Annotated in this window: 476 protein-coding genes, 7 tRNA genes, 4 rRNA genes, 1 other RNA gene, 9 pseudogenes and 1 riboswitch (1 of these 498 only partly in view); of the genes and pseudogenes, 201 read left to right on the top strand and 296 right to left on the bottom strand. The window is 52.5% G+C overall.

Going from position 1 to position 457,714, the window contains the following annotated elements; all coding sequences use genetic code 11:
• Nucleotides 1-20: 20 nt before the first annotated feature.
• The 3 genes from HV302_RS04400 to tkt all read right to left on the bottom strand — a co-directional run bounded on the left by HV302_RS04400 (nt 21) and on the right by tkt (nt 4,179).
• Nucleotides 21-1,400, bottom strand: coding sequence for a PTS mannitol transporter subunit IICB (locus HV302_RS04400; protein WP_016154384.1), 1,380 nt, complete (start codon nt 1,398-1,400; stop codon nt 21-23).
• Nucleotides 1,401-1,427: 27 nt separating this feature from the next.
• Complete coding sequence (gene cmtB, locus HV302_RS04395; protein ID WP_181626956.1) at nt 1,428-1,871, bottom strand: PTS mannitol transporter subunit IIA; 444 nt, start codon at nt 1,869-1,871, stop codon at nt 1,428-1,430.
• A gap of 316 nt (nt 1,872-2,187) precedes the next feature.
• A complete protein-coding gene (gene tkt / locus HV302_RS04390; RefSeq protein WP_016154386.1) occupies nt 2,188-4,179 on the bottom strand; it encodes a transketolase in 1,992 nt (663 codons plus the stop codon).
• Nucleotides 4,180-4,458: 279 nt separating this feature from the next.
• Here tkt and HV302_RS04385 point away from each other — a divergent pair, with 279 nt between their 5' ends.
• Nucleotides 4,459-5,217 carry a M48 family metallopeptidase gene (locus HV302_RS04385; RefSeq protein ID WP_181626955.1) on the top strand — a complete coding sequence of 253 codons (759 nt, stop codon included), beginning with the start codon at nt 4,459-4,461 and terminating at the stop codon, nt 5,215-5,217.
• A 111-nt stretch (nt 5,218-5,328) separates the two neighbouring features.
• Here HV302_RS04385 and speB read toward each other — a convergent pair whose 3' ends face one another.
• The 4 genes from speB to HV302_RS28155 all read right to left on the bottom strand — a co-directional run bounded on the left by speB (nt 5,329) and on the right by HV302_RS28155 (nt 8,737).
• Nucleotides 5,329-6,249 (bottom strand): agmatinase, encoded by a 921-nt coding sequence (gene speB / locus HV302_RS04380; protein ID WP_181626954.1) that lies wholly within the window; start codon nt 6,247-6,249, stop codon nt 5,329-5,331.
• A gap of 142 nt (nt 6,250-6,391) precedes the next feature.
• Nucleotides 6,392-8,368 carry a biosynthetic arginine decarboxylase gene (gene speA, locus HV302_RS04375; RefSeq protein WP_016154389.1) on the bottom strand — a complete coding sequence of 659 codons (1,977 nt, stop codon included), beginning with the start codon at nt 8,366-8,368 and terminating at the stop codon, nt 6,392-6,394.
• Nucleotides 8,369-8,376: 8 nt separating this feature from the next.
• A complete protein-coding gene (gene yqgB / locus HV302_RS04370) occupies nt 8,377-8,508 on the bottom strand; it encodes an acid stress response protein YqgB (protein ID WP_049041971.1) in 132 nt (43 codons plus the stop codon).
• Between the two features lie 91 nt (nt 8,509-8,599).
• Nucleotides 8,600-8,737 (bottom strand): hypothetical protein, encoded by a 138-nt coding sequence (locus HV302_RS28155; RefSeq protein ID WP_269149342.1) that lies wholly within the window; start codon nt 8,735-8,737, stop codon nt 8,600-8,602.
• Between the two features lie 538 nt (nt 8,738-9,275).
• Between HV302_RS28155 and metK the strand changes: the two genes are divergently transcribed.
• The 8 genes from metK to ruvX all read left to right on the top strand — a co-directional run bounded on the left by metK (nt 9,276) and on the right by ruvX (nt 16,523).
• Nucleotides 9,276-10,430 carry a methionine adenosyltransferase gene (gene metK / locus HV302_RS04360; RefSeq protein WP_003027071.1) on the top strand — a complete coding sequence of 385 codons (1,155 nt, stop codon included), beginning with the start codon at nt 9,276-9,278 and terminating at the stop codon, nt 10,428-10,430.
• A 398-nt stretch (nt 10,431-10,828) separates the two neighbouring features.
• Entirely contained in the window at nt 10,829-12,223 is a 1,395-nt protein-coding gene (gene galP / locus HV302_RS04355) for a galactose/proton symporter (RefSeq protein ID WP_016154390.1), read from the top strand.
• A 77-nt stretch (nt 12,224-12,300) separates the two neighbouring features.
• Complete coding sequence (locus HV302_RS04350) at nt 12,301-12,798, top strand: SprT family zinc-dependent metalloprotease (protein ID WP_049282159.1); 498 nt, start codon at nt 12,301-12,303, stop codon at nt 12,796-12,798.
• A gap of 94 nt (nt 12,799-12,892) precedes the next feature.
• Nucleotides 12,893-13,600, top strand: a complete 708-nt coding sequence (gene endA / locus HV302_RS04345) for a deoxyribonuclease I (RefSeq protein ID WP_016154392.1) — start codon at nt 12,893-12,895, stop codon at nt 13,598-13,600.
• Nucleotides 13,601-13,675: 75 nt separating this feature from the next.
• Nucleotides 13,676-14,407, top strand: a complete 732-nt coding sequence (rsmE, locus tag HV302_RS04340) for a 16S rRNA (uracil(1498)-N(3))-methyltransferase (protein WP_016154393.1) — start codon at nt 13,676-13,678, stop codon at nt 14,405-14,407.
• Nucleotides 14,408-14,419: 12 nt separating this feature from the next.
• Entirely contained in the window at nt 14,420-15,367 is a 948-nt protein-coding gene (gene gshB / locus HV302_RS04335) for a glutathione synthase (protein WP_016154394.1), read from the top strand.
• 176 nt (nt 15,368-15,543) lie between these two features.
• Nucleotides 15,544-16,107 carry a YqgE/AlgH family protein gene (locus HV302_RS04330; protein ID WP_016154395.1) on the top strand — a complete coding sequence of 188 codons (564 nt, stop codon included), beginning with the start codon at nt 15,544-15,546 and terminating at the stop codon, nt 16,105-16,107.
• Nucleotides 16,107-16,523, top strand: a complete 417-nt coding sequence (gene ruvX, locus HV302_RS04325) for a Holliday junction resolvase RuvX (protein ID WP_075847430.1) — start codon at nt 16,107-16,109, stop codon at nt 16,521-16,523. The genes HV302_RS04330 and ruvX overlap by 1 nt, the downstream gene beginning before the upstream one ends.
• Here ruvX and HV302_RS04320 read toward each other — a convergent pair.
• The gene (locus HV302_RS04320; RefSeq protein WP_103928580.1) at nt 16,520-17,500 is read right to left on the bottom strand and encodes a type IV pilus twitching motility protein PilT; all 981 of its coding nucleotides are present in this window, start codon (nt 17,498-17,500) and stop codon (nt 16,520-16,522) included. The genes ruvX and HV302_RS04320 overlap by 4 nt on opposite strands.
• A 17-nt stretch (nt 17,501-17,517) precedes the next feature.
• On the opposite strand from HV302_RS04320, the gene HV302_RS04315 reads away from it, so the two are divergent.
• The 8 genes from HV302_RS04315 (at nt 17,518) to HV302_RS04280 (ending at nt 23,973) form a co-directional block, all read left to right on the top strand.
• Entirely contained in the window at nt 17,518-18,222 is a 705-nt protein-coding gene (locus HV302_RS04315; RefSeq protein ID WP_016154400.1) for a YggS family pyridoxal phosphate-dependent enzyme, read from the top strand.
• A gap of 18 nt (nt 18,223-18,240) precedes the next feature.
• Nucleotides 18,241-18,807, top strand: a complete 567-nt coding sequence (locus HV302_RS04310; protein ID WP_016154401.1) for a YggT family protein — start codon at nt 18,241-18,243, stop codon at nt 18,805-18,807.
• The gene (gene yggU, locus HV302_RS04305) at nt 18,804-19,094 is read left to right on the top strand and encodes a DUF167 family protein YggU (protein WP_005123286.1); all 291 of its coding nucleotides are present in this window, start codon (nt 18,804-18,806) and stop codon (nt 19,092-19,094) included. The genes HV302_RS04310 and yggU overlap by 4 nt, the downstream gene beginning before the upstream one ends.
• 7 nt (nt 19,095-19,101) lie before the next feature.
• Complete coding sequence (locus HV302_RS04300; protein WP_016154402.1) at nt 19,102-19,695, top strand: XTP/dITP diphosphatase; 594 nt, start codon at nt 19,102-19,104, stop codon at nt 19,693-19,695.
• Nucleotides 19,688-20,824, top strand: coding sequence for a radical SAM family heme chaperone HemW (gene hemW / locus HV302_RS04295; protein ID WP_047357839.1), 1,137 nt, complete (start codon nt 19,688-19,690; stop codon nt 20,822-20,824). Before HV302_RS04300 ends, hemW begins: the two co-directional genes overlap by 8 nt.
• Nucleotides 20,825-21,137: 313 nt before the next feature.
• Nucleotides 21,138-22,124, top strand: coding sequence for a TRAP transporter substrate-binding protein (locus tag HV302_RS04290; protein WP_016157444.1), 987 nt, complete (start codon nt 21,138-21,140; stop codon nt 22,122-22,124).
• A gap of 44 nt (nt 22,125-22,168) precedes the next feature.
• A complete protein-coding gene (locus HV302_RS04285) occupies nt 22,169-22,672 on the top strand; it encodes a TRAP transporter small permease (protein ID WP_181626953.1) in 504 nt (167 codons plus the stop codon).
• Nucleotides 22,672-23,973: a TRAP transporter large permease gene (locus HV302_RS04280; RefSeq protein WP_016157446.1), complete on the top strand. Its 1,302-nt coding sequence runs from the start codon at nt 22,672-22,674 to the stop codon at nt 23,971-23,973. Before HV302_RS04285 ends, HV302_RS04280 begins: the two co-directional genes overlap by 1 nt.
• A gap of 63 nt (nt 23,974-24,036) precedes the next feature.
• Here HV302_RS04280 and ansB read toward each other — a convergent pair whose 3' ends face one another.
• Nucleotides 24,037-25,083 carry an L-asparaginase 2 gene (gene ansB, locus HV302_RS04275; RefSeq protein WP_137351894.1) on the bottom strand — a complete coding sequence of 349 codons (1,047 nt, stop codon included), beginning with the start codon at nt 25,081-25,083 and terminating at the stop codon, nt 24,037-24,039.
• A gap of 193 nt (nt 25,084-25,276) precedes the next feature.
• On the opposite strand from ansB, the gene HV302_RS04270 reads away from it, so the two are divergent.
• Nucleotides 25,277-25,974, top strand: a protein-coding gene (locus HV302_RS04270; RefSeq protein WP_223429336.1) for an IS1 family transposase whose coding sequence is annotated in 2 segments (ribosomal slippage) — nt 25,277-25,526 and nt 25,526-25,974 — 699 coding nt in all. Because the reading frame shifts where the segments join, the coding sequence is not laid out codon by codon here.
• 73 nt (nt 25,975-26,047) lie between these two features.
• Here HV302_RS04270 and HV302_RS04265 read toward each other — a convergent pair.
• From HV302_RS04265 to trmB, 3 genes are read right to left on the bottom strand one after another with little or no spacing between them, the layout of a single operon-like run.
• Nucleotides 26,048-26,767: a DUF2884 domain-containing protein gene (locus tag HV302_RS04265; protein WP_016157447.1), complete on the bottom strand. Its 720-nt coding sequence runs from the start codon at nt 26,765-26,767 to the stop codon at nt 26,048-26,050.
• A gap of 49 nt (nt 26,768-26,816) precedes the next feature.
• The gene (locus HV302_RS04260) at nt 26,817-27,143 is read right to left on the bottom strand and encodes a YggL family protein (protein WP_016154406.1); all 327 of its coding nucleotides are present in this window, start codon (nt 27,141-27,143) and stop codon (nt 26,817-26,819) included.
• Nucleotides 27,143-27,862 carry a tRNA (guanosine(46)-N7)-methyltransferase TrmB gene (trmB, locus tag HV302_RS04255; RefSeq protein WP_016154407.1) on the bottom strand — a complete coding sequence of 240 codons (720 nt, stop codon included), beginning with the start codon at nt 27,860-27,862 and terminating at the stop codon, nt 27,143-27,145. The genes HV302_RS04260 and trmB overlap by 1 nt, the downstream gene beginning before the upstream one ends.
• A gap of 160 nt (nt 27,863-28,022) precedes the next feature.
• On the opposite strand from trmB, the gene mutY reads away from it, so the two are divergent.
• The 4 genes from mutY (at nt 28,023) to HV302_RS04235 (ending at nt 32,025) form a co-directional block, all read left to right on the top strand.
• On the top strand, nt 28,023-29,075 hold the full coding sequence (gene mutY / locus HV302_RS04250) for an A/G-specific adenine glycosylase (RefSeq protein WP_049268553.1): 1,053 nt from the start codon (nt 28,023-28,025) through the stop codon (nt 29,073-29,075).
• Between the two features lie 27 nt (nt 29,076-29,102).
• Nucleotides 29,103-29,378 (top strand): oxidative damage protection protein, encoded by a 276-nt coding sequence (locus HV302_RS04245; RefSeq protein ID WP_016154409.1) that lies wholly within the window; start codon nt 29,103-29,105, stop codon nt 29,376-29,378.
• 94 nt (nt 29,379-29,472) lie between these two features.
• Nucleotides 29,473-30,558: a membrane-bound lytic murein transglycosylase MltC gene (gene mltC / locus HV302_RS04240; RefSeq protein WP_181626952.1), complete on the top strand. Its 1,086-nt coding sequence runs from the start codon at nt 29,473-29,475 to the stop codon at nt 30,556-30,558.
• A 210-nt stretch (nt 30,559-30,768) separates the two neighbouring features.
• The gene (locus tag HV302_RS04235; protein ID WP_016157449.1) at nt 30,769-32,025 is read left to right on the top strand and encodes a nucleoside permease; all 1,257 of its coding nucleotides are present in this window, start codon (nt 30,769-30,771) and stop codon (nt 32,023-32,025) included.
• A gap of 55 nt (nt 32,026-32,080) precedes the next feature.
• On the opposite strand, the gene HV302_RS04230 is transcribed toward HV302_RS04235, so the two are convergent.
• Nucleotides 32,081-34,216, bottom strand: a complete 2,136-nt coding sequence (locus HV302_RS04230; protein ID WP_181626951.1) for an ornithine decarboxylase — start codon at nt 34,214-34,216, stop codon at nt 32,081-32,083.
• A gap of 468 nt (nt 34,217-34,684) precedes the next feature.
• On the opposite strand from HV302_RS04230, the gene HV302_RS04225 reads away from it, so the two are divergent.
• The 3 genes from HV302_RS04225 to HV302_RS04215 all read left to right on the top strand — a co-directional run bounded on the left by HV302_RS04225 (nt 34,685) and on the right by HV302_RS04215 (nt 37,022).
• On the top strand, nt 34,685-35,392 hold the full coding sequence (locus tag HV302_RS04225; protein WP_047357842.1) for a DUF554 domain-containing protein: 708 nt from the start codon (nt 34,685-34,687) through the stop codon (nt 35,390-35,392).
• Nucleotides 35,393-35,497: 105 nt separating this feature from the next.
• A tRNA-Phe gene (locus HV302_RS04220) sits at nt 35,498-35,573 on the top strand.
• A gap of 195 nt (nt 35,574-35,768) precedes the next feature.
• Nucleotides 35,769-37,022, top strand: a complete 1,254-nt coding sequence (locus HV302_RS04215) for a tyrosine-type recombinase/integrase (RefSeq protein WP_001218761.1) — start codon at nt 35,769-35,771, stop codon at nt 37,020-37,022.
• Nucleotides 37,023-37,172: 150 nt separating this feature from the next.
• Here the strand turns inward: HV302_RS04215 and HV302_RS04210 are convergent.
• The 3 genes from HV302_RS04210 to HV302_RS04200 form a co-directional block, all read right to left on the bottom strand.
• Nucleotides 37,173-37,870, bottom strand: a protein-coding gene (locus HV302_RS04210; protein ID WP_223429336.1) for an IS1 family transposase whose coding sequence is annotated in 2 segments (ribosomal slippage) — nt 37,173-37,621 and nt 37,621-37,870 — 699 coding nt in all. Because the reading frame shifts where the segments join, the coding sequence is not laid out codon by codon here.
• 379 nt (nt 37,871-38,249) lie between these two features.
• A complete protein-coding gene (gss, locus tag HV302_RS04205) occupies nt 38,250-40,112 on the bottom strand; it encodes a bifunctional glutathionylspermidine amidase/synthase (RefSeq protein WP_047358635.1) in 1,863 nt (620 codons plus the stop codon).
• Between the two features lie 153 nt (nt 40,113-40,265).
• A complete protein-coding gene (locus HV302_RS04200) occupies nt 40,266-42,554 on the bottom strand; it encodes an FdhF/YdeP family oxidoreductase (protein WP_181626950.1) in 2,289 nt (762 codons plus the stop codon).
• A 218-nt stretch (nt 42,555-42,772) separates the two neighbouring features.
• Here HV302_RS04200 and yghU point away from each other — a divergent pair, with 218 nt between their 5' ends.
• Nucleotides 42,773-43,639, top strand: a complete 867-nt coding sequence (gene yghU / locus HV302_RS04195; protein ID WP_016154488.1) for a glutathione-dependent disulfide-bond oxidoreductase — start codon at nt 42,773-42,775, stop codon at nt 43,637-43,639.
• A 50-nt stretch (nt 43,640-43,689) separates the two neighbouring features.
• Here the strand turns inward: yghU and hybG are convergent, their stop codons facing one another.
• From hybG to yghX, 11 genes are all read right to left on the bottom strand, one after another.
• Nucleotides 43,690-43,938: a hydrogenase maturation factor HybG gene (hybG, locus tag HV302_RS04190; protein WP_181626949.1), complete on the bottom strand. Its 249-nt coding sequence runs from the start codon at nt 43,936-43,938 to the stop codon at nt 43,690-43,692.
• Nucleotides 43,939-43,968: 30 nt separating this feature from the next.
• Nucleotides 43,969-44,310 carry a hydrogenase maturation nickel metallochaperone HypA gene (hypA, locus tag HV302_RS04185; RefSeq protein ID WP_016157467.1) on the bottom strand — a complete coding sequence of 114 codons (342 nt, stop codon included), beginning with the start codon at nt 44,308-44,310 and terminating at the stop codon, nt 43,969-43,971.
• Complete coding sequence (hybE, locus tag HV302_RS04180) at nt 44,303-44,791, bottom strand: hydrogenase-2 assembly chaperone (RefSeq protein ID WP_016154490.1); 489 nt, start codon at nt 44,789-44,791, stop codon at nt 44,303-44,305. The genes hypA and hybE overlap by 8 nt, the downstream gene beginning before the upstream one ends.
• On the bottom strand, nt 44,784-45,278 hold the full coding sequence (locus HV302_RS04175; protein WP_016157468.1) for a HyaD/HybD family hydrogenase maturation endopeptidase: 495 nt from the start codon (nt 45,276-45,278) through the stop codon (nt 44,784-44,786). The genes hybE and HV302_RS04175 overlap by 8 nt, the downstream gene beginning before the upstream one ends.
• The gene (hybC, locus tag HV302_RS04170) at nt 45,278-46,981 is read right to left on the bottom strand and encodes a hydrogenase 2 large subunit (RefSeq protein ID WP_003024476.1); all 1,704 of its coding nucleotides are present in this window, start codon (nt 46,979-46,981) and stop codon (nt 45,278-45,280) included. Before hybC ends, HV302_RS04175 begins: the two co-directional genes overlap by 1 nt.
• Nucleotides 46,978-48,156 carry a Ni/Fe-hydrogenase cytochrome b subunit gene (gene hybB / locus HV302_RS04165; RefSeq protein WP_016154492.1) on the bottom strand — a complete coding sequence of 393 codons (1,179 nt, stop codon included), beginning with the start codon at nt 48,154-48,156 and terminating at the stop codon, nt 46,978-46,980. Before hybB ends, hybC begins: the two co-directional genes overlap by 4 nt.
• A complete protein-coding gene (gene hybA, locus HV302_RS04160) occupies nt 48,146-49,132 on the bottom strand; it encodes a hydrogenase 2 operon protein HybA (RefSeq protein WP_003828357.1) in 987 nt (328 codons plus the stop codon). Before hybA ends, hybB begins: the two co-directional genes overlap by 11 nt.
• Before the next feature lie 2 nt (nt 49,133-49,134).
• Nucleotides 49,135-50,253 carry a hydrogenase 2 small subunit gene (gene hybO, locus HV302_RS04155; RefSeq protein WP_016154493.1) on the bottom strand — a complete coding sequence of 373 codons (1,119 nt, stop codon included), beginning with the start codon at nt 50,251-50,253 and terminating at the stop codon, nt 49,135-49,137.
• Nucleotides 50,254-50,442: 189 nt separating this feature from the next.
• Nucleotides 50,443-50,730, bottom strand: a complete 288-nt coding sequence (locus HV302_RS04150; protein ID WP_016154494.1) for a DUF2623 family protein — start codon at nt 50,728-50,730, stop codon at nt 50,443-50,445.
• Nucleotides 50,731-50,815: 85 nt separating this feature from the next.
• Entirely contained in the window at nt 50,816-52,456 is a 1,641-nt protein-coding gene (locus HV302_RS04145; RefSeq protein ID WP_181626948.1) for a methyl-accepting chemotaxis protein, read from the bottom strand.
• A gap of 214 nt (nt 52,457-52,670) precedes the next feature.
• Nucleotides 52,671-53,558, bottom strand: coding sequence for a YghX family hydrolase (gene yghX, locus HV302_RS04140; protein ID WP_049268743.1), 888 nt, complete (start codon nt 53,556-53,558; stop codon nt 52,671-52,673).
• A gap of 155 nt (nt 53,559-53,713) precedes the next feature.
• Between yghX and HV302_RS04135 the strand changes: the two genes are divergently transcribed.
• Nucleotides 53,714-54,754, top strand: a complete 1,041-nt coding sequence (locus tag HV302_RS04135) for an aldo/keto reductase (RefSeq protein WP_046276176.1) — start codon at nt 53,714-53,716, stop codon at nt 54,752-54,754.
• 68 nt (nt 54,755-54,822) lie between these two features.
• On the opposite strand, the gene HV302_RS04130 is transcribed toward HV302_RS04135, so the two are convergent.
• On the bottom strand, nt 54,823-55,326 hold the full coding sequence (locus HV302_RS04130) for an ESA_00282 family adhesion-associated protein (protein ID WP_016154498.1): 504 nt from the start codon (nt 55,324-55,326) through the stop codon (nt 54,823-54,825).
• Between the two features lie 104 nt (nt 55,327-55,430).
• On the opposite strand from HV302_RS04130, the gene HV302_RS04125 reads away from it, so the two are divergent.
• Entirely contained in the window at nt 55,431-55,835 is a 405-nt protein-coding gene (locus HV302_RS04125; protein WP_016154499.1) for a hypothetical protein, read from the top strand.
• A gap of 1 nt (nt 55,836) precedes the next feature.
• Entirely contained in the window at nt 55,837-56,244 is a 408-nt protein-coding gene (locus HV302_RS04120; protein WP_181626947.1) for a cytoplasmic protein, read from the top strand.
• Between the two features lie 71 nt (nt 56,245-56,315).
• Here HV302_RS04120 and exbD read toward each other — a convergent pair whose 3' ends face one another.
• Both exbD and exbB read right to left on the bottom strand, forming a co-directional pair.
• On the bottom strand, nt 56,316-56,741 hold the full coding sequence (gene exbD, locus HV302_RS04115; RefSeq protein ID WP_016154501.1) for a TonB system transport protein ExbD: 426 nt from the start codon (nt 56,739-56,741) through the stop codon (nt 56,316-56,318).
• Between the two features lie 6 nt (nt 56,742-56,747).
• Nucleotides 56,748-57,482 carry a tol-pal system-associated acyl-CoA thioesterase gene (gene exbB / locus HV302_RS04110; RefSeq protein ID WP_016154502.1) on the bottom strand — a complete coding sequence of 245 codons (735 nt, stop codon included), beginning with the start codon at nt 57,480-57,482 and terminating at the stop codon, nt 56,748-56,750.
• A gap of 250 nt (nt 57,483-57,732) precedes the next feature.
• Here exbB and metC point away from each other — a divergent pair, with 250 nt between their 5' ends.
• Both metC and yghB read left to right on the top strand, forming a co-directional pair.
• Entirely contained in the window at nt 57,733-58,920 is a 1,188-nt protein-coding gene (gene metC, locus HV302_RS04105) for a cystathionine beta-lyase (RefSeq protein ID WP_016157474.1), read from the top strand.
• Nucleotides 58,921-59,051: 131 nt separating this feature from the next.
• The gene (gene yghB / locus HV302_RS04100) at nt 59,052-59,711 is read left to right on the top strand and encodes a DedA family general envelope maintenance protein YghB (protein ID WP_046276174.1); all 660 of its coding nucleotides are present in this window, start codon (nt 59,052-59,054) and stop codon (nt 59,709-59,711) included.
• Between the two features lie 77 nt (nt 59,712-59,788).
• Here yghB and HV302_RS04095 read toward each other — a convergent pair whose 3' ends face one another.
• Nucleotides 59,789-60,688, bottom strand: a complete 900-nt coding sequence (locus HV302_RS04095) for an AraC family transcriptional regulator (protein ID WP_029139662.1) — start codon at nt 60,686-60,688, stop codon at nt 59,789-59,791.
• 193 nt (nt 60,689-60,881) lie between these two features.
• Here HV302_RS04095 and yqhD point away from each other — a divergent pair, with 193 nt between their 5' ends.
• The 3 genes and pseudogenes from yqhD to HV302_RS04080 form a co-directional block, all read left to right on the top strand.
• Nucleotides 60,882-62,045: an alcohol dehydrogenase gene (gene yqhD, locus HV302_RS04090; protein WP_003838168.1), complete on the top strand. Its 1,164-nt coding sequence runs from the start codon at nt 60,882-60,884 to the stop codon at nt 62,043-62,045.
• Nucleotides 62,046-62,351: 306 nt separating this feature from the next.
• The gene (gene dkgA / locus HV302_RS04085) at nt 62,352-63,179 is read left to right on the top strand and encodes a 2,5-didehydrogluconate reductase DkgA (RefSeq protein ID WP_016154506.1); all 828 of its coding nucleotides are present in this window, start codon (nt 62,352-62,354) and stop codon (nt 63,177-63,179) included.
• Between the two features lie 48 nt (nt 63,180-63,227).
• Nucleotides 63,228-63,408 (top strand): annotated as a pseudogene (locus HV302_RS04080) (hypothetical protein); the annotation flags it as partial.
• Nucleotides 63,409-63,493: 85 nt separating this feature from the next.
• Here the strand turns inward: HV302_RS04080 and HV302_RS04075 are convergent.
• Nucleotides 63,494-65,665, bottom strand: coding sequence for a YgiQ family radical SAM protein (locus HV302_RS04075; RefSeq protein WP_003024532.1), 2,172 nt, complete (start codon nt 65,663-65,665; stop codon nt 63,494-63,496).
• A 199-nt stretch (nt 65,666-65,864) separates the two neighbouring features.
• On the opposite strand from HV302_RS04075, the gene HV302_RS04070 reads away from it, so the two are divergent.
• The gene (locus HV302_RS04070) at nt 65,865-67,340 is read left to right on the top strand and encodes a TrkH family potassium uptake protein (RefSeq protein WP_181626946.1); all 1,476 of its coding nucleotides are present in this window, start codon (nt 65,865-65,867) and stop codon (nt 67,338-67,340) included.
• 16 nt (nt 67,341-67,356) lie between these two features.
• On the opposite strand, the gene ftsP is transcribed toward HV302_RS04070, so the two are convergent.
• The 4 genes from ftsP to HV302_RS04050 form a co-directional block, all read right to left on the bottom strand.
• Nucleotides 67,357-68,769, bottom strand: a complete 1,413-nt coding sequence (gene ftsP, locus HV302_RS04065) for a cell division protein FtsP (RefSeq protein ID WP_016154508.1) — start codon at nt 68,767-68,769, stop codon at nt 67,357-67,359.
• A 71-nt stretch (nt 68,770-68,840) separates the two neighbouring features.
• Nucleotides 68,841-69,578, bottom strand: coding sequence for a 1-acylglycerol-3-phosphate O-acyltransferase (gene plsC / locus HV302_RS04060; protein ID WP_016154509.1), 738 nt, complete (start codon nt 69,576-69,578; stop codon nt 68,841-68,843).
• 195 nt (nt 69,579-69,773) lie between these two features.
• Nucleotides 69,774-72,032 carry a DNA topoisomerase IV subunit A gene (gene parC / locus HV302_RS04055; RefSeq protein WP_181626945.1) on the bottom strand — a complete coding sequence of 753 codons (2,259 nt, stop codon included), beginning with the start codon at nt 72,030-72,032 and terminating at the stop codon, nt 69,774-69,776.
• 118 nt (nt 72,033-72,150) lie between these two features.
• Nucleotides 72,151-72,546 (bottom strand): YgiW/YdeI family stress tolerance OB fold protein, encoded by a 396-nt coding sequence (locus HV302_RS04050; RefSeq protein ID WP_016154511.1) that lies wholly within the window; start codon nt 72,544-72,546, stop codon nt 72,151-72,153.
• A 152-nt stretch (nt 72,547-72,698) separates the two neighbouring features.
• Between HV302_RS04050 and qseB the strand changes: the two genes are divergently transcribed.
• The 4 genes and pseudogenes from qseB (at nt 72,699) to HV302_RS04030 (ending at nt 75,750) form a co-directional block, all read left to right on the top strand.
• Nucleotides 72,699-73,358: a quorum sensing response regulator transcription factor QseB gene (qseB, locus tag HV302_RS04045; RefSeq protein WP_046276171.1), complete on the top strand. Its 660-nt coding sequence runs from the start codon at nt 72,699-72,701 to the stop codon at nt 73,356-73,358.
• Nucleotides 73,355-74,704, top strand: a complete 1,350-nt coding sequence (gene qseC, locus HV302_RS04040) for a quorum sensing histidine kinase QseC (RefSeq protein ID WP_181626944.1) — start codon at nt 73,355-73,357, stop codon at nt 74,702-74,704. Before qseB ends, qseC begins: the two co-directional genes overlap by 4 nt.
• 109 nt (nt 74,705-74,813) lie before the next feature.
• Nucleotides 74,814-75,405 (top strand): annotated as a pseudogene (locus HV302_RS04035) (NAD(P)H-dependent oxidoreductase).
• Between the two features lie 30 nt (nt 75,406-75,435).
• Nucleotides 75,436-75,750, top strand: coding sequence for a putative quinol monooxygenase (locus tag HV302_RS04030; protein WP_181626943.1), 315 nt, complete (start codon nt 75,436-75,438; stop codon nt 75,748-75,750).
• A 100-nt stretch (nt 75,751-75,850) separates the two neighbouring features.
• Here the strand turns inward: HV302_RS04030 and parE are convergent, their stop codons facing one another.
• The 5 genes from parE to nudF are packed head-to-tail and all read right to left on the bottom strand — an operon-like array spanning nt 75,851 to nt 80,256.
• A complete protein-coding gene (gene parE / locus HV302_RS04025) occupies nt 75,851-77,743 on the bottom strand; it encodes a DNA topoisomerase IV subunit B (RefSeq protein ID WP_046276169.1) in 1,893 nt (630 codons plus the stop codon).
• 28 nt (nt 77,744-77,771) lie between these two features.
• Nucleotides 77,772-78,353 (bottom strand): esterase YqiA, encoded by a 582-nt coding sequence (yqiA, locus tag HV302_RS04020; protein WP_003024575.1) that lies wholly within the window; start codon nt 78,351-78,353, stop codon nt 77,772-77,774.
• Entirely contained in the window at nt 78,353-79,180 is an 828-nt protein-coding gene (gene cpdA / locus HV302_RS04015; protein ID WP_181626942.1) for a 3',5'-cyclic-AMP phosphodiesterase, read from the bottom strand. Before cpdA ends, yqiA begins: the two co-directional genes overlap by 1 nt.
• A 24-nt stretch (nt 79,181-79,204) precedes the next feature.
• Complete coding sequence (locus tag HV302_RS04010; protein WP_016154518.1) at nt 79,205-79,627, bottom strand: DUF1249 family protein; 423 nt, start codon at nt 79,625-79,627, stop codon at nt 79,205-79,207.
• Entirely contained in the window at nt 79,624-80,256 is a 633-nt protein-coding gene (nudF, locus tag HV302_RS04005; RefSeq protein WP_016154519.1) for an ADP-ribose diphosphatase, read from the bottom strand. The genes HV302_RS04010 and nudF overlap by 4 nt, the downstream gene beginning before the upstream one ends.
• A 199-nt stretch (nt 80,257-80,455) precedes the next feature.
• Between nudF and tolC the strand changes: the two genes are divergently transcribed.
• From tolC to HV302_RS03990, 3 genes are all read left to right on the top strand, one after another.
• Nucleotides 80,456-81,934, top strand: a complete 1,479-nt coding sequence (gene tolC / locus HV302_RS04000) for an outer membrane channel protein TolC (RefSeq protein WP_094761926.1) — start codon at nt 80,456-80,458, stop codon at nt 81,932-81,934.
• 147 nt (nt 81,935-82,081) lie between these two features.
• Nucleotides 82,082-82,759: a DUF1190 family protein gene (locus tag HV302_RS03995; RefSeq protein WP_016154521.1), complete on the top strand. Its 678-nt coding sequence runs from the start codon at nt 82,082-82,084 to the stop codon at nt 82,757-82,759.
• 5 nt (nt 82,760-82,764) lie between these two features.
• Nucleotides 82,765-83,925, top strand: coding sequence for a glutathionylspermidine synthase family protein (locus HV302_RS03990; RefSeq protein ID WP_016154522.1), 1,161 nt, complete (start codon nt 82,765-82,767; stop codon nt 83,923-83,925).
• A gap of 85 nt (nt 83,926-84,010) precedes the next feature.
• Here the strand turns inward: HV302_RS03990 and ygiD are convergent, their stop codons facing one another.
• Nucleotides 84,011-84,799 (bottom strand): 4,5-DOPA dioxygenase extradiol, encoded by a 789-nt coding sequence (ygiD, locus tag HV302_RS03985; RefSeq protein ID WP_019077699.1) that lies wholly within the window; start codon nt 84,797-84,799, stop codon nt 84,011-84,013.
• 147 nt (nt 84,800-84,946) lie between these two features.
• Between ygiD and zupT the strand changes: the two genes are divergently transcribed.
• A complete protein-coding gene (gene zupT / locus HV302_RS03980) occupies nt 84,947-85,720 on the top strand; it encodes a zinc transporter ZupT (RefSeq protein WP_016157488.1) in 774 nt (257 codons plus the stop codon).
• A gap of 65 nt (nt 85,721-85,785) precedes the next feature.
• Here zupT and HV302_RS03975 read toward each other — a convergent pair whose 3' ends face one another.
• On the bottom strand, nt 85,786-85,962 hold the full coding sequence (locus tag HV302_RS03975) for a hypothetical protein (RefSeq protein ID WP_016154525.1): 177 nt from the start codon (nt 85,960-85,962) through the stop codon (nt 85,786-85,788).
• Nucleotides 85,963-86,358: 396 nt separating this feature from the next.
• On the opposite strand from HV302_RS03975, the gene HV302_RS03970 reads away from it, so the two are divergent.
• Genes HV302_RS03970 through dsbI form a run of 3 tightly spaced genes read left to right on the top strand, consistent with a single transcriptional unit; the run spans nt 86,359 to nt 89,539 of the window.
• Entirely contained in the window at nt 86,359-88,155 is a 1,797-nt protein-coding gene (locus tag HV302_RS03970; RefSeq protein ID WP_181626941.1) for an aryl-sulfate sulfotransferase, read from the top strand.
• Between the two features lie 23 nt (nt 88,156-88,178).
• Nucleotides 88,179-88,847, top strand: a complete 669-nt coding sequence (locus tag HV302_RS03965; RefSeq protein WP_019077701.1) for a thiol:disulfide interchange protein DsbA/DsbL — start codon at nt 88,179-88,181, stop codon at nt 88,845-88,847.
• Nucleotides 88,848-88,861: 14 nt separating this feature from the next.
• Complete coding sequence (gene dsbI, locus HV302_RS03960) at nt 88,862-89,539, top strand: protein-disulfide oxidoreductase DsbI (RefSeq protein WP_046276262.1); 678 nt, start codon at nt 88,862-88,864, stop codon at nt 89,537-89,539.
• A gap of 83 nt (nt 89,540-89,622) precedes the next feature.
• On the opposite strand, the gene ribB is transcribed toward dsbI, so the two are convergent.
• Nucleotides 89,623-90,276: a 3,4-dihydroxy-2-butanone-4-phosphate synthase gene (gene ribB / locus HV302_RS03955; protein WP_016154529.1), complete on the bottom strand. Its 654-nt coding sequence runs from the start codon at nt 90,274-90,276 to the stop codon at nt 89,623-89,625.
• A 106-nt stretch (nt 90,277-90,382) separates the two neighbouring features.
• A riboswitch (FMN riboswitch) is annotated at nt 90,383-90,532 on the bottom strand.
• A 132-nt stretch (nt 90,533-90,664) separates the two neighbouring features.
• On the opposite strand from ribB, the gene ubiK reads away from it, so the two are divergent.
• A complete protein-coding gene (gene ubiK / locus HV302_RS03950; protein WP_003024618.1) occupies nt 90,665-90,961 on the top strand; it encodes a ubiquinone biosynthesis accessory factor UbiK in 297 nt (98 codons plus the stop codon).
• A gap of 34 nt (nt 90,962-90,995) precedes the next feature.
• Here ubiK and glgS read toward each other — a convergent pair whose 3' ends face one another.
• The 4 genes from glgS to HV302_RS03930 all read right to left on the bottom strand — a co-directional run bounded on the left by glgS (nt 90,996) and on the right by HV302_RS03930 (nt 97,271).
• Nucleotides 90,996-91,202, bottom strand: coding sequence for a cell surface composition regulator GlgS (gene glgS / locus HV302_RS03945; protein ID WP_181626940.1), 207 nt, complete (start codon nt 91,200-91,202; stop codon nt 90,996-90,998).
• A gap of 308 nt (nt 91,203-91,510) precedes the next feature.
• Complete coding sequence (gene hldE, locus HV302_RS03940; RefSeq protein WP_181626939.1) at nt 91,511-92,944, bottom strand: bifunctional D-glycero-beta-D-manno-heptose-7-phosphate kinase/D-glycero-beta-D-manno-heptose 1-phosphate adenylyltransferase HldE; 1,434 nt, start codon at nt 92,942-92,944, stop codon at nt 91,511-91,513.
• Nucleotides 92,945-93,003: 59 nt separating this feature from the next.
• Nucleotides 93,004-95,844 carry a bifunctional [glutamate--ammonia ligase]-adenylyl-L-tyrosine phosphorylase/[glutamate--ammonia-ligase] adenylyltransferase gene (gene glnE / locus HV302_RS03935; protein WP_181598861.1) on the bottom strand — a complete coding sequence of 947 codons (2,841 nt, stop codon included), beginning with the start codon at nt 95,842-95,844 and terminating at the stop codon, nt 93,004-93,006.
• A 125-nt stretch (nt 95,845-95,969) separates the two neighbouring features.
• Nucleotides 95,970-97,271, bottom strand: coding sequence for a CYTH domain-containing protein (locus HV302_RS03930; protein ID WP_047414043.1), 1,302 nt, complete (start codon nt 97,269-97,271; stop codon nt 95,970-95,972).
• Between the two features lie 241 nt (nt 97,272-97,512).
• On the opposite strand from HV302_RS03930, the gene HV302_RS03925 reads away from it, so the two are divergent.
• Nucleotides 97,513-98,133 carry a TIGR04211 family SH3 domain-containing protein gene (locus HV302_RS03925; protein WP_016154533.1) on the top strand — a complete coding sequence of 207 codons (621 nt, stop codon included), beginning with the start codon at nt 97,513-97,515 and terminating at the stop codon, nt 98,131-98,133.
• 61 nt (nt 98,134-98,194) lie between these two features.
• The gene (locus HV302_RS03920; protein WP_181626938.1) at nt 98,195-99,430 is read left to right on the top strand and encodes a multifunctional CCA addition/repair protein; all 1,236 of its coding nucleotides are present in this window, start codon (nt 98,195-98,197) and stop codon (nt 99,428-99,430) included.
• Between the two features lie 52 nt (nt 99,431-99,482).
• Here HV302_RS03920 and bacA read toward each other — a convergent pair whose 3' ends face one another.
• Nucleotides 99,483-100,301: an undecaprenyl-diphosphate phosphatase gene (gene bacA / locus HV302_RS03915; protein WP_016154535.1), complete on the bottom strand. Its 819-nt coding sequence runs from the start codon at nt 100,299-100,301 to the stop codon at nt 99,483-99,485.
• An 86-nt stretch (nt 100,302-100,387) separates the two neighbouring features.
• A complete protein-coding gene (folB, locus tag HV302_RS03910; RefSeq protein ID WP_003828442.1) occupies nt 100,388-100,756 on the bottom strand; it encodes a bifunctional dihydroneopterin aldolase/7,8-dihydroneopterin epimerase in 369 nt (122 codons plus the stop codon).
• Between the two features lie 106 nt (nt 100,757-100,862).
• Here folB and plsY point away from each other — a divergent pair, with 106 nt between their 5' ends.
• A complete protein-coding gene (gene plsY / locus HV302_RS03905) occupies nt 100,863-101,480 on the top strand; it encodes a glycerol-3-phosphate 1-O-acyltransferase PlsY (RefSeq protein WP_181626937.1) in 618 nt (205 codons plus the stop codon).
• Between the two features lie 31 nt (nt 101,481-101,511).
• Here plsY and ttdR read toward each other — a convergent pair whose 3' ends face one another.
• Nucleotides 101,512-102,453, bottom strand: a complete 942-nt coding sequence (gene ttdR, locus HV302_RS03900; protein WP_046276258.1) for an L-tartrate utilization transcriptional activator TtdR — start codon at nt 102,451-102,453, stop codon at nt 101,512-101,514.
• 212 nt (nt 102,454-102,665) lie between these two features.
• On the opposite strand from ttdR, the gene ttdA reads away from it, so the two are divergent.
• From ttdA to ureG, 10 genes are all read left to right on the top strand, one after another.
• Nucleotides 102,666-103,574, top strand: coding sequence for a L(+)-tartrate dehydratase subunit alpha (gene ttdA / locus HV302_RS03895; RefSeq protein ID WP_181626936.1), 909 nt, complete (start codon nt 102,666-102,668; stop codon nt 103,572-103,574).
• On the top strand, nt 103,571-104,176 hold the full coding sequence (ttdB, locus tag HV302_RS03890; RefSeq protein ID WP_181626935.1) for a L(+)-tartrate dehydratase subunit beta: 606 nt from the start codon (nt 103,571-103,573) through the stop codon (nt 104,174-104,176). The genes ttdA and ttdB overlap by 4 nt, the downstream gene beginning before the upstream one ends.
• Before the next feature lie 48 nt (nt 104,177-104,224).
• Nucleotides 104,225-105,688, top strand: a complete 1,464-nt coding sequence (locus HV302_RS03885) for an anion permease (RefSeq protein WP_049283285.1) — start codon at nt 104,225-104,227, stop codon at nt 105,686-105,688.
• A gap of 123 nt (nt 105,689-105,811) precedes the next feature.
• Nucleotides 105,812-106,636 carry an urease accessory protein UreD gene (locus tag HV302_RS03880; protein WP_200011998.1) on the top strand — a complete coding sequence of 275 codons (825 nt, stop codon included), beginning with the start codon at nt 105,812-105,814 and terminating at the stop codon, nt 106,634-106,636.
• 10 nt (nt 106,637-106,646) lie between these two features.
• The gene (locus HV302_RS03875; protein ID WP_016154542.1) at nt 106,647-106,949 is read left to right on the top strand and encodes an urease subunit gamma; all 303 of its coding nucleotides are present in this window, start codon (nt 106,647-106,649) and stop codon (nt 106,947-106,949) included.
• Between the two features lie 9 nt (nt 106,950-106,958).
• Entirely contained in the window at nt 106,959-107,279 is a 321-nt protein-coding gene (locus tag HV302_RS03870; protein WP_016154543.1) for an urease subunit beta, read from the top strand.
• Nucleotides 107,272-108,975, top strand: coding sequence for an urease subunit alpha (gene ureC / locus HV302_RS03865; RefSeq protein ID WP_181627439.1), 1,704 nt, complete (start codon nt 107,272-107,274; stop codon nt 108,973-108,975). The genes HV302_RS03870 and ureC overlap by 8 nt, the downstream gene beginning before the upstream one ends.
• 9 nt (nt 108,976-108,984) lie before the next feature.
• Nucleotides 108,985-109,443 carry an urease accessory protein UreE gene (ureE, locus tag HV302_RS03860; protein WP_016157501.1) on the top strand — a complete coding sequence of 153 codons (459 nt, stop codon included), beginning with the start codon at nt 108,985-108,987 and terminating at the stop codon, nt 109,441-109,443.
• Complete coding sequence (locus HV302_RS03855) at nt 109,443-110,114, top strand: urease accessory protein UreF (protein ID WP_101700288.1); 672 nt, start codon at nt 109,443-109,445, stop codon at nt 110,112-110,114. The genes ureE and HV302_RS03855 overlap by 1 nt, the downstream gene beginning before the upstream one ends.
• Nucleotides 110,115-110,123: 9 nt before the next feature.
• Entirely contained in the window at nt 110,124-110,741 is a 618-nt protein-coding gene (gene ureG / locus HV302_RS03850) for an urease accessory protein UreG (RefSeq protein WP_016157503.1), read from the top strand.
• Nucleotides 110,742-110,789: 48 nt separating this feature from the next.
• Here ureG and tsaD read toward each other — a convergent pair whose 3' ends face one another.
• Nucleotides 110,790-111,803 carry a tRNA (adenosine(37)-N6)-threonylcarbamoyltransferase complex transferase subunit TsaD gene (gene tsaD, locus HV302_RS03845; protein ID WP_003024694.1) on the bottom strand — a complete coding sequence of 338 codons (1,014 nt, stop codon included), beginning with the start codon at nt 111,801-111,803 and terminating at the stop codon, nt 110,790-110,792.
• A gap of 235 nt (nt 111,804-112,038) precedes the next feature.
• Between tsaD and rpsU the strand changes: the two genes are divergently transcribed.
• From rpsU to rpoD, 3 genes are all read left to right on the top strand, one after another.
• Entirely contained in the window at nt 112,039-112,254 is a 216-nt protein-coding gene (gene rpsU / locus HV302_RS03840) for a 30S ribosomal protein S21 (protein ID WP_001144069.1), read from the top strand.
• 240 nt (nt 112,255-112,494) lie between these two features.
• Nucleotides 112,495-114,240 carry a DNA primase gene (dnaG, locus tag HV302_RS03835; protein WP_003828467.1) on the top strand — a complete coding sequence of 582 codons (1,746 nt, stop codon included), beginning with the start codon at nt 112,495-112,497 and terminating at the stop codon, nt 114,238-114,240.
• A gap of 164 nt (nt 114,241-114,404) precedes the next feature.
• Nucleotides 114,405-116,249, top strand: coding sequence for an RNA polymerase sigma factor RpoD (gene rpoD, locus HV302_RS03830; protein WP_016154549.1), 1,845 nt, complete (start codon nt 114,405-114,407; stop codon nt 116,247-116,249).
• 45 nt (nt 116,250-116,294) lie between these two features.
• Here the strand turns inward: rpoD and mug are convergent, their stop codons facing one another.
• Nucleotides 116,295-116,801, bottom strand: a complete 507-nt coding sequence (mug, locus tag HV302_RS03825) for a G/U mismatch-specific DNA glycosylase (protein WP_181626934.1) — start codon at nt 116,799-116,801, stop codon at nt 116,295-116,297.
• Nucleotides 116,802-116,926: 125 nt separating this feature from the next.
• On the opposite strand from mug, the gene HV302_RS03820 reads away from it, so the two are divergent.
• Nucleotides 116,927-117,002 (top strand) — tRNA-Ile (locus HV302_RS03820).
• 157 nt (nt 117,003-117,159) lie between these two features.
• Here the strand turns inward: HV302_RS03820 and HV302_RS03815 are convergent.
• The 26 genes from HV302_RS03815 to HV302_RS03690 form a co-directional block, all read right to left on the bottom strand.
• A complete protein-coding gene (locus tag HV302_RS03815; RefSeq protein ID WP_023135249.1) occupies nt 117,160-117,378 on the bottom strand; it encodes a DNA-binding transcriptional regulator in 219 nt (72 codons plus the stop codon).
• 66 nt (nt 117,379-117,444) lie between these two features.
• Nucleotides 117,445-118,614, bottom strand: coding sequence for a phage late control D family protein (locus tag HV302_RS03810; RefSeq protein ID WP_181626933.1), 1,170 nt, complete (start codon nt 118,612-118,614; stop codon nt 117,445-117,447).
• Nucleotides 118,611-119,096 carry a phage tail protein gene (locus tag HV302_RS03805; protein WP_181626932.1) on the bottom strand — a complete coding sequence of 162 codons (486 nt, stop codon included), beginning with the start codon at nt 119,094-119,096 and terminating at the stop codon, nt 118,611-118,613. Before HV302_RS03805 ends, HV302_RS03810 begins: the two co-directional genes overlap by 4 nt.
• Before the next feature lie 12 nt (nt 119,097-119,108).
• On the bottom strand, nt 119,109-121,550 hold the full coding sequence (locus HV302_RS03800) for a phage tail tape measure protein (RefSeq protein ID WP_181626931.1): 2,442 nt from the start codon (nt 121,548-121,550) through the stop codon (nt 119,109-119,111).
• Nucleotides 121,543-121,680: a GpE family phage tail protein gene (locus tag HV302_RS03795; protein ID WP_306174506.1), complete on the bottom strand. Its 138-nt coding sequence runs from the start codon at nt 121,678-121,680 to the stop codon at nt 121,543-121,545. The genes HV302_RS03800 and HV302_RS03795 overlap by 8 nt, the downstream gene beginning before the upstream one ends.
• 14 nt (nt 121,681-121,694) lie before the next feature.
• The gene (locus tag HV302_RS03790) at nt 121,695-122,030 is read right to left on the bottom strand and encodes a phage tail assembly protein (protein WP_001029728.1); all 336 of its coding nucleotides are present in this window, start codon (nt 122,028-122,030) and stop codon (nt 121,695-121,697) included.
• Between the two features lie 63 nt (nt 122,031-122,093).
• Nucleotides 122,094-122,612: a phage major tail tube protein gene (locus HV302_RS03785; protein WP_001207675.1), complete on the bottom strand. Its 519-nt coding sequence runs from the start codon at nt 122,610-122,612 to the stop codon at nt 122,094-122,096.
• 15 nt (nt 122,613-122,627) lie between these two features.
• Nucleotides 122,628-123,806 carry a phage tail sheath protein gene (locus tag HV302_RS03780; protein ID WP_001279035.1) on the bottom strand — a complete coding sequence of 393 codons (1,179 nt, stop codon included), beginning with the start codon at nt 123,804-123,806 and terminating at the stop codon, nt 122,628-122,630.
• A gap of 143 nt (nt 123,807-123,949) precedes the next feature.
• The gene (locus HV302_RS03775) at nt 123,950-124,177 is read right to left on the bottom strand and encodes a hypothetical protein (RefSeq protein WP_181626706.1); all 228 of its coding nucleotides are present in this window, start codon (nt 124,175-124,177) and stop codon (nt 123,950-123,952) included.
• Nucleotide 124,178: 1 nt separating this feature from the next.
• Nucleotides 124,179-125,324, bottom strand: coding sequence for a phage tail protein (locus HV302_RS28150; protein WP_326928741.1), 1,146 nt, complete (start codon nt 125,322-125,324; stop codon nt 124,179-124,181).
• Entirely contained in the window at nt 125,321-125,929 is a 609-nt protein-coding gene (locus tag HV302_RS03765; RefSeq protein WP_047027873.1) for a phage tail protein I, read from the bottom strand. Before HV302_RS03765 ends, HV302_RS28150 begins: the two co-directional genes overlap by 4 nt.
• Nucleotides 125,922-126,830, bottom strand: a complete 909-nt coding sequence (locus HV302_RS03760) for a baseplate assembly protein (RefSeq protein WP_181626707.1) — start codon at nt 126,828-126,830, stop codon at nt 125,922-125,924. Before HV302_RS03760 ends, HV302_RS03765 begins: the two co-directional genes overlap by 8 nt.
• 6 nt (nt 126,831-126,836) lie before the next feature.
• Complete coding sequence (locus HV302_RS03755) at nt 126,837-127,184, bottom strand: GPW/gp25 family protein (RefSeq protein WP_089620308.1); 348 nt, start codon at nt 127,182-127,184, stop codon at nt 126,837-126,839.
• Entirely contained in the window at nt 127,181-127,816 is a 636-nt protein-coding gene (locus HV302_RS03750) for a phage baseplate assembly protein V (protein WP_181626708.1), read from the bottom strand. The genes HV302_RS03755 and HV302_RS03750 overlap by 4 nt, the downstream gene beginning before the upstream one ends.
• 68 nt (nt 127,817-127,884) lie before the next feature.
• Nucleotides 127,885-128,334 carry a phage virion morphogenesis protein gene (locus HV302_RS03745; protein ID WP_040229148.1) on the bottom strand — a complete coding sequence of 150 codons (450 nt, stop codon included), beginning with the start codon at nt 128,332-128,334 and terminating at the stop codon, nt 127,885-127,887.
• Complete coding sequence (locus HV302_RS03740; RefSeq protein ID WP_001437785.1) at nt 128,327-128,794, bottom strand: phage tail protein; 468 nt, start codon at nt 128,792-128,794, stop codon at nt 128,327-128,329. Before HV302_RS03740 ends, HV302_RS03745 begins: the two co-directional genes overlap by 8 nt.
• Nucleotides 128,757-129,002 (bottom strand): Rz1-like lysis system protein LysC, encoded by a 246-nt coding sequence (gene lysC / locus HV302_RS28000; protein WP_306668818.1) that lies wholly within the window; start codon nt 129,000-129,002, stop codon nt 128,757-128,759. Before lysC (HV302_RS28000) ends, HV302_RS03740 begins: the two co-directional genes overlap by 38 nt.
• Nucleotides 128,902-129,312: an Rz-like lysis system protein LysB gene (lysB, locus tag HV302_RS28145; protein ID WP_040229153.1), complete on the bottom strand. Its 411-nt coding sequence runs from the start codon at nt 129,310-129,312 to the stop codon at nt 128,902-128,904. Before lysB (HV302_RS28145) ends, lysC (HV302_RS28000) begins: the two co-directional genes overlap by 101 nt.
• Nucleotides 129,312-129,743, bottom strand: coding sequence for a DNZ54_00345 family protein (locus HV302_RS03725; RefSeq protein ID WP_040229155.1), 432 nt, complete (start codon nt 129,741-129,743; stop codon nt 129,312-129,314). Before HV302_RS03725 ends, lysB (HV302_RS28145) begins: the two co-directional genes overlap by 1 nt.
• Nucleotides 129,740-130,252: a lysozyme gene (locus tag HV302_RS03720; protein ID WP_040229157.1), complete on the bottom strand. Its 513-nt coding sequence runs from the start codon at nt 130,250-130,252 to the stop codon at nt 129,740-129,742. The genes HV302_RS03725 and HV302_RS03720 overlap by 4 nt, the downstream gene beginning before the upstream one ends.
• Nucleotides 130,236-130,457: an HP1 family phage holin gene (locus HV302_RS03715; protein WP_001437784.1), complete on the bottom strand. Its 222-nt coding sequence runs from the start codon at nt 130,455-130,457 to the stop codon at nt 130,236-130,238. The genes HV302_RS03720 and HV302_RS03715 overlap by 17 nt, the downstream gene beginning before the upstream one ends.
• Nucleotides 130,448-130,651 carry a tail protein X gene (locus tag HV302_RS03710; protein WP_040229159.1) on the bottom strand — a complete coding sequence of 68 codons (204 nt, stop codon included), beginning with the start codon at nt 130,649-130,651 and terminating at the stop codon, nt 130,448-130,450. Before HV302_RS03710 ends, HV302_RS03715 begins: the two co-directional genes overlap by 10 nt.
• Complete coding sequence (locus HV302_RS03705; protein ID WP_000214252.1) at nt 130,651-131,160, bottom strand: head completion/stabilization protein; 510 nt, start codon at nt 131,158-131,160, stop codon at nt 130,651-130,653. Before HV302_RS03705 ends, HV302_RS03710 begins: the two co-directional genes overlap by 1 nt.
• Nucleotides 131,161-131,253: 93 nt before the next feature.
• On the bottom strand, nt 131,254-132,003 hold the full coding sequence (locus HV302_RS03700; protein WP_181626930.1) for a phage terminase small subunit: 750 nt from the start codon (nt 132,001-132,003) through the stop codon (nt 131,254-131,256).
• 3 nt (nt 132,004-132,006) lie between these two features.
• Entirely contained in the window at nt 132,007-133,074 is a 1,068-nt protein-coding gene (locus HV302_RS03695) for a phage major capsid protein, P2 family (protein WP_181626929.1), read from the bottom strand.
• A 75-nt stretch (nt 133,075-133,149) separates the two neighbouring features.
• A complete protein-coding gene (locus tag HV302_RS03690; RefSeq protein ID WP_181626928.1) occupies nt 133,150-134,004 on the bottom strand; it encodes a GPO family capsid scaffolding protein in 855 nt (284 codons plus the stop codon).
• A 165-nt stretch (nt 134,005-134,169) separates the two neighbouring features.
• Between HV302_RS03690 and HV302_RS03685 the strand changes: the two genes are divergently transcribed.
• Genes HV302_RS03685 through HV302_RS03675 form a run of 3 tightly spaced genes read left to right on the top strand, consistent with a single transcriptional unit; the run spans nt 134,170 to nt 137,207 of the window.
• Nucleotides 134,170-135,939: a terminase ATPase subunit family protein gene (locus tag HV302_RS03685; protein WP_080073835.1), complete on the top strand. Its 1,770-nt coding sequence runs from the start codon at nt 134,170-134,172 to the stop codon at nt 135,937-135,939.
• A 1-nt stretch (nt 135,940) separates the two neighbouring features.
• On the top strand, nt 135,941-136,987 hold the full coding sequence (locus tag HV302_RS03680; protein WP_032665715.1) for a phage portal protein: 1,047 nt from the start codon (nt 135,941-135,943) through the stop codon (nt 136,985-136,987).
• 19 nt (nt 136,988-137,006) lie between these two features.
• Nucleotides 137,007-137,207, top strand: a complete 201-nt coding sequence (locus tag HV302_RS03675; RefSeq protein WP_181626927.1) for a hypothetical protein — start codon at nt 137,007-137,009, stop codon at nt 137,205-137,207.
• Between the two features lie 269 nt (nt 137,208-137,476).
• Here the strand turns inward: HV302_RS03675 and HV302_RS03670 are convergent, their stop codons facing one another.
• The 11 genes from HV302_RS03670 to HV302_RS03620 form a co-directional block, all read right to left on the bottom strand.
• The gene (locus tag HV302_RS03670; protein ID WP_181626926.1) at nt 137,477-138,208 is read right to left on the bottom strand and encodes a hypothetical protein; all 732 of its coding nucleotides are present in this window, start codon (nt 138,206-138,208) and stop codon (nt 137,477-137,479) included.
• A gap of 82 nt (nt 138,209-138,290) precedes the next feature.
• Nucleotides 138,291-138,731, bottom strand: coding sequence for a DinI family protein (locus HV302_RS03665; protein WP_078164368.1), 441 nt, complete (start codon nt 138,729-138,731; stop codon nt 138,291-138,293).
• Nucleotides 138,732-138,849: 118 nt separating this feature from the next.
• The gene (locus HV302_RS03660; RefSeq protein WP_181626925.1) at nt 138,850-141,072 is read right to left on the bottom strand and encodes a replication endonuclease; all 2,223 of its coding nucleotides are present in this window, start codon (nt 141,070-141,072) and stop codon (nt 138,850-138,852) included.
• The gene (locus tag HV302_RS03655; protein ID WP_181626924.1) at nt 141,063-141,344 is read right to left on the bottom strand and encodes a DUF3850 domain-containing protein; all 282 of its coding nucleotides are present in this window, start codon (nt 141,342-141,344) and stop codon (nt 141,063-141,065) included. The genes HV302_RS03660 and HV302_RS03655 overlap by 10 nt, the downstream gene beginning before the upstream one ends.
• Entirely contained in the window at nt 141,341-141,613 is a 273-nt protein-coding gene (locus tag HV302_RS03650) for a DUF5405 family protein (RefSeq protein WP_181626923.1), read from the bottom strand. Before HV302_RS03650 ends, HV302_RS03655 begins: the two co-directional genes overlap by 4 nt.
• Nucleotides 141,614-141,835: a TraR/DksA family transcriptional regulator gene (locus HV302_RS03645; protein WP_181626922.1), complete on the bottom strand. Its 222-nt coding sequence runs from the start codon at nt 141,833-141,835 to the stop codon at nt 141,614-141,616.
• Nucleotides 141,835-142,062 carry a DUF2732 domain-containing protein gene (locus HV302_RS03640; protein WP_080092354.1) on the bottom strand — a complete coding sequence of 76 codons (228 nt, stop codon included), beginning with the start codon at nt 142,060-142,062 and terminating at the stop codon, nt 141,835-141,837. The genes HV302_RS03645 and HV302_RS03640 overlap by 1 nt, the downstream gene beginning before the upstream one ends.
• A 67-nt stretch (nt 142,063-142,129) precedes the next feature.
• Nucleotides 142,130-142,468 carry a DUF5347 domain-containing protein gene (locus HV302_RS03635; RefSeq protein ID WP_000963463.1) on the bottom strand — a complete coding sequence of 113 codons (339 nt, stop codon included), beginning with the start codon at nt 142,466-142,468 and terminating at the stop codon, nt 142,130-142,132.
• Nucleotides 142,432-142,632 (bottom strand): phage filamentation protein Fil family protein, encoded by a 201-nt coding sequence (locus tag HV302_RS03630; RefSeq protein WP_181626921.1) that lies wholly within the window; start codon nt 142,630-142,632, stop codon nt 142,432-142,434. Before HV302_RS03630 ends, HV302_RS03635 begins: the two co-directional genes overlap by 37 nt.
• A 7-nt stretch (nt 142,633-142,639) precedes the next feature.
• Complete coding sequence (locus HV302_RS03625; protein WP_181626920.1) at nt 142,640-143,149, bottom strand: phage regulatory CII family protein; 510 nt, start codon at nt 143,147-143,149, stop codon at nt 142,640-142,642.
• A 30-nt stretch (nt 143,150-143,179) separates the two neighbouring features.
• Complete coding sequence (locus tag HV302_RS03620; RefSeq protein WP_001630878.1) at nt 143,180-143,443, bottom strand: hypothetical protein; 264 nt, start codon at nt 143,441-143,443, stop codon at nt 143,180-143,182.
• 129 nt (nt 143,444-143,572) lie between these two features.
• Between HV302_RS03620 and HV302_RS03615 the strand changes: the two genes are divergently transcribed.
• The 3 genes from HV302_RS03615 to HV302_RS03605 are packed head-to-tail and all read left to right on the top strand — an operon-like array spanning nt 143,573 to nt 145,985.
• Nucleotides 143,573-144,148 carry a phage repressor protein CI gene (locus tag HV302_RS03615; protein ID WP_181626919.1) on the top strand — a complete coding sequence of 192 codons (576 nt, stop codon included), beginning with the start codon at nt 143,573-143,575 and terminating at the stop codon, nt 144,146-144,148.
• On the top strand, nt 144,148-145,155 hold the full coding sequence (locus tag HV302_RS03610) for a phage integrase (RefSeq protein ID WP_181626918.1): 1,008 nt from the start codon (nt 144,148-144,150) through the stop codon (nt 145,153-145,155). Before HV302_RS03615 ends, HV302_RS03610 begins: the two co-directional genes overlap by 1 nt.
• Nucleotides 145,152-145,985, top strand: coding sequence for a hypothetical protein (locus HV302_RS03605; RefSeq protein WP_181626917.1), 834 nt, complete (start codon nt 145,152-145,154; stop codon nt 145,983-145,985). Before HV302_RS03610 ends, HV302_RS03605 begins: the two co-directional genes overlap by 4 nt.
• A gap of 290 nt (nt 145,986-146,275) precedes the next feature.
• Here HV302_RS03605 and HV302_RS03600 read toward each other — a convergent pair whose 3' ends face one another.
• From HV302_RS03600 to HV302_RS03480, 26 genes are all read right to left on the bottom strand, one after another.
• Nucleotides 146,276-146,491, bottom strand: coding sequence for an ogr/Delta-like zinc finger family protein (locus HV302_RS03600; protein ID WP_032681944.1), 216 nt, complete (start codon nt 146,489-146,491; stop codon nt 146,276-146,278).
• A gap of 68 nt (nt 146,492-146,559) precedes the next feature.
• Nucleotides 146,560-147,657 (bottom strand): phage late control D family protein, encoded by a 1,098-nt coding sequence (locus tag HV302_RS03595; RefSeq protein ID WP_101453677.1) that lies wholly within the window; start codon nt 147,655-147,657, stop codon nt 146,560-146,562.
• Nucleotides 147,654-148,139 carry a phage tail protein gene (locus tag HV302_RS03590; RefSeq protein ID WP_000980407.1) on the bottom strand — a complete coding sequence of 162 codons (486 nt, stop codon included), beginning with the start codon at nt 148,137-148,139 and terminating at the stop codon, nt 147,654-147,656. Before HV302_RS03590 ends, HV302_RS03595 begins: the two co-directional genes overlap by 4 nt.
• Nucleotides 148,136-150,913, bottom strand: a complete 2,778-nt coding sequence (locus HV302_RS03585) for a phage tail tape measure protein (protein ID WP_101453676.1) — start codon at nt 150,911-150,913, stop codon at nt 148,136-148,138. Before HV302_RS03585 ends, HV302_RS03590 begins: the two co-directional genes overlap by 4 nt.
• Nucleotides 150,906-151,025 carry a GpE family phage tail protein gene (locus HV302_RS03580; RefSeq protein ID WP_001397628.1) on the bottom strand — a complete coding sequence of 40 codons (120 nt, stop codon included), beginning with the start codon at nt 151,023-151,025 and terminating at the stop codon, nt 150,906-150,908. Before HV302_RS03580 ends, HV302_RS03585 begins: the two co-directional genes overlap by 8 nt.
• 14 nt (nt 151,026-151,039) lie before the next feature.
• The gene (locus HV302_RS03575) at nt 151,040-151,342 is read right to left on the bottom strand and encodes a phage tail assembly protein (protein WP_032233623.1); all 303 of its coding nucleotides are present in this window, start codon (nt 151,340-151,342) and stop codon (nt 151,040-151,042) included.
• Nucleotides 151,343-151,396: 54 nt separating this feature from the next.
• The gene (locus tag HV302_RS03570) at nt 151,397-151,912 is read right to left on the bottom strand and encodes a phage major tail tube protein (protein ID WP_101453675.1); all 516 of its coding nucleotides are present in this window, start codon (nt 151,910-151,912) and stop codon (nt 151,397-151,399) included.
• 9 nt (nt 151,913-151,921) lie between these two features.
• Nucleotides 151,922-153,094 carry a phage tail sheath protein gene (locus tag HV302_RS03565; RefSeq protein ID WP_181626916.1) on the bottom strand — a complete coding sequence of 391 codons (1,173 nt, stop codon included), beginning with the start codon at nt 153,092-153,094 and terminating at the stop codon, nt 151,922-151,924.
• 133 nt (nt 153,095-153,227) lie between these two features.
• Nucleotides 153,228-153,632, bottom strand: coding sequence for a tail fiber assembly protein (locus HV302_RS03560; protein ID WP_101453674.1), 405 nt, complete (start codon nt 153,630-153,632; stop codon nt 153,228-153,230).
• Between the two features lie 12 nt (nt 153,633-153,644).
• Complete coding sequence (locus HV302_RS03555; protein WP_101453673.1) at nt 153,645-154,955, bottom strand: phage tail protein; 1,311 nt, start codon at nt 154,953-154,955, stop codon at nt 153,645-153,647.
• The gene (locus tag HV302_RS03550; protein ID WP_101453672.1) at nt 154,952-155,557 is read right to left on the bottom strand and encodes a phage tail protein I; all 606 of its coding nucleotides are present in this window, start codon (nt 155,555-155,557) and stop codon (nt 154,952-154,954) included. The genes HV302_RS03555 and HV302_RS03550 overlap by 4 nt, the downstream gene beginning before the upstream one ends.
• Nucleotides 155,550-156,458, bottom strand: a complete 909-nt coding sequence (locus HV302_RS03545) for a baseplate assembly protein (RefSeq protein WP_181626915.1) — start codon at nt 156,456-156,458, stop codon at nt 155,550-155,552. The genes HV302_RS03550 and HV302_RS03545 overlap by 8 nt, the downstream gene beginning before the upstream one ends.
• A complete protein-coding gene (locus HV302_RS03540; RefSeq protein WP_023306992.1) occupies nt 156,445-156,804 on the bottom strand; it encodes a GPW/gp25 family protein in 360 nt (119 codons plus the stop codon). The genes HV302_RS03545 and HV302_RS03540 overlap by 14 nt, the downstream gene beginning before the upstream one ends.
• Nucleotides 156,801-157,379 (bottom strand): phage baseplate assembly protein V, encoded by a 579-nt coding sequence (locus HV302_RS03535; RefSeq protein ID WP_013098788.1) that lies wholly within the window; start codon nt 157,377-157,379, stop codon nt 156,801-156,803. The genes HV302_RS03540 and HV302_RS03535 overlap by 4 nt, the downstream gene beginning before the upstream one ends.
• A gap of 68 nt (nt 157,380-157,447) precedes the next feature.
• Nucleotides 157,448-157,894, bottom strand: coding sequence for a phage virion morphogenesis protein (locus HV302_RS03530; protein ID WP_101453670.1), 447 nt, complete (start codon nt 157,892-157,894; stop codon nt 157,448-157,450).
• Nucleotides 157,887-158,318 carry a phage tail protein gene (locus HV302_RS03525; RefSeq protein WP_032266126.1) on the bottom strand — a complete coding sequence of 144 codons (432 nt, stop codon included), beginning with the start codon at nt 158,316-158,318 and terminating at the stop codon, nt 157,887-157,889. Before HV302_RS03525 ends, HV302_RS03530 begins: the two co-directional genes overlap by 8 nt.
• Nucleotides 158,281-158,529, bottom strand: coding sequence for an Rz1-like lysis system protein LysC (gene lysC, locus HV302_RS27995; protein ID WP_223229656.1), 249 nt, complete (start codon nt 158,527-158,529; stop codon nt 158,281-158,283). Before lysC (HV302_RS27995) ends, HV302_RS03525 begins: the two co-directional genes overlap by 38 nt.
• Nucleotides 158,414-158,842, bottom strand: coding sequence for an Rz-like lysis system protein LysB (gene lysB, locus HV302_RS28135; RefSeq protein WP_181627438.1), 429 nt, complete (start codon nt 158,840-158,842; stop codon nt 158,414-158,416). The genes lysC (HV302_RS27995) and lysB (HV302_RS28135) overlap by 116 nt, the downstream gene beginning before the upstream one ends.
• On the bottom strand, nt 158,839-159,216 hold the full coding sequence (locus tag HV302_RS03515; RefSeq protein WP_087878486.1) for a DNZ54_00345 family protein: 378 nt from the start codon (nt 159,214-159,216) through the stop codon (nt 158,839-158,841). The genes lysB (HV302_RS28135) and HV302_RS03515 overlap by 4 nt, the downstream gene beginning before the upstream one ends.
• A 4-nt stretch (nt 159,217-159,220) precedes the next feature.
• Complete coding sequence (locus HV302_RS03510; protein WP_181626914.1) at nt 159,221-159,730, bottom strand: lysozyme; 510 nt, start codon at nt 159,728-159,730, stop codon at nt 159,221-159,223.
• Nucleotides 159,711-159,926, bottom strand: a complete 216-nt coding sequence (locus HV302_RS03505; protein ID WP_000171565.1) for an HP1 family phage holin — start codon at nt 159,924-159,926, stop codon at nt 159,711-159,713. The genes HV302_RS03510 and HV302_RS03505 overlap by 20 nt, the downstream gene beginning before the upstream one ends.
• 3 nt (nt 159,927-159,929) lie before the next feature.
• Nucleotides 159,930-160,133, bottom strand: coding sequence for a tail protein X (locus HV302_RS03500; protein ID WP_181626913.1), 204 nt, complete (start codon nt 160,131-160,133; stop codon nt 159,930-159,932).
• Complete coding sequence (locus tag HV302_RS03495; RefSeq protein ID WP_047749055.1) at nt 160,133-160,597, bottom strand: head completion/stabilization protein; 465 nt, start codon at nt 160,595-160,597, stop codon at nt 160,133-160,135. Before HV302_RS03495 ends, HV302_RS03500 begins: the two co-directional genes overlap by 1 nt.
• 93 nt (nt 160,598-160,690) lie before the next feature.
• A complete protein-coding gene (gene gpM / locus HV302_RS03490; RefSeq protein WP_101453668.1) occupies nt 160,691-161,341 on the bottom strand; it encodes a phage terminase small subunit in 651 nt (216 codons plus the stop codon).
• 3 nt (nt 161,342-161,344) lie between these two features.
• Complete coding sequence (locus HV302_RS03485) at nt 161,345-162,406, bottom strand: phage major capsid protein, P2 family (protein ID WP_101453667.1); 1,062 nt, start codon at nt 162,404-162,406, stop codon at nt 161,345-161,347.
• Nucleotides 162,407-162,422: 16 nt separating this feature from the next.
• On the bottom strand, nt 162,423-163,256 hold the full coding sequence (locus HV302_RS03480) for a GPO family capsid scaffolding protein (RefSeq protein ID WP_057060139.1): 834 nt from the start codon (nt 163,254-163,256) through the stop codon (nt 162,423-162,425).
• 142 nt (nt 163,257-163,398) lie between these two features.
• Between HV302_RS03480 and HV302_RS03475 the strand changes: the two genes are divergently transcribed.
• From HV302_RS03475 to HV302_RS03465, 3 genes are read left to right on the top strand one after another with little or no spacing between them, the layout of a single operon-like run.
• A complete protein-coding gene (locus HV302_RS03475; protein ID WP_181626912.1) occupies nt 163,399-165,165 on the top strand; it encodes a terminase ATPase subunit family protein in 1,767 nt (588 codons plus the stop codon).
• Nucleotides 165,165-165,890, top strand: a complete 726-nt coding sequence (locus HV302_RS03470) for a terminase large subunit domain-containing protein (RefSeq protein WP_181626911.1) — start codon at nt 165,165-165,167, stop codon at nt 165,888-165,890. The genes HV302_RS03475 and HV302_RS03470 overlap by 1 nt, the downstream gene beginning before the upstream one ends.
• Entirely contained in the window at nt 165,887-166,942 is a 1,056-nt protein-coding gene (locus tag HV302_RS03465) for a phage portal protein (protein WP_023226466.1), read from the top strand. The genes HV302_RS03470 and HV302_RS03465 overlap by 4 nt, the downstream gene beginning before the upstream one ends.
• Before the next feature lie 320 nt (nt 166,943-167,262).
• Here HV302_RS03465 and HV302_RS03460 read toward each other — a convergent pair whose 3' ends face one another.
• The gene (locus HV302_RS03460) at nt 167,263-168,177 is read right to left on the bottom strand and encodes a hypothetical protein (RefSeq protein ID WP_326928803.1); all 915 of its coding nucleotides are present in this window, start codon (nt 168,175-168,177) and stop codon (nt 167,263-167,265) included.
• A gap of 25 nt (nt 168,178-168,202) precedes the next feature.
• On the opposite strand from HV302_RS03460, the gene HV302_RS03455 reads away from it, so the two are divergent.
• The 7 genes and pseudogenes from HV302_RS03455 to HV302_RS03425 all read left to right on the top strand — a co-directional run bounded on the left by HV302_RS03455 (nt 168,203) and on the right by HV302_RS03425 (nt 177,401).
• A complete protein-coding gene (locus tag HV302_RS03455; protein ID WP_042934497.1) occupies nt 168,203-169,183 on the top strand; it encodes an IS5-like element IS5 family transposase in 981 nt (326 codons plus the stop codon).
• A gap of 146 nt (nt 169,184-169,329) precedes the next feature.
• Nucleotides 169,330-169,695: pseudogene (locus HV302_RS03450) on the top strand (propionate/acetate kinase); the annotation flags it as partial.
• A gap of 28 nt (nt 169,696-169,723) precedes the next feature.
• Nucleotides 169,724-172,018, top strand: a complete 2,295-nt coding sequence (pflB, locus tag HV302_RS03445; protein WP_016154631.1) for a formate C-acetyltransferase — start codon at nt 169,724-169,726, stop codon at nt 172,016-172,018.
• Between the two features lie 13 nt (nt 172,019-172,031).
• A complete protein-coding gene (locus HV302_RS03440; RefSeq protein WP_016157544.1) occupies nt 172,032-172,427 on the top strand; it encodes an enamine/imine deaminase in 396 nt (131 codons plus the stop codon).
• Between the two features lie 87 nt (nt 172,428-172,514).
• Nucleotides 172,515-173,879, top strand: coding sequence for an L-serine ammonia-lyase (gene tdcG, locus HV302_RS03435; RefSeq protein ID WP_047413964.1), 1,365 nt, complete (start codon nt 172,515-172,517; stop codon nt 173,877-173,879).
• Nucleotides 173,880-174,734: 855 nt separating this feature from the next.
• Complete coding sequence (locus tag HV302_RS03430) at nt 174,735-176,066, top strand: amino acid permease (RefSeq protein ID WP_016157542.1); 1,332 nt, start codon at nt 174,735-174,737, stop codon at nt 176,064-176,066.
• Nucleotides 176,067-176,090: 24 nt separating this feature from the next.
• Nucleotides 176,091-177,401: an L-cysteine desulfidase family protein gene (locus tag HV302_RS03425; protein ID WP_016154627.1), complete on the top strand. Its 1,311-nt coding sequence runs from the start codon at nt 176,091-176,093 to the stop codon at nt 177,399-177,401.
• A gap of 53 nt (nt 177,402-177,454) precedes the next feature.
• Here the strand turns inward: HV302_RS03425 and HV302_RS03420 are convergent, their stop codons facing one another.
• Both HV302_RS03420 and HV302_RS03415 read right to left on the bottom strand, forming a co-directional pair.
• On the bottom strand, nt 177,455-177,604 hold the full coding sequence (locus HV302_RS03420) for a hypothetical protein (RefSeq protein ID WP_016157540.1): 150 nt from the start codon (nt 177,602-177,604) through the stop codon (nt 177,455-177,457).
• A gap of 26 nt (nt 177,605-177,630) precedes the next feature.
• Complete coding sequence (locus HV302_RS03415) at nt 177,631-178,332, bottom strand: pirin family protein (RefSeq protein ID WP_016157539.1); 702 nt, start codon at nt 178,330-178,332, stop codon at nt 177,631-177,633.
• Between the two features lie 104 nt (nt 178,333-178,436).
• Here HV302_RS03415 and yhaJ point away from each other — a divergent pair, with 104 nt between their 5' ends.
• Nucleotides 178,437-179,333, top strand: a complete 897-nt coding sequence (yhaJ, locus tag HV302_RS03410; RefSeq protein ID WP_016154624.1) for a DNA-binding transcriptional regulator YhaJ — start codon at nt 178,437-178,439, stop codon at nt 179,331-179,333.
• A gap of 64 nt (nt 179,334-179,397) precedes the next feature.
• Here the strand turns inward: yhaJ and HV302_RS03405 are convergent, their stop codons facing one another.
• The 11 genes from HV302_RS03405 to HV302_RS03355 all read right to left on the bottom strand — a co-directional run bounded on the left by HV302_RS03405 (nt 179,398) and on the right by HV302_RS03355 (nt 186,673).
• Nucleotides 179,398-179,763 carry a DUF805 domain-containing protein gene (locus HV302_RS03405; RefSeq protein ID WP_016154623.1) on the bottom strand — a complete coding sequence of 122 codons (366 nt, stop codon included), beginning with the start codon at nt 179,761-179,763 and terminating at the stop codon, nt 179,398-179,400.
• 124 nt (nt 179,764-179,887) lie between these two features.
• Entirely contained in the window at nt 179,888-180,874 is a 987-nt protein-coding gene (gene yqjG, locus HV302_RS03400; RefSeq protein ID WP_016154622.1) for a glutathionyl-hydroquinone reductase YqjG, read from the bottom strand.
• Nucleotides 180,875-180,946: 72 nt separating this feature from the next.
• A complete protein-coding gene (locus HV302_RS03395) occupies nt 180,947-181,339 on the bottom strand; it encodes a DoxX family protein (protein WP_003024847.1) in 393 nt (130 codons plus the stop codon).
• Between the two features lie 171 nt (nt 181,340-181,510).
• The gene (locus HV302_RS03390) at nt 181,511-181,810 is read right to left on the bottom strand and encodes a YqjK-like family protein (RefSeq protein ID WP_003024845.1); all 300 of its coding nucleotides are present in this window, start codon (nt 181,808-181,810) and stop codon (nt 181,511-181,513) included.
• Entirely contained in the window at nt 181,810-182,205 is a 396-nt protein-coding gene (locus HV302_RS03385) for a phage holin family protein (protein WP_016157537.1), read from the bottom strand. Before HV302_RS03385 ends, HV302_RS03390 begins: the two co-directional genes overlap by 1 nt.
• Nucleotides 182,206-182,207: 2 nt before the next feature.
• A complete protein-coding gene (locus HV302_RS03380; RefSeq protein ID WP_003024832.1) occupies nt 182,208-182,513 on the bottom strand; it encodes a DUF883 family protein in 306 nt (101 codons plus the stop codon).
• A gap of 33 nt (nt 182,514-182,546) precedes the next feature.
• Complete coding sequence (locus tag HV302_RS03375) at nt 182,547-182,915, bottom strand: DUF1090 domain-containing protein (protein ID WP_016154619.1); 369 nt, start codon at nt 182,913-182,915, stop codon at nt 182,547-182,549.
• 147 nt (nt 182,916-183,062) lie between these two features.
• Nucleotides 183,063-183,431 carry an EnvZ/OmpR regulon moderator MzrA gene (gene mzrA, locus HV302_RS03370; protein ID WP_029139667.1) on the bottom strand — a complete coding sequence of 123 codons (369 nt, stop codon included), beginning with the start codon at nt 183,429-183,431 and terminating at the stop codon, nt 183,063-183,065.
• Nucleotides 183,432-183,449: 18 nt separating this feature from the next.
• Nucleotides 183,450-184,112: a DedA family general envelope maintenance protein YqjA gene (gene yqjA, locus HV302_RS03365; protein ID WP_003024820.1), complete on the bottom strand. Its 663-nt coding sequence runs from the start codon at nt 184,110-184,112 to the stop codon at nt 183,450-183,452.
• Nucleotides 184,113-184,460: 348 nt separating this feature from the next.
• Nucleotides 184,461-185,237, bottom strand: a complete 777-nt coding sequence (gene exuR / locus HV302_RS03360; RefSeq protein ID WP_047499647.1) for a transcriptional regulator ExuR — start codon at nt 185,235-185,237, stop codon at nt 184,461-184,463.
• Between the two features lie 134 nt (nt 185,238-185,371).
• Nucleotides 185,372-186,673, bottom strand: a complete 1,302-nt coding sequence (locus HV302_RS03355) for an MFS transporter (RefSeq protein WP_016154616.1) — start codon at nt 186,671-186,673, stop codon at nt 185,372-185,374.
• A 472-nt stretch (nt 186,674-187,145) separates the two neighbouring features.
• Between HV302_RS03355 and uxaC the strand changes: the two genes are divergently transcribed.
• From uxaC to HV302_RS03340, 3 genes are all read left to right on the top strand, one after another.
• Entirely contained in the window at nt 187,146-188,558 is a 1,413-nt protein-coding gene (uxaC, locus tag HV302_RS03350) for a glucuronate isomerase (protein ID WP_181626910.1), read from the top strand.
• 15 nt (nt 188,559-188,573) lie between these two features.
• A complete protein-coding gene (locus tag HV302_RS03345) occupies nt 188,574-190,061 on the top strand; it encodes a UxaA family hydrolase (protein WP_131346940.1) in 1,488 nt (495 codons plus the stop codon).
• A gap of 206 nt (nt 190,062-190,267) precedes the next feature.
• Nucleotides 190,268-190,822 (top strand): YgjV family protein, encoded by a 555-nt coding sequence (locus HV302_RS03340; RefSeq protein WP_016154613.1) that lies wholly within the window; start codon nt 190,268-190,270, stop codon nt 190,820-190,822.
• 14 nt (nt 190,823-190,836) lie between these two features.
• On the opposite strand, the gene sstT is transcribed toward HV302_RS03340, so the two are convergent.
• From sstT to HV302_RS03320, 4 genes are all read right to left on the bottom strand, one after another.
• Nucleotides 190,837-192,081, bottom strand: a complete 1,245-nt coding sequence (gene sstT / locus HV302_RS03335; protein ID WP_016154612.1) for a serine/threonine transporter SstT — start codon at nt 192,079-192,081, stop codon at nt 190,837-190,839.
• A gap of 242 nt (nt 192,082-192,323) precedes the next feature.
• Nucleotides 192,324-193,292: a TerC family protein gene (locus HV302_RS03330; protein WP_016154611.1), complete on the bottom strand. Its 969-nt coding sequence runs from the start codon at nt 193,290-193,292 to the stop codon at nt 192,324-192,326.
• Between the two features lie 271 nt (nt 193,293-193,563).
• Nucleotides 193,564-194,562, bottom strand: coding sequence for a Gfo/Idh/MocA family protein (locus HV302_RS03325; RefSeq protein WP_016154610.1), 999 nt, complete (start codon nt 194,560-194,562; stop codon nt 193,564-193,566).
• A gap of 72 nt (nt 194,563-194,634) precedes the next feature.
• On the bottom strand, nt 194,635-195,135 hold the full coding sequence (locus tag HV302_RS03320; RefSeq protein WP_016154609.1) for a M48 metallopeptidase family protein: 501 nt from the start codon (nt 195,133-195,135) through the stop codon (nt 194,635-194,637).
• An 83-nt stretch (nt 195,136-195,218) separates the two neighbouring features.
• On the opposite strand from HV302_RS03320, the gene rlmG reads away from it, so the two are divergent.
• Nucleotides 195,219-196,355, top strand: a complete 1,137-nt coding sequence (rlmG, locus tag HV302_RS03315; protein WP_016157532.1) for a 23S rRNA (guanine(1835)-N(2))-methyltransferase RlmG — start codon at nt 195,219-195,221, stop codon at nt 196,353-196,355.
• A gap of 56 nt (nt 196,356-196,411) precedes the next feature.
• On the opposite strand, the gene HV302_RS03310 is transcribed toward rlmG, so the two are convergent.
• The 4 genes and pseudogenes from HV302_RS03310 to HV302_RS03295 all read right to left on the bottom strand — a co-directional run bounded on the left by HV302_RS03310 (nt 196,412) and on the right by HV302_RS03295 (nt 202,095).
• The gene (locus HV302_RS03310; RefSeq protein WP_047499171.1) at nt 196,412-198,430 is read right to left on the bottom strand and encodes an oxidoreductase; all 2,019 of its coding nucleotides are present in this window, start codon (nt 198,428-198,430) and stop codon (nt 196,412-196,414) included.
• Nucleotides 198,431-198,571: 141 nt separating this feature from the next.
• Nucleotides 198,572-199,638, bottom strand: a pseudogene (locus tag HV302_RS03305) (ABC transporter ATP-binding protein).
• The gene (locus tag HV302_RS03300) at nt 199,635-201,023 is read right to left on the bottom strand and encodes a phosphomannomutase CpsG (RefSeq protein WP_181626909.1); all 1,389 of its coding nucleotides are present in this window, start codon (nt 201,021-201,023) and stop codon (nt 199,635-199,637) included. The pseudogene HV302_RS03305 and the gene HV302_RS03300 overlap by 4 nt, the downstream one beginning before the upstream one ends.
• 25 nt (nt 201,024-201,048) lie before the next feature.
• A complete protein-coding gene (locus HV302_RS03295; RefSeq protein WP_181626908.1) occupies nt 201,049-202,095 on the bottom strand; it encodes a LacI family DNA-binding transcriptional regulator in 1,047 nt (348 codons plus the stop codon).
• Between the two features lie 211 nt (nt 202,096-202,306).
• On the opposite strand from HV302_RS03295, the gene HV302_RS03290 reads away from it, so the two are divergent.
• Genes HV302_RS03290 through HV302_RS03270 form a run of 5 tightly spaced genes read left to right on the top strand, consistent with a single transcriptional unit; the run spans nt 202,307 to nt 207,934 of the window.
• Nucleotides 202,307-203,593 (top strand): ABC transporter substrate-binding protein, encoded by a 1,287-nt coding sequence (locus HV302_RS03290; RefSeq protein WP_181626907.1) that lies wholly within the window; start codon nt 202,307-202,309, stop codon nt 203,591-203,593.
• 9 nt (nt 203,594-203,602) lie between these two features.
• Entirely contained in the window at nt 203,603-204,469 is an 867-nt protein-coding gene (locus HV302_RS03285; protein ID WP_181626906.1) for a carbohydrate ABC transporter permease, read from the top strand.
• Entirely contained in the window at nt 204,470-205,297 is an 828-nt protein-coding gene (locus HV302_RS03280) for a carbohydrate ABC transporter permease (RefSeq protein WP_181626905.1), read from the top strand.
• A gap of 11 nt (nt 205,298-205,308) precedes the next feature.
• Nucleotides 205,309-206,892: an alpha-glucosidase gene (locus HV302_RS03275; protein ID WP_181626904.1), complete on the top strand. Its 1,584-nt coding sequence runs from the start codon at nt 205,309-205,311 to the stop codon at nt 206,890-206,892.
• Entirely contained in the window at nt 206,876-207,934 is a 1,059-nt protein-coding gene (locus tag HV302_RS03270; protein WP_049283294.1) for a glycoside hydrolase family 130 protein, read from the top strand. Before HV302_RS03275 ends, HV302_RS03270 begins: the two co-directional genes overlap by 17 nt.
• 211 nt (nt 207,935-208,145) lie before the next feature.
• Here the strand turns inward: HV302_RS03270 and HV302_RS03265 are convergent, their stop codons facing one another.
• From HV302_RS03265 to ebgR, 4 genes are all read right to left on the bottom strand, one after another.
• Nucleotides 208,146-209,579, bottom strand: coding sequence for an amino acid permease (locus HV302_RS03265; RefSeq protein WP_016154598.1), 1,434 nt, complete (start codon nt 209,577-209,579; stop codon nt 208,146-208,148).
• A 65-nt stretch (nt 209,580-209,644) separates the two neighbouring features.
• Nucleotides 209,645-210,094: a beta-galactosidase subunit beta gene (locus tag HV302_RS03260; protein ID WP_016154597.1), complete on the bottom strand. Its 450-nt coding sequence runs from the start codon at nt 210,092-210,094 to the stop codon at nt 209,645-209,647.
• Nucleotides 210,091-213,183 (bottom strand): beta-galactosidase subunit alpha, encoded by a 3,093-nt coding sequence (ebgA, locus tag HV302_RS03255; protein ID WP_181626903.1) that lies wholly within the window; start codon nt 213,181-213,183, stop codon nt 210,091-210,093. The genes HV302_RS03260 and ebgA overlap by 4 nt, the downstream gene beginning before the upstream one ends.
• A 207-nt stretch (nt 213,184-213,390) precedes the next feature.
• Nucleotides 213,391-214,374, bottom strand: coding sequence for a transcriptional regulator EbgR (gene ebgR / locus HV302_RS03250; RefSeq protein ID WP_047499182.1), 984 nt, complete (start codon nt 214,372-214,374; stop codon nt 213,391-213,393).
• A 209-nt stretch (nt 214,375-214,583) separates the two neighbouring features.
• On the opposite strand from ebgR, the gene HV302_RS03245 reads away from it, so the two are divergent.
• Nucleotides 214,584-214,916, top strand: a complete 333-nt coding sequence (locus HV302_RS03245) for a tRNA-binding protein (protein WP_047414075.1) — start codon at nt 214,584-214,586, stop codon at nt 214,914-214,916.
• A gap of 90 nt (nt 214,917-215,006) precedes the next feature.
• On the opposite strand, the gene ygjG is transcribed toward HV302_RS03245, so the two are convergent.
• A complete protein-coding gene (gene ygjG, locus HV302_RS03240) occupies nt 215,007-216,386 on the bottom strand; it encodes a putrescine aminotransferase (protein WP_049259762.1) in 1,380 nt (459 codons plus the stop codon).
• A 430-nt stretch (nt 216,387-216,816) separates the two neighbouring features.
• Between ygjG and HV302_RS03235 the strand changes: the two genes are divergently transcribed.
• The gene (locus HV302_RS03235; protein ID WP_016154592.1) at nt 216,817-218,337 is read left to right on the top strand and encodes a methyl-accepting chemotaxis protein; all 1,521 of its coding nucleotides are present in this window, start codon (nt 216,817-216,819) and stop codon (nt 218,335-218,337) included.
• Nucleotides 218,338-218,389: 52 nt separating this feature from the next.
• On the opposite strand, the gene HV302_RS03230 is transcribed toward HV302_RS03235, so the two are convergent.
• Nucleotides 218,390-219,064: a PadR family transcriptional regulator gene (locus tag HV302_RS03230; RefSeq protein ID WP_161623113.1), complete on the bottom strand. Its 675-nt coding sequence runs from the start codon at nt 219,062-219,064 to the stop codon at nt 218,390-218,392.
• 235 nt (nt 219,065-219,299) lie between these two features.
• Here HV302_RS03230 and HV302_RS03225 point away from each other — a divergent pair, with 235 nt between their 5' ends.
• Nucleotides 219,300-220,073 (top strand): siderophore-interacting protein, encoded by a 774-nt coding sequence (locus HV302_RS03225; RefSeq protein WP_181626902.1) that lies wholly within the window; start codon nt 219,300-219,302, stop codon nt 220,071-220,073.
• Here the strand turns inward: HV302_RS03225 and HV302_RS03220 are convergent, their stop codons facing one another.
• Nucleotides 220,074-220,922 carry a helix-turn-helix domain-containing protein gene (locus HV302_RS03220; protein WP_016154589.1) on the bottom strand — a complete coding sequence of 283 codons (849 nt, stop codon included), beginning with the start codon at nt 220,920-220,922 and terminating at the stop codon, nt 220,074-220,076.
• Nucleotides 220,923-220,989: 67 nt separating this feature from the next.
• On the opposite strand from HV302_RS03220, the gene cfa reads away from it, so the two are divergent.
• Complete coding sequence (gene cfa, locus HV302_RS03215) at nt 220,990-222,144, top strand: cyclopropane fatty acyl phospholipid synthase (protein ID WP_181626901.1); 1,155 nt, start codon at nt 220,990-220,992, stop codon at nt 222,142-222,144.
• Between the two features lie 65 nt (nt 222,145-222,209).
• Here the strand turns inward: cfa and HV302_RS03210 are convergent, their stop codons facing one another.
• Nucleotides 222,210-223,868, bottom strand: coding sequence for a glycerone kinase (locus HV302_RS03210; RefSeq protein ID WP_161623112.1), 1,659 nt, complete (start codon nt 223,866-223,868; stop codon nt 222,210-222,212).
• 561 nt (nt 223,869-224,429) lie between these two features.
• On the opposite strand from HV302_RS03210, the gene HV302_RS03205 reads away from it, so the two are divergent.
• A complete protein-coding gene (locus HV302_RS03205) occupies nt 224,430-225,527 on the top strand; it encodes a glycerol dehydrogenase (protein WP_016154586.1) in 1,098 nt (365 codons plus the stop codon).
• Nucleotides 225,528-225,619: 92 nt separating this feature from the next.
• Complete coding sequence (dhaR, locus tag HV302_RS03200) at nt 225,620-227,545, top strand: dihydroxyacetone kinase operon transcriptional regulator DhaR (RefSeq protein ID WP_181626900.1); 1,926 nt, start codon at nt 225,620-225,622, stop codon at nt 227,543-227,545.
• Here dhaR and HV302_RS03195 read toward each other — a convergent pair.
• The 4 genes from HV302_RS03195 to HV302_RS03180 are packed head-to-tail and all read right to left on the bottom strand — an operon-like array spanning nt 227,523 to nt 230,038.
• On the bottom strand, nt 227,523-228,053 hold the full coding sequence (locus HV302_RS03195; protein WP_181626899.1) for a cob(I)yrinic acid a,c-diamide adenosyltransferase: 531 nt from the start codon (nt 228,051-228,053) through the stop codon (nt 227,523-227,525). The two genes, dhaR and HV302_RS03195, sit on opposite strands and share 23 nt — an antisense overlap.
• A complete protein-coding gene (locus HV302_RS03190; RefSeq protein WP_181626898.1) occupies nt 228,054-228,407 on the bottom strand; it encodes a glycerol dehydratase reactivase beta/small subunit family protein in 354 nt (117 codons plus the stop codon).
• Between the two features lie 16 nt (nt 228,408-228,423).
• Nucleotides 228,424-229,587 (bottom strand): 1,3-propanediol dehydrogenase, encoded by a 1,164-nt coding sequence (gene dhaT / locus HV302_RS03185; protein ID WP_016157511.1) that lies wholly within the window; start codon nt 229,585-229,587, stop codon nt 228,424-228,426.
• A 22-nt stretch (nt 229,588-229,609) separates the two neighbouring features.
• The gene (locus HV302_RS03180; RefSeq protein WP_003828504.1) at nt 229,610-230,038 is read right to left on the bottom strand and encodes a GlcG/HbpS family heme-binding protein; all 429 of its coding nucleotides are present in this window, start codon (nt 230,036-230,038) and stop codon (nt 229,610-229,612) included.
• A 391-nt stretch (nt 230,039-230,429) separates the two neighbouring features.
• On the opposite strand from HV302_RS03180, the gene HV302_RS03175 reads away from it, so the two are divergent.
• The 5 genes from HV302_RS03175 to HV302_RS03155 all read left to right on the top strand — a co-directional run bounded on the left by HV302_RS03175 (nt 230,430) and on the right by HV302_RS03155 (nt 235,383).
• Nucleotides 230,430-232,097, top strand: a complete 1,668-nt coding sequence (locus HV302_RS03175) for a propanediol/glycerol family dehydratase large subunit (RefSeq protein ID WP_181626897.1) — start codon at nt 230,430-230,432, stop codon at nt 232,095-232,097.
• An 11-nt stretch (nt 232,098-232,108) separates the two neighbouring features.
• Complete coding sequence (locus HV302_RS03170; RefSeq protein WP_016154579.1) at nt 232,109-232,693, top strand: propanediol/glycerol family dehydratase medium subunit; 585 nt, start codon at nt 232,109-232,111, stop codon at nt 232,691-232,693.
• Between the two features lie 2 nt (nt 232,694-232,695).
• The gene (locus HV302_RS03165; RefSeq protein WP_016154578.1) at nt 232,696-233,124 is read left to right on the top strand and encodes a diol dehydratase small subunit; all 429 of its coding nucleotides are present in this window, start codon (nt 232,696-232,698) and stop codon (nt 233,122-233,124) included.
• Nucleotides 233,125-233,134: 10 nt separating this feature from the next.
• Nucleotides 233,135-234,946 carry a diol dehydratase reactivase subunit alpha gene (locus HV302_RS03160; protein ID WP_181626895.1) on the top strand — a complete coding sequence of 604 codons (1,812 nt, stop codon included), beginning with the start codon at nt 233,135-233,137 and terminating at the stop codon, nt 234,944-234,946.
• A gap of 113 nt (nt 234,947-235,059) precedes the next feature.
• Nucleotides 235,060-235,383 (top strand): DUF1889 family protein, encoded by a 324-nt coding sequence (locus HV302_RS03155; RefSeq protein WP_071524484.1) that lies wholly within the window; start codon nt 235,060-235,062, stop codon nt 235,381-235,383.
• A 483-nt stretch (nt 235,384-235,866) separates the two neighbouring features.
• Here HV302_RS03155 and HV302_RS03150 read toward each other — a convergent pair whose 3' ends face one another.
• From HV302_RS03150 to HV302_RS03140, 3 genes are read right to left on the bottom strand one after another with little or no spacing between them, the layout of a single operon-like run.
• On the bottom strand, nt 235,867-236,133 hold the full coding sequence (locus tag HV302_RS03150) for a hypothetical protein (RefSeq protein ID WP_047499199.1): 267 nt from the start codon (nt 236,131-236,133) through the stop codon (nt 235,867-235,869).
• Entirely contained in the window at nt 236,133-236,612 is a 480-nt protein-coding gene (locus HV302_RS03145; protein WP_181598848.1) for a DUF2778 domain-containing protein, read from the bottom strand. The genes HV302_RS03150 and HV302_RS03145 overlap by 1 nt, the downstream gene beginning before the upstream one ends.
• Nucleotides 236,609-237,091 (bottom strand): Hcp family type VI secretion system effector, encoded by a 483-nt coding sequence (locus tag HV302_RS03140; protein ID WP_101701232.1) that lies wholly within the window; start codon nt 237,089-237,091, stop codon nt 236,609-236,611. Before HV302_RS03140 ends, HV302_RS03145 begins: the two co-directional genes overlap by 4 nt.
• 493 nt (nt 237,092-237,584) lie before the next feature.
• Here HV302_RS03140 and HV302_RS03135 point away from each other — a divergent pair, with 493 nt between their 5' ends.
• From HV302_RS03135 to HV302_RS03125, 3 genes are all read left to right on the top strand, one after another.
• Entirely contained in the window at nt 237,585-238,016 is a 432-nt protein-coding gene (locus HV302_RS03135) for a hypothetical protein (protein WP_181627500.1), read from the top strand.
• Nucleotides 238,017-238,721: 705 nt separating this feature from the next.
• Nucleotides 238,722-240,038: a tyrosine-type recombinase/integrase gene (locus HV302_RS03130; RefSeq protein ID WP_115064751.1), complete on the top strand. Its 1,317-nt coding sequence runs from the start codon at nt 238,722-238,724 to the stop codon at nt 240,036-240,038.
• 4 nt (nt 240,039-240,042) lie between these two features.
• Complete coding sequence (locus HV302_RS03125) at nt 240,043-240,657, top strand: Fic/DOC family protein (RefSeq protein WP_170972974.1); 615 nt, start codon at nt 240,043-240,045, stop codon at nt 240,655-240,657.
• On the opposite strand, the gene HV302_RS03120 is transcribed toward HV302_RS03125, so the two are convergent.
• On the bottom strand, nt 240,654-240,812 hold the full coding sequence (locus HV302_RS03120) for a hypothetical protein (protein WP_103161909.1): 159 nt from the start codon (nt 240,810-240,812) through the stop codon (nt 240,654-240,656). The genes HV302_RS03125 and HV302_RS03120 overlap by 4 nt on opposite strands.
• 376 nt (nt 240,813-241,188) lie before the next feature.
• Here HV302_RS03120 and HV302_RS03115 point away from each other — a divergent pair, with 376 nt between their 5' ends.
• From HV302_RS03115 to HV302_RS03100, 4 genes are all read left to right on the top strand, one after another.
• Nucleotides 241,189-242,073, top strand: a complete 885-nt coding sequence (locus HV302_RS03115) for a hypothetical protein (RefSeq protein WP_181626894.1) — start codon at nt 241,189-241,191, stop codon at nt 242,071-242,073.
• A gap of 512 nt (nt 242,074-242,585) precedes the next feature.
• Complete coding sequence (locus tag HV302_RS03110; RefSeq protein WP_046694510.1) at nt 242,586-242,822, top strand: helix-turn-helix transcriptional regulator; 237 nt, start codon at nt 242,586-242,588, stop codon at nt 242,820-242,822.
• Between the two features lie 123 nt (nt 242,823-242,945).
• Nucleotides 242,946-244,370 carry a YfjI family protein gene (locus tag HV302_RS03105; protein WP_115257457.1) on the top strand — a complete coding sequence of 475 codons (1,425 nt, stop codon included), beginning with the start codon at nt 242,946-242,948 and terminating at the stop codon, nt 244,368-244,370.
• Between the two features lie 192 nt (nt 244,371-244,562).
• On the top strand, nt 244,563-245,183 hold the full coding sequence (locus HV302_RS03100; protein ID WP_046694512.1) for an inovirus Gp2 family protein: 621 nt from the start codon (nt 244,563-244,565) through the stop codon (nt 245,181-245,183).
• A gap of 56 nt (nt 245,184-245,239) precedes the next feature.
• On the opposite strand, the gene HV302_RS03095 is transcribed toward HV302_RS03100, so the two are convergent.
• Both HV302_RS03095 and HV302_RS03090 read right to left on the bottom strand, forming a co-directional pair.
• Complete coding sequence (locus HV302_RS03095; RefSeq protein ID WP_181626893.1) at nt 245,240-245,896, bottom strand: ATP-binding protein; 657 nt, start codon at nt 245,894-245,896, stop codon at nt 245,240-245,242.
• 28 nt (nt 245,897-245,924) lie between these two features.
• Nucleotides 245,925-246,356 (bottom strand): maltose acetyltransferase domain-containing protein, encoded by a 432-nt coding sequence (locus HV302_RS03090; RefSeq protein ID WP_174329993.1) that lies wholly within the window; start codon nt 246,354-246,356, stop codon nt 245,925-245,927.
• Between the two features lie 386 nt (nt 246,357-246,742).
• On the opposite strand from HV302_RS03090, the gene HV302_RS28520 reads away from it, so the two are divergent.
• The 6 genes from HV302_RS28520 to HV302_RS03060 all read left to right on the top strand — a co-directional run bounded on the left by HV302_RS28520 (nt 246,743) and on the right by HV302_RS03060 (nt 253,690).
• Nucleotides 246,743-246,913 carry a helix-turn-helix domain-containing protein gene (locus tag HV302_RS28520; RefSeq protein ID WP_077258089.1) on the top strand — a complete coding sequence of 57 codons (171 nt, stop codon included), beginning with the start codon at nt 246,743-246,745 and terminating at the stop codon, nt 246,911-246,913.
• Nucleotides 246,914-247,141: 228 nt separating this feature from the next.
• A complete protein-coding gene (locus HV302_RS03080) occupies nt 247,142-248,065 on the top strand; it encodes an aminoimidazole riboside kinase (RefSeq protein ID WP_181626892.1) in 924 nt (307 codons plus the stop codon).
• Nucleotides 248,066-248,230: 165 nt separating this feature from the next.
• Nucleotides 248,231-249,748 carry a carbohydrate porin gene (locus HV302_RS03075; protein WP_003029587.1) on the top strand — a complete coding sequence of 506 codons (1,518 nt, stop codon included), beginning with the start codon at nt 248,231-248,233 and terminating at the stop codon, nt 249,746-249,748.
• A 137-nt stretch (nt 249,749-249,885) separates the two neighbouring features.
• Complete coding sequence (locus HV302_RS03070; protein WP_000345204.1) at nt 249,886-251,256, top strand: sucrose-specific PTS transporter subunit IIBC; 1,371 nt, start codon at nt 249,886-249,888, stop codon at nt 251,254-251,256.
• Nucleotides 251,256-252,656 carry a sucrose-6-phosphate hydrolase gene (locus HV302_RS03065; protein ID WP_003029589.1) on the top strand — a complete coding sequence of 467 codons (1,401 nt, stop codon included), beginning with the start codon at nt 251,256-251,258 and terminating at the stop codon, nt 252,654-252,656. The genes HV302_RS03070 and HV302_RS03065 overlap by 1 nt, the downstream gene beginning before the upstream one ends.
• Before the next feature lie 29 nt (nt 252,657-252,685).
• Nucleotides 252,686-253,690 carry a LacI family DNA-binding transcriptional regulator gene (locus HV302_RS03060; protein WP_003029591.1) on the top strand — a complete coding sequence of 335 codons (1,005 nt, stop codon included), beginning with the start codon at nt 252,686-252,688 and terminating at the stop codon, nt 253,688-253,690.
• Between the two features lie 165 nt (nt 253,691-253,855).
• Here HV302_RS03060 and HV302_RS03055 read toward each other — a convergent pair.
• A pseudogene (locus HV302_RS03055) lies at nt 253,856-254,460 on the bottom strand (IS3 family transposase); the annotation flags it as partial.
• A 64-nt stretch (nt 254,461-254,524) separates the two neighbouring features.
• Here HV302_RS03055 and HV302_RS03050 point away from each other — a divergent pair.
• From HV302_RS03050 to HV302_RS03040, 3 genes and pseudogenes are all read left to right on the top strand, one after another.
• Nucleotides 254,525-255,079 (top strand): annotated as a pseudogene (locus HV302_RS03050) (IS30-like element IS30H family transposase); the annotation flags it as partial.
• Nucleotides 255,080-255,151: 72 nt separating this feature from the next.
• Nucleotides 255,152-255,409: pseudogene (locus tag HV302_RS03045) on the top strand (IS3 family transposase); the annotation flags it as partial.
• Between the two features lie 67 nt (nt 255,410-255,476).
• Nucleotides 255,477-256,628, top strand: coding sequence for an IS30-like element IS30 family transposase (locus HV302_RS03040; RefSeq protein ID WP_001254932.1), 1,152 nt, complete (start codon nt 255,477-255,479; stop codon nt 256,626-256,628).
• A 12-nt stretch (nt 256,629-256,640) separates the two neighbouring features.
• Here HV302_RS03040 and HV302_RS03035 read toward each other — a convergent pair.
• The 11 genes and pseudogenes from HV302_RS03035 to garP all read right to left on the bottom strand — a co-directional run.
• A pseudogene (locus HV302_RS03035) lies at nt 256,641-256,898 on the bottom strand (IS3 family transposase); the annotation flags it as partial.
• A gap of 56 nt (nt 256,899-256,954) precedes the next feature.
• The gene (locus tag HV302_RS28130) at nt 256,955-257,635 is read right to left on the bottom strand and encodes a primase-helicase family protein (protein WP_326928748.1); all 681 of its coding nucleotides are present in this window, start codon (nt 257,633-257,635) and stop codon (nt 256,955-256,957) included.
• A 118-nt stretch (nt 257,636-257,753) separates the two neighbouring features.
• Nucleotides 257,754-257,999: a hypothetical protein gene (locus HV302_RS28125; protein WP_326928747.1), complete on the bottom strand. Its 246-nt coding sequence runs from the start codon at nt 257,997-257,999 to the stop codon at nt 257,754-257,756.
• A 218-nt stretch (nt 258,000-258,217) separates the two neighbouring features.
• On the bottom strand, nt 258,218-258,646 hold the full coding sequence (locus HV302_RS03020; RefSeq protein ID WP_063940175.1) for a hypothetical protein: 429 nt from the start codon (nt 258,644-258,646) through the stop codon (nt 258,218-258,220).
• Nucleotides 258,633-259,025, bottom strand: coding sequence for a hypothetical protein (locus tag HV302_RS03015; protein WP_063940174.1), 393 nt, complete (start codon nt 259,023-259,025; stop codon nt 258,633-258,635). The genes HV302_RS03020 and HV302_RS03015 overlap by 14 nt, the downstream gene beginning before the upstream one ends.
• 308 nt (nt 259,026-259,333) lie before the next feature.
• Complete coding sequence (locus tag HV302_RS03010) at nt 259,334-260,740, bottom strand: tyrosine-type recombinase/integrase (RefSeq protein WP_181626891.1); 1,407 nt, start codon at nt 260,738-260,740, stop codon at nt 259,334-259,336.
• Nucleotides 260,741-261,015: 275 nt separating this feature from the next.
• Nucleotides 261,016-261,392: RNase P RNA component class A (gene rnpB / locus HV302_RS03005), an RNA gene on the bottom strand.
• A 32-nt stretch (nt 261,393-261,424) separates the two neighbouring features.
• The gene (gene garK / locus HV302_RS03000; RefSeq protein WP_181626890.1) at nt 261,425-262,570 is read right to left on the bottom strand and encodes a glycerate 2-kinase; all 1,146 of its coding nucleotides are present in this window, start codon (nt 262,568-262,570) and stop codon (nt 261,425-261,427) included.
• Between the two features lie 65 nt (nt 262,571-262,635).
• Nucleotides 262,636-263,526: a 2-hydroxy-3-oxopropionate reductase gene (gene garR / locus HV302_RS02995; protein WP_016154635.1), complete on the bottom strand. Its 891-nt coding sequence runs from the start codon at nt 263,524-263,526 to the stop codon at nt 262,636-262,638.
• A 30-nt stretch (nt 263,527-263,556) separates the two neighbouring features.
• Nucleotides 263,557-264,327 (bottom strand): 2-dehydro-3-deoxyglucarate aldolase, encoded by a 771-nt coding sequence (garL, locus tag HV302_RS02990; RefSeq protein ID WP_005131731.1) that lies wholly within the window; start codon nt 264,325-264,327, stop codon nt 263,557-263,559.
• A gap of 15 nt (nt 264,328-264,342) precedes the next feature.
• Nucleotides 264,343-265,677 (bottom strand): galactarate/glucarate/glycerate transporter GarP, encoded by a 1,335-nt coding sequence (gene garP / locus HV302_RS02985; RefSeq protein WP_003024898.1) that lies wholly within the window; start codon nt 265,675-265,677, stop codon nt 264,343-264,345.
• 403 nt (nt 265,678-266,080) lie between these two features.
• On the opposite strand from garP, the gene garD reads away from it, so the two are divergent.
• From garD to HV302_RS02945, 8 genes are all read left to right on the top strand, one after another.
• The gene (gene garD, locus HV302_RS02980; RefSeq protein WP_016154637.1) at nt 266,081-267,652 is read left to right on the top strand and encodes a galactarate dehydratase; all 1,572 of its coding nucleotides are present in this window, start codon (nt 266,081-266,083) and stop codon (nt 267,650-267,652) included.
• Between the two features lie 176 nt (nt 267,653-267,828).
• Nucleotides 267,829-268,683 (top strand): tagatose bisphosphate family class II aldolase, encoded by an 855-nt coding sequence (locus HV302_RS02975; protein WP_103284275.1) that lies wholly within the window; start codon nt 267,829-267,831, stop codon nt 268,681-268,683.
• 132 nt (nt 268,684-268,815) lie between these two features.
• On the top strand, nt 268,816-270,087 hold the full coding sequence (gene gatZ, locus HV302_RS02970) for a tagatose-bisphosphate aldolase subunit GatZ (protein ID WP_016154646.1): 1,272 nt from the start codon (nt 268,816-268,818) through the stop codon (nt 270,085-270,087).
• A 14-nt stretch (nt 270,088-270,101) separates the two neighbouring features.
• On the top strand, nt 270,102-270,566 hold the full coding sequence (gene gatA, locus HV302_RS02965; RefSeq protein ID WP_019077770.1) for a PTS galactitol transporter subunit IIA: 465 nt from the start codon (nt 270,102-270,104) through the stop codon (nt 270,564-270,566).
• Nucleotides 270,567-270,595: 29 nt separating this feature from the next.
• The gene (gene gatB / locus HV302_RS02960) at nt 270,596-270,880 is read left to right on the top strand and encodes a PTS galactitol transporter subunit IIB (protein ID WP_003828616.1); all 285 of its coding nucleotides are present in this window, start codon (nt 270,596-270,598) and stop codon (nt 270,878-270,880) included.
• A gap of 4 nt (nt 270,881-270,884) precedes the next feature.
• Nucleotides 270,885-272,258 (top strand): galactitol-specific PTS transporter subunit IIC, encoded by a 1,374-nt coding sequence (locus tag HV302_RS02955; RefSeq protein ID WP_016154648.1) that lies wholly within the window; start codon nt 270,885-270,887, stop codon nt 272,256-272,258.
• Nucleotides 272,259-272,302: 44 nt separating this feature from the next.
• Nucleotides 272,303-273,346 carry a galactitol-1-phosphate 5-dehydrogenase gene (gatD, locus tag HV302_RS02950; RefSeq protein ID WP_181626889.1) on the top strand — a complete coding sequence of 348 codons (1,044 nt, stop codon included), beginning with the start codon at nt 272,303-272,305 and terminating at the stop codon, nt 273,344-273,346.
• 111 nt (nt 273,347-273,457) lie between these two features.
• Nucleotides 273,458-274,231 carry a DeoR/GlpR family DNA-binding transcription regulator gene (locus HV302_RS02945; RefSeq protein WP_003828620.1) on the top strand — a complete coding sequence of 258 codons (774 nt, stop codon included), beginning with the start codon at nt 273,458-273,460 and terminating at the stop codon, nt 274,229-274,231.
• Here HV302_RS02945 and HV302_RS02940 read toward each other — a convergent pair.
• Nucleotides 274,228-275,241 carry a Fic family protein gene (locus HV302_RS02940; RefSeq protein WP_109018219.1) on the bottom strand — a complete coding sequence of 338 codons (1,014 nt, stop codon included), beginning with the start codon at nt 275,239-275,241 and terminating at the stop codon, nt 274,228-274,230. The genes HV302_RS02945 and HV302_RS02940 overlap by 4 nt on opposite strands.
• 2 nt (nt 275,242-275,243) lie before the next feature.
• Nucleotides 275,244-276,107, bottom strand: coding sequence for a 16S rRNA (cytidine(1402)-2'-O)-methyltransferase (gene rsmI, locus HV302_RS02935; RefSeq protein WP_016154652.1), 864 nt, complete (start codon nt 276,105-276,107; stop codon nt 275,244-275,246).
• A 63-nt stretch (nt 276,108-276,170) separates the two neighbouring features.
• Here rsmI and HV302_RS02930 point away from each other — a divergent pair, with 63 nt between their 5' ends.
• The 4 genes from HV302_RS02930 to dolP are packed head-to-tail and all read left to right on the top strand — an operon-like array spanning nt 276,171 to nt 279,785.
• The gene (locus HV302_RS02930) at nt 276,171-278,222 is read left to right on the top strand and encodes a penicillin-binding protein activator (RefSeq protein ID WP_181626888.1); all 2,052 of its coding nucleotides are present in this window, start codon (nt 276,171-276,173) and stop codon (nt 278,220-278,222) included.
• Nucleotides 278,180-278,575, top strand: coding sequence for a YraN family protein (locus tag HV302_RS02925; protein ID WP_016157561.1), 396 nt, complete (start codon nt 278,180-278,182; stop codon nt 278,573-278,575). Before HV302_RS02930 ends, HV302_RS02925 begins: the two co-directional genes overlap by 43 nt.
• A 34-nt stretch (nt 278,576-278,609) precedes the next feature.
• Nucleotides 278,610-279,200, top strand: coding sequence for a DnaA initiator-associating protein DiaA (diaA, locus tag HV302_RS02920; RefSeq protein ID WP_003024948.1), 591 nt, complete (start codon nt 278,610-278,612; stop codon nt 279,198-279,200).
• Between the two features lie 9 nt (nt 279,201-279,209).
• Nucleotides 279,210-279,785, top strand: coding sequence for a division/outer membrane stress-associated lipid-binding lipoprotein (gene dolP / locus HV302_RS02915; protein WP_003024954.1), 576 nt, complete (start codon nt 279,210-279,212; stop codon nt 279,783-279,785).
• A gap of 49 nt (nt 279,786-279,834) precedes the next feature.
• On the opposite strand, the gene HV302_RS02910 is transcribed toward dolP, so the two are convergent.
• Complete coding sequence (locus HV302_RS02910; RefSeq protein WP_016154656.1) at nt 279,835-280,470, bottom strand: NAD(P)H-binding protein; 636 nt, start codon at nt 280,468-280,470, stop codon at nt 279,835-279,837.
• A 37-nt stretch (nt 280,471-280,507) separates the two neighbouring features.
• A complete protein-coding gene (locus tag HV302_RS02905) occupies nt 280,508-280,936 on the bottom strand; it encodes a YhbP family protein (RefSeq protein ID WP_016157562.1) in 429 nt (142 codons plus the stop codon).
• Between the two features lie 43 nt (nt 280,937-280,979).
• Here HV302_RS02905 and HV302_RS02900 point away from each other — a divergent pair.
• A pseudogene (locus HV302_RS02900) lies at nt 280,980-281,289 on the top strand (GIY-YIG nuclease family protein).
• Here the strand turns inward: HV302_RS02900 and HV302_RS02895 are convergent.
• Nucleotides 281,276-281,779: a GNAT family N-acetyltransferase gene (locus tag HV302_RS02895; protein WP_016154659.1), complete on the bottom strand. Its 504-nt coding sequence runs from the start codon at nt 281,777-281,779 to the stop codon at nt 281,276-281,278. The pseudogene HV302_RS02900 and the gene HV302_RS02895 sit on opposite strands and share 14 nt — an antisense overlap.
• Nucleotides 281,773-282,297, bottom strand: a complete 525-nt coding sequence (gene ubiT / locus HV302_RS02890) for a ubiquinone anaerobic biosynthesis accessory factor UbiT (RefSeq protein ID WP_181626887.1) — start codon at nt 282,295-282,297, stop codon at nt 281,773-281,775. Before ubiT ends, HV302_RS02895 begins: the two co-directional genes overlap by 7 nt.
• A 219-nt stretch (nt 282,298-282,516) precedes the next feature.
• Here ubiT and ubiU point away from each other — a divergent pair, with 219 nt between their 5' ends.
• From ubiU to HV302_RS02875, 3 genes are all read left to right on the top strand, one after another.
• Nucleotides 282,517-283,512 carry a ubiquinone anaerobic biosynthesis protein UbiU gene (ubiU, locus tag HV302_RS02885; protein WP_016154661.1) on the top strand — a complete coding sequence of 332 codons (996 nt, stop codon included), beginning with the start codon at nt 282,517-282,519 and terminating at the stop codon, nt 283,510-283,512.
• A gap of 8 nt (nt 283,513-283,520) precedes the next feature.
• Entirely contained in the window at nt 283,521-284,399 is an 879-nt protein-coding gene (locus HV302_RS02880) for a U32 family peptidase (protein ID WP_019077776.1), read from the top strand.
• An 80-nt stretch (nt 284,400-284,479) separates the two neighbouring features.
• Nucleotides 284,480-285,487 carry a luciferase-like monooxygenase gene (locus HV302_RS02875; protein ID WP_181626886.1) on the top strand — a complete coding sequence of 336 codons (1,008 nt, stop codon included), beginning with the start codon at nt 284,480-284,482 and terminating at the stop codon, nt 285,485-285,487.
• Between the two features lie 89 nt (nt 285,488-285,576).
• On the opposite strand, the gene mtr is transcribed toward HV302_RS02875, so the two are convergent.
• The 12 genes from mtr to HV302_RS02815 form a co-directional block, all read right to left on the bottom strand.
• Entirely contained in the window at nt 285,577-286,821 is a 1,245-nt protein-coding gene (gene mtr, locus HV302_RS02870; protein ID WP_016154664.1) for a tryptophan permease, read from the bottom strand.
• A 153-nt stretch (nt 286,822-286,974) separates the two neighbouring features.
• Nucleotides 286,975-288,906 (bottom strand): DEAD/DEAH family ATP-dependent RNA helicase, encoded by a 1,932-nt coding sequence (locus HV302_RS02865; RefSeq protein WP_047413955.1) that lies wholly within the window; start codon nt 288,904-288,906, stop codon nt 286,975-286,977.
• A complete protein-coding gene (gene yrbN / locus HV302_RS02860; protein WP_010723222.1) occupies nt 288,899-288,979 on the bottom strand; it encodes a protein YrbN in 81 nt (26 codons plus the stop codon). The genes HV302_RS02865 and yrbN overlap by 8 nt, the downstream gene beginning before the upstream one ends.
• Before the next feature lie 106 nt (nt 288,980-289,085).
• Nucleotides 289,086-289,970, bottom strand: coding sequence for a lipoprotein NlpI (nlpI, locus tag HV302_RS02855; RefSeq protein ID WP_003024982.1), 885 nt, complete (start codon nt 289,968-289,970; stop codon nt 289,086-289,088).
• A gap of 109 nt (nt 289,971-290,079) precedes the next feature.
• Entirely contained in the window at nt 290,080-292,212 is a 2,133-nt protein-coding gene (pnp, locus tag HV302_RS02850; protein ID WP_008785911.1) for a polyribonucleotide nucleotidyltransferase, read from the bottom strand.
• Between the two features lie 246 nt (nt 292,213-292,458).
• A complete protein-coding gene (rpsO, locus tag HV302_RS02845; RefSeq protein ID WP_000059465.1) occupies nt 292,459-292,728 on the bottom strand; it encodes a 30S ribosomal protein S15 in 270 nt (89 codons plus the stop codon).
• 272 nt (nt 292,729-293,000) lie between these two features.
• A complete protein-coding gene (gene truB, locus HV302_RS02840; RefSeq protein WP_047358518.1) occupies nt 293,001-293,945 on the bottom strand; it encodes a tRNA pseudouridine(55) synthase TruB in 945 nt (314 codons plus the stop codon).
• Nucleotides 293,945-294,349: a 30S ribosome-binding factor RbfA gene (gene rbfA, locus HV302_RS02835; protein WP_003024988.1), complete on the bottom strand. Its 405-nt coding sequence runs from the start codon at nt 294,347-294,349 to the stop codon at nt 293,945-293,947. Before rbfA ends, truB begins: the two co-directional genes overlap by 1 nt.
• A gap of 220 nt (nt 294,350-294,569) precedes the next feature.
• Nucleotides 294,570-297,260 carry a translation initiation factor IF-2 gene (infB, locus tag HV302_RS02830; protein ID WP_016154667.1) on the bottom strand — a complete coding sequence of 897 codons (2,691 nt, stop codon included), beginning with the start codon at nt 297,258-297,260 and terminating at the stop codon, nt 294,570-294,572.
• A 24-nt stretch (nt 297,261-297,284) separates the two neighbouring features.
• The gene (gene nusA / locus HV302_RS02825; protein WP_003024992.1) at nt 297,285-298,772 is read right to left on the bottom strand and encodes a transcription termination factor NusA; all 1,488 of its coding nucleotides are present in this window, start codon (nt 298,770-298,772) and stop codon (nt 297,285-297,287) included.
• 28 nt (nt 298,773-298,800) lie between these two features.
• Nucleotides 298,801-299,253: a ribosome maturation factor RimP gene (gene rimP / locus HV302_RS02820; protein ID WP_003024996.1), complete on the bottom strand. Its 453-nt coding sequence runs from the start codon at nt 299,251-299,253 to the stop codon at nt 298,801-298,803.
• A 207-nt stretch (nt 299,254-299,460) separates the two neighbouring features.
• Nucleotides 299,461-299,537 (bottom strand) — tRNA-Met (locus HV302_RS02815).
• A gap of 334 nt (nt 299,538-299,871) precedes the next feature.
• Between HV302_RS02815 and argG the strand changes: the two genes are divergently transcribed.
• Nucleotides 299,872-301,215: an argininosuccinate synthase gene (gene argG, locus HV302_RS02810; protein ID WP_131380172.1), complete on the top strand. Its 1,344-nt coding sequence runs from the start codon at nt 299,872-299,874 to the stop codon at nt 301,213-301,215.
• 204 nt (nt 301,216-301,419) lie between these two features.
• On the opposite strand, the gene HV302_RS02805 is transcribed toward argG, so the two are convergent.
• The 3 genes from HV302_RS02805 to HV302_RS02795 form a co-directional block, all read right to left on the bottom strand.
• A tRNA-Leu gene (locus HV302_RS02805) sits at nt 301,420-301,506 on the bottom strand.
• A gap of 9 nt (nt 301,507-301,515) precedes the next feature.
• On the bottom strand, nt 301,516-301,848 hold the full coding sequence (secG, locus tag HV302_RS02800; RefSeq protein WP_003025000.1) for a preprotein translocase subunit SecG: 333 nt from the start codon (nt 301,846-301,848) through the stop codon (nt 301,516-301,518).
• A gap of 167 nt (nt 301,849-302,015) precedes the next feature.
• On the bottom strand, nt 302,016-302,909 hold the full coding sequence (locus tag HV302_RS02795) for a LysR family transcriptional regulator (protein ID WP_047358519.1): 894 nt from the start codon (nt 302,907-302,909) through the stop codon (nt 302,016-302,018).
• A gap of 148 nt (nt 302,910-303,057) precedes the next feature.
• Between HV302_RS02795 and iadA the strand changes: the two genes are divergently transcribed.
• The gene (gene iadA, locus HV302_RS02790; protein ID WP_181626885.1) at nt 303,058-304,191 is read left to right on the top strand and encodes a beta-aspartyl-peptidase; all 1,134 of its coding nucleotides are present in this window, start codon (nt 303,058-303,060) and stop codon (nt 304,189-304,191) included.
• A 10-nt stretch (nt 304,192-304,201) separates the two neighbouring features.
• Complete coding sequence (dcuC, locus tag HV302_RS02785) at nt 304,202-305,668, top strand: C4-dicarboxylate transporter DcuC (RefSeq protein WP_016157568.1); 1,467 nt, start codon at nt 304,202-304,204, stop codon at nt 305,666-305,668.
• 45 nt (nt 305,669-305,713) lie between these two features.
• Here dcuC (HV302_RS02785) and glmM read toward each other — a convergent pair whose 3' ends face one another.
• From glmM to rlmE, 4 genes are all read right to left on the bottom strand, one after another.
• Nucleotides 305,714-307,051 (bottom strand): phosphoglucosamine mutase, encoded by a 1,338-nt coding sequence (glmM, locus tag HV302_RS02780; protein WP_181626884.1) that lies wholly within the window; start codon nt 307,049-307,051, stop codon nt 305,714-305,716.
• On the bottom strand, nt 307,044-307,892 hold the full coding sequence (folP, locus tag HV302_RS02775; protein WP_016154672.1) for a dihydropteroate synthase: 849 nt from the start codon (nt 307,890-307,892) through the stop codon (nt 307,044-307,046). Before folP ends, glmM begins: the two co-directional genes overlap by 8 nt.
• 98 nt (nt 307,893-307,990) lie before the next feature.
• On the bottom strand, nt 307,991-309,925 hold the full coding sequence (ftsH, locus tag HV302_RS02770; protein ID WP_019077783.1) for an ATP-dependent zinc metalloprotease FtsH: 1,935 nt from the start codon (nt 309,923-309,925) through the stop codon (nt 307,991-307,993).
• Between the two features lie 99 nt (nt 309,926-310,024).
• Nucleotides 310,025-310,654, bottom strand: a complete 630-nt coding sequence (rlmE, locus tag HV302_RS02765) for a 23S rRNA (uridine(2552)-2'-O)-methyltransferase RlmE (RefSeq protein WP_003025015.1) — start codon at nt 310,652-310,654, stop codon at nt 310,025-310,027.
• A 125-nt stretch (nt 310,655-310,779) separates the two neighbouring features.
• Between rlmE and yhbY the strand changes: the two genes are divergently transcribed.
• Nucleotides 310,780-311,073, top strand: coding sequence for a ribosome assembly RNA-binding protein YhbY (yhbY, locus tag HV302_RS02760; RefSeq protein WP_003025016.1), 294 nt, complete (start codon nt 310,780-310,782; stop codon nt 311,071-311,073).
• Between the two features lie 153 nt (nt 311,074-311,226).
• Here yhbY and greA read toward each other — a convergent pair whose 3' ends face one another.
• Nucleotides 311,227-311,703, bottom strand: a complete 477-nt coding sequence (greA, locus tag HV302_RS02755; RefSeq protein WP_016154674.1) for a transcription elongation factor GreA — start codon at nt 311,701-311,703, stop codon at nt 311,227-311,229.
• Between the two features lie 248 nt (nt 311,704-311,951).
• Between greA and dacB the strand changes: the two genes are divergently transcribed.
• On the top strand, nt 311,952-313,385 hold the full coding sequence (dacB, locus tag HV302_RS02750) for a serine-type D-Ala-D-Ala carboxypeptidase (RefSeq protein WP_046276011.1): 1,434 nt from the start codon (nt 311,952-311,954) through the stop codon (nt 313,383-313,385).
• A 95-nt stretch (nt 313,386-313,480) separates the two neighbouring features.
• On the opposite strand, the gene cgtA is transcribed toward dacB, so the two are convergent.
• From cgtA to rplU, 4 genes are all read right to left on the bottom strand, one after another.
• Nucleotides 313,481-314,653, bottom strand: coding sequence for an Obg family GTPase CgtA (cgtA, locus tag HV302_RS02745; RefSeq protein ID WP_181626883.1), 1,173 nt, complete (start codon nt 314,651-314,653; stop codon nt 313,481-313,483).
• Nucleotides 314,654-314,668: 15 nt separating this feature from the next.
• Entirely contained in the window at nt 314,669-315,634 is a 966-nt protein-coding gene (locus tag HV302_RS02740) for a DMT family transporter (protein ID WP_016154677.1), read from the bottom strand.
• Between the two features lie 127 nt (nt 315,635-315,761).
• The gene (gene rpmA / locus HV302_RS02735) at nt 315,762-316,019 is read right to left on the bottom strand and encodes a 50S ribosomal protein L27 (RefSeq protein ID WP_003025030.1); all 258 of its coding nucleotides are present in this window, start codon (nt 316,017-316,019) and stop codon (nt 315,762-315,764) included.
• Between the two features lie 19 nt (nt 316,020-316,038).
• A complete protein-coding gene (rplU, locus tag HV302_RS02730; protein WP_003025032.1) occupies nt 316,039-316,350 on the bottom strand; it encodes a 50S ribosomal protein L21 in 312 nt (103 codons plus the stop codon).
• A gap of 257 nt (nt 316,351-316,607) precedes the next feature.
• Between rplU and ispB the strand changes: the two genes are divergently transcribed.
• Together ispB and sfsB are read left to right on the top strand one after the other, a co-directional pair.
• Nucleotides 316,608-317,579, top strand: a complete 972-nt coding sequence (gene ispB / locus HV302_RS02725; protein ID WP_046276012.1) for an octaprenyl diphosphate synthase — start codon at nt 316,608-316,610, stop codon at nt 317,577-317,579.
• 221 nt (nt 317,580-317,800) lie between these two features.
• Nucleotides 317,801-318,085: a DNA-binding transcriptional regulator SfsB gene (gene sfsB / locus HV302_RS02720; RefSeq protein ID WP_016154679.1), complete on the top strand. Its 285-nt coding sequence runs from the start codon at nt 317,801-317,803 to the stop codon at nt 318,083-318,085.
• Nucleotides 318,086-318,144: 59 nt separating this feature from the next.
• On the opposite strand, the gene murA is transcribed toward sfsB, so the two are convergent.
• The 7 genes from murA to mlaF all read right to left on the bottom strand — a co-directional run bounded on the left by murA (nt 318,145) and on the right by mlaF (nt 322,993).
• Entirely contained in the window at nt 318,145-319,404 is a 1,260-nt protein-coding gene (murA, locus tag HV302_RS02715) for a UDP-N-acetylglucosamine 1-carboxyvinyltransferase (RefSeq protein WP_003839949.1), read from the bottom strand.
• A 53-nt stretch (nt 319,405-319,457) separates the two neighbouring features.
• Complete coding sequence (gene ibaG / locus HV302_RS02710; RefSeq protein WP_003025040.1) at nt 319,458-319,712, bottom strand: BolA family iron metabolism protein IbaG; 255 nt, start codon at nt 319,710-319,712, stop codon at nt 319,458-319,460.
• A gap of 169 nt (nt 319,713-319,881) precedes the next feature.
• On the bottom strand, nt 319,882-320,175 hold the full coding sequence (mlaB, locus tag HV302_RS02705) for a lipid asymmetry maintenance protein MlaB (protein WP_016154680.1): 294 nt from the start codon (nt 320,173-320,175) through the stop codon (nt 319,882-319,884).
• Nucleotides 320,175-320,810 carry a phospholipid-binding protein MlaC gene (mlaC, locus tag HV302_RS02700; protein WP_016154681.1) on the bottom strand — a complete coding sequence of 212 codons (636 nt, stop codon included), beginning with the start codon at nt 320,808-320,810 and terminating at the stop codon, nt 320,175-320,177. The genes mlaB and mlaC overlap by 1 nt, the downstream gene beginning before the upstream one ends.
• Before the next feature lie 18 nt (nt 320,811-320,828).
• A complete protein-coding gene (gene mlaD / locus HV302_RS02695) occupies nt 320,829-321,386 on the bottom strand; it encodes an outer membrane lipid asymmetry maintenance protein MlaD (protein ID WP_016154682.1) in 558 nt (185 codons plus the stop codon).
• A 4-nt stretch (nt 321,387-321,390) separates the two neighbouring features.
• Entirely contained in the window at nt 321,391-322,173 is a 783-nt protein-coding gene (mlaE, locus tag HV302_RS02690; RefSeq protein WP_003025053.1) for a lipid asymmetry maintenance ABC transporter permease subunit MlaE, read from the bottom strand.
• Between the two features lie 7 nt (nt 322,174-322,180).
• Nucleotides 322,181-322,993, bottom strand: a complete 813-nt coding sequence (mlaF, locus tag HV302_RS02685) for a phospholipid ABC transporter ATP-binding protein MlaF (RefSeq protein WP_016154683.1) — start codon at nt 322,991-322,993, stop codon at nt 322,181-322,183.
• 214 nt (nt 322,994-323,207) lie between these two features.
• On the opposite strand from mlaF, the gene HV302_RS02680 reads away from it, so the two are divergent.
• The 11 genes from HV302_RS02680 (at nt 323,208) to npr (ending at nt 331,127) form a co-directional block, all read left to right on the top strand.
• Nucleotides 323,208-324,185 carry a calcium/sodium antiporter gene (locus HV302_RS02680; RefSeq protein ID WP_016154684.1) on the top strand — a complete coding sequence of 326 codons (978 nt, stop codon included), beginning with the start codon at nt 323,208-323,210 and terminating at the stop codon, nt 324,183-324,185.
• Nucleotides 324,186-324,198: 13 nt separating this feature from the next.
• A complete protein-coding gene (gene kdsD / locus HV302_RS02675; RefSeq protein ID WP_016154685.1) occupies nt 324,199-325,185 on the top strand; it encodes an arabinose-5-phosphate isomerase KdsD in 987 nt (328 codons plus the stop codon).
• Nucleotides 325,186-325,205: 20 nt separating this feature from the next.
• Nucleotides 325,206-325,772, top strand: coding sequence for a 3-deoxy-manno-octulosonate-8-phosphatase KdsC (gene kdsC, locus HV302_RS02670; RefSeq protein WP_181626882.1), 567 nt, complete (start codon nt 325,206-325,208; stop codon nt 325,770-325,772).
• Nucleotides 325,769-326,344, top strand: coding sequence for an LPS export ABC transporter periplasmic protein LptC (gene lptC, locus HV302_RS02665; RefSeq protein ID WP_016154687.1), 576 nt, complete (start codon nt 325,769-325,771; stop codon nt 326,342-326,344). Before kdsC ends, lptC begins: the two co-directional genes overlap by 4 nt.
• On the top strand, nt 326,313-326,861 hold the full coding sequence (gene lptA / locus HV302_RS02660; protein WP_016154688.1) for a lipopolysaccharide ABC transporter substrate-binding protein LptA: 549 nt from the start codon (nt 326,313-326,315) through the stop codon (nt 326,859-326,861). The genes lptC and lptA overlap by 32 nt, the downstream gene beginning before the upstream one ends.
• Nucleotides 326,862-326,867: 6 nt before the next feature.
• Nucleotides 326,868-327,593 carry an LPS export ABC transporter ATP-binding protein gene (gene lptB, locus HV302_RS02655; protein WP_003025073.1) on the top strand — a complete coding sequence of 242 codons (726 nt, stop codon included), beginning with the start codon at nt 326,868-326,870 and terminating at the stop codon, nt 327,591-327,593.
• 46 nt (nt 327,594-327,639) lie between these two features.
• Nucleotides 327,640-329,073, top strand: a complete 1,434-nt coding sequence (gene rpoN, locus HV302_RS02650) for an RNA polymerase factor sigma-54 (protein ID WP_181627436.1) — start codon at nt 327,640-327,642, stop codon at nt 329,071-329,073.
• A gap of 22 nt (nt 329,074-329,095) precedes the next feature.
• A complete protein-coding gene (hpf, locus tag HV302_RS02645) occupies nt 329,096-329,383 on the top strand; it encodes a ribosome hibernation promoting factor (RefSeq protein WP_003025078.1) in 288 nt (95 codons plus the stop codon).
• Between the two features lie 83 nt (nt 329,384-329,466).
• The gene (gene ptsN, locus HV302_RS02640) at nt 329,467-329,958 is read left to right on the top strand and encodes a PTS IIA-like nitrogen regulatory protein PtsN (protein ID WP_016154690.1); all 492 of its coding nucleotides are present in this window, start codon (nt 329,467-329,469) and stop codon (nt 329,956-329,958) included.
• A 45-nt stretch (nt 329,959-330,003) separates the two neighbouring features.
• Complete coding sequence (gene rapZ / locus HV302_RS02635; RefSeq protein ID WP_003025085.1) at nt 330,004-330,858, top strand: RNase adapter RapZ; 855 nt, start codon at nt 330,004-330,006, stop codon at nt 330,856-330,858.
• The gene (gene npr, locus HV302_RS02630; protein WP_003828770.1) at nt 330,855-331,127 is read left to right on the top strand and encodes a PTS phosphocarrier protein NPr; all 273 of its coding nucleotides are present in this window, start codon (nt 330,855-330,857) and stop codon (nt 331,125-331,127) included. The genes rapZ and npr overlap by 4 nt, the downstream gene beginning before the upstream one ends.
• Nucleotides 331,128-331,213: 86 nt before the next feature.
• Here the strand turns inward: npr and mtgA are convergent, their stop codons facing one another.
• The 4 genes from mtgA to HV302_RS02610 all read right to left on the bottom strand — a co-directional run bounded on the left by mtgA (nt 331,214) and on the right by HV302_RS02610 (nt 336,245).
• On the bottom strand, nt 331,214-331,933 hold the full coding sequence (mtgA, locus tag HV302_RS02625) for a monofunctional biosynthetic peptidoglycan transglycosylase (RefSeq protein WP_016157575.1): 720 nt from the start codon (nt 331,931-331,933) through the stop codon (nt 331,214-331,216).
• On the bottom strand, nt 331,930-332,583 hold the full coding sequence (gene elbB / locus HV302_RS02620) for an isoprenoid biosynthesis glyoxalase ElbB (protein WP_181626881.1): 654 nt from the start codon (nt 332,581-332,583) through the stop codon (nt 331,930-331,932). The genes mtgA and elbB overlap by 4 nt, the downstream gene beginning before the upstream one ends.
• Before the next feature lie 165 nt (nt 332,584-332,748).
• Nucleotides 332,749-335,148 carry an aerobic respiration two-component sensor histidine kinase ArcB gene (gene arcB / locus HV302_RS02615; protein ID WP_181626880.1) on the bottom strand — a complete coding sequence of 800 codons (2,400 nt, stop codon included), beginning with the start codon at nt 335,146-335,148 and terminating at the stop codon, nt 332,749-332,751.
• A 167-nt stretch (nt 335,149-335,315) separates the two neighbouring features.
• Nucleotides 335,316-336,245, bottom strand: coding sequence for a TIGR01212 family radical SAM protein (locus tag HV302_RS02610; protein ID WP_049040958.1), 930 nt, complete (start codon nt 336,243-336,245; stop codon nt 335,316-335,318).
• A 684-nt stretch (nt 336,246-336,929) separates the two neighbouring features.
• Between HV302_RS02610 and gltB the strand changes: the two genes are divergently transcribed.
• From gltB to HV302_RS02590, 4 genes are all read left to right on the top strand, one after another.
• A complete protein-coding gene (gene gltB, locus HV302_RS02605; protein ID WP_049040924.1) occupies nt 336,930-341,390 on the top strand; it encodes a glutamate synthase large subunit in 4,461 nt (1,486 codons plus the stop codon).
• Between the two features lie 12 nt (nt 341,391-341,402).
• Nucleotides 341,403-342,821 (top strand): glutamate synthase small subunit, encoded by a 1,419-nt coding sequence (locus HV302_RS02600; protein WP_181626879.1) that lies wholly within the window; start codon nt 341,403-341,405, stop codon nt 342,819-342,821.
• A gap of 184 nt (nt 342,822-343,005) precedes the next feature.
• The gene (codB, locus tag HV302_RS02595; RefSeq protein ID WP_016154697.1) at nt 343,006-344,256 is read left to right on the top strand and encodes a cytosine permease; all 1,251 of its coding nucleotides are present in this window, start codon (nt 343,006-343,008) and stop codon (nt 344,254-344,256) included.
• A complete protein-coding gene (locus HV302_RS02590) occupies nt 344,246-345,526 on the top strand; it encodes a cytosine deaminase (protein ID WP_047358528.1) in 1,281 nt (426 codons plus the stop codon). Before codB ends, HV302_RS02590 begins: the two co-directional genes overlap by 11 nt.
• 60 nt (nt 345,527-345,586) lie before the next feature.
• Here HV302_RS02590 and nanQ read toward each other — a convergent pair whose 3' ends face one another.
• From nanQ to nanR, 6 genes are all read right to left on the bottom strand, one after another.
• Nucleotides 345,587-346,054, bottom strand: coding sequence for an N-acetylneuraminate anomerase (gene nanQ, locus HV302_RS02585; protein WP_016154699.1), 468 nt, complete (start codon nt 346,052-346,054; stop codon nt 345,587-345,589).
• A 2-nt stretch (nt 346,055-346,056) separates the two neighbouring features.
• Nucleotides 346,057-346,926, bottom strand: a complete 870-nt coding sequence (nanK, locus tag HV302_RS02580; protein ID WP_181626878.1) for an N-acetylmannosamine kinase — start codon at nt 346,924-346,926, stop codon at nt 346,057-346,059.
• Nucleotides 346,923-347,612, bottom strand: coding sequence for an N-acetylmannosamine-6-phosphate 2-epimerase (locus HV302_RS02575; protein WP_019077794.1), 690 nt, complete (start codon nt 347,610-347,612; stop codon nt 346,923-346,925). Before HV302_RS02575 ends, nanK begins: the two co-directional genes overlap by 4 nt.
• 47 nt (nt 347,613-347,659) lie before the next feature.
• Nucleotides 347,660-349,150 (bottom strand): sialic acid transporter NanT, encoded by a 1,491-nt coding sequence (gene nanT / locus HV302_RS02570; protein ID WP_181626877.1) that lies wholly within the window; start codon nt 349,148-349,150, stop codon nt 347,660-347,662.
• 116 nt (nt 349,151-349,266) lie between these two features.
• Entirely contained in the window at nt 349,267-350,160 is an 894-nt protein-coding gene (gene nanA / locus HV302_RS02565; protein WP_016154703.1) for an N-acetylneuraminate lyase, read from the bottom strand.
• 134 nt (nt 350,161-350,294) lie between these two features.
• Nucleotides 350,295-351,086, bottom strand: coding sequence for a transcriptional regulator NanR (gene nanR / locus HV302_RS02560; RefSeq protein WP_016154704.1), 792 nt, complete (start codon nt 351,084-351,086; stop codon nt 350,295-350,297).
• A gap of 359 nt (nt 351,087-351,445) precedes the next feature.
• Between nanR and dcuC (HV302_RS02555) the strand changes: the two genes are divergently transcribed.
• Nucleotides 351,446-352,813, top strand: coding sequence for an anaerobic C4-dicarboxylate transporter DcuC (gene dcuC / locus HV302_RS02555; protein WP_019077796.1), 1,368 nt, complete (start codon nt 351,446-351,448; stop codon nt 352,811-352,813).
• Between the two features lie 44 nt (nt 352,814-352,857).
• On the opposite strand, the gene sspB is transcribed toward dcuC (HV302_RS02555), so the two are convergent.
• The 5 genes from sspB to zapE all read right to left on the bottom strand — a co-directional run bounded on the left by sspB (nt 352,858) and on the right by zapE (nt 356,504).
• Nucleotides 352,858-353,361, bottom strand: coding sequence for a ClpXP protease specificity-enhancing factor (gene sspB, locus HV302_RS02550; protein ID WP_016154706.1), 504 nt, complete (start codon nt 353,359-353,361; stop codon nt 352,858-352,860).
• 5 nt (nt 353,362-353,366) lie between these two features.
• Nucleotides 353,367-354,005 carry a stringent starvation protein SspA gene (sspA, locus tag HV302_RS02545; protein ID WP_003025132.1) on the bottom strand — a complete coding sequence of 213 codons (639 nt, stop codon included), beginning with the start codon at nt 354,003-354,005 and terminating at the stop codon, nt 353,367-353,369.
• A 316-nt stretch (nt 354,006-354,321) separates the two neighbouring features.
• A complete protein-coding gene (rpsI, locus tag HV302_RS02540) occupies nt 354,322-354,714 on the bottom strand; it encodes a 30S ribosomal protein S9 (RefSeq protein WP_003025138.1) in 393 nt (130 codons plus the stop codon).
• 15 nt (nt 354,715-354,729) lie between these two features.
• Nucleotides 354,730-355,158 carry a 50S ribosomal protein L13 gene (rplM, locus tag HV302_RS02535; RefSeq protein ID WP_003025141.1) on the bottom strand — a complete coding sequence of 143 codons (429 nt, stop codon included), beginning with the start codon at nt 355,156-355,158 and terminating at the stop codon, nt 354,730-354,732.
• 218 nt (nt 355,159-355,376) lie between these two features.
• The gene (zapE, locus tag HV302_RS02530; RefSeq protein ID WP_065554778.1) at nt 355,377-356,504 is read right to left on the bottom strand and encodes a cell division protein ZapE; all 1,128 of its coding nucleotides are present in this window, start codon (nt 356,502-356,504) and stop codon (nt 355,377-355,379) included.
• 192 nt (nt 356,505-356,696) lie between these two features.
• Here zapE and zapG point away from each other — a divergent pair, with 192 nt between their 5' ends.
• From zapG to degS, 3 genes are all read left to right on the top strand, one after another.
• Nucleotides 356,697-357,095: a Z-ring associated protein ZapG gene (gene zapG, locus HV302_RS02525; RefSeq protein WP_003025147.1), complete on the top strand. Its 399-nt coding sequence runs from the start codon at nt 356,697-356,699 to the stop codon at nt 357,093-357,095.
• A gap of 168 nt (nt 357,096-357,263) precedes the next feature.
• Nucleotides 357,264-358,631 carry a serine endoprotease DegQ gene (gene degQ, locus HV302_RS02520; RefSeq protein WP_181626876.1) on the top strand — a complete coding sequence of 456 codons (1,368 nt, stop codon included), beginning with the start codon at nt 357,264-357,266 and terminating at the stop codon, nt 358,629-358,631.
• An 89-nt stretch (nt 358,632-358,720) separates the two neighbouring features.
• Nucleotides 358,721-359,788, top strand: a complete 1,068-nt coding sequence (gene degS / locus HV302_RS02515; protein WP_003025154.1) for an outer membrane-stress sensor serine endopeptidase DegS — start codon at nt 358,721-358,723, stop codon at nt 359,786-359,788.
• A gap of 120 nt (nt 359,789-359,908) precedes the next feature.
• On the opposite strand, the gene mdh is transcribed toward degS, so the two are convergent.
• Entirely contained in the window at nt 359,909-360,844 is a 936-nt protein-coding gene (gene mdh / locus HV302_RS02510) for a malate dehydrogenase (RefSeq protein WP_008785953.1), read from the bottom strand.
• 436 nt (nt 360,845-361,280) lie between these two features.
• Between mdh and argR the strand changes: the two genes are divergently transcribed.
• Nucleotides 361,281-361,751, top strand: coding sequence for a transcriptional regulator ArgR (gene argR, locus HV302_RS02505; protein WP_003025162.1), 471 nt, complete (start codon nt 361,281-361,283; stop codon nt 361,749-361,751).
• 376 nt (nt 361,752-362,127) lie between these two features.
• Nucleotides 362,128-362,394, top strand: coding sequence for a peroxide/acid stress response protein YhcN (gene yhcN / locus HV302_RS02500; RefSeq protein WP_003025165.1), 267 nt, complete (start codon nt 362,128-362,130; stop codon nt 362,392-362,394).
• Nucleotides 362,395-362,450: 56 nt separating this feature from the next.
• Here the strand turns inward: yhcN and HV302_RS02495 are convergent, their stop codons facing one another.
• From HV302_RS02495 to aaeX, 4 genes are all read right to left on the bottom strand, one after another.
• On the bottom strand, nt 362,451-362,729 hold the full coding sequence (locus tag HV302_RS02495; protein WP_016154709.1) for a barstar family protein: 279 nt from the start codon (nt 362,727-362,729) through the stop codon (nt 362,451-362,453).
• A 119-nt stretch (nt 362,730-362,848) separates the two neighbouring features.
• Entirely contained in the window at nt 362,849-364,816 is a 1,968-nt protein-coding gene (gene aaeB / locus HV302_RS02490) for a p-hydroxybenzoic acid efflux pump subunit AaeB (RefSeq protein WP_047499757.1), read from the bottom strand.
• A gap of 5 nt (nt 364,817-364,821) precedes the next feature.
• Nucleotides 364,822-365,754 carry a p-hydroxybenzoic acid efflux pump subunit AaeA gene (gene aaeA, locus HV302_RS02485; protein ID WP_016154711.1) on the bottom strand — a complete coding sequence of 311 codons (933 nt, stop codon included), beginning with the start codon at nt 365,752-365,754 and terminating at the stop codon, nt 364,822-364,824.
• Nucleotides 365,755-365,761: 7 nt separating this feature from the next.
• Entirely contained in the window at nt 365,762-365,965 is a 204-nt protein-coding gene (gene aaeX / locus HV302_RS02480) for a p-hydroxybenzoic acid efflux pump operon protein AaeX (RefSeq protein ID WP_003025177.1), read from the bottom strand.
• 184 nt (nt 365,966-366,149) lie between these two features.
• Here aaeX and aaeR point away from each other — a divergent pair, with 184 nt between their 5' ends.
• The gene (aaeR, locus tag HV302_RS02475; RefSeq protein WP_016157586.1) at nt 366,150-367,079 is read left to right on the top strand and encodes an HTH-type transcriptional activator AaeR; all 930 of its coding nucleotides are present in this window, start codon (nt 366,150-366,152) and stop codon (nt 367,077-367,079) included.
• 94 nt (nt 367,080-367,173) lie between these two features.
• Here aaeR and tldD read toward each other — a convergent pair whose 3' ends face one another.
• The 8 genes from tldD to csrD form a co-directional block, all read right to left on the bottom strand.
• Nucleotides 367,174-368,619 carry a metalloprotease TldD gene (tldD, locus tag HV302_RS02470; protein ID WP_016154713.1) on the bottom strand — a complete coding sequence of 482 codons (1,446 nt, stop codon included), beginning with the start codon at nt 368,617-368,619 and terminating at the stop codon, nt 367,174-367,176.
• 148 nt (nt 368,620-368,767) lie between these two features.
• Nucleotides 368,768-372,568: an AsmA2 domain-containing protein YhdP gene (gene yhdP / locus HV302_RS02465; protein ID WP_181626875.1), complete on the bottom strand. Its 3,801-nt coding sequence runs from the start codon at nt 372,566-372,568 to the stop codon at nt 368,768-368,770.
• A 114-nt stretch (nt 372,569-372,682) separates the two neighbouring features.
• Entirely contained in the window at nt 372,683-374,152 is a 1,470-nt protein-coding gene (gene rng, locus HV302_RS02460; RefSeq protein ID WP_003828822.1) for a ribonuclease G, read from the bottom strand.
• Nucleotides 374,142-374,735 carry a Maf family protein gene (locus HV302_RS02455; protein WP_016154715.1) on the bottom strand — a complete coding sequence of 198 codons (594 nt, stop codon included), beginning with the start codon at nt 374,733-374,735 and terminating at the stop codon, nt 374,142-374,144. The genes rng and HV302_RS02455 overlap by 11 nt, the downstream gene beginning before the upstream one ends.
• 7 nt (nt 374,736-374,742) lie before the next feature.
• Entirely contained in the window at nt 374,743-375,231 is a 489-nt protein-coding gene (gene mreD / locus HV302_RS02450) for a rod shape-determining protein MreD (protein ID WP_047499764.1), read from the bottom strand.
• Nucleotides 375,232-376,254 (bottom strand): rod shape-determining protein MreC, encoded by a 1,023-nt coding sequence (gene mreC, locus HV302_RS02445; RefSeq protein WP_049283194.1) that lies wholly within the window; start codon nt 376,252-376,254, stop codon nt 375,232-375,234.
• 64 nt (nt 376,255-376,318) lie between these two features.
• Nucleotides 376,319-377,362 carry a rod shape-determining protein MreB gene (mreB, locus tag HV302_RS02440; RefSeq protein ID WP_000913396.1) on the bottom strand — a complete coding sequence of 348 codons (1,044 nt, stop codon included), beginning with the start codon at nt 377,360-377,362 and terminating at the stop codon, nt 376,319-376,321.
• A gap of 306 nt (nt 377,363-377,668) precedes the next feature.
• Nucleotides 377,669-379,609, bottom strand: a complete 1,941-nt coding sequence (csrD, locus tag HV302_RS02435; RefSeq protein ID WP_181626874.1) for an RNase E specificity factor CsrD — start codon at nt 379,607-379,609, stop codon at nt 377,669-377,671.
• Nucleotides 379,610-379,834: 225 nt separating this feature from the next.
• Here csrD and acuI point away from each other — a divergent pair, with 225 nt between their 5' ends.
• The 11 genes from acuI (at nt 379,835) to HV302_RS02380 (ending at nt 389,482) form a co-directional block, all read left to right on the top strand.
• Nucleotides 379,835-380,809: an acrylyl-CoA reductase (NADPH) gene (acuI, locus tag HV302_RS02430; RefSeq protein ID WP_047358541.1), complete on the top strand. Its 975-nt coding sequence runs from the start codon at nt 379,835-379,837 to the stop codon at nt 380,807-380,809.
• 119 nt (nt 380,810-380,928) lie between these two features.
• Nucleotides 380,929-381,933 (top strand): protein-methionine-sulfoxide reductase catalytic subunit MsrP, encoded by a 1,005-nt coding sequence (gene msrP / locus HV302_RS02425; protein ID WP_046275076.1) that lies wholly within the window; start codon nt 380,929-380,931, stop codon nt 381,931-381,933.
• A complete protein-coding gene (gene msrQ / locus HV302_RS02420) occupies nt 381,934-382,533 on the top strand; it encodes a protein-methionine-sulfoxide reductase heme-binding subunit MsrQ (protein ID WP_016157592.1) in 600 nt (199 codons plus the stop codon).
• Between the two features lie 392 nt (nt 382,534-382,925).
• On the top strand, nt 382,926-383,396 hold the full coding sequence (gene accB, locus HV302_RS02415; RefSeq protein WP_003025210.1) for an acetyl-CoA carboxylase biotin carboxyl carrier protein: 471 nt from the start codon (nt 382,926-382,928) through the stop codon (nt 383,394-383,396).
• A gap of 10 nt (nt 383,397-383,406) precedes the next feature.
• A complete protein-coding gene (accC, locus tag HV302_RS02410; RefSeq protein ID WP_003828838.1) occupies nt 383,407-384,756 on the top strand; it encodes an acetyl-CoA carboxylase biotin carboxylase subunit in 1,350 nt (449 codons plus the stop codon).
• 107 nt (nt 384,757-384,863) lie between these two features.
• Entirely contained in the window at nt 384,864-385,106 is a 243-nt protein-coding gene (locus HV302_RS02405; protein WP_016154721.1) for a YhdT family protein, read from the top strand.
• Complete coding sequence (gene panF, locus HV302_RS02400; RefSeq protein WP_016157593.1) at nt 385,096-386,547, top strand: sodium/pantothenate symporter; 1,452 nt, start codon at nt 385,096-385,098, stop codon at nt 386,545-386,547. Before HV302_RS02405 ends, panF begins: the two co-directional genes overlap by 11 nt.
• 12 nt (nt 386,548-386,559) lie before the next feature.
• The gene (prmA, locus tag HV302_RS02395; protein ID WP_181626873.1) at nt 386,560-387,441 is read left to right on the top strand and encodes a 50S ribosomal protein L11 methyltransferase; all 882 of its coding nucleotides are present in this window, start codon (nt 386,560-386,562) and stop codon (nt 387,439-387,441) included.
• A 360-nt stretch (nt 387,442-387,801) separates the two neighbouring features.
• Nucleotides 387,802-388,767, top strand: a complete 966-nt coding sequence (dusB, locus tag HV302_RS02390; protein ID WP_003025224.1) for a tRNA dihydrouridine synthase DusB — start codon at nt 387,802-387,804, stop codon at nt 388,765-388,767.
• 25 nt (nt 388,768-388,792) lie between these two features.
• Nucleotides 388,793-389,089: a DNA-binding transcriptional regulator Fis gene (gene fis, locus HV302_RS02385; RefSeq protein ID WP_000462905.1), complete on the top strand. Its 297-nt coding sequence runs from the start codon at nt 388,793-388,795 to the stop codon at nt 389,087-389,089.
• A gap of 147 nt (nt 389,090-389,236) precedes the next feature.
• Complete coding sequence (locus HV302_RS02380) at nt 389,237-389,482, top strand: hypothetical protein (protein ID WP_049238587.1); 246 nt, start codon at nt 389,237-389,239, stop codon at nt 389,480-389,482.
• A gap of 184 nt (nt 389,483-389,666) precedes the next feature.
• Here HV302_RS02380 and HV302_RS02375 read toward each other — a convergent pair whose 3' ends face one another.
• From HV302_RS02375 to HV302_RS02335, 9 genes are all read right to left on the bottom strand, one after another.
• A complete protein-coding gene (locus HV302_RS02375; RefSeq protein WP_181626872.1) occupies nt 389,667-390,293 on the bottom strand; it encodes a tail assembly protein in 627 nt (208 codons plus the stop codon).
• A 26-nt stretch (nt 390,294-390,319) separates the two neighbouring features.
• The gene (locus tag HV302_RS02370; RefSeq protein WP_181626871.1) at nt 390,320-390,913 is read right to left on the bottom strand and encodes a tail assembly protein; all 594 of its coding nucleotides are present in this window, start codon (nt 390,911-390,913) and stop codon (nt 390,320-390,322) included.
• Nucleotides 390,895-391,086, bottom strand: a complete 192-nt coding sequence (locus HV302_RS28515; protein WP_419095933.1) for a DUF1441 family protein — start codon at nt 391,084-391,086, stop codon at nt 390,895-390,897. Before HV302_RS28515 ends, HV302_RS02370 begins: the two co-directional genes overlap by 19 nt.
• A 215-nt stretch (nt 391,087-391,301) precedes the next feature.
• Nucleotides 391,302-393,215 carry a ClpP-like prohead protease/major capsid protein fusion protein gene (locus tag HV302_RS02360; protein WP_181627435.1) on the bottom strand — a complete coding sequence of 638 codons (1,914 nt, stop codon included), beginning with the start codon at nt 393,213-393,215 and terminating at the stop codon, nt 391,302-391,304.
• On the bottom strand, nt 393,212-393,406 hold the full coding sequence (locus HV302_RS02355; protein WP_044067013.1) for a hypothetical protein: 195 nt from the start codon (nt 393,404-393,406) through the stop codon (nt 393,212-393,214). The genes HV302_RS02360 and HV302_RS02355 overlap by 4 nt, the downstream gene beginning before the upstream one ends.
• 478 nt (nt 393,407-393,884) lie before the next feature.
• Nucleotides 393,885-396,008, bottom strand: coding sequence for a DUF927 domain-containing protein (locus HV302_RS02350; RefSeq protein WP_181626869.1), 2,124 nt, complete (start codon nt 396,006-396,008; stop codon nt 393,885-393,887).
• Nucleotides 396,005-396,373, bottom strand: coding sequence for a hypothetical protein (locus HV302_RS02345; protein WP_181626868.1), 369 nt, complete (start codon nt 396,371-396,373; stop codon nt 396,005-396,007). The genes HV302_RS02350 and HV302_RS02345 overlap by 4 nt, the downstream gene beginning before the upstream one ends.
• Complete coding sequence (locus HV302_RS02340; RefSeq protein WP_024153894.1) at nt 396,370-396,594, bottom strand: hypothetical protein; 225 nt, start codon at nt 396,592-396,594, stop codon at nt 396,370-396,372. The genes HV302_RS02345 and HV302_RS02340 overlap by 4 nt, the downstream gene beginning before the upstream one ends.
• On the bottom strand, nt 396,587-396,859 hold the full coding sequence (locus HV302_RS02335) for a host cell division inhibitor Icd-like protein (RefSeq protein WP_181627434.1): 273 nt from the start codon (nt 396,857-396,859) through the stop codon (nt 396,587-396,589). Before HV302_RS02335 ends, HV302_RS02340 begins: the two co-directional genes overlap by 8 nt.
• Nucleotides 396,860-397,052: 193 nt before the next feature.
• On the opposite strand from HV302_RS02335, the gene HV302_RS28120 reads away from it, so the two are divergent.
• Nucleotides 397,053-397,262 (top strand): YlcI/YnfO family protein, encoded by a 210-nt coding sequence (locus tag HV302_RS28120; protein ID WP_058842418.1) that lies wholly within the window; start codon nt 397,053-397,055, stop codon nt 397,260-397,262.
• Between the two features lie 467 nt (nt 397,263-397,729).
• Here HV302_RS28120 and HV302_RS02330 read toward each other — a convergent pair whose 3' ends face one another.
• The 3 genes from HV302_RS02330 to HV302_RS02320 all read right to left on the bottom strand — a co-directional run bounded on the left by HV302_RS02330 (nt 397,730) and on the right by HV302_RS02320 (nt 400,083).
• Nucleotides 397,730-397,939: a helix-turn-helix transcriptional regulator gene (locus HV302_RS02330; RefSeq protein WP_181626867.1), complete on the bottom strand. Its 210-nt coding sequence runs from the start codon at nt 397,937-397,939 to the stop codon at nt 397,730-397,732.
• A 93-nt stretch (nt 397,940-398,032) separates the two neighbouring features.
• A complete protein-coding gene (locus tag HV302_RS02325; protein WP_181626866.1) occupies nt 398,033-398,863 on the bottom strand; it encodes a hypothetical protein in 831 nt (276 codons plus the stop codon).
• A complete protein-coding gene (locus HV302_RS02320) occupies nt 398,860-400,083 on the bottom strand; it encodes a tyrosine-type recombinase/integrase (RefSeq protein ID WP_181626865.1) in 1,224 nt (407 codons plus the stop codon). The genes HV302_RS02325 and HV302_RS02320 overlap by 4 nt, the downstream gene beginning before the upstream one ends.
• A 289-nt stretch (nt 400,084-400,372) precedes the next feature.
• Here HV302_RS02320 and yhdJ point away from each other — a divergent pair, with 289 nt between their 5' ends.
• Both yhdJ and HV302_RS02310 read left to right on the top strand, forming a co-directional pair.
• A complete protein-coding gene (yhdJ, locus tag HV302_RS02315; RefSeq protein WP_181627433.1) occupies nt 400,373-401,257 on the top strand; it encodes an adenine-specific DNA-methyltransferase in 885 nt (294 codons plus the stop codon).
• A gap of 82 nt (nt 401,258-401,339) precedes the next feature.
• On the top strand, nt 401,340-401,504 hold the full coding sequence (locus HV302_RS02310) for a DUF2556 family protein (RefSeq protein ID WP_003025279.1): 165 nt from the start codon (nt 401,340-401,342) through the stop codon (nt 401,502-401,504).
• Between the two features lie 40 nt (nt 401,505-401,544).
• On the opposite strand, the gene envR is transcribed toward HV302_RS02310, so the two are convergent.
• Entirely contained in the window at nt 401,545-402,207 is a 663-nt protein-coding gene (envR, locus tag HV302_RS02305; RefSeq protein WP_016157596.1) for an acrEF/envCD operon transcriptional regulator, read from the bottom strand.
• Nucleotides 402,208-402,620: 413 nt separating this feature from the next.
• On the opposite strand from envR, the gene HV302_RS02300 reads away from it, so the two are divergent.
• From HV302_RS02300 to HV302_RS02270, 7 genes are all read left to right on the top strand, one after another.
• Complete coding sequence (locus HV302_RS02300; protein ID WP_047499795.1) at nt 402,621-403,784, top strand: efflux RND transporter periplasmic adaptor subunit; 1,164 nt, start codon at nt 402,621-402,623, stop codon at nt 403,782-403,784.
• Between the two features lie 11 nt (nt 403,785-403,795).
• Nucleotides 403,796-406,909: an efflux RND transporter permease subunit gene (locus tag HV302_RS02295; protein WP_142418145.1), complete on the top strand. Its 3,114-nt coding sequence runs from the start codon at nt 403,796-403,798 to the stop codon at nt 406,907-406,909.
• A 272-nt stretch (nt 406,910-407,181) separates the two neighbouring features.
• A complete protein-coding gene (locus tag HV302_RS02290) occupies nt 407,182-407,403 on the top strand; it encodes a lipoprotein (protein WP_003025292.1) in 222 nt (73 codons plus the stop codon).
• 460 nt (nt 407,404-407,863) lie between these two features.
• Complete coding sequence (locus tag HV302_RS02285) at nt 407,864-408,889, top strand: amino acid ABC transporter substrate-binding protein (protein ID WP_003025295.1); 1,026 nt, start codon at nt 407,864-407,866, stop codon at nt 408,887-408,889.
• Between the two features lie 69 nt (nt 408,890-408,958).
• Nucleotides 408,959-410,140, top strand: a complete 1,182-nt coding sequence (locus HV302_RS02280; RefSeq protein ID WP_181626864.1) for an amino acid ABC transporter permease — start codon at nt 408,959-408,961, stop codon at nt 410,138-410,140.
• A 9-nt stretch (nt 410,141-410,149) separates the two neighbouring features.
• Complete coding sequence (locus tag HV302_RS02275; protein WP_181627432.1) at nt 410,150-411,253, top strand: amino acid ABC transporter permease; 1,104 nt, start codon at nt 410,150-410,152, stop codon at nt 411,251-411,253.
• A 7-nt stretch (nt 411,254-411,260) separates the two neighbouring features.
• Nucleotides 411,261-412,019 carry an amino acid ABC transporter ATP-binding protein gene (locus HV302_RS02270; RefSeq protein WP_016154732.1) on the top strand — a complete coding sequence of 253 codons (759 nt, stop codon included), beginning with the start codon at nt 411,261-411,263 and terminating at the stop codon, nt 412,017-412,019.
• 84 nt (nt 412,020-412,103) lie between these two features.
• Here the strand turns inward: HV302_RS02270 and rrf (HV302_RS02265) are convergent.
• The 7 genes from rrf (HV302_RS02265) to HV302_RS02235 form a co-directional block, all read right to left on the bottom strand.
• Nucleotides 412,104-412,219, bottom strand: a 5S ribosomal RNA gene (gene rrf / locus HV302_RS02265).
• 38 nt (nt 412,220-412,257) lie between these two features.
• Nucleotides 412,258-412,333: transfer RNA gene (locus HV302_RS02260), tRNA-Thr, on the bottom strand.
• Between the two features lie 14 nt (nt 412,334-412,347).
• Nucleotides 412,348-412,463, bottom strand: a 5S ribosomal RNA gene (rrf, locus tag HV302_RS02255).
• Nucleotides 412,464-412,559: 96 nt separating this feature from the next.
• A 23S ribosomal RNA gene (locus HV302_RS02250) occupies nt 412,560-415,466 on the bottom strand.
• A 207-nt stretch (nt 415,467-415,673) separates the two neighbouring features.
• Nucleotides 415,674-415,749, bottom strand: a tRNA-Ala gene (locus tag HV302_RS02245).
• A 108-nt stretch (nt 415,750-415,857) separates the two neighbouring features.
• Nucleotides 415,858-415,934 (bottom strand) — tRNA-Ile (locus HV302_RS02240).
• 71 nt (nt 415,935-416,005) lie between these two features.
• Nucleotides 416,006-417,547 (bottom strand): 16S ribosomal RNA (locus HV302_RS02235).
• The 16S, 23S and 5S rRNA genes sit together here with 3 tRNA genes alongside, the layout of an rRNA operon.
• A gap of 469 nt (nt 417,548-418,016) precedes the next feature.
• Here HV302_RS02235 and HV302_RS02230 point away from each other — a divergent pair.
• Entirely contained in the window at nt 418,017-418,571 is a 555-nt protein-coding gene (locus HV302_RS02230) for a gamma carbonic anhydrase family protein (RefSeq protein ID WP_019078186.1), read from the top strand.
• Here the strand turns inward: HV302_RS02230 and HV302_RS02225 are convergent.
• From HV302_RS02225 to dprA, 6 genes are read right to left on the bottom strand one after another with little or no spacing between them, the layout of a single operon-like run.
• The gene (locus HV302_RS02225) at nt 418,547-418,804 is read right to left on the bottom strand and encodes a DUF1488 domain-containing protein (protein ID WP_019078185.1); all 258 of its coding nucleotides are present in this window, start codon (nt 418,802-418,804) and stop codon (nt 418,547-418,549) included. The two genes, HV302_RS02230 and HV302_RS02225, sit on opposite strands and share 25 nt — an antisense overlap.
• A complete protein-coding gene (gene aroE, locus HV302_RS02220) occupies nt 418,801-419,622 on the bottom strand; it encodes a shikimate dehydrogenase (RefSeq protein WP_016154735.1) in 822 nt (273 codons plus the stop codon). The genes HV302_RS02225 and aroE overlap by 4 nt, the downstream gene beginning before the upstream one ends.
• A 1-nt stretch (nt 419,623) precedes the next feature.
• On the bottom strand, nt 419,624-420,196 hold the full coding sequence (tsaC, locus tag HV302_RS02215; RefSeq protein ID WP_019078184.1) for an L-threonylcarbamoyladenylate synthase type 1 TsaC: 573 nt from the start codon (nt 420,194-420,196) through the stop codon (nt 419,624-419,626).
• A gap of 4 nt (nt 420,197-420,200) precedes the next feature.
• Nucleotides 420,201-420,743 carry a DNA topoisomerase family protein gene (locus tag HV302_RS02210; RefSeq protein WP_016154737.1) on the bottom strand — a complete coding sequence of 181 codons (543 nt, stop codon included), beginning with the start codon at nt 420,741-420,743 and terminating at the stop codon, nt 420,201-420,203.
• Between the two features lie 26 nt (nt 420,744-420,769).
• Nucleotides 420,770-421,243, bottom strand: a complete 474-nt coding sequence (smg, locus tag HV302_RS02205; RefSeq protein WP_003031162.1) for a DUF494 family protein Smg — start codon at nt 421,241-421,243, stop codon at nt 420,770-420,772.
• Nucleotides 421,215-422,339 carry a DNA-protecting protein DprA gene (gene dprA / locus HV302_RS02200; RefSeq protein WP_019078182.1) on the bottom strand — a complete coding sequence of 375 codons (1,125 nt, stop codon included), beginning with the start codon at nt 422,337-422,339 and terminating at the stop codon, nt 421,215-421,217. Before dprA ends, smg begins: the two co-directional genes overlap by 29 nt.
• Nucleotides 422,340-422,468: 129 nt before the next feature.
• Here dprA and def point away from each other — a divergent pair, with 129 nt between their 5' ends.
• The 5 genes from def (at nt 422,469) to mscL (ending at nt 427,234) form a co-directional block, all read left to right on the top strand.
• Nucleotides 422,469-422,978 carry a peptide deformylase gene (gene def, locus HV302_RS02195; RefSeq protein ID WP_181626863.1) on the top strand — a complete coding sequence of 170 codons (510 nt, stop codon included), beginning with the start codon at nt 422,469-422,471 and terminating at the stop codon, nt 422,976-422,978.
• 14 nt (nt 422,979-422,992) lie between these two features.
• Nucleotides 422,993-423,940 (top strand): methionyl-tRNA formyltransferase, encoded by a 948-nt coding sequence (gene fmt, locus HV302_RS02190; protein WP_049041687.1) that lies wholly within the window; start codon nt 422,993-422,995, stop codon nt 423,938-423,940.
• Nucleotides 423,941-423,991: 51 nt separating this feature from the next.
• A complete protein-coding gene (rsmB, locus tag HV302_RS02185; RefSeq protein WP_019078180.1) occupies nt 423,992-425,281 on the top strand; it encodes a 16S rRNA (cytosine(967)-C(5))-methyltransferase RsmB in 1,290 nt (429 codons plus the stop codon).
• A 21-nt stretch (nt 425,282-425,302) separates the two neighbouring features.
• Complete coding sequence (gene trkA / locus HV302_RS02180; RefSeq protein ID WP_181626862.1) at nt 425,303-426,679, top strand: Trk system potassium transporter TrkA; 1,377 nt, start codon at nt 425,303-425,305, stop codon at nt 426,677-426,679.
• Between the two features lie 141 nt (nt 426,680-426,820).
• Complete coding sequence (mscL, locus tag HV302_RS02175; protein WP_016154742.1) at nt 426,821-427,234, top strand: large-conductance mechanosensitive channel protein MscL; 414 nt, start codon at nt 426,821-426,823, stop codon at nt 427,232-427,234.
• On the opposite strand, the gene arfA is transcribed toward mscL, so the two are convergent.
• The 33 genes from arfA to HV302_RS02010 form a co-directional block, all read right to left on the bottom strand.
• Nucleotides 427,231-427,449: an alternative ribosome-rescue factor ArfA gene (gene arfA, locus HV302_RS02170; protein WP_016157605.1), complete on the bottom strand. Its 219-nt coding sequence runs from the start codon at nt 427,447-427,449 to the stop codon at nt 427,231-427,233. The genes mscL and arfA overlap by 4 nt on opposite strands.
• Nucleotides 427,450-427,505: 56 nt before the next feature.
• Nucleotides 427,506-427,931 (bottom strand): Zn(2+)-responsive transcriptional regulator, encoded by a 426-nt coding sequence (gene zntR, locus HV302_RS02165; RefSeq protein WP_016154744.1) that lies wholly within the window; start codon nt 427,929-427,931, stop codon nt 427,506-427,508.
• Nucleotides 427,932-427,941: 10 nt separating this feature from the next.
• On the bottom strand, nt 427,942-428,310 hold the full coding sequence (locus HV302_RS02160) for a DUF1992 domain-containing protein (RefSeq protein WP_049281757.1): 369 nt from the start codon (nt 428,308-428,310) through the stop codon (nt 427,942-427,944).
• A gap of 106 nt (nt 428,311-428,416) precedes the next feature.
• Complete coding sequence (gene rplQ, locus HV302_RS02155) at nt 428,417-428,800, bottom strand: 50S ribosomal protein L17 (protein WP_001216370.1); 384 nt, start codon at nt 428,798-428,800, stop codon at nt 428,417-428,419.
• Between the two features lie 40 nt (nt 428,801-428,840).
• Nucleotides 428,841-429,830, bottom strand: coding sequence for a DNA-directed RNA polymerase subunit alpha (locus HV302_RS02150; protein WP_003031139.1), 990 nt, complete (start codon nt 429,828-429,830; stop codon nt 428,841-428,843).
• Between the two features lie 25 nt (nt 429,831-429,855).
• Nucleotides 429,856-430,476 (bottom strand): 30S ribosomal protein S4, encoded by a 621-nt coding sequence (gene rpsD / locus HV302_RS02145; protein WP_003031138.1) that lies wholly within the window; start codon nt 430,474-430,476, stop codon nt 429,856-429,858.
• A 33-nt stretch (nt 430,477-430,509) separates the two neighbouring features.
• The gene (gene rpsK / locus HV302_RS02140; RefSeq protein WP_003031137.1) at nt 430,510-430,899 is read right to left on the bottom strand and encodes a 30S ribosomal protein S11; all 390 of its coding nucleotides are present in this window, start codon (nt 430,897-430,899) and stop codon (nt 430,510-430,512) included.
• A 16-nt stretch (nt 430,900-430,915) separates the two neighbouring features.
• Entirely contained in the window at nt 430,916-431,272 is a 357-nt protein-coding gene (gene rpsM / locus HV302_RS02135) for a 30S ribosomal protein S13 (protein WP_003031135.1), read from the bottom strand.
• Nucleotides 431,273-431,418: 146 nt separating this feature from the next.
• Nucleotides 431,419-431,535, bottom strand: a complete 117-nt coding sequence (gene rpmJ / locus HV302_RS02130) for a 50S ribosomal protein L36 (protein WP_000868187.1) — start codon at nt 431,533-431,535, stop codon at nt 431,419-431,421.
• 30 nt (nt 431,536-431,565) lie between these two features.
• Nucleotides 431,566-432,897 (bottom strand): preprotein translocase subunit SecY, encoded by a 1,332-nt coding sequence (gene secY, locus HV302_RS02125; RefSeq protein WP_001118864.1) that lies wholly within the window; start codon nt 432,895-432,897, stop codon nt 431,566-431,568.
• Nucleotides 432,898-432,904: 7 nt separating this feature from the next.
• The gene (gene rplO / locus HV302_RS02120; RefSeq protein WP_003031132.1) at nt 432,905-433,339 is read right to left on the bottom strand and encodes a 50S ribosomal protein L15; all 435 of its coding nucleotides are present in this window, start codon (nt 433,337-433,339) and stop codon (nt 432,905-432,907) included.
• Nucleotides 433,340-433,342: 3 nt separating this feature from the next.
• Nucleotides 433,343-433,522, bottom strand: coding sequence for a 50S ribosomal protein L30 (gene rpmD, locus HV302_RS02115; protein WP_001140434.1), 180 nt, complete (start codon nt 433,520-433,522; stop codon nt 433,343-433,345).
• A gap of 3 nt (nt 433,523-433,525) precedes the next feature.
• The gene (gene rpsE, locus HV302_RS02110) at nt 433,526-434,029 is read right to left on the bottom strand and encodes a 30S ribosomal protein S5 (RefSeq protein WP_003031131.1); all 504 of its coding nucleotides are present in this window, start codon (nt 434,027-434,029) and stop codon (nt 433,526-433,528) included.
• Nucleotides 434,030-434,043: 14 nt separating this feature from the next.
• Nucleotides 434,044-434,397, bottom strand: coding sequence for a 50S ribosomal protein L18 (rplR, locus tag HV302_RS02105; protein WP_000358960.1), 354 nt, complete (start codon nt 434,395-434,397; stop codon nt 434,044-434,046).
• Nucleotides 434,398-434,406: 9 nt separating this feature from the next.
• The gene (gene rplF, locus HV302_RS02100; RefSeq protein WP_003031129.1) at nt 434,407-434,940 is read right to left on the bottom strand and encodes a 50S ribosomal protein L6; all 534 of its coding nucleotides are present in this window, start codon (nt 434,938-434,940) and stop codon (nt 434,407-434,409) included.
• A 12-nt stretch (nt 434,941-434,952) separates the two neighbouring features.
• Nucleotides 434,953-435,345: a 30S ribosomal protein S8 gene (gene rpsH, locus HV302_RS02095; RefSeq protein WP_003031127.1), complete on the bottom strand. Its 393-nt coding sequence runs from the start codon at nt 435,343-435,345 to the stop codon at nt 434,953-434,955.
• 30 nt (nt 435,346-435,375) lie between these two features.
• Nucleotides 435,376-435,681, bottom strand: a complete 306-nt coding sequence (gene rpsN / locus HV302_RS02090; protein ID WP_003031125.1) for a 30S ribosomal protein S14 — start codon at nt 435,679-435,681, stop codon at nt 435,376-435,378.
• 14 nt (nt 435,682-435,695) lie between these two features.
• Complete coding sequence (rplE, locus tag HV302_RS02085; RefSeq protein ID WP_003031123.1) at nt 435,696-436,235, bottom strand: 50S ribosomal protein L5; 540 nt, start codon at nt 436,233-436,235, stop codon at nt 435,696-435,698.
• Between the two features lie 14 nt (nt 436,236-436,249).
• Nucleotides 436,250-436,564: a 50S ribosomal protein L24 gene (gene rplX, locus HV302_RS02080; protein WP_003031122.1), complete on the bottom strand. Its 315-nt coding sequence runs from the start codon at nt 436,562-436,564 to the stop codon at nt 436,250-436,252.
• A gap of 10 nt (nt 436,565-436,574) precedes the next feature.
• Entirely contained in the window at nt 436,575-436,946 is a 372-nt protein-coding gene (gene rplN, locus HV302_RS02075) for a 50S ribosomal protein L14 (protein WP_000613954.1), read from the bottom strand.
• Nucleotides 436,947-437,109: 163 nt separating this feature from the next.
• A complete protein-coding gene (rpsQ, locus tag HV302_RS02070) occupies nt 437,110-437,364 on the bottom strand; it encodes a 30S ribosomal protein S17 (RefSeq protein WP_003031120.1) in 255 nt (84 codons plus the stop codon).
• On the bottom strand, nt 437,364-437,555 hold the full coding sequence (gene rpmC / locus HV302_RS02065; RefSeq protein WP_000644742.1) for a 50S ribosomal protein L29: 192 nt from the start codon (nt 437,553-437,555) through the stop codon (nt 437,364-437,366). The genes rpsQ and rpmC overlap by 1 nt, the downstream gene beginning before the upstream one ends.
• The gene (rplP, locus tag HV302_RS02060) at nt 437,555-437,965 is read right to left on the bottom strand and encodes a 50S ribosomal protein L16 (RefSeq protein ID WP_000941212.1); all 411 of its coding nucleotides are present in this window, start codon (nt 437,963-437,965) and stop codon (nt 437,555-437,557) included. The genes rpmC and rplP overlap by 1 nt, the downstream gene beginning before the upstream one ends.
• Nucleotides 437,966-437,977: 12 nt before the next feature.
• Nucleotides 437,978-438,679 carry a 30S ribosomal protein S3 gene (rpsC, locus tag HV302_RS02055; protein ID WP_000529945.1) on the bottom strand — a complete coding sequence of 234 codons (702 nt, stop codon included), beginning with the start codon at nt 438,677-438,679 and terminating at the stop codon, nt 437,978-437,980.
• 17 nt (nt 438,680-438,696) lie between these two features.
• Nucleotides 438,697-439,029 (bottom strand): 50S ribosomal protein L22, encoded by a 333-nt coding sequence (gene rplV / locus HV302_RS02050; protein WP_000448832.1) that lies wholly within the window; start codon nt 439,027-439,029, stop codon nt 438,697-438,699.
• Between the two features lie 14 nt (nt 439,030-439,043).
• Entirely contained in the window at nt 439,044-439,322 is a 279-nt protein-coding gene (gene rpsS, locus HV302_RS02045; RefSeq protein ID WP_001138115.1) for a 30S ribosomal protein S19, read from the bottom strand.
• Nucleotides 439,323-439,338: 16 nt separating this feature from the next.
• Nucleotides 439,339-440,160, bottom strand: coding sequence for a 50S ribosomal protein L2 (rplB, locus tag HV302_RS02040; protein WP_016154746.1), 822 nt, complete (start codon nt 440,158-440,160; stop codon nt 439,339-439,341).
• A 17-nt stretch (nt 440,161-440,177) separates the two neighbouring features.
• Nucleotides 440,178-440,480 (bottom strand): 50S ribosomal protein L23, encoded by a 303-nt coding sequence (gene rplW, locus HV302_RS02035; RefSeq protein WP_000617546.1) that lies wholly within the window; start codon nt 440,478-440,480, stop codon nt 440,178-440,180.
• Nucleotides 440,477-441,082 carry a 50S ribosomal protein L4 gene (gene rplD / locus HV302_RS02030; RefSeq protein WP_003031119.1) on the bottom strand — a complete coding sequence of 202 codons (606 nt, stop codon included), beginning with the start codon at nt 441,080-441,082 and terminating at the stop codon, nt 440,477-440,479. The genes rplW and rplD overlap by 4 nt, the downstream gene beginning before the upstream one ends.
• A gap of 10 nt (nt 441,083-441,092) precedes the next feature.
• Nucleotides 441,093-441,722 (bottom strand): 50S ribosomal protein L3, encoded by a 630-nt coding sequence (gene rplC / locus HV302_RS02025; RefSeq protein ID WP_003031117.1) that lies wholly within the window; start codon nt 441,720-441,722, stop codon nt 441,093-441,095.
• 32 nt (nt 441,723-441,754) lie between these two features.
• Nucleotides 441,755-442,066, bottom strand: coding sequence for a 30S ribosomal protein S10 (rpsJ, locus tag HV302_RS02020; protein WP_001181005.1), 312 nt, complete (start codon nt 442,064-442,066; stop codon nt 441,755-441,757).
• A 206-nt stretch (nt 442,067-442,272) separates the two neighbouring features.
• A complete protein-coding gene (locus HV302_RS02015) occupies nt 442,273-442,656 on the bottom strand; it encodes a hypothetical protein (RefSeq protein ID WP_181626861.1) in 384 nt (127 codons plus the stop codon).
• The gene (locus tag HV302_RS02010) at nt 442,656-444,170 is read right to left on the bottom strand and encodes a peptidoglycan-binding protein (protein ID WP_181626860.1); all 1,515 of its coding nucleotides are present in this window, start codon (nt 444,168-444,170) and stop codon (nt 442,656-442,658) included. The genes HV302_RS02015 and HV302_RS02010 overlap by 1 nt, the downstream gene beginning before the upstream one ends.
• Nucleotides 444,171-444,336: 166 nt before the next feature.
• On the opposite strand from HV302_RS02010, the gene gspC reads away from it, so the two are divergent.
• From gspC to HV302_RS01950, 12 genes are read left to right on the top strand one after another with little or no spacing between them, the layout of a single operon-like run.
• Nucleotides 444,337-445,134 carry a type II secretion system protein GspC gene (gspC, locus tag HV302_RS02005; RefSeq protein WP_181627431.1) on the top strand — a complete coding sequence of 266 codons (798 nt, stop codon included), beginning with the start codon at nt 444,337-444,339 and terminating at the stop codon, nt 445,132-445,134.
• A 17-nt stretch (nt 445,135-445,151) separates the two neighbouring features.
• Entirely contained in the window at nt 445,152-447,137 is a 1,986-nt protein-coding gene (gene gspD / locus HV302_RS02000; RefSeq protein ID WP_016157610.1) for a type II secretion system secretin GspD, read from the top strand.
• Nucleotides 447,138-447,143: 6 nt separating this feature from the next.
• Nucleotides 447,144-448,634 carry a type II secretion system ATPase GspE gene (gene gspE / locus HV302_RS01995; RefSeq protein ID WP_181626859.1) on the top strand — a complete coding sequence of 497 codons (1,491 nt, stop codon included), beginning with the start codon at nt 447,144-447,146 and terminating at the stop codon, nt 448,632-448,634.
• The gene (gene gspF, locus HV302_RS01990; protein WP_181626858.1) at nt 448,631-449,842 is read left to right on the top strand and encodes a type II secretion system inner membrane protein GspF; all 1,212 of its coding nucleotides are present in this window, start codon (nt 448,631-448,633) and stop codon (nt 449,840-449,842) included. The genes gspE and gspF overlap by 4 nt, the downstream gene beginning before the upstream one ends.
• Before the next feature lie 54 nt (nt 449,843-449,896).
• Complete coding sequence (gene gspG / locus HV302_RS01985; protein WP_249419339.1) at nt 449,897-450,289, top strand: type II secretion system major pseudopilin GspG; 393 nt, start codon at nt 449,897-449,899, stop codon at nt 450,287-450,289.
• A gap of 5 nt (nt 450,290-450,294) precedes the next feature.
• The gene (gene gspH, locus HV302_RS01980) at nt 450,295-450,786 is read left to right on the top strand and encodes a type II secretion system minor pseudopilin GspH (RefSeq protein WP_181626856.1); all 492 of its coding nucleotides are present in this window, start codon (nt 450,295-450,297) and stop codon (nt 450,784-450,786) included.
• Complete coding sequence (gene gspI, locus HV302_RS01975; RefSeq protein WP_181626855.1) at nt 450,783-451,169, top strand: type II secretion system minor pseudopilin GspI; 387 nt, start codon at nt 450,783-450,785, stop codon at nt 451,167-451,169. Before gspH ends, gspI begins: the two co-directional genes overlap by 4 nt.
• Nucleotides 451,153-451,725: a type II secretion system minor pseudopilin GspJ gene (gene gspJ, locus HV302_RS01970; protein WP_181626854.1), complete on the top strand. Its 573-nt coding sequence runs from the start codon at nt 451,153-451,155 to the stop codon at nt 451,723-451,725. The genes gspI and gspJ overlap by 17 nt, the downstream gene beginning before the upstream one ends.
• Nucleotides 451,722-452,708: a type II secretion system minor pseudopilin GspK gene (gene gspK, locus HV302_RS01965; protein ID WP_181626853.1), complete on the top strand. Its 987-nt coding sequence runs from the start codon at nt 451,722-451,724 to the stop codon at nt 452,706-452,708. The genes gspJ and gspK overlap by 4 nt, the downstream gene beginning before the upstream one ends.
• 10 nt (nt 452,709-452,718) lie before the next feature.
• Nucleotides 452,719-453,864 (top strand): type II secretion system protein GspL, encoded by a 1,146-nt coding sequence (gene gspL, locus HV302_RS01960; RefSeq protein ID WP_049270606.1) that lies wholly within the window; start codon nt 452,719-452,721, stop codon nt 453,862-453,864.
• Entirely contained in the window at nt 453,861-454,328 is a 468-nt protein-coding gene (gene gspM, locus HV302_RS01955; protein ID WP_181626852.1) for a type II secretion system protein GspM, read from the top strand. Before gspL ends, gspM begins: the two co-directional genes overlap by 4 nt.
• Nucleotides 454,325-455,104, top strand: a complete 780-nt coding sequence (locus tag HV302_RS01950) for a prepilin peptidase (protein ID WP_181626851.1) — start codon at nt 454,325-454,327, stop codon at nt 455,102-455,104. Before gspM ends, HV302_RS01950 begins: the two co-directional genes overlap by 4 nt.
• Before the next feature lie 37 nt (nt 455,105-455,141).
• Here HV302_RS01950 and bfr read toward each other — a convergent pair whose 3' ends face one another.
• From bfr to fusA, 4 genes are all read right to left on the bottom strand, one after another.
• A complete protein-coding gene (gene bfr, locus HV302_RS01945; protein WP_016154761.1) occupies nt 455,142-455,615 on the bottom strand; it encodes a bacterioferritin in 474 nt (157 codons plus the stop codon).
• A gap of 71 nt (nt 455,616-455,686) precedes the next feature.
• Entirely contained in the window at nt 455,687-455,881 is a 195-nt protein-coding gene (bfd, locus tag HV302_RS01940; RefSeq protein WP_181626850.1) for a bacterioferritin-associated ferredoxin, read from the bottom strand.
• A 185-nt stretch (nt 455,882-456,066) separates the two neighbouring features.
• Nucleotides 456,067-457,251 (bottom strand): elongation factor Tu, encoded by a 1,185-nt coding sequence (gene tuf, locus HV302_RS01935; RefSeq protein WP_003031109.1) that lies wholly within the window; start codon nt 457,249-457,251, stop codon nt 456,067-456,069.
• 69 nt (nt 457,252-457,320) lie between these two features.
• Nucleotides 457,321-457,714 carry the 3' portion of an elongation factor G gene (fusA, locus tag HV302_RS01930; protein WP_016154762.1) on the bottom strand. Its footprint extends 1,721 nt past the window's final position, so the window shows 394 of its 2,115 coding nt (coding positions 1,722-2,115); its start codon lies beyond the right edge, outside the window; the stop codon is at nt 457,321-457,323.

The following is a 457,714-nucleotide window of genomic DNA, read 5'->3' as shown; positions in this document are numbered from 1 at the left end:
ACTCCAAAAATAGAAGAAGGCTAGTTCGCAGTAATGCGTTTAAATAAATCATCCAACAATGGGTCACCAATATAGTTCTTAATCAGCACTAATGGCTTTTCACTTACACGTTTAACACGACCTTCAAGACTGGCATGGGTGACAATAATATCGGCATCTTGCGGAACGTTTTCGATAGCATAATGCGTCACAGTAATATTCAATCCCGCTTTCTCCAGACGCTTACGAAACGTGGTTGCCCCCATAGCACTGGAACCCATTCCTGCATCACAGACAAAAGCGACGCGTTTAATGTTTTTATAAGAGAATTTCCCTTCCTGCTTCATCGCTTTGACGGTTCTGGCTGATTCAGCAAAGTCATCTTCACTTTCTGTTTCAACGTTCTTTTCCATTTTCAGGATGACAGAGGTAATAACAAAAGTAACAACGGTTCCCGCGGTGACTCCTGCAATGGTCGCGAGGAAAGAACCTTTCGGCGTTAATGCCAGATAGGCGAATATGGATCCTGGGCTTGGCCCCGCAACTAACCCACCGTCCAGCAGGTGGAATACCCACGTCCCGGTCATTCCCCCGGCAATCATCGCGATCAGGGTCAGAGGCTTCATCAGCACATACGGGAAATACAGTTCATGAATACCACCGAGGAAGTGGATAATCATGGCGCCTGGCGCAGACTTTTTACTCATTCCTTTGCCAAAGATAGCAAAGCCGAGTAACAAACCTAATCCCGGCCCTGGGTTAGATGCCACCATGAAGAAAATCGATTTTCCCGTTTCAGAAGCTTGCTGCATCCCCAGCGGATAATACACCCCCTGATCGATGGCATTGTTCAGAAAGAGGATTTTTGCCGGCTCATTGATTACGGATAGCAACGGCAGATAGCCCGCATGAACCAACGCTTCAATACACTCCTTCACGAAATTATTGGCAATGAGAACCGCCGGGCCGATAACTTCAAACCCCAGCAAGCATAAGAGCATTCCCGCGATACCAAGAGAGAAATTATTGATAACCATCTCGAAGCCTGCAGGAATGCGTTTTTCCAGCAGACGGTCGATATGCTTAATCACCCAACCGCCAAGCGGCCCCATTACCATCGCGCCAAGGAACATCGGGATATCCGCGCCCACAATAACGCCAATAGAACCAATGCCCCCCATTACCGCACCGCGTTTCCCGCCAACCAGATGTCCCCCTGTGGAGCCAATCATGACGGGCAGTAAATAGGTAATCATCGGACCGACAATTTTGGCGAAATGCTCATTCGGCATCCAACCAGTAGGAATAAATAATGCGGTAATAAAACCCCAGGCAATAAATGCGCCGATGTTGGGAATGACCATTGCAGTCAAAAACCCACCAAAAGCCTGGACTTTGGCACGAGCAGACTTGTTTTCCATAATAATGTCCTGAAAGGAAACCGTTAATTATGCTTGAGCGATAATATCCGCCAATTGTTTTTCTGATTTAGCCGCTAACAAAGCGGTTAGTGCTTCCTCTTCACATAATAATTCGCTTAAGGCCTGAATAGCGCCAATGTGTGAATCAGCATTAGCCGCCGACAATCCGATTAATAATCTGATACCTTCATCATCTTCGGCAAATTTCACTTCCTGTTTGAGAAGCGTTAATGACATACCGGTTTTTAACGCGCCACACTCCGGTCGAGCGTGCGGCATGGCGACGCCTGGCGCTAAAATATAATAAGGACCATTGTTAATCGTTGAGTCTTTAATGGCCTGAATATAATCTGAATTGACATATTGATTGGCGAGTAAGGATGACATAGAAAAGTCAATTGCCTCCTGCCAGTTCTTTGCTGAATTTTTTATTGAGATAGATGATTCGGGAAAGTAATCAATCAGCCGCATACATTTTCCTTATTTTATTTTTAGGGTACGAGTTAGCGTTAAAAATAAAATACGCGCACGGCAAAATGAAATCAATCGAGGAGAAAACTACATACAGCGCAGAATGTTTTTTGGTGATGCCTTTAAAAACAATGAATTGAGAAAAGAAATATAAAAATCAATAGCAATAATGTGATTCAAGTTGCAAATATAAAACATCACTAAATATCACATTTGTGATGCAAATCTACATTTTCGGGTTGCGCACGATCAAATAAATTTACTTACTTTAAAAAAACGGGCCGCATAAGCGACCCGTTTTCACCTGTAATCAAAATTACAGCAGTTCTTTTGCTTTCGCGACAACGTTGTCGACAGTGAAGCCAAACTCTTCAAACAGCAGCTCAGCCGGTGCAGACTCACCAAAGGTAGTCATACCAACGATAGCGCCGTTCAGGCCCACGTATTTGAACCAGTAGTCTGCGATACCCGCTTCCACTGCAACACGTGCGGAAACAGCTTTCGGCAGTACAGACTCGCGATAAGCGGCATCCTGTTTGTCGAACGCGTCGGTAGACGGCATGGAAACCACGCGCGCTTTAACGCCTTCAGCGGTCAGTTTGTCCCAGGCAGCCACAGCCAGCTCAACTTCAGAACCGGTAGCGATGAAGATCAGTTCCGGCTGACCGGCGCAATCTTTCAGCACGTAACCACCGCGCGCAATGTTCGCCAGCTGCTCTTCGGTACGTTCCTGCTGTGCCAGGTTCTGGCGGGAGAGGATCAGCGCGGTCGGACCGTCCTGACGCTCTACACCGTATTTCCATGCAACGGCAGATTCAACCTGGTCACACGGACGCCAGGTGCTCATGTTCGGGGTCACGCGCAGCGAAGCTACCTGCTCTACCGGCTGGTGAGTCGGGCCGTCTTCGCCCAGACCGATGGAGTCGTGGGTATAGACCATCACCTGACGCTGTTTCATCAGCGCAGCCATACGCACCGCGTTACGGGCATATTCCACAAACATCAGGAAGGTGGAGGTGTACGGCAGGAAGCCACCGTGCAGGGAGATACCGTTAGCGATAGCGGTCATACCGAATTCACGTACACCGTAATGGATGTAGTTACCGGCAGTATCTTCGTTGATAGCTTTAGAACCAGACCACAGAGTCAGGTTACTTGGTGCCAGGTCAGCGGAGCCGCCGAGGAATTCAGGCAGCAGAGGACCAAACGCTTCAATCGCGTTCTGAGACGCTTTACGGCTGGCGATTTTCGCCGGGTTAGCCTGCAGCTTAGCAATGAACTCGTTCGCTTTTGCATCGAAGTCAGACGGCATTTCACCTTTCATACGACGGGTGAATTCAGCGGCTTCCTGCGGGAAGGCTTTCGCATAAGCAGCGAACTTCTCGTTCCATGCAGCTTCTTTTGCCTGGCCTGCTTCTTTCGCATCCCACTGCGCGTAGATTTCAGACGGAATCTCAAACGGCGCGTATTTCCAGCCCAGCTGTTCGCGGGTCAGTGCGATTTCTGCATCACCCAGCGGTGCGCCGTGAGAGTCGTGGGTACCAGCTTTATTCGGGGAACCGAAACCGATGATGGTTTTGCACATCAGCAGGGACGGTTTGTCGGTCACAGCGCGAGCTTCTTCAACTGCGCGCTTAATCGCGTCAGCATCGTGACCATCAACGCCACGAACCACGTGCCAGCCGTAAGCTTCGAAACGCTTAGCGGTGTCATCGGTGAACCAGCCTTCAACGTGGCCATCGATAGAGATGCCGTTGTCATCGTAGAACGCTACCAGTTTACCCAGCTTCAGCGTACCGGCCAGGGAACATACCTCGTGAGAGATACCTTCCATCATGCAGCCGTCGCCCATGAAAGCATAGGTGAAGTGGTCAACGATGTCGTGACCAGGACGGTTAAACTGCGCCGCCAGCGTTTTTTCGGCGATAGCCATACCCACAGCATTCGCAATGCCCTGACCCAGAGGACCGGTAGTGGTTTCAACACCCGCGGTGTAACCCACTTCCGGGTGACCCGGCGTTTTGGAATGCAGCTGACGGAAGTTCTGCAGCTCGGACATCGGCAGATCGTAGCCGGTGAGGTGCAGCAGGCTGTAAATCAGCATGGAGCCGTGGCCGTTGGACAGCACGAAGCGGTCACGGTCAGCCCAGGACGGGTTAGTCGGGTTGTGGTTCAGGAAATCACGCCACAGGACTTCGGCAATGTCAGCCATACCCATCGGGGCACCCGGGTGACCGGATTTGGCTTTCTGTACTGCGTCCATGCTCAGCGCACGAATAGCATTGGCAAGCTCTTTACGTGAGGACATTTTGACTCCAGATCGGATAATGAAGGCTGAGCCCTTAACGACTTGACGACAGCGCGTTTTGGGCTACGCCGGAAAAAAGTGCCAACAATGTAACCCAAGCCGCGTGTCATGTACATGGAGCATCCTTTTACCGCTTCAGAAATCTCTGGATCATGCGCGCAAGTTGCGCAATCTTCTCGCCCGCTGAATGTTCTTTTCTTTATACTTAGGCCGAGCGTCGGTTTACCTGCAAACGACGCATTTTTTAGAATAATCCTGACTTTGTGCGGAAGAGAAAAAATGAAAATTCGCGCTTTACTGCTTGCTACGAGCATGGCGGCGGCATTGACCGGCTGCCAGAACATGGACTCAAACGGACTGCTTTCTTCTGGCGCAGAGGCTTTTCAGGCCTATAGTCTGAGCGATACTCAGGTAAAAGCGCTGAGCGATCAGGCCTGTAAAGATATGGACAGCAAGGCTACTATCGCCCCTGCCAGCAGCGAGTACGCAACGCGTCTTGGCAAAATCGCCGCCGCGCTTGGCGACAACATTAACGGCCAGCCGGTGAACTACAAAGTCTATATGGCGAAAGATGTGAATGCCTTTGCCATGGCGAACGGTTGTATCCGCGTATACAGCGGCCTGATGGATATGATGACCGATAACGAAGTCGAAGCGGTGATCGGCCACGAAATGGGCCACGTCGCGCTGGGTCACGTGAAAAAAGGCATGCAGGTCGCGCTGGGCACTAACGCCGTACGTGCAGCAGCGGCTTCCGCTGGCGGCATTGTCGGCAGCCTGTCGCAGTCGCAATTGGGCGATCTTGGCGAGAAACTGGTGAACTCGCAGTTCTCCCAGCTTCAGGAATCCGAAGCGGATGATTACTCGTATGATTTGTTGCGCAAACGTGGGATCAATCCGGCAGGACTGGCCACCAGCTTTGAGAAACTGGCTAAACTGGAAGCAGGACGCCAAAGCTCAATGTTTGACGATCACCCGGCATCTGCAGAACGTGCGCAACACATTCGCGATCGCATGAGCGCAGACGGGATAAAATAATCCTCGAACAGTGCCGGATGGCGGCGTGAACGCCTTATCCGGCCTACAAATTCAGCAATAATGTAGGCCGGACTAGCGTCAGCGACATCCGGCAAAATAGTCCGAAACCCGTTATTCGCCTTTCTTCGCCGCCTGGATATACAGCATTTCCAGTGCCAGCGTAGCCGCCGCCAGCGCGGTGATCTCTGACTGATCATAGGCCGGAGCCACTTCCACCACATCCATCCCGACGATATTCAGATCTATCAGACCACGTACCAGCTTGATCGCGCGATCGGAAGTCAGACCGCCGATCACGGGCGTACCGGTTCCTGGAGCAAACGCCGGATCGAGGCAGTCGATATCAAAGGTCAGATACACCGGCATATCACCAACAATCTGCTTAACCTGGGCGATGATGTCATCTACGCCGCGATCGTTCACCTGGCAAGCATCCAGCACGGTAAAGCCGTTATCTTTGTCGAACTCGGTACGAATACCGATCTGCACAGAGTGATTCGGATCGATCAGACCTTCGTTCGGCGCAGTGTAGAACATGGTACCGTGGTCGAATTCACAGCCGTTAGCGTAGGTGTCGGTGTGGGCATCAAAGTGCACCAGCGCCATTTTACCAAAGTGTTTAGCGTGCGCGCGCAGGAGCGGCAGCGTGACGAAGTGGTCACCGCCGAAAGAGAGCATGCGCTTACCGGCAGAAAGCAACTTCTCAGCATGTGCCTGCAGTTTTTCACTCATTTCACGGGCATCACCGAACGCATAAACCAGATCGCCGCAGTCCACCACGTTCAGGCGCTCGCGCATATCGAAGTCCCACGGGAAGCGATTGTGTTCCCACGCCAGGTTAGTGGAAACCTGACGGATCGCAGCCGGACCATGACGACCGCCCGCGCGGCCAGACGTTGCCATATCAAACGGTACGCCGGTGATCACCCAGTCGGCGTCGCTGTCGTACGGCATGAAGTTCATCGGCAGACGCAAAAAACCAAAGGCGTTAGAAACCAGGGAGTTGTCGTATTGATGACCTAAGGTGCTCATGTACTGACCTCTTTTAAAATCGGTGAAAAAAAATCCCCTCCGCGTCGTTAAGCCCGACGAGGAAGGGATTGATTTACGTGACTACTTGTATAGGCGAATTATCGCCGTTAATTTGCTCAGGTTCAAGCGAACCCCAACAGCATTACTCGTCTTCGAGATAGGTATATCCGTACAGTCCTGCCTCAAACTCTTCGAGGAACTGCTGCTGCAACTCGGTATCCAGATCGGTGTTTTTCACTTGATCACGGAACTGCGTTAGCAGGGTGTTCGGATCCAACTGCACATACTGCAGCATATCCGCCACGGTATCCCCTTCGTCAGACAGCTCAACTTCCACGCTGCCGTCAGGGAAGACGAACACGTCAACCGCTTCAGTATCACCGAACAGGTTGTGCATGTTGCCAAGGATCTCCTGGTACGCACCCACCATAAAGAAGCCCAGCATCGGCGGGTTCTCCGGGTCGTATTCCGGCATCGGCATGGTGGTCGCAATGCCGTCACCATCAACATAGTGGTCGATAGCGCCATCAGAGTCACAGGTGATATCCAGCAGCACCGCACGGCGCTCAGGAGCCTTGTTCAGCCCTTCCAGCGGCATCACCGGGAACAGCTGATCGATCCCCCACGCATCCGGCATCGACTGGAACAGCGAGAAGTTGACGTAAATCTTATCCGCCATACGTTCCTGCAACTCGTCGATAATCGGACGGTGCGCGCGGTTGCTCGGGTCGAGTTGTTTTTGCACATCGTGACACATGTTCAGATAGAGCTGTTCTGCCCACGCGCGTTCCTGCAGGCTAAAGGTTCCTGAAGAGTACCCAACGTGAATATCGTGCAGATCCATCTGGCTGTCGTGCAGCCATTCACGCAGCGAACGACGGGTTCCCGGCTCATGCATCTCTTGCCAGGTTTCCCACATGCTTTGCAGGGCACGCGGCGCATCGTCAGCCGGAGGCGTTGCTTCGGTATGCTCGCTACGCTCAACGCCGATAATGTTAGACACCAGCACGGTATGATGCGCGGTAACAGCGCGACCGGATTCGGTAATTACCGTCGGGTGCGGCAGACCGTGCTCTTCACAGGCGTCGCCAATGGCCCAGATGATGTTGTTCGCGTATTCGTTCAGGCCGTAGTTTACGGAGCAGTCAGACTGCGAACGGGTACCTTCGTAGTCTACACCCAGGCCACCGCCCACGTCGAAGCACTGGATATTTACGCCAAGCTTGTGCAGCTCAACGTAGAAACGCGCCGACTCACGTACGCCGGTGGCAATATCACGAATGTTCGCCATCTGTGAGCCGAGGTGGAAGTGCAGCAACTGAATACTGTCCAGACGACCGCGCTCGCGCAGCATTTCTACCAGTTGCAGCACCTGGTTTGCCGCCAGGCCAAATTTCGATTTCTCTCCGCCGGAGGACTGCCATTTGCCGGAACCCTGCGACGCCAGACGCGCACGCACGCCCAGACGCGGAACAACATTCAGTCGTTCAGCTTCATCCAGCACGATAGCGATTTCAGACATCTTCTCGATGACCAGATAGATCTTATGGCCCATCTTTTCGCCAATTAGCGCCAGGCGGATGTATTCGCGGTCTTTATAGCCGTTACACACGATCACGCTGCGGGTCATTCCGGCATGAGCCAGAACGGCCATCAGTTCAGCTTTAGAACCGGCTTCCAGCCCCAGCGGTTCGCCGGAGTGGATCAGCGATTCAATCACGCGACGGTGCTGGTTAACCTTGATCGGGTAAACGAGGAAATAGTCACCGTTGTAGCCGTAAGACTCACGGGCGCGCTTAAACGCGGCGTTAATCGAACGCAGACGGTGTTGCAGGATCTGCGGGAAGCAGAACAATGCAGGCAAACGCTGGCCCTGCGCTTCACGGGCTTTCACCAACTCAGCAAGGTCAACGCGCGCTTCTGGTACGTCGGGATCCGGGCACACGCTGATGTGGCCCAGTTCATTGACGTCATAGTAGTTATTACCCCACCAGGCAATATTGTAAGTACGCAGCATCTTGCTGGCTTCCTGGGAACTCATTGCAACCTCCTGCATGGAGCGTAGTACACCGTGTTCGCCTGCTGACGAAGGCGAACCCAAAGAAATGTCGTCAGACATAGCGAACCTCAAATTTTATTAACAAGTGTAAAACAGTTGACTACTATCGCAATCCGAAGACGCGATAACAACCCAAATACAGGCAGAATTTCCAGCAGATAGTGCTGACGCTCCGACTGTGCGACCGGTTTCTTTTTCATATCAATGTAAACACGTAACCGAACTTAATGCTGACGGTTCGGCGAAACCACGAGAAAACTCTTGTTTACCAAGAGCGCCCTTGTTCAGTTCTTAGTGACCGTTGCCGGCCCTGGAGTCCTGAGAAGCGCCGAGATGGGTATAACATCGGCAGGTATGCAAGATGCAGATTGCGGGGGACATATGTACACCAGAACGGTGCGACAGATTCAGCAGAATACAACGGTTCATTATCTCGTATCACCTCCACGGTTGCTCCTGACGGAACGAACCCACAAGCCAAAGCTAAAGTTTTAACCCGGCTGGAAGTGGCAACACGATGAAAACGTCGTGTGCTTTTTTGTCTATCCTCAATAAATCGAGTTGCGGGAAGGCGGCAACGCAGTGAATCCCCAGGCGCTTACAGGAGTAAGTGACTGGGCGAGTATTGCCAACGCACATGCAACTTGAAGTATGACGGATATGAGCCGCGCGCCGCGTTTTATACCGACAACAGTACGAAAAAGCAAAAGATAAATACGCGCATTGCCAGCACCGTCAGGAAAAATTTCCAGTTACATTTTCAGTACAATGCGAGCTCAATCAAAAAAAGCTGGAAATCAGGCGCAGAACCGATTTAGAATAGCCGTCCAGATGTTAATCCATCTATACCGATTAACACTCAGACTGCCAGTGTCCGTCATCTGCAGACTCATGGTAGAATCTTCTACACATGGCTATTCCACTCGACAGTTTGAGCTAACTACATTCTCCTTAGGTGAAATTAAATATGGCAAAACACCTTTTTACGTCCGAGTCCGTATCAGAAGGGCATCCTGACAAAATCGCTGACCAAATCTCTGATGCCGTGCTGGATGCAATCCTGGAGCAGGATCCGAAAGCACGCGTTGCCTGCGAAACCTACGTCAAAACCGGCATGGTTTTAGTTGGCGGTGAGATCACCACCAGCGCATGGGTTGATATCGAAGAGATCACCCGTAACACGGTTCGCGAAATTGGCTATGTGCATTCCGACATGGGCTTTGATGCCAACTCTTGTGCGGTACTGAGCGCGATTGGTAAACAGTCTCCGGACATCAACCAGGGTGTTGACCGTGCGGATCCGCTGGAACAGGGCGCAGGCGACCAGGGTCTGATGTTTGGTTATGCAACCAACGAAACCGACGTTCTGATGCCAGCCCCGATTACCTATGCTCACCGTCTGGTGCAGCGTCAGGCTGAAGTGCGTAAAAACGGCACCTTATCCTGGCTGCGACCGGATGCAAAAAGCCAGGTAACCTTCCAGTATGACGACGGTAAAATCGTCGGTATTGATGCGGTTGTTCTGTCGACTCAGCACTCTGAAGATATCGATCAGAAATCGCTGCAAGAAGCCGTTATGGAAGAGATCATCAAGCCGGTACTGCCGACTGAATGGCTGACAGCTTCAACCAAGTTCTTCATCAACCCAACTGGTCGTTTCGTTATCGGCGGTCCAATGGGTGACTGCGGTCTGACGGGTCGTAAAATCATCGTTGATACCTACGGCGGCATGGCCCGTCACGGCGGCGGCGCATTCTCTGGTAAGGATCCGTCTAAAGTTGACCGTTCCGCAGCTTATGCAGCCCGCTACGTAGCGAAAAACATCGTTGCCGCTGGCCTGGCTGACCGTTGTGAGATTCAGGTTTCCTACGCAATCGGCGTGGCTGAACCGACCTCTATCATGGTGGAAACGTTCGGTACTGAAAAAGTGCCTTCAGAGCAGCTGACCCTGCTGGTGCGTGAGTTCTTCGACCTGCGCCCGTATGGCCTGATTCAGATGCTGGATCTGCTGCACCCGATTTACAAAGAAACCGCCGCTTACGGTCACTTTGGTCGCGAACATTTCCCATGGGAAAAAACCGACAAAGCCGCCCTGCTGCGTGAAGCTGCCGGTCTGAAGTAATACCCCTACGGCTCAACGCTTATGAAGACCAGCCTCGTGCTGGTCTTTTTTTATGTCATTTGCTCTCCCATCCCCCATCGCTATAACCACGCTAATTTCATTTGCTTCAATAACAAATGAAAGCGATTACATAGCACGATATTTCTATACACCTTGAATTCACATCTCTTCGTTACCAGCATTGCATCACTGTTACATCATATTTCAGCATTGTCTTAAAATCAGCCAATCAACTTTATTCTATAATAATAAATAATGTTAACTTTCAACGCATTAAACAATAATCCACATGAATGCAAGTGTAACCGATTACACTAATGTGATGTGATTCGCATTTTTTTACCCCGTACTCACCTACCCTTAACATCAACAAAACTAGCTACCCAACGGAGGGCATCATGCCTGACAATAAAAAAACGGGGCATTCCAACAAAGCCATGACATTTTTTGTCTGCTTCCTGGCAGCCCTGGCTGGATTACTTTTTGGCCTGGATATCGGTGTTATTGCCGGTGCTTTACCATTCATCACCGACGAGTTCCAAATTACCCCACACACTCAGGAATGGGTGGTGAGTTCCATGATGTTTGGTGCGGCAGTGGGCGCCGTCGGCAGCGGTTGGCTCTCCTTCAAGCTGGGACGTAAAAAAAGCCTGATGATCGGCGCAATCCTGTTTGTTGCCGGTTCGCTGTTCTCCGCCGCAGCGCCAAACGTTGAAGTGCTGCTGGTTTCCCGCGTGCTGCTCGGCCTGGCAGTCGGCGTTGCGTCTTATACCGCACCGTTGTACCTGTCCGAAATCGCCCCGGAAAAAATTCGCGGCAGCATGATTTCTATGTATCAGTTAATGATCACTATCGGTATTTTAGGTGCGTATCTTTCCGATACGGCGTTTAGCTACAGCGGCGCATGGCGCTGGATGCTGGGCGTGATCATCATCCCTGCCCTGTTACTGCTGGTTGGCGTCATCTTCCTGCCGGACAGCCCGCGTTGGTTTGCGGCTAAACGTCGTTTTGTCGATGCCGAACGCGTTCTGTTGCGTCTGCGTGACACCAGCGCTGAAGCCAAACGCGAGCTGGATGAAATTCGTGAAAGCCTGCAAGTGAAGCAGAGCGGCTGGGCGCTGTTTAAAGAAAACAGCAACTTCCGCCGCGCGGTTTTCCTTGGCGTCCTGCTACAGGTGATGCAGCAGTTCACCGGGATGAACGTCATTATGTATTACGCGCCAAAAATCTTTGAGCTGGCGGGTTACACCAACACCACCGAACAGATGTGGGGGACCGTTATTGTCGGTCTGACCAACGTGCTGGCAACCTTTATCGCCATTGGCCTGGTTGACCGCTGGGGCCGTAAACCTACGCTGATCCTCGGCTTTATCGTCATGGCCGTCGGTATGGGCGTGCTGGGTACAATGATGCACGTGGGTATTCACTCGCCAGCCGCACAATACTTCGCTGTGCTGATGCTGCTAATGTTTATCGTTGGCTTTGCGATGAGCGCCGGTCCGCTGATTTGGGTACTGTGCTCTGAAATCCAGCCGCTGAAAGGTCGCGATTTCGGCATCACCTGCTCTACCGCAACTAACTGGATTGCCAACATGATTGTCGGCGCAACCTTCCTGACGATGCTGAACTCGCTGGGCAGCGCCAACACCTTCTGGGTCTACGGTGGCCTGAACGTACTGTTCATCTTCCTGACCCTGTGGCTGATCCCTGAAACTAAAAACGTCTCTCTGGAACACATTGAACGTAACCTGATGAAAGGTCGTAAACTGCGCGAAATTGGCGCACACGACTAATCACGTTAGGCTTCCTCCCAAGCGGGAGGGAGCCTTCCTCTTGCAGTCCCTTCCCTGTCGCACTATCCTCTGGCGTTATGAAAACCTCCCGTCTCCCGATCGCCATCCAGCAAGCCGTTATGCGCAGCCTGCGGGAAAAACTCGCTCAGGCCAATCTCAAGCTCGAACGCCAATACCTGGAACCAAAGCTGGTTTACCAACAGCGCGGAACCGCCGCGGGTACCGCGTGGCTACAAACCTACGAAATTCGTCTTAATCCAGTTTTGCTGATGGAGAATGTTGACGCGTTCGTTAACGAAGTGGTGCCCCATGAACTGGCGCATCTACTGGTGTGGAAACACTTTGGCCGCGTACCGCCGCACGGGAAAGAGTGGAAATGGATGATGGAGAGCGTGCTGGGCGTACCGGCCCGGCGCACGCATCAGTTTGAGCTGCAATCCGTGCAGCGTAAGACCTTTACATACCGCTGTAAGTGTCAGGAACACCAACTGACCGTCCGCCGCCATAACCGCGTTGTACGCGGCGAAGCCACCTACCGCTGCGTCCACTGCGGTGAACCGTTGGTTGCAGAATAATCTTCAGAATTATCAGGAACTTTTCTGATCTAACTGATTGCATACAGGAATGACTTTCGCTACGTTGCGGGCTCGTTTTGACACGGAGTTCGTGATGTACCGTAATCTTTCTTTTGCTGCGGCCCTGTTAGCCGCTGCGTTTTCAGGCTCGGTTTTAGCCGAAGGCATCAACAGTTTTTCTCAGGCAAAAGCAGCAGGCGTTAAAGTTAACGCCGATGCGCCAGGCGATTTCTATTGCGGATGTAAAATTAACTGGCAAGGAAAAAAAGGGGTCGTTGACCTCGAATCCTGCGGCTATAAAGTGCGAAAAAATGAAAACCGCGCCAGTCGAATTGAATGGGAACACGTTGTCCCCGCCTGGCAATTTGGTCATCAGCGCCAGTGCTGGCAGGACGGAGGGCGTAAAAACTGCGCTAAAGATCCGGTCTATCGCAAAATGGAAAGCGATATGCATAACCTGCAGCCCGCGGTGGGTGAGGTCAATGGCGATCGCGCAAACTTTATGTACAGCCAGTGGAACGGTGGTGAAGGCCAATATGGACAATGCACCATGAAGGTTGACTTCAAAGAGAAAGTTGCCGAGCCGCCAGCCCGCGCCCGTGGCGCCATCGCGCGTACCTATTTTTACATGCGTGACCAATACAACCTGACGCTCTCCCGCCAGCAAACTCAGCTTTTTAATGCCTGGAATAAGCAGTATCCGGTCACCGATTGGGAGTGTGAGCGCGACGAACGCATTGCGAAGGTACAGGGGAACCATAACCCCTATGTGCAACGCGCTTGCCAGGCGCAAAAGAGCTAACCTACACTAGCAGCAATATTTTTTAACCATGCCCTGGCCTTTTGCAGCCCAGGGCCATGACGCGGATGTTTAACTATGCGCATTCCTCGCATTTATCACCCTGAGCCACTCACTTCCGGCAGCCAAATTTCACTGTGTGAAGATGCAGCCAACCATATCGGCCGCGTGCTGCGTATGGGGCCAGGCCAGGCGCTACAGCTGTTTGATGGCAGCAATCAGGTATTCGACGCCGAAATCACCCACGCCAGTAAGAAAAGCGTGGACGTGAAGGTGCTTAACGCTGAACTCGACGATCGAGAATCGCCGCTACACATCCACCTGGGCCAGGTGATGTCGCGGGGTGAAAAAATGGAATTTACTATCCAAAAATCGATTGAACTGGGTGTAAGCCTCATTACGCCACTTTTTTCTGAGCGCTGCGGCGTTAAACTGGACAGCGAACGCCTGAACAAGAAGCTCCAGCAGTGGCAGAAAATCGCCATTGCCGCCTGCGAACAGTGCGGTCGTAATCGGGTGCCTGAAATTCGCCCGGCGATGGATCTGGAAGCGTGGTGCGCCGAACAGGATGAAGGTCTGAAACTGAACCTGCATCCCCGCGCCAGCGCCAGCATCAATACGCTGCCGCTCCCGGTGGAACGCATCCGCTTGCTGATTGGCCCCGAAGGTGGGCTGTCGGCAGATGAAATTGCCATGACCGCACGATATCAATTTACTGATATTCTGTTAGGACCTCGCGTTCTGCGTACTGAGACAACTGCGCTCACCGCCATCACCGCGCTACAGGTGCGTTTTGGCGATCTGGGCTAACGGAGAAGAACAATGATCAAGCTCGGCATCGTGATGGATCCCATCGCAAGCATCAATATCAAGAAAGATTCCAGCTTCGCTATGCTGCTGGAAGCGCAACGTCGCGGTTACGAAATTCATTATATGGAAATGGCCGATCTCTATCTGATCAACGGTGAAGCCCGCGCCCGTACGCGTACCCTGAGCGTAGAGCAGAACTACGACAAATGGTATGAGTTCAATAGCGAGCAAGATCTCCCGCTGGCAGATCTGGACGTCATTCTGATGCGTAAGGATCCGCCGTTTGATACCGAGTTCATCTACGCAACCTATATTCTGGAACGTGCAGAGGAGAAAGGGACGCTAATCGTCAACAAACCGCAGAGCCTGCGTGATTGTAACGAGAAGCTGTTCACCGCATGGTTTGCCGACCTGACGCCGGAAACGCTGGTTACGCGTAACAAAGCGCAGCTGAAAGCCTTCTGGCAAAAACACAGCGACATCATTCTCAAACCGCTGGACGGCATGGGCGGCGCATCTATTTTCCGCGTCAAGGAAGGCGATCCGAACCTTGGCGTTATTGCCGAAACACTGACCGAGCACGGTACCCGTTATTGCATGGCGCAGAACTATCTGCCAGCAATTAAAGACGGCGATAAACGCGTGCTGGTGGTCGATGGCGAACCCGTTCCGTACTGCCTGGCGCGTATTCCACAAGGCGGCGAAACCCGTGGCAACCTGGCAGCCGGCGGTCGTGGCGAGCCGCGTCCATTAACCGACAGCGACTGGGAAATTGCACGTCGCATTGGGCCAACGCTGAAAGCAAAAGGTTTGATTTTTGTCGGTCTGGATATCATTGGCGACCGTCTGACGGAAATTAACGTCACCAGCCCAACCTGTATTCGTGAAATTGAAGCGGAGTTCCCGGTTTCGATTACCGGTATGCTGATGGACGCCATCGAGGCACGTTTGCAGAAATAAATAAGTTGCCGGATGGCGATGCCTTCGCGTCTTATCCGGCCTACATTCGCACCCCGTAGGCCGGATAAGGCGAAGCCGCCATCCGGCAAAGCTATCTTCAGAGGGTGACATCTTCGCGCTTTGCCCACATACTGGGCTCTGTTGCTTTTTTGAACCAGGAAACAGAACCTCTGACAATGAATTTACAGCATCACTTTCTAATTGCCATGCCTGCTCTCCAGGATCCGATTTTCCGCCGTTCCGTGGTGTATATCTGTGAACACAATGAGAACGGAGCAATGGGGATTATCGTCAATAAGCCTCTGGAAAACTTACAAATTGAAGGGATTCTGGAAAAGCTGAAGATTACTCCAGAAGCACGCGATCCTGCCATTCGTCTGGACAAACCGGTGATGCTCGGCGGCCCGCTGGCGGAAGACCGTGGATTTATTCTACACACCCCGCCGTCACGCTTTGCCTCCAGTATTCGCATTTCAGATAACACTATCATCACCACCTCCCGCGATGTACTTGAAACCCTTGGTACGCAGGAGCAGCCATCCGAAGTGCTGGTTGCGCTGGGCTATTCATCATGGGAAAAAGGTCAACTGGAACAAGAGCTACTGGATAACGCCTGGCTCACTGCTCCCGCAGACCTCAACATCTTATTTAAAACGCCGATTGCCGACCGCTGGCGCGATGCGGCGAAGCTTATCGGGATTGATATTCAGACCATGCCTGGCGTGGCGGGACACGCCTGATGAGCGAAACATTACTCTCTTTTGATTTTGGTACGAAAAGTATCGGCGTCGCGGTTGGTCAACGCATTACCGGTACAGCGAGACCCTTGCCCGCCATCAAAGCACAGGACGGCACGCCAGACTGGAGTTTGATTGAACGCCTGCTAAAAGAGTGGCAGCCGGACGAAATCATTGTCGGCCTGCCGCTCAATATGGATGGCACCGAACAACCCCTTACTGCGCGCGCGCGCAAATTCGCTAACCGCATTCACGGTCGCTTTGGCGTAACCGTAACGCTGCACGATGAACGTTTGAGCACCGTCGAAGCCCGCTCAGGCCTGTTTGAGCAAGGCGGATACCGGGCGTTAAATAAAGGCAAAGTAGATTCCGCTTCTGCCGTTATTATCCTTGAAAGCTATTTCGAGCAGGGCTACTAAAGTCGCCCCTGCGCCTGGCGCTGCTGCTGACTTTGTGCAAACGTCTGCATACCTGTCTGCTGCCCGGTTTGAATCACACCGGGTAGCTGATGCGTTTTCCCTTCACGGATCAAATTGCCCACGGCGGGAGTGTTGACGAGCAGTTCGAATAGCGCCACGCGTCCTCCCTGCTTATCTTCCTCCAACTTTTGCGAAAGTACCGCCCGCAGGCTGTCTGCCAGCTGGTTACGCACCGGATCTTTCTCCTGAGCGGGAAAGGTGTCCACCAGCCGCGCGATGGCCTGCGCCGCCCCTCGCGTATGTAAGGTTGCCAACACCAGATGCCCGGTCTCCGCTGCCGTTAAGGCCAAACGAATAGTTTCCACGTCGCGCAGCTCGCCCAGCAAAATGACGTCGGGATCTTCGCGTAACGCGCCGCGCAAACCGGCAGCAAAAGAAGCGCAGTGTACGCCTACCTCCCGCTGTTGAATAAGACAACGCTGGCTGGTGTAGCGATATTCAATCGGATCTTCCAGCGTCAGAATATGCCCCGCAATATGTTGATTAAGGTACTCCACCATCGCCGCCAGGGTGGTTGATTTACCGCTGCCGGTGGCTCCAGTGACCAGAACTAATCCATTTTCACCGTGCAGCAGTTCAGGTATGGCCTCCGGGGTCTGAAGATCGTCTAAACGAGGACATTCAAGCGGTAGCAATCTTAGCGCCAGCGAGGTTCCCTGCTGATGAGCAAATGCGCTGGCGCGTAGACGCCGGGAGTCCGCCAGCGTAAGGGCAAAATCAATCTGCCCCTGTTCCCGCCACTGTACCTGTTGTTGCTCACTGAGCCAGCACGTCAGCAGATTCTCCACGTCAGGGGGAGTAAATGGTGCTATTTCGACTTTTCCACCTATGCGCCAGCGCGCAGGCCATGCATTGCACAGGTGTAGATCCGACACGTTATGCTTTACACTAAGGGCCACTATTTCTTCCATATTCATATGAACATCCTCGGAAAATGAACGATATCGCGCATAACCTGGCACATGTCCGGGACAAAATCTCAGCCGCCGCGACGCGTTGCGGGCGGTCTTCAGAAGAAGTTATGTTGCTTGCAGTCAGCAAAACCAAACCTGCGAGCGCCATCGAAGAAGCCATGACCGCAGGGCAGCGTGCCTTCGGTGAAAACTATGTCCAGGAAGGGGTGGATAAGATCCGCTACTTTCAGGAAAAAGGCGTTAACGATCTGCAGTGGCACTTTATCGGCCCGCTGCAGTCGAACAAAAGTCGTCTGGTCGCTGAACATTTTGACTGGTGCCATACGATTGATCGTCTGCGTATCGCTGCCCGTCTGAGCGAACAGCGCCCTGCGGAACTGCCGCCGCTCAATGTGTTGATTCAGATTAATATCAGCGATGAGAACAGTAAGTCAGGTATTCCGCTTGCAGAGCTTGACGCACTGGCCGCTGAAGTCGCCGCGCTGCCACGCATTACCCTGCGTGGTCTGATGGCGATTCCGGCGCCAGAGTCAGATTATGTAAGGCAGTTTGAAGTTGCACAGCAAATGGCGGTAGCATTTGCCGGGTTGAAAACACGTTACCCAAGTATCGACACGCTCTCACTGGGGATGTCTGATGATATGGATGCCGCCATTGCGGCGGGTAGCACGATGGTGCGCATCGGCACTGCCATTTTTGGTGCTCGTGATTACACTAAAAAATAAGGAAAACTAAGGAACACCATGAATACGTTGACCTTCCTGCTCTCAACGGTAATTGAGCTGTATACCATGGCGCTGCTGCTGCGCGTGTGGATGCAATGGTCTCGCTGCGATTTCTACAACCCGTTCTCGCAGTTTATTGTGAAAATCACTCAGCCCATTATTGGGCCGTTACGCCGTATCATTCCCCCGATGGGGCCAATTGACAGCGCATCGGCATTAGTTGCGCTCGTTCTGAGCTTTATCAAGGCCATCGTGCTGTTTAAGGTGGTTACGTTCCAGCCGATCATCTGGATCGCCGCCGTGCTGATTGTCCTGAAGACTATCGGACTGCTGATTTTCTGGGTTCTGCTGGTGATGGCGATTATGAGCTGGGTCAGCCAGGGCCGCAGCCCTGTGGAGTACGTGCTGATTCAACTGGCGGATCCGCTGCTGCGTCCTATTCGTCGCTTACTTCCAGGCATGGGCGGGATCGATTTCTCGCCAATGATCCTGGTTCTGCTGCTGTATGTCATTAACATGGGCATCGCAGAAGTGTTACAGGCGACAGGTAACATGCTGCTGCCGGGGCTGTGGATGGCGTTATGAGTGCCGTTACCCCCTGCGATGACGGTCTGGTTTTACGGCTCTACATTCAGCCTAAAGCCAGCCGTGACAGTATTGTAGGTTTACATGGCGACGAGCTAAAAGTCGCCATTACCGCCCCACCAGTTGATGGGCAAGCCAATAGCCATCTGGTGAAGTTTCTCGGCAAACAGTTCCGCGTGGCAAAAAGCCAGGTCGTCATTGAGAAGGGCGAGCTTGGTCGTCACAAACAGGTTAAAATCATTCATCCGCAACAGATCCCGCCCGAAATTGCGGCGCTAACTGATTAGGTATCCCATGCAAAAAGTTGTCCTCGCGACCGGCAACGCCGGTAAAGTGCGTGAACTCGCCTCTCTTCTGAGTGATTTCGGTCTTGATGTTGTTGCCCAAACGGATCTGGGTGTTGATTCTGCAGAAGAGACCGGGCTGACGTTTATTGAGAACGCCATTCTGAAGGCTCGTCATGCCGCGCAAATTACCGGTTTACCCGCCATTGCTGATGACTCCGGTCTGGCGGTAAATGCCCTTGGCGGCGCGCCGGGCATCTATTCAGCCCGCTATTCCGGCGAAGATGCAACCGATCAGCAGAACCTGGAAAAACTGCTCCACACCCTGCAGGATGTTCCTGATGACAAGCGCCAGGCACAATTCCACTGCGTGCTGGTATATATGCGCCATGCAGACGATCCAACACCTGTGGTTTGCCACGGACGCTGGCCGGGCGTTATTGCCCGTGAACCTGCCGGAAACGGTGGTTTTGGCTACGACCCAATCTTCTTTGTGCCCTCTGAAGGGAAAACCGCCGCCGAACTGACCCGCGAAGAAAAGAGCGCGATTTCTCACCGCGGACAAGCACTGAAGCTGCTGCTGGATGCCCTGCGTAATGGTTAAGCTTCCGCCGTTAAGTCTTTACATACACATCCCGTGGTGCGTGCAGAAATGCCCGTACTGCGACTTCAACTCGCATGCGCTTAAAGGCGAAGTCCCTCATGACGACTATGTGCAGCATCTGCTGAGCGATCTGGATTCTGAGGTGGCCCACGCCCAGGGCCGCGAGGTAAAGACGATTTTTATCGGTGGTGGTACGCCGAGCCTGCTTTCTGGCCCGGCAATGCAAACGCTGCTCGACGGCGTGCGCGCACGGCTGAATCTCGCCGCAGATGCAGAAATCACGATGGAGGCGAATCCCGGTACGGTGGAAGCCGATCGCTTTGTGGATTATCAACGTGCTGGCGTAAACCGTATCTCCATTGGTGTACAGAGCTTTAGCTCCGCCAAACTCGAACGTCTGGGACGTATTCACGGACCGGAAGAAGCCAAACGTGCAGCGCACCTGGCGAGCGGTCTGGGACTACGCAGCTTTAACCTCGACCTGATGCACGGTTTACCGGATCAGACGCTGGAAGAGGCGCTGGGCGATTTACAGCAGGCCATCGCGCTCAACCCGCCGCATCTTTCCTGGTATCAGTTGACCATCGAGCCGAATACGCTGTTCGGGTCCCGACCACCGGTATTACCGGACGACGACGCGCTGTGGGATATTTTTGAGCAAGGCCACCAGTTGCTGACCGCCGCGGGGTATCAGCAGTACGAAACCTCAGCCTACGCCAGACCGGGTTATCAGTGTCAGCACAACCTAAATTACTGGCGTTTTGGCGACTACTTAGGCATTGGTTGCGGCGCGCACGGCAAAGTCACTTTCCCAGACGGTCGCATCCTGCGCACTACCAAAACGCGACATCCGCGCGGATACATGCAAGGACGTTATCTGGAAAGCCAGCGAGATGTCGCCGAGGCCGATAAGCCGTTTGAGTTCTTTATGAACCGTTTCCGGCTGCTGGAAGCCGCGCCTCGCGCGGAGTTCACGCAATATACCGGGCTTACCGAAGACGTTATTCGTCGACAGATCGATGAGGCCATTGCCCAGGGCTATCTGAGTGAATGCGATGAATACTGGCAGATTACCCAACACGGTAAGCTATTTTTGAATTCTCTGCTGGAGCTGTTTCTGGCGGAGTAATCTCTGTGCGCCTGTCGGCGCATTTTCTTCTACAAATTCCTCTAAATATTGTACTCGGAAAAACCGAGTACAATGCACGTCATTTATTGACAATACCCATATTAATTATTTTATTCATTTTAAATAGCCTCTTCACCAACATAAATATATTGAACACAGCGCACAAAATAAGATCAAACTGCTGCCATGCAAAAGGTATGTGATCTATATAGTGGATAGATGTCTGACAACTATATTAATTTATCATACAGAAAAAGGTGAACCATCATCAGATGTCAACCAATTACTGTACCTTAAAGCACGGAGCTTACTTATGAAAATCAAAACCTTTTCCCGCTCGCTAGTCTGTGCGTCCTTGTTGGCGCTACTTAGCACTGGCGCAAATGCTGCTGAAAAAGTGACTCTCAAACTGGCACACAACCTTGAACGTAGCCATGTGGTTCACCAGGCTTTCGAAGAAATGGCCAAAGAGGTAAAACAACTCTCCGACGGTAAAATGATTGTACGTATATATCCCAGTAGCCAAATGGGTAATGCCCGAGAAACGATGGAGTTGTTACAAAATGGCGCGTTGGATATGACAAAAGGTTCTGCCAGTGATTTAGAGTCATTTGATAATATTTATGCCATTTATAATTTACCTTTCTTATTTAAAGATCAAAACCATTTCAATAACGTTGTATTTGGTGAGGTAGGTAAAGACATTATGGAATCCACAAAAGAAAAGGGATTCTTTGCGTTATCTGCTTACGTTGCCGGCACGCGTAGTTTTTATGCCAAAAAACCTATTACCAAACCAGAGGATCTGAAAGGTCTGAAAGTCCGCGTTCAACCCAGCCCCACAACCATTAAAATGGTTGAACTGATGGGCGGATCGCCGACCCCCATTTCCTTCGGTGAGGTTTATACCGCTATGCAACAAGGTGTAGTGGATGGCGCAGAGAATAACGTTCCATCGTGGGTGCAAACACGTCATATCGAAATAGCTAAAGTCTTCTCCGAAGATGAGCACGCCTCTATTCCAGATTTTCTCGTTATCTCAACCAAAACATGGAATAAGCTGACCCCGGAGCAACAACAGATCCTTCGTCAAGCGGCTAAAAATTCCGAGGCTTATCAACAAAAGTTGTGGGATAAAATCGATGCTGATACCCGCGCTCAAGCAAAAGCTATGGGTGGCGAGATTATCAAAGTTGATAAAGCCCCTTTCCGCGCCGCTGTTCAACCGCTGTTTGATGACTTCAAAAAAGACCCAAAACATGCAGCCTTGCTGGCGAAGTTTGAAGACGCAGTACAATAACCCTTTGGGCCATTGATTGGCCCTGTTTCACCAGGAAACTCACCATGATATTTAACCGCCTTAAGCTTGCGGTAGACCGCGTCATTGCCGCATTTTCGGTCATCGTAATGATTGCGCTGGTAGTGTGCGTAGTCTGGCAAGTTTTTAGCCGCTACGTGCTCAATCAGCCCAGCACCTTAACTGACGAACTGGCGCGCTTCTTAATGATCTGGGTCGGATTATTAGGTGCAGCCTATACCGTAGGCGCCCAGCGCCACCTGTCTATCGATCTACTGTTCATGTCGATTAATAAACGTAAACAGGCGTTATTGAGCTTATTCATTAATCTGCTGATTTTTAGCTTTGCAGGTTCAGTCATCGTTACCGGCGGTATCAAGCTGATTAATAAAACGCTGGCAACGGTGCAAGTTTCTGCGGCCATGCAAATTCCAATGGGTTACGTGTATATCATCCTGCCGCTCAGCGGCGCAGTCATGATGTTCTATGCCCTGTGGTTTATTCACCAAAATATTCAGCAACTGAAACAATCTTCGCAGGGGGTAATTTGATGGAAGGCTATATCGCACTAACCCTGTTTGGCTGCTTCTTTGTCCTGGTGTTCATTGGCGTACCTATTTCGTTCTCCATCGGTATCGCCACTGTAGCCTCAATGCTGCTGATGTTTCCTTGGGATGTTGCCGTTATCACTGTCTCTCAGCGTCTGGCAAACGGATTAGATAATTTTGCCCTATTGGCGATCCCGTTTTTCATTTTCGCAGGTACGCTGATGAACAGCGGTGGGATCGCCATCCGGCTAATTAACCTGGCGCAGGTGATGGTTGGGCGAGTTCCCGGCTCACTTGGTCATGTCAACGTGCTGGCAAACATGATGTTTGGTTCGATATCCGGCTCTGCCGTTGCCGCTGCTGCAGCCGTTGGCGGTACGCTTAATCCTATTCAGACAAAGCAAGGATACGACCCAACCTTCTCGACAGCCGTTAACGTTTCCTCCTGTATTACCGGGCTGTTAATTCCACCATCAAATGTGTTAATTGTGTTTTCTCTTACTGCTGGCGGTGTTTCAGTTGCTTCGTTGTTTATGGCGGGTTATTTACCAGGGATCCTGATGGGGCTTTCGATCATGGTGGTATGCGCCATTATCGCCAAACGCCGTGGTTATCCCCTGTCGGAAAGACCAACCTGCGCACAGGCAGTAAAAGCACTTCTGGATGCGCTACCGAGTCTGTTACTGGTCATCATTGTGATGGGGGGTATTTTAGGTGGGATCTTTACCGCAACAGAAGCCTCAGCGATTGCGGTCGTCTACACCTTCATTCTCTCGGTGCTGATTTACCGGGAAGTAAAATGGCGCGATTTACCAAAGCTGATCCTGGAATCAGTCGTGATGACCTCTATCGTACTGTTACTGATCGGCTTCTCTGTCGGCATGTCCTGGGCGATGACCAATGCCGATATTCCCTACATGATCAGTGACACATTAATGGGTATTTCCGATAATCCACTGATCATCCTACTGTTAATCAATATTGTACTACTGGTTGTTGGGATCTTTATGGATATGACACCGGCAGTCCTGATCTTTACCCCCATTTTCTTGCCAATCGCTCAAGAGTTAGGTATGGATCCGGTACATTTCGGCATCATGATGGTCGCCAACCTGTGCATTGGTCTGCTGACACCGCCGGTAGGAAGTGCATTGTTTGTAGGCTGTTCGATTTCTGGCGTGAAGATCCAGCAATTGATCAAACCCCTGCTGCCGTTTTACGCCGCATTGCTGGTCGCACTGATGATGATCGTATACATTCCACAGATCTCTCTGTTTATTCCACAGATGCTGGGGTTGATGTAAATACGAAGAGTAACTGCTTCTGGAGAATGCCCCAACGCTACGGTAGGGGCATTTTTTATGCCATTAATACTGATTAAATATTTCCTGGATCTGCTTAGGATCCTTGGTTTGGGTCAGAGCCAGTTGCAGCAGAACACGCGCTTTTTGCGGGTTCAGAGAGCCTGAAGCCACAAATCCGTATTTCGCATCATCAACTTCAGCATCCTGGGTGGTGGCGCCCGTTGGTACACGGGATGAACGCACTACAACGGTACCTTTATGCGCGGCAGTTGCTAGCGTATCGAAAATGGTTTTATACAGGTTACCGTTACCTACACCCGCACTGACGATCCCGGCGTAACCCGCGTCTACCAATGCTTTAGCTGGCAGATCGGAGGCGTTAGCGTAGTTGTAAACAATCCCAACTTTCGGCAGCTCAGTCAGCTTAGATACATCGAACGGCGTGGATGTGGTGTGTTTTCGCGCAGGCGTACGCTGGTAGTCGATTTTACCGTTATGGATATAACCCAGCGGACCATAGTTAACGGATTTGAAAGTAGCGACATCCGTAGTGTTAGTTTTGGTCACGTCGCGACCATCCATAACGGTGTCGTTCATCACCACCAGCACACCACGGTTGGCAGAGGCTTTGTCTGCGGCGGTTACCACGGCGTTATACAGGTTGAACGGGCCATCAGCGCTCATACCCGTAGACGGACGCATTGCGCCGACCAGCACCACCGGCTTGTTGCACTTGACGGTGAGATCGAGGAAATAGGCGGTTTCTTCCATGGTATCCGTACCATGTGTTACCACGAAGCCGTCAGTTTTATCACACTCGGTATTAATCTTTTTCGCCAGCGTTAGCCAGACTTCGTCATTCATATCCTGGGAGCCGATGTTTACCACCTGCTCGCCTTTCACAACGGCGATATCTTTCAACTGAGGTACGGCATCAACCAAATTTTCTACGCCGACTTTGCCTGCCGTGTAGTTAGATTTTGTTGCAGAGTCACCACCGCCGGCAATCGTCCCGCCGGTAGCTAAAATAGTGATGTTTGGCAGTGCAAGCGCCGCGCCGCTGAAACCCATAACCAGTGCGGCAAGTGCCGTTCTCTTGAAAAACTCCATGTTATTTCTCCAGTTACTTGAATTTGCAGCATTATGTCTATCTTACAGATGAATAATGTGACGCCATCCAATTAACCAGATTTATATCTCCATCAAATTGTTATTCTTAGAGATGGATATCAAAAAAACAGAAAAATAGGTGATGCTGCCAACTTACTGATTTAGTGTATGATGGTGTTTTTGAGGTGCTCCAGTGGCTTCTGTTTCTATCAGCTGTCCCTCCTGTTCAGCTACTGACGGGGTGGTGCGTAACGGCAAAAGCACTGCCGGACATCAGCGCTATCTCTGCTCTCACTGCCGTAAAACATGGCAACTGCAGTTCACTTACACCGCTTCTCAACCCGGTACGCACCAGAAAATCATTGATATGGCCATGAATGGCGTTGGATGCCGGGCAACCGCCCGCATTATGGGCGTTGGCCTCAACACGATTTTACGTCACTTAAAAAACTCAGGCCGCAGTCGGTAACCTCGCGCATACAGCCGGGCAGTGACGTCATCGTCTGCGCGGAAATGGACGAACAGTGGGGCTACGTCGGTGCTAAATCACGTCAGCGCTGGCTGTTTTACGCGTATGACAGGATACGGAGGACGGTTGTGGCGCACGTCTTCGGTGAACGCACTCTGGCCACACTGGAGCGTCTTCTGAGCCTGCTGTCGGCCTTTGAGGTCGTGGTATGGATGACGGATGGCTGGCCGCTGTATGAATCCCGCCTGAAGGGAAAGCTGCACGTAATCAGCAAGCGTTACACTCAGCGCATTGAGCGACATAACCTGAATCTGAGACAACATCTGGCAAGGCTGGGACGGAAGTCACTGTCGTTCTCAAAATCGGTGGAGCTGCATGACAAGGTCATCGGGCATTATCTGAACATAAAACACTATCAGTAAGTTGGAGTCATTACCGAAAAATACAAAATAAAACGGCACAGAATGTTTCTGTGCCGTTAAAAAGAGGTGAAGATTATTTCAGAGTGCTAACCAGCGTTTTACGATCGTTTTCCAGCGTCACGACGCGGGCACAAACATCTTTGCCAAACTGCTGGAAGTCTTGTTCCTGATTCTTCCATTCGTTCTGAATTGAGGTTTGCAAACCTCCGAGGCTTCCGAGCACGCCCTGCAGCGGATTACCACCGCCTTTGAGCACGGCTTTTGCCCCCATCTCATTGATGCTGTCCTGCAAAATACCGCCCATCGCCTGATTGACCAGCTGTTGTCCATCCGCGCGGACCTGATCAATCGCCTTATAATGGAAGGTCAGGCCGTCAGTGCGATGCTCAATAATGCGGTTCATCTGCTCTTTCAATTGCGCATCCAGCTTAGTTAAGCGGCCACGCATGTTGCTGCTTTCGCCGACCTCTTTGGCGATGATTTTATCCAGCGCCACGCGACCTTTCTCCACGCGCGCTCTGGCACCTTCATCAATCCACGGCAGGCTGCTACGCAACGCCGCCTGATAATCTTTAGCCTGCTCACGCTGCGCGGCGTTCAGGTTGTACTGTTTACCGTTAAAGGTGACATCACCGGCCTGGGTAATGACCAGGTTGCCGTTCTCACCCTTCACCTGTACCGTTTGTGGACTCAAAATCACATCGTCACGCGGGGTGACGCTGCACTGATAATCAGCATGTGCGGCCATCGCCGTGAACGTTAGGACTGCCGCCAGCAGCGTTTTGCGCATCATATCTTTCCCTCAATACAAATTGGGCCGGCATTTGCCGACCCTTTGCTACTTAGTCCCACCAAATATCGAAAAGTTCGCTGGTGCGCACTTCTTCGAGTTTGTGCTCTTCCAGCCACTTACGCACGATAGCCTGATGTTCTTCTGTGCATTTGCCGATTTCCTGCAGACAGATCAGACCTTCCCAGGCCAGATAGCCGCTGCCGTCAAAGGCCAGCTTGTTCGGTTCGATAACTTCATTGATAAAATCATCAACGATTTGATCGACCTGCTCTCCAGATGTACCTTCCGGGAAACGCCATGCAACCGAAAATCCTACTTCCTGGAATTCGTCGATGTGCATTTTTTTTCGCAGACGACGGCTACGGTTCTTTGCCATTATTTCACCCTCTCGAACATTAAGTCCCATACGCCGTGGCCAAGACGATGACCACGTTGTTCAAATTTGGTTACCGGGCGCGATTCCGGGCGCGGTACGTAATCGTTACTCTCTGACTGGTTTTTATACCCGTCAATCGAGGACATCACTTCAAGCATGTGCTCCGCATAGGCTTCCCAGTCGGTTGCCATGTGGAACACGCCGCCCAGCTTCAGTTTGCTTAAGATATGCTCAGCAAACGGTACCTGAACGATACGGCGTTTATTATGACGTGCTTTATGCCACGGGTCAGGGAAAAACAGCTGAACCATAGATAAAGAATTGTCAGGAATCATTTTATGCAGGACTTCGACGGCATCATGGCACATGACACGCAGGTTCTCGACGCCCTCTTCATGAGCTGAAGCCAGACACGCGCCAACGCCCGGTGAGTGAACCTCAATGCCGAGGAAATTTTGCTCCGGACGCGCTTTCGCCATCGCCACCAGCGAAGCCCCCATACCAAAACCAATTTCAAGCGTGACTGGCGCATCGCGACCAAACAGCGCAGCGAAATCCACAGGTTCTTCGCTGAACTCAACGCCCATCACCGGCCAGTAGTTTTCCAGCGCGTGTTCCTGCCCTTTCGTCAGTCGCCCCTGGCGACGAACAAAACTACGAATCCGGCGCAGCGGGCGGCCGTTTTCATCAAATTCCGGTGAAATGACGTCGTTCTTCATAAAAGTTTAGTCTGCTGTGTTTGAGTTCTGAAAACGGGCATTATCCAAAGTTAGTTGCCGGATGCAAGTAAAGGAAGAAAGTGAGCAGCGGAAAGTTCCGGTTTACACCCCGTTGCCGCTGTGCTGCAATCTTGCCCCCGGCAATAATGAAACGGTAATCATGCAAGCGTCTCAATTCTCGGCTCAGGTTTTGAGCTGGTACGACAAATACGGGCGGAAAACGCTGCCCTGGCAAATTGATAAGACGCCTTACAAAGTATGGCTCTCTGAGGTGATGCTGCAACAAACTCAGGTTGCGACCGTTATCCCCTACTTTGAGCGCTTTATGGCGCGCTTCCCAACGGTAACGGATTTAGCCCATGCGCCGCTGGATGAAGTCCTGCATTTATGGACCGGGCTGGGCTATTACGCCCGAGCGCGTAATCTGCATAAAGCCGCGCAACAGGTTGTGACGCTGCACGGCGGCTCATTCCCGCAAACCTTTGATGAAGTGGCCGCCCTGCCAGGCGTCGGACGTTCAACTGCAGGCGCGATCCTTTCTCTCTCCCTGGGTCAGCATTTTCCGATTCTTGACGGTAACGTCAAACGTGTGCTGGCTCGCTGTTATGCTGTAAGCGGCTGGCCGGGTAAAAAAGAGGTCGAAAAGAAACTGTGGGAGTTGAGCGAGCAGGTTACGCCAGCCCATGGGGTTGAGCGGTTTAATCAGGCGATGATGGATTTAGGCGCCATGGTCTGTACGCGCTCAAAACCCAAATGTTCCCTGTGTCCGTTGGAAAATGGCTGTGTGGCGAGCGCCAATGCAAGCTGGGCGCTGTACCCAGGTAAAAAGCCCAAACAGACATTACCAGAACGGACGGGCTATTTTTTACTGATGCAGCATGAAAACGAGGTGTTGCTCGCGCAGCGACCACCCAGCGGTTTATGGGGTGGCTTATACTGTTTTCCGCAGTTTGATGATGAGGATGGGCTACGCGACTGGCTGGCGCAACGGCAAATTAACGCAGATAATCTGACCCAACTTAATGCGTTTCGCCATACCTTTAGCCATTTCCACTTAGATATTGTGCCTATGTGGCTTCCCGTGTCCTCATTCACCTCATGCATGGATGAAGGCAACGCGCTCTGGTATAACTTAGCGCAACCGCCGTCAGTCGGACTGGCGGCCCCCGTGGAGCGTTTGTTACAGCAATTACGTGCCGGCACACAGGTTTAACGTACCGGTCGATAAAGAGGATTTTTTATGAGCAGAACGATTTTTTGCACTTTCCTGCAACGCGAAGCAGAAGGACAGGATTTTCAGCTGTACCCGGGCGATCTGGGAAAACGCATCTATAACGAGATTTCTAAAGAAGCATGGGCGCAATGGCAGCATAAACAAACCATGCTGATTAACGAGAAGAAACTCAATATGATGAACGTTGAACACCGTAAGTTACTGGAACAGGAGATGATTAACTTCCTGTTTGAAGGTAAGGATGTGCATATTGAAGGCTATACGCCTGAAGAAAAAAAATAAGCATCGCTTGCTGGCAATCTCGTAGGCCGGATAGGGTGCTTGCACCGCCATCCGGCAAAACGATACAACAACAAACACAACACGCACTCCCGGAATGATGAAAAAATTTCTCGCGCTTGCCGTTATCGCGCCGTTGCTCATCTCCTGTTCCAGTTCGACCAAAAAAGGCGACTCCTATAACGAAGCCTGGGTCAAGGATACCAACGGTTTTGATATTCTAATGGGGCAATTTGCCCATAACATTGAGAATCTGTGGGGATTTAAGGAAGTGCTGATTGCGGGTCCGAAGGACTACGTAAAGTATACCGATCAGTATCAAACCCGCAGCCATATCAATTTTGATGACGGTACGATAACCGTCGAGACCATTGCCGGGACAGATCCCGCCGGACATCTGCGTCTAGCGATTATCAAGACGTTGCTGATGGGCGATGATCCGGGTTCTATCGACCTCTATTCCGATGTCGACGACATTAAGATTTCCAAAGAGCCGTTCCTGTACGGGCAGGTAGTCGATAATACCGGCCAGCCTATTCGTTGGGAGGGACGTGCAACCAACTTTGCCAACTACCTGCTACAAACGCGACTGAAAAAGCGCAGCAATGGCTTGCGTATCATCTATAGCGTGACGATCAATCTGGTCCCGAACCACCTTGATAAGCGCGCGCATAAATACGTCGGCATGGTACATCAGGCTTCACGTAAGTATGGCGTCGACGAGTCGCTGATTCTGGCCATCATGCAAACCGAATCCTCGTTTAACCCGTATGCGGTCAGCCATGCCGATGCGCTGGGACTCATGCAGGTGGTACAACACAGCGCCGGAAAAGATGTGTTCCGTTCCCAGGGGCGCTCAGGCACGCCAAGCCGTAGCTTCTTGTTTGACCCGGCCAGCAACATTGATACCGGTACTGCCTATCTGGCAATGCTGAATAATGTCTATTTGGGCGGCATTGATAATCCGACCTCACGTCGCTATGCGGTGATCACCGCGTATAACGGCGGTGCGGGCAGCGTGCTGCGCGTGTTCTCGAACGATAAAATTCAGGCCGCAAACATCATTAACAGCATGTCCCCTGGGGACGTTTATCAAACGCTGACCACCCGACACCCATCTGCTGAATCACGCCGATATCTTTACAAGGTCAATTCCGCACAAAAATCATATCGTCGCCGCTAATGTATCCCTCTCTTGCCCCCTAAAACGGGGGCCTGAAGAGGGAAAAACGTTAACTCCATCACTCTTTTGCTTTGCAATCCGAAATTGTTTGCAAATATTTGTCACAGGTAACAAAAAAAGAGTGCCTCTCGTTGATAGAATCACATCATATAGCCACGGCAAATGTGCCTTTTAAAACATTCATCCGCATTACGGTGTGAGGAAATTAACATGAATCTTAAGCTGCAGCTGAAAGTTCTCTCGTTTCTGCAGTTCTGCTTATGGGGTAGTTGGCTCACTACCCTCGGCTCCTATATGTTTGTCACCCTTAAATTTGATGGTGCATCCATTGGCGCGGTGTACAGCTCGCTGGGGATCGCCGCCGTGTTTATGCCTACGCTGTTAGGGATCGTGGCTGACAAATGGATCAGTGCAAAATGGGTGTACACCATTTGTCACCTGGTCGGCGCAGCAACGCTGTTCGCCGCAGCCGAAGTCACCACGCCAGGTGCCATGTTCTTCGTGATCTTGCTTAACTCCCTGGCCTATATGCCAACGTTGGGGTTAATCAACACCATCTCTTACTATCGCCTGCAATCAGCCGGGATGGATATTGTTACAGACTTCCCGCCAATCCGTATCTGGGGCACCATCGGCTTTATTCTGGCGATGTGGGCGGTAAGCTTCTCCGGCTTTGAACTGAGCCATATGCAGCTGTATATCGGCGCGACGCTGTCCGTCGTATTGGCGCTGTTCACCCTGACGCTGCCGCATATCCCGGTCGCCAATCAGCAGAAAAACCAGAGCTGGTCTTCCATGTTGGGCCTGGATGCCTTCGCGCTGTTTAAAAACAAGCGTATGGCGATTTTCTTCATCTTCTCTATGATGCTGGGCGCAGAGCTGCAAATTACCAATATGTTCGGTAATACCTTCCTGCACAGCTTCGATAACAATCCGCTGTTCTCCGGCAGCTTCATCGTTGAACACGCGTCGGTGATGATGTCGATTTCGCAGATCTCCGAGACGCTGTTTATCCTGACCATCCCGTTCTTCTTAAGCCGTTACGGTATTAAGAACGTGATGCTTATCAGTATCGTGGCGTGGATGCTGCGCTTTGGCCTGTTTGCCTACGGCGATCCAACACCGTTTGGTACCGTGCTGCTGGTTCTGTCGATGATTGTTTACGGCTGCGCCTTCGACTTCTTCAACATCTCTGGCTCCGTGTTTGTAGAGAAAGAAGTTCGCCCTGAAATCCGCGCCAGCGCACAAGGCATGTTCCTGATGATGACCAACGGCTTCGGTTGTATTCTGGGCGGTCTGGTGAGCGGTAAAGTAGTTGAACACTATACGCTGAACGGTATTACCGATTGGCAGACCGTGTGGCTGATCTTCGCAGGTTACTCGCTGGTTCTGGCTTTTGCCTTCGTTGCGCTGTTTAAATACAAACACGTACGCGTTCCGGCAGGCGCCCAGACTATCGCGCACTAATCTTTATTGATTAAATAGGGTCACCTGATGGTGGCCCTATTTGGTCAGATGACGCTTACTTCAGAACATATCCATACAGACGTTTAATGCCGTCTGCATCCGTTTCACTGTAAACCCCTTGCAGCTCCGGCGAGAAGCCTGGCAGCAGGTTTATGCCCTCTTCCAATGCCAGGAAGTAACGTTGCACCGCCCCGCCCCATACTTCGCCCGGTACCACGCACAGTACGCCCGGAGGATAAGGCAGCGCGCCTTCTGCCGCAATGCGACCAGCGGCATCACAAATACGCACCAGTTCAACATCACCGCGGATAAAGGCGCTGTTAGCATCCTGCGGGTTCATCGCCACGGCAGGCAAACTCTCCTGACGGAACATCGCTTTTTGCAGATCTTTCACATCAAAGCTGACGTACAGTGAGTGCATCTCCTGACACAGTTCACGCAGCGTGTAATCCCGGTAACGTACCGGATACTTGTTGAAGATGGTGGGCAGCACGTTTGCCAGCGGCGTATCGTCTTCAATATGTTGTTCAAACTGCGCCAGCATCGCGACCAGTTGCGCCAGTTTCTCAGCGCTTTCTGCCGGGGTCAGCAGGAACAGAATCGAGTTAAGGTCGCATTTCTCCGGCACGATACCGTTTTCACGCAGATAATGCGCCAAAATCGTCGCCGGAATACCAAACTCAGTATATTGCCCAGTTTGCGCATCAATGCCCGGAGTGGTTAACAACAGTTTGCAGGGATCGACAAAATACTGGTCGCGTGCATATCCAGAAAAACCATGCCATTTAGCACCAGGTTCAAAGCTAAAGAAGCGACGCTCGCTGGCAATCACCTGTGTCGGATAGCTTTCCCACGGTTTGCCATCCACTACCGGAGGAATAAACGGTTGAAGCAGCTTACAGCGGGTAATAATCGCTTTGCGGGCCTCGATCCCCAGCGTCACACATTCCTCCCATAGCCGACGGCCGCTCTCGCCTTCATGGATTTTGGCGTTAACGTCCAGCGCCGCAAACAGCGGGTAAAACGGGCTGGTGGAAGCATGCAGCATAAACGCATTGTTCAGACGCTTATGCGGGCAGAACCGCGCCTGGCCGCGAATATGGTTATCCTTTTTATGGATCTGCGAGGTTTGCGAGAATCCGGCCTGCTGTTTGTGTACCGACTGAGTGACAAAGATCCCCGGATCGTTAGCATTGAGCTCTAGCAGCAGCGGCGACCCATCGGCCATCATCGGGATAAATTGCTCGTAACCGACCCATGCGGAATCAAACAGGATGTAATCGCACAGGTGACCGATCTTGTCGATCACCTGCCGGGCGTTGTAGATCGTACCGTCATAGGTACCCAACTGAATGATCGCCAGACGGAACGGGCGCGGTTGATCAGCCTTTTGCGGCGCAACTTCTCGAAGTTGCTGGCGCAGATACTCCTCATCAAAGCAGTGCTCATCAATGCCGCCAATAAAGCCAAACGGATTACGCGCCGCTTCCAGATAAACCGGCGTAGCACCCGCCTGGATCAGCGCCCCGTGGTGGTTCGATTTATGATTGTTGCGGTCAAACAGCACCAGATCGCCGCGCGTCAGCAGAGCATTGGTGACCACTTTATTGGCCGCAGAGGTCCCATTCAGCACAAAGTAGGTTTTATCCGCGTGGAAAACTTTCGCAGCAAATTTCTGCGCATGTTTCGCTGATCCTTCATGAATCAACAGATCGCCAAGCTTAACGTCAGCGTTGCACATATCCGCGCGAAACAGATTCTCACCAAAGAACTCATAGAAATGTCGGCCCGCAGGATGCTTCTTAAAAAACTCACCGTGTTGGTGTCCCGGGCAGGCAAACGTGCTGTTCCCCATTTCGACATACTGGGTAAGCGTGTCATAGAACGGCGGCAGCAAATCTTCCTCATACTGACAGGCAGCAGATTCCAGCTCCAGCCAATCCTGGGCCTGACCGCGAATTACCGCATTAACGCCCGCAGGCACATCAACATCAAACTCTGCGAACAGAAACACAGGTAGATGAAAACCGGTGCGTTTCAGCAAAGCCAGGATCCCACTGCGGCTGTCCGCAACGGTAATGACGACTGCCGCAACGTCAGTAAAATCGGTACTGTCCAGCGACACCACCTGACGATGGCTGGACAGACGAGAAACCAGTTCACTACTGGCGGCAATTTTCATTGATTTCATAAGCGCAATAACCCGTTTCGGGAAAATCAAAAGTCCCGGACAACGCCGCATGGCTTTGCCCACGAAATGACAGGTCAAACTGGTTACCAGCCCCGACCGCCAGACATCAGTAAAAGCAGATAGCCTCTGATTTTACTGTTATCCTGCAGTGAGCGTGCGCTGCCCTCACCGCATGGTGGGAGCGTAAAGATAAGTCGCGGGAAGGGGCAAACGTCGCGCAAAAAGGCGATGTTGAAGGCGATGTAGGGGGAGTAATATCATCCCAGGCAGCCCCATTCAGACAGAAGAAAATTCGCGCAATCATGGCACCTTTCACTTACAGGCGCAAGATAAAATCCTGTGCGAAAACCTTACAGATAAGCAAGCATTTCGTCTGAAAGTTGCGGCATAATAATGCAATCTGAAACATAATTTCACCCAGCTAATTGCCTTTAGTATCAAGACGATGATGGGTATGCAGGAGCAAATGTGGTAATCGGACCCTTTATTAATGCCAGCGCCATTTTATTTGGTGGCATTCTCGGCGCGCTGCTCAGCCAGCATATACCAGAACGTATTCGGGTCTCCATGACCTCTATTTTCGGGCTGGCCTCGTTAGGGATTGGTATCTTGCTGGTTATCAAATGCGCCAATCTACCGGTGATGGTTCTGGCAACGCTGGTCGGCGCGTTAATTGGCGAGTTTTGTCATCTGGAAAAAGGGATCAATGCTGCGGTAGCCAAAGCGCAGCAGCTTTTCACCCGCTCGGACGCCAACGTAACGCACGAATCCTTTATTCAAAGCTATGTGGCTATCATTGTGCTGTTTTGCGCCAGCGGTACCGGGATCTTCGGTGCGATACATGAAGGGATGACCGGCGACCCGAATATTTTAATCGCCAAGTCATTTTTGGATTTCTTCACGGCCATCATTTTTGCCTGCTCATTAGGAATCGCGGTATCCGCCATTTGCATGCCGATGCTGGCAATCCAGCTAACGCTTGCCACCTGTGCAGCACTGATTTTACCCCTGACGACGCCAGCTATGATGGCCGATTTCAGCGCCGTAGGCGGTCTATTGCTGCTGGCAACCGGTTTGCGTATTTGCGGCATCAAAATGTTTGCGGTTGTGAATATGCTTCCAGCCCTGCTGCTGGCAATGCCGCTTTCCGCCGCCTGGACGGCATTTTTTGCCTGAGAATGCGTGCATTAGCAGCAATGTGGTGATAGATTGTGCAGTCTGCATTGATTTGAAGAAATTTCGTTGACGAAGCGAAGCGAATCGGGTTTAATGCGCCTCGTTGCCCGGATAGCTCAGTCGGTAGAGCAGGGGATTGAAAATCCCCGTGTCCTTGGTTCGATTCCGAGTCCGGGCACCAAATTCATATCAACGGACCTCCACGGAGGTCCGTTTTTGCATTCTAATCCCGCAGAAATCAACACCTCTTCAATCCATTAACTCCACCCAGCTCAATCAACTTCTACCCGCATCAAGCCCCTTGCGAGGGTACAACTGAGGGTATAGTCTGATTCGATAAAATTTATGCCCCTTTTACTATCAGGAGATACCGCCAATGGCGCTCACTGACGCTAAAATCCGTGCAGCTAAACCGGATGAAAAACCTTATAAACTTGCCGACAGCGGCAACATGTTTTTGCTCGTTCACCCTAACGGCTCGCGCTACTGGCGACTCCGCTACCGGTTTCTGGGCAAAGAGAAAACGCTCGCCCTGGGTGTCTATCCTGAAGTCTCGTTATCAGAAGCAAGGGAAAAACGCGATGCGGCGAGAAAGCAGATAGCTGAAGGAACTGACCCGTGCGAACAGAAACGAATCAAAAAGTCGGTACCCGAAACAGCTCAGACATTTGAAGGCATCGCAAGGCAGTGGCATAAGAGCAACAAAAAATGGTCAGCCTCACATAGTGAGAAGATACTGAAAAGCCTAGAAACTCATGTGTTTCCCTTTATCGGTTCACGTGACATTACCACCCTCAGAACTCCCGATTTACTTGTTCCAGTAAAGGCAGCCGAAGCCAAAGAGATTTATGAGATTGCAGCGCGCCTTCAGCAGCGTATCACTGCAATCATGCGCTATGCTGCCCAGTCAGGCATTATCACCTATAACCCTGCCGTGGATATGGCTGGCGCGTTAACCACGGTGAAACGTCAGCACCGCCCTGCCCTCGCCTTAAATCGCATTTCTGAACTACTTGAACGACTGGATACCTACAGAGGTCAACCTCTCACCCGACTGGCAACTAAACTTACACTGCTCATCTTCATCCGTTCCAGTGAACTTCGCTTTGCCAGGTGGTCTGAGATCGACTTTAAGAAAGCCATGTGGACCATTCCTCCTGAGCGAAAACCTATTGAAGGGGTCAAGTATTCCCATCGCGGCTCAAAAATGCGTACAGAGCATCTGGTTCCACTCTCAACTCAGGCACTGGATATTCTCAAACAAATCCAGGTCATCAGCGGTGAGCACGAGCTAATTTTCACTGGCGACCACAATCCATGGAAACCTATGAGTGAAAATACGGTGAATAACGCGTTACGCCTGATGGGCTACAATACAAAAGTTGACGTTTGTGGCCACGGCTTCAGGGCAATGGCATGCAGTTCATTGATTGAATCTGGTCTATGGTCCAGGGATGCTGTTGAACGTCAGATGAGCCATCAGGAGCGTAATGGCGTACGTGCGGCCTACATTCATAAAGCTGAGTTCTTAGACGAACGCAAATTGATGCTGCAATGGTGGGCAGATTTTCTCGATGCGAATAGTGAAAATCCGGTCTCACCTTTCGATTACGCCAGACAACAATTATAATCTATTCTCCCGGCAGAAATGCCGGGAGAATGTTTACTTATTCTTTCCCTGTATACATTTATTCACAGAGGGGGTGATGGCAAGCTGCCGCCTGTCCTTGTGATGAACTATTTTACGTAGGTACAGGGGATTACCGGTAATGACTCCAACTTACTGATAGTGTTTTATGTTCAGATAATGCCCGATGACCTTGTCATGCAGCTCCACCGATTTTGAGAACGACAGTGACTTCCGTCCCAGCCTTGCCAGATGTTGTCTCAGATTCAGGTTATGTCGCTCAATGCGCTGAGTGTAACGCTTGCTGATTACGTGCAGCTTTCCCTTCAGGCGGGATTCATACAGCGGCCAGCCATCCGTCATCCATACCACGACCTCAAAGGCCGACAGCAGGCTCAGAAGACGCTCCAGTGTGGCCAGAGTGCGTTCACCGAAGACGTGCGCCACAACCGTCCTCCGTATCCTGTCATACGCGTAAAACAGCCAGCGCTGACGTGATTTAGCACCGACGTAGCCCCACTGTTCGTCCATTTCCGCGCAGACGATGACGTCACTGCCCGGCTGTATGCGCGAGGTTACCGACTGCGGCCTGAGTTTTTTAAGTGACGTAAAATCGTGTTGAGGCCAACGCCCATAATGCGGGCGGTTGCCCGGCATCCAACGCCATTCATGGCCATATCAATGATTTTCTGGTGCGTACCGGGTTGAGAAGCGGTGTAAGTGAACTGCAGTTGCCATGTTTTACGGCAGTGAGAGCAGAGATAGCGCTGATGTCCGGCAGTGCTTTTGCCGTTACGCACCACCCCGTCAGTAGCTGAACAGGAGGGACAGCTGATAGAAACAGAAGCCACTGGAGCACCTCAAAAACACCATCATACACTAAATCAGTAAGTTGGCAGCATCACCCTAACGTAATCCGACATATTACCTGAGATAAAATATGATCAATATCACTAATACACCAAATAATACATTAGTATTATTCATCTAAAAACAAAATCAAGAAAGTGTATTATCTAATACAAACAGAGGAAATTGATTAACGTTGAAAACATTCATAAAAAGAATGTTTTTGAGCTATAAAATATTAATTAAAGTAATAATTATCATTATATCCATATTCCATGTAACTTATTTAAATATATAATCAGCGTCAATTTAACTACAAACAGAAAAAAGCCGGAGATATACTCCGGCTTTTCGCATTTCAATCAAGAACTCGCAAAAAAATTACTCTTCCTTCACTACAATCAGCGGCTCGATATCGCTCTCTTTTTTAATCACCAGCGACTCATCGCCGCGCAGGCAGGTCCCCCCATAGTTACCGCCTACGGTGAAGGTACAAACCTGAATATATTTACCGGCAATTTTTGGCAGACACCAAAGCTGCTGATAAATGTTCTTCTGCTCGGCAAACTTACCGCTGGTTTTATCCAGTAACTCTTCCTGATGGCTCACCAGATCGATGTTGCTGCCACAACGTCCAGCAATAGGTTTCACTGCATAACCGGTTTGCGCCAGCTCTTCATTAACAGTGAAATCAGTATCAAGCAGATAGCGGTGGTGTGGGAACAGTTGCCACAGGATCGGCAGAATCGCTTTATTACCAGGGATCACCGTCCACAGAGGTTCAAAGACCAGCACTTCCGGGCGCAGCAACACGTCGATTAAACGCACTTCCTGATTCGTATGCCCGGTACGAATTGGTACCGCAGCGTACTCCGTTTCACTGACCTCTCGCACCTGCTCAATCGCGGTTTCCCACGCCCAGGTTTTCCAGACGCAGTTCACCAGACGACCGTCCCCGTCAATCAGCTGACCAGCGTCATCCCAACGTAGCTCATCGAGGCCACGCAGAATTTTACTGTCAAATCCGGCCTGACGTAGCGCCTGCTGCATAAACTGAGCGTGGTAGTTTTCCTCTATATCTTTATCCTGCATGATGTGGACAAAAGGACGCGCGCGGCTGTGCTTCCAGGCCCCCGCCAGTTCGTTGATCAATCCTTCTGCTGGGTTGTGTCCCTGTCCTGTATAGCCCTGCTCGGCCCATCTTTCGAGGATCAAACCGGCTTCGGTATGGCACGATGCGGAATCGGCGTTGTACTCATACACCTTCAGTCCGCGTTCATCCATACAGAAATCCATACGTCCCGTAATCATATGATGCCGACGACGCTGCCAGGAAAGGCGCAGACGCGGCCAGAGGATTTTCGGGATATCGAACAGCGCCAGCAGGTTGTCATCTTTCAGCACTTTGTCGGTCGCGTGCAGATACATCAGGTGCAGCTCGTTGGTGGCTTTGATCAGCTCCTGCTCAGCACTCTCGGTAATGGTGAAGTACTGATGCGGATCCTGATTAATCACGTGGCCGTTCGCCAGCACGTAGGCTTTCTGCAGCGGATCCTGTTCATCAAGCCATTTACCGTCAAACTGCCCGTTATCTTCCAGTCGCGCGCCGCCAATTCTCAACGAGTCGTTGGCGATCTCCGGCTGCGGCAGGCTGTCACGGGTATCATCGGTCTGGATCATCCAGCCAAGGATGGTGGTGTCGTCAAAGGTATCACGCAGGGTGTAACAACCGTTTTCAACCACCATCTCCAGTTCGCGGGTCCACTGCTGTCCGGGAGGCAACGGCGTATGGAGCACGTTCTGTTCGGCAATACGGATTTTGTTTTCCAGCAACTGGGTGACGACCGCCACATGGCCGGTATCGTTAAACTCACCGCCTTTTTGCCAGATAAGCAGAGCACCGGCTACCGGCGCGCGGGGTGAACCATTCGGAAATGCCTGTAACGGCAGGATATTGTCATTCACTACTTCGCGTAGAAAGCGTAAGGAAAAGATCTCCCAGGCCATGCCTACATCGGTGAAGACCACGCCATAATTAAGGAAGAGAAAGCGGCGTGCGAACTCTACGCACTGCCATTTGTGGCCCATGTATTCGTCGTCGATATAGCTGCGAAATGCCGCATCATCGTCGTAGTCCCGTGGGTCGAGGGAGCTGTAATCTGAAGAGTAGATTGCTACGCCGCCTGGGGCGTAGCCCAATAATGTCCCGAATGGGGCATCCTGACTGGTCGTTCCTTTGCTCATGCACCTTACCTCAAAACAATACAGCCTGAGCAGGTTGGCGTGAATTTTTCGCTCTGATTGCCTGCTCTGCGACACTAACCGGACAGAGGTCGACATCATCATACACCTCAACGCAGCGGCTGGCGCTCAGAGGCGAAAAATTCGCAGCAGGAACTACGCTTTTGTCACGGTGACCGGTACGCTTTTATACGCCGGAGTCAAACTTTGTGTGTCCACCGCATCCAGCGAAAGCAGGACATTCGCTTCTGGCAGATAAGCGCCTATTGAGCCCACCGCCATGTTGTAAATCACCACCGTCAAGCCGCACATAATGCGATCCGCACAGGGCTGGCCGCGGTCGTCCAGCGCCTGAACGTTGACCACATCTCCCTGGCTCAGATCGCGAGTCGCCGCTTCTTCAGCGCTTAAAAACACCACATCCCGACGACCGGTAATGCCACGGTAGCGATCGTTCATACCATAAATAGTGGTGTTGTATTGATCGTGGCTGCGCAGCGTCGCCAGAACCAGTGCATCGGCAGGCTGATTTTCTCGCTCTACCGCCCGCTGATGGCTGACGATAAAGTTGGCTTTACCATTCGCCGTTCGCCATTCACGGCGCGAAGCGGGTGTATCCATACGAAATCCGCCCGGCTCGGCAATACGGGCATTGTAATCGTGGAACGCCGGGATCACGGCTTCAATGGCGTCACGGATCAGCGCGTAGTCCCCTGTTAACGCTTCCCAGTTGATCGGCGAAAGCGGCAGAGTGGCGTGTGCCATGCCCGCCACAATCGCGGGTTCCGATTTTAACCAGCGGGAAGCTGGCTTCAGCGCGCCGCAGGAAGCGTGGACCATCGACATCGAGTCTTCGACGGTCACCGACTGGATCCCCGTAGCCTGAATGTCGCGCTCCGTTCGACCTAATGCAGGCAGCAGGTAATTATGCTTTGCCAGCAGCAAATGCGATCTGTTCAGCTTGGTCGCAACATGGACCTGCAGATCCAAATTTTTCATCGCCGCAAAGGTACGCTGCGGCTGCGGCATCGCCACCGCCAGATTGCCACCCATGCAAATGAGCGCTTTTGCCTCTCCCCGTTCGATGGCCCGAATACTCTCCACGCTGGAGCGGCCATGTGTACGCGGCACACGGATAGAAAAATGCGTCTCAAGGCGTTGCAGGAAGTCTTCGGATGCCGCTTCGTTGATCCCCACGGAACGGTCGCCCTGCACGTTAGAATGACCGCGCAACGGGCAGATCCCCGCCCCAGGCTTACCCATATTGCCTTTCAGCAGCAGCAGGTTTACCAGTTGCTGGACGTTCTCAGTACCGTTTTTATGCTGGGTGATGCCCAGACCATAACAAATAATAGTGGCACGAGATTTACTGTAGCTGTGTGCCAGGTCCTCCATCTGACTGCGCGTCAGGCCCGAGTCCTGTTCCAGCGCCGCCCAGTTATGCTGACGTAAGTCATCATACAGCGCTGCATATCCAGCGGTATGCTCATCGATAAATACATGATCGAGTGTCGGTTGCTGATCCAGTAAGATCCGCGCTTCATCCATTTCGATCAGCGCCTTCATGATGCCTTTGAGCAGCGAGGCGTCACCGCCCATTTTTACCTGGTAGTAGTCGTTGCTCAGCTGCGTCGACTGGCCGGTGAACATCTCTTTCGGGCTTTGCGGGAAACTAAAGCGCTCAAGCCCCCTTTCGTTCAGCGGATTGATAGAGATTATTTTAGCCCCGCGTTTGGCAACGTCGCGTAAGGTGGTCAGCATACGTGGATGATTTGTGCCAGGGTTATGCCCGATACAAATCACCAGATCGCAATGGTCAAAATCGTCAAGTTGAACGGTCCCTTTTCCAAGGCCAATGGCCGGCGTTAGCCCTGCGCTGGTCGGTCCGTGGCACATGTTTGAGCAATCAGGAAAGTTGCTGCTGCCATATTCGCGGGCAAAAAGCTGATACAGGAACGCCGCTTCATTTGACGTTCTGCCGGAGGTGTAAAACTCAACCTGCTGGGGTGAATCATAGCTGCGCAGACGCTCGCCGATCTCCTGGAAGGCGATATCCCAATCCACCGCCTGCCAGGTATCTGATGCTGCATCGTATTTCATCGGATGCGTCAAACGACCGATATTTTCCAGCTCATAATCGCTGTAGTGCCAGAGTGTGGAAACCGGGTGACGGCTGAAAAATTCCGGTGACGCTTTTTTACTGGTTGTCTCCCAGGAGACCGCCTTAACGCCATTTTCGCACAGCTCCATTGGCGCACGGTGCCCTGGGTCCGGCCACGCACAGCCCGGACAGTCGAACCCTTTCACCTGGTTCATTTTGAACATCGCGATAATGTCGCGGGCGACAGCCTTTTGCGAAAACACCGAAGCAGTGACGGCTTTTACCGCGCCCCACCCACCCGCCGGGCCCTGATAACCGCTTACTCCTGGAACACCATTTTTCATTATTACTGCTTATTCACCGCCAATTTTTAATGGTGAATACGGTAGCAATTTCCGTCCAACATTGATTTCCTCTTCATGGAGTACGGAGCGAGTACAATGAACGGGTTAGATTTATCTTCCCCTTTCAGCACAAAGCGACATAAAGTCCCAATCTGTTAAATTGAGTTCTACCTAACTGCTACACTGCATCAACACAACCACTCAGAAGGCAGGTCAATATGTCAGACAATACCTATCAGCCCGCGAAAGTCTGGACGTGGGAAAAATCGAACGGGGGCGCATTCGCCAATATCAACCGCCCGGTTTCCGGAGCCACCCACGAGAAAACGCTGCCGGTTGGCAAACATCCGCTTCAGCTCTATTCGCTGGGTACGCCAAACGGGCAGAAAGTGACGATCATGCTGGAGGAGTTGCTGGCGCAGGGGGTGAAGGGCGCGGAATACGATGCCTGGATTATCCGCATTGGCGATGGAGATCAGTTTTCCAGCGGCTTTGTTGAGGTGAATCCGAACTCGAAGATCCCAGCGCTACGCGATCACTCGCAAAACCCACCGGTTCGCGTATTCGAATCTGGCGCAATCCTGCTCTATCTAGCGGAAAAATATGGTTATTTCCTGCCTCAGGATTTGGCAAAACGCACCGAAACGCTGAACTGGTTGTTCTGGTTACAAGGCGCAGCACCGTTCCTCGGCGGAGGCTTTGGCCACTTCTATAACTATGCTCCGGTAAAAATTGAGTACGCTATCAATCGCTTCACCATGGAAGCCAAGCGCTTACTCGACGTGCTGGATAAGCAATTGGCGCAACATCAGTTTGTGGCCGGAGATGAATACACCATTGCCGATATGGCGGTCTGGCCATGGTTTGGCAATGTGGTTCTGGGCAACGTCTACGACGCAGCAGAGTTCCTTGACGCAGGAAGCTACAAGCACGTACAACGCTGGGCAAAAGAGATTGCAGCGCGTCCGGCGGTTAAGCGTGGCCGTATTGTAAACCGCACTAACGGACCGCTGAACGAGCAGCTTCATGAACGCCATGACGCCAGCGACTTCGATACCCAAACCGAAGATAAGCGCCAGAACTAAAATAAATTGCCGGATGGCAACCGCTATCCGGCAATTTCATTCAGGATTTGTCACGCGCTGGTGACGTCGAACTCCATGCGGCGAAGTGCGTCTAACGTGGCTTTAGCTTCATCTTCATCAATGATGCTCATGGCGAACCCTACGTGCACCAGCACCCATTGCCCGACCAGCTCAGCTGTATCACCTTCACAAATCAGGGCAATATTGACATCACGTTTGATGCCGCACACTTCAACCTGCGCAAGCTGGTGAATATCTTCACCAACGGCCAGAACCTGACCAGGGACTCCAATACACATATCTGACTCCGCCCCATAGCAACCTATGGGTTATTCGACTTCAATACTTTTCACTTTCAGTGAATCGCCAGCATCAACCCGCAGACGATCGCCCTGACATTGTGGACACTGCGCATCATGCTGGGTGATTTCCACAACCTGACTGCAATCCCAGCACCATGCCTGGGCTGGCTTGTAATCAATATGCAGCTCACAACCCTGAGCCAGCGTCCCCTGACAGACGATGTCGAAACTGAAACGAACGGCGCTCTCTTCAACGCAGGAGAGCGCCCCGATTTCCAGCCAAACACCGGTTACACGTTTGACACCGTGCTGCTCTGCCTGCTGTTGAACAATCTCAACCGCGCTCTGACAAAGGGACAGCTCATGCATTTTCGCAGTTCCGACGACCCAGCAGCAACGCGCGGCGATTAAGCTGCGGCGCATTCGGATCGCTAACCGGCAGCGATAACAGCATTCGCGCGCAATCGTCAGTCAGACGCATGCCTTCTTGCGCCGACATACTGTGCGAAAGCGGCGACATCAGTGAGCAGGAAAGGTATTGCGATACGCCCTCCAGTTCACCAACGGTAAAGGTCATCTCGCCATACGGCAGACGCAGTCCGATTTTTTCGCTGACTTTACGCACCGGCCAGATCTGGTCCGGTCCGGGGAAAATCAGTGCGCTGAGCATCCAGGGCGTGATAACACACCCCGTCCACTGTCCTTCAAACAGCGTAAATTCAGAGACATATACCGGCATGTTCGGATGCAGGAAAGAGAGATCGTGCATTGAACGCCGGGCAACCTCTTCAAACGCTGCCTGAATTTGCATCTTCGGGGCCGTCTGAAAACCGACAAACTCCTCAGACATGAGCCGCCTCCCGCGGGATCGCTTCAACACCTGATTCGCGAAGCGCGGCAAGAACCTGCTCAAGCGCAGGTTCAATCATCGCTTCAACCGTTGGCGTTAGTCCGATATGCGGCTCCAGCGATTCCGGAATAACACCGACTAACGTCAGCTTTTTCGGAAACTCGCCGGTGAAACGCAGGGCCGACAATACGTCGGCCAGACCAAGCTGGTGCGGTGAGATTTTGTTGGTAAACAGCGCCGGGATCTCTTCATCCCGCAGGACCATCATCGTTCCTGGCGTGTTTTTCTTCGACACAATGGCGTCAGCAATGATCAGATGATCTCTGTTCGCCATATCACCGAGAAGCTCCATCCCAGCCGTACCACCGTCCAGAACATCAACAAAGTCTGGCAGGACGTACCGTTGTTCTAATGCCTCAACGATACGTACCCCGATGGCTTCGTCGGTCAGCAAAATATTGCCGACCCCTAAGACTAATATCCGCATTACAGAACCTTAACTGAGACCACTTCGTTCCCATCAACGTCCACCACATGCACCGCACATGACATACAAGGGTCGAAGGAGTGAATGGTACGAACCACTTCCAGCGGTTTGTTTGGATCGGCAATCGGCGTACCTACCAGCGAGCGCTCATACGGTCCCACTTCATCATTAAAGTTACGTGGGCCAGAGTTCCAGGTTGACGGTACTACCGCCTGGTAGTTGCTGATAATGCCATCTTTGATCACCATCCAGTGAGACAGCATACCGCGCGGCGCTTCGAGGAAACCGACACCTTTAAATTCACCCGTTGCCGGGATATCCGGTTTCACGAAGGTGGTGTGGTCACCTTTACCGATGTTCACAATCAGCGCGTTGTACTGATCCTGCAGAACGTTCTGCAGTTCACAGCAGTGAACGGTACGGCCAATAATACGGCCCAACGTAGAGTGCAGCTGTGACACTTCGATAGTTTTACCGGTCAGCTTGGTGTAAATCGCGATGATTTCATTCAGCTTGGCATGGGTAGACTCGCGTTTGGCCGCCAGTTTACACAGCATGTTGGCCAGCGGACCCACTTCAACCGTTTTACCGTAGAAGGTCGGTGCTTTAACCCAGGAGTACTTGCCGTCATCTGACCAACCAGTGTAATCAGGAACCGTTGTGCCTTCCCACGGAGCCTGCGGCGCTTCGTCTTTGTACCACGCGTGTTTCGCACTCTCCTGAATCCCTTTGATCAGGTACTCATCGGAGTGAGAGGTGATCGGACGATAGGTCGACAGATCTTCATTGGTGATGTAACCACCCGGGAACAGGAAGCTGCCGTTTTTACCGTCAGTCGGGAATTCCGGTGCGCTCAGATAGTTAACTGCACCTTGACCACGTTCCAGCCACTCAGGGTAGAACGCAGCAATAACTGCGGTATCAACCTTGTAAACCTGCTCAACGAAGTCGCTCAGCTTATCGATAAAGGACTTGATATACATCAGGCGCTCGAGGTTCAGCACGCCAAGGCCGTCGAGGTTAATTGGGTTAGCAACCCCGCCTACCGCCAGGTTCTGAATGTGCGGCGTTTTACCGCCCAACAGCGCCACAACACGGTTAGCATCACGCTGGCATTCCAGCGCCTGCAGGTAGTGAGCGACCGCAATCAGGTTCACTTCTGGCGGCAGCTGCATCGCCGGGTGACCCCAGCAACCGTTGGCAAAAATGCCTAACTGACCGCTGGCAACAAGGTCTTTGATCTTGTTCTGAACCTTAGTGAACTCTTCTGCGCTGTTCAGGTGCCAGGAGGACACGCCGTTCAGCATGGCAGACGCTTTCGCTGGATCTGCTTTCAGTGCAGAGGTGATATCCACCCAGTCCAGCGCAGAGAGCTGATAGAAGTGAACAATGTGGTCATGCGTGGTGTGCGCGGCCAGAATGATGTTACGGATATACTGTGCGTTCACCGGAACATCAATATTCAGCGCGCTTTCTGCTGCACGAACGGAAGAGATAGCGTGAGTGGTAGTACAAACGCCACAGATACGCTGCACAATCATCCAGGCATCGCGCGGATCGCGGTTTTTCACGATCTCTTCCATGCCGCGCCACATGGTACCGGAAGCCCATGCTTTAGATACCACGCCATTTTCGATTTCGCAGTCGATGCGTAAATGACCCTCAATACGGGTTACCGGATCAATAGTAATTCTCTGGCTCATGCTTTGCTCGCCTCATGACGATTTTGATCGTTTTGTTTTAAAGGAGGAAGTATCGGCAGTAGACGAATGAGTACGATGTATGCACAAATCTCAATAGCCACAAAACCAATAGAAATCAACAGTTCTTCCCAGGTCGGGAAGTAGTGGTAGCCACCACCTGGATTGAACGCCACCAGCGAATAGGACAGACGCCATGTCGCACAACCCAACAATGCGCTCAGCGCAGACAGATACAGCATACGCGAGTCGTTACGCAGCTTAGTGACGCGCAGCACCACCAGCGGGAAGACCATCAGCACGACTTCAATCCAGAACATCAGGGAGTAAAGATCGCCTGAGAACGCATAGGACAGCTTGTCGCGATAGATCAGTTCGCCAAAGCGCAGGACCACGAAAATCGCCAACAGCACACTGATGGTATTCGTCAGCTTGATGAACAAACTTTTCTCGTCCGGACCATTACCTTTCAGCCCGGCTTGTACCAACGAGCCTTCGAAGATGACGATCGAGAAGCCCATAATAAAAGCGGTTAATACGGAGAAAAGCGGCAACATTTCATAAGCTTGCCATAGCGGATGCACCTTATAGCCCGCAGAAATCATCAATGAACCCATCGAAGACTGGTGCATAGTTGGCAGCAGCGCGCCAAGGGCAATGATAAAGAACATCACTTTATTCAAACGTTTGAGAGAGACTTTCCACCCCAGACGTTCAAACAGAGCCGGAGCAAATTCCAGCGCCATGATGCCGATATATATGGTCATACAGACCGCCGTTTCGAACAGTACCGAGTTCACGTTGAAGTGGCCCGGAATGTAGAAATACGGCAGGTTCCAGTAACGACCGACGTCAATGGTGATCGACAGACCACCCAGCGAGTAGCCAAACAGGCTCGCCAACAGCGCCGGACGTACCAGTGGATGGTATTGTCCTCTGTTGAAAACATACACCGCCCACGCCAGAGCCCAGCCACCGCACGCGAAGCCGGTACCAATCAGCAGGTCAAACGCGATCCATACACCCCATGGGAAACCGCCGTTCAGATCGGAGACTGAGCCCAATCCGAAGACCAGACGTTTCACGATCAGGAGCATACACAGGACGATAAGCGGCCCAAAAATAATGACCGGTTTGCTGATTATTTTTCCGCCCAGCGGTTTAGGATCATGACTCATGATCGTCTCCTCCATCGTGATGGTCGTTTTTCGTGTTACGACGAACCAGCACGGTTAAGCCCGCCAGCGCAGCCAGGGGTAATATCATGCCCTTGTACAAGGAATGTTGAACATGTTCGGAACGCGCACCGGTTGAAAGATCATCCAGTTTCGGCAGATCCAAATCCTCGTAAGGAACGCCCGTCAGTACCATAACCTGTGTACCACCACCCTCTTTCTCGCCGTACAGATGGGGGTAATACTTCGGTACCGTATGCAGATAGGTATCGCCTGCTTTCACCGTCTGACGCGGATAGTGGTATTCGCTGCCAGGCTTCAGCGCGAGACGTTTTTTCGCCTCAGCCATAAGCTCTTCACGCGTACCAAAAATCACCGCACCAGCAGGGCACACTTCAACACAACCCGGTAAACCGCCTTTGTCCAGACGCTCAACACCTTTCTGGTTACACAGTTCACATTTGTGAAGCGCACCAAACGGGTTGTTGTAGTCATACTTAGGCACATTGTACGGGCAGGCGACCATGCAGTAACGACAGCCCGTGCAGACATCTTTGTCATAGTGGACGATGCCAGTTTTCGGATCTTTCTTCAGCGCGGAGACCGGGCAAACGGAGACGCAGTTCGGATCGACACAGTGCATGCACTGCTTCTTAATGTATGCGTAGCCGTTTTCTTCCTGGTCTTTGTTGACGCCTGTTCCGCTACGCCACACCTGGATGATGTTATTGGTATACGGTGACAGTTTGTCGTTGTTCGACCAGGTCTGCTCGCCTTCCGGGTTACGCGCCGGGAAGTTGATATCCTGACACTTGGTGACACAGGCCTGGCAGCCTACGCACAGCGTCGAGTCATAGAGCATCCCAAGAGAACCAGGAATCGGCGGACGGTTTTCTGCAGCCGCATGGCTGATGGACGGCGCAGCGCCCAACAGCAATGCCCCGCTGGAGGCTGCTTTAATAAAGTTACGTCTGTTCACGGTTATTCTCCCCGTGAGTCAGCGTTATCTTTCTTCTGCTGACGCCCCAGTTCACGAACCGCCATCACGCTGACACCGGCAACCAGTCCTACTACGCCACCAAGCAGCCCAATCGCCCCGGCAGAAATATTGCCGCCTTCTTTCATATTGACGTCAGGTTTCTCGGAACGCGGTGTTTGGTTTTCCACATGAGCAAGCTGGTGAATACCTTTATGGAAACCGACACCTTCTTCGTTACAGCCGTAGCAAGGGTGACCGATTGCCACCGGCCACACGCCGCCAACATCGCAGAATTGCAGCGTTGAGCAGTTGCCGTAGGTTTCTGGTCCTTTACAGCCCAGATGGTAGAGGCACCAGCCTTCACGGTGACCTTCATCGCCAAACTCTTTAGCAAAACGACCTGCATCGAAGTGCGGGCGACGTTCGCAGTGTTCGTGAATCAAACGACCATAGGCAAATGTCGGACGGTTTTTGGTATCCAGCTTCGGCGGCTTACCGTAAGTGATGATATGCGCGACCGTTGCAAGGAAGTTGTGCGGGTTCGGAGGACAGCCGGGGATGTTGATGATGGTTTTGCCTGGCAGAACTTCCTGCAAGCCGACGGCACCCGTTGGGTTAACGCCAGCAGCAGCAACACCACCCCACGCGGCACAAGAGCCGATGGCAATGATAGCGGCAGCGCCTTCTGCGGCCCGGCGGATGTGATCTACGATCGGCTCACCGGCAACCATGCAGTAAATACCATTGTCTTTCAGTGGGATAGAACCATCTACAACCAAAACATATTGCCCTTTGTACTTCTCCAGAGCGTTATGTTTATTCTCTTCGACCTGGTGGCCGAAGGCGGCAGAGAGTACCTCATGGTATTCCAGAGAGATTGTCTCCAGAACGAGGTTTTCCACTGTAGGGTGTGTCGCGCGAAGTAGCGATTCAGTACAACCCGTACACTCCTGCGCACCAATCCAGATAACCGGTGGACGCTGAGGACGAGAAACTGATTCGGCCATTTCTGCGGCGGCTTTGCTACTGAGCCCCATGGTAGCGGCCAGTGCTGCACAAAGCTTCATGAAATCACGGCGATTGATGCCGTTCGAATTGATGAGAGAGTTATCTCCAGTCATTTTATAGTTATTCCGTTGCGAAGACCTGGCTTTTATTTTGCACCTTTCGCATGTTGCATATTGCGATCGGCGCGCCATTTACCACACTTTTTATATGGTTATGTGCATTATAATACTTCGGCGGAGCAACAAAACGAAGGCGTAGGTCAATAGTGTAATTAATTAAAGCAAGATAATACCCCTTTCGGATCAAGCTTCGAGACGATAGCCAGCCATGAAAAAACGAATTGTTGTACTGGACTGGTTCTCTTTAAAGAAATCCATAACCATCTCTTTATCCAGCCCATAGCGACGCGTGAGGATCCCCGCTTCCCACGCGCTGAGCTGTCGATCGCCCGTTTTTTCAAACATTCGATGAGAAAATCCCAGCACAAAACCGCGTTTATAATCAGCACAAAAATTGGCCGCCGTGCGTGCGCTATCCGCACTTGACGCGTTTAATCCGGCCATCAAGCCTTTTCCAAAATGGTTGTCCATGCATAACCTCCAATCGCTATATAATAAATTATATAGCGATTTTTTAAGCAAAGACCAGAGGTATCACGTACTTTTTTATGCCCGCTTAAAAGGACACCCATTCATCCTTTTTAGCGGCCGCAGACGTTTTGCTGTCTGCTGAAGGGGAAGCGGTGCTGGCGGCGGCGTACTGCACATCGTTTGCTGAAAGGCGGAACTGTTGTACCGAGCGTTGCAGCTCTTCCGTTTGCCGTTCAAGCGCCACAGCTGCGGCGGAAACTTGCTCTACCAGCGCGGCGTTCTGTTGCGTTACGCTGTCCATCTGCGTGATCGCCACGCTCACCTGCGAAATGCCCTTATTCTGTTCTTCTGAGGCAGAAGCAATTTGCTTCATGATAACGGTCACTTCGGTGGCTCCGCGCAGAATCGCCTCCATGGTTAATCCCGTCTCTTTAACCAGTCGAGCGCCCTGATCGACGCGACGCGACGATTCGCCAATCAGCGTCTCAATCTCTTTCGCCGCCCCGGCGCTACGGCTGGCAAGGTTACGCACCTCACCGGCAACAACGGCAAAACCACGCCCCTGCTCACCTGCTCTGGCAGCTTCAACTGCCGCGTTCAGCGCCAGAATATTGGTCTGGAAGGCAATGCTATTAATAACCGACGTAATTTCCGCGATCTGTTTAGAGCTGGCGGCAATGCCGTCCATCGTCTCAACCACTTCTGAAACCAGGCTGCTCCCTTTACCTGCCGTCTCTGTCGCCGTATCGGCAAGCTGGCTGGCTTCACGCGCATTTTCGGCGTTCAGTTTTACCGTTGCGGTCAGTTGCTCCATGCTGGCAGCGGTCTCTTCCAGCGCCGCAGCCTGCTCCTCAGTACGCGATGAGAGATCGTTATTGCCGGTGGAAATTTCCGTAGCCCCTCGCCAGATGTTGTCACTACCTGAGCGAATTGTACTGACGGCTTCGCGCAGGCTGTCCTGCATCGCGCACAATAACGGCACCAGTTGGCCCACGCAGTTACGGCCAAAATCTTCGATTGGATGGCTGAGATCGCCCTGAGCAATCTGCTGGAACTGCTGGCGGATACGTCCCAGGGGTTTCACCATCATGGCGACGAGGTAACGATCTGTGAAGAACAGGAGAGCAATACCGAGGATCACGGCGGTAATAATTAGCGTCCGGATGATAGACGTTTTGCCATCGACCATGACACGCGTGGTATCAAGCCGCTCACCTGCCGTGGCGTTAAAACGTTCGGCACTGGCGCCAAATTCACGGCTCAGCGCTGGCGTAACGGTGCTGGCATGCTCCGCAAAGGCCGTAAGCGTGCCCTGCTGCGCCAGTTGCATTTGCGGAACCACCCCGTTATCCAGCAGCGCCTGCCACTTCGTCAGTACCGCCGCGGCAACGTCCGGATCCATAGGCCCCGGAGACAACGTTTTCATCTCCTGGAGTTTTTTGCTCATATTCTCCAGGGACTGCTGCGCTGGTGCAAAATCAGGCGTTCCGCCGCTCATTTTGACATCCATGGCGCGACTTAAGCGCGTTACGAAGCGAAAATACTGATCGTTCCCCTGACTGAGCACCGTCATCTGATGGACAAGATGACGGTCAATATCATTGCCTTCAGATATTTTTGATAAAGAATGAAGACTGAAAAAACCCACGCCCGACCAGAGCAGGCAAAAAAGTCCCAGTATTGCCAACATGACAATACGAATAGTGAAGTTTTTCAGCAAACGCATAATAATTTCCTTGCCGTTGATGAGGAATTCGCCATCAGGCGATACTTATCCTTGTTATCGGCAGGCAACAGAGAAGATATAATGCATTCTTTATTTTTTTACTTTCTTAAGTACATCCAATATTATTTACACTATATCAACATGAATGCTAATGAAATTAGCTAGCATTATTATTCAGATAATTAACCTGAAGCATTAAATAATCCCTTGTTTTCTATCGTAAATATTTGTTAAACCATGCAAGAGTACGTTCCCAGGCCAAATCAGCGGCAGCATTATCATAACGCGGTGTCGAGTCATTATGAAAACCATGATTAACGCCGGGATAGATATATGCCTCATAGACTTTCTTATTGGCTTTGAGCGCCGCTTCATAGGCGGGCCATCCCTCATTAATTCGGGTATCTAATTGCGCATAGTGCAGTAATAAAGGCGCTTTTATTTTAGGGACATCTGATGCAGGAACCTGACGCCCATAAAAAGGCACTGCGCAGGCCAGTTCAGGAAAAGCAACGGCTGCGGCGTTCGACACGCCGCCACCGTAGCAAAATCCGGTGATACCCACCTTTCCCGTCGCGCCTGAATAACGCTGCATAAATTCAATGGCGGCAAAAAAGTCATTCATCAGCTTTACGGGGTCAACCTGCTGCTGCAACTCCCGACCTTTATCATCATTGCCAGGATAGCCCCCCACTGAACTTAAGCCATCAGGCGCGAGCGCAATATAGCCCGCCTTTGCCACCCGCCGTGCCACATCCTCAATATACGGATTCAGCCCACGATTCTCATGCACCACCACTACCGCCGGAACTTTCCCCGTCGCTTTCGCAGGTTTGACCAGATACCCACGCACATCACCATGCCCTTCAGGTGAAGGGTAAGTCATGTATTCCGCCAGGATATCAGGATCGGTGAACTCCACCTGCGTTGCGAGGGCATAATTGGGTTTCAATACATTGAATAAAGCCAGCGCCGTCATACCACCGACTGCATATTTCGCAGCAAGATTGAGAAACTCGCGTTTCGTTATTTTGCCATGAGCGTAATAGTCATAGTAGTCGAGCAATTCTTGCGGAAAGTCTTTGGCAGTTAGACGCGACATGGCAGCACTCCGGATCGATGTTTTTTTAAGCAAAGCACAGTGGTCTGTTTTTGCCCAGTTTTTCATTCCAGTGTGACCTGGTGAACGGGATATTCACCATGAACCCGCTAGAATAGAAACGTTGTTTCGAAATTCACCTGCACTAAGGAGATCTCATGGACTGGTTTGCCAATCCTGAACGTTACGAGCAGATGCTCTATCGCTACTGCGGGCGCAGCGGTTTACGTTTACCCGCGCTATCGCTGGGTTTGTGGCACAGTTTTGGGCACGTTCAGGCGCTGGATTCACAGCGCGCTCTGCTGCGTAAAGCATTTGATTTAGGCATCACGCATTTTGATTTAGCCAATAACTACGGGCCGCCTCCGGGCAGCGCAGAAGAGAATTTTGGCCGATTACTGCGCGAGGATTTTGCACACTATCGTGATGAACTGATCATCTCCACCAAAGCAGGCTATGACATGTGGCCAGGGCCATACGGTTCTGGCGGTTCGCGCAAATACCTGCTCGCCAGCCTCGACCAGAGCCTGAAACGCATGGGCCTCGACTATGTCGATATCTTCTACTCGCACCGCGTTGACGAAAATACGCCAATGGAAGAGACCGCCTCAGCGCTGGCACATGCGGTGCAAAGCGGTAAAGCGCTGTATGTCGGTATCTCATCCTATTCCCCGGAGCGTACGCAGAAAATGGCCGAGCTGATGCGGGAATGGAAAATTCCGCTGCTGATCCACCAGCCTTCTTACAACCTGCTTAACCGTTGGGTAGACAGCAGCGGTCTGCTGGATACGCTGGAATCCAACGGCATGGGCTGCATCGCATTTACGCCGCTGGCCCAGGGGCTGCTGACGGGGAAATACCTCAACGGCATTCCGGAAGGTTCACGCATGCAGCGTGAAGGGAAAAAAGTTCGTGGGCTGACGGAAAATATGCTGACGGAAGAAAACCTTAACAGCCTGCGTTTGCTCAATGAAATGGCGCAACAGCGCGGACAGTCGATGGCGCAAATGGCCTTAAGCTGGCTGCTGAAAGACAACCGGGTGACGTCGGTATTAATTGGCGCCAGCCGACCGGAGCAACTGGAGGAGAACGTTCAGGCGTTGTCTAACCTGACGTTCAGCGCCGAAGAACTGGCGCAGATCGATAAACATGTCGCGGATGGTAAGCTGAACCTGTGGCAGGCCTCATCTGACAAATAGCCGTTTGTAACTCTGTGCCGGGAAGCGGCGTTAGCCTCCCCGGCACGTAACAGGGCCAGCTAATCCCTTCACACCTCTTCCGCTTTGATCTCTGGACGTTGAAATTCCGGCCACACCAGCGCGACAAGCGCAGGATAAGCCTCCAGACTGAACTCCCTGAAGCACTGGCGTAAGTTAAGCACATCCAGATCGGCATGCGGGACTTTCTCACCGCTCAGACAGCGCTTTTTTATATTGTCGTAATATTTATACACCGCAGAGTTGAGATCGCTACAACGCCGCTGTGCATCAAATAACCCTGGCGTCTCATTTAGCTCTACCATTGTCATCCGCTTGATCGTTGAGTGGATAAAATCGATATATTCGTGATTAACGCGCCAATACCATACTGGGGTAATCGAATTCATCAGTACCGAAAAATGATCTTCCCCCTCTTCTTTACTCAGCATTTCCGGCTGGTTTTCAGAGTGCCCATTTTCTGCATATCGGTTTTTATTTGCACTGCGCATCAACAAAAGTACCCCGCAGGTAAGCAATAGCAGGGTAATAACAGAATAAAATATACTGTTCATATACTGGCTCCATTTTTTTTGATTTTAAAATTACGCCATGCTATTGTCAACGCAGCCTGGTTTATTTAGAACAACATATCATTGGCATCAAAGGATATTTCAACATGCTTCCCGAGCATCTTGTTCCCTCTCGTTTTCACTTATCCAGCTCATCTACTAATACCAGTTCCACAGATAATAGTGAAAATTTGACTCAGGGAAAGAGAACATTAAGCGATTACGAACCCGATATTTTGATTAGCTCTACCGCTAACGGCCAGGCGCGCAATATGTTATTTGAAGAGTGCGATCGCCATTTAAAAGAGCGCCTGTTTCGTGCCGCAAAAATTGAGTCCTTCACTCGCCTGCTCAATTCACTACAAGCGGAAGGCGACATTAACGCTCAAGAATTAAGTAAAATTTTATCGACAAAAACAGCCAGCGTAAATGAACAGGGCAATAAAATTTGGCTTAATTTAATTACGCGTGAGACCAGCGATCCTATTTTTTATTCTCTGGAAGAGAAATAAAATGAAAGATGTTGAGGATAATAATGTTTATTTGGCTTTAGATGACCATAAAAGCGATGAGTTTGTCTTAAAGCAAAATTTGGCCGTATTGATTGCCAATAAAAATGCGACGTTGGAAAGCGTTGCCCAGGAGATGGTCTCTATTCCCGCCGCGCTGGTGCGGATGAAATGGCAAAATCGTCGCGAAATTTATGCGCTGCAGGCTAAAGAAGAGATCTATGGCGCCGCGATTGAAGCCATTATGGAGCAGCTACCAGAACTACGGGACAAAATCATGGCCCGGCTGGAGAGCACATACCAGCATATACTCAAGCGAGAAACAGCCACCTTACGCCTGACGCGTAAACTGTCTGAAGGGAACTACGAACCCACCAGGATAACGGCAGTCGCACTGGATGAGGACAGATAAGGGCGTGTGGGGTGAGTTAAATCAGGAGAGGAAGGCCGGGTAAGGCAACAACCATTACCCGGCAATCAGGATTACTTCGCTTTCACGGTCTCTTCACCGACCAGACCAATCTTCAGGAAACCCGCCTGATGCAGCGTATCCATAACTTTCATCATGGTTTCATAATCGACGGTTTTATCCGCACGGAAGAAAATCGTGGTGTCTTTCTTCCCATCGGTCAGCGTATTTAATTCGCTAATCATGGTGTCATCCGTCACCTGATTGTTGCCAATAAACATACTCTTATCGGCTTTAACAGACAGGTAAACCGGTTTTTCCGGACGCGGCTGCGGCGTGCTGGTGGAAGCCGGGAGATTCACCTTCACATCCACCGTTGCCAACGGTGCGGCCACCATAAAGATGATCAATAAAACCAACATAACATCGATAAACGGCGTCACGTTGATTTCATGCATTTCACCGTTATCGTCCAGGTTTTCATTAAAGCTCATTGCCATGGAACATTATCCTACACGTAATTTCTGCGCTGCACGTACCGGATGGGCAGAAGCGCTAGCGTTCAGGTCCAGATCGCGACTTTGCAGCAACAGCACCTGTGCCGCGACATCGCCCAGCATCGCTTTATAGCTGCCAATCTGACGTGCGAAAATGTTGTAGATAACGACCGCAGGAATTGCCGCGACCAGACCGATCGCCGTCGCTAACAGTGCTTCTGCGATACCCGGCGCAACAACGGCCAGGTTGGTCGTTTGGGTTTGTGCAATCCCGATGAAGCTATTCATGATGCCCCATACGGTACCGAACAGACCCACAAATGGAGAGATAGCCCCGATGGTGGCCAGGTAGCCGTTACCACGTCCCATATGACGACCTACCGCCGCCACACGACGCTCCAGACGGAAGCCGGTACGCTCTTTAATACCTTCGTTGTCGTCGCTGCCTTCTGACAATTCCAGTTCGTTCTGCGCTTCGTAAATCAACTGTGCGCCCAGGCTTTTGCCATCAAATCCTGCAGCAATCTCATTTGCCTGGTCTAAAGAGCGGGCGTCCGCCAGCAGTTGCTGTTCACGCTTAAGGCGGCGTTTCTGAGTAAAGAACTCAAGGCTCTTACTAAAGAAGATAGCCCAGGTGACCACTGATGCCAAAATCAGCCCAATCATCACGCACTTAACCACGATATCGGCGTGCTGATACATACCCCAGACGGAAAGATCCGTCTGCATCAAATTATTACCCACTCTGTATCTCCAGGACGCAAATCACAAAATCTGAGCGTAATGATATCAAAACGACGTCGAATTGATAGTCGTTCTCATTACTATTTACATATTGCCGCACCTTTGGTTTCTTTTCCTTGCGCTTACGCAGTAAAAAAGTCACCAGAAGCATTTTGAGATTATTTTCTACTGTATGACCGTTCTGCAGGATGCGTCATCTTTGATTCATGGTAGTTTAGACATCCAGACGTATAAAAACAGGTAAGACGACATGGCAGATAAGCAACTTGAAACCAAACTCGTTCACGCAGGACGCAGTAAAAAGTACACGCTGGGCGCGGTAAATAGCGTGATCCAGCGCGCTTCTTCGCTAGTGTTTGACACCGTAGAGGCCAAAAAGCAGGCTACGCACAACCGTGCTAACGGTGCGCTTTTCTATGGACGTCGCGGAACCCTGACGCATTTTTCCCTGCAAGAGGCAATGTGTGAACTGGAAGGCGGCGCGGGTTGCGCGTTGTTCCCCTGCGGCGCGGCGGCCGTTGCCAACACCATCCTCGCCTTTGTGGAACAAGGGGATCATGTGCTGATGACCAACACCGCCTATGAACCCAGCCAAGATTTCTGCACCAAAATTCTCGGCAAACTCGGCGTGTCCACCGGATGGTTCGATCCGCTGGTTGGTGCCGATATTGTGAAGCACATACAGCCGAACACTAAAGTCGTATTTCTGGAATCTCCCGGCTCTGTCACCATGGAAGTACATGATGTTCCTGCTATTGTTGCCGCCGTCAGAAGCGTCGCGCCGGATGCGATCATCATAATTGATAACACCTGGGCTGCCGGGGTGCTGTTCAAAGCGCTGGATTTTGGCATCGATATTTCTATTCAGGCTGGCACCAAATATCTGATTGGCCATTCCGACGCCATGGTCGGCACTGCGGTAGCTAATGCCCGTTGCTGGGATCAACTGCGCGAAAATGCCTATCTGATGGGGCAAATGCTGGACGCCGATACCGCCTATATGACCAGCCGCGGACTGCGTACGCTAAGCGTTCGCCTGCGCCAACATCATGAAAGCAGCTTAAAGGTCGCCGAGTGGCTGGCCAGCCATCCGCAGGTCGCCCGCGTGAACCACCCCGCGCTGCCCGGCAGTAAAGGCCACGAATTCTGGAAGCGTGATTTCACCGGCAGCAGCGGACTGTTCTCATTTGTATTGAATAAGAAACTAAATCATGAAGAGCTGGCCGCGTATCTGGACCACTTCAGTCTGTTCAGCATGGCCTACTCCTGGGGCGGATTTGAGTCGCTGATTCTCGCTAATCAGCCGGAACACATTGCGGCAATCCGTCCGCAAGGCGAGGTGGACTTCAGTGGAACGCTCATCCGTTTGCATATCGGTTTAGAGAATGTTGACGATCTGATTGCCGATTTGGCCGCAGGATTTGCCCGAATCGAGTAAAATTGCCATAGATGGACATATATGCAGACACTTCTGGTGGAAAAGTCTGCAATTGTTGCGTCCGGGATCAAGGCATCCCGGACAATTCAGGAGTACAATCCGCACATAAACGCTGTTCCACAGGAAAGTCCATGGTAGTCATTCAAGATATTGTCTCCGCGCTTTGGCAACACGATTTTGCCGCGTTGGCGGATCCGCACGTTGTGAGCGTGGTGTACTTCGTAATGTTCGCCACACTGTTTTTAGAAAATGGCCTGCTGCCTGCCTCCTTTTTACCCGGAGACAGCCTGTTATTGCTGGCAGGGGCGCTGATCGCTCAGGACGTGATGAGTTTTATACCTACCATAGCTATTCTGACTGCCGCAGCCAGTCTGGGCTGCTGGCTGAGCTACATTCAGGGACGCTGGCTGGGCAACACACGGACGGTAAAAGGCTGGCTGGCGCAATTACCTGATAAATATCATCAGCGCGCTACCTGCATGTTTGACCAACACGGGCTGATGGCACTGCTGGCTGGGCGTTTCCTGGCATTCGTTCGTACCTTGCTGCCAACAATGGCGGGAATTTCGGGTCTGCCAAACCGTCGGTTCCAGTTTTTTAACTGGCTGAGCGGTCTGCTGTGGGTCACCGTCGTCACCGGCTTTGGCTATGCGCTGAGCATGATCCCGTTCGTCAAACGCCATGAAGATCAGGTGATGACCTTTTTAATGATCCTGCCGATTGTCCTGTTAACCGCGGGTCTGTTGGGTACCCTGTTTGTCGTGATTAAAAAAAAATACTGTAGCGCCTGAGTATTAACCGTAGGCCGGGGTTCCCCCGGCATTTTCGCCTGATGACGTTTCGCTTATCAGGCCAGCGCTGAGTAAGTTTAACTCCCCTGCATCATTCGAATTCTGGCCGCATCCTCCCCCGGCGTTACGCCAAAGAAACGTTTGAATTCCCGACTGAATTGCGATGCGCTCTCATAGCCGACGCGCATGGCGGCTGCACTGGCCTTCATCCCGTCGTGGATCATCATCATCCGTGCTTTATGCAAACGATAGCTCTTCAGGTATTGCAGCGGCGACGTGCTGGTCACCGCTTTAAAATTATGATGAAACGCCGACACGCTCATGTTCGCTTCTGCCGCCAGCTGTTCGACATTGAGATTTTCGGTGTATTTGGTTTCAATGCGCTTTAGCACACGGCTTATCAAACTGAAATGCGTCTGGCGACTGACCAGCGCCAGTAATGCGCCGCCGCGCGGCCCGGTCAGCACATGGTAGAGGATCTCGCGAATAATCTGTTTCCCCAGAATACGCGCATCCAGCGGTCGCTCCATCACATCCAGCAGGCGCTCAGCGGCGCACAGTATTTCGTCAGAAAGCGTCGCGGAGTTGATCCCGCTGGCCGCCATGGCGGGCTGGAACAGCTCATCTTCCCCAATGTCCATCAACAGCTCCTGCAATTGCAGAATATCGACATTCAGGTAGATACCGGCCAGGGGAACCTCCGGCGTTGCATACGTTTCACATTCAAAGGGTAACGGTACGGTTAGCAACAGGTATTCGTTGGCGTCATAACGAAATACACGTTCATTGATATAACCAATTTTATGTCCCGAAAAGAGAAATATGATTCCTGGCTGATACATTACCGGTGTACGCGCTGCCGGCTCAGTGCCGTGCAGCAGGCGGACATCTGGCAGCAGTTCGCTGAGTTTATTTTCATTGTTTTTCAGCTGCTTAATTTTATCTGTCAGCAGAAGGCAGATCTCATCACGGTTCATAGAGCACCATTTCATCATCGGTTTGCAACCCTGACATAATGCGCAGATTTATCCGTTTTCTCCAGCAGTCTGTAGAAATGGGCAAGACATCGGCAGAAATGAGCATTGAGAGCAGCGCGGCTGACGACCACAATGTTCATCATCCGGCAGACACCCTCCTGCCCTCTTTTTTACCCACATAAGGGAACGAGCAATGAACAACTTTAATCTCCATACCCCAACCCGCATTCTGTTTGGTAAAGGTGCGATTGCTGAGCTGCGCGATCAAATCCCTCAGGATGCTCGCGTATTGGTTACCTATGGCGGCGGTAGCGTGAAAAAAACCGGTGTCCTGGCACAGGTTCAGGATGCGCTGAAAGGCTTGGACGTGCTGGAGTTTGGCGGTATTGAGCCGAACCCGTCTTATGAAACGCTGATGAACGCGGTAAAAATCGTGCGTGATGAGAAAGTGACGTTCCTGCTGGCGGTAGGCGGCGGTTCGGTGCTGGATGGCACCAAATTCATCGCGGCGGCGGCACAATACGCTGACGGCATCGATCCATGGCGCATTCTGGAAACCCACGGCAACGACGTAACAAGCGCTATCCCGATGGGCTCCGTATTAACCCTGCCAGCAACCGGCTCTGAATCTAACTCCGGCGCGGTCATTTCGCGTAAAACCACCGGCGATAAGCTGGCCTTTATGACCCCATTTGTGCAGCCGGTATTTGCCGTGCTGGATCCGGTTTACACCTATACCCTGCCGCCGCGTCAGGTTGCGAACGGCGTCGTAGATGCCTTCGTACATACCGTTGAGCAGTATGTGACTTATCCGGTAGACGGGAAAATTCAGGATCGCTTTGCTGAAGGTATTCTGCTTACGCTGGTAGAAGAAGGCCCGAAAGCATTGCAGGAGCCGGAAAATTACAACGTGCGTGCGAACGTTATGTGGGCGGCAACCCAGGCGCTGAACGGTCTGATTGGCGCAGGCGTACCACAAGACTGGGCAACGCATATGCTGGGCCACGAACTGACCGCAATGCACGGTCTGGATCATGCTCAAACATTGGCTATCGTTCTGCCAGCGCTGTGGAATGAAAAACGCGATACCAAACGTGCCAAACTGCTGCAATACGCAGAGCGTATCTGGAATATCACCGAAGGTTCCGATGACCAACGCATCGACGCCGCTATTGCCGCAACCCGCGCTTTCTTCGAACAAATGGGCGTACCGACTCGTCTGTCTGACTACGGCCTGGACGGTAGCTCCATCCCAGCGCTACTGGAAAAACTGCAAGCGCACGGCGGTACGAAACTGGGCGAACATCAGGACATTACGCTCGAGGTCAGCCGTCGGATTTACGAAGCTGCCCGCTAAGTTTTTTTCACCTCCGCCTTTCATTTTTGGGTATTTATATTCTAAATATTTCGAGTTGCATAAAGGCAGCAAAGGAGAGAATCCCCAGGAGCTTACATAAGTCAGTGACTGGGGGTGAAACGACAAACCTGCCGGGAGCAGATTTGAACGCTGCTTGCAGCGGCCTTGAAAGGACGAGGCCCATGGATGGGTCGAGTAATAAAGCCAACGCATATGCAGCTTGAAGTATGACGAGGATAGGCCAGACTTAAGTCACACCTAACTTACCGGGGCTTGCCTCGGTAAACTCAATTCAGGGGAGGAATTATGACCGGTCCAACCATTATTAAACTACAGGATGGTAACGTCATGCCGCAGCTGGGCCTGGGGGTCTGGAAGGCAAGTAACGAAGAGGTCATCACCGCCATTCATAAAGCGCTGGAAGTGGGGTATCGCTCAATTGATACCGCTGCGGCGTACAAAAACGAAGAAGGTGTCGGCAAAGCAATACGCGATGCGGGCGTACCGCGGGAAGAGTTATTCATCACCACCAAGCTATGGAATGATGACCAGAAACGCCCTCGGGAAGCCTTGCTCGAAAGCATGGAGAAACTCCAGCTCGATTACCTTGATCTTTATCTGATGCACTGGCCAGTTCCGGCGATCGACCACTACGTTGAAGCGTGGGAAAGCATGATCGATCTGCAAAAAGAAGGACTGATTAAGAGCATCGGCGTGTGTAACTTTCAGATCAATCATCTCCAGCGTCTGATGGATGAAACCGGCGTACCTCCGGTGATTAACCAGATAGAACTTCACCCACTTATGCAACAGCGCCAACTGCACGCCTGGAACGCAACGCATAAAATCCAGACCGAATCCTGGAGCCCGCTGGCGCAGGGCGGCAAAGACGTCTTTGATCAAAAGATTATCCGCGATCTCGCGGAGAAATATGGCAAATCACCGGCGCAGATTGTCATCCGCTGGCATCTGGATAGCGGCCTGGTGGTTATTCCGAAATCAGTCACCCCTGCGCGTATCGCAGAAAACTTTAACGTCTGGGACTTCCGCCTGGATAAAGATGAATTAGGCGAAATCGCAAAGCTCGATCAGGGCAAACGTCTGGGACCAGACCCGGACCAGTTCGGCGGTTAACCCCTTCTCTCCTGCCCGACATCTCGTCGGGCCTTTACTGATTTGAATTTCGGCGTAGACCACGTGCACAGCTAATTGAGTCCCATGCGTTCTGCCCCACTGGAAGCCGATTGAATCGCAGCAGAACAAATTTTTCGAGCAGTATGAAGGATATCTGTCGTCACACGATCGTGAACGGGCGGATGATGCAAAACTGGCCGCATTAGCGGCCAGAATTCGTGAGGCATAATTACTGAACACTTCCGCCAGATGGCACCTTATCCGGCCGACGGTCTTTCAGGCCCGGTAAACATTTCACTCCCGGGCAAGACAGGTTAGCGCCCTGCTACTTTCCCTCGTTTTTTGTTCGCGGCAGGCGTCTGGCGCTGATGCGCCACAGGCGTGTGCTTGGTCAACGCCGGACGGGTATGACGGTTCTGGCGACGCGCTTCGCGCATCTCTTCCAGCGTAGGCGCCGGAACCAGACATTCGCGACGACCACCGATCAGATGCTTTTTACCCATATCTTCCAGCGCCTGGCGGATTAACGGCCAGTTGGCTGGATCATGGTAACGCAGCAGCGCTTTATGCAGACGACGCTGTTTATCACCTTTCGGCACCACCACGTCTTCACTCTTGTAACCAATTTTACCCAGCGGGTTTTTCCCGGTGTAATACATGGTTGTGGAGTTCGCCAATGGTGATGGATAGAAGTTCTGCACCTGATCCAGACGGAAACGACGTTGCTTCAGCCACAGCGCCAGATTCACCATATCCTCGTCACGCGTCCCAGGATGCGCAGAAATAAAGTACGGGATCAGGTACTGCTCTTTACCGGCCTGTTTAGAGTAGGTGTCGAACAATTCCTTAAAGCGATCGTAGCTGCCCATCCCCGGCTTCATCATCTTCGACAGCGGGCCTTCTTCAGTATGCTCTGGCGCAATCTTCAGATAGCCGCCCACGTGGTGGGTCGCCAGCTCTTTGATATAGCGCGGATCTTCAACCGCGATGTCATAGCGCACACCTGAAGCGATAAGGATCTTTTTAATGCCTTTCAAATCACGCGCACGGCGATAGAGGTTAATCGTCGGCTCGTGGTTGGTATCCATATGCGGACAGATATCCGGGTAGACGCATGACAAACGACGGCAGGTTTGCTCCGCACGCGGTGACTTACAGCGCAGCATATACATGTTCGCCGTTGGGCCGCCGAGATCGGAAATCACGCCGGTAAAGCCCGGAACGGTGTCGCGAATAGCTTCGATTTCATTGATGATCGAATCTTCAGAGCGGCTCTGGATAATGCGGCCTTCGTGCTCGGTGATCGAACAGAACGAGCAGCCGCCAAAACAGCCTCGCATAATGTTGATCGAGAAACGGATCATCTCATAGGCCGGAATGCGGCTGTCGCCATACGCCGGATGCGGCACGCGCTTGTACGGCAGCGCAAAGACGCTGTCCATTTCTTCGGTAGAGAGCGGAATGGCTGGCGGGTTGATCCAGATGTAGCGATCGCCATGCTTTTGCATCAGCGCACGCGCACAGCCTGGGTTGGTTTCGTGGTGCAGGATGCGCGACGCATGTGCATACAGCACTTTATCGCCCTTCACTTTTTCGAAGGACGGCAGCAGCACGTAGGTTTTTTCCCACGGTTTCGGGCGCGGCGGCTGTACAGTTACCGCTTTCGCTTCCTGCTTTTTCGGTGCGACAGGTTTGTTGTCGGCACACGGCAAATCCTCGCCGTATGGATGCGGGATCGGGTCAATTTTGCCCGGCGTGTCGAGACGCGTGGAATCCACCCCACTCCAGCCCGGCAGCGCTTCTTTAACCATAATCGCGGTGTTACGCACGTCGCGGATCTGATCGATAGTTTCACCCATCGCCAGACGATGCGCCACTTCCACCAGCGGACGTTCGCCGTTACCGAACATCAGCATGTCGGCTTTTGAATCCACCAGCACGGAGCGACGAACGGTATCAGACCAGTAGTCGTAGTGCGCGGTACGGCGCAGGCTGGCCTCAATACCGCCGAGAATAACCGGCACATCTTTCCATGCTTCCTTACAGCGCTGGGTATAGACCAGCGTCGCGCGGTCCGGGCGTTTGCCCGCCACGTTGTCTGGCGTATAAGCATCGTCATGGCGCAGTCGGCGATCGGCGGTATAACGGTTGATCATCGAATCCATGTTGCCTGCGGTTACACCAAAGAACAGGTTCGGTTTACCCAAACGCATAAAATCGTCTTTGTTGTTCCACTCCGGCTGGGCGATAATCCCAACACGAAAGCCCTGCGCTTCCAGCATACGGCCGCAAATTGCCATGCCAAAGCTGGGATGATCGACGTATGCATCGCCGGTAACCAGAATGATGTCGCAGCTATCCCAGCCAAGTTGGTCCATTTCGTCGCGTGACATCGGCAAAAATGGTGCCGGGCCAAAACAGGCAGCCCAGTACTGCGGCCAGGAGAAAAGGTCTCTGTCCGGCTGGATCAGGGATATTGCGCTCATAGTGCTTCCAAAAATGGTAAAAAAATAATCAAAGGCCGGGGATTATACGCTGTATGTCGGCAAGAAATGAAGTGGAGTCTGAGTCAGACAAGTAGAAAGTGATTTAAATTGTTAAATTTTACGACGCCCATTTTTATCATTCATAATTAACACCATGCCGGCCAGCTGAGATAACTCTTTTTCGGCGGGGGATTTTTCATTGCGACTCAACGATTCACTGCATATTTCCCAGTTACGGGTAGTTGTTCACCTGTGCGGATTTCTGGTTCTTCTCTACAGCTTCTCCATGCTGCCGCCGATGGTCATTGCTCTGTTAAATAAAGAGCGGAGCTTTTTCGCCTTTTTCAGCACATTTATGACGTTCTTTACCCTCGGCGGTGGAGCGTGGCTGGCAACCAAACATGCAGGAATTCAACTCCGAACCCGGGATGGCTTCGTCATTATCGTCCTGTTCTGGCTGCTGTTTTCGTTTATCAGCGCCATGCCGATGTGGATGGACGATGGCTTAAATCTCTCCTTTGCCGATGCCCTGTTCGAAGGGGTTTCCGGGATAACCACCACTGGCGCTACGGTAATTGACGACGTCAGCGCCTTGCCGAAATCGTATCTGTACTATCGGGCTCAGCTCAATTTTATTGGCGGCCTGGGGGTTATTGTCCTTGCCGTGGCGGTATTACCCCTGCTGGGTATTGGTGGTATGAAGCTGTATCAGTCTGAAATGCCAGGTCCCTTTAAAGAAGAACGCCTCACGCCAAGGCTTGCTGATACCGCTCGTACGCTGTGGCTGACCTACGTCATTCTCGGCCTTATTTGTACTCTGGCCTACTGGGTTGCCGGGATGTCGTTTTTCGATGCCTTATGCCACGGGCTGTCGACGGTCTCTCTCGGCGGATTTTCCACCCGTAGTGAGAGCATCGGCTTTTATAACAGCCACGCTATTGAGTTAGTCGCCGGACTGTTTTCACTGCTGTCTGCGTTTAACTTCACCCTCTGGTACGTAGCTATTGTGAAACGTACCTTTAAGCCCTTTCGTCGTAATGCCGAGCTGCGTTTCTTTCTGCTTATTGCGCTGCTTGTCACCCTGATCGCCACCTGGCAGGTCTGGCGGGCGGGTATGTACGGGATAACGGACAGCCTGGTGCATGCCTTTTTTCTGGCCAGTTCGATGCTGACAGATAATGGCCTGTCGACGGCGGATTATGCGCAGTGGCCTTCGCACACGATATTCATGCTGCTCAGCGCCAGTTTCTTCGGCGGTTGTGTCGGCTCGACCTGCGGGGGGATTAAGGTGCTGCGTTTTTTGATTATGTTCAAGCAATGCCGTCAGGAGTTACATCAGCTCGCGCATCCTCGCGCCCTGCTGAATATCAAAGTGGGCAATAACGTGGTAAGCGACCGAGTAGTGCGTTCGGTATGGAGCTTTTTCTTTCTCTACGTTTTATTTACCAGCTTTTTTATCTGGGCGCTCAATCTGATGGGCTACGATCTCTTCTCCTCTTTCGCCACCGTTGCCGCCTGCATCAATAACATGGGGCTGGGGTTTGGCATCACCGCAACGACGTTTGGCACCTTAAACGAGGAGGCAAAACTTCTGATGTGCGCGGCCATGATCATGGGGCGTCTGGAGATTTACCCAATTCTGATCCTGTTCTCGCGCATGTTCTGGCGGGCGTAACGGAAACTCCGGCGCATTACGGTGCCGGGTTCACCAACATCTGTCCGATCGAGCCACGATCCGCCATTTCCAGCGTCTGACTGTTAAAGTAGAACGGGAAATGAGCCCAGGAAGGTTGTCCGTAGTAGACCAGTAATTCAACCTGGCCGTCGACCCAGACGGTATCTTTCCAGCCCCGGTCTTCCGGGAACGGCATTGCGCCATTCACATTACGGATCAGGAACGAGACGCCTTCGATATGGAAAGACTGAGGCATATCCGCTCGTACCGTCCAGCGCTCCCAGGAGCCCTGCTGAGCGGTAATATCCATGCGGTTGACGTCCCACAGCTGACCGTTGATGCCGGGATCGTCATCCAGACTGATATCACGGCTGCGAATCGGTGAACCACTGAGGATTTCCGTTGGCAGCAGGCGCATTGGCAGACTGTCGGTCACCAGCGGCAGGAGACCCGTCGGGCGCAGCGTCAATACCAGCGTGGAGATGAGAATACTGGAAGGCTCAAAGAATCCGCGGATCCTGTCGACAATGCTGGCCGCCTCACCACAGGTGATAGAGACCTCATTTCCGTTAGTCATATCCACCAGGATCTCACGGCGCTCGCCAGGCGCCAGCGAGAGCTGCTTCACCGAAACGGGCGCAGGTAAAAAGCCCTGATCGCTGGAAATCACATGCAGCGCGCGGCCATCGCTCATTTGCAACTGGTAACGACGCGAGTTTGAAGCGTTCAGCAAACGCAAACGCACCCAGCCGCGAGAGACTTCGACATACGGGCTTTGCGCCCCGTTGACCAGCAGCGTATCACCGACAAAACCTCCGCTGCCAGGTTCGCTGTATTCCGGCGTACCAAAGTTGTCCAGACGCTTGTCCTGGATAATGATCGGAAAATCATCCACGCCGTAGTGGTTGGGAATAGACAGTGATTTACTCACTTCATCTTCAATCAGCCACATCCCGGCAAGACCGTTATAAACCTGCTGGGCAGTACGATTTGGCGTATTGGCGTGATACCACAGCGTAGCGGCATTCTGGCGAATCGGCAGCACTGGTGCCCAGTCTGCATTAGGGGACATCATGCGCGCCGGGCCGCCCATCAGCGGGCCTGGCACCTGTAATCCAGCGACAGTCATCGACACATTTTCAGTCAGACGGTTGCTGTAGATAAGTTTGACGTCATCCCCTTTCCAGACGCGGATCGTCGGTCCCAGGTAGCGACCGTTAATCCCCCAGACAGGTGCGCGCGTGCCTTGCGTGAAGGACCAGTGGGCGCGTTGCAGCGTCATAAATAACGGCTGCCCCCGACGGGACTCCAGCAGCGGAGGTACGGGTAACGGTTGTTGCTGACCGGCAGCATTAGCCTTCAGCGGAACAGCACCTGCACACAGTGCGATCCCCGATGCCTGAATGAACTGACGCCGACTGAATGACATATAAACTCCATGAAAAACTGGCGATTAACACGCAGGAAATCTTTTCCTGTAACAAACCCGAATTGCGCGGATTAAACCTTACCGGCGGCTTCCCGCTCAGCAACTTCTTTATCGAGTTCTGCGATTTTTTGTTCCATCAGCGTGCGGCAATGTGCTGCCAGTTCACGAACCTGATCTTTGCCAAAGTGGCTAATATCCACCGGCGGCAACATCTCTACAATCGCCAGACCATTATTGAGTCGGTTGAGTTTTATCTTATTCGAGGTGGTTGAAACGCACACCGGAATAACCGGGACACCCGCCGCAATCGCCGCATGAAACGCGCCGGTTTTAAACGGCAGCAGACCGCGACCACGGCTGCGCGTTCCTTCCGGGAACATCCAGATAGAAATACGACGTTTTTTGAAATGATTCACCACCGCCGCAATGGTGCTGTGCGCTTTGGTACGGTTGTTTCTGTCAATCAGCAGGTTGCCGGTTAACCAGTACAGCAGCCCGAAGAATGGGATCCACAACAGGCTTTTTTTACCTACCGTCACCGTCGGCGGCTGAACGATATTCGCAGCGGTAACCATGTCATAGTTGTTCTGATGATTACAAATATAGATAGCATTACCATAGTTCTGCGCGTCTGCCGGCATGCGGCACTCAACCTTCAGGCCATAAAGGGGAGCCAGGCGGCCAAACATATGACCGAACGTTGCGACGTGTTTTGGATTTCGTGGGCTGAACAGACAGTATATGCAACCGAAAATACAGACCAGAACGCAGTAAATAACAGTAATGATTAAACGAAAAATATATAGCATAACAACCTCTGAGGCCTAAGAGCCTGGCATTTTACGTCACCTGATTCATCACGCAGTATCAGGTTAGGGCTTTGTTAAGGGCGGCTCTCTGGAAAAGCGTATTGTTAATCGCAACGCACGAATAAACAACGGTTTCACGGGAATTTTTAACGTTGGCTCTCCCCGGGCTAAAACAGGGAGAGCCGGACGGTAGCGTTATTCTTCGCTGTCGCCGTGACTGGCGCGTCGAGGCGAGTCAATGTCAATGCGATCGATACGCTGCAGACCACGCATTAGCGTACCGCGACGGCCACGCTCGCCGGTCACTTTCTGCAACTCTTCAGGACGCAGTTTAATTTTGCGCTTACCGACGTGGATAGTCAGCGTGCTTTGTGGCGGCAGCGCGTAGAGCTGCGCCAGGCCATCTTCGCCTTTCGCCGCTTCCGCTGAAGGGATATTGATAATCTTGTTCCCTTTGCCTTTTGACAATTGCGGCAAATCGCTTACCGGGAACATCAACATGCGACCGGCTTGAGTGATTGCCAGCAGCATATCGGTTTCATCTTCAATCACAACCGGCGGCATAACGCGCGAATTTTCTGGCAGCGTAATCAATGCCTTACCAGCACGGTTACGAGCTACCAGGTCGTTGAAGGTGCAGACAAAACCGTAACCCGCATCGGATGCCATCAGCAGTTTCTGATCGTCGCCTTCCATCAGCATGTGCTCAACCGTCGCGCCCGGCGGCAGCGTGAGCTTCCCGGTCAGCGGTTCACCCTGTCCACGCGCCGACGGCAGCGTAATCGGGTCGATGGCGTAGCTGCGTCCGGTCGAGTCCACGAACACCACCGGCTGGTTGCTCTTACCCTTCACCGCAGACTTAAAGCTGTCGCCCGCTTTATAGCTTAATCCCGGCGCATCAATGTCGTGGCCTTTCGCGCTACGCACCCAACCACTCTGAGACAGCACAATGGTCACTGGCTCTGACGGCAGCATGTCGTGCTCGCTCATCGCCTTCGCTTCTTCACGTTCCTGCAGCGGAGAGCGGCGTTCGTCGCCATAAGCCTCGGCATCAGCCTGCAGCTCTTTCTTCAGCAGGTTACTCATTTTACGCTCGGAAGCCAGAATGCCTTGCAGCTGATCGCGCTCTTTCGTCAGCTCATCCTGCTCGCCGCGGATTTTCATCTCTTCGAGTTTGGCAAGGTGGCGCAATTTCAGCTCAAGAATGGCTTCAGCCTGGGTTTCGGAAATGCCAAACCGCGACATCAGCTCGGGCTTAGGTTCATCCTCATGACGAATAATTTCGATTACTTCGTCAATGTTGAGGAACGCCACCAGCAAACCTTCAAGGATATGCAGGCGTTTAAGTACTTTTTCCAGACGATAGTTCAGGCGACGACGTACGGTATCGCGGCGGAACGCCAGCCATTCGGTGAGGATCTCCAGCAGATTTTTCACCGCCGGACGACCATCAAGACCGATCATATTCAGATTGATGCGGTAGCTTTTTTCCAGATCGGTGGTGGCAAACAGGTGGTTCATCACCTGCTCCATATCCACACGATTGGAGCGCGGGACAATCACCAGACGGGTCGGGTTTTCGTGATCCGATTCGTCGCGCAGGTCGTCTACCATCGGCAGCTTTTTATTGCGCATTTGAGCGGCGATCTGCTCCAGCACTTTTGCCCCGGAAACCTGATGCGGCAGTGCGGAAATCACCACCGCGCCGTCTTCTTTCGTCCATACCGCGCGCATACGTACAGAGCCGCGTCCGTTTTCGTAAATCTTACGAATCTCTGCCCGCGAGGTAATGATCTCCGCTTCGGTCGGGTAATCCGGCCCCTGCACGATGTCCAGCAACTGATCCAGCGTCGTTTTCGGCTGCTCAATCAGGGTAATCGCCGCTTTCGCCACTTCACGCAGGTTGTGTGGCGGAATGTCCGTCGCCATACCAACGGCAATACCGGTCGTGCCGTTCAACAGAATATTTGGCAGACGCGCAGGCAGCATCTTCGGCTCCTGCATGGTGCCGTCGAAGTTTGGCACCCAGTCCGACGTTCCCTGGCCAAGTTCACCCAGCAGAACTTCCGCATATTTAGACAGGCGGGATTCGGTATAACGCATCGCCGCGAAGGATTTCGGATCGTCCGGCGCCCCCCAGTTCCCCTGCCCGTCGACCAACGGATAACGGTAAGAGAACGGCTGCGCCATCAGTACCATCGCTTCATAACAAGCGCTGTCGCCGTGTGGGTGGTATTTACCCAGTACGTCACCGACGGTACGGGCGGATTTTTTAAATTTGGCGCTGGCATTCAGCCCCAGTTCGGACATCGCGTACACGATGCGACGCTGAACGGGTTTCAAACCATCGCCAATAAACGGCAACGCCCTGTCCATGATGACGTACATGGAGTAGTTCAGATAGGCGGTTTCCGTGAATTCATGCAGCGCCAGGCGCTCTGCCATATCGCTCATTAATCGTGGTTCCTCAACTTTGTACCCCTCTATTGAAGGGCAATATTGCCGCAGATACTACCCTATCTGGCGTGTTGAGTCACAAAGAAAAGGGCCACGAGTGCGGCCCTGATGGGGATTATTTGGCAACTTTGGTAATCTGTTTCACGTCGATTTCAACGGAGTTCCAGTCTTTATCCACTTCACCCTGGATTTCAACCACATCCTGCGGTGTGACGGTTACGCCGTTCCAGCGCTTGTGGTCGATATCCACATTCACTGTGCCGGTCGCATCTTTAAACACATACAGGTCGTCGGAAATACGCTCAACGATGTTCCCGCGCAGGGTAACCCAAGTGTCATCACGCAGTGATTTGGCGCTTTCTACCGTCGCGCTGCTACCATTCGGGCCGACAAATCCGCCATTTTGGCTTTGCGTGGTGGTTGTCGGTCCAGAGAAACCGCCCTGCTGCGCTGCCAGAACAGGTGCGGAACACAGTGCCATTACAGCAACCATTGCAGCTAATTTTTTCATCGTCATGTCTCCCTTTCATTTTGGTTTACGACTATTAAATAAGTTAATCCTTAACAAGTTCTTAAGGCAAAAAAAGATACTTTTTTTGCTGTACAGAGGCTGTAGTCACAAGGTTTACTGACGCTAATGAGAGCGGCTGCAGGGAAGAACATATGCGTATTTTACTGATCGAAGATGACACATTGATCGGCGACGGCCTGAAAACAGGTCTGAGTAAAATGGGTTTCAGCATCGACTGGTTTACCGAGGGTCGACAGGGGAAAGAAGCGCTCTACAGCGCCCCTTATGATGCGGTGATCCTCGACCTGACGCTGCCAGGCATCGACGGACGGGACATCTTGCGCGAATGGCGAGCCAACGGAAAGCAGGAGCCAGTGCTGATTCTGACCGCTCGCGACGCGCTGGCGGAACGCGTTGAGGGTCTGCGTCTCGGCGCGGATGACTATCTGTGCAAACCCTTTGCGCTGATCGAAGTTGCCGCCAGGCTGGAGGCGCTGGTGCGCCGTGCCAGCGGCCAGGCGAGCAACATATTGCGCCATGGCCAGGTGACGCTCGATCCCGGTGCGCTGGTTGCCACGGCGGCAGATGAGCCTTTGTCTCTCAAACCCAAAGAGTTCGCTCTACTGGAGCTGCTGATGCGCAATAAGGGTCGCGTCCTGCCCCGCAAACTGATTGAAGAAAAACTGTATACCTGGGACGAAAACGTCTCCAGCAATGCGATTGAGGTACACGTCCATCACTTACGCCGTAAGCTCGGCAGCGACTTTATCCGTACCGTGCATGGCATTGGCTACACCTTGGGTGACACATGAAACTCACACAACGCCTCAGCCTGCGCGTCAGGCTAACGCTTATTTTTCTGATTCTGGCATCAGCGACCTGGGCCGTTTCCAGCTTTGTAGCCTGGAAGCAGACCACCGACAATGTCGATGAGCTGTTTGATACCCAACTGATGCTGTTCGCCAAGCGGCTCAGCACGCTGGATATCAGCGACGTCACCACCTCAAGCAATATGGCTCGCACGCCGAAGAAGCTCAAGCACGGCCATATTGATGACGACGCGCTGACGTTTGCCATCTTCACAATCGACGGCAAAATGGTATTGCACGATGGCGACAACGGCCAGGACATTCCCTACAGCTACACCCGCGAAGGCTTTACCGATGGCCAACTCAAGGGGGACAACGACGCATGGCGTTTTCTGTGGCTGAATTCCGCTGACGGCAAATACCGCATTGTGGTAGGCCAGGAGTGGGAGTATCGAGAGGATATGGCGCTGTCGATCGTCACCGCCCAGTTAACACCGTGGTTGATTGCGCTGCCGCTGATGTTGCTAATCCTGGTGGTCATGATTAGCCGTGAACTCAGGCCGCTGAAAAAACTGGCGCAGGCTCTGCGCTGGCGCTCACCGGAATCGGAGGAGCCGCTCGACCCGAAAGGTGTGCCAAGCGAAGTACGCCCGTTGGTTGAATCGCTCAATCAGTTGTTTACCCGCACCCATTCCATGATGGTCCGCGAACGGCGTTTCACTTCTGATGCTGCCCACGAGCTGCGCAGCCCGTTGACCGCGCTGAAAGTACAAACAGAAGTGGTGCAACTGTCAGACGACGACCCGCAAACGCGGGAAAAAGCGCTGGTACAGTTGCATGCGGGAATTGAACGCGCCACCCGACTGGTCGATCAGTTACTGACGCTTTCACGCCTCGACTCCCTCGACAATCTTCAGGATGTGGCGGAAATCTCGCTGGAGGAGCTTTTGCAATCCACGGTGATGGATATCTACCATCCAGCCCAGCAGGCGCACATCGACGTGCGTTTGCAGATTAACGCGCACAACATCATGCGCACAGGACAGCCGCTGTTGCTGAGCCTGATGGTACGAAATCTGCTGGATAATGCGATCCGCTACAGCCCGCGGGGTAGCATTGTGGAAGTGACGCTCAACGCCCGTAATTTTAGCGTCAAGGATAATGGTCCTGGCGTTGCGCCAGAGGTCCTTACGCACATCGGGGAACGCTTTTATCGTCCACCGGGACAAAGCGTGACTGGCAGCGGTCTCGGCCTATCGATTGTCCGCCGTATCGCAATATTGCATGGAATGTCAGCCTCGTTTGGCAACGCTCCGCAAGGTGGCTTTGAAGCGAAGGTCAGTTGGTAATTGCGTTATTATTGCTCAAATAGCAAAAGACTTTGCACATTTTGCTAATTTCACCGCGTCGCTGGTAGGGGTAAAATCGTCTTCAAACGTATTTCCCTGAGGACACAAAATGAGCAACATTCTGATTATCAATGGTGCGAAAAAATTCGCCCACTCCAAAGGTCAGTTAAACGACACCCTGACCGAGGTCGCGGATGGCCTTCTGCGCGACCTCGGGCATGATGTTAAAATCGTGCGCGCCGACAGCGACTATGACATTCCTGATGAAGTACAGAACTTCGTCTGGGCCGATGTGGTTATCTGGCAAATGCCTGGCTGGTGGATGGGTGCGCCGTGGACCGTGAAAAAATACATTGATGACGTGTTTACCGAAGGTCACGGTACGCTGTACGCCAGCGATGGTCGCACGCGTTCAGATGCGTCTAAAAAATACGGCTCCGGTGGGCTGATTCAGGGCAAAAAATACATGCTGTCACTGACCTGGAACGCACCGATGGAAGCTTTTACTGAAAAAGGTCAGTTCTTCCATGGCGTTGGCGTTGATGGCGTTTATCTCCCGTTCCATAAAGCAAACCAGTTCCTGGGAATGGAAGCGCTGCCGACCTTTATCACCAATGACGTGATTAAAATGCCGGACGTCCCGCGTTATATCGCAGAATATCGCAGAATATCGCAAGCATCTGAACGAAATTTTTGGTTAACTGGTAACCTGGAATTAGAAGGAGTTAACCATGCTTACCGTTATTGCAGAAATCCGTACACGTCCAGGTCAACATCACCGCCAGGCGGTACTGGATCAATTCGCTAAAATCGTTCCAACCGTACTGAAAGAGGAAGGCTGCCACGGCTACGCGCCGATGATCGATCATGCTGCTGGCGTCAGTTTTCAGACCACAGCCCCGGACTCAATCGTGATGGTTGAACAGTGGGAAAGCATTGCGCATCTTGAAGCGCATTTGCAGACACCGCATATGAAAGCCTATAGCGAAGCCGTGAAAGGCGACGTGCTGGACATGAGTATTCGTATTCTGGAGTCTGGCATTTAAGATTGTCGATTTGCCGGATAACGCCATAAACAGACGTATCCGGCTTATATTGCAATCCTCAGGCCTGGTAAGCCCAGCGCCATCCGGCATTCACGGTCAATTACCCTTCGAGATCCGCCAGGTCACCTTTCTCCTGCAACCAGTTACGGCGATCTTCAGAACGCTTCTTGGCCAGCAGCATATCCATCATTGCGTTGGTACGCTGATCGTCTTCGTCCTCAATGATGAGCTGCACCAGGCGGCGGGTATTCGGATCCAGCGTGGTTTCACGCAGCTGCATCGGGTTCATTTCACCCAGACCTTTAAAGCGCTGCACGTTCGGCTTGCCTTTCTTGCGCTTTAACTGCTCCAGCACGCCCGCTTTCTCTTCTTCCGTCAGCGCGTAATACACCTCTTTACCGAGGTCGATACGGTATAACGGCGGCAGCGCCACATAGACGTGACCGTGTTTCACCAGCGTACGGAAGTGTTTCACAAACAGCGCGCACAGCAGCGTGGCGATGTGCAAACCATCGGAATCCGCATCCGCCAGAATACAGATCTTACCGTAGCGCAGCTGGCTCAGATCATCACTGTCCGGATCGATGCCGATCGCCACCGAAATATCGTGAACTTCCTGCGAAGCCAACACTTCATCGGAAGAGACTTCCCAGGTGTTGAGGATCTTACCTTTCAGCGGCATGATCGCCTGATATTCACGATCGCGCGCCTGTTTCGCCGATCCGCCCGCCGAGTCACCTTCGACGAGAAACAGTTCGGTGCGATTAAGATCCTGTGCGGTACAGTCCGCCAGTTTCCCCGGCAACGCCGGACCGCTGGTCAACTTCTTACGCACCACTTTTTTCGCCGCACGCAGACGACGTTGGGCGCTGGAAATCGCCATCTCAGCCAGCAGTTCGGCTGATTGCACGTTCTGGTTCAGCCACAGGCTGAAAGCATCTTTCACCACGCCAGAGACGAATGCCGCGCACTGCCGCGAAGAGAGGCGCTCTTTGGTTTGTCCGGCAAACTGCGGATCCTGCATTTTTACCGACAGCACGTAAGCACAGCGATCCCAGATATCTTCCGCCGACAGCTTCACGCCGCGCGGCAGAATATTGCGGTATTCACAGAACTCGCGCATTGCATCCAGCAGACCCTGGCGCAGGCCGTTAACGTGCGTACCGCCCTGCATGGTTGGGATCAGGTTCACATAGCTTTCAGTCAGCAGCTCGCCGCCTTCCGGCAGCCAGAGCAGCGCCCAGTCCACGGTTTCTGTTTCACCGCTGAAATTACCGATAAACGGTTTTTCCGGCAGCGTCGGCAAGCCATTCACCGCTTCGCTCAGATAGTCATTCAGGCCATCCTGGTAGCACCAGCGCTGTTCACTGTTATTGACCTCATCCTTAAAGGTGATCTCAACACCAGGGCACAGCACCGCTTTGGCTTTCAGTACGTGCGTTAAGCGCGAAACGGAAAAACGCGGGCTGTCAAAGAAGCTTTCATCCGGCCAGAAGTGCACGCTGGTTCCGGTATTGCGTTTACCGCAGGTACCGACAACCTGTAAATCTTGCACCTTATCGCCGTTCTCAAACGCGATGTTGTACACCTGCCCGTCGCGGCGCACGTTCACTTCCACACGCTTCGACAGGGCGTTGACCACGGAGATCCCTACCCCATGTAAACCACCAGAGAACTGATAGTTTTTGTTGGAGAACTTACCGCCTGCGTGCAGACGACAGAGGATCAGCTCTACCGCCGGAACGCCCTCTTCAGGGTGAATGTCTACCGGCATGCCGCGGCCATCATCAATAACTTCCAGAGACTGGTCGGCATGTAAAATCACGTCCACGCGTTTTGCGTGGCCCGCCAGTGCTTCATCCACACTGTTATCAATCACTTCCTGTCCAAGATGGTTCGGACGGGTTGTATCGGTGTACATCCCCGGGCGACGGCGTACCGGCTCAAGCCCAGTGAGTACCTCAATGGCATCAGCGTTATAAGTTTGCGTCATGGTTTAAATAAGCAATTCGAATTGATCGTCAGAAACTGTGCAGTCCAAGGAAATCGACAATCGGGTTGAAATAATCTTCGAAGCCCGTGAATGCGTGGTTTCCGCCCTCAATAACTGTCTGGCGGCAGGAGGCGTAATACGCCACCGCCTGGCGGTAGTCCAACACTTCATCGCCCGTTTGTTGAAGCAGCCAGATCAAATCCGGCGCTTCCAGCGGGTCAATCTGCATGACTTTAAGATCGTAAATATGGCGTGACTCTAGCACATATTGCTGCCCCGTGTAGGGGTTCTCGTTTTGACCGAGATAGTCGACCAGCAGTTCATAAGGTCGGACAGCAGGGTTCACCACCACCGCGGGCAGCATAAAACATTGCGACAGCCAGGTGGCGTAATAGCCTCCTAGCGAGGAACCGACAATTCCCAGCGACTCTCCGCCATGTTCGAGAATGATCGATTCCAGCATCTCTGCGGCCTGGGCCGGATACGGTGGCAACTGGGGTACGATCATCTCAACGTGCGGATGATGCTCCGCCAGCCAGTTTTTCAGCAAACATGCCTTCGCCGAACGAGGAGAACTATTAAATCCGTGAAGATAAAGAAGCGTAGACATCAGTAGCCTTCTGAAGCGGTATCAGGGTGGAACCGATTACCCTGCAGACGGCGTACCTGCGTCTGCAACGTCCCGTCAGCAAAAAGCTCCAGCGTCCGCCAGCCGGGGCTGATGGTATCTAACGTGAAGTTGGAACAGTGTGGCTTAAACTGCACACAGGTCGACGGCGTCGCCATCAGGCGGCGTCCGTTCCAGTCCAAATCCAGTTCCTGATGAATATGCCCACACAACAAATACTTGGCACGAGGATAATTCACCAGCACGTTATCCAGCTCTGCGGCATTACGCAGGCTATGCTGATCGAGCCAGCTACAACCTGCTGGCAGAGGATGATGATGCAGAAGCAGCAAAGTATTGCGCTCAGGCGCATCGGCAAGTTTACGTTCCAGCCATTCGAGCTGAAATTCGCTTAATTCACCGTGGGGAACGCCGAACACCTGGCTGTCCAACAACAGGATTTGCCACTGTTCACCAATAAAGACGCGTTTAGCGGGTGAGATCCCCGCGTCCTGTAGCGCGCTGTACATTGCCGGCTGAAAATCGTGATTGCCCGGTAGCCAAACGCAGGGCGCACGAAAGCTTGCGATGCCCTCAGCAAAATGCTGATAGGCCGCAGCGGATTGGTCCTGCGCCAAATCACCAGTCGCGACGATCAGATCGTATTCAGGCGACTCTGCATGTATTGCATCCAGTACGGATTGATAGCTGTCCCAGGTGTTTACACCCAGCAGCGTTTCATGCTTTTCGGCAAACAGGTGAGTGTCTGTAATTTGTAAGATCCTGACTCTGGCCTCACCAGCCAAAGGAAGGGTTAACAGGCTTTCCAAATGGTGTCCTTAGGTTTCACGACGCTAATAAACCGGAATCGCCATCGCTCCATGTGCTAAACAGTACCGTAACCAGTCGGCCAGAAACTGATTAATTTGATGCTTTTCGTCGCGTTGATGCAACTTTTTATTTGGATAATCATACCGCGCTTTGAAGCGAAAGATCTGCTGACTCGAACACACTTCAGCCACCCTCGCGTCATGATACAGGCGGACTGTCAATGACGGCAGGCTCCAGTATGTGACCGCGGGTGCCGTTTGTTCGATCGCGACAAGCGTAGTGTATCGGGTCGATTCAACGATCGTTAACCGATATTGTGCGTTTGCGACCTGATAGCTCACTGTTTCATCGGCTGCGTCATTACGCGGCAGCAGACGGCGCAATTGCGAATAGTTGGTTTCGCACAGGCGCATCATTTCAGGGAAGTCAGGTGTGTAACGCTTCATTTTTTCCACTCAGTTTTTAACTCTTGATAGTGCAGCTGTAACCATTGCAAGGCGATGACAGAAGCCGCGTTGTCGATTTTCCCCTCTTCAACCCATTGATAAGCCTGCTCCCGGCTCACCACATGAACACGAATATCTTCGTTTTCATCAGCCAGACCGTGGATCCCGCTCGCGGTCGTGGCGTCCACTTCGCCAACTAAAATAGACAGGCGCTCACTGGTGCCGCCAGGGCTTGCCAGATAGCTCAGAACGGGCTTCGTACGTTTAACTTCCAGCCCGGCCTCTTCCATCGCTTCACGACGAGCCACATCCTCAACGGTTTCGCCCTCTTCAATCATTCCGGCCACCATTTCCAGGAGCCACGGACTTTCGCTGGTATCAAACGCTGCGATACGGATCTGCTCGACCAGAACAACTTCGTCCCGCTCAGGGTCAAAGGGTAGCAAGACTGCCGCGTGTCCGCGCTCAAAAATTTCGCGCTTTACCTCACCGCTCATACCGCCGTTAAACAGGCGATGGCGGAACCGATAAAGATCCAGTGAAAAAAAACCGCGGTATAGCGTTTCTCGTGCAATAATTTCTACATCATTTTTAGTGAAAGTCATTGGCAAGTTGTCTGGTTTACGCATTGTGCTGTCCTGAGACCAATAGTGATTAAAATGTGAATTTCAAGGTCGTTTGACTGATGTTTGAACGCCCTTGTGTTAAATTGATGCAAATTAACGCCGTATGGCACGTAACGCCAACTTTTTGAAGTGGCGGATTCTGCTAGAATCAGCAAATATTTTTACAATTTGATCAGCGCTAAATACTGCTTCACAACAAGGAATGCAAATGAAGAAATTGCTCCCCATCCTTATCGGCCTGAGCCTGTCGGGGTTCACTACTTTGAGCCAGGCAGAAAACCTGATGCAGGTTTATCAGCAAGCACGCCTGAGCAACCCGGAATTGCGTAAATCCGCCGCCGATCGCGATGCTGCATTCGAAAAAATTAACGAAGCGCGTAGCCCATTACTGCCGCAACTAGGTTTAGGTGCCGATTACACCTACAGCAATGGCTACCGTGATGCAAATGGCGTCAACTCCAACGCAACCAGCGCGTCATTACAATTGACTCAGACGCTGTTCGACATGTCTAAATGGCGTGCCCTGACGCTGCAAGAAAAATCAGCAGGCATCCAAGACGTAACGTATCAGACCGATCAGCAAACGCTGATCCTGAATACCGCTACCGCTTATTTTAACGTACTGAACGCGATTGACGTGCTGTCTTACACTCAGGCACAGAAAGATGCGGTCTATCGTCAGTTAGATCAGACCACACAGCGTTTTAACGTGGGCCTGGTCGCCATCACTGACGTACAGAACGCCCGTTCACAATACGATACCGTGCTGGCGAACGAAGTGACCGCGCGTAACAATCTCGACAACGCGGTAGAACAGCTGCGCCAGGTGACCGGTAACTACTACCCGGAACTGGCTTCGCTGAACGTTGATGGCTTTAAAACCAACAAACCGCAGGCGGTGAACGCGCTGCTGAAAGAAGCAGAAAACCGCAACCTCTCATTATTGCAGGCGCGTTTGAGCCAGGATCTGGCGCGTGAACAGATTCGTCTGGCGCAGGATGGTCACTTACCGACGCTGGGTTTGACCGCCTCTACCGGCGTTTCTGACACCTCCTACAACGGGTCGAAAACCAACACCTCCCAGTACGACGACAGCAACATGGGCCAGAACAAAATTGGTCTGAACTTCTCGCTGCCGCTGTACCAGGGCGGGATGGTTAACTCGCAGGTGAAACAAGCGCAGTACAACTTTGTTGGCGCGAGCGAACAACTGGAAAGCGCGCACCGCAGCGTGGTGCAAACCGTGCGTTCTTCGTTCAACAACATTAATGCTTCCATCAGTAGCATTAACGCGTACAAACAAGCGGTTGTCTCTGCCCAAAGCTCTTTAGATGCGATGGAAGCAGGCTATTCCGTAGGTACCCGTACCATCGTGGATGTGTTGGATGCCACCACCACGCTGTACAACGCCAAGCAGCAACTGGCGAATGCGCGTTATACCTATCTTATCAACCAGCTTAACGTCAAATCTGCGCTCGGTACGCTGAACGAGCAGGATCTGGTGGCGCTGAATAATACGCTGGGTAAACCGATCCCGACTTCTCCGGATAGCGTCGCGCCGCAAAATCCGCAGCAAGATGCCGCGGTGAATGACTTTAACAGCAACGGCAATATGCCTGCGGCTCAACCAACGGCTGCACGTTCAACCAGCAGCAACGGTAACAACCCGTTCCGTAACTGATGCTGATGACGGGGCTTCGGCCCCGTCTGAACGTAAGGCAACGTAAAGATCCGCCCCTTCTTCCGCATTCTCGCCTCTTCCCGCTTCAATTTCGACCAGTCATCCTCTATTCTGAGCAGAGTTACCACTGGGTCCTGGAAGACATAAATGAAACGGACAAAATCTATACATCACGCCTCGTTCCGCAAAAGCTGGAGCGCGCGCCACCTGACTCCTGTCGCTCTGGCAGTTACCGCTGTTTTTATGCTCGCGGGCTGTGAAAAGAGTGACGAAACGGTTTCGCTTTATCAGAACGCGGACGACTGCTCTGCAGCTAATCCGGGTAAAAGCGCCGAATGTACCACCGCGTTTAACAATGCGCTGAAAGAAGCTGAACGCACCGCGCCAAAATACGCCACTCGCGAAGACTGTATCGCTGAATTCGGCGAAGGCCAGTGCCAACAGGCACCTGCACAAGCGGGCATGGCGCCGACCGGTGAAGGCCAGGCTCAGGCGCAGAATCAAAGCAGCGGCAGCTTCTGGATGCCGCTGATGGCAGGCTATATGATGGGCCGCATGATGGGTGGCGGTATGGGCGCTCAGCAGCCGCTGTTCAGCTCGAAAAATCCGGCCAGCCCAGCATACGGCAAATATACGGATGCTGGCGGCAAAAACTACGGCGCCGCAACGCCGGGTCGCACCATGACCGTACCGAAAACCGCCATGGCGCCGAAACCGGCTACCACCTCTACCGTAACCCGCGGTGGATTTGGCGAATCTGTGGCTAAACAGAGCACCATGCAGCGTAGCGCAAGCGGTACTACCACTCGTTCAATGGGCGGCTGATCGTCATGGAAAGAGTCAGTATTGTTGAGCGCCCGGACTGGCGCGATAAAGCCACCGAATACGGTTTCAACTTTCACACTATGTACGGCGAGCCGTACTGGTGTGAGGATGCGTATTATAAGCTCACGCTTGCTCAGGTCGAAAAGCTGGAAGAGGTCACCGCAGAGCTGCATCAAATGTGTCTCAAAGTGGTGGAAAGGGTCATCGCCAGCGATGAGCTGATGACCAAGTTTCGCATTCCGAAGCATACCTGGGGCTTTGTCCGCCAGTCCTGGCAGACACAGCAACCGTCGCTCTATTCGCGTCTCGATCTGGCGTGGGACGGCACGGGCGAGCCTAAGCTGTTAGAAAACAACGCCGATACGCCAACCTCTCTGTACGAAGCTGCGTTTTTCCAGTGGATCTGGCTGGAAGACCAACTCAATGCAGGCAACCTGCCGGAAGGCAGCGATCAATTCAACAGTCTGCAGGAAAAGCTGATCGAGCGTTTCGCCGAGCTGCGTGAGCAGTATGGTTTTCAGTTGCTACATCTGACCTGTTGTCGCGATACGGTGGAAGATCGCGGAACGATCCAGTATCTGCAGGATTGCGCTGCCGAAGCTGAAATCGCCACTGAATTCCTCTATGTCGAAGATATTGGTCTTGGTGAAAAGGGTCAGTTCACGGATATGCAAGATCAGGTCATAGCTAACCTGTTCAAGCTCTATCCGTGGGAATTCATGCTGCGCGAAATGTTCTCCACTAAGCTGGAAGACGCTGGCGTTCGCTGGCTGGAACCAGCCTGGAAGAGCATTATCTCTAACAAAGCGTTATTACCGCTGTTGTGGGAAATGTTCCCGGATCATCCGAATCTGCTGCCTGCGTATTTCGCCGAAGATGACTATCCTCAGATGGATAAATTCGTCGTAAAGCCGATCTTCTCACGTGAAGGTGCGAACGTTTCCATTATCGAAAACGGTAAAACGATCGAAGCAGTGGAAGGGCCGTACGGCGAAGAAGGTATGATCGTGCAGCAGTTCCATCAGCTACCGAAGTTTGGCGACAGCTATATGTTGATCGGCAGCTGGCTAATCAACGATCAACCAGCTGGCATTGGCATTCGCGAAGACCGCGCGTTGATCACGCAGGATCTCTCGCGTTTCTATCCGCATATTTTTGTCGAATGACTGAGAGTGCCGGGTGGTAGCTGCGTCTTACCCGGCCTACAGCACGAACTGTAGGCTCGATAAGCGCAGCGCCATCGGGCATTTATCATCCGACCTGCACCGACAACATACTCAAACTTCCCATCTCAATCCCGTCAACAGGAATAATCACCGGCTCTTTGCCATCCCAGGCACCTAATACATACAGCAGCGGCAGATAGTGATCCGGTGTCGGGTTCGATAACGATCCCCCTTCATGATCGAGATAGTTCACCAGCGGGTGCTGTTCAACCGGTCCCTGCCATGTCAGGTTTGCTTTAACATAATCGTTGAATGAGGTCGCCCACGGATATGGCGTGTTCTCACCGTGCCAACGCGCAGTGCGCAGGTTATGCACCACGTTACCGCTGGCTACCAGCATAATGCCCTCATCACGCAGTGCCGCCAGCTTGCGGCCAATTTCAAAATGCCAGGCCGCAGGTTTGGTACTGTCAATGCTCAGCTGCACCATCGGAATATCCGCATGAGGGTACATCTTGATCAGCACGCCCCATGAACCGTGGTCAAAACCCCACGCCTCTTTGTCTAAGGTAACGGGCACTGGGGCCAGCAAGTCAACCAGATGCTGCGCCAGTTCCGGTGATCCAGGAGCCGGGTAATGGGTGTCATACAGCGCCTGCGGAAAACCGCCAAAATCGTGGATTGTTTTAGGTGCTTCCATCGCCGTCACGCCCGTGCCACGAGTGAACCAATGCGCCGAGACCACCACAATGGCTTTCGGGCGCGGCAACGTTTCCCCCAGTTGCTGCCAGGCGCGGGTATAAACGTTATCTTCCAGAACATTCATCGGGCTACCGTGACCCAAAAACAATGCTGGCATACGAGTTGAAGACATGATGATATCCTTACTGAGGGAGTCATTTTGATACCACCACAATACGCTTATTCGGCTGATGAAGAACTCAGATAACCATGATGAAGATCATCAGTTATTTTGACGATCCGACCCGGACAGCAGATTGATAAGGAGTTTTATTTGTCGATGTCAGTACCTTTACTTCTGACTTTACTGGCAGGCGCCGCCACGTTTATCGGCGCATTTCTCGGCGTGTTAGGGCAAAAACCCTCCAACCGCGTACTCGCCTTTTCGTTAGGCTTCGCCGCAGGGATTATGTTACTGATCTCACTGATGGAGATGCTCCCAGCCGCACTGGCTGCTGAAGGCATGTCGCCGGTATTGGGCTACGGAATGTTTATCGTTGGCTTACTGGGATACTTTGGCCTGGACCGCCTATTGCCGCATGCGCACCCTCAGGATCTGGTACAGAAAACCACGCGGCCTCTGCCCGGCTCCATTAAACGTACCGCGATTTTATTAACGCTCGGCATTAGCCTGCACAACTTCCCGGAAGGGATAGCGACGTTTGTTACCGCCAGCAGCAATCTCGAGCTGGGCTTTGGTATTGCCCTTGCCGTCGCATTACACAATATTCCTGAAGGATTAGCCGTTGCGGGTCCAGTCTATGCAGCCACGGGCTCCAAACGGACGGCGATATTCTGGGCCGGGATCTCGGGCATGGCGGAAATCCTGGGCGGCGTACTGGCGTGGTTAATTCTGGGGAGCCTGATCTCACCGGTAGTGATGGCGGCAATAATGGCTGCAGTCGCAGGAATTATGGTGGCGCTGTCCGTCGATGAGCTAATGCCGTTGGCAAAAGAGATCGACCCGAATAATAATCCCAGCTATGGGGTACTTTGTGGAATGTCGGTGATGGGGTTAAGTCTTGTCATCCTCCAGTCCATGGGGATCGGCTAATTCAGAGGGCGGATGCCACCCTGCTAATTTACAGCATCCGCTCATCCATAGCAGAACGTGAAGGACTATTCCTGTTCCTTAACCGCGCTGTTATCTTCGCCAGAACGACGAAAGAGTTTGTTTCGCGCCTCGAGTAATGCATCCCGGTCTTGCCGAAATGCCCGACAATAACGCTTCATATGGCAATAATAACCAACTGCAACGAGTGCAATTAATACAATCCAGTACCAGGCGATAAACATTCTTTTACCCTTAAAATTTAACATCATTAAACATTTAACGTTAAAATTTTACACAACCTTATTCTGACATACTCCTATAGTGGCATATTCCAGAAACAAATATATGATTTCGATCATATAAACCAGCAGCTATGCAAATAGTTAACACCGTTATAAAAAATAAAACAATGTCGACAAGATCACACTGCGCAATAATAAATATTGCCCTTAAAATAACGCACTCATACCATCCCCAAAATAATAAAAATTAGCACCTGCAAAATAATACATTTCATCAATATTAATATATTCACCATAAAAGTAGCATCAGCAATACCATTTTTATTATATTCACATCGTAAAAACATAATATATTCAGCACTGTTATATTTAAAGATAATATAAGGAGATATATCCATGTTTACACAGTACCGAAAAAAACTTCTAGCCGGAACGCTTGCACTGACGTTTGGCTTTGCCGCAGGGAATTCATTTGCCGCAGGTTTCCAACCAGCCCAGCCCGCAGGAAAATTGGGTGCGATAGTCGTTGACCCATACGGAAACGCCCCTCTTACCGCACTGGTTGAATTAGATAGTCACGTTATTTCGGATGTTAAAGTCACCGTTCATGGTAAAGGTGAAAAAGGAGTCCCAATTACCTATACCGTCGGCAAAGAATCCCTCGCCACCTACGATGGGGTTCCTATTTTTGGCCTTTATCAAAAGTTCGCTAATAAGGTCACCGTTGAATATAAAGAAAATGGCAAGGCCATCAAGGAAGATTACGTGGTGCAAACATCTGCCATCGTTAATCACTACATGGATAACCGTTCTATTTCTGATTTACAGCAAACAAACGTTATTAAGGTCGCACCTGGCTTTGAAGACCGTCTCTATCTGGTGAATACCCACACCTTTACCGCACAGGGCGCAGAATTCCACTGGCATGGTGAAAAAGATAAAAATGCCGGTATCCTGGATGCTGGTCCGGCCGGTGGCGCATTACCCTTTGATATCGCACCCTTTACCTTTGTCGTTGATACGGAAGGCGAATATCGTTGGTGGCTGGATCAGGACACTTTCTATGACGGTCATGACATGGATATCAACAAGCGCGGTTACCTGATGGGCATACGGGAGACACCGCGCGGCACCTTCACCGCCGTACAGGGCCAGCACTGGTATGAGTTCGATATGATGGGCCAGATTCTGGCCGACCATAAGCTGCCGCGCGGATTCCTCGACGCATCGCATGAGTCCGTCGAAACGGTGAACGGCACCGTACTGCTTCGCGTGGGTAAACGGGACTATCGCAAGGAGGATGGCATTCACGTGCAAACTATCCGCGACCAGATTATTGAAGTCGACAAATCCGGTCGTGTTGTTGACGTGTGGGATCTGACAAAAATTCTCGATCCGATGCGTGATGCACTGCTGGGTGCGTTGGATGCGGGCGCGGTATGCGTCAACGTGGACCTCGCTCATGCCGGCCAGCAGGCAAAACTGGAGCCAGATACCCCCTACGGTGATGCCCTCGGCGTGGGTGCAGGTCGTAACTGGGCGCACGTTAACTCCATCGCCTTTGACGCCAAAGACGACACCATCATTATCTCTTCCCGCCATCAGGGGGTTGTCAAAATCGGTCGCGATAAACAGGTTAAGTGGATCCTTGCACCGTCTAAAGGCTGGAATAAGGCGCTGGCAAGCAAGCTGTTAAAACCGGTTGATGATAAAGGCAACGCACTGAAATGTGATGAAAATGGCAAGTGCGAGAATACCGATTTCGATTTTACCTACACCCAGCACACCGCATGGCTCTCCAGCAAAGGAACGCTTACCATTTTTGACAACGGCGATGGCCGCGGACTCGAACAACCGGCTTTACCAACGATGAAATACTCCCGTTTCGTCGAATATAAAATTGACGAGAAAAAAGGGACCGTCCAGCAAATTTGGGAGTACGGAAAAGAGCGCGGTTATGATTTTTATAGCCCTATCACCTCGGTTATCGAATATCAAAAGGATCGCGACACCATGTTTGGCTTTGGTGGCTCGATTAATTTATTTGACGTTGGACAGCCAACCATCGGCAAAATCAACGAAATTGACTACAAAACAAAAGAAGTCAAAGTCGAAATTAATGTCCTGTCCGATAAGCCAAATCAAACTCACTACCGTGCATTGCTGGTTCATCCACGCCAAATGTTTAAATAATTACATTAGATTAAGGATTAATTATGTCATCTAAATGGATCACTTCATTATTTAAAAGCGTGGTATTAACCGCCGCGCTTGCCTCACCGTTTGCAGCATCAGCGTTTACTGAAGGCACTGATTATATGGTTCTGGAAAAACCAATTCCCAATGCCGATAAGACGTTGATCAAAGTATTCAGTTACGCCTGCCCATTTTGCTACAAATATGATAAAGCCGTGACAGGGCCCGTGTCAGACAAAGTCGCCGATGTCGTTACTTTCACTCCGTTTCATCTGGAAACCAAAGGGGAATACGGTAAGCAGGCCAGTGAAATCTTTGCCGTAATGATTGCCAGGGACATGGCTGCAGGTATTTCATTGTTTGACGCCAAATCACAGTTTAAAAAAGCCAAGTTCGCTTATTACGCCGCCTACCACGATAAGAAAGAGCGCTGGTCAGAGGGTAAAGATCCCGCCTCATTCATCAAAACAGGGTTGGATGCAGCGGGCATGAGCCAGGCTGATTTTGACGCGGCATTGAAGGATCCAGCCGTCCAGCAAACGCTGGAGAAATGGAAAGCAGCATATGATGTCGCCAAAATCCAGGGCGTTCCGGCTTACGTCGTCAATGGTAAATACCTGATCTACACCAAAAATATCAAATCTATTGATTCCATGGCTGAGCTTGTCAGAGAGCTCGCGAAAAAATAAACAGGGACCCGGCTATGGCTTTCATAAAAGGATCGTGGCGAGACTTATGTAATACACCGGTTGATACCCTGGTGAGATGGCAGGAACAGCGCTTTCTGTGGCTGTTGATGGCTTGCGCAATGGGTGGATTGATTATTCTGGCGCATTCGTTCTTCCAAATCTATCTCTACATGGCCCCCTGCGAACAATGTGTCTACATTCGCTTTGCCATGCTGGTGATGGTTTTTGGCGGATTGATTGCGGCAATCAACCCCAAAAATGTTGTTCTGAAGCTCATCGGTTGTATCGCGGCATTTTACGGCAGCATCCTGGGCATTAAGTTCTCCATCAAACTTAACGGCATTCATTATGCTGTACATAACCCGGACCCGGATTCGCTGTTTGGCGTACAGGGATGCTCCACCGATCCGACATTCCCTTTCAATTTGCCTCTGGCCAACTGGGCACCGGAGTGGTTTAAACCCACAGGAGATTGCGGCTATGACGCTCCCATCGTTCCCGACGGCGTGGCGCTCAGCAGTACGCAAAAGTGGTTTGTCGATCTGTACCAGCAGTCAGAAGGCTGGTATCTGATCCCGCCTTGGCATTTTATGAACATGGCGCAGGCCTGTTTGTTGGCCTTTAGTTTGTGCTTACTGTTGCTCGTCATTATGAGCGGCGCATGGGCATTAAAGCGGGTGAGAACCAAATAATCGGAGCAAGAAACAAAAAAACCGAAGCCTGGAAGATGGCTTCGGTTTTTTATGCTTACCGCGACTAACGTGGTAATTTGCGATTAGCTGGCTTTGCGCTCATGCGCCTGACGGTAAGCCACCAGGTCTTCGATAGTAACTACCGCCATATTATGCTTGCCGGCAAATTCGATACATTCTGGCGCACGCGCCATGGTGCCATCGTCATTGGTCAGTTCGCACAGCACGCCTGCCGGTTTAAACCCTGCCAGCGTCATCAGGTCGATGGTTGCTTCAGTGTGACCACCGCGGGTCAACACGCCACCTGCCTGAGCACGCAGCGGGAAAACGTGCCCCGGACGGTTAAGATCGGAAGGTTTAGCGCCATCCTGAATTGCCGCACGCACCGTAGTAACACGGTCCGCAGCGGAAACGCCGGTAGTCACGCCTTCTGCGGCTTCAATGGTCACGGTAAAACCGGTACCGTAAGCGCTGGTGTTATTTTCCACCATCATTGGCAGATCGAGCTGTTTGCGTCGGTCTTCAGTGATGCACAGGCATACAATACCGCTGCCGTGACGGATGGTCAGAGCCATCTGTTCAACAGTCATGGTTTCTGCCGGGAAAATCATATCGCCTTCGTTTTCACGATCTTCGTCGTCAAGCACCATCACACCGCGTCCTTCACGCAGCGCAGACAGCGCAAGTTCAACACGTTCGAAAGGCGTACCAAAAGAGGAAAGTAGCGTCTGATTCATGGTAAAAAAACCTCACTAAAATTATGGTTACCAGAATCAGGGCAGTCTTAGGAGTACCGTCTAAGCGGCAAAAAAATAACGTGAGCGGGTCCATGCCCGACTGGATCGTTACTCTCTCCCATCCGGACTCTAACCGTCGGCCCCGGAATTACACCGGATCTGCTGACCTTTGAGTTTGCACCCAAAGCGCTCGCGGGCTTTCAACCTGAGTTGATTTACCGCCGGTGGGGAATTTCGCCCCGCCCTGAGAATAAGCGGGTTAACTATAACGCTATTGATTACCTTCATCAACGCCTTTGCTCGTCTTAGCTTCACACAATTCTGGTTTATGCCTGTGCCAGTTCGCACTACAATAGGCAACAACACGTACCAGTTCAGGGAAACCACAATGATTGACCCGAAAAAAATTGAGCAGATTGCTCGTCAGGTTCACGAGTCGATGCCGAAAGGGATCCGCGAGTTTGGCGAAGACGTCGAGAAGAAAATTCGTCAAACGCTGCAGTCACAGCTGACCCGTCTGGATCTGGTAAGCCGTGAAGAGTTTGATGTACAGACTCAGGTTTTGCTGCGTACCCGTGAAAAGCTGGCGCTACTTGAGCAACGTCTGACTGAGCTGGAATCGCGTGAAAAAACGGCAGAAGTTAAACCTGCTCCCGCGATCCCGTCAGTCGATCCGCAAGAGTAAAAACGACAACGGGCCGCAAGGCCCGTTTTTTCTGTTAGTGTTCCAGTTCTAGCTTCCTGGCCTCCGTCGCCTGCTGGCAGTACAGCGCATAGCGTTTGCAAAACCAGATACGATGTTCTTCATCCATATTCCCAGTTATCGCCTGGATATCTACGGGATGGCCCTCAGCTTGCATCCTGGCAAAACTACGGGCCAGGAAATCGAAATTGTTCATTGAATACATATTGCTGTTCATGAGCATACCCTCCAGTTATTGAATATCTGTTAAGGCCATATGCTTTTTCTAATTTCAGTATTTCCCTGGATGCGAAGTTATTCTGTACATATTGTGCGCAAAAGCACTGCGCTGGTTCACAGTTTCCCACGAAATCTAAGAGGGGTCGGATTTAAGGTCAGCGTGACGCACGCTTATTGTGACGTCATGTAAAAGTAAATCGGGGGGGAGAAATCCCTTCTCCCCTTATTCCTTTACTCTGGGTTGAAGAAAACAGCAGCATCAATAGCAAGAAACGTATCGAATCCAAAAGTTCGATACGTTTCCAGCATTTGTTATTTATCGCTGTCTTTTTGGATCTTCTTGATGATATTGGTCGTTGAGCAGCCATCTTCAAAGTTCAGCACCAGCACTTCTCCGCCGTTCGCCCACACTTCTTTGCTGCCCGCAATATCTTCCGGCTTATAGTCGCCGCCTTTTACCAGCAGATCCGGCAGGATGCCGGCAATCAGACGCTGTGGTGTGTCTTCTTCAAAAGAGACCACCCAGTCGACAGCTTCCAGCGCGCCCAGAACGATCATGCGCTGTTCCAGCGGGTTGACCGGACGCGTATCGCCTTTCAGACGTTTGGTCGAAGCATCGCTGTTTACCGCCACGATCAGACGATCGCCCAGCTTGCGCGCATTCGCCAGATAGGAAACGTGGCCCGCATGCAGGATGTCGAACACGCCGTTGGTCATCACCACTTTCTCACCGCGCTTGCGGGCGCTGGCTACGGCCTGTTTCAGCTCAGACTCGCTCATCACGCCAAAGCCAGTGTCGGCCCGACCGCGCACGGCGTTTTCCAGTTCAATCGGGGAAACGGTGGAAGTCCCCAGTTTACCGACGACAACACCCGCTGCGGCATTAGCAAAATAGCACGCCTCTTCCAGAGTGTTCCCCGCCGCCAGCGTCGCTGCCAGCACGCCGATCACCGTATCGCCCGCCCCCGTCACGTCATACACTTCCTGCGCCTGCGTCGGCATATGCAGTGGCGATTTGCCCGGTTGCAGCAGTGTCATACCCTGTTCGGAACGCGTGATCAGCAGCGCGGAAAGGTCGAAATCTGCAATCACTTTCATGCCGCGCTCAACCAGTTCATCTTCGCTTTTGCACTTACCGACCACCGCTTCAAATTCAGACAAATTCGGCGTCAGCAGCGTTGCGCCACGATAGCGTTCAAAATCGGTCCCTTTCGGATCGATAAGCACCGGCACCCCAGCCTTACGCGCCAGAGCAATCATCTGCTGCACGCTTGCCAGCGCGCCTTTGGCGTAATCGGAGAGCACCAAAGCGCCAATGGAGCCCAGAGCCTGGTTAATACGCTCATGCAGTGGCTGCGGATCCACGCCTTCAAAACCTTCTTCGAAATCCAGGCGAATCAGTTGCTGGTTGCGGGAAAGCACGCGCAGTTTGGTGATCGTCGGATGAGTTGGCACAGAAACGAAGTCACATTTTACGTTCACATCCGCCAGCGTTTTGCTCAGCGCACGCGCCGCGTCGTCAATCCCAGTCAGGCCAACCAGACGCGAATTCGCTCCCAGAGAGGCAATGTTCATCGCCACGTTTGCTGCGCCACCGGGACGTTCTTCAATGGTATCAACCTTCACCACCGGAACCGGCGCTTCAGGTGAAATACGGCTGGTAGGACCGTACCAGTAGCGATCTAGCATCACATCACCGACAACCATGACTCCTGCACGTTCAAACTCTGGCAGCGTTACTTTCATTCCTGTCTCCTGAGAGATTCTCTGAGGGTCTTAAAATTTGCGCGCGATAATAGCACACTTCACTCGGCAACCAGCCACTTCTGCCAGCTGTCACGCACCAGCGTACGTTCAGCGTCGAAGAGCTCCGGCGCCACATGGCCCGGAAGTTCCTGCAATGCAAGATGATGAAGTTCATCGCGCAGCGTCGTATAAGCACGGGTAAGCGCCAGCGCTTCCTGCTCATCCATAATGTCGTTTTGCGCCAGTAACTCCAGAATGCGCACGTTATCCGACCAGCGCGTCAGCTTCGGTTTTTCATGCGCATAGCGCAGCACCAGGTATTGCGTAATAAACTCAATGTCGGTGATGCCGCCTTCATCCGCTTTGATATCAAAACGATCGCGATGCTTATTGCCCAAATGGGCCCGCATTTTCTCACGCATTTCGCGCACATCGGTCTGCAAGGTTTTCGCATCGCGGACGAGGGTCATGATATCGCGACGAATCGCATCAAACTGAGAGGTCAACCGTGGGTCGCCGTACACCACTCGAGCGCGCACCAGCGCTTGATGCTCCCACGTCCAAGCTTCGTTGCGCTGGTAATCAGCGAAAGCCTCGGTTGATGTCACCAGCATTCCCGCCGCGCCGGACGGACGCAACCGCGCATCCACTTCATACAAAATACCGGATGAGGTGCGGGTGCTGAAAAGGTGCATAATGCGCTGCGACAGACGCAAATAGAACTGTCGCCCGTCAATCTCACGCTCACCATCCGTCATCACGTCCATAGGACAGTCATGCAGGAAGATCAAATCAAGATCCGAACTGTAGCCCAGCTCCCAGCCGCCCAGTTTGCCATACCCGACGACGGCAAAACCGCGCCCCTCGCGCCCGTCAAGATGAGTGGGTTGCCCGTAGCGAGCGACCATCTGCATCCACGCCTGCTGGACTACCGCATCAATAATAGCTTCCGCCAGCCAGGTTAAGTGGTCGCTCACCTTCATCACCGGCAGCGTACCAGCGATATCTGCCGCGGCAATGCGCAGCAATTGCGTTTGCTTAAACTGACGCAGCGCTTCCAACTGCTGCTCTTCGTCATCTTCCGGTACGCGCAGCAAATACTGGCGCAGTTCATCACGGTAGGCATCCGTCGCGGTGGGTTGATACAGGGTGTTCGGATCCAGCAGTTCATCGAGCAACAGCGGATACCGCGCCAGCTGGCTGGCGATCATCGGCGAGGCAGCACATAACGAAATCAGATGCTTAAGCGCTCCGGGGAATTCGCTCAGCAGCTCCAGATAGGTCGTACGGGTCACAATGCCTACCAGCAGCGGTGTGATGCGCGACAGCGGTACTGAGGCGTCGTCACGCGAACAGACATCGCTCAGCAGATGTGGCATTAAGTGATCCAGCACCTGGCGTCCGCGTGGGCCAATGGTGCGTTTATCCAGCTCTTTGCGAAAATCGGCAATCAGAGACAGCACGCGCCGGCGATCGTCATCCGCCAGATGCGTCAGCACCGGCGTGGTGTCATCTTCCTGTAATGCGTCCTGCCACAGTTCACGCCACTGTTCTGAGAGCGACTCTTCCTGGGTTTCTGCTTCGTCATCGCCAATCAACTCGTTAAACACCCGGCGCACGTTGTCCATATGACTGGCCAGCACATCGGTTAGCTGCTGCCAGTCATCGACGTTCATCCCCCACGCCAGCCGCGCGCGGTTCAGTTCATCGCCTGGCAACGTCTGGGTCTGCTCATCATTGATACTTTGCAGCAGGTTCTCCAGACGACGTAAATAGAGATAGGCTGCGTGCAGTTGTTCCGCGTCGGTATCTGACAGCAGGTGCAACGCATTGATGGCGCTGAGCGTGGGTAACAGCGAGCGGGATTGCAATGACGGCTCGCGCCCACCGCGAATAAGCTGGAATACCTGCACGATAAATTCGATTTCACGAATACCGCCCGCGCCCAACTTAATGTTGTCTTTCAGGCCACGGCGGCGCACTTCGCGGGCAATCATTCCTTTCATGTTACGCAGAGACTGGATCACGCTGAAATCAATATAGCGGCGGAAAACAAAAGGCCGCAGCATAGCGCGAAGCTCACTGACGTAAGTACCGTCGCAATCGCCCATAATGCGGGCCTTGACCATCGCATAGCGTTCCCAGTCGCGCCCTTGTTCCTGGTAATAATCCTCCAGCGCGGAGAAGCTCAGCACCAGCGGGCCGCTGTCGCCAAACGGGCGTAAACGCATATCCACCCGATAGACAAATCCATCCATTGTGGGCTGATCCAGCACTTTGATAAGCCGCTGGCCCATACGGGTAAAGAACTGGGCGTTATCCAGCTCGCGACGTCCACCCTGCGTACTGCCGTGCTCCGGCCAGGCAAAAATCAGATCGATATCAGAGGAAAAATTGAGTTCGCCGCCGCCCAGTTTCCCCATGCCTAAAATCAGCAGCGGTTGCGCAACACCTTGTGGATTACAGGGCGTACCCCATTCACGACAGCAGGCGGTGTATAACCAGTCACGCGCGGCGACGATCAGCGTTTCAGCCAAATGGCTTAGCTGCTGCAAGATACTCTCTTCCGTCACCAGCGACAGCGTCTGCGCCCAGGCGATACGCACCATGATGCGACGGCGAAACAGGCGCAGCTCACGCATCAACGTGTTTTCATCGCTAACGTCGACCAATGCTTGCTGTAACCAATCAGCATAGTGTTGCCATTCATCCGCCTCGGGTGGCGTGCTTTCCAGTTCGACCAGCCATTCGGGATGGGCAATAATGCTGTCGCGAAAAAAATCACTGAATGTAAGCACTGACTTCGCCTGAATGCTAAGCGAGGACTCAGATATTGCTGCTGGCAGCCGCTCAACAACGGTCGGCCAGTACTGCTGTAACGGTGAAGAGAGCTGCTTCATTTATGGATTATCCTTTGAATAGTACCGGGCAGCGGCATGTTGCCTTATCCAGTCTGCATGACGCTTCCGCCCATCGCGTAAGCCTGATAGGCGCAGCGCCATCAGGCATCCCGGCCTCACCCTGATTATCGTTTTCCGCTGTGCAGCCAGAACGGTTCCAAAGCAATCGCCTCGTTGCGGAAGTGTTCAATTTCAATGTATTGGTTGGCCGCAATGGCGTGACGTAAACCCTGCCAGGTGGCGATCCATTCCGATGCGACCTTTTCGTCGTAGTATCCCGCCAGCATCAGCATGCTATCAATATTGCGCGTCAGGCGCGGAAGTTGATCGGCGTACTGATCGCCCAGCGGCTGAGCAAAAGCTGTTTTCAGTTCAGCAGCATGGCGCGAGAGATGGGTATCCGAGAAACGCTTAAAGGAGTCGGCTATTTTACCCTGCGCCTTCGCATCAAGGAACGGCTGCCACCCTTTGGTCACCAGCCATTCGGTCAGCGCCAGCTTGGCCATCGCCGTTTGCGTGCTGTAAACCGCGGAAACGGCAGAAACGTCAGACGCAATGATCGCTTCCGACTGGGTCAGCAAATCACGTAAGTGAGCACTCGCTTTTCTCGGCACATTACCGCCAAACAGCATCAGAATGTGACGCACCAGGCCCATCGCAGCCAGCACCTCGGCTTTCGCCCCTTTGACGCCGCGCACCCACAGCTCTTCATGGTACTGCCACTGTGATAATGCCAGCTCCAGCGCCGCTTCCAACCCTTGCTCAATACTCGCTTTTGCCGGAACCTTCAAAATGCGCGTCGGTTTGAGTTCACGCGGTGCATTCCCCTGAGCCAGATGATAGCCGCGCGCCGCTTTACTCAGGCTGCCCTGGCGTAAACCGGTTTGCGATACCAGCTGGTTTGCCAGCTTCAATACTGCTCGGGTATCGCCGCTTAACAGCTCCAGTTCAAGCTCACAGATAGGTTCAGCCAACTCGCCCGCTTTCACTTCCCCGAGATCGAGGGCCATTTCAATGCGGCTACCGTCGATATCAAGGTGCCATTTCTCACGGTAAAAATCGGTGCTGAAGAGCGGCTGTACCTGAGAGGCAAGTTCAGCGGGCAGTTCGCCATCAGGCCAGACTTCCGTTGGAAACAGGGAGAGATCCAACTCTGGCGCGTTCAGCGCAACGTTAAACTCCGGCCGCTGATGCAGGCCACCCGTCACTCGTCCGGCAATTTTCATGGTCATTTCGTAATGACCGTTTTCACCGCGAATACGCAGCCCCATATCGTGACCACGCAGCCACGCATCGGGCGTTTCGTAGTAGATATTCAGCAACTGGCTGGGCGCATGATGCTCTCCCCCCAGCGTATTCAGACGTTCACGTAGCGCATCTACGGCGTCACTATTGACGATAAATTTTAATTCGATTTCCTGGGCCATGGTCTTGTACTTATGGGTTATGTCACAGTTGAGAAAACTGACTGCGAACTAAGCTCGTTCTTTATGGTCAGTAGATAGTATTTTGCGCCAAATTGCCATGCAACGAGCAATTTGACGGGCGTAAAAGTTTCGAGTGGTGGCAAAAAGGACACAGATGATTCCGATTGATGTCGAATGCTTTGCGTAGAGACACTGATGCCACTACTATCGTTCCACTTTCTATGACAATAACGACAGCCTGATGCCAAAATTACGCCTGATTGGATTAACTTTACTCGCACTTAGCGCCACTGCAGTCTCTCATGCCGAAGAAAAGCGCTATGTTTCTGACGAACTGAACACCTGGGTCCGCAGCGGTCCGGGAGATAATTATCGCCTCGTGGGTACGGTTAACGCCGGCGAGGAAGTCACGCTATTACAGACCGATGCCAACACTAACTATGCCCAGGTGAAAGACAGCACCGGACGTACCGCCTGGATCCCACTGAAAGAGCTGAACAGTACGCCGAGCCTGCGTACCCGCGTTCCCGATCTGGAAAACCAGGTCAAGACCTTGACCGATAAGCTCAATAATATCGACACCACGTGGAATCAGCGCACCGCCGATATGCAGCAAAAAGTGTCGCAAAGCGACAGCGTAATCGACGGGCTGAAACAAGAAAACCAGAAGCTGAGAAACGAGCTTATCGTGGCGCAAAAGAAGGTCAGCGCAGCCAACCTTCAGCTTGATGACAAACAGCGCACCATCATCATGCAGTGGTTTATGTACGGCGGCGGCGTGCTAGGTCTTGGTTTGCTGCTCGGCCTGGTTCTGCCACACATGATCCCCAGCCGTAAACGTAAAGATCGCTGGATGAACTGAATCGCCTTCTCCGCCACACTGACATATGATTAAGGGATCATAATTTCAAAAGGAAAGTGGCGTGAAGATTTATCTGGTCGGTGGTGCTGTTCGGGATGCGTTATTAGGGCTACCGATTAAAGATAAAGATTGGGTTGTTGTCGGCGCCACGCCGCAAGAGATGCTCGACGCGGGCTACCAGCAGGTAGGCCGCGATTTTCCCGTGTTTCTGCATCCGCAAACCCGGGAAGAGTATGCGCTGGCGCGTACCGAACGCAAATCAGGCTCGGGGTATACCGGATTCACCTGTTACGCCGCGCCGGATGTGACGCTGGAGGCCGATCTTCAGCGTCGCGATCTGACCATCAACGCAATGGCCCGCGATGACGACAGCGAGATTATCGATCCGTATAACGGACGCGACGATCTGGAAAACCGTCTGCTACGCCATGTGTCCCCCGCCTTTAGCGAAGATCCATTGCGCGTGCTGCGCGTGGCGCGCTTTGCTGCCCGCTATGCGCACCTCGGTTTTCGTATCGCTGAAGAAACCATGACGCTGATGCGCGATATGAACGCCGCAGGGGAACTGGAGCACCTGACGCCAGAGCGGGTGTGGAAAGAAACAGAAGGTGCTTTAACCACCCGCAACCCACAGGTATTTTTTCAGGTCCTGCGCGACTGCGGCGCACTGCACGTCCTGTTTCCGGAAGTAGATGCTCTGTTTGGCGTTCCCGCGCCCGCGCAATGGCATCCGGAAATTGATACAGGTATTCACACGCTGATGACGCTGTCGATGGCGGCCATGTTAAGTCCGGAGGTCGACGTGCGTTTCGCCACGCTGTGCCACGATCTTGGCAAGGCATTGACGCCAAAAGCGCTGTGGCCACGCCACCACGGTCACGGTCCGGCTGGCGTGAAGCTGGTCGAGCAACTGTGCCAACGCCTGCGCGTGCCGAATGACATCCGTGATTTAGCCAAACTGGTAGCCGAGTTCCACGACCTCATTCATACCTTCCCGATCCTGCAGCCGAAAACCATCGTTAAGCTGTTTGATTCCATCGATGCCTGGCGCAAACCGCAGCGCGTGGAGCAAATCGCCCTGACCAGCGAGGCCGACGTGCGTGGGCGAACCGGTTTTGAAGCGGCTGATTATCCGCAAGGCAGGCTGTTGCGTGAAGCCTGGCAGGTTGCGCAGGCGGTACCAACGAAAGACGTCGTTGAGGCGGGATTCAAAGGTCAGGCTATTCGCGAGGAACTGACCCGGCGTCGGATCGCGGCGGTGGCCGCCTGGAAAGAACAACGTTGCCCAAAAGCATAGACAGTGCATTGCCGGATAAGCGTTAACGCCGCTATCCGGCAAGCTAGCAAAATCAGAAGAACACGACGTAAACGGCAGCCGCCACAATAAAGCGGTAAATCGCAAACGGAATAAACGAGATGCGCTTAATCAGCTGTAGGAAGGTTTTGATCGCCACCAACGCCACGATAAACGCCGTCACGAAACCAACTGCAAACATCGGAATATCTGATGCGCTGAGGAACGTCCAGCTTTTGTAGAGATCCAGCGCCGTTGCGCCCATCATCATCGGCACGGCCAGCAGGAAGGAGAATTCGGAGGCCGCGTAACGGCTTACTCCCATCAGCATACCGCCAGAAATCGTCGCCCCGGAACGAGAAAAACCCGGCCACAGCGCCAGACACTGGAAACAGCCAATCATAAACGCCTGGCGATAGGTCATATCATCCAGACCCGGCGCTCGCGGCTCTTTCGGCTTCAGGCATTCTGCGGCAATCAGCAGCACGCCCCCTACCACCAGCGCATACATGACGTTGATCGGGTTAAACAGCGATTTGATGATGTCGTGGAAAATCAGTCCCAGTACGACGGCAGGAACCATCCCCAACAGGATATGGCCCAGCGTCAGCCGACCTTTGCCAGTGCCTTCATGTGGGACCTTACCGAAGTGAATGCCAATCAGGCCAAACAGGCGTCGCCAGAACATCACCACGACCGCCAGGATAGAGCCCAACTGGATAACCACCTCAAATGTTTTTGCGGTGTCACCCTCAAAACCCAGCAAGTGGCCAACAATAATCATATGGCCGGTACTGGAAACGGGTAAAAACTCCGTCAATCCTTCGACCACACCCAAAATTGCCGCCACCAGCAGCGAGTGCATATCACTCATTAATGAACCTCTAGATAGATAAACCACGGCGAAAACGAGACGACATAAAGACCCTTTTATACCCGTTTGGTTTAGATATTATTATTTTAATTATTTTCTTTCAGATTATTGCCACGCTCAATGATAACCCCGACGTTGGCCGCACGGGCTACCGCGCCAGGTTTACTGAGTTTGATCCGCACCCATGGAGAATTAAAACGGCTCAGCAGCAGATCCGCCACCTCTTCCGCCACGCGTTCGACCAGCGCAAAGCGCCCGCCTTCCACATGATTAACAACCGTTTGAGCAATATCAGCATAGCTCAGGCAATCAGCCACATCATCGCTTTTAGCCGATTTACGGTTGTCCCACGCCATTTCGATATCGAACACCAACTGTTGTTCGATCGTTTGTTCCCAGTCGTAAACACCAATAGTGGTGATTACAGAAAGTTGCTCTATAAATACAATATCCATCACGACCTGCCTGCTTTTTGGCTAACCCGGATACCACTTCCGGCGAAATATGCGTATTATCCACAGAAGTAGCGTTTTACACGACATTTTCAAAACGGAACAGCTTATGAGTGCAATCGCGCCTGGAATGATTATCTTCGCGTACCTCTGTGGCTCAATTTCCAGTGCTATTCTGGTATGCCGCCTTGCTGGATTACCGGACCCGCGTGACAGCGGCTCTGGGAATCCGGGCGCGACAAACGTATTGCGCATCGGTGGCAAAGGAGCCGCCGTCGCGGTGCTGATTTTCGACGTCCTGAAAGGTATGTTACCCGTCTGGGGTGCCTATGCGCTAGGCATTAGCCCCTTCTGGCTGGGATTGATCGCGATCGCCGCCTGTCTGGGTCACATTTGGCCGGTCTTCTTCGGCTTTAAAGGTGGGAAAGGCGTTGCCACCGCCTTTGGCGCAATTGCGCCGATTGGTTGGGATTTAACCGGCGTGATGGCCGGAACCTGGCTGCTGACCGTTTTATTAAGCGGCTATTCATCATTAGGCGCTATCGTCAGCGCGCTGATCGCCCCCTTTTACGTCTGGTGGTTCAATCCCCAGTTCACTTTCCCGGTGTCCATGCTGTCGTGCTTAATTCTGTTACGCCACCATGACAACATTCAGCGTCTGTGGCGTCGTCAGGAGCCAAAGATTTGGACCAAGCTGAAGAAAAAACGCGAAAGAGACCTAGAGTGATTTTAATGTCGGATAGCGACGCAACAGCGTCTTATCCGGCGTGGGGAATGTGATACCCCTCTACCGGTTTTCCTAATCGGTTCTGGCACCACGTCGCCAGAAACTCCACGCACACCCGAAGCTTCACGCTGCGATACAGCGGCTCCTGATAAACCGCCCAGATATTGGCGCTTTGCGCATAGTCCGGCAGCACGCGCACCAGTTCACCGCTTGCCAGAAACGGCTGCAGGTCCCATTCGGAACGCAGCATAATCCCTTTTCCCTGTAGCGCCCACTGCAACACAATCTCGCCGCTGTTGGAGGAAAGATGTCCCGCCACCTTGACCGACTTTTTCTCCTGGCCGTTATCCAGCTCCCACACCCCGTGGGTCATATCGCGTTCTTTAGTGACCAGGCAATCATGACGACTTAATTCCTGCAGCGTTGTCGGCTCACCGTATTTTTGTAAATACGTCGGCGCTGCACATAATATTCTTCTATTTTTCGTTAACAAATGCGCAATATAATAATCCGGAATCTCGTCATTAATACGAATATCCAAATCGATATTATCCTGCGCCAAATCAATTTGCCGATCATAAAGTTCAAAATGCACCTGTAATTCAGGATAGCTATGCATCAGTTCGGTAATAGCCGGTGCAATATAACTGCGCCCAAAGCCAAAGCTACAGCCGATACGAATCATCCCTGCCGGGCGTGTTTTGAGTTGCGTGACGTCATCGACCAGATGCTGATAGCCCGCAAGAATAGCCTGCGCATGTTCATAACAACGTTGACCACTCTCCGTGAGTGTCACGCCGCGCGCGGAGCGGCTTAGCAGCGTCGTCCCCAGCGTGGACTCAAGGATCTGAATGCGTTTCGTCACAAACGCGGGCGTTTGGCCCAGCGCCGCGGCGGCGGCACTGAAACTGCCGCTATGAACAATTTCAACCAGGACCTGCAGGTCTTTCGCGAGGGGATACGTGTTCAGCATGATCGGTATATCCGTAAAGTTGTTAACCGCAGTGTAATTCCCTCATGCGTATTAAACCCTGCCTTTGCGCAATTTTTATTGCTTATCTGAACATCATTCACGATCTGTTAATTGGATATTCACAGTGGCAAATAATATAAATCCACATTTTTAGTGGTAGTTTGTGGCGGAGAATTTATTTCCAGATAAATAAAAGAACTGGAGTTAACAAGATGAGCAAGCAAAATAACCAAAATGCGATAACTACGCTGACAAACATTGTCGCCGATTTTACCGCCATGATTTCTACCCGCATGCCGGACGACGTCGTAGATAAATTAAAACAGCTGCGTGAAGGCGAAACTTCGCCGATGGGTAAAATCATCTACCACACCATGTTTGATAACATGCAGAAAGCTATCGACCTGAACCGTCCGGCCTGTCAGGACACCGGCGAGATTATGTTCTTTGTGAAGGTCGGCTCCCGTTTTCCGCTGCTGGGCGAACTGCAAAGCATCCTGAAACAGGCCGTTGAAGACGCCACGGTAAAAGCGCCGCTGCGCCATAACGCGGTCGAGATTTTTGACGAAGTGAATACCGGCAAAAATACCGGTACCGGTGTGCCGTGGGTCACCTGGGACATCATCCCTGATAACGACGACGCGGAAATCGAAGTCTACATGGCAGGCGGCGGTTGTACGCTGCCGGGACGTTCGAAAGTGTTAATGCCTTCTGAAGGCTACGAGGGCGTGGTGAAATTTGTCTTCGAAAATATCTCCACGTTGGCAGTCAACGCTTGCCCGCCGGTGCTGGTGGGCGTAGGTATTGCCACTTCCGTGGAAACCGCCGCCGTCCTTTCTCGTAAAGCGGTGCTACGTCCTATCGGATCACGTCATCCGAATCCAAAAGCGGCCGAACTGGAACTGCGTCTGGAAGAAGGACTGAACCGTCTGGGCATCGGCCCGCAAGGGTTGACCGGGAATAGCTCGGTGATGGGCGTGCATATCGAATCCGCCGCACGCCATCCGTCGACTATCGGCGTTGCCGTTTCTACCGGCTGCTGGGCACACCGTCGCGGCACGCTGTTGGTTCATGCTGACCTCTCCTTCGAAAACCTGTCTCACACCCGGAGCGCGTTATGAAAAAGATCCTCACAACCCCGATCAAAGCCGAAGATCTGGCCGACATTCGCGTTGGCGATGTCATCTACCTGACCGGTACGCTGGTGACCTGCCGTGACGTGTGTCACCGCCGCCTGATCGAACTGAAGCGCCCGATTCCTTATGACCTGAACGGCAAAGCCATTTTCCACGCGGGGCCCATCGTACGTAAGAACGGTGAAAAATGGGAGATGGTCTCCGTTGGCCCAACCACCAGCATGCGTATGGAAGCGTTTGAGAAAGACTTTATCGAGCAGACGGGCGTCAAACTGGTGGTCGGCAAGGGCGGCATGGGACCGCTAACGGAAGCAGGCTGCAAACAGTTTAAAGCGCTGCACGTAATCTTCCCGGCAGGTTGTGCGGTCGTGGCGGCAACCCAAGTTGAAGAGATCGAAGAGGTACACTGGACCGAACTTGGCATGCCGGAGTCCCTGTGGGTATGTCGGGTTAAAGAGTTCGGCCCGCTGATCGTTTCCATCGACACCCACGGCAATAACCTGATCGCCGAAAACAAAATGCTGTTCGCTGAACGTCGCGATCCTATCGTCGATGAAATCTGCGAGCACGTGCACTACATCAAATAACCCTCCCGGAGAGGCGCTGCGCCTCTCCCTTTTCGTAGGGATACAACAATGGCACCTTTAGCTGGTTGGTGGCGATACCTGGCTCCGCTGGTGGTCATCGCCATTATTGCTGTACTGCCCGTCCCCAACGGCCTTGAGAGCCACACCTGGCTCTATTTTGCCGTCTTTACCGGTGTGATTGTGGGGCTTATTCTGGAACCTGTACCGGGCGCGGTGGTAGCGATGATTGGCATTTCGATCATCGCCGTCCTTTCACCGTGGCTGCTGTTCAGCCCGGAGCAACTCGCGCAGGACGGTTTTAAATTTACCGCCAAATCGCTGTCATGGGCGGTCTCTGGTTTTTCAAACTCGGTAATCTGGCTTATCTTCGCGGCCTTTATGTTTGGTACCGGCTATGAGAAAACCGGGCTCGGTCGACGTATCGCGCTGATGCTGGTGAAAAAGATGGGGCACCGGACGCTGTTTCTCGGCTATGCGGTGATGTTCTCTGAACTTATCCTCGCTCCCGTCACGCCGTCCAACTCCGCGCGCGGGGCCGGAATAATCTACCCGATTATCCGCAACCTGCCGCCGCTGTATAACTCGCAGCCCAATAGCGCCAGTTCTCGCTCCATTGGCTCGTACATTATGTGGATGGGCATTGTCGCCGACTGCGTCACCAGCGCCATTTTCTTAACGGCGATGGCGCCAAACCTGCTGTTAATCGGCCTGATGAAAGGCGCGTCCCACACGGCGCTGAGCTGGGGCGACTGGTTCTTAGGCATGCTGCCGCTGAGTATTTTACTGGTGCTGATTGTGCCCTGGCTGGCGTACGTGTTGTATCCACCGGTGCTGAAATCCGGCGATCAGGTTCCGCGCTGGGCGGATACAGAGCTAAAAGCAATGGGACCGCTCTGCGCACGCGAGAAAAAGATGTTGGTGCTGATGGTCGGCGCACTGGTGCTGTGGATCTTCGGCGGCGATTACATTGACGCTGCGATGGTCGGATACAGCGTAGTGGCGTTGATGCTGGTACTGCGCATCATTAGCTGGGATGACATCGTCAGTAATAAAGCCGCGTGGAACGTCTTTTTCTGGCTGGCCTCGCTGATAACGCTGGCGACCGGACTCAATAACACCGGTTTTATTACCTGGTTCGGCAAGCTGCTGGCAAACGGGTTGAGCGGCTATTCGCCGATGATGGTGATGGTGGCGCTCATTGTGGTGTTCTATCTGCTGCGCTACTTCTTTGCCAGCGCCACGGCGTATACCTCCGCCCTGGCACCGATGATGATTGCCGCCGCACTGGCGATGCCGGAAATCCCACTTCCGGTCTTCTGCCTGATGGTCGGCGCAGCCATTGGTCTCGGCAGCATTCTGACCCCGTATGCCACCGGTCCTAGCCCTATCTACTACGGCAGCGGCTATTTGCCGACGGTGGATTACTGGCGACTCGGTGCTATTTTTGGCCTGATTTTCCTTGTGCTGCTGGTGATTACCGGTCTGGTCTGGATGCCCCTCGTTTTACTGTAAAACCCCATTGGGGCGGCATATTGTCGCCCCTTTATCCATAAGCTTCTCATATGATCGATTTCCCGATGCGCTGAGGCATACTTTTTTGTATGCAAACACCCTCATGCTGATAAGGGAAACGCTCTGGACACGGTTGCGCACGAGACACTCACACGGGGCTGGCAGGCCGAACTGGATCTGCATTTCACCCGCACTGGGCACAACACGGTGCTCGCCTCGGCGCGTCATCATGGTCCATTGACGGTTCAGCGCCCGTTTTACCCGGAAGAGGACGTCTGCCACCTCTATTTGCTTCATCCACCCGCGGGGATCGTCGGCGGGGATGAACTACACATTGCCGTAACTCTCAACGAAAACAGCCATGCGTTAATCACCCAGCCCGGCGCGGGAAAGTTTTATCGCAGCGGTGGGCCGCAGGCGTTGCTGCGCCAACATTTCACGCTCGCGCCGCACGCCACGCTGGAGTGGCTCCCCCAGGATACGATCCTCTTTCCCGGCGCCAACGCCACTATCCAGTCCGTCTTTCACATCGCGTCAGAGAGTCGACTGCTGGCCTGGGATCTGCTGTGTCTCGGGCGACCAGTTATGCAGGAGTCCTTCAGCCACGGCACGCTGCAAAACCGTCTGGAAGTGTGGCGAAATGGGCAGCCGCTGCTGATAGAGCGCTTGCAGTTGCAGAAGGGGGAGCTGAGCGGCGTCGCGCACCATCCCTGGGTAGGCACGTTGCTGTGTTATCCGGCCACTGAAAACATGCTGGAAGGCACGCGCGAGCGGCTGACGCCGCTTGGCGATTACGCCGGGGCAACGCTTAACGACTCACTGCTGACGATCCGCTTTCTTGCCGACGACAACCTGATTGTTCAGCGCGTTATGCGTGACATTTGGCAATTTCTGCGCCCGCTTTTGACACACAAACCGCCCGTACTACCGCGAATCTGGCAAACCTAAGAGACCCCATATGGAACTAACCCCCAGAGAAAAAGACAAGCTGTTGCTGTTTACCGCCGCGCTGGTGGCAGAACGTCGCCTGGCCCGCGGGCTGAAGCTGAACTATCCGGAATCGGTGGCGCTAATTAGCGCTTTCATCATGGAAGGGGCACGCGATGGTCAAACCGTGGCCTCGCTGATGGAAGACGGGCGTCACGTCCTGCGCCGCGATCAGGTGATGGAAGGCGTTCCGGAGATGATCCCAGATATTCAGGTTGAAGCGACGTTTCCGGACGGATCAAAGCTGGTCACCGTCCACAACCCGATCGTTTAAGGAGCGGCAATGATCCCTGGTGAATATCAGATAGCCAAAGGCAATATCGCGCTCAATCAGGGGCGGGAAACCTGTACGATCGTGGTGGAAAACCATGGCGACAGACCCATCCAGGTGGGATCGCACTATCACTTTTCCGAGGTGAACCCGGCGCTGCGCTTTGACAGGCGGGCTGCACGCGGCTTTCGTCTAAACATTCCTGCGGGCACGGCGGTACGTTTTGAGCCGGGACAAAAACGCGAAGTCGAACTGGTGCGCGTCGCTGGCGCACAAAGGATCGTGGGTTTTCGCAGCGAAGTGATGGGCGCGCTGGAGGCAAATGATGAGTGAAATTTCACGGCAGGCGTACGCCGACATGTTTGGCCCAACCACCGGCGATAAGGTACGTCTGGCGGATACCGACCTGTGGATTGAGGTGGAAAAAGACTTCACCACCTACGGCGAAGAGGTCAAATTCGGCGGCGGGAAAGTGATCCGCGACGGCATGGGCCAGGGACAAATGCGCGCGCAAGCGTGTGTGGACCTGGTGATAACCAACGCGCTGATCGTCGATCACTGGGGGATCGTGAAAGCGGATATCGGCATCAAGGACGCCAGGATCTTCGCCATCGGCAAAGCGGGTAATCCTGATATTCAGCCCGACGTCACGATCCCGATCGGCGTGGGAACTGAAGTCATCGCCGGGGAAGGCAAGATCGTCACCGCGGGCGGCGTGGATACGCATATTCACTGGATCTGCCCACAGCAGGCACAGGAGGCGCTGGTTTCCGGCGTAACGACGATGATCGGCGGCGGCACCGGCCCGGCAGCAGGAACTAACGCCACCACCTGCACGCCGGGTCCGTGGTACATCGCGCGCATGCTGCAGGCAGCAGACGCCTTGCCGGTTAACATCGGTTTGCTGGGTAAAGGCAACGGCTCAAATCCTGACGCCCTGCGCGAGCAAATCACCGCGGGCGCCATTGGCCTGAAAATCCATGAAGATTGGGGCGCCACGCCAGCCGCCATCAACTGTTCCCTGGAAGTAGCAGAGGAGATGGATATCCAGGTGGCACTGCACAGCGATACGCTCAATGAGTCCGGTTTCGTTGAAGATACGCTGGCGGCGATTGGCGATCGCACCATTCATACCTTCCACACCGAAGGCGCGGGCGGCGGCCATGCGCCAGATATCATCACCGCCTGCGCGCATCCGAATATTCTGCCCTCCTCCACTAACCCGACGCTGCCCTATACCGTCAACACCATCGACGAGCATCTCGACATGCTGATGGTTTGCCACCACCTCGATCCGGATATCGCCGAAGACGTGGCCTTTGCCGAATCACGCATTCGCCGGGAAACGATCGCTGCCGAAGATGTGCTGCATGACATTGGCGCGTTTTCCCTGACCTCGTCCGATTCACAGGCGATGGGGCGCGTGGGCGAAGTGATCCTGCGCACCTGGCAGGTGGCGCACCGCATGAAGGTTCAGCGTGGTCCGCTGGCAGAAGAAACAGGCGACAACGACAACCAGCGCGTTAAACGCTACGTCGCCAAATACACCATCAACCCGGCGCTAACCCACGGCATCGCCCACGAAGTTGGCTCCGTTGAGCCTGGCAAGCTGGCCGATCTGGTGCTGTGGTCCCCAGCCTTTTTTGGCGTAAAACCAGCGACGATCGTAAAGGGCGGGATGATCGCGTGTGCGCCGATGGGCGATATCAACGCCTCGATCCCCACCCCGCAGCCGGTGCATTACCGCATGATGTTCGGCGCACTTGGCGCGGCGCGGCATCGTACTCGGCTGACCTTTATTTCGCAGGCCGCTAACGCGCAAAACATCCCGCAGCAGCTCAATTTGCAAAGCGCCATCGCCGTCGTCAAAGGCTGTCGGACGGTGAAAAAGGCCGACATGATCCACAACGACCTGCAACCCAATATTACCGTCGATGCTCAGACTTATGAGGTGCGCATTGATGGCGAACTTATCACCAGCGAACCGGCAGACGTTTTGCCGATGGCGCAACGCTATTTCCTGTTTTGAGGAGTGACGATGATCTACCTGACCCAACGCCTTGACCACGCCCATCGCGTCACCGCAAGCGTCACGCTACCCATTGATATTCGAGTAAAAAGCCGTGCCAGAGTGACGCTGAACGACGGTCGCGAAGCCGGGCTAATGCTTCCGCGCGGTTTGCTGTTACGCAGTGGTGATCTGCTGACCACCGAAGATGGCAGCGAAGTGATCGAAGTGATCGCCGCGCCGGAGTCAGTTTCCGTGGTGCGCTGCGCCGATCCTTTCCTGCTCGCCAAAGCCTGTTATCACCTCGGCAATCGCCACGTTCCGCTGCAAATTCTGCCGGATGAGTTGCGCTACCATCACGATCATGTGCTGGACGCCATGTTGCGCCAGTTCAGCCTGGAGGTGACGTTCGCTCAACTACCGTTTGAACCGGAAGCAGGCGCTTATGCCAGTGAATCACACGGGCATCATCACGCCCATGCGCACTGATGCATAACATCCAACAGCTGCGTCTGATGCAGCTCGCCAGCAGCGCTCTCCCGGTGGGGTCGTTTACCTGGTCCCAAGGTCTGGAGTGGGCGGTTGAAATCGGCTGGGTGAAAAGCGCCGATGACTTCTCTGACTGGCAAATCCAGCAGATGGAGCAGAACTTCTTTACCGTCGACCTACCGCTACTGGCGAGACTGTATCGCGCCTGCGAGCAGGACGATCTCGCTGCAGCACGCCGCTGGAGCGCTTACCTGTTGGCCTGTCGGGAAACCCGCGAACTACGGGATGAAGAACGCAGTCGGGGCGCGGCGTTTACGCGGCTGGTCACCGACTGGGAAGCGGATTGCTCGCGGGAGTGGCGCGCGCTCTTTATCGACAGCCAACTCTGCGGTATGGCCTGGCTGGGCGTGCGCTGGAAAATCCCCCTGACCGAGCTGGCGTTAAGCCTCGGCTACAGCTGGATTGAGAGCGCAGTGATGGCTGGCGTCAAACTGGTCCCTTTTGGGCAGCAGGCGGCCCAGCGTTTGATCATTGCGCTCTGCAATCGGTATGCGCAAGGTCTGGCACAGGCGCTGGCGTGTCCTGACGCCAGCCTCGGCTCAGCAACGCCGTTGGCGGCCATCGCATCTGCCCGGCATGAAACCCAATATTCCCGATTATTCCGCTCCTGAGGAGAAAAAATGAGTAACAACAAGCATCCCCTGCGCGTGGGCGTTGGCGGCCCGGTTGGCTCCGGCAAAACGGCGCTGCTGGAAGCGTTATGCAAAGCCATGCGCAGCAGCTATCAACTGGCGGTGGTGACCAACGATATCTATACCAAAGAAGATCAGCGCATTCTCACCGAGGCTGGCGCACTGGAGCCAGACAGGATCGTCGGCGTGGAAACCGGCGGTTGCCCGCACACCGCTATCCGTGAAGATGCGTCGATGAATCTGGCCGCCGTAGAGGCGCTGAGCGAGAAATTCGGCAATCTGGATCTGATTTTTGTGGAAAGCGGCGGCGATAACCTGAGCGCCACCTTCAGCCCGGAATTAGCGGATCTGACGATCTATGTGATCGACGTTGCCGAAGGTGAGAAGATCCCGCGTAAGGGTGGCCCGGGGATCACCAAATCTGATTTTCTGGTGATCAATAAAACCGATCTGGCCCCTTACGTGGGCGCCTCGCTGGAGGTGATGGAGCGCGATACCCTACGCATGCGCGGCGAGCGTCCGTGGACGTTTAGTAATTTAAAATCCGGAGAAGGTCTGGAAAAAATTATCGCGTTTCTGGAAGAGAAAGGGATGCTGCGGGAGTAGAGTATTGCCCGGTGGCGCTACGCTTACCGGGCCTACAATATTATGTGCTTATGCCGCCGGTAATTCCGCCAGCGGCCAGCGAGGACGCACGGTCACGCCAAGATCCGCCGTTGCACCCGCTTTAAAACGCACCATGCCCGCGTAGGCGATCATCGCCCCGTTATCGGTGCAAAATTCCGGACGCGCGTAAAACACTTCGCCACGACGCTTTTGCATCATCTCGGCCAGTTTTGCGCGCAGCGTACGGTTAGCGCTCACGCCCCCCGCCATCACCAGACGTTTAAAACCGGTTTGATCCAGCGCGCGTTTACACTTGATCATCAGCGTATCAACCACAGCATCTTCAAACGCACGGGCGATATCTGCACGCGTCTGATCGTCATTTTCGTTATTACGAATGGTATTCGCGGCGAAGGTTTTCAGGCCGGAGAAGCTGAAATCCAGACCCGGACGGTCGGTCATCGGGCGCGGGAAGACAAAGCGTTTTTCAACGCCTTGCGATGCAAGCTTTGACAGCATTGGGCCGCCAGGATAATCCAGCCCCAGCAGCTTGGCCGTTTTATCGAACGCTTCACCAGCGGCATCATCTATCGATTCACCCAGCAATTCATACTGCCCAATACCGGTGACGCTGATCAGCTGCGTGTGACCGCCGGAAACCAGCAGCGCAACGAACGGGAAAGCAGGGGGATTATCTTCCAGCATCGGCGCCAGCAGATGCCCTTCCATATGGTGCACAGGAATTGCCGGTACGCCCCAGGCGAACGCCAGCGAACGTCCTACGGTTGCGCCGACCAGCAGCGCGCCAACCAGACCAGGACCTGCGGTATACGCCACCGCATCAATCTCTTTTGCCGTCAGTCCCGCTTCTTTCAGCGCGGCCTGGATCAGCGGTACGGTTTTACGTACGTGATCGCGCGAGGCCAGTTCTGGCACTACGCCGCCGTAGTCAGCGTGTAATTTCACCTGACTATACAATTGGTTGGCTAAAAGACCTTTTTCATCGTCGTAAATGGCGATGCCGGTTTCATCGCAGGATGTTTCAATACCCAGTACACGCATGACTTGTTTTACCTCGCTCTATTACCGCGCAGTGTAGGACCAATGCGGGTTGATGTAAAACTTTGTTCGCCCCAGGAGTTCCGCTCGTGTATACTCCTTATCCTTATAAAAGTCCCTTTCAAAATCGCGTCGGTGCTTTACAAAGCAGCAGCAATTGCAGTAAAATTCCGCACCATTTTGAAATAAGCTGGCGTTGATGCCAGCGGCAAACCGAATTTATAAAGGTGAGAGTTACATGCCGGTAATTAAAGTACGTGAAAACGAGCCGTTCGACGTAGCACTGCGTCGCTTCAAGCGTTCATGCGAAAAAGCAGGTGTTCTGGCGGAAGTTCGTCGTCGTGAGTTCTATGAAAAACCGACTACTGAACGTAAGCGCGCTAAAGCTTCTGCTGTGAAACGTCACGCGAAGAAACTGGCTCGCGAAAACGCACGCCGTACTCGTCTGTACTAATCCATTGAGAGCCAAGGCTCTCAATTCAGACAGAGTTGTAGTTGTAAGGCCGTGCTTCCGGAAGGAATGCGCGGCTTGTTTTCGTTTATATGCGTCATCATTCAAGCTGCCTCTGCGTTGGCTGCAGTCGTTCCCTCCAGTCACGTACTGATGTACGCTCCTGAGGATTCGCTCCCTTGCCGTCTTGAAGCATCTTGAATGATTTTGTGTATATAAGTCATAAAAAAATAAACGGGGCATATGGCTGGACGAATTCCACGCGTATTTATAAATGACCTGCTGGCAAGAACCGACATTGTCGATCTCATCGACGCGCGGGTAAAGCTGAAGAAGCAGGGCAAAAATTATCACGCGTGCTGTCCGTTCCATAACGAAAAAACCCCCTCTTTCACCGTAAACGGTGAGAAACAGTTTTATCACTGCTTTGGGTGTGGCGCACATGGCAACGCCGTCGACTTTCTCATGAACTACGACAAGCTCGAGTTTGTGGAAACCGTCGAAGAACTGGCCGCAATGCACAACCTTGAAGTGCCCTATGAAGCAGGCAGTGGCCCTAGTCAGATAGAGCGCCATCAACGGCAAAGCCTTTATCAATTGATGGACGGCCTGAACACTTTTTATCAACAGTCTTTGATGCAACCCGCCGCTACCCCCGCGCGCCAGTACCTGGAAAAGCGAGGATTAAGTAGCGACGTTATCACCCGTTTTGCTATTGGTTTTGCGCCCCCCGGCTGGGACAACGTCCTGAAACGGTTTGGCGGCAATGCTGAGAATCGTAAATCGCTGGTCGATGCGGGAATGTTGGTCACCAACGATCAGGGACGCAGTTACGATCGCTTCCGCGAACGGGTGATGTTCCCCATCCGCGACAAACGTGGTCGAGTCATTGGTTTTGGTGGACGCGTGCTGGGCGATGCCCTGCCGAAGTATCTCAACTCCCCGGAAACCGATATTTTCCATAAAGGTCGCCAGCTGTATGGCCTTTATGAAGCCCAGCAGGATAACGCCGATCCGCAGCGCCTGTTAGTGGTAGAAGGCTATATGGATGTGGTGGCGCTGGCGCAATACGGCATTAACTACGCTGTGGCATCCCTTGGGACGTCAACCACCGCCGATCACATCCAGTTGTTGTTCCGCGCAACGAACAACGTAATTTGCTGTTACGACGGTGACCGTGCCGGACGCGACGCAGCATGGCGCGCGCTGGAAACCGCACTGCCCTATATGACAGACGGACGCCAGCTACGCTTTATGTTTTTACCTGACGGCGAAGACCCCGATACGCTGGTGCGTAAAGAAGGGAAAGAGGCCTTTGAAGCCCGGATGGAGCAGGCGCTGCCGCTCTCCGCGTTTTTATTTAACAGCCTGTTGCCGCAGGTGGATTTGAGTACCCCGGACGGACGCGCACAGCTCAGCACGCTGGCACTACCGCTGATTACTCAGGTACCAGGCGAAACGTTACGCATTTATCTGCGACAGGAGTTGGGAAACAAGCTCGGCATTCTGGATGACAGCCAGCTTGAACGTTTAATGCCAAAACTGGCAGAAAATGGGGCTTCCCGCCCTGTTCCACAGCTAAAACGTACGACCATGCGTATACTTATAGGGTTGCTGGTACAGAACCCGGGTCTCGCCCCGCTGGTTCCGCCGTTAGGCGCACTGGATAGCAATAAACTGCCTGGACTTGGCTTATTCAGAGAACTGGTCAACACTTGTCTGGCTCAGCCAGGTCTGACCACCGGACAACTTTTAGAACACTATCGTGGCACAAATGATGCTGCGACCCTTGAAAAACTGTCGATGTGGGACGATATAGCAGATAAAGATATCGCAGAAAAAACCTTCACCGACTCACTCAACCATATGTTTGATTCGATGCTTGAGCTGCGCCAGGAAGAGTTGATAGCTCGTGAGCGCACACACGGTTTAAGCAGCGAAGAACGCCGGGAACTCTGGACGCTGAACCAGGAACTGGCCAAGAAATAACAGAAAGACAAAAGTATTTAACGGCTTAACTGCCGAATATCGCTCGGGAAGCCCCCGACAGCCGCACGGAGAGGCAGCGGCAAAATATAAGTATGCCCTCGTTTTGCCGTTGGCGGTTTTACCGCCCAACACCAATCAAACGAATTAAGTGTGGATACCGTCTTATGGAGCAAAACCCGCAGTCACAGCTGAAGCTACTTGTCCAACGTGGTAAGGAGCAAGGCTATCTGACCTATGCCGAGGTCAATGACCATCTGCCGGAAGATATCGTCGATTCAGATCAAATCGAAGACATCATCCAAATGATCAATGACATGGGTATTCAGGTGATGGAAGAAGCACCTGATGCCGATGATCTGCTGCTTGCTGAAACCTCCAACAGCACCGATGAAGACGCGGAAGAAGCGGCTGCCCAGGTTCTGTCCAGCGTTGAGTCCGAAATCGGTCGTACAACTGACCCGGTCCGCATGTACATGCGTGAAATGGGTACCGTTGAACTGTTAACCCGTGAAGGCGAAATCGACATCGCTAAACGCATCGAAGACGGGATTAACCAGGTTCAATGCTCCGTTGCCGAATACCCGGAAGCCATCACCTACCTGCTTGAGCAATACGATCGTGTAGAAGCTGAAGAAGCGCGTCTTTCCGATCTGATCACCGGCTTTGTCGATCCGAACGCGGAAGAAGACATGGCGCCAACGGCGACACACGTCGGTTCTGAGCTCTCTCAGGAAGAAATGGATGACGATGCAGACGAAGATGAAGAAGATGACGACGACAGCAGCGATGACGACAACAGCATCGACCCTGAATTAGCGCGTGAAAAATTCGGTGAACTGCGTACTCAGTACGAAATCACTCGCGACACCATCAAAGCGAAAGGCCGCAGCCATGCTGCCGCGCAGGAAGAAATTCAGAAGCTGTCTGAAGTGTTCAAACAGTTCCGCCTGGTGCCGAAGCAGTTCGACTACCTGGTAAACAGCATGCGCGTCATGATGGACCGCGTGCGTACTCAGGAACGTCTGATCATGAAGCTCTGCGTTGAGCAGTGCAAAATGCCGAAGAAAAACTTCATCACCCTGTTCACTGGCAACGAAACCAGCGAAACCTGGTTCAACGCGGCAATCGCGATGAACAAACCGTGGTCTGAAAAACTGCACGACGTGGCAGATGATGTTCACCGCGGACTGCAGAAACTGCAGCAGATTGAAGAAGAAACCGGCCTGACCATCGAGCAGGTTAAAGACATCAACCGTCGCATGTCCATCGGTGAAGCGAAAGCCCGCCGTGCGAAAAAAGAGATGGTTGAAGCGAACTTACGTCTGGTTATCTCTATCGCCAAGAAATACACCAACCGTGGTCTGCAGTTCCTGGATTTGATTCAGGAAGGTAACATCGGTCTGATGAAAGCGGTTGATAAGTTTGAATACCGTCGTGGTTACAAGTTCTCTACCTATGCAACCTGGTGGATCCGTCAGGCGATCACCCGCTCGATCGCGGATCAGGCACGTACCATCCGTATCCCGGTACATATGATTGAGACCATCAACAAGCTCAACCGTATCTCCCGTCAGATGCTGCAAGAGATGGGCCGCGAGCCGACGCCGGAAGAGCTGGCTGAACGCATGCTGATGCCGGAAGACAAGATCCGTAAAGTGCTGAAGATCGCTAAAGAGCCTATCTCCATGGAAACGCCGATCGGTGACGATGAAGATTCGCATCTGGGTGATTTCATCGAGGATACCACCCTCGAGCTGCCGCTGGATTCTGCTACCACCGAGAGCCTGCGTGCCGCAACGCACGACGTTCTGGCTGGCCTGACCGCCCGTGAAGCAAAAGTTCTGCGTATGCGTTTCGGTATCGATATGAATACCGACCACACGCTGGAAGAAGTCGGTAAACAGTTCGACGTTACCCGCGAACGTATCCGTCAGATCGAAGCGAAAGCGCTGCGTAAACTGCGCCACCCGAGCCGCTCTGAAGTGCTGCGTAGCTTCCTCGACGATTAATCTCGCCGCATAAGCATAAACGCCACCGCAAGGTGGCGTTTTTCTTTATAGTCCCCGCCAGGCCAGGGCGTCATTCACTTCCTGATACGCCTCCACCAGTTTATCCAGCGTAATCCGGCTTAACCCGCTGGGATTCGGCAAAACCCATATTTTCGTCGCGCCAATAGTCAGCGTTTGTTTTCCCCACTGCGCCCCACGCTGGCTGAGGCCCTGCTCAAATGCCTGCTTCCCAAGGATTGCGAGTGCAGCAGGCTGATACTCTTCTATTTTCTCAATGAGCTTACGACCGCCGTTGCGCATCTCTTGTAGCTTCACTTCATTGGCTTGCACCGTCGGTCTGTCGACAAATTTAGTCACGCCACAACGGAAGTCCAGCAGGTGTTGTGCCTCTTCGGGTTTGAGCTGGCGATCGGTAAATCCCGCCTGATGGATGACCTTCCAGAAGCGATTAGCGGGATGTGCAAAGGGGAATCCTGTACCTGCGGAAGACAACCCCGGATTGATGCCGCAAAACACCACCCGCAGCCCCGGCGCCAGTATGTCCTTAACCATAATTACTCCCATCAATACATCAGAGGAACAAGTATAACGGACTGAAAATACATTGTTTATAAAAACAGCATCCGTACGCTTATGTCTGGATTGCAACGCGGAGTTACTTTATAATCCACCGCCACGGCCCCTTAGCTCAGTGGTTAGAGCAGGCGACTCATAATCGCTTGGTCGCTGGTTCAAGTCCAGCAGGGGCCACCAAATTTTAGCTTTAAAATCATATAATTAGGCCACTCTTACGAGTGGCTTTTTTGTTACCTCGTTTTCGAGTGGCGATAGAATGGCGGTAGATTTTTTACCGCCACTTTGCTGAGGGCATAAAAAAACCCGCACGCAGCGGGCATTTAGCGAAAATTTATCAGAGCCACAATGGCCGCTGACCACCGACAGTCGGGTGCGGCGGTGCCGGGTCAATAGCTCCCGGAGTAACAATAAAGCGCTCTATCGTTTCCATTGTCATAAACGTGCAACTGCAATTGATGTTCTGGCACTGGTGGTAGCGCTCTTTCGTATTTTCGGTTAGATAGCGGCTTGTTCGCGCATGTGCGGCATGATGGCACTTCGGACAATGAAACATAACCCACCCCTTATTCTCAATTAGTGAAACAATGATAATCATCAATTCACTTTTTGTGAATAAATTTTATTCATCATCCGATTCCGCGCTGTACTCCACATCAGAGAGTTTAACCTCAAGCTCTAAGCCCGTCGTGAAGCCGCTATTGTTCAGATTGTGAATCACCTTACTGATTAACCAAGATTGCTCGTCTATGACGCGCTTAAAGCCTGATACGCGCACCGGTACCTCAGGGAATAAATCAGCCCTACCAAGCGCCAGCGTAATTGAAAACTCCGCAACGCCTCGCTGCAGCTTATCCCATTTAGCCTGAGCGGCGCGCATCGCCTGCGCCTTTGATGCGTAGACCGTCGTCAGCGCCAGCACGTTATCAGCCTCACCGGCCATATACTCACCCTCACGCGCTTCCGGCTCTTTTTTGGCCTTTGCCTTTTTGCTGACCGGCTTTGCTTTCGGATGCTCCAGTGCGCGCAGGTGCTTCTCTTTTGGCTTACGTTTCAGCGTCACTTTTTGCTTTTGCGGCTTCGGGTCTTTGGTGTGCAACCATTTTGCTGTTACGCCGGTGTAAGCACCACGGTCAGCAATGGCAAACTGATGACGGTCGCCATCGCTGCGGGTCAGGGTCATTTGCGGGACGGGCTTGCCACTGGCCGTCATCGCACTACCGGCTTTCAGAAACAGGAGCTTACCCGCTTTCACTGACACCGCCGCCCCATTGCGGTCAGCCAGCCGGGTCAGAAATACGGCGTCGGACTCCTGCGACTGGTCGATGTGCGGCACCGGTATTTTTTTCAGTGAATCCGCGACACTGGCCGTCAGTTTATTGCGCTTTGCAATGGTGCTGACCAGCTCACCGAGGGTGGTGTCGTGCCACGATTCTTCACGCCGTGAATTGAGCGTTCCGCGAAAGTCTGCACTACGCGCCCGGATGGTCAGGGTATCAGGCGCGCCACGATGCTCAATCTCATCGACCGTGAAATCGCCCTTATTCAGAAGCGCGGAACCCTGCCACCCAAGCCACAGCGTCAGCACCGCCCCGCGCAGGGGTAACTCGACTTTACCGTCGGTGTCGTCGAGCTCAATGTCGAGCTGGTCAGCCTCAAAACCCCGGTTGTCGGTCATGGTAAGAGAAATCAGCCGGTCGCTAAAATTGCTGGTAATGTCCTGGCTGTTCAGCGTCAGCATAAATGCTGGCGCAAGGCTGGTACCGGCGTCAATGGTCATGCCCGTAATCATGCGGTCATCCCTCCGAGCGCACCCTGCAGCTTATCAGTCAGATTACCGGCAGAGCCGAGAAGCTCGCTGGCCTGCTTATTCAGGTCGCCAAACATTGCCGTCAGTGATTCGTCAACTCGTTTCAGAGAAAGGGTGAAATCAATCTTTCTGGCCGCTCCGTCGCTGAAAAACTCGGCATGCGTGGTCGACACCTTATCGACGATATACATCCCGAAGATATTACCGGTTCCCTCAATAAGCGGCCACGCTCTGCCCTCGTCGGCCATCAGCTCAACAGCAAGCAGGGATATACGACCGCCGGTAATAGCAGGGTAAAGCGTACCGGCAAGCTGGATCGAGTTTTCCCCCTCGCCGAGAAACTGATACGCAGGCGGTTTACCTACCCGGTCATTAGACGCCCAGCGATAATCTTTCGAGTGTTGCATCGACTGATAAGGCAGGGTGCGGCGTTCAAACACAAACATTCCAAGCGCAAGCATCATCGTTTATTCCTCTCAGTCATGGCTCATACTGGCACGCTGACGCGCACGCTTTTCGCGCTCAATCTGTTCGAGCGTGTCGCGTAGCTGTCTGTCAAGCTGATGCCCCGGCGCAACACCTCCCGGCAGAGTGATGTTGTATTCGCTTTTGCTCTGGTCAATGTAAGAGCGCCCCGCCGGTGCGGTAACTGGCTGATAAGCCTGATAGCCGCCATATGTGCTGGTTGCCGGGATGTAGGAATTACCCTGCGTGGCGGCGTTGGTTTTGGCGGCAGTCTGGTCGAGGCTGTCCGATTCTTTGTTGATGATGCCGAGTTTTTCGAGAAGCCAGTCGACACCGCTGCGCAGCTTGTTAAAAACATTGAGCGGAGCCATCAAGGCAGAGGCCAGTGCCTGACCAAAAATAACGCCGACATTTTTGCAGCTATCAAGCGTCTCCTGCGTGGCCTTGACCGGTGCAATCAGGTCTTTAAACCATTGCCAGACGCCGCGCAGTTTCTCACCGAGTCCGTCAAAAATGGGTGCCAGTGGAGCGAACATTTCCCCGACTGGTGCAAAGGCGCTCATGATGCCCTCAATCACCCCCGAGAAAAACGCGCTGATGGGCTCCCAATATTTGCGGATGAGAAGTGCCCCGGCCACAATCGCCGCACCGACGGCCACAATCGGCCAGGTAATCGCACCGAGCGCTGTCACAATGGCACTACCAGCAACAGTAAAGACCGTACCCAATACGCCAGCAGCGGCGATAATGGCGTTAATCCCCATGACAACCGGCCACGCAACGAGACCAATACCGCCGATGATACCAATCAGAGCAAGTGCGCCACCGGCGATAATGCCGATAGTCGTCGCTAGCCCTTTGTTCTTCTGGATCCAGCCGTCGAGCTTTAACACGTATTGCGTGGCGGTTTGGGTTAGTTTACGCAGCGAGCCCTCTTGCTGGTCAAAAAGGTCGGTACCGACTGCCTCATAAGCCGACTGGAGCTCTTTAAAATCGCCGCCGAGGTTATCCTGCATAACCTTAACCAGTTCCTCGGTTTTACCGTCCGATGCTTTAAACTCGGCAGTGAGCCGGTCAAGTTTGCCGCTTGAGGCTGCTTCCATCAGCACCGCCGCCGCCGAGCTGGCCTCCTCGCCGAAAATGGTTTTCATGTACTCGCCGCGCTGGCTTGTCCCGAGGTTGTTTTTCTCAAAGCTGCGCTGCATTTCTTTCAGGATGGAGAATATCGGGCGCGTGTTCCCCTTGCTGTCTGACGTTTTGACGCCGAGTTCCTTAATGGCATCAAACGCTTTTCCGGTGGGAGCCTGCAGGCGGCTGAGAATTGCGCGGCTACCCGTACCCGCCATTGACCCGGTGATTTTGGCGTCGTGCAGCGCACCGACCATTGCGGCGGTTTGCTCAATGCTCACCCCGGCATTTTTCGCCACTGGCGCGGCATAGGTCAGCGCGTCGCTCAGTCCGTCAAAATCGGCGGCGGTTTTGTTCATCGTCATCGAGAGAACGTCGCCAATGTGAGCAATCTTGTCGTTTGAAAGTTGAAACGCTGATTTCATCCCGGTCAGCAGCGCAGCGTTTTCCTCCATAGAGCGCCTATTTGACAGCGCCATATTCAGCGTGACCGGCGTCGCCGCCTGAATGGCAGCAGCGTCACCGCCGCTTTTCGCAATGATGATTTGCGCGCTCGCTGCGTCATCTGCAGAGGCGGCAGTATTGTCGCCGAGCTGGCGCGCCTGTTTGCGTAGCGCCTCCATTTCTGGCGACTGCTTATCGACCCCGAGCACGGCCTGCAGCTCGGAATTTTTCTGCGCAAAGTCATAACCGGGCATCAGTAATTTCACCCCGGCCATCGTTCCCGCTGTCGCGATACCTACCCCGGCAGCCCCTGCAGCGGCCATGTTACCGGCAAGCTCCTTGCCTGATTTATATCGCTCTTTCACCCGGCCTAATTTCGCCTGCTGCGCACTGACGCTCGCCAGTGCCTCACGCTGGCGGTTAAGCTGCGCCGTCGTTTCGCTGATGGAGGTTTTGAGCCGACGCTCATCGGCAGAAAGGGTGCGGGTATTAATACCGGCCTGCATCAGTTCGGAGCGCTGGCGCTGTACAGACGTTCTCAGGCTGTTGTATTTCGTCTGCAGCTCAGAGGCGGCACGCTTTGCCGCTTCGAGTGCCTGCGCCTGCGCGCGGGTCGGACTGGTGGAGTTTTTAAACTGCACGGCCAGTTCACCGGCTTCGCGTTTCGCTTTCTCAAGCGCCTGACTGGTCACGGCCAGTTGCGCACTGGCCTTACGAAAGCCGTCGATTTTTGACGCCTGACCATTCAGGTCACGCAGCCCTTTTTGTGTGTCGCGAATATCGCCCGACAGGGTTTTACTCGCGGTCTGGATGGATTTAAGCGGTCGGGTCGCCTGGTCGACCGCTTTCAGCAAAACCTCAAGTCTCAGGTTATTACTCATTGTGGTGTCCGCTACGCTGCAGCGCCTTTTCGCGCCATGTGATGAGCTCGGTCAGGCTCAGGGAATAGAGCTCTGATAGCGGCCAGTGGAATATCACCGCGATATCCGCCATCAGGTCATCGGTCGACAGGTCGGGCGGGAAATCTACTCCGCCGAAGCCGGTGACAAAAAACCAATCACCTTAGCGGCCAGCGACAGCATATCGGGCAGGTTCATTGCGGTAAGCTCCTGCGCCGTAAGCGCGGGGTAGGTCATGCGTGGCAATACCTTAATCAGCGCATCGACTTCGGACTGCGCCACCGCTGCCAGACTGACACCGCGCAGGGTACCGGCGTTCGGCTCAATCAGTGTGACTTTATCAATCGTCTGACCGGCGCGCTTAATCGGCTTGTCGAGGGTCACGACGTTCGGGTTTACGGTGTCAATTTCATTGCCAGCCATATCAACAAATTCAGCGGTTTTACGTGGTGCTTTTGCCATGATGTTTTTCTCTGCTCTGAATGGGGATTAATAACCGGCCAGCAGTGCTGACCGGTCAGGGAATTACAGCCCGATTGCGCGGCGGTGCTGTTCCAGACGGTCGACGCCGTTCACCTTCTCAACCATGTTGACGGTATCGATTTCGATGACGTCGCTACCATCAATCGTGAGGCGGTAATAGGTGCATACGGTCGACAGTTTGGTCGAGGTGTTTTCACCCTGCTTATTCTCGCCGCCGTCGATTTCTTTATGACGGCCACGCATGACCACCTCGACCGCCACGATTTCGCCAGTGTCGTCACGTTGGTAAGAGCCAGCAAAACGCAACGGCACAGCGTCAGCACCCGGCGCGGCGTACTGCGCCCACAGCGCCACATCAGGCAGGCCACCGACAGACCATTCGACGGTGAGCGCATCATCGTCGAGACCAAGGTCAATCGCCGCCGCGCCATTCATGCCGCCGCCGCGATAGTTTTCGAGCTTGCGGGTCAGCTTCGGCAGCGTCACGGATTCAACAACGCCCATGTAGCTAAGGCCGTCATTGAACATGTTCAGATATTTAAGTTTGCGGGGTAGTGCCATGTTGTTTCAGGCTCCTTAGCTGTTGACCGATTCGGCCAGATTCACCAGATATTTATCGGTGATACGCTGGCGCAGGGTCAGGCTTTCCAGTGGTGGAACCGGTGTATAGTCGTAGTCGATATACAGTTTCCCGGCCTTGAGGGTTTCCTTATCGTTCGATTCCTCGTCGAACCAGCATTCACCGTCCACGATGTAGCCGTTTGATTTCAGCTCGCGGAATTTGGCGTTAATGCCGTCGACAATGTCACGGATAAGTGATGCGGTGATGGGCTTATCGACCGCCCACATGTGCGCCTCGGCCATCGTGTCGGCCAGCACCTGCGCGGTGCGGGTGTAGTTCTCAAACAGGAAAAGCGGGTCATCAGAGCAGGTGCGGTTACCCCAAAAGCGGAAGCCATCCTTACGCACCAGTGTCGTGACCCCGGCCTCGTTGAGCAGATCAGCATCGGTGCCGGATGCCTGCAAATCCCAAAACACTGACGCACTGATGCCGGTAACACCCTGCACGCCGACGTTAGACAGGGTTTTGTGCCAGCCGACGGTCTGGTCGATATAGGCACGCAGGCCGAGTGCGCGCGCAGTTGCGTATGCCGGTGCGGTGGCGTTTGTGGTGGTATCCCATGCAAGGAAATCAGGCCAGATGACCATCAGCTCGCGCTGGCTGAAATTCTCGCGATAGGCCATCGCCTCGGAAATGGTTTTACAACCCCATGCGCTGATATAGCCAAAGGCGCGCAGGCTGATACAGACCGAAGCAAGTGCGACTGCGACCTCTTTGGTATCGAGACCCGGCACGCCGAGAATGCGCGGCTTAACGCCGGTGACTGCTTCGGCAGTCAACAGCGCCTTGATGCCGGTATATTTACCGTTCTCATCCGTGCCGCCGATGATATTGGAAATGGTCTGCGCTTCGGCGTCTTCTCCGGTACCTTCGGCAACACGCACGACAACTGTGACAGGTTTTGACTGGTCGGCGATGGCCTGCAGGGACGCGGCCAGCGTGCCTTTTTTACCGGCTTTCGCAATGGCGCTTTGCACATTGGTAATCAGTACCGGCTCGTTGAGGGGAAAGGTTGCCGCATCCGCATCGCTGGCTGTACAGACCATGCCGACGATTGCGGTTGCAACAGTGGAAATGACGCGGGTGCCGTCGTTAATCTCAAGCACCTGCACGCCGTGGTGAAAATCACTCATCCGGTTAACTCCGTGGTTAGTGGGCAAGTGTTATTGTCCTGTCTGGTCTGGTGAGGGGCTATTTGTCGGCGATGGGTAGCGGATGGCACATAAACAAATTAAAAAAAAGACGGGCATCAGCCCGCCCTGCATTACTCTTCCTTTTACGGGTAGCTGACGGGGGCATTATTTTCTATGGCATATTCACGCATAAAATCGGGATAAGAAACAGAAGCCCTTTGCCGTTCAACAATGAATGAGTCGGCCCCCCAGATAACACACTCTCTCAAAAACTGCCCCACATCCGTTGTTACTTCGACAGCATCACCCGGCATATTTTGGTCATGAGTATAAAACCCTAATGTAGATGGACTAAAAAATGTATTTTCCATATTAATACCCTGTAGCTTCATAATGTATGGTTGGCACCTCACCCAATACAGTTGTGGTATATGCAACAGTAAATCGTGTTTTTGACACATCCTGCCCCGAATCAGTATCACGATGTACGGCCAAATATTTTCCTGCCATAGGATTTTGATTCTGGTATGAATACGAGGCCAGCGTAGCAATTGTTGATATCTGTGCATTCGGAAAGGCTTTTGGGAAAATGACTCTATAATAGTGCGTATAATATGTAACACCTCCCAACTCTGACGAATTGAAATTTCCTACAGGCGTCAGCGAAACAACTCCGACCTGCCTAATTATTCCATTTGGCAGGGTATCCCACGAATTTTGCCCGTTTCGTAACACGCCAAACGCTGCCATATCCGGCAATTGCCCTGTTCCGGTACCGACGCCGCGAGTAGATGCCTCCCCCAAACCAAGATTTTGTCTTGCCAACGGAATATTTGGCAGATCAGAAAGATTCCGGTCTCTGGCAAGCCGTGCGCTGGCGTTATCCATAGCGATTTTTACCGCCTTGGATGTCGCGGCGGTTGCTTCGCTATCACTTACCGTACTGCTGTTAAGCTTCACAAATCCCTTTTCAGACGTTGAAGCATCAGGGTGATTGCGGGATTGCTCATGCATTCTTAGTGCGCTGCCAGTGTAAGTTTTGACCTCGATGACCTTCTCGTCGACATACTGGCGCGTTGCCAGCACGACCGACGGGTCAATTTTCAGGGTGATTGCTGACGTGCTCGACACAATCAGAATCATGCGAATGGTCTGCGTGCGGCCGCTTCCCTCCTGCAGTTGAGGTTTGTAGGTTTCCGGGCAGTTCGCCACGGCAATCAGAATGCCGTCGTCGTCGTAGAGACCAATCTCGCGGATCCAGAAACCGCCCTCATTCTCGGGAATAATCTGTTCCGCGATAATCTGGCTGGTATTGGCCGGGTCAACGGTCAGCAGGTTCAGCGGCGCAATGCGTTTCTGGTTAATGAGCTTCGTCTGCGCCAGGTCAGGGGTCGGCAGCACACCATTAGCATCACCGACGGCCATCTGCGTCAGGTTGAGCTTGGTGCCGAGTGCCGCCGCGTTCGCCAGTCGCGCCGCGCCCTGATTGGTCAGAATGGCAAAATATTTTGCGGTCATGCGTTCACTCTCAGGTTATCAATCAAATGGATGGCCGAGGCCGGGTAATATTCACCGCCGACGACAATTTCCTCGGGGGTGTAGGGGTAAACAGTCAGCGCGTCGCCGTGATAGCATCCCGCGCCGACATACAGTTCGCCGGTCGAGCTCAGACTGATAGCCAGCCCGGTCAGGTGGCGACTTGCCGGTTTGGCGTCTTCAATCAGGCGCTCAAGCTCCTGATACATTTCGTCAGTGATGCCACTGTCGAGCACACCGACAACGAGGCGAAATGTGCCGGGCTCCTCGTCGAGCTGCCACCACTCGCGCACCTCAATCAGAAAGCCGAGCGGCTCAACCACCCGACGCAATGCGCTGATGGTGCCTTTGTGCTGATGGACGAAAAACGAAGACGCGCAGACGCTGCGCTTTGTCGCCTCCGGCCACTTCTCATCCCACCGGTCGACCGACAGCGCCCACGCCAGATACGGCAGCAGGTTTACCGGGCAGGTACGCCAGTTCCACAGGGTGCGCAACGGTACCGGCACTCGCTGAATCTCAGAGAGTGCAGCAGCGGCGGCAACTTCCAGCGGCGACGAGCCAACGGGTAACAGCCGGTCACTCATCCGAGCCCCCGATAGTTATCTGGTACTCGGTGCAGTTCGACGCCTGCGACTTACTCAGCACTATGTCGGCCTGCGGTGATGCCAGCTCGACACGCTGCACCCCCTCAACATGCAGCGCCGCATAAATGGCTGACAGACGGATATCACGCCCGAGGCGGTGCTGCGCGCTGATGTAGCTCTGCAGCTTCTGCTCTGATGCCTGCCTGATGGGTTCAGATTCGGGACCGGGGTAAACGTAGAGCGTCGCGTCAATCTGGTACGGCACAATCTCGGCTGACTGGACGGTAACCCGGTCGGCCACCGGGCGCACATCTTCGGCGTTCAGCGCTTTATCAACAATCGCCAGTAGTTCAGGGCTGGCAGTGCCGTCACCCTCGCGCGATAGTACGGTAATCGTCACGCAGGCTGGCGACGGACTTGCGACCGAGACGTCAGCGACCCGCCCGTCGGCGCTGCGACCGTGATACTCATATGCGCCGACCGGACCCGCCACGCTCAATCCCTCAAACGCCTGTTGCGTGCGCAGTCGCAGGTCAGTATCAGATTCCATAACGGCAGGTGTCGGCGGGATGGTGATGTCATCCGCCGGGGTGATGGTCAGGCGTTCGGTATTGTTGTTCCCGGCCACGACGTCGAGGTCGTTACCGGCGGAGTAGGCCAGCGTCACCGCCTGCGCGGCTTCGTTCACCCGCTGACGCCAGATAACTTCACGGTAGGCGTTTTCCTGCAGCAGCTTAACAATCGGCTCTGACTCAAGTGTGAGCGTCCGGGCAATGGCCTCCTGTTGGTCTTCGGGATAGAGCGAAATCAGCGTCGCAATGCGTTCCGCAAGGATAGTTTCATAGTCCAGTTCCTCAACCACATCGGGAACGGGTAACTGACTCAGGTCAACGGTTGCCATAGTGATTTAACTCAGTGAAACAGTGGTTGAAACTGACGCACCGGTATCGGTACGCATCCCGGTAATATCGACATACATTTCGCCAGCGTCGCCGGTCTCAAAGTTGATGGCGGTAAGCCTGATGCGCGGCTCCCACTTCTGGATAGCCGAATAGCACGCCACCATAATTTGCAGCCTGAGCGCCGGATTTTGCGGCATATCAATCAGCGCCGACAGAAGCGAGCCATATTCACGGCGCATCACCCGCGAGCCGACCGGCGTCAGCAGTATGTCGCGCATGCTCTGGCTGATGTGTTCAGTGTCGCTGATGCCGAGGCCGGTATTTCGGTTCATACCCTGATAGCGCGCCGTCATAACGGTGCCCCCGTTTGCCCGCCGCTGTCGCCTGGGTGTTTATGGGTGTGGAGTACCTTGCCATTAGACGACAGTGACCCGCCGGTATGTTCGATATTGCCGCTCATCTTGCCGCCTTTCTGCACCTCAAGCGTCGCCGTCGTTAGCTTATTGGTGCAAATCACCTCCGGGGTGTCGAGGGTGATACTGGTCGAGGCTTTCACCAGTACCAGCGGTACGGTTGCGGTGATGGACTCCGATGCCGTCACGTCGGCTGTTTTGATGCCGCTGACCGTCAGCGCACTGGTCTCTGGCTCGTACTCAATGACCGCCCCATCAGGGAAAGCCACATGCCACGCATCCGCCGAGGCAGACGGGGCGGGGTTATCGTCGGAGAAAATCCCCGGCAGCACGAAAGCGGTATCAAGCTCGCCACCGATTGCCAGCAGCAGAACCTGCTCACCGACCGAGGGAGCCCACCACGTGCGCGAACGACCGGCGCGGGTGGTCAGCCAGTTCAGCCATGTAGTCTGGATCCCGCCGCTTTGTACGCGGCACAGCCCCTGCACGGTATCAACCTCAGTCACCACACCTGAGCGGATGAGGTTGCGAATCGCGCGCGCGAGCTCCTGTATCGTGGATAACGTATTCATAGTGCAAGGATGCCTCTGGTCTGGAGTCGCGCCAATTCGCGCGGCTCCGGTGGTGGTTCACACAATATTTATTTGCCGAGGTGCCTGATAATGACGTCTTCAATCATCTGCTCATCGTCGCGGGTGAAACCGAGCAACGGGCGCGCATCGTACTGCACATCCCGGCTGTTGCGGTTTGGCCGGTCTTTGAGCCCGTACTGATGCACCCGCGCCATGCGCTGCACCTTGCCGGTAAACTCCACCACCGCCGCACTGTCGCTGCCTTTGGCTTTCATAAAGCGGTTGGTGCGCAGTCTGGCGAACATTTCTCGCTTAATGCGGCCTTTCTTGCTCCGCACCGGCTGGCGCTTACGCGCGGCATACGGGGTGCCGTCGGGTGCCTGCTGGCGCTTGATGCGCTGTTGCTGACTGGTACGCAGCTTTTTCGCAATCTCAGCCGCCATTTGCCGACGCGCCACCGGTGACAGGCTGGCAATCAGACCGGCAAGGCGTTCCTGCAGCGCGGTTAACTCACTCATCCCACTTACTCACCAGTTCGCCGTTAACGTACAGCTCGACCGGGCGCGTCACCGGCTCAGGCAGCGGCGGCTCGGGGGCATAGCTGACATGCAGCGCGCCGTCGACCTCTTTGACGAGCGTGCGCTCGGTGAGCCTCAGGCTGATACTGATATCGAGCGAATCGTCGTTATTGATATCAATAATCCAGGTGAATCCTTTTTCCCGCCCGTCGTCGGTGGTCATAATGTCCGGCTGATGTTCACGCAGCCACGCCTGCACCGGCACGAATATCAAATCAAGGTCACCGGTGAAATCGGTCACCACCACGTTAAGCACGTACACCTTTTCAAACGACAGCGAGCTCGCCAGTCGGGAATCGGTATGGCCGTTATCGGCAAACAGGCGCAGCATATCGGGGTTATTTCGGAGCTGCGGCACGGCGTTAATCAGCGCTTTGCGCAGGCTTTTGTGCTTCTGCATCGAGTTCATCCTGACAGTGTTTGACGGTTTTGACCTGTAGCGCGCAGGCGATCAGCGCGCCCTCAAGGCGGCGGATATCTGCGCTCAGGTCACCATTGGTTTTCGGGTCACTTCCCGGCATCGGGCAAAGGCTCACTCTCGGGCATCCGTTGACCACAATCACCGGCGCTGGCGCAGGCGGCGCGGGTGTGCAGCCGACGCACAACATCAGGCAGAGCAGCGTTATACCAGCGGCGAAAGGCTTCATTTTCATTAAGTAACCTCGTTATCGTCTGCTCACGGCGGCTGGCCTCTGCGCTTGCCTTTGCGAGCTGTTCGCGCAGTGCCACCTGCGCGGATTCATTACGTCGGGCGAGCTGACCTGCAACACTGAGCTGATTTTTCAGCATGCCAATCGTCGTCTTTTGTTCGCTCGCGACGCGGTTTGCCGCCTCAAAGGAGCGGGATAAATTGCCGTTCTCATGCCGCAACCACAGCAGCCCGAGCACAGCCAGCACCAGCGCAGAGGCCAGAAACATCACAATGATTCTGGACACAGGCCAGCCCCCTCTATGCGCTGGCGGTAAGTCTCGCGAACGGCTTTAAAGGTCAGCACACAAATCAGGTACATCAGCGCGGTAAGGATCCAGCCAGCACCGAGTAGGCAACCTGCGGTAACAGAGAAACGGATAAGAGACCATGCGTGACCAGCTTTCGTCCCTTTGCGGCAAAAGACGGCGCGGAATACCGTCATCAGCTCAGGATTGACAGGAATACCTTTGCCCGTATTGAGCCGCCAGTGGTCATAAGCGACCACACCGGCGAGGCTTGCCGTAATGCAGACAAAACAGACATAGAGTGCCCACGCGGCAACAAAATTCATTGCGGCACTTTGCGGCGATACCAGCCCCCAAAGCAGAACCAGTGCCAGCAGGGCATCGAACATCAGGGAACGTAAATATTTTTTCATTGGGTTACTCCTTTCATGCAATACGCCAGTTCCCGCGCGCGGCGGTTTTCCAGCCCTTTGTTTTTAGTGCCATTGACGTACACCCAGCGGGTAAGCTGGTCGCATGCCTGCCACCACTGATGACGCTTGATGTAAGAGACCAGCGTCGAGCGACAGGCTGCGCCGGTGCCGACGTTAAAAGAGAAACTGACCAGCGCGTCGTAAACAGGTTGCGGCATGGTGGCCGGCACGCAGACCGCGAGACGGCGCTCGGTATTCAGCACGTCGGCGACCAGATTTACCGCCGCTTCGCGCTCGGTGATATCGCGTTTCGGTACCACCCCGGCAGTGTGGCCGATGCCTGACGTCCACACGCCCGCGCTACACTGGTAAGGTGTCAGGCGACACCCTTCAAGGTCGGCAATCAGCGCCAGACCATCAGGCGAGGTATTCAGCAGACGAAAATCAGGCATCAGTGCCGCCAGCGCCAGCACTGCGGCCACACTGCAACGTTTAACGATTGAGCTCACGGGTCACCCCTTTGTCGATTCCCATTTCGGTCAGGTAACGAAAGGTTTTGCGCCGGTACCAGAAATTCACCGCCGCCGTAAAAATGGCGCACAGACTACCCACATAAAGCGCCAGTTTTTCGGGCGACATTGCCCCGAAATACGCCAGCCCCACGGCCAGCCAGTAGGCGATAAACGTGGTGATTTTTTCCATACTCAGTCCCATAGGTTCAGGGTCTCCGCCGTGGGTGATGTTTCAACGTCGGGCAGGTCAACCGCCGTGCCATGCGGCAGAATGACGCCCAGCTCAGACAGGCCGGGATTAGCCTGCAGCACCGTCTCGACCACGCCCTCAGTGCGCCCGTAATACCGGGCGCAAAGCGCGTCGAGGGTATCGCCCTGCATCGCGTAGACTTTCATCAGAGCTGACCCACGATGCAGCGCGGCTTATCCTGCAGGCGCGAGACCGACCAGCGCATATCCCGCCACAGGTCATCAATGGTGGTTTCGACGCTGTCGGCTTTTTTGTCACCCTTGCCGGTGGCCTCAACCCCGCGATAACGCTCATACAGGGTGGCGGTCGCCATCGCCGTCACGGCGCTGAGGTAGTGGAAAACGCGCACATTCTCGCCGTCGATTTCCTCGGCGTCAGGCACGTCGGCCAGTGTCTTAAACCCGGCAGCAATCTGGCGCAGCCGGTAGTCGTAAAGCTCCGCATTGGTTTCCGCCATGCCGGTCTTGATGGCGTTGCGCAGGCGCGCATCGGAAACCGTCTGCTCAAGGCGCATCAGCTCGCGCACGCGCTTCGGATCCACATCAGGAAAAAAGAACGTATTTTTAATCACTGCGTCGCCCGTCTCCGGTGCGGGAATCACCACGCCCGGTACGTCCTGCGGTTCGTCGGGCTGATTCAGTATTACTGTCGTCATGACAACCTCATTAGGTTGGGCGGTGGACGCTGGTCGCCGTCAGGGTCAAAACCCGCTTTGACCGGCGTGCCGCCCGGCTCGGGGAGCGTTCAGTTAACCGGCGGTTTTTACCGCCTTTGGTGGACGCCCGCGCTTTGCCGCCGGTTTGGTGGCAGGTTTGCGCGTGCGCGGTTTAGTCGTTTTACGGGGTGCTGCCTCTGGCTTTGGCTTCAATGCGCGCTCCAGTCGCTCAATCTCTTTGCGCACACCGGCATTGCGGTCGAGCTGCATCGCGCGCTGAAACTGCACCAGCGCGTCGGCGTTCTTACCGGCATCGCGCAGGGTCAGGCCAGTTACCTTATGCAGACGGGCGCGCACCATATCGGGAACGTCAGCGCCGTCGGTCAGGCTGAGAGTGGTCAGCAGTAATTCGAGTTCGACAGGCTCACCGGCATCGCGCAGGCGCAGTGCGGCAAGCGCCACTTCCTCAACGAGCATGTAAGGCGTGGTGCGACGATGGTCTGAGGTGAGGCCGTATTTCAGCGCGTAGGGCGCAATTTCCAGCGCGCCAGCAATATCACCGGCATCAAGACGCCACAGCATGACGGTCATGACAATGTCATCCTGCGCACCACGGCCATCAGCCAGCACACCGGCGACCCACGGCGCATAGAACGGCAGCAGCTCGCGCTTTTTCTCGGCCTTACGCTCATTTGAACGGATGTTTTTTAACGTGCGGCGGTCTTCGGCCAGCTTTACCAGCATCTGCTCATAGGCGTTTGCATGGCGCAGCGGGGCTTGTTCCCGCTGCGCGGCTTGAGAGGCCGAGACCCGCATCATGTGACGCTGTGCGGGGCTCGTCATGGTTTAGGCTCCGCTTTCCGGTGCTGCAGGTGCGGTGAAATCGCCCAGGGTGATGTTTTCCAGCAGACACCCGGCGGCATACGCTTCGATGACGTAATCGATGTTCATCGACTCGTAGTTTTCCACGCGGTCTTTTTTCGGGTTCTCATCAATGCTGCGGCGGTGGCTCTCATCCATGAAGTAGATAGAGAGGTTTTCCAGCGTTGTCACGAACACCGCATTCGCCGGGAAGTACGGCACGCGCACGGCTGGCAGGTTGCCGATGCGCTTCTGGCTGATGATGATATCCGCCGCGAGCGACTCGGTGTTTTCCTGCTGCTTGTTCACCAGCGGGAAATATTTGTCGGCCAGCAGCTTACGGCCAACGATGGCAACGAGTTTCGGGTCATCCTGATAAATCTCGTCAATCAGGGTGTTAGTACCGTCCATCACCAGCGCGTCGATGTTCTCATAGTCGCCATTCTTACCGACACGAATCACCGCCGAAACGACCTTGCCGTCAGCGTCGGTGATGTTGCTCATCACACGCGCAGGGGCTTCGTTGCGGTACTTCTGCAGCCAGCCGACGGCCACATCCTGCAGCATCGGGTTTTTGCTGCGGTCTGAGGTATCAGCGCGGGTGGTACCGTTGAACCCGGCCATGATGAAATCCAGTGCCTGACGCTGGACAATGGCGTCGCGGATGCGGCGCTGGAAGTCCTGAAAACGCGCCCACAGGTCGAGGCGTTTATAGGTCAGGTGGAAGTCAAAGTTAATCTGATTGCACTCGTACTTGTTGGACTCAAGCGCGGTGAAATCTGCGGTCTGGCGCTCTTTGTCGCCCGAGGTGTCGGTCGTGCTGGCGATGGTTCCGGTCACACCGACGCCGATTTTCTCACCCTTCATTTCTGCGACCGGCAGAATGTTAATCGTCTGCAGAAACGCAGATGACGCCTGCACGGTGTTCATCAGTGTTTGCGTAACGGACGGCTCGACGGTGAATTTCTTGCTGACGTCATCAACGCTGATGCCGTTCAGTTTGGCGAGCTGGGTCAGATAGGCATTGAACTTAAAACGGGTTTCCTGACGCATAGTATTTCCTGTTTGAATTAATCGGTTAGTCACAGCATCGGGCGGGGTTGCCGCCCGGTTTCGGTCTGCGGTTTATCAGCAGTCGGTCAGCAGCTCGTCGCCACCGCTGCCGCTGGCTTTCGTGCGTCGCGGCTGGCTGAAACTTTCGGTTTTGTCGAGGGTGGTTTTCAGGGCGGAAAATGCCTGGCTGGTTTCTTCAACCTTGCCGGTCAGTTCCTGTTTGAAAGTGGCAAACGCGGTTTCCATAGCGGAAAGGCGCTCGTCCTGTTTTGTCAGGTTGGTCTGCACATGTTCGCTGACGGTGGTCACCGCTTCATGCACATCATTCAGGCGCGCATCGTCGCTGACCTGCTTACGGCTGAAAATGGCTTTCACCTTATCGGCCAGACTGTTGAGCACCGTGTCGGGAACGTCTTCAAATTCCAGCTCGGCCAGCGTGGCAGCGGAAAAGACGTTTTCAGGGTTGGCCTTAAAGCGCTGTAGCGGGTTGTGCTTCGCGTTGCGGCAAAATTCGAGGTATTCAGTGCCGAGGCTCGCCGGGTCATCGGTGACCGCAAGGCCGACGAGGTAGCATTTGCCGGTATTGGCAAAATTCGGCTGAATTTCCATTGAGGTGTAGACCTTCTGCGCGGCTTTATTCATCGCGATAAGGTCATCGGTCGGGGTGATTTTAGCGAACAACGCCCATTTGCCGTTAAGCGCAGAATCGTCGTCAATCTTCTCGGCTTTCAGTTCGACCACATCGCCATAACGCTTGAATACGCCATCGGGCAACAGGCCGCGCAGGTGTTCAAGGTTGATACGGCAACCGTAGACGCGCGGGTCGTAGGTTTCGGCCATTTCCTGAATATCGCTGGCGCTGATAATGCGCCCGTCGCAGGTATCACCCTCGACGCCGATGCGAAAGAACTTTGAGACTTTTTTTGCCATTGTCAGGAGTCCTGAGGTTGGGGTTACTGGTCATCGCCAGTTTCCAGACTCAGGACACGCCCGACCACCAATGACGACTGGACAACCGCCCACACAACAGCACCTTAGCGAATCACTGACGGCCATTAAGTAGCCTTGCCCTGAATCCACTACGGCGAGGCATCAATGACCATTTCCACCGATACAACCTTGTTGCATGACCCGCGACGGCAGGCATCGCTGCTTTACTGGCAGGGTTTTTCCGTGCCACAGATTGCCGAAATGCTGCAGGTCAAGCGCCCGACCGTGCAGAGCTGGAAGCAGCGCGACGGCTGGGACGGCATCGCACCGATTTCCCGCGTCGAAAGCAGCCTTGAGGCGCGCCTGATTCAGCTCATCGCCAAGCCGCAAAAGTCAGGCGGCGACTTCAAAGAGATTGACCTGCTCGGGCGGCAGATTGAGCGACTGGCGCGCGTTAATCGCTACAGTCAGACCGGTAACGAGGTCGACCTTAACCCCAATGTCGCCAACCGCAACAAGGGCGAGCGCAAGAAGCCGAAAAAGAACTTTTTCAGCGACGAGGCTATCGGGAAGCTGGAGGAACTATTTTTCGACCAGTCTTTCGAGTACCAGTTGCAGTGGTACCGCGCAGGGCTGGCGCACCGTATTCGCGACATTCTCAAATCCCGCCAGATTGGCGCGACGTTCTATTTCTCCCGCGAGGCGCTACTGCGCGCGCTCAAGACCGGCCACAACCAGATATTTCTGTCGGCCAGTAAAACGCAGGCTTACGTGTTCCGCGAGTACATCATCCAGTTTGCGCGGCTGGTCGACGTCGACCTGACCGGCGACCCGATTGTCATCGGCAACAACGGCGCAAAGCTGATTTTTCTCGGTACCAATTCCAACACCGCGCAGAGCCATAACGGCGACCTGTATGTCGATGAAATATTCTGGATCCCGAACTTTCAGAAGCTGCGCAAAGTCGCGTCGGGCATGGCCTCGCAGAAGCACCTGCGCTCAACCTACTTTTCGACACCTTCCACGCTGGCGCACGGCGCGTACCCCTTCTGGTCTGGCGAGCTGTTCAACAAGGGGCGCAGCCGGATTGCCGACCGCATCGAAATCGACATCAGTCACAGCGCGCTCGCCGGTGGCCAGCTCTGCGACGATGGCCAGTGGCGGCAGATTGTCACCATTGAGGATGCCCTTGCCGGTGGTTGCACCCTGTTCGACCTCGACCAGCTCAAACGCGAAAACAGTGATGATGACTTTAAAAACCTGTTTATGTGCGAGTTTGTCGACGATAAAGCGTCGGTATTCCCGTTCGAGGAGCTGCAGCGCTGCATGGTCGACGTGATGGAAGAATGGGAGGACTTTGCCCCGTTCGCCGACCATCCGTTCGGCTCGCGCCCGGTCTGGATTGGCTACGACCCGTCACACACCGGCGACAGTGCCGGGTGCGTTGTGCTCGCGCCGCCGGTGGTCTCGGGCGGCAAGTTCCGCATGCTAGAGCGCCACCAGTGGAAAGGCATGGACTTTGCCGCGCAGGCGGAGGGCATCCGTAAGCTGACCGAAAAATATAACGTCGAATACATCGGCATTGACGCAACCGGCCTGGGTCTCGGCGTGTTCCAGTTGGTGCGCTCATTCTACCCGGCGGCACGCGGCATCCGTTACACACCTGAGATGAAAACCGCGATGGTGCTTAAGGCAAAAGACACCATTCGCCGTGGCTGTCTGGAGTACGACGCCGGGGCAACTGACGTCACGCAGTCGTTTATGTCCATCCGCAAAACCATGACCAGCAGCGGGCGCAGCGCCACCTACGAGGCCAGCCGCACCGAGGAAGCCAGTCACGCCGATATCGCATGGGCGACCATGCACGCCCTGTTAAACGAACCGCTTTCCGCCGGTAGCGGCATGCAGCCTAAATCTATTCTGGAGTTCAACTAAGATGGGTAAACAAAAATCCCGTAAAGCCGCTGCGCAGAAGGCCAGCAAGCCACAACAACTAACCGCCAGCGCACCGCCAAAAACGACAGCGTTCACCTTCGGTGAGCCAGTGCCGGTGCTCGATAAGCGCGACATTCTGGATTACGTCGAATGCATCAGTAACGGTAAATGGTACGAGCCGCCGGTCAGCTTCTCCGGGCTGGCAAAGAGCCTGCGCTCTGCTGTACATCACAGCTCACCGATTTACGTTAAGCGCAACGTGCTCGCGAGCACCTACATCCCGCACCCGCTGCTGTCCCGTCAGGATTTCAGCCGCTTTGCGCTCGACTATCTGGTATTCGGCAACGCCTTTCTTGAGCAGCGCCACAGCGTCACCGGTCAGTTAATCAAGCTGCTGGCCTCACCGGCCAAATACACCCGGCGCGGGGTCGACGATTCGATTTTCTGGTTTGTGGAAAACTTCACTCTACCGCATGAGTTCGCGCCTGATACCGTGTTTCACCTGTTGGAGCCCGACATTAATCAGGAGATTTACGGCCTGCCCGAATATCTCAGCGCGCTTAATTCCGCCTGGCTGAATGAATCCGCGACGCTGTTCCGCCGCAAGTATTACCAGAACGGCGCGCACGCGGGTTACATCATGTATGTGACTGACCCGGCGCAGAGCGCGACCGACGTCGAATCGCTGCGTGAGGCGATGCGTAACTCGAAAGGGCTCGGCAACTTTAAGAACCTGTTTTTCTATGCCCCCGGCGGAAAACCGGACGGCATCAAAATCGTGCCACTGAGCGAGGTCGCCACAAAGGATGACTTTTTCAACATCAAGAAAGCGAGTGCCGCCGACCTGATGGACGCGCACCGCGTACCGTTCCAGCTCATGGGCGGCAAGCCCGAGAATATCGGTTCACTCGGTGACGTTGAGAAGGTGGCAAAGGTATTTGTGCGTAACGAACTGTCGCCTCTACAGGACAGGTTCAGGGAGGTAAACGACTGGCTCGGTATGGAGGTCATCAGGTTCAAAGAGTACACCCTCGACAACCCGGAATAATCCCCCTCAAGCCGCCAGCATGGCGGCTTTTTCACACCCCGCCACCATCACGCCTCAGACGCGCCACGCGCGCACGACCACACAAGACCACCAACGAACCGACAACAAACACGACAGCGGCATCACGACGCGCTCAGACGATAATTTTTATTATTACGCACCACCGCTGGCGCGCAATGCTTTCCCCGCCACGCCTGCCCGCTTTATGGGTCGGTTTTAATGCAGTTGCATGACCACTCTGGATCCGCGCCAGCTCTGGTGGCGCACGGCCAGAACGGGCAACTCTGACGCATGCAAAACCATGCACCTGTTGCATGCACGGCTAAAAAACGGGGAAATCGCGGGAAAATGGCATAATAAAACCGACTTTAATAGTGCCGGTTGGGGGCGGTCTCTACGGGGCAGGCTAACGCCTCGCAGGGCTCGTTGTTCAACCCCGCCAGCACTGAAAGCGAGTTTCAGCACCGGCGGCGTTTGTCACTATATTGTTTAATTGTCGAGTATCGAATCGACCTCACCCGTTCGCACGTTGACGCGTGCCGCTACGGTCTGTTTGACCACGCCGCCATAGGCATTAGTACCGCGAAACGTTGTTTTTACAACGGCATGCGGGTCTTTATTCAAAATCAGATGGTAGACCGTTGAAACGTGTTTATAAGAGGAATCATCATTCATGCTGGCTTTTATCAGCTTCTCTAACGGGCGATAAGAGCCATCCCAACCGCTAAAATTACCCTGAAATGCGTCAAGGTTGATTTTATTATTCAGAGATTGTGGATCCTTCTCGAAGTCGTTGAAACACCAACCCAACACATCACCGAGCTTTAACGCATCATCTTTAGTAAAAGCGTACTCACTCATACAGGCATAAAAGGCATCAGCAGAGCTGGCCGGTACACCTTTGAAACCCACATAGCCTTTAACGATATCGTGCCGGGTTTCTTTTGACTCGTTGCGATATTCTTTGAGGGTTTTATCTGCGTACTCAAACGTTGGCGTAGCCGGTTCCGCTTTAACCGCCGGTACGTCAGTTTTTGCCACAGGCTGACTTTTTTCAGTCGGCCATAAGATTGAGCCAATAACGCCCAGCGCCAGACAGCCACCAAGGTAAACCGCACTGGAGCGCTTACGGTTCGGCATTCGAACCAGCGACGGCTTGATTAACCCCACGATAAAAGCAATAAAGAGAGCCAGAGATAAAAATGCTATTAAGGTATCCATGATTTTCCTTTGTGTGTAATCCCCATACAAAACAACCCCATGCTATCAAACATGGGGTCGAAGGTTGCACATATTTCAGGGATTAACGCCAGCTCTCATCTTCCCACACTTCCTGAAGGATACTATCCAGCGCTTCGCGGTCTGAATCTTTATCGAACCCCATCAGCTCAACACCGGTCATGGATCCCTTTTTAACAGTAACGCGCGTTGACGGGAAAACAGACTGTATCCTCCTAGTCAATTCGCACTGAAAAGCATCAATTACCGGCTGGCCTATTTTTTGGTCTTTATCCAACGTGATATTTACCTTCACTTTGCTCTCCTTTGCAAAAGTCTCATCGACAGGCGGAGCGGAAAACACAACGGAAAAATTATTGTTTTTCATTAGGTTGCCTTTTGCTATTTCCGCAATCAAATTTAAGGCAATTTCTCGGTCTCGCTCCTGACAAGTACCCTCAGTCGTCAGACGCGCAATCATTTCGACACGTTCAATCATGACGTGCTCTCTCAACTCTCTATCCACACAACCTCCACAACGAGATACTGTATAAACATACAGTAGCACGTATCGACAAATGGTGTGAAGAAAAAAATCGCAAAGAAATACACTGTATGTACATGATATGGATGAACATTGCCGCTTACTCTTTCGTTGCCATTTCTGCTAAAGCCGCAACACGATTGAGGATTTTCCGAGCTTTAGCCTCATACGATGGTGCTGCGGAAAATATTTCTCCTTTGGCCGTTCCGCGTAGCCATTTGCCATCAAAACAACTTTTACCACCGGCCATCAGGTGCAGGGCTTCGCCCCGGCTGATATTAATGCCGGTTGTCAGATGTATCTCGTCGATAGTTTTCGCTATAGCTGCGTTTTGCTCATCCATTCCGTGGATGAATTTTCGCCGTGTTGCTGGCTTTTGCTTCCTGAGCCGGTTGGTCAACTCTCGTCTTTCACGCCGACTCAGTGGTTTTGTTAAATCCAGTATCGGTGGATCGCTTTCGCTTCCCGTACAGTTATTGACAGAACTCCGAGAGGGCGCAGAAGCGCCCTTAACGTCAACGACCAAATCAACGGCACGCTTCGGCACAATTTTCCACTGCGTTAGCCGGGTTAAAATCGGGGTGCCAGCACCGACAGCGGAATCGTACACGCCACGGATGCAGACGGTTTCCTCACCATACTGATTAAACTCGGCGCGCGGCTCATACAGCGTGCGCACCTGCAAATCATCGCGACGGACAAACGGGCCACCCTGCGCATTAATGTAACCAGCCCAATCACCAGCGTCAGCGGCGTCATGGACAGCGGCAAACTCAACGCTCAGACCGTGTGCGGTCTCGGTATCAGCGAGACGACGCAATTCACGGTAGACCGTCACCGGCGCACCGCCGATAAACTGGAATTGACGGATGTGCCAGCGCGCCGCCCATGCTGATACAGCGGGGGCAGTCTCTTTCAGCAGCTCACCGCTTTCGTCATCGGTTTCACCATCAAGAGCATAGCCGTCGATATTTTTCGAAATGTATTTAGCAACATAGCCGGTAGCGCTGCCTTTTTCCGGGTCAATGGCCTCGGCATGAAAGCGTGCTTTTTTGGCTTTATCGCTTCTCAGTTCGTGGCGGTCTTCCTCCCACGCATAATCACGGATGATGAGGCGCACGCGCTCGACGTCTTCCGGCAACATGAACATAAGCATGTGCCAGTGAGGCGTTCCGTCGTGATGAGGTTCGGCAACACGGATGCCGAAAATGCGGATTTCTTCCCGGTGTAGCTTGGCACGAATGCGCGCCCAAAGGCTGGTGAGATAACTCTGCGTGTCCGACGGGCTGGCTCCTTGCCATTTGCTGTTACGGTAGCCAGCTTTGGTGGTGGCGTGATATTTAGACGGTGCGGTCAGGGTGTAAAATTCACCGACATAACCGAGCTCATTACAGATATTTTCAAACCCACGAATGCGGGTCATCAGCTCGCAGCGGCGTATCGCAGGGTTAGCGACCGAACCGTCGTATTTTTCAATCAGACTGATGCGGTTGCCGTCTTCGTCTTCGAGATCCAGCCCCTTTAGAAATTCACGCGTGCGGCGCTTCTGCTCGCGCCAGTCAGTCACGCAATTTTTACTCGCGTAGACATGCTTTTTTTTGCTGACGTTGCCAGCGGCAATGTGCAGGTGTTCGCGCCATGCAGCTGCAATGCGCCGTAAGCGGCCTCGCCACCAAACCTCATTAAACATACGGGTAATAGCAGGTGCGATTTCATCCTCACCAACATATTTCTTTGTCACCCGCTCCCAATGCGGCGGGGTAACGTTGAATTGCAGGGAGATGAAACCGGCTCGCATGTACCAGGTGTACAGCGTTTTGAGCTCGCTAAATCCGGTGTCATCAATGTCAGCCAGTTCAGCACGAATGAAATTAGCGATATCAGCTGCCAGCAGGTCAATATCAGCGCGCGACATATCAGGGAGGCGGTTATATCTGGCGACCATATTAACCATGCGTGACGCCAGATATTGCATAAGCTGGGTATCAAAATGACCACCAAAAACAGCGGTTGATACATTGCTGTTGATACCCGCGCACTCGTATTTTTTTGCGACCAGTTCAAGACGTGGCAATGCCTTTTTGCAGAAGCTGATTAAAAAGGCATTGGCTCGTTGACTGCCCTGATTTTGTTCCAGCACCGCAGCGGTGCGATAAACATCAAAGCGCACGCACTCGGGCTGGAGAGAAAGCACTTTTCTCGCATGCAGCAAAGCCGCAAACATACGGTCGCGGCGATACTGTTGGTCATAGGTAAGATATGGGCTGGCTATTGCTGACCGGGGAGCGTTCCACGGGTAAGCATAGTTAACACTTACCCGCATAGTTCCCCCATTTGCCTACGCTGTATGCTTAGCATCACATAGCCAGGAGCCCACTCACTAAGGTCAGTTACATGAGTCACCAGCACGTAGACAAAAGCGCCGGTAAAACCGACCTTTTGCGGGTCATATTCGCAGGCGCCATACTCGTTTAGGCAAAGTAAATCCCCTGCAGCAAAAGCACGGTCAGCAAGACGAAACTCGGCTTTTTTGGTTCCATTGAGGACAGCCTGAAAAAACTCAGGCCGGATTTTTAATTGATGTGTTTTTCTCATTCCGCCACCTTGATTGAGGAGGCGCACATTTCCCCGATACGCTCAATTTCAGCGGCCATTGCGTCAAGAGTGGTAATTGATGACTGCTGAATATGGTGATGAATCAGCCCAGAAATAAGCTGATTCATCTTCGGGTAATATCCGATAGTGTCGAGCCACTCCTCGCCAGTTTTTTTCCCGGATTGAGCGACTTTCTTTTCATTCGGGATGAATTGATATTGGTCGCTGGTAATTACCCATTTGTCGCCGACTTCGATACGAATACCCATTTACACGCCCTTGTAATGTTTAGATTTGAGTTCTGCGATTTGCTGGCAGGTCACGCAGAAGGCCACGCCCGGAATCGCAATGCGGCGAGCTTCCGGGATTGGTGCGTCGCATTCTTCGCAGAGAAAACGGGAAGGCGTAGCGATACGGCTGCGCGCGTTGCTGATGTGGCGCTCGCGGTCTTCCTGCTCGCGCAGTTGCGCTAAATCCATTGCGTCGGCCATTAGTGCAGCTCCTGTGATTCGTTCTCAAAGCGGGCGGCTTCACGGCGCAGCAGTTCAGCGGCTTCGGTACCGCTCATACTCTCTTTGGTGATATGGATAGCCAGCGCCTCAAGGCGGATGGAAACAGCGAGCGCGCGGTCTTTACGCTCCTCTTTTTTTGCATCGGTCAGCAATACGGCCAGCGCATCACTATCAGTACTAAAACTACGGATTTCGGTATTACGCATAATTAACTCTCCTGATTTCGGGCAATAAGAAGCCCGGCGGGTTTACGCCATTAAATTTCTGTTTGGATTAATTCGGCATGGTTAGCCGTTTGGGAAATAAGCTCACTACTGCACGAAAATGATTCATCGCTGTAATAAGCGCCTTTTTCTCGTCAGTAGTTAGCTCACTTAATTCGAGCTCATGACGAGCCGCCGGTATTTTTGCCAGAAAGAAAATAGCGGCCAGCGCCCGATTATTTTCTTCAAATTGTGGGTCACGTTTATCGCGCATATCATCGACAAAGCGCTCAACCTCTTTCCAGCTATCGCCCCAATATCTCGCGCGTAATTCAGCCACATGATTGAGACCGGCCAGACGTTCACCCGCTTTCAGCGGAACAGTCGCGGAAACAGCTTCGATAGCCATGATTCCCCCTGCTTTTTAGTAGAGAGGCCAGCCAGTAAATCAGCCTGTGAGCGGCTCGGGTGCCAGCGCTTGGCGTCCTTACCTGCGATCCAGCCGTGGCCGTAGTGCATGCCGGGGCTTTGCTTGACGAGCAGAGACGCGAATGATGGTTCACTTTTCAGCATACGCACCTCAAATCAGACCGAATGACGCGCCAATACCGCTCATGGTATCGACCACGCTCGTCATAGCGGGATTGGTCTGCAGACGCGCATGCAGCGCCAGTGCCGACAATGACAACATGCGAATGCCAGCGTTAACGCTTTCAATCATGTTGTGTTTACGGGCAGAGGTAAGACGTTCATCTGATACCGCACCGCTCGCTAGTTCGCCGAGTTCACGCATTGCGCGCATGACATAAGACTGCAATTTGTCTTTAGCCAGCTCATTAACCGGTACGCATGGCAGGCAATGAATCTGCGCCAGAAAACCATCAACGAGGATTGAGTCTTCTGTCAGGTCAGTTAGTAGCCACAATTCAGGCGGCGTAAACTGGTGAGGCTGTTCCGGGTTTAGCTTGTTACGTAACGTTTGAACGTTCATACCCGCACGCTCGGCCAGCTTCGCCATGTTGTGACGCTGCGCAAAAGCCCGGCACGCTTCGTCATAGTGGGGATGTTTGGAAACCTGAAAATCAAACATGTTGCATCCTTCCAATTCACATAAAGTGAATTAAGCGCCGATGACGAGTTGAAAACGGGAATGACCCAACGCCTTACGCAACTGCTCTTCTTTCCAGCGTGCGTAATAAATGCGAATCGGGCCACCTGCTTTCTTGCAGCCTTTACGGATGGTGCGGGGTTCGATTGGTACACAAGGGTTGTCGCCGGTTGTCCAACGGTAGGCGGTGCGCTCAGAAACACCCTCAAGTTCTGCGAATTGCTGCAGAGTAACGATAGGTGCAGGCACTTTGATGATTGCGATTTCAGAAGCCATGTTGCATGATTCCCCTTTTGCTAAAGATTGCAATTAATAGCCTTCTGTTTGCCAACGTTCGCCATTAATTGCCTAGGTTTAGGCTTAACATAACTCCCAAAGTGGAGTTTGTAAATAGGTTAAAGCTACATGAGAATTGAAGGTCTTGGTTTAAACAATGAAGAAGTGCTGGATAGGATTTGCGAGGCTTACGGATTTTCTCAGAAAATTCAATTAGCTAGGCACTTCGAAATTGCATCAAGCTCTCTTGCTAACAGGTATAGTCGCGATTCCATTTCTTATGACTTTATTGTGCATTGCGCCCTAGAAACTGGCGTAAATCTCGCCTGGCTACTCACTGGCAAAGGGTCACCTACAACCGGCAGCGTGAATGCCGACACCCAAAATGTGGAGAAATTCACATTAAGTGAAGAATCTCTGGTTAGTGATGGCGATTTGAGCATTGCTGGCAAGTTTTTTAGCAAGCCGCTTGCGAATCCAATTGCCGTCTACGCTGACGGAAAGCTCCATTTCATCGAGCGAGACGCATCCCTTTCAGATGGAGAATGGCTCGTCGATATTGAAGGTGCTATCAGTATTCGAGAATTAACAAAATTGCCTGGCCGAAAACTACATGTAGCAGGGGGAAAGGTTCCCTTTGAATGCGGATTTGATGACATTAAAGCATTAGGTCGCGTGATGGGTGTATACAGCGAGGTTAACTAATGACCGTTCGTAAAAATCCGGCTGGCGGCTGGATTTGTGAGCTCTACCCAAACGGTGCAAATGGCAAACGTATCAGAAAGAAATTCGCTACTAAAGGCGAGGCACTGGCGTTTGAACAGTACACCGTTCAAAACCCGTGGCAGGAAGAAAAGGAAGACAGGCGCACGTTAAAAGAGCTGGTTGATTCATGGTATAGCGCTCATGGTATTACCCTGAAAGACGGCTTAAAACGCCAGTTAGCCATGCACCATGCTTTTGAGTGTATGGGCGAACCACTCGCACGCGATTTCGATGCGCAGATGTTTTCCCGCTACCGAGAAAAACGGTTAAAAGGTGAGTATGCCCGTTCAAACAGGGTGAAAGAGGTATCGCCTCGCACGCTTAATCTTGAGCTGGCCTACTTCCGGGCGGTATTCAATGAGCTAAACCGCCTCGGAGAATGGAAGGGTGAGAACCCACTGAAAAATATGCGTCCATTCCGCACAGAAGAAATGGAAATGGCCTGGCTAACTCACGACCAAATTTCGCAACTACTCGGAGAGTGCAAAAGGCATGACCACCCTGATTTAGAAACCGTGGTAAGAATCTGTCTCGCCACTGGCGCACGCTGGTCTGAGGCCGAGAGTCTGAGAAAAAGCCAGCTCGCGAAATACAAAATCACATACACCAACACGAAAGGTAGAAAAAATCGCACCGTTCCAATCAGTAAAGAGCTCTACGAGTCTCTGCCTGATGACAAAAAAGGCCGGTTATTTAGTGATTGTTATGGCGCGTTCAGGTCAGCTCTGGAAAGAACCGGCATCGAACTACCGGCAGGACAGCTTACCCACGTTTTGCGCCACACCTTCGCCAGCCACTTTATGATGAATGGTGGCAACATTCTTGTCTTGCAGCGCGTGCTCGGCCATACCGATATCAAAATGACAATGCGATATGCTCACTTTGCACCAGATCATTTAGAAGATGTACTCAGATATAATCCATTCTCTAATAAGGCTCTAAAATGAAATTAAAGAAACTATTAGAATTAGATTTTATGGTTAAATTCAAAGCCACATTGGAAACAGAATTTGAAAAAGAGCTATTCATAGCAAGCCTTCGAAATTATGCCTCTCATGGTAACCCTCTGAGGTTTCACAACTTTGCATATACTATGAGAGAGTTGATTTTACATGTTATAGCTCGAAAAGCTCCTGAAGAAAAAGTTATCGGTGCACCATGGTATGTGCGTATAGATCCTAATAGGAGAGTAACGAGAAAACAGCAGTTAAAATATTGTGCCCAAAAAAACATACCAGATAGTTTTCTAGGCGTTATCAATACTACATTTATTGATGAATCCATATCAGATTTCTTAGCTGAGTTTGTTAACCTTAATAAATACACACATATAACAGAAAAATATTTTAAACCATCCCCCAAACAGTTTTTTGAAAACGCGCGGGATGTAGTTTCCATCGCTCAGCATTGTTTAGATTTGATGGCCGATACTGCTAAGGAAGTAATCTGTATCCTAGAAAATGAAATCGATAGCTCAGTTAGGGATTTGGCGAATGAAAGTTTGCCTGATGAAGTGACTATTTTGGCTCCTCGAGTTTACACTGAGTATGTACAAATTGAAGATGTGTATGCCTCAGATATTGATGATGAATTTATATACATAGGCGTTGACGGTTCAGTATTTGTTACACAAGAATATGGTCCCAAAGATGACCTATGCGAAATTAACACTGATTATCCATTTAGCCTTTCCATGCAGTGCAGCTTACGCAATCCAGCTCAACTAACTATAACTTCGAAAGAAATAGAAGTAGATACTTCGTCTTGGTACGAGTAAGCAAATGGAGTGGCGATAAAGTGGCGGTAGAAATGGCGTATAATGGGTAATCGCTGGCAAACAATGGCAATCTATGTCAATGATAAATAACGCAAACTATTGATTTTAGGTTGTTCTGGTAGGAACTCATAATCGCTTGGTCGCTGGTTCAAGTCCAGCAGGGGCCACCAAATTTAAGTAGTAAATACATACAGTTAGGCCACTCTCGCGAGTGGCCTTTTTGTTTAATCAAAACCCATTGGCAGCAAAATGGCAGCAGGAATTTCATAAAAAAACCCGCCAGCAGCGGGTTAGTACGAAAGTTGTTGCTGCAAACCCTTCGGATGCGGAGGTGCAGAACTGATTTTTTGAGGGCGACAAACAGACCTGACGAACGTTTCATGAGTAACAAAAGTGTGCCCGCATTCAATATTTGTGCACTGGTTATAACGTTCTTTTGTTTGGCGGGAAACTTCAAAGCTGCTGCGTGTATGTGCGGCCTGACCACACAACGGACAATTCATCATTTTAGCCTTTTCCCCACTTTTGCTGTAATCGCAATAATGATACAACATAATTCCATTTTGTGAAGTAATCATTCCATTTCGAGATCGTCAATTTTTACCTCAAATTCAATGCTGGTTGTGAAACCACTGTCAGCGCTGACCGTGTGCGTGAGCGTGGTGATCGTCCATTCAGCTTCATCAATGGGCTGCTTAAAGCCGCTCATCTTCACGGGCATTTCCGTATAGAGATCGGCCCGGCCTTCCGCCAGTTGCAGGGAGAAAGACGCAACACCACGCTGCAAACGCTCCCATTGCATTTTGGCGGCCCGTTCAGCATTGGCCCGGTTAGCATAGGTCCGGTTGAGTACCAGCACGTTTTCATCCGTGCCGACCAGATAATCTCCCTGCTTTGCCTCCGGCTCTTTTGCTGTCGTGGTTTTCTTCCGGCGCTTAACGCTTGTCGTTTCCTTCTTTGTTGGCTCCCGCGTATGCAGCCAACTGGCAATCACGCCCGTATAGGCACCACGATCTGCCAGGCTGAAACGGTGGCTGTCTCCAGCCTTGCGGGTGATAGTGATTACCGGCAATGGCTTTCCGCTGGCAGTTCTGCCCTGCCCCTGGCGGATAAACAGCAGATGCCCGTCTTTTACAGAGGCAATGGCCCCAAACTGCCGCGCCAGCTTCATCAGGAAACTCGCGTCGCTCTCGTTGGTCTGGTCCAGGTGATCCAGAGACTTATCGGTCAGGTCATTGCCCAGGGCCATTGTCAGGTTGTGCCGGGCGGCGATTTCCTTTACCACCTCCCCCACCGTTGTCTGATGCCATGATTTTTCGCGCCGTGTATTGAGGGTTTCACGGAAATCTGCGCTACGCGCCCGGATGGTCAGCCGGTCAGGGGCACCGCTGTGTTCAATTTCATCCACAGTAAAAGCCCCTTTAGGGAAAAGCGGCTGGCCTTTCCAGCCCAGCGCCAGCTGAATCACTGCCCCACGTCGCGGCAGGGCGATCAGCCCGTCGGCGTCGTCCAGCTCCAGATCAAGCTGGTCCGCTTCAAAGCCCCGGTTATCCGTCAGCGTCAGACTCATCAGGCGGGTATCCAGCACGCTCGTCACGTCCTTACCTTCAATGACGATACTGAAAGCCGGGCTTTTACTGTTCAGATTCAGAAGATCAGATTTAACGTTCACTGCAGCAATCCTCCTACCGTGTTCTTAATCCCCCCAATCGCAGAGGCAGCAGAGTCCTGCAGGTTGCTGAGCTGGTCACTCAGGCTCCCGAACATGTCAGACAGCGATTCATCAACCCGTTTGAGGGTGATCGTAAACTCAATGCGCCTAGGCATTCCACTGGCAAAAAACTCCGTCTTTGTCTGGCTCAGACTTTCAATAACAAACATGCCGTAAATGGTTCCGCTGCCTTCAATCAAAGGCCAGGCTTTGCCCTGCTCTGCCATCAACTCCAGCGCCAGTAATGACAGCCTGCCTCCAGTCACTTCCGGCAGCAGAACCCCGGACAGTGTCAGTGAATCATTATCCGGGCCAAGAAACTGCGTTGACGGGCGGCGGTTCACCCGGCTGTTGGCTGCATGTCGCCAGCTACGCTGATACTGCAGCTCCTGATAAGGGACAGTGCGCAACATAAATACATATAAACCCAGCACCATCATCATGATTCATATCCCCCCTGATCGCTGAAATTGCTGCGCGCTTTTGCCCTGGTCTTGCGCTCGCGTTCGTCAAGCTGTCGGGCAACTTCACGGGCAATATCATGTGCACTCTGCCCTGGCTGAGCATAGATAGTGATCGGCGCGTGAGTTTCAAAGTGCATCACTGGCGGCGCGCTGGCAGATTTCGCAGGCTGGCTTTGTTTATATGCCACAGTAGGCAGACTGTAAGGATGTAGTGGAGCAGCCTCTGCAGGCGCTGCCGCTACGCCCATGACACCTGCAACGACGGAAGCCAGCGCGGCAGTGCGCCGCCTGCTGGTCACATTTGCGGGACCGTTCACAATTTCGGGGCCGTTCTCCCCAACGATGCCAAACTGACCACGCGGGATCGTGCCGCCATTGTCATACATTCCGGCAAACGGAACTGCAGCAGTCGCTGCTCCACCAACCACCTGCACCTGTGCTTTGCCTTGCGTTTTATCATTTCCGATCATCCAGTCAGGTAGATAATCGGTGACTGAGGAAAGCTTGCTTTTAAGAGTCTCCCATTTGGCATTAATTCCATTAAGAATACTGTCAATAATGGCGCTGCCCATGTCCTGAAACTTCGCAGGAAGCGCGGAAACATCAGACAGGATCGAATTCCATTTATCACTAATAGATTGTCTGATATTGGCCCACGCTTCAGAAACGCCAGTTTTTATTGCATCCCAATTTTTAGCTATTAATCCCGGCAAGGTATAATTAAAGAACAGTGACTTAATCCCCTCCCATGCGGCGCTGGCCTTCTCTTTAATCCAATCCCATGCCGTACTTGTGGCATTACATACGGCATCCCACATTGCCTTGAATTTTGGCCCAAGCGTGTCCCAGTTCTGCCAGATATAAATAGCACCAGCGGCGATCAGCCCAATGACAGCCAGTATAGGATTTGCAAACATCAATCGGCCCAGCCATATAACTGACTTGCCAACAGAACTGATTGCTTTCCCAATAAGACCAAATGCAGATGAAAATTTTAGCCCCATCACCCCTGCGCTCATTCGCACTACTGCCATCGGCCCTAACACAGACGCCAGCGCCAGTGAAACAACCCCAGCGGCGGTGGCAACAATGGCAAAGCCAGCTGCCAGCTTAAACAGCGCTGAGGTCAATTGTGGGTGTCGTTTAACAAAACCATCCAGACGCGAAGCCAGTTCACCCAACCAGTCAGCCAGCTTCTTTAATGTTGGGGCAACTGTTTCACCGATACTAGCCATAGCATTGGTAAAGGAACCTGTAGCGGCTTCCCATTTATTACCCAGGGTATTCAGGGACGCATCGACGCGTTCCCGCAGTGAAGCCTGATTTTCAAGTTTGGCGGCAGTTTCACGATAGCCATTAATACCTTTTTCAATCATGGTGTTAAGGACTTTCATGACTTCCGCATCATTACCGAACAGATCCTTAATCGTTGCCATCCGGGTTTCATCGTTGAGCTTACTAAGCTTTTCCAGCTGGGCGTACATATTTTCCAGCCCGCCGAATCCACCTTTACCATTGGAAAAATTGAAGTTGATACCGGTGCCTTTCAGATCGTCGTTGACTGACTGAATATTTTTTGAATCCAGCGCTGCCTGGAAAATTTTTCGGTAAGCATTACCTGCAGACTCACCAGCCATCCCGCTCTGATCAGCCATCACCAGCAACGGAGCAAAAGTTTTAGCTGCTTCAATCCCTTTTTGATTAATAATGCTCATGGCGCTGCTGATATTAGAAAATCCCTGCAGCATATTCCCTGAGTCAACACCGGCATAAAAACCCTTCTGGATCAGATCCATCAGGCTCATCATGTCTTTTTCTGAGGTCTGTGTTGCATCCTGCAATTTTGCGGCAAACTCAGCCGCAGCAGTGGGAGCCATCTGCAACTGCACCCCCAGATAAGCCGCCGATTCCCCCAGCCCGCCAAGAATGACCTGTGCTGACATCCCCTGACGACGCAGCATTGTCATCATGTTCTGGAAATCTGCAGTGGTTCCCGGCAGCCTGTCTCCAAGCGCTACCGCCAGCTGGTTAATTTTCTCAAATTCAGGTGCGACCTTTCCGCCCGGCCCCATCATTGAACCGGCGAGCTGATTAGCGGCATTTTCAGATTCAGAATAGGCTTTTACTGGAGCCAACAACGTCATGCCAGTAGCTACCCCAGCCGCCATCTCCCCTGCACCATTACCTGCCAGAGAGTTCCTTAACTCACGGGTCTTTTCAGCCTTGGCTTTGATAGCGTTGAGCTTTCGCTGACGCTCGCCAACCTCGCGCAGCCTGCGCTCCTGCTCTGCCAGCTTCTGGTTATACTTCTCAGTTTCACGGGTAATTCTGGCGGTTTCCCGCGCTCCGCCCCCAGCAGATAACCCCAGCCTGTAAAGCTCCCCCCTGACTGCAGATAGCTGGTTTGTTTCCTGTTTCTGCTTTTGCTCAAGACGTGCAACAGCACGCCACTGAGCTTCAAGCGCCTGAGTTTGTTTTTTTGTTGGGGATTCCAAAGATGACATTTCGCGCGTCATCATCTGCGCGCGCAGTCTCGTCTGATCCAGCTCTGCACCTGTACGGCGCACGCTTTGCGATAGCTGGTCGAAGGATTTTAACTGGCCTCCCGCATCGCTCAGTTGCTTAAGCTGGTCGCGGGTCTGCCGGATTGCCGCTGCCAGCTCTTTTGAGCCAGCCTGGGCATTTTTAAAAGGGCGGGTTAACTTGTCAACCGCCCCCAAAACCACCTGCAGACGCAGGTTATTATCACTCATCGCTGGCCCCGCTTCGCTGAATTGCCTTATGCCGCCATTCCAGCACCTCAGTCAGCGGCATAACGTCAGTGATGGACGGCGACCAGTGAAAGATGGTGGCAATATCTGCCACCAGATCATCAACCGTCAGGTTGTCGGCAAATCGGCAAGCACCGACTTCGGCAACAAAAAAGTCACCACCTCTACAGCCATTGCTGTCAGATCGGCGGGGTCCAGCTCTGCCATTTCCTGCGCGGTCAGCGTCGGAGTGGAGATTCGCGGGATCACAGTCATCATCGCGCCCACGTCCATATCCATAATGGCCTGCAGACGGGTGCCACGCAGTGCGCCGGACTGCGGCTTGCGCAGCACAATTTCGGTAATTTCAGTTTTACCGCGCATGATGGGGGTATCCAGTTTTACGGTCTTTTCAGTCAGCTTGTCGCTCATGTTCGTATCCTGTTAATGAAATACTGGCGCGGCTGCCCGCGCCGTTAAGGTTAATCAGAGGCCGAGGGCATTACGGTGTTCTTCCATCAGGTCCACGCCGTCAACGATTTCAACCATGTTGACCAGATCGACCTCATAGAGCACCTCACCGTTAATGGTCAGCTTCGCGTAGCTGTTGGTACTGCTGACCTTGGTGGTGCTGCTCTCGCCGGTTTTCCACTCGCCGGAATCCACTTCTTTATGACGCCCGCGCACAACCAGCTCAACGGCCTGCACTTCGCCGGTATCGTCACGCTGAATGGAACCGGTGAAACGCAGCTGGATGCTGTCAACGGTTGCCTTGCCCATCTGCTTGAATAACAGCAGTTCGGTGCCGCCGATTGAAAATTCCGTGTCCAGTGCGCCGTCATCCAGCCCCATGTCCACGTCCACCGCGCCCGGCATACCGCCGCCGCGATACTTCTCAAACTTGCGGGTGAATTTCGGCAGGGTCAGAGACTCAACGATCCCCTGCCAGTTGTTCCCGTCGTTGAACAGGTTCAGGTGTTTTAACTTGCGTGGTAAAGCCATGGTGTCCCCTTACGCGCTGACCTGGCTGGAGAAATCCAGCAGGTACTGATCGGTGATGCGCTGGCGCAGCATCAGGTTTTCAAGCGGCGGCACCGGCGTGTAGTCGTAGTCGATAGTGAGTTTCCCGGCTTTCAGGGAGTCCTTATCGTTAACTGACTCATCCAGCCAGCAGTCAGCGCCGATGATGTAGCCCTGCGTTTTCAGGCTGCGCAGCTTGGCGCGGATACCTTCGATAATGTCACGGGCCAGAGACGGGTTAAGCACGCCATCCACCGCCCACATGTGCGCTTCTGCGATGGTGTCAGCCAGCACCTGCGCCGTGCGGGTGTAGTTCTCAAAAGCAAACAGCGGATCGTCACTGAGGCAGCGGGAACCCCAGAAGCGGAAGCCATCTTTGCGGATAAGCGTCGTGACGTCGTTCTGGTTCAGCAGCCCCGCATCGGTTGCCGGGTCCTGCAGATCCCAGAACACATCAGCAGAAATACCGGTAACGCCGTTCACGCCCACATTGGACAGGGTTTTGTGCCAGCCGGTCTGCTCGTCAATTTTGGCGCGCAGGCCGAGCGCACGGGCGGAGGCGTAAGCCTTCGCATCTGCATTCAGCACGGTGTCAAAGCTGATGAAGTCGGGCCAGATCAGCATCCCCTCGCGCTGGCTGAAATTAGCGCGGTAGGCAATGGCTTCCGCCACCGTTTTACAGCCGTAGGCGGACAGGTAGGCAAACCCGCGCAGACTCTGCGCCACGCTCAGCAGCTCAGTGGCAACCGCCTGTGTGTCATGCCCCGGCACACCGAGAATACGCGGCTTAACACCCAGCTGCGACTGCGCCGAAAGCAGCGCTTTCATGCCCGTTTTTTTACCGTCAGCAGTCACGCCGCCGATAATGTTGGAGGTGGTTTCCGCTTCGGTTTCGCCCTGCGCCACGCGCACAACGACGGTCACGGGTTTAGCCTGGTCTGCAATCGCATCCAGCGAACGGGCAAGCGTGCCGGACTCGCCCGCCTTACCGCTGGCGGTCAGCACGTCAGTCAGCAGGACCGGTTTATTGAGGGGAAACATGGACGCATCAGCATCATCGCCGGTGCAGACCATGCCCACGATGGCGGTGCTCACCGTGGTAATGGATCGGGTGCCCTCGTTGACTTCAACAACGCGCACCCCGTGGTGGTAATCCTGAGCCATAAGGCAGTCTCTCCGGTTTACAGGGGGTGTGCCTATGTTCTGGTTGATATGCGCGCGGCGCACGCGCCGGGCTATGTGTGGGGAATGGCACAATGGAAGGGGTAAAAAAATCCCCGCAGGCGCGGGGAAGTATTTATTTCTTTGGTGGCTCAGGCCAGATTATATTCTGGATATCACTCGTGTCGATTCGCATCAATAAAACCCTGTAACGCCGCCATGCAGTTAAATCAGACATCTCCTCATCTGTTGCAATTCCAGCGTCAACAGCATCCTGACGCCACGCTATTTCGTTATCTGCAACAGTCCGCAAATACGTTTGTTGAGCAACAATAATCGCCGCTGACTCATCCGCCGTTGGCTCAGGTTCATCCATTAGTACAGGTAAACCAGAACCGTCTGACATGATGCGTTTCCCCATTTCCTGCCCGGCAATTAATTCCAGATATTTTTCATCACTTATTTCAACAGCGAATGCCGGGATACAAGATGTAATTTCAGAGTCATAAAGCCCGACCGGATCAGATGTAAAATATTTCATTCTAATTTCCCCTTACCATCCAATTGCTACCCAACACCATCTGGCAGGAATAGCCTCAGTACCCGAATTGGTATATTGACCATTCCATTTAGCCGACGAGTTTGTTGGCACATCAAATCGAACATTTGATAAGTCATTTGGAGCAGCAGCCAGATCATGAGCCAGAACAGCAACACAGGCTGATGGGAAAGCAGATGGAAAGGTAATAACTCCACTTGATCCTGTGCTGGTCACTTGTGAGGCATGAATAATTAACTCCTTTTGCGCCCCCGCCATAACGGCGGGTATTTTTGCAGTCAGAGTGAGGCCATTCACTACAAGCGCTGCAGCCGGAAGTTTTGCAGCCTCCCCCAGACCAAGATATGAAAGCAAACCAGCCACATTTTTCCCACTGAGATCTGTCAGCGTACTGTCCAGCGGTTGCTTACCTGCCAGTGCATTCGTCATGGTGGTAGCGAAGTTGGGATCGTTGCCCAGCGCTGCCGCCAGTTCATTCAGCGTATCCAGCGCCGCCGGGGATGATGCAACCAGTGCCGCAATAGCTGATTTTACAAAAGCAGTAGTAGCAACCTGGGTGTTGTTCACCGTCTGCGCTGCAGTGGGAGCTGTTGGCGTTCCGGTCAGCGCCGGACTTGCAAGCGGAGCTTTCAGCGCCAGTGCGTTATTTATCGCAGTGACCACCGCCTGCACAAACGCGGTGCTGGCAATCTGTGTGGTATTGGTCCCTGCCGGTGCGGTTGGCGCTTTCGGCGTTCCCGTCAATACTGGACTTTCTTTTGGCGCATACTGAGTGTGAGGATCTGCAGCAGCAAGGTGTTTAGCCATCAGGTCATCCACATACACCTTAAGCTCCAGCACCTTGTCATCCACATACTTGCGGGTTGCCAGCACCACTGCCGGGTCAATTTTGAGGGTGATATTGTCGGTGCTGCTGGTAATCATCACCATGCGCACGGTCTGCGTGCGTCCGCTCCCCTCAGCCAGTTGCGGCTTGTAGCTCTCCGGGCAGTTACCCACGGCAATCAGTGCGCCGGTTTCGTCGAACAAACCAACCTCACGAATCCACCAACCGCCCTCGGTTTCTGGGATCACCTGTTCAGCAATAATCTGGCTGCTGTTCTGCGGATCGATATACAGCATATTCAATGCCGCACGGCGCTTTTCAGCAACCAGCGCTGTCTGCTGTGCGCTTGGAGTCGGCAGTACGCCGCCGCCGTCGCCCACAGCCATCTGGGTAATTTTCAGCGGGACACCGAGCGCGGCGGCGCTTGCCAGTTTCGCCGCGCCGATATCCGTCAGCAGGGTATAAAATTTTGCGCTCATGGATTCACTCTCATTGTGTCAATAACATGGACCGCTCCGCCCTCATAAGCGGTGCCACCGGAAATAATGGTTTCGTTGATATACGGGTAGATCGTGATTTCTTCGCCGCTGTAGGTGGCTGCGCCCACAAAATAGGGGCCACTGGTCTGCAGGTTAATGGACATGCCGATCAGATGGCGGCTGCACGGTTTGGCGTCACCGATCAGGCGCTCCAGTTCCAGATAGGTTTCTTCCGTGATGCCCTGGTCCTGCACACCAATGTCCAGGCGAAACGTCCCCGGCGTCTCGCCGGTCTGCCACCACTCAATGATGCGGATCAGGAAGCCGAACGGCTCCACCACGCGCCGCACGGCGCTGGTTGTCCCTTTGTGCTGATGGATGTAGAAGGCATCCAGCACCACGCGGCGCTTGACGCTCTCCGTCCAGCTTTCGTCCCAGCGGTCAACGGAAAATGCCCACGCCAGATACGGCAGAAAGCTGACCGGACACGTTGCCGGGTTCCACAAGTCGCGCAGCGGCACCTGCAGATCGGAAATGCCGCTGCAGGTCTGCGCCAGTCGGCGCTCAAGCGGCGATGAACCGGGCGGCAGCAGGCTATTCATCCGTGCCCCCGTTGGTTACGCTCCATTCCGTACAGGATGCCGCCTGCGTCTTATCCAGCACCACATCATCCAGCGGGGAGGCCAGCTCCACACGCTGGACACCCTCAACGTGCAGCGCGGCATAAATGGCGCTGCGACGGATATCACGGCCCAGCCGCGTCTGGCTGGCGATGTACTTCTGCAGGCTGGCTTTTGCCGCCGCCATCACCGGCTCAGCTTCCGGCCCCGGATAAAGAAAGATCGTCGCATCCACGCTGTACGGGATTATTTCGGCGCTGCGCACCGTCAGGCGGTCTGCCACCGGGCGCACGTTCTCACTGTTAAGCGCCTGCTCCACCACCGCCAGCAGATCAGCCTCTGCCGTACCGTCACCCTCACGGCTCAGTACGGTAAGCACCACCTCCGCCGGTGCCGGGCTGGTTGCGCTGGCATCCGCCACGCGCCCGTCCGCGCTTTTGGCGTGAAACTCATAGGCCGCCGTCGGTCCTGCAACGGACAATCCTTCAAACGCAGCCGGAACACGCAGGCGCAGTGTCTCATCACTTTCCATTACTGCCGCGACCGGCGGCACCGCGTCGTTGTCGGCAGGCGTTACCGTCAGGCGTTTCACGTTGTAGTTGGCTGCCAGCTGATCGAGATCGCCGCCGATGGCATACGCCACCATGACCGCCTGCGCAGCCTCGTTAATACGCTGGCGCAAAAGGATTTCACGGTAGGTGCTTTCCTGCAGCAGCTTGGTGACGGGTTCAGATTCCAGCACCAGCGTGCGCCGCACCGCGTCCTGCTCATCCGCCGGATAAAGGGCCACAAATGCGGCCTTGCGCTCAGCCAGCAGCGTCTCAAAATCCGGCACGTCCACTATCTGCGGCGCGGGCAACTGGGAAAGGTCAATCACTGCCATTGTCTGCTCCTGTTGATACGGAAAGGGAAACCGGCGCGCCGTTATTGCGCTGCCCGGTAAGCTCAACCACCATGGAGCCGTCAAAATTGCTGCTGATGGTGATGGAATCCAGCGTAAGCCGTGGCTCCCAGCGACTCAGCGCCACATAGACCGCAGACATGACCTGCAGGCGTAGCGCCGGGTTCTGCGGCTGGTCAATCAGGGCGGATAGCAGGGAACCATATTCCCGGCGGGCGATCCGGCTGCCCTGGGGAGTCAGCAGAATATCCCGCACTGACTGGCGCAGATGGTCAGTATCAGTAATGGCCTTGCCGTTGCCCTGGCTCATGCCGATATACAGCGTCATACCGGTCCTCCTGACGTATCGCCGCCGGACTTAACGCCGGTGTGACCGTGTTTATCCACCACGATCCCGTTGGAACTCATCGCGCCGCCGCCCTGGGTGACGCCGCCATTGATCACCATCTCGCTGTTAATGCGCGTGGTGTCAGCCTCCACCACAAACTCACCGGTTTTGAGAGTGATATTGTCCGCCGCCTCGATCACCATGGATTTGATACCCCGGACATGCCACCGCCCGGTGGCGGGTTCATACTCAAACCAGCCTCCGTCCGGGTACTCCGTCACGCAACCATCCACGGAGTCCGACGGCGGCGCAAACTGATTGGAATAGATGGCAGGCAACGCAAAAGCAGTTTCCAGATTGCCGCCCATGCTCAGCACCACCACCTGCTCATCCGGCGACGGGCACCACCATGTACGGGCACCACCGGCACGCAGCGTCAGCCAATTAATCCAGTTGGTTTCAAGCTCGCCCACTCTCACCCGGCACAGCCAGTTTTCCCGGTCCACTTCGGTCACGGTGCCGGTGCGGATCAGGTTGGTGATAAGGCGCATTATTTCGGTCAGTTGTGCATTCATAACGAAAGGTTGCCATCAGAGGGAAAAGGGAGGCAGCGCGGGCGCTTGTGCCAGCGGTGGCACAAAGATCACCCCGCCAGCCAGCGCAGCAGAGTGTCACGGGTGATGGTTTCCACCTCATCATTCACGCCCAAAAGGCGGCGCTCTGCGTAGCGGACCTCCGGGCCTTTTCGGCTGACGCGATCCCGCAGGCCGTAATGGTGAACACGGGCAATGCGCTGCACCTTGCCATCAAACTGCACGCTGGCGGAGTCCGCACTGGCGGCTGTTTTCAGGTATTTTGTGGTGCGAAGCTTTGAAAACATCTGGCGTTTGATGCGCCCCTTCTTGCTGCGGGCTGTCACCCGGCGCGGCTCATAACCGCTGCCGTCAGGATTACGCTGCAGCCTGATGTTCTGCTGCTGTGTCCGGCGCAGCTGTTGCGCCAGTTGCCGCATCATACGGCTGCGTGCAGCAGGCTCCAGATTTGCCAGCATCGCCGTCAGCCAGTCATCCACCCTCTGCAGCTCATCCACGTTTCACCGTCCACATTTCTTCGGGTTCGTCCGGCTCCGGCACCGCTTCAACGCTCGACACGCTGCCGTCAGTGCTGACCAGCACGCGCTCCGTCAGTTGCAGGTTCAGGCTGATATCGCACACATCGTTGCGCAGAATATCCACTTCAAAGGTGAACAGTTTTTCGCGCAGTTCCGGGTTGTTGATGGCGTCCGGCTGGCTGGTACTGAGCCACAGCAGGACTGGAGCCATCAGCAGATTCTGGTCGCCGCTGAAATCCTCGATCACCACGTTCAGGGTGTAGCGGTATTCCCATGACATGGAGCTGGCTCCTGTTGCCACCAGTGAGCCGTTATCAACGAAAAGGTGCAGCTTGTCCGGGTTGTCGCGGACATAGGCAACCGCTTTATTCAGGGCGCTGCGTAAGGACTGCGGTTTGTTCACTATCTCGCTCCTGACACGCAATAATCGTGTCCACTTTGTCAGCACAGACCGCCCAGGCGGCCTCGGTTTCATCCAGCACCGCATTCAGATCGCCGTTACTGCGCGGCGCTGACCTTTCCAGGCGGCACTGCGTCACTCTGGGACAGCCACTCACGGTAAGCTGCACCTCCGGCGAGGGCCGGGCGGTCCCGCAACCTGATAATGTCAGCAGGCAAAGGAGTGTCAGCCCAGCGGTGTAAATCCTCGTTTTCACGTTTTAGCTCCTCGATCCGGCGCTGGCGACTTCGCAACAATGCGGTGGTCTGCTCCGCTGCCGCATAAAGCCGCGCCTGCTCCCGGCTGTTGGTTTCGGTCAGAATGGACAGGCCGATCAGCTGGCTGTTTTTCTTCGTCAGCTCCTGCGTTTTGCTTTTCAGCGCCGCACCCTGCGTCTCGATGGTGTGGCTGGCATTGTTAAGCCGCCATGACTGCCAGCCCAGCGCCGCAAGCGCCAGCGCCAGCACTACCGCCAGCGCACGCATCAGGCTGCCATCGGCTCATGAAGCTGCGCGCGGGCAATCTGATACAGAACCAGCGTCAGCAGGTAAAACACCAGGGTGATCACCCATCCCGAAAACGCCAGGCACAGAACAATAAGCAGCCTGATTATCCATGTACGCACGGGTTTTACAGGGTGTGCCCTAAATTTCAGCAATGCCGCCCTGACCTCATCGCGCGCCCTCTCTCCGGCGAACCACCCGACAGCGCACAGCGCAGCAAGCAGCCAGGCGAGGAAGCATGACACCTGGACAGACGCACCAACCAGAACCGGCGCACCGCTGCGCGGATACAGCAGGCTGATAACCAACAGCGCAGCCCATGCCAGCTGGAAAAAAACACTCATGACTTTCTTTTTCATTCCGTTATGCTCCTTTTAAGCACCAGGCCATTTCCCGCGCGCGGCGGTTGTCCAGCCCCTGATTAAACACACCTTTGACATACACCCAGCGCGGCAGCTGATGGCAGGCATCCGCCCAGCGCCGCTGGTTCAGCAACTTAACCAGCGTGGAGCTGCAGGCGTTGCCGGTGCCCACGTTGAAAGCAAACGACACCACCGCGTCATAGACCTTTTGCGGCATCAGCTGCATCACACATTTATCCAGTGCCCGCTCCACGCGCAGCACGTTGGTGATAAGTCCCTGCGCCGCCTGCCGCTCCGTGATAGTTTTCCCCGGCACCACACCGGACGTATTGCCGATCCCGTCAGTCCATACGCCCGCACTGCACTGATAAGGCTGCAGGCGGCATCCCTCGTAATCGGCAATCAGTTTCAGCCCCTCAACGGAGGTATGAAGCGACTTGAAACCGGGCAGCGTGGCGGCGATAGCCAGCACCGCCCCGACAAGGCAGCGCTTAACGATTGAAGGATTCATATTCCCCCCGCGAAATTTTGCCGCCACGTAACAATTTGAAAGACTGGTGTTTGTAGTACCAGTTGATAGCCAGCATCAGCACACCAATCAGTACGCCGCCAACCGTTGACGCATCCTTGAGCGACAGATCGCCCAGCCATGCCAGCAGCACGGCGATGCAGTAAGTGATAAAGGCGCTGATTCGTTCAAGCGTCATAATTCAGTCCCATAGCTGGACGGTCTGCGCCGTGGATGACGCCGTAATGTCCGGCAGCTCCACCTGCAGCCCGTGCGGTAAAAATGGGCCGTACTCAGCCAGCCCCGGATTTGCCTGCAGAACCTGCTCAGTGACACCCTGCGTGCGCCCGTAATGACGCCAGCAAAGCGCATCCACCGTGTCATACTGATGCGCACGCACTTTCATCAGATAAGCTCCACCGTACAGTGCGGTGCATCCTGCACCCGGCTGATAGCCCAGCGGGCATCACGCCACAGATCGCCGCTGGCCTCCGCCAGCTCCTCCCCTCGCTTCACACCTGACGCCGTGGCGTCATAGTCCTGATAACGCTCATTGAGCACAGCGCGCGCCCAGCAAAAAACAGCGTTGTGGTAGTGCTGGATACGCTCGCTTTTGCCGTCCAGCATTTCTGCGGGAACCTCAGCAAGTGTCCGCCAGCCCAGCATCTGCTGACGGTTGCGGAAGTCGAACAGCTCAGCGTTAACCTCAGAAATTGCCGTCAGCACGACCTGCTTTAAACGCGGCTGCGTCACCGTGCCGTCAGTACGCATCACACTGCGAAATTCCGACAGGTCCACATCAGGCCAGAACGGCGTATTTTTGATGACCTCCGCCTGTTCCGGTGCCTGTTCGGGCGCAACAAACTTCATGCGGCTTTCTCCTGAATAAGTGGGCGGTGGACGGGGTTTTGATGTGGCAGTGCCTTTCGCCACCCCGTGCCGCCCGTGCGCGGGGCACGTTCTTTAGCGGCTGTCATTGCGCAGTCTGCGCTCCAGCTGCTGCTTTTCTTTTTTAATGCCACAGCGGGGATCGAGCTGCAGCGCATGGGTAAGGTGATTCAGAGCAGATGCCGGATTGCTTTCGCTCAGTACAGCGCCGATGGCTTTATGCAGACGCGCCCGCGACTGGTCCGGCATATCCAGATCGGTTGTCAGGTCCAGCGTCTGCAAAAGCAGATCGGCATCAAAACCGGCTGCGGCTAGCAGAGCGCTTTGCGCCGCGTCTGCCATTTCTTCTGCCAGCACGGTCTGCACGTTACGGTTGCCCAGCGGCATCACCCAGCCATGGCGCAGCGCATGACGCCCGATTTCCAGCGCACCGGCATAATCACCGGCGTCGATACGCCACAGCATCACGTACATCAGCACGTCATCCTGCTGCGTACCTCCGGCAGCCAGCACGCCCTCCGCCCAGGCGGAATATTTGGGCAGCAGTTCCACCTTGATTTCCGCCTTTTTCACCGTGGACTGGACGCCCTTGAGGCGGCGGCGGTCTTCTGCCAGCTGCAGCAGCATCAGGTCATAGCCCGACGCATGGCGAACACTGCCGCCCTCACGGGCGGCCTGTTCGGCCTGAATGCGCAGGCGGTGCTGCCGTGCGGGACTCAGGCTCATGTGTTATTCCCCACCTTCCGGTGCGGCAGGCGTGCTGAAATCACCGATTTCAATGTTTTCAACCAGCGCCGCACAGCGGTAGTCCTCGACCACATACGCCTCGTTGACGGATTCAAAGTTTTCAATCCGGTCACGTTTCGGGTTGTCGATAACAGAACGGCGGCGGGTATCTTCCTGCCAGTAGATGGACAGGTTATCCAGACGGGTGATCAGCAGGGCATTTGCCGGGAAATAAGGCGCGCGCACAGCCTGCAGGCCGCCCATACGTTTCTGGCTGATGATCAGATCGGCGGCGATTTTCTCGCTGTTGTCCTGCTCTTTGTTGACCAGCGGGAAATACTTGTCAGACAGCAGTTCACGTCCGCAGACGACAACCAGATCGTCATCATCCTGATAAACCGCGTCGATCAGCTCGTTGACGGCATCCATCACCACGGCGTCCAGGTTGGCATAGTCGCCGCCCTTGCCCACCTTGACCACGCCTGCAGTCGTTGCACCGTCTTTCGTGGTGCTGCCCATGACGTGATCCGGTGCATCTTCGCGGATTTTCTGCAGCCAGCCTTTATTGACGTCCTGCAGCAGCGGGTTTTCAGCACGATTGGACGTTTTGGCGCGCTTCACGCCGTTAAAGCCGATCATGATGCGGTCCAGCGCCTGACGCTTGACGATGGCGTTGCGGATACGCACCTGGAAGTCCTGGAATTTCGCCCACAGGTCCAGTTTTGCGTAGGTCAGCACCGTATCAAAGTTGGTCTGCTCGCATTTGTATTCCACGTCTTCCATCAGCGTCGGATCGGTAGGCTCGCGCTCTTTGGTGGTGGTATCGGTGGTTCCGGCAATGGTGCTGCCCACGCCCAGCCCCAGCAACTGCCCGGATTGCTCAGTGACTGGCGTGATGTTAATCAGCGTAAGGAAAGCGGCGGACTGCTGGATCTGGTCTTCCAGCGTCTGCTGCACGGACGGCTCCACGGTGAACTTGCTGGAGAGTTCTTCAATCTCCACACCGTTCAGGCGCGCCAGCTGCTGCAGGTAAGCGTTAAAGGCAAAGCGGGTTTTCTTTTTCATCGGGTTTTATGCTCCATCAGCAATTGGTCAGGGTGCCTGCCGGTGCGTCACCGCCCGGCGCGCGCTGGCGGTAGTCTTTACGGCTGTCTTCGCTGCTCAGCTTCTGCTCAAGCTCGGCAAAGGCGGTCTGCTGCTCCTGCAGGGAGGACTCCAGCTCAGAAAGGCGCTTGTCCTGTTCGGACAGGGATTTATCCGTGCGTTCGCTCAGGTTCTGCTGCTCGGTGGCGACCAGTTCCACGGCTTTATGCACATCGGAGAAACGCGCCTCATCGGTCTGCTCTTTTTTGGTGAACAGCGCGGTGACGCGGGCAAAGAGGGACGGCTTTTCGTCCTGGGCTTCTTCCAGTTCGATCAGCGTTTCCACCGCTTCCGAAAACAGGTTTTCAGGGTTCTGCTTACGGTTCGCCAGCGGGTTATGCGCGGCGCTGGCGCTGAATGCCAGCATTTCGGTGCCAAGGCTCGCCGGATCGTCCGTCGCACCCAGCCCCACAAGGTAGGCTTTGCCGGTGTCGGCAAACTTCGTGCTGACCTCCATGGAGGTGAAAAGCTTCTGGCCCTTTTTCACCAGTTCCACCAGGGCGTCCGTGGGTTCGATATCGGCATAAAGCGCCATCTTGCCCGCCAGCGGCCCGTCCTTGATTTCTTCTGCAACCAGCCCCGTCACCCTGCCGTAGCGGTTAAAGGTGCTGTCCGGCAGATAAGACTTGATGTGCTCAAGGTTAATCAGCGCGGTATAGACCGTCGGGTTGTAGCTGGCAGCCATCTGTACCAGCCATTCACGCTGGATTTCGCGCCCGTCAGTGGTGGCACCTTCCACCCCAATACGGAAACGCTTTGCTTTCACTGTCATGAGCCGTGCTCCGTTAGAAAAAACTTACTGGAGCCTTATGTTTGCGGTGATGGGGGGAGTGAAACAACGCGCGGCACTTGTACGGTAAACCACACAAACCGCAGCCGGGGAAAGCCGCCTGTCAAGGCCGTATGTTTGTGCCATGAACACCACACTGACCCCCGCAGACCTCGATCCCCGTCGGCAGGCCATGCTGCTGTACTTTCAGGGATACCGCGTAGCCCGCATTGCTGAAATGCTGGGCGAGAAAGTTGCAACCGTTCACAGCTGGAAGAAGCGCGACAAATGGGGCGACTATGGGCCGCTGGATCAGATGCAGCTCACCACCGCCGCACGTTACTGCCAGCTCATTATGAAGGAGCAGAAAGAAGGGAAAGACTTCAAGGAAATTGACCTGCTGGCGCGCCAGTCAGAGCGCCACGCCCGGATCGGTAAATTTAACGATGGCGGCAACGAAGCAGACTTAAACCCGAAAGTTGCCAACCGTAACAAAGGGCCACGCCGCCAGCCCGAAAAGAATGTTTTCACCGACGAACAGACCGAAAAGCTGGAAGAAATCTTCCGTAATGGCATGTTTGAATATCAGCGCCACTGGTGGCAGGCAGGCGTAAAACACCGCATTCGCAACCTGCTTAAATCACGTCAGATTGGGGCAACATACTTTTTTGCCCGCGAAGCGCTGATTGACGCCATCACCACAGGGCGCAACCAGATCTTCCTCTCAGCCAGTAAGGCGCAGGCGCACGTTTTTAAGCAGTACATCATCGACTTTGCAAAAGAGGTGGATGTTGAGCTGAAAGGCGACCCAATGACCCTCAGCAACGGCGCGTGCCTGTACTTCCTCGGCACCAACGCCCGCACGGCGCAGAGCTATCACGGCAATCTGTACCTTGATGAATATTTCTGGATACCGAAATTCCAGGAGCTGCGCAAGGTTGCCTCCGGTATGGCCATTCACAAGAAATGGCGACAAACCTACTTCTCCACGCCGTCCAGCCTGACCCACAGCGCCTATCCGTTCTGGTCCGGCGCGCTGTTCAACCGGGGCCGCGCCAAAGCAGACAAGGTGGACATTGACCTGACCCACAGCAACCTTGCGCGCGGCGTACTCTGCCCGGACGGACAGTATCGCCAGATCGTCACCGTGGAGGATGCGGTGCGCGGCGGCTGTAATCTGTTCGACCTCGACCAGCTGCGCATGGAGTACAGCCCGGACGAATACCAGAACTTGCTGATGTGCGAATTTATTGACGATCTGGCGTCAGTATTCCCGCTCAGTGAACTGCAGGCGTGCATGGTGGACAGCTGGGAAGTCTGGGCAGATTTTCAGGCGCTGGCGCTGCGCCCGTTTGGCTGGCGCGAAGTCTGGATCGGATACGACCCGGCGAAAGGCACGCAGAACGGTGACAGCGCCGGGTGCGTGGTGGTGGCACCGCCAACCGTGCCGGGCGGCAAGTTCCGCATTCTTGAGCGGCACCAGTGGCGCGGGATGGATTTCCGCGCCCAGGCTGACGCCATCAAAAAGCTGACGCAGCAGTACAACGTGACCTATATCGGCATCGACTCGACCGGCGTCGGTCACGGTGTTTACCTGAACGTAAAAGACTTTTTCCCAGCAGTACGGGAGTTTGTCTACAACCCCAACGTCAAAAACGCCCTGGTGCTCAAGGCATACGACATTATCAGCCACCGCCGTCTGGAGTTTGACGCGGGACACACCGACATTGCGCAGTCCTTTATGGCTATCCGCCGGGCCACCACCGCCAGCGGCAACCGCCCTACCTACGAAGCCAGCCGCAGCGAAGAAGCCAGCCACGCAGATTTGGCCTGGGCAACGATGCACGCACTGTTTAACGAACCGCTCCAGGGCGAAGCCGCCAATACCAGCAACATTGTGGAGATTTTCTGATGCACTCAACCCCAACTAACCTCATGACCACCGCCAGCCTGCCTGTAGATCGCCCTTTCTTTGCTTACCAGCATGAATGGAACAGTGGCGCACGTAGCAGAAACCGCGTGCTTACAAAAATGCGTCAGGCTGGCGCGGATTTCTTTTTCGCCTACGAAGCCCTGAACGATGCACTGCATACCGGACGCAACCAGATTTTTCTGGGCTGCACCCCGGCATCAGCCCTGACTGTCAAAACCTATATATCAGCTTTTTTAAGTGAGGCAGCAGCCTGGACGCACCTTGGGAAAATAAAATCAGGTAAAGCGCATCTGGAACTACCAAACGGTGCGTTCATTTATTTTATCGGGCCGGAAAGTCTCGCCGCTGCGCTCCACGGAAACGTCTACGTGTCAGAGTATGCCTGGGCTGACTCCCCAAGAAATATGATTGCGCTCGCCAAAAGCCTGTCCATGCACGCGCGCTATCACGCTACCTACTACACCACCCCAAGCCCCAACCCGGAAGCATGGCAGGAATACAAGAAGCTGATTGCCCGCAACAGCACTACCTTCATGACCTTTACCGCTGATGACGCTGCAGCATCCGGGGCAACGCTCGCAACCGGAGCCGCGCTCTTTGATGATGAATGGCTGAATGACATGAAAAAAGAGTTATCAGCAGAGGACTGGAAAATGCTGTTTATGTGCGAATGGCCCCAGGCTGACAAGGAGCAGGCTGCATGAGCAAACGTAAAAACAAGAATAACCGCGCAGCGGTAGATCACAACGCTAAATCAGGCGGCGCTGCGGCGGAGGCGTTCAGCTTTGGCGACCCGGTGCCGGTGTTAGACCGACGCGAATTGCTGGACTACGTGGAATGCGTGCAGATGGACCGCTGGTATGAGCCGCCGGTGAGCTTTGACGGACTGGCGCGGACCTATCGCGCCGCCGTGCATCACAGCTCACCGATCGCCGTTAAGCGTGACATTCTCAGCAGTACCTACATCCCGCACCGCCTGCTCAGCCAGCAGGCTTTTGCCCGTTTCGTTCAGGACTATCTGGTGTTCGGTAACGCCTATCTGGAAAAACGCACTAACCGGCTCGGCGGCGTTCTCTCACTTGAGCCAGCGCTGGCGAAGTACACACGTCGAGGCGTGGACCTCGACACCTACTGGTTTGTGCAGTATGGCCTGACCACACAGCCCTATGAATTTACGCAGGGCAACATCTTTCATCTGCTGGAGCCGGATATTAACCAGGAGATTTACGGGCTGCCCGGCTATCTCTCCGCCATTCCGTCAACCCTGCTCAACGAGTCCGCAACGCTGTTCCGCCGGAAGTATTACATCAACGGCAGCCACGCGGGTTTCATCATGTACATGACCGACGCAGCACAGAATCAGGAGGACGTGAACAATATCCGCCAGGCAATGAAAAGCGCCAAAGGGCCGGGCAACTTCCGCAACCTGTTTATGTATTCGCCCAACGGCAAAAAGGATGGCATCCAGATCATCCCGTTATCAGAGGTTGCGGCGAAAGATGAGTTTCTGAACATCAAGAACGTGAGCCGCGATGACATGATGGCAGCGCACCGCGTACCGCCGCAGATGATGGGCATTATTCCCAACAATACCGGCGGCTTTGGTGATGTGGAAAAGGCCAGCCGCGTCTTTGTCCGCAACGAGCTGATGCCGCTGCAGAAGCGACTGCAGGAGCTTAACGACTGGCTGGGCGAAGAAGTGATCCGCTTTGAGCCGTACACGCTGGGACTGACAGAAGACAAGCGCAACGACTGACCCACCGTACCACGACAACAAGACCGCCCCTCACAGCGCCCCAGCAGCATTCTGCGGGGCGCTTCTTTTTTGCTGCCGCTCCCTCACCCTCACCGATTGAAGCCGCCAGCGTGCCGGAGATTGCGCCGGATTTTCACCATTTCACCCCGTTGCGCGCGCTCGTATCCCCGCCACGCCTGCCCGCTTTACGTAATGGTTTTCATGCACCTGCCTGATATAAGCAAAAGCCCGCCAGAACTGGCGGGCTTGGACATAAACGATCCTCTAACGATCATTCATTTTCATGCAGCATAGTCATGCATTCAGCAGGTGCTTAAAATTTAATCGTCTAATTTTTTTACAATCTCAGCAATCCGAGCAACGGTCGCTTGCTTTTCAGTGTATTCCCGATACGAATTTTGAGCACTGTTGATTAAACCGTCATAGTAAACAACTCTGCCATTAACAGACTGTAACTGAAGGTTAGTGTATGAAGGATCGAAAGAATAATCTGAAGGTTCACGACCCAAAACAAAAATGACGTCTATTGATGGCGTTGATGATGGATCCATAGTTTTAGCGCATTTAATTACAGCTTGTCTGTATTTATTTCCTTGGGCTACCAACGTTGCAACAGAGGTCAAAACACTTGCTCTTTTAAGCTCAATGATAATATGCTTGCCTGCCGATGAACGATATTTTATATCGATACGTCCTTTTCGCTCATCATCAGTAAGCCCAGCATCAATTTTATCCCACTCTTGGTTAACTCTGGATTCCATAATTTGGGAACCATCAATTCTCTCCCAAGAAGGATCTAATAGCCAAAGGTGCTCAAAAAGATAACGTTGTAAAACCTTTTCCTTTTCATCGTTATCAACCAGCCCCTTGAAGCTTTGGATAACATCCACTCGACTTTTTGCTATTTCATAATATAGCGTAGCCTCTAGATCATCTTGCTTTTCTAGAAGCGGTAAAAGTTTTTCAGCATTAAATATAACTGCCTCGGCTAATTCCCGAGACATTTCTTTTATTCGTAAACGCTCAAACGCAAAGATAGCATGCTTGAATAACTCCTTTTTCTCTTGAGGCTTATCTTCTAAAGGTAAAGACTCAATCTGAGCAATCATTTTTTCCGCATATCCTTGTGAAGCTGGTTTTAATGAGCTAATCCACTCCACAAGAACAGGGTTTGACTCTTTTGCTTCCTTAGGGAAGGTGCGAACAAGTCCCTGATATGAGATCATGTTTGTCATCTGGAGCCATGGAACAGGGTTCATCATGAGTCATCAACTTACCTTCGCCGACAGTGAATTCAGCAGTAAGCGCCGTCAGACCAGAAAAGAGATTTTCTTGTCCCGTATGGAGCAGATTCTGCCATGGCAAAACATGGTGGAAGTCATCGAGCCGTTTTACCCCAAGGCTGGTAATGGCCGGCGACCTTATCCGCTGGAAACCATGCTACGCATTCACTGCATGCAGCATTGGTACAACCTGAGCGATGGCGCGATGGAAGATGCTCTGTACGAAATCGCCTCCATGCGTCGGTTTGCCCGGTTATCCCTGGATAGCGCCTTGCCTGACCGCACCACCATCATGAATTTCCGCCACCTGCTGGAGCAGCATCAACTGGCCCGCCAATTGTTCAAGACCATCAATCGCTGGCTGGCCGAAGCAGGCGTCATGATGACTCAAGGCACCTTGGTCGATGCCACCATCATTGAGGCACCCAGCTCGACCAAGAACAAAGAGCAGCAACGCGATCCGGAGATGCATCAGACCAAGAAAGGCAATCAGTGGCACTTTGGCATGAAGGCCCACATTGGTGTCGATGCCAAGAGTGGCCTGACCCACAGCCTAGTCACCACCGCGGCCAACGAGCATGACCTCAATCAGCTGGGTAATCTGCTGCATGGAGAGGAGCAATTTGTCTCAGCCGATGCCGGCTACCAAGGGGCGCCACAGCGCGAGGAGCTGGCCGAGGTGGATGTGGACTGGCTGATCGCCGAGCGCCCCGGCAAGGTAAGAACCTTGAAACAGCATCCACGCAAGAACAAAACGGCCATCAACATCGAATACATGAAAGCCAGCATCCGGGCCAAGGTGGAGCACCCATTTCGCATCATCAAGCGACAGTTCGGCTTCGTGAAAGCCAGATACAAGGGGTTGCTGAAAAACGATAACCAACTGGCGATGTTATTCACGCTGGCCAACCTGTTTCGGGCGGACCAAATGATACGTCAGTGGGAGAGATCTCACTAAAAACTGGGGATAACGCCTTAAATGGCGAAGAAACGGTCTAAATAGGCTGATTCAAGGCATTTACGGGAGAAAAAATCGGCTCAAACATGAAGAAATGAAATGACTGAGTCAGCCGAGAAGAATTTCCCCGCTTATTCGCACCTTCCTTAGAAAAAGCCTGGCACGAGGGACATGAGCGTGCGCAGCTGGCGATTAAAACGTTTGTGCATCGTATCGCGCGCCATATCGCCGGACATGCCGCTTCGCTGCATCGTCTTGATGGGATTATTTTCACCGGTGGAATAGGTGAGAACTCGGTATTAATTCGTCGTCTGGTTATTGAACATCTCGCCGTTTTAGGGGTGAATATCGACAGCGAGATGAATAGCCTGCCAAATTCCCATGGCGAAAGAATTATCTCTAATAAAGATGCTTGTGTTATTTGTGCGGTTATTCCCACAAATGAAGAGAAAATGATTGCGCGTGATGCCATTGCGTTAGGCAAAATTAATATACCAGTAGAATTTGCATAATTAATTTTCAGCAGAGAGATTATTTTTCATGAAGGTAAATATCGATACCAGCGATATGCTGTATGCCGAAGCCTGGAATGGCTTTAAAGGTACGGACTGGAAAGAAGAAATTAATGTCCGTGATTTTATTCAGCACAACTATACGCCTTATGAAGGGGATGAATCTTTCCTCGCCGAAGCAACGCCAGCGACCACTGCATTGTGGGAAAAAGTCATGGCGGGCATCCGTATTGAAAACTCGACGCACGCGCCGGTTGATTTCGATACCAATATTGCCACCACGATAACCGCACATGATGCGGGTTATATTGAACAAGAACTGGAAAAAATCGTTGGTCTGCAAACGGATAAGCCGCTCAAGCGCGCTCTGCATCCGTTTGGCGGCATCAACATGATCAAAAGCTCTTTTGATGCTTATGGTCGTGAGATGGATGCTGATTTTGAATACCAGTTTACTGAACTGCGTAAAACCCATAACCAGGGCGTATTCGACGCCTACTCTCCGGATATGCTGCGCTGCCGTAAATCCGGCGTGCTGACCGGTCTGCCGGACGGCTATGGCCGTGGTCGTATCATCGGCGACTATCGCCGCGTCGCGTTGTACGGTATCCGCTACCTGGTACGCGAGCGTGAACTGCAGTTTGCCGATCTCCAGTCGAACCTGGAGTGGGGCCAGAATCTTGAAGCCACGATTCGCCTGCGCGAAGAGCTGTCTGAGCACCGTCGCGCCCTGCTGCAGATGCAGGAAATGGCAGCGAAGTACGGCTGCGATATCTCCCGCCCGGCGCGTAATGCGCAGGAAGCGGTGCAGTGGGTTTACTTTGCTTACCTGGCTGCGGTGAAATCTCAGAACGGCGGCGCAATGTCGTTGGGCCGTACCGCATCGTTCCTCGACATCTACATTGAGCGCGATTTCAAAGCGGGAATTTTAAACGAGCAGCAGGCGCAGGAGCTGATCGACCACTTCATTATGAAGATCCGTATGGTGCGCTTCCTGCGCACGCCGGAATTCGACACCCTGTTCTCAGGCGACCCTATCTGGGCGACTGAAGTTATCGGCGGCATGGGGCTGGATGGCCGCACGCTGGTGACGAAAAACTCGTTCCGCTACCTGCATACGCTGCACACCATGGGACCGGCGCCTGAGCCGAACCTGACGGTGCTGTGGTCTGAAGCGCTGCCGATTGCCTTCAAAAAGTACGCCGCCCAGGTGTCTATCATCACCTCGTCTTTGCAGTATGAAAACGACGATTTGATGCGTGCCGACTTTGACAGCGATGACTATGCCATTGCCTGCTGCGTAAGCCCGATGGTTATCGGCAAACAAATGCAGTTCTTCGGTGCGCGTGCCAACCTCGCCAAAACGTTGCTGTACGCAATCAACGGCGGCGTGGATGAGAAGCTGAAAATTCAGGTTGGGCCGAAAACGGCACCGCTGATGGATGACGTGCTGGATTACGATACGGTGATGGAGAGCCTGGACCACTTTATGGACTGGCTGGCCGTGCAGTACATCAGCGCGCTGAACATCATCCACTATATGCACGACAAGTACAGCTATGAAGCTTCGCTGATGGCGCTGCACGATCGTGATGTCTATCGCACGATGGCTTGTGGTATGGCGGGTCTGTCCGTGGCGGCGGATTCTCTGTCGGCTATCAAATACGCCCGCGTGAAACCGATTCGTGATGAAAACGGTCTGGCTGTCGATTTCGAAATCGAAGGCGACTATCCGCAATACGGCAACAACGACGAGCGAGTAGACAGCATTGCCTGCGACCTGGTTGAACGCTTCATGAAGAAAATTAAGGTGTTGCCAACCTACCGTAATGCGGTGCCGACGCAGTCCATCCTGACCATCACCTCCAACGTGGTGTACGGACAGAAAACCGGTAACACGCCGGACGGACGTCGCGCAGGTACGCCGTTTGCGCCGGGGGCTAACCCGATGCACGGCCGCGATCGTAAAGGCGCGGTTGCGTCGTTAACCTCAGTGGCCAAACTGCCGTTTACCTATGCCAAAGACGGTATCTCGTACACCTTCTCCATTGTGCCGGCTGCACTGGGCAAAGAAGATGGGGTGCGTAAAACCAACCTGGTTGGTCTGCTGGATGGTTACTTCCACCACGAAGCGCATGTGGAAGGTGGGCAGCATCTGAACGTTAACGTTATGAACCGTGAAATGTTGATGGATGCCATTGAGCACCCGGAAAACTATCCGAACCTGACGATCCGCGTGTCTGGCTATGCGGTGCGCTTCAACGCGTTGACCCGTGAACAGCAGCAGGATGTTATTTCACGTACTTTCACCCAGGCGCTCTGACGCCGGAGGGATTATGAGAAAAGTTATTGCAACCGAATGTGCGCCAGGGGCGATTGGGCCTTACGTACAGGGCGTGGATCTGGGCAGCATGGTGTTGACGTCAGGTCAAATCCCGGTGTGTCCACAGACCGGTGAAGTGGCAGAAAACGTGGCCGATCAGGCACGTCAAAGCTTGGAAAACGTGAAAGCGATCGTCGAGTCCGCAGGTTTGAAAGTGAGCGATATCGTGAAGACTACCGTTTTCGTATCCGACCTGAACGACTTCGCCACCATTAACCAGGTGTACCAGCAGTTCTTTGATGAGCATCAGGCTATCTACCCCACGCGCAGTTGCGTACAGGTCGCCCGCTTACCAAAGGATGTGAAGCTGGAGATTGAAGCCATCGCCGTACGTGGCGACACGCTGTAATCCCTTGCGGGGCGATCTCAGGATCGCCCCAATCCTTAATGAGTGTGAAACCTGGTCTTCACTGAACGGCAATCCGAGGGTGTGGATATGATTAGCGCATTCGATATTTTCAAGATTGGCATTGGACCTTCCAGCTCCCATACCGTGGGGCCAATGAACGCAGGTAAAAGCTTTATCGATCTGTTGGTCAGCAGCGGAGAACTCCCCAGAACCACGCATATTGTGGTCGATCTTTACGGATCGCTTTCCCTGACCGGGAAAGGTCATGCGACAGATGTCGCGATCATGATGGGGCTGGCCGGTAACAGTCCGCAAAACGTTAATATAGACTCAATCGCTGGTTTTACTCAGGAAGTGGCCCGTACCGGACGTTTGCCGGTTGCTGAGGGCGCGCATGTTGTCGATTTCTCTCCAGATGAAAATATTCTTTTTCATACCGAAACCCTGCCACGCCATGAAAATGGCATGCGTATCACCGCGTGGAACGGCACCGAGAGGCTATTAAGCAAAACCTATTACTCCGTCGGCGGTGGTTTTATCATTGAAGAGGAGCAATTTGGGCAGGTGCATGATGTTGAAGCACACGTGCCCTACAATTTTCATTCCGCCAGCGAACTGCTGAAACTGTGCGAGCGCAATGGGCTGTCTGTTTCCGGCTTGATGATGCAAAACGAGCTGGCGATGCGCAGCAAAGAGGAAATCGATGCTGGCTTTGCCGCCATTTGGGACGTCATGCACGCCGGGATTGAGCGCGGCATGAACACCGAAGGCGTCCTGCCGGGGCCGCTTAACGTTCCGCGTCGCGCCGTGGCATTACGCCGGTTGCTGGTTTCCAGCGATAATCTGTCCAGCGACCCGATGAACGTTATTGACTGGATCAACATGTTCGCGCTGGCCGTGAGCGAAGAAAACGCCGCCGGGTGCCGGGTTGTGACGGCGCCGACCAACGGTGCATGTGGGATTATTCCCGCCGTATTGGCCTATTACGACAAGTTCCGCCGTCCGGTGAATGCGAACTCCATTGCCCGCTATTTGCTGGCCGCGGGGGCGATAGGCGCGCTGTATAAGATGAACGCCTCTATTTCTGGTGCTGAGGTGGGCTGCCAGGGTGAGATTGGCGTAGCCTGTTCAATGGCGGCTGCCGGGCTGACGGAACTGCTGGGCGGTAGCCCGTCTCAGGTCTGCATTGCAGCGGAAATCGCCATGGAGCATAACCTGGGGCTGACCTGCGATCCGGTAGCCGGACAGGTGCAAATACCGTGCATTGAACGTAATGCGATCAACGCAGTAAAAGCCGTCAACGCCGCGCGCATGGCGCTACGTCGAACGTCAGAACCACGCGTTTCGCTCGATAAAGTGATCGAGACCATGTATGAAACGGGCAAAGATATGAACGACAAATACCGTGAAACCTCACGCGGTGGGTTGGCAATTAAAGTGGTTTGTACCTGATGTGAAAAGACGTGCCTGGTCAGCGCAGCGCTATCCAGCAATAAATTAATCAATATGGCATGATAAAAAAGGTGCACGTTAGTGCGTAATGCTTGTCAGTTAACGAGGATGAGTGGCCGTAGCGATAATGGAAAGTGGCACATACGGAGGTAATGAATCTGTTGCCTCCGGCGTATTGTTACGTTCACCTTAGTGATATCACTTCTCTGAGACAATACGAGCTGTGAACGTGTTAAGGGTACTATCGCCGTACCCTTAACAATCCCGGCTCCCGGCGGGAAAATTGCCGCTCCGCGGTCCCCTCCGTTTATTCCTCCAGGCTACCGGGCCGGGCGCGAGGTAGCCTCCCTGCAAAACGCGCCCTGAACCCGCATCCCTGCGGGTTCTCCCGGCCTTACGGAAACACGTCGGCAATTTTCAGCCGGACCAGCCCACACCTGACCACCTGCGTTTTTTATCTGAACAGCAAAACAGAGTTAACTGGAAGTCAGTGCACCGTGCACGTTCACGGGTATCTGCGCTTCAGAAAAGTGATACCACTGAGGTGAACGGAACCCTGAGCAGAAATCACATGTTCTCCATAATGCTTAACTGACTGGCATTACATGTTAGTGCGCCTTTTTTGTTGTGATCTGCTTCAAATATAGAAATTAAATTCTTTATATGGAAATAAAAGAGAAAATATTTCTTAACTTTTAGAAATTACAGGGGTTTGTTTGTGAAGTTTTTCTCTGATCCTGCGCGTATGATTTCCTCATTACTCCAATAGCTCACCTGCACCGTAGTACTGCGTATCGCATTGAGGCAGTACGAAAAAAATATAAAAACCTCTACCTACACATTGAGCGGAAAATTATGGAAACGGCAACGAATAACAGCGTAATACTCGATGCATCTGCTCCGGCACGTCGGGCGGGAATGACCGAAAGTGAATGGCGCGAAGCCATTAAATTCGACAGCATGGACACCGGCTGGGTCATTATGAGTATCGGTATGGCAATTGGTGCGGGGATTGTTTTTCTTCCCGTCCAGGTGGGTTTGATGGGGCTGTGGGTGTTTTTGCTCTCCTCTATCATCGGCTACCCAGCCATGTATCTGTTCCAGCGTCTGTTTATTAATACGCTGGCTGAGTCCCCAGAGTGTAAAGACTACCCGAGCGTGATCAGCGGCTATCTGGGTAAGAACTGGGGCATCCTGTTAGGTGCGTTGTATTTTGTGATGCTGGTTATCTGGATGTTCGTCTATTCCACCGCCATCACCAACGATAGCGCCTCCTACCTGCATACTTTTGGCGTTACTGAAGGTTTACTGTCCGACAGCCCGTTCTATGGCCTGGTGCTGATTTGCATCCTGGTGGCTATCTCGTCCCGCGGGGAAAAACTGCTGTTTAAAATCTCCACCGGTATGGTACTGACCAAGCTGCTGGTGGTGGCGGCGCTTGGCGTGTCGATGGTTGGGATGTGGCATTTATATAACGTAGGTTCACTGCCGCCGATGGCGCTGCTGATCAAAAACGCGATTATCACGCTGCCGTTTACCCTGACCTCGATTCTGTTTATTCAGACCTTAAGCCCGATGGTTATCTCCTATCGTTCTCGCAATAAATCCATTGAAGTGGCACGCCATAAAGCCCTGCGAGCCATGAATATTGCGTTCGGTATTCTGTTTGTGACCGTCTTTTTCTACGCCGTTTCCTTCACGCTGGCGATGGGCCATGACGAAGCGGTTAAAGCTTATGAGCAGAACATTTCCGCTCTGGCGATTGCCGCGCAGTTTATCAGCGGCGCGGGTGCTGGCTGGGTGAAAATCGTCAGCGTTATTCTGAACATCTTTGCCGTAATGACCGCTTTCTTCGGCGTTTACTTAGGGTTCCGTGAAGCCACTCAAGGGATCGTGATGAACGTGCTGCGCCGCAAAATGCCAGCCGAGAAAATCAATGAGACCCTGGTTCAGCGCGGCATTATGGTTTTCGCTATCCTGCTGGCGTGGGGAGCCATTGTGCTCAATGCGCCGGTACTGAGCTTCACTTCTATTTGTAGCCCTATCTTCGGCATGGTGGGATGTCTGATCCCGGCCTGGTTGGTCTACAAAGTTCCTGCACTGCACAAATACAAAGGCGCTTCCCTGTATCTGATTATTGTCACGGGCCTGCTGCTGTGCGTTTCTCCGTTCCTGGCATTTTCCTGAGATATCTGAGCAAAGGTTGTTGTTATGTTTGAGACTACATTGAATCCATTATGGGATAGTTTTATCCGCGCGGTGCAGGAAGAAGTTAAGCCTGCGCTGGGCTGCACGGAACCTATCTCTCTGGCTCTGGCGGCAGCGGTCGCCTCCTCTGAGCTGGACGGCGCGGTTGAACGCATTGATGCGTGGGTCTCACCGAACCTGATGAAAAACGGCATGGGCGTTACCGTGCCGGGTACCGGAATGGTTGGGCTGCCTGTCGCGGCGGCACTGGGTGCGCTGGGGGGAAATGCCCACGCCGGTTTAGAGGTACTGAAAGACGCCTCGCCTCAAGCGATTGCCGATGCGAAAGCGATGCTTACCGCCGGGAAGGTCGCGGTGATGCTGCAGGAGCCATGCGAGGACATTCTCTTCTCCCGTGCGAAGGTTTATAGCGCTGAGGGATGGGCGTGCGTGACGATTGTTGGTGGTCATACCAACATTGTGCACATTGAGACCAATAAGGGCGTGGTGTTCACGACAGAACAGAACGCTCAGGAAGAGGAGCAAGAGTCACCGCTGGCGGTATTGTCCCACACGTCGCTGGAAGAGATTCTGGCGTTCGTGAACGCGGTACCGTTTGAGTCAATCCGCTTTATTCTCGATGCGGCGAAACTGAACGGTGCGCTGTCCCAGGAAGGGCTGCGCGGTAACTGGGGCTTGCACATCGGAACCACGCTTGAGAAGCAGTGCGCGCGTGGCCTGCTGGCGAACGATCTCTCCACCTCTATTCTGATCCGCACCAGTGCGGCATCGGATGCGCGAATGGGCGGGGCGACGCTTCCGGCAATGAGCAACTCGGGCTCCGGTAATCAGGGGATTACCGCGACCGTTCCGGTAATGGTGGTGGCTGAGCACTTTGGTGCGGATGAAGAGAAACTGGCGCGTGCGCTGATGTTGTCTCACCTGAGCGCTATCTACATCCATCATCAGCTTCCGCGTTTGTCTGCACTGTGTGCGGCAACCACGGCGGCGATGGGCGCCGCGGCGGGGATGGCGTGGATTGTTGATGGTCGCTACAACACCATCGCGATGGCAATCAGCAGCATGATTGGCGACGTGAGCGGAATGATTTGCGATGGCGCCTCAAACAGCTGCGCGATGAAAGTTTCAACCAGCGCATCTGCGGCGTGGAAAGCGGTGCTGATGGCGCTGGATGATACCGCTGTGACCGGCAATGAAGGGATTGTGGCGCACAACGTGGAGCAATCTATCACGAACCTGTGTGCGCTGGCGTGTCGCTCGATGCAGGAAACCGACAAGCAGATCATTGAGATCATGGCCAGTAAGGCACATTAATCTGCAGGCCGGGTAAGGCGGAATCGCCCCCGGCATAACTCTAAGCCGCCTTTTCAGGCGGCTTCTTCGTCTTCCAGCCGTAGCTCGGCATCCGCCACAATCGCTTCCAGCTCTGTCAGCATTTCTTCATAGCCGAAGGTCACAGTATCCTGTTTTTTCGGCTCAACCTGCGGCTGGCGTTTTTTTGATGATTTCTTGCTCAATAGTCGTACTCCATTGTTTTCCCTGACTATACGGGCAAATCTATCAGCAAAGCGCGCAGCGCGGTATCGGCGACTAACGTTATGTTAGTTTCGTCACGAATAAATGCGCCATCGCCGCAGGTGAGCGCTTCCTTTTCGGCGCCAGATGTCACCGCATGGAATCTGCCGTGGATCGACTGTAAGTAAGCCCGCGGCCCATGTAACTGAAAACTCAGCGATTCACCTTGTTGCAGTTCAACGTGGTGCACCCATACCTGTTGACGCAGATGCAGGCTGCCTTGTTCACCATCCGGCGAGGCGAGCAACTGATGCTTACCGGCACTCAGCGTGGCTTTCTGTACGCAGGCGTTTTCGCGCTGCGGGCAGGCATCCAGCCAGAGCTGCATTCGGGTTAACGGTTTATCTTTGCTGATATTGTGTTCGCTGTAGCTAATTCCCGGCTGTGTGGCGAGCAGTAAAACTTCTCCTGCCTTGGCCTGGATATGGTTACCTTCACTGTCGCGATACTCCGCTTCCCCTTCGAGGATCAGATTGACGATATCTACCTTCGGATAGGTACGTGGCTGGAAAGAGGCTCCCGGTGCCAGAACTTCCTGGTTCAGAACACGCAGCGAGGCATAACCCAGCAGTTTAGGATCAAAATAGTGTCCAAAGGAGAAGGTATAACGGGCCTGCAGCCAGCCGTAGTCTGCTTGCCCGCATTGTTTGGCTGTACGGGTAGTAATCATAGTTCTTGACCTCTCTTTACTTCCTTTTATGTTAAATGGCTAGACGCTGCATTGTTAGCCAGATATTCTGCCCGGTATGTTCAAATTTCCTGAATGAGAACGAGATGGCCAAAGAAAGGGCTTTAACGCTTGAGGCGTTACGCGTCATGGACGCAATAGACCGGCGTGGCAGCTTTGCCGCCGCGGCGGACGAACTGGGGCGCGTTCCTTCCGCGCTCAGCTATACCATGCAGAAGCTGGAGGAAGAGCTGGACGTCGTGCTGTTCGACCGTTCAGGTCATCGCACAAAATTCACCAACGTCGGGCGTATGCTGCTGGAACGTGGGCGTGTACTGTTGGAAGCTGCGGATAAGCTGACCACCGATGCCGAAGCGCTGGCTCGCGGTTGGGAAACGCATCTGACCATCGTCACCGAAGCGCTGGTGCCGACGGCGGCGTTTTTCCCGCTGATCGACAGACTTGCCGGGAAGGCCAATACCCAGCTTTCCGTTATTACCGAAGTTCTGGCCGGGGCGTGGGAGCGTCTGGAGCAGGGGCGGGCGGATATCGTGATTGCGCCGGATATGCATTTTCGCTCATCTTCGGAAATCAACTCGCGCAAGCTGTACTCGTTGATGAACGTATATGTGGCGGCCCCGGATCATCCAATTCATCAGGAGCCGGAACCGTTGTCGGAAGTCACCCGCGTGAAGTACCGAGGAATCGCGGTGGCGGACACGGCCCGCGAACGCCCGGTGCTGACGGTTCAACTGCTGGATAAACAGCCGCGTCTGACGGTGAGTTCGATAGAAGATAAACGCCAGGCGCTGTTGGCCGGCCTTGGCGTGGCGACGATGCCATATCCGCTGGTGGAAGAGGACATTGCGGCGGGTCGGTTGCGTGTGGTTAGCCCGGAATCGACAAGCGAAATTGATATTATTATGGCCTGGCGTCGAGACAGCATGGGCGAAGCGAAATCCTGGTGTTTGCGGGAAATTCCCAAGCTGTTTGCGGGTAAATAGCAGGGCTGTTACGCCGGATGCGGTGCAAATGCACCTTATCCGGCCGACAAGATGGTGTATTACATCAGGACAGTTGTTTAGGGTCAGCGCCGAAGCGGTTGCTCCCCTGAGTCCCGTTTTGACAGTTGAAAATGATGATTACCAACCAGCCTACGATCGGGATCAGCAGCACCAGTAGCCACCAGGCCGAGCGGTCGGTGTCATGTAAACGCCGGAACTGCACCGCCCACCACGGGATAAAGACCAGAACCCCATAAATCGTCGTTAATATGCCTTCCCCTCCGGCGCGTTCCCAGCCAAGCATTCTGTCCAGAATGCCCAGCACGAACGTAAAGATGATGTTGACCAGCACAAACATCCAGTATTCTTTACGACGCGCGCGGCCCCCAAAACCAAAGTAGTTCTTTAATACGTTTAAATACCAATCCATTTTTGCCTCGTTCTGTATTCAATTACTTGTTTTTAAAGCAATCAAATTAAGAATAGCCGTGAATGGAATACTGGTAAATATTTGCTGTATTAATTATTTGGCCCCCAAAGGGGACCCGTGTAAATCAGGCAAAACGGTCATCACGCCCGTGGGGTTCGTTGAGGTCCTGCCACGGTCCGACAGAAATAATGCCGGTCGGGTTAATGGTTTTGTGGCTACGGAAGTAGTGATTGCGGATGTGATCGAAATTAACGGTCTCCGCAATGCCTGGCATCTGGTAGATATCGCGCAGGAAACCGTACAGGTTCAGATAGTCGCTAATCCGGTGTTTGTCGCACTTGAAGTGCGTCACATACACAGGATCAAAGCGCACCAGCGTGGTCCACAGGCGAATATCGGCCTCTGTTAACTGGTCCCCGGTCAGGTAGCGATGTTGCCCAAGGATCTGCTCCAGCCGCGCCAGAGATTGAAAGACTTTTTCTACGGCGTCGTCGTAGGCTTCCTGACTGGTGGCAAATCCGGCTTTATACACGCCGTTATTGACGTTGTCATAAATCCAGCCGTTGAGCTCGTCGATTTTAGTTTGCAGAGCGGGTGGATAGTAATCCCCGGCTTTCGCGCCCAGCGCATCAAACGCAGTGTTAAACATACGGATGATATCTGCAGATTCGTTGCTGACAATGGTGTGGTTCTTTTTGTCCCACAGCACCGGAACGGTCACCCGACCGCTGTAGTGCGGATCGGCGTGTAAATAGAGTTGATAAAGAAATTCGTGCTGATACAGGGTATCGCCGGTTGCCGCCGGGAAGTTATCGTCAAAGGTCCAGCCGTTTTCCAGCATCAGCGGATGCACAACGGAAACGGAAATAAACGGTTCCAGCCCTTTGAGTTTACGCAAGATCAGTGTGCGATGCGCCCACGGACAGGCCAGAGAAACGTAGAGATGATAGCGGTCTTTTTCGGCGGCGAAACCCCCTTCGCCCGTTGGACCCGGTGCGCCATCCGCGGTGAGCCAGTTACGGAAAGCTGATGCAGAGCGTTGAAATTTTCCCCCGGTTGATTTGGTGTCATACCAGGTGTCATGCCATACGCCGTCAATGAGTTGTCCCATGATTTTCGCCTCCTCAGATAGCAAAAGCGAGGAGATGTCTCCTCGCTTTTTGATGCGTTTAGTATAGCTCGCTTACCATTTTTTATTCAGTACACGGTCGATGCTGAATGCGCCCGGACCGGTGATAGCCAGCAGCAGGAAGCCGCCTGCGATGGTCAGGTTTTTCATAAACATCAGAGAGTTCACACCTTCCGCAAAGTTGCTGTGGAAGAGGAACGCCGTCAGCAGCGTGAAGCCCGCGGTGAACAGCGCAGTAGTACGGGTCAGGAAACCAAACAGGATGGCCAGACCGCCGCCAAACTCAAGCAGGATAACCAGCGGTAACATAAATCCTGGGACGCCCATGGCTTCCATGTACTGTTGGGTACCCGCATATCCGGTGATTTTTCCCCAACCTGCGGTAATAAACAGGATTGGCATCAGAATGCGCGCTACCAGTACACCAACATCTTCTAATTTCTTCATCATACTCTCCAGGAAACCACTCAGGCGGCTTATTGTGTTTTTTTGTGCAACGACGTCGCAGAGTGCGTCGTTGCTGTCGATGGAGAGAATCATAAACGCGGCTAATGACAATTGTTAGCAAGGAAAACTGTCAGAAATTTTCAAAAAATTTGAGGTTAGGGGGAGAGGTGATTAGCCGCGCAGTTGCTGTTGTCTGATGGTCGATTTAACCAGACGCCAGATGCTCCACACGCTAAAGCCGCGTTTAGCCCAGCGTACCAGCAGATTCGGGTTACGAATGGTGCGAACCGCCATAATACTGCTTCCGACCAACACCCAGCCACGCAGGTTCAGCAGCGTCTTCCAGCCACGATCGTAAACTTCGGTGGCTTCAAGCCAGTCGCGGCGAGTGGCAGACAGATCCAGCCTTTGCTGCTGGATCTGTCCAAGCAGTTGCGCCTTACGTTGTTGACGTTCGACTTTACTGCTCATTATGCATCATCCTCCAGGGCCTGCCTGTCGTTAGCGAGTTCATTGCGCGTATGGCGTAGCAGCGTTGTTTTACGCGCTTTACTCAGCGTCCATAGCCCGCCGATAAGCGCTAAAAGCAACAGCACAACGGTGGTGGCAATCATGGCGTTCAGGCGATACTGCGGGTCTATGGCCCAGATGATAAGCACCATCAGGCTCATCAGACCAAACGCCGCGAACAGCATGGTCAGCCCAAGCATCAGCAGGATCTGGATGAGATTGGCTTTTTCCTCTTCCAGCTCAACGACGGCCAGCCGCAGCCGCGTCTCTACGATCTCAACGAGAATCGTCAGGATCCGCTGTCCAATACCCAGTACGCCTTTGCCTGGACCTTGTGCGTGTTGAGAGTCTGCCATTATTAACGGCGCGACAGCAGTACACCAAGTACCACACCGACTGCAGCGCCAATGCCGACGCCTGTCCATGGGTTTTCGCGTACGTAGTTATCGGCTTTTGCCGCGGCCTCACGGGTCTGTTTGGCAATCACATCGCTGGTTTCGCTCAGACGATGGCGGCTCTCGCGTAACGCATGTTCGGCTTTGCTGCGAATTTTACTCATCTCTTCCTTCGACTTATCGCCAGAGGAGCTAAGTACTTCTTCAAGCGTATCCGCAAGAGATTTCAGCTCAGCGCGCAGGTTTTCCGTAGCATTATCTTTCGACATAGTTTTCTCCAGTTGAGTGGCTAGTTACCGTACTTAGTAATCGCGTGTCTCCAGTTCTTTCAGCTCTTGCTGAGCTTCAGCAAGCTTATGTTCGCGCTTGGCTATCTTATCCGCATCGCCTTTTTGCTTCGCCTCGGCCAAATCACGTTGACGCTCGGCTATCTCATTTTTCTGCTCGGCGATTTTTTTCTGATGGTCGGCGCGCAGTTTGCTGTCAGTACAATTTGCCCGAACTTCGCTCAGCGCTTTGTTCAGACCATTGATGCGGTTTTGATTGTTGTGCTTTTCGGCATAGCTTATCTCCCGCTGAATATCCTGTTCTTTTTCCTGACAGAGGGTGGAGGCGTAACTGCCGGCACTGAGAGCGAAAAGACTAATTGCTAAAGCGATGCGGTATTTCATTCTTGAACCTTCCATTGTGATTCGACCTTGTGGCTTTGGCCGATGCTCCAGAATAATAAAGCAATGGGTCATAAACCCAGTTTATTAATCATAGGCGCTAAATGATGAAATCACCAAAGTGAGTGATCTAATTCAGATTCCTGGAGATTAACCAAAACGGTGCGGGGTATCACGTAAGCGGGATAACCACTGTACCGCCTGATTATCATCATCCTGCTGAGCAATAACGAAACCGTGCGGTAACGTTCGGTCCAGCACGACCTTTGCGGCTGCGCTTTGCGCGCTGGAATCAAAGGTGATCAGCAGCGCGTCATTTTGCGGAGTAATGCTTTTAAAGCGAATGCCGTTGGCGTCCAGGTGATGCCAGATAGAGAAGCCATCAGGCATGGTGGCTCCCTGGTTTACAGCACGAATGGCAAGCGTTGACTCCTGCTGGCGGATGACCGACCAAGTCAGGAGCAGCGCGCCGATAAACAGCATAAAAGTAGTCGTCCAGGCCAGTCGTCGGAGTGTTATGCATGATTTCAGCATAATTTACCCTCGGTTCCCGTATTTCTTTTTCCAAAGCACAACCAGGGAACCTGCCAGACCAAACACCAGTAACACCACGGGAAGCAGCATCAGACAAGACATCAGCTGATCTTCATATTTGAGAAACACTGGCGTTTTGCCCAGCAGATAGCCAAGCGTTGTGAGAATCAGAACCCAAAGCAGTCCGCTCATCCAGTTAAAGAACTGAAAGCGCGCATTGTTCAGACCGGACAATCCTGCGATGGTCGGCAGTAATGTTCTGACAAACGCGATAAAGCGACCGACCAACAGGGCAGACAAGCCATGCTTATGGAACAGATGATGTGCGCGCTGATGGTAGTGCGCGGGTAGATGAGACAGCCAGTTTTGAACGGTGCGGGTATTTCCCAGCCATCTCCCCTGGATATAGCTGAGCCAGCAACCCAGGCTGGCCGCGGTGGTGAGCAGCAGTACCGTTTGCGGAAAACCCATCGCGCCTTTAGCGATAAGTACGCCGACCAGTACCAGTAGACTGTCGCCAGGTAAAAAGGCTGCTGGCAGCAGTCCATTTTCCAGAAACAAAATGGTAAACAGTACGAAATAGAGCATGCCAATCATGGAGGGATTGGCCAGCGTTTCAAAATCCTGAGCCCATAAAGCATTCAGTAATTGAGTCAGTAGTTCCATTCAATATTCCTGGAGAATCGGTTGTCGTCATGCCGGTATTCTGGAGTTTGTAACGCCGCAATTTTATTGGTGTTTTTTACATGGATCGCGGTCTGACACAAATTCACGGCCTGAACTATTCCCTGTAAAGTTGTGAAGTAAGCAAGCTCTCAAACACAAAAATTCAAATAACAACTAATTGTAACAAAGGTCAACGTAGTCCGTTATAGAAATTACGGGTGTTGCACTGTGATTTTGCTTATCGCAATGGAGGGAGGCGAGAGGATTTACACAGGCTGACACTTTATACCTAATGCTTACCAAGCGTCAGAAACAGGCGCTTTGTCGCGCCTGCATCGTTAAGATTGTTTATTTTGCGCCGTTAGCTGCCGTATCGAGATGAATGACGGGATTATCGGTAAAAAGATAACGGTCTGCGTTGAATTCAAAATCATCGCTGGTTTCGTTAAACAGCATCTGCTTTGTGTTCTCAAGATGCTGCCACATCGCCAGTTTGGCGGCGTGTGGATCTTTGCGAATCAGCGCCCGCAGGATCTGGTCATGGTCGTCGCACCAGTTATCTATCGTGCGCAGGTCGATGTGGTCGTGCAGCTTCTTCCAGTAGGGGTTGTGAATACGCTGAGTCCACATTTTTTCAACAATCGCGGCCAGGGCAGAGTTCTGTGTTGCCAGCGCGACCTGCACATGGAACAGGAGATCCCACTCGGAGTCACGAAAGCTTTTTTCGTTACGCGACTTCTCCTGAATTTCCATCAGTTTCATGATGTCCTGTTTGGTCACCTGGGTGGCGGCAAACTCAGCAATGTTGCTTTCTATGAGCTGGCGAGCCTGGAGCAGCTCAAACGGACCGTAGCTGGCGAACTCCAGACTTTCATCTGGTGCGACATAGTGTTTGGGTTGGTTTGAAATGACGTGGATCCCCGATCCTTTACGCACTTCAACGTAGCCCTCAACCTCGAGCATGATAATCGCTTCACGAACCACGGTGCGGCTGACATTTTTTTCATCGGCGATAAAGCGCTCGGCGGGGAGTTTGTCACCCACCAGGTAGACACCCTGCTCAATGCGTTCTTTCAGATCAGCGGCAAGTTGTTGGTACAAACGTCGTGGTTCGGTGATTTCCATATGCGCTCCAGGCATGATACGGCAGACTCTATTTGTTATACCACTTTTGCGATTACGGCTCCACTCGCGGCGATAAAAAAGCCGCCAGATGACTGGCGGCTTAGCATTACATAACCTTGTTAAATCGTGTCTGGTTAACTTTGCGCAGCGGGATCGCCAGTTTGCGAAGCTGACTCTACCTCGCTGGCCGATTTGTTCTGCAATACCGTCCAGATGACTAACGCGCCGAGCAGGTCGAATACCGCCAGTACGGCGAACAGCGGGCTGAAGCCGATGGTGTCAGCCAGCGCGCCAACGACCAGCGCAAACAGCGTACTTGCAAGCCATGCGGACATACCGGTCAGACCGTTCGCGGTTGCCACTTCATTACGACCAAATACGTCAGAAGAGAGCGTGATCAGCGCACCGGACAGCGCCTGGTGAGCAAAGCCGCCGACGCACAGCAGGGCGATAGCAATGTACGGGCTGGTGAACAGACCGATCATCCCTGGGCCAATCATCAGCAATGCGCCCATGGTGACGACCATTTTACGGGAAACGATCAGGTTAACGCCGAACCAGCGCTGGAACAGCGGCGGTAAGTACCCCCCTACGATACAGCCCAGGTCAGCAAACAGCATCGGCATCCAGGCAAACATCGCAATCTCTTTCAGGTTAAAGCCGTAGACTTTAAACATGAACAGCGGGATCCAGGCGTTGAAGGTACCCCAGGCCGGCTCTGCCAGGAAACGCGGCAGCGCGATGCCCCAGAACTGGCGGTTACGCAGGATCTGACCGAGAGACATTTTCTTGGCGGTGCTGTTTTTATGCTGTGATTCCTGACCATTCAGAATGTAATCACGTTCTTCATCAGACAGTTTTTTCTGGTCGCGTGGGTGTTTGTAAAATACCAACCAGCACATGGCCCAGATAAAGCTCAGGGCACCGGAAATAATGAATGCCATCTGCCAGCTGTGCATGACGATAGCCCAGACGACCAGCGGCGGAGCAATCATCGCGCCGATAGAGGAACCGACGTTAAAGTAACCCACGGCGATTGAACGTTCTTTTGCCGGGAACCATTCAGAACTGGCTTTCAGACCCGCAGGGATCATCGCAGCTTCAGCGGCACCGACTGCGCCTCGCGCCAGCGCCAGTCCACCCCAGCTGCCAGCAAGTGCGGTCGCGCCACAGAAGACGGCCCACAGAACGGCGAACATCGCGTAACCAATTTTTGTGCCGAGCACATCGAGCACGTAGCCGGCAACAGGTTGCATTACGGTGTAAGCAGCAGAATACGCTGCGATGATATAGGAATACTGTTGGGTGGAGATGTGTAACTCTTCCATCAGAGTTGGCGCAGCTGCCGCCACAGTGTTACGTGTCAGATAACCCAGCACGGTGCCAAGCGTCACCAGTGCGATCATGTACCAACGTAACCCTTTAATTTTACGCATGTAAAACCTCATCGTTTTGTTATGTCCGCGAACGAGCGGTCATCTTCCAGTTCAGGGAGGAGGATGTTCTTTTACGAGGGGGTAACCGAAAAAAAGCCGGTACTCCCCGAACTCTGCCATGTCAATATTTGTGCTAATTCGGTTTCCGTACCGGTTAATCCGATGGTGATACATCGGTAATTTGCATTCCGTCGGCTTATGTATCGCGACGGCAAAAAGATAACTTGTCATACAGCTTTAAAAGGTGAGTGCCATCACAAAAGTGTGAATCTTCGTGTGGTCATTATTTCGATTCAGCAAAGCCAGTACTGGTGCGGCTTGGCGCGCGGTTTACCTCTTTGAGAGTAATTTTTTTGTCGCCATTTGTTGATCTAACTCACGAAAATATCTTCAGTGTATGGAAATTGGTGTGATAACTTTGTCAACATCAAAACATAAGCAATCTGACGCACTCGCTGAGAGGAAGACGATAATGACCCCGTTTATGACTGAAGATTTCCTGTTGGACACCGAATTTGCCCGCCGTCTGTATCATGATTACGCCAAAGACCAGCCAATCTTCGACTACCACTGCCATTTGCCACCGCAACAAATCGCGGAAAACTACCGTTTTAATAACCTGTATGACATCTGGCTGAAGGGTGACCACTACAAGTGGCGTGCGATGCGTACTAACGGCGTCGCTGAGCTCCTGTGTACCGGCGATGCGTCCGATCGCGAGAAGTTTGACGCCTGGGCCGCCACGGTTCCGCACACAATCGGTAACCCGCTGTACCATTGGACCCACCTCGAATTACGTCGCCCGTTTGGTATTACAGGTAAGCTGTTGTCTCCGGCAACGGCTGACGAAATCTGGAACCAGTGCAATGAACTGCTGGCGCAGGACAAATTCTCCGCGCGCGGCATCATGCAGCAGATGAATGTGAAAATGGTCGGTACTACCGATGACCCGATCGACTCTCTTGAGCATCACGCGGCCGTTGCTAAAGACGCAAGCTTTGATGTGAAAGTGCTGCCGAGCTGGCGTCCGGATAAAGCCTTTAACATTGAGCAGGCGACCTTTAATGACTATATGGCGAAGCTCGGTGAGGTGTCTGACACGGATATCCGCCGCTTCAGCGACCTGCAAGCTGCGCTGACCAAACGTCTGGATCACTTTGCGGCTCACGGCTGTAAAGTCTCTGACCACGCGCTGGACGTGGTGCTGTTTGCTGAATCTAACGAATCTGAACTGGATAGCATTCTGTCACGCCGCCTGGCGGGTGAAACGCTGAGCGAGCATGAAGTTGCCCAGTTTAAAACCGCGGTGCTGGTGTTCCTCGGTGCGGAATACGCGCGTCGTGAATGGGTACAGCAGTACCATATCGGCGCGCTGCGTAATAACAACCTGCGTCAGTTCAAACTGTTGGGTGCGGATGTCGGCTTCGACTCCATCAACGATCGCCCGATGGCCGAAGAGCTGTCCAAACTGCTGAGCAAGCAGAACGAACAGAACCTGCTGCCGAAAACCATTCTCTACTGCCTGAACCCGCGCGATAACGAAGTGCTGGGCACCATGATCGGCAACTTCCAGGGCGAAGGTATGCCGGGCAAGATGCAGTTCGGTTCCGGCTGGTGGTTCAACGATCAGAAAGACGGTATGGAACGTCAGATGACGCAACTGGCCCAGCTCGGTCTGCTGAGCCGTTTCGTCGGCATGCTGACCGATAGCCGTAGCTTCCTGTCATACACGCGCCATGAATACTTCCGTCGCATCCTGTGCCAGGTGATTGGCCGTTGGGTTGCTGCAGGTGAAGCGCCGGCAGATATCCAGCTGTTGGGTGAAATGGTCAGAAATATTTGCTTCAACAATGCGCGTGATTATTTCGCCATTGAACTGAACTAAGGCCTGGGTGAAGGTATGCAATACATCAAGATCCATACGCTGGATAACGTCGCGGTAGCGCTCGCTGATTTGGCTGAAGGAACCGAAGTCACCGTTGATGGGCAAGCGGTAATCCTGCGCCAAGTGGTTTCTCGTGGCCATAAATTCGCTTTATGCGATATTGCGCAAGGCGAAAACGTCATTAAATACGGTTTGCCAATCGGTCATACGTTGGTGGACGTGGCGGCGGGTGAGCATATTCATGCTCACAACACGCGCACGAATCTGAGCGACCTGGACACGTATAGCTACCACCCTGATTTTCAGGCAGAGCTTGTTCAACCCGCCGATCGCGATGTACAGATCTATCGTCGCGCCAACGGCGAGGTCGGCGTGCGCAACGAACTGTGGATCCTGCCGACGGTCGGCTGCGTCAACGCTATGGCGCGTCAGATGCAGAACCGCTTTCTGAAAGAGACCAACGACGCCGAGGGTATCGACGGCGTGCATCTTTTCAGTCACACCTACGGCTGTTCACAGCTGGGTGACGACCACATCAACACCCGTACCATGCTGCAAAATATGGTGCGCCACCCGAATGCGGGTGCGGTGCTGGTGGTCGGCCTGGGCTGTGAAAACAACCAGGTTGATGCCTTCCGCGAAACTTTAGGCGAGTACGATCCTGAGCGTGTTCACTTTATGGTCTGCCAACATCAGGAAGACGAAGTGGAAGCGGGGATTGAACATCTCCATCAGTTGTACAACGTGATGCGTAACGATAAGCGTGAGCCGGGTAAGCTGGGCGAGCTGAAGTTTGGTCTGGAATGCGGCGGCTCTGACGGCCTGTCCGGTATTACCGCCAACCCGATGCTGGGGCGTTTTTCCGACTACGTGATTGCCAACGGCGGCACCACCGTGCTGACTGAAGTACCGGAAATGTTCGGTGCCGAGCAGCTGCTGATGGACCACTGCCGTGACGAAGAAACCTTCGGCAAGCTGGTGACCATGGTCAATGACTTTAAGCAGTACTTCATTGCTCACGACCAGCCGATTTACGAGAATCCATCGCCGGGCAACAAAGCGGGCGGGATCACCACGCTGGAAGATAAATCTCTGGGTTGCACGCAAAAAGCGGGCTCCAGCCAGGTGGTGGATGTACTGCGCTACGGCGAACGCCTGAAGACACACGGCCTGAACTTACTGAGCGCGCCGGGTAACGATGCGGTTGCTACCAGTGCCCTCGCGGGCGCGGGCTGTCATATGGTGCTGTTCAGCACCGGCCGCGGTACGCCGTACGGCGGTTTTGTGCCGACGGTGAAAATTGCGACCAACAGCGAGCTGGCGGCCAAGAAAAAACACTGGATCGATTTTGACGCCGGACAGCTGATCCACGGTAAAGCGATGCCTCAGCTGCTGAGCGAGTTTGTCGATACGATCGTTGAGTTCGCCAATGGCAAGCAAACTTGCAACGAGCGCAACGATTTCCGGGAACTGGCTATCTTTAAAAGCGGCGTAACATTGTAATTACCCTTCATCTTTCGCGTGACAGCCGCGTTGGCTGCGTCCATTCACCCCGGTCACTTACTCCAGTAAGCTCCCGGGGATGTCTGAACTTACCGCCTTGCGGTAGCACGAAATCTATTGGGTAATCGAAATGGAGTGGATTTTAAAAACGGCGTTTCATAATATGGGGCGCCGTTTGTTTTTGCGTTTCCTCACAAGGATCTCCCATGACCGCGTATTGGCTGGCCCAGGGCGTAGGTGTCATCGCCTTTTTGATCGGCATTACCACCTTTTTCAATCGAGATGAGCGCCGGTTCCGGCTGCAACTCGCCGTCTACAGCGCCACCATTGGCGTGCATTTTTTTCTGATGGGCGCCTGGCCTGCGGGAATGAGTGCAGAGCTAAACACCATCCGCACACTCGTCTCGATGCATACCCGCAAACTATGGGTAATGACCGTTTTTATTATCCTCACCCTGGTTCTCGGGCTGGCGAAATTACAGCATGCGATGGAGCTGTTGCCGATTATTGGCACGCTGGCCAGCACTTGGGCGCTGTTTCGCTGCCAGGGGCTGACCGTGCGCTGCGTAATGTGGTGCGCAACCGCCTGTTGGGTTATCCATAATTTCTGGTTGGGATCGATTGGTGGGACGATGATCGAAGGTAGTTTTCTGGTGATGAACGGCCTGAACATTATTCGCTTCCGGCGGATGCAAAAACGCGGAATTGATCCATTCAAAATTGAAAAAAGCGTACAAGAAGAGAACCCCTCCGTCCGGTGACGGAGGGGCAGAGATTAGCCGCGCAGGGCGTTATTTGCCAGACGTTCGTCTTCAGCCTGGCAGGCCGCAGCGGTAAACAGGACGTCTGTAGAAGAGTTCAGCGCCGTTTCACAGGAATCCTGCAATACGCCGATGATAAAGCCAACGGCAACGACCTGCATGGCGATGTCATTCGGGATACCGAACATATTACATGCCAGTGGGATCAGCAGCAGAGAACCCCCCGCCACGCCCGATGCGCCGCAGGCGCACAGCGAAGCAACCACGCTCAGTAACAGCGCCGTCGGTAAATCGACCGGAATACCCAACGTATTTACCGCCGCCAGCGTCAACACGGTAATGGTGATCGCCGCGCCAGCCATATTGATGGTAGCTCCCAGCGGGATAGACACCGAATAGGTATCACGATCCAGGTTCAGCTTCTCACACAGCGCCATATTCACCGGAATGTTTGCCGCGGAGCTGCGGGTAAAGAAGGCGTACACGCCGCTTTCACGCAGACAGGCCAGCACTAACGGATATGGGTTGCGGCGAATTTTCCAGAATACCAGCAGCGGGTTGACCACCAACGCTACCAGCAGCATACAGCCTACCAGCACGGTCAGCAGATGTGCGTAGCCCCAAAGCGTGGCGAAACCGGTGGTTGCCAGCGTGGAGGAGACCAGGCCGAAGATACCGATCGGCGCGAAACGAATCACCAGCTTCACCATAAAGGTAACAGCGTTGGACATATCGTTGACCAGATTTTTGGTCGTTTCATTACCGTGACGCAGCGCAAAGCCCAGACCGACGGCCCAAACCAGGATGCCGATGTAGTTGGCGTTAAGCAGTGCATCAATTGGGTTAGAAACCATGCTCATTAGCAGACCACGCATCACTTCGATAATGCCGGACGGCGGTACGATATCGCTGGCGCTGCTGGAAAGATGCAGTGTCGATGGGAAGGCGAAGCTGAAGACAACGGCCGCTAACGCTGCGGAAAATGTTCCGAGCAGGTAGAGGAACAGAATTGGGCGGATATTGGTTTTTTGCCCGTGCTGGTGGTTGGCGATAGAAGCCATTACCAGCATCAGAACCAGAATTGGTGCGACGGCTTTTAACGCGCCGACGAACAGAGTACCCAGTAAACCAACGGCTTCTGCCGCAGGTTTTGACACCAGTGCCAGTAAAATCCCCAGAACCAAACCGATCAAAATTTGTTTAACCAGGCTCCCTTGCGCCAAGCGCGAGAATAGCCCCGATGAACGTTGCGTAGTCATGTAGTAATCCTTTCATTGTGTTGTTGCCCTGCCTTTGTGCGTTCTGTAGACGCATCTTTCAGGATGAGGCAAATGTTTGCATGGCTGAGTATAAGGAAAGAACAGGGTTCTGGAAGCGAAATATCCTGGATTTCGCGTTGAGATCATATTTTATAACTTTGAGTTAACATTATTTTGACATGATAAACAAAAAGCCCGACGCACGCAGTGTGCTGTCGGGCTTTTCAGCTAGCAGATGAAACTTACTGTATTTGCTGCTTTTTATCGTGCTGGTGGTTGACCCAGGCGTTCACAATCAGCGTCACAAACAGAATGCCAAATACCACGCCTAACGAGATAGCGATCGGGATATGGTAGAAATCGACGATCAGCATCTTAATACCGATAAACACCAGAATGACCGACAAACCGTACTTCAGCATGGAGAAACGCTCCGCCACGCCCGCCAGCAGGAAGTACATTGCGCGCAGACCCAAAATAGCAAACAGGTTTGAGGTCAACACGATGAACGGGTCGGTAGTGACGGCAAAGATAGCCGGAATACTGTCGACGGCGAAAATGACGTCGCTCAGCTCAACCAGAATCAACACCAGCATCAGCGGCGTAACAAACAGCAGGCCGTTTTTACGCACGAAGAATTTTTCATCTTCGATGGTATCGGTCATGCGCAAATGACCGCGCAGCCAGCGTACTAACGGTCTGTCGCCAATACCGGAAGCATCTTCTTTCGCCAGCGCCATTTTTACGCCGGTAAACAGCAGGAATGCACCGAACACGTACAACAGCCACTCAAATTGGGTGATAAGCCAACTGCCGGCGAAGATCATGATCGTACGCAGAACAATGGCTCCCAGCACGCCATACACCAGTACCCGACGCTGCAACGCAGGCGGTACGGAGAAGTAGCTGAACAGCATCAACCAGACAAAGACGTTATCTACTGCCAGCGATTTTTCGATCAAATAGCCGGTAAGGAACGCCAGCGCCTGTGGGTCGGCAACGGCGCGGCCCTGGGTTTGTGCCAGGTACCACCAGAAGACGGCGTTAAACAGTAACGACAGCGTTACCCAAACGATTGACCAGGCCGCAGCCTGCTTCATCGACATCGTATGCGCGCCACGACGACCCTGCAACAGCAGGTCGATGGCCAGCATAATTACCACCACGACAGCGAAGCCACCCCATAACAACGGTGTGCCGACAGTATTCATTGTATTTCCCCATGCATAAAAAAAACGGCCAACGCCGAATGACGTTAGCCGCTGCTTTTTATGCATAGACCTTGCCATTCGGCAAGGTCTCACTTACAACAACAAAGGAATACGATGGCGTATTCCTTTGTTATCGCCCGGCGACCGGATGTGGTTTTTCACACATCGTAATGACGATCAACCGACAACGAAGTTACTCCCCTTTGCGGGTTACAAAATATTACAGGCCATGCATTCAGTCAATGGCCTGCAACATTCGTTTTACATACCTTTACGCTGTCAGCGATGTTACCGCTTCATCTGCCGGGAAAATCACGCCGGTCTGGCGGCGAATCTCTGTTTGCAGTTTGGCGGTGATACGGCTGACGGCCAGTGCGGGGTGATCCACTTCGCCGGATTCAACCAAATGAGCAAAAGCCTCTGCCTCATACAGCATAGTATTGATGTGCTGAGGCGTCGTCAGATCCTGGGTTTTCCCCCCGCGAGGAACGAAGCACACTTTCTGACACTCGGAGATATGCTCGATCACCAGCGATCCCTGCTCGCCCTGAATTTCACTGGCTAACACCGAGTCGCTTACTTTTGAGTGCTGGAGTGTGACGCTGAAATCACCGTAATTCATCACCACCACGCCGTGGGCATCTACGCCGCTTTCCAGCAGACTGGCGCTGGCCTGAACGCTTTGCGGTTCACCCCACAGCGCAACCGCTGAGGCCAGGCAGTAAAAACCGATATCCATGATCGAGCCATTTGAGAACGCCGGATTAAACGTGTTCGGATTTTCACCGTCCAGATAGCGCTGGTAACGCGAGGAGTACTGGCAGTAATTAATAAACGCTTTCCTGATTCTTCCGACTTTGGGTAGAGATTGCTGCAACAGCAGGAAGTTAGGCAAGCTGGCGGTCTTAAACGCTTCAAACAGCACGACCTGATTTTCGCGCGCGCAGGCGATAGCGGCTTCGGCTTGCGCCAGGTTTGAGGCCAGCGGCTTTTCGCAAATAACATGCTTTTTGTGCCGCAAAAACAGCTCGGTCTGCGGGAAGTGCAGGGAGTTTGGACTGGCGATGTAGACGGCGTCGATCGCCTCGCTTTGCGCCATCGCTTCCAGTGAGGTAAACAGATGCTCGACGGGGTAATCGTTGGCGAAGGTCTGCGCCTGCTCGAGGCTACGGGAATAGACCGCGGTCAACTTATATTTGCCGGTTTCATGGGCGGCATCGACAAACTGGCGGGTGATCCAGTTTGTGCCAATTACTGCGAAACGTATCATAATGGCCTTCAGGCTGCGAAAAGGGATCCTTTCGTCAATTTAGCATGCCCTGAAGACAAAGCCAGTGCGCAACTACGCAGTTTGCTTTAACGATTGTTGCGTTAACCACAGGCGGGTATCGAACTCCAGTTGATGATACTGAGGCTCCATATGACAGCACAGCTGGTAAAACGCTTTGTCGTGCTCTTTTTCTTTCAGATGCGCCAGTTCATGAACGACGATCATGCGTAAAAAAGGTTCAGGGGCATTGCGAAACACGGTGGCAACGCGGATCTCCGCTTTGGCTTTTAGCTTACCGCCCTGCACGCGAGATACGGCGGTATGCAGCCCCAGCGCATTCTTCAGAACGTGTATCTTGCTGTCATACATGACTTTATTCAGCGGCGGGGCATTACGCAGGAACTGATTTTTCAGATCCTGAGTATATTGCCAGAGCGCTTTGTCGGTCGCGAAATCATGCGTCCCCGGATAGCGCTTCTCCAGCACTGCGCCCAGACGCTGTTCAGCAATCAGCGTTCTCACCTGAGAAAGCAAATGTTCCGGGTAGCCCTGGAGATAAGTTAGTTGGTTCATCTTTGCCCATGCCAATCATAAAAAGTGTATACTCACGCACCCTTTTCAGGGATACGCCGAAATTTTACCATTCAGGAGGGCCGATGAGCCACATAGACAACGGTTTCCGTTCGCTGTCACTTAAACGTTTCCCGGAAACGGATGACGTTAACCCGCTGCTGGCGTGGGAAGCGGCAGATGAATATCTGCTGCAACAGCTGGACGATACCGAGATTAGCGGCCCGGTGCTAATCCTGAATGATACCTTTGGCGCGCTGGGCTGTGCGCTGGCGCAACATTCGCCGTACAGCATCGGCGATTCTTATCTCAGCGAGCTTGCCACACGCGAGAACCTGCGTCACAACGATATTGCCGAGTCGAGCGTCAAGTTCCTCGACAGTACGGCTGACTACCCGCAGGCGCCGGGCGTGGTGCTGATTAAGCTGCCAAAAACCATGGCGCTGCTGGAGCAGCAACTGCGCGCACTGCGCGAAGTGGTAACGCCGCAAACGCGTATCATCGCCGGGGCAAAAGCGCGTGATGTGCATACCTCGACGCTGGAGCTGTTTGAAAAAGTATTGGGTCCAACCACCACCACGCTGGCGTGGAAAAAAGCCCGTTTAATCAACTGTACGTTCAGCAAACCTGAGCTGGCCGCTGCCTCGCAAACGCTAAGCTGGAAGCTGGAAGGTACCGAATGGACTATCCATAACCACGCCAACGTCTTCTCCCGTACCGGACTGGATATCGGCGCGCGCTTTTTTATCGAGCATCTGCCGGAAAACCTCGAAGGGGAGATTGTTGACCTCGGCTGTGGTAACGGCGTCATCGGTATGACGCTGCTGGCGAAGAACCCGGAAGCCAGCGTGGTATTTGTTGATGAATCGCCGATGGCGGTGGCTTCAAGCCGCTTGAACGTGGAAAGTAACATGCCTGAAGCGCTGGATCGCTGTGAGTTTATGATCAACAACGCGCTGTCGGGCGTCGAACCGTTCCGCTTTAACGCCGTGCTGTGTAACCCACCGTTCCACCAGAAGCACGCGCTGACGGATAACATTGCCTGGGAGATGTTCCACCACGCTCGTCGCTGCCTGAAAATCAACGGTGAGCTGTACATTGTGGCTAACCGTCACCTTGACTACTTCCACAAGCTGAAGAAGATTTTCGGCAACTGCGTGACCATCGCCACCAATAATAAATTCGTGGTACTGAAAGCGGTCAAAACCGGTCGCCGCCGCTAATCGTGTGTGCCGGATGGCGGCGTGACCGCCTTATCCGGCCTACGAAATACATACTGTTAAATTTCCAGCGCCAGCATCGTCCCTTGGGCAATAGCGCGTCGGGCATCCAGCTCCATCGCCACATCGCAGCCGCCGATCAGATGCACCGTTTTACCCGCCGCGTGGAGCGGATCGACCAGCTCACGGCGCGGCTCTTGTCCGGCGCAAATCACCACGTTATCCACGTTAAAGATCAACGGTTCACCGTTCAACACGACGTGTAAGCCATCATCATCAATTTTCTGATAGCTAACTGCCGGGATCATTTTCACTCCGCGTGAGAGCAGGGTGGCGCGATGGATCCAGCCCGTCGTTTTCCCTAAACCTTGTCCCGGTTTGCTGGCTTTGCGCTGCAACATCACTATCTGGCGCGGGCTGCGGGATAAGTGCGGGCCTTCCAGGCGTAAGCCGCCAGGCTGTTGCAGGCTGGTGTCGATCCCCCATTCCACGCAGAATTCCGCAATGTTTTGGCTGGTGGGCTCACCGGGCTGGCTCAAATACATGGCGGTATCAAAACCGATCCCGCCGCAGCCAACGATCGCTACGCGTTTGCCCACCGGCATTTTATCGCGCAGGACGTCGAGATAGCTCAGCACTTTAGGATGCGCGATCCCCTCGATCGGTGGCATACGTGGCTCGATCCCGCTGGCGAGGATCACTTCATCGAAGGGGTACAGATCGCGTGCGCTGACAAAGTGATTCAGCTTCAGCGACACGCCAGTCACATCGATCATCCGGCGGTAGTAGCGCAGGGTTTCATAAAATTCTTCTTTGCCGGGGATCTGCTTAGCGATATTAAACTGCCCGCCAATCTCGCTATGCGCGTCAAATAATGTCACGTGATGACCGCGTGCGGCGGCATTAATGGCGAAGGCGAGGCCTGCAGGACCTGCTCCGACAACCGCCAGATTTTTCGGCACAGTGGCGGCAACGATCGGCATTTTGGTCTCATGGCAGGCGCGCGGATTCACCAGGCAAGAGGTGACTTTGCCGACGAAGATCTGATCCAGGCAGGCCTGGTTACAGCCGATACAGGTATTGATCTCATCCGCTCGCCCGGTTTGCGCTTTTGACAGCAGTTCGGCATCGGCGAGGAACGGACGGGCCATCGACACCATATCGGCATCGCCACGGGCCAGAATGTCATCGGCGACTTGAGGATCGTTAATGCGGTTGGTGGTGACCAGTGGGATCGTCACATGCCCTTTCAGCTTACGTGTCACCCAACTAAACGCACCGCGCGGCACCGGGGTGGCAATAGTGGGAATACGCGCCTCATGCCAGCCAATACCGGTGTTAATAATGGTCGCCCCTGCGGCTTCTATCGCCTGCGCCAGTTGGACGGTTTCGTCGAAGGTTCCGCCGTTTTCCACCAGATCGAGCATCGACAGGCGGAAGATAATAATAAAGTCATTACCGGCACGCTGGCGTACCGCGCGCACCACTTCCACGGCAAAACGCATGCGGTTGGCATACTCGCCGCCCCATTCGTCATTGCGCTGATTGGTACGCAGAGTCAGGAATTCGTTGATGAGATAGCCTTCCGAGCCCATCACTTCGACGCCATCATAGCCCGCTTCCCGCGCCAGTTGAGCGCAGTGGGCAAAATCTTCAATCAACTGCAGCACCTCATCGTGCGTCAGCTCATGCGGCGTAAAGCGGTTGATTGGCGCCTGAATGGCAGAAGGTGCCACCAGATGCGGTTGGTAGCTGTAACGGCCAGTATGCAGGATTTGCAGGGCGATTTTGCCGCCTTCGTCATGCACGGCGTCGGTAATGACACGATGATGTGCAAGCTGGCTGGTGTCGTTCAGCATCGCGCCGCCTTCCATCCCCACGCCGGAAAGCGCAGGCGCAATACCTCCGCTCACAATTAACGCTACGCCGTGACGGGCGCGTTCGGCGTAGAACGCGGCCAGCCGTTCTGCACCGTCGGGATACTCCTCCAGCCCGGTATGCATTGAACCCATCAGCACGCGGTTTTTAAGCGTGGTGAAGCCTAAATCGAGCGGGGCGAACAGCGACGGATAGCTCATAAAGGTGTCCAGTATGTAAAATTATTGTTATGTGGTCGGATGAGTTAATAATTTAGCCGTCGCCGCGTAAAAGGGAAAAGGGGAATGCCGTGATTGTGATGGGATTCAAAAAATGCCCCTGCGGACGCAAGGGCAAGTGGGTCAGAACGCCAGTCGTTTACCCAGGCCGTCAAAGAGGTGCAGGTGCGACTCTTGTACGGTGAGCGTAAGCGGTGTATCCGGCATGAAGCTAAGCTGTTGAAAAGACTTCAGGCACACGGGGGGCCGGCCAAATCCAACCACACCAGCGTGGAGTCGCCCTGTAATTCACACAGCCGGGTACGACCTTGCAATGTGAAATCCCCGGTCTGCTGGTACTGCATATGCTCCGGGCGGATGGCGACAAATAGTTTGTCCCCGTCGCTAACGCCTGCGGGCTGACCGGTGAGGCGGAAGACGAGGTTATCGGCGATATGCAGCGCGCCTTCACGCCATACCGCTGGCAGAACATTGATTTTCGGCGTGCCGATAAACTCAGCGACAAACAGGTTTGCCGGGGTGTTATACAGCTCCAGCGGCGTGCCCACCTGCTCAATTTTTCCCTTGTAAAGCACCACGATGCGATCGGCCAGCGTCATCGCCTCCACCTGATCGTGCGTTACATAAATCATGGTGTTTTTCAGGGTGTTATGCAGTTGCTGGATCTCCTGGCGCATCCCGACCCGCAACGCGGCATCCAGGTTAGACAGCGGTTCATCAAACAGAAACAGTTCCGGTTGCTGGACAATAGAACGCCCGATCGCCACACGTTGGCGCTGCCCGCCGGACAGATTCTGCGGCAGCCTGTCCAGCATCTCTTCCAGCTTCAGCATGCTGGCGGCGTGAGCGACCCGCTTATCAATCTCGGCGGCGGGCGTGTTGATATTACGTAAACCGAATGACAGATTTTCCCTGACGGTCATATGCGGGTAGAGGGCGTAGGACTGAAACACCATCGACAGGTTGCGTTTGCCCGCCGCAAGCCTGGTAACCTCTTTTCCCCCCATCACCAGTTTACCGCCGTCGGGGATTTCCAGTCCGGCGATGATCCGCAGCAGTGTGGATTTCCCGCATCCGGAAGGGCCAACCAGCACAATGAACTCCCCGGAGGCGATCTCCAGCGACAGATTTTCAATGATGGTGTTCTTGCCCCAGGCTTTATGAATATTGCTCAGGCTTAGCGCGGTCATAACCTCTCCTTGTCAGAATCCCAGGCTGCAATCAGCGTTAAAAGTTCATCGGTTTTGCGCGCCAACAGTGCCGTATCCGCGCGGGTTTCCACGTTCAGGCGCAGCAGCGGCTCGGTGTTGGAGGCGCGTAAGTTGAAGCGCCAGTCAACGAAGTCGATGCTCAACCCATCGCAATCGTCACGCAGGCCACCGGCTTGCAGATAGTGAGAGGCGATGGATTGCATGACCGATTGCGGATCGGCCACCGTCAGATTGATTTCGCCGGAAACCGGAAAGCGTACCTGGGCGTGTTCGATATACGCCGACAGCGGACGGCTGTCGCTGCCGATAATTTGCAGCAGCAATACCAGTGGGATCATTCCGCTGTCGCAATAGCCAAAATCGCGGAAGTAGTGGTGGCCGCTCATTTCTCCGCCGTAGACCGCGTCCTCTTCGCGCATTCGCGCTTTGATAAAGGCATGCCCGGTTTTGCTGATGACCGGGATTCCGCCGCAGCGAGTTACAACGTCCAGCGTATTCCACGTCAGGCGCGGGTCGAGAATGATGTGACTGCCTGCGGAGCGTTGCAGGAAGTGCTCGGCGAACAGGCCAACCAGGTAGTAGCTCTCAATAAAGCGGCCACACTCATCAAAGAAGAAGCAGCGATCGAAATCGCCATCCCAGGCGATGCCGAAATCAGCCTGATTTTCGATAACCGCCTGCTGGGTGATGAGGCGGTTTTCCGTCAGCATCGGATTCGGCACGCCTGCCGGGAAATGACCGTCCGGCTGATGGTGCAGGCGAATAAACTCAATCTGAACGCCCGCACGGGCCAGTCCGTCGGCGATCGCGTCAAGCGCAGGCCCGACGGTGCCATGTCCGGCGTTGGTCACAATACGTAGTGGGCGAGTCGGCGGATGCTGAAGGAAGCGCAGCAGGCAGGCAATCCAGGCGGGGCGATTATCATAAGGGATGAGGCTGCCACGATGGACAATCGGTGCAAAGTCGTTGCGCTCCGCCAGCGCTTTTATCTCCAGCAGGCCGTTGTCGTTACTGATCGGACGCGCCTCTTCGCGCACCAGCTTCATACCATTGTACTGCGCCGGATTATGGCTGGCGGTTATCTGAATGCCGCCGTCGGCACGCAGTTCCCGGGTGGCGAAATAGATCTCTTCGGTGCCTGACAGACCAATGTCGATAACATCCACGCCGCTGGAAATCAGCCCGTCGGTCACGGCGGATTTTAACGATTCCGAGCTAAGGCGAATGTCGGCGCCGATCACTACCCGGCGCGGATGGCGCCAGGCGACGTAAGCGCGACCGATGCGAAAGGCGATATCCGGCGTCAGGTTGACGCCAACCTCACCGCGAATGTCGTAGGCTTTAAAACAGGTTAGTTCATCCATAATCTACTCTTCTGTAATTAATGAGTCAGGCTGACTCCCGAATGATGAGCTGGTAAGGCAATTCATAGTGGGTCACCGGTCCTCTGGTGAGCAGCAATTTGACGGCCATTTCCCCTTTCTTTTCCGCGTCTTGCGCGATGGTGGTCAGACGTATTCCCGCCACCTCAACGGCGAGATTATCGAAACCGGTAACGGCAACCCGCTGCGGAACCGCCAGCTGCTGCCGTTGGCAGTAGTGGATCGCGCCGACGGCGAAGCGATCGGAAAGGCAGATAAGCGCAGTGATCTCCGGATGGGTTTCCAGTAACGCTTTGGCCGCCTGTTCGCCGTGTTCTTCATCGTGTCGGGTTTGATACAGCCAGCACGTATCAAGGGCGAAGCCGTGCTGCTGGAAAACCTCCCGGCAGGCATTCACGCGGGAGAGCATCAGCAGGTTGTCGCCGGTGACGGGGGCGGTCAAATCGCACATTCCCTGTGCCGAGGGCTGTGATGGAAAGGCGATGATGCCGAAATGTCGATGACCTTTATCGGCCAGATAGCGGGCAATATCGCGCATGGCGCAGGCGTTATCGATGGAGACGCTGCTGTGGTCGGGAAACTGAAAATCGAGCGTGACCACCGGACGCCCATGAGCCAGCGCGTGCTGGATCATGGCCGCATTGTTATGCGTGGCGTTGAGAATATAGCCATCAACCAGGGTGTTGAGCGGCGTCTGTTGCCGCTTACGCAAAGGGATCAAGACCAGATTGACGTTTTGTTCTTCACACTGGACGGCGATCCCCCGCATCAGCGCAATGTCGTGGGGATCGATAAACACGTAACTCATAGAGTCGTTGAATATCACGCCGATGGTGTCAGATTTGCCGGTACGCAGCGCGCGCGCCAGCTTGTCCGGTCCCTGAAAGCCAAGCTCGCTGGCATATTGCAAAATTCGCTGGCGCAGCTCCGGAGATAATTTTTCCGGATTATTCCATGCGTTCGACACCGTGGTATGGGAAATACCCATAATCTTGGCCAATAATTTTATCGTAATACGTTTCTTATCTTTATTATCATTAACGTTTATTTTCATGTTTAATATATTTGCTGGGTTTATATATTGGCGTGAATTATTTATTTCTATCGTCCATTGTGTTGAACGTTGATGCAAAGTTTAACGTTAAACAAAAATCGTTTTGTGATTTGTTTAACGTTAAACATAAAAAGGGGGTGTTAATTTACGCTCCATTCAATAGCAGGGTAGCGGTAAATCAATACTTATTGAAAGTAAATGGAGAATTATCGTGAGAATTGTAATATTAGCTAAATTAACAGCCTGTGTACTATTCACATTTTGTATTTCTGGTTGCGGTCCGGATGATAAAAAATCCGCAGAGACAGCAAAAACGCCAATTAAAATGTGGGTGGCACCAAACGAAAATGAAGAAGCCTTCTGGAATACTATGGTTAAAGAATGGAATAAAGACCCGGCGCATACCCCGGTCGAATTTACGCCCATTCCTGCCGCCAGCAGTTCTGAAGAGGCAATAATGAACGCGCTGGCTTCCGGCACGGAACCCGATATTTCCAGTAATATCTTTATCGGTTTTGCCAGCCAGTTGGTGGAAATTGGTCAGCTTGAAGACCTGTCTAAAATGAGTGGTTTTAATGAACTCGTTAATAACCGACAGATGGGCAAAATTATTCCTGCCTGGCAATTAAACGGCGAGCAACACGTTCTGCCAATCTATATTAATCCTATCGTCTGGTGGTGGCGGGGCGATTTACTCAAGCAGTATGGTTTTGACCATGTTCCGACCCGTTATGATGAGCTTTATCAGCTGGCAGAGCGCCGGGCGGCGGATAATAACGGCTATGTTATCCAGATGACCGCCGGGAAAAACTGGTGGGAACGCTGGTTCGATTTTATTCCGCTTTACTATGCGCAAAACGGCGGTAAACCTTACCTCGCGGGTCATCAGGCGACGTTTGCCGATCCTGCCGGACAGGCGGTACTGACCTTTATGGGGAAAGTCTTTAACAGCAAGTGGAGCAGCTACGACTTCACCGCCGCCGACGATCCGTTAGCGACCGGACAGGTGCTGGCGTCCGCGCGCGGTCCGTGGGATATCGCTCGCTATCACAAGCAGTATCCGGAGATCCTCAAAACGCTGCAAATTGGGCCGATGCTCACCGAGAAAGGCGACGCGCACCCGTATACGTTCGGCGACAGCAAAGGGGTGGTGATCTTCAGTTCCAGCAAGCGCAAAGCGCAGGCGTGGGCGTTTATTCAGTGGGTCTTTAACAACGCCGAGCACGACCGGAGCTGGCTGGAGTTGACCGGTATGCCGCCAGCACGCAGTGATTTAATGAGTAATCCGCTGTTTGTGAATTACTTTGAGAAAAACCCGCTGGAGAAGGCGATCGCATCTTACGTGGACGTCGCGCTGCCGCCAGCGGCCACTACGCAAACCACGGAGATTCAGCGCAGCATGACGCAGATGCTGGAGCAGGTCATTTTCAACCACGCCGATCCGGCAGCCACCCTCGATAAATCCGCGCAGGAAATTAACACATTGCTGGCGAAATAAGGGGAAAAAATGGCTGGATATGAATCCCGCACCGGAGGCCTGTTGGCCTCCACGTGGATCGGTTATTCGTTGCTGTTCTGGTTTTATCCGCTGTGCTGGCTGGTCGTGCTTAGCGTGACGAACTGGCAATTTATTGGCACGCCGACGTTTAGCGGATTACAGAATATCATTGGCGTGTTTCATGACGCGTTATTCTGGCAGTCGATGTGGAACGTGTGCCGTTTTTTAATGTGGTATATCCCGATTGTCTTTCTTGCCTCGCTGCTGTTTGCCGCGGGATTACGAAAAATTAAGTATGGGAAAAGTTTTATTGCCCTGAGCTTTTTACTGGCGAATATCTCTTCGGGGGTGGCCTATTCCATCGTCTTTGCAAAACTGTTCAGCGAATACGGGCCGGTCAATCAATTTTTACAGACCAGTTTCGGCATCTCTGTACCCTGGTTTACCAACCCTGACTGCGCCATGTTATCCATTGCGTTAATTGTTACCTGGAAATTCGTTGGTTATTACGGGCTGATTCTCTATTCCGGGATGGTGGCGATCCCCGCGGATATTTACAGCGCGGCGCAGTTGGATAAAACCGGGAAGTTTAAGCAAAGTTGGGCGATTACCCTGCCGATGATGAACGCGCAAATCGTGATGGTGATGGTGCTGGCGATTACCGTGGCGTTCAGCATCTTTACCGAGCCGTATCTTATCACCGGCGGTGGACCGCTCAACAGCACCACCAGTCCGATGGTGGTGATGTATGAAGTGGCGTTCCAGAAAATGAAGCCAACCTGGGCGGCGACCATGTCGATTATCGTTGCGGCATGCAGTTTCCTCGCCATCTGGGTCTTCCGCAAAGTATTCGAAAAACATATCGAGATTGTGTGAATGAAGAAACTGACTCCCTTAACGCTGCTCATTCACGCCGTGATGTTTTTGCTGGCGCTCACCTGGCTCTATCCTTTTATCTGGATGGTGATCTCCTCGCTGAAACCGACGGCGCAAATCTACACGACCGGGCTGTTTTCCGGTCATCTGACGCTGGAGAATTACGCTTTTCTGTTGGATAACAGCAACCGGGCGGACAAACCTTTTTTGCGCACCCTGGTTAACTCGCTGTTCGTGTCGCTCACCATTACCGTCTGCGTCACGCTGACCTCAATGCTGGTGGGATATGCCGTCGCGAAAACCGAGTTTCGCGGCAAAAATGCGTTTCGCAACCTGTTGATTGTGCAGATGGTTTTCCCGGTCTTTATGTTCATCATTCCACAGTTTGTCCTGATGCGTGAACTGGGGCTGATCAACAGCTACGGGGCGATGATCCTGCCGTATGCGATGAGCGCCTGGGGCATTTTTATGGTTTCGCAGAGCTTTAAAGGCACGCCGAATGATTACCTGTACGCCGCAAGGCTCGATCACGCCAGCCTGTGGGGGATCCTGCGGCATGTGATGATGCCGCTCAATAAATCCATTCTGGCGATTGTCGCGCTGTTCACCTTTTCCAGCTCATGGGACAACTTCCTCTGGCCGCTGATCGTGATGCGCGAAGTGGACAAAATGCCGTTTTCGGTGCTGCTCGCCACCTTCAGCAAATCCTATGGCATCTACCTGGGACCGGTGCTGGCGGGGTCGGTGGTGCAGATGCTGCCAATCGTTGTCCTGTTTATTCTGTTCAGAAAATACTTCCTCGAAGGCATGTCGTTATCACTGAAATAAGGAACGTGACGGTGAAAAAGCAACCGTGGTGGCAGGCGTGTACCTGTTATCAAATTTATCTGCCTTCGTTTTGCGACGGCAATAACGACGGGCTGGGCGATTTTCCGGGCCTGATTTCCCGGCTGGATTATTTGCAGGCGCTGGGCATCGGCGCGGTGTGGATCACGCCGTTTTATCCCTCTCCGCTGGTGGATAACGGCTACGATATCAGCGATTACTGCGCCGTTGACGCCCGTTTCGGCACTCTCGACGATTTTCGCCGGGTGGTTGACGGCTGCCATGCCAGAGGCATTCGGGTGATTATCGATCTGGTGGTCAATCACGTCTCCTCTGAACATCCCTGGTTTCGCGATGCGTGGAATAATCCGGGCAGCCGCTATCGTGATTATTTCCTTTTTCGCCGCCAGCCGAATAACTGGCGTTCTTTCTTTTCCGGCAGCGCGTGGACCGCTGAGCCAGACACCGGCGAGTTTTATTACCATAAATTCGCGCCCGGCCAGGTGGATCTCAACTGGGCCAACCCCGCGGTGGAACAGGAAATTTACCGGGTAGTGGATTTCTGGGTTACGCAGGGGGTGGACGGTTTTCGCTTTGACGTCATCAACTTTCTTACTACCGACGGCATTGGGCCTGATAACCCGGAAGAGAACGGCGAGCAGCGCCATGAATTTGACGTTAATCAGCCGCGACTCCCGGAGACGCTGCAACGGCTGTGTGCCCATGTTCGGGCGCAGGGTGACTATTTCCTGATTGGCGAAATCGGCAGCGAGGACCCTGACGTGCTCAGCCGCTATCAAAGTCCGCAACTGATGGACGTGGTGTTTAATTTTAATATCGGCAGCCAGAAAACCTTTGATGTTTCCCGTCTTTTCAGCCAGTTAAAAACTACGCTGGCTGCGCAGTCGGGTTTACCGACGCTGTTTTTCTCCAGCCATGATATGTCGCGGATGATCAGCCGCTTTGGCGAAAACGAGCGCGATACCGGGCGGGCGCTGGCGGTGTTGGCGCTCCAGCTAACGGTGAGCGGCGTGCCGTTTATCTTCCAGGGCGAAGAGCTGGGGGTGACCGACTACCGTCCGCAAACGGCAGAGCAGCTTTTTGATATACAGGGAAAAACCCATTACCGCACCGCCCTTGCCGCAGGCAGCAGCCCACAGCAGGCGCTGGCGCTGGCTATTGAACATTCGCGGGATGGTTCGCGCGCGCCGCTGCCCTGGCGCGACGCCCCCTTTGGCGGATTTTCCTCCGTCGCGCCGTGGATGCCCGTCGGCGGCGATATCGCCCTGATTAACGCGGAGCGCCAGCAGCAGGATGAAACATCGTTCTGGCATCAGTACCGGCTGCTTATCGCCCTGCGCCGCCGCGTTGCGGCGCTGCATCAGGGACAGCAGGACTCGCTTGACCTCACTGACGAATGCGTCTGGTTTACCCGTTCGACGGCGGCGGAGCAGGTCTGGGTCGCCATCAACTTTGGTGCGCCCGTTCGCAATCCGTGGCAGGAGATTGAGGCTGAAGTGCTGTACGGGGAGGACGCGCAATGGATTGGCAAGAATCAATGTTTGATCAAAAGGAGAGTACATGGACAGGCACAGTAAAAACCCGTTGATTACCCCGGCGGACGTGACGCCTTCACTGCCCGGCAGGAAGGTCGATTGTGTTTTCAATGCTGGCGTAACGGAGTGTGACGGGGAGATCGTTTTGCTGCTGCGGGTGGCGGAAAGCGTGATCAATTCCGATCCGCAGCAGCGTGTCGTACCGCTGTTGGAAAAAACCGATGCGGGCTGGGTACAGGCCACCGCGAGTTTTGATCGTCGGGATGAACGCTATGATTTCAGCGATCCGCGGGTGATCGTGCTGAAAAGCGATCCGGCGCGGGTGTGGCTGACCTCCATGTCGCATCTGCGTCTGGCGCGCAGTCGCGACGGGGTGAACTTCCGGATTGACAGCCAGCCGTTTATCATCGCCGATACGCAATATGAAGAGTTCGGCTGCGAAGATGCGCGGATCACCCGCATCGATGATACCGCGTACATCAACTACTCGGCGGTGTCGTCGCTGGGGATCTCTACCGCGTTGGCGGTGACCAAAGATTTTGTCACGGTGGAGAAAAAAGGGTTGATCCTCTGTCCGGACAACCGCGACGTCTGCTTTTTCCCGGAAAAGATCGCCGGTAAATATCACGCCCTGACCCGTCCGGCCCCGTGCCACTTCGGTCATCCGGAAATCTGGATCTGCGAGTCGCCGGATATGTTGCACTGGGGCAACCATCGCCACCTGCTGGGACGGTCCGGCGATGCCTGGGACTGCCGTAAATCAGGCGGCGGCGCGCCGGTATTAAAAACCGATCGCGGCTGGCTGGAGATCTACCACGGTGTGGATGCCGATCAGCGCTACTGCCTTGGCGCGCTGCTGCTGGATCTCAACGAGCCGACCCGCATTCTGGCGAAATCACCGGTACCGTTGCTGGAGCCAGATGCGCCCTACGAGCGCGAAGGCTTCTTCGGCAACGTGGTGTTCACCTGTGGGGCGCTGATCCGCGATGAGACGCTGCACGTCTGGTACGGCGCCGCCGATGAGTGTGTGGCGCTGGCGACAATGCCGCTGGACAAACTGTGGCGGCATCTGGGGGTTAAATAAATGCCGCAGAGCGTTCTGGGTTGCTAAACCTCCTTCTGGCAAGGGGGGCGATTCACACGTTGCGGCCGCTGGTGGACGAATCTTTGCTGCAAATAATGAAAGTACACAACAGAAGAGCAGGGCAATAAATGCCCTGCAAGTCTGTATATTTAATTTCACATTGTATTTCAGGTGAGCAAGAAAACAGACCGCTCTAATCGTTATTAATATTTTAATTAATATCTGACGCGGGAGCCGCCTCAATAGCTTTTTCTTCTTTGGTTAGCCCTTTGATGTATTTACTGTATTTCCACCAGGCAAAACCGAGGAAAATAACAATCCCCCCGACGTTATAGAAAATAATGGTCATGATGTTACCACCGGTCGGGAAGGTCGAGGCAATAAACCCGATGGTGAAAAGGACAATCAGCATCGATACCACAATAATGCCGGTTTTTTGCGAACCCATACGGAAGTCGCGCGGTAAGTGGTCCAGTTTTGCGCGCAGATTCAGGTAAGCCAGCATAATAAACAGCGGCGGCAGCATCGATGCGGCGGCGGTCATGTTGATGATGGTGTTCATTAAATCCTGCACGGTATTGGAGCCGAGCGTTGGGATAATCATCAGCGGGATAACAATCAGGAACTGAATCCAGGCTGCGCGGGCCGGAACGCCATTTTCATTCAGTTCGACGGTTTTTTTACCGAAAATACCCGCCGGAATTTCAGAGAAGAAAATTTTCACCGGCGTTGCGGTCCACATCAGCAGAGAGCCGAACATCGCGGTAAAGGAGACCAGGCCAACAAAGCGGTTAACGATCAGTTCCGGCAGGCCAAAGTATGCCGCCAGGCCGTGGAATACCTGTACCGAACCACCGGTAAATTTCAGCTCTTTGCTGCTCACGAAGACGTTGATCAGTACCGAGGAGATGGAATAGAGCACGCCAATAAAAATCCCGGCAATGATAATGACCTTCACGAACGATTTTGACCCGCCCTTGACGTCGTTGACGTACACTGCCACTGACTCCGCACCGCCTGCCGCCATAAAGATCCAGGTGGTGATACCGAGGAAGGCCCAGTTAAAATTCGGGATCATTGCGTCTACGGTGATAGGGTCAGCAGGCTGTACGCCGCCAACCAGCGCAGTACCCGCCAGCAGGATGTAGGACAGGGTCAGCAGCAGCATCAATGTGGAGGTGACCGAAGTAATTGGTCCTAACATTTTTGCGCCGTTGGTCGAAACCCAGGTGGAGAAGGCAAACAGCACCATACTTAACACAGTGGTTGCGAACGGCGTCAGAATGTATTCGTAGCCTAAAAAAGCATATGAGGCGTAGGCGATAACACGGGGTAACAGCGAGGTAAAAAAGAACAGGTTAACGAACCAATAGGTATAGGCGGTAATAAATGCCCAACGTCCGCCCAGCGAACTTTTCACCCATGCATAGACACCGGCTTCGGAGTTTTTATTCAGCGAAACAAATTCAGCGATGATTAAGCAGAACGGAATAAAGTAGAAGATCGTCGCGAGGAAAAACATCGGTGCGGATGCCAGACCAAGCTCAATATTATTGTTGATAACGTTATTAAAACTATAAACCGCGGCAAAGGTGAGTGAAAGTAAGCCGAACTTGCCGATGGTATTACGTTTGGTATCAGACATAGCACATCTCCGATTCCTGATTATTATAGGGTACTGGCGGCGCAACGTCGGCGCCGCCTGTGTTTTTATTTATTATGAAAATAACCATCTTCGATGGTGACTTTGAGTACGACTTTTTTCACTGCGTTATTACAAATAAAACGATAGGCTTCATGGTTGTCACAAATAACCATTTGTCCTTCGCGCACTTCTACGGTTTTTCCACAGCCTTTCAGATATTCGCGATCGGTTTCATCGCGATAATATTCAACCACCTGGAGATCCTCTTTGGCGGCATACTCTATTTTTTGCTGTCCTTGCAGGTAGTAATGGATCTCAAAATAACGACGATGACCGGTAAACAGCGCATCGGTCGCGGAGTCTGTCTCCACGCGATAGCTCAGGGAATCACCGATAGAGTGGGCGACGCCTGGTTGAATATTATCAATATTTTCAATCGCTTCGACGCAGCGCTGCCACTTCTTCCCGGATGCGTAAATTTGTTGGAACTGCGCTAAGTTGTCGATGATCCTCATTTTGTATTCTCGCTGTGCAAATTCGTGGAAAAGAACCCGGTACCAAAGACGCGGCTGGCGGCGGTTTGAGCGCTAGATTCGCTACCGGAAACCGGCAACAACGTGAAGCCGTAGCTGAACGAACGGAACCAGACGCGCCAGGAATCAAGCACCTCGCTTCCCCAGGAGTTGGAACCTAAGCCCAGCACCTGGTGCTCCAGATTCAGGGTGATGTCATCGCTGCGCTGCAGCGCATTACAGTGCTGTGCGGCAAAGATATTTTCTGGCGTATAGCGCCAGGCGCTCAGGTTGACAGGGCGCTGCGGAACCACCAGCAGACCGTTGCCGTGGCGGTTGGTTAGCGTTGCCCAGCGCACGTCCTGACGATTGCCGTTGTTTTGCGGGAACGGATAGTTTTCGAACATCTCATCCACGCTGCTGCGCCAGATATCGATGATGTTGGCCTGCTGGCTATCGGCATAGTTTTCACCGGGACCACGTCCGTAATACGCCACCTGCCCCAAATCGCCGTTGATGCCCATCGTGAAGCCGATGCACGGAATAATGTCCCGGTACTCGCCGTAAGGCTGGCCGGAAAGCTCCACGTTCAACTGACCGTCTGCGGCAATCCGCCAGCGGTAGGTACAGCGCATACCGAAATCAAATACCGGCGGGGCGATAATCGTCTGGCTGGTTATCAACAGCGCGTCATCGGTTTGCTCAATGGCAAAATCGCGCAGATGCTCCTGCATAATCTGTAAATGATTTGGTTGCCAAAGGCCTTCGAACTCTTGTTTGTGGTTATCAATGGTTGGTTTGAAGAAATTAATCTTCGGCTCGCGGGTAATCAGCTCCTCACCGTTAACGGTCCAGCTAATGGGCTTACCGTTCAGTTTTGAGAAGGTCAGAAGGAAGTTATAACCGCGTATGGTGCAGCTCTGGCGGCTGTCTTCCAGCGTCAGAGGAATAGCGTTTTGCTGGCTAAACGGTACGGCAGCCGCCGTTCTGGCCTTCAGCGGGAACTGATAAGTCGCGATGTGGTGCCCGGCTTCGCTGTATGCCGTACGGGAATCTTTCGTCACGATGACGTTGAGGAACGCTTCGCGCGCATCCAGCTCCGGCAGTGTGCATTGCACCAGGGTATCGCTGTTAGGAGGGACGTCGCGCAGTTTTATCTGCTGAGCAGAAAGCGTATCTCCCTCGGCGCGAACCTCAATATGCAAGGTGTAGTCGTCAAGCGTGGTAAACCACAGTTTGTTTTCTACCCGTAGCTCGCCGCGAGCCAGATCCTGTGCGCGTACTTTTACTGGCGCAATCACCTGCTTGTATTCCTGCAGACCCGGCCCCGGGGTTTGATCGGAATAAATCAGGCCATCAAGGCAGAAGTTATAATTGTTCGGATAGTCGCCGTAGTCGCCGCCATATTTGTACCAGACGTTGCCGTCGTCATCTTTGGCCTGAATCCCGTGATCGCACCACTCCCAGACATAGTGTCCCTGAATGCAGTCATGCTGATAAAAGACGTTCTGATATTCCGTCAGCCCGCCGGGACCGTTGCCCATGGCGTGAGCATATTCGCAGATGATGCGCGGCTTAGGATGTGGATATTCGCCAAACTCATTCATCAGCGGCACACGGGTGTACATGGTGGAGATGATATCCACCACTTCGGCGTCACGATCTTCTTCGTAATGGATCAGACGCGTGTCATCCAGCGCTTTCGCGGCGTGATACATGGCGCGGATGTTACAGCCGTATCCGGATTCGTTGCCGAGCGACCAGATGACGATCGACGGGTGGTTTTTTTGTGCATGGATGTGGCGCACGATGCGCTCAACGTAGACGTTTTCCCACAGCGGATCGTCGGTTATCCGGCTGATATCGCCGATATTGGCGAAGCCGTGAGATTCAACGTCGGTTTCGGCCATCACGAACAGACCGTAGATATCGCACAATTCATAGAAGCGCGGATCGTTCGGGTAATGGGCGGTACGCACGGAATTGATGTTGTGCTGCTTCATTAACAGCAGATCTTTTTCAACGCGATCCATGCCAACCGCGCGGCCTTTAAGATGATCGTTATCGTGACGGTTAACGCCATGCAGCATCACGTAGCGGTTATTGATGTAAAACAGACCGTCGCGAACTTTGATATCGCGGAATCCGACCCGCTGTGGCACGACCTCAAGGAGATTGCCGTTGGCATCTTTCAGCGTCATCACCAGATGATAAAGATACGGCGATTCCGCTGACCACTGCTGCGGCGCGCTAACCTTGAAATTAAAAGCGGTGCGGGTGTCTTGATCCACTGCCAGATTGTTAATCACGCCGCTATGCAGCGCCTGCTCACCGTCAAACAAGGTGTATTCGAGCGACGCCATCGCTGGCGTGGCAGCCAGGTTTTCCAGCGCAATGTCGCAGGTGAGGGTGGCGTCGCGATAGTCATCATCGAACTCGGTGCGAACGGTAAAATCCTGAATATGGGTCGCCTGTTTGCCTACCAGATAGACGTCGCGGAAAATTCCCGCCGACCACCACATGTCCTGGTCTTCAACGTAAGTGGAATCAGCCCATTGCATTACGCGAACGCACAGCAGGTTGTCACCGGTCTTTACCACCGCGCTGATATCAAATTCAGCCGTCAGGCGGCTGCCTTTGCTGAAACCAACGTACTGACCATTCACGTAAACTTCGAAGTAGGTTTCTACGCCATCAAATTTAATCAGCGTTTGTTTGCCCTGCCAGCCTTCGCTGAGGGAGAAAATGCGCTGGTAGGCTCCGGTGGGGTTATTGGTCGGAACGTAGGGGACATCAATCGGGAAAGGAAAACCTTCGTCGGTATACTGCAGTTTGCCGTGTCCTTCCATCTGCCACATGCCTGGGACGGTGATGCTGCCCCAGTCATTCATAAACTGCGACGTAAAGATTTCCGGCACCTGCAGCGGATGCTCAAAGAACTGAAAATTCCACTGACCGCTTAGCAACTGAAAGAGGCTGCTGGTTTCGCGGGCAAACGAGCGAGCCTGCGCAACGGAGTCATAAGAGAAAAAATATGCGCGTGGCGCCAGTCGATTTTCGTGGGTGAGCTGAATGTTTTCCCAGCGATTCATAAGGCCTCCCGGTGGAGAAAAATCGGAACCATTCATTGTAATGGTGAGTAAGTGTAATTGATGATGATTTTAGTAAAAGTTTTACTAAAATATAGCGGGTGAGGTGATTTACTTTAACTGGATCACGAAAATAATGGGGGCGCAGAAAATAATGCATGACAATGCGCGCCCGGCATCAGAAGAAACCGGGCGTGTTTACTGGGGATTTTAGCGGGTGGTGCCGCGCAGTTTCAGCTTGCTGGGAACAAAAACCAGCAGAGGAAGCGCACGCCCGTCGCGGGCTTTCTCAAACAGCAGGTTGACGCCCTGACTGCCCATCATTTCTGAATGGATGCGAACGGTGGAAAGCGGAGGAAAGGTGAAGCGCGCTGTCGGGATATCATTAACGCTAATCAGCGAAATGTCCTGCGGAATGTTCAGGCCACGCTCGTGAATGGCGCGCAGAACGCCAATAGCGATCGAGTCTGAAGCCACAAACAGGGCACCGGGATAGTCGGCTTTCGCCAGCATTTTTTTGGCCAGTTCATACCCTGATGAACTGGAGAAACCGCCGCGATAGATGTCCTGTTCAGAAACGACCTGCTGCAGACGACCGTATTCGACAAACGCGGCTTCACGGATATCTGCCTTGCCGGGTTCGTCTTCACCGCCGATGAAGCCAATGCGAGTGACGCCCTGGGCGATGAAGTAGTCGATGCTCTCTTTACTGATGCGGGCCAGATCGATATCGACGGCGTCATATTCGCTGCCGGGTTCATGGAAATCGATAAAGCAGATGTTGTCAGTAAGCGCTGTTGCCGCATTACGCAAAACCGGAGAAGGCTTGCCGACAATAAGAATGCCGGTAATGTTTTTGCTCTCCGGCAGCCCACTGTGCTCATAGCAGTTGGTCAGTTCGATCCCCAGCTTCTCACACTGGGTTTCTATTCCGTGACGGATCGCGAGATAGTAAGGATCGTTGATTTCCAAATCCTGCTGGTAGCTGTAGAGCGCCAGAATATGCTGGGGGCCGAGCGCGCTGGTCTGGTTTTTACGAGCACTGCTGGTTTTGTACTCCAGTTTTTCCGCGATCTCCAGAATGCGATGCTTGGTCTCTTCTTTTACATTCAGCGTGGGGTCATCGTTTAAAACCCGGGACACTGTCGCCAGGGACACGCCAGCTTCGATTGCGATGTCTTTAAGTGTTGCCATGTTTGCCTTTTCCCTGAGTTACCTGCGCATTGTAAATGAAGTGCTTATCTATTCATCTGTTTTCAGTAAAAAAAGTACGTTTAATTGACATGCCTGGGGTAAAACTGGGCTTTCAGAGTGTGATGACTACGTCATTTTCCCGCTTTTGAGAACCATTCCCGGAAAATATTTTGCTATTATTTAGTAAAATTTTACCAAAGGAGAACACAATGGATACCGTCGCATTTGCTGATTTTGCCCGAATGGAAATACGTGTTGGAAAAATCGCACAGGCAAAGCGCCATGACAACGCTGATAAGCTGTATATCGTGCAGGTGGATGTGGGAGAGCGTACGCTGCAAACCGTGACCAGCCTGGTGCCTTATTACAGCGAAGAGGAGCTGATGGGGAAAACGGTGGTGGTGCTGTGTAATCTGCAAAAGGCCAAAATGCGCGGGGAAACGTCAGAATGCATGTTGCTGTGCGCTGAGACGGACGATGGCAGCGAAAGCGTGCTGCTGACGCCAGAACGCCTTATGCCAGCGGGTGTGCGGATTGTTTAAGTTGTGCTAATTGCCGGATGGCGGCTACGCTTTTCTCCGACCTACATTTGATCCCGTAAGCCTGAGATGCGCAGCGCCATCCGACCTGTATTACACCTGCTCCACGCTCACCCGTAATGCTGCCAGGGCTTTGCGCGTCGATCGCAATACCAGATCGCATTGCTCGATCGTTAACGTTAACGGCGGTTCGATACGGATCGTCTTTGCATTGTTGAGCGTGCCGGCAACCAGTACCCGCTGGCGGAACATCTCACTGGCAAAGTTGTAGCCGATTTCATTATCGACAAACTCAATTGCCATCAGCATGCCTTTACCGCGTACATCATGCACCAGGTCTGGGTACTCCCGCGCAAGCTGGCGGAAACCATCCAGCAACATATCGCCTTTCTGCTCCGCCTGAGCCGGTAAATTTTGCTCCAGCAGGACGTTAATGGTGGCTAGCGCAGCCGCACAAGCGAGCGGGTTGCCGCCAAACGTGGTGGTATGCAAGAAGGGATTGTCGAACAGAACGGAAAACACCTCTTCAGTGGCAATCGTTGCGCCAATTGGCATCACGCCGCCGCCCAGCGCCTTGGCCAGACACATAATGTCGGGCTGCACGTTTTCGTGCTCGCAGGCGAACATTTTGCCGGTACGACCCATGCCGGTCTGCACTTCATCAAGGATCATCAGCGCGCCAAACTCATCGCAAAGTTTACGCACGGCGGGCAAATACCCTTGCGGTGGCAGGATCACGCCCCCTTCACCCTGGATAGGTTCGAGGATCACGGCTGCGACGTCGTCACCGGTCTTTTTACACTCGCTGAGCATGGTGCGCATCGCGTTAATATCGCCAAACGGCACATGGCGGAAACCCGGCAGCAGCGGCATAAAGGGTTTGCGGAAGGTTGATTTAGCCGTGGCGGACAGTGCTCCCAATGATTTGCCGTGGAATGCGCCGCTGGTGGCAATGAACGTAAATTTACCGCGCGGCGATTGATACGCTTTCGCCAGCTTCAGAGCGGCTTCAACCGACTCGGTCCCGCTGTTACAGAAAAAACTGTATTTCAGTTTACCTGGCGCCAGCGCGGCGAGGGTTTTTGCCAGCATGGCCCGCAGAGGGTCAAGTAACTCCTGGCTGTGCAGAGGTTGTTTCGCGAGTTGATTCTGTACGGCGGAAACCACGACTGGATTACGGTGCCCCACGTTGAAAATTCCAAATCCACCCAGGCAATCGACGAACTCCTGCCCCTGGGTGTCGACAAGCGTATTCAGGCTTCCCGCTTGCCACTCTACGGCTCCGTAATCCCCGCCTGCAGTTACAGATTTTCGATACTCTAAGAACCCCGGATTGACATGCTCCTTGAAGTATTCAATCACCTCTCGGTTTAATGATTTCATTTCCTCATGATCAAGCGTGCGCTTTTCGATGAGATTCAGTGCGTGTGCGCTGCAGGCCAGGGCCGATGCGCTGGAAGGTAACCTGTTCAAAATATGCTCCCGGAGCTCGCGTATCACATGATACTGATTTAAGTATTGCAGTGATTGCGCCATTCCGGCGCGCTTAGCAAAAATCGGGATAAACACCAGGAAACATCTCATTCATGCAACATTTAATGCTGATGTTTAACATTTGCTGGCGTTTTGCCCAGGTTAAGACCGCGAAAACAGATCGGAAAAGCACTTTTCTGCGCTAAAAGTGAGCAATGTTTGCACTGTGACGGTGCGTTGGTAGAAGTGCAGTTGAATAGTTACTGAATGAAAGTATTTTAAATCAATGGATTAGAATGCGTACAGATTTTGAGGTTTAATCGCAAATTGCGATCTAAATCAAATTTAACAACTAAAGATAAAAAAATTATCGCCGAAATAACATAAGCCGAAAGAGTTAACAACCAGATAACCTGCACAGGACGCAATCATGTCTTCTCATCCCTACGTTAGTCAGCAAAATACACCGCTGGATGATGATATCACCCTCATGTCGACCACCGATTTACAAAGCTATATCACCCACGCGAACGATACTTTTGTCCAGGTCAGTGGCTATCAACTGAATGAATTGCTTGATAAGCCGCACAATCTGGTTCGTCATCCGGATATGCCAAAAGCGGCGTTTGCGGATATGTGGTACACCCTGAAACAGGGCGAGCCATGGAGCGGGATTGTGAAAAACCGGCGTAAGAATGGCGATCACTACTGGGTAAGGGCCAATGCGGTGCCGATGGTGCGGGAAGGTCGTGTCACCGGATATATGTCGATTCGTACCCGGGCCACTGACGAGGAGATTGCGGCGGTAGAGCCTTTATATAAAGCGCTGAATGAAGGGCGTTGCAACCGACGTATCCATAAAGGACTGGTGGTACGCAAAGGCTGGCTGGGTAAACTCCCGGCGCTGCCGATTCGCTGGCGAGTGCGCAGCGTAATGGCAATTATGTTTATCGTACTGGCGGCCGCATTGCAGCAAATGGGCGCCGAATGGCCGTTACTGCTGATAAGCGCGCTGGTGATGATGCTGGGAACGGCTATTTTCGAATGGCAGATTGTGCGTCCTATTGAGAATGTCGCTCGTCAGGCGCTAAAAGTGGCGACCGGTGAACGAAACAGCGTGTCGCATCTTAACCGCAGTGATGAACTGGGCCTGATGCTGCGAGCGGTTGGGCAACTGGGGCTAATGTGCCGTTGGCTCATCCATGATGTCTCCAGTCAGGTGAGCTGTGTGCGCAGCGACAGCGAAACGCTGGCGAAAGGCAGCGATGATTTAAACAAGCATACGCAGCAGACCGTTGAGAACGTGCAGGAAACGGTGACCACCATGAATCAGATGGCGGCATCGGTGAAGCAAAACTCAGAGACCGCCGCCGCGGCCGACAAGCTCTCCATTGCAGCCAGCAGCGCGGCGACGCACGGCGGCGAGGCGATGGATACCGTCATCAAAACTATGGATGATATCGCCAACAGCACCCAGCGGATCGGCACCATTACCACGCTGATTAACGATATTGCTTTCCAGACTAATATTCTGGCCCTGAACGCCGCTGTTGAAGCCGCACGGGCGGGTGAGCAGGGGAAAGGGTTCGCCGTGGTGGCGGGAGAAGTGCGACATCTTGCCAGCCGCAGCGCCAGTGCAGCCAATGATATCCGCAAGCTGATTGATGCCAGCGCCGATAAGGTGCAGTCCGGATCTGACCAGGTTCACGCCGCAGGGCGCACGATGGATGATATTGTGGCGCAGGTGCAAAACGTGACGCAGTTGATCGCCCAAATCAGTCACTCAACGCTGGAACAGTCAGATGGTCTTTCGAGCCTGACTCGCGCAGTGAATGAATTAAGCAACATTACGCAGAAAAACGCCGAGCTGGTTGAAGAGAGCGCCCAGATTTCCGCGATGGTGAAACATCGCGCTGGTCGTCTGGAAGATGCGGTTACGGTGCTGCATTAATATTAACGATAAGGCGGAACGCAGGGCAAACGCGTTCCGCCTGCTCTGTAGATTAATCCAGTTGAGTAATATCCAGCGCAGCGCGATCGATAATACCGATGATTTTTTTGATCTGCGCATCGCTGGTATCACCATGATTGACCCGTAGGTCCAGCACGGCTTTGAAGTTCTCCAGCGCGCGTTTCATCTGCGGGTTCTTGCGTAATTCAAAACCCACGCAGCGGGCTTTAATACGTTCGTGGATATGTTCCAGATGCTCACGGTTTTCATCCAGCCACTGCTGGCCCTGGGTTGTGATCGCAATCTGTTTACGCCCGCCTTCCTCGTCGCTGATGGTGATCAGCTCTTGATCCTGCAAGAAATCCAGCGTCGGATAGACGACGCCCGGGCTCGGGGTATAGTTGCCCTGAGTCAGGGTTTCAATCGCTTTAATCAGCTCATAGCCGTGGCTGGCGTCGCGGGTCAGGATATCCAGAATGACCAGGCGTAATTCTCCGTGACCGAAGAAGCGCTGGCGACGACCGCCGCCGCGACCGTGGCGGTGTCCACAACCCTGTTCGTGGTGATGTTCTTTGTTGCAGCCTTCATGGCGATGTTCTTCACCTTTGCAGCAACCTGCATGGTGTTCGTTGTGGCGGCCTTCGTGGTGATGCCCTTCACCCTTGCAGCAGCCTTCGTGTTGGTGCTCTGTATGCTTGCAGCAACCTTCATGATGGTTTTGCATCATCGTCTCCTGATGTGTTTTAGATATATCTAATTTATATCTAAATATTGTTTTGGTGCAAGCCTATAAAATGTTTTTTGTTTAAATTGATGATTTTTATCTTTTTTTAAAGGTGTGTGTTAGCCGTTTAGTCAGAAAGCGACTATATCAAAAAAGTGCTTGCAATCTTTCTGATTAGCAATCATTATCATTTAAAAATTAAATTAGATATATCGTATTATCTTCCGAAGGCGAAAAAATGACAAAAAACACATCACGTTACCCGCAGCGCGTTCGCAATGAACTGCGTTTTCGGGAACTTACCGTCCTGCGCGTCGAACGTATTAGCGCGGGCTTTCAGCGCATTGTACTGGGCGGTGACGCTCTGGATGGTTTTAGCTCACACGGCTTTGATGACCATACCAAGGTCTTTTTCCCTGAACCGGGCAGCCACTTTGTGCCGCCGGTTGTCACCGATGAAGGTATTGTCTGGGCTGACGGCGTGCGTCCGATATCCCGTGATTACACGCCGTTGTATGACGAATCGCGCCATGAGCTGGCACTGGATTTCTATATTCATGACGGTGGCGTGGCAAGTACGTGGGCGATGAATGCCCGCGAGGGTGACAAGCTGACGGTAGGCGGACCGCGCGGTTCTTTGGTGGTGCCAGAAGACTACGCGTATCAGGTTTACGTGTGTGATGAATCGGGAATGCCTGCGCTGCGCCGACGCCTGGAGTCGCTCAGCCGTTTAGCGGTACGTCCGAACGTCACGGCGCTGGTAAGCGTGCAGGATGCCGCGTACCAGGACTATTTTGCCCATCTCGACGGATTTACTATTCAGTGGTTTATCGGCCATGACGAACAGGCGGTGAATGAACACTTATCGCAGCTAAGCGTACCCGCAGATGATTATTACATCTGGATTACCGGCGAAGGTAAGGTGGTCAAAAACCTGAGTGCTCGCTTTGAAACCGAGGCGTTCGATCAGCAACTTGTTCGCGCAGCGGCTTACTGGCATCAGCGTCGTTAATCAGTAATTAGATGGCGGAACGCCAAACGCCTGGCGGAATGCGTAGCTAAATGCCGCGGTGCTTGAATACCCTACGTCGAGCGCCACGGCGGTCACGCTTTTATTTTTCTTCAGCATTAATACGGATTCCAGAATACGCATTTTTTGCTTCCAGACGCTGAAAGGCAATCCGGTTTCTTTTTTGAAATGGCGTGAAAAGGTACGGGCAGACATACCCAGATGCTGCGCCCAGTATTCAACCGAATGCTCCAGCGCCGGGGATTCTTGTATTGTTCGGCAAACTTTGGTTAATTCGCGATCCTGCGGCCAGGGTAATACAAAAGCGACTTCCGGAAGCTGCAGAATAATGTCGACCAGGACGCTAACCAGCTTGCCCTCTTTTGACTGGCTATCATAATGGCCCGAAATTAAATTCGTGGCGTAATGAATAAACTCTCTGGCGAAATCACTGATAGCCACCACTTTACATTCATTGATGCTCTCTTCAAGAAAGCTCGGTTTAATATCCAGATTCTCTAAATGCACATCATCCAATGCCCAAACCGCATGCTCCGTATGATTTGGGATCCAGATGCCATAATGCGCCGGGATTATCCAGCACTTGCCGGCAACATCAATACGCATACTGCCTTTGCGGGCGAAATGAAACTGCATAAAAGAGTGTGAATGCTGTGGAACATGATGATTGGCTTCCAGGACATAAGAGCGAAAGTAAACATCCTGCGGCAGTTCCGTCATGGAGTTATCCGGGAAGGAGTTCCACTGTTTTTGCACGAGAGTTTCCATAAATAAATCGTCAATGCTCCCGATGGTGTGTCCGCTGCTCGATAGATCTTGTCCGCGGATCATAATACATACACTCTGTTTTCCATAATAATCTTGCGTAAGAATTTTTAGCCCACCTTTGGTAAATACCATGAACTCGCTTTGTTCAGATGCTGTCATCGTCAATGAAACAAATGATAACTGGACCCGAATGGGAAAAGAGCTGCTTTCGCAAGCGGATATCAGGATTAATGGCTCCCGTGCCTGGGACATTCAACTTCATCATGCCGGTTTCTTTAAACGGGTACTGCAACAAGGCTCGTTAGGGCTTGGCGAAAGCTATATGGAAGGCTGGTGGGACTGCGAGCGGCTCGATATTCTGTTCTGCAAAATCCTGAAAGCAAAACTTGATCAGCAGATGCCGGGTAACCTGAAAGATATTTTACGTATTGCCAGCGCACGCCTGTTTAATTTGCAGTCGCGGAGCCGCGCGTGGATTGTTGGCAAAGAACATTATGATATTGGTAACGATCTCTTTGCGCTGATGCTTGATCCGCATATGCAATATTCCTGCGCTTACTGGAAAGATGCGACCACATTAGACGATGCGCAAAATGCTAAATTAAAAATGATCTGTGAGAAGCTACAACTTAAACCGGGTATGCGTTTACTCGATATTGGTTGTGGCTGGGGTGGGCTGGCGGAATATGCGGCGCGTCATTATGGCGTGGCGGTGGAAGGCGTCACCATTTCTAAAGAGCAGCAAAAAATGGCGCAGCAGCGCTGTGAAGGACTGGACGTTAAGATTCTGCTGCAGGATTATCGCGACCTCGATAAACACTACGATCGCATTGTCTCGGTGGGGATGTTTGAACATGTCGGGCCAAAAAACTACGACACTTATTTCAGCATCGCCGACCGTTGTTTAAAACCGGACGGACTGTTCCTGCTACATACCATTGGTAGCAATAAAAAAGGGATGAGCGTCGATCCGTGGATCAATAAATACATTTTCCCGAACGGCTGCTTACCGGCGATCTCCCATATTGCCGAAGCCAGCGAATCACGGTTTGTGATGGAAGACTGGCATAACTTTGGCAGCGATTACGATAAAACGCTAATGGCGTGGCACGAGCGCTTTAATCAAGCATGGCCGGAGCTGTCATCACGTTATTCCGACACCTTCAGAAGAATGTTTAACTACTATTTATGCGCCTGCGCCGGGGCTTTCCGCGCCAGAGATATTGAACTTTGGCAGGTGCTGTTTAGTCGCGGCGTAGAGGGTGGGATCCGCGTGTATCGTTAACGTTCTGCCTGATAAGCGAAGCGCCATCAGGCAGTAAATACCTGAGAAGCGCTCCTTGTTACATCTTAGCCCAGCTCACTCTTCGCTAGCGCTTTAAACACCATCGCTACGGCGTGCGCGCCGGGGTCCATGTTTCCGAGCAGGCTTTCGCTGCTCAGATACGATGCGCGACCCGCATTGGCTTTGCTCGACAAACAGGTTCGTTCGGCTCCCGCTTGCGCGGCGTCGAATGCGGCCTGCAGATTTTTCGGCTGTGTGAGCAGCGAAGTCAGGGCCGGTTGCAGCGCATCAATCATCGTGCGATCGCCTTCGTCTGCGCCGCCGTAGAACTTCATCTGCGCCAGCCCCGTATTTAGCGCTTCGACAACGTTAGCGCCCTGTTCCAGTTTCTGCCCGGCGGCGGTAAAGAAGATTGACATCAGCACACCGCTGGAACCGCCCATCACCACGGTCAGACGTTCGCCAATCAGCGCGAACAGCGTGGCAAGGTTATCCAGCGGCAGCTGCTGGCGATGCAGCAGGCTGGCAATTTCACGCGCGCCGGCGGCAAAGGTCGAACCGGTATCGCCATCGCCGACTTTGGCGTCCAGCGCATTCAGATGAGTCTCCAGATCGGAAAGGGTTGCGGTGACCAGCTCCACAACCCCGGCCACCAGGACGTTTGCCGAAGGCTGGAATTCCACGCGGGCGCTACGCTGAGATGACGCTACGCAGCTGATTTCACGCGGTGGGACCGGCGTCGGCCAGTTGCTGGTTTCCACTTCGGTGAGCAGTGCTTTTTCGATGCTCTCTTCCAGCACGATGGCCGTCAGTGAGAAGCCTTTCATATCCAGCGCAGTGACCAGCGAGGCCGGGCCAATTAGCCAGTCGATACGCGAGTGCAGCGGGCTGCTGGCGAGTTCGCGGGTGATGATGGCCATTTCGGCCACGGAAACGCCGCCAAGGTTATTAATCATCACCGCCAGACGACCGGTTTCAGGCAGGGCGGCCAGCAGTTTATCCACCATCAGGTTCACCACTTGCGCACTGTTTTGGGTGTCGATAACCGATGCGCCTGGTTCGCCGTGAATGCCCATACCCAGCTCCGCATGACCCGGATGATGACGAGGGGCTGCGTTGGTTTCTTGCGGCAGATGACAGCTGGAAAGGGCTACGCCCAGGCTAAAGGTGTTGCTGGCTGCGTACTGCGCTTCACGCAGAACGGTGGCGAGGTTATAGCCGCGTTCGGCAAAATAGCCTGCGATTTTATGCACCAGGATAGTTCCCGCAATGCCACGTGGGTGTTTGTTATCCGGCAGGGAGATGTCGTCGCCGACAATCAGCATTTCAACGTTATAGCCAAGGCGACGCGCCTTCTCGGCGGCGAGACCGAAATTAAGACGGTCACCGGTGTAGTTTTTCACAATCAACAAACAGCCAGCCTCACCGGTCACCGCCTGAATGGCGGTCAGTACTGCATCCACGCTCGGGGAGGCGAAAACGTCGCCGCAGACCGCAGCGGTTAGCATGCCTTTACCGATAAACCCAACGTGCGCGGGTTCGTGTCCCGAACCGCCGCCGGAAATGACCGCTACGTTATTTTTATTAAGGTCACGACGGACCACGATGCGAATGGCCGGATCGCTTTCCAGACGCGCCAGGTTATTCCATGGGCTGGCGATAATCGCCCCGTCGATGACGTCGCTCACGAGATGGGTGCGTTGGTTAAAAAAGAATTGAGACATAACGGCTCCTCGAGGTTGAGAGAAAGACAAACCCCCGAATGTAGGATCATGGTGCGGAGGCAATGAAGAGATTCTGGCGAAGTCAGCGTGGAAAAAAACAACGCTAAAATGAGTTTCATTACGGAACGTTGACGCTGTTTTTTGTTCCGAAATGAAACTTAAAAAGGCGGGGAATGATCATAATGCGAGCTCGCTCGACTTTTTTCTCCTGCGATCAGCGCCGCTCATACGGCGCAGCCAGCCTTTTTTTGCTGGTTTTAATACAACTGCATGAGTAAAAGAGGAACTGAGCTTCGTGTTTGCCGGAGATTTGGGGGTAAATGTACGGATCGGGATCGCAAACCTTATCATTTTTGTGGATAAGCGTTCCAGAATGGAACGTACGTCGTTTTTATCTGTTTCATATCAGAACAAAATGACGAAAGATTTTTTTGTTCACGCCTCGCCATACAGTTATTGCATCGCTCCGGTACCTCCTGTTTTTGCCGACAGCAACAGGCCAAACAGGTTAACGCCAGGGCTCACCATGTAAAAACATGTACTTATTTGAGGATGAAAGGAATGCTAAAAGTTATTCAATCTCCAGCCAAATATCTCCAGGGCCCTGACGCTTCCACCTTATTTGGTCAATACGCTAAAAATCTGGCGGACAGCTTTTTCGTGATTGCGGATGACTTCGTGATGAAGCTGGCGGGAGAGAAGGTACTCAATGGCCTGCACAGCCACGACATTAGCTGCCACGCGGAACGCTTCAACGGTGAATGCAGCCATATTGAAATTAATCGCCTGATTGCCATTCTGAAACAGCATGGTTGCCGCGGCGTGGTTGGGATTGGCGGCGGGAAAACGTTGGATACCGCCAAAGCGATTGGTTACTACCAGAAGCTACCGGTGGTGGTGATCCCGACTATCGCCTCTACCGATGCGCCAACCAGCGCGCTGTCCGTTATCTATACCGAAGCCGGTGAGTTTGAAGAGTATCTGATCTACCCGAAAAACCCGGATATGGTGGTGATGGACACCGCAATCATTGCCAAAGCGCCGGTACGCCTGCTGGTGGCCGGGATGGGCGATGCGCTCTCAACCTGGTTTGAAGCGAAAGCCTGTTATGACGCCAGAGCGACCAGCATGGCGGGCGGACAGTCCACCGTAGCGGCGTTGAGCCTGGCGCGCCTGTGTTATGATACCCTGCTGGCGGAAGGCGAAAAGGCACGCTTTGCCGCGCAGGCTGGCGTGGTGACTGATGCGCTGGAGCGTATTGTCGAAGCGAACACTTACCTCAGCGGCATCGGCTTTGAAAGCAGTGGTCTTGCAGGGGCGCATGCTATCCACAACGGTTTTACGATTCTGGAAGAGTGTCACCATTTGTACCACGGTGAAAAAGTCGCCTTTGGTACGCTGGCGCAGCTGGTGCTGCAAAACAGCCCGATGGAAGAGATCGAAACCGTGCTGAATTTCTGTCAGAAAGTAGGCCTGCCGGTAACGTTAGCGGAAATGGGCGTGAAAGACGACATTGACGGCAAGATCATGGCCGTGGCCAAAGCGACCTGCGCAGAAGGTGAAACCATCCACAATATGCCGTTCCCGGTGACGCCTGAGAGCGTACATGCCGCGATACTGACGGCAGACCTGCTGGGACAGCAGTGGCTGGCGCGTTAATCAGTCGTCGGTAAGTTTTTATCCGGCATCTTCTCCCCCCTCTGACAGTCTCTGCCGGAGGGGTTGTCTATGGTAAAACAGCGGAAAGGGATATGACGACGCACACTCAGGACATTGGGAAGGAAGTCTCTTCGGTCATTGCCCAGTCATGGCATCGTTGCAGCAAGTTTATGCAGCGGGAAACCTGGCAGGCGCCGCATCAGGCGCAGGGCCTGACCTTTGAGTCGATCTGTCGTCGCAAAACGGCGCTGCTGACGATTGCTCAGGCCGCGCTGGAAGATGCCTGGGAGTTTATGGACGGCCGTCCGTGCGCGCTGTTAATTCTGGATGAATCGGCCTGTATTCTCAGCCGTTGCGGCGATCCGCAGACGGTGGAGCAACTGGCGGAGCTCGGTTTTCGCGACGGCAGTTACTGTGCGGAAAGCATTATTGGCAGCTGCGCGTTGTCGCTGGCGACGATGCCGGGGCAGCCGACAAAAACCTCTGGCGATCAACACTTTAAACAGGCGTTGCATCCGTGGTCGTTCTGCTCTACGCCAGTATTCGATAACCATGGTCGACTGTTTGGCTCCATCTCGTTGTGCTGTCTGGTAGAGCACGAGTGCGTTTCTGATTTATCCTTGACGCTGGCGATTGCCAGAGAAGTCGGCAACTCATTGCTGACTGACAGCCTGCTGGCTGAATCCAACCGCCATCTGAACCAGATGTACGGGCTGCTGGAGAGTATGGATGATGGCGTGATGGCCTGGAACGAACAGGGCGTATTGCAGTTCCTCAATGCGCGCGCGGCGCTGCTTTTGCATCTCGACGCGCAGGCCAGCCAGGGGAAGAATATTAACGACCTGCTCAATCTCCCCATGCTGCTGCGTCGGGCGATCAAACATGCCCGCGGCCTGAATCATGTCGAAGTCACCTTTGAAAGCCAGCACCAGTTTGTTGATGCCGTCATCACCCTGAAACCGATTGTTGAAGAGCAGGGCAACAGCTTTATCCTGCTGCTGCATCCGGTGGAGCAAATGCGTCAACTGATGACCAGCCAGCTCGGCAAGGTGAGCCACACCTTTGAGCAGATGTCGACAGACGATCCAGAAACCCGACGTTTGATCCACTTTGGTCGTCAGGCGGCGAGGGGAAGTTTCCCGATCCTGCTGTGCGGGGAAGAGGGCGTCGGTAAAGAGCTACTGAGTCAGGCCATTCACAATGAAAGCGAACGCGCCAGCGGGCCGTATATCGCCGTGAACTGCCAGCTGTATGCCAACAGCGTACTGGGGCAGGATTTTATGGGCAGTGCGCCCACTGATGATGAAAACGGTCGGCTGAGCCGTCTTGAACTGGCGAACGGCGGCACGCTGTTTCTTGAAAAAATTGAATATCTGGCGCCGGAGTTACAATCCGCGCTGCTGCAGGTGATCAAGCAGGGGGTTTTAACCCGCCTGGATGCCCGGCGGCTGATTCCGGTGGATGTCAAAGTGATCGCCACCACTACGGTTGATCTCGCTAATCTGGTGGAGCAAAACCGCTTTAGCCGTCAGTTGTATTACGCGCTGCACTCTTTTGAGATCGTAATCCCGCCGCTGCGGGCGCGGCGTAACAGTATTCCATCGCTGATTTATACGCGGTTGAATAGCCTGAAAAAACGCTTTTCATCCAGCCTGAAGGTCGACGACGACGCGTTGGCACAACTGGTGGCCTATTCGTGGCCGGGTAATGATTTTGAGCTGAACAGCATTATTGAAAATATCGCCATCAGCAGTGATAACGGCCATATTCGGCTGAGCAATCTGCCGGATTATCTGTTTGCCGAACGCCCTGGTCTGGAAACGGCGTCTTCACTGCTGCCCGCCAGCCTGACCTTTACCGCCATCGAGAAAGAGGCGATTATCCATGCCGCCCGCGTGACCAGTGGGCGTGTTCAGGAGATGTCGCAACTGCTGAATATTGGTCGCACCACCCTGTGGCGTAAGATGAAGCAGTACGACATTGATGCCAGCCAGTTTAAGCGCAAACATCTGGAGTAGTTTCTTCGATTCTGGCCATCGAGAACAGCGCATCCGACAGCCGGTTGATATAACGCCTGGCCTCATCGCGTAACGTCAGCGTTCTGCCCATCGCGATGAGGATCCGCTCCAGCCGACGCGTCAGGGTTCGCGCAACGTGCAGTTGTGCCGATGCCTGATTTTTCCCCGGAATAACAAACTCTTTGAGCGGGCCGCTTTGTGCCATATTGCGGTCAATAAGCTGCTCCAGCGCCTGAATATCCTCTTCGCCAATACGCTGTTTTAAGCGTGTGAGTCCTTTCTGATCGCTGGCGAGTTCCGCCCCCAGTATGAACAGCATCTTCTGCATAGCGTGCAGTTCCTGACGTAGCTCGGCCTGGCGCGTGCTGGCATAGCAGACGCCAAGCTGGGAAATCAGTTCATCCACCGTGCCGTAGGCCTCAACGCGGATGTCGTCTTTATCGATACGACTGCCGCCAAACAGCGCGGTCGTGCCGTTATCACCGGTTCGGGTATAGATGCGGTACATTTATTTTATCTCGCTGAAGGGAAGAACTTTAACCAGTTGACCGGCATTGGCGCCGAGCGTGCGGATCTGTGCTGTCCCGACGCGGGTATGCCCGCAGACCAGCGCCCGATCCTCGGGCAACTGGGCATGGGTTAAGGCAATATCTCCGGTGGCGTTGAGACCGAGACCCACGCGCAGCGCCGAACTTTTGGCCGCCAGTTTGCCGAGCGCCAGCGCGCAGTCATGATCGTCGCAACAGATTGCCCGGCAGGGGACGCCTTGCTCTTCCAGCCCCCAACACAGCTCATCAAGCACGCGAGTATCCTGCCAGCGTGAGTGATAAAACAGATGTACGCCCGGTGATGAAAGTGACATTGCGCCCCCTGCGTTATCAGAATGCCTGACGGAAGATCTCGGCAATTTCTTTCTCGTTCCCTTTGCGCGGGTTGGAGAAGGCGTTGCCGTCCTTCAGCGCCATTTCCGCCATATACGGGAAATCGGCTTCTTTGACGCCCAGATCGCGCAGATGCTGCGGAATACCGATGTCGGCGGAGAGGCGGGCAATAGCATGAATGGCCAGCTCGGCGGCATCCATGGTGGAGAGTCCGTCAGTGTTTTCGCCCATAAACTCTGCGATGTCGGCAAATTTTTCCGGGTTAGCGATCAGGTTATAGCGTGCTACGTGCGGCAGCAGTACGGCATTCGCCACGCCGTGCGGCATGTCGTAAAGACCGCCAAGCTGATGCGCCATCGCGTGAACGTAGCCGAGGTTGGCGTTGTTGAAGGCCATACCCGCCAGCAGGGAGGCGTAGGCCATGTTCTCGCGAGCTTTCAGGTTGCTGCCCAGCGCCACGGCCTGGCGCAAGTTACGGGCGATCAGGCGGATCGCCTGGATAGCGGCAGCGTCGGTGACCGGGTTGGCATCTTTGGAAATGTAGGCTTCCACGGCGTGGGTCAGGGCGTCCATCCCGGTGGCCGCAGTCAGTGGGGCTGGCTTGCCGAGCATCAGCAGCGGATCGTTAATAGAGACCGACGGCAGGTTGCGCCAGCTGACAATCACAAACTTCACTTTGGTTTTGGTATTGGTCAGCACGCAGTGGCGGGTGACTTCGCTGGCGGTCCCGGCGGTGGTATTCACCGCAACGATCGGCGGCAGCGGGTTGGTCAGGGTTTCAATCCCGGCATAGCTGTAGAGATCCCCTTCGTGAGTCGCGGCGATACCGATGCCTTTACCGCAGTCATGCGGGCTACCGCCGCCAACGGTAACGATGATGTCGCAATGCTCTTTCCGAAAGACCTCCAGGCCGTCGCGCACGTTGGTGTCTTTGGGGTTTGGCTCAACGCCGTCAAAAACCACGACGTCAATACCGGCTTCACGCAGATGTGTGAGGGTTTTATCTACCGCGCCGTCTTTAATCGCCCGCAGACCTTTATCAGTGACCAGCAGCGCTTTTTTACCGCCCAACAGTTTACAGCGTTCGCCGACCACGGAAATAGCATTGGGGCCAAAGAAGTTCACATTTGGCACCAGGTAATCAAACATACGATAGCTCATAATATACCTTCTTAGATTTAAATTATAATTCAGAGAAACAATTCAATGCGGTTTCTGCTAATAATCTGTCTTGTTCGACGGTACCGCCACTTACGCCAACGGCACCGATTAATTTGCCGTTTAATATGACAGGTAAACCGCCGCCAAAAATAACAATTCGTTGTTGATTGGTGAGCTGCAAGCCATATAGAGAGGCACCTGGTTGTACCGCATCGGTAATTTCATGGGTACCCTGTCGCAGGCAGCAGGCGGTATAAGCTTTATTAAGAGAGATATCACAGCTGGTGACAAACGCGTCGTCCATACGTTGCATTAGCAGCGTGTTCCCGCCGTGATCCACCACGGAAAACACCACCGGAACGTTGATTTCAAGCGCTTTAGCCTCCACGGCCTGCGCCATTTTCTTTGCAGCCGCCAGCGTAATGGTGGCGATTTGTTGGCTCTTATTCACATTCTCTCCTGAAAAGGTTGTAGGGCTGAGGTCACGAAAATATCGCGCAACAGCTATTTTTATCATTGGCTTTATCTTATTTTCTCGCCCCGCGTTATTAAGTCAATAGGGTAGGGATTTCAAAAATATTACGTTCAGTTTCCTGTTGTGGCGTTTATTGATAATGATCATTTAACCTCGTCACAATTCACGGCGAATATTCCTGAGCCGCGTTTCAATATGAAACGATGGTTTTTTATTACGTACCAAATTGGAACGAAATTAATTTTATTTTTTTATTGTCCTGCTCATTTAGAGTTCGGCTATTGCTAATGAAAGGCGAATGCCGGGTGTTGTGTCCCCGGCAATACGGCCCGGCGTCCCTATTTTTTATCTTTTGAGTCCATAAACTATGAGAAGATCAAAACGATTCGAAGTGCTTGCCCAGCGGCCTGTAAATCAGGATGGGCTAATTGGCGAATGGCCTGAAGAGGGGCTGATCGCAATGGAAAGCCCTTACGATCCGGCTTCGTCGGTGAAGGTGGAAAATGGTCGTATTGTTGAGCTGGACGGCAAGAGCCGCGCCGAGTTCGACATGATTGACCGTTTCATTGCCGATTACGCGATTAACGTGCCCGAGGCCGAGCGCGCCATGCAGCTCGACGCGCTGGAGATCGCCAGAATGCTGGTGGATATCCACGTCAGTCGGGATGAGATCATTGCCATTACGACTGCCATCACCCCGGCGAAAGCGGTGGAGGTGATGGCGCAAATGAACGTGGTGGAGATGATGATGGCGCTGCAAAAAATGCGCGCCAGACGAACCCCCTCCAATCAGTGCCACGTGACCAACCTGAAAGATAACCCGGTACAGATTGCTGCCGACGCTGCTGAAGCGGGGATCCGTGGCTTTTCCGAACAGGAAACAACGGTCGGGATCGCCCGCTATGCGCCGTTTAACGCCCTGGCGCTGCTGGTGGGGTCCCAATGCGGTCGCCCCGGCGTGCTGACGCAATGCTCCGTTGAAGAGGCCACGGAGCTGGAACTGGGAATGCGCGGGCTAACCAGCTACGCCGAAACGGTGTCGGTATATGGCACGGAGTCGGTGTTTACCGATGGCGATGATACGCCGTGGTCAAAAGCGTTTCTTGCCTCGGCGTATGCTTCTCGTGGTCTGAAGATGCGCTACACCTCCGGTACCGGTTCGGAAGCGCTGATGGGCTATTCCGAAAGTAAATCGATGCTTTACCTGGAGTCGCGTTGCATTTTTATCACCAAAGGTGCGGGCGTACAGGGGTTACAAAACGGCGCGGTCAGCTGTATCGGCATGACCGGCGCTGTGCCGTCGGGGATTCGCGCGGTGCTGGCGGAAAACCTGATTGCCTCGATGCTCGACCTTGAAGTGGCCTCCGCCAATGACCAGACCTTTTCCCACTCCGATATTCGTCGTACTGCCCGCACCCTGATGCAGATGCTGCCGGGCACCGACTTTATCTTCTCCGGCTATAGCGCGGTACCGAACTACGACAACATGTTTGCCGGGTCGAACTTCGACGCTGAAGACTTCGATGATTACAACATTCTGCAACGCGATCTGATGGTTGATGGGGGCCTGCGTCCGGTCACGGAAGAGGAGACAATCGCCATCCGCAATAAGGCCGCGCGCGCCATTCAGGCGGTGTTCCGCGAACTGGGCCTGCCGCTGATTAGCGATGAAGAGGTGGAGGCCGCCACTTACGCTCACGGCAGCAAAGATATGCCCGCGCGCAATGTGGTGGAAGATTTGGCTGCCGTGGAAGAGATGATGAAACGCAATATCACCGGGCTGGATATCGTCGGCGCGTTGAGTTCCAGCGGCTTCGAAGACATCGCCAGCAATATCCTCAACATGCTGAGGCAGCGTGTTACTGGTGATTATCTGCAAACGTCGGCCATTCTGGATCGTCAGTTCGACGTCGTCAGCGCCGTTAATGACATCAACGATTATCAGGGACCCGGCACCGGCTATCGCATCTCTGCCGAACGTTGGGCGGAAATTAAAAATATTGCGGGCGTGGTTCAGCCCGGCTCGATCGAATAAGGCGGTACACAGTGGAATGCACAACTGAACGTAAGCCGGTTTTCACCTTGCAGGTGAGCGAAGGCGAGGCGGCTAAAGCGGACGAACGCGTGGATGAAGTCGTGATAGGCGTCGGCCCGGCCTTTGATAAGTATCAGCACAAAACATTGATTGATATGCCGCACAAAGCGATTTTGAAAGAGCTGGTTGCCGGCATTGAAGAAGAGGGGCTGCATGCACGGGTGGTGAGGATTCTGCGCACCTCGGATGTTTCATTTATGGCATGGGATGCGGCAAATCTCAGCGGTTCTGGCATCGGGATTGGTATCCAGTCGAAAGGAACCACGGTGATTCATCAGCGCGATCTGCTGCCTCTGAGCAACCTTGAGCTGTTCTCTCAGGCTCCGCTGCTGACGCTGGAAACCTATCGCCAGATTGGTAAAAACGCCGCGCGCTATGCACGTAAAGAGTCGCCTTCGCCAGTGCCAGTGGTTAATGACCAGATGGTACGACCCAAATTTATGGCCAAGGCCGCGCTGTTTCATATCAAAGAAACCAAACACGTGGTGCAGGATGCTGCGCCTGTCACGCTGCATATTGCACTCGTAAGGGAATGACCATGAACGACAACATCATGACCGCGCAGGATTATCCATTAGCGACCCGCTGCCCGGAGAAAATCCAGACTCCTACCGGCAAACCGCTAACCGAGATTACCCTTGAGAATGTGCTGGCGGGCCGCGTAGGTCCGCAGGATGTGCGTATTTCTCAGCAAACCCTGGAGTACCAGGCGCAGATTGCCGAACAGATGCAGCGTCACGCCGTGGCGCGTAATTTCCGTCGTGCGGCGGAGCTTATAGCAATCCCGGATGCCCGTATTCTTGAAATTTACAACGCGCTGCGGCCGTTTCGTTCTTCGTTCGCCGAGCTTCAGGCCATTGCCGATGAACTGGAACATACCTGGCATGCCACGGTGAACGCCGGGTTTGTCCGCGAGTCGGCAGAGGTGTATCAGCAGAGAAACAAGCTGCGTAAAGGCAGCCAGTGACGGAGGTTGTATGCCGTTAATTGCAGGGATTGATATCGGCAACGCCACCACCGAAGTGGCGTTGGCGCAGCATGGCCGGTTTATCTCCAGCGGGATTGTCGCTACGACCGGTATGAAAGGCACACGGGACAATATTGCCGGGGTGGTGGCCTCCCTGCAGCAGGCGCTGAATAACACCCCGTGGTCGCTTCAGGACGTGGCGAAAATCTGCATCAACGAGGCGGCACCGGTGATTGGCGATGTGGCGATGGAAACCATCACTGAAACCATCATTACCGAATCAACAATGATTGGGCATAACCCGCAAACGCCCGGCGGCGTTGGCGTGGGAATGGGAACTACCATCGCCGTGGAGAAGCTGGCGGCGTTGAGTGAAGATCGGTTTGCCCAGGGCTGGATCCCACTGGTCGGTGAGGAGAGGGATTTCCTCGAGGCGGTTTGGTTTATCAATGAGGCGCTGGATCGCGGGGTCAACGTGGTAGCGGCGATCCTGAAAAAAGATGATGGCGTGCTGGTGAACAATCGCCTGCGTCGAACAATGCCGGTGGTAGATGAAGTCACCCTGCTGGAGAAGGTGCCGGAAGGTGTGCTGGCGGCGGTGGAAGTGGCGGCCCCAGGACAGGTGGTGCGTGTGCTGTCGAATCCTTACGGCATCGCGACCTTCTTTACCCTGACGCCCGAGGAAACGCAAACCATCGTCCCCATCGCCAGGGCGCTAATTGGCAACCGTTCCGCCGTGGTGCTGAAAACCCCGCAGGGTGATGTGCGCTCAAGGGTGATCCCGGCGGGTAAGATCTTTATCCGCGGCGAAAAGCGTGGCGGTGAAGCCGACGTAGCGCAAGGCGCACAGGCCATTATGCAGGCGATGAGCACCTGTGCGCCCGTGTGCGATATTCGTGGTGAAGCAGGTACGCATGCAGGCGGCATGCTGGAGCGAGTGCGTAAGGTGATGGCCTCGCTGACCGGTCACGACATGAACGCGGTGTATATTCAGGATCTGTTGGCGGTGGATACGTTTATTCCCCGCAAGGTGCAGGGCGGTATTGCCGGGGAGTGTTCAATGGAGAACGCCGTTGGCATTGCGGCGATGGTGAAATCCGATCGCTTACAGATGCAGGCCATCGCCAGTGAGCTGAGCGTCCGGTTAAACATCCCGGTTGAAGTCGGCGGCGTGGAGGCCAACATGGCTGTCGCCGGTGCGTTAACAACGCCCGGATGTGCTGCACCGCTGGCGATCCTCGATTTAGGCGCAGGCTCTACCGATGCCGCCATTATCAATAGCGATGGCGTTGTGAAAGCGGTCCATCTGGCTGGCGCGGGGAATATGGTCAGCCTGTTGATTCAAACCGAGCTGGGCTTAAGCGATCCGTTTCTGGCGGAGGAAATTAAAAAATACCCGCTGGCAAAAGTGGAGAGCCTGTTCAGCATTCGCCACGAAAACGGCGCGGTGGAGTTTTTTCGCGAACCGCTCAGTCCGTCAGTGTTTGCCAAAGTCGTTTATCTGAAAAACGGCGAGCTGATCCCAGTAGATAACCAGACCTCGCTGGAAAAAATTCGGTTGGTGCGCCGACAGGCCAAAGAGAAGGTTTTTGTGACCAACTGCCTGCGCGCTTTACGCCAGGTATCACCCGGGGGCTCTATTCGTGATATGACTTTTGTGGTGCTGGTGGGCGGCTCCTCGCTGGATTTCGAAATCCCGCAGATGATCACCGACGCGCTGGCGCATTACGGCGTGGTTGCCGGACAGGGCAACATCCGTGGTACCGAAGGGCCGCGTAATGCGGTAGCGACCGGGCTGGTTTTGGCCGGAATAGCGAATTAATCGTGCAGAAAACAGCCGCCGCAAGCGTTTAGCTGCGGGGTAAATCAAATAAAGGTGATGTTCTCTTTGATATCCCGGCGGAGTTGGGTACATAGTATAAATGTGTCTCTCACGTGGTTAATTTTAAGGATAAGAGCATGCCAACAGCAATTGAGAAAGCATTGGATTTTATTGGTGGTATGAACACTTCGGCGTCAGTACCCCATTCAATGGATGAAAGTACCGCTAAGGGAATCTTAAAGTATTTGCATGACTTAGGTGTGCCAGCAAGTCCGGAAGCTGTGATGGCACGGGGTGAGCAGGAGGGATGGAATCCCGAGTTCACGAAAAAAGTGGCCGGATGGGCAGAAAAAGTGGCCTCCGGTAACCGCATCCTTATCAAGAACCCAGAGTATTTTTCAACTTATATGCAGGAGCAGCTCAAAGAGCTAGTTTGAGCTGACTATCGAATCAAACTCTAACGGACGTTTCCATCTCTGGATGGCGACGTCCAGAGGGGGTTGCCTTTCGCATGTTCTCGCCTTATCACGTGAAACACTTTCCGTCCCTGCCTGACTTGTTTTTCTTGTTACTCATTTCACATTTCGGTGCAAACAGGTAGAGCGCTATCAGCCTGGTTCAGTTGATTTGGTCTTAGCGAACAAGCTGGACATTATCGACGTGGCTGAAGTGGATGTTAACCACTTAATTTCATGATAAATATAATAAAAATCCAAAAGGTGAACAGGTGGACACTTTTTTATATAAAGTAATTTTTGTGATTTTTTGAGTATGGATTGTGGGGCGTTAAAAGTTACAGGTAATAAAAACGCGCCTAATAACTTCGGCGCGTTTGTGGTGTATTTCCGCTGTAGCAACCTGTCAGGTGGTCATGTTCGAATCACAAGGTAATACGTTGGCAGAGCCTGGACACGTAAACGTCATGTGTTTTCACCCTGTGATTTTTTCCACTTCCTCTGTCTGGCAGCAGCAATAAACCAGATCGCAAACGTAGTGATGGCTATAGCCAGAAAATACAGAATCAGTGAAAACCCGTCATTCCAGTGCGCTTCCTGTATGAATCCATAGTTTTCCTCATACCACGCCATAAACGCTTCATCAGGGATGAAGTAACAAAGCAGGGTGTAAACCACTGTCAGGGCGAGCAGTTCAGAAAGCCATAAAAAAACATGTGTGGCCGGTTTCATCAGTACACCTGTATTGTGCCGAACGCTTTTAATTGAGCCGTAACCATAACTGATGGTGTGCTTAATAAAGCCTCAAGTAAGATTGCGTAATCTGCATGGCTGGGTAGCGTAATGCAGTCATCACTAATGCCCGATTTACCCGCGGGATGTAAACGGAAGTTACCCCGCTCAACACCGTCTATGAATGAGATATCATCAGTTTGGCTATCCTGGCGATAAAGCGCAAACCATAGATCGCGATCTGAGCCGCTCTCTAAGCCGTGCACCATATCCCGCCAGCGGGAGTGAAGCCCGCCTCTTTGGCGCGTCACGATGTAGTAAAGACCGGGCGGCAATGGCCCTTTTTTTACTACTGTAATCGAAGCAGGGTTATTCCTGTGTGGCCCTGCATTTCCTGAGTACGCCGGGAAAAAACCCACGCCCGGGCAACTTAATGTTGATAGCTGTCCGCCATTAAGATGGAAGGTGCACCGGATCATCTTTCATTCCACGCATCAGAAAACTGAATGTTGCCATCACAGTATTTCCAGGTAATCCGCTCATACCGCATGGCTACGTTTTCAAGATGATTATGTTTTTCGGTCGCCGGGTTTTTGATATCGAGCATATGCGGCGCGGAGCTGACGATCTTCACGTTCTCAAGCAACATGTTGAAGTATTCAACTTCTTGCCCGGCGTCGTTAATTCTGTACCATTTAAATTCTGCGCTTTTAAGTGTCTGCCCGGTGGCAATAGCCTTGTAAAGATACGGGCTGGAAGAGTCGAACTCTTTTTGAAAGTTAAGGGGGGCATGTTGCCTGGTGCCGGTGAGTTTTCCGGTTCTGCTGTCTGTCGGAATATGCAGACTATGACCAAAAGATAGAATCTCTATGCTTCCCTCTCTATCCTGGACATCAACTGAACCTTTGATATCCGCGCCGCCGTCGTCTTTTAAAAATAAATATGCAGGAATAGCCATTATATAAACGCCTTTTAGTTAATGAGGTGACTAAATCCTATAACCTAAGCCGCTAGTATGTCTAAAATAATTTTATTGTAAGCTGGTAAATAACATATATGTGAATGTGTTATTTGGATTTATATAAAAAATAAATGAAAGGAAAGTATAATGGAGAATATTGAAATCGAGAAACATAAAAAATTCATAAATGCGATAATTTGGAATTAAAAAAACTGGAAGAATATAAGTGATCTTTAAATTCTGAAGCATTTTTCTTTGTCCATTATCATGGATTTTTATGTGGTTCACTTTCTGGTGAGATGCTGGCCGCCAATCGGGAACAGCTCAATGTAATGATAGAATATTTGAATGGATTGCGCACCGAGATAAACCGATGAAATCATTCAGGGTAATGTAAATTATTTGTTCGATATTGTTTGTTATCTATCGGATATTGATTATCTGCATTTTAGGTTATTTTAATAATTATTAACCTGTTTTATTAATTAACGTGGCACTCAGACGTGAGCCGCCACTGATCGCCCGGTTTCCTTTTCCGCTCCTGCGGTTTTCCTTCTCCCGGCGGCGGGTAATCTTCAATTTTTCGGAAGTGGCCCAACGACGCAGACGTGTGTTTGTTGTCGCAAGTGCTCGAGATGATTTCTATCCCGCAGCGGTACTTTTTGAGTTCGACGGCGTGCGCCGGGATATTGCGCCGGGTACTGAGCAAAATATTTTGCCGACGTTACCCGGAGCAGGTAAGTTAAGACGGCACGGAGAAAAGAAAGACGATGCCAAAGATAAACAAACTGCGAATTCGCAAAAAAAAACTACGCAAAACTGCGCAAAAAAAACTGCGAATTCGGAGTCGGTAAAACGCGAAAAACTGATCGACGCATACCGCCTAGCGGGTGCAAATGCAAAGGGTTTGCGGCGTTTATGACCGCCAGCCAGCCCCTAAGAATTCCTAAGGTTTTACGAGCCATTAGCTTGCGCCGGGGCAAGCCAGATGTTAAGAAATGTTAAGGTTCAAAGAGCCATTCTCATGCTTAGAAATGCCAGGGTTACACGGGCCATTCGCTGGCAGCGTGACAAACATCAGAAACGCTATTCATCAGATTGCGCAGTGAAAAACTGGGTACGCAAGGTACGCAAAAAGACGTGCCAGCCTTTTTTATATGATGCGGGCGGGCTTATGCGTGGAGTTCGTCCACCAGCTTCACACATCGTCAATGTATGCAAATGTTAACGTTTTGCGAATGGCACTAAGCAAGAAATGCTGTAGATATGGTGGGCGGTCATAAAATAACCATAAATCACCATGGTTACCTTTCTGGAATATCCCCGGCATATCCCCGGAAAAAACAAAAGGGCCGACGATTACTCGCCAGCCCTTGCTGTGTTTGGTGGCCCCTGCTGGACTTGAACCAGCGACCAAGCGATTATGAGTCATAAAATCGGTATGTTTTTAATTGTTCGTCATTGTCTCTGTTTGTATTTTTAATTATCTATAATCAATCACTTATAAAGTTATTTTTGTTTCTGATTGGTTCTCTCATTTCCCCATTGTACTATCCTTACCTGACCCATTACCTGACCCAAAATGGGCATTGGGTCAGGTAACGCTTATCCTCAGAAAGGTAACCACATGGCCGCTAATCTTACCGAGACTGCTATACGTGGATTAAAGACAAAAAGTACGTCGTACTACGTGTGGAGCAACAGTGCACAGCGTGGTACAGGCAGACTTGGCGTTAAGGTTCAGCCTTCAGGCAGCAAAGTTTTTTATTTCCGTTATTACGTTGAGAAAGGGAAGAAAGAGAAGTTCATCCAGTTGGGCATCTGGCCTGAGATGAAGCTAGTGACGGCCAATGAGTTGGCGAAAAAGTATGGAGCCTGGCTTGTTGAAGGAAAAGAGCCCCAACAAGAGCTTGAGCAACAACGCCTGGCCGAAGAGCACATTAGGCAGATCCATCGCTCTCAAGGATCGTTTGAAGAGCTGGTGCATGGCTACGTTCACAAGATGAAGCTCGACAATAAGCGGACCTGGGCTGATGTTCTGAAGCGTCTTGAAAAAGAGTGCTACACGGTTATCCCTCGAGAAACCAAAGCGAAAGATGTAACACCTCTGCAGATTAAAACCATCCTCTCAGGCATTATCCAGCGTGATGCGGTGGTGCATGCTAATCGGATTCGCTCGTATCTGATGGCGGCATTTAACTACGGCCTGAAAGCTGATAACGATCCGATGAATACCAGCGTAGGTATCACGTTTGGTCTTGAAGTTAACCCGGTCTCGGCCATACCGAAACAGTCTTCGGCGGAAAAAGTGGGTGATACATGGTTAACGCTGGAAGAGTTGCGTGTTGTCATGGAACAGTTCGCCGAAGCTACCAACGTTGGGCCGCTGATGCAGCATCTGATTCGCTTCTGTGTTTATGCTGGTGGGCAGCGTCCGTTTGAAATGATTGCCAGCCAGTGGAGTGCTATTGATTGGCAACAAAAGACGTTGCTGGTCATAGCAGATGTATCGAAAAACAAGCGTGAGCATCTGATCCCGCTGACTGAATCGGCACTACAGGAATTAGCCTCAGTGAAAGAACTGACTAAGGAAAGCAACAGTCCCTATATCTTCCCACTCTCGACCAATGGAGATCGACCGGTACGTACTGATAGCTTGGCGCGTTCCATCATGTATTTCCGAGCTTTTAATCCTGAGTTTAAAGTTTTCACAGCGCGAGATTTACGTCGGACCTGTAAGACTCTGATGGGGGAGGCGGGGATCAGCAAAGAGATCCGCGACCGTATTCAGAATCACGCTCTGAATGATGTCAGCTCGAAACACTATGACCGTTATGATTACCTGACTGAAAAGCGCAGAGCGCTTGAGATCTGGGAAGACCGAGTTAATAACTATCAACGGCAGCAGGAAAACAACGTTGTGAACTTGTTTGGGCGGAGGTAAGAGCTTGTCAAAATATGAGCTTAATTCTGCAGAGGAGCGCTATCAGCCGGGCTCTGGAGACTTAGTGCTGGCTAATAAGCTGGGATTTATTGATGAACAGGAAATGGAGGCGCTGGAGTCTGGCTTGCTGCTGATGCTGTATGAGCAGCTATTTATTGAGGGCCAGCCGCCTGAGGCGCTGGCTTTTGAGCACATCAGCAGGTGGCATCGCAAATGGCTGGGGAATGTGTACGACTGGGCGGGGAGGCTGCGTAATGCCAATCTAACTAAGGATGGCTTTCAGTTTGCGGCTGCCGACAGGATTCCGCTGCTGCTTGATGGCTTCGAGAAGCAGTTTCTTTCTCGGTCTGGTGAACTCAAATCCCTGGCTCGCCTGGAGCTGGTAAGTTATCTGGCTGAATGCCATGTGGAGTTTATTTTGATCCACCCATTCAGAGAAGGTAACGGGCGTCTGTCGCGGCTACTTTGCGATGTGCTGTCGGTTCTGGCAGGGAAGGGCTTACTTGATTACAGCCTGTGGGATGAGCACAAGGCGTTTTACTTCAAGGCAATACAGGCGGGTGTCTCAGGGAACTACAGCCCTATGATGCAACTGGTGAGCGACATCTTGCCAGATTAACGGGCGAGGCCAACGGCTTTTGCCTGTGCCTGATTTTGTTTGAGTTGCTGCTCAATTTTTTGCACAGAGACACCGGTTTCGATCGCGGTTGAGCTGGCGACGGCACGGTAGATTTGAGTCCTGGTGATCTGAGTATGTGATGTTTTTTTTGTCATGTGAGATCCCTTTTTACTGCACTGATTCTAGTTCGGAAGGAGAATGCTAGCAAGGTTATCATTAATAGTTAGAAGGGCGGCGTATGCTTGTCTTGCCCAAAAATCTGGTTCTTTGTTCTCCATTCGCTGCAGAAGGCAATGAGTTTTCTAGTCATCTGTATTTTTTGACTGTTGCGTGATTCTTGAATTGCCACCATATGATACACATCTATTTTTTTAGATTAATTTATACAGTTTGTGATTTAATTCACATTCAGAAGTTGTTTTTTTTGATTCTAAAAACGATGTATTTTTATGTTTCTCTTAATAGAAATCATGTATGATAAACGTAATAGTTAAAAGCGCTATCTTTATTATATAATTAGTAGGGGGATGTTTGTTTACTTTAGATAACAAAAATAATAATGCAGTCGAGACTGGCAGTTTCCTTTCAATCACTGACATATGTGAACGGGAAAATATATCTATTACGAAAGTTATAAGCGATTGGTTGAATTTTTCGAGGAAGCTATTTGTAAAATTAGATGCTGTTCCATGTTGCTTGAAAAGAACATTCGAAGGGGATGACAATTCGGAAATAGAAAATATTACTTCAGGTTCTGATGAGTACCAAAGCGTTTTTGGTTCAACGGCTTACAGGGTCTTTATTCCTCTAAATCCACAAGAATGTGAAATTGAAAAAAATAAAAATCAAAATGAAATTGTTTCATCTTATATTTCTTATCAAGGTCTGGCATATGGCTTTTGGGAAGTAAAGCCAACTAAAATAACTCGTTTTGCAAATGAAGGGTATCATATTGCAAATGGAACCTCACGTAATGCTATTATTAATACTCCCGGAGCAGTAATTATTAATGGCAATGTAAGTGATCATGTTTTATTTTTTAATCATTCCTTTGTAATTTTCAAAGAAGACTTCTTTGTTGGACCTGACATTGAAGCTGTTTTAGATGAGTCTTTATTTACCGAAGGTACAGTTGAGGTTTCACCTCAAAATATAAAGTCAGTAGTTCCCGGAGCAGAAAGTAACGTTGATCAAAATGTGAACGCTAAAGAAATTGTTAAAGGGGCTAAAAAAAGGGTATCTAAGGCAGAACGGGATGCTATATTTATAATGTTAAGTAAATACTATAAAAGTAAAAATGGTAAACTTGAGGCTGCACCAATCGCGAATATGTTGAATTCGGATGCCAAGGATATATTACCTGGGCGAGAGTTCAGCCCGGAAACTATTCGCCGCTGGTTGAAATCAATTCAATGATACTTCAAGTAATTTATTTTTATGGCAAATATAAAAACTTGTTAGCATTATTCATGAATTCTAATATTTATCATTCTCAGCAATCTATGGTGGGAAAGTTATAATAACTTTTTTTGTTGACTAATCCTTAATTATGCAAAGCTAATATAGAGTATAGCCATAAATGGAAAATTTAATATTGAGAAAAATGTATTTATGAGATTTTTTCATTATTGTGAGTTGCATGATTAATACATATCTCTTAATGAATCTCTCTTTTAACCTTTTCAATATTTATGTTTCAGGTTTTACTAAAAACGTAATGACGCAAAGGAAAAACGGTAAACACATCGAATATTCTATTTAAGAAGCCTCAAATGTATTTTAAAGTTCCCACATTAAGCCACCGTAAAAACCACATCAAGCCACTGTAAGCACCACAATAAGCAATGTGCACCTTAATAAGCCGTAAACTTCTTTTATATTAGCGCCTGCTTGAGCCATGCTGCATCCATCGAAACAAAGGAGGCAGTATGAAAGCAAAATTCAACAGTCCAACATCAGAAGAACGCTTACAGGTATTACGCAACAATGGCGAACCTCATGATCGCCTCGTACGTGAAAAAGAGCGTCAGCACATTACATCTGTATCCCGTTCAACGGCCTGGAAACTAGAGCAAGTCGGTCAGTTTCCACTGCGTAAGTCTATTGGTCTGAAATCCTGCGGGTGGCTGTTAAGTGACCTGCTGTATTGGATCAGTGAGCGTTAACATCAGGTTTTTTTTGCATTTATTTTTTGGATGACCCGAGTTCATCCTGCTATTTCTACTATTAATAGCGGAATAGCAATATGAGTGAAATCGTTTTAAACGTTAACTGAATGAGAGGTATCTATGCTGTGTGGTCGTCCTTTTCCTGTACATGTGTTCCCACAGATCATCAGAAATGCAGTTTACGAAGTAGAACAGCATACGCAGGCTCCTCAGGCTTTGATTGCTGCATCAGTACTAGGGGTTATTTCTCTTGCCTGCCAGAACCGGATTGATGTGTGCAGACTGAATAATCTGCGCAGCCCGGTATCGCTTTTTTTACTGACACTGGCGGAATCGGGTGAACGCAAAAGTACGGTGGACAAACTGCTAATGAAGCCATTGTATCAGCTGGAAGATGAATGGTTTGAAAAATATACCCAGGATCTGATTATCTGGCGGAATGAGGAAACGGCTTTTAATGTTGAAAAGAAAGCCTTGATGTCAAAACTGAAATCAGAGATTTCCCGTAACAAAGAACATTCCACAACGAATGAACGACTGAAAGCGCTGTTGGCAACATACCCGAAAGCACCGGTCAGGTTCAGACAGATATTCAATGATGCCACACCTGCGGCGATAAAAGACTATCTCAGTGGGCACTGGCGGTCTATCGGGCTTATGTCTGATGAAGCTGGCACCATTTTTAACGGCTATGCGCTGAATGAACTGCCTTTCATCAATAAAATGTGGGATGGCGCAATGTTTCCCGTGGAAAGAAAAAGCGAACCGGATAAATTAATCAAAGATGCCAGAATGACGCTGGCACTGATGGTCCAGCCTGATGTGCTTAAAAAAGGATATCTGGAACGAAAAGGCGATACAGCGAAAGGGATCGGATTCTTCGCACGGTGCTTGATGTGTCAGCCTGGTTCAACACAGGGCTACCGGCAAATTACCAACCCGGTTGTCTCAAGCGAGCATCTACCGGTATTTCATCTACGACTGATGGGGATCGTTAACGAGAGTATTATCAGAAATGATGAAAATGAACGTCTGTGTCTGTACTTCTCCCCTGAGGCTGAAAAACGCTGGCTCGAATTTTATAATAAAGTTGAGTCGGAAATGGGGATTCTTGGAGCACTGTCTAATTTTAAAGATTATGCCTCTAAAATGGCTGAAAATATGGCAAGAATTGCGGCATTATTGCATTACTTTAATGGTGATGAAGGTGATATATCTCTTCTGACTACGGAGGCGGCTGTGGAGATCAGTGCCTGGTATGTTGATGAGTATATTCGACTTGTTTCTCATCCCCCGGGATTTACACTGGTTAATTCAGAAGCGGATGAACTTTACTTCTGGATTAAAGAGTATTGCTGTCGGTGCTTTGTACCCTACATCAGGAAAAACACTATACTGCAATATGGACCCAGTAGGTTTCGAAATCGTAATAAAGTGAATGAGTTGTTAGGTACACTATATTCTCAAAAAAGGATATTCGCTGCTAAAAAAGGAAAAACAGTATTTATAGCACCCGCTAATGTCGAATTTAATATTTATAGTTAAATTAATTGCAGAGTGGATTGGTAAAGCATTGGCGTTACGCAATGTAACTTTTTTGACGAATTTAGTGTTGGATAGGTAATATATTGCTATCATCTTTAATATTATATCTATCCTACAATCAAGCAATGCTTGCATCTATTTAAATCATTAAAAGTAAATAGTATTGTAGGAATATACATAAGGATTTAATCTATGAATTTATACCCAGGATCGCATGGTGAGCATGTACTCGCCTATAAAAAGCATATTGAACGAGTCGTCAATGATGCTGTAAGTGAATTCCCTAGAACAATGGCATTACGTGTTGATGTACATTATCCACCTATTTTAGACAGAGGAGATACTGTTTGCTGCTTCCCTAATGTGGAGCCTGGTGCCATATCCCGTTTCCGTAATGCGTTAAATGCAATGCTGGAGGCCAATGAAAAAGCCAGAACTGCCAACGGCAAAAGAATATATCCAAACCGAGTTCGTCATGTTTGGGTAAGGGAGTTTTCCGAAGAGGGAAAATGCCACTTTCATATTGGTCTTTTTTTTAACAAAGATGCTTATTACCATTTAGGTGATTATGAGGCTGAAAGCAATTTACGGATGATGATTGTAAGGGCATGGTACAGTGCACTGGGGTTGGAACTGGATGATTATCCGGGATTGGTTCACTACCCTGAAAATTGTCGTTATATATTAGACGTCAATGATTTTAACTTTGAAGGAGAATACAATAAATTACTGAATCGTCTTGACTACCTGGCTAAACTTGATACAAAAGTATACGGAGATGGCGACCGTAGCTTCGGCTGCAGTCGCGGGTAATTTATTTTTTTACAGAAATGGCCTTTCTTATGGATGGAAAGGCCAGACCTTATATATCAAGACGATGGTGAGCGATAAAGTATTGTTTTCAAGTAATCATCTGTTGCAGTAAACTCAGGGAGTTGGCCACTCATGGCCTGTGTTAGTGGAATAATCTTTGTCCTGACTCCCATCCCCCTGAAATCAACGTAACCATAATCACGTAAGACTTCCATGATAATCGTATTACGTGGTGAACGCTGACCTGCAACCATCTTTTCAACCGACATCGAATTATTCAGCGCCCCAGGGCTAATAACTTCAAATCGATTGCTATACAAGCCAATCTCTATCTCAACAAAGCGTGTCCAGTCATGATGAGCCAGTGCATTTACAACAGTTTCGCGAATAGCTTCCAGTGGATAATACCAGGTTGTTTCCCGACGTAGATGCGTATCGGGTAGAGGGGCCTCTGAAGTGATAAAGGGCATGATAGTTGACATCAAACGCTCAATCAATCCACCATCGATCAAAGCCTTTCCGGCTTCCTCAGTATCAAAACGCCCAACCATTGGACCATCCAGAATATCATCGAGTAACGGTTGGTACTCCTTATCCTCGCTGGCAAACGCAAAGACTCGGATATCTGGTCGATGCGAGAGTTCAACCATTTTGATTTTGAACTCAACGGGATAATTAGGGCTTTTTTTACGCACTGTGGTTAATGATTTCATGGATAGTGTCCACCATATTTGGTGTCCACTATCCTCTCAGGAATTTCAGGATCTGCCAGACGGTGCTGAGACGACGCTTACGAATGTTATACCCCCTGCTGCAGTGGAAAGACGTGGTGACAGATACCCCTTCCCCACATTCAGGCAGCAACTCTTTCATCAGTAGCAGGCGGGAATCAATATGAGCAGGATCGGTGTGGTTAAAACGATGAAGGAGCGATTTTGTCCGCAAAGAATCCGCTTTTATGGCGGGTTCAGCAGGGAAAAAGTAATCCCCATCTTTAAGACGGACACGTTCCACCCTGGTATCAGCGCAGGGCGGCAATTTATCATTCATTAATTCTGTTTCCTCCGTATGCAGCGTGGAGCCTTTCCTGTTACCGGTTTTATCCGGATGTATGCTGTCCCGTGAAGTGGCGGGCAAACTCACTTCTAAAAAATTACGGCCAGATCTTGTCATGCCTATCACAAAGTATCATAACCGAGCATTGTGTAAAGATGAAAACCGTCAAATTGAGCGCAATCGAGCTGCATGATATGATCAGAACCCTACTAAATCAGAAGTATTGGGTATGAGATTACTTTTGAGGAAGCACGTAAATGAAACGAGTGGTTCTGTTTTCATGTGGGAGCGCTTGTCGCTCCCTGAATAGTCCATGTGACAATGAAGATTAAACAGCATCATAACCAGCATGATGCCGTTGCATTTCTTGCATATCGGCAGACTACATCAGAACCCGGTAACCTTGGATGCTGGGATAATGGCAGAGAAGAGGCACTTATTGTATCTACGGTAAAAAGCGGTTTTGTCGATGAAGTTTTAAAGGAAACCCTCCAGAAACGCTGATGAAATTGCGCAGTTTCGCTGGCCTGATGCGACAACAACTCGCCAGTAGAATGGGTATTTCTTACAAATACCTGCGCAGCATAGAAGCAAACCCATCCAGAGCGAGCATTACTACACTTAACCATTATGCCAAGAAGTGTGGTGTTAAAAGCCCTTTGATTTATCTGTAAATAAGATAAAACATGATAATTTCATCAAGTTGCATGGTAATTTATCCAGGATCCATTTGTGTCCAGGACGTAAGTCTTCACAGCTGTCGAATCAATTCTATTTCGTAAGGCGGCTCACGTTTTTATGCCCTGAGCAGTGCTTTTCCGGCTGGAACTTTCCCCCACTCATTCACTGTGATTTAATATGCTAAACCGGTTTAATTAAGTTTAGCCTTGGAGGGTTTTAGCATGAAAGCAAAAGTTTGGGTTCTGGGCGACGCAGTGGTGGACCTGCTACCGGAGAGTGAAGGGCGCTTGCTACAGTGCCCTGGAGGCGCGCCGGCTAACGTGGCGGTAGGGGTTGCCCGCCTTGGCGGCAACAGCGGATTTATCGGCCGCGTCGGCGGTGACCCGTTTGGCCGCTACATGCGTCATACCCTGCAACAGGAGCAGGTCGACGTCAGCCATATGTATCTTGACGATCATCACCGCACGTCCACTGTGGTGGTCGACCTTGATGACCAAGGTGAACGCACCTTTACCTTTATGGTACGCCCCAGCGCTGACCTGTTCCTGGCTGAAGAAGACCTGCCACAGTTTGCCGCCGGACATTGGTTGCACATCTGCTCCATCGCGCTCAGCGCCGAGCCCAGCCGCAGTGCTACCTTCGCGGCTATGGAGAACATCAAACGTGCCGGTGGCCGGGTGAGCTTTGACCCTAATATCCGCCTGGATCTCTGGCAAGATCAGAACCTGTTGCACGCCTGTCTCGACCGCGCCCTGCGTCTGGCGAACGTGGTGAAACTGTCCGAAGAAGAGCTGATACTCATCAGCGGGAGTAATGATATCGCGCAGGGGATCGCCAGCATCACTGAGCGTTATCAGCCTGAATTACTGCTGGTGACTCAGGGTAAAGCGGGCGTCATCGCCGCATTCCAGCAGCAGTTTATCCATTTCAGCGCTAAACCGGTTGTCAGCGTGGATACCACCGGTGCGGGCGATGCGTTTGTCGCCGGACTGCTTGCCAGCCTTGCTGCCAACGGGATGCCGGCGGATATCAATGCCCTGGAGCCAACGCTCGCTCTGGCGCAAACCTGCGGTGCCCTGGCAACCCTGGCGAAAGGCGCGATGACTGCCCTGCCATACCAGCGCGATCTACACCGCCAGATTTGATCCTAAATACCGTCGTACGCGGTCCACTTTGTTGCATCCATCACACTTATTAAACCGGTTTAGCAAAATCAATTTCAAAATGTTAAATGTCGTGCTTAACATTGCAACTAAACCGGTTTAGCAAAAACACACAATTTTTTATTTTCCTTTTGGGATGCAATCAATATGTTCAGAAAAAGCACACTCGCGGTTCTTATCGCTTTGCTAACCGGCGCCGCCTCAGCCCATGCACAAACGGATCTCAGCAGTATCGAAGCCCGTTTAATTGCGCTGGAAAAACGCTTACAGGATGCCGAAAACAGAGCGCAAACGGCAGAAACCCGCGCAGAGTCGGCAGAGAAGAAAGTACAGCAGCTCACGACACAGCAACAAAAAACCCAGGACAGCACTCAGGAAGTGGCTCAGCGTACCGCCAAACTGGAGAAAAAAGCCGATGAGAAAAGCGGGTTTGAGTTCCACGGCTACGCCCGCTCCGGCGTGATAATGAATGACTCCGGCGCCAGCACCAAATCCGGAGCCTACATGACGCCAGCAGGGGAAACCGGTGGGGCTATTGGCCGCCTGGGAAACCAGGCCGATACCTATGTTGAAATGAATCTTGAACATAAGCAGACCCTGGATAACGGGGCAACGACCCGCTTCAAAGTCATGGTCGCCGACGGTCAAACCACTTATAACGACTGGACGGCGAGCACCAGTGATTTGAACGTGCGTCAGGCCTTTGTTGAACTGGGCAACTTGCCCACCTTCGACGGGCCGTTTAAAGGCTCCACCCTGTGGGCCGGGAAACGCTTTGACCGGGATAACTTTGACATTCACTGGATCGACTCGGATGTCGTGTTCCTCGCCGGTACCGGCGGCGGTATTTACGATGTCAGGTGGAACGACAGCGTTCGCAGCAACTTCTCTCTTTACGGGCGTAACTTCGGCGATATTGCTGATACCAGCAACAGTGTGCAGAACTACATCGTCAGCATGAACAATTTCATCGGGCCGGTGCAGATGATGGTCAGCGGGATGCGGGCAAAAGACAACGACGAACGCCAGGATACCAACGGTAATCCGGTCAAAGGCGATGCGGCAAATACCGGTGTACATGCGCTGCTCGGGTTGCACAACGACAGTTTTTACGGCCTGCGTGAAGGTGCCAGCAAAACCGCCCTGCTCTACGGTCACGGACTGGGTGCCGAAGTTAAAGGTGTCGGCTCTGACGGCGCGTTACGCTCGGGGGCTAACACCTGGCGCTTCGCCAGCTACGGCACCACGCCACTGAGCAAGAACTGGTTTATCGCCCCGGCGATACTGGCACAAACCAGTAAAGACCGTTATGTCGATGGCGACAGCTACCAGTGGGCAACCCTCAACATGCGTCTGATCCAGGAGATCAATCAAAACTTCGCCCTCGCTTATGAAGGCAGTTACCAGTATATGGATCTCAAACCTGAAGGTTATAACGATCGCCATGCGGTAAACGGCAGCTTCTACAAGCTCACCTTCGCCCCGACCTTTAAGGTTGGCGACATCGGCGATTTCTTCAGCCGTCCTGAAATCCGTCTTTACACCTCGTGGATGGACTGGAGCAAAAAACTCAATAATTACGCCAGCGATGACGCGCTGGGCAGCAGTGGTTTTAAATCGGGCGGCGAATGGTCGTTCGGGATGCAGATGGAAACCTGGTTTTGATGGTTAACACCTGGCGACAGTAACCGCCGGGGCGACAAAATACGTTTCGTCGCCCCGGACACAATAACAACGAAGAGAATGCGCTCCGGCTACCACGGGACGACAACTCGAAAATCAATACGCATTCAGAGGGTACTATGGATTTTGAACAGATTTCCCGCTCGCTACTTCCGCTTCTGGGAGGCAAGGAAAATATCGCCAGCGCCGCGCACTGTGCCACACGCCTGCGCCTGGTGCTGGTCGATGACTCACTGGCCGATCAGCAGGCCATCGGCAAAATTGATGGGGTGAAGGGCTGTTTCCGTAACGCCGGACAGATGCAGATTATCTTCGGCACCGGGGTGGTGAACAAAGTCTACGCCGCCTTTATCCAGGCGGCAGGGATTGGCGAATCCAGCAAATCGGAAGCTGCCGACATTGCGGCGAAAAAACTGAATCCTTTCCAGCGCATTGCCCGCCTGTTGTCGAACATCTTTGTGCCGATCATCCCGGCTATCGTCGCCTCCGGCCTGTTGATGGGCCTTCTGGGGATGGTTAAAACGTACGGCTGGGTCGACCCGGGTAACGCCATCTACATCATGCTGGATATGTGCAGCTCAGCGGCGTTTATTATTCTGCCGATCCTGATTGGCTTCACCGCCGCCCGCGAGTTCGGTGGTAATCCTTATCTTGGCGCGACGCTTGGCGGCATCCTGACTCACCCGGCGCTCACCAACGCCTGGGGTGTGGCCGCCGGTTTCCACACCATGAACTTCTTCGGCCTTGAGATTGCCATGATCGGCTATCAGGGCACGGTGTTCCCGGTGCTGCTGGCGGTGTGGTTTATGAGCATCGTTGAGAAACAGCTGCGTCGCGTGATCCCCGATGCACTGGATCTGATCCTGACGCCGTTCCTGACGGTGATCATTTCCGGTTTTATCGCCCTGCTGATTATCGGCCCGGCTGGTCGCGCGCTTGGCGACGGTATTTCGTTTGTCCTTAGCACCCTGATTACCCACGCCGGTTGGCTGGCCGGACTGCTGTTTGGCGGTCTCTATTCGGTTATCGTCATTACCGGTATTCACCACAGCTTCCACGCCATCGAAGCGGGACTGCTGGGCAACCCATCCATCGGCGTCAACTTCCTGCTGCCGATTTGGGCGATGGCCAACGTCGCTCAGGGCGGTGCTTGTCTGGCGGTGTGGTTCAAAACGAAAGATGCCAAAATCAAAGCCATTACCCTGCCCTCGGCGTTTTCTGCCATGCTCGGCATCACCGAAGCGGCGATTTTTGGTATTAACTTACGCTTTGTAAAACCGTTTATCGCAGCCCTGATTGGCGGCGCGGTGGGCGGCGCGTGGGTGGTATCCATGCATGTTTACATGACCGCGGTGGGCCTGACGGCTATCCCTGGCATGGCTATCGTGCAGGCCAGCTCGCTGCTGAACTACATTATCGGGATGGTTATCGCCTTTGGCGTCGCCTTTGTCGTCTCCCTGGTACTGAAATACAAAACGGACGCTGAATAATGTCACATCCATCACGCCTGCCTGCGATTTTGCAGGCTGTTATGCAGGGCCAGCCGCGCGCGCTGGCCGACAGCCACTATCCCCGCTGGCACCATGCGCCGGTGACCGGGCTGATGAACGATCCCAACGGCTTTATTGAATTTGCCGGACGTTATCACCTGTTTTATCAGTGGAACCCGCTCGCCTGCGATCATAAGTTCAAGTGCTGGGGGCACTGGAGCTCTGCCGACCTGCTGCACTGGCAACATGAGCCGATCGCGCTCATGCCGGATGAAGAGTATGACCGCAACGGCTGCTACTCCGGAAGCGCCGTGGATAGTCAGGGCACGCTCACCCTGTGCTATACCGGCAACGTAAAATTTGACGACGGCAGCCGAACCGCGTGGCAGTGCCTGGCGACGGAAAATGCCGACGGCACGTTTACCAAACTCGGCCCGGTATTACCGCTGCCGGAGGGCTATACCGGCCACGTGCGTGACCCGAAAGTCTGGCAGCACGAAGGTCGCTGGTACATGGTGCTGGGCGCACAGGATTTGCAAAAGCGTGGCAAGGTGTTGTTATTCAGCTCAGCGGACCTTCATGAGTGGACGAGTCAGGGCGAAATCGCCGGTTATGGCATCAATGGCCTGGACGACGCGGGCTATATGTGGGAATGCCCGGACCTGTTTGCCCTCGGCGACCAGCATGTCCTGATTTGCTGCCCGCAGGGCGTGCCTCGTGAGAAAGAGCGCTATCTCAACACCTACCCGGCAGTGTGGATGAGCGGCGATTTCGACTACCACCGCGCGGCCTTCGAGCATGGCGAACTGCACGAATTGGACGCAGGGTTTGAGTTCTACGCCCCGCAAACCATGCTTACCAGTGATGGCCGCCGTCTGCTGGTCGGCTGGATGGGCGTGCCGGAGGGCGAAGAGATGCTTCAACCGACCCTCACCAACGGCTGGATCCATCAGATGACCTGCCTGCGTGAGCTGGAGTTTATCGATGGTCAGCTATACCAACGTCCTCTACGAGAGCTGAGCGCCCTGCGCGGCGAAGCGCACGGCTGGGCAGGGAACTCCCTGCCGCTGGCACCGATGGAAATCGTTCTACAAACCACTGGGGACGATATTTTGAGCCTCGATTTTGACGGCGCATTAATCCTTGAACGCGATGCCAGCGGGATCCGCCTGGCCCGACCCAGTCTGGCCAGCGACGAGAAGCATTATCGTTACTGGCGCGGAGACGTCCGCTCGCTGCATATTTTCATCGACCAGTCTAGCGTGGAGATTTTCATCAACGGCGGCGAAGGAGTGATGAGCTGCCGCTACTTCCCGGCCTGTTCAGGGCAGCTAATGTTCTCTGGCATCACACCGGACGCATTCTGCTACTGGCCGCTGCGAACTTGCATGGTAGAATAAGCGTTTTGCCTCAAGCTCATGGCGTCGTAATGAAAACTAAACGCGTAACCATTAAAGATATCGCCGAACAGGCTGGCGTCTCAAAAGCGACCGCCAGCCTAGTACTGAACGGTCGTGGTAAGGAGCTGCGTGTGGCGCAGGAAACGCGTGAGCGAGTACTGGCGATTGCCCGTGAGCAGCACTATCAGCCAAGCATTCACGCCCGCTCGCTGCGCGACAACCGCAGCCACACCATCGGACTGGTGGTGCCGGAGATCACCAACCACGGCTTTGCGGTCTTTTCACATGAGCTGGAAATGCTGTGCCGCGAAGCAGGCGTCCAGCTATTGATCTCTTGTACTGATGAAAACCCCGGTCAGGAGAGCGTGGTGGTCAATAACATGATTTCCCGCCAGGTTGACGGTCTGATCGTCGCTTCATGTATGCACAACGATGCCGACTATCTTAAGCTCAGCCAACAACTGCCAGTAGTGCTGTTTGACCGTTGTCCTAATGAAAGCCTGCTGCCGCTGGTGATGACTGATTCGATTACCCCAACGGCGGAACTGATTTCCCGCATTGCACCTAAGCATAGCGATGAGTTCTGGTTTTTAGGCGGTCAGTCGCGTCTGTCGCCTTCACGCGATCGTCTGACCGGCTTCACGCAGGGTTTGGCTCAGGCGGGTATTGCACTGCGCCCGGAATGGGTGATTAACGGTAACTACCACCCGAGCTCAGGCTATGAGATGTTCGCCGCACTCTGCGCGCGACTTGGGCGGCCGCCTAAGGCGCTGTTCACTGCCGCCTGTGGACTGCTCGAAGGGGTACTGCGCTATATGAGCCAGCACCATTTACTCGACTCAGATATCCATCTGACGAGCTTTGACGATCACTATCTTTATGATTCGCTGTCGCTGCGTATCGATACCGTACAGCAGGATAACCGCCAGTTGGCCTGGCACTGCTATGATCTGATAAGCCAATTGATCGAGGGCGATACGCCCGAAACGCTACAACGCTACCTGCCCGCAACGCTGCAGTTTAGGCATCAGTAATAACTGAGCATTTTTGAATACCCTACAGAGGTGAAATCTGGTGCGAATCCAACAATCAAAAATCAATATTTGTAGTGATGTGATGCGGAAAGGTCTTCACTGCATCAGTAATCACACCAATCGGGTTAAACGGCAAACTGAGTGGTGGTAAAGACTGACACCGGCATTATTACTGTCACTGTGGAACATCACTCCGGCGGGTTTACCGCAAGCTTCCCACGCAATTTCCAGCGCTTTGATGTCAGCTTGCTGTCCGGTGAGAATGACATTGCCCAACCCTCAGGTTTCCTTGCGAACAGATCGAGAACAACAGCAAGGTAAGCCCAACGCTTGCCTGTCCAGATATACGTCACATCGCCGCACCACACCTGATTCGGTTCTGTCACTGCAAACTGTCGCTCAAGGCGATTCGGGATAGCGGTGTGTTCATGACCACCACGTTTATACCGGTGAGTTGGCTGCTGACAACTCACCAGACCCGGTTCTTTCATGAGCCTTCCGGCAAGCCAGCGTCCCATTCTGAAGCCTTTCAGGGTTGCCATAATCGCGATACTTCTTGCGCCAGCAGAGCCATGGCTGATGTTATGCAGTTCCAGAACCTGACTGCGTAACACAGCTCGCCTGCCGTCTGGCTTTTCGGGGCTTTTTCCCCAGTATTTGTAGCTGCTGCGATGAACCCCGAACACGTGGCAAAGTGTGACCACAGGATACTGCGCTCTGAGTTTCCCGATTAACGAGAATTGTTCAGGGAGTCTGGCATCAAGAGCGCGGTTGTAGATTCAATTGGTCAACGCAACAGTCATGTGAAAACATGTAGTTGCGGAGGATTGTTGAATGAGACGAACATTTACAGCAAAGGAAAAAACATCTGTTTTTGAACTGTGGAAGAACGGAAAAGGCTTCAGTGAGATAGCTAATATCCTGGGTTCGAAACCAGGGACCATCTTCACGATGTTAAGAGATACTGGCGGCATAAAACCCAATGAGCGCAAGCGAGCTGTTGCTCACCTGACGCTGTCTGAGCGCGAGGAAATACGAGCTGGTTTGTCAGCCAAAATGAGCATTCGAGCCATCGCTACAATGCTGAATCGTAGCCCTTCAACAATCTCACGTGAAGTTCAGCGTAATCGTGGTAGGCGCTATTACAAAGCCGTTGATGCGAATAACCGGGCCAACAGGATGGCTAAAAGACCAAAACCGTGCTTACTGGATCAGAATATGCCGTTGCGAGAGCTTGTTCTGGAAAAGCTTGAGATGAAGTGGTCCCCAGAGCAAATATCAGGATGGTTAAGGCGAACGAAGCCGCGTCAAAAAACACTACGAATATCACCTGAGACAATTTATAAGACGCTTTACTTTCGTAGTCGTGAAGCGCTACACCACCTGAACTGAAGTGGCACACTGAATTTGGCCACCTGAACAGAGGTGATATGCTCACCTCAGAACAACACAGGTGCTCCAATGAAAAAAAGAAATTTCAGCGCAGAGTTTAAACGCGAATCCGCTCAACTGGTTGTTGACCAGAACTACACGGTGGCAGATGCCGCCAAAGCTATGGATGTTGGCCTTTCCACAATGACAAGATGGGTCAAACAACTGCGTGATGAGCGTCAGGGCAAAACACCAAAAGCCTCTCCGATAACACCAGAACAAATCGAAATACGTGAGCTGAGGAAAAAGCTACAACGCATTGAAATGGAGAATGAAATATTAAAAAAGGCTACTGTAGATTCAATTGGTCAACGCAACAGTTATGTGAAAACATGGGGTTGCGGAGGTTTTTTGAATGAGACGAACATTTACAGCAGAGGAAAAAGCCTCTGTTTTTGAACTATGGAAGAACGGAACAGGCTTCAGTGAAATAGCGAATATCCTGGGTTCAAAACCCGGAACGATCTTCACTATGTTAAGGGATACTGGCGGCATAAAACCCCATGAGCGTAAGCGGGCTGTAGCTCACCTGACACTGTCTGAGCGCGAGGAGATACGAGCTGGTTTGTCAGCCAAAATGAGCATTCGTGCGATAGCTACTGCGCTGAATCGCAGTCCTTCGACGATCTCACGTGAAGTTCAGCGTAATCGGGGCAGACGCTATTACAAAGCTGTTGATGCTAATAACCGAGCCAACAGAATGGCGAAAAGGCCAAAACCGTGCTTACTGGATCAAAATTTACCATTGCGAAAGCTTGTTCTGGAAAAGCTGGAGATGAAATGGTCTCCAGAGCAAATATCAGGATGGTTAAGGCGAACAAAACCACGTCAAAAAACGCTGCGAATATCACCTGAGACAATTTATAAAACGCTGTACTTTCGTAGCCGTGAAGCGCTACACCACCTGAATATACAGCATCTGCGACGGTCGCATAGCCTTCGCCATGGCAGGCGTCATACCCGCAAAGGCGAAAGAGGTACGATTAACATAGTGAACGGAACACCAATTCACGAACGTTCCCGAAATATCGATAACAGACGCTCTCTGGGGCATTGGGAGGGCGATTTAGTCTCAGGTACAAAAAACTCTCATATAGCCACACTTGTAGACCGAAAATCACGTTATACGATCATCCTTAGACTCAGGGGCAAAGATTCTGTCTCAGTAAATCAGGCTCTTACCGACAAATTCCTGAGTTTACCGTCAGAACTCAGAAAATCACTGACATGGGACAGAGGAATGGAACTGGCCAGACATCTAGAATTTACTGTCAGCACCGGCGTTAAAGTTTACTTCTGCGATCCTCAGAGTCCTTGGCAGCGGGGAACAAATGAGAACACAAATGGGCTAATTCGGCAGTACTTTCCTAAAAAGACATGTCTTGCCCAATATACTCAACATGAACTAGATCTGGTTGCTGCTCAGCTAAACAACAGACCGAGAAAGACACTGAAGTTCAAAACACCGAAAGAGATAATTGAAAGGGGTGTTGCATTGACAGATTGAATCTACAGTAGCCTTTTTTAATATTTCATTCTCCATTTCAATGCGTTGTAGCTTTTTCCTCAGCTCACGTATTTCGATTTGTTCTGGTGTTATCGGAGAGGCTTTTGGTGTTTTGCCCTGACGCTCATCACGCAGTTGTTTGACCCATCTTGTCATTGTGGAAAGGCCAACATCCATAGCTTTGGCGGCATCTGCCACCGTGTAGTTCTGGTCAACAACCAGTTGAGCGGATTCGCGTTTAAACTCTGCGCTGAAATTTCTTTTTTTCATTGGAGCACCTGTGTTGTTCTGAGGTGAGCATATCACCTCTGTTCAGGTGGCCAAATTCAGTGTGCCACTTCAGTCTGTATAGACTTCAGTGATTCTGCAACTCGGCGGCTTGCTTTCGGAGGATCATCGAAAACAATTATCAGATTATCGGCTAACGCGCCGTTATGTTTTTCGGTTAGTTGGGAGTAGCTCGAATAATGCTTTGTTTGCCCCGCCAGCAGCGGTGAAAGTATCTGCTGGAAGAGAAATCCTTTGCCCGTACCGGTATCAGATGGGATCACAAGATGCCATGTTGGACGCTCTTCTGGGCGCTGGAAACAGTGAGCTAACCAAGCGCAGACGTTGGCGCGATCGTCTCCATCAGGGAACATCCTCACTAAGTATTCAAACCATGGTGTAAGGATGTCTACTGGAGACTTGTCACTGGAGAATTTGCGAAATGTGTTAAGCATCCCATCGTCAGAAAGGCCAGACGGCAACGCCGGATTGAAGATACTTTGGGCAATGTATGGAAGTGTTCGAAATACAACGGACTGCCATAGTGGATTCCATGAGTTCCCTGAAAAACGAGCGTAATGTACCGCAAGGGAATCGAGACTATGATCGGTGCCTGTGTTGATATTGCGCAACTTAACGCCACCAGGTAGCGAAATCAGGGCGTATCCTTGACTACGCAAGTGTAACGCGAAGGCTTCAACTGGAGATGGGGTCGTGCATGTGGTTGTCTTTTGGGTCATAGGTGTCGTGCTCCTGTGCGTCGTATAAAAGTTTAATAATCTGTGCTGCGCGTGAACGGTGTTCGCGCGTTTCGTCTAACCATTGTTCAATGTCTTTTGGAACGATTAACTGCATGGCTTAGTTTCCTGTTGTTGAAGGCTTTTCATAAAGCAAATGGTCGTAGTACGCCCATGCTGTCCCGTAATAAACGCCGAGGTTTCTGATGTACTTCAGGAAATGTTCCCAGCTAAGGTAGTGCCAGATCTCCAGAGCGAACTCATAAAGTTGCGTGGTTACTGCATCATTACGTCCCAACCATGCATCAAATAACGGCTGAGCGAACTGCGGCGGCTTCCAACCCTGCTGAATTAGGAAGGCTCGCACCTTTCCCTCAAACGTGTTTGTTGAGCGATTGAGGACCAACCTACATGTCCCTGTATCGTGGTCATGGTCGATGCATGGAGAATTTAGTCTGGTGCCCGTAATCGGGTCTTTTCCATCCTGGAGTGAGGACATCATTTCTCTGTAAGCCGGGCGTTGCCGGGAGGCTAACCGCCGGGAATCTGACGGCATAGCGAACTGTTGAAATTGTGCGTCTACCATCACACCTCGAATGCTGCGAAGATCGCTTGTTCAGTAGTGATAGCGTCTTTGGCTGACTGTTCGGCGGATGCTGCTTCCTGCTTTCGCTGGCGTTGTTGACGGACGATTTCCAACACTTCTGCGGCGATATCCGACTTCAGACGTTCAGATGCCGCCGCTACAGCCTCCTGGCGTTCCTGTACCAGCAGAATCTCCGGTTTAAACATGCTGACCTCGAAGAAAGGCGAAGATTGATAATGGTTGCAGGCCTGAGGATTGAGGATGTAACCGTTGTCCAGGTAAGCTGCCGCCTTAGTGATGACCAGCGGGAACACCTCATTGAAGATGATGGTGGTGCTGACTTCGGACAAGGCTACTTTTTCCGCTTGCGTGATACGTTCGTCATAAAGACGCTGGATGAGGGATGTTTGCTCTTTAGTTAGTTTCATTAATAATGCGCTCCTTTGCTTTAAGGATTTTGTTCAGATTGATGGATTGGCAGCACTTACAGCGGAATGGGCTATCGGTGCTGGTGGCGGTTTCGCTGAGAAAATACTCGTCGCGATGATGGATAAGTCCGCTTTTTTCATACTCATTGAGATGCAGATGGGCGTTGTTGTAGCCCCATCTCTCCACGTACTCTTCAAAAGTGAAGACGTGATGTTGCTGGTGTTCCAACCACAGAAGGAAGCCGATTCGTTTCGGTGTCTGGGGCAGGCCCAGTAGCTTTAGCCGCGATTTGCACGCGTGCCATGTGGTGTGGTCAACCTTGCCGCGCAGACGTGCGGAGTCCGTTACGTCGATTGACGCTAAGTTTTTATTTTCCAAATAATGATTTCCTGATGGTAATAAAAAACCCGCAAGCGGATTGATCCAGCCTACCAAGGAGAAGAGGCAGAAACTGGCACCTGCGGGATTTTATGTGTTTCGGTGGGATGTCGGGGAAATCTTCCCCTTAATTACATAATAACACGAATCATTCTCATTTGTCAAGCTATTTATGAATTTCCTTATTAAAATCAATAAACTAAACCATATCAAGCAGTGGCGTGCTTGATGAGAAACACACGCTGTTTGCCATGATTTATAAAAGCATAGGGAATCCCCCCTGCACTTACAGGAAAGTTGACGGGAGTTTAGTCCCAGCAAATGCCATCAACTACAGTGAGTAAATCCGACACAAGGTACTTGCGGGTATAAACTTGGATCTGCCCTGAGTTGCTATGCTCATGCCCAACAAACTGTTGCACAAGAAAGCGCTCATTAGTTTTAGTGGCCTCAGTAATCAGAGTCGTACGTAAGCTATGCACGATACGTCTACGCTTGTAATCATCCAAATAAGGGATCTCAAGTGCTTCCCGAGTATCATGGAAAAATCGGGTGATCTGGTTGTAGTTTGTGATCTCCGGGAAAATAGAATCATCCGCAGAAAATCCCGCAGCATATTCCAGAAAGCCATGCTCAATCAAACTAAGGGACAGTGGGACTTGTCTTGTCCCAGCCTCGGTTTTGGTATCATCAATCATGATGTAGTACCGTTGAGAATCATCATCAAGACGAATATCCGAACGCTTTAATTTTGCTATCTCTGCCCGCCTTGCACCAGTATAAGCAAGAAGAAGAGGTATCCATTTTTTCCAACCAGATAGAGACCTGAAATAGGTCACCAGCTTTCGCATTTCGGTGAGGCTATAGTGACCATAGCTTTTGCTCTGTGCCTCATAATGGACGTTTAGCGTCGGCGAGGCTGCCAAAATATCAATTTCTGACGTCAGGTATGTAGAGAACAACCCCTGGCATAGCTTCAAATAATCCTTTACGGTCTTCGGTGCTACAAGGTCATCCTCGGGAATCTCATCCAAATCTAAACACTCTCGAACCGTCATCTTGTTATATGGCTTCTTGTTCTGACGGGGTAGACCCTCCACCACTTCGAGCAAGTTTTTGATATCGCGACGGGTGATTTTGTTCACTGGCGTATCAGCCCCCAGCACTTCCCTGATAACCGTGAAGTACTTTTCGTTCCCCTTCCGAATCTTCGGTTTCCAATCTGATTTGAACACCAGAAAACCATCCCATGCCTCTTGCAATGTCATCGCTGGCGCAGGCTCTTCAACCGGAGACACTGCGACAGGTGGAGGGATTTTCTGTTTCATATCGGCGAGGATCTGGGAGTACGTCGAAAAATCTTTACTCAGAAAAGCTGCATTGGCCTTCTGCGACTGGTGCAAAAGAATGTCGTACCTGGATGCTGCTGCGACAATGGCACTTTCCATACCTGAAATATCGAAACGCTGAGCCAGAGACTCAAGAAAAAAAGATTCCGTCGGGGATGCTTCGCCGTTGAAGAGTTGATCTTCATAGAACTCTTGAAAAAACTGTGCGAACGCCCGACCAGTATCTGGTGATAATGGTGGGGTTACATCTCCCCTTATTTTTCGCTGGCGAGCGTCAGCGGGGATATTCTCTACATAACCATAAATCTCTGCATGTTGCGCGGCTACGAAAGCATCAATATCATGCTGGGAGAGCTTTTTCATCATTCGTATGATTCTCTTTAACTGATCGCGGTGGATAGTACCAGATCGCAAAAGAGTGAAGAATGGCGTTAGTCGGGAGATCAGGAACTGACATCGGCGTGGGCTATCTGTACCAAGCGAGCAACGGAAAAATTGATTATCAGACAATCTGAAGTAGGCGTAAAAAACGCCGTTACGCTGAAGCGTATGAGGTAGGTAACAATCGTTGATGTATCCCATTCTGTATCTCATTTATGCTTCTAAGTGCCTGAGATACATCAACTTATTGTTTTTAAAGAAGTTGAAGCTGACCGATAAGCCGGGTTCTGTCGTGGACAGTCATTCATCTAGGCCAGCAATCGCTCACTGGCTCAAGCAGCCTACCCGGGTTCAGTACGGGCCGTACCTTGTGAACCCCTATTTGGCCTTGCTCCGGGTGGAGTTTACCGTGCCACGGACTGTTACCAGCCGCGCGGTGCGCTCTTACCGCACCCTTTCACCCTTACCTGATCCCACTTGCGTGGGCCATCGGCGGTTTGCTCTCTGTTGCACTGGTCGTGGGTTTCCCCCCCAGGCGTTACCTGGCACCCTGCCCTATGGAGCCCGGACTTTCCTCCCCTCCGCCCGTCTCCCCCGAAGAGGACGACGACGAAGCGGCGACTGTCTGGTCAGCTTCGGCGCGCAGTATAGAGGGTTTGCGGGGCATTGTCACCCCACACTGCGCATTCCTATCGCCAACGTGGCGGCGATGTTTCTTGAAGCGCGATAAATATTATCAAATGCCCCACGAAAAGCCTCTTCCAGCGTGCTGATGGTGGTTAATACGCTAAACACCGCATCGATACCATATTGATGCACCACCTCCACATCGCGCGTCAGGCTGCCGCCAATACCAATTACCGGCTTGTGGTACTTCTTCGCGACATTCGCCACACCCACCGGCACTTTGCCGTGAATGCTCTGGCTGTCAATCCGCCCTTCTCCGGTCACCACCAGCGTACAGTCATGAATATGCTCTTCCAGATTTAGCGCCTGGGTCACAATCTCAATACCACTGCGCAGCTCCGCACCTAAAAAAGCCATTAACGCGGCGCCCATTCCGCCTGCCGCACCTGAGCCAGGAACGTCTTTCACATCAACCCGCAGCGATTTTTTAATGATGTCGGCATAGTGAGACAGATTGCGGTCTAGTTCGATAATGCGTTCTTCCGTCGCCCCTTTCTGCGGGCCAAAAATGCGCGAAGCGCCAGTAACGCCGGTAAGTGGATTGGTCACATCGCAGGCCACGCGAATTGAGCAGGTTTTTAAGCGCGGATCCAGGCCCGTTATATCGATGGTGTTCAGACTCTCCAGGCTTCCACCACCGTTGCCAATCTCTGTCCCGTTGGCGTCGCATAGTTTCGCCCCCAGCGCCTGCACCATACCCGCGCCGCCGTCGTTGGTCGCACTGCCGCCAATACCAATAATGATGCTCTGCGCACCGCTATCCAGCGCCTGCAAAATCAACTCCCCGGTGCCGCGCGACGTGGTGACTAACGGGTTACGCTTTTCAGGAGGAACTAACGCCAGACCGCTGGCTGCCGCCATTTCGATAAACGCGGTTTTACCATCTCCAGACATGCCCCAGCAGGCATTCACTTTTTCGCCCAGCGGCCCTGTCACCCACGCTGAATGTTCACTCCCCTGCGTAGCGGCAATCATGGCTTCGACCGTTCCTTCACCGCCATCGGCAACCGGGACAGAAACATATTGCGCATCGGGGAAAATTTCCCGAAATCCTTTTTCTATTGCCTGAGCTACCTCGGTGGCAGAAAGGCTTTCTTTATAAGAGTCTGGGGCAATTACGATTTTCATAGTTATGTAGCCTGACAGTGCCGCGCAAGGCAAGAAATACAGGGCGCGCATCCGCGCCCTTCTTGTTAGCGAGTGACTTCCACTTTCGCCAGTTTTTCGTAGTAGCATGCGAGTGCGCTATGATCGGCGGTGCCCAGCCCATCAGCGCGTAGCGCCTGCATCATCTCCATGACTGCAGCAGTCAGCGGTAACTGAGCGCCAACGCCATGAGAGGTATCCAGCGCGTTCGCCAGATCTTTAATATGCAGGTCGATACGGAAACCCGGCTTAAAGTTTCTGTCCATAACCATCGGCGCTTTCGCATCCAGTACGGTGCTTCCCGCCAGCCCACCACGGATCGCCTGATACACCAGATCCGGGTTTACGCCCGCTTTGGTCGCCAGCGTCAGCGCTTCCGACATTGCCGCAATGTTCAGCGCCACAATCACCTGATTCGCCAGCTTGGTGACGTTACCCGCGCCGATATCACCGGTATGTACCACGGAACCTGCCATCGCTTTCATCAGATCGTAATATTTGTCAAAAATCGCTTTATCACCGCCAACCATCACCGACAGAGTACCGTCGATGGCTTTCGGTTCACCGCCGCTTACCGGCGCGTCCAGCATATCCACGCCTTTCGCTTTCAGCGCGTCGCTGATTTCACGGCTGGCTAACGGCGCGATGGAGCTCATGTCGATCAGCACTGTCCCCGGTTTCGCCCCTTCAATAATGCCGCCCTCTCCCAGCGCCACTTCTTTCACATGCGGAGAATTCGGCAGCATGGTGATGATCACATCGCACTGCTCGGCAATATCTTTCGCCGTGGCGGCGGTTTCTGCGCCTGCGGCAATCACTTCCGCAATGGATTCCGGGTTACGGTCAGCAACCACCAGCGAGTAACCTGCCTTGAGGAGGTTTTTACTCATTGGTTTACCCATAATACCGAGGCCAATAAAACCAACTTTCATTGTCATGTCTTTATCTCTCTCTACTGTCGAGGGGGGTTATTTCTTAAAAGAATCAGCCAATTTTTGCGTGGCTGAACGGAACACGCCAAGATCGCTGCCAACGGCAACAAACGTCGCGCCCCACTCCAGATAACGACGCGCATCCGCCTCTACCGGGGCCAGAATGCCGCTTGGTTTGCCGTGTGCTTTCGCGCGGGCAAAAATGTGCTGGATAGCTTTCTGCACATCAGGGTGTGACGCATTGCCGAGGTGGCCTAACGCCGCAGCCAGATCGCTTGGGCCGACGAAGACCCCGTCGACGCCTTCTGTCGCCGCGATTGCGTCAACGTTATCGACGCCCTGCTGACTTTCGATCTGCACGATGATGGTGATGTTCTTATTCGACTGCGCAAAGTAGTCCGGTACGGTGCCAAACATATTGGCGCGATGGGATACGGACACGCCGCGAATACCTTCCGGCGGATAGCGGGTCGACGCCACGGCGTTCACCGCCTCTTCTTCCGTCTCCACGAACGGGATCAGGAAGTTGTAAAATCCGATATCCAGCAGGCGTTTGATAATTACCGGCTCGTTGGTCGGTACGCGCACTACCGGCGCGCTGGCGCTACCTTTCAGCGCCATCAATTGCGGGATAAACGTCGATATGTCGTTCGGCGCGTGTTCGCCGTCCAGCACCAGCCAGTCAAAACCCGCCAGGCCTAAAACTTCGGTACTGATTGGGCTGGCTAATGCAGACCAGCAGCCAATCTGAATCTGTTGCGCCGCGAGAGCCGCTTTAAACTTATTCGGAAAAATCGTGTTATTCATCGCTTACACCTTTGTTTATTTCTGCAATTCCATACGTTTAATGTCACCGACAATAAACAGGTAGCAAACCATTGCCATCAGCGCCGAGCACCCTACAAACATCAGCGCAGCATTAAATGAGTGCAGCTCGCTCACCAGATACCCAATCACCAGCGGGGTGACGATGGAAGCCACATTGCCAAATACGTTAAATACCCCACCGCACAGACCGACAATCTCTTTCGGCGCAGTATCGGAAATCACCGGCCATCCCAGCGCCCCGAAGCCTTTACCGAAGAACGCCAGCGCCATCAGCGCCACCACCAGGGTGGTGTTATCGGTGTAGTTACACAGAATAATGGTCGAGGCGAGCAGCATTCCGAGCACAATCGGCAGCTTACGTGCCAGAGTGATGCTGAAGCCACGTTTAATCAGATAATCAGAGAACACGCCGCCGAGTACGCCACCGGCAAATCCGCACAGCGCAGGAATCGAAGCCACCAGGCCCACTTTCAGGATCGACATGCCTTTTTCCTGTACCAGGTAAATCGGGAACCAGGTGAGGAAAAACCAGGTAATTGTGTTGATAAAATACTGTCCGAAGAACACGCCGAGCATCATACGGTTAGTGAGCAACTGCTTGATATAATGCAATTTAGGACCGCCTGACTTCACATCACCCGGCTTTTTATGGTCCATATCCACGACCGCGCCGTTTTCAGAGATAAACTTCAGCTCTTCTTGCGACATACGCGGGTGATCGGTTGGGTTATGAATAAACTTTACCCACAGTCCGGTGAGCACAAAACCAATCACGCCCATCACGGTAAAGACGTGTTCCCAGCCCCAGGCGAAGGTCAGCCAGCCCAGCAGCGGCGAAAACAGCGCCAGAGAGAAATACTGTGCGGAGTTAAAAATTGCGGACGCCGTACCGCGCTCTTTCGTCGGGAACCAGGCTGCCACAATACGGGCATTCGCCGGGAAGGACGGCGCTTCCGAGAAGCCCAGCATAAAGCGCATGATGAACATTGAAATACCCGCCCAGGCCAGCGGGAACATGTCTACAAAGCCCTGCAGGAAGGTAAACAGCGACCAGAAGAACAGGCTGTAGGTGTAGACTTTCTTAGAACCGAACTTATCCAGCAGCCAGCCGCCGGGGATTTGCATTAACAGGTAAGCCCAGCCGAAAGCGGAGAAAATGTACCCCATTGAGATGGCACTGAGCTGTAACTCTTTCGCCACTTCCGTGCCGGCAATTGACAGCGTTGCACGGTCCGCATAGTTAACGGCTGTAACGATAAATATTATCAGCAATATTAAGTAACGGGTGTGCGTGCCTTTCTTTTTCTCGACAACTGTATCCAGAATCATTCTAATTACCTCGGGTACATTAATTTTTTATTATTATTGGGTAGATATTCCTAGTGATAAATTACTGATAATAAGAACGCATAATAATTTATCAGACGCTATGAAACCGTGATTTAGTATAATCAGCAGCGCAACGTTAATCATTGTGCAAACGCTCATTAAACATGCGTTATTAAAATAATGTTTTGAGCATATGCACACATGCATGGGCGCTAATGCACACATTTACGTATTGCTACCCCTGGTGGGGCGGCCTTGCTGAGTTTAAGTGATCATCATCACATTCTTGGCGATAAACTCCTGACATTCTTATTTCACGATACCGAATCTTTATTACTTATAATTAGATTCAAAATATAAATATCCACACTATTATCACCACCTTGTTGGAGAATACTGGACAATGGCCGACATCGAAATCAGACAAGAATCGCCAACGGCGTTTTATATTAAAGTTCACGAAACAGATAATGTGGCGATAATTGTCAATGACAATGGTCTGAAAGCTGGGACGCGTTTTCCAGACGGACTGGAACTCATTGAACATATTCCCCAGGGACATAAAGTGGCGCTCTTGGATATTCCTGTTCGCGGCGAAATCGTGCGTTATGGCGAAGTGATAGGCTATGCCGTTCGCGATATCCCACGCGGCAGTTGGATTGATGAATCAATGGTTGAGCTACCCAAGGCCCCGCCGCTGGAGACGCTGCCGCTGGCAACCAAAGTGCCAGAGCCGCTGCCGCCTCTTGAGGGTTACACCTTCGAAGGTTATCGCAATGCGGACGGTAGTGTCGGCACCAAGAATCTGCTCGGTATTTCCACCAGCGTGCACTGCGTGGCGGGCGTGGTGGATTATGTGGTGAAAATCATTGAGCGCGATCTGCTGCCCAAATACCCGAACGTTGACGGCGTGGTCGGACTCAATCATCTGTACGGCTGCGGCGTGGCAATTAATGCCCCAGCCGCCATCGTGCCGATTCGTACCATTCACAATATTGCGCTAAACCCGAACTTTGGCGGTGAAGTGATGGTCATTGGCCTCGGCTGCGAAAAACTGCAGCCAGAGCGCCTGCTGGAAGGCACGCACGACGTGAAAAGTATTCCGGTCGACAGCGCCAGCATCGTCAGCCTGCAGGATGAAAAACATGTTGGCTTTCAATCGATGGTTGCCGATATTTTGCAGGTGGCGGAACGCCATCTGGCAAAACTCAATCAACGCCAGCGTGAAACCTGCCCGGCGTCAGAACTGGTGGTCGGCATGCAGTGCGGCGGCAGCGATGCGTTTTCCGGCGTGACGGCCAACCCGGCGGTAGGTTATGCCTCCGACCTGTTAGTACGCTGCGGCGCCACCGTAATGTTCTCTGAGGTTACCGAAGTGCGCGATGCCATCCATCTTCTGACCCCACGTGCGATTAACGAAGAAGTAGGTAAACGCCTGCTTGAAGAGATGGCCTGGTACGATAACTACCTTGATATGGGCAAAACGGATCGCAGCGCCAACCCTTCTCCAGGCAACAAGAAAGGCGGTCTGGCAAACGTGGTGGAAAAAGCGCTGGGTTCTATTGCCAAGTCTGGCAAGAGCGCGATTGTCGAAGTCTTGTCGCCGGGTCAACGCCCAACCAAACGCGGCCTGATTTACGCGGCTACACCCGCCAGTGATTTTGTCTGCGGTACGCAGCAGGTCGCTTCCGGGATCACCGTGCAGGTGTTCACCACCGGTCGCGGTACGCCGTACGGCCTGATGGCCGTGCCAGTGATAAAAATGGCGACCCGAACCGAGCTGGCCAACCGTTGGTTTGACCTGATGGACATCAACGCAGGCACCATCGCCACCGGGGAAGAAACCATTGAAGACGTGGGTCTGAAACTGTTCGAGTTTATTCTCGACGTCGCCAGCGGGCGTAAGAAAACCTTCTCGGATCAATGGGGACTGCATAACCAGCTGGCGGTGTTTAACCCGGCGCCAGTGACCTGATTATCCACGTTTTTTCTTCATGAGCATGCCTTCGGGCATGCTTTTTTTTGCCATATGCTTTCGTAACCCTCCCTTTTCTTTCGAAACTTTCATTTATCAGATCGAAATCACAAAAAAACGTTACGAAACCCTATACTTTATTTCGAAGAAAGCAATCGAAAGACTTCGGAGGAAGTATGTTTATCATCTCAAGCAAAATGATGCTGAAGAAGGCACAGCGAGAAGGCTATGCCGTACCGGCGTTTAACATTCACAACCTGGAGACCTTACAGGTTGTCGTGGAAACAGCAGCCGAACTACGCTCTCCGTTGATCGTCGCCGGCACGCCTGGCACTTTTAGCTATGCCGGTGTCGGTAATATCGTTGCAATCGCCAGTGAACTGGCAAGATGCTGGAACCATCCTCTCGCCATCCATCTCGATCACCATGAAAGCGCCACCGATATTGAAGAGAAAGTCGCTACAGGTATTCGCTCCGTCATGATCGATGGTTCCCATCTGCCGTTTGTCGACAACATTGCGTTAGTTAAACACGTAACGGATTACTGCCACCGCTATGACGTTAGCGTTGAAGCTGAGCTCGGACGGTTGGGTGGACAAGAAGATGACCTAATCGTGGACGGAAAAGATGCGCTTTATACCCACCCAGAACAGGCTCGGGAGTTCGTGGAAAAAACCGGTATCGACTCACTGGCGGTCGCGATTGGCACAGCTCATGGACTGTATAGCACTGAACCTAAACTGGATTTTGAACGGCTAACAGAAATTCGTCAGTCCGTTGATATTCCACTGGTTCTACATGGCGCATCCGGCCTGCCAGCACATGATATTAAGCGTGCCATCTCTTTAGGGATCTGCAAAGTCAACGTCGCTACCGAACTCAAAATCGCCTTTTCTGGCGCACTCAAAACCTATCTGAGTACACATACCAATGCGAATGACCCACGGCATTACATGATGCCAGCAAAAGCTGCCATGAAAGAAGTGGTACGTAAAGTCATTGCCGACTGCGGTTGCGAAGGAAAACTATAAGTAACTGATTAATATGAATTGTATGAATTCTGGCAAAGGTCTGTTTTAAAGCTGGATCACGAAAGCTGCTTTTACCCTTTGCCTTCAATCCAAAAATATTATGAAGATAAACAAAAGATATCGGAGATAGAAGTGAAAGAAATAATCTCTCGTCATAAAGCAGGTGAACATTTAGGTATTTGTTCTGTTTGTTCAGCACATCCGTTGGTCATTGAATCCGCATTACGCTTTGATCTCAATACGGACAGTAAAGTTCTGATCGAAGCAACGTCTAATCAGGTTAATCAGTTTGGTGGCTATACCGGGATGAAACCCGCCGATTTCCGTGATTTTGTCTATGGCATCGCACAAGAAATTGGCTTCCCTCGAGAAAGACTGATCCTGGGGGGCGATCACCTCGGCCCTAACTGCTGGCAAAATGAAGTAGCGGCAGAAGCGATGGAGAAATCCGTAGCCTTGATTAAAGCTTACGTCGCCGCAGGATTCAGCAAAATCCATCTTGATGCTTCAATGTCCTGCGCTGACGATCCGACACCGCTAGACCCGATGGTTGTTGCTCAGCGAGCAGCCATACTTTGCCAGGCAGCAGAATCAACAGCAACCGAAGAACAGAAACGCCAACTGACTTACGTGATTGGCACTGAAGTTCCCGTACCTGGTGGAGAAGCCACCACCATCGGTAGCGTTCATGTCACACGTGAAGAAGATGCCGCCCGGACACTGGAAACCCATCAGGTTGCCTTCAGTGCATTAGGGCTTGAAGAAGCGTTAACGCGCGTAATCGCCATTGTGGTCCAGCCCGGCGTCGAATTCGATCACACTCAAATTATTCACTATCAGCCACAAGCTGCAAAAGCGCTTTCCGCCTGGATCAAAGAGACCCCAATGGTCTACGAAGCGCATTCTACCGATTATCAAACCCGCCAGGCATACCGTGCGCTGGTACGCGATCACTATGCGATTTTGAAAGTGGGTCCAGCACTCACCTTCGCTCTGCGTGAAGCTATTTTTGCCCTTGCGCAAATGGAAAATGAACTGGTATCTCCGGAGCAAAGAAGCCGGGTATTGGAAGTGATTGACGAAGTTATGTTGAATGAACCGGACTACTGGAAAAAATACTATCGCCCAACCTGGAGTCAGGCGATGGTTGATATTCACTTCAGTCTCTCCGACCGTATTCGTTACTACTGGCCGCATCCCCGCATTCGTCAAAGCGTAGAGAAATTAATAACCAATCTTAATGACGTCGCTTTACCACTGGGGCTAATTAGCCAGTTTATGCCCGTGCAATTTGAGCGTCTGTCTGAAGGAACGTTAACCGCGACGCCACACAATCTGATTATCGACAAAATTCAGGACGTTCTGCGCGCCTATCGCTTTGGTTGCGCACCAGCACTTGCCTGAAATCAGGAGAATATATGAGCCAACTTTTTGTCCGAACAGGAATTAACTTTAGCTCGTGTCAGCATGCGCTGACACATATTGGGGAGGAGATGCTGGCCAAAGGGGTCGTGCACGAAAGTTACCCGCAGGCCCTGATTGAGCGTGAAGCAACCTTTCCAACTGGAATAGCGCTGGAACGTCATGCCGTTGCGATTCCACATTGTGAAGCTGTCCATGCTAAATCTCCTGCTATCTATCTGATTCGCCCGGATACACCGGTCAACTTTCAACAAGCGGATGATGATGAAGAGATCGCCGTCTCTTTAATTATCGCCTTAATCGTTGAGAACCCGACGGCACAACTGAAGCTCCTGCGTCGTCTGTTTAGTGAGCTACAAAACCCGAACACCATTGAAGCATTACTGAATGCGCCCGATGCAGAACTGGCAATGCTCTTTCGGGAAAAAATCCTTGAGTCTGAGCTCTGTGCCCAGATTTGATAAAAAACTGATAATAAAAGGAATACCCTATGAAACGTAAAGTAATTGTGGCCTGTGGCGGTGCTGTAGCAACTTCAACAATGGCTGCAGAAGAAATTAAAGAACTCTGTGAAGCCAACAATATACAACTCGACCTGGTTCAGTGTCGTGTAACAGAAATCGAAACCTACATGGACGGCGCAGACCTCATTTGTACCACGGCTCGCGTTGACCGTACATTTGGCGATATCCCGGTGGTTCACGGCATGCCTTTTGTCTCAGGCGTGGGTATCGAAGCATTGCAGCAAAAAATCCTGACCATCCTCGTGGGGTAACGCCATGTTTAGCGAAATAATGCGTTATATCCTCGATTTAGGTCCAACGGTTATGCTGCCGTTAGTGATCATCATCTTCTCAAAATTGCTGGGAATGAAGCTCGGGGATTGTTTTAAATCTGGTCTGCATATCGGGATTGGGTTTGTCGGCATCGGTCTGGTAATCGGCCTGATGCTGGACTCTATTGGACCTGCCGCAAAAGCAATGGCAGAACAGTTTCAAATCAACCTGCACGTCATCGATGTCGGCTGGCCTGGTTCATCACCGATGACCTGGGCTTCGCAAATTGCGTTAATTGCGATTCCTGTCGCCATTGGGGTGAATATCCTGATGCTGGTTACCCGCATGACCCGTGTGGTGAATGTCGACATCTGGAATATCTGGCATATGACGTTTACCGGCGCCATGTTGCATCTGGCGACCGGTTCATACTGGTTGGGCATCCTCGGTGTGGTTGTTCATGCCGCCTTCGTCTACAAACTGGGCGACTGGTTTGCCAAAGACACGCGCGACTTTTTTGGCCTGGAAGGCATCGCCATTCCACATGGTTCCTCGGCATATCTGGGCCCGATAGCGGTCCTGGTTGATACGATCATTGAAAAAATCCCAGGTCTGAACCGCATTCATTTCAGTGCGGATGATGTACAAAAACGCTTCGGCCCCTTCGGCGAACCCGTGACCGTCGGTTTTGTGATGGGGTTAGTGATCGGCATGCTGGCAGGGTATGACGTTAAAGCTGTACTCCAACTGGCGGTTAAAACAGCTGCCGTTATGTTGCTCATGCCGCGCGTCATTAAACCGATTATGGATGGACTCACTCCCATTGCAAAGCATGCTCGCAAGCGCCTGCAGGCAAAATTTGGTGGCCAGGAGTTCTTGATTGGCCTGGATCCTGCGCTACTGCTCGGCCATACGTCAGTGGTTTCCGCCAGTCTTATCTTTATCCCGCTGACCATTCTGATTGCCGTTCTGGTACCAGGAAACCAGGTTCTGCCATTCGGCGATCTCGCGACCATTGGTTTCTTTGTCGCCATGGCGGTAGCCGTTCATCAGGGAAACCTTTTCCGCACGCTGATCTCCGGCGTCATCATCATGGGTATCACCCTGTGGATAGCCACGCAAACCATTGGTTTACATACCCAGCTAGCCGCCAATGCGGGCGCATTGAAAGCTGGTGGCATGGTGGCTTCAATGGACCAGGGCGGCTCCCCAATCACCTGGCTGCTAATCCAGCTCTTCACCTGGCAGAACGTGGTGGGTTTCATCATTATCGGTGCTATTTACCTGTTGGGTGTACTGCTGACCTGGCGTCGGGCGCGTAATTTCGTGGCGGCTGAAAAAGCGGCAGCCATAACAGAAAGCCAGACCGCATCTTAATTTCTGGGGAGCATTTGCTCCCCTTCACTTTTCTGGAGACACTTATGAAATCAGTGGTTATTCACGCTGAGGGCGACGTACGCGTTGAAGAACGTCCCATACCACAACTACAAACTGATGAAGATGTACTGGTCAAGGTGGTCAGTTCAGGGCTTTGCGGCTCAGATATTCCCCGAGTCTTCAATCATGGCGCTCACTATTATCCAATCACACTTGGGCATGAGTTCAGTGGCTATGTTGAGTCTTACGGCGCGGGCGTAACCGATCTACAACCCGGAGATGCCGTTGCCTGCGTACCGCTGCTCCCCTGCTTCCACTGTCCTCAGTGCGAGCGTGGATATTTCTCATTGTGTAAGCAATATCAGTTTGTCGGATCGCGCAGCGAAGGCGGCAATGCAGAATATGTGGTGGTAAAACGCGCCAACCTGTTCCGCCTGCCTTCAGAAATGCCGATTGATGATGGCGCATTCATTGAGCCCATTACCGTTGGCCTGCATGCTTTTCACCTCGCTCAGGGATGCGAAGGCAAAAACGTGATCATCGTTGGTGCAGGTACTATCGGTTTACTGGCAATGCAATGTGCTCGCGAACTCGGCGCAAAAAGCATCACGGCGATTGATATCAACCCGCAGAAGCTGGCGTTAGCAAAAGAACTGGGGGCAACCTATGTGTTTAACAGTCGGGAGATGAGTGCGACCGAGATCTACTCCAGTCTGGAGAACATTCAATTTGACCAACTCATCCTGGAGACTGCGGGAACCCCACAAACTGTTACTCTGTCGATCGAAATTGCCGGACCTCGCGCTCAACTGGCATTAGTCGGTACGCTGCATCACGATCTGGCGCTAGCTTCAGGTGTTTTTGGGCAAATATTGCGTAAAGAGTTAACCATCCTTGGCAGTTGGATGAACTATTCCAGCCCATGGCCTGGAGAAGAGTGGGAAACCGCTGCCCGTTTACTCACGGAGAAACGCTTACAGCTTGAGCCGTTAATTGCCCACAGTGGTGATGCCGACAGCTTTGCCAGCGCAGTCAAGTCACTCAATGGCGCGCCGATGCAGGGGAAAATTCTGCTCAAACTCTCCTGACCCAACGAGCCAGCAACCTGCGCTGGCTCACATTTACTTTCGAAATTTAGCGTTCACCTTTCGCAATCCTTCGATTAAACTAGTGGCAGTCAAATTATCAGGCAAATCAATATGAACTCATTTGAGAGAAGGAATAAAATTGTCGACCTGATTAATACGCAAGGTAGCGTACTGGTAATGGATCTTTCGAATACCTTTGGTATTTCTGAAGTAACCATTCGCGCTGACCTGCGGTTATTAGAAGAGAAGGGTCTGGTCACCCGTTTTCATGGCGGTGCGGCAAAACCAGGAAGCCATCTGGCTGAAGGTGACAATCAGGAAGTATTATTAGAAGACCGGTATCAGCTTGCCAGCGATCCCAAAAAGCGGATCGCTCAGGCTGCAACGGCAATGGTCGAGGAAGGAATGACCGTGATTCTGGATAGCGGAAGCACGACCTTACTGATCGCTGAGGCGCTAAACCGAAAAAGTAATATCACAGTTATTACCAATAGCCTGCCCGCTGCGTTTACGTTATCGGAAAACAAAGACATTACGCTGGTCGTCTGCGGCGGCACGGTGCGTCACAAAACTCATTCAATGCATGGCACTATCGCTGAACGTTCCCTTCAAGGGATAAGCGCAGACCTGATGTTCGTTGGCGCCGACGGGATTGATGCCACTAATGGTATAACGACATTCAACGAAGGCTATTCGATTAGTAGCGTGATGGCTGCTGCGGCACATAAGGTTATTGCCGTACTGGATGCAACAAAATTTAACCGACGAGGTTTTAATCAGGTACTTCCAATGGAGAAGATTAACTGCGTAATAACCGACGACAGTATCAGCAAACAGGATAAATCAGCGCTGGCCAAAACAGGGGTTGAACTGCTGGTCGTTTAAATTACCCTCCATAGCCCCCCTTTCGTCGCGCCAACGCGTTGCAGTTTGCCTTTTAGCTGCAACGCTTTCAGATAGCGTTCTACAGTTCGGGCTGAGATTTCACACTCATCAGCGATACTTTTGGCGGATCTGCCTGGCTGATTCGACAAGATTTGTAGTATGCGTTTTTCAATATCCAGTAAATCAGGCGACATTTCTTCCGACATTTCTTCCGACATTTCTTCCGACATTTCTTCCGACAGGGCTGATGATTTCCCCAATCCCTCTTGCAAAGCAAAGATGATGTTTTCAAGGATAAATTCTATAAATGGCGTGCAGCTACTTTGCCGATCGCACTGCCCTAACACCTGGTAGTAGCGATCCTGTTGGTAGTGGATCAGTGTCTCTACTGGTAACCACGCCAATTCCGATCGCCACTCACGGAGGATTAATGTCTGCCACAACCGGCCCATCCGTCCATTGCCGTCGGCAAAAGGATGAATGAATTCAAATTCATAATGGAAAATAGCACCAGCAATCAGTGGGTGGAGCTCTGTCGTTTTTAACCAGCCCAGTAGGTCATTCATCAATCGAAGAACTTGTGACGCCGGTGGGGCCATATGGATAAGCTGTTTCTCCCTGTAAACACCGACATTGCCGGATCGCAATTGACCCGGGTTATCGACAAGCCCCATCATCAGGATTTGATGTGCCTGTAAAAGATCGGAGAGTCTTTCACTTTTCCACTCTGACATTTTTTCATAGGCCAGAATCGCATTTCTGACTTCCTGTATATCTTTAGCCGGAGCCAGAATACGTTTCCCCTCCATCAGAGCGGTGACTTGTTCCGTAGTCAACGAATTATGCTCAATCGCTAAAGAGGCCTGAATAGTGCGAATACGATTCTCTTTGCGCAAAAGAGGAGATGCCCTACCAGCCATCGCCGCCCAATTTCCCATCAACTCCCCAATTTCAATGACTTGATTGAGGATCAATGGAGTGATGACGAAAGGTGGTTGGTAGGTGCTCACTGTTACTCCCCCTGCTGTTCCAGCGCGTACTTATACAGCGCATTCTTCTTCACGCCGTGGATCTCAGCGGCCAGTGCGGCGGCCTTTTTCAGCGGCAGCTCTGCCTGCAATAAGGCCAACGTACGCAGCGCATCAGCCGGAAGGTCGTCTTCTTGCGCTTTGTGTCCTTCGACAATCAGCACCATTTCGCCTTTTCGACGATTTTCATCTTCCTTGACCCACGCCAGCAGTTCGCCGACCGGCGCGCCGTGAATGGTTTCCCAGGTTTTGGTCAACTCACGCGCCAACACCACGTAGCGGGATTCGCCCCAGACGGCAACCATGTCTTCCAGGCTATCCAGCAAACGGTGGGTAGATTCATAAAAAATAAGCGTACGCGGTTCAGCCTCAATGGCTTTCATCGCATCACGACGCCCTTTCGATTTGGCAGGCAGAAAACCTTCATAGCAAAAGCGGTCTGAAGGCAGACCTGCAGCGCTCAGGGCAGCAATCGCCGCGCAAGGGCCTGGCAGGGGAACAACGCGGATCCCTGCTTCGCGACAGGTCCGTACCAGATGGTAGCCAGGATCGTTAATCAGCGGCGTTCCGGCATCGGAAACCAGCGCAATGTTTTGCCCTTCTTTAAGCTTCGCCACCAGCGTTTCGGCCTTTTGTTGCTCGTTGTGATCATGTAAAGCGAACAAACGCGCGTTAATCGCGAAGTGTTGTAACAAGAGTCCTGTATGACGAGTGTCTTCAGCGGCAATCAAATCAACGGCTTGTAAAACTTCGAGCGCTCGTTGGGTAATATCAGCCAAATTTCCTATAGGAGTAGGTACAATAAAGAGTTGGCCTTGAGAATTATCCGCCGATTCGTGTTGTTTCATTGTGTCGTCCGTATTGCCGATTTAATATTGAGCATTGAGTAAAAAAATATCACTGGATACAGTATGGTACCCTCAACATTTTCTCGTTTGAAAGCCGCACGCGCGCTACCAGTCATTCTGGCTGCACTGATTTTCGCAGGCTGTGGCACCCAGGCGCCAGACCAGAGTGCAGCCCATATGCAGGGCACTGCGCAGGCTGATTCCGGCTTTTATCTGCAACAAATGCAGCAAAGCTCAGATGATAGCAAGACCAACTGGCAATTACTCGCCATTCGTGCACTGCTGAAAGAAGGCAAGAGCCAGCAGGCTATCGAGCTGTTCAACCAGCTACCACAGAAGCTAAGCGATACCCAGCGTCGTGAGCAGTCACTGCTGGCCGTCGAAATTAAGCTCGCGCAGAAAGATGTCGCTGGCGCACAGGCCCTGCTGGATAAGCTAACCCCCGCCGATTTTGATCAAAACCAGCAGGCGAGATACTGGCAGGCGCAAATCGACGTCAACCAGGGTCGTCCATCGCTGACTTTACTGCGCGCCCTGATCGCCCAGGAACCGCTGCTGGCCGCGAACGCTAAGCAGAAAAACATGGATGCCACCTGGCAGGCGCTGTCATCCATGACCCAGGAGCAAGCGCAGACGCTGGTCATCAATGCGGATGAAAACGTGCTGCAAGGCTGGTTAGATCTCCAGCGCGTCTGGTTCGATAACCGTAACGATCCAGACATGATGAAAGCCGGTATTGCTGACTGGCAGAAACGTTATCCACAAAACCCGGGGGCAAAACTATTGCCAACGCAGTTGGTTAACGTGCAGAGCTTTAAACCCGCTTCCACCAGCAAAATTGCTCTGCTGTTGCCGCTGAACGGTCAGGCCGCTGTATTTGGCCGTACTATTCAGCAAGGCTTTGAAGCCGCGAAAAATATGGGTACTCAACCCGTAGCGGACCCTGCTGTTGCCGCGCCTGCTGCGGATACAGCGGCTGCGACGACCACGGAACAGCCGCAAACGACTGACGGTGTTGCCAGTCCGGCTCAGGCGTCAGTAAGCGATCTGACCAACGAGACGCCAGCACAGCCAGAAGCTACAGCTCCACAACCAACAGCGCCTGCGCAGCCAACAACCGCCAGCGCACCAGCGAATCCGTCCGCGGAGCTGAAAATCTACGACACGTCATCACTGCCGCTGAATCAGATCCTGACTCAGGTTCAGCAGGATGGCGCCAGCATCGTGGTTGGCCCACTGTTGAAGAACAATGTTGAAGAGCTGATGAAAAGCAACACGCCATTAAACGTCCTGGCGCTTAATCAGCCGGAGTCGGTGAAAAACCTGCCGAACGTCTGCTACTTCGCTCTGTCGCCAGAAGATGAAGCGCGCGACGCAGCACGCCACATTCGCGATCAAGGAAAACAGACGCCGCTGTTGTTGATCCCGCGGAGTTCGTTAGGCGATCGCGTTGCCAACGCCTTTGCACAGGAGTGGCAAAAACTGGGTGGCGGCGTGGTGCTGCAGCAGAAGTTCGGCTCCACCGCTGAGCTGAAAATGGGCGTCAACGGCGGCTCGGGGATTTCCCTGACGGGTAGCCCGGTGGCCTCTTCTGTACCCGCGCAGCCTGGCGTGACGATTGGCGGTCTGACCATCCCGGCAGCACCTACCGATGCGCAAATCACCGGCGGCAGCGGTCGTGTTGATGCCGTATATATTCTGGCAACGCCGGAAGAAATTGCATTTATAAAGCCGATGATCGCCATGCGCAACGGTAGCCAGAGCGGTGCCACGCTGTACGCCAGCTCCCGTAGCGCGCAGGGAACTGCCGGCCCGGATTTCCGTCTGGAGATGGAAGGCTTGCAGTACAGCGAAATTCCGATGCTGGCAGGCGCTAACGCCCCTCTCATGCAGCAGGCGCTGGGCGCGGTTCGTAACGACTACTCGCTGGCACGTATGTACGCGATGGGCGTCGATGCCTGGTCGCTTGCCAACCACTTCTCGCAAATGCGTCAGGTGCAGGGTTTCGAAATTAACGGCAACACCGGAGCCTTAACCGCAACGCAGGATTGTGTGATTAACAGGAAGTTATCATGGCTCAAATACCAGCAAGGACAAGTCGTCCCCGCCAGTTAACGAGTAAACAGACCGGTGACGCGTGGGAATCCACCGCGCGTGACTGGCTGCAGAGCAAGGGACTGCATTTTATCGCCGCCAACGTGCGTGAGCGTGGCGGCGAAATCGACCTGATAATGCGTGAAGGCAACACCACCGTATTTGTTGAGGTTCGCTATCGGCGCTCAGCCCAGTTTGGCGGTGCAGCGGCGAGTGTGACCCGGAGCAAACAACACAAATTATTACAGACCGCCCGCTTGTGGCTTGCGCGCCACAATGGAAGTTTTGATACTGTGGATTGCCGGTTCGATGTGTTAGCCTTCACCGGAAATGATGTTGAGTGGTTTAAGGACGCGTTCAACGACCGCTCATAGTTGAAGATTCAGAGCCTGGTTCTTAAGGATTAGCGTGTTAGATAGAATTAAAGTCTGCTTTACAGAAAGCATTCAAACTCAGATAGCTGCGGCTGAAGCACTTCCGGATGCGATCTCCCGTGCAGCCATGACGCTGGTTCAGTCCCTGCTCAATGGCAACAAAATTCTCTGTTGTGGTAATGGGACGTCCGCTGCCAACGCACAGCATTTTGCTGCCAGCATGATCAATCGTTTTGAAACAGAGCGCCCAAGTTTACCTGCGATTGCACTAAATACTGATAATGTGGTCTTAACTGCGATTGCCAACGATCGCCTGCACGACGAAGTTTATGCAAAACAAGTCCGTGCGCTGGGACATGCAGGTGATGTTCTGCTGGCAATCTCTACGCGTGGTAATAGCCGCGATATCGTAAAAGCCGTTGAAGCCGCCGTGACACGCGACATGACAATTGTCGCACTGACCGGGTATGACGGAGGGGAGCTGGCCGGGTTACTGGGGCCGCAGGATGTTGAAATCCGTATCCCTTCACACCACAGCGCCCGCGTTCAGGAAATGCATATGCTGACGGTCAACTGCCTTTGCGATCTCATCGATAACACGCTTTTCCCTCACCAGGATGATTAAGGAGTACACATGAAGGCATTTTCGCCGCTTGCTGTGATTATCGCTGCCCTGCTACTGCAAGGCTGTGTCGCTGCCGCCGTTGTCGGAACTGCTGCTGTCGGCACCAAAGCCGCGACGGATCCTCGCAGTGTAGGCACCCAGGTAGATGACGGAACCCTGGAATTACGCGTCAATACCGCGTTGTCGAAAGATGCCCAGATCAAGAAAGAGGCGCGTATCAACGTGAGCGCGTATCAGGGTAAAGTGCTGCTGGTCGGTCAGTCGCCAAATAGCGAACTGTCTGCGCGAGCAAAACAGATTGCGATGGGCGTAGAAGGTACCACTGAGGTCTTTAACGAGATCCGTCAGGGTCAGCCAATCGGCCTGGGCGATGCGTCTAACGATACCTGGATAACCACTAAAGTACGTTCCCAGTTGCTGACCAGCGATCAGGTGAAATCCTCTAACGTGAAAGTCACCACCGAAAACGGGGAAGTGTTCCTGTTGGGTCTGGTAACTGAACGTGAAGCGAAGGCTGCGGCAGACATCGCCAGCCGGGTAAGCGGCGTGAAACGCGTCACTACGGCTTTTACGTTTATTAAGTAAGACTGCTACAAATGCCGGATGGGGACGCCAGAGCGTCCTCTCCGGCATTTTATTTGGCTCTTTCGCGCAGTTCGGAAGAGGTCAGGATCGAAACGCCCTCATGTCCAGGCGCCAGTGCCTCCGCCAGCATAGCCCGGGCTACATCACGCGCCTCAATCGACTTCCAGTTCCCCGGCAGCAGCCGAAATAACGGCGCTAAAAACCTCTCATTCGCCCGCTGTTTATCCCGCTCTCCGAGTAACATTGAAGGCCGAACAATCGTCAGCCGCGGCCAATTTTGCGCGATCAGGGCCTGCTCCATTTCCCCTTTCACCCGGTTATAAAAAAACGGTGAATTGGCGTTGGCACCCATCGAACTGACCACCAGCATATGCTGAGCGCCCAACCGACGCCCCGTCAGGGCCGTGTCCACCACCAGCGTATAGTCAGCATGGATAAACGCTTCTTTACTACCCGCTTCTCGCCGAGTGGTTCCCAGACAACAAAAGACAATATCTACCGGATCGGTGACCTGCGCCAGCGCATCGGTTAGCTGCGGATCATAGGGATTATAGACGCCAGCCGTATCAGCCAGCGGTCGACGCGTCGGTGCCGTGATGGCATTGACCCGGGGTTCATTGAGCAGCATACGCAGCAAATTTCCGCCTACCAGCCCCGTTGCGCCTGTTATTAATACCTGACTCATCGCTAATCTTCCCCTGACTCTTTAATCACTCTATTAACTATAGATCACGTTGCCAGTGCATTTTTTTGCCAAAGCCCAGCGTGTTGTCCGTGAATTTGACTTCATCCAGTCGAATCTCCCACACGGGCGCAGGCAGCATTCTGGCGACCGGGAAACGGCGGTTGTAGGCGTTACGCGCGGCTTCACTCTCCTGCCCTTCAAGACGCCGGATTTCCCCTTTAAACTGTACGCCACGAATCAGGGCGACCGTTTTGGGCTGACCATTTACCGTGCCGGCAATCGGCGCGCGCGGCCCGGACATCTGCGCATGGCGCGTTTTTTCTTCGGTCAGCACATAGAACACCATCTTCTGCGCATCAAACAGGTAAAACGCATTGGCGCACCATAATTCACCGTCATGATGTACACACCAGGTCACGACGTGCTGCTTTGCCAGCCAGCGGGTCACCGCAGTCAGTGTTTCCATTTCTGTTCTCTTTTATACTGTAGGCCTGAAAATTATCACGTCGATGGTGACAATGACACCCTGGTATCTGTACCTGATCCGTACTGCGGACAACGCCTTATACACCGGAATAACCACCGATGTGCAGCGCCGCTATAAGCAGCATCAAAGTGGGAAAGGCGCGAAGGCGCTGCGCGGAAAGGGAGAACTCACGTTGGCATTTGCGGCTCAGGTCGGCGACCGTTCGCTGGCCCTGCGCTTAGAATATCGCGTCAAACATCTTACAAAGCGGCAGAAAGAGCGCCTTGTTGAAGGCGAAGGGCTTGAGGCACTACTGAGCAGCCTGCAAACCCCCGGCGCTTAAAAACGATTGAAGTAGTCGTGGTATTCCACAAGGCCCGTCACACCCTCCAGCGCATCTTCCGCCAGGCGATGAACCTGGAACGCGCTTTCGGTGCCCGGCCAGCGGCAACGCAGGTCATGATGGGCAGCCAGCTCAAAACCAAAGCGGCTGTACAGCGCCGGATCGCCCAGCGTAACCACCGCGGCGTAACCAAACTCGTTCAGGGAATCGAGTCCTTCATAGACCAGCTGACGCGCCAGGCCCTGTCCACGGTAGTTTTCATCCACCGCGAGCGGCGCCATGCCGACCCATTGCAGGTCTTCGCCCTGGACATCGACAGGGCTGAACGCGACGTAACCCACTACCTGACCTTCGTCATCGGTAGCAACCAGACCCAGCGTTATGAAACCGTCTTCACGCAGGTCGTGCACTAATTTCGCTTCCGCATCGCTCTCAAATGAACGACGCAGCAATGCATCAATACCTGGGGCATCAATGGGAATTTCAACTCGAATCAGCATGGCTCACCTACCGAAGTCTGTTTGGTTTCTGGCGACGTTTTCATTCCCGCCTCAACAAAATCCGCCAACTGCATCAGCATGACGCGCAACGCTTTAGGCATCTGATCCAGTTCGATGGCGTCCATCAGATTTTTTACATACAGCCCTAATTCTGTATCACCTTCAATCACCAGGCGACGCTGGAAGAACAGCGTATCCGGATCCTGCTTACGCGCCGCGATCATCAGGAGATCGCTGGCATCCGCGCTAAAACTCACATCCGCCTCTGCATTCTGGCTGACGATAAGTTTATCGTTCTCAACAGAGGTATACCATTCAAGGCCAATGTCACGCACATGAATGCTCAGCCAGCGACCGTCGAGAAACTCCAGCTCCCCATCGGCCAGCGCCTGACTAAACTGCCAGCTCAGGACCTGCTCCAGAACCTGGCGCTTCAGCGCAAAGGGCGTCAGTTTAACCGGTACACTCATCAGAGAAGGACCAAAATGTACTAAGCGTGAACGCAGTTTATCCAACACGAGCTTTACTCCCTGTTTCAATTATCCTGCTATTTTGCCATATCAAATAAACGACATAGCGGCATAAATCAACAATTCGCTACGAAATTGTTACCTCTTATTGGTATCACCAATACGACTTTAACTGCCTCAAATCAAAAATTGTCTCAGCAAGGTTAACTAAAATCCCTCTTCGTTAACATTTCTGCGCCCTTTACGGCGCAACGTTCAGGATAAATTATGGAGCTGCTCTGCCCTGCCGGAAACCTCCCGGCGCTTAAGGCGGCCATCGAGAACGGCGCTGATGCGGTCTACATCGGGCTGAAAGATGATACCAACGCCCGTCATTTCGCCGGCCTTAATTTTACCGAGAAAAAATTGCAGGAAGCGGTGAGTTTTGTCCATCAGCACCGCCGTAAGCTGCACATCGCGATTAACACCTTTGCGCATCCGGATGGTTACGCGCGCTGGCAACGTGCCGTAGATATGGCGGCGCAACTGGGTGCGGATGCGCTGATCCTCGCCGACCTCGCCATGCTTGAGTATGCCGCAGAGCGCTACCCGCATATTGAGCGTCATGTCTCTGTTCAGGCATCCGCAACCAATGAAGAGGCGATTAATTTCTATCATCGCAACTTTGATGTCGCCCGCGTGGTACTGCCGCGCGTACTGTCTATTCACCAGGTGAAGCAGCTCGCTCGCGTCACGCCAGTTCCCCTGGAAGTGTTTGCCTTTGGCAGTCTGTGCATTATGGCGGAAGGCCGCTGCTATCTTTCATCCTATCTGACGGGCGAGTCTCCTAATACGGTTGGCGCCTGCTCTCCTGCCCGTTTTGTTCGCTGGCAGCAGACCCAACAAGGGCTGGAATCTCGTCTTAATGAAGTGCTGATCGACCGTTATCAGGACGGAGAAAACGCCGGTTATCCGACGCTGTGTAAAGGCCGCTATCTGGTTGATGGCGAGCGCTATCATGCACTGGAAGAACCCACCAGCCTGAATACGCTGGAGCTGCTGCCAGAACTGCTGGCGGCCAATATTGCCTCGGTGAAAATCGAAGGGCGTCAGCGTAGCCCGGCCTACGTCAGCCAGGTGGCGAAAGTGTGGCGCCAGGCGATCGACCGCTGTATGGCCGACCCGCAAAACTACGCCCCACAGGCCGCGTGGATGGAAACGCTCGGTTCAATGTCCGAAGGCACGCAGACCACGCTTGGCGCGTATCACCGTAAATGGCAGTGAGAGAAGCAATGAAATATTCCTTAGGGCCGGTGCTGTGGTACTGGCCGAAAGAAACGCTGGAAGATTTTTATCAGCAGGCCGCCACCAGCCAGGCCGACGTTATCTACCTTGGCGAAGCGGTGTGCAGTAAACGCCGTGCCACCAAAGTGGGCGACTGGATCGATATGGCGAAATCGCTCGCTGGCAGCGGTAAACAGGTGGTGCTGTCAACGCTGGCGCTGGTGCAGGCCTCCTCTGAACTGGGAGAGCTGAAGCGCTATGTCGAAAACGGCGACTTCCTGCTGGAAGCCAGCGATCTCGGCGTGGTAAACATGTGTGCCGAGCGTAAGCTGCCGTTTGTCGCCGGGCATGCGCTCAACTGCTACAACGCGGTAACCCTGCGTTTGCTGCTCAGGCAGGGCATGGTGCGCTGGTGTATGCCGGTAGAACTGTCCCGTGACTGGCTGGTCAATCTGCTCAACCAGTGTGAAGAGCTGGGTATTCGCAATCAGTTTGAAGTAGAGGTACTGAGCTACGGGCATCTGCCGCTGGCGTACTCTGCCCGCTGCTTTACCGCACGCTCTGAAGACCGTCCAAAAGATGAGTGTGAAACCTGCTGCATCAAATACCCGAATGGGCGCGATGTGCTGTCGCAGGAGAATCAGCAGGTCTTTGTCCTCAACGGCATCCAGACCATGAGCGGCTATGTTTACAACCTCGGCAACGAGCTGACATCGATGCAGGGTCTGGTTGATATTGTGCGTTTGTCCCCTTCAGGCAGCGACACGTTCGCCATGCTCGATGCCTTCCGCGCCAATGAAAATGGCACTGCCCCATTACCGCTTGCCGCCCACAGCGACTGCAACGGCTACTGGAAGCGACTGGCAGGTCTTGAACTACAGCCGTGATTAATAGCTCACTTTGTTAACAACATTCGCTAATCTTTAATGCAGTATTAAAAGATTAACCGGTAACAAAGTGAGCCGTTATGACTGACAAAACTATTCCGTTCTCGGTGCTGGATCTGGCGCCGATCCCTGAAGGATCTTCGGTAAAAGAGGCCTTCACACACTCGCTTGATCTCGCTCGACTGGCCGAAAAGCGCGGCTACCACCGCTACTGGCTGGCAGAACATCACAATATGACCGGCATCGCCAGCGCGGCGACCTCTGTGCTGATTGGCTATCTGGCGGCCAATACCACCACGCTACATCTTGGTTCTGGCGGCGTTATGCTGCCCAACCATTCGCCGCTGGTGATCGCCGAGCAGTTCGGTACCCTGAATACGCTGTATCCGGGACGAATCGATCTCGGGCTTGGCCGCGCGCCGGGTAGCGACCAACCGACCATGCGCGCGTTGCGCCGCCATATGAGTGGTGATATCGATAACTTCCCGCGCGACGTAGCTGAACTGGTGGACTGGTTCGACGCCCGCGATCCAAATCCTCATGTACGCCCGGTTCCCGGCTACGGCGAGCAGATCCCGGTCTGGTTATTAGGCTCCAGCCTGTACAGCGCACAGCTGGCAGCCCAGCTCGGCCTGCCATTTGCCTTCGCCTCGCACTTTGCTCCGGATATGTTGCATCAGGCGCTGCATCTGTATCGCACCCAGTTCAAGCCCTCAGCACGGCTGGCAAAGCCGTATGCGATGGTGTGCATCAACATCATTGCCGCCGACAGCAACCGCGATGCCGAATTTCTTTTCACCTCAATGCAGCAGGCGTTTGTGAAACTGCGTCGTGGCGAAACCGGCCAGCTACCGCCACCGGTAGAGAATATGCATCAGCTGTGGTCCGCTTCCGAGCAGTACGGCGTACAACAGGCTCTGAGCATGTCGCTGGTTGGTGATAAGGCGAAAGTGCGACACGGTCTCGACGCCATTTTGCGTGAAACCCAGGCCGATGAAATTATGGTTAACGGCCAGATTTTTGATCATCAGGCACGTCTACATTCGTTTGACCTGGCGATGCAGGTGAAAGAAGAGTTGGTGGGGTAATCGTTGTTTTGCCCGGTGGCATTTGGCTTACCGGGCCTACGAGATCGTATAGGCCGGATTAGGCGCAACCGCCATCCGGCACTAAAAGGTTACTGGTACACAGGCAACAAATTCACGCTCGACAGAATATGGATAACCGCGTTGCCGATACCGAATACCAGGATCAGCGCAATCATCGGCTTGCCGCCCCAGACACGGAATTTCGGGCTGCCAAAACGCTCGCGGGATTTACGGGCCAGCAGCGCCGGAACAATGGCGGCCCAGATGGTCGCGGCAAGCCCTGCATAGCCAATGGCGTACAGGAAACCGTTCGGCCACAGCAGGCCACCGACAATCGGCGGGACAAACGTCAGCAATGCCGTTTTAAAACGTCCCATTGCCGAGTCATCAAAGCCAAACAGATCCGCCAAATAGTCAAACAGACCGAGCGTGACCCCGAGGAATGAACTCGCCACCGCAAAGTTGGAGAACACCACCAGCAGCAGATCCAGACTGCGGCTGTTCAGCACGCCGCTCAGCGCCTGTACCAGCACATCAATGTTACCGCCCTGCTGCGCAATACCGATAAATTCCGGACGCGGGATGTTACCCATCGTCCCCAGTAACCATACGGTATACAGCACCAGCGCCAGCAACGTGCCGTACACCAGGCACTTAACGATGGTCTTCGGATCTTTGCCGTAATACTTCATCAGGCTCGGGACGTTGCCGTGATAGCCGAATGAGGCCAGGCAGAACGGTAACGTCATCAGCAGGTACGGCGTATACGAAGCGTTGCTCTGCGCCACGTTAAACAGCGTAGTAGGCGTAACATGCCCCAGCAGACTGCCGAAGGTCAGGAAAAAAGTAATCACCTTCGCGCCCAGCACAATCGCCGTCATGCGGCTAACCGCTTTGGTGCTTAACCACACCACGAACGCCACCAGCAGCGCAAAACCAAGACCCGCCGCACGCGCCGGAACGTTCAGCGACATCTCCGAGAAGGTGTGATGCAGGATCGAACCACTCGCCGAGATATACGCATAGGTAAGGATATAGAGAACGAAAGCAATCGAGATGCCGTTCACAACGTTCCAGCCTTTGCCCAGCAGATCTTTCGTGATGGTGTCAAAGCTGGAACCAATGCGGTAATTGAGGTTAGCTTCCAGGATCATCAGCCCGGAATGCAGCATGCAAAACCAGGTGAAGATCAGCGCCGCCATTGACCAGAAGAACCACGCCCCGGACATGACCACTGGCAGAGAAAACATCCCCGCGCCAATAATGGTGCCGCCGATGATCACCACGCCGCCAAGCAGCGAAGGTGACGTTTGGGTGGTGGTTAGTGTTGCCATTTAGCCATCTCTCCAGTCATTTATATTGTGACTACATTTCAATGTGCTGCACTGTACCAGTACACGAGTACAAATGAAATAAAAAAAGCCCCGATTGTTGAGATCGGGGCTGTATATTTTACTTTACGGTATTAAACCGTAATTTCGCATGGATTACGCATCACCACCGAAACGACGACGACCAGCGGAATCATCACGACGCGGAGCAGAAGAATCGTCACGACGCGGACCGCGGTTGCCTTCACGACGTTCGCCGCTGAAACGACGACCTTCGCTACGACCGCCTTCACGACGCTCGCCGCTGAAACCACGACCTTCGCCACGACCGCCTTCACGACGCTCACCGCTGAAACGGCCACCGCCACGACGCTCACCACCGGTGTGCGGAACTGCATCGCCAACCAGCTGCATGTTCATCGGCTTGTTCAGGATGCGAGTACGGGTAAAGTGCTGCAGCACGTCGCCCGGCATACCTTTCGGCAGCTCGATGGTTGAGTGGGAAGCAAACAGCTTGATGTTACCGATGTAACGGCTGCTGATATCGCCTTCGTTAGCAATCGCACCAACGATATGACGGACTTCAACACCGTCATCACGGCCCACTTCAATGCGGTACAGCTGCATATCGCCAACGTCACGACGTTCACGACGCGGACGGTCTTCACCACCACGCTCATTACGGTCACCACGCGGGCCACGATCGTTGCGGTCACGCGGACCACGATCGTCACGGTCGCGGAATTCGCGTTTCGGACGCATCGGCGCATCTGGCGGCAGGATCAGCGGACGTTCGCCCTGAGCCATTTTCAGCAGTGCGGCTGCCAGCGTTTCGATATCCAGTTCTTCTTCCGGCTGCATTTTCGCCAGCAGAGCACGGTACTGATCCAGATCGCTGCTTTCCAGCTGCTGCTGTACTTTAGCGGCGAATTTTTCCAGACGGCGTTTGCCCAGCAGGTCTGCGTTCGGCAGTTCTACTTCCGGAATAGTCAGCTTCATGGTGCGTTCGATGTTACGCAGCAGACGACGCTCACGGTTCTCAACGAACAGCAGCGCGCGACCCGCACGGCCCGCACGACCGGTACGGCCGATACGGTGAACGTAAGATTCGGAATCCATCGGGATGTCGTAGTTAACAACCAGGCTGATACGCTCAACGTCCAGGCCACGGGCCGCAACGTCGGTAGCAATCAGAATATCCAGACGGCCATCTTTCAGACGCTCCAGAGTCTGCTCACGCAGGGACTGGTTCATGTCGCCGTTCAGTGCAGCGCTGCTATAACCGCTACGCTCCAGCGCTTCTGCCACTTCCAGGGTCGCATTTTTGGTACGAACGAAGATAATCGCCGCATCAAAGTCTTCTGCTTCCAGGAAACGCACCAGCGCTTCATTTTTACGCATGCCCCAGACGGTCCAGTAGCTCTGGCTGATGTCAGGACGGGTAGTTACGCTGGACTGAATGCGTACTTCCTGCGGCTCTTTCATAAAGCGGCGGGTAATACGACGAATCGCTTCCGGCATAGTCGCGGAGAACAGAGCGGTCTGATGACCTTCCGGGATCTGCGCCATGATGGTTTCAACGTCTTCGATGAAGCCCATACGCAGCATTTCATCAGCTTCGTCCAGTACCAGACCGCTCAGTTTGGAGAGGTCCAGAGTACCGCGCTTCAGGTGATCCAGCAGACGACCCGGCGTACCGACAACGATCTGTGGTCCCTGACGCAGGGCACGTAATTGCACGTCATAACGCTGGCCGCCGTACAGGGCAACCACGTTCACGCCGCGCATGTGTTTAGAAAAATCCGTCATGGCTTCTGCAACCTGAACCGCCAGTTCGCGGGTCGGTGCCAGCACCAGAATCTGAGGTGCCTTTAGCTCAGGATCAAGATTGTTGAGCAGCGGTAAAGAGAACGCTGCAGTTTTGCCGCTACCCGTCTGGGCCATACCCAGAACATCGCGGCCGCCCAGCAGATGCGGAATGCACTCTGCCTGGATTGGAGATGGTTTTTCGTAACCCAGATCGGTAAGGGCTTCAAGGATAGGAGCCTTCAGGCCCAGATCTGCAAAAGTGGTTTCGAATTCAGCCATGTAGTACGTGTGCCTCAAAATTAATGGCGGCCAGTCTACATAACTCATCATGAAATTGATCTGCAATTTTCATTGAAAAGTGTGAACCGGCTCAAAGTAGGTGTATTAACGAACAACAACGCCCTCACCCGTGAAGGTGATGGCAATCAAAAAAGATTACGGGCTGATGTGTACGTCAGCTATTGCTGGTCCGATTCTGCCAGGTCATCTTGGTCCTGGCCCAGGAGCGATAATTCCAACAATGCGTATCGGTGCTCAACAAAGTTATGAACGTTGTTAGCCACCGCCAGTTTGAACAATGCCGTAGCGTTGTCCAAATCCCCCAGACTTAGGTAGTACTTACCTAAATAGAAGTTGGTTTCACTGAGATGCTCAGCGAGCGAGGTGTTATCCGTTGCGTCCGCCTTTAGGCGTTCCATCAGCGTTGCTTCGCTAATGTTGCCCAGGTAGAACTCGACAATGTTCCATCCCCATTGCTCTTTATCCGATTTCTCAAAGCGTTGCTTTAACGCTTCTTTAGCCTGCTTCTCATCGAGCTTCTGCTCGGCGAGATAAAGCCACAGACTACGGAAAGGATCATTGGGATCGTCTTGATAAAACGCTAGCAGATCATCTTGCGCTAACTTGTCGCGACCGCCGTAATACAATGCGATACCGCGATTTAAGTGCGCGTAGTTGTAAGTTGGATCAAGCTCAAGTACAGAATCAAACGCTTCATAGGCAGCATCAAAATTGCCTGCCTGCGTTAAATATATACCTAAGTAATTGAATACTTCAGGCATATCTGGTCGGATTGCCAGCGCTTGTGAAAAATCATTTCGCGCCAGTGCCCTCAGACCGAGACTATCATACAACACTCCGCGCTCATATAAAAGCTGTGCGCGTTCGTCATCGGTTAAAGCCCGACTGGCAAGAATTTGTTCCATACGTGCCAGAATCACTTCCTGCTGCAAAGTCGGTTGCAATGGTACTGCGAGGACTTCACTCTTACGCCAGGCGGAATTACTGCATCCAGCCAGCGTGAGTGCTGTCGCAACGAAACACCAGCGCAAAAAAGGCTTCATTTCCCACTCCCGAAGACAACGATTGAATGAACGTCCAGGTTCCCCGGTTGCTAACAAGGCGTCCTGCCGGGTTAAAAGCCCTCCGCTTTCACGGAGGGCAATGGCAACCTTACTCGCCCTGGCTTGCCGGAGCTTCCGGTTCGCCTGCAGGCTGAGACTGCTCAGTTGCTTCTTTAATGCTCAGACGTACACGGCCCTGGCGATCAACTTCCAGAACTTTGACCGGTACTTCCTGGCCCATCTGCAGGTAATCGGTCACTTTCTCAACGCGTTTGTCAGCGATCTGAGAGATGTGTACCAGACCTTCTTTACCGCCACCAATAGCAACGAATGCGCCAAAGTCAACGATACGGGTCACTTTACCATTGTAGATACGCCCTACTTCGATCTCTGCGGTGATCTCTTCGATACGACGGATAGCATATTTCGCTTTCTCGCCGTCGGTCGCAGCAATCTTCACAGTACCATCATCTTCAATTTCAATGGTGGTGCCGGTTTCTTCGGTCAGAGCACGGATAACAGAACCGCCTTTACCGATAACATCTTTGATCTTGTCCGGGCTGATCTTGATGGTGTGGATACGCGGGGCGAACTGAGAAATGTCACCACGCGGTGCGTTGATCGCTTGTTCCATCACACCCAGGATGTGCAGACGCGCACCTTTAGCCTGGTTCAGAGCAACCTGCATGATCTCTTTGGTGATACCTTCAATTTTGATATCCATCTGCAGTGCAGAGATACCGTCGCGGGAACCCGCCACTTTGAAGTCCATATCGCCCAGGTGGTCTTCGTCGCCCAGGATGTCAGACAGAACAACAAAGTTGTCGCCTTCTTTCACCAGACCCATCGCGATACCCGCAACGGCAGCTTTGATCGGCACGCCTGCGTCCATCAGCGCCAGAGAAGCACCACATACGGAAGCCATGGAAGAAGAACCGTTAGATTCGGTGATTTCAGAAACCACACGTACGGTGTACGGGAATTTATCCAGTTCCGGCATCACTGCCAGTACGCCACGCTTCGCCAGACGACCGTGACCAATCTCACGACGCTTCGGAGAACCGACCATACCGGTTTCACCTACGCAGTACGGAGGGAAGTTGTAGTGGAACAGGAAGTTGTCAGTACGCTCGCCCATCAGCTCGTCAAGGTTCTGCGCATCACGAGTGGTGCCCAGGGTCGCAGTAACCAGCGCCTGAGTTTCGCCACGGGTGAACAGTGCGGAACCGTGGGTACGCGGCAGCACGCCAGTACGCACGTCCAGACCACGGATCATATCTTTTTCACGACCATCGATACGCGGCTCGCCTGCCAGTACGCGGCTGCGAACAACATTTTTCTCGATAGCGTGCAGGATTTCACCCAGTTCGTTAGCGTCCAGGGTTTCGTCTTCAGCCACCAGAGTCGCGATGGTTTCAGATTTGATCACGTCAACCTGAGCGTAACGCTCTTGTTTGTCGGTGATACGGTAAGCATCGCTCAGGCGAGCTTCTGCCAGTGCGGCAACGCGTGCGTTCAGCGCTTCGTTGACGGCTTCTGGCTGCCAGTCCCAACGCGGTTTGCCAGCTTCTTTCGCCAGCTCGTTGATAGCCTGAATAACAACCTGCTGCTGTTCGTGGCCGAATACTACAGCGCCCAGCATCTGGTCTTCGCTCAGCAGTTCAGCTTCGGATTCAACCATCAGTACGGCAGCTTCAGTACCAGCAACAACCAGGTCCAGCTTGCTTTCTTTCAGTTCGTCCTGAGTCGGGTTCAGTACGTACTGGTCATTGATGTAACCAACACGTGCAGCACCGATCGGGCCGTTGAATGGGATGCCAGACAGAGTCAGCGCAGCAGATGCACCAATCATTGCCACGATATCCGGGTTAACCTGCGGGTTAACGGAAACAACGGTCGCGATAACCTGAACTTCGTTAACGAAGCCTTCCGGGAACAGCGGGCGAACCGGGCGGTCAATCAGACGCGCGATTAGAGTTTCGCCTTCACTCGGACGGCCTTCACGACGGAAGAAGCTCCCCGGGATACGGCCAGCAGCGTAGGTACGCTCCTGATAGTTAACGGTCAGTGGGAAAAAGTCCTGGCCTGGTTTCGCTTTTTTCTGGCCAACAACGGTAACGAATACCGCAGTGTCATCCATGCTAACCATAACAGCGGCAGTCGCCTGACGCGCCATCATACCGGTTTCCAGCGTTACGGTATGCTGACCGTACTGGAATTTACGAACGATCGGATTAAGCAAATTAATATCCTTTCTCTATTTTTTGACGGCACATTTTTGCGCCATCGTTAATACCCGATCTTCTGCGCATCCTCGCGACTAATGACAACCCTAACCCATAAGCATGAGTAAAGCCTCTCATTAGCCGCGCGAACCTCTGCAACGGAAGATCATTCATAGCAACAATACATTAGTTTCCAGCGAATTGCTGCCATCTGCTGGAAAAAAGGGGCCATGAAGGCCCCCTCTTTCTGAAACTCGAAAGAATTAGCGACGCAGACCCAGACGCTCGATCAGCGCGGTGTAACGTGCAACATCTTTACGTTTCAGGTAGTCGAGCAGTTTACGACGCTGAGAAACCATGCGCAGCAGACCACGACGGCTGTGGTGATCTTTTTTGTGCTCTGCAAAGTGGCCCTGCAGGTGGTTAATCTGTGCAGTCAACAGAGCAACCTGAACATCGGTAGAACCGGTGTCGTTTGCATCACGACCAAACTCAGAAACGATTTTAGCGGTAGCTTCAGTACTTAGAGACATTTTAAAACTCCAAAGTGTTAAGAATGAAAGGATGCCGATCTCTAATTCAGCTATCCCAGTGTATACACGCCTTCTTCAAACTGACCCTGCGCTGGCTGTGTCCGCTCACCTCGGTCACTTACCTGAGTAAGCTCCTGAGGATCCTCAGACCTGCCGCCTTGATGCAGCTCGAATGATTTTGTGTACACGCCACGCAGATTGTTAAACAATTTACGCGACGTTAAGCGGCAGTATTCTACTCGCAGCGCCCTTTTATCGCAAGACAGAGAGCGCTATGCAGGATACTCAACCACCAGGCGACGAGGGGCGACACGACCTTCATCGTCCATCTCCCCCATGCCGATAAACTTGCCATCATCGCCTTCCGTCACGCGCACCAGCCCTTCAAGCGGCGCACCTGATGTCCGTACCGGGTTACCATTTTTAAAGTAAACCGAGGATGTTAAAGGCAAATTAACAACAGGGTAGTCCGATGCAGGACTGTCCATTGGCATCAGCAAAGGATCAAGCAGCTGCGCCGCCGGAATGTTCTGCTGTTCGGCCTGTTCAACCAGCTCATGCAGATGTTCCAGCGTAACCATACGATCCACCGGATACTTGCTGACCGTCAGACGACGCAGATACGTTACGTGCGCGCCGCAGCCGAGCTTCTCACCGAGATCGTCAACGATGGTGCGAATATAAGTGCCTTTGGAGCAGTGAACTTCCAGCTCCAGCTCGTTACCTTCGTGGCGAATAAACAGCAGCTCATAGACGGTAATCGGGCGCGCTTCACGCGGCACTTCAATGCCCTGACGCGCATATTCGTACAGCTTTTTACCCTGGTACTTCAGCGCCGAATACATTGACGGAATCTGCTCGATATCGCCGCGGAAAGTCTCCAGCGCGCTCGCAAGCTGCTCTGCGCTGAAGGTTACCGGACGCTCCTGCACGATTTGCCCATCGGCATCGGAGGTGTCGGTACGCTGGCCCAGACGGGCAACCACACGATAGCGTTTGTCAGAATCCAGCAAATACTGGGAAAACTTAGTCGCTTCACCGAGGCAGATAGGCAGCATGCCTGTTGCCAGCGGATCCAGCGCGCCGGTATGTCCCGCGCGGTTGGCATTGTAGATGCGCTTTACTTTTTGCAGTACGTCATTGCTGGACATGCCCTGCGGCTTATCCAGCAGCAGAACACCGTGAATGTCGCGACCACGACGACGAGGACGACTCATCAGTCCTCCTTGCTGTCGTCCGCTGGGTTCACACGACGCTCATCGTCATGTTTCACCACGCTGGTCACCAGATTGGACATGCGCATCCCTTCAACTAACGAATTGTCGTAGAAGAAGGTCAGCTCAGGCACGATACGCAGACGCATTGCTTTACCCAGCAAAGAGCGGATAAAACCAGAGGCTTCCTGCAGTGCCTTAATGCCGTTTTTCACGGCAGCTTCGTCCTGATCGTTGAGGAAAGTCACGAACACTTTAGCGTATGCCAGGTCTCGGGACATCTCAACACCCGATACGGTGGTCATCATACCAACACGCGGGTCTTTGATTTCGCGTTGCAGGATGAGTGCGATTTCTTTCTGCATCTCCTGCGCGACACGCTGTGGGCGACCAAATTCTTTCGCCATAATAAATTCTCCAGAATAAAGACAAAAAAGGGGCCATAAGCCCCTTTTTAAATTTCTTGCCGGGTGGCGCTTCGCTTCCCCAGCCTACACTTAATCATCTTCTAAGGATTTTGGGTTGCAGCAAGGCGGCAAACTCGTAAATCCCCGGGAGCATAGATAACTATGTGACCGGGGTGAGCGAGCGCAGCCAACGCAGTTGCGGCCCAAAAGACGACGAAGATTATGCGATGGTACGTTTGATCTCGATAATCTCGAACACTTCGATCATATCGCCAACGCGAACGTCGTTGTAGTTCTTAACGCCGATACCACATTCCATGCCATTACGGACTTCGTTGACGTCATCCTTGAAGCGGCGCAGGGATTCCAGCTCGCCTTCATAGATAACCACGTTGTCGCGCAGTACGCGGATTGGGTTGTGACGTTTAATCGTGCCTTCGGTAACCATACAGCCTGCGATAGCGCCGAATTTCGGTGATTTGAACACATCACGAACTTCAGCCAGACCAATGATCTGCTGTTTCAGTTCCGGAGACAGCATGCCGCTCATCGCTGCTTTCACTTCGTCGATCAGATGATAGATGACGGAGTAGTAACGCAGATCCAGGCTTTCTGATTCGATAACTTTACGTGCAGAGGCATCAGCACGGACGTTGAAGCCAACCAGAATCGCGTTGGATGCCGCAGCCAGGGTCGCGTCGGTTTCGGTGATACCACCTACGCCAGAACCGATAATCTTCACTTTTACTTCGTCGGTAGACAGTTTCAGTAAAGAGTCGGAAATCGCTTCTACAGAACCCTGAACATCGGCCTTCAGAACGATGTTCACTTCGTGAACTTCGCCTTCGGTCATGTTGGCGAACATGTTCTCCAGTTTAGATTTCTGCTGACGAGCCAGTTTAACTTCACGGAATTTGCCCTGACGGTACAGCGCAACTTCACGGGCTTTCTTCTCGTCACGAACAACGGTAACTTCGTCACCCGCAGCCGGAACACCGGACAGACCCAGGATTTCCACCGGAATAGACGGACCCGCTTCCAGTACTTCCTGACCCAGTTCGTTACGCATCGCACGAACGCGGCCGTATTCGAAACCACACAGTACGATGTCGCCTTTGTTCAGCGTACCTTCACGTACCAGCACGGTAGCAACCGGACCACGACCTTTATCCAGGAAGGATTCGATAACCGCACCGCTCGCCATACCTTTACGCACAGCTTTCAGTTCCAGTACTTCGGCCTGCAGCAGGATAGCATCCAGCAGTTCGTCGATACCGGTACCCGCTTTCGCAGAAACGTGGACGAACTGGCTCTCGCCGCCCCAATCTTCCGGCATGATGCCGTACTGGGACAGTTCGTTTTTAACGCGATCTGGATCCGCTTCTGGTTTATCGATTTTGTTGACTGCAACCACTACCGGCACACCTGCCGCTTTCGCGTGCTGGATAGCTTCGATAGTCTGTGGCATCACGCCGTCATCTGCTGCAACAACCAGAACAACGATATCCGTTGCCTGAGCACCACGAGCACGCATGGAGGTAAACGCGGCGTGACCCGGGGTATCCAGGAAGGTGATCATACCGTTGTCAGTTTCAACATGGTACGCACCAATGTGCTGAGTAATGCCGCCCGCTTCGCCAGAGGCAACTTTCGTGGAGCGAATGTAGTCCAGCAGAGAGGTTTTACCGTGGTCAACGTGACCCATGATGGTCACTACCGGTGCGCGCGGTTCTGCCGCAGCGCCGGTGTCACGGTCGCTCATTACTGCTTCTTCCAGCTCGTTTTCACGACGCAGGATAACTTTGTGGCCCATCTCTTCGGCAACCAGCTGTGCGGTTTCCTGGTCGATGACCTGGTTAATGGTCGCCATTGCGCCCAGCTTCATCATCGCTTTGATGACCTGGGAACCTTTGACTGCCATCTTGTTCGCCAGATCGCCAACGGTGATGGTTTCGCCGATCACAACGTCACGGTTAACGGCCTGAGCCGGCTTCTGGAAGCCCTGCTGCAGAGCGGAACCTTTACGCTGCTTACCGCCTTTACCGCCGCGAACCGCTGCACGCGCTTCTTCACGGTCAGCTTTAGATTCAGCGTGTTTGTTACCTTTCTTCGCCGGACGCGCTGCTTTCGTGCTGCGAGTACGACCACGACCGCCTTCTACTTCACGATCGTTCTCGTCTTCTGCCTGGCGAGCATGCTGAGAGGTGGTGACGTGATAATCGCTGGTATCTTCAACAGGTTCAGCGTTATTCACACCATTCTTCTCGTTTTCTTCCGCCATACGGCGAGCTTCTTCCGCTACGCGGCGCGCTTCTTCTTCAAGCTTGCGACGTGCTTCTTCTTCCGCTTTACGCTTCAGTTCTGCGGCTTCATTTTCACGGCGGGCTTTTTCGGCCTGGGCGGTTTTAGTCATATCGTCGGTCTGTTGATTGCTCACTTTGTCTTTTTCCGCAGCTTCACGTTTCGCTTTATCAGCGGCTTCACGCTTAGCTTGTTCTGCGGCCTCACGTTCGGCTTTTTGTTGCGCCTCGCGTTTGGCAGCTTCTTCTGCCTCACGACGGGCTTGCTCTTCCGCTTCACGCTGCGCCTGCTCTTCCGCGGCAAGGCGTTCAGCCTCTTGCGGATCGCGTTTCACAAAGGTGCGTGTCTTGCGGACTTCGATTTGTACCGATTTACTTTTTCCACCGGTACCTGGAATATTGAGAGTACTGCGCGTTTTACGCTGCAATGTCAACTTATCGGGCGCTGAGCCGTTTTCACGGTTCAGATGCGCCAGTAAGGTTTGTTTCTCTTGTGCGGACACAGAGTCGTCAGCAGACTTCGGGATACCTGCATCAGCAAATTGCTGTACCAGGCGATCCACGGAGGTCTGTATCTCTGCAGCCAGCGTTTTTACGGTTACATCTGTCATACTGTTCCTTCCTGCTACAGTTTATTACGCTTCGTCGCCGAACCAGCAAATATTACGGGCAGCCATAATCAGCTCACCGGCTTTTTCGTCGGTCAACCCTTCGATATCAGCCAGATCATCAATGCCCTGTTCAGCGAGATCTTCCAGCGTACAAACACCACGGGCAGCCAGTTTGAAGGCCATCTCACGATCCAATCCTTCCAGATTCAGCAGATCGTCAGCCGGTTTGTTATCACCGAGACTTTCTTCCTGGGCCAGTGCCAGAGTGGTCAGTGCGTTTTTAGCACGCTCGCGCAGCGCTTCAACGGTCTGTTCATCCAGGCCGTCAATTTCCAGCAGCTCTTTCATTGGCACGTAGGCCAGTTCTTCCAGCGTCGCAAAACCTTCTTCTACCAGAACCGTCGCGAAATCTTCATCGATATCGAGATATTTGGTGAAGGTATCAATGGCTGCATGTGCTTCAGCCTGATGCTTCGCCTGCAGGTCATCAACGGTCATCACGTTGAGTTCCCAACCGCTCAGTTGTGAAGCCAGGCGGACGTTCTGACCATTACGTCCAATCGCCTGAGCCAGGTTACCGGCTTCAACCGCGATATCCATGGTGTGTTTGTCTTCATCCACCACGATAGAAGCGACGTCTGCTGGCGCCATTGCGTTAATCACGAACTGCGCCGGGTTATCATCCCACAGGACGATATCGATACGCTCGCCGCCCAGTTCGGTAGAAACCGCCTGAACGCGCGCACCGCGCATACCCACACAGGCGCCGACCGGATCAATACGCTTGTCGTTGGTCTTAACGGCGATTTTCGCACGTGAGCCCGGATCGCGAGCAGCCGCTTTAATTTCGATCACTTCTTCGCCAATTTCCGGCACTTCAATGCGGAACAGCTCTATCAGCATTTCCGGTTTGGAACGGGTTACGAACAGCTGCGCACCGCGCGCTTCCGGGCGTACAGAGTAAAGAACGCCACGAATACGGTCACCTGGGCGGAAGTTTTCACGCGGCAGCATGTCTTCACGCAGGATCACGGCTTCAGCATTGCTGCCCAGATCCAGAGAAATGTTGTCGCGGTTAACTTTCTTCACCACACCGGTGACGATTTCGCCTTCGTGTTCGCGGAACTGATCGACAACCATTGCGCGTTCGGCTTCACGTACTTTCTGTACGATAACCTGTTTCGCGGTCTGGGTGGTGATACGGTCAAAGGTGACAGATTCAATCTGATCTTCAACATATTCGCCCACGTTCAGGCTTTCGTCTTCGAAGCGTGCCGCTTCCAGCGTAATTTCTTTGGTCGGCTGAGTAACTTCTTCTACGATTACCCAACGACGGAAGGTATCGAAATCACCGCTTTTACGATCGATTTCTACGCGAACGTCGATCTCTTGCTCATATTTTTTCTTTGTTGCTGTAGCCAGCGCACTTTCCAGCGCTTCAAAAATTTTCTCGCGTGGCAGCGCTTTTTCGTTGGATACGGCTTCAACAACAGCCAAAATTTCTTTGTTCATCGCGGGCTTTTCACCTCAATCCAGACTGTTAAAAGTGGGGAACCAGGTTCGCCTTCTGGATATTACTCAGCGCGAACACTTCATCTTTACCTTCGACTGTGACCGTGATCATCTCACCATCCACCGCTTTGATAACGCCCTGCCATTTACGACGGTTTTGTACCGCCATACGAAGAACCAGCGTCACTTCTTCACCCAGGAAACGCACGTAGTGTTCAGCTGTGAACAGAGGACGGTCGAGACCCGGAGAGGAGACTTCCAGGTTGTAGGCAACGGTGATTGGGTCTTCGACATCCATCACGGCGCTTACCTGATGGCTCACATCAGCACAATCATCAACATTGATGCCATCTTCACTATCAATATAGATGCGCAGTGTGGATGTGCGACCACGAATAAATTCGATGCCGACCAACTCGTAGCCCAGGGCTTCAACTGGCGCTGTAATCATCTCTGTTAATTTTTGCTCTAATGTGGACAAGCCCACCCCCAAGACATAAAAAAAGGGCCTAAAGCCCAGTTATTCTGTAGTCAGATAACAAAAAACCCCGATAAATCGGGGCTTTATATAACTGAACCCTATAACCGCACCTGCGGTTCGGAAAACCTTCCGAAAGAATTTTTTTCAAATCCAGCTACGAAGGCCTAAGTCTTCACAGTATATTTGAAAAAGAACTCTAAGGGAAAGTGGTTGCGGGGGCCGGATTTGAACCGACGACCTTCGGGTTATGAGCCCGACGAGCTACCAGGCTGCTCCACCCCGCGCCTGAAACGTGGCAAATTTTACTCGTTTTGGGTAAAAAATGCAAATACTGCTGGGATTTGGTACCGAGGACGGGACGTAAAATCTGCGCACAGTATATTGATTCACTATGCGGTATGTCAACCTTGTTACGACTATGCAAATCAATGAATGCTGCCCAGCGAATATTCGACCAGATAAATGTGTCACCCGCGCCGTTATTTAACGAAATTATCACTAAACTCTTCCTGTCATCCAGAAAAGATGATTAAATGAAAACTCACTTATTTTGCATAAAAATGCAATTAGTATAATAAGCCGACCTCTTCACCAGTCTATCAAGCAGGGTTTTATTTTATGACGACGATTCTCAAGCATCTCCCGGTAGGTCAACGTATTGGTATCGCTTTTTCCGGCGGCCTGGACACCAGTGCAGCACTGCTGTGGATGCGACAAAAAGGGGCTGTCCCATATGCATATACTGCGAATTTGGGCCAGCCGGATGAGGATGACTATGACGCCATTCCTCGCCGTGCAATGGAATATGGTGCTGAGAATGCTCGCCTGGTAGATTGCCGTAAGCAGCTGGTTGCCGAAGGGATTGCTGCGATTCAGTGCGGTGCATTCCACAACACCACCGGCGGACTGACCTATTTCAATACCACTCCGCTGGGCCGTGCTGTCACCGGCACCATGCTGGTTGCGGCCATGAAAGAAGATGGCGTAAATATCTGGGGTGACGGTAGCACCTATAAAGGTAACGATATTGAACGTTTCTATCGTTACGGTCTGCTGACCAACGCCGAACTGCAGATTTACAAACCATGGCTGGATACCGATTTTATCGATGAACTCGGCGGTCGCCATGAGATGTCCGAATTTATGATTGCCTGTGGTTTCGACTACAAGATGTCCGTTGAGAAAGCGTACTCAACGGACTCCAATATGCTCGGGGCGACCCACGAAGCAAAAGACCTCGAGTTTCTGAACTCCAGCGTCAAAATCGTCAACCCGATTATGGGCGTGAAATTCTGGGATGAGAGCGTGAAGATCCCGGCAGAAGAAGTCACCGTGCGTTTTGAGCAGGGTCATCCGGTTGCGCTGAACGGTACAACCTTCAGCGACGACGTTGAGATGATGCTGGAAGCCAACCGCATCGGCGGTCGTCACGGTCTGGGTATGAGCGATCAGATTGAAAACCGTATCATTGAAGCGAAAAGCCGGGGCATCTACGAAGCTCCGGGGATGGCATTGCTGCACATCGCCTATGAGCGTTTGCTGACCGGGATTCACAACGAAGACACCATCGAGCAGTATCACGCGCACGGTCGCCAGCTTGGTCGTCTGTTGTATCAGGGCCGCTGGTTTGACTCTCAGGCGCTGATGCTGCGTGACGGTCTGCAGCGTTGGGTTGCCAGCCAGATTACGGGTGAAGTGACGCTGGAACTGCGTCGCGGTAATGATTACTCCATCCTCAACACCGTGTCTGACAATCTGACTTACAAACCAGAACGTCTGACGATGGAAAAAGGCGACTCGGTATTCTCTCCGGATGATCGTATCGGTCAGTTGACCATGCGTAATCTGGATATCACTGATACCCGCGAGAAGCTGTTCGGTTATGCGCAGTCTGGTCTGCTGACCGCCTCTTCCACAACCGGCCTGCCGCAGGTTGAAAATCTGGAAAACAAGGCGAAGTAAATATTCATCATCTTCAGGCCGCGAAAGCGGCCTTTTTTATGCGCAGAAAATAGGGATGTTCTGTTACCCTGAGGCCTGATAAGCTAGGCATCATCAGGTATTGTAATAGTGGGACGGCGTCCTAAATGTCTTATCCGACCTACAGAACTACCACAAATGACAGACGAAAAAAAAGACGCTTTGCAGCGTCTTTTTTTTGGAATTTGGTACCGAGGATGGGACTCGAACCCACAAGCCCGTTAGGGCACTACCACCTCAAGGTAGCGTGTCTACCAATTCCACCACCTCGGTACAGAATACTTAGCGTGGGATATCGCTGGTCGGCTGAGCCGGAGCAGCTGGCTGAGTTTGCTCGGTTTTCGCCGGTGCACTCAGATTTTCCCACTCACTTCCTTTATTGGTCTTATTGCTGTTCATGTTACCCAGCACCAGACTGATGATGAAGAACAAGGTTCCCAATACAGCTGTCATGCGGGTCATGAAGTTACCAGAACCACTTGAACCAAACAGAGTACCAGAAGCGCCTGCGCCAAAAGAGGCTCCCATATCAGCGCCTTTGCCTTGCTGCAGCATGATCAAGCCTACCAGGCCAATTGCCACAATAAGGAAAACTACTAAAAGAGCTTCGTGCATAATCAACCTGTTCCTTGCGGATTTGCCGCGTACAATGCTTCGACCATTAAAGCGGGAATGTTTACTGTTTCCCACTGAAGCGGGTGTGAATACTAACCAAAGCGAATAACCTTCGCAAGGGCAATTTGTTGGCATTGTATCAACTGCGGAAAAAATCGCCATATCAATCAAAAACGCAGCAACTTCTCCCAGCATCTCTGCATGACGGCGCGTTGATCGTCAAGATTCGCCCATACCACAACGGGGATTTCACAAATCAGGTCAGCGTTTTCTGGCCAGCAGTGAATAATTTGCTGGTTCACCAACTCTTCCGCCACCATCGATTCGGGTAACCATGCCATTCCCATATGCCGCAGCACCATTTCTCGTATCGTTTCGCTTAAACCACTCTCAAACACCTTTTTCAGACGTGGGCGGACACGTTGCTCAGCTGGCTCAATAATGCGTCTGACAAAGGTGTAGTCGCTATAGCATAGCCATGGGATCGGCGCATGCGGATCGTTAAGCGCATTAGCCAACTGCGCAGAAATAACCGGTATAAATCGCTCATACCGCCATAGTGAACGTTTTAACCCTCCGGCAATCTCCAGCCCCGGCTGCGAAGATGGTAAATCGTAGGTCACCAGCAGATCGATTTGCCGATCTATCAAGGCGTTAAAGTGGTTGTCTATCCCCTGAATACTGGCATTAACCGTAAAATTTAACTGCGGTTCACTCTGCCGCAGATAGTTGATCATATCCGGCAGGATATTCACCGACAGGGTATGCAGGCTAACCATCACCAGCGTATTGTCCGTTGCTGGCGTCATCGCCGATAGCTCGTGGCGCGCCTCTGTTAGTGTACTGAGGACGTGCCGGGCATAGGGTTCAAAGCGTTCACCATAGCGTGTCAGCGTAACGGGGGTCGTGGTCCGGTCAAACAACGGCACCCCTAACACCTCTTCCAGCGCCTTTATACGCCGACTGAGTGCGGGTTGAGTAATATGCCGCTGCGCCGCGGCCTGAGAGTAGTTTCCATGCTGACTCAATGCCAGAAAATCTTCCAGCCACTTACAATCCACGTTGAACTCTCCACCATGCCATAACCGCATCCTCCAATACCAAATCGGTAATAGTCATAGTTATAGTAATGGCTTTATGGTGGGCATCATAACAACAATATTCCTTTTCACCTGCCGACTCTCACCCACGACGTTTGACAGGACCGATATGTTTACTTTATTGACCAATGCCCGTGTTTTTTCTCCCGAGGATTTAGGCCTCTGCTCCCTGCTCATTCATGCCGACCGAATTGTGGCGGTAGAAAAAGATATTTCCCTGTTTGATGGCGTCGACGAGGTCATCGATTGTCATGGCAAATGGGTTATCCCAGGCATAATCGATCAACATGTCCATCTTACCGGTGGCGGTGGCGAGGCTGGATTTGCCAGCCGAACGCCAGCCGTCAAGCTACGCGATCTGATTCAGGCAGGTATTACCACGGTTGTCGGCGTGTTAGGTACCGATGCCATTTCTCGTTCGCCCAAAGACCTCTACGCCAAAATGCAGTCTCTCAACCTTGAGGGATTACGCGCATTTATGCATACGGGAGCCTACGCGGTACCCAGCCCAACCATTACGCGATCCATCCGCGATGACATGACCTTTATTCCAGCGATACTTGGCGTCAAAATCGCCCTCGCCGATCACCGTGGTTCTTACCCCTCTTTCCAGGAATTGCTGAGAATAGTAAGCGATATCCGCGTGGCTTCCCTGCTGGCAGGCAAAAAAGGGTTACTGCATGTACATCTGGGGAATCTGCCGGAAGGGATGTCACAGCTTATTGAGCTGTGTGATGAAGGCATTCCGATTCACCACATTTCACCGACCCATGTTGCGAGAACAGCGCCCTTGTTCGAACAGGCGATTGCGTTCGCTCATCGTGGCGGCCATATCGACGTTACGTCTGGCGGTAGTCGCTTTATGCCTCAGGAGCAGGCAATCCTCCACGCTCTGGAAGCCCAGGTTCCAGCCGATCGCATCACGATCAGCTCTGATGGTAATGGCAGCGTTCCGCGCTTTAACGCCCAGGGTATTGTGGAAGGCTTAAGCGCGGCACCGGTCGCAGGTAACCTTAATCTTCTTCCTCGCTTGATTGATGTAGGGATCCCGGTGCCACAAGCGATCGCGATGTTGACGGCAAACGTTGCGCGCTCGTTGGGTATTTCCGGCGGCGTGCTCTGCGCCGGGGAACGTGCCGATATCTGTGTACTCAATGATGACCTCTCGCTGGCCCATCTGTTCGCTGCGGGTAAGCCGTTGCTGCGGGATGGCGAGTGCCTGGTTACTGGCAACTTCGAGTGAGGGGGCAAGAATGTCATTATTACTGGCGCTAATTGCCATCATTTTTGCCGGACGTCTGATCCTCAAAAAATATCACCCCCAGTCAGTGTTGCTGTTGACCGGGATTGTGCTGCTGCTTATCGCGCATTTTAGCGGGATGACCACGCTCAGTGACCTGGTGAAAAAAAGCACCGGATTCGGCCCCTTTGATGCCTTCGAGTTTATTCGCGATACCCTGAGCGTGCGCCTCGGCGGCCTTGGGCTGCAAATTATGCTGATTGGTGGTTTCGCTACATATATGTCGGCCATTGGCGCAAGCCAGGTGCTGGTTCGGGTGACATCTCGCCCTTTGCAACGCCTGAACTCACCGTATCTGCTGTTGGGGCTGGCGCTGTTGCTGGGTCAATTCCTGTCGCTGTTTATCAGCAGCGCCACCGGGCTGGGTCTGCTGTTGATGGCGACGCTCTACCCGCTGCTGACCCGTCTTGGCTGTAGCCGCGCTGCCGTTGCCGCCGTTATCGCCAGTACCTGTGCGGTTGAATTTGGTCCAGGTTCCGGCAACTCGGTTCTCGCCGCCAAAACCGCAGGCATCGAGGTGGTGAACTATTTCGTGCAGGATCAGTTGCCGATCGTCGTCCCCGTTATTCTGTTCATCGCCCTGTTACATATTGTTGTGCAACGCTTTTTCGACCATCGGGAAAGCAGTGACGGTGTGGCTCAGCAGATGCAGACATTAACGTCGACCGATGAAACTGAAGCACCGATCGCCTGGCTTTTTCTGCCCATGCTACCTCTGGTGTTGATGCTGGTGTGCAGTGATTTAGTATTCAGTTCGCTCAAAATTACGCTGGATACCGCCGTACTGATAAGCCTCGCCATTACCCTGGTTTGTGAGTATTGCCGTCATCGTAAGGCGCGCGAGGTGATGGCAGGCGTACAAAAAGTCTTCGACAGCATGGGCAGCGTTTTTGCCACCGTCGTCACGCTGATTATCGCCGGTGAAGTCTTTTCAGCCGGACTGAAAGCTATTGGCGCCGTCGATGCGCTGCTGTCGCTTTCCGGTGAATTTGGCCTCAGCGCCGCCTCTATTATCCTGCTGATGACCCTTATCACCTTTGCAATTTCAGCGCTAATGGGCTCCGGAAATGCGGCGTTTTTCTCCTTCGCCCCAATGGTACCGGACATCAGCCGTCATATCGGTAGCGACATCGCAGTCATGATGTTGCCTATCCAGATATCGGCGGGTATTGGTCGTACGTTATCCCCCATTGCCGGCGTCATCATTGCTATCGCGGGAATTGCAGGCGTCTCACCTGTGGACATTGTTAAGCGCACCGCGATTCCGATGCTGGGCGGTTGGTTACTGATGATTGCGCTGACCTTTGCCCGGTCAGGGCATTTGCTGGCGGTTCTGCCGTGGCTGGCAGTCCTTGTAATATTAATGATCGGTGGTTACTTCTGGCAGCGCCGACATAAACAGTCGCTTCCCGTACAGTAAAAAAAAACCGGAGTCCCAGACTCCGGTTTTCACTGTCTTTAGTGATTACACCGCTTTGACGGCATCGGCAATACGGTGAGCGAATTCAGTCACCTGCGCTTCATCTTCACCTTCAACCATCACGCGAATTAACGGTTCAGTACCTGACTTACGCAGCAGAACACGTCCGCGATTGCCCAGTGCAGCTTCAACTTCAGCCATCACCGCTTTCACGTTTTCATGTTCCAGCGGATCGCCGCTACCTGCGGTGTAACGTACGTTAACCAGCAGTTGCGGGAACATTTTCATGCCGCTGCACAGGTCGTGCAAACTCATATGGTTACGCACCATCGCCGCCAGTACCTGCAGACCTGCAACGATACCGTCACCGGTGGTGGTTTTGTCCAGCAGGATCACATGGCCTGAGTTTTCAGCACCGATACGCCAGCCTTTTTCCTGCATTTTTTCCAGTACGTAGCGGTCGCCGACTTTCGCACGGGCAAACGGAATACCCAGCTGTTTCAGCGCCAGCTCGAGGCCCATATTGCTCATCAGCGTACCTACCGCACCACCGCGCAGTTGCCCCTGACGCAGGGCTTCACGGCCAATGATGTACATGATCTGATCGCCATCGACCTTATTGCCTTCGTGGTCAACCATAATGACACGGTCGCCGTCACCATCCAGCGCAATACCCAGATCGGCTTTTTCCGCCATCACGCGCGCCTGCAGGGCACGAACGTCGGTAGCGCCGACTTCTTCATTGATATTCACACCGTTTGGCTCACAGCCAATAGCAATCACGTTTGCGCCCAGCTCACGCAGTACATTTGGCGCAATGTGGTACGTCGCACCATTAGCGCAATCCACCACAATTTTAAGCTCACTCAGACTCAATTCATTCGGGAAGGTGCCTTTGCAAAACTCGATATAACGACCGGCAGCATCAACGATGCGGGTAGCTTTACCCAGTTCAGCCGAGTCCACGCAGGTGATCGCTTTTTCCATTTCGGCTTCGATAGCTTCTTCAACCGCATCCGGCAGTTTGGTCCCATCGATGGAGAAGAATTTAATTCCGTTGTCATAGTACGGGTTGTGCGAAGCGGAGATAACAATCCCAGCTTCAGCACGGAAGGCACGCGTCAGATATGCAACAGCAGGTGTTGGCATTGGGCCTGTGAAAGAAGCCGACAGTCCGGCGGCAGCCAGACCCGCTTCCAGTGCGGACTCCAGCATATAGCCGGAAATACGCGTATCTTTGCCGATAATAATTTTACGTGAACCATGACGTGCCAGCACTTTTCCTGCAGCCCAACCCAGTTTGAGTACAAAGTCAGGGGTAATTGGGGCGTCGCCTACGCGACCACGGATCCCATCGGTGCCAAAATATTTACGATTACTCATAGCGTTTATTTTCCTTTGCAGACAATGTGGCTTCCACCACACGCATCGCTTCTACGGTTTCTTTGACGTCATGGACACGAATGATATGCGCCCCTTGCATTGCGGCAATGACCGCACACGCAAGGCTACCGCTCAGGCGTTCGGATGGCCCCACATTCAGCAACTGGCCAACCATTGATTTTCGTGACATCCCAACCAGCAATGGCAGATTAAAATGATGAAACTCAGCCAAACGTGCCAGTAATGTGTAGTTGTGAGTGAGATTTTTACCGAATCCGAACCCGGGGTCGAGCAACAATTTATCTTTTGTGATTCCAGCCCGCTCGCAGCGTGCTATTTGTTCAACAAAGTAACGATTTACATCAGCAAAAACATCCTCGTACTTTGGTGCTTCCTGCATGGTTTTCGGCTGACCCTGCATATGCATCAGACAAACCGGTAATCCGGTTTCTGCTGCGGCTTCCAGCGCCCCAGGCTCCGAGAGTGAGCGAATGTCATTAATGATATGTGCGCCGACTCTGGCGCACTCGCGAATCACTTCTGCTTTTGAAGTATCGACCGAAATCCACACTTCAAAACGTTGAGCAATCGCCTCCACCACCGGGATCACTCGCTGCAACTCTTCTTCCACGCTCACATCGGCCGCGCCTGGACGCGTGGATTCACCACCCACATCAATGATAGTCGCCCCAGCGTTAATCATCAGGTTTGCGTGTTTTACCGCCTCAACCAGAGAGTTGTGCGCACCACCATCGGAAAAGGAATCTGGCGTGACGTTCAATATCCCCATGACGTGTGGATGGCTGAGATCCAGTGAAGACCCCTGAGCAAAGAGTTTCATAGTTTTATCCCTGATAACATCTTGAATATACAAATAAGAAAAACCCCGGGGCAAGCCCCAGGGTTTTAAATTAGAACACGGTCATCATCAACGATAACTTATTTGTCGCCCAGTTGCTCTGACATGGTGCCAGAGTCCGGCGCACGCGGTTCATCAACCGGACGCGGCGCACTCGGCTTGCCGGTGCTGCCAGAGTTGTTGTTAGAAGAACCCGGTTCTTCCCAACCCGCTGGCGGACGTACCTCGCGGCGAGCCATCAGATCATCAATCTGCGGCGCATCGATGGTCTCATATTTCATGAGCGCATCTTTCATCGAGTGCAGAATGTCCATGTTTTCGTTCAGCAGACGACGCGCACGGTCATAGTTACGCTCAATCAGCAGTTTAACTTCCTGATCGATAATACGAGCCGTTTCATCGGACATATGTTTAGCTTTCGCCACAGAACGTCCCAGGAACACTTCGCCTTCTTCTTCAGCGTACAGCAACGGACCGAGTTTCTCGGAGAAGCCCCACTGAGTAACCATGTTACGCGCCAGGTTAGTCGCGACTTTAATGTCGTTCGACGCACCGGTAGAAACATGTTCAACACCGTAGATGATCTCTTCGGCCAGACGACCGCCGTACAGCGTGGAGATCTGACTTTCCAGTTTCTGGCGGCTGGCGCTGATTGCGTCGCCTTCAGGCAGGAAGAAAGTCACACCCAGCGCACGACCGCGCGGGATAATCGTCACTTTGTGCACCGGATCGTGTTCCGGTACCAGGCGACCGATAATCGCGTGGCCTGCTTCGTGATACGCGGTAGATTCTTTCTGCGCTTCCGTCATCACCATGGAGCGACGTTCCGCACCCATCATGATTTTGTCTTTCGCTTTCTCGAATTCAACCATCGATACAACACGCTTGTTGCCACGAGCAGCAAACAGCGCCGCTTCGTTGACCAGGTTCGCGAGATCTGCACCGGAGAAGCCAGGCGTACCACGTGCAATGATTGCCGCATCGATATCCGGAGACAGCGGTACGCGACGCATATGCACTTTCAGGATCTGTTCACGACCGCGGACATCCGGCAGACCAACCACAACCTGACGGTCGAAACGGCCTGGACGCAGCAGCGCAGGGTCAAGAACGTCCGGACGGTTAGTTGCCGCGATAACGATAATGCCTTCGTTACCTTCGAAGCCGTCCATCTCAACCAGCATCTGGTTCAGTGTCTGCTCACGTTCATCGTGACCACCGCCCAGACCTGCACCACGCTGGCGGCCTACGGCGTCGATTTCATCGATGAAGATGATGCACGGTGCCGCTTTCTTGGCTTGTTCGAACATGTCACGCACACGAGATGCACCGACACCCACGAACATTTCCACGAAATCAGAACCGGAAATGGTGAAGAAAGGAACCTTCGCTTCACCTGCGATAGCTTTCGCCAGCAGGGTTTTACCCGTACCCGGAGGACCGACCATCAGGACGCCTTTCGGGATTTTACCGCCCAGCTTCTGGAAACGGCTCGGTTCGCGCAGATACTCAACCAGCTCAGCAACTTCTTCTTTTGCTTCGTCGCAACCAGCAACGTCTGCAAAAGTCGTTTTGATCTGATCTTCCGTCAGCATGCGCGCTTTGCTCTTACCGAACGACATGGCACCTTTGCCACCACCGCCCTGCATTTGACGCATGAAGAAGATCCAGACACCAATCAGCAGCAGCATTGGGAACCAGGAAATGAAGATAGAAGCCAGCAGGCTCGGCTCTTCAGGCGGTTCACCAACAACCTTGACGTTTTTGGTCAGCAGGTTATCAAGCAGCTTCGGATCGTTAACCGGAATGTAGGTCGTGTAACGGTTACTATCTTTCTTGGTAACGTTAATCTCACGTCCGTTGATCTTCGCTTCACGAACCTGGTCCTGATTGACCTCTTGCAGGAAGGTAGAGTAATCAACCTTACGGCCATTAGACTCGCTGGGCCCAAAGCTCTGGAATACTGACATCAGCACAACGGCAATGACCAGCCAGAGAATTAGGTTTTTCGCCATGTCACTCAAGGGATTAACCTCATATTACAACTGTGTTAAAAACAGCGTCAGGATACTCTATATCCAGTTTCTTTCAAACTTTCGTTTGAAATCTACCGGTTATGGTTTACGCCCGGTCGCTACAATATACACTTCACGCGAACGGGCGCGAGAAGAGTCCGGCTTACGAACTTTGACCTTCGTAAACAGGGAGCGAATCTCTCTTAGATACTCATCGAAGCCTTCGCCCTGGAACACCTTCACTACAAAACTACCACCTGGCGCTAATACATCACGAGCCATTCCAAGCGCCAGCTCTACCAGATACATGGCCCGGGGAATATCCACCGCCGGTGTTCCACACATATTTGGCGCCATATCAGACATGACAACTTGTACTTTACTGTCACCTACGCGTTCAAGTAACGCTTTCAGGACTAATTCATCACGAAAGTCGCCCTGAAGGAAGTCCACACCAACGATTGGATCCATAGGTAAAAGATCGCAAGCGATAATGCGGCCAGTGTTGCCGATCTGCGTAACCGCATATTGCGACCAGCCACCGGGTGCAGCACCGAGATCAACAATCGTCATCCCCGGTTTAAAAATTTTGTCACTTTGCTGTATTTCATCAAGTTTAAACCAGGCACGGGAACGTAACCCCTTTTTCTGCGCCTGCTGAACATATTTATCGCTAAAGTGTTCCTGAAGCCAGCGACTCGAGCTGGCAGAACGCTTTTTACCTGTCATTTCACATTCCCAAAGGGCAGTTCATCGTAACCAATGGTGTAAATTTCTACACAGCTATTTGGTGATATATGGGAGATGGCGGTAGAATGACCCGTTTTCAATCCCAACGTAAGCAAAAATATACGATGAATCTGAGTACTAAACAAAAACAGCACCTGAAAGGTCTGGCACATCCGCTCAAGCCTGTAGTTATGCTTGGCAACAATGGTTTGACCGAAGGGGTACTGGCCGAGATTGAACAAGCGTTAGAGCACCATGAACTTATCAAGGTGAAAATCGCCTCGGAAGATCGCGATACTAAAACCTTGATCGTGGAAGCTATCGTACGCGAAACCGGCGCCTGCAATGTACAGGTCATCGGTAAAACGCTGGTACTGTATCGCCCGACTAAAGAACGTAAAATCTCGCTGCCACGCTAAGAATATCCCAAAGTTGCACACGAAGTTTGTGTAAAACGCGGGATTTTCCGCTAGCAGGAGAGCAAAATGCCACGCTCTCTTCGTTGATAAAAGGCCGCTAAGCGGCCTTTTTCCTTTCTTTACAATGTATCAACATCTTAACCAAGATGCGAATTACAGGTATTCTACCTTCGTTACTTCATATTCAACTTCACCGCCCGGCGTTTTAATAACCACCACGTCATCCTGCTCTTTACCGATTAGGCCACGAGCAATAGGCGAGTTCACCGAAATCAGGTTCTGTTTAAAATCGGCTTCATCATCGCCGACAATACGCCAGGTCTGCTCTTCGTCGTTATCGAGATTCAGCACGGTAACCGTCGCGCCGAAAACTACGCGACCATTGTTCGGCATTTTTGTGACGTCGATAACCTGCGCGTTGGACAGTTTAGCTTCGATATCTTTAATGCGCCCTTCGCAGAAACCCTGCTGTTCGCGCGCCGCGTGATACTCTGCATTTTCTTTCAGGTCGCCATGCTCGCGCGCATCTGCGATAGCGGCAATGATTTCAGGACGGCGCACCGATTTCAGAAAATCCAGTTCTTCGCGCAGTTTTTCAGCACCACGTAAGGTCATTGGGATAGCTTGCATTTGTTATACCTCTTGAACATTCCTGTAGGGGGCGGCTGCTCTCACCCCGGCTGCTAAGCCCACTCTGGCATACGCCATGCCAGAGTCAGAAGCAAAAAAATACCGACCCGGGGCTCAGGGTCCCAGGTCAGCTACAATTCTCTATTTGATGATCATTTTACCCTGGAGTTCCCTATGGGTCATCGTTTACTTTTTGGGGCGTTGCGCCGTAGTATGACGGCCTGTTTCCAGGTTGTTAGCGCGAGATTATGCGATTTTCCAGATTTACCATTGGATTGACTGCCAGTATAGCGTTCAGCGTTCAGGCTGCGAACGTCGACGAGTATATCAATCAGCTCCCTGCCGGGGCCAACCTCGCCCTTATGGTACAGAAGGTTGGCGCACCTGCTCCTGCTATTGATTACCATAGCCAGCAGATGGCGCTGCCGGCCAGTACACAGAAAGTGATCACCGCGCTGGCGGCATTGATTCAGCTCGGGCCTGACTTTCGTTTTACCACCACGCTTGAGACTAAAGGCAACGTGGAAGGCGGCGTTTTGAAAGGTGACTTAGTGGCGCGATTTGGTGCCGATCCGACGCTAAAACGTCAGGATATTCGCAATATGGTGGCAACCCTGAAAAAATCAGGCGTGACGCAAATTGCTGGAAATGTCATGATCGACACCTCCATTTTCGCCAGCCATGATAAAGCGCCTGGTTGGCCCTGGAACGACATGACGCAGTGTTTTAGCGCACCGCCCGCGGCAGCCATTGTCGATCGTAACTGTTTCTCGGTTTCACTCTATAGCGCGCAAAAACCTAACGATCTCGCCTTTATCCGCGTGGCATCTTACTACCCGGTCACCATGTTCAGTCAGGTGCGTACTCTCGCTCGTGGCTCTGCCGAAGCGCAATATTGTGAACTGGACGTGGTTCCAGGCGATCTCAACCGCTTTACGTTGACCGGATGCCTGCCCCAACGAGCCGATCCGCTGCCGCTGGCATTCGCTATTCAGGACGGCGCCAGCTATGCCGGGGCGATTATCAAAGATGAGCTAAAACAAGCCGGTATCACTTACAGCGGGACTCTGCTGCGCCAGACGCTGGTCAACGAGCCGGGGACCGTGGTAGCCAGTAAGCAGTCGGCGCCGCTGCACGACCTGCTTAAGATTATGCTGAAAAAATCGGACAACATGATTGCCGATACCGTTTTCCGTATGATTGGCCATGCACGATTTAACGTGCCAGGTACCTGGCGAGCGGGTTCTGATGCCGTACGCCAGATTCTGCGTCAGCAAGCGGGTATTGATATCGGCAACACCATTATTGCCGACGGTTCTGGTCTCTCGCGCCATAACCTGATTGCCCCGGCGACCATGATGCAAGTGCTGCAATATATCGCTCAGCACGATAACGAGCTGAACTTTATCACCATGCTGCCGCTGGCAGGCCATGACGGCTCTTTGCAATACCGTGCGGGTCTGCATCAGGCTGGCGTAGATGGCAAAGTATCGGCGAAGACAGGCTCACTGCAGGGGGTCTATAACCTGGCAGGCTTCATCACCACGGCAAGCGGTCAGCGCATGGCATTTGTGCAGTATCTGTCTGGTTATGCGGTAGAGCCAGCCGATCAGCGTAATCGCCGTATTCCACTGGTCCGCTTCGAGAGCCGGTTATACAAGGATATTTATCAGAATAACTGAGTATGTTTGCCGGATGGCAGCGCTAACGCACCTAAACCGGCCTTCTGAAACCTGGAAACAAAACCCCGGCAACATGGCCGGGGTTTTTAATGTGATTAACGCTTGTAGATGAACTCAACGCCTTCTTCGTCGTCTTCGTCCCAATCGTCATCCCAGTCATCTTCTGCTTCGTCTTCGACTTCAGCGAGTTGCTGGCGGTGATAATCATCCCACATGAACTCGACTTTCTCTGGCTGTTTCGCTTCTTCAGCCTGAACAATCGGGTTCTCGATGATAAAGGTCATCACATCCCAGCAGAGCTCCTTCACGCCCAACTGGCTGGCGGCGGAGATCAGGTAATATTTACCTTCCCAGCCTAACGCTTCAGCGATCGCTTTCGCTTTCTCTTCCGCTTCAGCCTTGTCCAGCAAATCAATTTTGTTGAACACTAACCAACGCGGTTTAGACGCCAGATCCTGGCTGTATTTCTCAAGCTCGCCAATAATGATACGGGCATTTTCAACCGGATCGGAACCGTCAATCGGATCGATATCAATGAGGTGTAGCAGTACGCGGCAGCGTTCCAGGTGTTTCAGGAAGCGGATACCCAAGCCTGCGCCTTCAGCCGCGCCTTCAATCAGACCCGGAATGTCGGCAACCACGAAGCTCTTTTCGTTGTCCATACGCACCACACCCAGGCTCGGAACCAGAGTGGTGAACGGATAGTCAGCGACTTTCGGCTTCGCCGCGGACACCGCACGGATAAACGTCGATTTACCGGCGTTTGGCATGCCCAGCATCCCCACGTCCGCCAGCAACATCAGCTCCAGCATCAGATCGCGTTTATCGCCCGGTGTACCCATCGTTTTCTGACGCGGAGTACGGTTGACCGAGGATTTGAAACGGGTGTTGCCCAAACCGTGCCAGCCGCCTTTAGCGACCATCAGACGCTGACCGTGTTTGGTCATGTCGCCCATGGTTTCGCCCGTGCCCTGATCGATTACACGCGTACCTACAGGCACTTTAATCGTGACATCTTTACCACGCTTGCCGGTGCAATCACGGCTCGCGCCATTCTGTCCACGTTCCGCGCGGAATGATTTTTCAAAACGGTAATCGATCAGCGTGTTCAGGTTTTCGTCGGCTTCCAGCCAAACGTCACCACCATCACCACCGTCTCCACCGTCCGGACCGCCTTTTGGGATGTACTTTTCGCGGCGGAAGCTGACGCAACCATTACCGCCATCACCTGCAACGACCAGAATCGATGCTTCATCAACAAACTTCATTTTACTCTCCGTAAATCATTCGCCTGAGCGGGGCTGCGAAACCACCGTTTCATGCTTACGTAAACCGCCCCAAATTCGATGACCAATGGCGGAATACATCGCGCCCGCAACCACGATAAACGCACCGAGATAACCTAATAGGTTTAGCATCGGTCTGGCGAAGAAATCGGGCCAGGCCAGTGATAATAAATCTGAAAATAACAACGTAAACAGCGGAGTGAGCGTAATAATGGCGCTCACCTGTGCCGCCTGCCAACGCGCCATCGCTTCCGCGAGAGCACCGTATCCTACCAGCGTATTCAGGCCGCAGAATACAAGGCATGCCAGCTGCCAGTCACTGAGCTGCGTGATGACACCGGGTTTAGCCAACGGCAACAACGCAATCGTACATAAAGTGTACAGTAAAAACAGGATCTGCGGTGATGCCAGACGGCGCAATAACACCTTTTGCGCGACCCCATAGCTCACCCAGACCATCGCCGCACCAACACCAAAGATAACGCCCCAGGTGTAATCGGTGAGACGGGTAAAAATTTCGATCAGACTGGTATTAAAAAACAGAACCAGGCCGCTCAGAAGCATAATGGCGCCAATCACCTGCGTACCGCGCATCTTTTCTTTCAGGATAAAGACGCTGGCAATCATCATACCAACCGGTGACAGCTGACCGATAACCTGCGAAGCCGTTGGGCTCAAATATTGCAAGGATGAACTAAACAGAATGAAGTTACCGAACAACCCACCGGTAGCGATAGCCAACAGGATCAGCCAACGCGCTTTGCGAAAAATACGCAACGGAGGGAGCTTTTTTTTAACCGCAAGAATAGCGCCAAGGCCAATGCTTGCCATTAAAAAACGGTAGAACACCACGGTAGGAGGCTCCATCACCTCCAGCACTTGCTTCATCGCTATTGGCAAAGCGCCCCAACATACTGCCGTTGTGAGTGCTAACAGAATACCAATACCTGCCTGCTGCTTCATGCCGTATTCCCTGCAAGGGCTCGTTTCCGGGTTATCACGGCGCGACGAGCGTATTTACCGGCCGTCGAATGTAAAAAGCCCCGCAACGTGTTGCGGGGCTTTTATCCGTTACCGGGACGCGAAAAACTTATTCAGCAACGATGCTGATGAATTTACGGTTTTTCGGGCCTTTCACTTCAAATTTCACTTTACCGTCTGCTTTAGCAAACAGAGTGTGGTCTTTGCCGCAACCAACGTTGGAGCCAGCGTGGAATTTAGTACCACGTTGACGAACGATGATGCTACCAGCCAGAACTGTTTCACCGCCGAAGCGTTTTACGCCCAGACGTTTAGCTTCTGAATCGCGACCGTTACGAGTCGAGCCGCCAGCCTTTTTATGTGCCATTTAATCTGCTCCCCTTAACTTAAGCGCTGATGCCAGTGATTTTTACATCAGTGAACCACTGACGATGGCCCTGCTGCTTACGGTAGTGTTTACGACGACGAAACTTAACAATTTTAACTTTCTCGCCACGACCGTGAGCAACAACTTCAGCTTTGATAACGCCGCCATCAACGAAAGGAACGCCGATTTTGACTTCTTCACCGTTTGCGATCATCAGAACTTCTGCGAATTCAACAGATTCGCCAGTTGCGATGTCCAGCTTTTCCAGGCGAACGGTCTGACCTTCGCTTACTCGGTGTTGTTTACCACCACTTTGGAAAACCGCGTACATAAAAAACTCCGCTTCCGCGCACACCTTTTTGATGATTCAGAGTGCGCTATAAATATTCACAATAGGGCGCGAATATTACGCAAAACGCGAGCCTTTGACAAGTGCTACGTCAATACATGAAGAAAAAAAACACAACACGTACGGTAACGTTTATCTATGGCGTTTTTTCAGTACAATCAGCATATATTTATAACCCTAAACCCGACGTTACCTTCCGATACAGTGAGGTAATCGGGGCGAGAAGCCCGGCTTTTGCGATGAATTTAGAAAAAATCAATGAGTTAACCGCGCAAGATATGGCGGGGGTCAATGCGACAATCCTTGAACAGCTCAATTCCGACGTGCAGCTGATCAATCAACTGGGGTACTACATCGTTAGCGGCGGCGGAAAACGCATTCGCCCAATGATCGCCGTACTCGCCGCGCGTGCAGTTGGCTACCAGCAAAATGCACACGTTACGATTGCAGCCCTCATCGAGTTTATCCACACCGCGACCCTGTTGCACGACGATGTTGTGGATGAGTCCGACATGCGCCGCGGAAAAGCCACGGCGAATGCGGCGTTTGGCAATGCGGCCAGCGTGCTGGTCGGCGATTTTATCTATACCCGCGCTTTTCAGATGATGACCAGCCTCGGTTCGCTGAAAGTGCTGGAAGTCATGTCGAAAGCGGTCAACGTCATCGCCGAAGGTGAAGTCTTACAGTTGATGAACGTCAACGACCCGGACATCACTGAAGAAAACTATATGCGCGTTATCTACAGTAAGACCGCGCGTTTGTTTGAAGCGGCTGCCCAATGCTCTGGCATTCTGGCTGGTTGCAGCGAAGAACAAGAGAAAGGGTTGCAGGATTATGGCCGTTATCTCGGTACTGCTTTCCAGTTAATTGACGATTTGCTGGATTACAACGCGGATGGTGAGCAACTGGGTAAAAACGTCGGTGATGACCTCAACGAGGGCAAACCAACGCTGCCGCTGCTGCATGCCATGCGCCACGGCACCCCTGAACAAGCACAAATGATCCGCCAGGCTATTGAGCAGGGTAATGGCCGTCACCTTCTGGAGCCTGTTCTGGAAGCGATGAACGCCTGTGGTTCCCTGGAGTGGACTCGCCAACGTGCAGAAGAAGAGGCTGATAAGGCCATCGCTGCGCTGCAGGTACTGCCTGATACGCCGTGGAGAGAAGCGCTGATTGGTCTGGCGCATATCGCCGTACAGCGCGACCGTTAATACCCTGCGGCATCTTTCATCATCCCGTGCCCTGCACGGGATGCTTTTATAAATTCCAATAAACACGTCCCCCTCTCCAGCAACCTTCGCATAAATTTGGCATATTCTGAATATACTCACACTTTACATGAACATTTTAGAATATTCGTTCTCCGGGCGTTATAGTATCTCCACAACCGATCGTGGAACCATAAGTCGATAACCAAAGGAGAGATGAGTTTATGGAAAACAAGCTGATTGACTGGCATCCGGCCGATATCATCGCCGGACTGCGCAAGAAAGGGACCTCAATGGCCGCTGAATCACGTAAAAATGGATTAAGCTCATCAACGCTGGCCAATGCGTTAACACGCCCATGGCCAAAAGGTGAGTTGATTATCGCCCGATCGTTGGGAACCGACCCGTGGGTGATTTGGCCGTCACGCTATCACGATGCAAAAACACATGAGTTTATCGACAGAACGCGGATGATGAGGGGACGCAAAGAGAAACAGAATCCTGAATGAACACTGATGAGTAGTAACCCCCGGTTCACAGAACTGGGGGTTACAAGAGACGTAGACGATTACTCGCCTTTCACGCGCTCAATGTTTGCGCCCAGCGCGCGCAGTTTATCTTCGATGCGCTCATAGCCGCGATCGATGTGATAAATACGATCGACTACCGTCGTACCTTCAGCAATACACCCTGCCAGCACGAGGCTTGCAGATGCGCGCAGATCGGTCGCCATAACCTGTGCGCCGGAGAGCGTTTCCACGCCGTGGCAAATCACGGTATTGCTTTCGATTTCTGCGTGAGCGCCCATACGGCTCAGCTCAGGCACGTGCATAAAGCGGTTCTCAAACACGGTTTCCGTGATGAAACCCGTACCTTCTGCCACCAGGTTCAGCAACGTGAACTGGGCCTGCATATCGGTAGGGAACGCCGGGTGCGGCGCTGTGCGCACATTGACCGCTTTCGGACGTTTACCGTGCATGTCCAGGCTGATCCAGTCGTCACCGACTTCGATATCCGCTCCCGCATCACGCAGCTTCGCCAGAACGGCATCCAGCGTGTCAGGTTGTGCATTACGGCAGATAATTTTGCCGCGAGAAATTGCCGCTGCCACCAGGAAAGTACCGGTTTCGATGCGGTCAGGCAGAACGCGATACACACCGCCGCCGAGGCGCTCAACGCCTTCGATGGTAATACGATCGGTACCCTGGCCTGTTATTTTTGCGCCCAGCGCAATCAGGAAGTTCGCGGTATCCACGATCTCCGGTTCACGCGCGGCGTTTTCGATGATGGTAGTGCCTTCGGCAAGCGTTGCTGCGCACATGATAGTGACCGTCGCGCCGACGCTCACTTTGTCCATGACGATATGCGCGCCTTTCAGGCGGCCATCAACGGACGCTTTCACATAGCCTTCTTCAAGCTTAATAGTCGCGCCTAACTGCTCCAGACCAGTAATGTGCAGGTCAACCGGACGCGCGCCGATGGTGCAGCCGCCCGGCAGTGAAACCTGGCCCTGGCCAAAGCGGGCAACCAGTGGCCCAAGCGCCCAGATGGATGCACGCATGGTTTTGACCAAATCGTACGGCGCACAGAAGACGTTCACGTCACGCGCATCAATGTGCACAGAACCATTACGCTCAACTTTCGCCCCCAACTGGCTCAGCAGCTTCATTGAGGTGTCAACATCCTTCAGTTTCGGGACGTTCTGGATCTCTACAGGTTCTTCAGCCAGCAGCGCCGCAAACAGGATCGGCAGCGCGGCGTTTTTAGCGCCTGAAATTGTGACTTCGCCCTGGAGCTTGGTTGGCCCCTGAACACGAAATTTATCCATTATTCTGTTCTCTGTTAAGAATTTATCTTCGCTACCGGCATATCACCCGTAGCTCAAAAACCGTTAAGTTTGCGATCGCGCGCCCATTCCGCTGGAGTAAACGCCTTAATCGACACGGCATGAATGCGGTTGTCCGCAATGTACTCCATCAACGGGCCATAGACCGATTGCTGTTTCTTGACCCGGCTCATGCCTTCAAACATCTCACCCACGGCAATAACCTGAAAGTGACTGCCGTCGCCAGAAACGTGGACTTCCTGGAGGGAGAGTGCATTCATCAGCACGCTCTGAATTTCATTATTTTCCATGGGCTCTTCATTCGTCAGATAGTGAAAACAGCCCAACATCTTAGAGCAAAGTGGCGCTGTCATAAATAAGCAAAAAGCCCCGCTGATAAATCAGACAAGGCTTTAGTGGCAGATCCCCCGCAGAGGATTTGCCGGATGGCGGCACAAGACCTTATCCGGCTTACAAAAATTAACGCGGAAGAACGTCGTCAGGCAAATTGTAAAGCTGCGCCAGCGTGTACACTTTATCGTTAACGCCAGCGAGCGAAACGCTGTTCCCCTGCTGCTTGCCCTCATTAATCAGGTGCAGCAGTAATGCCAGACCACCGGTATCCACCCGGGAAATCTGGTTCAGGTCGATGCAGGATACCCCTTTCATCGCCTCAACTCGCGCATCCCATAATGGGTTTAACACGTCCTGATCCAGCTCTCCCACCAGCACCAGCTTGTCGCCTTCACGCATCCAGGTGAGTGACTGCGTCATTATTTTTTCTCTTCCAGCGTGATTTTCTGCTGAGAAATAGATTTCAACTGTGCCGTCAGGCCATCAATACCTTTCGTACGCAGCAGGTCGCTCCACTCATTCTGTTTGGTGGTGATCATACTTACGCCTTCAGCAATCATGTCATACGCCTGCCAGTTACCCGTCTGGGAATTTTTACGCCACTGGAAATCCAGACGTACCGGAGGACGACCGTTTGGATCGATGATGGTTACGCGGATAGGCACGATGGTCGCATCACCCAGCGGCTGCTCAGGGGCAATCTGATAGGTCTGGCCGTGGTACATCGCCAGCGCCTGACCGTAAGCCTGCTTCAGATATTCACGGAATGCGGCGAAATAGGCGTCACGCTGAGCCGGTGTCGCATCTTTGTAGTATCGGCCCAGTACCAGTGCGCCTGCATACTTAACCTGCACGTAAGGCAGCAGTTCCTGATCGACCACCTGACGCAGGTAATCCGGGTTGGAACGGATTTTAGGTTGCTCGTTCTTCAGACGGTCAAACGTCTTCTGCGCCGCCTCATCCATCAGTTTGTACGGGTTCGTCTGGTCCGCTGCGGTTGCCGCGCTAAGTGGAGCAATCACCAGCATAGCCACCATCATCAATCGTTTAAACATACGTCGATTCTCCTGAGATTATTTCGTTGCGCCCGCAGGCGTAGTGGCTTCATTATTGCCTTCAGTTGCGGCTGGCGCATCGCCAGAATTCTTATTGTCATCACCTTTACTGTTGCTGTTGTAAAGGAACTGACCAATCATATCTTCCAGCACCATCGCAGATTTCGTGTCCTGAATCGTACCGCCATCTTTGAGGATAGACGTTCCCAGCTCAGGATCTTCAAAACCTACGTTCAATGCCAGATACTGTTCGCCCAACAGACCGGAAGTACGGATGCTCAGAGAACTGGTGTCAGGAATATGGTTAAAACGCGATTCAATTTCCAGCGTCACGCGCGGCAGGTACGTTTTCTGATCTAACGAGATGTCCGATACGCGTCCTACCACGACCCCGCCAATCCGCACCGGAGAGCGCTCTCTCAGACCGCCGATATTATCAAAGGTCGCATAAATCGTATAAGTCGGTTCAGTACGCATTGAGGTGACGTTCGCCGCCTTCAGGCAGACAAACAGCGCGGCCAGCAGCGCAACCAGCAGGAATAACCCGACCCAAATTTCATTTTTTTTCGTTTGCATGAACTCAATTCCCAAACATCAGTGCGGTCAGCACAAAATCCAGCCCCAGAACGGCAAGAGAGGCGTGCACTACGGTGCGTGTCGTTGCCCGGCTAATCCCGGCAGAGGTCGGGATAGCATCATAACCATTGAACAATGCAATCCAGGTGACCGTAATGGCAAACACCACGCTCTTAATCAGACAGTTGACCAGATCCAGACGCCAGTCGACGGCATTTTGCATAGCCGACCAGAAAAAGCCTGCATCAATACCTTTCCAGCTTACGCCAACCAACGACCCACCCCAGATCCCCACCGCGACAAATATAATCGTCAGCAGCGGCAATGAAATCACACCGGCCCAAAAACGTGGGGAGATCACTCGGCGCAGTGGGTCGACGGCCATCATTTCCAGGCTGGAAAGCTGCTCGGTCGCCCGCATCAGGCCAATCTCTGCGGTTAAGGCCGATCCGGCCCGCCCGGCAAACAACAGCGCCGCAACCACCGGCCCCAGCTCACGTAGCAATGACAGCGCCACCAGCATACCGAGGCTGGTTTCCGCACTGTAGGTCGTCAGCACCAGGTATCCCTGCAACCCCAGCACCATGCCGATGAACACGCCAGAAACAATAATGATCAGCATCGATAAGACACCGACATTATAGAGCTGGCGTATCAGCAGCGGCGCATGTTTGCGAAACTCCGGCTTGCCGACAACTGCATTGAACAACATTAATCCGGCTCGCCCGAACGTCCTGAGGGTTTTTATTCCCCGATGTCCGAGTGATGCCAGCGCATTTAACAACATGGGTGGCTTAACTCCCTGTTTTGAGTAAATCGATGTGGTAGTCGCCCGCCGGGTAACGGAACGGAACCGGTCCATCGGCAATGCCATCGAGGAACTGACGCACACGCGGATCGGCATTTTCTTGCAGCGCCTGAGCACTACCGTAGGCCACTATTTTTTTGTCCGCCATAATATAGGCGTAATCCGCAATACTCAGCACTTCTGGCACATCATGGGAAACCACCACGCAGGTGACGCCCAGTGCGCTGTTCAGTTCAGAAATCAGCTTCACCAGCACGCCCATGGTGATGGGATCCTGGCCGACGAACGGCTCATCAAACATAATAAGGTCTGGCTCCAACGCGATAGCACGTGCTAACGCGGCACGACGCGCCATCCCACCGGATAATTCAGAAGGCATTAATTTTGCCGCGCCCCGCAGGCCAACGGCCTCGAGCTTCATCATTACCGTGCTTTTCAGCAGCGGCGCAGGCAGCGTTGTATGCTCGCGCAACGGGTATGCAACGTTGTCAAACACATTCATATCAGTAAACAGCGCACCAGACTGGAATAGCATGCTCATGCGCTTACGCACGGTAAATAAACGCGAACGGGACATGGCCGGGACATTTTCGCCGTCAAACAGGATCTCGCCCTTATCCGGGGAGATTTGTCCGCCGATCAGACGCAACAGCGTCGTTTTGCCGATGCCTGATGGCCCCATGATCGCCGTCACCTTACCACGCGGCACCGTCAGGGAAATATTATCAAAGATGCAGCGGTCGCCTCGGGAAAAGCTGACATCGCGCATATCGATTAGATTCGCCACAGACTGACCCATTGATTCATCCTTTACTATTGCCTCGTTGATCGAAGAGCTTGGCGCTCAATTTAGCCCTGAACCCATCATATTTACAGATTATTACCTGTCCTGGTTAGCGAAAGCTGGCATTTGTTTTACTTTTTAGCCGCATAAAGTCAAAATTAAGAATTCGTGACGGCTTCCAGAAATCCTTCAAGTGGACCGGCGAGTATACCTGAAGAAAGGACTTTAGATGCTTTTAGCGACGGCGCTGTTAATAATTGGTTTACTTCTGGTGGTCTACGGTGCCGACCGACTGGTATTTGCCGCATCCATTTTATGTCGAAACTTCGGTATTCCCCCCATTATCATCGGGATGACCGTGGTCAGTATTGGTACATCGTTACCCGAGATAATTGTCTCCGTTGCCGCATCGATGAACGGGCAGCTTGATTTAGCCGTCGGTACCGCCATCGGCTCTAACATTACCAACATACTGCTTATTTTAGGCCTGTCGGCGCTGATTCATCCTTTTACCGTGCATTCTGATGTTCTGCGTCGTGAATTACCGCTAATGTTGCTGGTAAGCATCTTAGCCGCATCGGTCCTGTATGACGGGCAATTGAGTCGCAGCGATGGTTTCTTTCTTCTGCTTCTGGCCGTGCTATGGCTGTTATTCATTGTTAAAATCGCCCGTCTGGCTGAGCGTCAAGGTAACGACAGCCTTACCCGCGAGCAGATCGCGGAACTGCCGCGCGAAGGTGGATTACCGGTCGCCTTTTTGTGGTTGGGTATTGCGCTAATTATTATGCCAATGGCAACGCGTATGGTGGTAGATAACGCAACCGTACTGGCGAACTACTTCGCCATGAGCGAACTCACCATCGGGCTGACTGTGGTCGCCATTGGTACCAGCCTGCCGGAGCTGGCAACGGCAATTGCGGGTCTGCGTAAAGGCGAAAACGATATTGCCGTCGGCAACATCATCGGCGCGAACATTTTTAATATTGTTATCGTCCTCGGACTGCCGGCGCTGATTACGCCGGGTGAGGTCAATCCGATGGCCTTCACCCGTGACTATAGCGTCATGCTGCTGGTGAGCGTAATTTTTGCACTACTCTGCTGGCGACGTCCGCGCCAGATTGGTCGCGGCGCGGGTGCGCTGCTGACCGGCGGTTTTATCATATGGCTGGCGATGCTGTATTGGTTATCGCCACTTCTCGTTGGATAACTGGAAACGCATTATGTCGCACTTAGAGTTGCAACCGGGTTTTGACTTTCAGCAAGCAGGCAAGGAAGTCCTGGCAATTGAACGTGAAGGCCTGGCGGAGCTTGATCAGTACATCAACCAAAATTTTACTCTCGCCTGCGAGAAAATATTCAGCTGCCCGGGCAAAGTTGTAGTGATGGGGATGGGGAAATCTGGACATATCGGGCGGAAAATGGCGGCCACATTTGCCAGCACCGGCACCCCCTCATTTTTCGTGCATCCAGGCGAAGCCGCACATGGCGATCTGGGCATGGTCTCGCCGCAGGATGTAGTCATCGCCATCTCTAACTCCGGTGAATCCAATGAGATAGCGGCGTTAATCCCGGTGTTAAAACGTCTTCATGTACCGCTTATCTGCATGACCGGTCGTCCGGAAAGCAGCATGGCGCGTGCGGCAGATGTGCATCTGTGTGTTAAAGTGCCCAAGGAAGCTTGCCCGTTAGGCCTGGCGCCGACCAGCAGCACGACCGCAACGCTGGTGATGGGCGATGCGCTAGCCGTGGCATTATTAAAAGCGCGTGGCTTTACCGCGGAAGATTTTGCGTTATCTCATCCCGGTGGCGCACTAGGCCGTAAGCTTTTACTGCGCGTTAACGATATTATGCATACGGGCGATGAGATCCCGCATGTGACTAAAAGCGCCAGCCTGCGTGACGCCTTACTTGAGATCACGCGTAAAAATCTCGGCATGACCGTCATTTGCGATGATGACATGAAGATTGACGGTATTTTCACCGATGGCGATTTACGTCGCGTCTTCGATATGGGCGTTGATGTTCGCCAGTTAGGCATTGCCGATGTGATGACCCCTGGCGGCATTCGCGTGCGTCCGGGCATTCTTGCCGTCGATGCCCTGAACTTAATGCAGTCCCGCCATATCACCTCGGTAATGGTTGCTGATGGCGACCGGTTACTTGGTGTGTTACATATGCATGATCTGCTGCGTGCAGGTGTAGTGTAAGAAACTCAAGGATAAAGAAAATGAGTAAAGCAGGTGCGTCGCTTGCGACCTGTTATGGACCCGTCAGCACAGACGTTATCACCCGGGCAGAGAACATCCGTTTGCTGATCCTGGATGTGGATGGCGTACTGTCTGATGGTCTGATTTATATGGGCAACAACGGTGAAGAGCTGAAGGCTTTTAACGTCCGCGATGGTTACGGAATTCGCTGTGCGCTCACTTCCGGTATCGAGGTTGCCATTATTACCGGACGAAAGGCTAAACTTGTAGAAGATCGCTGTGCCACATTGGGGATCACGCATTTGTATCAGGGGCAGTCAGACAAACTGGTCGCCTTTAACGATCTCCTTAGCAAACTGGCGATCGCTCCTGAAAATGTTGCGTACGTTGGCGATGATCTGATCGACTGGCCGGTGATGGCAAAAGTGGGATTAAGCGTGGCGGTGGCGGATGCTCATCCTTTGCTGATCCCGCGGGCCGATTATGTCACCCGCATCGATGGGGGACGCGGCGCGGTACGCGAAGTCTGCGATTTATTACTCCTGGCGCAGGGCAAACTGGACGAGGCCAAAGGGCAATCGATATGAGCAAAACCAGACGTTGGGTTATCATTCTACTGTCGCTGGCTGTCCTTGTGATGATTGGTATTAATCTGGCAGACAAAGACGACACCGCTGAGGTCGTCGTAAATAACAACGAGCCAACCTATAAGAGCGAACATACTGATACCGTTGTGTATAGTCCCGAAGGCGCACTGAGCTATCACTTGATCGCGCAAAACGTTGAATATTATTCGGAACAAGCGGTTTCGTGGTTTACTCAACCGGTATTAACCACATTTGATAAGGATAAAGTACCGACCTGGACGATCAAGGCTGATAAAGCCAAATTGACCAACGATCGGATGCTATATCTGTACGGCCATGTTGAGGTCAACGCCCTGGTGCCCGACTCTCAACTACGCAGAATTACGACCGATAACGCACAGATTAACCTGGTGACACAAGACGTCACTTCCGATGATCTCGTCACGTTATATGGCACAACATTTAACTCCAGCGGACTGAAGATGCGCGGCAACTTACGCAGCAAGAACGCCGAGCTGATTGAAAAGGTTAGAACCTCATATGAAATCCAAAACAAACAAACTCAGCCTTAATCTTGTGCTTGCCAGCGCACTTCTGGCCGCCAGCATCCCGGCATTCGCCGTTACCGGCGATACCGAGCAGCCGATTCACATTGAGTCGGACCAGCAGTCTCTTGATATGCAAGGCAACGTGGTGACCTTTACTGGCAACGTGATTGTGACTCAGGGCACCATCAAAATTAACGCCGATAAAGTCGTCGTAACCCGCCCTGGCGGTGAAGACGGTAAAGAAGTCATTGATGGCTACGGTAATCCTGCAACCTTTTACCAGATGCAGGACAACGGTAAACCGGTTAAAGGCCACGCCTCACACATGCATTATGAACTGGCGAAAGACTTCGTCGTTCTCACCGGTAAGGCTTACCTGGAACAGCTCGATAGCAACATCACGGGCGATAAGATCACCTATCTGGTGAAAGAGCAGAAAATGCAGGCCTTCAGCGATAAAGGCAAACGCGTCACCACCGTTCTGGTACCGTCGCAGTTGCAGGACAAAAACAAGGCTCCGGCAGAGAAAAAAGGTAACTGATTCGTTATGGCAACATTAACTGCAAAGAACCTTGCAAAAGCCTATAAGGGCCGCCGTGTGGTGGAAGATGTCAGTCTGACCGTCAACTCCGGGGAGATCGTCGGTCTGCTCGGTCCTAACGGTGCGGGCAAGACAACGACCTTTTACATGGTGGTCGGCATTGTTCCGCGTGATGCGGGCAACATTATCATTGATGACGAAGACATCAGCCTGCTGCCTCTGCATGCGCGCGCGCGTCGCGGCATCGGCTACTTGCCGCAGGAAGCGTCTATTTTCCGTCGCCTGAGCGTGTTTGATAACCTGATGGCGGTGCTGCAAATTCGTGACGATCTTACCAGCGAGCAGCGGGAAGATCGCGCCAACGAGCTGATGGAAGAGTTCCACATCGAACACCTGCGTGACAGCATGGGACAGTCGCTCTCCGGTGGTGAACGACGCCGCGTGGAGATCGCCCGCGCACTGGCCGCGAATCCGAAATTTATCCTGCTGGATGAACCGTTTGCCGGTGTTGACCCGATTTCCGTTATTGATATCAAACGGATCATCGAACACCTGCGCGACAGCGGGCTTGGGGTGCTGATTACCGACCATAACGTTCGCGAAACGCTGGCAGTGTGTGAGCGCGCCTACATCGTGAGTCAGGGCCACCTGATCGCGCATGGCACGCCAACAGAAATACTGCAGGATGAGCACGTTAAACGCGTATACCTTGGGGAAGACTTCAGACTCTGATAGGGTAGAAGACTTCACGTCACCGCAGGAGAGAACAACTCTGAACATGAAGCAAGGTTTGCAACTCAGGCTTAGCCAACAACTGGCGATGACGCCTCAGCTACAACAGGCTATCCGTCTGTTGCAGCTGTCCACGCTGGAACTTCAGCAAGAACTTCAGCAAGCTCTGGAAAGTAACCCACTGCTCGAGCAAACCGATCTTCACGACGAAATTGATACCCAGGAAAAACAGGACAGCGAATCCCTCGACACCGCAGATGCTCTCGAACAAAAAGAGATGCCAGAGGAGCTGCCGCTTGACGCCAGTTGGGATGAAATTTACACCGCCGGTACGCCTTCTGGCACCAGCGGGGATTACATCGACGACGAACTGCCTGTGTATCAGGGTGAGACCACGCAATCACTGCAGGATTACCTGATGTGGCAAGTGGAGCTGACCCCGTTCTCGGATACCGATCGCGCGATTGCGACATCCATTGTTGATGCGGTAGACGAAACCGGTTATCTCACCGTAACCCTGGACGATATTCTCGAAAGCATGGGCGATGACGACGTCGGTATGGACGAAATCGAAGCCGTGCTTAAACGCATTCAGCGTTTTGATCCCATGGGCGTGGCGGCCAAAGATCTCCGCGACTGCTTACTGATCCAACTTTCACAGTTTGATAAAGCCACGCCGTGGCTGGAAGAAGCGCGCCTGATCATCAGCGATCACCTCGATCTGTTAGCCAACCATGACTTCCGCACGCTGATGCGCGTAACCCGGCTGAAAGAAGATGTGCTGAAAGAAGCCGTCAATCTTATTCAGTCCCTGGACCCCAGACCTGGGCAGTCTATCCAGACCGGGGAGCCAGAATACGTTATTCCGGATGTACTGGTGCGTAAGCATAACGATCGCTGGGTGGTCGAACTCAACGGCGACAGCATTCCACGGCTGCAGATTAACCAGCACTACGCCGCCATGTGCAACAGCGCGCGCAACGACGCTGACAGCCAGTTTATTCGTAGCAATCTGCAGGATGCAAAGTGGCTGATTAAAAGCCTGGAAAGTCGCAATGATACGCTGCTGCGCGTCAGTCGCTGTATCGTTGAACAGCAGCAAGCCTTCTTTGATCAAGGCGAAGAGTTTATGAAACCGATGGTGCTGGCGGATATCGCCCAGGCCGTCGAGATGCACGAATCGACCATTTCCCGAGTGACCACGCAAAAGTATCTGCACAGTCCGCGCGGCATTTTTGAATTGAAGTATTTCTTTTCCAGTCACGTTAACACTGAAGGCGGAGGCGAAGCCTCATCCACAGCTATCCGTGCACTGGTGAAGAAATTAATTGCTGCGGAAAACCCCGCGAAACCGCTGAGTGACAGCAAGTTAACCTCTATGCTGTCAGAACAGGGTATCATGGTGGCACGCCGCACTGTTGCGAAGTACCGAGAGTCTTTATCCATTCCGCCGTCGAACCAGCGCAAACAGCTGGTCTGACCCAACCGATAAGGAAGACACTATGCAGCTCAACATCACTGGAAACAACGTCGAAATCACTGAAGCCTTACGCGATTTTGTTAATACAAAATTCGCCAAGCTAGAACAATATTTCGACCGGATTAATCAGGTCTATATTGTGTTGAAAGTGGAGAAGGTGACACATATCTCGGATGCAACACTGCATGTGAACGGTGGCGAAATTCATGCCAGCGCGGAAGGTCAGGATATGTACGCCGCCATTGACGGTTTAATTGATAAACTGGCTCGGCAGTTAACAAAACATAAAGATAAACTGAAACAGCACTAACTTGTCCGGGCAGTTAGCGGGTGCAGGACGGCCTGTTGTGTAGCACAACAGGCCATTTGTACAGTTAGCGCTTAGGTGAAATTATGACAAATAACGATACGACTCTACAACTGAGCAATGTTCTTAACCAGGAATGTACACGCGCTGGCGTTCACTGCCAAAGCAAGAAACGCGCGCTGGAAATCATCAGCGAACTGGCGGCAAAACAGCTCAGCTTGCCCTCTCAGGTGGTATTTGAAGCCATTCTGACGCGTGAAAAAATGGGCAGTACCGGCATCGGTAATGGAATTGCTATCCCGCACGGAAAGCTGGAAGAAGACACGATGCGCGCAGTTGGCGTGTTTGTGCAACTTGAAACGCCTATTGCTTTCGACGCCATTGATAATCAACCCGTCGATCTGCTTTTCGCCCTGCTGGTTCCGGCAGACCAAACCAAGACGCATTTGCATACGTTGTCGCTGGTCGCTAAACGTCTGGCCGATAAAACCATCTGCCGCCGCCTGCGCGCAGCACAGAGTGACCAGGAGTTGTATCAAATCATCACGGACACCGAAGGTGGACTGGATGAAGCATAACAACCCAATGGCATCCTTTTTTGTCGTTGTGAGGAGAAACAGTACATGGTACTGATGATCGTCAGCGGTCGTTCGGGGTCAGGAAAATCTGTCGCCCTGCGAGCGCTGGAAGATATGGGTTTTTACTGCGTGGATAACCTTCCCGTAGTGCTGTTGCCCGATCTGGCTCGTACTCTGGCCGATCGCCAGATTTCTGCGGCCGTCAGCATTGATGTGCGCAACATGCCTGAGTCCCCAGAGATTTTCGAGCAGGCAATGAACAATCTGCCTGAAGGCTTCTCACCACAGTTGCTGTTCCTTGACGCCGATCGTAACACCCTGATTCGCCGCTACAGCGACACGCGTCGCCTGCATCCTCTTTCCAGCAAGAACTTATCTCTGGAGAGCGCTATCGATAAGGAAAGCGATTTGCTGGAGCCTCTGCGCTCTCGTGCTGACCTGATCGTGGATACCTCCGAAATGTCCGTGCACGAACTGGCGGAAATGTTGCGTACCCGCCTGCTGGGCAAGCGTGAACGCGAATTGACGATGGTATTCGAATCCTTTGGTTTCAAACACGGTATCCCAATTGACGCGGATTACGTCTTTGACGTGCGCTTCCTGCCTAACCCGCACTGGGATCCGAAGCTGCGCCCGATGACCGGTCTTGACCGCCCCGTCGCCGCCTTCCTTGACAGGCACACAGAAGTACACAATTTTATCTACCAGACTCGCAGCTATCTTGAGCTATGGTTACCCATGCTGGAGACCAACAACCGCAGCTACCTCACCGTAGCTATCGGCTGTACCGGCGGGAAACACCGTTCGGTGTATATTGCAGAGCAGCTGGCAGACTACTTCCGCTCACGCGGTAAAAACGTACAGTCACGCCATCGTACGCTGGAAAAACGTAAATCATGACCGTGAAGCAAACCGTTGAAATCACAAATAAGCTGGGTATGCATGCTCGCCCAGCCATGAAACTGTTTGAATTGATGCAGGGTTTTGAAGCAGAAGTTTTGCTGCGTAATGATGAAGGAACGGAAGCCGAGGCAAACAGTGTTATCGCTCTGCTGATGCTGGATTCCGCCAAAGGGCGTCAGATAGAAGTTGAAGCCACGGGTCCACAGGAAGTGGAAGCCCTGGCAGCGGTGATTGCCCTGTTTAATTCAGGATTTGATGAAGATTAGTCGAGTACCTGAAGCGCTGCGCTCATCAGGCCTACACGGCAACGTCACACTCCCGTAGGCCGGATCCGTATCCGGCAATAAACCCGTTAATACAGCTTATTTTCCCGCATAAACGACTCACCGCCTAGCTGGCGCATTTGGCGCATAATCCACGCCTGACGGCTACGTACATAACCAGAAGGCGCATTCGCTTTAAAACGCAAAGGATTGGGTAATACCGCCGCCAGCAAGGCCGCTTCAGACAGACTCAGCCGACTGGCTGGCTTATGGAAATAGCGCTGCGCCGCTGCCTCCACGCCGAAAACCCCATCACCAAACTCAGCAATATTCAGGTAAACGGTCAGAATACGCTTCTTGCTCCAGACGGTTTCCATACCCAGCGTTAGCCCGGCTTCAAGACCTTTACGCACCCAGCTACGTCCATCCCACAGAAAGAGGTTTTTTGCCGTCTGTTGCGATAACGTCGACGCCCCGCGAATACGGTTTTCATTACGTTCGTTGTGCGCCAGCGCTTTCTCTATAGCGGAAACATCGAATCCCCAGTGCTCGGGAAACTTCTGGTCCTCCGCGGCGATCACCGCCAGTCCCATCCACGGTGAGATCTCATCCATGCTCACCCAGTCTGAGTGCGCCACATAACCGAAATCACCGGACAGCCATGCGCTCAGTTGCCGCTCGACCATCACGGCAGAGAAAGGGACTGGCATCACGCTGAAAAGTGCGATGCCCCCGCCCCAAAATACGGCGAGGACAACGACCGCCCGCAGAAAGATACGTCGCAGAAAGGCGGTAACTCCTTTTCTCATTCAGCCAGCACCAGCACACGTGATACCAGTTTATCGATACCACTCGCGGCCTGAGCAATGTCCTGCGCCAGCATATAGGCGGGAGTGGTGACGATTTTGTTGTCTTCATCAACGACAATGTGATCAACCGGACAAGGCACATGTTCTGCGCCCATCTCTTCCAGCACCTCTGCCGTATCAATATCAGTACCGATGGTCAGACGCAGCGGAAAGTCAAAAATTTTAGGTAACATGGCAGGCGCAATGCACATAAATCCCAGCGGCTTACCCGCCTGATGCATAGCCACCGCCAGCGCAGCTAAGTCGCTATCAACTCGGCACTCACTGCCCTGGCTGGCAAAATTGCTCAGATTTTTGGCCGCGCCAAACCCGCCTGGCACGATCAACGCATCCAGTTCCGTTGAGACTGCCTGAGCAAGTGGGCGAATATCACCGCGTGTTATACGGGCGGCTTCAATCAGCACATTACGCGTTTCCTGCATCGGCTCGCCGGTCAGATGATTAATCACATCCGCTTGTTGTTTATCCGGTGCGAAACAGACGGCCTGAGCGCCGTTGCGGGCAATCGCCAGAAGCGTGAGAACAGTTTCATGGATCTCTGCGCCGTCATACACGCCGCATCCGCTGAGCACTACACCCACTTTTTTCATCGTGATACTCCTTTCTCAACTGGCTGAAACATATTAGTTATTATGATTTAAATGCTACGCTTCACACATTTAACTGATTCATGTAACAAATTATTTAAGATTTGCTATCTTAACTGCGTGCGGCCTGAAAATTAGGGCTGCGCCCTTGTAAACAATGATAATAATTTACGGCGCAGCCACGATTTCCCTGGTGTTGGCGCAGTATTCGCGCACCCCGGTCAAGCCGGGGTCATTTTTTTCCACGCTCGCCACCCAGGCCTTCAATACCGCCACGTCGTGCTGCCACTCCTGCTTCATCTCTTCAATCCATTCAGCAACATTATCTTCCCAGGCTGGAAGGTCTGGCGACTGGATTTGCTGACCTAACTGTTGCAGGTGGCGCAGCCCCACGGAACCTGCCGCGCCTTTAATTTTATGGCCTTCCTCAACAACGCCTTTTTTATCCCGTGCGGTCAGATTGGACTCCAGCACGCTCAAATATCCCGGCATCATCTTCTCAAACACCGCCAGCCCGTCGGTTATTAACTTCGGTCCCACCAGCTCGAGGTATTGTTCCAACATAGGAATATCTAACAGCGCTTGCGATTTACTGCTCTCTTCAGATGTCACAGTGCTCTCCTCTTTGTTTCGGGTATCCCAGTATTTTTTGATCATGGCGGTTAACGCCGGAACCGACAGCGGCTTACTCAGCACATCGTCCATTCCCGCGTCCAGATACTCTTTTTTATCTTTCAGAACGTTGGCGGTAAGCGCAACCAGCGGCGGCAGGTCCTCACGGGCGTATTTTTGCGTCAGCTCGCGCGAGATATCCAGACCGGTCATATCCGGTAGCTGAATATCCAGCAGCACCAGGTCATATTCGCCCGGCGTGAACATTTCCAGCGCGGCTTTCCCGTTCATGGCGACATCCACGCTGTTGCCCAGTTTTTCCAGCACTGAACGCGCGACAATAACGTTCAGTTCGATATCTTCCACCAGCAGCACATTCAGGGCTGGCAGCGGCATGTCGTCGTCTTCAAAGGCGTCTTCAATCTCTTCCGCTACCGCAGGCGCATGCACGGTCAGCGTAAAGATGGAGCCTTTGCCAGCCTGGCTGGAGACCGTAATATCACCGCCCATGTTTTTCGCCAGACGCTTCGATACGGCCAGTCCAATCCCGGTTCCCGTTGCCGGTTTGCCGCCATTGCTGTCCTTCACCTGATAATACATGGCGAAGATTTTATCTTGCTCATCCTGCGGAATACCGATCCCGGAATCTTCAACCTCGAAATGCAGTATATTCCCCTGGTCATAGCGCGCCCGCACGGTTACCTGCCCCTGCTGGGTAAACTTCACGGCGTTGCTGATCAGATTCCACAGAATCTGGCGCAAACGCGTGCCGTCGGTAATGACCTTATGCGGCAGTGGTAACGTCGGCTCAAGTACAAAACGCAGCCCTTTTTGCTGCGCCTGCAGGCCAGAGAGGTTTTCCAGATCCGCCATAAAGCTGGTGAAATCGATCGGCTGGTTATCGAGCTGAACTTTACGTCGCTCCATTTTATCCATGTCGATAATATCGTTGAAAATATTCCCCAGCGTCACGGCAGAGACGTGGATTGTTTTCAGGTATTTTTCCTGCTCAGCGGTCAGATCCGTATCCAGCAGGATCCGGCTTAAGCCGACAATGCCGTTAAGCGGGGTGCGCAGTTCGTGGCTGATGGTAGAAATGAAGGTGGTCTTATCGCGGCTGGCGCGCTCTAACGCATCCTGATAACGCTTACGCTCGGTAATATCGCGCCCAAAGCCCATCAGACCATGCCGCTTACCTACGCGGTCATAGTAAGGTACTTTGCGAATTTCAAAGCAGGCTTTGCGCCCGTCCGGATAGTCCAGCCACTGTTCGTAGGTGAGCGAGACGTTATGACGGAACACCTTCTCGTCGGTTTCAATGACCTTTTCTGCCGCCTCAGGGGAGTAAACATCAGCCGGTTTTAAATTTACCAACTGCTTTTCGCTCTTGCCGGTCAGCAGTTCCATGGCACGGTTACAGCCGGAAAATTCTTTATCTTCATTACGATAAAAAACCAGATCCGGCGAGGCATCAAGGAAAGAGCGTAAAAAGGAAGACTGCTGCTCAAGCTGAATCTGCGCTTCTTCGCGCTCTTTGATTTCAACCTTCAACTGCTCGAACGTATCCTGGCGCTCCGCTTCGGCTTTTTCGCGCTCAACAATTTCCTGATTAAGCTGGGCAATATTATCTTTCAACTGCACATTGAGCTTGAGATCGCGCTCGCGCATCTCTTCCAGCTTTTGTACCAGTCGTGACAAGCGTTGCCGGGACTCTTCCAGTTGCTCCACCACCACTGACAGAAAATAGACGGCCCAGGGGGTAATTAACAGACCAAAAAAGATAGAGCGGATAACATCAATGCTTTCTACCTGGCCATGCAGCACCATGGTGACAGCCATCTGCACCACAATCGCCAACACGACCAGCGCCAGCGCCAATAACAGCGAAAAGCGCACCAGACCCAATTTCATCATCAGGTCGACGTAATATTGCGCCAGCATACGGATTTGCTTCATAGAGGGTTCCTTCACGACAACTTGGCACAATAATACTCAATTCTCAGCGTGACGTTGAAGATTGTGCAAGAAATGCGGAGGTTATCGGTGAAATGACCGAGGAGAGATTCAACGTGGGCCTGATAAGCGTAGCGTCATCAGGCAAGCAGGCGCAGATTGCCGGATGGTTAGCTCCCAGGCTGAATCCACGGAGTGCCAAGCGCAGAGCCTTGAACACCATGAGCATTGAGATAGCGATCCAGTTCGACCATCCCGGTCCAGCGGTTTTCACACCATAGCGGAGCCAACAGCATTGGGCGACGCGCGCTGGCAGAGATTCGATGATAAATCACCTCTGGCGGCGTATGGCGGATCATCTCCCCGGCGGTAACCGTGTAGTCGTCCAGTTCAATTCCGTTCAGCCGTCCGGCTTCCCAGGCCTTTGCCATCGTACTGCCTTTCACAATATGCAGCGGATGCAGCTTAATACCGTCAACGCCCGTCTCCACCACTCGTTCCATGGTTTGCAGACAGTCTGCCTGTCCTTCGCCCGGCAGGCCAACAATCAGGTGTGAGCACACTTTCAGCCCGCGCTCGCGCGCCAGCCGCGTAGTGTTCTGATAGCAGGCAAAATCATGGCCGCGGTTAATCCGGTGCAGAGTTTTGTCATGCGCAGTTTGCAGACCGAGCTCCAGCCATACCTCATAGCCGAGGTCTTTATACTCACAAAGCAGATCGAGTACCGCATCCGGCACGCAGTCGGGGCGCGTCCCAACGCATAACCCGACGATGTTGGCCTGGCTGACCGCCTGTTGATACATCGAACGCAGCACCTGTACTTCCGCGAAGGTGCTGGTATAAGCCTGGAAATAGGCCAGATAGCGTCTGGCGCGATTGACCAACTGCGCCTGATGCTCAAGCTGCTCGGCAATTGAATGGTGCTGCTGTGCTTCATCGGCAAACGAGGCGACATTACAGAAAGTACATCCGCCGCGTCCGATGGTGCCATCACGGTTTGGACAGCTAAAGCCGCCGTGCAGCGTGAGTTTATGAACCTTTTGCCCATAACGGCGAGAAAGATCCCCACCAAACATATTGACTAATTTCTGTAACTGCATAATCTGGTAGACCGCGCCTTGAAAAGAGGCCAAAGCCTGCCATTTTTTGCCCCAGTCGGCGATGACCTGGATCAATCGCCCTGGCGAGCCTTTATTTATTGCATAACAAATCAAAATAATCGAAATTTCATTCACTCAAAATATAATTACTTTTCCTTATATCCAGCTGTTTTTTTTATCTTCTTATACTCTCAGCGTAAAAACAGTATCTTTAAGACGCCAAAACCCTAAAAACCAGCATAAAATGCCAAGTATATCGATAAACAAAGGGAGGACGAGAGATATCCGGCCTCTCTTACAGTGAGACAGATCACACTTCCCAGGGCATCCTCCTCAGGTTATATCAATGTATAAAACCCTTTTATTTCAATATTTTCATAAAGTTAATTGCCCAATAGCACATTTTTGCATAAATAAGATTGCCATTTGACCTGTGTGTGGATTCCCGATAACTTGGAAATCCGCTGGAAGCTTTCTGGATGAGCAGTCTGCTCATCATATTTATGCAGTAATTGAGATTCCCTCTGAAGCAAGTCCTCAAACTTGTTTGACCTGTGCGAAAAGGATAAAGAGGGCGAATGCGAGGTAAGCGTATGACACGCAAACCCCGTCGCCATGCTCTTGGTGTGCCCGTGCGCAACGGTCCAGATGGGAATCCCGCAGAGCCTGGGGAGGTTCACTGATATGTTGTACGATAAATCCCTTGAGAGGGATAACTGTGGTTTCGGCCTGATCGCCCACATAGAAGGCGAACCTAGCCACAAGGTAGTGCGTACCGCCATACACGCACTGGCCCGCATGCAGCACCGTGGCGCAATTCTTGCCGATGGAAAAACCGGCGATGGTTGCGGCCTGCTGTTACAAAAACCTGACCGCTTTTTCCGCATCGTAGCGCAAGAGCGCGGCTGGCGTTTAGCCAAAAACTACGCCGTCGGCATGATCTTTTTAAATAAAGACGCTGAGCTGGCAGCGGCTTCTCGTCGCATTGTAGAAGAAGAATTACAGCAGGAGACCCTGTCGATTGTCGGCTGGCGCGACGTGCCGACTAACGAAGGTGTTCTCGGTGAAATTGCGCTCTCCTCCCTGCCTCGTATCGAGCAAATTTTTGTTAATGCCCCTGCGGGCTGGCGTCCGCGTGATATGGAGCGTCGCCTGTTCATCGCGCGCCGTCGTATCGAAAAACGCCTCCAGGAAGATAAAGACTTCTACGTCTGTAGCTTGTCGAACCTGGTCAATATCTATAAAGGTCTGTGTATGCCGGCGGATCTGCCGCGCTTTTACCTGGACCTGGCGGACCTGCGTCTGGAATCGGCCATCTGCCTGTTCCACCAGCGCTTCTCCACCAACACCGTACCACGCTGGCCGCTGGCGCAACCGTTTCGCTACCTGGCGCACAATGGTGAAATCAACACCATCACCGGCAACCGCCAGTGGGCGCGCGCCCGTACCTATAAATTCCAGACGCCGCTGATCCCTGATCTGCACGACGCCGCACCGTTCGTTAACGAAACCGGCTCCGACTCCAGCTCGATGGATAACATGCTGGAACTGCTGCTGGCTGGCGGGATGGATATCATCCGCGCCATGCGTCTACTGGTGCCGCCGGCCTGGCAGAACAACCCGGATATGGACCCGGAGCTGCGCGCGTTCTTCGACTTTAACTCCATGCACATGGAGCCGTGGGATGGTCCGGCGGGTATCGTTATGTCCGACGGTCGCTTTGCCGCCTGTAACCTTGACCGCAACGGCCTGCGTCCGGCGCGCTACGTCATCACCAAAGACAAGCTGATTACCTGCGCTTCTGAAGTCGGGATCTGGGATTATCAGCCGGATGAAGTGGTTGAGAAAGGTCGCGTCGGCCCTGGGGAGTTGATGGTTATCGATACCCGCAGCGGGCGCATTCTGCATTCGGCTGAAACCGATGACGATCTGAAAAGCCGCCACCCGTACAAAGAGTGGATGGAGAAGAACGTCCGCCGTCTGGTGCCTTTCGAAGACCTGGCTGACGATCAGGTCGGCAGCCGTGAACTGGACGATGACACCCTCGCCAGCTACCAGAAACAGTTTAACTACAGCGCTGAAGAGCTGGATTCCGTTATCCGCGTGCTCGGTGAAAATGGTCAGGAAGCGGTCGGTTCAATGGGTGATGATACCCCGTTTGCCGTGCTCTCCAGCCAGCCGCGCATCATTTATGACTACTTCCGCCAGCAGTTTGCCCAGGTCACCAACCCGCCGATCGACCCGCTGCGTGAAGCGCACGTCATGTCGCTGGCCACCAGCATCGGTCGTGAGATGAACGTCTTCTGCGAAGCCGAAGGTCAGGCGCACCGTCTGAGCTTTAAGTCGCCGATCCTGCTGTACTCCGATTTCACCCAGCTCACCACCATGAAAGAGGAACATTATCGCGCTGACCGACTGGATATCACCTTCGACGTGACCGAAACCACGCTCGAAGAGACCGTCAAAGCATTGTGCGATAAGGCTGAACAGATGGTGCGTAACGGCACGGTGCTGCTGGTGCTCTCTGACCGTAATATCGCAAAAAACCGCTTGCCGGTTCCGGCACCGATGGCCGTTGGCGCAGTACAAACACGTCTGGTAGAACAAAGCCTGCGTTGCGATGCCAACATCATCGTTGAAACCGCCAGCGCCCGTGACCCGCACCATTTTGCCGTTCTGCTCGGTTTTGGCGCGACAGCCATTTATCCGTATCTGGCGTATGAAACGCTGGGACGTCTGATCGACACTCAAGCGATTGCCAAAGATTACCGGACCGTGATGCTGAACTACCGTAACGGCATCAACAAGGGTCTGTACAAAATCATGTCCAAAATGGGCATCTCGACTATCGCCTCTTACCGCTGCTCGAAGTTGTTTGAAGCCGTTGGTCTGCACGATGATGTTGTGGCTTTATGCTTCCAGGGCGTGGTCAGTCGCATCAGCGGCGCGGGTTTTACCGACTTCCAGCAGGATCTGCTGAACCTCTCCAAACATGCCTGGCTGGCGCGTAAGCCTATCAGCCAGGGCGGTTTGCTGAAGTACGTCCACGGCGGCGAATACCACGCCTACAACCCGGACGTGGTGCGCACGCTGCAACAGGCAGTACAAAGCGGCGAGTACAGCGACTATCAGGAATATGCAAAGCTGGTCAATGAGCGTCCGGCGGCCACGCTGCGCGATCTGCTGGCGATTACACCTGGCGATGAAGCCGTAAGCATTAGCGAAGTAGAACCCGCAACCGAACTGTTTAAACGCTTTGATACCGCAGCGATGTCTATCGGGGCATTAAGCCCGGAAGCACACGAGGCGCTGGCCGAAGCCATGAACAGCATCGGCGGTAACTCGAACTCCGGTGAAGGCGGCGAAGATCCGGCGCGCTACGGCACTAACAAGGTGTCGCGCATTAAGCAGGTGGCTTCCGGTCGCTTTGGCGTAACCCCGGCGTACCTGGTCAATGCTGATGTCATTCAGATTAAAGTCGCTCAAGGCGCGAAGCCGGGCGAAGGAGGTCAGTTACCGGGTGATAAAGTCACCCCGTACATCGCCAAACTGCGTTATTCGGTGCCGGGCGTGACGCTTATCTCCCCGCCGCCGCACCACGATATCTACTCTATCGAGGACTTAGCGCAGCTGATTTTCGACCTGAAACAGGTTAACCCGAAAGCGATGATCTCGGTGAAGCTGGTTTCCGAACCGGGCGTCGGCACTATTGCGACCGGCGTGGCGAAAGCCTATGCGGATCTGATTACCATTGCCGGTTACGACGGCGGTACCGGGGCAAGCCCACTCTCCTCGGTAAAATACGCGGGCTGCCCGTGGGAGCTGGGGCTGGTGGAAACTCAGCAGGCGCTGGTGGCTAACGGTCTGCGTCACAAGATCCGTCTGCAGGTCGATGGCGGTCTGAAAACCGGCGTCGATATCATTAAAGCGGCAATTTTGGGTGCAGAAAGCTTCGGTTTCGGCACCGGCCCCATGGTCGCGCTGGGCTGTAAATACCTGCGTATTTGCCATCTGAACAACTGCGCAACCGGTGTGGCAACTCAGGATGACAAACTGCGTAAGAACCACTATCACGGCCTGCCGTTCAAAGTGACTAACTACTTTGAATTTATCGCCCGCGAAACCCGCGAGCTGATGGCGCAACTGGGCGTGAAACGTCTGGTGGATCTGATTGGTCGTACCGACCTGCTCAAAGAGCTGGAAGGGTTTACCGCCAAGCAGCAGAAGCTGGAGCTGTCTCGTCTGCTGGAAACCGCTGAACCGCATCCAGGTAAAGCGCTGCATTGCACTGAAAACAATCCGCCGTTTGATAACGGCGTGCTGAACGCCCAGCTGTTACAGCAGGCGAAACCGTTTGTCGACGAGCGCCAGAGCAAAACCTTCTGGTTCGATATCCGCAACACCGACCGTTCCGTCGGCGCATCGCTGTCGGGCTATATCGCTCAGACGCATGGCGATCAGGGGCTGGCATCTGACCCGATTAAAGCACACTTCAGCGGTACCGCAGGCCAGAGCTTCGGCGTGTGGAACGCGGGCGGCGTGGAGCTGTATCTGACAGGCGATGCCAACGACTATGTCGGTAAAGGCATGGCGGGCGGCCTGCTGGCAGTGCGTCCTCCGGTTGGCTCTGCTTTCCGTAGCCATGAGGCGAGCATCATTGGTAACACCTGCCTGTATGGTGCTACCGGTGGCCGCCTGTTTGCTGCGGGTCGTGCGGGTGAGCGTTTTGCGGTGCGTAACTCCGGCGCTATTACCGTGGTTGAAGGTATTGGCGACAACGGCTGTGAATATATGACCGGCGGCATCGTGTGTATTCTCGGCAAAACCGGCGTCAACTTCGGTGCGGGCATGACCGGCGGATTCGCCTACGTGCTCGACGAAGACGGTGAATTCCGCAAACGCGTGAACCCGGAACTGGTAGAAGTACTGAGCGTGGACTCGCTGGCTATTCATGAGGAACACCTGCGCGGCCTGATTACCGAGCACGTACAACATACCGGTTCTTCACACGGCGAAGAGATCCTGGCGAACTGGCCAGCATTCTCGGCGAAATTCGCGCTGGTAAAACCGAAATCCAGTGATGTAAAAGCACTGTTGGGTCACCGTAGTCGTAGCGCAGCAGAGCTGCGTGTGCAGGCGCAGTAAGGGGTAGCAGCAATGAGTCAGAACGTATACCAATTTATCGACCTGCAGCGCGTTGATCCACCGAAGAAACCGCTGAAGATCCGTAAGATCGAATTTATCGAGATCTACGAGCCGTTTTCCGAAGGCCAGGCCAAAGCACAGGCAGATCGCTGTCTTTCCTGCGGCAACCCGTACTGCGAGTGGAAGTGCCCGGTACATAACTACATCCCGAACTGGCTTAAGCTGGCGAATGAGGGACGTATTTTTGAAGCGGCAGAACTGTCGCACCAGACTAACACTCTGCCGGAAGTCTGTGGCCGAGTGTGCCCGCAGGATCGTCTTTGTGAAGGATCCTGCACGCTAAACGATGAGTTCGGTGCGGTGACTATCGGCAACATCGAGCGCTATATCAACGATAAAGCGTTCGAGATGGGCTGGCGTCCGGATATGACTGGCGTTCGCCAGACGGACAAGTGCGTGGCGATCATCGGTGCAGGTCCGGCGGGCCTGGCCTGTGCTGATGTGCTGACCCGCAACGGCGTGAAAGCGGTGGTATTTGACCGCCACCCGGAAATCGGCGGTCTGCTGACCTTCGGGATCCCGGCATTCAAGCTGGAGAAAGAGGTCATGACCCGTCGCCGTGAAATCTTCACCGGTATGGGCATTGAGTTCAAACTAAACGTGGAAGTGGGCCGCGACGTGCAGCTCAACGATCTGCTGAAGGATTACGATGCCGTGTTCCTTGGTGTAGGTACCTATCAGTCGATGCGCGGTGGGCTGGAAAACGAAGACGCTTCCGGCGTATTTGATGCCCTGCCGTTCCTGATCGCCAATACCAAACAGTTGATGGGATTTGGCGAAAGCAGTGATGAGCCGTACATCAGCATGGAAGGCAAACGCGTCGTTGTTCTCGGCGGTGGCGATACCGCGATGGACTGCGTGCGGACCTCGGTTCGCCAGAACGCGGCACACGTGATCTGCGCCTATCGCCGCGACGAAGAGAACATGCCGGGTTCCAAACGCGAGGTGAAAAACGCGCGTGAAGAAGGCGTCGAGTTCCAGTTCAACGTCCAGCCTTTAGGCGTGGAAGTGAATGCCAACGGTAAAGTGTGCGGCGTGAAAATGGCGCGCACCGAAATGGGCGAACCGGATGCGAAGGGGCGTCGCCGCGCGGAGATCGTCGCCGGTTCCGAGCACGTTGTTCCAGCTGATGCGGTGGTACTGGCGTTTGGCTTCCGCCCGCACAGTATGGAGTGGCTGAAAGAGCACAGCGTCGAGCTGGATTCTCAGGGCCGTATTATTGCTCCGGAACGCAGCGATAACGCCTTCCAGACCAGCAACCCAAAAATCTTCGCTGGTGGCGACATCGTGCGTGGTTCGGATCTTGTAGTCACCGCGATTGCCGAAGGTCGTAAAGCGGCAGACGGTATCCTGAACTACCTGGAAGTGTAAGTAAGCGTCCTCTGGCATCTCATCTTCAAACGCTGATGAGATGCCAGATTCCTCGCAATACCCCTGCCCCCTCCCCTCTATCAACACCGTGAAAGAGAACTAAAAAAACATACGGAAACGTTTGCTTTATTCTGAGAACTGTATATTATGCGGCGGATTTTTTGGCAAAATTCATGGAGGCGTTGTGTCGCAGGACAACAATTATAGCCAGGGCCCCGTCCCTCTGGCGGCGCGGAAGGGCGTGATTCCACTAACGTTTGTCATGTTGGGACTCACATTTTTTTCCGCCAGTATGTGGACCGGTGGCACACTCGGTACCGGTCTTTCCTATAATGATTTCTTCCTGGCAGTTCTCTTCGGTAATCTTCTCCTCGGTATTTACACTGCATTTCTCGGTTTTATCGGCGCAAAAACAGGGCTCTCAACCCACCTTCTGGCACGTTACTCATTTGGTTTGAAAGGTTCATGGCTTCCCTCACTGCTCTTAGGCGGTACACAGGTAGGCTGGTTTGGCGTTGGTGTGGCCATGTTTGCTATCCCGGTTGGCAAAGCGACGGGGATTGACGTCAATGTTCTGATTGCGGTTTCCGGTCTGTTGATGACCCTGACTATCTTTTTTGGCATCTCGGCGCTGACCGTTTTATCTATCATCGCCGTACCTGCCATCGTCGTTCTTGGCAGCTACTCCGTCTGGCTGGCGGTGAGCGATGTTGGCGGTTTAGACCATTTAAAAGCGATAGTGCCGCAGACACCGCTGAATTTCTCAACCGCACTGGCGCTGGTGGTCGGCTCATTTATCAGCGCAGGCACGTTAACCGCCGACTTTGTCCGCTTTGGCCGCAACGCCAAAGGTGCGGTACTGATTGCCATGGTGGCATTTTTCCTTGGCAACTCGTTGATGTTTATCTTCGGCGCTGCGGGTGCCGCCGCTGTTGGACAGGCGGACATCTCTGACGTAATGATTGCTCAGGGCCTGCTGCTGCCCGCAATTGTGGTTCTCGGCCTGAATATCTGGACCACCAACGACAATGCGCTCTACGCTTCAGGTTTGGGATTTGCCAATATTACCGGCCTTTCCAGCCGTTCGTTGTCGGTGGCTAACGGTATTATCGGCACACTGTGCGCACTGTGGCTTTACAATAACTTTGTCGGTTGGCTGACATTTTTGTCGGCAGCGATTCCTCCAATTGGTGGAGTGATTATCGCCGACTATCTGCTGAACCATCGCCGATATGCCGACTTCAGCAAAGCACAATTTATTTCCGTAAACTGGATAGCTATCCTGTCCGTTGCACTGGGCATTGCCGCCGGTCACTATATTCCCGGTATCGTGCCCGTCAACGCCGTACTCGGCGGCGTATTCAGCTATATCCTGCTGAACCCACTTTTCAATCGCAGCCTTGCTAAATCACCAGAGGTCAGCCATGCAGAATAATAACATCACCATTCGTCAGGCGCGTTTACAGGGACGCGAAGGATTGTGGCAGCTCACGGTTGAAAACGGACGCTTCAGCCGAATTGAGGCTCAGGACGCCGTTACGTTGCCGCAGGGGGAAGTGCTTGATGCCGAAGGTGGCCTGGCAATCCCACCGTTCGTTGAGCCACATATCCACCTGGATACCACGCAAACCGCGGGGGAGCCGAGCTGGAACCAGTCTGGTACGTTATTTGAAGGCATTGAGCGCTGGGCCGAACGTAAGGCAATGCTCACTCACGATGACGTGAAAGCGCGCGCCATGCAGACTCTTAAGTGGCAGATGGCCAACGGCATCCAGTATGTCCGCACTCACGTTGACGTTTCCGACCCAACGCTGACCGCGCTGAAAGCCATGCTGGAGGTGAAGCAAGAAGTCGCTCCGTGGGTAGAGCTACAGATTGTCGCGTTCCCGCAAGAGGGCATTCTTTCTTATCCCAACGGTGAAGCGTTATTAGAGGAAGCCGTGCGTTTGGGTGCCGACGTCATTGGCGCTATCCCCCACTTTGAATTTACGCGTGAATATGGCGTGGAGTCGTTGCACAAAATTTTCGCCCTCGCGCAAAAATACGACAGACTTATCGACGTGCACTGTGACGAAATTGACGATGAGCAATCACGCTTTGTTGAAACCGTCGCGGCGCTGGCCCATCGCGACAATATGGGCGAGCGCGTGACCGCCAGCCATACTACGGCAATGCACTCCTATAACGGCGCGTATGCTTCCCGTCTTTTCCGCCTGTTGAAAATGTCCGGCATTAACTTTGTCGCGAATCCACTGGTGAATATTCACCTGCAAGGGCGCTTTGACACGTATCCTAAACGCCGCGGCGTCACACGCGTCAAAGAAATGCTGGAGGCAGAGATCAACGTCTGCTTCGGCCATGATGATGTCTTCGATCCGTGGTATCCGCTAGGCACCGCGAATATGCTGCAGGTACTGCACATGGGGTTACATGTGTGTCAGCTGATGGGATACGGACAAATTAACGATGGCCTGAATCTGATCACCACCCACAGCGCGAAAACCCTGCACCTGCAGGACTACGGTCTGAGCGTGGGGAATTCCGCGAACCTGGTGATTTTACCGGCAGAGAATGGATTTGACGCGGTTCGTCGCCAGACGCCTGCACGTTATTCCATTCGTCACGGGCGAATCATTGCCGAGACTGTGCCGAGCCAAACGACGCTGCATCTGACGCAGCCGGAAGCGGTGACGTTTAAGCGCTAGGTTGTAATATCCGGTGTCGGATGGCGCAAGCCTTGCCATCCGACACCGTCACTCTCATCGTCAGGTGTGTAATAAACTGGCGCGCACCTTGATCACCACCTTTTTGATGTCCATCGGAGCCTGTACCACGCAGCCCGGCTTATGCGGCTCGCCCGGCATAAAAATCACAAATCTTCCCGGCTTCAGTACCATCGCCTGCTCATCGGCAATCTGGCTACACAGCTGATAATCATCCTCAACGTGCATCTCTTCGCACTGACGAGCAGAATCAGTCATCCCGAACAGAATGCGTTCTTCACCGGATAACAGCACCTGAATATCAATGTATTCCCTGTGCAGTTCCGCTTTCTTTTGCTCTGGGCTCTGCGTTGCAAATTGCATAACATTCATAAAAATATTATCGCCCTGCAACTCGTAGCGCCCTGGCGTTTTCTCCTGCGGATTCGCCGCAACAGCCAGCGTTAACGCCTGCTGCAAAACCGGATGTAATCCGGCAGAAGGCAATGAACGCAACTCATCTGACATCATAATCAATCTCCCTGGGCCAACAGCGCGGCCCCCAGTAATCCAGCGTCATGACGGTAATGCGCCGCCCGTAATTCTACGTGGTAAGCCGAAGGCTCTTGGGCCAGATAGTTTTCCACCAGCGCCAGATACCCTTCTGCCAGCCCCACGCTGCCGCCAATCACCACAATCTGGCAATCGATCGTGGCCTTCACATCGGCGACAAGCCTTGCCAAAGTACGTGCCGAACGATGGATCAACCGACTGGCCTGCTCATCACCCTGCCCGGCGCGGCTAAAAATGGTTTTGGCGTCGCATCCAGCAAGCGTGCCTTCGGCAGCCGCCGCGATCCCACGACCGGAAGCGATCGCCTCGACACAACCCACACGCCCGCAACCGCACACCGGCCCATGCGGATCAGCCAGCGTATGTCCCAGATGCCCGGCCAGACCGCCAATCCCGGTCAGCAGCTTCCCATCACTTACCACCCCGCCGCCTACACCGGTGGAGACGGTGATAAACACCATATCGCGGTACTCGCCGCCAAGCGCATGATACTCAGCCCACGCCGCGGCCTGCGCGTCATTGACTGCCAGCGTCGGCAAAGCGGTGAGATCTTTTAGCGTTTGCACCAGAGGAAAATGCAGCAGCCCGCCGAGGTTGTGCGGGTTCAGCGCCAGTAGAGAACCGTCGCGGATAATCCCCGTTGAGGCGATCGCCACCCGCGTTGCCTGCCCCTGTAGCAGCGCAACCAGTGCTTGTAACGCGGCACGCAGAGCATCCGGTGTTTTGCTGGCGGGCGTCGGCAATTCATGACGCTCTTGAATTTGCAGGCTGCTGTCTACCAGTGCGACAGCCAGTTTGGTGCCGCCAATATCAATCGACAGCGTGGTCATAGCACCGCCTTTTTAAGCGCTGTGTTGTACCACTGGCAAATGTGCTCCAGCCGGGTAATGGCTGAGCCGACTGTCACCGCCCATGCGCCATGACGCATCGCCTCAGCGGCCTGCGCTGGCGTGTTGTAACGTCCTTCAGCAATCACCCGACAACCCGCGTCGCTTAAAGACTTCACCAGAGCCAGATCCGGCTCTTCGGGCGTTTCTGGCGTGGTATAACCAGAAAGGGTAGTGCCAATGATTTCGGCACCGAGTTTCTGGCAGGCCATGCCATCCGCCATGGACGAACAGTCAGCCATCGCAAGGCGTTGGTGATGATGAATACGTGCCAGTAAGGTTTCTACAGGTACCGGACGTACGCGATCGGTACCGTCGATGGCGATGATGTCAGCGCCTGCCTGCGCTAACGCATCAACATCCTCGAGATATGCGGTGATGCGAACCGGAGAGTCATCAAGGTCACGTTTGAGAATGCCGATAATCGGCACCGAAACTACCGCCCTGGTCGCTTTCAGGTTTTCCACCCCTTCAATGCGTAACGCCACCGCGCCAGCCTGTTCTGCGGCCAGCGCCATCGCCGCAACAATTTCCGGTTTATCTAACGGGCTGTCAGGAACAGGCTGGCAGGAGACAATCAGCCCGCCGTTCGCGGCAATCTTGATATCCAGTTGTTCAAGTAACGACATGCTTATTCCCTTATGACTATTGCCCGGCGCAGGACCGGGCAAACGGATTAACTTTTGGATTTCACCATGGTGCTTTTGTCGCCGCCGAACGGCACGGCCCCGCTAAACGGTTTGCCATCAATGGCATCATGCGTACGCAATGCTTCAGGCCGCAGCCAGCGCTGTACGCGAGACGGCATATCGAGACCAATCAGCAGGATCACCACAAATGTCAGGCCGAAAGAGAGCGATCCCAACGCGGTGCCCAGATCCAGTCGTTGGGCAATCAGCGCACCGATGATCGGTGCCAACGCCCCGCCCAGTGCACCCACGTTGTAGGTGAAGCCCAGACCCGCCGCACGCTGGTCGGTATCGAAATAGCCGCCAATCAGTTTTGGTAAGATCCCGGAGATCCCCTGACCGAGCATTTGCTGGAAAAACAGCAGTAAACCCAGTACCCAGACGTTTGAGCCGCCAATCGCAAACACTGGAATAATCAGCAACTGCGAAGCCAGCAGACTGCAGACATAGGCCTTACGCGTGCCCAGCCAGTCGCCAAGAAAACCACCGACGCAACAACCGACCGCCGCGCCAAAGCCGCTAAAGAAGAGCACCCTGGCGACAGTGGAAGGGTCATACAGCAGTTCAGTTTTCAGATAGGTTGGCAGCAGCGCCTGAATCGGCCACGAGTAAAGGAAGGCAAACAGCACAACCACCATCAGCATGACACCCGTCGGCCAGCGTTTCCCGCTGCTTTGCACCATAAAACTAATGAAGATAAACGCGCATATCAGGCCAAGGACCGCCACAATAGCCGCATTTTGCAGGTTGCCTGCAAAGCAGAACCACAGCGCGGTTGCGGCGGCGAGAGTCATCACAATATTGATAACCCGATGTTCGCCCCGGTAGAGAATGTCCACCATCGTGCGTACCGGCGCTTTGCCTTCGTGTTTCTCTTTCCAGTCTTCCGCTTCCGGAATATTTTTACGCAGCCAGAGGGCGAAGATAATCGGCAAAATGCCGATGAAGAACAGCGCGCGCCACCCCCAGACCGGGACCACCAGGCTGTAGACCTGGGCGGCGATCACTGCGCCTACAGAGAAGCCGGAAATCAGGAAGCCGCTGGCTTTGTTTCGCAGGTGCCTGGGCCAGCTTTCAATAACATAAGTTGCGCTGGAGCCGTACTCACCAGCCATCCCCATACCGATAACCAGGCGGGCGATAAACATGGTGGTGTAGCCCGGCGCGAAGCCGCAGGCCAGCGTCCCCATAGAGAACAGAATGATACTGGTGACCATCGCCAGGCGGCGTCCATAACGGTCGCCCATCGCTCCCAGCATTAACCCGCCAAACCAGCGGGAGATAAAAGCGGCCGAGATCAGACTGGCCGCCTGCACCGTCGTCAGTCCGAATTCGCCTTGTACTTCCGTCAGCACAAGGGCGATTAATACAAAATCAAAACCATCAAGCAAATATCCCAGCCAGGCGGCGGAAAATGCCCGCCATTGCGCCCGATTGAGATGGCGATACCACGGGATGCTCTGGGTAGAAGTACTCATTTTACTCTCCCGACGATCTTTATTTTCGTTGTGGTGCCGGATGGCGGATTCGCCTTATCCGGCCTACGAGTCTTGTTTTTGCAGGCCGGATAAGCATTGTGCTATCCGGCGTCCGATCAGTCGCGTTCCAGCATTAATTGCTGGGCCAGCGCTTTCAGTTCCGGCAGATATTGTTCATCTACCGGGGCAAATGGTTTACGGCACAGCGGAACAGAAACCACGTCCATATAGTGCAATACCGTCTTCAGGCCGCGGAACACGCCAACCTTAATGAGCAGATCGATAACCTTATTGCACTCGGTTTGCAGCTTTTGCGCCGTCCGGATGTCGCCTTCTTTGAGCGCTTTCACAATTCCCTGATAACGCCATCCCATAATGTTGTAAGTGCTACCGATACCGCCATCTGCGCCCGCCAACAGACCAGAAGCGAAGATCTCGTCATAGCCGTTATAAAGCACCAGATCAGGGTGAGCGCGGCGGATCTGTTCCATCTGATAGAGATCGCCTGAGGTTTGCTTCAGCGCGCCAACGCCCGGCAACGTCACCAGCGTGTTGATCTGATCCAGCGTCAGTTTTACGCCGCTCAGCGCCGGGATGTTATAGACCACCATCGGCAAGCCATCAGCGGAATCAATAATTGCGCGGTAGTGATCGCAGTGCTCTTCAAAACTGAACGGATAGTAAAACGGTGTGACGGCTGAAACCGCATCAAAGCCGTAGCGATGCGCGGCACTCGCCAACTGTTGGCTCTCTTCGGTACTCACTGTGCCAACGTGAGCGATTAGCGTCACCTTACCTTTCGCTTCTTCGGCAACAATTTCCAGTACCTGCTCTCTCTCAGCGCGGTTTTGGACAAATGCCTCACCCGTAGACCCACCGACATAGAGCCCGTCGATCCCTTGCCCAATGTTGAAACGCACCAGGCGGCGCAGGCTCTCAATATCCAGTCGCTGTTGGCTATCGAATGGGGTTAACAACGCTGGCATTACGCCTTTTAAATCTCTTGCCATAGCTACCTCTGATGATGATTAGTGTTGTCTGACTACATACCTTTATACCTGTTATACCAGATCAAATAAGCAGCAATACAATACAGAACGCTTATAGTGCGATCTGCCTCACTAAACGATCGTCAGGATCGCGATTACTTACGCAATTTTTTACTTTTGCTAAAGGCGTGCCAGGTAGCGGAAACGCTGTTGAGATGTTCTTGCAGTGCGCGGTCAGCTTCCTCAGGATCGCGCTGACGAATCGCGTCCACAATAGCGATATGCTGCTGATAACTCACGTTATTGTGCTCATATAACTCTTGGTCAGCCACGGTCGGACGGGCGGCAATCAGCCAGTCTAACAGCGCAACATGGATAGCCATAAAGATGGGATTGCCCGGGATCTCCGCCAGTATGCGGTGAAAATCAACGTCCGAGCGAATGAACAGCGTATTGTCATCGAGCGACTGGCTGTTGATCTCCAGTGCTTTCGCCAGTCTGTCGATTTGCTCATCCGTCGCATGTTCTGCGGCGTATCGTACCAGGCTGGATTCAAAGAACAGTCGCAGCTGTTCGAAGTGGGCAATGCCGCCGGGATGCGCGAGGAAATCTTTCGCCATACCGGACAGCTCGCTGATAATGGTATCAGCTGAAGGACGCGAAACGCGGGCGCGCTCGCCATTGTTGATTTGCACCAGACCTTTGCGTTTTAACGCTGCCAGCGCTTCTCGTACAGAAGGACGGCCCACGTTAAAGAAGGCCATCAGCTCCCGCTCAGACGGTAACTGTTCGCCCTCGCCAAATTCCCGACGACGAATCATCTGCTCCAGTTCTTCTTCAACCATTTCAGACAGCTTTTTACGCGCCAGCGGGCGGTTGCGTAAGCTACGGCCAATGGTGGATGGAGAGTCTTCAGCTTGCGAATCAAATGCGTTCATAGGGCCCATTCAGCTAAGTCGTGGTGACAAATAACAGCGGGTTTATCCTAACACAGGATCGAAAGCAGGGTGAAATGATGGTCAATCAGACTGTCGGGCTTATTGGCGGTCTAACCCATCCGGATATTTTGTTACGCTAAAACATTCAGCTTATCTTTAATTGAAAACAATCATATTCGCTTCGTGAAATTTATGAACATGAACGTGATAAATTATCATAACCATCTATTTTATAAAGATAAATAATTTAAACATCGAATTAAAAATAAGATATTCACTCCATAAAAATCGCCCGAAAAAATATAACATCCGTTTGGACAACAGCGTTATTACCGGATTTATCTTCTTCTCTGGCATGGAGTGAAACAATGTTCGGCATCATTATCTCTGTCATCGTTTTATTAACGATGGGTTACCTGATCCTCAAAAACTACAAACCGCAGGTAGTGCTGGCAGCCGCGGGGATCTTCCTGATGATCTGCGGCGTCTGGCTAGGCTACGGTGCGCTGGTCGCTAACGACAAGAGCAGCGGCTATCTACTGGTCGATATTTACAACGAAATTCTGCGTATGCTTTCCAATCGGGCGGCCGGACTAGGGTTATCAATCATGGCGGTAGGTGGTTATGCCCGTTATATGGACAGGATGGGGGCCAGCAGAGCGATGGTTAGCCTGTTAAGCCGCCCGCTTAAGCTAATCCGCTCACCCTATGTTGTTCTTGCCGCCACCTATGTGATTGGTCAGATCATGGCGCAGTTCATCACCAGCGCTTCCGGGTTAGGCATGCTGCTGATGGTGACGCTGTTCCCGACGCTGGTCAGTCTTGGCGTGAGCCGTTTATCCGCGGTGGCGGTCATTGCCACTTCAATGTCAATTGAATGGGGCATTCTGGAAACCAACTCTATTTTTGCCGCGCAGGTGGCGGGCATGAAAATCGCTACCTACTTCTTTCACTATCAGTTACCCGTCGCATCGTGTGTTATCGTCGCCGTCGCTATTGCACATTTTTTCGTTCAGCGGCAGTTTGATAAAAAAGCATTCCCGGAAAGCAACGGATTCGCTGAACAAAAGACGCTGGAAAACGTGCCACCTCTCTATTACGCCATTCTACCCGTCATGCCGCTGCTTCTGATGTTGGGCTCGCTTGCCCTGGCACATATGGGGTTAATGAAAACAGAGCTGAATCTGGTGGTGGTCATGCTGATGAGCATGACGCTGACGATGTTTGTCGAGTTCCTGCATAAACATAATCTGCGCGAAACGATGGATGACGTGCAGGCCTTCTTTGATGGCATGGGAACCCAGTTTGCCAACGTTGTCACGCTGGTGGTCGCCGGTGAGATCTTTGCGAAAGGGTTGACGACTATCGGGACTGTCGACGCCGTAATAAAAGGTGCAGAGCATTCCGGCCTTGGCGGTATCGGCGTGATGATCATCATGGCCGTGGTCATTGCCGCCTGTGCGATTGTCATGGGGTCAGGTAACGCGCCGTTTATGTCTTTTGCCAGCCTGATTCCAGATATTGCCGCCGGACTACATATTCCTGCGGTAGTGATGATTATGCCGATGCATTTTGCTACTACGCTGGCCCGGGCGGTATCCCCCATTACAGCGGTCATTGTGGTGACATCAGGTATTGCGGGCGTATCGCCCTTTGAGGTGGTAAAACGTACGGCCATTCCGATGGCGGTGGGATTTGTGGTCAATATGATAGCCACCATCACGCTGTTTTACTGATCCCGAAGGCAGAAAACAGAACAGGCCCCAAAGGGCCTGTTTTTTTATTTCACTACGCGTAGCGCTGGACGCCCACCGCGTGGCGGCGGCGGAGTGTCATCCGGATCGTTGTCGTCGCCATTGTCAGGCTTATCGCCATCAATGACCGACATGACCGTTTCACTCTCAAAACCAGGTGCGTCGTTGTCGTCATCATTTAAGCTGGCGACATCTTCGTCGTAGGCGGCTTCCGGCTCGAACATAGTACCGGCACCATTTTCACGAGCATAAATTGCCAGAACCGCCGCCAGCGGTACAGAAACCTGACGCGGCACACCACCGAAGCGCGCGTTAAAACGCACTTCATCGTTAGCCAGTTCCAGGTTACCCACCGCACGCGGTGCGATATTCAGAACAATTTGCCCGTCACGCGCATATTCCATAGGAACCTGCACGTCCTGAAGCGTCACATCCACCACCAGGTGCGGCGTAAGCTGGTTGTCTAACAACCACTCATAGAATGCGCGCAGCAGATACGGACGGCGTGGTGTTAGCTGTGGCAAATCCATACAGGTTAACCCCGGCCCAGACGCATTTCACGTTCAGGCTCAGTCAGAGAAGCCAGGAAAGAATCACGTTCAAAGACGCGAGTCATGTACCCTTTCAGTTCTTTCGAACCTGCACCGTTGAATTCAATGCCCAGCTGCGGTAAACGCCACAGCAGCGGCGCCAGGTAGCAGTCTACCAGGCTGAACTCATCGCTCAGGAAGTAAGGTTTCTGGCCAAATACTGGTGCAATTGCCAGCAGTTCTTCGCGCAGACGCTTACGCGCGACTTCGGCTTCAGAAGCAGAACCGTTCACGATGACGTTCATCAGCGTGTACCAGTCTTTTTCAATACGCTGCATGTACAGGCGGCTTTCACCACGCGCAACCGGGTAAACCGGCATCAGCGGCGGATGCGGGAAGCGCTCATCCAGGTATTCCATAATGATGCGAGATTCCCACAGGGTCAGCTCACGATCCACCAGTGTCGGTACGCTCTGATTCGGGTTGAGGTCGATCAGATCCTGCGGTGGATTGTCCTTCTCCACATGCTCAATCTCGAAACTAACACCTTTCTCAGCCAGCACAATGCGGACCTGATGGCTATAGATGTCAGTAGGACCAGAAAACAGCGTCATTACCGAACGTTTGTTGGCAGCGACAGCCATGAAAACCTCCAGGTATATTCAGAATTTTTACTGCTACCAGCCACTAAGTGGCCAGCCAGAAGTGATGTCACCCATATTCGGGAAAGCCATTACTGTTCAAAATACAAACAAAAAATGAACGATACCGGACATTTGGGCAGAAAATTGGATGATAGTTTACCAGATTTTGTGACCTTTGTGGTGAGTCGATTCTTGAAATGGGGAAAAAGAGGTGGCAATCAGCGGATTACCGTGGTTATACGGAGAGCAGTAACGATAAAAAAACCCGCCGAAGCGGGTTTTTTCGCAAATTGTTGTCTGCCGAAGCAGAGTACAATTAACGTTTGGAGAACTGAGGACGACGACGTGCTTTACGCAGACCGACTTTCTTACGTTCAACCTGACGAGCATCACGGGTAACGAAGCCAGCTTTACGCAGTTCGCCACGCAGGGATTCGTCGTACTCCATCAGAGCGCGGGTGATACCGTGACGGATCGCACCAGCCTGACCAGAGATACCACCACCTTTAACAGTGATGTACAGATCCAGTTTCTCAACCATGTCGACCAGTTCCAGCGGCTGACGAACTACCATGCGGGCAGTTTCACGACCGAAGTACTGTTCCAGAGAACGTTGGTTGATTACGATTTTACCACTGCCCGGTTTGATGAAAACGCGAGCTGCGGAACTTTTGCGGCGACCAGTGCCGTAGTATTGATTTTCAGCCATTGCCTATAATCCCGATTAGATGTCAAGAACTTGCGGTTGCTGTGCCGCGTGGTTGTGCTCGTTGCCAGCGTAAACTTTCAGTTTACGGAACATAGCACGACCCAACGGGCCTTTTGGCAGCATGCCTTTAACCGCGATTTCAAGCACACGCTCAGGACGGCGAGCAATCATCTCTTCAAAGGTCGCTTGTTTGATACCGCCGATGTGACCGGTGTGGTGATAGTACACTTTGTCAGTACGCTTGTTGCCAGTTACAGCAACTTTGTCAGCGTTCAGAACGATGATGTAATCACCGGTATCTACGTGCGGAGTATATTCCGCTTTGTGCTTACCGCGCAGGCGCAGAGCCAGTTCGGAAGCCAGACGGCCCAGAGTTTTACCGGTCGCGTCAACAACATACCAGTCGCGTTTTACGGTTTCTGGTTTAGCTGTAAAAGTTTTCATTAAAAGCTTACCCAAATAAATAAGTTACACGTTGGTGAACACCCAAACGTTTTGTCAGTTGAGGTTCACACGACATTGTCCAGCAAACCTACCCCTTCGAATAGCCTATGCCGGCGCATAGAAAGTTTTGGGAAAAAAACTCTCTCGTAACGTGGGGTCGCAAGATTATAGAGAAGTCAGGGTCAAAGATCGACCCCTTTATGTGATTTGCAGCAGGTTTAACCGGCTAAATGTTCCCGCTTCAGATACTCTTCGCTTTGCATCTCCTGCAAACGCGACAAACAACGCTGAAATTCAAACTTCAGACGCTCGCCCTGATAAATTTCATAAAGTGGTGAGGCCGCACTGACCACCAGCTTAACGTGGCGTTCGTAGAACTCATCCACCAGTGCGATAAAACGCCGCGCTTCGCTCTCCATCAGCGTCGTCATGACCGGCACATCAGACAACAGCACCGTATGAAAAAGACGCGATAGCGCAATGTAGTCATGCTGACTACGTGCATCGACACAGAGCGTGGTGAACGACACCGCCAGCGTTTGGTTTTCGACGGCCAGCGTCTGCATCGGACGATGATTGATCTCCAGCGTCGGCGCATGTTCACTTTTCGTTCCCGCTAATGCCAGCCAGAGCTTGTCCATCTGCTGGCGGGTTTCCCCATTCAGTGGCGACAACCACAAATGCGCCTGCGTTAAGGTGCGCAGACGATAATCGACGCCAGCATCGACATTCATGATGTCACAATGCTGTTTGATGGCATCAATGGCAGGAAGAAAGCGCGTGCGTTGCAAACCGTTGCGATACAGCTCATCAGGCGGAATATTGGAGGTTGCCACCAGCGTAATACCACGGGCAAACAGCGCCTTCATCAGACCGCCGAGCAGCATGGCGTCGGTGATGTCAGAAACAAAAAATTCGTCAAAGCACAGCACGTCCGTTTCGGCCTTAAAGCGGTCGGCAATGATTTCCAGCGGATCGCTCTGCCCCTGCAGGGCCGTAAGCTCTTCATGGACGCGCAGCATAAAACGATGAAAGTGCAAACGCTGTTTACGCCCGCCCGGCAGGCTATGGAAGAACAGATCCATCAGCCACGTTTTTCCTCGCCCGACTCCGCCCCACATATACAGACCACGCACTGGCGCGTTGGTCGGTGACTCACGCTTTCCCAGCAATTTGCCAAAACGCGCCATCAGTCCGCTCTCCTGCGGCGCAGGACGTGCTGGCGTCGAAAGCGCCTGGAAAATTGTTTCCAGTCGATTCACTGCTTCTTGTTGTACGTTGTCGGGCTGATGACTGCCGTCTTTGAGGGCTTGCTGGTAACGCGATGTCGGGGAAAGGCTTTGCATGATGTTATTGTTATTCCTTGAGAATCGATGTGCCGTCGCTCACGGTTGACGAAAAAAAGGCCGTTCTACATTACGTGATATAAACACGGGATTCCACTTCTACGGAATTAGCGGTTATAGTGGCATAATCAGGCGCAGGCATGGAGCCTAAAGCCAACACCCTACGGAAACACAAGACAACGGGAGATGTTCATGACCTGGGAATATGCGCTAATTGGGTTAGTCGTCGGTATCATTATTGGTGCTGTAGCCATGCGTTTTGGTAATCGTAAATTACGCCAACAGCAGGCATTGCAGTACGAACTGGAAAAAAATAAAGCTGAGCTGGAAGAGTACCGCGAAGAGCTGGTGAGCCACTTTGCCCGCAGCGCTGAACTGCTGGATAACATGGCGGACGATTATCGTCAGATCTACCAGCATATGGCGAAAAGCTCCAGCAACCTGCTGCCGGGTATGTCACCGGAAAATAATCCGTTCCGTAATCGTCTGGCAGAGTCCGAAGCGGGTAACGATCAGGCGCCGGTTCAGATGCCGCGTGACTATTCTGAAGGCGCATCTGGCCTGCTGCGTAGTGGCGCAAAGCGCGACTAACTGCACATCGTTAAGAAATTTATTGGGCGCAGCAATTGCGCCCTCCGCTTCTCTTCCTGTCCCAGCTATTATTTAGTCGTTAGCCTCATTGTGACCAAACCGAAAATTCAATAACATCAAACTGTTTTGAATCATCTTCCGTTTACTCAAGGTACGAGAGCAGGATCCATGAAAAAACAAACCCAGCTGTTGAGTGCATTAGCGTTAAGTGTCGGGTTAACTCTCTCGGCGCCATTCCCAGCCGTAGCGTCGATTCCCGGCCAGGTTCCCGGTCAGGCTGCGCTCCCCAGCCTCGCACCGATGCTGGAGAAAGTGTTACCTGCCGTGGTGAGCGTAAGGGTCGAAGGCACCGCCGCTCAGGGGCAGAAAGTCCCGGAAGAGTTCAAAAAGTTTTTTGGTGATGAACTTCCCGATCAACCTGCACAACCTTTTGAAGGGCTGGGTTCCGGGGTCATCATTGATGCCGCCAAAGGCTACGTCCTGACCAATAATCACGTCATCAATCAGGCGCAAAAAATCAGCGTTCAGCTTAACGATGGCCGTGAGTTCGACGCTAAGCTTATCGGCAGCGACGACCAGAGCGATATCGCTCTGCTGCAAATTCAACACCCCAGCAACCTGACGCAAATTGCCATTGCCGACTCCGACAAACTCCGCGTCGGTGATTTCGCGGTGGCCGTGGGTAACCCGTTTGGTTTGGGGCAAACGGCCACCTCCGGCATCGTATCGGCTTTAGGTCGCAGCGGGTTGAACCTGGAAGGTCTGGAAAACTTTATTCAGACCGACGCCTCCATCAACCGGGGTAACTCCGGCGGCGCGTTGCTTAACCTCAATGGTGAGCTGATTGGCATTAACACCGCGATTCTGGCCCCCGGCGGCGGTAGCATCGGTATTGGTTTTGCGATCCCGAGCAATATGGCACGTACGCTGGCGCAGCAACTGATGCAGTTTGGTGAAATCAAACGTGGTCTGCTGGGAATTAAAGGCACCGAAATGACCGCCGATATCGCCAAAGCGTTCAAACTGGACGTGCAGCGCGGCGCGTTTGTCAGCGAGGTTCTGCCTAACTCTGGCTCCGCAAAAGCAGGTGTGAAGTCTGGTGACGTCATTACCAGCCTCAACGGCAAACCGCTCAACAGCTTCGCCGAACTGCGTTCACGCATAGCGACAACCGAACCAGGGACCAAAGTCAAACTGGGCCTGCTGCGTAACGGTAAACCGCTGGAGGTTGAAGTAACCCTGGATACCAGTACATCATCGTCCGCCAGCGCGGAGATGATTGCTCCTGCGTTGCAAGGGGCTACGCTCAGTGACGGTCAGCTTAAAGACGGCACCAAAGGCATCAAAATTGATAACGTTGAAAAAAGCAGCCCAGCCGCGCAGGCCGGTCTGCATAAAGATGACATTATCATTGGCGTTAACCGCGATCGTGTAAACTCGATCGCCGAAATGCGTAAAGTGCTGGAAACGAAACCGTCGATCATTGCTCTGCAGGTAGTGCGTGGTAACGAGAGTATTTACCTGCTCCTGCGTTAACGCATGCAACCGGACATCAGCCCCCCGTGTGATGTCCGGTAAACTCGTGATATGCTGCTGCCGTTCCCTTTATTAATGACGCCGCCATCATGTTTGTGAAGCTTTTACGTTCGGTCGCGATTGGTTTAATCGTCGGCGCTATTCTGCTGGCCGCGATGCCCTCTCTGCGAAAAATAAATACGCTTACCGCGCCACAGTTCGACAGTGCAGATGAAACGCCCGCCAGCTATAACCCGGCGGTTCGCCGTGCAGCGCCTGCCGTCGTTAACGTTTATAACCGTAGTATGAACAGCACAGCACATAACCAGCTTGAGATCCGCACACTCGGCTCAGGCGTTATCATGGATCAGCGCGGCTATATCATTACCAATAAGCACGTCATTAATGATGCCGACCAAATCATCGTCGCGTTGCAGGATGGGCGTGTATTCGAAGCGCTGCTAGTGGGTTCTGATACGTTAACCGATCTTGCGGTGCTGAAAATCAACGCGACTGGCGGACTGCCGACAATTCCAATTAATAACAAACGCGTGCCGCACATCGGCGATGTCGTCCTCGCCATTGGTAACCCGTACAACCTTGGGCAAACCATCACTCAGGGGATTATCAGCGCCACCGGTCGTATTGGCCTGAACCCGACTGGACGGCAAAACTTCCTGCAAACGGATGCCTCCATCAACCACGGCAACTCCGGCGGCGCGTTGGTCAACTCGCTGGGCGAGTTAATGGGTATTAACACGCTGTCATTTGATAAGAGCAACGATGGCGAAACCCCGGAAGGGATCGGCTTTGCTATTCCGTTTCAGTTGGCAACCAAAATCATGGATAAGCTGATTCGTGACGGGCGCGTGATTCGTGGCTACATCGGCATCAGCGGTCGCGAAATTGCGCCACTGCACGCCCAGGGCGGCGGGATGGATCAAATTCAGGGGATTGTAGTTAACGAAGTAGCCCCAGACGGTCCGGCAGCACAGGCTGGAATTCAGGTTAACGATCTGATTATTTCGGTCAATAACAAACCGGCGGTATCTGCGCTGGAGACCATGGACCAGGTGGCAGAGATTCGCCCTGGTTCGGTTATCTCTGTTGTCGTGATGCGTGATGACAAGCAGTTGACGCTGCAGGTAACGATTCAGGAATACCCGGCTACAAACTAAATCACAAACGAAATGATGTAAAAAAACCGGAGATAGCTCCGGTTTTTTTATGCGTCAAATTCGCGATATTTGTAGGACGGATAAAGCGTTAAACACCGCCATCCGGCCTACATAAAGGCGTTATTTAACGAACTCTTCACCCAGGGTGATATCTTTCTTCAGCGTATCCAGCATACCTTCCAGCGAGCTCTGCTCAAATGCGCTCAGCTTGCCGATAGACTGGCGTTCTTCTACGCCGTTTTTACCCAACAGCAGCGGCTGAGAGAAGAAGCGAGCATACTGGCCGTCGCCTTCAACGTAAGCACATTCAACCACGCCTTTTTCGCCGCTCAGCGCGCGAACCAGTGACAGGCCGAAACGTGCTGCGGCCTGACCCATAGACAGAGTTGCAGATCCGCCACCGGCTTTAGCTTCCACAACTTCAGTACCCGCATTCTGGATACGTTTGGTCAGGTCAGCCGCTTCTTGCTCAGTGAAGCTCACGCCAGGGATTTGTGACAGCAGCGGGAGAATGGTCACGCCAGAGTGGCCGCCAATAACCGGGACTTCAACGTCACCAGGCTGCTTGCCTTTCAGTTCCGCAACAAAGGTGTTGGAGCGGATGATGTCCAGCGTGGTCACGCCAAACAGTTTGTTCTTATCGTATACGCCTGCTTTTTTCAGCACTTCTGCAGCGATAGCAACGGTCGTGTTCACTGGGTTGGTGATGATACCGATACATGCTTTCGGGCAGGTTTTAGCAACCTGCTGCACCAGGTTCTTCACGATACCGGCGTTAACGTTGAACAGGTCGGAACGATCCATACCCGGTTTACGTGCGACACCCGCAGAGATCAGTACCACATCAGCACCTTCCAGTGCAGGGGTAGCGTCTTCGCCGCTGAAGCCTTTGATTTTCACAGCAGTAGGGATATGGCTCAAATCAACGGCCACGCCAGGCGTTACTGGAGCGATGTCGTACAGGGAGAGTTCTGAACCTGAAGGCAGTTGGGTTTTTAACAGTAATGCTAGCGCCTGACCGATACCACCAGCAGCGCCGAGGACTGCAACTTTCATCCTAAACTCCTTATTATATTGATAAGCAAAGTGTCTATTGCTCCGCGGCGGCGACCTTAATTCACAAATCCAACGAATACAACAACCACGCGTCAAGAATGCGTAGTCACGCAAATTTGGCTTTTATGCATTTAACTTACGTAAAATAAAACCTAAGTTACGTAATTCAAAACCACCCGCACAGTAGAGCAACTTTCCAACAGGTGCTGACAATATACCCTACCCACCTCTCAAAACAACATCAATTTGATAACATTTAATTTACTTTTAACCTTATTTGCGAGCCGTGACACAGGCATGTTTCTTGATAACGAAATTTGATAAAATTCCGCTCTTTCATAACATTATTTCAGCCTTGAACAAGGCAGACTGTTTGCATAAAAATTCATCTGTATGCACAATAATGTTGTTTCTACCGCCATATTACGGGTGACTTATGCGAAGCTCGGCAAAACAAGAAGAATTAGTAAAGGCGTTTAAAGCGCTGCTTAAAGAAGAAAAGTTCAGCTCTCAGGGCGAAATCGTCCTCGCGTTGCAGGATCAGGGCTTTGATAATATCAATCAGTCCAAGGTTTCTCGCATGCTGACCAAGTTCGGCGCCGTGCGTACCCGCAATGCGAAAATGGAAATGGTGTACTGCCTGCCGGCAGAGTTAGGGGTACCTACAACATCCAGTCCACTGAAAAATCTGGTATTGGATATCGATTATAACGATGCAGTTGTGGTTATTCATACCAGCCCTGGCGCTGCTCAGTTGATTGCACGTCTGCTGGACTCATTAGGTAAAGCGGAAGGGATTCTGGGTACAATTGCCGGTGACGATACCATCTTCACCACCCCAGCTAAGGGTTTTACGGTAAAAGATTTGTACGAAGCCATTCTGGAACTGTTCGAACAAGAACTGTAATACTTCCTCCCCGTCGCCTCGCGGCGGGGGAAAAACCTCTGTATCCACCCTCCTCCCTCTATTATCCACTGTCATTGATTTAACAAATGGTGCGTTTAACCGTCAAAAGTCATTCACATAGCGAATATGAAGAGTTAAAAACGCACATTTTGCAAAAATACATATCTCAATGATTTAATTGAATTTATTATAAAACCGATGTTTAAAACCCTATTTTTAATTCTGTTTGGTTATAAAAAATATTTTTCTTAACACTTAATCCGCACAGAAACAATTAGCATGGTATTAATTTATCGAGTGATTAGTGTATACTTGATTTTGTGATGAGGGTCACGAAACGCAGACCCCAATAAAAGAATTCGACGAGGTAAATATCATGAAAATCAAAACAACTATTGCAACCTTAAGCCTTCTTTCTGTTCTCTCTTTCGGTGCAAGCGCCGCAGTGACTCAGGTGAACTCACAAGAAGCACAGAACCTGCAATCCATGGGCAGCATCTCCGTATCTCAGATCGGTAGCTCACCAATGGACATGCGTCAGGCCATCGCCGCTAAAGCTGAAAAAGCGGGTGCCAGCAGCTATCGCGTCACCGAACTCCGTGAAGGCGCTCACTGGCACGCGACTGCAGAACTCTACAAATAAACCCTCGTCGTCTAGTCCGACGACTTGCCCCCGCCTGCCGGGGGCTTTTTTATGCCTTACATTGAGTGACGAACGTTAAAGCGCAGTTGTCCTTCCAACTCTTCTTCCGCTTCATCGAACAGTAAAATCAGTGCGCCGTATCGCCTGCGTAGCTTGTCCGGCAAATGAACAAATTCAATCTCCAGCGGCAGCGGTAAAACGTCCCCGATAACCACCTCCCACAGAGAATCTAAATCAACCACCTTTTCCCGGGCGAGACCGAACGCGCGCGTAAACTCACGGTAGAAATCCCCCTGGTCTTCTATCTCGTCAAAATCAAATGTATAGATGTTCATCTATAGCCACCATCCCGACGCCAGTCACTCTACAGACCATCAATATGCAGGAACCTCCTGCATTTTCAGGTAAGTATAGCCATAAAAAAACCGACGCCTTTAGCGTCGGTTTCCAACTCTTAATTACTGGTTAGCGCATGCTGGTATTTGTGCAGCATCCCGCTAAGTCGTTTTACCGGCTCGGTCACCTGCGGTGGCGCTTGCCAGATGATTAATTTCTCCTGATAGATCTCAAGCTCTTCCAGCAACTGGCTAAAGTAGCGTCGGCGCTTGTCGTCGTTTCCTGCGGAAATCACGTGATCCGCAGTGCGACGAAGCTGGCGATGGAACGTGGATAGATCCTCGTTTACTGGTATCGGCGCATCGCGCAGGCGCTGATGCGCAATGATCATCGTCAGCGCCAGGCGAAACTTCGCCAGGTCGCCGGGAAATTTGTTCATCAGCAAAAACAACTGCTGATAAAGCGCCGGGAGATGGTTTTCTTTACGACGTACCACGTTGGTGGTCATCGCTGAAACCGCCGCCGAGACAAACTGGTTGAGCAACACGCGACCCGTTCTGTCACGAGAGTTATCGCGCACCAACAAAATGACGATAAATGCCAGCACGCAGCCAACAATTTGCCCCAGCGCACTGTCAAGGAACTGGCTAAAGTGGAAGGTCATCGGGTTATCCAGCACGATGATATTAATAGTGCTGGCCAGCGCCCCCATCGATCCCAGCCGTCGTTTCTGTACCTCTATACCCAGAAAGAACCCCAGCACCGCCAGGCTCAGGCACAGTAACAACATGCTTTGTTGCGTATTGGGGATAATCACCAGGAAATAGAGCGCCCCGAGCGGTAACGCCGCCAACGTACCGTAAATAAAGTCTATCGCCACCATGCGCGGGTTGGGCAAACGCATTGCCAGCGAAGTGACAACCGCAATCATCACCATTGCGCCGCTGCCGGAGGTCCATCCGGTCCACAGCCAGAATAAGGTTCCCAGCACACAAGAAAGCGTGGTGCGCCAGAAGTTGACCATCGCATGATGGCGCTCGGCAGACTCCACCTTCACTACTGGCTCACCTTGCAGGATCTCTTCTTCCGTGGCGCTAATTTTGGTATTACTCAGTACACCGCGTTTGAGCAACAGGTAGCGCGTCGCGGCGCCTGCCCAACTATATATCGTGATCGGCGTTTCGCGTTCGCCGGTCCAGGCAATCACCCGCCGCATCCGCTTCAACTGTTTATGAACATCCTGCACCGTTTCAACCGGCATATTGAACAACTCGCGGAAGGTATCAGTGATCAGTTCGGGTCGAGTGTTCTGAATAAGATAGGTTTCGCAGGACTGCGTGATGAGCGTGAGTGACAGCGTGTTCAATGCTTTGAGTCTGCGGTTAGCCCGCCCCCAGCGTGAGGACTCCATATTCAGGTTACTTCGCATGCCTTCCAGTGCCGCCGTACGCCGGACTAAATCGCCCCAGGCTTTGTCCACTTCTTCACTGTCACCATGCTTAATGCACAGCTGCATAAGCTGATACTGCGCCACCAGCAGGCTGTCCAGTTCGACATCAATCTCCTGTTTCACCGAACGGGGCGAAAAGAGCAGATCGGCCACAATAGCACAGACAATCCCCATCACTATTTCACTACAGCGTTCGAGCGCAAATTGCGGCGTCAGCAGCGGTTCAGCCTGGATGGTAATGACGATGATCAGCGCCGTATAGCCCGAAAGTCCCCAGGCATAGGAGTTTTCGATCTTCACAAGCGACGAGATCCAGGTACAAAAACCGGCCCAGATACAACACACCAGGATCATCAATAACGGGGCGCGGATCATGCTGATGATAATGATCAGTGCAGCAATACAGCCGATAAATGTCCCAACAATACGCAGCATGCCGCGATAGCGTATAGCACCAGAATAGGGCTCTCCGCCAGCGGCAAAGGCCGGGCCAGCCGCCACAATGGCGGCGGTCAGCACTGCCCAGCGCGGGGTCTCAAGTTGGAAGTGAAAGCCAACGAACAGCGCCAGTACAATCGCGCACGCCAGTTTTACCGCAAAGCGGATATGCTGGTTGGCAATAGAGAAAATGCCCATCACGATTAGCCAAACTCGCGCAGGCGGTGCGCCATTTTACGGAAGAAGGATTCCCGGCTTGCGTCGCGATCCTGCTTGCCGGTAATGACGACGGTAGCCGTAGTCCCCGCAGGCCACAGGGTGCCCTGCTGCTCATCAAGACGAATTCGCACCGGTACACGCTGCGCCAGACGCACCCATTCAAGATTGGAATCAATGGTCGCCATACCCTTTGCGTCCCGCGTGCTGCTGGCATTCGTTACGCCAGCCGCCACGCTATCAACGGTGCCCTTCAGCACATGATTACTGCCCAGCGGGGTGATCTCTGCGCGATATCCAGGGCGGACGCCTTCCAGCTTGGTTTCTTCCATATAGGCCAGCACATAAAAAGAATGCTGTTTGACCAACGCCACCGCCGTAGAGCCGCGAGTAATAAATTCGCCGCTGTAGACGTTCAGGTTAGTCACCCAGCCATCTGCTGGCGCGCGAATGACGGTACGTTCCAGATCTAATTTCGCCAGGTCGCGGGTCGCCTGCGCTTTCGCAAGCTGGTGTAATACGGTTTGCAGGACATTGTTTGACTGGTCGATCTCTTCACGAGACATAGCCTGCACGCCCAGCCGGTTACGACGGCTGGCCTCCTGGCGTTTTTCCTGTGATAACACCTGATAGTAGGCGACGTCTGCTTCCGCTTCTTCGAGCGCTTTTTTATAGCGCGGCTGATCGATGGTAAACAGGACCTGGTCTTTCTTCACCAGTTGATTATCATGAACGTTGACGTTAGTGATAAGCCCGGCGACATCCGGGGCTATTGCCACAACGTCGGCGCTGAAGCGCGCATCACGCGTCCACGGCGACTCGGTGTAGAACACCCATGCGCGGAAAATGGCGATGAAGGCCAGAATGACCAGTACGAGAGTCGTGGCCGTACGGGAGAGTTTTCTTGTTAGTGTTTTCACTTCAACCTCAAACGAACAGGCGCGTTATTAAATAGAACAGGCAGCAATACAGCGCGGTGTTAAACAGAGCCGGGTGCCAGACAAAATCATAGATGCCAGTTGGAACCAGTACCCGGCGCACCAGCCAGAAAATCGCCAGTGACAAAAGTAATTCGAAAAAAATCGGTGGGAAGGACAGACCAAACACCACGATAACGGGAAACAGACTCATGTTGACCTTGGTAGCTTAAGAGAGTGCAGGTGATAGATTTTCTAGCGTATGTCACCGCAGAGAAGGGCAAGGATGAGCCAGGCGAGAGCGACATAGCTGTTATTTGAATAATAATATATTAACGTAACTGTTATGCTGTTATCTATATTATGTGATCTAAATCACTTTTAAGTCAGAGTGAACAATGGAACGATTAAAACGTATGTCGGTGTTTGCCAAAGTTGTCGAACTGGGCTCCTTCACCGCCGCCGCAAGACAGTTACAAATGAGCGTTTCATCGATAAGCCAGACGGTCTCTAAACTGGAAGATGAGCTACAGGTCAAGCTGCTAAACCGCAGCACACGCAGCATTGGGCTAACTGAAGCCGGTAAAATTTATTATCAGGGTTGCCGCCGGATGCTGCACGAAGCACAGGATGTTCACGAGCAGCTTTATGCCTTTAACAACACGCCCATCGGCACCTTGCGCATTGGCTGTTCTTCAACCATGGCACAAAATGTCCTCGCTGGGTTGACCGCAACGATGCTGAAAGAGTATCCAGGATTGACGGTAAATCTGGTAACAGGCATCCCAGCACCGGATTTAATCGCCGACGGTCTGGACGTGGTTATTCGCGTCGGCGCGTTGCAGGACTCCAGCCTGTTTTCACGTCGCCTGGGAACTATGCCGATGGTGGTCTGCGCCGCTAAAAGCTATCTCGCTCAGTTTGGCGTGCCGGAAAAACCCGCCGATCTCAGTAACCACTCGTGGCTGGAATACAGCGTGCGCCCGGATAATGAATTCGAACTTATCGCTCCGGAGGGGATCTCTACTCGCCTGATCCCAGAAGGGCGCTTCGTGACTAACGATCCGATGACGCTGGTGCGCTGGCTGGCCGCAGGCGCGGGCATCGCCTATGTGCCGCTGATGTGGGTGATCAATGAGATCAATCGTGGCGAAGTGGAGATCCTGCTGCCCCGCTACCAGTCGGATCCACGTCCGGTCTATGCGCTGTATACCGAAAAAGACAAACTACCGCTCAAGGTCCAGGTGGTGATTAACTATCTGACGGATTATTTTGTCGATGTGGCGCAGCTGTTTCAGGGGATGTACGGCCGGGGCAAAGAGAAATAAAAAAGCCCGGTAGCGCTTTGCTTACCGGGCCTACATTCAGTGCCAACGCACATTCCAGGCCGGATACGCTGAGCGCTATCCGGCGACCGGGTCGTTACGCGGTGCCACCTACGGTCAAGTTATCCACCTTCAGCGTCGGCTGGCCCACGCCCACCGGCAAGCTCTGTCCTTCTTTACCGCAAACGCCAACCCCGTTATCCAGTTTCAGGTCGTTACCCACCATCGAAATCTGCTGCATCGCTTCGATACCGGAGCCAATCAGCGTTGCGCCTTTCACCGGTTTGGTCACTTTACCGTTTTCAATCAGATACGCTTCGGACGTCGAGAATACAAATTTCCCGGAGGTGATATCCACCTGACCGCCGCCAAAGTTAGGCGCATAAATACCGTATTCAACGGATTCGATGATTTCCTGCGGCGTGGATTTCCCCGGCAGCATATAGGTGTTGGTCATACGCGGCATCGGCAAGTGCGCGTAAGATTCACGGCGACCGTTACCCGTTGGCGCTACGCCCATCAGGCGCGCATTCAGTTTGTCCTGCATGTAGCCTTTCAGAATGCCGTTTTCGATCAGCACGTTGTACTGACCCGGTGTCCCTTCGTCATCGATAGCCACGGAACCACGACGGTCCGCCATTGTGCCATCATCCACAACGGTACACAGTTCTGATGCCACCAGCTCACCCATGTGACCGCTGAATACCGAGGTGCCACGGCGGTTAAAATCACCTTCCAGACCATGACCGACCGCTTCATGCAGCAGGACGCCAGGCCAGCCAGCGCCGAGTACCACCGGCAGCGTACCAGCAGGCGCTGCTACCGCGGACAGATTGACTAACGCCATGCGTACGGCCTCTTTCGCCCACGCGTCGGCACGGACTTCACCATCGAGGTCGCCAAGGAAATAGTCATAGCCAAAACGACCGCCGCCACCGCTAGCGCCGCGCTCACGCTTACCGTCCTCTTCGACCTGTACGCTTACGGACAAACGTACCAGCGGGCGGACGTCAGCGGCCAGCGTACCATCAGTCGCGGCCACCAGGATCAGTTCATAAACACCGGTCAGGCTGGCGGTCACTTCCTGGACGCGTTTGTCGGCGGCACGGGCCACGTTGTCTACGCGGCGCAGGATATCGAGTTTTTCTTCGCGGCTCATGCTCTGCAACGGATCAACCGAGGTGTAAAGCGCCTGATGCTCCACGGCCCCCAGCGTTTTTACTTTGCCGTCACCGTTGTCACGCACGATAGTACGCGCGGCATGAGCGCTTTGTTCCAGCGCCAACAGGCTAATCTGGTCTGCATAGGCAAACCCTGTTTTCTCGCCGCTGATGGCGCGCACGCCAACGCCCTGATCGATATTGTAAGAACCATCTTTAATGATGCGGTCTTCTAAAACCCAGGATTCGTGATAGCTCGACTGAAAATAGAGATCGCCGTAATCAAGACGGCGTTCGGCCAGTTGGCCCAGGATGGCAAACAGATCCTGATGTTTCAGGCCATTTGCCGCTAGCAATTGTTCACTTACCAGGTTCAGACTCATCGTTTTGATTACTCATTTAATTCTGCCGGATAGCGGAAAAAAACGCCTTATCCGGCCTACGTTGTTAGGCTGCTGTAGGCCGGATAAGCGCTGCGCCATCCGGCAATACTATGTACTGAGATTGGGGCAATTACTCGCCCCCGTCAAATCATTGCTGGCTTTCTTTGCGCGGCTGACGCAGAACTTCGTTAATTTGCGGCTTATCGACCGGACCGGTGATGCGATAGCGCAGAATCGAGACTTTGCTCCACAGCGGCCCCAGCACCTTACTGGCGGCAAACACCGCCGCACCAACAATCGGGTTGACGGCAAACGCGGCGGCAACCCCTACGGTGGCAGAAATTTCTGGTGCGACGATGGCTTCCATGTCCAGATCCCGGCGTACCAGGTTCACCGAACCTTTCATCGCAATGTCGGCTTCCAGACCGTCCACCAGCGTGTCGTCGGTATGCATCACGCCATCTTTGATCCACGCCGTGCTGCGAATCGAGTCAAAATAGAAGCCTTCGCTGAAGGTGTCGCTAAAATCAAAGCGCAGTTTACGCAGTAACGCATCGAAGCTTAGCAGGCGTAACAGTTGCCCCGCATGTCCGGTACTGAGTTCGGTAAGTTCGCCTTTGCCCAGCCGGGTACGCAAAATACCATTCAGCGAGGCTACATCAGGATCCCACGGCGGATTACGCCAATGCAGATCATACTCCACGTTGAAGGAAGAATTGCGAATCGGCGTTGATACGCCAAAGAAACCGGCTGCGGAGTCAATTTTATTGCCGCTCAGTTTACCCTTCAGCGACGTTCGCTCCTTGCCCGGCGCATTCACCCACACGCCGTCGGTGGTCAGTCTGGCAAAACCCGTATCCAACAGACCGTTACTCAAGGTCAGCGTGTCGCCTTTAATCGCTACATCGGCGTCAATGCGCCCGTATTTCTGTCCCCACATCCAGCACTCGGCACAGCGCAGTTGAAGGTCCGGCCAGCCACGGAAGCTGACGTTGTCGATGGCTGAGAACGGCGAGGCTGGCGTACTATTTTGTGACGGTTTTGCCGCGCTTGGGTTGTAATAAAGATACTTAATATTGGCCAGCCACGGCGCATTATTGCGCATAGCCAGCGTGGCGTTAATTTCACGGCCCTGCGCCTGCACGGTGGAGCCATTGCTCGCAGGCTCAGAAACGATACTCAAATTATTCCACTGTTGACCGCCCAGGGATAACGATGGCGTACGCACCGTGATGCGCTGCGGGAAGTTAGCGTTGCTGCCCACGTTATCCACAGCGCCTTTCTGGAATAACGCCAGCCATTGCGCGCCATCCATAGGGGGAAGATTAAGCTCTATGCCTTGTTGATCGGGTAACGCTGGCACGGTGCGGCTTTCCGACGCCCAGATTGCGCGGTCAAGCGTCAGTTTCTGATTCAGCAGCCAGCGGCTATTAAAATGATTTTTACTGCCAGCGTTGCCGGTCAGATCAAAGCTGCGCAGATTGCCGTTGGCCTTAACGTTCACCGGCAACGCCTCACCGGCCGCCTTATTCAGCGGAGAAGGTAAGTGACTACTTACATTCTTGAGGTCGCCCTTTAACTCAACGTTGTAGGTCGGCCCGGCATGATACGGAAGATCGATTCCTACCTTGCCATTCCACGCTATGCTACCATTCAACGCGTCGTTGACCTGCGTCGGTAAAATCCCCATGCGGCTTGGCTGCCAGTCACCTTGCAGATTCACGGCTACCTGATAGGCTTTCGCCCCTTCGGTCGTGGAAAAGTCGACGTTCAGCGGCTGATTAAACCAGTTCGCGATCATCGGCTCACTCTTCAGATCACCGTTGATAAAGCTGAATTTACCATTCAAATTCTTCAGCGTGCTGTCGAGCGGTTTAATAAACAGGCTGTTATTACGCAGGTTGACGTCACCTTTGGCGGTAACCAGCGAGCCGTCTAACGGAATATCAAGATGTAAGCGAGCATTCACATCGCCGTCAATCTGCAACTGCTCAAGCGTAGCGCCGAGTGAATCCTTCAATGGCGTCTCATCAAAATAAGGTCCGACCGCCTTGCCCGGCCCGTTGATGTCGGCATCAATCAGCAGTTTTTCTTTGGCATAGTCGGGGATGTTAGCCGTCAGATTACTGGCCTTCACACCGCCCAGATTAACGCTATCGGTCTTCATCCACAGACCGTCGTTAATGAAGTTCAGTTCAATATTAAGGTCAGTCAGCGCGGGCCAGTCGGGCTGGAAAGCAAACTTCGCATTGCGAAGCGGCACCAGTACCTGGAACTGCCCTTCATTGTGTAGATACGGGAACAGATGCGGGTCGCCGCCATACACCAACGTGGCGTTATCCGCTTCGCCGCCCTGAATAGCGCCGCTGAGGTAATCAACAAGCACTTTGCCCATCAGGTTTTCCGGGAAGTAACGCCAGGCCTGAGAGCCATCGTCGGTGCTGATACCTGCCAGAATGCCCAACCATGGCTCATCATTGGCGGGCTGCAGATAGCGAAAACCACCACGTGCGCGTACCGCTTTCGCTTTAACATCAATGTTGCGCCCATCTAACTGGAAACCTTTATCATTCTTCAGCCAGCTTAGCGTCGCTACGCCATCCTCTATTTCCAGCGGTGCGCGAAAGACGGTTTCATACGGCATTTTAGCTTGCTTCATGGAAGCAGTGAGCGCCCCGTTTTCAACGCTGCCCGCGAGCGTACCGGAGAAATGTTCTGCCCCTGGCAGCAGCTTCCACTGTTTCCAGGCCAGATTGGTCCACGAGGACTGGAAGCGAGTTTTTTCTGTTGCCTGTAACGGGATATCCAGCGCCAGCACATCTATTTTGCCGCTCGGCTGCGTGGCCCGCCAGATATCACCCAGCGCAGGCGATAACTTGGCCGCCATCGGACGCAGCCCTTCTAACCCGGCCAGCTCCAGATTGCTGGCGCGGATGCGTAGCTCGTCGCTGCGTTTGTTATTCTCGCCGCCGACTTCCTGTTCAGGGATCCAGGCCAGCGTTAACGCCCCGCTTGGCCAGGGTTTATCATCCATCGTGATACGGGTATCGGGAATGGAGAATTGCCAGCCCGACTGTTCGCGGCTGATGTGCGCTGTCAGGTTATCGACGGAGAGCGTGTGCGTACGACTCTCTCCCAGCCAACTTGCCCCACCTTTTTTCAGCCAGACATCGCCGCCGGAAACGACACCTTTTCTGATCGTCATCCATGCTTCCAGGCTAAAACGCGCGGTTTGCAACGCGACATTATCCTGCATCCATTTACCCAGCCACGGCTTGACGTCAATATCGTCGGCCTGCAGCCAGACCCGACCGTTATTCAACAGCCCGTTGTCATCACGCAGATCCATTCGAACCTGCATAACACCGTGCTGCCCGGTCAAACTGGAGAGACTGACCTGGCCTTCAGCACGATGTCGGTTTTTACCGTTAAGCCAGGTAAGCTGCGGGATCGCCAGTTCTGCACGCTGGCCTGAGAGGGTTAAAAAGCTAATCTGGCTGTCGCGTAGATCGAAATGATCAAACTGACGCAGGAAGAGATCGCTCAGGTGGCCGGCTTCAATTCCATCACCGCTTTCGCTGCGCTGGATGGGGGTGTTGGTACGCAGCTGCAACTGCCAGAAGGTGAGATCGCGAAACTGCCAGCGCATGTGCAGCAAGCTTTGCCAGACATCCAGCGCTAATGTAACGCGCTTTACCGAAAATTCACCGCCATCTTTAAGCTGCGCATGGATATCACGCGCTTCAAGAGTAGGGCCGAAATTTTGCCAGCTAGCGGAAAATTGGCTGGCGGAGACGGGCAGACCGGTAGCGGATTCAATCTTGTCAAGGATGGCCGGACGCCAGCTATCAAGATGAGGCAGCGCAAGGCGCAGCCCACTGACCAGCAGCGCTGCGATGACAACGAATGCGGCTCCAGTGAGCAGTAATATCCCCGGCAATCGCCTCACGCGCCTCTCCTTGTCTACCAAAAAATGTGACTCACAAAACCGTCTTGCCGGATGGCGGCGTGAACGCCTTCTCCGGCCTGCAAGGTATCGCCATTAGGCGTTTACCAGGCCAGATTACATCATGACAACGTCGAACTGCTCCTGGTTATACAGCGGTTCGACTTGTACTTTAACCTGTTTGCCGACAAAGATTTCCACTTCCGCCAACGCATGTGACTCTTCACCCTTCAGGGTTTCAGCCACTGCCGGAGATGCATAAACCAGGAAACGATCGGAGTCATATGCATGGTGTACCCGCACGATTTCGCGCATGATTTCATAGCATACAGTTTCCACGGTTTTCACCGTACCGCGCCCATGACAGGTCGGACACTCGTTGCACAACACATGCTCCACGCTTTCACGCGTGCGTTTGCGCGTCATCTCCACCAGGCCCAGCTGAGAAAAACCGTTGATGCTGGTTTTTACGCGATCCTTGCTCAGCGCCTGTTCCAGAGAGTGCAGCACCCGTCGACGGTGATCTTCATTATTCATGTCGATAAAATCGATAATGATAATGCCGCCGAGGTTACGCAGACGCAGCTGACGAGCAATGGCCTGCGTTGCTTCAATATTAGTATTAAAGATAGTGTCGTCGAGATTACGATGCCCAACAAACGCTCCGGTATTGATATCGACGGTGGTCATTGCTTCGGTTTGATCGATGATCAGATAGCCGCCGGATTTCAGTTCAACCTTACGTTCCAGCGCGCGCTGGATTTCATTCTCAACGTCAAAGAGATCAAAAATGGGCTGGCGCCCGCTGTAATGTTCCAGCTTGCTAGTCATCTCGGGGATATATTCCGCTGTGAACTCCAGCAACGCTTCATAGGTCAGACGAGAGTCAACGCGGATCCGGTCAAGCTGGGCATCGGCAAAATCACGCAACACGCGCTGCGCCAGCGCCAGTTCGCCGTACATCTGGTAGCGCGTTTGCGGGCGCTTTTTACGCTCCATGACTTTAGTCCAGACGCGCTTCAGGTAGGCAGCATCCGAGGCCAGATCCTCCTCGCAGACGCCTTCCGCCGCCGTGCGAATGATGAATCCGCCCTGTTCATCGCAGTAGTCCGCCACCACTTTTTTCAGGCGTTCGCGTTCGGTTTCGCTTTCGATACGTTGGGAAACGCCAACGTGCGAAGCACCCGGCATAAAGACGAGGTAACGGGAAGGAAGCGTGATGTCCGTCGTCAGGCGTGCGCCCTTAGTACCCAACGGATCTTTTACCACCTGCACCATCAGATCCTGGCCCTGGCGCACCAGTTCAGAAATGTCGCGCACGGTGAACTGCTTTTGTTCTTCACCCGCCACGCATTCGGTGTGCGGCATGATGTCTGAAGCGTGAAGAAATGCGGCTTTATCCAGTCCAATATCTACAAAAGCCGCCTGCATACCCGGAAGTACACGACTTACACGACCTTTGTAGATATTGCCTACGATTCCGCGTCGCGCCTCACGTTCAATATGAATTTCCTGCAGAATACCGCCATCAATGTAAGCCACCCGAGTTTCCGATGGCGTTACGTTTACCAACAATTCAGCCGTCATGTTTATCCCTTTTCTCACGCAGTGCGTTAAAATTGGTCAGCAACTCATACGTTTCTACCAGCGGTAAGCCGACTACGGCGTGATAGCTGCCATTGATCTTCCTGACAAAACAGCCACCCAACCCTTGAATACCGTATGCACCTGCTTTATCCATTGGTTCACCGCTGGCAACATAGCCCGCGATGTCCTCATCGGTTAGTGCTCTGAACGTCACATCCGTCACCACCAGACAGTCCAGACTGTGCCGGCGGTCGGCCAATGCCACGGCGGTCATGACCTGATGCGTTTTACCCGACAGTTTGCGCAGCATTGCTGCGGCATGGGCGACGTCGTGTGGTTTTTCCAGCACTTCGCCATTAAGGATAACAATGGTATCTGCACCCAATACCGGCAAATCGCGCTGCGCCAGCGCCACGCCAGCCTGCGCTTTTTCGCGTGCCAGACGCGAAACATACTGCTGCGCGCTCTCCTGCGGGTGTCGCTGTTCTTCAATCCCAGGCACCAGCCGTTCAAAGGTAACACCAAGCTGAGCGAGCAGTTCCTGACGACGTGGAGAACCTGAAGCAAGATACAGAGTATTCATATCAACCTTATTGCACCGCAAACTGCTGACGGACCTTACGCATCAGTAAGAATAGCCATGGCCAAAGCACACCATTCACTACACTACTCCAGAACACTTCGGGTCTGAAAGAGACATTGATCACTAAAAACTCGGCCCAGAAAACAATAATATCCACGACCAGTGATAACAACATGACCACCAGCGCCTGTTGCCAGAGCGCGAGGTTACGGAATAGCTGGAATTTCAGCGCGACCAGATAAGCAATGATACTCATCGACAATGCGCGCACGCCAAGCGTGGAGCCGCTGATGAGATCCAGTATGGCACCCACCACAAACCCCGTGCCCACATTTACGCGATGCGGCAGCGCCAGGATCCAGTACAACAAGATGAGCAGTACCCAGTTTGGCCGGAAAACCAGAATATCGTCCGGCCAGGGCATGATTTGCAGCAACAGTGCAATAAGGAACGAGAGCCAAATCACCCAACGTCCCTGGCTACGATAGCTTGCCACTTACTGTCCTCCCGGCTTACGCGGAGCAGGTTGTGGCGGCGTGGTGTCCGCAGACGCTGGAGTCACGCCTGTGGCGGGAGCTGGCACTGGCGCAGGCGGCCCCATGGCATCTGGTGCAGGCAGAACTTGCGGCATCATTTGCATCAGACGTTCATTGGCAACGCGGTGCACTTCCTCTGGCGTCATCGGATTTGCGCCGTTACGATCGGCGCCCCACAACAGCAGCAGATAACGCAGACGCTGCAGACCTGCGGTCGGGCGTGCCTGAATCACGGTATAAGCGCGCTGAGTGTCCAGCTTAACGGAAGAAACAACACCAACCGGATAGCCTTCAGGGAAACGCCCCCCCAGACCCGAGGTAACCAGCACATCGCCAACGCGAATGTCGGTGTTGGCCGGCAGGTGTTCGAGCTGAAGATCGTCGGTGCAGCCGTTACCGGCAGCGATCACGCGGATATCGTTACGCAGTACCTGAATGGGCAGAGCATGCGTCGCATCGCAAATCAGCAGCACGCGGCTGGTCAGTTTAGCCACCGCTACGACCTGACCCACAACGCCTTTGTCGCTAATAACCGGCTGACCTTCGTAGACACCGTTAACGCTCCCTTTGTCGATCACCACCTGATCGCTGTAAGGGTCATTAACCGTTGAGATGACCTGCGTCACCATCTTTTGTTCGTCCTGACGCAGCGGCGATCCCAGCAGCTCACGCAAACGCGCGTTCTCCTGTTTATATTGCCCCAGCATCAGCAGTTCGCTGTTTTTCAGCAGCAGTTCCTGACGCAACGCCCGATTTTCAAGTTCGAGTTGGTCACGCGAAGCCAGCGTTTGCGAAACGCCGTCGAGTAATTCACGAGGACCATTTGAGATAAAGTAGAAAGGACTGACGGCGGTATCCATGTACGTTCGGATTTGACTAAACGTACCCAGGCGGCTGTCGGCAATAATAACGCCGAGCGCCACCAGCACCGCCAGAATAAGGCGAATCTGTAGCGACGGGCCACGGCTAAAAATTGGCTTCATAGTCTATGCGTATTCTCGTATCAGAGCGGAAGGGCAACCCGCGGGCTACCCTACCTGCATCCGATTACTCTTCGCTGAACAGGTCGCCGCCGTGCATATCGATCATTTCCAGCGCCTTGCCGCCACCGCGCGCCACGCAGGTCAGCGGATCTTCAGCAACAACAACTGGAATACCGGTTTCTTCCATTAACAGACGGTCAAGGTTACGCAGCAGAGCACCGCCACCGGTCAGTACCATGCCGCGTTCGGAGATGTCAGACGCCAGTTCTGGCGGACACTGTTCCAGTGCAACCATCACCGCGCTCACGATACCGGTCAGCGGTTCCTGCAGGGCTTCCAGAATCTCGTTGGAGTTCAGGGTAAAGCCGCGTGGAACACCCTCTGCCAGGTTACGGCCGCGAACTTCGATCTCGCGTACTTCGTCGCCCGGATAAGCGGAACCGATTTCGTGTTTAATACGTTCTGCGGTGGCTTCACCGATCAGAGAACCGTAGTTACGACGAACATAATTAATGATGGCTTCGTCGAAGCGGTCACCGCCAATACGTACAGAAGAGGAGTAAACCACGCCGTTCAGGGAGATAACGGCAACTTCAGTTGTACCACCACCGATATCCACAACCATAGAACCGGTTGCTTCAGAAACTGGCAGACCCGCCCCGATCGCAGCCGCCATCGGCTCTTCGATCAGGAATACTTCACGGGCGCCTGCGCCCTGAGCGGATTCACGGATCGCGCGGCGTTCAACCTGAGTTGCTCCAACCGGTACACATACCAGTACGCGCGGGCTTGGGCGCATGAAGCTGTTGCTGTGCACTTGTTTGATAAAGTGCTGGAGCATTTTTTCAGTCACGAAGAAGTCAGCGATAACGCCGTCTTTCATTGGGCGAATGGCAGCGATATTGCCCGGTGTACGACCCAGCATCTGCTTCGCGTCATGGCCCACTGCGGCTACGCTTTTTGGCGAGCCGGCACGATCCTGACGAATGGCCACAACAGAAGGCTCATTCAATACGATGCCTTGTCCTTTCACATAAATAAGGGTATTCGCGGTACCCAGGTCAATGGACAGGTCATTGGAAAACATGCCACGAAATTTTTTCAACATACTAAGGGATAATCCTGAAAGCTGGGGCGGAAAACAAAATCCGCTTACTTTACCAACCACACGCAGCAGCGACAAGGCGCAAAAATCATCTGCTACGGTGAAAATTAGTGCAGTTCGTTTCCTTTGTTACAAAATCGGCCTGAGTCCATCAGGGCTGAATAAATCAGCAGCACTCCTCGCTTTTGTTTGCAACCTGTCAAAGGTCATTCACCTGCATGTTTGCTGTTACAACCTGGCGAGCAGACAAGCACACCCCCAGAAGGCACAGCGCGCGTTATTCTACGTGAAAACGAATTAAACGGCAGGTTAAACCGAGTATCTTTGCGAATATTTTTTCACGTTAGTGTCAAGTGGCTGTGATGCGGCAAAAAAATCCCCTTGCCCACCCGCAACTCCGCGTTCCGTCAGCGTATGCCACTCGCTACGCGAACGAACGCCCGTGGCGTAAACCTGCGTTTGTGTTCCAGAACAAGCCTCCACCAGGCTTTGCACCAGGAGCTGGTTTTCGGTTCGCTTATCAATATTCCTCACCAGGCTTGGATGCAGCTTCAATAACTCAACGTTAAGCTCTTTGATCCAACTGGTGCTCACCAGCGTTAAACCCGCCTGCGTAACGGCAATTCGCACACCCAGCGCATTCATCAATCTGATGACGGGCTGTAACCGGCTGATATGTTGACAGACATCTGCCTCAGCAAGTTCAATAATTATGCGTTTGCGTAATGATTTTTCGCACTGCATCAGCGTATCACGTAGCCAGCGCTGAAAACGTGGGCGAATTAGCGATTCAACCGTTGTCTGCATCGCCAGGTTTTCCTGCGGCCAGTAGCCCAACAGTAAGATCAGACGGCTGATTTGCAGACGGTCATATTCTTCTGCCAGGCCAAACTGCAGGACCATCGGCATATATTCCGCCGAAATAACCTCTTCGCTGCCATCAAAAATACGGCACATCAGCTCCCGGTGGTGCACCCGTCCTTCACGGGTTACCGCAGGCTTTTGATAAATTCTTGGTCCACCCCGGCTGAGCATCTGTTCGATCAGCGTTCGCCAGCGTACGTTACCCCGACCTTTTTCCGGTAGTGAGTCATCATAGACCGACCAACTGTTCCCACCCTGCAATACCGAGTTCCGCGTGGCGGCTTCGGCGTGATCCATCACTTGTTCCGTCGACTGGCCGCTGCGGCAAACACAAATGCCAATATGAACCATATCGGCACGGTCGATCATTTTATTAGCCGGAAGCGCATCTACCGCTTTTAATAATTGCCCGGCAATACTTTCCGCCTCTTTCAGCGTGCGGTGTGGCAACAGGATGGCAAAATCGCTACGGTGGTAGCGCGCCAGCAACGCGCCTGGATAGCGCGTCATAAAAGTCGACAACAAATTGATTAACGTTGAAATTTGTTCTTCCGCAAGGGTAATTCCCCAGCTATCGCGCAGCAGTGTAAAGTCCGGCAGGCGTACCATCATCACGACGCCATGCGATCCCACTTTTTCCTGATCTTCCAGCAGCGTTGCCAGTTGGTTATCAAAGAACAGGCGGTTGCTTAGCCCGGTTTTTGTATCCTGCGCCACATAGGAACGAATCAGCGTATCCAGTCGGCTACGTTGCTCGCGGGCACTTTGAATTTCGGTCAGCAGCATATCGAGCGCGCTACTGGTACGCGCAGGCCATTCATAAACAGTCCCCCGCACGTTCGGTCCACGTTCGCCGTTAAGAATGCGCGTTGAACGAATCTCCAGCAACTCTTGACCTGAAAGCTGACGCTGAAGCCAGCGCACAGACAAAAAGAGCATCAGTATAATGAAAGCAATCGCCAACGTGAGCGGCGCGGTAGTCATCAGCGAATGGAAATAGTTGCCCATTGGATCCTGATAAACCAGACGCAGCGACATGCCCGGGTGTTTGACCAACGGAACGGTGACATCACGATACAGATTGTTCGTCCCCGCCGGGCGGTAGCTGCTGGTTCGGGAGTGGTCATACACCACGTGTTCGCCCTGAAGCAGTTCGACGCGCACGATATCAACCGAAACCATCAGTTCATCGATTTGCGGGGTTAGCGCAACGACATCGCGGGAGACAAGGTGCGTATCAATCGCTGTCGCCACCGCCTGAACACGGGTGGTGAACTTATATTGAATCGCGTTATAGAAACTCAGCGAGCAGCCGATCAGAGTTACGAAGATCGTTAACCCTGTAAGCAGCGTCACAAAAGCTGAAAATTTCGTCGTTAATCGCATCCTTGTGTTAACTCCGACAGTTATGAAACAGGCATGAAAGTGATAAAGCGGCGCGAAAATGCAAAACTGAACGCAAAATCTGTCCATTTATACAAACAGTGTGGGCATACTACCAAATTAGGTATATCTGGCAATTTATTGCGCGGAATCGGCATCATGTTTTGATTAGCGAGTATAGTCTTCATTAATAATTTTCCAATCCACTATACGAATTGAGGACAGGTTATGCAGGCTTTGATCTTAGAACAGCAGGACGGAAAAACCCTCGCATCCGTTCAACCCCTCGACGAAAATCAGCTACCGGAAGGCGATGTGACGGTGGATGTCCACTGGTCAAGCCTGAACTATAAAGACGCCCTTGCTATCACCGGCAAGGGTAAAATCATTCGCAATTTTCCGATGATTCCTGGTATCGATTTCGCCGGTACCGTGCGCGCAAGCGAAGATCCCCGTTTTCATGCAGGTCAGGAAGTTTTACTGACCGGCTGGGGCGTGGGTGAAAATCATTGGGGTGGACTGGCCGAACGCGCACGCGTGAAAGGCGACTGGCTGGTTGCGCTGCCACAAGGGCTGGACGGACGTAAAGCCATGGTCATCGGTACCGCTGGCTTTACCGCCATGCTGTGCGTCATGGCGCTTGAAGATGCAGGTATTCGCCCGCAAGACGGTGAGATTGTCGTCACTGGCGCCAGCGGCGGCGTGGGTAGCACGGCCGTGGCGTTACTGCATAAGCTGGGTTATCAGGTTGCGGCGGTTTCGGGTCGCGAAAGTACTCACGACTACCTGAAGAGCCTGGGCGCTAACCGTATCCTTAGCCGTGATGAATTTGCTGAATCTCGTCCGTTGGAAAAACAGCTGTGGGCTGGTGCGGTTGATACCGTTGGCGACAAAGTTCTGGCAAAAGTCCTGGCACAGATGAACTACGGTGGCTGCGTTGCCGCCTGCGGCCTGGCTGGCGGTTTCGCTCTGCCGACGACGGTGATGCCATTCATTCTGCGTAACGTTCGTTTGCAAGGGGTGGACTCGGTGATGACCCCGCCGGCACGCCGGGCAGAAGCCTGGGCGCGTCTGGTTAAGGATCTGCCGGACTCTTTCTATGCTCAGGCCGCCACGGAGATTACGCTGGCGGATGCGCCGAAGTTTGCCGATGCCATCATTAATAACCAGGTGCAAGGTCGTACGCTGGTGAAGGTGAAGTAACAAGCTCTGGCGCAGAAATTTACACTTAATTAACGAAATTTCGCGGCATATCTACAGACTCCCTGCCATATTAACTACGCGTCCCCTGTCAGTTATGACGCGTAAGCCGGGAGTCTGTTATGAAGAAATTACGTCCATTTACAGAAGCCGACGTCACTGACGAGTCGGCTTTTTTTATGCAACGCCGCCAGGTACTGAAAGCATTAGGGATCAGCGCCGCCGCGTTGTCTTTCCCCCTCTCTGCGCAGGCTGACCTTCTTAGCTGGTTTAAGGGGAATGACCGCCCGCCCGCGCCCGCGGGTAAGCCGCTTGATTTCAGTAAACCCGCCGCCTGGCAAAATTCGCTTCCTTTAACGCCAGCGGATAAAGTTTCTGGCTACAACAACTTCTATGAGTTCGGTCTCGATAAAGCGGATCCGGCAGCCAATGCTGGCAGTCTGAAAACCGATCCGTGGACGTTAAAAATCAGTGGTGAGGTGGCAAAACCACTCACCCTCGATCACGATGCGCTGACCGCCCGTTTCCCACTGGAAGAACGGATTTACCGGATGCGCTGTGTGGAAGCCTGGTCAATGGTCGTGCCATGGATTGGTTTTCCGTTACATAAACTGCTGGCGCAGGTTGAACCCACCAGCAACGCAAAATATGTCGCCTTCGAAACGATCTACGCACCGGATGAGATGCCCGGACAAAAAGATCGCTTTATTGGCGGCGGGCTGAAGTATCCCTATATTGAAGGACTGCGTCTGGATGAAGCTATGCATCCACTCACTCTGCTTACCGTGGGGGTTTATGGAAAAGCTCTTCCCCCACAAAATGGCGCGCCCATTCGCTTAATTGTGCCGTGGAAATACGGATTTAAAGGCATTAAGTCGATCGTGAGTATTAAACTAACCCGCGAACGCCCCCCGACAACCTGGAATCTGGCCGCCCCCAATGAATATGGATTTTATGCCAACGTGAATCCGCATGTCGATCACCCGCGCTGGTCCCAGGCCACTGAGCGTTTTATTGGCGCAGGCGGTATTCTGGACGTTCAGCGCCAACCCACGCTGCTGTTTAACGGTTACGCCGACGAGGTCGCTTCGCTGTACCGTGGTCTTAACCTGCAGGAGAATTTTTGAGTGCGCCTGACTGCAAAGCACATTACCGGACTGAAAGTTTGCCTGCATCTTGCCGGCTTTTTACCGTTTGTCTGGCTATTTTGGGCGGTGAATCACGGTGGTCTGAGCGCAGACCCGGTCAAAGATATCCAGCACTTTACCGGTAGGACAGCTCTGAAATTCTTGCTGGCGACCTTGCTGGTCTCTCCCCTCGCGCGCTACGCTAAACAGCCATTATTGATACGCACACGGCGCCTGTTAGGGCTATGGTGTTTCGCCTGGGCAACGTTGCATTTAACCAGCTACGCACTCCTGGAACTGGGCATTCATAATCTGGCGCTGTTAGGACGGGAATTAATCACGCGACCTTATTTGATGCTGGGCATTGCCAGTTGGGGCATATTATTCGCCCTCACGTTAACCTCCACCCAGTCGGCTCAGCGAAAACTGGGCAAAAATTGGCAGTATTTGCACAACTTCGTCTATCTTGTGGCGATCCTGGCACCCATACATTATCTGTGGTCGGTAAAAATTATCTCCCCTCAACCGATTATTTATGCAGCACTCGCTGTGGTGTTGTTAGCCTGTCGTTACAAGAAGTTTCGCCAGTGGTGGCGGTAGTTTCACGTTTTGTGCAGTGCGTTACAAAATGTGGACGATCCGATTTTCTTTACATGTTAACGGTTGATTATCTTCCCTGATAAGACCAGTATTTAGCTGCCAATTGCTACGAAATAGTTATAATGTGCGACTTTGCTATCCTCGGTAGCGTTTTTAGAGCGCTGAAAGGGTGACATTCGCATGTTGAAGGTATATTTTGTCTTTTACCCGAAAATGGCAGAAGATAGCCGCACAATGACTAACAAGTCTGGCAATCTCACTTAATGGCAACCGCACCCAGTGCAATGCCTGAGATGCGTGGCATCTTGTCACTCACTGTTATAAAAATGCTATACAGACGGCGGTAAAACGCTTGTCACAATCTCACTAAACAAAGAGTACGGAACCCACTCATGGATATTCGTAAGATTAAAAAACTGATCGAGCTGGTTGAAGAATCAGGCATCTCCGAACTGGAAATTTCTGAAGGCGAAGAGTCTGTACGCATCAGCCGTGCGGCGCCAGCTGCAAGTTTTCCAATGATGCAACAGGCTTATGCTGCACCAGTGATGCAGCAGCCAGCTCTGTCTAACGCTGTCGCACAAACTGCCTCTCCAAGTATGGAAGCTCCGGCAGCAGCGGAAATCAGTGGTCACATCGTACGCTCCCCAATGGTTGGTACGTTCTACCGCACCCCGAGCCCAGATGCGAAAGCGTTCATCGAAATCGGCCAGAAAGTGAATGCGGGCGATACCCTGTGCATCGTTGAAGCCATGAAAATGATGAACCAGATCGAAGCCGACAAATCCGGCGTAGTGAAAGCGATTCTGGTAGAAAGCGGTCAACCGGTAGAATTTGACGAGCCGCTGGTCGTCATCGAATAACGAGGCGAACATGTTGGATAAAATTGTTATCGCCAACCGCGGTGAGATCGCCCTGCGTATTCTGCGTGCCTGTAAAGAGCTGGGCATCAAGACTGTCGCTGTGCATTCAAGCGCGGATCGCGATTTAAAACACGTATTGCTGGCGGATGAGACGGTCTGTATTGGCCCGGCTCCGTCCGTAAAAAGCTATCTGAACATCCCGGCTATTATTAGCGCTGCTGAAATCACCGGCGCAGTGGCAATTCACCCGGGCTATGGCTTCCTCTCTGAGAATGCCAACTTTGCTGAACAGGTAGAACGTTCCGGCTTTATCTTCATCGGCCCGAAAGCCGACACCATCCGCCTGATGGGCGATAAAGTGTCCGCAATTACCGCGATGAAGAAAGCTGGCGTACCGACAGTCCCAGGCTCTGACGGCCCGCTGGGCGACGACATGGACGCTAACCGCGCTCATGCTAAACGCATCGGTTATCCAGTTATTATCAAAGCCTCCGGCGGCGGCGGCGGTCGCGGTATGCGCGTCGTGCGCAGCGATGCCGAACTGGCACAATCCATCTCCATGACCAAAGCGGAAGCGAAAGCGGCTTTCAACAACGACATGGTTTACATGGAGAAGTACCTGGAAAACCCACGCCACATCGAAATTCAGGTGCTGGCAGACGGTCAGGGTAACGCGATTTATCTGGCAGAACGTGACTGCTCCATGCAGCGTCGTCACCAGAAAGTCGTCGAAGAAGCACCAGCACCGGGCATTACTCCGGAACTGCGTCGCTACATCGGCGAGCGTTGCGCCAAAGCGTGCGTTGATATCGGCTATCGCGGGGCAGGTACTTTCGAGTTCCTGTTCGAAAACGGCGAGTTCTACTTCATTGAAATGAACACCCGTATTCAGGTTGAACACCCGGTAACCGAAATGATCACCGGCGTTGACCTGATCAAAGAGCAGCTGCGCATCGCTGCGGGACAACCGCTGTCCATCAAGCAGGATGAAGTTGTGGTTAAAGGCCATGCGGTAGAATGCCGTATCAACGCCGAAGACCCGAACACCTTCCTGCCAAGCCCGGGTAAAATCACGCGTTTCCACGCGCCGGGTGGCTTTGGTGTGCGCTGGGAGTCTCATATTTACGCAGGCTACACCGTACCTCCGTACTATGACTCAATGATCGGTAAGCTGATCTGCTATGGCGAAAACCGCGACGTAGCAATCGCCCGTATGAAAAACGCGTTGCAGGAACTGATCATCGACGGTATCAAAACCAACGTTGATCTGCAGATCCGCATCATGAATGACGAGCATTTCCAGCACGGTGGAACCAATATCCACTATCTGGAGAAAAAACTCGGACTTCAGGAAAAGTAAGCGTGCGTTAACTGAAAAGGCCGGAAATTCCGGCCTTTTGTTTTTCTCCCCTCCCGCACGTGCCATAAGGTACAATCCCCGCTTTCTTTATCCACAAGGGACAAAAAATGGACGCTCGTTTTGTTCAGGCCCATAAAGAGGCGCGCTGGGCGCTGTGGCTGACCCTTTTATATCTTGCCACATGGTTAGTGGCCGCTTACTTACCAGATTCCACGCTCGGTTTTACCGGCTTACCACACTGGTTCGAAATGGCCTGCCTGCTAACGCCGCTGGTTTTCATCGTGCTGTGCTGGGCGATGGTGAAGTTTATCTATCGCGACATTCCGTTGGAGGATGACGATGCAGCTTGAAGTTATTTTGCCGCTGGTCGCCTATCTGTTGGTGGTCTTCGGTCTTTCCGTTTACGCCATGCGTAAGAGATCGACCGGCACTTTCCTGAATGAATATTTCCTCGGCAGCCGCTCGATGGGCGGGGTCGTATTAGCCATGACGCTAACGGCAACCTACATTAGCGCCAGCTCGTTTATTGGCGGTCCTGGCGCCGCTTACAAATACGGGCTGGGATGGGTGCTGCTGGCGATGATCCAGTTGCCCGCCGTTTGGCTTTCTCTGGGGATTCTTGGTAAGAAATTCGCGATTCTGGCGCGCCGTTATAATGCCGTTACCCTCAACGATATGCTGTTTGCCCGCTACCAGAGTCGCCTGCTTGTGTGGCTGGCAAGCCTTAGCCTGCTGGTCGCGTTTGTCGGAGCAATGACCGTACAGTTTATTGGCGGCGCACGTTTGCTTGAAACCGCTGCGGGTATACCTTACGAAACCGGTCTGCTTATTTTTGGCGTCAGTATCGCATTGTATACGGCGTTCGGCGGTTTTCGCGCCAGCGTACTGAACGACACCATGCAGGGTATGGTGATGCTGATTGGTACTATTGTTCTGCTGGTCGGCGTCGTTCATGCTGCCGGTGGCCTCAGCAATGCGGTGGTAACCCTGCAAACTATCGACCCTAAACTGGTCTCGCCGCAAGGCGCGGATGACATTCTGTCACCCACGTTCATGACCTCATTCTGGGTACTGGTGTGCTTTGGCGTAATTGGGCTGCCGCATACAGCAGTACGCTGCATCTCTTATAAAGACAGCAAAGCTGTACACCGCGGCATTATCATCGGCACCATCGTAGTGGCGATCCTGATGTTTGGTATGCATCTGGCGGGTGCGTTGGGGCGTGCGGTGATCCCTGATCTGACAGTGCCGGATCTGGTTATCCCTACGCTGATGGTCAAAGTGTTGCCGCCGGTAGCTGCTGGGATCTTCCTCGCGGCCCCCATGGCCGCGATCATGTCGACGATCAATGCCCAATTGCTGCAAAGTTCCGCTACGATCATTAAGGATCTGTACCTGAACCTGCGTCCGGAACAGCTGAAAAACGAAACCCGGCTGAAGCGCATGTCGGCAGTGATTACCCTATTGCTCGGCGCGTTACTGCTACTGGCTGCCTGGAAACCACCAGAAATGATTATCTGGCTTAATCTGCTGGCGTTTGGCGGGCTGGAAGCCGTCTTCCTGTGGCCGCTGGTACTGGGCCTGTACTGGGAGCGTGCAAACGCGGCGGGCGCTTTGAGCGCGATGATTATCGGCGGCGTTCTTTATGCCGTACTCGCTACATTTAACATTCAGTACCTGGGTTTCCATCCGATTGTGCCCTCGTTACTGATAAGCTTGCTGGCTTTCCTGATCGGCAACCGTTTCGGTTCTGCCGTCCCGCAAGCCGCCATATTGACTACTGATAAATAAAAGAGTTTTGCCATGCCATGGATCCAACTGAAACTGAACACAACCGGTGCCAACGCTGAAGAGTTGAGCGATGCGCTGATGGAAGCGGCCTCCGTTTCCATTACTTTCCAGGACACGCATGATACGCCGGTATTTGAGCCTCTCCCGGGCGAGACTCGCCTGTGGGGAGATACCGACGTTATCGGCTTGTTCGATGCAGAAACCGACATGAAAGAAGTGGTTGCCATCCTGGAGCAGCATCCGCTGCTGGGTGCAGGCTTCGCGCATAAAATCGAACAGCTCGAAGACAAAGACTGGGAACGCGAATGGATGGATAACTTCCACCCGATGCGCTTTGGTGAACGTTTGTGGATTTGCCCAAGCTGGCGCGATGTCCCGGATGAGAATGCCGTCAACGTGATGCTGGACCCGGGTCTGGCGTTTGGTACCGGCACTCACCCCACCACCTCCCTATGCCTGCAATGGCTGGACGGTCTCGATCTAAACGGCAAAACCGTCATCGACTTCGGCTGCGGCTCCGGCATTCTTGCCATTGCGGCCCTGAAGCTGGGTGCGGCAAAAGCCATCGGCGTAGACATCGATCCGCAAGCAATTCAGGCCAGCCGTGATAACGCCCAGCGTAATGGCGTTTCTGAGCGTCTGGAGCTTTATCTGCCGAAAGACCAGCCAGAGGCGATGAAAGCCGACGTGGTGGTCGCAAACATCCTCGCAGGCCCATTACGTGAACTGGCACCGTTAATCAGCGTACTGCCCGTTGAGGGCGGTTTACTGGGGCTTTCTGGCATTCTTGCCAGCCAGGCGGATAGCGTCTGTGAGGCCTATGCCGAACTCTTTACGCTCGATCCGGTTATCGAGAAAGAAGAGTGGTGCCGCATTACCGGTCAGAAAAAATAATCACCTCTCGTTACCGTTGGTAACGCAATAATCGCTCTTTTTTTCGCAAAAGGATTTGCGGAAATGAGAGCGAGATCGCATTACAAAGCCACTATTTGCTCACAAAAACAGCTTTTTATCCTGATAACCTGAGGCTGGCCGTAATAAAAAAAGAGAAGTTTTCGGAATTTATAAACGGATGAAAAATTAGCACAACCACGTATCAAACTGATTATTAAAGATTTTAATTTGAAACTGTGTACTTAACCAGCAATTCATTGATCCACCTCAGTGGATTGGTCAAAGTTTGGCCTTTCATCTCGTGCGAAAAATGCGTAATATACGCCGCCTTGCAGTCACAGTATGGTCATTTCTTAACTCATGCGCATCGGACAATACCAGCTCAGAAATCGCCTGATCGCAGCACCTATGGCTGGCATCACTGACAGACCATTCAGGACGCTGTGCTATGAGATGGGAGCAGGATTGACGGTATCCGAGATGATGTCTTCTAACCCGCAGGTTTGGGAAAGTGACAAATCTCGTTTACGGATGGTGCACGTTGATGAGCCAGGAATTCGCACGGTGCAAATTGCCGGTAGCGACCCTGTTGAGATGGCCGATGCCGCACGTATTAACGTGGAAAGCGGCGCCCAGATTATTGATATCAATATGGGGTGTCCGGCTAAAAAAGTGAATCGCAAGCTCGCAGGTTCAGCCCTCTTGCAGTACCCGGATCTAGTGAAATCAATACTAACCGAGGTCGTCAATGCAGTGGACGTTCCTGTCACACTCAAGATTCGCACCGGCTGGGCTCCGGAACACCGTAACTGCGTAGAGATTGCCCAACTGGCTGAAGACTGTGGCATTCAGGCTCTGACCATTCATGGACGCACCCGCGCCTGTTTGTTCAATGGAGATGCTGAGTACGACAGTATTCGGGCAGTTAAGCAGAAAGTTTCCATTCCGATTATCGCGAATGGCGACATTACTGACCCGCATAAAGCCAGAGCTGTACTCGACTATACGGGGGCGGATGCCCTGATGATAGGACGTGCAGCTCAGGGAAGACCCTGGATCTTTCGGGAAATCCAGCATTATCTGGACACTGGGGAGCTGCTGCCCCCGCTGCCTCTGGCAGAGGTGAAGCGCTTGCTTTGTGCGCACGTTCGGGAACTGCACGACTTTTATGGTCAGGCAAAAGGGTACCGAATTGCGCGTAAACACGTATCCTGGTATCTCCAGGAACACGCTCCGGATGACCAGTTTCGGCGCACATTCAACGCCATTGAAGATTCCAGCGAACAGCTGGCGGCGTTGGAGGCATACTTCGAAAATTTTGCGTAAACAGAAATAAAGAGCTGACAGAACTATGTTCGAACAACGCGTAAATTCTGACGTACTGACCGTTTCTACCGTTAACTCTCAGGATCAGGTAACTCAAAAGCCCCTGCGTGACTCGGTTAAACAGGCACTGAAGAACTATTTTGCTCAATTGAATGGTCAGGATGTTAACGATCTCTATGAGCTGGTACTGGCTGAAGTAGAACAGCCCCTGTTGGACATGGTGATGCAATACACCCGCGGTAACCAGACCCGTGCTGCCCTGATGATGGGCATCAACCGTGGTACGCTGCGTAAAAAACTGAAAAAATACGGCATGAACTGATACTAATCAGTTAAATGTTTGTTTTAAAAGGCGCTACTCGGCATGGGGAAGCGCCTTTTTTATTAAACTGACTGCACCACTGACTGCACCAAAGCACGAACAACAATGAACACTATCAAGCAATAACAGGCTTTGACTGAGGGATTTATGGAAGAGACAAAAAGTAAAATGCTAAGGCGGGCTATCTTGGCGATTCCTTTTGACAGAGATGAGGTGCCGGATTCAATCACAACAGATGATGTGCTTCATCGTTGGCCCCAACTATCTGTAACCGGATATGCACCATATCACGTTGTACAGCTTGCAAATGCTTTAGATGAATCGGCCATATCAGATGATCTAATGAACACGTTTATGGATGCCCTCAATTGGTACAATAAATTCCATTCTTGATGGACTCATAATCGCTTGGTCGCTGGTTCAAGTCCAGCAGGGGCCACCAAAAATCAAGGGCTTACGTGAAAACGTAGGCCCTTAGTCTTTTCTAGGATACCTATAGGATACCGCAGGGAAGTATAAGCGAGTACCTAGCACCTTCTGCTATTACCGCCTCAATATTTTCTAATGCATTATCATTTTACTGCTGATCGCTTGAATACATACCGGCGCTGATAATGGCTCCGCCAATTTCTCGCTCCCCGTAGAGAACGGGAACGGGATACCCCATAGCCACCGTATTGACTGGAGCACCAAACGCATAGTTGGGTTTATTATCCGTACTGGAAGACGCGCCAGCATTGAATGAGGGTTGAGGTGTCAGCATCTGTACCACTCCGCCCAGCGTCATAGATAATCCAAGCCCGGTTAATGCTGTTGTCGTCCCTGCAATAGCTGCAGCACTCATTCCAGCGGATCCAGCCCATGCAGCAAAGGAAGCGCCGGCAGTAAAAAAGGCAGCGACCAGCGCCACTGCACCGATCACTACCTGAAGTACTCCGGCATTTTTTGCCCCCTCAATAATGGGACTGATGCGGTAGGTATCACTACCCAGAGTCATATCGAACTCTTCAATCCCAATATTGCTTTTCCCGCTGAAAAAGGCGAAGCGAATCCCCTTCATATGCGCTTCTGACATGTACTTTTTGAAACCGGGAACCTGTGAACACATTGCCCTCAGCATTTCTCTAAGGTCAGAAACGTGATATTGATGCCGTTTGCCAAATTTCTTAGCCATTTTTCCATCAAGAATAAGTGTTTTTAACATTACTCATCTCCGTCCAGAGGTGCATATCACATTTTGTCTTCGACATAGATCCCCGCCGAAATGATGGCGCCACCGATACGGCGTTTTCCATAAGCCAGCGGAACGGGATTACCCTGGGCGGTTGTGTTCGTTACGCCACCGAACGCATAGGATGCTTTGTTATCCGCATCCTGCTTACTCGACAACCCACCGGGCTGCGGGGATAGCATTTGAGCAACACCACCTATCGTCATAGAAGCACCGATGCCGAACATCATATTACTGGCTGCGATACTCACTCCCGGCATCCAGATAGACGTAGCAACCAGCACAGCACCCAAAATAGTTTGTAGCAGACCAGACCTTTTACTTCCCATAATAACTGGCACAATGCGGATTTCCCGGCCGCCAGCTGGGAACACAAGTTCGTCTTCCCCAATATTCTGTTTCCCACGAAAAATACTGAATGTCAGCCCGCGGGATTTACTCGTATTCAGATACTTCTCGAATCCGGGCAGCGTTGCAGACAAAGCCCGGATAGCTTCCTGCGTCGTAGTGATCAAGCGCTTATGTTCCCTTCCAAATATTTTGGCTAATGAACCGCTCAGTTTAATCGTCGTCATTACCTCAGTGCTCTGCATTGTCTTCCCCCGCAAGTGTAGATCGCTGATAAGGCTGATTTGAGATCGTATAATTTTCTCTTACAACTACTTCCCGGCGCGGGTGGAATATCCCGCAGGCGCTTTGAAACTGTCTGCCTGTGTACCCCCGTAACATCAGCCAGTTCGGTAATAGTTAACCGTATTTGTTTCATCATTCCCCCCAAAGATGATGAACAAAAAACAAACAACTCATCATCTTTTCTATTTTTCATCATTTTCATTACTGTAAAATCATACAGTTAGCACATGATGATGATGACCATAGAATTCAAAAACGAGCCGTTTTCCGCGAGCCCGCCGCCCCGTGGCAGGTCGCCCCGCCCGGAGGACCCACGAGAAATGGGCAGCCGTGGCCGCCCCTCTGCTCTTATGCCCCACTCGATTTGACCAGCCCACGGTAGTCCAGCGCAGCCACACCTGCATCGATGCGCACCTTCCAGGCGATACCATCAACGGTGAAGCCCTCCTGCTGCTCAAGATATGGCGTATCCATTCCGTCGAGATAAGCCACCTCGATAGTGTCTGTGCCCTGTGCCGCCGCAACATACCACTGCTTGTTGTCCGCCTTATCCAGTCGCGGCTCAACCACCACCTGAGCCATATCTTTAACCACGTTAATAATGCCGGGGTTCTGGTTCAGTGTGCCGTCCTGGTCTACCGGGAAAAGCGAGGAAGATGAGAGCACAGCGCGATTGGCTGCCCCTTCCAGAGCAGCAGGAACGAGGATATAGGCTGGGATAACATTGATTGGGTCGCCGTTTGCATCCTCCTGCAGGCGCATAGCCTTACGGGCTTCATTGAGTCCGTCTGTATCCATCCCTTTAGCAATGAGGTTTTTATGGTCGGCGTGGAACAGCGCTTTACCATCGGTGAACTTACTGTTCGCTGTCAGGTTGAGGTAGACCAGATTACCTACGGTACGCGCCGCAGCGCGGCCCATTGCCTGGGGAATGGTCGTTAACTGGTTCAAATCGTCATTGATGACGGCCTGGCGGGTAATGGAGAAGATATTGCCGTACGTCGCTAGAGCGATAGGTACGCCACTATCACTCGTTGTGACATATTTATACTCAGCACCTTCCGGCACCTTATCCAGCTCAGAGAAGCCATTCAGCCCAACGCGCTTGGCTTCATGGAAGTTGGAGAGCGAGCCGGTTTTAGTCCACTGCTGGAATGTTTCACCGCTGTTCTGCCAGCCGGTCAGCACCGACTTTTCAGCGCCACCAGCCAGGATATGCGAGAAATCGCTGCTGCTGTGCGTAAATGCCATATTCACAATCTGTGAACGGTTGCCAAAAGCACTGACGCTGATACCGCGATCCACCAGCGAAGCCTGAGCCATATCAAACAGGCTCATCATGGCGTAAGGGTTTCCACGTTCGGCGCGTTCGTGACCCAGACGGGAATAAAGCCCCTGGCGGATAGCATCGCCGGTAATGTTGCCGTTACCTGCGTAAATGTGTGCATCAGTGGTTTTATTCGACGGCGTTCCGGTTTTGCCCAGTGAGGCCAGCAACATGTCTTTCGCTTTCTCCGGAGTGCAGTCCACATCCTCCAGGCACTGCATCTTCAGCGAATCATGCTTACCGCCGAACATAGCAAACAGGTCTTTAATCCCGTTGATGCGGTTATGCTCTGGTACCGCGCTGCCGGTGGAGCCTTTCGGGCTGGTGATCATCCCTTTAATATCTTTTGGCATATGCTCAAAATCCTCAATTCGTTTCGATTCAATACAGGCCATTGCACTGACCGCCGGTAACAGCTCATCAGCGAAGCCCTGAGCCACACATTCACGCCCATCCATCCAGGTCTCACTCTCGAGCATGGCCCCCAGCACTTCGGCAGACTTACCCGTTTTGCGGGCATAAGCCGGGATAAGAACGCTTTCTACCTTGTCCAGTAACTCAGCATAGTCGCGCATATCGTTGGCATTTCCGCCAGATATGCCCCACGGCTTGTGGATCATCATGAGCGCATTTTCTGGCATAACGATGCGGTCGCCAGCCATCGCTATAACTGACGCCATAGAAGCGGCCAGTCCATCGATATGCACTGTGACTTTTGCCGGGTGTTTATTCAGGAGGTTGTAGATAGCGATCCCGTCGAAAACGTCACCGCCGGGTGAGTGAATATGCAGGTTGATATGGGAAATATCACCCAGGGCTTTCAGATCCTCAGAGAACTGCTGGGCAGTGATACCCCAGCCGCCGATCTCCTCGTAAATACTGATATTGGCGCTGGTGGCGTCGTTTGATGCTTTAATGGTGTACCAGCCTTTCATAGCCATGCCCCCAGCGTATGGTGATGCCAGTAGTTCACGCTGCTACGCACAATCTGGCCCTTAGTGGGGACTGGCATTTCCGGGTGATTCTTGCGGATGAATGCCTGGTACTCCTCGATCTTCTTCATGGTTTCAGCATCGATATGAACCGTACCGCCTTTATCGTGCTGCTTATTGTTCCGTTCTGCCATCTTCTTACCCTTATCGTGATTGATGGTACATGCACAATCATTGATCAACAAAAGTGGTAAGTAAAATCATTTTAATCAGAAAAACAGATTAATCAGGTTCGGACATAAAAAAACCGGGTTTCCCGGCAGCAAGATTTACTCAATTTTTTTATGCGTATAGATACAAAACGTGGTGGGTTACGTGGGTTATTGGGTTATCTTCGCTTGCTAAGTATTTTTTATTCCATAAATTCAACAAGTTAACATTCAATCAACACAAAAACGTAACCCACTAACCCCCTCAAATAACCCACTAAGCCGTTTTTAAAGTGGGTTACGATTTCGCTGGTGGGTTATTTTGCCCTGTCAGTGGGTTATAAACGGGGTAAAGTGGGTTACTGGTGGGTTACGATGTTCCTTTAAAATCATTACCTTAATGCACTTATCCACTGTATAACCCACGTAACCCACTAATTTTTACCTCACGTGTATAAAAAAATTACTCGTCATCAGGCGAGAACATCAGCACATAAAACACATGCTGCTTGCCGCCCATCTTGCGGAGTGCTTTCTTCTTGTACCTCCCTTTATCCCCGGTCTCAAGCATCCCGGCACTGGCTAAAGCCCTGGCAAATTGCGTATGGTTAAAGCCTCTGGCTATCTCCTGCTCAAATGCCGCGGGGAAGGTGTAGAACTTAAACACTTCATCACTGGACTGACTTCCCGTTCTGTACCCCGCAAGCTCTTTAATCGGCAGATCGCGGGCGTCACTTTCCGGGTATGGAAGGTAACGGCTGAATCCGTAGGTATTCAAAAACGCTTCGCACTGCTCGATAATCTGCTGGTGCTCTTTGTTCCCGGTGCCGAACTCTTTCACCCAGGCATTAAAGCTGTGCTGGATAGCATCACGGCTGGCCTGTTCACTCCACCCGGTTATATGGCAGGACAACACAAGCGCGGCCTCCAGTATTGCAAAACGTTCCGCGACCCTGTGAACCTGTTCCCCATAGTCAGCCGGAATAAGGCCGCGCCATCGTTCCTGCGCATCCCTGACCGCCTGCTTTGCTTCCTGCTGGTGGGTTGCCAGCCATTTAACCCATTCACGCCCCGCCGCACCGTGATTATCAAGCCATGCCTCTTTCAGCGCGTCGGCGTGGGCTTTACCGTTGGGTTGCCCGTTGAATACGGTTGCTTTCTCCATCGGGATATTCAGAAGCCGCACAAGCTGCCCGGCCTTTACCCTAAGTCCACCAGCGGAAAGAAACGTTTCTATGTCCATTTCCCCGGTACTGATCGCCACAGTGCGCCAGCGTTTTAACTCACGGTTTCCACCTTCTTTGGCTCCCTGTAGCTTTCCAGCGCCGTTAAACAGCGTATAGGCAGACGTGGCAACATCACGGGCATTGCTTCCCTGTCCTATCTCATCCAGCGGCAATAAGCCGTCATTGTGGGCTTCTGCCTCATTTGCAATGCCTAATGCCGTCCCGTACCAGGTGAGGCGCAACGCATCAGGAACGCCCCATACACTACTGGCGATATTCGCCGTTGTTGTCTTACCTGCACTGGACTGCTCAAAAAGGTGAACCCCGAACCCGTCAGCACCCACCAGCCCGATAAGCGGCGCTGCCATTGATGCCGCCACGCCCAGCATCATTGACGGATTACCACACGCAAGACGCGCAACGCTATTACGCCAGCTTTCCGCCGTTCCTGTAACGTCATATCCCCCGGCAGCGGCACTACGCCCGTTAAACAGTATCGGCGTTTCGGGCTCACCTATGACCTCGCCATCAGGCATAACATAAGCGCCATAGTGCCAGCCTGACGTGTGGCTGATTCGCCATTCCTGCCCGGTGCCACTTTGTTGCAGCCAGTCAGCCAGAATCGCCCGGAATGTGTTTTTGGTCGTGACGTTTACCCCACCAGCCTTTAACGACCGCCACCCGTCACGCTCGCCAATGTCAGCACAAGGGATCGCCCGCGTAATATCTTCATGACCACGTGGAGAGCGCCAGCGCAACACCAGATAGCGCTCCGCACCGTCGCTACCTGAACCCACCACCTCGATCGGGGAACACAGCCACGTTTCAGGGTTAATAATCTCTCCGGTTTCTTTATCGACCTTCGGTGTTACCCAGAAAACGCCATCATCACGGCTTTCGACACGAGGTTTTAGCTCATCCCCGGTTTCTGTTTTTGGTGCTCGCTTAGTGACTGGCAACTGGTGAATATTGCTTTCCTCAGCGTTAAATTGTTCCCGCAACCGGTTCAGATAGTCTCGCCAGTCCTCCGGTTCCCGGTCTGGGATCCCCTTATACAGTCTGGCATCCTGCACACCTGCCCGCGCCAGCTTCTCACCAATGGCATTAATCAGTATCGGCTCAATGCTCCCTGCCAGATACACACGGGCACTACGGCGCCCTTTGTCGATAATTTGCAGGTTATCCAGCTCTGCCAGCTGTTTTGGCCCCAGATAGATAGGCGGCGTTGTATCTTCGGCAATTTGCTTACCGAGTCCCTCTTCCCATCCCTTGGCGTGGGCGTAGGCATCAGCACCGGCAAAAATAACCGCCTCTGTGAATTTTTCCTTAGGCAGGTGTTTCAGGTTCGGAGCGCTTTTCATTTCGGGATCCCCCCGCTCATCTGAAACTTACCCAGTAATGGGTGATACCAGTACGCTGATCCGTATTTTCTTTTTGCACTACGCAGCACCAGCCGCGCCGCCTCTCTGAATTTCTCATCAGGAGCCACGAACCCGCCTGATTTTAACCGTACCAGCATTACCCCGGTGTTTTTCGCCAGTTCTTCGGCTTTCTTGGTGGAAATGCCGAACTCCGCCGCCAGCGTACTAACCGGACTCATACCCGGGGGGATTTCACCACCCTGGCTATCTGTGAGTGATTTGATCTGCAGCTCGAGGTTCAGTACCTTTTCCACCAGCAAATCGAGGCGCTTTTCCAGATCGTTAAATTTTACGTTACTGATCATTGGCCGCCATCCTTGCAAGACTTAATCTGGTCGAGATTCGAGATATCCAATTCATTTGCCAGTTCATCAGCAAGGCGGTAAGCAAGGCCAGTTAAACTCATTACATGGAGACGCTCTTCATCCCCTCTGATCGTTGCCAAATAAGAAGCGCATGACAGAAGCGCGGCGACCTCTTGAGCCAATGTCAGAAGATCACTTTTAGTGCGGTATGTATTAATCATGGCCCACCACCTCCCTATCTGAGGCGCTATCAAAAGCCCAACCGCGGCGGGTGTTGTAATCAAAGAACGCGACCCGGCATGGTGCTTCTGCCCGAATTTTAGCGGCGAATACCATTTCCCAGCCCGGGAAAGCTGCGCGGGCATTCTCTTCAGTATCAGTATCAAAACGAAGAACTACCGGCGAACAGTCTGGATGGCTCTTAGGGGTTGCCAGAAAGAGCCATGTAAATTTTTGGTGAGTTTGGGTATGCTGTTTATCAGCCATAACTGTTACTCCAATTAACGGTTTGGTTAGAGGCCCGGTTAGTGTTCCACCACTGCCGGGCTTCGCTGTTTCTGCACCACTGCAAAGCAAGGTGTAAGACACAAGATAGATTAAAGGTGTCTTACACGTCAACACTTTTAATACTCGTGTTTTTGTGTATATTGTCTTACACCAATTGTAATGGAGCTTAGAGATGGCAACGGGTCCAAAGAACTCAAAATCACAATCTGTCACGGCAAGGATTGCCCATGAACTGATCGAAGGAATGGAGAAATTCAAAGAGCCAGGGGAAAGCACCGGCCAGTTTATTAATGCAGCCGTCCTAGGTGAAATTAAGCGGCGCCAGCGTAAGAAAACTAAAGAAGAACCAGAAGGCAGAGCAGACTCCAGATCTGGAGTTTGACCTACATTTTTTGTGTAGGTCAGCTCCACAAAATCATGGGTAAAAACAGCGGACGTAAAATTGCGCTGGCCTCGACACTCAATATTTGAGTTCGCCAAAACGGGCGAGCACAAAGGAAGGATTTGTACACATCCTAATGCGGTGCGCAAAAACAGGGTATGCGCCACCGGCTCACACTCCCCCCATTGGGGGAAGTATTGCCGGGTGTTGAGAATGCAACCGACTATCTGTGAGATGGTCGCTACTGAAAACTCAGGAGATTGGGTATGCTGCAATGCAGTCCCCCGCCAGGGTGTAAACGCCAAAACTGGCGTAAACCGCGCCAATGGCGCAGTTCCTGTAATCTCAGGAGCGCTTAAGCTTTGACCACCAGCAGCAGGCCTGGTATGCTGATTCTGTTCTCTGTTTTCGGTACTACACTGGCGGCCCGGCATGGTCGCCTTTGTTTTTTGTGCCATACCTCCCCCTTAAGCTGCTTTGCAGCGGCTTTGCTGCCACTCAGAAACCTCAGAGAGAAGCCAGCCAACGGCACGCCCACCCAGCTTACGGCGAGCAGGGAATTGCCCTTCCTTTTCCATCATGTAGCGTGTTGTGCGGCAGATACCGGTTAACTGTCGACACTCAGCTTCACGGATCACTCGTTCGGCTGGCGGTTGTGATTGTTTAAATTTGTTCATAAAAAAATGCTCTCGTTCGTCAAGGTTCGAGAGCATTTAAATATTTATGGTAATGGACCTCTGGAAACTTCCAGTCGGTCGGAGGAAATTCCGTTATGCAAAATCTATGTCAGCATCCTTAAGCCAATCAGCAATGGTTTTCCCAGATGGCAGAGCTATCCCCCTCAGTTGGAAATCCTTGCATATTTCACTATCTTTACTTTCAATAAATTTCCTTGGGCTTTCTGCTACATCATCACCATAATGAATAGCTAATAATGCTTTAATCATTGACGCTCTGTTATTCGCTATTGTCTTACTAACTTCCTCTTTACTGACGGTAGTTCTATTTCCAATTTCATAAACTTTTTTTCTACCTACAGTTAATTTCCTTACTTTGCATTCATCTCCCAATATGATAGAAATTGCTTCTCTAGATACGAGTAAATCTTTTTCCGAAAAACTACTCTCATCATTTACACTTGCATTACAATTAATATCAACATCACCCAAAGGAGAAAAACAAAGCTTCACATATGGAGCCGTAAAATCACGGTTAATAATGAAACTTGATATATTCCAAACACCTTTAAGGTAGGCTTTAACTCTGGGTTTATCCCCATATTTTGTTAAGACCTCAGCCACCTGCTCAACCGTTTCACAACATTCAAAATCAGATGTCGCAATGATAGAGAACTCAGAAACATTGATGTAATAATCATGTCTTTGTTCTGAGTTAAATATTTTATTTGCAACATCCATAAGGGTGCCATCAAATTCTATATAACCTAACATTGAGTCATCACGCCCAAACTCATGCGATAGATTAATTGCACCGATTTCCGCCCAATGGAGCAAGTCTTCAACTTCACATCCAGCACCAATAAATCTGGTAGCCCGCTCTAATGTGCAATACTCTAATGCTGGTAACTCGAAATCTTTCATTTTGCCACCTTAAAAATCATTACATTTGAATCGCCAGTAGAGATAACCTCTAATCGTTCCATCCATTTATTCAGAGCATCCAGCTTTTCTGGCAAGTATTGACTGCGGTTATACACAGCCATGACACCGCCCAACGTATGCCCTAATAGTTGTTCAACCACATGAGGGGCAATCCCCATATTATTTAGTGTGGTAGAGAACGTGCGGCGCAGATCATGAAGCGTCCACGGTTCAGAGTGATCAAGACGTTTATAAACTCCTCTTCCCCATTGGCTGACCGCCTCCGACTTCTTAATCTCGCCAAGCAGCAATCCGCTATCCTTATGCTGTTCAATCAGTCCTGCAATAAATGGGCGTATAGCCTCGGGGATTGGCCGTAGAATTTTCTCCCCGCCTTTGCTGTGTTCTTTTGGTACCGTCCAGATCCAGTCTTTTAAATCCCACTCCGTGACGCGAGACAATCGCAGCTCTTGTGTTCGACAGCCAAATACCACCAGCAGGCGCAGCAGCGCAGAGTAATAAGGCTTAAATTTAAGTCCAGAGCATTCCTGCCAGATATCCGCAAGTTCTTGTTTGGTGTGCTCTCTGTCTCGCTTATTCGGTTTACGACCAACATCATCTACGGTCAGATCGTCCAGAACGTTACTTACCGCGTAGCGATGAACCCGGCAGAACTTGAGGGCCTGCTTACACATTTGCAAAAGATAGCAGGCCGCTACAGGCGCTTCGTTCCTTACCCTGGCGAAACACTCAAGCCAGTGCCGGGTTTCGCACATCGATAACGGATAATCGCCTATGTAGGGAAAGATGTGCTTCCTCAGTTGCTCGGTGTGCTTGTCGACGTTCGCACGCTTGTGGGTAGCGTATTCCCTGATCCAGTAGTCCATGGCTTCTTTTACTGTCACCGGCTTGAGCGTTTCCTGTGTGGTCACATTCAATTGGTGCTTTGGATTTTTACCTTCAGCCAGCCATGACCGACACTGTTCGCGTTTCTCTCGAGCAGCTTTAAGGGAAAGGTCGGGGTAATTACCCAGTTTGATACGCTGCGATGCAGACTCCCGCCCGCCGATTCGGAAGGTGAAATACCAGGTTAAAATCCCCGCCCGGGATACCTTTACACTCAGCCCATCACCGTCAGCGTAAAAACTGTCTCCGGGACTTTCCCGGCCAAGCATTTTACGCAGCGAAGCATCGCTTAATTTGTTCGTTCCACCAGCCATGAAAACCTCAGTTCATATCATTCGGCGCGCCAAACTGACTGCACCACTGACTGCACATCTCGATGTTACTCTATGAACGACAATGAACAAAGACAAACCGAAAAAGTAATTTTCCCTTTTATATTCAATATATTGAATGAACATTAACGAACCATGATAAACTGCAAAAAACGTAGGTTTTGATAATACGGCATGAACTGATACTAATCAGCGAAATGTTTGTTTTAAAAGGCGCTACTCGGCATGGGGAAGCGCCTTTTTTATTAACGTCACACGGGAGGCTTTGGCGATGAACGCAAGATGTGAACCTGTCTATTTTGGCGATGAATCTAAAAAGATAATCCTGGGTGATGCTCTGACCGAACTGAAAAAGCTGCCGTCAGAAAGCGTCGATCTCATTTTCGCCGACCCACCTTATAACATCGGTAAAGACTTTGACGGGATGGTGGAATCCTGGGACGAAGAGGCATTTTTGGCATGGCTGTTTGAGTGCATTGACGAGTGCCATCGCATTCTCAAACCACACGGCACCATGTACATCATGAACAGTACGGAGAACATGCCGTACATCGATCTCAAATGCCGCCAGCTCTTTACCATCAAGAGCCGTATCGTGTGGTCATACGATAGCTCCGGGGTGCAGGCCAAAAATCACTTTGGTTCGATGTATGAACCGCTTCTGATGATGGTAAAAGATCAGAAAAACTACACGTTTAATCGTGATGATATTTTGGTTGAAGCCAAAACGGGCGCTAAACGTGCACTGATAGACTACAGAAAGGACCCGCCCCAACCTTACAACCAGAAAAAAGTACCAGGCAATGTCTGGGAGTTTCCACGCGTTCGTTATCTGATGGACGAATACGAAAATCACCCGACTCAAAAACCCAAAGCCCTCCTTGAACGCATCATTCTGGCTTCCTCCAGTCCAGATGACAGCGTGCTGGATCCGTTTGCCGGTAGCTTCACTACCGGTGCCACTGCCGTGGAATTAGGTCGCAAGTTTGTCGGGATTGAAATCAATGCCGAGTACGTAAAAATGGGGCTCAGAAGAATGAGCATTGGTTCGCATTTTTCAGAGAATGAACTTGCAAAGGTGAAAAAGCGGAAGACAAAAAATCTGTCTAAAAAGAGTCGATTAACAGCAAAGAGCGGCGATCTTTCAGCAAAGTAAAGGCATTGTAAGTCTGCTTTTCAGCTTGCAGATTTCGTGTATATTCCCTGCACGCTTGGGCATGAATACATAGGGTTTGGTAATGATTCGCAAGTATTGGTGGCTGGTTGTTTTTGCGGTCTTCGTTTTTCTTTTTGATGCGCTGCTCATTCAGTGGATAGAGCTGATGACAACGGAGCACGATAAGTGCCGGAATATGAATTCTGTAAACCCCCTCAAGCTGGTCAACTGCGTCGACCTCGAATAGCACGACGAAAAATACATCGACAGCCGTCAGGCCCTGGCGGCTAAAACTCCCCTGGCTGATTTTCACTCTGCATTAATTGCATTACACAGCCATCTGGGCTTAACATTTTTAATACGTTATCAACTAATACTGGTGCTTGCCCATACAAATCATAACTCACTGGATTCATTAACCAGTTTTTTATTATTCCGCTAAAGCTACCGTGCAGAATAATGATGATGACATCTAAATCCAGACTGGTAGCAATCAGATTTTCATCCACGCATTTTTGCAGTGAATCACGAATGCTTTGATGACTGAGACCTATTTTATCGCGAATGGTCTGTTCTGATATCATATCGTTATGAAATTCACATTTATGATATAAAATTTGCATTAATGCCTGCTGGCGAGGATTCTGTGCAATATATTGTAATCCCACCACAAACTTTTCACGCAGTCGCTGTAAAGGATTATCACCCCAACGACCAATAAGTTTATCCTGAATAAGATCGCGTAATGAAGGTTGTTGTAACCATAGCGCATTGAACAATTGCGTCTTATTTTCAAAATGCCAATAGAGCGCCCCCCGCGTCACGCTGGCGGCATCCGCAATGTCGTTTAACGTCGTATTGCTAACACCACGCACGGCAAACTGCATAATCGCTGTTTCTATCAGGTGCTGTCGTGTTTTGAGGGCATCAGCTTTCGTTTTTCTGGCCATGGTTTCGACTGTCTGAGGTAAGGTAGAGAATGATTAACTTTCTTATGTAATATTTGCTAAACGGAACAAATGTATCACTTAGCGTTTATTTAGACGAGTTCTAAAACAGTTAATTATGGATATTGCACACGAATAAACAAAACAAATAACAACCACCAATATATTCACCAATCAAATACTTATTTCAATATGTGTTTATGCGCATCATAGCATTACTATTAAAACCATAATGAAACAACCGAAGATAAATCCTTTTTTGTTTTTACGTGCCGTGTATCGCGCCCATAAATAAGTATTGCTTACATCGCAAGCTAATAATTTGTAGGATAGCCAACCATTATTTTCACTTGTGCGCGTTATCGCCTCTGCGTTACCCGGTTAATAACGAGCGTTCGGTTTTTTAAGGAATAGAAATGACGAAAAATGCCAGGTTTTCACTCCTGCCCTCATTCATCATCATGTCCGCTGTATTACTCGCCGGTTGTAACGATCAGGGAGAAACACAAGCTCACCCCGCAGAGCCGCAGGTGACTGTCCATGTCGTCGAAAAGGCGCCTTTAGCCGTGACGACCGAATTACCTGGGCGCACAACAGCATTTCGTATTGCTGAAGTCCGTCCTCAGGTCAGCGGGATTGTACTTAAACGGAATTTCACCGAGGGAAGCGATGTTGAAGCCGGTCAGTCGCTTTATCAGATCGATCCTGCGACTTACCAGGCCGACTACGACAGCGCCAAAGGCGAACTGGCAAAGAGTGAAGCGGCAGCAGCTATCGCACATTTAACGGTAAAACGTTATGTCCCGCTGGTTGGCACTAAGTACATCAGCCAGCAAGAGTACGATCAGGCCATTGCTGATGCTCGCCAGGCCGATGCCTCCGTTATCGCGGCAAAAGCGGCGGTCGAAAGCGCTCGTATCAACCTGGCCTACACCAAAGTGACATCGCCCATTAGCGGACGTATCGGTAAATCTAACGTCACCGAAGGCGCATTAGTCACGAATGGCCAGGCAACTGAACTTGCTACCGTGCAACAACTTGATCCTATTTACGTCGACGTAACACAGTCCAGTAATGACTTTATGCGCCTTAAACAGTCCGTTGAGCAAGGGAGCCTGCATAAAGACAGCGCCAGCAGTACCGTCGAACTGGTGATGGAAAATGGTCAGTCGTACCCCCTGAAAGGTGCGTTGCAGTTCTCTGATGTCACCGTTGATGAAAGTACCGGATCCATCACCCTCAGGGCCGTATTCCCTAACCCACAGCACACGCTGCTGCCGGGCATGTTTGTGCGTGCTCGTATTGATGAAGGCGTCCAGCCGAATGCCATTCTCGTTCCCCAACAAGGGGTAACACGTACGCCACGCGGCGATGCAACGGTGATGGTTGTCAATGACAAGAGTCAGGTCGAGGCTCGCACCGTCGTTGCTACTCAGGCGATAGGTGATAAGTGGTTAATCAGCGAGGGCTTACAGCCAGGCGATAAGGTTATCGTCAGCGGATTGCAGAAAGCGCGTCCCGGCGTAAAGGTTAAAGCAACCACCGATACCGAAACTCCAGCCGCAAAAACTGCGCAATAAGGTAACCGGACATGGCTAACTTTTTTATCAATCGCCCTATTTTTGCCTGGGTTCTGGCCATCATTCTGATGATGGCAGGGGCTCTGGCAATCATGCAACTGCCCGTTGCACAGTATCCGACCATTGCACCTCCTGCGGTCGCTATTTCTGCCACCTACCCAGGTGCGGATGCGCAGACAGTACAAGACACGGTTACGCAGGTTATCGAACAGAATATGAACGGTATCGATAACCTGATGTATATGTCCTCCACCAGCGATTCCTCCGGGAGCGTCACCATTACTCTGACTTTCGAGTCAGGTACTGACCCGGATATCGCACAGGTCCAGGTGCAAAACAAATTACAGTTAGCGATGCCCTTACTGCCACAGGAAGTACAGCAGCAGGGGATCAGCGTCGAGAAATCCAGTAGCGGTTTCCTGATGGTGGCGGGTTTTGTCTCCGATAATAACAATCTGACGCAGGATGATATTTCCGACTATGTGGCGTCTAACGTTAAAGACGCAATAAGCCGAACAGCAGGTGTCGGCGATGTCCAGATGTTTGGTGCACAGTACGCAATGCGCATCTGGCTCGACAGCAACGCAATGAACAAATATCAGTTGACTCCGCTGGACGTTATCAATCAACTGAGAACGCAAAACAATCAGATTGCCGCAGGCCAACTGGGAGGCGCACCATCCGTCCAGGGTCAACAACTTAATGCCTCCATTATTGCTCAGACACGCCTGAAAACGCCGGAAGAGTTTGGTCGCATAACGCTGAAGGTGGGCCAGGATGGCTCAATGGTTCACCTCAGAGATGTAGCCCGCATCGAACTCGGCGGCGAAAACTATAACATGGTGACGAAAATTAATGGTCAGCCCGCAACAGGTCTGGGCATTAAGCTGGCGACCGGTGCAAACGCGCTGGATACTGCCGCAGGCGTCAAAGCAAAGCTGGCTGAGTTACAACCTTTCTTCCCGCAAGGTTTGCAAGTGGTTTACCCCTATGACACTACACCATTTGTAAAAATCTCGATTAACGAGGTGGTGAAAACGCTGTTTGAAGCCATCATCCTCGTCTTCCTGGTGATGTACCTGTTCCTGCAAAATCTGCGCGCCACGCTGATTCCAACTATCGCAGTGCCTGTCGTGCTGTTGGGAACATTCGCGATCCTCGCAGCATTCGGATTCTCCATCAACACGCTAACGATGTTCGGAATGGTGCTGGCCATCGGCCTGCTGGTCGATGACGCCATCGTGGTAGTAGAAAACGTCGAACGCGTCATGGCGGAAGAGAAACTGCCGCCCAAAGAGGCGACGCAGAAATCCATGGTCCAGATCCAGGGCGCACTGGTCGGGATCGCGATGGTGCTCTCGGCGGTATTTATCCCCATGGCGTTCTTTGGCGGCTCGACCGGCGCCATTTACCGCCAGTTCTCTCTGACCATTGTTTCAGCGATGGCGCTTTCTGTTCTGGTCGCCCTCATTCTTACGCCAGCGCTTTGTGCAACGCTGCTAAAACCCGTTTCCGCCGGACATGTTGAAAAGAAAGGCGGTTTTTTCGGATGGTTTAACGCCCTGTTCGATAAAAGCGTCGGGCATTACAGCAATAGTATCAGCGGTATTCTGCGCAAAACCGGACGCTACTTGTTGCTATATGTTCTTATCGTCGGCGGAATGGCTGTTCTGTTTCTACGCCTCCCCACATCCTTCTTGCCCGATGAGGATCAGGGGGTCTTTATGACAATGGTGCAACTTCCTGCCGGTGCGACACAGACGCGCACACAGCAGGTGCTGGATCAGATTCAGAATTACTACCTGAACCAGGAAAAAGCGAACGTAAAATCGGTGTTCACCGTTAATGGCTTCAGCTTTAGCGGCCAGGGACAGAACTCCGGTATCGTCTTTATTAGCCTCAAACCATGGGAAGAGCGTTCGGGCGATGAAAACGGCGTGACGGCTATCGTCGAACGTGCGACCAGGGCGTTCAGCCAGATTAAAGATGGACTGGTGTTCCCGTTCAACATGCCTGCCATTCTTGAACTGGGTACCGCGACCGGCTTTGATTTTCAGTTAATTGATCAGGCTAACCTCGGTCATACAGAACTGACGAAAGCCCGGAACCAGTTGCTGGGTATGGTGAGAGAGCATCCAGATTTACTGGTGCGTGTGCGCCCTAACGGTCTGGAAGATACCCCGCAATTTAAGCTGGATATTGATCAGGAAAAAGCCCAGGCGTTAGGCGTAAGTCTGTCGGATATAAACCAAACGATTTCCACGGCCCTTGGCGGCACCTATGTGAACGATTTTATCGATCATGGCCGAGTGAAAAAGGTATACGTTCAGGCTGACGCGCCGTTCCGTATGTTACCCAACGACATCAACAATCTCTACGTACGTAGTGGGAATGGTGAAATGGTGCCATTCTCTGCGTTCAGTTCGTCGCATTGGATTTATGGTTCACCCCGCCTGGAGCGTTACAACGGTATGCCATCAATGGAAATACTGGGAGAGGCCGCGCCGGGTCGAAGCACCGGTGAAGCCATGGCGCTCATGGAAAACCTGGCAGCACAGCTGCCAACCGGTATCGGCTATGACTGGACGGGGATGTCATATCAGGAACGGCTCTCCGGCAATCAGGCACCTGCGTTATACGCTATTTCGTTAATCGTCGTCTTCCTGTGTCTCGCCGCATTGTATGAGAGCTGGTCTATTCCATTTTCAGTCATGTTGGTTGTACCGCTCGGCGTGGTCGGTGCGCTTCTGGCGGCGTCCATACGCGGTCTGAATAACGACGTTTACTTCCAGGTAGGTCTGCTGACTACCATCGGTCTTTCCGCCAAAAACGCTATCCTTATCGTGGAGTTTGCCAAAGACCTGATGGATAAAGAAGGTAAAGGGTTGATTGAAGCCACACTGGAGGCGTCACGCATGCGTCTTCGTCCAATCCTGATGACATCCCTGGCGTTTATTCTGGGGGTTATGCCTCTGGTTATCAGCCACGGAGCAGGTAGCGGGGCGCAGAATGCGGTTGGTACAGGCGTAATGGGAGGCATGCTGACCGCGACATTGTTAGCAATCTTCTTCGTCCCCGTCTTCTTCGTTGTCGTCAGACGGCGTTTTAGTCGACGCAACGTTTAATTTGTAAAATAAAGGCGTCTTCGGACGCCTTTTTCACCTAAGATGCCCCTCTTTATTTATTAATAAGATAGCCATTTATTTCTAATAAACCCTTCCTGAAAAAATCGCGAATCACCTTTCTTTTTATCCATTATTTTTACAATCCACATGAATTGAGATTATTCCTCATGTCAGTATTTTTTTAAGAAGTGGTAAAATAATCGCCGAGTTCGCAGATGGCTTAGCGTTTGTCTTTGCTCAATTAGCGAAACGCTTATTTTTGAGGTAACACCATGAAAAGATTAATATCCGTTGCATTGCTTACCGCATTCCTGGCCGGCTGTGCACACGATTCTCCTTGCGTACCTGTATACGACGATCAGGGGCGCCTGGTTCATACCAATACCTGTATGAAAGGCACCACGCAGGATAACTGGGAAACAGCCGGTGCCATCGCCGGTGGCGCAGCAGCCGTTGCCGGGCTGACGCTTGGGATAGTCGCCCTGACCAAATAAATCTTCTTAAAAGCGCGGTGGGTACCGCGCTTTTTGCAATAAGAATTAAATCTTTATATAAGACAAAACGTTGGTATATAGCACTCAACGTATAATAAAATTATTATAGATTTGCCTCACATATCCACGATTTGAAATTAGCATTTTTTCAGTTCTTCGTAACAGCGCGCTTTCTTTTCATTATTCTCACGTCATCAATATTAACGTACGAAATCGTTATCACGCGTCCGGTTTGATTTTTAAATTTTTTGCGCCGAAATGTGGCTTACGTTTCAATTTTGCACCACTTCAGGGCGCTGCATTTATTTTTTCCTGTCTACACTCTGGATATTGCGTCGAATAATCGTGCGCAAAAACCTGGCACTACCTTTGCTTAAAAGAGTATGGCCATAGCCACAGACAGGTAAAAGACGTTTTCAGAACGTTTCCATAACAATAATTCCTCCACACAGGATGCTCTATGAAAAAGATGATAATAGCCAGCCTGGCTGCGGCCGGCGTGCTGCTTGCGGTTGCAAATCAGGCACATGCCGGCGCAACACTTGATGCCGTAAAGAAAAAAGGTTTTGTGCAGTGTGGGATCAGTGACGGGTTGCCTGGCTTTTCTTATGCCGATGCAAGCGGTAAGTTCTCAGGTATTGATGTCGACGTATGTCGTGGCGTTGCCTCCGCCGTATTTGGCGATGATAGCAAAGTAAAATATACCCCGCTCACCGCCAAGGAACGCTTTACCGCACTACAATCTGGTGAAGTCGACATGCTCTCTCGTAATACCACCTGGACCTCCTCTCGTGACGCAGGAATGGGAATGTCTTTCACTGGCGTAACGTATTACGACGGCATTGGTTTTCTTACCCACAATAAAGCGGGTCTCAAGAGTGCTAAAGAGCTGGATGGCGCAACGGTTTGTATCCAGGCAGGAACAGATACCGAACTGAACGTGGCTGACTACTTTAAAGCCAACAACATGAAGTACACCCCTGTCACTTTTGACCGCTCGGATGAATCAGCTAAAGCTCTGGAATCTGGACGCTGCGACACGCTGGCTTCCGACCAGTCTCAGTTGTACGCCCTGCGAATCAAGCTGAGTAATCCTGCGGAGTGGATTGTCCTGCCAGAAGTTATTTCTAAAGAACCGCTGGGACCTGTTGTACGTCGTGGAGACGATGAGTGGTTCTCCATTGTTCGCTGGACGCTGTTCGCCATGCTGAATGCGGAAGAAATGGGCGTTAACTCGAAAAACGTCGATGAAAAAGCGGCTAATCCTGCAACGCCGGATATGGCACACCTGTTAGGCAAAGAAGGGGATTATGGCAAGGATCTGAAGCTTGATAACAAATGGGCTTACAACATTATCAAGCAGGTAGGTAACTACTCGGAGATCTTTGAGCGTAACGTGGGATCGGAAAGCCCACTGAAGATCAAACGTGGACAGAACAACCTCTGGAATAACGGTGGCATTCAATATGCGCCACCGGTGCGCTAATGCGTGGTGATGTAACGGGCGCCGCGACTGCGGCGCTCAGTCCAGAGTCATAGTTACCGAGGTTTTCTTATGTTCCATCGCCGCTCAATCGTAAAAGGATCGTTATCCTTTTCTAACCCTGCGGTCCGCGCCTGGTTATTTCAAATACTTGCCGTCATTGTGGTCGTCAGTATTGCGGTCTATCTCATTCATAATACGATAAATAACCTGAACAATAGCGGTATTACCTCGGGATTTTCTTTTCTCGATCGCAGCGCCGGATTTGGTATTGTCCAGCATCTGATCGATTACGAGCAAGGCGATACGTATGGCCGTGTTTTTATCGTTGGCCTGCTCAATACGCTATTGGTTTCTGCACTGTGCATTGTTTTTGCATCAATTCTCGGTTTCTTTCTCGGACTGGCACGCCTGTCAGATAACTGGTTATTACGAAAGCTCTCGACGATCTACATCGAAACGTTCCGCAATATACCGCCGCTGCTGCAGATCTTCTTTTGGTATTTCGCCGTATTACGTAACCTGCCCGGCCCACGTCAGGCCGTTAACGCGCTGGACTTGATGTTTCTGAGTAACCGGGGACTCTATATTCCGGCACCGCAAATGGGAGAAGGATTTTTTGCCTTTTGCGGCGCTGTAATTATCACTATCGTCGTCACTATCGGGTTATTTCGCTACAACAGAATGCACCAGACTAAAACCGGTCAGCTACGCCGGACCTGGCCCACGGCTCTGGCGCTGATCGTGCTTTTACCGATGATCTCACAGTGGCTGTTTGGCGCAGCGCTTCACTGGGATATCCCCGCCCTTCGCGGTTTTAACTTCCGTGGCGGTATGGTGCTTATTCCCGAACTGGCTGCCCTGACGCTGGCGCTTTCAGTGTATACCTCGGCGTTTATTGCAGAAATTATTCGAGCGGGAATCCAGGCCGTTCCTTATGGCCAACATGAAGCAGCACGCTCGCTGGGTCTACCAAATCCGGTGACACTGCGCCAGGTGATCATCCCACAGGCGCTGCGCGTCATCATTCCCCCATTAACCAGCCAGTATCTGAATATCGTCAAAAACTCCTCTCTTGCGGCCGCTATTGGCTACCCGGATATGGTTTCACTGTTTGCCGGCACGGTACTCAATCAAACAGGGCAAGCCATTGAAACCATTGCTATCACGATGTCGGTGTACCTGATCATCAGCCTGAGCATTTCTCTGCTGATGAATATTTATAACCGCCGTATTGCACTGATTGAGCGCTAAGGAGCCATGATGACAAAAGCACTGCTGTCTCACCCCTCGCGTCAGAACAGTAACCCGGCAAGCCGCAGTCTACTCTGGATGCGTAAAAACCTGTTCTCCAGTTGGTCAAATAGCCTGCTCACGCTGCTGTGCGTTTGGCTGATTTGGTCATTTCTTCCGCCACTGATGAACTGGGTATTCTTTCAGGCCAATTGGGTCGGTTCAACCCGCGCAGACTGCACCAAAGCAGGGGCTTGCTGGGTGTTCATTCATGAACGCTTTGGGCAATTCATGTATGGACTTTATCCCCACGATCAGCGCTGGCGCGTAAATCTGGCCCTGATCATTGGCCTGGCCTCTATCGTCCCTATTTTCTGGAAATCTATTCCTCACCGTGGCCGCTATATCGCCGTCTGGGCCGTCGTTTATCCCGTGGTGGTCTGGTGGTTGATGTACGGTGGTTTTTTCGGACTTGAGCGCGTAGAAACCCGACAGTGGGGCGGATTAACACTGACGCTTATCATTGCATCCGTGGGGATTGCGGGCGCGCTTCCGTGGGGTATTTTACTGGCGCTTGGACGTCGGTCTCATATGCCAGTCGTGCGGATTTTATCCGTCATTTTCATTGAGTTCTGGCGCGGTGTGCCGTTGATTACCGTCCTTTTTATGTCCTCGGTCATGCTTCCTCTGTTTATGTCCGAAGGGACCAGTATCGACAAACTTATCCGGGCGCTGGTCGGCGTGATTCTTTTCCAGTCGGCGTATGTCGCAGAAGTGGTTCGCGGAGGGTTACAGGCCCTACCAAAAGGTCAGTATGAAGCCGCTGAATCACTGGCGTTAGGGTACTGGAAAACGCAAGGGCTGGTCATTCTTCCGCAAGCCCTCAAGCTGGTTATTCCGGGTCTGGTTAACACGATTATCGCCCTGTTTAAGGATACCAGTCTGGTCATCATCATCGGCCTGTTTGATCTCTTCAGTAGCGTGCAGCAGGCAACTGTGGACCCTGCATGGTTGGGTATGTCGACGGAAGGATATGTTTTCGCTGCACTGATTTACTGGATCTTCTGTTTTAGCATGTCGCGTTACAGCCAACATCTGGAAAAACGTTTTAACACCGGGCGTACACCGCACTGAGGAATTTATGAGCCAATTATTAATGCCGTCTACCGACGCGATGATTACGCTGGAAAACGTCAACAAATGGTACGGACAGTTTCACGTCCTGAAAAACATCAACCTGAAGGTAAAGCAGGGAGAACGCATCGTATTATGCGGACCTTCCGGTTCGGGTAAATCGACAACTATCCGCTGTATCAACCACCTGGAAGAGCATCAGCAAGGACGTATTGTGGTGGATGGGATCGAACTCAATGAAGATATCCGCAATATTGAGCGCGTCAGACAAGAAGTTGGCATGGTCTTTCAGCACTTTAATCTCTTTCCTCATTTGACGGTCCTGCAAAACTGCACGCTGGCACCGATCTGGGTGCAAAAGATGCCAAAAAAAGAGGCTGAAGCTCTGGCAATGCACTACCTTGAGCGAGTTCGCATTGCTGAACATGCGCATAAATATCCTGGGCAAATCTCTGGTGGGCAGCAACAGCGTGTAGCCATTGCACGCTCACTGTGCATGAAACCTAAAATTATGTTATTCGATGAACCTACATCAGCGTTGGATCCTGAAATGGTAAAAGAAGTACTTGATACCATGATAGGTCTGGCGCAATCAGGTATGACCATGCTGTGTGTTACCCATGAAATGGGCTTTGCCCGCACAGTGGCCGACCGGGTGATCTTTATGGATCTTGGCGAGATTGTTGAACAGGCAGCACCGGATGAGTTTTTTGCTCACCCCAAATCTGAACGCACTCGTGCGTTTTTATCGCAGGTTATTCATTAAAGTCATGCGCCGGATACAGCCCGGCGTTTAACAGATAAAACAAAAGGCCCAGTCTTTCGACTGGGCCTTTTGTTTTTATTTGATGTCTGGCAGTTCCCTACTCTCGCATGGGGAGACCCCACACTACCATCGGCGCTACGGCGTTTCACTTCTGAGTTCGGCATGGGGTCAGGTGGGACCACCGCGCTACAGCCGCCAGACAAATTCTTTTCTAAGTGCCAAACTTTAACCGAAAAACTGGTGCTGATACCCAGAGTCGAACTGGGGACCTCACCCTTACCAAGGGTGCGCTCTACCAACTGAGCCATATCAGCACACTAAATTTGATGCCTGGCAGTTCCCTACTCTCGCATGGGGAGACCCCACACTACCATCGGCGCTACGGCGTTTCACTTCTGAGTTCGGCATGGGGTCAGGTGGGACCACCGCGCTACAGCCGCCAGGCAAATTCTGTTTATCAACACGCTTTTCGCATGTCGATGCAATCTGTAATCAAGCTGAATTTCGATGTCTCTTTCGCCAAAACATCTTCGGCGTTGTAAGGTTAAGCCTCACGGTTCATTAGTATCGGTTAGCTCAACGTATCGCTACGCTTACACACCCGACCTATCAACGTCGTCGTCTTCAACGTTCCTTCAGGACCCTTAAAGGGTCAGGGAGAACTCATCTCGGGGCAAGTTTCGTGCTTAGATGCTTTCAGCACTTATCTCTTCCGCATTTAGCTACCGGGCAATGCCATTGGCATGACAACCCGAACACCAGTGATGCGTCCACTCCGGTCCTCTCGTACTAGGAGCAGCCCCCCTCAATTCTCCAGCGCCCACGGCAGATAGGGACCGAACTGTCTCACGACGTTCTAAACCCAGCTCGCGTACCACTTTAAATGGCGAACAGCCATACCCTTGGGACCTACTTCAGCCCCAGGATGTGATGAGCCGACATCGAGGTGCCAAACACCGCCGTCGATATGAACTCTTGGGCGGTATCAGCCTGTTATCCCCGGAGTACCTTTTATCCGTTGAGCGATGGCCCTTCCATTCAGAACCACCGGATCACTAAGACCTGCTTTCGCACCTGCTCGAGCCGTCACTCTCGCAGTCAAGCTAGCTTATGCCTTTGCACTAACCTCCTGATGTCCGACCAGGATTAGCTAACCTTCGTGCTCCTCCGTTACTCTTTAGGAGGAGACCGCCCCAGTCAAACTACCCACCAGACACTGTCCGCAACCCGGATCACGGGTCTACGTTAGAACACCAGCCATTAAAGGGTGGTATTTCAAGGTTGGCTCCATGCAGACTGGCGTCCACACTTCAAAGCCTCCCACCTATCCTACACATCAAGGACCAGTGTTCAGTGTCAAGCTATAGTAAAGGTTCACGGGGTCTTTCCGTCTTGCCGCGGGTACACTGCATCTTCACAGCGAGTTCAATTTCACTGAGTCTCGGGTGGAGACAGCCTGGCCATCATTACGCCATTCGTGCAGGTCGGAACTTACCCGACAAGGAATTTCGCTACCTTAGGACCGTTATAGTTACGGCCGCCGTTTACCGGGGCTTCGATCAAGAGCTTCTCCTTACGGATAACCCCATCAATTAACCTTCCGGCACCGGGCAGGCGTCACACCGTATACGTCCACTTTCGTGTTTGCACAGTGCTGTGTTTTTAATAAACAGTTGCAGCCAGCTGGTATCTTCGACTGATTTCAGCTCCATGAGTAAATCACTTCACCTACATATCAGCGTGCCTTCTCCCGAAGTTACGGCACCATTTTGCCTAGTTCCTTCACCCGAGTTCTCTCAAGCGCCTTGGTATTCTCTACCTGACCACCTGTGTCGGTTTGGGGTACGATTTCGTGTTACCTGATGCTTAGAGGCTTTTCCTGGAAGCAGGGCATTTGTTACTTCAGCACCGTAGTGCCTCGTCATCACACCTCAGCGTTAACAAGACTCCGGATTTACCTGGAATCTCCGCCTACATGCTTAAACCGGGACAACCGTCGCCCGGCTAACATAGCCTTCTCCGTCCCCCCTTCGCAGTAACACCAAGTACAGGAATATTAACCTGTTTCCCATCGACTACGCCTTTCGGCCTCGCCTTAGGGGTCGACTCACCCTGCCCCGATTAACGTTGGACAGGAACCCTTGGTCTTCCGGCGTGCGGGTTTTTCACCCGCATTATCGTTACTTATGTCAGCATTCGCACTTCTGATACCTCCAGCAACCCTCACAGGCCACCTTCAACGGCTTACAGAACGCTCCCCTACCCAACAACACATAGTGTCGCTGCCGCAGCTTCGGTGCATGGTTTAGCCCCGTTACATCTTCCGCGCAGGCCGACTCGACCAGTGAGCTATTACGCTTTCTTTAAATGATGGCTGCTTCTAAGCCAACATCCTGGCTGTCTGTGCCTTCCCACATCGTTTCCCACTTAACCATGACTTTGGGACCTTAGCTGGCGGTCTGGGTTGTTTCCCTCTTCACGACGGACGTTAGCACCCGCCGTGTGTCTCCCGTGATAACATTCTTCGGTATTCGCAGTTTGCATCGGGTTGGTAAGTCGGGATGACCCCCTAGCCGAAACAGTGCTCTACCCCCGAAGATGAATTCACGAGGCGCTACCTAAATAGCTTTCGGGGAGAACCAGCTATCTCCCGGTTTGATTGGCCTTTCACCCCCAGCCACAAGTCATCCGCTAATTTTTCAACATTAGTCGGTTCGGTCCTCCAGTTAGTGTTACCCAACCTTCAACCTGCCCATGGCTAGATCACCGGGTTTCGGGTCTATACCCTGCAACTTAACGCCCAGTTAAGACTCGGTTTCCCTTCGGCTCCCCTATTCGGTTAACCTTGCTACAGAATATAAGTCGCTGACCCATTATACAAAAGGTACGCAGTCACCCCATAAAGAGGCTCCCACTGCTTGTACGTACACGGTTTCAGGTTCTTTTTCACTCCCCTCGCCGGGGTTCTTTTCGCCTTTCCCTCACGGTACTGGTTCACTATCGGTCAGTCAGGAGTATTTAGCCTTGGAGGATGGTCCCCCCATATTCAGACAGGATACCACGTGTCCCGCCCTACTCTTCGAGTTCACAACACATGCACTTTTGTGTACGGGGCTGTCACCCTGTATCGCCGGACTTTCCAGACCGTTCCACTACCACACATGCTGATTCAGACTCTGGGCTGCTCCCCGTTCGCTCGCCGCTACTGGGGGAATCTCGGTTGATTTCTTTTCCTCGGGGTACTTAGATGTTTCAGTTCCCCCGGTTCGCTTCATTACGCTATGTATTCACGCAATGATAGTGTGACGAATCACACTGGGTTTCCCCATTCGGAAATCGCCGGTTATAACGGTTCATATCACCTTACCGACGCTTATCGCAGATTAGCACGTCCTTCATCGCCTCTGACTGCCAGGGCATCCACCGTGTACGCTTAGTCGCTTAACCTCACAACCCGAAGATGTTTCGTAAAACACTTCAGTGTTGCGAAAATTTGAGAGACTCGAACACACCGCTTTTCATTTCTTGTTTACGGAGAAATGAAACAGTGTGTCGTTTCAATTTTCAGCTTGATCCAGATTTTTAAAGAGCAAAACTTCGCAGTGAACCTTTTCAGGTACACTCTGAAGTTTTCTTGTGTTTTTGCAGTAAAGATGGTGGAGCTATGCGGGATCGAACCGCAGACCTCCTGCGTGCAAAGCAGGCGCTCTCCCAGCTGAGCTATAGCCCCATCGTAGTTAAATCTCGTTTAACCTTAATTTCTGTTGAGGCAAGGCGTGGTGACGCGAAGCATACTGAAGTATGTGAGCATCGCCGCAACGCAGCATCAGCAGAAATTTGGTAGGCCTGAGTGGACTTGAACCACCGACCTCACCCTTATCAGGGGTGCGCTCTAACCACCTGAGCTACAAGCCTGCAGAGATTTTCTTACTGCTAATTTTCATCAGACAATCTGTGTGAGCACTACAAAGAACGTTTCTTTAAGGTAAGGAGGTGATCCAACCGCAGGTTCCCCTACGGTTACCTTGTTACGACTTCACCCCAGTCATGAATCACAAAGTGGTAAGCGCCCTCCCGAAGGTTAAGCTACCTACTTCTTTTGCAACCCACTCCCATGGTGTGACGGGCGGTGTGTACAAGGCCCGGGAACGTATTCACCGTGGCATTCTGATCCACGATTACTAGCGATTCCGACTTCATGGAGTCGAGTTGCAGACTCCAATCCGGACTACGACATACTTTATGAGGTCCGCTTGCTCTCGCGAGGTCGCTTCTCTTTGTATATGCCATTGTAGCACGTGTGTAGCCCTACTCGTAAGGGCCATGATGACTTGACGTCATCCCCACCTTCCTCCAGTTTATCACTGGCAGTCTCCTTTGAGTTCCCGACCGAATCGCTGGCAACAAAGGATAAGGGTTGCGCTCGTTGCGGGACTTAACCCAACATTTCACAACACGAGCTGACGACAGCCATGCAGCACCTGTCTCAGAGTTCCCGAAGGCACCAAAGCATCTCTGCTAAGTTCTCTGGATGTCAAGAGTAGGTAAGGTTCTTCGCGTTGCATCGAATTAAACCACATGCTCCACCGCTTGTGCGGGCCCCCGTCAATTCATTTGAGTTTTAACCTTGCGGCCGTACTCCCCAGGCGGTCGACTTAACGCGTTAGCTCCGGAAGCCACGCCTCAAGGGCACAACCTCCAAGTCGACATCGTTTACGGCGTGGACTACCAGGGTATCTAATCCTGTTTGCTCCCCACGCTTTCGCACCTGAGCGTCAGTCTTTGTCCAGGGGGCCGCCTTCGCCACCGGTATTCCTCCAGATCTCTACGCATTTCACCGCTACACCTGGAATTCTACCCCCCTCTACAAGACTCTAGCCTGCCAGTTTCGGATGCAGTTCCCAGGTTGAGCCCGGGGATTTCACATCCGACTTGACAGACCGCCTGCGTGCGCTTTACGCCCAGTAATTCCGATTAACGCTTGCACCCTCCGTATTACCGCGGCTGCTGGCACGGAGTTAGCCGGTGCTTCTTCTGCGAGTAACGTCAATTGCTGCGGTTATTAACCACAACACCTTCCTCCTCGCTGAAAGTACTTTACAACCCGAAGGCCTTCTTCATACACGCGGCATGGCTGCATCAGGCTTGCGCCCATTGTGCAATATTCCCCACTGCTGCCTCCCGTAGGAGTCTGGACCGTGTCTCAGTTCCAGTGTGGCTGGTCATCCTCTCAGACCAGCTAGGGATCGTCGCCTAGGTGAGCCGTTACCCCACCTACTAGCTAATCCCATCTGGGCACATCCGATGGCAAGAGGCCCGAAGGTCCCCCTCTTTGGTCTTGCGACGTTATGCGGTATTAGCTACCGTTTCCAGTAGTTATCCCCCTCCATCGGGCAGTTTCCCAGACATTACTCACCCGTCCGCCACTCGTCACCCAAGGAGCAAGCTCCTCTGTGCTACCGTTCGACTTGCATGTGTTAGGCCTGCCGCCAGCGTTCAATCTGAGCCATGATCAAACTCTTCAATTTAAGTTTGATGCTCGTGAATTAAACTTCGTAATGAATTACGTGTTCACTCAGAGACTTGGTATTCATTTTTCGTCTTGCGACGTTAAGAATCCGTATCTTCGAGTGCCCACACAGATTGTCTGATAAATTGTTAAAGAGCAGTTGCGACGCGCTTTAGCGCTCTGTCGCGAGGTGGCGTATATTACGCTTTCCTCTTTCAGAGTCAACCCTCATTTTCAGGTTTTTCTCTTCAACCGAACCGGCTGTTTGCGTGAAGTGATTCACATCCGCCGTGTCGATGGAGGCGCATTATAGGGATCCCATTTTTTAGCACAAGTATTTTTTGGATCTTTTTTGCTGAGTGCTTGTTTTTCACCCCTTTCGCTATATTCCTGCGCAATTTGGCTGATTTTTGATAGCTAAATCACTTGCACAGTCTCAATAATCCAACCAAAGTCTTCATTACTGCTCTATTTTCATTGAGGTAAACATGTCTGATGTATTACGTCCTTATAAGGATCTTTCCCCACAGATCGGAAAACGCGTGATGATCGACACCAGTAGCGTCGTCATTGGTGATACTCGTTTGGCTGATGACGTCGGGATTTGGCCGTTGGTTGCGATTCGTGGCGACGTCAACTATGTACAAATCGGCGCCCGTACAAACATTCAGGACGGCAGCGTTCTCCATGTCACACATAAATCCACATCTAATCCGCAAGGTAATCCATTGATCGTGGGTGAGGATGTGACGGTCGGTCATAAAGTCATGCTACACGGCTGCATCGTTGGCAACCGCGTATTGGTCGGTATGGGATCAATTTTACTGGACGGCGTAGTGGTAGAAGACGACGTTATGATTGGGGCAGGAAGCCTGGTGCCGCAAAACAAACGCCTGGAGAGTGGATATTTGTACCTGGGTAGTCCGGTTAAACAGATCCGGCCATTAAGTGACGAAGAGAAAGCAGGCTTAAAATACTCTGCTAACAACTACGTTAAATGGAAAGATGAGTATTTAAATCAGAGTAACCAAACCCAACCCTGAGAGTCTTCCTGCTGGTCCTGGATCAATGCTTCGGCCTCTTCTTCCAGGTCCCAGCGATGCTGTTGAAAGATTTCCAGCCATTGTTCAGGCGTGCAGCCGCCAAAGCGGGACGCCAACGTCTCCCCTGATATAGCGCATGTTAACTGCATACCATGGACCAACGCAGGGAAAACAACGGCGCTAATATCCGTCAGCCATTCTTCTCGATCGGGAAACTGGATCGCCTGATTCATGCCGACATTTCCTGTTGCATGCTTTTGATGACGGGCTCAATCTGTGGCAATACACCATGCCAGAGTAAAACGGCGTGCGCTGCTTGTCCCACCAGCATCCCCAGACCATCGGCATACTGTTTCGCCCCATGTTCAGCACACCAGGAAAGGAACGGTGTATTTCCTTGCTGATAAAACATGTCATAGCAATAGACAGAGGAGTGAATAAGCGATGTCGGAATGGCTGGTACCTCACCGCTAATTCCGCTAGATGTCGCATTAATAATTAAATCAAAACTGTAATTATCAAGCTCGTCCATTCCCACCGCCTGCACGCTGCCGGTATGGGAGAAGATTTGTGCCAGTTCTTCTGCGCGCGAAGCAGTACGGTTAACGATGGTTACCGCACAATCCAGAGAAAGAAGAGGTAATAAAACCCCCCGGGATGCGCCACCGGCACCAATCAACAGAACTCGCGATCCGGGGCGAATGAAAGATAAACGTTCAAGATCGCTTAATAAGCCGATACCATCCGTGTTATCTCCCAGTAAACGCCCATCCTCAAGTCGTTTAAGAGTATTGACCGCCCCAGCAAGCGATGCCCGCTCCGTTAATTCATCGGCACGCGCAAACGCCTCTTCCTTAAAAGGCACAGTGACATTTGCCCCCTTCCCGCCTTCCGCAAAAAAAGCATTCAGCGTATTCACAAAATCATTGATAGGTGCCAGTACACGTCCATAGGAATGATCAATTTTCAACTGCTCTGCAAATTGCTGATGAATAAAGGGCGATTTACTGTGCGCTATCGGATTACCAAAAACAGCATAGGCTTCTTTCATATTACCCCTGTCGAAACTGTTCACCGGTCAGAGCATCACGGATCTCCGAAGGATTCAAACGCCCTCCGGTCTCCCCTTCAACTACGGGAAAGTCTGTACCAAACTGCGCGCGGACTTCCTCTACCGTTCTGCAAGGCGGTAAGCCACTCAAATTAGCACTGGTGGAGACTAACGGTTTGCCATAAGCCTGGCACAATGCAACCACCAGCGGATGATCGGTGACTCGCACGGCCAGCGAGTCAAAACGACCGGTCAACCAACGAGGCGTAGTCGCGGGCGCAGGGAAAACGAAGGTGACAGGACCAGGCCAGCGAGCGAACACAGCCTCACGTTGAGCATCTGAAAGCGTGCTATCGTCAATATAGGGCTTGAGCTGGTCAAAATTTGCCGCAATCAAAATTAAGCCTTTATCGACTGGGCGTTGTTTTAGCGCCAACAGACGGGTAACAGCCGTTTCGCTGTCGGGATCGCAGCCGACACCAAATACAGCTTCTGTTGGATAGGCGATGACTTTTTCTTGTTTCAGAACCGCTATTGCAGCAGCGATAGGGCCTGTGGGCAGGTTATTATTCACTTTTTTATTCCGCCGAGAACGGCTTTCCACATTGTTTACTGGCACAGAAATGCTTCACACCCTGCGCGGTTTTCTTTTCGATGAGTAGCGGATAATGGCACTCAGGACACTCTCCGGCTAACGGTTTGAAGTTAATGACAAACTGGCACTCCGGATAGCGATCGCAGGAGTAAAACGTTTTGCCATAACGGGAACGCCGCTGGACCAGGTGGCCAGTCTGGCATTGAGGACAGACTATTGCTGTTTCATCTGGCTTGTCGATAAGTTCGGTGTGTTCACACGTTGGATAATCGCTGCATCCAATAAACATCCCGAATCTTCCCTGTCTCAGCACCAGCTCGGCGCCACATGCAGGACAAAGCTTACCCTCCAGAACTTTGACAATATGTCCGTCCGCGGAAGATTTCAGCGGACGGATGTAATCGCATTCTGGATAGTGTGAACAACCGAGAAACGGACCGTGTTTCCCGGAACGAATAACCAGTTCAGCCCCACATTGTGGGCAGGGCTCGTTTTTACGCACCGTAAACAGTGCTGATTTAGCCATAACAACTCATACTGAATGAAGATTGATTAATGCAGCATACCTTCATTCACTTCAAAGAGTAATTCTTCCATTTGCTGATAGGCATTTTCACAACCTGGAATATTGAAAAGCACCATCAGGATCACCCACTTCAGATCTTCCAGATCGAACTCTGCCGTATCCAGCGCGAGTACGCGCTCAATGACCATTTCTCGTGTTTCGAGGTTTAGCACCTGAATCTGTTCCAGGAATAGCAGGAACCCTCTACAGCTTGCATCCAGTCGATCACACTCTTCTGCGGTATAAATACGTATAGAAAGAGGATCGGATGCCAGCTGCATAGGTTCGGCAAGACCATCCTGATAATCAGCAAGCTTTTCCAGCCAAAGTAACGCGTTGTAGATGTCTTCACGATCAAAACCAGCGTCGGTAAGATCCCGTTCCAGTTTGTCCTGATCCACACGCAGCTCAGCTTCGTTATGGATATATGTCTCAAACAAATACATTAGTACGTCGAACATGGCATGCCCTCCTCAATCGGACATAGCCGCCGGGTACAGCTGCGATCCATCCTGCTAACTCCAGTTCGAGCAGTTGAGCCACTACCTCTGGCACAGGTTGGCCGGCACGTTCAGCGACGACGTCAACAGGTGTTACCTCATCTCCTACGTTAGCCAGGAGCTCCGGAAATGGCAATGCCACCTCTTCGTGATCTGGCGAATAAATTGATTTTTCAGGTTCATCTGGCAACCATTGCAGCCCATATTGCAAATTTTCCAGAATTTCTTCTGGGGCCGTCACAAGCGTGGCTCCCTGCTGAATAAGCCAATGTGGACCTTCACTTCCCGGACTCCCAATCGGTCCAGGCAACGCAAAAACCTCCCGCCCTTGTTCCAGTGCGCAACGCGCAGTGACCAGTGACCCGCTACGCTGAGCAGCTTCTACAACCAGGACTCCTTTACTTAGACCACTAATAATGCGATTTCGTCGGGGAAAATTGCGCGGCAAAGGAAGCGTATCTAATGGGAACTCAGACACCAGTGCGCCTCCAGCCTCAATCAGTCGTTTAGCCAGACGGACATGCTGTCGTGGATGAATGGTCTCAAGCCCATTTCCCAGCACCGCAATACTCGTGCCCTCTCGGTTTATCGCAGCATTGTGCGCCACACCATCAATCCCCCGGGCCAGGCCGCTGGTGATCGTCACGCCGCATGCTGCAAGCTTTTCACAAAACAGCCGCCCCCAGCGTTCGCCATACCAGGAGTGCTGTCGGCTACCGACGACGGCAACCTGAAACGAGCTAAGGCATATGGGATTTCCTGCAACAAAAAGCACCCCAGGATAATCCTCAATTGCACGGAGCTGTGCCGGATAATGCTCGCTGTCGGCAACCACAAAATGATGGTTGGGCTGTTCAAGCCAGCGCAGCGTTTTTTCCAGCGTCTGATCTGGAAAGGTTAAAAAGCGCCGGGCCTGGCGGGGAGAGAGTCCAGCATGATGAAGTACCACGTTGTTAATACACGGCTGAGTATTGAGCCAGTGGGCAACGCGCACCATCTCATCACCATACAGTTCATTCACTTGTGCTAAACGTAGCCAAATCTCGATTTTGGTCATCCCTGTTCCCCTGCCACAAGCAGTCCTGGCAATCTTTGCGATTGGTCACTGATGCTGTCAATCAGAGGGGGTTTTGTCTAGAATAGAGGTAATAATCTTTTCAACTCCTGAACACAACTCTGGATAACTATGTCAGTTTTGCAAGTGTTACATATTCCGGACGAGCGCCTTCGCAAAGTCGCAAAACCGGTCGAAGAAGTGAATGCAGAAATTCAGCGTATCGTTGATGATATGTTCGAAACGATGTACGCCGAAGAAGGTATCGGTCTGGCAGCAACTCAGGTCGATATTCATCAGCGCATCATTGTTATTGATGTCTCTGAAAATCGCGACGAGCAGTTGGTACTCATTAACCCAGAGCTGCTGGAAAAAGACGGCGAATCAGGTATTGAAGAAGGCTGCCTGTCTATTCCCGAACAGCGTGCGTTAGTACCGCGCGCAGAGAAAGTAAAAATTCGTGCGCTCGATCGCAACGGCAAATCTTTTGAACTGGAAGCCGATGGCCTGCTGGCTATCTGCATTCAACATGAAATGGATCACCTGGTCGGTAAACTGTTTATCGATTATCTGTCTCCGTTGAAGCAACAACGCATTCGTCAGAAAGTTGAAAAACTCGACCGCCTGAACGCCCGAGCTTAAGGACAAGAATCAACGTGTCAGACTCACTACGTATTATTTTTGCGGGTACACCTGACTTTGCAGCGCGTCATCTCGACGCGCTATTGTCTTCTGGACATAACGTCGTTGGCGTGTTTACCCAACCGGACCGTCCGGCGGGACGCGGTAAAAAGCTGATGCCCAGCCCGGTAAAAGTGCTGGCGGAAGAAAAAGGGATACCGGTTTTCCAACCCGTCTCTCTTCGTCCTCAGGAAAACCAGCAGCTGGTTGCTGATTTACGCGCAGACGTGATGGTAGTGGTAGCATATGGCCTGATACTGCCAAAAGCCGTACTGGAAATGCCGCGTCTGGGTTGTATCAACGTTCACGGTTCCCTGCTTCCACGCTGGCGTGGCGCAGCCCCAATCCAGCGCTCACTGTGGGCAGGCGACGCCGAAACTGGTGTGACCATCATGCAGATGGATGTTGGCCTCGACACCGGTGATATGCTGCTTAAGCTGTCCTGCCCGATAACTGCAGAAGATACCAGCGGTTCGTTATACGATAAGCTGGCAGATTTAGGGCCTCAGGGGCTGATTGAAACGCTAAAACAGCTGGCGGCTGGCACCATAAAACCCGTTGTACAAGATGAATCACTGGTTACGCATGCAGAAAAACTCAGCAAAGAAGAGGCCCGTATCGACTGGTCGCTTTCAGCCGCTCAGTTGGAACGCTGCATCCGCGCCTTTAACCCGTGGCCAATGAGCTGGCTTGAAATCGACGGCCAGCCAGTGAAAGTCTGGCAAGCTACGGTTATTACAGCGAACACACAGACCGCACCAGGCACTATTCTTGAGGCGACAAAACAGGGTATCCAGGTCGCAACGGGCGACGGCATCCTGAATCTCGTCTCTTTGCAACCTGCCGGTAAAAAAGCCATGAGCGCGCAGGATCTGCTTAATTCGCGCCGGGAATGGTTTGTACCCGGTAACCGTCTGGTATGACGGTTCATCTCTTTAAGCCCGGTATCTCCGGGCATTTTTATTTTTGCGCTTATGAAAAAACATCTTAATTTACGCAGTATGGCGGCCCAGGCCGTCGAACAGGTTGTCGAAAAGGGACAATCATTAAGCAACGTGCTGCCCGCCATGCAGCAAAAAGTTGCCGATAAAGACAAAGCACTGTTGCAGGAGCTTTGCTTCGGCGTGTTGCGTACACTCTCCCAACTGGAGTGGATGATCCAGCAGTTGATGGAACGTCCAATGACGGGCAAACAGCGCACCGTTCACTATCTGATCATGGTGGGCTTCTACCAACTGCTGCATACTCGTATTCCACCGCATGCTGCTTTGGCAGAGACCGTAGAAGGCGCAGTCGTTATTAAGCGTCCGCAGCTTAAAGGGCTGATCAACGGCGTGCTGCGCCAGTTTCAGCGCCGTCAAGAAGATCTACTGGCTGAATTCTCTCAAAGCGATTTACGTTTCTTACACCCCTCCTGGCTGGTGAAACGTATTAAGACCGCTTATCCGCAGCAGTGGGAAGCCATTCTTGAAGCCAATAACCAGCGACCGCCGATGTGGTTACGTGTCAATCGTAACCATCATACGCGCGATGCCTGGCTGGACCTGCTGACCGAAGCGGGATTAACCGGTTTCCCGCATCCAGATTACCCGGATGCAGTGCGTCTGGAAACGCCAGCTCCTGTGCACGCCCTCCCAGGTTTTGATGAAGGCTGGGTAACCGTCCAGGATGCTTCCGCTCAAGGATGCATAAACTATCTGTTGCCGGAGGACGGTGAACAGATCCTCGACCTATGCTGTGCGCCGGGGGGCAAAACCACTCACATTCTGGAAGTTGCTCCGCACGCTAACGTAATGGCTGTCGATGTTGATGAAAAACGCTTATCGCGCGTTTTCGACAATCTAAAACGTCTGGGTATGAAGGCAACCGTAAAACAGGGTGATGGCCGCTATCCACAGCAGTGGTGCGGTGAACAACAGTTTGACCGTATTTTGCTGGACGCTCCGTGTTCTGCCACCGGAGTGATCCGTCGCCATCCGGATATCAAATGGCTGCGTCGCGACCGGGATATTGCTGAACTTGCCCAGTTGCAGGCTGAAATCCTGAATGCAACCTGGCCACATCTTAAACCTGGCGGCACGCTGGTTTATGCAACCTGCTCTATCCTGCCAGAAGAAAACCAACAGCAAATTGCCGCCTTCCTTGCTCGCACGCCAGATGCGGTATTAAGCGTAACCGGTACGCCGGAAAAACCTGGACGTCAGAATTTACCGAGTGCGGAAGATGGTGATGGCTTCTTTTACGCTAAGCTAATCAAAAAGTGATGAGATAACGGGTCGCGACTGATGAAAATTATCATTCTGGGCGCAGGGCAAGTTGGCGGTACGCTGGCTGAAAACCTGGTCGGAGAGAACAACGATATCACGGTAGTCGATACCAATGGTGAGCGCCTGCGTAGCCTACAGGACAAGTTTGATCTCCGTGTCGTGCAAGGGCATGGTTCGCATCCCCGCGTTCTACGTGAAGCCGGTGCCGACGATGCCGATATGCTGGTTGCCGTAACCAGCTCAGATGAAACAAATATGGTTGCCTGCCAGGTAGCTTATTCACTGTTTAACACGCCTAATCGTATCGCTCGTATTCGTTCACCGGATTACGTTCGTGATGCGGACAAGCTATTTCAATCTGATGCGGTGCCTATCGATCACCTGATTGCGCCTGAGCAACTGGTTATCGATAGCATTTATCGCCTGATTGAATATCCGGGCGCATTGCAGGTAGTGAATTTTGCCGAAGGAAAAGTCAGCCTGGCCGTGGTGAAAGCCTATTACGGTGGGCCGCTGATTGGTAATGCGCTGTCGACAATGCGTGAGCATATGCCGCACATCGATACCCGCGTTGCGGCGATTTTCCGTCATGACCGACCGATCCGTCCGCAAGGTTCTACCATTGTTGAAGCGGGCGATGAAGTTTTCTTCATCGCGGCCTCGCAGCATATTCGCGCCGTAATGAGCGAATTACAGCGTCTGGAAAAGCCTTACAAACGCATTATGTTAGTGGGCGGTGGTAATATTGGCGCCGGGCTGGCACGGCGACTAGAAAAAGATTACAGCGTCAAACTGATTGAACGTAATCAACAGCGCGCATCCGAGCTTGCAGAGAAACTGCAAAATACGATCGTCTTTTTTGGTGATGCCTCGGATCAAGAGCTTCTGGCGGAAGAACATATCGATCAGGTTAATCTGTTCATTGCGGTAACCAACGATGATGAAGCGAATATCATGTCGGCGATGCTTGCCAAACGGATGGGCGCCAAGAAAGTGATGGTGTTGATCCAACGCAGAGCATACGTCGATCTGGTGCAAGGCAGCGTGATCGATATTGCGATTTCACCGCAGCAGGCAACCATCTCTGCGCTGCTCAGTCATGTGCGTAAAGCGGATATTGTTGGTGTATCTTCACTGCGCCGTGGCGTCGCGGAAGCCATTGAAGCCGTTGCACACGGTGATGAAACGACGTCACGGGTTGTGGGTCGCTCAATTGATGAAATTAAACTTCCACCAGGAACCATTATTGGCGCCGTTGTGCGTGGTAACGATGTGATGATTGCCAATGATAACCTGCGTATTGAACAGGGCGATCACGTAATTATGTTCCTGACAGATAAAAAGTTTATTACCGACGTCGAGCGACTATTCCAGCCAAGTCCGTTCTTCCTGTAATAATTTGGGCGCTGAAACTGCGCCTAAATTATTTCCCTTTATTTTTCATGGTTTAATAAATTTCTATTTAGGCAATACATAAATGGAAATTGCCTAAACATTTGTTAAACTTATAAACGTCAGCTGCATAGGGAGAATAAGATGAGCATTATTAAAGAATTTCGCGAATTCGCGATGCGCGGGAATGTTGTCGATTTGGCAGTGGGTGTCATTATTGGTGCGGCATTTGGGAAGATTGTTTCATCACTGGTTGCCGATATCATCATGCCGCCGCTGGGGTTGTTAATTGGTGGAATTGATTTTAAACAGTTTGCTTTAACACTACGTGATGCACAGGGAGATATCCCTGCAGTCGTTATGCATTACGGTGTATTTATTCAGAATATCTTTGATTTCGTTATTGTTGCGTTTGCTATCTTTATGGCAATCAAGCTGATCAACAAACTGAACCGTAAAAAAGCGGAAGAGCCAGCAGCACCGCCAGCGCCATCGAAAGAAGAAGTATTGCTGAGTGAAATTCGTGACCTGCTGAAAGAACAGAATAACCGCTCTTAAGCACTCACTGAAACAAGAAGGCCAGTGGTAAAAAAGTGAATGACTTTCTTGCCACTGGCCTCCCAGTTACCCCGATTACCATGTTTACCTTTACGTAGATAACTTCCTTTCCCTTTCTTATTTTTCTCAACGCGCTGCCTGAACAGTGGGTCATGTAGAAGCGCCTCAATGGCGTTATCTTTTATCTGCCCTTTAGTGTGCTGATAACGACTCATAATACCTCCGGTTGTCGTAATTTACGCCGCGAGTGTAGACCTGACCGTTCAATAAATCAACAGCCTGATGGTGATCCACTGGCGCCTTGCTCAAGTGCTTCAAGGATAGAGCAGTACACGCTGCTGTGTGCCTTGCCACAACACGCGTCATTCAATCGCTGCAGCGACCGTTGCATCGCCTGAAGCTCAGCTATTCTCGCTTCCACTTCCTGCAATCTTTCCTGGACGATCCCTTTTGATTCCTGGCAGGTATGGTGTTCGGGATCGATGCGGATCGAAAGCAGTTCGCGGATCGATTCCAGAGTGAAACCAAGCTGACGGGCATAGCGAATAAACTTTAGACGCTGAAGATCGCTTTCCGTATAGAGACGAAACCCGCCTTCTGTACGTATTTCATGTTCCATCATCTGCTGCTTTTCATAGTAGCGGATAGTATCAGGCGTCACGTCAGCCAGTTTCGCTAATTCACCAATACGGTACATGCTATCTCCGCTATTCGTCGTTGATCTTCTGTAGCAGCTTATCTGCGTATTCACCGTGTAAAAACTCGGTGCTGAGTCCAGCTTGCCGAAGTTTCAGTTCCAGTAGTGACAGTCTTCGACTCACTTCCTGATAATGGGGATCATCTTTGCGGATCCCTGCAAGTATTTCAAGCAGCTGTATTGCCTCTCTGCGCTGCTCTAGCTCAGGAGGAAGACATCCCGCATTTTTTAATAAACGGAATCCGGCTCGAAGTTCAGGCGGAATGTGGGAATCATCGTCAAGAACCAACGGTTCTCCTGTACCAGGCAAACCATCAAACTCACCTTTAGACTGCGCATCAATAATATGGCGCTCTGCCCACTGGTCCAGTAACCACATACAACACTCCAGTGATGAACAAAAAGAGTACAGATATTGTAGGTAAGTGGGGATATGACGGATATAAAAAAACCCGCCGAGGCGGGTTTTTTTACGTTACTACAGATTACTCTGCAGCAGCTTCTGTTTTCTCTGAACGATCAACCAGCTCGATGTATGCCATCGGCGCGTTGTCGCCTGCACGGAAGCCACACTTCAGAATGCGAGTGTAACCACCGGCGCGGCTCGCGAAACGCGGGCCCAGTTCGTTAAACAGTTTTGCCACGATCTCGTTATCACGAGTGCGGGCGAATGCCAGACGACGATTAGCTACGCTATCAGTCTTGGCAAGAGTAATCAGCGGCTCAACTACGCGACGCAGCTCTTTCGCTTTCGGCAGAGTCGTCTTGATGATTTCATGACGAACCAGTGAACCTGCCATATTGCGGAACATAGCCTGGCGATGGCTGCTGTTGCGGTTCAGTTGACGACCACTCTTACGATGGCGCATGACCTTATCCTTCTCAGTAAAACCTTAACCTGTGATCCGGTTACTCGTCAGCGATGCTTGCCGGTGGCCAGTTTTCCAGGCGCATGCCCAGAGACAGTCCACGGGAAGCCAGCACGTCTTTAATCTCAGTAAGAGATTTTTTACCAAGGTTAGGCGTCTTAAGAAGCTCAACCTCAGTACGCTGTACCAGATCACCGATATAGTGGATAGCTTCTGCTTTGAGGCAGTTAGCAGAGCGGACAGTCAATTCCAGATCGTCAACAGGGCGCAGCAGGATCGGATCGAATTCTGGTTTCTCTTCTTTAACTTCCGGCTGACGTACATCACGTAAGTCAACGAAAGCTTCAAGTTGTTCAGCCAGAATGGTTGCCGCACGACGAATCGCCTCTTCAGGATCGATTGTGCCGTTGGTTTCCATTTCGATGACCAGCTTATCCAGGTCGGTACGCTGTTCTACACGCGCTGCTTCAACATTGTAGGCAATACGCTCTACAGGGCTGTAGCATGCGTCGACCAGCAGACGGCCGATTGGGCGCTCATCTTCTTCCGAATGAATTCGGGTAGAAGCCGGCACATAACCACGACCGCGCTGAACTTTGATACGCATGCTAATAGATGCATTCTCATCGGTCAGGTGGCAGATCACGTGCTGTGGCTTGACGATTTCGACATCACCATCATGGGTAATGTCGGCTGCAGTCACAGGGCCAATGCCAGATTTATTCAAGGTAAGAATAACGTCATCTTTACCCTGAACTCTCACCGCCAGCCCTTTCAGGTTGAGCAGGATTTCCAGGATATCTTCCTGAACGCCTTCTTTGGTGCTGTACTCATGTAGTACACCATCAATCTCAACCTCGGTCACCGCGCAACCCGGCATCGATGAGAGCAGAATACGGCGCAGTGCGTTACCCAAAGTATGGCCAAAGCCACGCTCTAAAGGCTCAAGGGTCACCTTGGCGTGCGTCGAACTCACTTGCTCGATATCTACCAGGCGCGGTTTTAGAAACTCTGTCACAGAACCCTGCATTGTGTCCTCTCTTTGGTACTAAGCTTTACTTGGAGTAAAGCTCGACGATCAGGTGTTCGTTAATGTCCGCAGACAGATCAGAACGCTCCGGCTTACGCTTGAACGTACCTTCCATCTTGCCAGCATCAACTTCCAGCCAGGTTGGCTTTTCACGCTGCTCAGCCAGCTCCAGAGCGGCTTTCACGCGAGACTGCTTCTTCGCTTTCTCACGAATGCTAACAACGTCATTCGGACTAACCTGATAAGAAGCGATGTTAACAACACGACCGTTTACCATAATTGCTTTATGGCTGACCAGCTGACGTGCTTCTGCACGAGTGGCACCGAAGCCCATACGGTATACAACGTTGTCCAGACGACCTTCCAGCAGACCCAACAGGTTTTCACCGGTGTTGCCTTTCAGACGTGCTGCTTCTTTGTAGTAGTTACGGAACTGACGCTCCAGCACACCGTAGATACGGCGAACTTTTTGCTTTTCACGCAACTGCACACCATAGTCAGACAGACGCGGTTTACGCGCACCGTGCTGGCCAGGAGCTTGTTCAATTTTACACTTGGTATCGATCGCGCGAACGCCAGACTTAAGGAATAAGTCAGTGCCCTCACGACGGCTCAGCTTGAGCTTAGGACCCAAATATCTTGCCATTTTCTTTCTCCAACAATCCTAGAAACGACAGCGTTATACGCGACGTTTTTTCGGCGGACGACAACCGTTATGAGGGATCGGAGTCACATCAGTAATATTAGTGATGCGGAAACCAGCGGCGTTCAGAGCACGAACAGTAGATTCGCGACCTGGACCCGGTCCTTTGACCATAACTTCCAGATTCTTGATACCGTATTCTTTTACGGCTTCAGCGCAACGCTCTGCTGCAACCTGAGCTGCAAACGGAGTGGATTTGCGAGAACCACGGAAACCGGAACCACCGGCTGTTGCCCAACCCAGTGCGTTACCCTGACGATCAGTAATGGTAACGATGGTGTTGTTAAAAGAAGCATGGATATGAGCCACGCCGTCAGAGACTTGTTTTCTTACACGTTTACGTGCACGAATTGGTGCCTTTGCCATTATTCAATCACCCCGATTATTTCTTGATCGGTTTGCGCGGACCCTTACGGGTACGTGCGTTGGTCTTGGTACGCTGACCGCGAACCGGGAGACCACGACGATGACGCAAACCGCGATAGCAACCAAGGTCCATAAGGCGCTTGATGCTCATGCTAACTTCACGGCGCAGATCACCTTCAACGACAAATTTGGCAACTTCGTCACGCAGCGTGTCGATTTGTTCTTCAGACAGCTCACTGATCTTAACATCTTCAGCGATACCCGCGGCAGCCAGAATGGCTTTAGAACGGGTCTTGCCGACGCCGTAGATCGAAGTTAATGCGATCACAGCATGTTTCTGATCAGGAATGTTAATGCCTGCTATACGGGCCACTATGCACTCCTACTATTTAATATGTACGCACCATGCTGAAAAGCCCGTTTTCAGGATACTCAAATGGAAACGCACAGACATACAAAAGATTGGCTGGCTAATCTAGCCAGCTCAACCCAACTTTGCAAGAAAAATATGCGAATAAATCAGCCTTGGCGCTGTTTATGCTTCGGCTCGGCACTGCAAATCACACGGATGACACCATCACGCTTAACGATTTTGCAGTTACGGCATAATTTCTTGACGGAAGCACGAACTTTCATTTTTACTCTCCGTAACTTCTCGGGCGACTGTTAACGGCCGTAGCCTTTCAGATTCGCCTTCTTCAATGCAGACTCGTACTGACTTGACATCATCAGAGTTTGCACTTGAGCCATAAAGTCCATAATCACGACAACAACGATAAGCAGTGAGGTCCCACCAAAGTAGAACGGTACTTTCATTGCATCACGCATGAACTCCGGGATCAGGCAGATAAAGGTAATGTAGAGCGCACCAACCAGAGTCAGGCGGGTCATTACTTTATCGATATACTTCGCCGTTTGCTCTCCCGGACGAATTCCTGGTACAAATGCACCGGACTTCTTCAGGTTATCTGCTGTTTCTCGCGGGTTGAAAACCAACGCCGTGTAAAAGAAACAGAAGAATATGATTGCAGACGCATAGAGTAACACATAAAGCGGTTGCCCAGGCTGCAAATACAGCGAAATTGTTGTCAGCCAGTTCCAACCAGTCCCGCCCCCGAACCATGACGCGATGGTCGCTGGGAACAGAATAATACTGGAAGCGAAGATTGCCGGGATTACCCCCGCCATATTCACTTTCAGCGGTAAATGTGTGCTCTGTGCAGCATAGACACGACGACCTTGCTGACGTTTTGCGTAGTTTACCACAATGCGGCGTTGACCACGCTCAACAAATACAACAAAGAACGTCACTGCAAATACTAATACTGCAACCAACAGCAACACGAGGAAGTGCAGGTCGCCTTGACGCGCTTGCTCGATAGTATGGGCAATGGCTGGCGGGAGTCCCGCGACAATACCGGCGAAGATAATGATTGAGATACCGTTGCCGATACCACGTTCAGTAATCTGTTCGCCCAACCACATCAGGAACATCGTCCCTGTAACCAGACTTACAACAGCGGTGAAATAGAATGCAAAGCCTGGATTCATTACCAGGCCCTGCATACCAGGCATATTCGGCAGACCGGTAGCAATACCGATCGACTGGAATATTGCCAGCACCAGAGTACCGTAGCGGGTGTACTGGCTGATCTTACGACGACCAGACTCCCCTTCTTTCTTAATTTCTGCCAGCGTTGGATGAACCACCGTCAGCAGCTGGATAATAATCGACGCCGAAATATACGGCATGATCCCCAGAGCAAAGATAGAAGCACGGCTTAGAGCACCACCAGAGAACATGTTAAACATTTCAATGATGGTGCCTCGCTGTTGCTCAAGCAGTTTGGCAAGTACAGCGGCATCAATACCAGGGATCGGAATGAAAGAGCCAATACGGAACACAATCAGCGCGCCGATTACAAACAGCAGTCTGCGTTTCAGCTCGCCTAAGCCACCTTTGGCACTTTGAAAATCTAATCCCGGTTGTTTAGCCATCTGCTACTTATTCCTCGATTTTACCGCCAGCAGCTTCGATAGCAGCACGAGCGCCTTTAGTAACACGCAGGCCACGAACAGTTACCGGAGTAGTGACTTCACCAGCCAGAATCACTTTCGCGAACTCGATCTGGATACCGATAATGTTAGCTGCTTTCAGCGTGTTCAGGTCTACAACACCGCCTTCAACTTTAGCCAGGTCAGACAGACGAACTTCGGCTGTAATCGCTGCTTTACGTGAAGTGAAGCCGAATTTCGGCAGACGACGGTACAGAGGCATCTGACCACCCTCGAAACCGCGACGTACGCCACCGCCAGAACGAGACTTCTGACCTTTGTGACCACGACCACCGGTTTTACCGAGGCCAGAACCGATACCACGACCCAGGCGGCGAGCCGCTTTTTTAGAGCCTTCGGCCGGAGACAGAGTATTTAAACGCATCTCTTACTCCTCAACTTTAACCATGAAGGAAACCGCGTTGACCATACCACGAACAGCAGGAGTATCCTCGCGCTCTACGGTGTGACCAATACGACGCAGACCCAGGCCAAGCAGCGTTGCCTTATGTTTCGGCAGACGACCGATTGCACTGCGGGTTTGAGTAATTTTAATAGTCTTTGCCATGGTTTATTTCCCCAGAATTTCTTCAACGGATTTACCACGCTTGGCAGCGACCATTTCCGGAGATTTCATATTTTCCAGGCCATCGATAGTTGCACGAACCACGTTAATCGGGTTAGTAGAACCATACGCTTTAGCCAGAACGTTACGAACTCCAGCGACTTCCAGAACGGCGCGCATTGCACCACCGGCGATGATACCGGTACCTTCGGAAGCCGGCTGCATGAATACACGAGAACCCGTGTGAGTACCCTTAACCGGGTGCTGCAGGGTGCCGTGGTTCAGCGCGACGTTAATCATATTGCGACGGGCTTTTTCCATCGCTTTCTGGATCGCTGCTGGAACTTCACGCGCTTTACCGTAACCAAAACCAACGCGACCGTTACCATCACCAACTACAGTCAGAGCTGTGAAGGAGAAAATACGACCACCTTTAACGGTTTTAGATACGCGGTTAACCGCGATCAGCTTTTCCTGCAGTTCGCCAGCTTGTTTTTCGATGTGAGCCATCTTACACCTCTACCTTAGAACTGAAGGCCAGCTTCACGGGCAGCATCTGCCAGTGCCTGGACACGACCATGATATTGGAACCCGGAACGGTCAAAAGAAACATCTTTGATGCCTTTTTCCAGAGCGCGTTCAGCAACAGCTTTACCTACAGCTGCAGCAGCGTCTTTGTTACCGGTGTACTTCAATTGTTCAGCGATAGCTTTTTCTACAGTAGAAGCAGCTACCAGAACTTCAGAACCGTTCGGTGCAATTACCTGTGCGTAAATATGACGCGGGGTACGATGTACCACCAGGCGAGTTGCGCCCAGCTCCTGGAGCTTGCGGCGTGCGCGGGTCGCACGACGGATACGAGCAGATTTCTTATCCATAGTGTTACCTTACTTCTTCTTAGCCTCTTTGGTACGCACGACTTCGTCGGCGTAACGAACACCCTTGCCTTTATAAGGCTCAGGACGACGGTAGGCGCGCAGATCTGCTGCAACCTGACCGATCAGCTGTTTATCAGCGCCTTTCAGCACGATTTCAGTCTGAGACGGACATTCTGCAGTAATACCCGCAGGCAGCTGATGGTCAACAGGGTGAGAGAAACCTAAAGCCAGGTTTACTACATTCCCTTTAACCGCTGCACGATAACCTACACCAACCAGCTGTAGCTTCTTAGTGAAGCCTTCGGTAACACCGACAACCATTGCATTCAGCAGGGCACGCGCGGTACCAGCCTGAGCCCATCCATCTGCGTAACCATCACGCGGACCGAAGGTCAGTGCATTATCTGCATGATTTACTGCAACAGCATCGTTGAGAGTACGAGTCAGCTCGCCGTTTTTACCTTTGATCGTAATAACCTGACCGTTGATTTTTACATCAACGCCGGCAGGAATAACGACCGGTGCTTTAGCAACACGAGACATTTTTTCCTCCGATTAGGCTACGTAGCAGATAATTTCGCCACCAAGACCAGCCTGGCGCGCTGCACGATCAGTCATAACACCTTTAGAGGTAGAAACAACTGCGATACCCATGCCAGCCATAACTTTCGGCAGCTCGTCTTTACGCTTATAAATGCGCAGACCTGGGCGACTGACACGCTGAATGCTTTCTACAACAGCTTTACCCTGGAAATACTTAAGAGTAAGTTCCAGTTCCGGCTTGGTGTCGCCTTCAACTTTAAAATCTTCAATAAAACCTTCTTCCTTCAGCACGTTGGCAATTGCCACTTTCAGCTTGGAGGAAGGCATGGTGACCGCAGCTTTATTCGCGGCCTGACCGTTACGGATACGGGTCAGCATATCCGCGATCGGATCTTGCATGCTCATCTGTCTTTACTCCCGTGATTCAATTGGTAATTACCAGCTAGCCTTTTTCAAGCCTGGTACTTCACCGCGCATAGCGGCTTCACGCAGTTTGATACGGCTCAACCCGAACTTGCCCACATAGCCATGCGGACGACCTGTTTGACGGCAGCGGTTACGCTGACGGGACGGGCTGGAATCACGCGGCAGAGACTGCAGCTTGAGAACTGCGTTCCAACGATCTTCGTCGGTCGCGTTCACATCAGAGATAATAGCTTTCAGTTCAGCGCGTTTTGCGAAGTACTTATCAGCTAAAGCTACGCGCTTTACTTCGCGTGCTTTCATTGATTGCTTAGCCATTCAGTAACCCTACCTTACTTGCGGAACGGGAAGTCAAAGGCAGCCAGCAGAGCACGGCCTTCTTCATCAGATTTCGCAGTAGTGGTAATGGTAATATCCAAACCACGCACGCGGTCGACTTTATCGTAGTCGATTTCTGGGAAGATGATCTGCTCACGGACACCCATGCTGTAGTTACCACGACCGTCGAAAGACTTAGCGGACAAGCCACGGAAGTCACGGATACGTGGAACAGCAATAGTGATCAGGCGCTCAAAGAACTCCCACATGCGTTCGCCACGCAGAGTTACTTTACAGCCGATCGGATAGCCCTGACGGATTTTGAAGCCTGCAACTGATTTGCGTGCTTTGGTGATCAGCGGTTTTTGACCGGAGATTGCTGTCAGGTCAGCTGCTGCGTTATCCAGCAGTTTCTTGTCAGCGATCGCTTCACCAACACCCATGTTCAGGGTGATCTTCTCGACCCGAGGGACTTGCATGACAGAATTGTAGTTAAACTCAGTCATGAGTTTAGCGACTACTTCGTCTTTGTAGTAATCATGCAGTTTCGCCATCGTACTACTCCAAATTACTTGATAGTTTCGCTGTTAGATTTAAAGAAACGGACTTTTTTGCCGTCTTCGAATCTAAAGCCTACACGGTCAGCCTTGCCGGTTGCCGCGTTGAAGATAGCAAGGTTAGAGATCTGAATAGCTGCTTCTTTCTCTACAATGCCGCCTGGTTGGTTCAGGGCCGGAACCGGCTTCTGATGTTTCTTAACCAGGTTGATACCTTCAACAATGACCTTGCCGGAAGACAGGACATTCTTAACTTTACCGCGTTTACCTTTATCTTTACCGGTTAACACGATAACTTCGTCATCACGACGGATCTTCGCTGCCATGATTCGCTCCTTAGAGTACTTCTGGTGCCAGAGAGATAATTTTCATGAACTTCTCGTTACGAAGTTCACGAGTTACCGGCCCAAAAATACGCGTACCGATAGGTTGCTCGCTGTTATTGTTTAAAATAACGCATGCATTACCATCGAAGCGAATGACAGAACCGTCCGGGCGACGAACACCCTTCTTGGTGCGCACCACTACCGCCTTCAGCACATCACCTTTTTTGACCTTACCACGCGGAATTGCTTCCTTGATGGTGATCTTGATGATATCGCCGACGCCTGCGTAGCGACGGTGCGAGCCACCCAGAACCTTGATACACATTACGCGACGTGCACCGGAGTTGTCGGCGACGTTCAGCATAGTCTGTTCTTGGATCATTTTAGTGCTCCGCTAATGTCAACTACTACTGAGACCCGAAAATCAGGTCGTTAAAAAAGCCCCATATCGGGGGCGCGGCATTATAACACCGCTTCAACGATATGGGTAGAAAAAATAAACGGCTCATCGCTGAGCCGTTTATTCGTTGAGAATGCCTACTGTATTACAGAACGGCTTTCTCTACAACGCGAACCAGCGTCCAGGACTTAGTCTTGGACAGCGGACGGCATTCGCGGATTTCAACCACGTCACCAGTACCGCATTCGTTGTTCTCGTCATGTACGTGCAGTTTGGTCGTACGCTTAATGAATTTACCGTAGATCGGGTGTTTCACAAAACGTTCGATAGCAACAACGATGGATTTCTCCATTTTATCGCTAACAACGCGACCTTGCAGAGTACGGATTTTATCGGTCATTACGCACCCGCCTTCTCAGTCAGTAAAGTCTTAACGCGTGCGACATCACGACGCACTTGCTTCAACAGGTGAGACTGTTGCAGCTGGCCACTTGCAGCCTGCATACGCAGGTTGAACTGCTCACGCAGCAGATTCAGCAGCTCGGTGTTCAGCTCTTCAACACTCTTCTCACGCAGCTCTTTTGCTTTCATTACATCACCGTCTTAGTTACAAAGGTGGTTTTAATCGGCAGTTTCGCTGCTGCCAGCTTGAATGCTTCACGGGCCAGCTCTTCCGGTACGCCGTCCATTTCATACAGGACTTTACCCGGCTGAATCAAGGCAACCCAATACTCCACGTTACCTTTACCTTTACCCATACGCACTGCCAGCGGCTTTTCAGTGATCGGTTTGTCCGGGAATACACGGATCCAGATCTTACCTTGACGCTTAACTGCACGGGTCATAGCACGACGTGCTGCTTCGATCTGACGGGCAGTCAGACGACCACGGCCAACAGCTTTCAGACCGAAGCTGCCGAAGCTAACATCCGTACCCTGCGCCAGACCGCGGTTACGGCCTTTGTGCATTTTACGGAATTTTGTACGCTTTGGTTGTAACATCAGCGACGCTCCTTATTTACGGCCTTTACGCTGCTGCTTTTTAGGTTGCGCAGCCGGTTTTTCCGGTTGTTCAACAGCAGCCATACCACCCAGGATCTCGCCTTTGAAGATCCACACTTTAACGCCGATTACACCGTAAGTGGTGTGCGCTTCAGAGGTGTTGTAGTCGATGTCAGCACGCAGAGTGTGCAGAGGTACGCGACCTTCGCGGTACCATTCGGTACGTGCGATTTCCGCGCCGCCCAGACGGCCGCTAACTTCAACTTTAATACCTTTAGCGCCCAGACGCATTGCGTTCTGTACAGCACGCTTCATAGCACGACGGAACATAACACGACGTTCCAGCTGAGAAGTGATGCTGTCAGCAACCAATTTTGCATCCAGTTCAGGTTTACGCACTTCGGCGATATTGATCTGAGCAGGAACGCCAGCAATATCCGCTACGACTTTGCGCAGTTTTTCTACGTCTTCACCTTTCTTACCGATAACGATACCCGGGCGAGCGGTGTGAATGGTCACACGGATGCTCTTAGCCGGACGCTCGATAACGATACGAGATACAGACGCTTTAGCCAGTTCCTTAGTCAGGTACTGACGTACTTTAAAATCGCTGTCCAGGTTGTCAGCGAATTCTTTGGTGTTCGCAAACCAGGTTGAGTTCCATGGTTTTACAATACCCAGGCGAATACCATTAGGATGTACTTTCTGACCCATTGCTAGTCTCCAGAGTCTCAGCGATCGGACACAACCACAGTAATGTGGCTGGTGCGCTTCAGGATGCGATCTGCACGACCTTTTGCACGCGGCATAATGCGCTTCATGCTCGGGCCTTCGTCTACGAAAATTTTCGTAACTTTCAGATCGTCAATGTCAGCGCCATCGTTGTGTTCAGCGTTAGCAATGGCAGATTCCAGGACTTTCTTGACCAGTACAGCCGCTTTCTTATTGGTGTAGGTCAGAATATCCAGAGCCTGCGACACTTTCTTACCGCGAATCAGGTCTGCAACAAGGCGAACCTTCTGAGCAGAAGAACGAGCATGGCGATGTTGAGCTAAAGTTTCCATCTCTTCCTCCTACCTTATTTCTTCTTCGCTTTTTTATCAGCAGCATGGCCGCGATAAGTACGAGTCGGTGCGAATTCACCCAGTTTGTGACCGACCATTTCGTCGGAAACAAATACCGGAACGTGCTGACGACCATTATGGACAGCGATGGTCAAACCGATCATGTTAGGAAAGATCGTTGAACGACGGGACCAAGTGCGCAGGGGCTTCTTGTCTCCGCTTTCCACCGCTTTCTCTACCTTCTTCAGCAAGTGCAGGTCAATAAAAGGACCTTTCTTGAGAGAACGTGGCATGGCTTATCCTCTAAAATTATTTGCTACGGCGACGTACGATGAATTTATCAGTACGCTTGTTGCTGCGGGTCTTCTTACCTTTGGTCTGAACGCCCCACGGAGTTACCGGGTGCTTACCAAAGTTACGACCTTCACCACCACCATGTGGGTGGTCGACTGGGTTCATCGCAGTACCGCGAACGGTAGGACGAACACCACGCCAGCGTGCAGCACCTGCTTTACCCAGAACGCGCAGCATATGCTCAGCATTGCCAACTTCGCCCAGAGTTGCACGGCAGTCTGCTTCGACTTTACGCATTTCACCAGAACGCAGACGCAGGGTGACATAAGCACCATCACGAGCAACGATCTGAACGTAAGTACCAGCGGAACGTGCCAGCTGACCGCCTTTACCTGGTTTCATTTCTACGTTATGAACAGTAGAACCAACCGGGATATTGCGCATCGGCAGGGTGTTACCTGCTTTGATTGCAGCATCAACGCCAGATTGAACCTGGTCGCCAGCTTTCAGGCCTTTAGGGGCCAGGATGTAACGGCGTTCACCGTCTTTGTACAGAACCAGCGCGATGTTCGCGGAGCGGTTCGGATCGTACTCAAGACGTTCAACAACTGCCGGGATACCGTCTTTGTTGCGTTTGAAGTCAACAATACGATAAGCCTGCTTGTGACCACCACCGATGTGACGAGTGGTGATGCGGCCATTGTTGTTACGACCACCGGATTTGCTGTTTTTTTCAACCAGCGGAGCAAAAGGTTTGCCCTTGTGCAGCTCTGGGTTGACCACTTTAACAACGTGGCGACGACCCGGAGATGTCGGTTTACATTTAACAACTGCCATTGTATTACTCCTCCGACTTACTCAGCGCCGCCGACGAAGTCCAGATTCTGGCCTTCCTTCAGGGTGACGTAAGCTTTTTTCCAGTCGCTACGACGACCGATACGCTGTCCGTGACGTTTAACTTTCCCTTTAACTACCAGGGTGTTAACGACTTCGACTTCGACTTCAAACAGTTTCTGCACAGCAGCTTTGATTTCTGCTTTGGTCGCGTCTTTAGCAACTTTGAGAACGATGGTGTTAGTTTTTTCCATCGCAGTAGACGCTTTTTCAGAAACGTGCGGTGCGCGCAGCACTTTCAGCAGACGTTCTTCACGAATCATGCCAGCATCTCCTCAACTTGCTTAACAGCATCAGCAGTCATTACGACTTTGTCGAAGGCGATCAGGCTAACCGGGTCGATACCAGTTGCATCGCGTACGTCAACCTTGTGCAGGTTGCGCGCAGCCAGGAACAGGTTTTCGTCCAGCTCACCGGTGATGATCAGCACATCTTCCAGAGCCATGTCTTTCAGTTTCTGTGCCAGCAGCTTAGTTTTAGGCGCTTCTACAGAGAATGATTCGACAACGATCAGACGATCCTGACGTACCAGTTCGGACAGAATGCTTTTCAGCGCGCCGCGGTACATCTTTTTGTTAACTTTTTGACTGTGGTCCTGTGGACGAGCAGCGAAGGTCACGCCACCTGAACGCCAGATCGGGCTCTTGATAGAACCTGAACGCGCACGGCCGGTACCTTTCTGGCGCCACGGCTTTTTGCCTGAACCAGTTACTTCAGCACGAGTCTTCTGAGCACGAGTACCCTGACGAGCACCAGCTGCATAAGCAACAACAACCTGGTGAACCAGCGCTTCGTTGAAATCACGACCGAAGGTAGTTTCGGAAACAGTCAGCGCGCTCTGCGCGTCTTTCAATACTAATTCCATTGCTATCCCCTTACGCCTTCACAGCTGGTTTAACGATCAGGTCGCAACCGGTCGCACCCGGAACACCACCTTTAACCAGCAGCAGGTTGCGCTCAGCGTCAACACGTACTACGTCCAGGCTCTGAACGGTTACACGTTCGTTGCCCAGCTGACCTGCCATTTTCTTGCCTTTAAACACTTTGCCCGGAGTCTGGTTCTGACCGATAGAACCCGGAACGCGGTGGGACAAGGAGTTACCGTGAGTAGCGTCCTGGGTACGGAAGTTCCAGCGCTTAACGGTACCAGCGAAACCTTTACCTTTAGAGGTACCGGTTACGTCAACTTTTTTAACGTCAGCAAACAGTTCAACGCTAATGTTCTGACCAACGGTGTATTCTTCACCATCTGCCAGGCGGAACTCCCACAGGCCGCGGCCAGCTTCTACGCCAGCTTTAGCAAAGTGACCAGCTTCCGGCTTAGTTACGCGGTTAGCTTTTTTAGCACCGGTGGTAACCTGAACAGCGCGATAGCCATCGTTAGCCAGATCTTTAACCTGAGTAACGCGGTTTGCTTCAACTTCGATAACGGTTACTGGGATAGATACGCCATCTTCAGTGAAGATGCGGGTCATACCCACTTTTTTACCGACTAAACCAATCATTGTATCAACCTCTCAATCGCTCGATGACCTGATTAACCCAGGCTGATCTGCACGTCTACACCGGCAGCCAGGTCCAGACGCATCAGAGCATCAACGGTTTTTTCAGTTGGCTCAACGATGTCAACCAGACGCTTGTGAGTACGGATCTCGTACTGATCACGCGCGTCTTTGTTGACGTGCGGGGAGATCAGAACGGTGAAACGCTCTTTGCGGGTCGGCAGCGGGATCGGACCACGAACCTGCGCACCAGTGCGCTTGGCAGTCTCGACGATTTCCGCGGTTGATTGATCGATCAGACGATGATCAAACGCTTTCAAACGGATACGGATTCTTTGGTTCTGCATGAGACCAGAGCTCCAATTATTTTATAGACGAAATAGTTACTCCTCAAACCCATTACGATTGATGGGAGAGTGTAACCGTTCTTACGTAGCCCCCTGATTGGGAGCGTTGTTGACGGTAAACCGCCACAGTTCATATCGAACTACCCGTCAGATTTGACAGGCTGGCGTATTATACGTATAGCCGGTACGGATGCAAGTGATTATGGCTATTTGCCATCGATTTCTCTCAGCGCTTGTTGCACACGTGAGCGCAATACTTCGCCATCCGGCGCTTCCTGCCCGGATGCTTCATCATAGGGTATCTCTTCCAGCATACTGTCACCCTCTTCGTTCTGGGTGGGTAAATCGATGCGTATCGGCAGAGGTTTCCGCTTAAAAATGTAATGCACATCCGAGAGTCGATACGCCTGAGAATCGGGCACTCCCTGCGTGGTGGTTGTCGGATGGCGCACCAACCAGACATAATGTCCGTAGTAGCCGCACATTAGCATCAGGCTGACCCACAACAGCCAGCAACAGGAATGCAGCGCCTGCCGCCAGCGGCAACTCAACACTGTTTTCGCATCAATGGGTTGATAGATGTGCATCATCACATACGCTCCTTAGATGACACATGTGTGAGCACAGGTGCCGCCTCATTGATTAATACCGGCGCGTCTCCAAGACTCTGACGTAGCCTTATCAGCGTCTCTTTTCCCGGCTTACCATCCACAGGCAAATTCTCCCGCTGCTGGAATGCTTTGACCTTTTCGATTAACCATGGCGTCCATGAGCCTGATTTATCGCCGGGAACGCCCAGCGCGCGGCTCAGCATCGTATCAAACCAGATGATGGTTTCCGCCGGACTCTTTTCACCGATCTGCATTTTCCTGTCAGGCGTTAAATTGAGCATCAGGGTATAATTTCCCTGCCAGTGCTTCGCCAGCCACTCCTGACTGACGATCCAGGTTTTATTATCAATGATAAGATCCAGCTCGTTTCCTGATACACGCATCACAACACCGTAGACCGGTTGTTTATCGATATTCAAATGCGCGATCCACGGCAACCCGCGCCTGATGAGGTTATCTAAACGTTCCTTGCCGCTTTCGCACACCAACTCAGCGCGATCAGCCTGGTCACACCATGCCTCGTCATACGCTGTGTCGAATCCCCAGACGCTGAATAATTGCTGCATGGCGTCGCGTAATCCTCCCCGTGCATCGCTAATATCCGGCAGGTTTTCCTTTTTTTGCGTCATCGCCACCGTTAACCCGGCGGGCACAGGAAGTTGAAGGGGAAAAACATCGACCGCCAGCCAGCCGAACGTCAAAGCCAGCGCAGCGTAAAGTCCGGGCAATATTCCCTTGCGCAATACGCAAGAGCGTAGAGTAAATGTTTCCAGCAACAATTTTTCCTGTTGAGCGGTTAACACATCCGCTTGCCTGTCCGTTGCCATTTTTCTCGCCGCCCGGGCGATGCGCCTCAGCAACGCCAGGTTTCCCTGCACTGCCCGAACCGCTTTGCGCACAAATTCATGACGCATCCGCACAGGCTCGCCATCCGCCTCACACAGTTGCTGTTGATGCATAAAATCAAGATATTCATCGTCCGTCGGCGCAGCGATGATCGCCGATAACGTAACACGCCGTTTAAGTCGTCGGTTACGCCTGAGCGCTTCGCCCCCCACCAGTAGCAAGCTGGCGCCAGCGGCAAATGAAGCCGCCAGATGACGGAAATTATCGACAAATGCCGGAAGATGTCTGGCGAGTGCGTCAGCATTATCAATGACAATTATTATTGGTTGCGCTGCCGGACTAAGGGCAGGCATCAGCGTTGACCAGAAACGGCTAATTCTCACATCTCGCCAGTCTGGCTGGAGTTTTCCCTGCGTACAAGCCGTGTGTGTCAATTGACAGAAACCAGATAAACCGGTGGCGGTAAACACCACTACCCTGCCGGGAAAATCCTTACCTAACTGATAAATAAGCGTCGATTTACCACACCCCGGTTTGCCGCATAATACGCCCACATCGCCAGCGCCCAGCTCATGAATAAAGATATTCTTGATAAGGGTATGTTGCGAAAAAGAGTAAATTGCATACGGTAATTCGCGTTCAGTCATCGATAAGTTCCAGTAATTGATGCGGGTATTTAACTTATTATATGCCAGGTAAATATTATCAATTTTTTATATTTGAATTAAACGACATGTTCCGACGATTAAATTGAAAACCTGAAAGTAAGCCTATATCATGCTTCTCCCGAAAAGAACAGGCGTGCTATTAACAATGGATGTTATCGCGAAGCAATTTACCTTTATATTTAAGAGAAAGCGTAACGATGTGCTGTACTGCGTTATGTTTTTTGTCGGTGTCATTGTTATTATTCATTCGTTATATGCCTATAGATTATTTATTGATTCTATCAATACGAAAAACAAAACCAGTCAATCAATAACGTCCGTTGTCCTCAGGCTGCCAATGAATTTACCGAAAAACAGTAGGGAAAACGCGACTGATAATAAAGAAGATGTCTCAATTAAAAATTCGATGCTCGATCTCCAGCTAAATGGCATTATTGCGAGCACGCTAAAAACACGTTCACAGGCTATTATCACCATTAATGAGAAAGCAAAATTTTACAGTACCGGAGATAAACTTGACGATCTCCCTGACGTAAAAATTACGGACATTGATAATAATAGCGTGACGATTGATAACAATGGCTCCCGGCAACGCATCGCTTTTATTGATGAGCCTGATATATTCTCCAGGGCACCGGCACCATCGCTGCCACATGACAGCGCGCCACATTCCCTCAGCGACATCATTATTACTAACTTTATCTATCAGCAGGAAGCGCTACAGGGCGTCAGATTAAACGCCCGTGGTCCGGTTGAACGTTTTATAGCAACCGGACTCAGGCCTGGCGATATTGCGATCAAAATGAACAACCATCCGCTAACTCAGGAAGCGTCAGCAAAAGCGGCACTACAGGAATTTGTAACCTTAAACTCTGCCCAGTTCACCGTAATACGAAACGGTCAGGAAGCGCTGGTGAATGTATCCGTTACTGAGAATGATTAACCTTAAGGACGACAAAATTGCGCAAAGGAATTAAAAAAACGGCTGCATGGATACTGGCGCTACAGTTTTGCTCCTTTCCATTTCAAACCATGTCAGCGCAATATTCGGCAAACTTCCAGGATGCGGATCTCCGGGAGTTTATTACCTCGGTCAGTAAGCAAATGGGCAAAACCATTCTGATCGATCCGTCCGTCCAGGGAAAAATCTCCGTTCGCAGCTTTGACAGTTTCAACGAGGAGGAATACTACCAGTTTTTTCTCAGCGTTCTCGATATCTACGGCTACTCGGTTATCACCCTGGATAACGGCCTGCTGAAGGTTGTTCGCTCCGCAACGCTTAAGACCGCGCCGGGAAAAGTATTGGCACAGTCGCAACCGGCGGTCGGCGATGAATTTATCACCCGCGTCGTGGCGCTGAAAAATGTCCCGGTACGCGATCTGGCTCCGCTATTACGCCAGATGATGGACAGCGGCGGCATCGGCAACGTCGTACACTATGATCCTTCTAATGCGCTGTTGATCACCGGTAAAGCCAATATAGTCAATCGCATCCTTGAGGTTGTGAAGCGGGTCGATGTTATCGGTACTCAGGAACGTGAGCTTATCAAACTGCGCTACGCCTCGGCAGTTGATTTATCTGACGTAATTAACAGCCTGATTCGCGAAGAGTCAAAGGAAAACCCAACGCAGATCCTGCTGCCTAAAATTGTCGCCGACAAGCGCACCAACGCCCTTCTTATCAGCGGGCCGGACAATGTGCGCCAGCGGATGAAATCTTTAATCGCTAAACTGGATATCGAACAGACCACGCAGGGCAATACTCGCGTGTTCTATTTGAAATACGCCAAAGCCACTAAAATCGTTGAAGTGCTGACCGGCGTGTCAACCAAACTGACGGAAGACAAGCAGTCGTCTTCGCAGAGCGTGGCTACCCCTTCCCGGGATGTCTCGATTAACGCCGATGAACAAACCAACTCGGTGGTCATTACCGCAGACCAGAGCACCATGCAGGAGCTGGAAAAAGTCATCGCTCGTCTGGATATTCGCCGCGCACAGGTACTGGTTGAAGCCATCATTGTGGAAGTCCAGGATGGCAACGGCCTGAATCTTGGCGTGCAATGGGCCAACAGCAACGTCGGCGGTCAGCAGTTTACTAAAACGGGGCTGCCGATTTTCGACGCCTCAAGAGGCGCGCGCCAGTTTGATAAAAACGGTTCGATGACCAGTGACAACCCTATTGCCAGCGCGTTAAGCAGTTTTAACGGCCTGGCGACGGGCTTCTTTGAGGGGGACTGGAGCGTCCTGCTCACCGCGATCTCCTCCGACAACAAAAACGATATCCTCGCCACCCCCAGCATTGTGACGCTGGATAACAAAGAAGCATCGTTTAATGTCGGCCAGGATGTGCCGGTGCTTTCCGGCTCGCAAACGACCTCCGGCGACAACGTCTTTAATACGGTCGAACGTAAAACCGTCGGCACCAAACTGAAGGTCACACCGCAAATCAACGAAGGCGACGCGGTGCTGATGGAGATCGAGCAGGAGGTGTCGAGCGTCGATACCGCCTCCGGTAACGCCAGCGATCTCGGTCCGACGTTCAACACCCGTACTATCCAGAATGCCGTGCTGGTCAAAAGTGGCGAAACCGTGGTGCTGGGTGGCCTGCTGGATGATTCAAGCAAAGAGCAGGTTTCCAAAGTACCGCTGCTGGGCGATATCCCTGTTCTCGGACAGCTATTCCGCTACACCTCAACGGAAAATGCGAAGCGTAATTTAATGGTCTTTATCAGGCCGACCATTATTCGCGACGACGAGGTTTATCGTTCGCTCTCAAAGGATAAGTACACCCGATTTCGTGATTTACAGCAGCAGCGTATTGATAAGCAATCCAGTGGATTGGTCGGCGTGAAGGACGAAGAACGCCCGATGCTTAAAGAGCTGAATTTCGATGTGCCGACCGACGCGCCCAACGACCAGCCATCGCGCAATCCCTTCCGGGAATGATCCAACATGACTGACTTATGGACGCGCATTCCTCCCCAGCATCCTCTGCCGCTTAATTACGCACAGGGGCAAAAATTTGGTATCGCGGTCGCGGTGGATGAATTGTTCTACCGCACCGACACGCCGCTGGAAAACGTGCTCGAGGCCAGCGTTGCCTGTCAGCGCTTCAGCCGCCTGACGCCAGCGCAATTTGACGACCACCTGGAGCAACTTTTCCAGCACGGCGCCGGAGAGTCCCGGCAGATTGCCCAGGATATCGATCAGGAGATCGACCTGACGGCGCTGAGCGAGGAGTTACCCGACAACGCCGATCTGCTCAGTGATGAAAACGACGCACCGGTTATCCGCCTGATCAACGCGGTTCTTCATGAAGCCGTGAGGGAAGGCGCGTCGGATGTGCATATCGAAACCTTCGAAAAATCGCTGGTGGTGCGTTTTCGTATCGATGGTGTCCTCAAGCCAGTCCTTCAGCCCGCTAAAAAACTGGCGCCGCTGCTGATTTCACGTATCAAAGTCATGGCGCGACTGGATATTGCCGAAAAACGACTGCCGCAGGATGGGCGTATTTCCCTGCGCCTCGGACGCAAAAATATTGATGTCCGCGTTTCGACGTTGCCCTCGCAGTACGGCGAAAGAGCTGTATTGCGCCTGCTGGATAAAAACAGTCTGCGCCTGACGCTGGAGAATATGGGGATGTCGCCGGTGGATAGTCTGCGGCTGAAGGGTTTAGTACAGCAGCCACACGGCATCATTCTCGTCACCGGCCCGACAGGTTCGGGAAAAAGCACCACGCTGTATGCAATTCTCGCCGAGCTGAATTCCCCCCAGCGTAATATCCTGACCGTCGAAGATCCCATCGAGTACGAGCTGGAAGGCGTCGGACAAACCCAGGTAAACAGCCGGGTGGATATGTCTTTCGCCAGGGGACTGCGTGCCATCCTGCGCCAGGATCCGGACATCGTCATGGTCGGCGAAATTCGTGACGCCGAAACAGCGCAGATAGCGGTTCAGGCATCGCTCACCGGACATCTGGTGCTTTCCACTCTGCACACTAACAGTGCCTGCGGTGCGATTACCCGATTACGGGATATGGGCGTTGAACCTTTCCTGCTCTCGTCATCGCTAAGCGGCGTTATCGCCCAACGTCTGGTGCGTCGCCTCTGTCCTGCCTGCCGCGTTCATGCTCCCATTCCTGACTCTCAGAAATCCCTCCTGCGCGCGCTCGATCCCACCGCTCAGACAATCTGGCAGGCTTGCGGATGCGGCGAATGTCGGGGAACAGGCTATCAGGGGCGACTGGCGATTCATGAAATTATGCTGGTGGATAAAACTATGCGCAGCATCATCCATCGCGACGCCGATGAACACGCCCTGGAACAGTGCCTGCGCCAGCAAAGCCGGAGCCTGCGGGAGAACGGCCTGCTGCGCGTGCTGGCGGGCGAGACCACGCTTGAGGAAGTCATGCGGGTCACCTCTGCGCAAGAGGATACGCAATGAAATATCAGTGGCAAGCAATGGATGACCGCGGCGCAACCCGCCGTGGAACGCTGGATGCCGCCAGCAGCAAAGAGGCGCGCGAGGCGCTACGCACCCAGGGTCTGCACCCGCTGGTGTTAAATGAGAAAAAGGTCATTTCGCTGTTTCGGACGGTAATAAAAACGCCTCGTTTACGGCTTAGCGGGAGTGAACTGGCGCTGTTCACCCGCCAGCTCGCCACGCTGGCCAACGCTTCGCTACCGCTTGAAGAGGCGCTGTTCGTTATTGGCCGGCAGAACAAAAATAATAAACTGGGGCTGGTGCTACACGACCTGCGCGAACGGATCCTCGCCGGACATACGCTTTCCGAATCGCTGGCCGCCTGGCCGCGGATCTTCGATTCCGTTTACCGCACGCTGGTGAAAGCCGGTGAAAAAAGCGGACAGCTCGGCTGTGTGCTGGAAAAGCTGGCTGACTACAATGAGTTACGCCAGGCAACACGCAGTAAACTCATCCAGTCACTGATTTATCCTTCCCTGCTGACCAGCGTGGCGATCGCCGTCGTCGCTATCCTGCTCACCACAGTAGTGCCCAAAATCGTGGAGCAGTTTCTGCATATGAAAGAAGCGCTGCCGATGTCCACGCGCGTGTTGCTGGCAATCAGTGGTGCCATGCGCGACTACGGATTGTGGGTAATCGCATTGCTGCTGATTGCCTTTTTCCTGTTTCGCCACTGGCTCACCCGTCCCGGCAAACGGCATCTGCTTGACCGCTGGCTTCTTGATTTCAAACTCAGTCGCGCCCTGCTGCGCGCTATCCACTGCGCCCGTTATTTGCGCACCCTGAGCATTCTTAATATCAGCGGCGTTCCGCTGCTGGAAGGGATGACGCTGGCAACCGAAGGCATCGGTAACCGAGAAATTAGTCAGCGGCTGGGTCAGGCTGCGGAGCGCGTGCGCCAGGGTTCAGGCTTTCATCTCGCCCTGGAAAAATGCGATCTCTTCCCGCCGATGATGCTCTACATGATTGCCTCCGGGGAAAAAAGCGGCCAGCTCAGCGAGCTGATGGCGCGCGCCGCCGACCAGCAGGAAACACTGCTACAAAACCGCATTGCGCTGACGCTGGCGCTGTTTGAACCCGCGCTAATTATTACGATGGCGATGATTGTGCTGTTCATCATCGTCTCGGTTCTGCAACCCATTTTGCAACTCAACTCATTGGTAAGTTAAGGACAAAACGTGAATAGTAATGCACATAAGCAGCGAGGATTTACGCTGCTGGAGATGATGGTGGTGCTGGTTATTTTGGGCATCCTCGCAAGCCTGGTCGTCCCCAGTTTAATGGGCAATAAAGACAAAGCCGATCACCAGAAAGCCATCAGCGACATCGTGGCGCTGGAGAATGCGCTGGATATGTACAAACTGGATAACTATCGCTATCCGCTGACGGCGCAGGGGCTAAAGGCGCTGGTCGAAAAACCGACCGCCAGCCCAATCCCGGAAAATTACAACGCGAAGGGATATATCAAGCGTCTGCCACAGGATCCCTGGGGTAATGAGTATCTGCTGGTAAGCCCTGGTGAACACGGCGATTACGATATTCTCTCCGCAGGTCAGGACGGTGAACCCGGCACCGCTGACGACATTACTAACTGGGAACTGGGTAAAGCGAAATAATCGGAATGAGGCAGAAGGGATTCACGCTACTGGAAGTCATTCTGGTGCTGACGATTATCGCGCTTGGCGCCTCGCTGGTGATGATGACCTACGGGCGACAAAATGATACCGCGAAAGCTATTACTGCAGCCGAACAGCTGGCGGCACTGACTGAATATGCCGCTGACTGGTCAACCATGGAGGACCGCAGTACCGGTATTGAGATCCGCGAACAAGGCTGGCGCATCGTCACACCGATTGGCAATCGCTGGCAGACGCCAACCCAGTTCTATCGCCTGGCGACCGATGGGAAGTGGGAAAATGACTGGCAGGTGGCTCTGTTCCCGGCGTCGCTTGCCAGGCAATCCGTCGGTACGCCGCAAATTCTGATTCACCCGGACGGTGAAATTACGCCGTTTACGCTACACATCCGCAGCCGTAAAAATAATAGGCTGCTGTTCACGCTCGCCAGCACCGGCGGGCTGCCGCTGGTGCTCACCCTAGGCGAAAGCCGATGAGCCAAAGGCAATCAGGAATGACGCTTCTGGAAGTGCTGCTGGCGATATTCATTTTCGCCACCTGCTCCCTCGCGCTACTCAACAGCCTGCACGGTCAGGTTAGCGCCACCGCAAAAATGGAAGAACATGTGCTTGCCGGTTGGATAGCGGATAATGTGCTCAAAACCTATCAACTGGCCGGGCAGAGCCCCGCTAAAACAGCGACAGGCAGCAGCATTATGGGTAAACGCCGCTGGGACTGGTCGTTGACAGTCTCACCCGCCGATGCATCCGGCCTCAGCACCTGGACAGCTGACGTCGCCCTTGAGGACAAGCAGAAGATCCGCCTGCAGCGCTTTATTCCCTCGCCGCAAGGAGGACCGCAAAATGTCTCTCGGCCCTGAGAAACAGCACGGCTTTACCCTGCTGGAAGTTTTACTGGCTATTGCTCTGTTCGCCATGCTCAGCCTGCTGACGGCGCAGATGCTGACGACGACAATTGACAGTAACGAACAGACCAAAAAGCATCAGCAGCGTTTTTCCGCTATCGTGCGTACCGTCAATTTGCTGGATAAAGATATCCGACAGCGGGTGCCGGTAACCCAATTGCAGGGCGAAAAAGAGACGCTGATGCTGACGACAGCCAGCAGTAACAGTTATCCTGGCGCCTGCTGCGCGCCCGATATCCAGCGAGTTCAGTGGTATCTGCAGGATCATACTTTATACCGCACGCTCTGGCGCTACCCGGAAGATGCAACCGCGGCCATCACTCAGCCGATGCTCAATGGTGTGAACACCTTCACGTTGCGTTATTACAACGGTAAAGAGAAAGCGTGGACGGACACGGCGAAAATTCCATCTCCTGGCGCGATGGAAGTCACTCTCAAACTTGCTGATTCCGGCACGATAACTCGTCTGACGCTGTTACCAGAGAACCGCCAGCCAGGAGAACAGCAATGACCCGGCAAAAGGGCGTGGCGCTGCTGGTAGTGCTGATGATCCTGGCAATTATGGCGGCGCTGGCCAGCGAAATGACCGTGCGCTACCAGATCAACCTCAAACGTACCAGCTACACCCGGATGCGGCTACAGCAAAACTGGCTGGCAGAGCTGGCTGAAAGCCAGGCCATGCGTATTCTTGAACAGGACCTGCGGGATAATGAGAAATACCTCACTCACGAGCAGCTCTGGGCGCAGCCGCAGCGTATTCAGCTCGCCAGCGGCGACGCTATTAGCTGGCAGCTATCTGACGAGCAGGCCTGTTACAACATTAATGCGCTGATTAACGCCCCGACCGATCGAATGAAAGAGCCGCCCGCCAGCGTGAGCGTCTTTCTGGCACTGCTGGAAAACATTGGCGTCACCAATGCCCAGGCAGAGGCGCTGGTTGATGCTATCGCCGACTACATCGATAACGACGATATTCCACGCGCCTCCGGTGCCGAAAATGAGTATTACCAAACAAGTAACGACCCCCACACCATTGGCGGACGACGCATCTGGTCAATCAGTGAGCTCAAACAAATCAAAGGGATGACGCTTTCTCTTTACCAGCAAATCTCCCCGCTACTCTGCGCGCTGCCTGATGATGAGCTAAAAATCAACATCAACACCCTGACGCGCCGGGATGCACCGTTGCTTGCGGCGATGCTCAATAATGCTGTCCCGCCACGCGAGATTGAGCGCCTTTTTGATACCCCGCGCAAAGGACGAAAAATCAGCATTGAGACGCTGTTAAAGACATTCGATAAGGATAATCCAGCTCATAAGCTGTCGCAGTCCACATTCAAAAGCATTGCGGTGGCGACCAGTCGTTACTTCCGCCTTGAAACGACTATCGAACAGGGCGATAGCGCCGGGAGCACCATCAGCCAGTTGGAATACGATCCCAAAAGAAAGGCTCTGTTTATTACAGCCCGCAAAAGCGTGGCGCGCGACCATTAAAGGGAACTAAATGACGCCAGACACATTACTGCTACGTCCGCTGCCGGGAAAACTGGAATGGTGCTGCCCCAACGAGGCACAGCCTCCGGTTATTGTTGAACAGGCGGCTTACCTCCAGCCGAACGCGCTGGCCGACCTGCCGGATGCCGGTAACGCCTGCCTGTTCCTGTCACCTGATTATTTCTGTTTTCGTCGCGTCGAATTACCGACGGAAAACTACAAAATCAGTGAACAAACGCTGGGCTGGCTGGTGGAGGACGCCGTTGTCGGTGATACAGATAGCCTGCACTGGACGGTTCTCGCCAGAGAAGAAAACACGCTCCATCTGGCCGGGATCGCCAGGACTACGCTGAACGATCTATTGACGACTTTCCGCACAGCTGGCGTGACGTTGACGTATATCGTTCCGGATGGTTTCTGGCTGCCGTATGTCACGGATAGCTGGAGTCTGCTAAAACAAGATGAGCGATGGTTAATCCGTTACGACGCGTGGAAAACAGGCGTGCTGAGTGAAGCACTGCTCACGCATTTACTCGCCAGCCATACAGAGCAAAAAATCATCAGCGCCAGCCCGCTTCCTGTGCCTCACGCTCATGTCGAATACCTTGACTGGCAGCCGCCGCTGGCGTGCGCCTGCAATGGTGATAATATTCAGGACATTAACGTATTACACGGCAGCTTCCGCCCTTTGCCCCCGACACAACCGACCCCGCGTCTGCTGAAATATGCCGCCATAGCAACATTTGCCCTGGCGATAGCGCTCTTCTCAGGGCTGAAAGGGGTGATGCTCTGGCAGCTTCATCAACAGAAACAGGCGCTCTCAGCTGAAGGTGCCACCCTGTGGAACCGCTATTTCCCAGGTGATAACCGCAACAGCAATTTTAAATATTTCTTCGAATCGTCCGCGAGGGATCGCTATCCGGATGTGCTGACGTTACTGACTCAGCTTCAGACCCGATTAAGCACATTGCCGGGGCTTACCATCCGCGAGGTCAACTACCGGCTCGAACAACGCCTTTTTACCCTGACGCTCAACGTTCGCGATCCGGAACATCTTCGCCGCTTTATGGTGCAGACAAACGACGAATTTATCCTGACTCAACCGCCAGAAGGGACGACAGGTAGCGTCCGGCTGACCCTGAAGGAGCGCAAATGAATATGAATAGCTGGTGGAGCGAAAAAAACGGCAGAGAGCAACGCAGTCTGATATTCCTCGCCGTTTTCTGTCTGCTGGCGGGATTCTGGTACGGCGTGGTTCAGCCCCTGGATAACGCTATTTCACAGCAGAGGCAGGAAAATGATCGTCTCAGGAGTGAGATCCTGTGGGTAAATGAGGCGATTCAGCGTCGCGGATTAGTTGCCAGTAGACCGGGCACAAAGACCGATCCGGCACTGATACAACATAGCGCGCAGCAGGCAGGTCTGAATATCAGCGTTGTGACATCCACTCCCGATCATTTTGCGATCTCGCTTCCCGTTGTTAAAACCGAACCATTATTTGCGTGGCTTAATACCCTACAAAATGAGGGAATACAGGTTTCGCAACTCACGTTTAGCGCCCACCCGGTCGCCGGGGAGATTGCGGTGGAAGCCCTTGAACTCTATCCGGTGGGGAAATGACGGAACTCATTAACATTGCAGCAATGGCGCTTGTCGGGCTGATAGTCGGTAGCTTTATGAATGTAGTGGTTTATCGACTGCCGATCATGATTGAGCATCGGCACAGCGAAACATGGAATATCGCCTGGCCTCCGTCGCACTGTCCGCACTGCCAGCACAGGCTATCGGTGCGTAACACTATTCCACTATTCAGTTGGCTGTGGCAGCGGGGGCGTTGCCAGGCCTGCGCTAAGCCAATTTCATGGCGTTACCCACTGACTGAACTGGCGTGTTCTTGTGTTTTTGCGCTTATCGCCGCGTTTGTCCCTTCAATGTCTGATGCGATTGCCATCATGACGCTGTTCTGGTTTATTTTCGCACTGGCGCAAATTGATCTCCGGACGTACCTGCTGCCGGATGTGCTGACGCAGCCGCTGCTCTGGCTCGGTCTGATGTATCACAGCGTTTACGACAGAGAGATGTTACCCGACGCGCTGTACGGCGCTGTCGCTGGCTATCTGACGCTCTGGCTGGTCTGGTGGGGATGCAAAATACTTGCGGGCAAAGAGGGCATCGGCCTGGGTGACGCTAAGCTACTGGCGGCGATGGGTGCCTGGTGTGGATGGCCAGCGCTACCGCCCATTTTACTCGCTGCATCATTGCTGGGCATTGCCTGGTGGCTGATCCTACGCCTTACCCGAAGGACGTCGATACCGCTTATTGCGTTCGGTCCGTGGCTTGGACTGGCAGGTTGGTTGATTTTCAGCGCGCAAAGTTCAGGTGTTATCGGGTACTGAAAGGAGCGGCAGGCCTGCCGCTCTGCAAAGTTTGCGTCTACGCTTCGCGAATCTGTGCCTGAAGATAGTTCTGGAGTCCCATCTTCTGGAGCAGATCCAGTTCCGTTTCCAGCCAGTCAATGTGACCTTCTTCATCAGCAAGGATTTCGATCATCATATCCCGGCTAACGTAGTCATGGACGCTGTCGGCATAGGCAATGGCTTCACGTAAATCTTTAGCCCCATCGAGTTCGAGTCGAAGATCGGATTGCAGCATCTCTTCAACATCTTCGCCTATACCCAACTTACCAAGATCCTGTAAGTTTGGGAGCCCTTCTAAGAATAAAATACGCTCGATATATTTATCAGCGTGTTTCATCTCATCGATAGATTCATGGTACTCAACATCATTGAGGCGAGTCAGTCCCCAGTTTTTGAACATACGAGCATGGAGAAAATACTGGTTGATTGCGACAAGCTCATTTCCCAATAGTTTATTGAGATAATTTATGATTTTAACATCACCTTTCATTTTATAGTCCCTCCGCTTCCACTCTTAGAGCGTAGATGGGGCTACAGGGATGTCAAAAAAAAGAGTGTGACTTAGGCGATCTCTTTAAATTCTGGCATTTGCGTTAATTCATCCTGCATGACTTCGCGGGCAGCACGAATGCACTTACCGCATTGATTTCCAACAGGAATAAATTTACGCAATTGCTGAAAGGACTGAGGATGACACTGGCGAACAGCCTGACGTATTTTTTTATCACTTATCGCATTACACAAACAAACGTACATGATCGCTCCCGTTCAATTTCTGCGCAAAGTGTAAATGAGAATAGTTATGATTACAATAGCACAACGCTATTTACGCAGCGGGAGAATGAATGAAAAATGCGAATAAATATGACAACTGCTAAATCGCGGACAGCAAAAAGGGCGCCGAAGCGCCCTTTTTAAGCTCAAAGCTAATTAATCAATAATTAGCTCATTACTTTAGCAACAACGCCCGCACCAACAGTACGGCCGCCTTCACGGATTGCGAAACGCAGACCGTCGTCCATCGCGATTGGGTGGATCAGAGTAACAACCATTTTGATGTTGTCGCCCGGCATTACCATCTCAACGCCTTCCGGCAGTTCGATGGTACCAGTCACGTCAGTAGTACGGAAGTAGAACTGCGGACGGTAGCCTTTGAAGAACGGAGTATGACGGCCGCCTTCGTCTTTGGACAGAATGTACACTTCAGATTCGAACTTGGTGTGCGGTTTGATAGAGCCCGGCTTAGCCAGTACCTGACCACGTTCGATTTCTTCACGTTTGATACCACGCAGCAGAACACCAACGTTCTCACCAGCACGGCCTTCGTCCAGCAGTTTGCGGAACATTTCAACGCCAGTACAGGTAGACTTAGCAGTCTCTTTGATACCAACGATTTCAACTTCTTCACCAACTTTGATGATACCGCGCTCTACACGACCGGTAACAACGGTACCACGACCGGAGATGGAGAATACGTCTTCGATAGGCAGCAGGAACGGCTTGTCAATCGCACGCTCTGGTTCCGGGATGTAAGAATCCAGGAAGCCAGCCAGTTCGATGATTTTCGCTTCCCACTCTGCTTCGCCTTCCAGCGCTTTCAGAGCAGAACCACGAACGATCGGAGTGTCGTCGCCCGGGAAATCGTACTGAGACAGAAGTTCACGAACTTCCATTTCTACCAGTTCCAGCAGCTCTTCGTCATCAACCATGTCGCATTTGTTCAGGAACACGATGATGTACGGAACGCCTACCTGACGACCCAGCAGGATGTGCTCACGAGTCTGCGGCATCGGGCCGTCAGTCGCAGCAACAACCAGGATTGCGCCGTCCATCTGCGCAGCACCGGTGATCATGTTTTTAACATAGTCGGCGTGGCCCGGGCAGTCTACGTGTGCGTAGTGGCGAGTCGGGGTGTCATATTCAACGTGAGAAGTGTTGATGGTGATACCACGAGCTTTTTCTTCCGGCGCGTTATCGATCTGGTCGAATGCACGAGCAGCACCGCCGTAGGTTTTAGCCAGTACGGTGGTGATTGCAGCGGTCAGGGTAGTTTTACCGTGGTCAACGTGGCCGATGGTGCCGACGTTAACGTGCGGTTTTGTACGTTCAAATTTTTCTTTAGACACGGCTATATTCCTTACTATAGTGCTCTCCCCTGGGGAGAGAGCACGGGACTTAGGTTTTAATCCTGTGGCTTATTTACCACGGGCTTCAATAACGGCCTGAGCAACGTTGTTCGGCGCATCGTCGTACTTCAGGAACTCCATGGAGTAAGAAGCACGGCCTTTGGTCAGAGAACGCAGCTGGGTTGCATATCCGAACATTTCAGACAGCGGAACTTCAGCATGGATAACAACGCCAGTGACGTTGGATTCCTGACCACGAAGCATACCACGACGACGGCTCAAGTCACCGATTACGTCACCGGTGTTCTCTTCCGGAGTCTCTACTTCAACCTTCATGATAGGCTCAAGCAGAACTGGTTTCGCTTTCTTAAAGCCATCTTTGAAGGCGATAGAAGCGGCCAGTTTAAACGCCAGCTCAGAGGAGTCAACGTCATGGTAAGAACCGAAGTGCAGACGCACGCCC

It is taken from the genome of Citrobacter sp. RHBSTW-00859 (genome assembly GCF_013729795.1).
In the GTDB taxonomy this organism is placed as follows: domain Bacteria; phylum Pseudomonadota; class Gammaproteobacteria; order Enterobacterales; family Enterobacteriaceae; genus Citrobacter; species Citrobacter braakii.
Note: the sequence above shows the minus strand (reverse complement) of the source record. Positions and strands in the feature narration are given on the sequence as shown.

Coding starts and splice junctions, on each gene's coding strand:
- HV302_RS04400 (WP_016154384.1), bottom strand. CDS start 1,400: ATGGAAAACAAGTCTGCTCGTGCCAAAGTCCAGGCTTTTGGTGGGTTT.
- cmtB (WP_181626956.1), bottom strand. CDS start 1,871: ATGCGGCTGATTGATTACTTTCCCGAATCATCTATCTCAATAAAAAAT.
- tkt (WP_016154386.1), bottom strand. CDS start 4,179: ATGTCCTCACGTAAAGAGCTTGCCAATGCTATTCGTGCGCTGAGCATG.
- HV302_RS04385 (WP_181626955.1), top strand. CDS start 4,459: ATGAAAATTCGCGCTTTACTGCTTGCTACGAGCATGGCGGCGGCATTG.
- speB (WP_181626954.1), bottom strand. CDS start 6,249: ATGAGCACCTTAGGTCATCAATACGACAACTCCCTGGTTTCTAACGCC.
- speA (WP_016154389.1), bottom strand. CDS start 8,368: ATGTCTGACGACATTTCTTTGGGTTCGCCTTCGTCAGCAGGCGAACAC.
- yqgB (WP_049041971.1), bottom strand. CDS start 8,508: ATGAAAAAGAAACCGGTCGCACAGTCGGAGCGTCAGCACTATCTGCTG.
- HV302_RS28155 (WP_269149342.1), bottom strand. CDS start 8,737: ATGAACCGTTGTATTCTGCTGAATCTGTCGCACCGTTCTGGTGTACAT.
- metK (WP_003027071.1), top strand. CDS start 9,276: ATGGCAAAACACCTTTTTACGTCCGAGTCCGTATCAGAAGGGCATCCT.
- galP (WP_016154390.1), top strand. CDS start 10,829: ATGCCTGACAATAAAAAAACGGGGCATTCCAACAAAGCCATGACATTT.
- HV302_RS04350 (WP_049282159.1), top strand. CDS start 12,301: ATGAAAACCTCCCGTCTCCCGATCGCCATCCAGCAAGCCGTTATGCGC.
- endA (WP_016154392.1), top strand. CDS start 12,893: ATGTACCGTAATCTTTCTTTTGCTGCGGCCCTGTTAGCCGCTGCGTTT.
- rsmE (WP_016154393.1), top strand. CDS start 13,676: ATGCGCATTCCTCGCATTTATCACCCTGAGCCACTCACTTCCGGCAGC.
- gshB (WP_016154394.1), top strand. CDS start 14,420: ATGATCAAGCTCGGCATCGTGATGGATCCCATCGCAAGCATCAATATC.
- HV302_RS04330 (WP_016154395.1), top strand. CDS start 15,544: ATGAATTTACAGCATCACTTTCTAATTGCCATGCCTGCTCTCCAGGAT.
- ruvX (WP_075847430.1), top strand. CDS start 16,107: ATGAGCGAAACATTACTCTCTTTTGATTTTGGTACGAAAAGTATCGGC.
- HV302_RS04320 (WP_103928580.1), bottom strand. CDS start 17,500: ATGAATATGGAAGAAATAGTGGCCCTTAGTGTAAAGCATAACGTGTCG.
- HV302_RS04315 (WP_016154400.1), top strand. CDS start 17,518: ATGAACGATATCGCGCATAACCTGGCACATGTCCGGGACAAAATCTCA.
- HV302_RS04310 (WP_016154401.1), top strand. CDS start 18,241: ATGAATACGTTGACCTTCCTGCTCTCAACGGTAATTGAGCTGTATACC.
- yggU (WP_005123286.1), top strand. CDS start 18,804: ATGAGTGCCGTTACCCCCTGCGATGACGGTCTGGTTTTACGGCTCTAC.
- HV302_RS04300 (WP_016154402.1), top strand. CDS start 19,102: ATGCAAAAAGTTGTCCTCGCGACCGGCAACGCCGGTAAAGTGCGTGAA.
- hemW (WP_047357839.1), top strand. CDS start 19,688: ATGGTTAAGCTTCCGCCGTTAAGTCTTTACATACACATCCCGTGGTGC.
- HV302_RS04290 (WP_016157444.1), top strand. CDS start 21,138: ATGAAAATCAAAACCTTTTCCCGCTCGCTAGTCTGTGCGTCCTTGTTG.
- HV302_RS04285 (WP_181626953.1), top strand. CDS start 22,169: ATGATATTTAACCGCCTTAAGCTTGCGGTAGACCGCGTCATTGCCGCA.
- HV302_RS04280 (WP_016157446.1), top strand. CDS start 22,672: ATGGAAGGCTATATCGCACTAACCCTGTTTGGCTGCTTCTTTGTCCTG.
- ansB (WP_137351894.1), bottom strand. CDS start 25,083: ATGGAGTTTTTCAAGAGAACGGCACTTGCCGCACTGGTTATGGGTTTC.
- HV302_RS04265 (WP_016157447.1), bottom strand. CDS start 26,767: ATGATGCGCAAAACGCTGCTGGCGGCAGTCCTAACGTTCACGGCGATG.
- HV302_RS04260 (WP_016154406.1), bottom strand. CDS start 27,143: ATGGCAAAGAACCGTAGCCGTCGTCTGCGAAAAAAAATGCACATCGAC.
- trmB (WP_016154407.1), bottom strand. CDS start 27,862: ATGAAGAACGACGTCATTTCACCGGAATTTGATGAAAACGGCCGCCCG.
- mutY (WP_049268553.1), top strand. CDS start 28,023: ATGCAAGCGTCTCAATTCTCGGCTCAGGTTTTGAGCTGGTACGACAAA.
- HV302_RS04245 (WP_016154409.1), top strand. CDS start 29,103: ATGAGCAGAACGATTTTTTGCACTTTCCTGCAACGCGAAGCAGAAGGA.
- mltC (WP_181626952.1), top strand. CDS start 29,473: ATGATGAAAAAATTTCTCGCGCTTGCCGTTATCGCGCCGTTGCTCATC.
- HV302_RS04235 (WP_016157449.1), top strand. CDS start 30,769: ATGAATCTTAAGCTGCAGCTGAAAGTTCTCTCGTTTCTGCAGTTCTGC.
- HV302_RS04230 (WP_181626951.1), bottom strand. CDS start 34,216: ATGAAATCAATGAAAATTGCCGCCAGTAGTGAACTGGTTTCTCGTCTG.
- HV302_RS04215 (WP_001218761.1), top strand. CDS start 35,769: ATGGCGCTCACTGACGCTAAAATCCGTGCAGCTAAACCGGATGAAAAA.
- gss (WP_047358635.1), bottom strand. CDS start 40,112: ATGAGCAAAGGAACGACCAGTCAGGATGCCCCATTCGGGACATTATTG.
- HV302_RS04200 (WP_181626950.1), bottom strand. CDS start 42,554: ATGAAAAATGGTGTTCCAGGAGTAAGCGGTTATCAGGGCCCGGCGGGT.
- yghU (WP_016154488.1), top strand. CDS start 42,773: ATGTCAGACAATACCTATCAGCCCGCGAAAGTCTGGACGTGGGAAAAA.
- hybG (WP_181626949.1), bottom strand. CDS start 43,938: ATGTGTATTGGAGTCCCTGGTCAGGTTCTGGCCGTTGGTGAAGATATT.
- hypA (WP_016157467.1), bottom strand. CDS start 44,310: ATGCATGAGCTGTCCCTTTGTCAGAGCGCGGTTGAGATTGTTCAACAG.
- hybE (WP_016154490.1), bottom strand. CDS start 44,791: ATGTCTGAGGAGTTTGTCGGTTTTCAGACGGCCCCGAAGATGCAAATT.
- HV302_RS04175 (WP_016157468.1), bottom strand. CDS start 45,278: ATGCGGATATTAGTCTTAGGGGTCGGCAATATTTTGCTGACCGACGAA.
- hybC (WP_003024476.1), bottom strand. CDS start 46,981: ATGAGCCAGAGAATTACTATTGATCCGGTAACCCGTATTGAGGGTCAT.
- hybB (WP_016154492.1), bottom strand. CDS start 48,156: ATGAGTCATGATCCTAAACCGCTGGGCGGAAAAATAATCAGCAAACCG.
- hybO (WP_016154493.1), bottom strand. CDS start 50,253: ATGACTGGAGATAACTCTCTCATCAATTCGAACGGCATCAATCGCCGT.
- HV302_RS04150 (WP_016154494.1), bottom strand. CDS start 50,730: ATGGACAACCATTTTGGAAAAGGCTTGATGGCCGGATTAAACGCGTCA.
- HV302_RS04145 (WP_181626948.1), bottom strand. CDS start 52,456: ATGCGTTTGCTGAAAAACTTCACTATTCGTATTGTCATGTTGGCAATA.
- yghX (WP_049268743.1), bottom strand. CDS start 53,558: ATGTCGCGTCTAACTGCCAAAGACTTTCCGCAAGAATTGCTCGACTAC.
- HV302_RS04135 (WP_046276176.1), top strand. CDS start 53,714: ATGGACTGGTTTGCCAATCCTGAACGTTACGAGCAGATGCTCTATCGC.
- HV302_RS04130 (WP_016154498.1), bottom strand. CDS start 55,326: ATGAACAGTATATTTTATTCTGTTATTACCCTGCTATTGCTTACCTGC.
- HV302_RS04125 (WP_016154499.1), top strand. CDS start 55,431: ATGCTTCCCGAGCATCTTGTTCCCTCTCGTTTTCACTTATCCAGCTCA.
- HV302_RS04120 (WP_181626947.1), top strand. CDS start 55,837: ATGAAAGATGTTGAGGATAATAATGTTTATTTGGCTTTAGATGACCAT.
- exbD (WP_016154501.1), bottom strand. CDS start 56,741: ATGGCAATGAGCTTTAATGAAAACCTGGACGATAACGGTGAAATGCAT.
- metC (WP_016157474.1), top strand. CDS start 57,733: ATGGCAGATAAGCAACTTGAAACCAAACTCGTTCACGCAGGACGCAGT.
- yghB (WP_046276174.1), top strand. CDS start 59,052: ATGGTAGTCATTCAAGATATTGTCTCCGCGCTTTGGCAACACGATTTT.
- HV302_RS04095 (WP_029139662.1), bottom strand. CDS start 60,688: ATGAACCGTGATGAGATCTGCCTTCTGCTGACAGATAAAATTAAGCAG.
- yqhD (WP_003838168.1), top strand. CDS start 60,882: ATGAACAACTTTAATCTCCATACCCCAACCCGCATTCTGTTTGGTAAA.
- dkgA (WP_016154506.1), top strand. CDS start 62,352: ATGACCGGTCCAACCATTATTAAACTACAGGATGGTAACGTCATGCCG.
- HV302_RS04075 (WP_003024532.1), bottom strand. CDS start 65,665: ATGAGCGCAATATCCCTGATCCAGCCGGACAGAGACCTTTTCTCCTGG.
- ftsP (WP_016154508.1), bottom strand. CDS start 68,769: ATGTCATTCAGTCGGCGTCAGTTCATTCAGGCATCGGGGATCGCACTG.
- plsC (WP_016154509.1), bottom strand. CDS start 69,578: ATGCTATATATTTTTCGTTTAATCATTACTGTTATTTACTGCGTTCTG.
- parC (WP_181626945.1), bottom strand. CDS start 72,032: ATGAGCGATATGGCAGAGCGCCTGGCGCTGCATGAATTCACGGAAACC.
- HV302_RS04050 (WP_016154511.1), bottom strand. CDS start 72,546: ATGAAAAAATTAGCTGCAATGGTTGCTGTAATGGCACTGTGTTCCGCA.
- qseB (WP_046276171.1), top strand. CDS start 72,699: ATGCGTATTTTACTGATCGAAGATGACACATTGATCGGCGACGGCCTG.
- qseC (WP_181626944.1), top strand. CDS start 73,355: ATGAAACTCACACAACGCCTCAGCCTGCGCGTCAGGCTAACGCTTATT.
- HV302_RS04030 (WP_181626943.1), top strand. CDS start 75,436: ATGCTTACCGTTATTGCAGAAATCCGTACACGTCCAGGTCAACATCAC.
- parE (WP_046276169.1), bottom strand. CDS start 77,743: ATGACGCAAACTTATAACGCTGATGCCATTGAGGTACTCACTGGGCTT.
- yqiA (WP_003024575.1), bottom strand. CDS start 78,353: ATGTCTACGCTTCTTTATCTTCACGGATTTAATAGTTCTCCTCGTTCG.
- HV302_RS04010 (WP_016154518.1), bottom strand. CDS start 79,627: ATGAAGCGTTACACACCTGACTTCCCTGAAATGATGCGCCTGTGCGAA.
- nudF (WP_016154519.1), bottom strand. CDS start 80,256: ATGCGTAAACCAGACAACTTGCCAATGACTTTCACTAAAAATGATGTA.
- tolC (WP_094761926.1), top strand. CDS start 80,456: ATGCAAATGAAGAAATTGCTCCCCATCCTTATCGGCCTGAGCCTGTCG.
- HV302_RS03995 (WP_016154521.1), top strand. CDS start 82,082: ATGAAACGGACAAAATCTATACATCACGCCTCGTTCCGCAAAAGCTGG.
- HV302_RS03990 (WP_016154522.1), top strand. CDS start 82,765: ATGGAAAGAGTCAGTATTGTTGAGCGCCCGGACTGGCGCGATAAAGCC.
- ygiD (WP_019077699.1), bottom strand. CDS start 84,799: ATGTCTTCAACTCGTATGCCAGCATTGTTTTTGGGTCACGGTAGCCCG.
- zupT (WP_016157488.1), top strand. CDS start 84,947: ATGTCAGTACCTTTACTTCTGACTTTACTGGCAGGCGCCGCCACGTTT.
- HV302_RS03975 (WP_016154525.1), bottom strand. CDS start 85,962: ATGTTTATCGCCTGGTACTGGATTGTATTAATTGCACTCGTTGCAGTT.
- HV302_RS03970 (WP_181626941.1), top strand. CDS start 86,359: ATGTTTACACAGTACCGAAAAAAACTTCTAGCCGGAACGCTTGCACTG.
- HV302_RS03965 (WP_019077701.1), top strand. CDS start 88,179: ATGTCATCTAAATGGATCACTTCATTATTTAAAAGCGTGGTATTAACC.
- dsbI (WP_046276262.1), top strand. CDS start 88,862: ATGGCTTTCATAAAAGGATCGTGGCGAGACTTATGTAATACACCGGTT.
- ribB (WP_016154529.1), bottom strand. CDS start 90,276: ATGAATCAGACGCTACTTTCCTCTTTTGGTACGCCTTTCGAACGTGTT.
- ubiK (WP_003024618.1), top strand. CDS start 90,665: ATGATTGACCCGAAAAAAATTGAGCAGATTGCTCGTCAGGTTCACGAG.
- glgS (WP_181626940.1), bottom strand. CDS start 91,202: ATGCTCATGAACAGCAATATGTATTCAATGAACAATTTCGATTTCCTG.
- hldE (WP_181626939.1), bottom strand. CDS start 92,944: ATGAAAGTAACGCTGCCAGAGTTTGAACGTGCAGGAGTCATGGTTGTC.
- glnE (WP_181598861.1), bottom strand. CDS start 95,844: ATGAAGCAGCTCTCTTCACCGTTACAGCAGTACTGGCCGACCGTTGTT.
- HV302_RS03930 (WP_047414043.1), bottom strand. CDS start 97,271: ATGGCCCAGGAAATCGAATTAAAATTTATCGTCAATAGTGACGCCGTA.
- HV302_RS03925 (WP_016154533.1), top strand. CDS start 97,513: ATGCCAAAATTACGCCTGATTGGATTAACTTTACTCGCACTTAGCGCC.
- bacA (WP_016154535.1), bottom strand. CDS start 100,301: ATGAGTGATATGCACTCGCTGCTGGTGGCGGCAATTTTGGGTGTGGTC.
- folB (WP_003828442.1), bottom strand. CDS start 100,756: ATGGATATTGTATTTATAGAGCAACTTTCTGTAATCACCACTATTGGT.
- plsY (WP_181626937.1), top strand. CDS start 100,863: ATGAGTGCAATCGCGCCTGGAATGATTATCTTCGCGTACCTCTGTGGC.
- ttdR (WP_046276258.1), bottom strand. CDS start 102,453: ATGCTGAACACGTATCCCCTCGCGAAAGACCTGCAGGTCCTGGTTGAA.
- ttdA (WP_181626936.1), top strand. CDS start 102,666: ATGAGCAAGCAAAATAACCAAAATGCGATAACTACGCTGACAAACATT.
- ttdB (WP_181626935.1), top strand. CDS start 103,571: ATGAAAAAGATCCTCACAACCCCGATCAAAGCCGAAGATCTGGCCGAC.
- HV302_RS03885 (WP_049283285.1), top strand. CDS start 104,225: ATGGCACCTTTAGCTGGTTGGTGGCGATACCTGGCTCCGCTGGTGGTC.
- HV302_RS03875 (WP_016154542.1), top strand. CDS start 106,647: ATGGAACTAACCCCCAGAGAAAAAGACAAGCTGTTGCTGTTTACCGCC.
- HV302_RS03870 (WP_016154543.1), top strand. CDS start 106,959: ATGATCCCTGGTGAATATCAGATAGCCAAAGGCAATATCGCGCTCAAT.
- ureC (WP_181627439.1), top strand. CDS start 107,272: ATGAGTGAAATTTCACGGCAGGCGTACGCCGACATGTTTGGCCCAACC.
- ureE (WP_016157501.1), top strand. CDS start 108,985: ATGATCTACCTGACCCAACGCCTTGACCACGCCCATCGCGTCACCGCA.
- HV302_RS03855 (WP_101700288.1), top strand. CDS start 109,443: ATGCATAACATCCAACAGCTGCGTCTGATGCAGCTCGCCAGCAGCGCT.
- ureG (WP_016157503.1), top strand. CDS start 110,124: ATGAGTAACAACAAGCATCCCCTGCGCGTGGGCGTTGGCGGCCCGGTT.
- tsaD (WP_003024694.1), bottom strand. CDS start 111,803: ATGCGTGTACTGGGTATTGAAACATCCTGCGATGAAACCGGCATCGCC.
- rpsU (WP_001144069.1), top strand. CDS start 112,039: ATGCCGGTAATTAAAGTACGTGAAAACGAGCCGTTCGACGTAGCACTG.
- dnaG (WP_003828467.1), top strand. CDS start 112,495: ATGGCTGGACGAATTCCACGCGTATTTATAAATGACCTGCTGGCAAGA.
- rpoD (WP_016154549.1), top strand. CDS start 114,405: ATGGAGCAAAACCCGCAGTCACAGCTGAAGCTACTTGTCCAACGTGGT.
- mug (WP_181626934.1), bottom strand. CDS start 116,801: ATGGTTAAGGACATACTGGCGCCGGGGCTGCGGGTGGTGTTTTGCGGC.
- HV302_RS03815 (WP_023135249.1), bottom strand. CDS start 117,378: ATGTTTCATTGTCCGAAGTGCCATCATGCCGCACATGCGCGAACAAGC.
- HV302_RS03810 (WP_181626933.1), bottom strand. CDS start 118,614: ATGATTACGGGCATGACCATTGACGCCGGTACCAGCCTTGCGCCAGCA.
- HV302_RS03805 (WP_181626932.1), bottom strand. CDS start 119,096: ATGATGCTTGCGCTTGGAATGTTTGTGTTTGAACGCCGCACCCTGCCT.
- HV302_RS03800 (WP_181626931.1), bottom strand. CDS start 121,550: ATGAGTAATAACCTGAGACTTGAGGTTTTGCTGAAAGCGGTCGACCAG.
- HV302_RS03790 (WP_001029728.1), bottom strand. CDS start 122,030: ATGGCAAAAGCACCACGTAAAACCGCTGAATTTGTTGATATGGCTGGC.
- HV302_RS03785 (WP_001207675.1), bottom strand. CDS start 122,612: ATGGCACTACCCCGCAAACTTAAATATCTGAACATGTTCAATGACGGC.
- HV302_RS03780 (WP_001279035.1), bottom strand. CDS start 123,806: ATGAGTGATTTTCACCACGGCGTGCAGGTGCTTGAGATTAACGACGGC.
- HV302_RS03775 (WP_181626706.1), bottom strand. CDS start 124,177: ATGGAAAATACATTTTTTAGTCCATCTACATTAGGGTTTTATACTCAT.
- HV302_RS28150 (WP_326928741.1), bottom strand. CDS start 125,324: ATGACCGCAAAATATTTTGCCATTCTGACCAATCAGGGCGCGGCGCGA.
- HV302_RS03765 (WP_047027873.1), bottom strand. CDS start 125,929: ATGAGTGACCGGCTGTTACCCGTTGGCTCGTCGCCGCTGGAAGTTGCC.
- HV302_RS03760 (WP_181626707.1), bottom strand. CDS start 126,830: ATGGCAACCGTTGACCTGAGTCAGTTACCCGTTCCCGATGTGGTTGAG.
- HV302_RS03755 (WP_089620308.1), bottom strand. CDS start 127,184: ATGACGGCGCGCTATCAGGGTATGAACCGAAATACCGGCCTCGGCATC.
- HV302_RS03750 (WP_181626708.1), bottom strand. CDS start 127,816: ATGAATACGTTATCCACGATACAGGAGCTCGCGCGCGCGATTCGCAAC.
- HV302_RS03745 (WP_040229148.1), bottom strand. CDS start 128,334: ATGAGTGAGTTAACCGCGCTGCAGGAACGCCTTGCCGGTCTGATTGCC.
- HV302_RS03740 (WP_001437785.1), bottom strand. CDS start 128,794: ATGCAGAAGCACAAAAGCCTGCGCAAAGCGCTGATTAACGCCGTGCCG.
- lysC (WP_306668818.1), bottom strand. CDS start 129,002: ATGTTGTGCGTCGGCTGCACACCCGCGCCGCCTGCGCCAGCGCCGGTG.
- lysB (WP_040229153.1), bottom strand. CDS start 129,312: ATGTTTCTGGCCTCTGCGCTGGTGCTGGCTGTGCTCGGGCTGCTGTGG.
- HV302_RS03725 (WP_040229155.1), bottom strand. CDS start 129,743: ATGAAAAAATATTTACGTTCCCTGATGTTCGATGCCCTGCTGGCACTG.
- HV302_RS03715 (WP_001437784.1), bottom strand. CDS start 130,457: ATGGGACTGAGTATGGAAAAAATCACCACGTTTATCGCCTACTGGCTG.
- HV302_RS03710 (WP_040229159.1), bottom strand. CDS start 130,651: ATGAAAGTCTACGCGATGCAGGGCGATACCCTCGACGCGCTTTGCGCC.
- HV302_RS03705 (WP_000214252.1), bottom strand. CDS start 131,160: ATGACGACAGTAATACTGAATCAGCCCGACGAACCGCAGGACGTACCG.
- HV302_RS03700 (WP_181626930.1), bottom strand. CDS start 132,003: ATGACGAGCCCCGCACAGCGTCACATGATGCGGGTCTCGGCCTCTCAA.
- HV302_RS03695 (WP_181626929.1), bottom strand. CDS start 133,074: ATGCGTCAGGAAACCCGTTTTAAGTTCAATGCCTATCTGACCCAGCTC.
- HV302_RS03690 (WP_181626928.1), bottom strand. CDS start 134,004: ATGGCAAAAAAAGTCTCAAAGTTCTTTCGCATCGGCGTCGAGGGTGAT.
- HV302_RS03685 (WP_080073835.1), top strand. CDS start 134,170: ATGACCATTTCCACCGATACAACCTTGTTGCATGACCCGCGACGGCAG.
- HV302_RS03680 (WP_032665715.1), top strand. CDS start 135,941: ATGGGTAAACAAAAATCCCGTAAAGCCGCTGCGCAGAAGGCCAGCAAG.
- HV302_RS03675 (WP_181626927.1), top strand. CDS start 137,007: ATGGCGGCTTTTTCACACCCCGCCACCATCACGCCTCAGACGCGCCAC.
- HV302_RS03670 (WP_181626926.1), bottom strand. CDS start 138,208: ATGGATACCTTAATAGCATTTTTATCTCTGGCTCTCTTTATTGCTTTT.
- HV302_RS03660 (WP_181626925.1), bottom strand. CDS start 141,072: ATGCGGGTAAGTGTTAACTATGCTTACCCGTGGAACGCTCCCCGGTCA.
- HV302_RS03655 (WP_181626924.1), bottom strand. CDS start 141,344: ATGAGAAAAACACATCAATTAAAAATCCGGCCTGAGTTTTTTCAGGCT.
- HV302_RS03650 (WP_181626923.1), bottom strand. CDS start 141,613: ATGGGTATTCGTATCGAAGTCGGCGACAAATGGGTAATTACCAGCGAC.
- HV302_RS03645 (WP_181626922.1), bottom strand. CDS start 141,835: ATGGCCGACGCAATGGATTTAGCGCAACTGCGCGAGCAGGAAGACCGC.
- HV302_RS03640 (WP_080092354.1), bottom strand. CDS start 142,062: ATGCGTAATACCGAAATCCGTAGTTTTAGTACTGATAGTGATGCGCTG.
- HV302_RS03635 (WP_000963463.1), bottom strand. CDS start 142,468: ATGGCTATCGAAGCTGTTTCCGCGACTGTTCCGCTGAAAGCGGGTGAA.
- HV302_RS03630 (WP_181626921.1), bottom strand. CDS start 142,632: ATGCTGAAAAGTGAACCATCATTCGCGTCTCTGCTCGTCAAGCAAAGC.
- HV302_RS03625 (WP_181626920.1), bottom strand. CDS start 143,149: ATGTTTGATTTTCAGGTTTCCAAACATCCCCACTATGACGAAGCGTGC.
- HV302_RS03620 (WP_001630878.1), bottom strand. CDS start 143,443: ATGGCTTCTGAAATCGCAATCATCAAAGTGCCTGCACCTATCGTTACT.
- HV302_RS03615 (WP_181626919.1), top strand. CDS start 143,573: ATGAGAATTGAAGGTCTTGGTTTAAACAATGAAGAAGTGCTGGATAGG.
- HV302_RS03610 (WP_181626918.1), top strand. CDS start 144,148: ATGACCGTTCGTAAAAATCCGGCTGGCGGCTGGATTTGTGAGCTCTAC.
- HV302_RS03605 (WP_181626917.1), top strand. CDS start 145,152: ATGAAATTAAAGAAACTATTAGAATTAGATTTTATGGTTAAATTCAAA.
- HV302_RS03600 (WP_032681944.1), bottom strand. CDS start 146,491: ATGATGAATTGTCCGTTGTGTGGTCAGGCCGCACATACACGCAGCAGC.
- HV302_RS03590 (WP_000980407.1), bottom strand. CDS start 148,139: ATGATGATGGTGCTGGGTTTATATGTATTTATGTTGCGCACTGTCCCT.
- HV302_RS03585 (WP_101453676.1), bottom strand. CDS start 150,913: ATGAGTGATAATAACCTGCGTCTGCAGGTGGTTTTGGGGGCGGTTGAC.
- HV302_RS03575 (WP_032233623.1), bottom strand. CDS start 151,342: ATGAGCGACAAGCTGACTGAAAAGACCGTAAAACTGGATACCCCCATC.
- HV302_RS03570 (WP_101453675.1), bottom strand. CDS start 151,912: ATGGCTTTACCACGCAAGTTAAAACACCTGAACCTGTTCAACGACGGG.
- HV302_RS03565 (WP_181626916.1), bottom strand. CDS start 153,094: ATGGCTCAGGATTACCACCACGGGGTGCGCGTTGTTGAAGTCAACGAG.
- HV302_RS03560 (WP_101453674.1), bottom strand. CDS start 153,632: ATGAAATATTTTACATCTGATCCGGTCGGGCTTTATGACTCTGAAATT.
- HV302_RS03555 (WP_101453673.1), bottom strand. CDS start 154,955: ATGAGCGCAAAATTTTATACCCTGCTGACGGATATCGGCGCGGCGAAA.
- HV302_RS03550 (WP_101453672.1), bottom strand. CDS start 155,557: ATGAATAGCCTGCTGCCGCCCGGTTCATCGCCGCTTGAGCGCCGACTG.
- HV302_RS03545 (WP_181626915.1), bottom strand. CDS start 156,458: ATGGCAGTGATTGACCTTTCCCAGTTGCCCGCGCCGCAGATAGTGGAC.
- HV302_RS03540 (WP_023306992.1), bottom strand. CDS start 156,804: ATGACGCTGTATATCGGCATGAGCCAGGGCAACGGCAAGGCCATTACT.
- HV302_RS03535 (WP_013098788.1), bottom strand. CDS start 157,379: ATGAATGCACAACTGACCGAAATAATGCGCCTTATCACCAACCTGATC.
- HV302_RS03515 (WP_087878486.1), bottom strand. CDS start 159,216: ATGAAAAAGAAAGTCATGAGTGTTTTTTTCCAGCTGGCATGGGCTGCG.
- HV302_RS03510 (WP_181626914.1), bottom strand. CDS start 159,730: ATGAATCCTTCAATCGTTAAGCGCTGCCTTGTCGGGGCGGTGCTGGCT.
- HV302_RS03505 (WP_000171565.1), bottom strand. CDS start 159,926: ATGACGCTTGAACGAATCAGCGCCTTTATCACTTACTGCATCGCCGTG.
- HV302_RS03500 (WP_181626913.1), bottom strand. CDS start 160,133: ATGAAAGTGCGTGCGCATCAGTATGACACGGTGGATGCGCTTTGCTGG.
- HV302_RS03495 (WP_047749055.1), bottom strand. CDS start 160,597: ATGAAGTTTGTTGCGCCCGAACAGGCACCGGAACAGGCGGAGGTCATC.
- gpM (WP_101453668.1), bottom strand. CDS start 161,341: ATGAGCCTGAGTCCCGCACGGCAGCACCGCCTGCGCATTCAGGCCGAA.
- HV302_RS03485 (WP_101453667.1), bottom strand. CDS start 162,406: ATGAAAAAGAAAACCCGCTTTGCCTTTAACGCTTACCTGCAGCAGCTG.
- HV302_RS03480 (WP_057060139.1), bottom strand. CDS start 163,256: ATGACAGTGAAAGCAAAGCGTTTCCGTATTGGGGTGGAAGGTGCCACC.
- HV302_RS03475 (WP_181626912.1), top strand. CDS start 163,399: ATGAACACCACACTGACCCCCGCAGACCTCGATCCCCGTCGGCAGGCC.
- HV302_RS03470 (WP_181626911.1), top strand. CDS start 165,165: ATGCACTCAACCCCAACTAACCTCATGACCACCGCCAGCCTGCCTGTA.
- HV302_RS03465 (WP_023226466.1), top strand. CDS start 165,887: ATGAGCAAACGTAAAAACAAGAATAACCGCGCAGCGGTAGATCACAAC.
- HV302_RS03460 (WP_326928803.1), bottom strand. CDS start 168,177: ATGACAAACATGATCTCATATCAGGGACTTGTTCGCACCTTCCCTAAG.
- HV302_RS03455 (WP_042934497.1), top strand. CDS start 168,203: ATGAGTCATCAACTTACCTTCGCCGACAGTGAATTCAGCAGTAAGCGC.
- pflB (WP_016154631.1), top strand. CDS start 169,724: ATGAAGGTAAATATCGATACCAGCGATATGCTGTATGCCGAAGCCTGG.
- HV302_RS03440 (WP_016157544.1), top strand. CDS start 172,032: ATGAGAAAAGTTATTGCAACCGAATGTGCGCCAGGGGCGATTGGGCCT.
- tdcG (WP_047413964.1), top strand. CDS start 172,515: ATGATTAGCGCATTCGATATTTTCAAGATTGGCATTGGACCTTCCAGC.
- HV302_RS03430 (WP_016157542.1), top strand. CDS start 174,735: ATGGAAACGGCAACGAATAACAGCGTAATACTCGATGCATCTGCTCCG.
- HV302_RS03425 (WP_016154627.1), top strand. CDS start 176,091: ATGTTTGAGACTACATTGAATCCATTATGGGATAGTTTTATCCGCGCG.
- HV302_RS03415 (WP_016157539.1), bottom strand. CDS start 178,332: ATGATTACTACCCGTACAGCCAAACAATGCGGGCAAGCAGACTACGGC.
- yhaJ (WP_016154624.1), top strand. CDS start 178,437: ATGGCCAAAGAAAGGGCTTTAACGCTTGAGGCGTTACGCGTCATGGAC.
- HV302_RS03405 (WP_016154623.1), bottom strand. CDS start 179,763: ATGGATTGGTATTTAAACGTATTAAAGAACTACTTTGGTTTTGGGGGC.
- yqjG (WP_016154622.1), bottom strand. CDS start 180,874: ATGGGACAACTCATTGACGGCGTATGGCATGACACCTGGTATGACACC.
- HV302_RS03395 (WP_003024847.1), bottom strand. CDS start 181,339: ATGAAGAAATTAGAAGATGTTGGTGTACTGGTAGCGCGCATTCTGATG.
- HV302_RS03390 (WP_003024845.1), bottom strand. CDS start 181,810: ATGAGCAGTAAAGTCGAACGTCAACAACGTAAGGCGCAACTGCTTGGA.
- HV302_RS03385 (WP_016157537.1), bottom strand. CDS start 182,205: ATGGCAGACTCTCAACACGCACAAGGTCCAGGCAAAGGCGTACTGGGT.
- HV302_RS03380 (WP_003024832.1), bottom strand. CDS start 182,513: ATGTCGAAAGATAATGCTACGGAAAACCTGCGCGCTGAGCTGAAATCT.
- HV302_RS03375 (WP_016154619.1), bottom strand. CDS start 182,915: ATGAAATACCGCATCGCTTTAGCAATTAGTCTTTTCGCTCTCAGTGCC.
- yqjA (WP_003024820.1), bottom strand. CDS start 184,112: ATGGAACTACTGACTCAATTACTGAATGCTTTATGGGCTCAGGATTTT.
- exuR (WP_047499647.1), bottom strand. CDS start 185,237: ATGGAAATCACCGAACCACGACGTTTGTACCAACAACTTGCCGCTGAT.
- HV302_RS03355 (WP_016154616.1), bottom strand. CDS start 186,673: ATGCGTAAAATTAAAGGGTTACGTTGGTACATGATCGCACTGGTGACG.
- uxaC (WP_181626910.1), top strand. CDS start 187,146: ATGACCCCGTTTATGACTGAAGATTTCCTGTTGGACACCGAATTTGCC.
- HV302_RS03345 (WP_131346940.1), top strand. CDS start 188,574: ATGCAATACATCAAGATCCATACGCTGGATAACGTCGCGGTAGCGCTC.
- HV302_RS03340 (WP_016154613.1), top strand. CDS start 190,268: ATGACCGCGTATTGGCTGGCCCAGGGCGTAGGTGTCATCGCCTTTTTG.
- sstT (WP_016154612.1), bottom strand. CDS start 192,081: ATGACTACGCAACGTTCATCGGGGCTATTCTCGCGCTTGGCGCAAGGG.
- HV302_RS03330 (WP_016154611.1), bottom strand. CDS start 193,292: ATGAATACTGTCGGCACACCGTTGTTATGGGGTGGCTTCGCTGTCGTG.
- HV302_RS03325 (WP_016154610.1), bottom strand. CDS start 194,562: ATGATACGTTTCGCAGTAATTGGCACAAACTGGATCACCCGCCAGTTT.
- HV302_RS03320 (WP_016154609.1), bottom strand. CDS start 195,135: ATGAACCAACTAACTTATCTCCAGGGCTACCCGGAACATTTGCTTTCT.
- rlmG (WP_016157532.1), top strand. CDS start 195,219: ATGAGCCACATAGACAACGGTTTCCGTTCGCTGTCACTTAAACGTTTC.
- HV302_RS03310 (WP_047499171.1), bottom strand. CDS start 198,430: ATGAGCTATCCGTCGCTGTTCGCCCCGCTCGATTTAGGCTTCACCACG.
- HV302_RS03300 (WP_181626909.1), bottom strand. CDS start 201,023: ATGGATGAACTAACCTGTTTTAAAGCCTACGACATTCGCGGTGAGGTT.
- HV302_RS03295 (WP_181626908.1), bottom strand. CDS start 202,095: ATGAAAATAAACGTTAATGATAATAAAGATAAGAAACGTATTACGATA.
- HV302_RS03285 (WP_181626906.1), top strand. CDS start 203,603: ATGGCTGGATATGAATCCCGCACCGGAGGCCTGTTGGCCTCCACGTGG.
- HV302_RS03280 (WP_181626905.1), top strand. CDS start 204,470: ATGAAGAAACTGACTCCCTTAACGCTGCTCATTCACGCCGTGATGTTT.
- HV302_RS03270 (WP_049283294.1), top strand. CDS start 206,876: ATGGACAGGCACAGTAAAAACCCGTTGATTACCCCGGCGGACGTGACG.
- HV302_RS03265 (WP_016154598.1), bottom strand. CDS start 209,579: ATGTCTGATACCAAACGTAATACCATCGGCAAGTTCGGCTTACTTTCA.
- HV302_RS03260 (WP_016154597.1), bottom strand. CDS start 210,094: ATGAGGATCATCGACAACTTAGCGCAGTTCCAACAAATTTACGCATCC.
- ebgA (WP_181626903.1), bottom strand. CDS start 213,183: ATGAATCGCTGGGAAAACATTCAGCTCACCCACGAAAATCGACTGGCG.
- ebgR (WP_047499182.1), bottom strand. CDS start 214,374: ATGGCAACACTTAAAGACATCGCAATCGAAGCTGGCGTGTCCCTGGCG.
- HV302_RS03245 (WP_047414075.1), top strand. CDS start 214,584: ATGGATACCGTCGCATTTGCTGATTTTGCCCGAATGGAAATACGTGTT.
- HV302_RS03235 (WP_016154592.1), top strand. CDS start 216,817: ATGTCTTCTCATCCCTACGTTAGTCAGCAAAATACACCGCTGGATGAT.
- HV302_RS03230 (WP_161623113.1), bottom strand. CDS start 219,064: ATGATGCAAAACCATCATGAAGGTTGCTGCAAGCATACAGAGCACCAA.
- HV302_RS03225 (WP_181626902.1), top strand. CDS start 219,300: ATGACAAAAAACACATCACGTTACCCGCAGCGCGTTCGCAATGAACTG.
- HV302_RS03220 (WP_016154589.1), bottom strand. CDS start 220,922: ATGATCCGCGGACAAGATCTATCGAGCAGCGGACACACCATCGGGAGC.
- cfa (WP_181626901.1), top strand. CDS start 220,990: ATGAACTCGCTTTGTTCAGATGCTGTCATCGTCAATGAAACAAATGAT.
- HV302_RS03210 (WP_161623112.1), bottom strand. CDS start 223,868: ATGTCTCAATTCTTTTTTAACCAACGCACCCATCTCGTGAGCGACGTC.
- HV302_RS03205 (WP_016154586.1), top strand. CDS start 224,430: ATGCTAAAAGTTATTCAATCTCCAGCCAAATATCTCCAGGGCCCTGAC.
- dhaR (WP_181626900.1), top strand. CDS start 225,620: ATGACGACGCACACTCAGGACATTGGGAAGGAAGTCTCTTCGGTCATT.
- HV302_RS03195 (WP_181626899.1), bottom strand. CDS start 228,053: ATGTACCGCATCTATACCCGAACCGGTGATAACGGCACGACCGCGCTG.
- HV302_RS03190 (WP_181626898.1), bottom strand. CDS start 228,407: ATGTCACTTTCATCACCGGGCGTACATCTGTTTTATCACTCACGCTGG.
- dhaT (WP_016157511.1), bottom strand. CDS start 229,587: ATGAGCTATCGTATGTTTGATTACCTGGTGCCAAATGTGAACTTCTTT.
- HV302_RS03175 (WP_181626897.1), top strand. CDS start 230,430: ATGAGAAGATCAAAACGATTCGAAGTGCTTGCCCAGCGGCCTGTAAAT.
- HV302_RS03165 (WP_016154578.1), top strand. CDS start 232,696: ATGAACGACAACATCATGACCGCGCAGGATTATCCATTAGCGACCCGC.
- HV302_RS03160 (WP_181626895.1), top strand. CDS start 233,135: ATGCCGTTAATTGCAGGGATTGATATCGGCAACGCCACCACCGAAGTG.
- HV302_RS03150 (WP_047499199.1), bottom strand. CDS start 236,133: ATGAAACCGGCCACACATGTTTTTTTATGGCTTTCTGAACTGCTCGCC.
- HV302_RS03145 (WP_181598848.1), bottom strand. CDS start 236,612: ATGATCCGGTGCACCTTCCATCTTAATGGCGGACAGCTATCAACATTA.
- HV302_RS03140 (WP_101701232.1), bottom strand. CDS start 237,091: ATGGCTATTCCTGCATATTTATTTTTAAAAGACGACGGCGGCGCGGAT.
- HV302_RS03130 (WP_115064751.1), top strand. CDS start 238,722: ATGGCCGCTAATCTTACCGAGACTGCTATACGTGGATTAAAGACAAAA.
- HV302_RS03120 (WP_103161909.1), bottom strand. CDS start 240,812: ATGACAAAAAAAACATCACATACTCAGATCACCAGGACTCAAATCTAC.
- HV302_RS03110 (WP_046694510.1), top strand. CDS start 242,586: ATGAAAGCAAAATTCAACAGTCCAACATCAGAAGAACGCTTACAGGTA.
- HV302_RS03105 (WP_115257457.1), top strand. CDS start 242,946: ATGCTGTGTGGTCGTCCTTTTCCTGTACATGTGTTCCCACAGATCATC.
- HV302_RS03100 (WP_046694512.1), top strand. CDS start 244,563: ATGAATTTATACCCAGGATCGCATGGTGAGCATGTACTCGCCTATAAA.
- HV302_RS03095 (WP_181626893.1), bottom strand. CDS start 245,896: ATGAAATCATTAACCACAGTGCGTAAAAAAAGCCCTAATTATCCCGTT.
- HV302_RS03090 (WP_174329993.1), bottom strand. CDS start 246,356: ATGACAAGATCTGGCCGTAATTTTTTAGAAGTGAGTTTGCCCGCCACT.
- HV302_RS28520 (WP_077258089.1), top strand. CDS start 246,743: ATGAAATTGCGCAGTTTCGCTGGCCTGATGCGACAACAACTCGCCAGT.
- HV302_RS03080 (WP_181626892.1), top strand. CDS start 247,142: ATGAAAGCAAAAGTTTGGGTTCTGGGCGACGCAGTGGTGGACCTGCTA.
- HV302_RS03075 (WP_003029587.1), top strand. CDS start 248,231: ATGTTCAGAAAAAGCACACTCGCGGTTCTTATCGCTTTGCTAACCGGC.
- HV302_RS03070 (WP_000345204.1), top strand. CDS start 249,886: ATGGATTTTGAACAGATTTCCCGCTCGCTACTTCCGCTTCTGGGAGGC.
- HV302_RS03065 (WP_003029589.1), top strand. CDS start 251,256: ATGTCACATCCATCACGCCTGCCTGCGATTTTGCAGGCTGTTATGCAG.
- HV302_RS03060 (WP_003029591.1), top strand. CDS start 252,686: ATGAAAACTAAACGCGTAACCATTAAAGATATCGCCGAACAGGCTGGC.
- HV302_RS03040 (WP_001254932.1), top strand. CDS start 255,477: ATGAGACGAACATTTACAGCAGAGGAAAAAGCCTCTGTTTTTGAACTA.
- HV302_RS28130 (WP_326928748.1), bottom strand. CDS start 257,635: ATGACCCAAAAGACAACCACATGCACGACCCCATCTCCAGTTGAAGCC.
- HV302_RS03020 (WP_063940175.1), bottom strand. CDS start 258,646: ATGAAACTAACTAAAGAGCAAACATCCCTCATCCAGCGTCTTTATGAC.
- HV302_RS03010 (WP_181626891.1), bottom strand. CDS start 260,740: ATGATGAAAAAGCTCTCCCAGCATGATATTGATGCTTTCGTAGCCGCG.
- garK (WP_181626890.1), bottom strand. CDS start 262,570: ATGAAAATCGTAATTGCCCCAGACTCTTATAAAGAAAGCCTTTCTGCC.
- garR (WP_016154635.1), bottom strand. CDS start 263,526: ATGACAATGAAAGTTGGTTTTATTGGCCTCGGTATTATGGGTAAACCA.
- garL (WP_005131731.1), bottom strand. CDS start 264,327: ATGAATAACACGATTTTTCCGAATAAGTTTAAAGCGGCTCTCGCGGCG.
- garP (WP_003024898.1), bottom strand. CDS start 265,677: ATGATTCTGGATACAGTTGTCGAGAAAAAGAAAGGCACGCACACCCGT.
- garD (WP_016154637.1), top strand. CDS start 266,081: ATGGCCGACATCGAAATCAGACAAGAATCGCCAACGGCGTTTTATATT.
- HV302_RS02975 (WP_103284275.1), top strand. CDS start 267,829: ATGTTTATCATCTCAAGCAAAATGATGCTGAAGAAGGCACAGCGAGAA.
- gatA (WP_019077770.1), top strand. CDS start 270,102: ATGAGCCAACTTTTTGTCCGAACAGGAATTAACTTTAGCTCGTGTCAG.
- gatB (WP_003828616.1), top strand. CDS start 270,596: ATGAAACGTAAAGTAATTGTGGCCTGTGGCGGTGCTGTAGCAACTTCA.
- HV302_RS02955 (WP_016154648.1), top strand. CDS start 270,885: ATGTTTAGCGAAATAATGCGTTATATCCTCGATTTAGGTCCAACGGTT.
- gatD (WP_181626889.1), top strand. CDS start 272,303: ATGAAATCAGTGGTTATTCACGCTGAGGGCGACGTACGCGTTGAAGAA.
- HV302_RS02945 (WP_003828620.1), top strand. CDS start 273,458: ATGAACTCATTTGAGAGAAGGAATAAAATTGTCGACCTGATTAATACG.
- rsmI (WP_016154652.1), bottom strand. CDS start 276,107: ATGAAACAACACGAATCGGCGGATAATTCTCAAGGCCAACTCTTTATT.
- HV302_RS02930 (WP_181626888.1), top strand. CDS start 276,171: ATGGTACCCTCAACATTTTCTCGTTTGAAAGCCGCACGCGCGCTACCA.
- HV302_RS02925 (WP_016157561.1), top strand. CDS start 278,180: ATGGCTCAAATACCAGCAAGGACAAGTCGTCCCCGCCAGTTAACGAGT.
- dolP (WP_003024954.1), top strand. CDS start 279,210: ATGAAGGCATTTTCGCCGCTTGCTGTGATTATCGCTGCCCTGCTACTG.
- HV302_RS02910 (WP_016154656.1), bottom strand. CDS start 280,470: ATGAGTCAGGTATTAATAACAGGCGCAACGGGGCTGGTAGGCGGAAAT.
- HV302_RS02905 (WP_016157562.1), bottom strand. CDS start 280,936: ATGGAAACACTGACTGCGGTGACCCGCTGGCTGGCAAAGCAGCACGTC.
- HV302_RS02895 (WP_016154659.1), bottom strand. CDS start 281,779: ATGCTGATTCGAGTTGAAATTCCCATTGATGCCCCAGGTATTGATGCA.
- ubiU (WP_016154661.1), top strand. CDS start 282,517: ATGGAGCTGCTCTGCCCTGCCGGAAACCTCCCGGCGCTTAAGGCGGCC.
- HV302_RS02880 (WP_019077776.1), top strand. CDS start 283,521: ATGAAATATTCCTTAGGGCCGGTGCTGTGGTACTGGCCGAAAGAAACG.
- HV302_RS02875 (WP_181626886.1), top strand. CDS start 284,480: ATGACTGACAAAACTATTCCGTTCTCGGTGCTGGATCTGGCGCCGATC.
- mtr (WP_016154664.1), bottom strand. CDS start 286,821: ATGGCAACACTAACCACCACCCAAACGTCACCTTCGCTGCTTGGCGGC.
- HV302_RS02865 (WP_047413955.1), bottom strand. CDS start 288,906: ATGGCTGAATTCGAAACCACTTTTGCAGATCTGGGCCTGAAGGCTCCT.
- yrbN (WP_010723222.1), bottom strand. CDS start 288,979: ATGAAAATTGCAGATCAATTTCATGATGAGTTATGTAGACTGGCCGCC.
- nlpI (WP_003024982.1), bottom strand. CDS start 289,970: ATGAAGCCTTTTTTGCGCTGGTGTTTCGTTGCGACAGCACTCACGCTG.
- rpsO (WP_000059465.1), bottom strand. CDS start 292,728: ATGTCTCTAAGTACTGAAGCTACCGCTAAAATCGTTTCTGAGTTTGGT.
- truB (WP_047358518.1), bottom strand. CDS start 293,945: ATGAGTCGTCCTCGTCGTCGTGGTCGCGACATTCACGGTGTTCTGCTG.
- rbfA (WP_003024988.1), bottom strand. CDS start 294,349: ATGGCGAAAGAATTTGGTCGCCCACAGCGTGTCGCGCAGGAGATGCAG.
- infB (WP_016154667.1), bottom strand. CDS start 297,260: ATGACAGATGTAACCGTAAAAACGCTGGCTGCAGAGATACAGACCTCC.
- nusA (WP_003024992.1), bottom strand. CDS start 298,772: ATGAACAAAGAAATTTTGGCTGTTGTTGAAGCCGTATCCAACGAAAAA.
- argG (WP_131380172.1), top strand. CDS start 299,872: ATGACGACGATTCTCAAGCATCTCCCGGTAGGTCAACGTATTGGTATC.
- secG (WP_003025000.1), bottom strand. CDS start 301,848: ATGCACGAAGCTCTTTTAGTAGTTTTCCTTATTGTGGCAATTGGCCTG.
- iadA (WP_181626885.1), top strand. CDS start 303,058: ATGTTTACTTTATTGACCAATGCCCGTGTTTTTTCTCCCGAGGATTTA.
- dcuC (WP_016157568.1), top strand. CDS start 304,202: ATGTCATTATTACTGGCGCTAATTGCCATCATTTTTGCCGGACGTCTG.
- glmM (WP_181626884.1), bottom strand. CDS start 307,051: ATGAGTAATCGTAAATATTTTGGCACCGATGGGATCCGTGGTCGCGTA.
- folP (WP_016154672.1), bottom strand. CDS start 307,892: ATGAAACTCTTTGCTCAGGGGTCTTCACTGGATCTCAGCCATCCACAC.
- ftsH (WP_019077783.1), bottom strand. CDS start 309,925: ATGGCGAAAAACCTAATTCTCTGGCTGGTCATTGCCGTTGTGCTGATG.
- rlmE (WP_003025015.1), bottom strand. CDS start 310,654: ATGACAGGTAAAAAGCGTTCTGCCAGCTCGAGTCGCTGGCTTCAGGAA.
- yhbY (WP_003025016.1), top strand. CDS start 310,780: ATGAATCTGAGTACTAAACAAAAACAGCACCTGAAAGGTCTGGCACAT.
- greA (WP_016154674.1), bottom strand. CDS start 311,703: ATGCAAGCTATCCCAATGACCTTACGTGGTGCTGAAAAACTGCGCGAA.
- dacB (WP_046276011.1), top strand. CDS start 311,952: ATGCGATTTTCCAGATTTACCATTGGATTGACTGCCAGTATAGCGTTC.
- cgtA (WP_181626883.1), bottom strand. CDS start 314,653: ATGAAGTTTGTTGATGAAGCATCGATTCTGGTCGTTGCAGGTGATGGC.
- HV302_RS02740 (WP_016154677.1), bottom strand. CDS start 315,634: ATGAAGCAGCAGGCAGGTATTGGTATTCTGTTAGCACTCACAACGGCA.
- rpmA (WP_003025030.1), bottom strand. CDS start 316,019: ATGGCACATAAAAAGGCTGGCGGCTCGACTCGTAACGGTCGCGATTCA.
- rplU (WP_003025032.1), bottom strand. CDS start 316,350: ATGTACGCGGTTTTCCAAAGTGGTGGTAAACAACACCGAGTAAGCGAA.
- ispB (WP_046276012.1), top strand. CDS start 316,608: ATGAATTTAGAAAAAATCAATGAGTTAACCGCGCAAGATATGGCGGGG.
- sfsB (WP_016154679.1), top strand. CDS start 317,801: ATGGAAAACAAGCTGATTGACTGGCATCCGGCCGATATCATCGCCGGA.
- murA (WP_003839949.1), bottom strand. CDS start 319,404: ATGGATAAATTTCGTGTTCAGGGGCCAACCAAGCTCCAGGGCGAAGTC.
- ibaG (WP_003025040.1), bottom strand. CDS start 319,712: ATGGAAAATAATGAAATTCAGAGCGTGCTGATGAATGCACTCTCCCTC.
- mlaB (WP_016154680.1), bottom strand. CDS start 320,175: ATGACGCAGTCACTCACCTGGATGCGTGAAGGCGACAAGCTGGTGCTG.
- mlaC (WP_016154681.1), bottom strand. CDS start 320,810: ATGTTTAAACGATTGATGATGGTGGCTATGCTGGTGATTGCTCCACTT.
- mlaD (WP_016154682.1), bottom strand. CDS start 321,386: ATGCAAACGAAAAAAAATGAAATTTGGGTCGGGTTATTCCTGCTGGTT.
- mlaE (WP_003025053.1), bottom strand. CDS start 322,173: ATGTTGTTAAATGCGCTGGCATCACTCGGACATCGGGGAATAAAAACC.
- mlaF (WP_016154683.1), bottom strand. CDS start 322,993: ATGGGTCAGTCTGTGGCGAATCTAATCGATATGCGCGATGTCAGCTTT.
- HV302_RS02680 (WP_016154684.1), top strand. CDS start 323,208: ATGCTTTTAGCGACGGCGCTGTTAATAATTGGTTTACTTCTGGTGGTC.
- kdsD (WP_016154685.1), top strand. CDS start 324,199: ATGTCGCACTTAGAGTTGCAACCGGGTTTTGACTTTCAGCAAGCAGGC.
- kdsC (WP_181626882.1), top strand. CDS start 325,206: ATGAGTAAAGCAGGTGCGTCGCTTGCGACCTGTTATGGACCCGTCAGC.
- lptC (WP_016154687.1), top strand. CDS start 325,769: ATGAGCAAAACCAGACGTTGGGTTATCATTCTACTGTCGCTGGCTGTC.
- lptA (WP_016154688.1), top strand. CDS start 326,313: ATGAAATCCAAAACAAACAAACTCAGCCTTAATCTTGTGCTTGCCAGC.
- lptB (WP_003025073.1), top strand. CDS start 326,868: ATGGCAACATTAACTGCAAAGAACCTTGCAAAAGCCTATAAGGGCCGC.
- rpoN (WP_181627436.1), top strand. CDS start 327,640: ATGAAGCAAGGTTTGCAACTCAGGCTTAGCCAACAACTGGCGATGACG.
- hpf (WP_003025078.1), top strand. CDS start 329,096: ATGCAGCTCAACATCACTGGAAACAACGTCGAAATCACTGAAGCCTTA.
- ptsN (WP_016154690.1), top strand. CDS start 329,467: ATGACAAATAACGATACGACTCTACAACTGAGCAATGTTCTTAACCAG.
- rapZ (WP_003025085.1), top strand. CDS start 330,004: ATGGTACTGATGATCGTCAGCGGTCGTTCGGGGTCAGGAAAATCTGTC.
- npr (WP_003828770.1), top strand. CDS start 330,855: ATGACCGTGAAGCAAACCGTTGAAATCACAAATAAGCTGGGTATGCAT.
- mtgA (WP_016157575.1), bottom strand. CDS start 331,933: ATGAGAAAAGGAGTTACCGCCTTTCTGCGACGTATCTTTCTGCGGGCG.
- elbB (WP_181626881.1), bottom strand. CDS start 332,583: ATGAAAAAAGTGGGTGTAGTGCTCAGCGGATGCGGCGTGTATGACGGC.
- arcB (WP_181626880.1), bottom strand. CDS start 335,148: ATGAAGCAAATCCGTATGCTGGCGCAATATTACGTCGACCTGATGATG.
- HV302_RS02610 (WP_049040958.1), bottom strand. CDS start 336,245: ATGCAGTTACAGAAATTAGTCAATATGTTTGGTGGGGATCTTTCTCGC.
- gltB (WP_049040924.1), top strand. CDS start 336,930: ATGTTGTACGATAAATCCCTTGAGAGGGATAACTGTGGTTTCGGCCTG.
- HV302_RS02600 (WP_181626879.1), top strand. CDS start 341,403: ATGAGTCAGAACGTATACCAATTTATCGACCTGCAGCGCGTTGATCCA.
- HV302_RS02590 (WP_047358528.1), top strand. CDS start 344,246: ATGCAGAATAATAACATCACCATTCGTCAGGCGCGTTTACAGGGACGC.
- nanQ (WP_016154699.1), bottom strand. CDS start 346,054: ATGATGTCAGATGAGTTGCGTTCATTGCCTTCTGCCGGATTACATCCG.
- nanK (WP_181626878.1), bottom strand. CDS start 346,926: ATGACCACGCTGTCGATTGATATTGGCGGCACCAAACTGGCTGTCGCA.
- HV302_RS02575 (WP_019077794.1), bottom strand. CDS start 347,612: ATGTCGTTACTTGAACAACTGGATATCAAGATTGCCGCGAACGGCGGG.
- nanT (WP_181626877.1), bottom strand. CDS start 349,150: ATGAGTACTTCTACCCAGAGCATCCCGTGGTATCGCCATCTCAATCGG.
- nanA (WP_016154703.1), bottom strand. CDS start 350,160: ATGGCAAGAGATTTAAAAGGCGTAATGCCAGCGTTGTTAACCCCATTC.
- nanR (WP_016154704.1), bottom strand. CDS start 351,086: ATGGGCCCTATGAACGCATTTGATTCGCAAGCTGAAGACTCTCCATCC.
- dcuC (WP_019077796.1), top strand. CDS start 351,446: ATGTTCGGCATCATTATCTCTGTCATCGTTTTATTAACGATGGGTTAC.
- sspB (WP_016154706.1), bottom strand. CDS start 353,361: ATGGATTTGCCACAGCTAACACCACGCCGTCCGTATCTGCTGCGCGCA.
- sspA (WP_003025132.1), bottom strand. CDS start 354,005: ATGGCTGTCGCTGCCAACAAACGTTCGGTAATGACGCTGTTTTCTGGT.
- rpsI (WP_003025138.1), bottom strand. CDS start 354,714: ATGGCTGAAAATCAATACTACGGCACTGGTCGCCGCAAAAGTTCCGCA.
- rplM (WP_003025141.1), bottom strand. CDS start 355,158: ATGAAAACTTTTACAGCTAAACCAGAAACCGTAAAACGCGACTGGTAT.
- zapE (WP_065554778.1), bottom strand. CDS start 356,504: ATGCAAAGCCTTTCCCCGACATCGCGTTACCAGCAAGCCCTCAAAGAC.
- zapG (WP_003025147.1), top strand. CDS start 356,697: ATGACCTGGGAATATGCGCTAATTGGGTTAGTCGTCGGTATCATTATT.
- degQ (WP_181626876.1), top strand. CDS start 357,264: ATGAAAAAACAAACCCAGCTGTTGAGTGCATTAGCGTTAAGTGTCGGG.
- degS (WP_003025154.1), top strand. CDS start 358,721: ATGTTTGTGAAGCTTTTACGTTCGGTCGCGATTGGTTTAATCGTCGGC.
- mdh (WP_008785953.1), bottom strand. CDS start 360,844: ATGAAAGTTGCAGTCCTCGGCGCTGCTGGTGGTATCGGTCAGGCGCTA.
- argR (WP_003025162.1), top strand. CDS start 361,281: ATGCGAAGCTCGGCAAAACAAGAAGAATTAGTAAAGGCGTTTAAAGCG.
- yhcN (WP_003025165.1), top strand. CDS start 362,128: ATGAAAATCAAAACAACTATTGCAACCTTAAGCCTTCTTTCTGTTCTC.
- HV302_RS02495 (WP_016154709.1), bottom strand. CDS start 362,729: ATGAACATCTATACATTTGATTTTGACGAGATAGAAGACCAGGGGGAT.
- aaeB (WP_047499757.1), bottom strand. CDS start 364,816: ATGGGCATTTTCTCTATTGCCAACCAGCATATCCGCTTTGCGGTAAAA.
- aaeX (WP_003025177.1), bottom strand. CDS start 365,965: ATGAGTCTGTTTCCCGTTATCGTGGTGTTTGGTCTGTCCTTCCCACCG.
- aaeR (WP_016157586.1), top strand. CDS start 366,150: ATGGAACGATTAAAACGTATGTCGGTGTTTGCCAAAGTTGTCGAACTG.
- tldD (WP_016154713.1), bottom strand. CDS start 368,619: ATGAGTCTGAACCTGGTAAGTGAACAATTGCTAGCGGCAAATGGCCTG.
- rng (WP_003828822.1), bottom strand. CDS start 374,152: ATGACGGCTGAATTGTTGGTAAACGTAACGCCATCGGAAACTCGGGTG.
- HV302_RS02455 (WP_016154715.1), bottom strand. CDS start 374,735: ATGAATACTCTGTATCTTGCTTCAGGTTCTCCACGTCGTCAGGAACTG.
- mreC (WP_049283194.1), bottom strand. CDS start 376,254: ATGAAGCCAATTTTTAGCCGTGGCCCGTCGCTACAGATTCGCCTTATT.
- mreB (WP_000913396.1), bottom strand. CDS start 377,362: ATGTTGAAAAAATTTCGTGGCATGTTTTCCAATGACCTGTCCATTGAC.
- csrD (WP_181626874.1), bottom strand. CDS start 379,609: ATGCGATTAACGACGAAATTTTCAGCTTTTGTGACGCTGCTTACAGGG.
- acuI (WP_047358541.1), top strand. CDS start 379,835: ATGCAGGCTTTGATCTTAGAACAGCAGGACGGAAAAACCCTCGCATCC.
- msrP (WP_046275076.1), top strand. CDS start 380,929: ATGAAGAAATTACGTCCATTTACAGAAGCCGACGTCACTGACGAGTCG.
- accB (WP_003025210.1), top strand. CDS start 382,926: ATGGATATTCGTAAGATTAAAAAACTGATCGAGCTGGTTGAAGAATCA.
- accC (WP_003828838.1), top strand. CDS start 383,407: ATGTTGGATAAAATTGTTATCGCCAACCGCGGTGAGATCGCCCTGCGT.
- HV302_RS02405 (WP_016154721.1), top strand. CDS start 384,864: ATGGACGCTCGTTTTGTTCAGGCCCATAAAGAGGCGCGCTGGGCGCTG.
- panF (WP_016157593.1), top strand. CDS start 385,096: ATGCAGCTTGAAGTTATTTTGCCGCTGGTCGCCTATCTGTTGGTGGTC.
- prmA (WP_181626873.1), top strand. CDS start 386,560: ATGCCATGGATCCAACTGAAACTGAACACAACCGGTGCCAACGCTGAA.
- dusB (WP_003025224.1), top strand. CDS start 387,802: ATGCGCATCGGACAATACCAGCTCAGAAATCGCCTGATCGCAGCACCT.
- fis (WP_000462905.1), top strand. CDS start 388,793: ATGTTCGAACAACGCGTAAATTCTGACGTACTGACCGTTTCTACCGTT.
- HV302_RS02380 (WP_049238587.1), top strand. CDS start 389,237: ATGGAAGAGACAAAAAGTAAAATGCTAAGGCGGGCTATCTTGGCGATT.
- HV302_RS02375 (WP_181626872.1), bottom strand. CDS start 390,293: ATGTTAAAAACACTTATTCTTGATGGAAAAATGGCTAAGAAATTTGGC.
- HV302_RS02370 (WP_181626871.1), bottom strand. CDS start 390,913: ATGCAGAGCACTGAGGTAATGACGACGATTAAACTGAGCGGTTCATTA.
- HV302_RS28515 (WP_419095933.1), bottom strand. CDS start 391,086: ATGAAACAAATACGGTTAACTATTACCGAACTGGCTGATGTTACGGGG.
- HV302_RS02360 (WP_181627435.1), bottom strand. CDS start 393,215: ATGAAAGGCTGGTACACCATTAAAGCATCAAACGACGCCACCAGCGCC.
- HV302_RS02355 (WP_044067013.1), bottom strand. CDS start 393,406: ATGGCAGAACGGAACAATAAGCAGCACGATAAAGGCGGTACGGTTCAT.
- HV302_RS02350 (WP_181626869.1), bottom strand. CDS start 396,008: ATGAAAAGCGCTCCGAACCTGAAACACCTGCCTAAGGAAAAATTCACA.
- HV302_RS02345 (WP_181626868.1), bottom strand. CDS start 396,373: ATGATCAGTAACGTAAAATTTAACGATCTGGAAAAGCGCCTCGATTTG.
- HV302_RS02340 (WP_024153894.1), bottom strand. CDS start 396,594: ATGATTAATACATACCGCACTAAAAGTGATCTTCTGACATTGGCTCAA.
- HV302_RS02335 (WP_181627434.1), bottom strand. CDS start 396,859: ATGGCTGATAAACAGCATACCCAAACTCACCAAAAATTTACATGGCTC.
- HV302_RS28120 (WP_058842418.1), top strand. CDS start 397,053: ATGGCAACGGGTCCAAAGAACTCAAAATCACAATCTGTCACGGCAAGG.
- HV302_RS02330 (WP_181626867.1), bottom strand. CDS start 397,939: ATGAACAAATTTAAACAATCACAACCGCCAGCCGAACGAGTGATCCGT.
- HV302_RS02325 (WP_181626866.1), bottom strand. CDS start 398,863: ATGAAAGATTTCGAGTTACCAGCATTAGAGTATTGCACATTAGAGCGG.
- HV302_RS02320 (WP_181626865.1), bottom strand. CDS start 400,083: ATGGCTGGTGGAACGAACAAATTAAGCGATGCTTCGCTGCGTAAAATG.
- yhdJ (WP_181627433.1), top strand. CDS start 400,373: ATGAACGCAAGATGTGAACCTGTCTATTTTGGCGATGAATCTAAAAAG.
- HV302_RS02310 (WP_003025279.1), top strand. CDS start 401,340: ATGATTCGCAAGTATTGGTGGCTGGTTGTTTTTGCGGTCTTCGTTTTT.
- envR (WP_016157596.1), bottom strand. CDS start 402,207: ATGGCCAGAAAAACGAAAGCTGATGCCCTCAAAACACGACAGCACCTG.
- HV302_RS02300 (WP_047499795.1), top strand. CDS start 402,621: ATGACGAAAAATGCCAGGTTTTCACTCCTGCCCTCATTCATCATCATG.
- HV302_RS02295 (WP_142418145.1), top strand. CDS start 403,796: ATGGCTAACTTTTTTATCAATCGCCCTATTTTTGCCTGGGTTCTGGCC.
- HV302_RS02290 (WP_003025292.1), top strand. CDS start 407,182: ATGAAAAGATTAATATCCGTTGCATTGCTTACCGCATTCCTGGCCGGC.
- HV302_RS02285 (WP_003025295.1), top strand. CDS start 407,864: ATGAAAAAGATGATAATAGCCAGCCTGGCTGCGGCCGGCGTGCTGCTT.
- HV302_RS02280 (WP_181626864.1), top strand. CDS start 408,959: ATGTTCCATCGCCGCTCAATCGTAAAAGGATCGTTATCCTTTTCTAAC.
- HV302_RS02275 (WP_181627432.1), top strand. CDS start 410,150: ATGACAAAAGCACTGCTGTCTCACCCCTCGCGTCAGAACAGTAACCCG.
- HV302_RS02270 (WP_016154732.1), top strand. CDS start 411,261: ATGAGCCAATTATTAATGCCGTCTACCGACGCGATGATTACGCTGGAA.
- HV302_RS02230 (WP_019078186.1), top strand. CDS start 418,017: ATGTCTGATGTATTACGTCCTTATAAGGATCTTTCCCCACAGATCGGA.
- HV302_RS02225 (WP_019078185.1), bottom strand. CDS start 418,804: ATGAATCAGGCGATCCAGTTTCCCGATCGAGAAGAATGGCTGACGGAT.
- aroE (WP_016154735.1), bottom strand. CDS start 419,622: ATGAAAGAAGCCTATGCTGTTTTTGGTAATCCGATAGCGCACAGTAAA.
- HV302_RS02210 (WP_016154737.1), bottom strand. CDS start 420,743: ATGGCTAAATCAGCACTGTTTACGGTGCGTAAAAACGAGCCCTGCCCA.
- smg (WP_003031162.1), bottom strand. CDS start 421,243: ATGTTCGACGTACTAATGTATTTGTTTGAGACATATATCCATAACGAA.
- dprA (WP_019078182.1), bottom strand. CDS start 422,339: ATGACCAAAATCGAGATTTGGCTACGTTTAGCACAAGTGAATGAACTG.
- def (WP_181626863.1), top strand. CDS start 422,469: ATGTCAGTTTTGCAAGTGTTACATATTCCGGACGAGCGCCTTCGCAAA.
- rsmB (WP_019078180.1), top strand. CDS start 423,992: ATGAAAAAACATCTTAATTTACGCAGTATGGCGGCCCAGGCCGTCGAA.
- trkA (WP_181626862.1), top strand. CDS start 425,303: ATGAAAATTATCATTCTGGGCGCAGGGCAAGTTGGCGGTACGCTGGCT.
- mscL (WP_016154742.1), top strand. CDS start 426,821: ATGAGCATTATTAAAGAATTTCGCGAATTCGCGATGCGCGGGAATGTT.
- arfA (WP_016157605.1), bottom strand. CDS start 427,449: ATGAGTCGTTATCAGCACACTAAAGGGCAGATAAAAGATAACGCCATT.
- zntR (WP_016154744.1), bottom strand. CDS start 427,931: ATGTACCGTATTGGTGAATTAGCGAAACTGGCTGACGTGACGCCTGAT.
- HV302_RS02160 (WP_049281757.1), bottom strand. CDS start 428,310: ATGTGGTTACTGGACCAGTGGGCAGAGCGCCATATTATTGATGCGCAG.
- rplQ (WP_001216370.1), bottom strand. CDS start 428,800: ATGCGCCATCGTAAGAGTGGTCGTCAACTGAACCGCAACAGCAGCCAT.
- HV302_RS02150 (WP_003031139.1), bottom strand. CDS start 429,830: ATGCAGGGTTCTGTGACAGAGTTTCTAAAACCGCGCCTGGTAGATATC.
- rpsD (WP_003031138.1), bottom strand. CDS start 430,476: ATGGCAAGATATTTGGGTCCTAAGCTCAAGCTGAGCCGTCGTGAGGGC.
- rpsK (WP_003031137.1), bottom strand. CDS start 430,899: ATGGCAAAGGCACCAATTCGTGCACGTAAACGTGTAAGAAAACAAGTC.
- rpmJ (WP_000868187.1), bottom strand. CDS start 431,535: ATGAAAGTTCGTGCTTCCGTCAAGAAATTATGCCGTAACTGCAAAATC.
- secY (WP_001118864.1), bottom strand. CDS start 432,897: ATGGCTAAACAACCGGGATTAGATTTTCAAAGTGCCAAAGGTGGCTTA.
- rplO (WP_003031132.1), bottom strand. CDS start 433,339: ATGCGTTTAAATACTCTGTCTCCGGCCGAAGGCTCTAAAAAAGCGGCT.
- rpmD (WP_001140434.1), bottom strand. CDS start 433,522: ATGGCAAAGACTATTAAAATTACTCAAACCCGCAGTGCAATCGGTCGT.
- rpsE (WP_003031131.1), bottom strand. CDS start 434,029: ATGGCTCACATCGAAAAACAAGCTGGCGAACTGCAGGAAAAGCTGATC.
- rplR (WP_000358960.1), bottom strand. CDS start 434,397: ATGGATAAGAAATCTGCTCGTATCCGTCGTGCGACCCGCGCACGCCGC.
- rplF (WP_003031129.1), bottom strand. CDS start 434,940: ATGTCTCGTGTTGCTAAAGCACCGGTCGTTATTCCTGCCGGCGTTGAT.
- rpsH (WP_003031127.1), bottom strand. CDS start 435,345: ATGAGCATGCAAGATCCGATCGCGGATATGCTGACCCGTATCCGTAAC.
- rpsN (WP_003031125.1), bottom strand. CDS start 435,681: ATGGCTAAGCAATCAATGAAAGCACGCGAAGTAAAGCGCGTAGCTTTA.
- rplE (WP_003031123.1), bottom strand. CDS start 436,235: ATGGCGAAACTGCATGATTACTACAAAGACGAAGTAGTCGCTAAACTC.
- rplX (WP_003031122.1), bottom strand. CDS start 436,564: ATGGCAGCGAAGATCCGTCGTGATGACGAAGTTATCGTGTTAACCGGT.
- rplN (WP_000613954.1), bottom strand. CDS start 436,946: ATGATCCAAGAACAGACTATGCTGAACGTCGCCGACAACTCCGGTGCA.
- rpsQ (WP_003031120.1), bottom strand. CDS start 437,364: ATGACCGATAAAATCCGTACTCTGCAAGGTCGCGTTGTTAGCGATAAA.
- rpmC (WP_000644742.1), bottom strand. CDS start 437,555: ATGAAAGCAAAAGAGCTGCGTGAGAAGAGTGTTGAAGAGCTGAACACC.
- rplP (WP_000941212.1), bottom strand. CDS start 437,965: ATGTTACAACCAAAGCGTACAAAATTCCGTAAAATGCACAAAGGCCGT.
- rpsC (WP_000529945.1), bottom strand. CDS start 438,679: ATGGGTCAGAAAGTACATCCTAATGGTATTCGCCTGGGTATTGTAAAA.
- rplV (WP_000448832.1), bottom strand. CDS start 439,029: ATGGAAACTTTAGCTCAACATCGCCATGCTCGTTCTTCTGCTCAGAAG.
- rpsS (WP_001138115.1), bottom strand. CDS start 439,322: ATGCCACGTTCTCTCAAGAAAGGTCCTTTTATTGACCTGCACTTGCTG.
- rplB (WP_016154746.1), bottom strand. CDS start 440,160: ATGGCAGTTGTTAAATGTAAACCGACATCTCCGGGTCGTCGCCACGTT.
- rplW (WP_000617546.1), bottom strand. CDS start 440,480: ATGATTCGTGAAGAACGTCTGCTGAAAGTGCTGCGCGCACCGCACGTT.
- rplD (WP_003031119.1), bottom strand. CDS start 441,082: ATGGAATTAGTATTGAAAGACGCGCAGAGCGCGCTGACTGTTTCCGAA.
- rplC (WP_003031117.1), bottom strand. CDS start 441,722: ATGATTGGTTTAGTCGGTAAAAAAGTGGGTATGACCCGCATCTTCACT.
- rpsJ (WP_001181005.1), bottom strand. CDS start 442,066: ATGCAGAACCAAAGAATCCGTATCCGTTTGAAAGCGTTTGATCATCGT.
- HV302_RS02015 (WP_181626861.1), bottom strand. CDS start 442,656: ATGATGCACATCTATCAACCCATTGATGCGAAAACAGTGTTGAGTTGC.
- HV302_RS02010 (WP_181626860.1), bottom strand. CDS start 444,170: ATGACTGAACGCGAATTACCGTATGCAATTTACTCTTTTTCGCAACAT.
- gspC (WP_181627431.1), top strand. CDS start 444,337: ATGGATGTTATCGCGAAGCAATTTACCTTTATATTTAAGAGAAAGCGT.
- gspE (WP_181626859.1), top strand. CDS start 447,144: ATGACTGACTTATGGACGCGCATTCCTCCCCAGCATCCTCTGCCGCTT.
- gspF (WP_181626858.1), top strand. CDS start 448,631: ATGAAATATCAGTGGCAAGCAATGGATGACCGCGGCGCAACCCGCCGT.
- gspG (WP_249419339.1), top strand. CDS start 449,897: ATGATGGTGGTGCTGGTTATTTTGGGCATCCTCGCAAGCCTGGTCGTC.
- gspH (WP_181626856.1), top strand. CDS start 450,295: ATGAGGCAGAAGGGATTCACGCTACTGGAAGTCATTCTGGTGCTGACG.
- gspI (WP_181626855.1), top strand. CDS start 450,783: ATGAGCCAAAGGCAATCAGGAATGACGCTTCTGGAAGTGCTGCTGGCG.
- gspJ (WP_181626854.1), top strand. CDS start 451,153: ATGTCTCTCGGCCCTGAGAAACAGCACGGCTTTACCCTGCTGGAAGTT.
- gspK (WP_181626853.1), top strand. CDS start 451,722: ATGACCCGGCAAAAGGGCGTGGCGCTGCTGGTAGTGCTGATGATCCTG.
- gspL (WP_049270606.1), top strand. CDS start 452,719: ATGACGCCAGACACATTACTGCTACGTCCGCTGCCGGGAAAACTGGAA.
- gspM (WP_181626852.1), top strand. CDS start 453,861: ATGAATATGAATAGCTGGTGGAGCGAAAAAAACGGCAGAGAGCAACGC.
- HV302_RS01950 (WP_181626851.1), top strand. CDS start 454,325: ATGACGGAACTCATTAACATTGCAGCAATGGCGCTTGTCGGGCTGATA.
- bfr (WP_016154761.1), bottom strand. CDS start 455,615: ATGAAAGGTGATGTTAAAATCATAAATTATCTCAATAAACTATTGGGA.
- bfd (WP_181626850.1), bottom strand. CDS start 455,881: ATGTACGTTTGTTTGTGTAATGCGATAAGTGATAAAAAAATACGTCAG.